Source organism: Pseudomonas sp. B21-041, from assembly GCF_024748675.1.
GTDB classification, from domain to species: Bacteria; Pseudomonadota; Gammaproteobacteria; order Pseudomonadales; family Pseudomonadaceae; genus Aquipseudomonas; species Aquipseudomonas neuropathica.
Map to the genome: position 1 here is coordinate 1,967,032 of NZ_CP087175.1, position 461,373 is coordinate 2,428,404.

The 461,373-nt window shown below is 59.7% G+C and carries 376 protein-coding genes, 11 tRNA genes, 1 other RNA gene and 1 pseudogene (2 of these 389 cut by a window edge); 219 read left to right on the forward strand and 170 right to left on the reverse strand.

The features are described 5' to 3' along the window. From LOY43_RS08790 to LOY43_RS08825, 8 genes are all read right to left on the reverse strand, one after another. Positions 1-1,386 carry the 5' portion of a hypothetical protein gene (locus LOY43_RS08790; RefSeq protein WP_258709474.1) on the reverse strand. The gene continues 501 nt to the left of window position 1, outside the view, so the window shows 1,386 of its 1,887 coding nt (coding positions 1-1,386); the start codon lies at positions 1,384-1,386; its stop codon lies beyond the left edge, outside the window. A 49-nt stretch (positions 1,387-1,435) separates the two neighbouring features. Next, on the reverse strand, positions 1,436-3,214 hold the full coding sequence (locus LOY43_RS08795) for a hypothetical protein (protein WP_095050916.1): 1,779 nt from the start codon (positions 3,212-3,214) through the stop codon (positions 1,436-1,438). Positions 3,215-3,294: 80 nt separating this feature from the next. Further along, complete coding sequence (locus LOY43_RS08800; RefSeq protein WP_258709475.1) at positions 3,295-4,968, reverse strand: hypothetical protein; 1,674 nt, start codon at positions 4,966-4,968, stop codon at positions 3,295-3,297. A gap of 247 nt (positions 4,969-5,215) precedes the next feature. After that, the gene (locus LOY43_RS08805; RefSeq protein ID WP_258709476.1) at positions 5,216-7,060 is read right to left on the reverse strand and encodes a hypothetical protein; all 1,845 of its coding nucleotides are present in this window, start codon (positions 7,058-7,060) and stop codon (positions 5,216-5,218) included. A 145-nt stretch (positions 7,061-7,205) separates the two neighbouring features. Continuing rightward, a complete protein-coding gene (locus LOY43_RS08810) occupies positions 7,206-10,751 on the reverse strand; it encodes a calcium-binding protein (RefSeq protein ID WP_258709477.1) in 3,546 nt (1,181 codons plus the stop codon). 234 nt (positions 10,752-10,985) lie between these two features. Then, positions 10,986-11,615, reverse strand: coding sequence for a LysE family translocator (locus tag LOY43_RS08815; protein ID WP_258709478.1), 630 nt, complete (start codon positions 11,613-11,615; stop codon positions 10,986-10,988). A 90-nt stretch (positions 11,616-11,705) separates the two neighbouring features. After that, positions 11,706-13,055, reverse strand: a complete 1,350-nt coding sequence (locus tag LOY43_RS08820; protein WP_007914003.1) for an NCS2 family permease — start codon at positions 13,053-13,055, stop codon at positions 11,706-11,708. Positions 13,056-13,344: 289 nt separating this feature from the next. Then, positions 13,345-13,791, reverse strand: a complete 447-nt coding sequence (locus LOY43_RS08825; RefSeq protein WP_093441687.1) for a MarR family winged helix-turn-helix transcriptional regulator — start codon at positions 13,789-13,791, stop codon at positions 13,345-13,347. Between the two features lie 82 nt (positions 13,792-13,873). On the opposite strand from LOY43_RS08825, the gene LOY43_RS08830 reads away from it, so the two are divergent. Continuing rightward, entirely contained in the window at positions 13,874-15,040 is a 1,167-nt protein-coding gene (locus tag LOY43_RS08830) for a PLP-dependent aminotransferase family protein (protein WP_095050920.1), read from the forward strand. Positions 15,041-15,153: 113 nt separating this feature from the next. On the opposite strand, the gene LOY43_RS08835 is transcribed toward LOY43_RS08830, so the two are convergent. The 5 genes from LOY43_RS08835 to LOY43_RS08855 all read right to left on the reverse strand — a co-directional run bounded on the left by LOY43_RS08835 (position 15,154) and on the right by LOY43_RS08855 (position 17,926). Continuing rightward, complete coding sequence (locus tag LOY43_RS08835) at positions 15,154-15,525, reverse strand: glutathione S-transferase N-terminal domain-containing protein (RefSeq protein WP_093441696.1); 372 nt, start codon at positions 15,523-15,525, stop codon at positions 15,154-15,156. Positions 15,526-15,629: 104 nt separating this feature from the next. Then, the gene (gene folE, locus LOY43_RS08840; protein ID WP_003442011.1) at positions 15,630-16,175 is read right to left on the reverse strand and encodes a GTP cyclohydrolase I FolE; all 546 of its coding nucleotides are present in this window, start codon (positions 16,173-16,175) and stop codon (positions 15,630-15,632) included. A 77-nt stretch (positions 16,176-16,252) separates the two neighbouring features. Further along, positions 16,253-16,810 carry a Smr/MutS family protein gene (locus LOY43_RS08845; protein ID WP_038366959.1) on the reverse strand — a complete coding sequence of 186 codons (558 nt, stop codon included), beginning with the start codon at positions 16,808-16,810 and terminating at the stop codon, positions 16,253-16,255. A 74-nt stretch (positions 16,811-16,884) separates the two neighbouring features. Next, positions 16,885-17,205, reverse strand: coding sequence for a hypothetical protein (locus tag LOY43_RS08850; protein WP_007914024.1), 321 nt, complete (start codon positions 17,203-17,205; stop codon positions 16,885-16,887). A 130-nt stretch (positions 17,206-17,335) separates the two neighbouring features. Further along, positions 17,336-17,926 carry a cysteine hydrolase family protein gene (locus LOY43_RS08855; protein ID WP_007914026.1) on the reverse strand — a complete coding sequence of 197 codons (591 nt, stop codon included), beginning with the start codon at positions 17,924-17,926 and terminating at the stop codon, positions 17,336-17,338. 239 nt (positions 17,927-18,165) lie between these two features. Here LOY43_RS08855 and prmB point away from each other — a divergent pair, with 239 nt between their 5' ends. Continuing rightward, a complete protein-coding gene (gene prmB / locus LOY43_RS08860) occupies positions 18,166-19,074 on the forward strand; it encodes a 50S ribosomal protein L3 N(5)-glutamine methyltransferase (protein WP_258709479.1) in 909 nt (302 codons plus the stop codon). 93 nt (positions 19,075-19,167) lie between these two features. On the opposite strand, the gene LOY43_RS08865 is transcribed toward prmB, so the two are convergent. Both LOY43_RS08865 and LOY43_RS08870 read right to left on the reverse strand, forming a co-directional pair. After that, complete coding sequence (locus LOY43_RS08865; protein WP_258709480.1) at positions 19,168-19,959, reverse strand: hypothetical protein; 792 nt, start codon at positions 19,957-19,959, stop codon at positions 19,168-19,170. Between the two features lie 99 nt (positions 19,960-20,058). After that, positions 20,059-21,012 carry an alpha/beta hydrolase gene (locus LOY43_RS08870; protein ID WP_220558366.1) on the reverse strand — a complete coding sequence of 318 codons (954 nt, stop codon included), beginning with the start codon at positions 21,010-21,012 and terminating at the stop codon, positions 20,059-20,061. Between the two features lie 130 nt (positions 21,013-21,142). On the opposite strand from LOY43_RS08870, the gene aroC reads away from it, so the two are divergent. From aroC to mtnC, 5 genes are all read left to right on the forward strand, one after another. Next, complete coding sequence (gene aroC / locus LOY43_RS08875; protein ID WP_095050923.1) at positions 21,143-22,234, forward strand: chorismate synthase; 1,092 nt, start codon at positions 21,143-21,145, stop codon at positions 22,232-22,234. Positions 22,235-22,265: 31 nt separating this feature from the next. Beyond that, the gene (locus LOY43_RS08880; RefSeq protein ID WP_258709481.1) at positions 22,266-23,411 is read left to right on the forward strand and encodes an MFS transporter; all 1,146 of its coding nucleotides are present in this window, start codon (positions 22,266-22,268) and stop codon (positions 23,409-23,411) included. Next, complete coding sequence (locus LOY43_RS08885) at positions 23,408-24,034, forward strand: methylthioribulose 1-phosphate dehydratase (RefSeq protein ID WP_258709482.1); 627 nt, start codon at positions 23,408-23,410, stop codon at positions 24,032-24,034. The genes LOY43_RS08880 and LOY43_RS08885 overlap by 4 nt, the downstream gene beginning before the upstream one ends. A 94-nt stretch (positions 24,035-24,128) precedes the next feature. Beyond that, positions 24,129-24,674, forward strand: a complete 546-nt coding sequence (locus tag LOY43_RS08890) for an acireductone dioxygenase (RefSeq protein ID WP_122594921.1) — start codon at positions 24,129-24,131, stop codon at positions 24,672-24,674. Between the two features lie 4 nt (positions 24,675-24,678). Continuing rightward, positions 24,679-25,362, forward strand: coding sequence for an acireductone synthase (gene mtnC / locus LOY43_RS08895; RefSeq protein ID WP_095124928.1), 684 nt, complete (start codon positions 24,679-24,681; stop codon positions 25,360-25,362). Between the two features lie 180 nt (positions 25,363-25,542). Here the strand turns inward: mtnC and LOY43_RS08900 are convergent, their stop codons facing one another. Next, a complete protein-coding gene (locus LOY43_RS08900; protein WP_008080936.1) occupies positions 25,543-25,821 on the reverse strand; it encodes a DUF3509 domain-containing protein in 279 nt (92 codons plus the stop codon). A 390-nt stretch (positions 25,822-26,211) separates the two neighbouring features. Here LOY43_RS08900 and LOY43_RS08905 point away from each other — a divergent pair, with 390 nt between their 5' ends. The 10 genes from LOY43_RS08905 (at position 26,212) to LOY43_RS08950 (ending at position 35,401) form a co-directional block, all read left to right on the forward strand. Beyond that, positions 26,212-28,050, forward strand: a complete 1,839-nt coding sequence (locus LOY43_RS08905; RefSeq protein WP_095050928.1) for a long-chain-acyl-CoA synthetase — start codon at positions 26,212-26,214, stop codon at positions 28,048-28,050. A gap of 97 nt (positions 28,051-28,147) precedes the next feature. After that, positions 28,148-28,666 (forward strand): ankyrin repeat domain-containing protein, encoded by a 519-nt coding sequence (locus LOY43_RS08910; RefSeq protein ID WP_095050929.1) that lies wholly within the window; start codon positions 28,148-28,150, stop codon positions 28,664-28,666. A 166-nt stretch (positions 28,667-28,832) separates the two neighbouring features. Beyond that, positions 28,833-29,363 carry a hypothetical protein gene (locus tag LOY43_RS08915; RefSeq protein ID WP_258709483.1) on the forward strand — a complete coding sequence of 177 codons (531 nt, stop codon included), beginning with the start codon at positions 28,833-28,835 and terminating at the stop codon, positions 29,361-29,363. 77 nt (positions 29,364-29,440) lie between these two features. Further along, positions 29,441-29,632: a PLDc N-terminal domain-containing protein gene (locus tag LOY43_RS08920; RefSeq protein WP_007914053.1), complete on the forward strand. Its 192-nt coding sequence runs from the start codon at positions 29,441-29,443 to the stop codon at positions 29,630-29,632. A 222-nt stretch (positions 29,633-29,854) separates the two neighbouring features. Next, on the forward strand, positions 29,855-30,730 hold the full coding sequence (speE, locus tag LOY43_RS08925) for a polyamine aminopropyltransferase (RefSeq protein WP_258709484.1): 876 nt from the start codon (positions 29,855-29,857) through the stop codon (positions 30,728-30,730). Between the two features lie 220 nt (positions 30,731-30,950). Then, positions 30,951-31,184 carry a hypothetical protein gene (locus tag LOY43_RS08930; RefSeq protein WP_007914057.1) on the forward strand — a complete coding sequence of 78 codons (234 nt, stop codon included), beginning with the start codon at positions 30,951-30,953 and terminating at the stop codon, positions 31,182-31,184. Positions 31,185-31,393: 209 nt separating this feature from the next. After that, the gene (locus tag LOY43_RS08935) at positions 31,394-31,741 is read left to right on the forward strand and encodes a ribonuclease E inhibitor RraB (protein WP_093441760.1); all 348 of its coding nucleotides are present in this window, start codon (positions 31,394-31,396) and stop codon (positions 31,739-31,741) included. A gap of 487 nt (positions 31,742-32,228) precedes the next feature. Then, positions 32,229-33,638 carry a circularly permuted type 2 ATP-grasp protein gene (locus LOY43_RS08940; RefSeq protein WP_220558368.1) on the forward strand — a complete coding sequence of 470 codons (1,410 nt, stop codon included), beginning with the start codon at positions 32,229-32,231 and terminating at the stop codon, positions 33,636-33,638. Positions 33,639-33,650: 12 nt separating this feature from the next. Further along, entirely contained in the window at positions 33,651-34,601 is a 951-nt protein-coding gene (locus tag LOY43_RS08945; protein ID WP_016982907.1) for an alpha-E domain-containing protein, read from the forward strand. Beyond that, positions 34,598-35,401, forward strand: a complete 804-nt coding sequence (locus LOY43_RS08950) for a transglutaminase family protein (RefSeq protein ID WP_007914065.1) — start codon at positions 34,598-34,600, stop codon at positions 35,399-35,401. The genes LOY43_RS08945 and LOY43_RS08950 overlap by 4 nt, the downstream gene beginning before the upstream one ends. Before the next feature lie 112 nt (positions 35,402-35,513). Here the strand turns inward: LOY43_RS08950 and LOY43_RS08955 are convergent, their stop codons facing one another. Then, the gene (locus LOY43_RS08955) at positions 35,514-36,335 is read right to left on the reverse strand and encodes a cytochrome c (protein WP_093441765.1); all 822 of its coding nucleotides are present in this window, start codon (positions 36,333-36,335) and stop codon (positions 35,514-35,516) included. A gap of 585 nt (positions 36,336-36,920) precedes the next feature. Between LOY43_RS08955 and LOY43_RS08960 the strand changes: the two genes are divergently transcribed. The 3 genes from LOY43_RS08960 to LOY43_RS08970 all read left to right on the forward strand — a co-directional run bounded on the left by LOY43_RS08960 (position 36,921) and on the right by LOY43_RS08970 (position 41,110). Then, entirely contained in the window at positions 36,921-38,126 is a 1,206-nt protein-coding gene (locus LOY43_RS08960) for an acetyl-CoA C-acetyltransferase (protein WP_095124925.1), read from the forward strand. A 24-nt stretch (positions 38,127-38,150) separates the two neighbouring features. Next, entirely contained in the window at positions 38,151-40,295 is a 2,145-nt protein-coding gene (locus tag LOY43_RS08965) for a 3-hydroxyacyl-CoA dehydrogenase NAD-binding domain-containing protein (RefSeq protein WP_258709485.1), read from the forward strand. 92 nt (positions 40,296-40,387) lie between these two features. Next, entirely contained in the window at positions 40,388-41,110 is a 723-nt protein-coding gene (locus LOY43_RS08970; protein WP_095050934.1) for an amidotransferase, read from the forward strand. Positions 41,111-41,218: 108 nt separating this feature from the next. Here LOY43_RS08970 and LOY43_RS08975 read toward each other — a convergent pair whose 3' ends face one another. Then, positions 41,219-42,190: a magnesium and cobalt transport protein CorA gene (locus LOY43_RS08975; RefSeq protein WP_095050935.1), complete on the reverse strand. Its 972-nt coding sequence runs from the start codon at positions 42,188-42,190 to the stop codon at positions 41,219-41,221. Between the two features lie 134 nt (positions 42,191-42,324). Next, positions 42,325-43,047: a 1-acyl-sn-glycerol-3-phosphate acyltransferase gene (locus LOY43_RS08980; protein WP_220558372.1), complete on the reverse strand. Its 723-nt coding sequence runs from the start codon at positions 43,045-43,047 to the stop codon at positions 42,325-42,327. Positions 43,048-43,314: 267 nt separating this feature from the next. Here LOY43_RS08980 and LOY43_RS08985 point away from each other — a divergent pair, with 267 nt between their 5' ends. Then, positions 43,315-44,520, forward strand: coding sequence for an ISL3 family transposase (locus tag LOY43_RS08985; protein WP_095125809.1), 1,206 nt, complete (start codon positions 43,315-43,317; stop codon positions 44,518-44,520). A gap of 56 nt (positions 44,521-44,576) precedes the next feature. On the opposite strand, the gene LOY43_RS08990 is transcribed toward LOY43_RS08985, so the two are convergent. Beyond that, on the reverse strand, positions 44,577-45,266 hold the full coding sequence (locus LOY43_RS08990; RefSeq protein ID WP_093441795.1) for a crotonase/enoyl-CoA hydratase family protein: 690 nt from the start codon (positions 45,264-45,266) through the stop codon (positions 44,577-44,579). Between the two features lie 295 nt (positions 45,267-45,561). Between LOY43_RS08990 and LOY43_RS08995 the strand changes: the two genes are divergently transcribed. Further along, positions 45,562-45,651: transfer RNA gene (locus LOY43_RS08995), tRNA-Ser, on the forward strand. Between the two features lie 143 nt (positions 45,652-45,794). Further along, positions 45,795-46,115, forward strand: a complete 321-nt coding sequence (locus LOY43_RS09000) for a YbjQ family protein (RefSeq protein ID WP_016985528.1) — start codon at positions 45,795-45,797, stop codon at positions 46,113-46,115. 61 nt (positions 46,116-46,176) lie between these two features. Here LOY43_RS09000 and LOY43_RS09005 read toward each other — a convergent pair whose 3' ends face one another. Further along, positions 46,177-46,461 carry a hypothetical protein gene (locus tag LOY43_RS09005; protein WP_258709486.1) on the reverse strand — a complete coding sequence of 95 codons (285 nt, stop codon included), beginning with the start codon at positions 46,459-46,461 and terminating at the stop codon, positions 46,177-46,179. 240 nt (positions 46,462-46,701) lie between these two features. On the opposite strand from LOY43_RS09005, the gene LOY43_RS09010 reads away from it, so the two are divergent. The 4 genes from LOY43_RS09010 (at position 46,702) to LOY43_RS09025 (ending at position 48,441) form a co-directional block, all read left to right on the forward strand. Continuing rightward, positions 46,702-46,890, forward strand: coding sequence for a hypothetical protein (locus LOY43_RS09010; protein WP_095050941.1), 189 nt, complete (start codon positions 46,702-46,704; stop codon positions 46,888-46,890). A 333-nt stretch (positions 46,891-47,223) separates the two neighbouring features. Continuing rightward, on the forward strand, positions 47,224-47,595 hold the full coding sequence (locus LOY43_RS09015) for a glycine zipper domain-containing protein (protein WP_007914079.1): 372 nt from the start codon (positions 47,224-47,226) through the stop codon (positions 47,593-47,595). A gap of 137 nt (positions 47,596-47,732) precedes the next feature. Continuing rightward, positions 47,733-48,152: a YMGG-like glycine zipper-containing protein gene (locus tag LOY43_RS09020; protein ID WP_007914081.1), complete on the forward strand. Its 420-nt coding sequence runs from the start codon at positions 47,733-47,735 to the stop codon at positions 48,150-48,152. 121 nt (positions 48,153-48,273) lie between these two features. Continuing rightward, on the forward strand, positions 48,274-48,441 hold the full coding sequence (locus LOY43_RS09025) for a hypothetical protein (RefSeq protein WP_007914082.1): 168 nt from the start codon (positions 48,274-48,276) through the stop codon (positions 48,439-48,441). 290 nt (positions 48,442-48,731) lie between these two features. Here LOY43_RS09025 and LOY43_RS09030 read toward each other — a convergent pair whose 3' ends face one another. Continuing rightward, the gene (locus LOY43_RS09030; RefSeq protein ID WP_258709487.1) at positions 48,732-49,127 is read right to left on the reverse strand and encodes an immunity 50 family protein; all 396 of its coding nucleotides are present in this window, start codon (positions 49,125-49,127) and stop codon (positions 48,732-48,734) included. Then, positions 49,127-53,914, reverse strand: a complete 4,788-nt coding sequence (locus LOY43_RS28825) for an RHS repeat-associated core domain-containing protein (protein ID WP_408980834.1) — start codon at positions 53,912-53,914, stop codon at positions 49,127-49,129. The genes LOY43_RS09030 and LOY43_RS28825 overlap by 1 nt, the downstream gene beginning before the upstream one ends. Before the next feature lie 243 nt (positions 53,915-54,157). On the opposite strand from LOY43_RS28825, the gene LOY43_RS09050 reads away from it, so the two are divergent. After that, on the forward strand, positions 54,158-54,853 hold the full coding sequence (locus tag LOY43_RS09050) for an HAD-IA family hydrolase (protein ID WP_258709488.1): 696 nt from the start codon (positions 54,158-54,160) through the stop codon (positions 54,851-54,853). A 73-nt stretch (positions 54,854-54,926) separates the two neighbouring features. Here LOY43_RS09050 and LOY43_RS09055 read toward each other — a convergent pair whose 3' ends face one another. Next, positions 54,927-55,673 (reverse strand): 3-oxoacyl-ACP reductase family protein, encoded by a 747-nt coding sequence (locus LOY43_RS09055; protein WP_095047765.1) that lies wholly within the window; start codon positions 55,671-55,673, stop codon positions 54,927-54,929. A gap of 126 nt (positions 55,674-55,799) precedes the next feature. Between LOY43_RS09055 and LOY43_RS09060 the strand changes: the two genes are divergently transcribed. Continuing rightward, entirely contained in the window at positions 55,800-56,723 is a 924-nt protein-coding gene (locus LOY43_RS09060) for a LysR family transcriptional regulator (RefSeq protein WP_095047764.1), read from the forward strand. A gap of 119 nt (positions 56,724-56,842) precedes the next feature. Here LOY43_RS09060 and LOY43_RS09065 read toward each other — a convergent pair whose 3' ends face one another. The 3 genes from LOY43_RS09065 to LOY43_RS09075 all read right to left on the reverse strand — a co-directional run bounded on the left by LOY43_RS09065 (position 56,843) and on the right by LOY43_RS09075 (position 60,478). After that, the gene (locus LOY43_RS09065; protein WP_095047763.1) at positions 56,843-57,571 is read right to left on the reverse strand and encodes an aspartate/glutamate racemase family protein; all 729 of its coding nucleotides are present in this window, start codon (positions 57,569-57,571) and stop codon (positions 56,843-56,845) included. 55 nt (positions 57,572-57,626) lie between these two features. After that, positions 57,627-59,165 (reverse strand): NCS1 family nucleobase:cation symporter-1, encoded by a 1,539-nt coding sequence (locus LOY43_RS09070; RefSeq protein ID WP_258709489.1) that lies wholly within the window; start codon positions 59,163-59,165, stop codon positions 57,627-57,629. Positions 59,166-59,743: 578 nt separating this feature from the next. Further along, on the reverse strand, positions 59,744-60,478 hold the full coding sequence (locus tag LOY43_RS09075) for a phosphoadenylyl-sulfate reductase (RefSeq protein ID WP_093431738.1): 735 nt from the start codon (positions 60,476-60,478) through the stop codon (positions 59,744-59,746). A gap of 166 nt (positions 60,479-60,644) precedes the next feature. Between LOY43_RS09075 and thrH the strand changes: the two genes are divergently transcribed. Beyond that, positions 60,645-61,262 carry a bifunctional phosphoserine phosphatase/homoserine phosphotransferase ThrH gene (thrH, locus tag LOY43_RS09080; RefSeq protein ID WP_258709490.1) on the forward strand — a complete coding sequence of 206 codons (618 nt, stop codon included), beginning with the start codon at positions 60,645-60,647 and terminating at the stop codon, positions 61,260-61,262. A 108-nt stretch (positions 61,263-61,370) separates the two neighbouring features. On the opposite strand, the gene pabB is transcribed toward thrH, so the two are convergent. The 4 genes from pabB to LOY43_RS09100 all read right to left on the reverse strand — a co-directional run bounded on the left by pabB (position 61,371) and on the right by LOY43_RS09100 (position 66,097). After that, positions 61,371-62,714: an aminodeoxychorismate synthase component I gene (gene pabB / locus LOY43_RS09085; protein WP_258709491.1), complete on the reverse strand. Its 1,344-nt coding sequence runs from the start codon at positions 62,712-62,714 to the stop codon at positions 61,371-61,373. Between the two features lie 319 nt (positions 62,715-63,033). After that, on the reverse strand, positions 63,034-64,020 hold the full coding sequence (locus tag LOY43_RS09090) for an alpha-L-glutamate ligase-like protein (RefSeq protein WP_095047758.1): 987 nt from the start codon (positions 64,018-64,020) through the stop codon (positions 63,034-63,036). Beyond that, positions 64,020-65,555 (reverse strand): inactive transglutaminase family protein, encoded by a 1,536-nt coding sequence (locus LOY43_RS09095; RefSeq protein WP_093431750.1) that lies wholly within the window; start codon positions 65,553-65,555, stop codon positions 64,020-64,022. Before LOY43_RS09095 ends, LOY43_RS09090 begins: the two co-directional genes overlap by 1 nt. A gap of 5 nt (positions 65,556-65,560) precedes the next feature. Continuing rightward, positions 65,561-66,097, reverse strand: a complete 537-nt coding sequence (locus tag LOY43_RS09100; protein ID WP_053116866.1) for an ATP-dependent zinc protease — start codon at positions 66,095-66,097, stop codon at positions 65,561-65,563. A gap of 406 nt (positions 66,098-66,503) precedes the next feature. On the opposite strand from LOY43_RS09100, the gene LOY43_RS09105 reads away from it, so the two are divergent. From LOY43_RS09105 to prpD, 6 genes are all read left to right on the forward strand, one after another. Beyond that, positions 66,504-67,226 carry a GntR family transcriptional regulator gene (locus LOY43_RS09105; RefSeq protein WP_258709918.1) on the forward strand — a complete coding sequence of 241 codons (723 nt, stop codon included), beginning with the start codon at positions 66,504-66,506 and terminating at the stop codon, positions 67,224-67,226. Further along, positions 67,223-68,113, forward strand: a complete 891-nt coding sequence (prpB, locus tag LOY43_RS09110) for a methylisocitrate lyase (protein ID WP_095047757.1) — start codon at positions 67,223-67,225, stop codon at positions 68,111-68,113. The genes LOY43_RS09105 and prpB overlap by 4 nt, the downstream gene beginning before the upstream one ends. A gap of 119 nt (positions 68,114-68,232) precedes the next feature. After that, entirely contained in the window at positions 68,233-69,360 is a 1,128-nt protein-coding gene (prpC, locus tag LOY43_RS09115; protein ID WP_220558379.1) for a 2-methylcitrate synthase, read from the forward strand. A 201-nt stretch (positions 69,361-69,561) separates the two neighbouring features. After that, entirely contained in the window at positions 69,562-72,156 is a 2,595-nt protein-coding gene (gene acnD, locus LOY43_RS09120) for a Fe/S-dependent 2-methylisocitrate dehydratase AcnD (RefSeq protein WP_258709492.1), read from the forward strand. Positions 72,157-72,210: 54 nt separating this feature from the next. Beyond that, positions 72,211-73,401 (forward strand): 2-methylaconitate cis-trans isomerase PrpF, encoded by a 1,191-nt coding sequence (gene prpF / locus LOY43_RS09125; protein ID WP_220558381.1) that lies wholly within the window; start codon positions 72,211-72,213, stop codon positions 73,399-73,401. Positions 73,402-73,709: 308 nt separating this feature from the next. Next, positions 73,710-75,194, forward strand: coding sequence for a 2-methylcitrate dehydratase (gene prpD / locus LOY43_RS09130; RefSeq protein ID WP_258709493.1), 1,485 nt, complete (start codon positions 73,710-73,712; stop codon positions 75,192-75,194). A 111-nt stretch (positions 75,195-75,305) separates the two neighbouring features. On the opposite strand, the gene LOY43_RS09135 is transcribed toward prpD, so the two are convergent. After that, positions 75,306-76,220, reverse strand: a complete 915-nt coding sequence (locus LOY43_RS09135) for a DMT family transporter (protein ID WP_258709919.1) — start codon at positions 76,218-76,220, stop codon at positions 75,306-75,308. A gap of 114 nt (positions 76,221-76,334) precedes the next feature. Between LOY43_RS09135 and LOY43_RS09140 the strand changes: the two genes are divergently transcribed. Further along, positions 76,335-77,744, forward strand: coding sequence for a PLP-dependent aminotransferase family protein (locus tag LOY43_RS09140; RefSeq protein WP_220558383.1), 1,410 nt, complete (start codon positions 76,335-76,337; stop codon positions 77,742-77,744). 114 nt (positions 77,745-77,858) lie between these two features. On the opposite strand, the gene LOY43_RS09145 is transcribed toward LOY43_RS09140, so the two are convergent. After that, positions 77,859-78,677, reverse strand: coding sequence for a pyruvate, water dikinase regulatory protein (locus LOY43_RS09145; protein WP_016773826.1), 819 nt, complete (start codon positions 78,675-78,677; stop codon positions 77,859-77,861). 174 nt (positions 78,678-78,851) lie between these two features. On the opposite strand from LOY43_RS09145, the gene ppsA reads away from it, so the two are divergent. From ppsA to LOY43_RS09185, 8 genes are all read left to right on the forward strand, one after another. Then, positions 78,852-81,227, forward strand: coding sequence for a phosphoenolpyruvate synthase (gene ppsA, locus LOY43_RS09150; protein WP_095124901.1), 2,376 nt, complete (start codon positions 78,852-78,854; stop codon positions 81,225-81,227). A gap of 185 nt (positions 81,228-81,412) precedes the next feature. Then, positions 81,413-82,402, forward strand: coding sequence for a lysophospholipase (locus tag LOY43_RS09155; RefSeq protein WP_258709494.1), 990 nt, complete (start codon positions 81,413-81,415; stop codon positions 82,400-82,402). Positions 82,403-82,626: 224 nt separating this feature from the next. Next, positions 82,627-83,118: a ribonuclease E activity regulator RraA gene (rraA, locus tag LOY43_RS09160; RefSeq protein ID WP_095047748.1), complete on the forward strand. Its 492-nt coding sequence runs from the start codon at positions 82,627-82,629 to the stop codon at positions 83,116-83,118. Positions 83,119-83,140: 22 nt separating this feature from the next. Next, positions 83,141-84,136 (forward strand): zinc transporter ZntB, encoded by a 996-nt coding sequence (locus LOY43_RS09165; protein ID WP_095047747.1) that lies wholly within the window; start codon positions 83,141-83,143, stop codon positions 84,134-84,136. 63 nt (positions 84,137-84,199) lie between these two features. After that, entirely contained in the window at positions 84,200-84,448 is a 249-nt protein-coding gene (locus LOY43_RS09170) for a hypothetical protein (RefSeq protein WP_008076827.1), read from the forward strand. Between the two features lie 2 nt (positions 84,449-84,450). After that, positions 84,451-85,275: a mechanosensitive ion channel family protein gene (locus tag LOY43_RS09175; protein WP_007916401.1), complete on the forward strand. Its 825-nt coding sequence runs from the start codon at positions 84,451-84,453 to the stop codon at positions 85,273-85,275. 90 nt (positions 85,276-85,365) lie between these two features. Continuing rightward, the gene (gene sigX / locus LOY43_RS09180; RefSeq protein ID WP_011333251.1) at positions 85,366-85,956 is read left to right on the forward strand and encodes an RNA polymerase sigma factor SigX; all 591 of its coding nucleotides are present in this window, start codon (positions 85,366-85,368) and stop codon (positions 85,954-85,956) included. Positions 85,957-86,063: 107 nt separating this feature from the next. Beyond that, the gene (locus LOY43_RS09185) at positions 86,064-87,098 is read left to right on the forward strand and encodes an OmpA family protein (RefSeq protein ID WP_095047746.1); all 1,035 of its coding nucleotides are present in this window, start codon (positions 86,064-86,066) and stop codon (positions 87,096-87,098) included. Positions 87,099-87,195: 97 nt separating this feature from the next. Here LOY43_RS09185 and cobA read toward each other — a convergent pair whose 3' ends face one another. The 8 genes from cobA to LOY43_RS09225 all read right to left on the reverse strand — a co-directional run bounded on the left by cobA (position 87,196) and on the right by LOY43_RS09225 (position 98,999). Continuing rightward, on the reverse strand, positions 87,196-87,963 hold the full coding sequence (cobA, locus tag LOY43_RS09190; RefSeq protein WP_258709495.1) for a uroporphyrinogen-III C-methyltransferase: 768 nt from the start codon (positions 87,961-87,963) through the stop codon (positions 87,196-87,198). A 13-nt stretch (positions 87,964-87,976) separates the two neighbouring features. Then, entirely contained in the window at positions 87,977-90,691 is a 2,715-nt protein-coding gene (locus LOY43_RS09195) for a nitrate reductase (RefSeq protein ID WP_258709496.1), read from the reverse strand. Next, a complete protein-coding gene (gene nirD, locus LOY43_RS09200; protein WP_016985592.1) occupies positions 90,691-91,008 on the reverse strand; it encodes a nitrite reductase small subunit NirD in 318 nt (105 codons plus the stop codon). The genes LOY43_RS09195 and nirD overlap by 1 nt, the downstream gene beginning before the upstream one ends. After that, entirely contained in the window at positions 91,005-93,458 is a 2,454-nt protein-coding gene (gene nirB / locus LOY43_RS09205) for a nitrite reductase large subunit NirB (protein WP_095124897.1), read from the reverse strand. Before nirB ends, nirD begins: the two co-directional genes overlap by 4 nt. A gap of 400 nt (positions 93,459-93,858) precedes the next feature. Then, complete coding sequence (locus tag LOY43_RS09210) at positions 93,859-95,529, reverse strand: bifunctional protein-serine/threonine kinase/phosphatase (protein WP_258709497.1); 1,671 nt, start codon at positions 95,527-95,529, stop codon at positions 93,859-93,861. A gap of 7 nt (positions 95,530-95,536) precedes the next feature. Beyond that, positions 95,537-96,748: a NarK/NasA family nitrate transporter gene (locus tag LOY43_RS09215; RefSeq protein WP_095047741.1), complete on the reverse strand. Its 1,212-nt coding sequence runs from the start codon at positions 96,746-96,748 to the stop codon at positions 95,537-95,539. Between the two features lie 448 nt (positions 96,749-97,196). Next, complete coding sequence (locus LOY43_RS09220) at positions 97,197-97,772, reverse strand: ANTAR domain-containing response regulator (RefSeq protein WP_095124894.1); 576 nt, start codon at positions 97,770-97,772, stop codon at positions 97,197-97,199. Between the two features lie 15 nt (positions 97,773-97,787). After that, positions 97,788-98,999 (reverse strand): CmpA/NrtA family ABC transporter substrate-binding protein, encoded by a 1,212-nt coding sequence (locus LOY43_RS09225; RefSeq protein WP_095047740.1) that lies wholly within the window; start codon positions 98,997-98,999, stop codon positions 97,788-97,790. 223 nt (positions 99,000-99,222) lie between these two features. On the opposite strand from LOY43_RS09225, the gene LOY43_RS09230 reads away from it, so the two are divergent. Beyond that, positions 99,223-100,245 carry a quinone-dependent dihydroorotate dehydrogenase gene (locus LOY43_RS09230; protein WP_095047739.1) on the forward strand — a complete coding sequence of 341 codons (1,023 nt, stop codon included), beginning with the start codon at positions 99,223-99,225 and terminating at the stop codon, positions 100,243-100,245. A 254-nt stretch (positions 100,246-100,499) separates the two neighbouring features. Here the strand turns inward: LOY43_RS09230 and rmf are convergent, their stop codons facing one another. Continuing rightward, on the reverse strand, positions 100,500-100,715 hold the full coding sequence (rmf, locus tag LOY43_RS09235) for a ribosome modulation factor (RefSeq protein ID WP_003223300.1): 216 nt from the start codon (positions 100,713-100,715) through the stop codon (positions 100,500-100,502). Between the two features lie 532 nt (positions 100,716-101,247). On the opposite strand from rmf, the gene rlmKL reads away from it, so the two are divergent. Together rlmKL and LOY43_RS09245 are read left to right on the forward strand one after the other, a co-directional pair. Continuing rightward, positions 101,248-103,518, forward strand: a complete 2,271-nt coding sequence (gene rlmKL, locus LOY43_RS09240; protein WP_095047738.1) for a bifunctional 23S rRNA (guanine(2069)-N(7))-methyltransferase RlmK/23S rRNA (guanine(2445)-N(2))-methyltransferase RlmL — start codon at positions 101,248-101,250, stop codon at positions 103,516-103,518. Positions 103,519-103,665: 147 nt separating this feature from the next. Further along, complete coding sequence (locus LOY43_RS09245) at positions 103,666-106,047, forward strand: diguanylate cyclase (protein ID WP_095047737.1); 2,382 nt, start codon at positions 103,666-103,668, stop codon at positions 106,045-106,047. A gap of 137 nt (positions 106,048-106,184) precedes the next feature. Here the strand turns inward: LOY43_RS09245 and dacB are convergent, their stop codons facing one another. After that, entirely contained in the window at positions 106,185-107,645 is a 1,461-nt protein-coding gene (gene dacB / locus LOY43_RS09250) for a D-alanyl-D-alanine carboxypeptidase/D-alanyl-D-alanine-endopeptidase (protein ID WP_116255233.1), read from the reverse strand. A gap of 233 nt (positions 107,646-107,878) precedes the next feature. Between dacB and LOY43_RS09255 the strand changes: the two genes are divergently transcribed. Further along, positions 107,879-108,223, forward strand: coding sequence for a YggL family protein (locus tag LOY43_RS09255; protein WP_095047735.1), 345 nt, complete (start codon positions 107,879-107,881; stop codon positions 108,221-108,223). 242 nt (positions 108,224-108,465) lie between these two features. Here the strand turns inward: LOY43_RS09255 and LOY43_RS09260 are convergent, their stop codons facing one another. Further along, positions 108,466-109,656: a benzoate/H(+) symporter BenE family transporter gene (locus LOY43_RS09260; RefSeq protein ID WP_095047734.1), complete on the reverse strand. Its 1,191-nt coding sequence runs from the start codon at positions 109,654-109,656 to the stop codon at positions 108,466-108,468. Between the two features lie 354 nt (positions 109,657-110,010). Here LOY43_RS09260 and LOY43_RS09265 point away from each other — a divergent pair, with 354 nt between their 5' ends. Continuing rightward, positions 110,011-110,775: a GntR family transcriptional regulator gene (locus LOY43_RS09265; RefSeq protein ID WP_007918375.1), complete on the forward strand. Its 765-nt coding sequence runs from the start codon at positions 110,011-110,013 to the stop codon at positions 110,773-110,775. 177 nt (positions 110,776-110,952) lie between these two features. Here LOY43_RS09265 and guaD read toward each other — a convergent pair whose 3' ends face one another. From guaD to xdhA, 4 genes are all read right to left on the reverse strand, one after another. Continuing rightward, complete coding sequence (gene guaD, locus LOY43_RS09270; protein WP_258709498.1) at positions 110,953-112,257, reverse strand: guanine deaminase; 1,305 nt, start codon at positions 112,255-112,257, stop codon at positions 110,953-110,955. A 13-nt stretch (positions 112,258-112,270) separates the two neighbouring features. Then, positions 112,271-113,128, reverse strand: a complete 858-nt coding sequence (xdhC, locus tag LOY43_RS09275; RefSeq protein WP_095047732.1) for a xanthine dehydrogenase accessory protein XdhC — start codon at positions 113,126-113,128, stop codon at positions 112,271-112,273. 126 nt (positions 113,129-113,254) lie between these two features. Continuing rightward, positions 113,255-115,648: a xanthine dehydrogenase molybdopterin binding subunit gene (xdhB, locus tag LOY43_RS09280; protein WP_258709499.1), complete on the reverse strand. Its 2,394-nt coding sequence runs from the start codon at positions 115,646-115,648 to the stop codon at positions 113,255-113,257. Further along, entirely contained in the window at positions 115,641-117,095 is a 1,455-nt protein-coding gene (gene xdhA / locus LOY43_RS09285; protein ID WP_258709500.1) for a xanthine dehydrogenase small subunit, read from the reverse strand. Before xdhA ends, xdhB begins: the two co-directional genes overlap by 8 nt. Positions 117,096-117,363: 268 nt before the next feature. Between xdhA and LOY43_RS09290 the strand changes: the two genes are divergently transcribed. The 6 genes from LOY43_RS09290 to ffs all read left to right on the forward strand — a co-directional run bounded on the left by LOY43_RS09290 (position 117,364) and on the right by ffs (position 126,723). After that, positions 117,364-118,023, forward strand: a complete 660-nt coding sequence (locus LOY43_RS09290) for a GntR family transcriptional regulator (protein ID WP_034152853.1) — start codon at positions 117,364-117,366, stop codon at positions 118,021-118,023. Positions 118,024-118,025: 2 nt separating this feature from the next. Beyond that, a complete protein-coding gene (smc, locus tag LOY43_RS09295; RefSeq protein WP_108226629.1) occupies positions 118,026-121,514 on the forward strand; it encodes a chromosome segregation protein SMC in 3,489 nt (1,162 codons plus the stop codon). A gap of 261 nt (positions 121,515-121,775) precedes the next feature. Continuing rightward, a complete protein-coding gene (zipA, locus tag LOY43_RS09300) occupies positions 121,776-122,639 on the forward strand; it encodes a cell division protein ZipA (RefSeq protein WP_034152851.1) in 864 nt (287 codons plus the stop codon). Between the two features lie 160 nt (positions 122,640-122,799). Further along, on the forward strand, positions 122,800-125,157 hold the full coding sequence (ligA, locus tag LOY43_RS09305) for an NAD-dependent DNA ligase LigA (RefSeq protein ID WP_258709501.1): 2,358 nt from the start codon (positions 122,800-122,802) through the stop codon (positions 125,155-125,157). Positions 125,158-125,328: 171 nt separating this feature from the next. Beyond that, complete coding sequence (locus LOY43_RS09310) at positions 125,329-126,492, forward strand: putative zinc-binding metallopeptidase (protein ID WP_095047727.1); 1,164 nt, start codon at positions 125,329-125,331, stop codon at positions 126,490-126,492. 134 nt (positions 126,493-126,626) lie between these two features. Then, positions 126,627-126,723, forward strand: an RNA gene (ffs, locus tag LOY43_RS09315) — signal recognition particle sRNA small type. Between the two features lie 211 nt (positions 126,724-126,934). On the opposite strand, the gene LOY43_RS09320 is transcribed toward ffs, so the two are convergent. Beyond that, entirely contained in the window at positions 126,935-127,684 is a 750-nt protein-coding gene (locus LOY43_RS09320) for an ABC transporter substrate-binding protein (RefSeq protein ID WP_258709502.1), read from the reverse strand. 145 nt (positions 127,685-127,829) lie between these two features. On the opposite strand from LOY43_RS09320, the gene dnaX reads away from it, so the two are divergent. From dnaX to LOY43_RS09345, 5 genes are all read left to right on the forward strand, one after another. Then, complete coding sequence (gene dnaX / locus LOY43_RS09325) at positions 127,830-130,010, forward strand: DNA polymerase III subunit gamma/tau (RefSeq protein WP_258709503.1); 2,181 nt, start codon at positions 127,830-127,832, stop codon at positions 130,008-130,010. A gap of 67 nt (positions 130,011-130,077) precedes the next feature. Continuing rightward, a complete protein-coding gene (locus LOY43_RS09330; protein ID WP_258709504.1) occupies positions 130,078-130,416 on the forward strand; it encodes a YbaB/EbfC family nucleoid-associated protein in 339 nt (112 codons plus the stop codon). A gap of 276 nt (positions 130,417-130,692) precedes the next feature. Then, the gene (locus LOY43_RS09335; protein ID WP_095047723.1) at positions 130,693-131,727 is read left to right on the forward strand and encodes an NADP-dependent oxidoreductase; all 1,035 of its coding nucleotides are present in this window, start codon (positions 130,693-130,695) and stop codon (positions 131,725-131,727) included. A 66-nt stretch (positions 131,728-131,793) separates the two neighbouring features. Next, positions 131,794-132,396, forward strand: a complete 603-nt coding sequence (recR, locus tag LOY43_RS09340; RefSeq protein WP_007918335.1) for a recombination mediator RecR — start codon at positions 131,794-131,796, stop codon at positions 132,394-132,396. A gap of 157 nt (positions 132,397-132,553) precedes the next feature. Further along, positions 132,554-133,702, forward strand: coding sequence for an acyl-CoA dehydrogenase family protein (locus LOY43_RS09345; RefSeq protein ID WP_258709505.1), 1,149 nt, complete (start codon positions 132,554-132,556; stop codon positions 133,700-133,702). A 90-nt stretch (positions 133,703-133,792) separates the two neighbouring features. On the opposite strand, the gene LOY43_RS09350 is transcribed toward LOY43_RS09345, so the two are convergent. Continuing rightward, positions 133,793-134,341 carry an adenine phosphoribosyltransferase gene (locus LOY43_RS09350; RefSeq protein ID WP_007918333.1) on the reverse strand — a complete coding sequence of 183 codons (549 nt, stop codon included), beginning with the start codon at positions 134,339-134,341 and terminating at the stop codon, positions 133,793-133,795. A gap of 78 nt (positions 134,342-134,419) precedes the next feature. Continuing rightward, positions 134,420-135,154, reverse strand: a complete 735-nt coding sequence (fnr, locus tag LOY43_RS09355; RefSeq protein ID WP_007918332.1) for a fumarate/nitrate reduction transcriptional regulator Fnr — start codon at positions 135,152-135,154, stop codon at positions 134,420-134,422. Between the two features lie 154 nt (positions 135,155-135,308). Between fnr and LOY43_RS09360 the strand changes: the two genes are divergently transcribed. Then, positions 135,309-135,791: a hypothetical protein gene (locus LOY43_RS09360; RefSeq protein ID WP_095047721.1), complete on the forward strand. Its 483-nt coding sequence runs from the start codon at positions 135,309-135,311 to the stop codon at positions 135,789-135,791. On the opposite strand, the gene hemN is transcribed toward LOY43_RS09360, so the two are convergent. The 7 genes from hemN to LOY43_RS09395 all read right to left on the reverse strand — a co-directional run bounded on the left by hemN (position 135,788) and on the right by LOY43_RS09395 (position 143,229). Next, positions 135,788-137,170 (reverse strand): oxygen-independent coproporphyrinogen III oxidase, encoded by a 1,383-nt coding sequence (gene hemN / locus LOY43_RS09365; protein WP_220558394.1) that lies wholly within the window; start codon positions 137,168-137,170, stop codon positions 135,788-135,790. The genes LOY43_RS09360 and hemN overlap by 4 nt on opposite strands. A gap of 200 nt (positions 137,171-137,370) precedes the next feature. After that, complete coding sequence (locus tag LOY43_RS09370) at positions 137,371-138,054, reverse strand: sulfite exporter TauE/SafE family protein (RefSeq protein ID WP_016984739.1); 684 nt, start codon at positions 138,052-138,054, stop codon at positions 137,371-137,373. Then, positions 138,047-138,259, reverse strand: coding sequence for a cbb3-type cytochrome oxidase assembly protein CcoS (gene ccoS / locus LOY43_RS09375; protein ID WP_093431851.1), 213 nt, complete (start codon positions 138,257-138,259; stop codon positions 138,047-138,049). Before ccoS ends, LOY43_RS09370 begins: the two co-directional genes overlap by 8 nt. Positions 138,260-138,283: 24 nt before the next feature. Continuing rightward, a complete protein-coding gene (locus LOY43_RS09380) occupies positions 138,284-140,734 on the reverse strand; it encodes a heavy metal translocating P-type ATPase (RefSeq protein ID WP_095047719.1) in 2,451 nt (816 codons plus the stop codon). Positions 140,735-140,945: 211 nt separating this feature from the next. Further along, positions 140,946-141,485, reverse strand: a complete 540-nt coding sequence (locus tag LOY43_RS09385; RefSeq protein ID WP_095124872.1) for a FixH family protein — start codon at positions 141,483-141,485, stop codon at positions 140,946-140,948. Between the two features lie 11 nt (positions 141,486-141,496). Then, positions 141,497-142,912, reverse strand: a complete 1,416-nt coding sequence (ccoG, locus tag LOY43_RS09390) for a cytochrome c oxidase accessory protein CcoG (protein ID WP_095047717.1) — start codon at positions 142,910-142,912, stop codon at positions 141,497-141,499. Next, positions 142,912-143,229 carry a hypothetical protein gene (locus tag LOY43_RS09395; RefSeq protein ID WP_141231782.1) on the reverse strand — a complete coding sequence of 106 codons (318 nt, stop codon included), beginning with the start codon at positions 143,227-143,229 and terminating at the stop codon, positions 142,912-142,914. The genes ccoG and LOY43_RS09395 overlap by 1 nt, the downstream gene beginning before the upstream one ends. A gap of 270 nt (positions 143,230-143,499) precedes the next feature. Between LOY43_RS09395 and LOY43_RS09400 the strand changes: the two genes are divergently transcribed. Then, positions 143,500-144,504, forward strand: a complete 1,005-nt coding sequence (locus LOY43_RS09400) for a metallophosphoesterase (RefSeq protein WP_095047716.1) — start codon at positions 143,500-143,502, stop codon at positions 144,502-144,504. A gap of 38 nt (positions 144,505-144,542) precedes the next feature. Here LOY43_RS09400 and LOY43_RS09405 read toward each other — a convergent pair whose 3' ends face one another. The 10 genes from LOY43_RS09405 to ccoN (LOY43_RS09450) form a co-directional block, all read right to left on the reverse strand. Further along, positions 144,543-144,962 carry a type II toxin-antitoxin system VapC family toxin gene (locus LOY43_RS09405; RefSeq protein ID WP_095124870.1) on the reverse strand — a complete coding sequence of 140 codons (420 nt, stop codon included), beginning with the start codon at positions 144,960-144,962 and terminating at the stop codon, positions 144,543-144,545. Further along, positions 144,962-145,216, reverse strand: coding sequence for a type II toxin-antitoxin system Phd/YefM family antitoxin (locus LOY43_RS09410; protein WP_095124867.1), 255 nt, complete (start codon positions 145,214-145,216; stop codon positions 144,962-144,964). Before LOY43_RS09410 ends, LOY43_RS09405 begins: the two co-directional genes overlap by 1 nt. A 528-nt stretch (positions 145,217-145,744) precedes the next feature. After that, positions 145,745-146,728 (reverse strand): cytochrome-c oxidase, cbb3-type subunit III, encoded by a 984-nt coding sequence (gene ccoP, locus LOY43_RS09415; protein WP_093431872.1) that lies wholly within the window; start codon positions 146,726-146,728, stop codon positions 145,745-145,747. After that, positions 146,725-146,910: a CcoQ/FixQ family Cbb3-type cytochrome c oxidase assembly chaperone gene (locus LOY43_RS09420; RefSeq protein WP_003175465.1), complete on the reverse strand. Its 186-nt coding sequence runs from the start codon at positions 146,908-146,910 to the stop codon at positions 146,725-146,727. The genes ccoP (LOY43_RS09415) and LOY43_RS09420 overlap by 4 nt, the downstream gene beginning before the upstream one ends. A 5-nt stretch (positions 146,911-146,915) precedes the next feature. Further along, positions 146,916-147,524: a cytochrome-c oxidase, cbb3-type subunit II gene (gene ccoO, locus LOY43_RS09425; protein WP_095047713.1), complete on the reverse strand. Its 609-nt coding sequence runs from the start codon at positions 147,522-147,524 to the stop codon at positions 146,916-146,918. Then, a complete protein-coding gene (ccoN, locus tag LOY43_RS09430) occupies positions 147,524-148,966 on the reverse strand; it encodes a cytochrome-c oxidase, cbb3-type subunit I (protein ID WP_093431876.1) in 1,443 nt (480 codons plus the stop codon). Before ccoN (LOY43_RS09430) ends, ccoO (LOY43_RS09425) begins: the two co-directional genes overlap by 1 nt. 482 nt (positions 148,967-149,448) lie before the next feature. Further along, on the reverse strand, positions 149,449-150,402 hold the full coding sequence (ccoP, locus tag LOY43_RS09435; RefSeq protein WP_095047712.1) for a cytochrome-c oxidase, cbb3-type subunit III: 954 nt from the start codon (positions 150,400-150,402) through the stop codon (positions 149,449-149,451). Then, positions 150,399-150,596, reverse strand: a complete 198-nt coding sequence (locus tag LOY43_RS09440; RefSeq protein WP_095047711.1) for a cbb3-type cytochrome c oxidase subunit 3 — start codon at positions 150,594-150,596, stop codon at positions 150,399-150,401. Before LOY43_RS09440 ends, ccoP (LOY43_RS09435) begins: the two co-directional genes overlap by 4 nt. A gap of 3 nt (positions 150,597-150,599) precedes the next feature. Continuing rightward, the gene (gene ccoO / locus LOY43_RS09445; RefSeq protein ID WP_003223389.1) at positions 150,600-151,208 is read right to left on the reverse strand and encodes a cytochrome-c oxidase, cbb3-type subunit II; all 609 of its coding nucleotides are present in this window, start codon (positions 151,206-151,208) and stop codon (positions 150,600-150,602) included. Positions 151,209-151,218: 10 nt separating this feature from the next. Next, on the reverse strand, positions 151,219-152,643 hold the full coding sequence (gene ccoN / locus LOY43_RS09450; RefSeq protein ID WP_008082029.1) for a cytochrome-c oxidase, cbb3-type subunit I: 1,425 nt from the start codon (positions 152,641-152,643) through the stop codon (positions 151,219-151,221). A 95-nt stretch (positions 152,644-152,738) separates the two neighbouring features. On the opposite strand from ccoN (LOY43_RS09450), the gene LOY43_RS09455 reads away from it, so the two are divergent. Next, positions 152,739-153,419, forward strand: coding sequence for an alpha/beta family hydrolase (locus LOY43_RS09455; RefSeq protein ID WP_258709506.1), 681 nt, complete (start codon positions 152,739-152,741; stop codon positions 153,417-153,419). 957 nt (positions 153,420-154,376) lie between these two features. Then, positions 154,377-154,742, forward strand: coding sequence for a DUF6124 family protein (locus tag LOY43_RS09460; protein WP_099758482.1), 366 nt, complete (start codon positions 154,377-154,379; stop codon positions 154,740-154,742). Between the two features lie 659 nt (positions 154,743-155,401). Here the strand turns inward: LOY43_RS09460 and LOY43_RS09465 are convergent. The 3 genes from LOY43_RS09465 to inhA all read right to left on the reverse strand — a co-directional run bounded on the left by LOY43_RS09465 (position 155,402) and on the right by inhA (position 158,777). Beyond that, positions 155,402-156,967, reverse strand: coding sequence for a PAS domain-containing methyl-accepting chemotaxis protein (locus tag LOY43_RS09465; RefSeq protein ID WP_095047707.1), 1,566 nt, complete (start codon positions 156,965-156,967; stop codon positions 155,402-155,404). A gap of 102 nt (positions 156,968-157,069) precedes the next feature. Then, positions 157,070-157,861 carry a CPBP family intramembrane glutamic endopeptidase gene (locus LOY43_RS09470; protein WP_258709507.1) on the reverse strand — a complete coding sequence of 264 codons (792 nt, stop codon included), beginning with the start codon at positions 157,859-157,861 and terminating at the stop codon, positions 157,070-157,072. 229 nt (positions 157,862-158,090) lie between these two features. Further along, positions 158,091-158,777, reverse strand: a complete 687-nt coding sequence (gene inhA / locus LOY43_RS09475; RefSeq protein ID WP_258709508.1) for an isonitrile hydratase — start codon at positions 158,775-158,777, stop codon at positions 158,091-158,093. An 89-nt stretch (positions 158,778-158,866) separates the two neighbouring features. Between inhA and LOY43_RS09480 the strand changes: the two genes are divergently transcribed. Beyond that, positions 158,867-159,850, forward strand: a complete 984-nt coding sequence (locus LOY43_RS09480; protein WP_095047704.1) for a GlxA family transcriptional regulator — start codon at positions 158,867-158,869, stop codon at positions 159,848-159,850. Position 159,851: 1 nt separating this feature from the next. On the opposite strand, the gene LOY43_RS09485 is transcribed toward LOY43_RS09480, so the two are convergent. The 3 genes from LOY43_RS09485 to LOY43_RS09495 all read right to left on the reverse strand — a co-directional run bounded on the left by LOY43_RS09485 (position 159,852) and on the right by LOY43_RS09495 (position 163,255). Further along, positions 159,852-160,241 (reverse strand): hypothetical protein, encoded by a 390-nt coding sequence (locus LOY43_RS09485; RefSeq protein WP_095124858.1) that lies wholly within the window; start codon positions 160,239-160,241, stop codon positions 159,852-159,854. A 394-nt stretch (positions 160,242-160,635) separates the two neighbouring features. Beyond that, positions 160,636-162,462, reverse strand: coding sequence for a glycoside hydrolase family 15 protein (locus LOY43_RS09490; protein WP_099758489.1), 1,827 nt, complete (start codon positions 162,460-162,462; stop codon positions 160,636-160,638). Continuing rightward, positions 162,455-163,255, reverse strand: a complete 801-nt coding sequence (locus LOY43_RS09495; RefSeq protein ID WP_258709509.1) for a glucose 1-dehydrogenase — start codon at positions 163,253-163,255, stop codon at positions 162,455-162,457. The genes LOY43_RS09490 and LOY43_RS09495 overlap by 8 nt, the downstream gene beginning before the upstream one ends. A gap of 260 nt (positions 163,256-163,515) precedes the next feature. Between LOY43_RS09495 and LOY43_RS09500 the strand changes: the two genes are divergently transcribed. The 7 genes from LOY43_RS09500 to LOY43_RS09530 all read left to right on the forward strand — a co-directional run bounded on the left by LOY43_RS09500 (position 163,516) and on the right by LOY43_RS09530 (position 191,292). Then, positions 163,516-164,688: an MFS transporter gene (locus LOY43_RS09500; RefSeq protein WP_095047701.1), complete on the forward strand. Its 1,173-nt coding sequence runs from the start codon at positions 163,516-163,518 to the stop codon at positions 164,686-164,688. Between the two features lie 72 nt (positions 164,689-164,760). Next, the gene (locus tag LOY43_RS09505) at positions 164,761-165,501 is read left to right on the forward strand and encodes a thioesterase II family protein (RefSeq protein WP_095047700.1); all 741 of its coding nucleotides are present in this window, start codon (positions 164,761-164,763) and stop codon (positions 165,499-165,501) included. A 39-nt stretch (positions 165,502-165,540) separates the two neighbouring features. Beyond that, positions 165,541-166,524: a TauD/TfdA family dioxygenase gene (locus tag LOY43_RS09510; protein ID WP_095047699.1), complete on the forward strand. Its 984-nt coding sequence runs from the start codon at positions 165,541-165,543 to the stop codon at positions 166,522-166,524. A 178-nt stretch (positions 166,525-166,702) separates the two neighbouring features. Then, positions 166,703-170,104, forward strand: coding sequence for an amino acid adenylation domain-containing protein (locus LOY43_RS09515; RefSeq protein ID WP_258709510.1), 3,402 nt, complete (start codon positions 166,703-166,705; stop codon positions 170,102-170,104). After that, the gene (locus tag LOY43_RS09520; RefSeq protein ID WP_258709511.1) at positions 170,101-177,927 is read left to right on the forward strand and encodes a non-ribosomal peptide synthetase; all 7,827 of its coding nucleotides are present in this window, start codon (positions 170,101-170,103) and stop codon (positions 177,925-177,927) included. The genes LOY43_RS09515 and LOY43_RS09520 overlap by 4 nt, the downstream gene beginning before the upstream one ends. A 13-nt stretch (positions 177,928-177,940) precedes the next feature. Beyond that, positions 177,941-190,261, forward strand: coding sequence for a non-ribosomal peptide synthase/polyketide synthase (locus LOY43_RS09525; RefSeq protein WP_258709512.1), 12,321 nt, complete (start codon positions 177,941-177,943; stop codon positions 190,259-190,261). Between the two features lie 74 nt (positions 190,262-190,335). Further along, positions 190,336-191,292: an alpha/beta hydrolase gene (locus LOY43_RS09530; RefSeq protein ID WP_258709513.1), complete on the forward strand. Its 957-nt coding sequence runs from the start codon at positions 190,336-190,338 to the stop codon at positions 191,290-191,292. Positions 191,293-192,434: 1,142 nt separating this feature from the next. Here LOY43_RS09530 and LOY43_RS09535 read toward each other — a convergent pair. From LOY43_RS09535 to pvdM, 5 genes are all read right to left on the reverse strand, one after another. Next, positions 192,435-194,915: a TonB-dependent receptor gene (locus LOY43_RS09535; RefSeq protein WP_258709514.1), complete on the reverse strand. Its 2,481-nt coding sequence runs from the start codon at positions 194,913-194,915 to the stop codon at positions 192,435-192,437. Between the two features lie 114 nt (positions 194,916-195,029). Beyond that, positions 195,030-196,679 (reverse strand): cyclic peptide export ABC transporter, encoded by a 1,650-nt coding sequence (locus LOY43_RS09540; protein ID WP_095047693.1) that lies wholly within the window; start codon positions 196,677-196,679, stop codon positions 195,030-195,032. A gap of 109 nt (positions 196,680-196,788) precedes the next feature. Continuing rightward, entirely contained in the window at positions 196,789-197,676 is an 888-nt protein-coding gene (locus LOY43_RS09545; protein WP_095047692.1) for a formylglycine-generating enzyme family protein, read from the reverse strand. Between the two features lie 37 nt (positions 197,677-197,713). Next, positions 197,714-199,000 carry an aminotransferase class V-fold PLP-dependent enzyme gene (locus LOY43_RS09550; RefSeq protein ID WP_258709515.1) on the reverse strand — a complete coding sequence of 429 codons (1,287 nt, stop codon included), beginning with the start codon at positions 198,998-199,000 and terminating at the stop codon, positions 197,714-197,716. Beyond that, positions 198,997-200,367, reverse strand: a complete 1,371-nt coding sequence (gene pvdM, locus LOY43_RS09555) for a pyoverdine-tailoring dipeptidase-like protein PvdM (RefSeq protein WP_093431958.1) — start codon at positions 200,365-200,367, stop codon at positions 198,997-198,999. Before pvdM ends, LOY43_RS09550 begins: the two co-directional genes overlap by 4 nt. Positions 200,368-200,574: 207 nt before the next feature. Here pvdM and LOY43_RS09560 point away from each other — a divergent pair, with 207 nt between their 5' ends. Then, positions 200,575-202,200, forward strand: coding sequence for a PvdJ/PvdD/PvdP-like protein (locus LOY43_RS09560; RefSeq protein WP_258709516.1), 1,626 nt, complete (start codon positions 200,575-200,577; stop codon positions 202,198-202,200). 159 nt (positions 202,201-202,359) lie between these two features. On the opposite strand, the gene LOY43_RS09565 is transcribed toward LOY43_RS09560, so the two are convergent. From LOY43_RS09565 to LOY43_RS09575, 3 genes are read right to left on the reverse strand one after another with little or no spacing between them, the layout of a single operon-like run. Next, a complete protein-coding gene (locus tag LOY43_RS09565; protein WP_099758504.1) occupies positions 202,360-203,754 on the reverse strand; it encodes an efflux transporter outer membrane subunit in 1,395 nt (464 codons plus the stop codon). Positions 203,755-203,761: 7 nt separating this feature from the next. Further along, positions 203,762-205,735 carry a MacB family efflux pump subunit gene (locus LOY43_RS09570; RefSeq protein WP_258709517.1) on the reverse strand — a complete coding sequence of 658 codons (1,974 nt, stop codon included), beginning with the start codon at positions 205,733-205,735 and terminating at the stop codon, positions 203,762-203,764. Further along, complete coding sequence (locus LOY43_RS09575; protein ID WP_095047687.1) at positions 205,736-206,899, reverse strand: efflux RND transporter periplasmic adaptor subunit; 1,164 nt, start codon at positions 206,897-206,899, stop codon at positions 205,736-205,738. A 322-nt stretch (positions 206,900-207,221) separates the two neighbouring features. On the opposite strand from LOY43_RS09575, the gene LOY43_RS09580 reads away from it, so the two are divergent. The 19 genes from LOY43_RS09580 (at position 207,222) to LOY43_RS09670 (ending at position 234,277) form a co-directional block, all read left to right on the forward strand. Continuing rightward, the gene (locus LOY43_RS09580) at positions 207,222-207,704 is read left to right on the forward strand and encodes a sigma-70 family RNA polymerase sigma factor (protein WP_042704912.1); all 483 of its coding nucleotides are present in this window, start codon (positions 207,222-207,224) and stop codon (positions 207,702-207,704) included. A 131-nt stretch (positions 207,705-207,835) separates the two neighbouring features. Continuing rightward, positions 207,836-209,170 carry a lysine N(6)-hydroxylase/L-ornithine N(5)-oxygenase family protein gene (locus LOY43_RS09585; RefSeq protein WP_220558412.1) on the forward strand — a complete coding sequence of 445 codons (1,335 nt, stop codon included), beginning with the start codon at positions 207,836-207,838 and terminating at the stop codon, positions 209,168-209,170. Between the two features lie 577 nt (positions 209,171-209,747). Then, positions 209,748-212,447, forward strand: a complete 2,700-nt coding sequence (gene mgtA, locus LOY43_RS09590) for a magnesium-translocating P-type ATPase (RefSeq protein ID WP_095047685.1) — start codon at positions 209,748-209,750, stop codon at positions 212,445-212,447. Positions 212,448-212,573: 126 nt separating this feature from the next. Beyond that, positions 212,574-213,290, forward strand: coding sequence for an MgtC/SapB family protein (locus LOY43_RS09595; RefSeq protein ID WP_007913384.1), 717 nt, complete (start codon positions 212,574-212,576; stop codon positions 213,288-213,290). A gap of 312 nt (positions 213,291-213,602) precedes the next feature. Beyond that, on the forward strand, positions 213,603-214,136 hold the full coding sequence (locus LOY43_RS09600; RefSeq protein ID WP_095047684.1) for a fimbrial protein: 534 nt from the start codon (positions 213,603-213,605) through the stop codon (positions 214,134-214,136). Between the two features lie 147 nt (positions 214,137-214,283). After that, positions 214,284-216,665, forward strand: a complete 2,382-nt coding sequence (locus LOY43_RS09605) for a fimbria/pilus outer membrane usher protein (protein ID WP_245398032.1) — start codon at positions 214,284-214,286, stop codon at positions 216,663-216,665. A gap of 29 nt (positions 216,666-216,694) precedes the next feature. Beyond that, on the forward strand, positions 216,695-217,429 hold the full coding sequence (locus tag LOY43_RS09610; RefSeq protein WP_095047683.1) for a molecular chaperone: 735 nt from the start codon (positions 216,695-216,697) through the stop codon (positions 217,427-217,429). After that, positions 217,426-218,448 carry a fimbrial protein gene (locus LOY43_RS09615; RefSeq protein ID WP_245398033.1) on the forward strand — a complete coding sequence of 341 codons (1,023 nt, stop codon included), beginning with the start codon at positions 217,426-217,428 and terminating at the stop codon, positions 218,446-218,448. The genes LOY43_RS09610 and LOY43_RS09615 overlap by 4 nt, the downstream gene beginning before the upstream one ends. Positions 218,449-218,563: 115 nt before the next feature. Further along, positions 218,564-219,751, forward strand: coding sequence for an EAL domain-containing protein (locus tag LOY43_RS09620; protein ID WP_258709518.1), 1,188 nt, complete (start codon positions 218,564-218,566; stop codon positions 219,749-219,751). 140 nt (positions 219,752-219,891) lie between these two features. Further along, positions 219,892-220,518 carry a response regulator transcription factor gene (locus LOY43_RS09625; protein ID WP_093431991.1) on the forward strand — a complete coding sequence of 209 codons (627 nt, stop codon included), beginning with the start codon at positions 219,892-219,894 and terminating at the stop codon, positions 220,516-220,518. Next, the gene (locus LOY43_RS09630; RefSeq protein WP_256579868.1) at positions 220,519-224,154 is read left to right on the forward strand and encodes a transporter substrate-binding domain-containing protein; all 3,636 of its coding nucleotides are present in this window, start codon (positions 220,519-220,521) and stop codon (positions 224,152-224,154) included. It abuts the gene before it with no gap. A 130-nt stretch (positions 224,155-224,284) separates the two neighbouring features. After that, the gene (locus tag LOY43_RS09635; RefSeq protein ID WP_256579867.1) at positions 224,285-224,698 is read left to right on the forward strand and encodes a DUF4398 domain-containing protein; all 414 of its coding nucleotides are present in this window, start codon (positions 224,285-224,287) and stop codon (positions 224,696-224,698) included. Between the two features lie 10 nt (positions 224,699-224,708). Further along, a complete protein-coding gene (locus tag LOY43_RS09640; protein ID WP_258709519.1) occupies positions 224,709-225,482 on the forward strand; it encodes an OmpA family protein in 774 nt (257 codons plus the stop codon). A 230-nt stretch (positions 225,483-225,712) separates the two neighbouring features. After that, the gene (locus LOY43_RS09645; RefSeq protein ID WP_095124836.1) at positions 225,713-227,887 is read left to right on the forward strand and encodes an autotransporter outer membrane beta-barrel domain-containing protein; all 2,175 of its coding nucleotides are present in this window, start codon (positions 225,713-225,715) and stop codon (positions 227,885-227,887) included. A 167-nt stretch (positions 227,888-228,054) separates the two neighbouring features. After that, on the forward strand, positions 228,055-228,465 hold the full coding sequence (locus LOY43_RS09650; protein ID WP_095047679.1) for a hypothetical protein: 411 nt from the start codon (positions 228,055-228,057) through the stop codon (positions 228,463-228,465). A 73-nt stretch (positions 228,466-228,538) separates the two neighbouring features. After that, positions 228,539-229,747: an EAL domain-containing protein gene (locus tag LOY43_RS09655; protein ID WP_176471256.1), complete on the forward strand. Its 1,209-nt coding sequence runs from the start codon at positions 228,539-228,541 to the stop codon at positions 229,745-229,747. Between the two features lie 89 nt (positions 229,748-229,836). After that, positions 229,837-230,280: a chemotaxis protein CheY gene (locus LOY43_RS09660; RefSeq protein ID WP_095047678.1), complete on the forward strand. Its 444-nt coding sequence runs from the start codon at positions 229,837-229,839 to the stop codon at positions 230,278-230,280. A gap of 135 nt (positions 230,281-230,415) precedes the next feature. Continuing rightward, positions 230,416-231,042 carry a response regulator transcription factor gene (locus LOY43_RS09665; protein ID WP_095047677.1) on the forward strand — a complete coding sequence of 209 codons (627 nt, stop codon included), beginning with the start codon at positions 230,416-230,418 and terminating at the stop codon, positions 231,040-231,042. Positions 231,043-231,052: 10 nt separating this feature from the next. After that, complete coding sequence (locus LOY43_RS09670) at positions 231,053-234,277, forward strand: transporter substrate-binding domain-containing protein (RefSeq protein WP_258709520.1); 3,225 nt, start codon at positions 231,053-231,055, stop codon at positions 234,275-234,277. 11 nt (positions 234,278-234,288) lie between these two features. On the opposite strand, the gene dkgB is transcribed toward LOY43_RS09670, so the two are convergent. Both dkgB and LOY43_RS09680 read right to left on the reverse strand, forming a co-directional pair. Further along, entirely contained in the window at positions 234,289-235,092 is an 804-nt protein-coding gene (gene dkgB / locus LOY43_RS09675; protein ID WP_095047675.1) for a 2,5-didehydrogluconate reductase DkgB, read from the reverse strand. A gap of 228 nt (positions 235,093-235,320) precedes the next feature. Beyond that, positions 235,321-236,229 (reverse strand): LysR substrate-binding domain-containing protein, encoded by a 909-nt coding sequence (locus LOY43_RS09680; RefSeq protein WP_258709521.1) that lies wholly within the window; start codon positions 236,227-236,229, stop codon positions 235,321-235,323. Between the two features lie 105 nt (positions 236,230-236,334). Between LOY43_RS09680 and LOY43_RS09685 the strand changes: the two genes are divergently transcribed. The 3 genes and pseudogenes from LOY43_RS09685 (at position 236,335) to LOY43_RS09695 (ending at position 239,337) form a co-directional block, all read left to right on the forward strand. Further along, complete coding sequence (locus LOY43_RS09685) at positions 236,335-237,201, forward strand: pirin family protein (protein ID WP_095047673.1); 867 nt, start codon at positions 236,335-236,337, stop codon at positions 237,199-237,201. 94 nt (positions 237,202-237,295) lie between these two features. Then, positions 237,296-237,676, forward strand: a pseudogene (locus LOY43_RS09690) (isochorismatase family protein); the annotation flags it as partial. 218 nt (positions 237,677-237,894) lie between these two features. Then, positions 237,895-239,337 (forward strand): mechanosensitive ion channel family protein, encoded by a 1,443-nt coding sequence (locus LOY43_RS09695; RefSeq protein ID WP_095047672.1) that lies wholly within the window; start codon positions 237,895-237,897, stop codon positions 239,335-239,337. Positions 239,338-239,341: 4 nt separating this feature from the next. Here the strand turns inward: LOY43_RS09695 and LOY43_RS09700 are convergent, their stop codons facing one another. Then, a complete protein-coding gene (locus LOY43_RS09700; RefSeq protein ID WP_095047671.1) occupies positions 239,342-239,917 on the reverse strand; it encodes a GNAT family N-acetyltransferase in 576 nt (191 codons plus the stop codon). A gap of 129 nt (positions 239,918-240,046) precedes the next feature. Between LOY43_RS09700 and xth the strand changes: the two genes are divergently transcribed. Together xth and LOY43_RS09710 are read left to right on the forward strand one after the other, a co-directional pair. Beyond that, the gene (gene xth / locus LOY43_RS09705; RefSeq protein WP_095047670.1) at positions 240,047-240,841 is read left to right on the forward strand and encodes an exodeoxyribonuclease III; all 795 of its coding nucleotides are present in this window, start codon (positions 240,047-240,049) and stop codon (positions 240,839-240,841) included. 101 nt (positions 240,842-240,942) lie between these two features. After that, positions 240,943-241,785 carry an arylamine N-acetyltransferase gene (locus tag LOY43_RS09710; protein ID WP_095047669.1) on the forward strand — a complete coding sequence of 281 codons (843 nt, stop codon included), beginning with the start codon at positions 240,943-240,945 and terminating at the stop codon, positions 241,783-241,785. Here the strand turns inward: LOY43_RS09710 and LOY43_RS09715 are convergent. From LOY43_RS09715 to LOY43_RS09725, 3 genes are read right to left on the reverse strand one after another with little or no spacing between them, the layout of a single operon-like run. Beyond that, the gene (locus LOY43_RS09715) at positions 241,767-242,192 is read right to left on the reverse strand and encodes a DUF4952 domain-containing protein (RefSeq protein ID WP_095047668.1); all 426 of its coding nucleotides are present in this window, start codon (positions 242,190-242,192) and stop codon (positions 241,767-241,769) included. The genes LOY43_RS09710 and LOY43_RS09715 overlap by 19 nt on opposite strands. Next, complete coding sequence (locus LOY43_RS09720) at positions 242,193-242,942, reverse strand: hypothetical protein (RefSeq protein ID WP_095047667.1); 750 nt, start codon at positions 242,940-242,942, stop codon at positions 242,193-242,195. A 48-nt stretch (positions 242,943-242,990) separates the two neighbouring features. Continuing rightward, complete coding sequence (locus tag LOY43_RS09725) at positions 242,991-243,485, reverse strand: PAAR domain-containing protein (protein WP_095047666.1); 495 nt, start codon at positions 243,483-243,485, stop codon at positions 242,991-242,993. Positions 243,486-243,695: 210 nt separating this feature from the next. Here LOY43_RS09725 and LOY43_RS09730 point away from each other — a divergent pair, with 210 nt between their 5' ends. After that, entirely contained in the window at positions 243,696-245,219 is a 1,524-nt protein-coding gene (locus LOY43_RS09730; RefSeq protein ID WP_095047665.1) for a nucleobase:cation symporter-2 family protein, read from the forward strand. 228 nt (positions 245,220-245,447) lie between these two features. Here the strand turns inward: LOY43_RS09730 and LOY43_RS09735 are convergent. After that, positions 245,448-245,523, reverse strand: a tRNA-Asn gene (locus LOY43_RS09735). Between the two features lie 220 nt (positions 245,524-245,743). On the opposite strand from LOY43_RS09735, the gene LOY43_RS09740 reads away from it, so the two are divergent. Next, on the forward strand, positions 245,744-245,974 hold the full coding sequence (locus LOY43_RS09740; RefSeq protein ID WP_093432041.1) for a hypothetical protein: 231 nt from the start codon (positions 245,744-245,746) through the stop codon (positions 245,972-245,974). Here the strand turns inward: LOY43_RS09740 and LOY43_RS09745 are convergent. Beyond that, the gene (locus LOY43_RS09745; protein ID WP_095047664.1) at positions 245,971-246,171 is read right to left on the reverse strand and encodes a hypothetical protein; all 201 of its coding nucleotides are present in this window, start codon (positions 246,169-246,171) and stop codon (positions 245,971-245,973) included. The two genes, LOY43_RS09740 and LOY43_RS09745, sit on opposite strands and share 4 nt — an antisense overlap. A 226-nt stretch (positions 246,172-246,397) precedes the next feature. Then, positions 246,398-247,594, reverse strand: a complete 1,197-nt coding sequence (locus LOY43_RS09750) for an amino acid aminotransferase (RefSeq protein WP_095124833.1) — start codon at positions 247,592-247,594, stop codon at positions 246,398-246,400. A 337-nt stretch (positions 247,595-247,931) separates the two neighbouring features. On the opposite strand from LOY43_RS09750, the gene uvrB reads away from it, so the two are divergent. Continuing rightward, positions 247,932-249,947: an excinuclease ABC subunit UvrB gene (uvrB, locus tag LOY43_RS09755; RefSeq protein ID WP_007913411.1), complete on the forward strand. Its 2,016-nt coding sequence runs from the start codon at positions 247,932-247,934 to the stop codon at positions 249,945-249,947. Positions 249,948-250,063: 116 nt separating this feature from the next. On the opposite strand, the gene LOY43_RS09760 is transcribed toward uvrB, so the two are convergent. Both LOY43_RS09760 and LOY43_RS09765 read right to left on the reverse strand, forming a co-directional pair. Beyond that, positions 250,064-251,554 carry an MDR family MFS transporter gene (locus tag LOY43_RS09760; RefSeq protein WP_258709920.1) on the reverse strand — a complete coding sequence of 497 codons (1,491 nt, stop codon included), beginning with the start codon at positions 251,552-251,554 and terminating at the stop codon, positions 250,064-250,066. Between the two features lie 49 nt (positions 251,555-251,603). Beyond that, on the reverse strand, positions 251,604-252,653 hold the full coding sequence (locus tag LOY43_RS09765) for an HlyD family secretion protein (protein WP_258709522.1): 1,050 nt from the start codon (positions 252,651-252,653) through the stop codon (positions 251,604-251,606). Between the two features lie 228 nt (positions 252,654-252,881). On the opposite strand from LOY43_RS09765, the gene gltX reads away from it, so the two are divergent. From gltX to LOY43_RS09825, 12 genes are all read left to right on the forward strand, one after another. Then, positions 252,882-254,363, forward strand: a complete 1,482-nt coding sequence (gltX, locus tag LOY43_RS09770; protein ID WP_258709523.1) for a glutamate--tRNA ligase — start codon at positions 252,882-252,884, stop codon at positions 254,361-254,363. A 203-nt stretch (positions 254,364-254,566) separates the two neighbouring features. Continuing rightward, positions 254,567-254,642, forward strand: a tRNA-Ala gene (locus LOY43_RS09775). A gap of 79 nt (positions 254,643-254,721) precedes the next feature. Further along, positions 254,722-254,797 (forward strand) — tRNA-Glu (locus LOY43_RS09780). Positions 254,798-254,850: 53 nt separating this feature from the next. After that, positions 254,851-254,926, forward strand: a tRNA-Ala gene (locus LOY43_RS09785). A 78-nt stretch (positions 254,927-255,004) separates the two neighbouring features. After that, positions 255,005-255,080, forward strand: a tRNA-Glu gene (locus LOY43_RS09790). A 182-nt stretch (positions 255,081-255,262) separates the two neighbouring features. Next, entirely contained in the window at positions 255,263-255,802 is a 540-nt protein-coding gene (locus tag LOY43_RS09795; protein ID WP_007913421.1) for a TetR/AcrR family transcriptional regulator, read from the forward strand. Positions 255,803-255,832: 30 nt separating this feature from the next. After that, complete coding sequence (locus tag LOY43_RS09800) at positions 255,833-256,666, forward strand: alpha/beta fold hydrolase (RefSeq protein ID WP_095047660.1); 834 nt, start codon at positions 255,833-255,835, stop codon at positions 256,664-256,666. 46 nt (positions 256,667-256,712) lie between these two features. Continuing rightward, positions 256,713-257,150 carry a thioesterase family protein gene (locus LOY43_RS09805; protein ID WP_095047659.1) on the forward strand — a complete coding sequence of 146 codons (438 nt, stop codon included), beginning with the start codon at positions 256,713-256,715 and terminating at the stop codon, positions 257,148-257,150. 162 nt (positions 257,151-257,312) lie between these two features. After that, positions 257,313-258,272 (forward strand): tRNA-dihydrouridine synthase, encoded by a 960-nt coding sequence (locus tag LOY43_RS09810; protein WP_038363617.1) that lies wholly within the window; start codon positions 257,313-257,315, stop codon positions 258,270-258,272. A 121-nt stretch (positions 258,273-258,393) separates the two neighbouring features. Continuing rightward, the gene (locus tag LOY43_RS09815; RefSeq protein WP_093432063.1) at positions 258,394-258,840 is read left to right on the forward strand and encodes an Hsp20 family protein; all 447 of its coding nucleotides are present in this window, start codon (positions 258,394-258,396) and stop codon (positions 258,838-258,840) included. A gap of 189 nt (positions 258,841-259,029) precedes the next feature. Next, complete coding sequence (locus LOY43_RS09820; protein ID WP_095047658.1) at positions 259,030-259,725, forward strand: DUF1266 domain-containing protein; 696 nt, start codon at positions 259,030-259,032, stop codon at positions 259,723-259,725. Beyond that, positions 259,722-262,388: a DUF805 domain-containing protein gene (locus LOY43_RS09825; protein ID WP_258709524.1), complete on the forward strand. Its 2,667-nt coding sequence runs from the start codon at positions 259,722-259,724 to the stop codon at positions 262,386-262,388. Before LOY43_RS09820 ends, LOY43_RS09825 begins: the two co-directional genes overlap by 4 nt. Here the strand turns inward: LOY43_RS09825 and LOY43_RS09830 are convergent. The 3 genes from LOY43_RS09830 to LOY43_RS09840 form a co-directional block, all read right to left on the reverse strand. Continuing rightward, on the reverse strand, positions 262,385-264,076 hold the full coding sequence (locus LOY43_RS09830) for a molecular chaperone HscC (RefSeq protein WP_258709525.1): 1,692 nt from the start codon (positions 264,074-264,076) through the stop codon (positions 262,385-262,387). The genes LOY43_RS09825 and LOY43_RS09830 overlap by 4 nt on opposite strands. An 86-nt stretch (positions 264,077-264,162) precedes the next feature. After that, entirely contained in the window at positions 264,163-267,441 is a 3,279-nt protein-coding gene (locus LOY43_RS09835; RefSeq protein WP_258709526.1) for a PAS domain S-box protein, read from the reverse strand. A 74-nt stretch (positions 267,442-267,515) separates the two neighbouring features. Further along, entirely contained in the window at positions 267,516-268,400 is an 885-nt protein-coding gene (locus LOY43_RS09840; RefSeq protein ID WP_095124821.1) for a LysR family transcriptional regulator, read from the reverse strand. Positions 268,401-268,540: 140 nt separating this feature from the next. On the opposite strand from LOY43_RS09840, the gene leuC reads away from it, so the two are divergent. The 23 genes from leuC to LOY43_RS09955 all read left to right on the forward strand — a co-directional run bounded on the left by leuC (position 268,541) and on the right by LOY43_RS09955 (position 293,734). Further along, a complete protein-coding gene (gene leuC, locus LOY43_RS09845) occupies positions 268,541-269,959 on the forward strand; it encodes a 3-isopropylmalate dehydratase large subunit (protein ID WP_095047654.1) in 1,419 nt (472 codons plus the stop codon). Positions 269,960-269,970: 11 nt separating this feature from the next. Beyond that, complete coding sequence (gene leuD, locus LOY43_RS09850) at positions 269,971-270,615, forward strand: 3-isopropylmalate dehydratase small subunit (RefSeq protein WP_007913445.1); 645 nt, start codon at positions 269,971-269,973, stop codon at positions 270,613-270,615. A gap of 136 nt (positions 270,616-270,751) precedes the next feature. Next, positions 270,752-271,525, forward strand: a complete 774-nt coding sequence (locus LOY43_RS09855) for a class I SAM-dependent methyltransferase (RefSeq protein WP_258709527.1) — start codon at positions 270,752-270,754, stop codon at positions 271,523-271,525. A 54-nt stretch (positions 271,526-271,579) separates the two neighbouring features. Then, positions 271,580-272,662, forward strand: coding sequence for a 3-isopropylmalate dehydrogenase (gene leuB / locus LOY43_RS09860; RefSeq protein WP_258709528.1), 1,083 nt, complete (start codon positions 271,580-271,582; stop codon positions 272,660-272,662). A 66-nt stretch (positions 272,663-272,728) separates the two neighbouring features. Continuing rightward, the gene (asd, locus tag LOY43_RS09865; RefSeq protein WP_007913448.1) at positions 272,729-273,841 is read left to right on the forward strand and encodes an aspartate-semialdehyde dehydrogenase; all 1,113 of its coding nucleotides are present in this window, start codon (positions 272,729-272,731) and stop codon (positions 273,839-273,841) included. A 244-nt stretch (positions 273,842-274,085) separates the two neighbouring features. After that, complete coding sequence (locus LOY43_RS09870; protein WP_093432083.1) at positions 274,086-275,096, forward strand: aspartate-semialdehyde dehydrogenase; 1,011 nt, start codon at positions 274,086-274,088, stop codon at positions 275,094-275,096. A gap of 208 nt (positions 275,097-275,304) precedes the next feature. Further along, positions 275,305-277,953 (forward strand): FimV/HubP family polar landmark protein, encoded by a 2,649-nt coding sequence (locus LOY43_RS09875; protein ID WP_258709529.1) that lies wholly within the window; start codon positions 275,305-275,307, stop codon positions 277,951-277,953. A 269-nt stretch (positions 277,954-278,222) separates the two neighbouring features. Next, a complete protein-coding gene (gene truA / locus LOY43_RS09880) occupies positions 278,223-279,047 on the forward strand; it encodes a tRNA pseudouridine(38-40) synthase TruA (RefSeq protein WP_034152768.1) in 825 nt (274 codons plus the stop codon). A 65-nt stretch (positions 279,048-279,112) separates the two neighbouring features. Next, positions 279,113-279,739 carry a phosphoribosylanthranilate isomerase gene (locus tag LOY43_RS09885; RefSeq protein ID WP_095047650.1) on the forward strand — a complete coding sequence of 209 codons (627 nt, stop codon included), beginning with the start codon at positions 279,113-279,115 and terminating at the stop codon, positions 279,737-279,739. A gap of 204 nt (positions 279,740-279,943) precedes the next feature. After that, positions 279,944-280,864: an acetyl-CoA carboxylase, carboxyltransferase subunit beta gene (gene accD, locus LOY43_RS09890; protein WP_007913458.1), complete on the forward strand. Its 921-nt coding sequence runs from the start codon at positions 279,944-279,946 to the stop codon at positions 280,862-280,864. After that, positions 280,861-282,168 carry a bifunctional tetrahydrofolate synthase/dihydrofolate synthase gene (folC, locus tag LOY43_RS09895; protein WP_258709530.1) on the forward strand — a complete coding sequence of 436 codons (1,308 nt, stop codon included), beginning with the start codon at positions 280,861-280,863 and terminating at the stop codon, positions 282,166-282,168. Before accD ends, folC begins: the two co-directional genes overlap by 4 nt. Then, entirely contained in the window at positions 282,152-282,802 is a 651-nt protein-coding gene (locus LOY43_RS09900; RefSeq protein WP_095124815.1) for an SPOR domain-containing protein, read from the forward strand. Before folC ends, LOY43_RS09900 begins: the two co-directional genes overlap by 17 nt. 98 nt (positions 282,803-282,900) lie before the next feature. Next, entirely contained in the window at positions 282,901-283,461 is a 561-nt protein-coding gene (locus LOY43_RS09905; RefSeq protein WP_007913461.1) for a CvpA family protein, read from the forward strand. A gap of 41 nt (positions 283,462-283,502) precedes the next feature. Next, positions 283,503-285,008 carry an amidophosphoribosyltransferase gene (purF, locus tag LOY43_RS09910; protein WP_016984539.1) on the forward strand — a complete coding sequence of 502 codons (1,506 nt, stop codon included), beginning with the start codon at positions 283,503-283,505 and terminating at the stop codon, positions 285,006-285,008. 73 nt (positions 285,009-285,081) lie between these two features. Continuing rightward, positions 285,082-286,293 carry an O-succinylhomoserine sulfhydrylase gene (locus LOY43_RS09915; protein ID WP_093432099.1) on the forward strand — a complete coding sequence of 404 codons (1,212 nt, stop codon included), beginning with the start codon at positions 285,082-285,084 and terminating at the stop codon, positions 286,291-286,293. Further along, a complete protein-coding gene (locus LOY43_RS09920; RefSeq protein ID WP_095047646.1) occupies positions 286,290-287,066 on the forward strand; it encodes an SDR family oxidoreductase in 777 nt (258 codons plus the stop codon). Before LOY43_RS09915 ends, LOY43_RS09920 begins: the two co-directional genes overlap by 4 nt. 216 nt (positions 287,067-287,282) lie before the next feature. Continuing rightward, a tRNA-Val gene (locus LOY43_RS09925) sits at positions 287,283-287,358 on the forward strand. A gap of 56 nt (positions 287,359-287,414) precedes the next feature. Then, positions 287,415-287,491: transfer RNA gene (locus tag LOY43_RS09930), tRNA-Asp, on the forward strand. 93 nt (positions 287,492-287,584) lie between these two features. Then, positions 287,585-287,661, forward strand: a tRNA-Asp gene (locus LOY43_RS09935). A 498-nt stretch (positions 287,662-288,159) separates the two neighbouring features. Further along, positions 288,160-290,991, forward strand: coding sequence for a xanthine dehydrogenase family protein molybdopterin-binding subunit (locus LOY43_RS09940; protein ID WP_220558424.1), 2,832 nt, complete (start codon positions 288,160-288,162; stop codon positions 290,989-290,991). After that, positions 290,984-291,523: a (2Fe-2S)-binding protein gene (locus LOY43_RS09945; RefSeq protein WP_038369461.1), complete on the forward strand. Its 540-nt coding sequence runs from the start codon at positions 290,984-290,986 to the stop codon at positions 291,521-291,523. The genes LOY43_RS09940 and LOY43_RS09945 overlap by 8 nt, the downstream gene beginning before the upstream one ends. Positions 291,524-291,525: 2 nt before the next feature. Then, complete coding sequence (locus LOY43_RS09950; protein WP_095124813.1) at positions 291,526-292,761, forward strand: cytochrome c; 1,236 nt, start codon at positions 291,526-291,528, stop codon at positions 292,759-292,761. Position 292,762: 1 nt separating this feature from the next. Further along, positions 292,763-293,734: an XdhC family protein gene (locus LOY43_RS09955; RefSeq protein ID WP_220558426.1), complete on the forward strand. Its 972-nt coding sequence runs from the start codon at positions 292,763-292,765 to the stop codon at positions 293,732-293,734. 42 nt (positions 293,735-293,776) lie between these two features. Here the strand turns inward: LOY43_RS09955 and LOY43_RS09960 are convergent, their stop codons facing one another. Next, entirely contained in the window at positions 293,777-295,060 is a 1,284-nt protein-coding gene (locus LOY43_RS09960; protein ID WP_258709531.1) for an FAD-binding oxidoreductase, read from the reverse strand. Positions 295,061-295,243: 183 nt separating this feature from the next. On the opposite strand from LOY43_RS09960, the gene LOY43_RS09965 reads away from it, so the two are divergent. Then, positions 295,244-295,320, forward strand: a tRNA-Val gene (locus tag LOY43_RS09965). Positions 295,321-295,724: 404 nt separating this feature from the next. On the opposite strand, the gene LOY43_RS09970 is transcribed toward LOY43_RS09965, so the two are convergent. Next, positions 295,725-295,937, reverse strand: a complete 213-nt coding sequence (locus tag LOY43_RS09970) for a hypothetical protein (protein ID WP_141231846.1) — start codon at positions 295,935-295,937, stop codon at positions 295,725-295,727. Here LOY43_RS09970 and LOY43_RS09975 point away from each other — a divergent pair. After that, the gene (locus LOY43_RS09975) at positions 295,926-296,381 is read left to right on the forward strand and encodes a DUF2214 family protein (protein ID WP_095047642.1); all 456 of its coding nucleotides are present in this window, start codon (positions 295,926-295,928) and stop codon (positions 296,379-296,381) included. The two genes, LOY43_RS09970 and LOY43_RS09975, sit on opposite strands and share 12 nt — an antisense overlap. A gap of 225 nt (positions 296,382-296,606) precedes the next feature. Here LOY43_RS09975 and csrA read toward each other — a convergent pair whose 3' ends face one another. Next, positions 296,607-296,801, reverse strand: coding sequence for a carbon storage regulator CsrA (csrA, locus tag LOY43_RS09980; protein ID WP_003179932.1), 195 nt, complete (start codon positions 296,799-296,801; stop codon positions 296,607-296,609). 249 nt (positions 296,802-297,050) lie between these two features. Here csrA and LOY43_RS09985 point away from each other — a divergent pair, with 249 nt between their 5' ends. Together LOY43_RS09985 and LOY43_RS09990 are read left to right on the forward strand one after the other, a co-directional pair. Further along, the gene (locus LOY43_RS09985; protein WP_095047641.1) at positions 297,051-297,419 is read left to right on the forward strand and encodes an SPOR domain-containing protein; all 369 of its coding nucleotides are present in this window, start codon (positions 297,051-297,053) and stop codon (positions 297,417-297,419) included. A gap of 11 nt (positions 297,420-297,430) precedes the next feature. Next, positions 297,431-297,622, forward strand: a complete 192-nt coding sequence (locus LOY43_RS09990; RefSeq protein ID WP_408980835.1) for a hypothetical protein — start codon at positions 297,431-297,433, stop codon at positions 297,620-297,622. A gap of 106 nt (positions 297,623-297,728) precedes the next feature. Here the strand turns inward: LOY43_RS09990 and LOY43_RS09995 are convergent, their stop codons facing one another. The 3 genes from LOY43_RS09995 to LOY43_RS10005 form a co-directional block, all read right to left on the reverse strand. Further along, positions 297,729-298,418, reverse strand: coding sequence for an endonuclease (locus tag LOY43_RS09995; RefSeq protein WP_034152754.1), 690 nt, complete (start codon positions 298,416-298,418; stop codon positions 297,729-297,731). 4 nt (positions 298,419-298,422) lie between these two features. Then, the gene (locus LOY43_RS10000) at positions 298,423-298,692 is read right to left on the reverse strand and encodes a DUF1654 domain-containing protein (RefSeq protein WP_371748305.1); all 270 of its coding nucleotides are present in this window, start codon (positions 298,690-298,692) and stop codon (positions 298,423-298,425) included. A gap of 196 nt (positions 298,693-298,888) precedes the next feature. Beyond that, a complete protein-coding gene (locus LOY43_RS10005) occupies positions 298,889-299,977 on the reverse strand; it encodes an asparaginase (protein ID WP_095047640.1) in 1,089 nt (362 codons plus the stop codon). 349 nt (positions 299,978-300,326) lie between these two features. Between LOY43_RS10005 and LOY43_RS10010 the strand changes: the two genes are divergently transcribed. The 8 genes from LOY43_RS10010 (at position 300,327) to LOY43_RS10045 (ending at position 307,949) form a co-directional block, all read left to right on the forward strand. Continuing rightward, positions 300,327-300,782: a hypothetical protein gene (locus LOY43_RS10010; protein WP_095047639.1), complete on the forward strand. Its 456-nt coding sequence runs from the start codon at positions 300,327-300,329 to the stop codon at positions 300,780-300,782. A gap of 200 nt (positions 300,783-300,982) precedes the next feature. Beyond that, the gene (locus tag LOY43_RS10015) at positions 300,983-301,939 is read left to right on the forward strand and encodes a sugar ABC transporter substrate-binding protein (protein WP_016984936.1); all 957 of its coding nucleotides are present in this window, start codon (positions 300,983-300,985) and stop codon (positions 301,937-301,939) included. A 56-nt stretch (positions 301,940-301,995) separates the two neighbouring features. Next, positions 301,996-303,549 carry a sugar ABC transporter ATP-binding protein gene (locus LOY43_RS10020; protein WP_186624929.1) on the forward strand — a complete coding sequence of 518 codons (1,554 nt, stop codon included), beginning with the start codon at positions 301,996-301,998 and terminating at the stop codon, positions 303,547-303,549. Beyond that, entirely contained in the window at positions 303,546-304,523 is a 978-nt protein-coding gene (locus tag LOY43_RS10025) for an ABC transporter permease (protein ID WP_007913478.1), read from the forward strand. Before LOY43_RS10020 ends, LOY43_RS10025 begins: the two co-directional genes overlap by 4 nt. 3 nt (positions 304,524-304,526) lie before the next feature. After that, positions 304,527-305,546 (forward strand): LacI family DNA-binding transcriptional regulator, encoded by a 1,020-nt coding sequence (locus LOY43_RS10030; protein ID WP_095047638.1) that lies wholly within the window; start codon positions 304,527-304,529, stop codon positions 305,544-305,546. 24 nt (positions 305,547-305,570) lie between these two features. Beyond that, entirely contained in the window at positions 305,571-306,488 is a 918-nt protein-coding gene (rbsK, locus tag LOY43_RS10035; RefSeq protein WP_095047637.1) for a ribokinase, read from the forward strand. Continuing rightward, entirely contained in the window at positions 306,485-306,889 is a 405-nt protein-coding gene (rbsD, locus tag LOY43_RS10040) for a D-ribose pyranase (RefSeq protein ID WP_095047636.1), read from the forward strand. The genes rbsK and rbsD overlap by 4 nt, the downstream gene beginning before the upstream one ends. 31 nt (positions 306,890-306,920) lie before the next feature. Next, complete coding sequence (locus LOY43_RS10045) at positions 306,921-307,949, forward strand: nucleoside hydrolase (RefSeq protein ID WP_258709532.1); 1,029 nt, start codon at positions 306,921-306,923, stop codon at positions 307,947-307,949. Between the two features lie 33 nt (positions 307,950-307,982). On the opposite strand, the gene LOY43_RS10050 is transcribed toward LOY43_RS10045, so the two are convergent. After that, positions 307,983-308,189: a hypothetical protein gene (locus tag LOY43_RS10050; RefSeq protein WP_258709533.1), complete on the reverse strand. Its 207-nt coding sequence runs from the start codon at positions 308,187-308,189 to the stop codon at positions 307,983-307,985. A 131-nt stretch (positions 308,190-308,320) separates the two neighbouring features. Between LOY43_RS10050 and LOY43_RS10055 the strand changes: the two genes are divergently transcribed. Continuing rightward, on the forward strand, positions 308,321-308,626 hold the full coding sequence (locus tag LOY43_RS10055) for a hypothetical protein (protein ID WP_102901218.1): 306 nt from the start codon (positions 308,321-308,323) through the stop codon (positions 308,624-308,626). A 169-nt stretch (positions 308,627-308,795) separates the two neighbouring features. Next, entirely contained in the window at positions 308,796-309,113 is a 318-nt protein-coding gene (locus tag LOY43_RS10060) for an I78 family peptidase inhibitor (RefSeq protein ID WP_034152742.1), read from the forward strand. A 72-nt stretch (positions 309,114-309,185) separates the two neighbouring features. Here the strand turns inward: LOY43_RS10060 and LOY43_RS10065 are convergent, their stop codons facing one another. Then, positions 309,186-309,398: a cold-shock protein gene (locus LOY43_RS10065; protein ID WP_003179963.1), complete on the reverse strand. Its 213-nt coding sequence runs from the start codon at positions 309,396-309,398 to the stop codon at positions 309,186-309,188. 288 nt (positions 309,399-309,686) lie between these two features. After that, a complete protein-coding gene (locus tag LOY43_RS10070) occupies positions 309,687-309,989 on the reverse strand; it encodes a hypothetical protein (protein WP_095047633.1) in 303 nt (100 codons plus the stop codon). A 372-nt stretch (positions 309,990-310,361) separates the two neighbouring features. On the opposite strand from LOY43_RS10070, the gene thrS reads away from it, so the two are divergent. The 9 genes from thrS to LOY43_RS10115 all read left to right on the forward strand — a co-directional run bounded on the left by thrS (position 310,362) and on the right by LOY43_RS10115 (position 317,814). Continuing rightward, on the forward strand, positions 310,362-312,284 hold the full coding sequence (thrS, locus tag LOY43_RS10075) for a threonine--tRNA ligase (RefSeq protein WP_007913488.1): 1,923 nt from the start codon (positions 310,362-310,364) through the stop codon (positions 312,282-312,284). Continuing rightward, on the forward strand, positions 312,284-312,835 hold the full coding sequence (gene infC, locus LOY43_RS10080; RefSeq protein ID WP_170947229.1) for a translation initiation factor IF-3: 552 nt from the start codon (positions 312,284-312,286) through the stop codon (positions 312,833-312,835). Before thrS ends, infC begins: the two co-directional genes overlap by 1 nt. Positions 312,836-312,895: 60 nt before the next feature. Continuing rightward, positions 312,896-313,090: a 50S ribosomal protein L35 gene (rpmI, locus tag LOY43_RS10085; protein WP_002553160.1), complete on the forward strand. Its 195-nt coding sequence runs from the start codon at positions 312,896-312,898 to the stop codon at positions 313,088-313,090. Between the two features lie 28 nt (positions 313,091-313,118). Continuing rightward, the gene (gene rplT / locus LOY43_RS10090) at positions 313,119-313,475 is read left to right on the forward strand and encodes a 50S ribosomal protein L20 (protein ID WP_007913489.1); all 357 of its coding nucleotides are present in this window, start codon (positions 313,119-313,121) and stop codon (positions 313,473-313,475) included. Positions 313,476-313,584: 109 nt separating this feature from the next. Continuing rightward, the gene (gene pheS / locus LOY43_RS10095) at positions 313,585-314,601 is read left to right on the forward strand and encodes a phenylalanine--tRNA ligase subunit alpha (RefSeq protein ID WP_003226365.1); all 1,017 of its coding nucleotides are present in this window, start codon (positions 313,585-313,587) and stop codon (positions 314,599-314,601) included. Between the two features lie 26 nt (positions 314,602-314,627). Beyond that, a complete protein-coding gene (pheT, locus tag LOY43_RS10100) occupies positions 314,628-317,006 on the forward strand; it encodes a phenylalanine--tRNA ligase subunit beta (RefSeq protein ID WP_258709534.1) in 2,379 nt (792 codons plus the stop codon). Positions 317,007-317,009: 3 nt separating this feature from the next. Further along, complete coding sequence (gene ihfA / locus LOY43_RS10105; RefSeq protein WP_002553164.1) at positions 317,010-317,312, forward strand: integration host factor subunit alpha; 303 nt, start codon at positions 317,010-317,012, stop codon at positions 317,310-317,312. Next, entirely contained in the window at positions 317,293-317,649 is a 357-nt protein-coding gene (locus tag LOY43_RS10110) for a MerR family transcriptional regulator (RefSeq protein ID WP_003179985.1), read from the forward strand. Before ihfA ends, LOY43_RS10110 begins: the two co-directional genes overlap by 20 nt. A gap of 88 nt (positions 317,650-317,737) precedes the next feature. Then, positions 317,738-317,814 (forward strand) — tRNA-Pro (locus tag LOY43_RS10115). Between the two features lie 86 nt (positions 317,815-317,900). Here the strand turns inward: LOY43_RS10115 and LOY43_RS10120 are convergent. The 3 genes from LOY43_RS10120 to rtcR form a co-directional block, all read right to left on the reverse strand. Beyond that, a complete protein-coding gene (locus LOY43_RS10120; RefSeq protein ID WP_258709535.1) occupies positions 317,901-318,260 on the reverse strand; it encodes a hypothetical protein in 360 nt (119 codons plus the stop codon). Between the two features lie 84 nt (positions 318,261-318,344). Continuing rightward, entirely contained in the window at positions 318,345-318,614 is a 270-nt protein-coding gene (locus tag LOY43_RS10125) for a hypothetical protein (protein ID WP_258709921.1), read from the reverse strand. 121 nt (positions 318,615-318,735) lie between these two features. Further along, complete coding sequence (gene rtcR / locus LOY43_RS10130) at positions 318,736-320,334, reverse strand: RNA repair transcriptional activator RtcR (RefSeq protein ID WP_258709536.1); 1,599 nt, start codon at positions 320,332-320,334, stop codon at positions 318,736-318,738. Positions 320,335-320,580: 246 nt separating this feature from the next. Here rtcR and LOY43_RS10135 point away from each other — a divergent pair, with 246 nt between their 5' ends. From LOY43_RS10135 to LOY43_RS10150, 4 genes are all read left to right on the forward strand, one after another. Beyond that, entirely contained in the window at positions 320,581-321,807 is a 1,227-nt protein-coding gene (locus LOY43_RS10135; RefSeq protein WP_095047605.1) for an RtcB family protein, read from the forward strand. Positions 321,808-321,821: 14 nt separating this feature from the next. Continuing rightward, a complete protein-coding gene (locus LOY43_RS10140; RefSeq protein ID WP_258709537.1) occupies positions 321,822-322,610 on the forward strand; it encodes a nucleotidyltransferase domain-containing protein in 789 nt (262 codons plus the stop codon). A gap of 8 nt (positions 322,611-322,618) precedes the next feature. Continuing rightward, positions 322,619-323,644, forward strand: coding sequence for an RNA 3'-terminal phosphate cyclase (gene rtcA, locus LOY43_RS10145; RefSeq protein WP_095047603.1), 1,026 nt, complete (start codon positions 322,619-322,621; stop codon positions 323,642-323,644). Between the two features lie 152 nt (positions 323,645-323,796). Beyond that, positions 323,797-324,126 carry a hypothetical protein gene (locus tag LOY43_RS10150; protein WP_093439361.1) on the forward strand — a complete coding sequence of 110 codons (330 nt, stop codon included), beginning with the start codon at positions 323,797-323,799 and terminating at the stop codon, positions 324,124-324,126. 57 nt (positions 324,127-324,183) lie between these two features. On the opposite strand, the gene LOY43_RS10155 is transcribed toward LOY43_RS10150, so the two are convergent. Then, on the reverse strand, positions 324,184-324,597 hold the full coding sequence (locus LOY43_RS10155; RefSeq protein WP_220558509.1) for a VOC family protein: 414 nt from the start codon (positions 324,595-324,597) through the stop codon (positions 324,184-324,186). A gap of 221 nt (positions 324,598-324,818) precedes the next feature. Between LOY43_RS10155 and LOY43_RS10160 the strand changes: the two genes are divergently transcribed. Further along, complete coding sequence (locus LOY43_RS10160) at positions 324,819-326,630, forward strand: ABC transporter ATP-binding protein (protein ID WP_258709538.1); 1,812 nt, start codon at positions 324,819-324,821, stop codon at positions 326,628-326,630. On the opposite strand, the gene LOY43_RS10165 is transcribed toward LOY43_RS10160, so the two are convergent. The 3 genes from LOY43_RS10165 to LOY43_RS10175 all read right to left on the reverse strand — a co-directional run bounded on the left by LOY43_RS10165 (position 326,627) and on the right by LOY43_RS10175 (position 329,943). Further along, complete coding sequence (locus LOY43_RS10165; RefSeq protein ID WP_093439350.1) at positions 326,627-327,571, reverse strand: alpha/beta hydrolase; 945 nt, start codon at positions 327,569-327,571, stop codon at positions 326,627-326,629. The genes LOY43_RS10160 and LOY43_RS10165 overlap by 4 nt on opposite strands. Positions 327,572-327,683: 112 nt before the next feature. Then, a complete protein-coding gene (locus tag LOY43_RS10170) occupies positions 327,684-328,682 on the reverse strand; it encodes an NAD(P)H-quinone oxidoreductase (protein WP_095124801.1) in 999 nt (332 codons plus the stop codon). 61 nt (positions 328,683-328,743) lie between these two features. Next, positions 328,744-329,943 carry an MFS transporter gene (locus tag LOY43_RS10175; protein ID WP_258709539.1) on the reverse strand — a complete coding sequence of 400 codons (1,200 nt, stop codon included), beginning with the start codon at positions 329,941-329,943 and terminating at the stop codon, positions 328,744-328,746. A 111-nt stretch (positions 329,944-330,054) separates the two neighbouring features. Between LOY43_RS10175 and LOY43_RS10180 the strand changes: the two genes are divergently transcribed. Beyond that, the gene (locus LOY43_RS10180; protein ID WP_258709540.1) at positions 330,055-330,930 is read left to right on the forward strand and encodes a LysR family transcriptional regulator; all 876 of its coding nucleotides are present in this window, start codon (positions 330,055-330,057) and stop codon (positions 330,928-330,930) included. Between the two features lie 249 nt (positions 330,931-331,179). Beyond that, positions 331,180-331,575, forward strand: coding sequence for a hypothetical protein (locus LOY43_RS10185; RefSeq protein ID WP_095047770.1), 396 nt, complete (start codon positions 331,180-331,182; stop codon positions 331,573-331,575). Between the two features lie 49 nt (positions 331,576-331,624). Here LOY43_RS10185 and LOY43_RS10190 read toward each other — a convergent pair whose 3' ends face one another. Further along, positions 331,625-332,347 (reverse strand): pirin family protein, encoded by a 723-nt coding sequence (locus LOY43_RS10190; protein ID WP_095047598.1) that lies wholly within the window; start codon positions 332,345-332,347, stop codon positions 331,625-331,627. Positions 332,348-332,562: 215 nt separating this feature from the next. On the opposite strand from LOY43_RS10190, the gene LOY43_RS10195 reads away from it, so the two are divergent. Together LOY43_RS10195 and LOY43_RS10200 are read left to right on the forward strand one after the other, a co-directional pair. Next, entirely contained in the window at positions 332,563-333,513 is a 951-nt protein-coding gene (locus tag LOY43_RS10195) for a GlxA family transcriptional regulator (protein WP_258709541.1), read from the forward strand. Between the two features lie 90 nt (positions 333,514-333,603). Then, on the forward strand, positions 333,604-335,061 hold the full coding sequence (locus LOY43_RS10200) for a helix-turn-helix transcriptional regulator (RefSeq protein WP_258709542.1): 1,458 nt from the start codon (positions 333,604-333,606) through the stop codon (positions 335,059-335,061). On the opposite strand, the gene LOY43_RS10205 is transcribed toward LOY43_RS10200, so the two are convergent. Beyond that, the gene (locus LOY43_RS10205; RefSeq protein ID WP_258709543.1) at positions 335,038-337,926 is read right to left on the reverse strand and encodes a helix-turn-helix transcriptional regulator; all 2,889 of its coding nucleotides are present in this window, start codon (positions 337,924-337,926) and stop codon (positions 335,038-335,040) included. The genes LOY43_RS10200 and LOY43_RS10205 overlap by 24 nt on opposite strands. Positions 337,927-338,051: 125 nt before the next feature. Beyond that, entirely contained in the window at positions 338,052-338,483 is a 432-nt protein-coding gene (locus LOY43_RS10210; RefSeq protein WP_095124796.1) for a helix-turn-helix domain-containing protein, read from the reverse strand. 210 nt (positions 338,484-338,693) lie between these two features. Here LOY43_RS10210 and LOY43_RS10215 point away from each other — a divergent pair, with 210 nt between their 5' ends. The 6 genes from LOY43_RS10215 to ycaC all read left to right on the forward strand — a co-directional run bounded on the left by LOY43_RS10215 (position 338,694) and on the right by ycaC (position 345,204). Then, entirely contained in the window at positions 338,694-339,617 is a 924-nt protein-coding gene (locus LOY43_RS10215; protein WP_095047593.1) for a LysR family transcriptional regulator, read from the forward strand. A gap of 111 nt (positions 339,618-339,728) precedes the next feature. Beyond that, positions 339,729-341,474, forward strand: coding sequence for a hypothetical protein (locus LOY43_RS10220; RefSeq protein WP_258709544.1), 1,746 nt, complete (start codon positions 339,729-339,731; stop codon positions 341,472-341,474). A 118-nt stretch (positions 341,475-341,592) separates the two neighbouring features. Then, a complete protein-coding gene (locus LOY43_RS10225; RefSeq protein ID WP_220558517.1) occupies positions 341,593-342,009 on the forward strand; it encodes a DoxX family protein in 417 nt (138 codons plus the stop codon). Beyond that, positions 342,002-342,628, forward strand: coding sequence for an antibiotic biosynthesis monooxygenase (locus LOY43_RS10230; protein WP_258709545.1), 627 nt, complete (start codon positions 342,002-342,004; stop codon positions 342,626-342,628). Before LOY43_RS10225 ends, LOY43_RS10230 begins: the two co-directional genes overlap by 8 nt. Before the next feature lie 43 nt (positions 342,629-342,671). Further along, positions 342,672-344,510, forward strand: a complete 1,839-nt coding sequence (locus LOY43_RS10235) for an amidohydrolase (protein WP_258709546.1) — start codon at positions 342,672-342,674, stop codon at positions 344,508-344,510. Positions 344,511-344,580: 70 nt separating this feature from the next. Then, complete coding sequence (ycaC, locus tag LOY43_RS10240) at positions 344,581-345,204, forward strand: isochorismate family cysteine hydrolase YcaC (protein ID WP_007913541.1); 624 nt, start codon at positions 344,581-344,583, stop codon at positions 345,202-345,204. A 318-nt stretch (positions 345,205-345,522) separates the two neighbouring features. Here the strand turns inward: ycaC and LOY43_RS10245 are convergent, their stop codons facing one another. Next, a complete protein-coding gene (locus tag LOY43_RS10245; RefSeq protein WP_258709547.1) occupies positions 345,523-346,950 on the reverse strand; it encodes a mechanosensitive ion channel family protein in 1,428 nt (475 codons plus the stop codon). Positions 346,951-347,058: 108 nt separating this feature from the next. Then, on the reverse strand, positions 347,059-348,081 hold the full coding sequence (locus tag LOY43_RS10250; protein ID WP_258709548.1) for an alpha/beta hydrolase: 1,023 nt from the start codon (positions 348,079-348,081) through the stop codon (positions 347,059-347,061). A gap of 161 nt (positions 348,082-348,242) precedes the next feature. Here LOY43_RS10250 and LOY43_RS10255 point away from each other — a divergent pair, with 161 nt between their 5' ends. Further along, a complete protein-coding gene (locus LOY43_RS10255; RefSeq protein WP_064392600.1) occupies positions 348,243-349,142 on the forward strand; it encodes a LysR family transcriptional regulator in 900 nt (299 codons plus the stop codon). A gap of 281 nt (positions 349,143-349,423) precedes the next feature. Here the strand turns inward: LOY43_RS10255 and LOY43_RS10260 are convergent, their stop codons facing one another. The 3 genes from LOY43_RS10260 to gspG all read right to left on the reverse strand — a co-directional run bounded on the left by LOY43_RS10260 (position 349,424) and on the right by gspG (position 351,696). Continuing rightward, positions 349,424-349,990 carry a hypothetical protein gene (locus tag LOY43_RS10260; RefSeq protein ID WP_258709549.1) on the reverse strand — a complete coding sequence of 189 codons (567 nt, stop codon included), beginning with the start codon at positions 349,988-349,990 and terminating at the stop codon, positions 349,424-349,426. Between the two features lie 75 nt (positions 349,991-350,065). Then, positions 350,066-351,253 carry a type II secretion system F family protein gene (locus tag LOY43_RS10265; RefSeq protein ID WP_258709550.1) on the reverse strand — a complete coding sequence of 396 codons (1,188 nt, stop codon included), beginning with the start codon at positions 351,251-351,253 and terminating at the stop codon, positions 350,066-350,068. 14 nt (positions 351,254-351,267) lie between these two features. Next, positions 351,268-351,696 (reverse strand): type II secretion system major pseudopilin GspG, encoded by a 429-nt coding sequence (gene gspG / locus LOY43_RS10270; RefSeq protein ID WP_007913548.1) that lies wholly within the window; start codon positions 351,694-351,696, stop codon positions 351,268-351,270. Positions 351,697-351,902: 206 nt separating this feature from the next. Here gspG and LOY43_RS10275 point away from each other — a divergent pair, with 206 nt between their 5' ends. From LOY43_RS10275 to LOY43_RS10375, 21 genes are all read left to right on the forward strand, one after another. Then, complete coding sequence (locus LOY43_RS10275) at positions 351,903-352,511, forward strand: lytic transglycosylase domain-containing protein (protein WP_095047584.1); 609 nt, start codon at positions 351,903-351,905, stop codon at positions 352,509-352,511. A gap of 200 nt (positions 352,512-352,711) precedes the next feature. Next, on the forward strand, positions 352,712-358,546 hold the full coding sequence (gene mnxG, locus LOY43_RS10280; protein WP_258709551.1) for a manganese-oxidizing multicopper oxidase MnxG: 5,835 nt from the start codon (positions 352,712-352,714) through the stop codon (positions 358,544-358,546). A 606-nt stretch (positions 358,547-359,152) separates the two neighbouring features. Further along, a complete protein-coding gene (locus LOY43_RS10285) occupies positions 359,153-361,075 on the forward strand; it encodes a YncE family protein (protein WP_258709552.1) in 1,923 nt (640 codons plus the stop codon). 14 nt (positions 361,076-361,089) lie between these two features. After that, positions 361,090-361,740: an SCO family protein gene (locus tag LOY43_RS10290; RefSeq protein WP_258709553.1), complete on the forward strand. Its 651-nt coding sequence runs from the start codon at positions 361,090-361,092 to the stop codon at positions 361,738-361,740. Beyond that, entirely contained in the window at positions 361,737-362,357 is a 621-nt protein-coding gene (locus LOY43_RS10295; protein ID WP_095047580.1) for an SCO family protein, read from the forward strand. Before LOY43_RS10290 ends, LOY43_RS10295 begins: the two co-directional genes overlap by 4 nt. Before the next feature lie 9 nt (positions 362,358-362,366). Continuing rightward, the gene (locus LOY43_RS10300; RefSeq protein WP_258709554.1) at positions 362,367-363,917 is read left to right on the forward strand and encodes an ABC transporter substrate-binding protein; all 1,551 of its coding nucleotides are present in this window, start codon (positions 362,367-362,369) and stop codon (positions 363,915-363,917) included. Positions 363,918-363,932: 15 nt separating this feature from the next. Continuing rightward, the gene (locus tag LOY43_RS10305; protein ID WP_258709555.1) at positions 363,933-364,694 is read left to right on the forward strand and encodes a SurA N-terminal domain-containing protein; all 762 of its coding nucleotides are present in this window, start codon (positions 363,933-363,935) and stop codon (positions 364,692-364,694) included. 219 nt (positions 364,695-364,913) lie between these two features. Beyond that, a complete protein-coding gene (locus LOY43_RS10310; RefSeq protein ID WP_064392623.1) occupies positions 364,914-365,444 on the forward strand; it encodes a response regulator in 531 nt (176 codons plus the stop codon). Between the two features lie 81 nt (positions 365,445-365,525). After that, positions 365,526-367,232, forward strand: a complete 1,707-nt coding sequence (locus tag LOY43_RS10315; protein WP_258709556.1) for a GspE/PulE family protein — start codon at positions 365,526-365,528, stop codon at positions 367,230-367,232. After that, complete coding sequence (locus LOY43_RS10320) at positions 367,213-368,016, forward strand: hypothetical protein (protein WP_258709557.1); 804 nt, start codon at positions 367,213-367,215, stop codon at positions 368,014-368,016. Before LOY43_RS10315 ends, LOY43_RS10320 begins: the two co-directional genes overlap by 20 nt. 1 nt (position 368,017) lies before the next feature. Then, positions 368,018-368,563 carry a PilN domain-containing protein gene (locus tag LOY43_RS10325; RefSeq protein WP_258709558.1) on the forward strand — a complete coding sequence of 182 codons (546 nt, stop codon included), beginning with the start codon at positions 368,018-368,020 and terminating at the stop codon, positions 368,561-368,563. Continuing rightward, positions 368,550-369,101 carry a type II secretion system protein M gene (locus LOY43_RS10330; protein ID WP_258709559.1) on the forward strand — a complete coding sequence of 184 codons (552 nt, stop codon included), beginning with the start codon at positions 368,550-368,552 and terminating at the stop codon, positions 369,099-369,101. Before LOY43_RS10325 ends, LOY43_RS10330 begins: the two co-directional genes overlap by 14 nt. Further along, positions 369,098-369,610, forward strand: coding sequence for a hypothetical protein (locus LOY43_RS10335; protein WP_258709560.1), 513 nt, complete (start codon positions 369,098-369,100; stop codon positions 369,608-369,610). The genes LOY43_RS10330 and LOY43_RS10335 overlap by 4 nt, the downstream gene beginning before the upstream one ends. Next, positions 369,607-371,454, forward strand: coding sequence for a secretin N-terminal domain-containing protein (locus tag LOY43_RS10340; RefSeq protein WP_134174149.1), 1,848 nt, complete (start codon positions 369,607-369,609; stop codon positions 371,452-371,454). Before LOY43_RS10335 ends, LOY43_RS10340 begins: the two co-directional genes overlap by 4 nt. Positions 371,455-371,456: 2 nt before the next feature. Further along, positions 371,457-371,930, forward strand: a complete 474-nt coding sequence (locus tag LOY43_RS10345) for a type II secretion system protein (protein WP_102902833.1) — start codon at positions 371,457-371,459, stop codon at positions 371,928-371,930. A 5-nt stretch (positions 371,931-371,935) separates the two neighbouring features. Continuing rightward, entirely contained in the window at positions 371,936-372,310 is a 375-nt protein-coding gene (locus tag LOY43_RS10350) for a type II secretion system protein (protein ID WP_007919395.1), read from the forward strand. Beyond that, entirely contained in the window at positions 372,285-372,824 is a 540-nt protein-coding gene (locus tag LOY43_RS10355; protein WP_123374842.1) for a type II secretion system protein, read from the forward strand. The genes LOY43_RS10350 and LOY43_RS10355 overlap by 26 nt, the downstream gene beginning before the upstream one ends. Next, complete coding sequence (gene csgE / locus LOY43_RS10360; RefSeq protein ID WP_258709561.1) at positions 372,821-373,213, forward strand: curli production assembly/transport protein CsgE; 393 nt, start codon at positions 372,821-372,823, stop codon at positions 373,211-373,213. Before LOY43_RS10355 ends, csgE begins: the two co-directional genes overlap by 4 nt. Beyond that, positions 373,210-373,641, forward strand: a complete 432-nt coding sequence (locus tag LOY43_RS10365; RefSeq protein ID WP_016987875.1) for a curli assembly protein CsgF — start codon at positions 373,210-373,212, stop codon at positions 373,639-373,641. Before csgE ends, LOY43_RS10365 begins: the two co-directional genes overlap by 4 nt. Before the next feature lie 29 nt (positions 373,642-373,670). Beyond that, positions 373,671-374,531, forward strand: coding sequence for a CsgG/HfaB family protein (locus LOY43_RS10370; protein WP_258709562.1), 861 nt, complete (start codon positions 373,671-373,673; stop codon positions 374,529-374,531). A gap of 961 nt (positions 374,532-375,492) precedes the next feature. Further along, a complete protein-coding gene (locus LOY43_RS10375) occupies positions 375,493-375,864 on the forward strand; it encodes a DUF6124 family protein (RefSeq protein WP_095047565.1) in 372 nt (123 codons plus the stop codon). Between the two features lie 181 nt (positions 375,865-376,045). Here LOY43_RS10375 and LOY43_RS10380 read toward each other — a convergent pair whose 3' ends face one another. The 6 genes from LOY43_RS10380 to LOY43_RS10405 all read right to left on the reverse strand — a co-directional run bounded on the left by LOY43_RS10380 (position 376,046) and on the right by LOY43_RS10405 (position 382,448). Then, the gene (locus LOY43_RS10380; RefSeq protein ID WP_016983362.1) at positions 376,046-376,330 is read right to left on the reverse strand and encodes a type II toxin-antitoxin system RelE/ParE family toxin; all 285 of its coding nucleotides are present in this window, start codon (positions 376,328-376,330) and stop codon (positions 376,046-376,048) included. Further along, positions 376,320-376,526 (reverse strand): hypothetical protein, encoded by a 207-nt coding sequence (locus tag LOY43_RS10385; protein ID WP_034152589.1) that lies wholly within the window; start codon positions 376,524-376,526, stop codon positions 376,320-376,322. Before LOY43_RS10385 ends, LOY43_RS10380 begins: the two co-directional genes overlap by 11 nt. Before the next feature lie 276 nt (positions 376,527-376,802). Then, on the reverse strand, positions 376,803-378,254 hold the full coding sequence (locus LOY43_RS10390) for a curlin (protein WP_258709563.1): 1,452 nt from the start codon (positions 378,252-378,254) through the stop codon (positions 376,803-376,805). 27 nt (positions 378,255-378,281) lie between these two features. Further along, complete coding sequence (locus LOY43_RS10395) at positions 378,282-378,746, reverse strand: curlin (RefSeq protein WP_110721043.1); 465 nt, start codon at positions 378,744-378,746, stop codon at positions 378,282-378,284. A gap of 73 nt (positions 378,747-378,819) precedes the next feature. After that, positions 378,820-381,048 (reverse strand): Ig-like domain-containing protein, encoded by a 2,229-nt coding sequence (locus LOY43_RS10400; RefSeq protein ID WP_258709564.1) that lies wholly within the window; start codon positions 381,046-381,048, stop codon positions 378,820-378,822. A 35-nt stretch (positions 381,049-381,083) separates the two neighbouring features. Next, complete coding sequence (locus LOY43_RS10405) at positions 381,084-382,448, reverse strand: hypothetical protein (RefSeq protein ID WP_258709565.1); 1,365 nt, start codon at positions 382,446-382,448, stop codon at positions 381,084-381,086. Between the two features lie 555 nt (positions 382,449-383,003). Between LOY43_RS10405 and LOY43_RS10410 the strand changes: the two genes are divergently transcribed. The 5 genes from LOY43_RS10410 (at position 383,004) to LOY43_RS10430 (ending at position 391,642) form a co-directional block, all read left to right on the forward strand. Continuing rightward, the gene (locus LOY43_RS10410; RefSeq protein WP_258709566.1) at positions 383,004-384,452 is read left to right on the forward strand and encodes a sensor histidine kinase; all 1,449 of its coding nucleotides are present in this window, start codon (positions 383,004-383,006) and stop codon (positions 384,450-384,452) included. A gap of 292 nt (positions 384,453-384,744) precedes the next feature. After that, positions 384,745-387,552 (forward strand): multicopper oxidase domain-containing protein, encoded by a 2,808-nt coding sequence (locus LOY43_RS10415; protein WP_258709567.1) that lies wholly within the window; start codon positions 384,745-384,747, stop codon positions 387,550-387,552. Continuing rightward, entirely contained in the window at positions 387,549-388,652 is a 1,104-nt protein-coding gene (locus LOY43_RS10420; protein ID WP_095047557.1) for an SCO family protein, read from the forward strand. The genes LOY43_RS10415 and LOY43_RS10420 overlap by 4 nt, the downstream gene beginning before the upstream one ends. 94 nt (positions 388,653-388,746) lie before the next feature. Beyond that, positions 388,747-390,237, forward strand: a complete 1,491-nt coding sequence (locus tag LOY43_RS10425) for a HAMP domain-containing sensor histidine kinase (RefSeq protein WP_258709568.1) — start codon at positions 388,747-388,749, stop codon at positions 390,235-390,237. Continuing rightward, the gene (locus LOY43_RS10430) at positions 390,206-391,642 is read left to right on the forward strand and encodes a sigma-54 dependent transcriptional regulator (RefSeq protein WP_095047555.1); all 1,437 of its coding nucleotides are present in this window, start codon (positions 390,206-390,208) and stop codon (positions 391,640-391,642) included. Before LOY43_RS10425 ends, LOY43_RS10430 begins: the two co-directional genes overlap by 32 nt. A gap of 145 nt (positions 391,643-391,787) precedes the next feature. On the opposite strand, the gene LOY43_RS10435 is transcribed toward LOY43_RS10430, so the two are convergent. Beyond that, complete coding sequence (locus LOY43_RS10435) at positions 391,788-392,135, reverse strand: hypothetical protein (RefSeq protein ID WP_220558542.1); 348 nt, start codon at positions 392,133-392,135, stop codon at positions 391,788-391,790. Between the two features lie 175 nt (positions 392,136-392,310). Here LOY43_RS10435 and LOY43_RS10440 point away from each other — a divergent pair, with 175 nt between their 5' ends. After that, positions 392,311-393,108, forward strand: a complete 798-nt coding sequence (locus LOY43_RS10440; RefSeq protein ID WP_258709569.1) for a class I SAM-dependent methyltransferase — start codon at positions 392,311-392,313, stop codon at positions 393,106-393,108. A 126-nt stretch (positions 393,109-393,234) separates the two neighbouring features. Here the strand turns inward: LOY43_RS10440 and LOY43_RS10445 are convergent, their stop codons facing one another. From LOY43_RS10445 to LOY43_RS10520, 16 genes are all read right to left on the reverse strand, one after another. Then, positions 393,235-393,927 carry an N-acetyltransferase gene (locus tag LOY43_RS10445; RefSeq protein WP_095124757.1) on the reverse strand — a complete coding sequence of 231 codons (693 nt, stop codon included), beginning with the start codon at positions 393,925-393,927 and terminating at the stop codon, positions 393,235-393,237. Beyond that, positions 393,924-395,114: a GNAT family N-acetyltransferase gene (locus LOY43_RS10450; protein WP_258709570.1), complete on the reverse strand. Its 1,191-nt coding sequence runs from the start codon at positions 395,112-395,114 to the stop codon at positions 393,924-393,926. Before LOY43_RS10450 ends, LOY43_RS10445 begins: the two co-directional genes overlap by 4 nt. 4 nt (positions 395,115-395,118) lie before the next feature. Continuing rightward, the gene (locus LOY43_RS10455) at positions 395,119-395,808 is read right to left on the reverse strand and encodes a GNAT family N-acetyltransferase (RefSeq protein WP_258709571.1); all 690 of its coding nucleotides are present in this window, start codon (positions 395,806-395,808) and stop codon (positions 395,119-395,121) included. A 68-nt stretch (positions 395,809-395,876) separates the two neighbouring features. Continuing rightward, entirely contained in the window at positions 395,877-397,796 is a 1,920-nt protein-coding gene (locus tag LOY43_RS10460; RefSeq protein WP_258709572.1) for a hypothetical protein, read from the reverse strand. Beyond that, on the reverse strand, positions 397,793-399,100 hold the full coding sequence (locus tag LOY43_RS10465; protein WP_258709573.1) for an oligosaccharide flippase family protein: 1,308 nt from the start codon (positions 399,098-399,100) through the stop codon (positions 397,793-397,795). Before LOY43_RS10465 ends, LOY43_RS10460 begins: the two co-directional genes overlap by 4 nt. Then, positions 399,097-400,098 carry a polysaccharide deacetylase family protein gene (locus tag LOY43_RS10470; RefSeq protein WP_258709574.1) on the reverse strand — a complete coding sequence of 334 codons (1,002 nt, stop codon included), beginning with the start codon at positions 400,096-400,098 and terminating at the stop codon, positions 399,097-399,099. The genes LOY43_RS10465 and LOY43_RS10470 overlap by 4 nt, the downstream gene beginning before the upstream one ends. Positions 400,099-400,111: 13 nt before the next feature. Continuing rightward, on the reverse strand, positions 400,112-401,248 hold the full coding sequence (locus LOY43_RS10475; RefSeq protein ID WP_095047547.1) for a glycosyltransferase: 1,137 nt from the start codon (positions 401,246-401,248) through the stop codon (positions 400,112-400,114). Further along, on the reverse strand, positions 401,241-402,209 hold the full coding sequence (locus tag LOY43_RS10480; protein WP_258709575.1) for a glycosyltransferase: 969 nt from the start codon (positions 402,207-402,209) through the stop codon (positions 401,241-401,243). The genes LOY43_RS10475 and LOY43_RS10480 overlap by 8 nt, the downstream gene beginning before the upstream one ends. Beyond that, the gene (locus LOY43_RS10485; protein WP_095047545.1) at positions 402,206-403,573 is read right to left on the reverse strand and encodes an O-antigen ligase; all 1,368 of its coding nucleotides are present in this window, start codon (positions 403,571-403,573) and stop codon (positions 402,206-402,208) included. Before LOY43_RS10485 ends, LOY43_RS10480 begins: the two co-directional genes overlap by 4 nt. Next, complete coding sequence (locus tag LOY43_RS10490; protein WP_220558546.1) at positions 403,570-404,661, reverse strand: glycosyltransferase family 4 protein; 1,092 nt, start codon at positions 404,659-404,661, stop codon at positions 403,570-403,572. The genes LOY43_RS10485 and LOY43_RS10490 overlap by 4 nt, the downstream gene beginning before the upstream one ends. Continuing rightward, on the reverse strand, positions 404,658-406,247 hold the full coding sequence (locus tag LOY43_RS10495) for a Wzz/FepE/Etk N-terminal domain-containing protein (RefSeq protein ID WP_095047543.1): 1,590 nt from the start codon (positions 406,245-406,247) through the stop codon (positions 404,658-404,660). The genes LOY43_RS10490 and LOY43_RS10495 overlap by 4 nt, the downstream gene beginning before the upstream one ends. A 16-nt stretch (positions 406,248-406,263) precedes the next feature. After that, a complete protein-coding gene (locus LOY43_RS10500) occupies positions 406,264-407,286 on the reverse strand; it encodes a polysaccharide biosynthesis/export family protein (RefSeq protein ID WP_220558547.1) in 1,023 nt (340 codons plus the stop codon). 21 nt (positions 407,287-407,307) lie between these two features. Then, a complete protein-coding gene (locus LOY43_RS10505) occupies positions 407,308-407,955 on the reverse strand; it encodes a CpsD/CapB family tyrosine-protein kinase (protein WP_258709576.1) in 648 nt (215 codons plus the stop codon). Continuing rightward, complete coding sequence (locus tag LOY43_RS10510; RefSeq protein WP_095124748.1) at positions 407,955-408,701, reverse strand: sugar transferase; 747 nt, start codon at positions 408,699-408,701, stop codon at positions 407,955-407,957. The genes LOY43_RS10505 and LOY43_RS10510 overlap by 1 nt, the downstream gene beginning before the upstream one ends. An 18-nt stretch (positions 408,702-408,719) precedes the next feature. Continuing rightward, entirely contained in the window at positions 408,720-409,757 is a 1,038-nt protein-coding gene (locus LOY43_RS10515; protein WP_095047541.1) for an NAD-dependent epimerase, read from the reverse strand. Continuing rightward, positions 409,754-411,106: a UDP-glucose/GDP-mannose dehydrogenase family protein gene (locus tag LOY43_RS10520; RefSeq protein ID WP_095124747.1), complete on the reverse strand. Its 1,353-nt coding sequence runs from the start codon at positions 411,104-411,106 to the stop codon at positions 409,754-409,756. Before LOY43_RS10520 ends, LOY43_RS10515 begins: the two co-directional genes overlap by 4 nt. A gap of 388 nt (positions 411,107-411,494) precedes the next feature. Here LOY43_RS10520 and LOY43_RS10525 point away from each other — a divergent pair, with 388 nt between their 5' ends. The 7 genes from LOY43_RS10525 to LOY43_RS10555 all read left to right on the forward strand — a co-directional run bounded on the left by LOY43_RS10525 (position 411,495) and on the right by LOY43_RS10555 (position 418,870). Next, positions 411,495-413,192 carry a sulfatase-like hydrolase/transferase gene (locus LOY43_RS10525; RefSeq protein WP_258709577.1) on the forward strand — a complete coding sequence of 566 codons (1,698 nt, stop codon included), beginning with the start codon at positions 411,495-411,497 and terminating at the stop codon, positions 413,190-413,192. A gap of 199 nt (positions 413,193-413,391) precedes the next feature. Further along, on the forward strand, positions 413,392-414,045 hold the full coding sequence (locus tag LOY43_RS10530; RefSeq protein WP_095047538.1) for an ABC transporter ATP-binding protein: 654 nt from the start codon (positions 413,392-413,394) through the stop codon (positions 414,043-414,045). Further along, positions 414,042-416,513, forward strand: a complete 2,472-nt coding sequence (locus LOY43_RS10535; RefSeq protein ID WP_258709578.1) for an FtsX-like permease family protein — start codon at positions 414,042-414,044, stop codon at positions 416,511-416,513. Before LOY43_RS10530 ends, LOY43_RS10535 begins: the two co-directional genes overlap by 4 nt. Beyond that, positions 416,503-417,570: a lipocalin-like domain-containing protein gene (locus LOY43_RS10540; protein ID WP_258709579.1), complete on the forward strand. Its 1,068-nt coding sequence runs from the start codon at positions 416,503-416,505 to the stop codon at positions 417,568-417,570. Before LOY43_RS10535 ends, LOY43_RS10540 begins: the two co-directional genes overlap by 11 nt. Before the next feature lie 194 nt (positions 417,571-417,764). Next, the gene (locus LOY43_RS10545) at positions 417,765-418,007 is read left to right on the forward strand and encodes a hypothetical protein (RefSeq protein ID WP_258709580.1); all 243 of its coding nucleotides are present in this window, start codon (positions 417,765-417,767) and stop codon (positions 418,005-418,007) included. Between the two features lie 10 nt (positions 418,008-418,017). Beyond that, positions 418,018-418,200 carry a hypothetical protein gene (locus LOY43_RS10550; protein WP_258709581.1) on the forward strand — a complete coding sequence of 61 codons (183 nt, stop codon included), beginning with the start codon at positions 418,018-418,020 and terminating at the stop codon, positions 418,198-418,200. Between the two features lie 85 nt (positions 418,201-418,285). Then, a complete protein-coding gene (locus LOY43_RS10555) occupies positions 418,286-418,870 on the forward strand; it encodes a hypothetical protein (protein WP_258709582.1) in 585 nt (194 codons plus the stop codon). Positions 418,871-419,210: 340 nt separating this feature from the next. Here LOY43_RS10555 and LOY43_RS10560 read toward each other — a convergent pair whose 3' ends face one another. Beyond that, positions 419,211-420,014 (reverse strand): glycosyltransferase family 2 protein, encoded by an 804-nt coding sequence (locus LOY43_RS10560; RefSeq protein WP_258709583.1) that lies wholly within the window; start codon positions 420,012-420,014, stop codon positions 419,211-419,213. A gap of 224 nt (positions 420,015-420,238) precedes the next feature. On the opposite strand from LOY43_RS10560, the gene LOY43_RS10565 reads away from it, so the two are divergent. Beyond that, the gene (locus LOY43_RS10565; protein ID WP_258709584.1) at positions 420,239-421,051 is read left to right on the forward strand and encodes a VanW family protein; all 813 of its coding nucleotides are present in this window, start codon (positions 420,239-420,241) and stop codon (positions 421,049-421,051) included. Between the two features lie 11 nt (positions 421,052-421,062). Then, positions 421,063-422,157 (forward strand): formylglycine-generating enzyme family protein, encoded by a 1,095-nt coding sequence (locus LOY43_RS10570; RefSeq protein ID WP_258709585.1) that lies wholly within the window; start codon positions 421,063-421,065, stop codon positions 422,155-422,157. A 217-nt stretch (positions 422,158-422,374) separates the two neighbouring features. Here LOY43_RS10570 and LOY43_RS10575 read toward each other — a convergent pair whose 3' ends face one another. The 13 genes from LOY43_RS10575 to LOY43_RS10635 form a co-directional block, all read right to left on the reverse strand. After that, entirely contained in the window at positions 422,375-423,343 is a 969-nt protein-coding gene (locus LOY43_RS10575; protein WP_258709586.1) for a tetratricopeptide repeat protein, read from the reverse strand. 111 nt (positions 423,344-423,454) lie between these two features. Continuing rightward, positions 423,455-424,432: a tetratricopeptide repeat protein gene (locus LOY43_RS10580; protein ID WP_258709587.1), complete on the reverse strand. Its 978-nt coding sequence runs from the start codon at positions 424,430-424,432 to the stop codon at positions 423,455-423,457. A 17-nt stretch (positions 424,433-424,449) separates the two neighbouring features. Then, positions 424,450-425,421 (reverse strand): tetratricopeptide repeat protein, encoded by a 972-nt coding sequence (locus LOY43_RS10585; RefSeq protein ID WP_258709588.1) that lies wholly within the window; start codon positions 425,419-425,421, stop codon positions 424,450-424,452. Continuing rightward, complete coding sequence (locus LOY43_RS10590) at positions 425,414-428,422, reverse strand: hypothetical protein (protein ID WP_258709589.1); 3,009 nt, start codon at positions 428,420-428,422, stop codon at positions 425,414-425,416. The genes LOY43_RS10585 and LOY43_RS10590 overlap by 8 nt, the downstream gene beginning before the upstream one ends. 1 nt (position 428,423) lies before the next feature. Then, positions 428,424-429,257, reverse strand: a complete 834-nt coding sequence (locus LOY43_RS10595; RefSeq protein WP_220558555.1) for a DUF4123 domain-containing protein — start codon at positions 429,255-429,257, stop codon at positions 428,424-428,426. Beyond that, positions 429,242-431,320, reverse strand: coding sequence for a type VI secretion system tip protein TssI/VgrG (gene tssI, locus LOY43_RS10600; protein WP_309475321.1), 2,079 nt, complete (start codon positions 431,318-431,320; stop codon positions 429,242-429,244). The genes LOY43_RS10595 and tssI overlap by 16 nt, the downstream gene beginning before the upstream one ends. A gap of 129 nt (positions 431,321-431,449) precedes the next feature. Then, the gene (locus LOY43_RS10605) at positions 431,450-431,965 is read right to left on the reverse strand and encodes an Hcp family type VI secretion system effector (RefSeq protein ID WP_007919523.1); all 516 of its coding nucleotides are present in this window, start codon (positions 431,963-431,965) and stop codon (positions 431,450-431,452) included. Between the two features lie 431 nt (positions 431,966-432,396). Continuing rightward, the gene (locus LOY43_RS10610; RefSeq protein ID WP_258709590.1) at positions 432,397-433,776 is read right to left on the reverse strand and encodes a VOC family protein; all 1,380 of its coding nucleotides are present in this window, start codon (positions 433,774-433,776) and stop codon (positions 432,397-432,399) included. A gap of 88 nt (positions 433,777-433,864) precedes the next feature. Further along, on the reverse strand, positions 433,865-435,085 hold the full coding sequence (glcF, locus tag LOY43_RS10615) for a glycolate oxidase subunit GlcF (RefSeq protein WP_258709591.1): 1,221 nt from the start codon (positions 435,083-435,085) through the stop codon (positions 433,865-433,867). A 2-nt stretch (positions 435,086-435,087) separates the two neighbouring features. Continuing rightward, the gene (gene glcE, locus LOY43_RS10620; protein WP_258709592.1) at positions 435,088-436,137 is read right to left on the reverse strand and encodes a glycolate oxidase subunit GlcE; all 1,050 of its coding nucleotides are present in this window, start codon (positions 436,135-436,137) and stop codon (positions 435,088-435,090) included. Continuing rightward, entirely contained in the window at positions 436,137-437,636 is a 1,500-nt protein-coding gene (gene glcD, locus LOY43_RS10625) for a glycolate oxidase subunit GlcD (protein WP_258709593.1), read from the reverse strand. The genes glcE and glcD overlap by 1 nt, the downstream gene beginning before the upstream one ends. 136 nt (positions 437,637-437,772) lie before the next feature. Further along, positions 437,773-438,699 carry an alpha/beta fold hydrolase gene (locus LOY43_RS10630; RefSeq protein WP_095047522.1) on the reverse strand — a complete coding sequence of 309 codons (927 nt, stop codon included), beginning with the start codon at positions 438,697-438,699 and terminating at the stop codon, positions 437,773-437,775. Positions 438,700-438,720: 21 nt separating this feature from the next. After that, positions 438,721-440,175 carry an NAD(P)/FAD-dependent oxidoreductase gene (locus LOY43_RS10635; RefSeq protein ID WP_258709594.1) on the reverse strand — a complete coding sequence of 485 codons (1,455 nt, stop codon included), beginning with the start codon at positions 440,173-440,175 and terminating at the stop codon, positions 438,721-438,723. A 177-nt stretch (positions 440,176-440,352) separates the two neighbouring features. On the opposite strand from LOY43_RS10635, the gene LOY43_RS10640 reads away from it, so the two are divergent. The 3 genes from LOY43_RS10640 to LOY43_RS10650 all read left to right on the forward strand — a co-directional run bounded on the left by LOY43_RS10640 (position 440,353) and on the right by LOY43_RS10650 (position 443,411). Beyond that, positions 440,353-441,426, forward strand: a complete 1,074-nt coding sequence (locus tag LOY43_RS10640; RefSeq protein ID WP_095047520.1) for a diguanylate cyclase — start codon at positions 440,353-440,355, stop codon at positions 441,424-441,426. A gap of 212 nt (positions 441,427-441,638) precedes the next feature. Then, entirely contained in the window at positions 441,639-442,877 is a 1,239-nt protein-coding gene (locus LOY43_RS10645) for a M20/M25/M40 family metallo-hydrolase (RefSeq protein WP_095124732.1), read from the forward strand. A gap of 345 nt (positions 442,878-443,222) precedes the next feature. Continuing rightward, positions 443,223-443,411, forward strand: coding sequence for a hypothetical protein (locus tag LOY43_RS10650; RefSeq protein ID WP_256587185.1), 189 nt, complete (start codon positions 443,223-443,225; stop codon positions 443,409-443,411). A gap of 132 nt (positions 443,412-443,543) precedes the next feature. On the opposite strand, the gene LOY43_RS10655 is transcribed toward LOY43_RS10650, so the two are convergent. The 8 genes from LOY43_RS10655 to LOY43_RS10690 all read right to left on the reverse strand — a co-directional run bounded on the left by LOY43_RS10655 (position 443,544) and on the right by LOY43_RS10690 (position 451,808). Next, entirely contained in the window at positions 443,544-444,413 is an 870-nt protein-coding gene (locus tag LOY43_RS10655) for an oxaloacetate decarboxylase (RefSeq protein WP_007919546.1), read from the reverse strand. A gap of 167 nt (positions 444,414-444,580) precedes the next feature. Continuing rightward, positions 444,581-445,615: an arginine N-succinyltransferase gene (gene astA, locus LOY43_RS10660; RefSeq protein ID WP_095047516.1), complete on the reverse strand. Its 1,035-nt coding sequence runs from the start codon at positions 445,613-445,615 to the stop codon at positions 444,581-444,583. Positions 445,616-445,676: 61 nt separating this feature from the next. Then, a complete protein-coding gene (locus LOY43_RS10665) occupies positions 445,677-446,693 on the reverse strand; it encodes an arginine N-succinyltransferase (RefSeq protein WP_095047515.1) in 1,017 nt (338 codons plus the stop codon). Positions 446,694-446,811: 118 nt separating this feature from the next. Next, the gene (locus LOY43_RS10670) at positions 446,812-448,161 is read right to left on the reverse strand and encodes an APC family permease (RefSeq protein WP_258709595.1); all 1,350 of its coding nucleotides are present in this window, start codon (positions 448,159-448,161) and stop codon (positions 446,812-446,814) included. An 81-nt stretch (positions 448,162-448,242) separates the two neighbouring features. Further along, positions 448,243-448,995: an N-formylglutamate amidohydrolase gene (locus LOY43_RS10675; RefSeq protein WP_258709596.1), complete on the reverse strand. Its 753-nt coding sequence runs from the start codon at positions 448,993-448,995 to the stop codon at positions 448,243-448,245. After that, positions 448,979-450,310 carry a glutamine synthetase gene (locus LOY43_RS10680; protein ID WP_093439031.1) on the reverse strand — a complete coding sequence of 444 codons (1,332 nt, stop codon included), beginning with the start codon at positions 450,308-450,310 and terminating at the stop codon, positions 448,979-448,981. Before LOY43_RS10680 ends, LOY43_RS10675 begins: the two co-directional genes overlap by 17 nt. Then, on the reverse strand, positions 450,307-450,951 hold the full coding sequence (locus LOY43_RS10685) for an isochorismatase family cysteine hydrolase (RefSeq protein ID WP_258709597.1): 645 nt from the start codon (positions 450,949-450,951) through the stop codon (positions 450,307-450,309). The genes LOY43_RS10680 and LOY43_RS10685 overlap by 4 nt, the downstream gene beginning before the upstream one ends. Positions 450,952-450,953: 2 nt before the next feature. Then, positions 450,954-451,808, reverse strand: coding sequence for a MurR/RpiR family transcriptional regulator (locus tag LOY43_RS10690; RefSeq protein ID WP_093439023.1), 855 nt, complete (start codon positions 451,806-451,808; stop codon positions 450,954-450,956). A 329-nt stretch (positions 451,809-452,137) separates the two neighbouring features. Between LOY43_RS10690 and LOY43_RS10695 the strand changes: the two genes are divergently transcribed. After that, positions 452,138-452,692, forward strand: coding sequence for a histidine phosphatase family protein (locus LOY43_RS10695; protein ID WP_258709598.1), 555 nt, complete (start codon positions 452,138-452,140; stop codon positions 452,690-452,692). Next, positions 452,692-453,447 carry a precorrin-6A synthase (deacetylating) gene (cobF, locus tag LOY43_RS10700; RefSeq protein WP_095124727.1) on the forward strand — a complete coding sequence of 252 codons (756 nt, stop codon included), beginning with the start codon at positions 452,692-452,694 and terminating at the stop codon, positions 453,445-453,447. Before LOY43_RS10695 ends, cobF begins: the two co-directional genes overlap by 1 nt. A gap of 232 nt (positions 453,448-453,679) precedes the next feature. Here the strand turns inward: cobF and LOY43_RS10705 are convergent, their stop codons facing one another. From LOY43_RS10705 to LOY43_RS10715, 3 genes are read right to left on the reverse strand one after another with little or no spacing between them, the layout of a single operon-like run. After that, positions 453,680-454,861, reverse strand: a complete 1,182-nt coding sequence (locus LOY43_RS10705) for an acetyl-CoA C-acetyltransferase (RefSeq protein WP_095047509.1) — start codon at positions 454,859-454,861, stop codon at positions 453,680-453,682. Between the two features lie 11 nt (positions 454,862-454,872). After that, positions 454,873-455,538 carry a CoA transferase subunit B gene (locus LOY43_RS10710; protein WP_093439005.1) on the reverse strand — a complete coding sequence of 222 codons (666 nt, stop codon included), beginning with the start codon at positions 455,536-455,538 and terminating at the stop codon, positions 454,873-454,875. A gap of 24 nt (positions 455,539-455,562) precedes the next feature. Next, complete coding sequence (locus tag LOY43_RS10715; protein ID WP_258709599.1) at positions 455,563-456,261, reverse strand: CoA transferase subunit A; 699 nt, start codon at positions 456,259-456,261, stop codon at positions 455,563-455,565. Positions 456,262-456,553: 292 nt separating this feature from the next. On the opposite strand from LOY43_RS10715, the gene LOY43_RS10720 reads away from it, so the two are divergent. Further along, positions 456,554-457,441 carry a LysR family transcriptional regulator gene (locus LOY43_RS10720; protein WP_095047508.1) on the forward strand — a complete coding sequence of 296 codons (888 nt, stop codon included), beginning with the start codon at positions 456,554-456,556 and terminating at the stop codon, positions 457,439-457,441. Between the two features lie 460 nt (positions 457,442-457,901). Here the strand turns inward: LOY43_RS10720 and LOY43_RS10725 are convergent, their stop codons facing one another. Continuing rightward, positions 457,902-458,744, reverse strand: coding sequence for an NAD-dependent protein deacetylase (locus LOY43_RS10725; protein WP_258709600.1), 843 nt, complete (start codon positions 458,742-458,744; stop codon positions 457,902-457,904). Positions 458,745-458,835: 91 nt separating this feature from the next. Then, complete coding sequence (locus tag LOY43_RS10730; protein WP_095047768.1) at positions 458,836-459,882, reverse strand: class I SAM-dependent methyltransferase; 1,047 nt, start codon at positions 459,880-459,882, stop codon at positions 458,836-458,838. Positions 459,883-460,295: 413 nt separating this feature from the next. On the opposite strand from LOY43_RS10730, the gene LOY43_RS10735 reads away from it, so the two are divergent. Together LOY43_RS10735 and LOY43_RS10740 are read left to right on the forward strand one after the other, a co-directional pair. Then, positions 460,296-461,135, forward strand: a complete 840-nt coding sequence (locus tag LOY43_RS10735; RefSeq protein ID WP_095047506.1) for a DUF692 domain-containing protein — start codon at positions 460,296-460,298, stop codon at positions 461,133-461,135. After that, positions 461,128-461,373, forward strand: the 5' end (the start) of a protein-coding gene (locus LOY43_RS10740; protein WP_258709601.1) for a DUF2063 domain-containing protein. Its footprint extends 507 nt past the window's final position; 246 of the gene's 753 nt are visible here — the first part of the coding sequence; its start codon is at positions 461,128-461,130; its stop codon lies beyond the right edge, outside the window. The genes LOY43_RS10735 and LOY43_RS10740 overlap by 8 nt, the downstream gene beginning before the upstream one ends.

A 461,373-nucleotide genomic window follows, 5' to 3' on the forward strand; every position in this document is an offset into this window, starting at 1 on the left:
ATCGCCCGTGAAAATAGAGCGATTTTCCCAGTACTTGAAAGTCTCGAACAATGCACTGATCCCGGACCCTGTTATTTTCTCGGAGTGACTGGCTCGATTGAACATCTCCCGTGCGGCTTTACTTGCAGAGTGATCGGAAAGGTAGGGGAACTGATCGCTGACATATTGCGTCAGGGTTTTTTCAAATGGCCGACTCTCCACGATTCTCCATGCCGGATTGCCATGCCCCGTATTGCCCTCCCACTTCACCGCCGCCCTGGGTTGCAACTCAGGATTGGTCAGCAGCAACTGTTCGAAAGCATCGAAACGAGTAGCAGAAAACTGTGGCGGCTTGATGAAGGCAAAGGCGTCAATGGCGTGGCTCGGCTGGTCAAGTATCGCAAAGTGCTTGCCGCCGATTTCGATGGAGTCGCCGGCTGACGGTTTCGTCGTGGTTCCCCAGCCTTTCCATAATTCACTGATGCCCATGAGTACGAAGGGATTGAGAGGATCACTGTCTTCTGGCAGTCGAGGGCGTTTACTTGGGCTCGGGCCGGGCCTTTCCGACCGGGGGAGGGCACGGGAACTGCCTGCTTTTGGAGCTTGTTGTGTATCTGTAGTCGTCTGCAATTTACGGCGCCAGACGAATTGCCCGGGAATCTGCTCGAACGCTATATCCGGCACATTGATCGTTGTTGCTGAAGCCAGTTTGTATTCGCCTTGTTCGTTCCTGCGAACCAGAACGGTTCCTTCGGCGATATCGACATAGGTTTTCCCACGCGGCCCTTTGCGAATACCGTCCAGGGACTCCCGCGCGGCAGGCAGAAGGGTCGCCAGGTGCGGGTCGACGAGGATGATCGCTTGTAGTGGTTCGGCAGTCCGTTGCTGCGCAGACAGACTCCTCTGTCTGGAGTGAGCCGCGTACCACTGTGCCTCGATGCGCCAACGTGACTGGCCGTGGATTTTTTTCAGAATGGGTGGTGTCACGCCCGGGGCCGCGGGCCAGGGAATCTGGTAGTGACCGGCGGTGTTGAGTTCAACCCGGTAATGCCGGCCGTCTTCCAGGTGCGCGTAAATCTGGCCGCCCGGGGTCACGAATAACCCGTCGACGGACATGTGCGGCTGTAGAAGAGCGGTTTGTAATACCGGCAGGGATATCTCGGCCAGTCTGGCATTGGTTTCGGTGAGCAGCGGATCCGTTATGTAACTCACCACCACGCGTGGGGCGCCTGCCATTTCACTGCCAGACGTATTGGGAGTGGAAGTGTCGGGCGGTTGCTTCGTACCTGGCGCAAAAATGTCAGAACCCTGGGTGTTTTTGAGGCTGCCATTGCCAGCGGTAGATCTGTTGATCGCGGAGGTGTCGGGCGAAGCAGGGCGGACTGTAGTCTTTGTGGATTTGGTCATTGAAGTGTCTCTTAGCTGTTCATGTTTTTTGGTTGACTGTCCTGTGCGGTCATTGGTCTTTGAAAATGAACAGCGTTGTCTGCCCCAGAACATCTGTTTGGGTGCCGCCGAGCAGGTAGCTGATCTTTTTTTCTGTGCGGTAAGTCGACAAAGGCTTTGATTCGCTGCTGGATGTTTGCAGCACGACTTCATTGTTCTCAAAAGGCTCAGGCCGAAATCGCTGCAGGCGCCCGTCGTTAAGAGGTGGCAGTTTCAGTACGAACACGTGATCGATTTTCTCGCGGTGAAACAACAATTCGTTTTCCGCAAGCGTGTTTGTCGGGTTGCTCACCACGTAACCGTCATCCTCCAGAATCTGCCTGAACAGCCTTCGCAGATTGGCCGCAGTGGGCGTCGTGGCGTACTCGTTCCAGTGGCGAGAGAAGCGCCCGGGATCAAAATCCAGGCGCATCAGGCCTTCACCCAGCGAGGCAGGAATCGCCAGGGTTGGTTCCGGTCCGGACAGAGGGCGCAACATGAGGAGCGGGTCGGCCAGCTCTCGATTCGGTGCTCTGCGCCGATCCCTGTTGGCCCAGTAACGAAACACTTGGTTCATCAGCGCCAGACCGGGGGCAATGATGATTTCCGATCGGTTCGCCTGATTGAACATGGCCCGGGCGAGTGAATTGACGGATTGATCCGACAAGTATTTGAAGGTTCTGGCGATGTACCGGGTGATCGGCATCTCGAAGGGCACGACACTGTCGAGGACCGTCCATTGGTGGTTTTGTTTAACCGCCCACTTAGGCTGCAGCGACGGGTTGTCCCGCAGCATGTATTCGAAAGCGTCATACAGGGCGGGTGAGAACAACGGATGCTGCAGGTAAACCAGTCGCGGGTTGGTATTCAGGTCTTGTTGCATCACCCGGTAATACTGCCCGTCGATCTCGATATGCTGGCCCAATGCTGGTCGGACACTGTGTCCCCAGTTTCGCCATAAACCGAAACTCAAGTTGATCGCGTCGGGGTTGTCCGAGAGCAGGCTTTCGGTCAGCGCCCGGGTGGCGTCTGTCCCCTCTTCCTGATGCGGGCGTTGTGTAGCCAAATCGGTTAGCCCGGTCTTGCGGCGCCACAGTCGCGTCCCGGGAATCTGTTCGAACAATAGAGCGGATACTTTGCGCGCCGTCGCGGAGGTCTGCTGATAGTGACCGTTGGCGTTTTTACGCACCATGACGGTTCCTTCTGCGGTATCGATATAGGTTTTTCGGTGCTTGTCGTAGCGAACGCCGTCCGGTGTTTGCAGGCGGGGGGAGAGCAGGGCGGCGGCATCGGGGGCGAGGTAGATCGGCTGTTCCCCGGGGATACGCTCAGCGGCTGCAACTGGCCCGTCATTGTCTGGGTTGTGCGCCAGCCAACTGGGTCGTTCGAAGGTCCAGACTGGCTGGCGCTCGGTTTTGATCAGGAAAGGACCCGCCAGATGCGGAGTGAAGTTGAAGGGAATCTGGTAGCGGCCATCGTGATGTATTTCGACCAGCAGATGCCCTGCATTTTCAACATGGGCGTACAGCTTTCCCTCCGGACTGGTGAACAATCCGCTGTCGGGATCCAGCCTTTGTAGCAGGTGCACTTGATCGGCAGGCCAGCTGATGGAGCGCAGAGCGGCCGCTACCGACACGGGGTAGACGGCGGATGCCTCGTGGACCCGCACCGGCGGTTGACGCACGGAATTGCTCGGCAGGTCTGCAGAGGGTTGCGTGTTTTCGCCGGGGATTCTGGGGACAATGCCAGCGGCATTTGGACGTGTGTCAGGCGCAATAACACCGGCCACACGCTTTGGTGGTTTGACCATTAACTGAATCTCTTGATTTGGATTGTGGGTGTGCAGGTGTCCGGACTTGCGGACGCACCGTTCAGGCGTTCAGCAGCGGCTCAGGCCTCTCTCACAATGAACAGCGTCGGGTAATCAGCGGATATGGGTTGTATACCCCCCACCAGATGGATGACTTCGGTGTGAGCCAACTGCACCTCAAGCGCCTGTTTTTGCGACACGCTGAGCCTCGTCAGATAGGCGGGGTCGATGAGTTCGGTACCTGCGGGTGTGGTGCGAGTAACCTGATTGCCAGCGATGGGTGGCAGCTTCAACACGAATAGAGCGGCAACGCCCGGGCGGTAAAAAATCAATGCACCTTCACTGAGTCGGCGCGTGGTCGGATTAATGCTGTAGCCGTTGTGTTGCAGGATGGTCGCCATCAATCCGCGCAGGTTTCCTGGCGTCGGCGCTGCTGCATAGGGGGCCCACTCTTGAGGAAACCGTTGTGGGTCGAAATCCAGGCGCTGTAATACGGCTGAGTTGTGCGCAGGCAGTGTGAGCAAGCGGCCGCCTGCCAGATGGCCGGGCGATGTCGGCAGTTTTGGCAGCATTATCAAAGGGTCCGCCAGTCCGTGTAGCGGGGGTTCGTGATTCACCCTGTCCAGCCAGTGGCGGAAGGTCAGCGCCATCACCGAAAGTCCATGGGCGTTGATGCCCTGAGGCAGTGAAAGCCGATCGAATACCGCCCGCGCGAGGTTGCTGGTCGCCTGCTCGGACAGATAGTTGTAGGCGGCGGAAACATATTGGGTGGCGGACATTTCGAACGGTGGAGCGTTGTCCAGAACCTTCCATTGGCCTTCGCGTTTCAGTGCCCATTTCGGTTGGCGCGAAGGCTCATGACGCAGCATGTTTTCGAACGCGTCATAGCGGTCCGGTGCAAATCCCGGGTGTTGCAAATAGACCAGTTCGGTATCGGCACTGACACCTTGCATGACGATCCGAAAGTGTTGCCCGTCGATCTCTATCGACTCGCCTGAATCGGGTTTTGTGGACTTCCCCCAGTTTCTCCACTGACCGGCGGAAAGATCCAGGGCGACGCCCGGCTGGGCTAACAGATGTTCGACCAGCGTGCTGGTACCGGTTGCAACATGGCTCTGTTCGTCCAGGCGTTGGCGCTTGCTCTGGTCGGGTATGGCATCGGTCGCTTCGGTGGACAGTGGATTGATTACGGCTGGGTCGCCTTGCTGCGGCGTGTCGATTTCACGCCAGAGTGTTGTCCCCGCAATCTGTTCCACTCTTTGTCCCGTCGGGGTTGATTCCCCGGCATGTGTCTGTCGCCAGCCTTCCGCAGTTTTGCTCACCATGACCATGCCGCCGACCATTTCGACGTAGGATTTCTTGCGTTTGTCGTAGCGAAACCCTTCTTCAGTGCCTGGTTGCAGCTTCAGTTGGGTTGCCGATTCGGGGTCGATATAGACCGGATGCGCTGGTCTTTCGCTGCTGGAAGCACCGGCCAGCGCAGACGGTCCGGTTTCGATGGATTGCTGCCTCACCCAATCAGAGGTTCGCGCTTCGCTCAATTGGCGATGCCGGGTGAACGGACGACCGACGATGACGCTGGGGCGGTCGGCGGGTGCTTCTGGCAACGCGTGTGATGAAGTGGCTTCGGTGTGCGGAGTGGAATGACCCGGTTCACCGGGAAGTGCTGCAACTGGAACAGGTAAAGGATTGGTTGCTCGGCTAGACGCCTCCGGTGACGCCGTGCGAGGAATTTTCCTGGGTGGTTTTGCCATGGACTTGCTCCGATGAATCGCTGATCAGTGATGCGGCCGGATATTCGGGAAGCGGATTCGATGTGCAATTGCGCGGCATCGTGTTTGCCCGACCCATTGGCTTCAAAGGCGTGATGTTCGGCAAAAACTCGCCACGGCGTGCGGTATATATGTATGGCGATGAGGGCAAGTGCTGCAGGGTGTTTCGAGGCGTTCGAAAGTCATGCCGACTCGCGCCGGCAGGGCCGGTGCGAGTCGTAGCGGGATCTCAGCGCTCCCTGAGCACGAACACCGAATCCGGAATCGACTCAACCTTCAATACGCCCCCGATGAGCCAGACCACTTTGTTTTCCATGGTCGCGGTGGCCAGGGCGTGAAACGCCTCGTTGCCTATCCTGGCCGGCAGGCTGGGTTCTGCCAGTTCATTGCCCGGGGTGTGGGACAGGCCGACATGATCCACCACACCCAGTTTCATAAAATAAATCCGCTCACTGGTTCCGCGCCTGAATACCAGCGTTGGCATGCGGTGTTCGTATGTCAGGGGAAATATGTCATAGCCGCTGCGAACCAACAGGGCGCCAAGCAGGCGTCTGAGGTTCAGGTCGGTCGGGTAGGTTTTGTAGTGGTTCCATTCGACGGGAAAATGCTTGGGATCGAAGCTGAGTCGTTGCAGTTCGCCGTCGACCTGGGAGGGCATACGGATGAGTTTTTTACCGCGGAAATCGGTGGAAGGTGCCACTGCTAGCATGTTCAGCGGGTCGGCATACGCAGGTGCGGTGGGAAATGGCCGTTGTTTCCACTGATGCAGGACTGCCTGAATGTTGACCAGCCCGGTGCCGGTAATCATCGGTGTGTTGTCCGCGAGTTCGAACAGCCTTCTGGCGACGGCCCGTGCCGTGTCATCAGAGAAATCAGGGAATGTCTTGGCTACCGACTGCGAGATCGGTTCATCGAAGAAACGTTTTCCAGGGTGTATTTCTCCCGGATCGTTACCGATGCGAAATGTTGCAACAGGCTGCATCGAGGGCGCCGTACGGAGCATTTGTTCAAACGCATCGAAGTGTGTTGGCACAAAGTCAGGATGTTGCACAAAGTAGACTTTGGGGTGAGGGGTGGAACCCTTCGGCACCACCGGATAATGAAACCAGCCGAGCTGCACCGACTCCACCTGCGCTGGTTTGTTCAGATGGCCCCAGGGTAGCCAGAAAAACGGTGTTTGCTCGGCTGGAGCGCTGGCATCGAAGGTTATTGGTGCTAGTGGTTGTTCGGGGACGTTGACCCGCGCGCGTTTGCTTGGGCCGGGTTGCGGTTCGTCTGCTTCGGCCATTGGCCGCGACCTGCCTGCAGCGGGATGGTCGGGGGTTGGCAAGTGCGGATGCTTGCGGCGCCAGAGCACCGTTCCGGGAATCTGTTGAAAAAATACATCGGGCAAGTCTCTGCTTGTTGCCGAGGTCAGTTGATATTCACCTTGCAGGTTTTTCCGAACCATGACTGTGCCGTCTGCGGTATCGACGAAGGTATGTTTGAGTTTGTTGTATCGAAGTCCCCCCGTTGAGAGTTCTGCTCTGGTCAGCGTTTTTGCGTCATCGGGCGCAAGGTAGGTGAGGGACGGTGGCGTGGCAGGGGTGTCGGGTCGAGACTGTGTTGATTGCCAGCCAGGGCGCTGGATGTGCCAGCTGGCCTGGCCTTCAATCCTGGTCAGTACCGGGCCGGGAACACCGGGTGCAAAGGTCAGCGGAACGTAATAGTTGCCTTGCAGATCCCGTTCGACGACAAACCGGCCTTCGTTGCCGATTTGCGCGTAGGTTCGTTGATCCGGGCCGGTGAACAGACCCGTGTTTTCTCCGCTGGGTATCAGCTCGTGCAATCGATCCTGTGGCCAGGCGATTGCACTGCGGGCGGCACGGTAGGTATCGGGCATATCACTGACGATGACGACGGGCGGGCGAGTGGTGGCGATACCGGGAGGTCCCGTGGTCGAGTCGACGCCAGGCAGTGCTGATTCAGGCAGGTTTGCAGTGACGCGAGTACCCGAGCCTGACTGTGCAGGTCTGGTTGTAACAGTGGTATCTGCTGCCACTGTCACAGGAACTTTTTTGGGTGGTTTGGCCATGTGAAGTTACTCGTTGAGTGATGATGCGCGGGCACGTGCCTCAGCGCATTTTTCAGGCGCACTCGTCCGCATCCCTGTGGACACGTTCGGTTACTGCACTTCGGAGTGCGCACGTGGTTATCGGTTTTTGACGGGGGTGTGCGCGTCAAGCAGAGGGAGCAGTCATCAACGGCGGCTGTGCAAAGAGGGGGAGTTCTTGATGGCTGCACCGATTGACCACTTGCAGTGCTGAGTATTCAACGCGAGATTTGTCTCTGCGCAGGATCCAGCCGTGTGCGGGAAAGTTGTAACTCAGCGCCTCGGGACGGTTGTCGGCGAGCACGATGTTTCTCACTTTGATCTCTTGATTGGCCATTGCTGCAAAAGCCTCGGGCAAGTCTTTTGCCGAGCCGGGGTCTTCAAAGAAGCGGGCATCCAGACCATCCAGGTAAACCCTGTCGAAAGAGAGATCGACGGTATGGACAACCCCTTTCTCGGTAATGACTCGGACCTGATCGATCAGGTCTTCGCTTTCGTACTCCGGCAAATGAATAATGCAGGTGCCGATGTGCAGCTGGTTATTTTCCAGCCTGATCTCGACCTTGCCGAGTTTCGTCGCGTCGAGGTCCCAGGTGGAAGAGTAAGGCAGTCTGGCAGGGGCGTTTGCGAGTGCTCCCGGGGTAGACAATCTGATCGCTATATCGGCAACCAGGTGAATCAGGTAGGTGGAACCAGTACCTTCAAGATTCTGGATCGAGGTTTGCTCGGGATAGGAAAAAAGCGAACCGCATCCCGCCCTGTCGAATTTGAAGGGTTTGGTTTCAGGTAACTCAAAAGGAGTCTGATCTGTGCGCCGTGGCAGTGGTAGTGAGAGCTGCGTCGTCCAAGTATCAAAATCATTCGGATTATGGCTTTCAAGGGGGCAAACATCGGTTTCCGGTGTCAGTTGCAAATTGACCGTGACGCCACCTTTAAAAATGAGCACGACCCGGTAGTTGGGACGTGCGGCCATGGTTCGCAAGATCCTGATCATGTTTCTGGGGGCAAGTCCACCTTCCGCATAGGCGAACAAGCCAAATTTCAGTGTGTTGTGGCCGAAGTGATAAATCAGGTCGCATCCCGCAAAAAGTTCTCCATTTGACTTCTTCTCTCCCGAGGTGAAGTGCGCTTCAACCTGTGTCAGTTCGCTGATGTCGTAATCAAGATGCAGACGAACCACCGCTTCGGCACGTTTCACCAACCGGATTGTTGTGTTTTTCCTGGACCTTGGCAGGTAGTAACTCGCATCACGCTGATGATCGATCAGGCACTCGGGAGCGTGGAGGATAAGGGGGCTTTCGGGTGTTCCTTTTTTTACAACGACTACTTCGATTTCGAGGTTGTGGCCATTTTCGATGCTGTCGGGCAGGTCGGGGGCGTCAGGCAGTTTTAACGAGTAGCCGTCGCCGGTCATGAACGTGAATTTATTATTCTGCAATACGAAGTTGTTCGCGTCTTTCTTATACAGGCCTTGAATGATCACGACACTTTTCGGGTCGTCCGCAAATGCGAACCGGGAACTGATGATCAGCGCGCCATTCTCGATTGCCCAGCTTTCGATCAGTTCGTATTTCCAGTTGAGCAAAACAATACTTTCTTCTGTGCCGTCTTCGATGATGGCAATACGGCCTGGTTTGTGGTCAATGATGTATTCGTCAATGCCAGCCTCACCCGAGGCTGTTGCTCCGGGATACGTCAGATGGATTTGATCATTTCCGGGCCCCGCATTGATGGTGTCCTGGCCGCGCGAATTAATGATGTTGCGTTTATCCGAACCGGTCACAACACTGATGGCCCCGCTGACCGTTTCAACATTCTCGATACTTTCCAGAAGGCTGTGGAGAGTATATTTTTCACCCTCTTCTACAGACGGATCGGTTGCGATTACCTGCAGGGTTTGGGCCAGCAGATCGACGTCATAGCCTTTTCTATCGGTGCGGCGTGTGTAATTGCTTCCAGCCAGAACAAGCGTGTCGTTGCCTGCGCCGCCTTTCAGTGTTGAATACTCAGAAATCTGGGCATCCTGTACAAGCAGATCCCCTGCACCCTCGAACACGAAGCGGTCGTCTTTCTCACCCCCGGTCAGCTGTTTTTTTCCCGATCGGTAGTGAAAGCTGTTGGGTTTGTTTTCAACGCCCTTGATTGAGTCCTGGCCCTCGCTGATGAACCAGAGAATGCCCTTGTTTTCGCCAACCGTACCCAACTCTGCACCAGGCGTATCCTTGGAAACCCCGTTGCGGGCGTCAATGATGTCATCGCCTCCCTTGATCTCGGGAACCTGGATCGTTTCCCAACTGTCTCGTTTGGTCCACCAGTTACGCTTGCGCACTCGGGAGGGTTTGAGGTGGACTTCAAACTTGCCATTAACGATGGCTTCGGTTGTGTCCTTTAGTTGCCCATCCAACAGTTTTCTGGCTGTTTCTTTCAATTGTTTCGCGTGTTGGAGCCTGGTTTTTGCCAGCAGATAGCGGTTTTGCACGGCCTGGTCAGGGTCCATCATGCAGAACGAAAACCAGCCTGTGCGCCAGCGCTCGTCCAGCGTCAGTTCGATGTAGTCATCAATGTCGTCGACCACGCGTACCGCGCCATAAATTTGCGATCCGATGGCCAGGATTGCTCCAGCTGCAAGCCCGACCGGGCCTGCAAATGAAAAGCCTGCCAACGCTGCCGCACCGAGGATGATCGTCATGGCGGCGCTGGTAATACTCAATCCTGCGCTCACGTAATGGTCCATGGCTTCTTTTCCGACGGCATTTTCAGCGGCATTGATCGATCTGACAGCGGTGAAGATATCGAACGGCAATGTCAGTGCGCCGCCGATCAAACCGCCGGAGCGACCCAGCCTCAGGGCAAACCGGGTTTTGGCAAAATCCATAAGGGCGCCTTGCCCGGCCGAGAGCATATTCGACGCAATTTTGCTGACGGCGATGTCAACAACAATGGAACCCACTTCCGTACCAATACCCAAGCTGTTGATGGCGACTTCGGTGGTGTTGTTTGCTTTGATAGCATCCACCACACCGCGTAAACCCATGAATATGCCGAAAGCTTGGATGCCGACACTCGAACCGAGCGCGGCGTAACTTTTCGCCAGGGACACCCAGCGAGGATTATGTTTGGGCAGGTTTGCGTGATACAGATCCAGTTTCTGTGCGGAATCCAGTAGTTTTACCAATTTGCTACGGTAGTTACCTTCGTCTGTAGAAACTTGCGAACTTTCTCTTATCAGGTGAGGGGCCGTCAGTGGGCGTTCGCTGGCCATTTCGAAAAGCAGTGTCGTCAACAAATAACTGTCCTTGCCTGTTGACGATTTCATATGGTGTTCAATGTCGACAGCACTGAACTGCAACGCGTTGATGAAAGATCGCTTGGGTACCCGGAAAAAGGTGCTTTTGCCACTCAGTGGTTGGCCGTCAAACGTGGCGCCCAAGGCATAAAGTGACACTCGTGTTATTGAAATATTGCCGATTTGCAGCGGGCCGAATACGGAGTCGACTATTTTCAATTGATCGACTTTGCTTTTTACTTTGATGCTGGTTGTTTCATCAGTTTCGGGTTTGAAATCAATGGTCGAAACATGATGTTCATTGCGCTCGAAACGCATGTCGGCGATGACGACGGCGTCGGTGATCTCTGCAGTTTCCAATGACGCTTTACGTATCAGGGTGGCCATGTGAACTTCCTTGTTCTGGCGGGTTTTTATTTATTTGAGTCGTGATAGTACGGTCGCCTTTTGAACGATGTACATCAACGGGTTGTTGCTGTGTATTGCGCTTGAGGGATGCAGTTGTTGCGGCGGGGAGATGTCGCGAGCAACACGAGCGGTCGCTGCGAATGCCATCCCTGACTTGAGTTTTTCAAGTCAGGGATGGCTACAGATAAATAAAAAGTTTGTGATCCAAATGTCTCAGTGACTGCTGAGCAACGATGCCGCGCCGGCGCCTCCGAACAAGCCGGCACTGATCCGGTTGAACCAGCTCTGTCCTTTGCCACTGCGCAAGTAACGCGCTGCGCCGTGGGCTCCGAGTCCGTAGGCCAGTTTGCACAGCAGATCCAGCAGGGTCCAGGTGGCGATCATCACCAGCAACTGCGGCAGGAAGGGCTGTTCGGCGCTGAGGAATTGCGGCAGGAAAGCGGCGAAGAACAGGATGTCTTTCGGGTTGCTGGCGCCCAGTACAAAGGCGCGCCCGAACAACGCGCGAAACCGTGGAACGGCGGCAGCTTGTGGCACGACGGCGCCGACCGATGGCTGGCGCGATTGCTGCCAGCTCTGCCAGGCCAGATAGAACAGATAGAGTCCGCCGACGATTTTCAGGGCACTGAACAGTTGCTCCGATGCCAGCAACAAGGCACCCAGCCCCAACGCCGAAGCACTGAGCAGGCAGATAGAGGCGAATACGCCACCGAGAAATGCCGGATAAGAACGGCGCAACCCATAATTCAGACTGTTGCTGATCATCAACAACGACAGTGGCCCTGGAATCAGAATCACCACCAATGCAGCGCCGCTTAACAGCAGCCAGGTTTCCAGACTCATCACTTTCCTCCTTTTTTTGTTGTACTCAAGAATGTGCAAAAGCCCCACCCGATTGGGTGAGGCTGTGTTGAGGCTTGAACCGCGTGACGCTTACAAGAAGATGAACTTGGCGATGAAAATCGCGCAGAGCACCCACAGGCTCACGGAAATTTCCTTGTACTTGCCGGTACCAGCCTTCAACGCCACGTAGGTGATGAAGCCCAGCGCGATGCCGTCGGCGACCGAAAAGGTCAGTGGCATCATGATCGCGGTGACGATGGCCGGGATCGCGTCAGTGGCTTCGTCCCATTCGATGTGGGCCATGCCGCCCATCATCAGCATCGCCACATAGATCAGTGCACCGGCGGTGGCGTAAGCGGGAATCATGCCGGCCAGCGGTGCGAAGAACATCGCCGCTATAAATAGCACACCTACGGTGACTGCGGTAAGACCAGTCCGACCACCAGCGGCTACGCCAGCGGCACTTTCTACGTAACTGGTGACTGGCGGAACACCGACCACGGCACCGAACACGCTGGATGCACTGTCGGCTTTCATCGCGCGGGAGAGGTTTTCGATACGGCCGTCAGCATTCACCAGATTGGCGCGCTGGGCGACGCCCATCAGCGTGCCGGCGGTGTCGAACATGTGCACAAAGAGGAAGGCGAGCACCACGCTGATCATGCTGACGTTAAACACGCCGGCGACGTTCATGGCCATGAAGGTCGGAGCCAGGCTTGGCGGGGTCGACATGATCCCTTCGTAGTGCACGATGCCCAGGCCCCAACCGGCCAGGGTCACGGTGATGATGCTGATGAGGATTGCGCCGAAGACTCGGTGGTAGCTGAGGATCGCGATCATCAGAAAGCAGATGGCCGCGAGCAGTGGGCCAGGTTCGCGCAGGGAGCCGAGTTTGATCAGTGTGGCCGGGCTATCGACGACGATACCCGCGGTTTTCAAGCCGATCAGACCAAGGAACAGGCCGACACCGGCACCCATCGCAAAGCGCAGGCTGACTGGAATGCTGTTCAGCAGCCACTCGCGAATTCGCGAGAAAGTCAGGATCATGAACAGCACACCGGAGACGAACACCGCACCCAGTGCAGTTTCCCAGTTATAGCCCATGGTGCCGACCACGGTGTAAGTGAAGAATGCGTTGAGGCCCATGCCCGGCGCCAGACCCACTGGCCAGTTGGCGTACAGGCCCATCAACAGGCAGCCCAGCGCGGCGGCGATACAGGTGGCGACGAAGGCTGCACCGTGATCGATCCCGGCATCGGCCATGATGTTCGGGTTGACGAAGATGATGTAAGCCATGGTGATGAAGGTTGTCAGACCGGCAATCAGCTCGGTCTTCACCGTGGTGCCGTGCAAGCTGAGTTTAAACAGACGTTCCAGCAAGCCACTGCGTAATGGCGGCGAGAGGTCCAGCGTCGATGCTTCGGATTTGCGGCTTTCCACAGCGAGTACTCCTCAAGAGTTTTATTGTTATTTCCAGGGCCGGACCCATGAGGGGTGGCAGCGGCCCTTTGAGGCATACGCGAATTTGTTGACCATGCGGTCAGGAACTCGCACGCTGTGGATTATGCTTTTGTGTACAAATAAAGCAAATATTGTTTTTGGTTTTGTTTACGAAAGTTCCGTCGATAGCGATATATCGCCTGCACTGGCCCCTTCGCGAGCAGGCTCGCTCCCACGTTTGAAATGCGTGCCCCTGTGTGCGAGCTTGCCCGCGAAGAGGCAGTCCCATTCAGTCGAGAGCCGTCTGACTTTTCCCCAGCGCCATATTCACCGCCAGCCAGCCATTCACCGCCGCCTCGCCAGCCTCGGCAAACACTCGCTCCAGCAATTTCACCTGCTCACGCCGCAGCGCCTGTTCAAACTTCGCGCCTTCGGCCGTCAACTCCAGCAGACGCTTTCGCTTGTCGGCCTCGGACGCCACGCTGTCGACCAGATGCATTTCCTGTAACTGTCGCAACGGCATGTTCAAGGCCTGCTTGCTCACGCCAAGCAATCCCAGCAATTCCTTCACGCTCAAATTCGGGTATCGAGCGATGAAAAACACAATTCGCTGATGTACCCGCGACAGCCCACGGCGCTCGAGCATTTCATCAGCCTTGGCAGTGAAGGCCTGATAGCCGAAGAAAAACGCTTCCATCGCCTGTTGTTGGCTCGCGGGGTTTTTAAGGTCAAGCATATTGACGTACTCGCTCAAGCTGTCGTAATTTCAGTCAACCAGTTTGACTCATTATTCCCATGCCTCGCTACCGGTGACTTCCATGGCCTTTTCCGAACGTGTCGCGCGCCTTAAAAGCTCTTTGATCCGTGAAATCCTTGCCGCCGCCCAGCGCCCGGAGGTCATGTCGTTCGCTGGCGGCTTGCCGGCCGAAGCGATGCTGCCGAAGGTCGAGTGGGCTGACATGCCGCTGTCACTCGGCCAATACGGCATGAGCGAAGGCGAACCGGCATTGCGCGAAGCCTTGGCAGCGGAGGCGAGGGCGCTGGGCCTGGAGTGCACCGCAAGTCAGGTACTGGTGGTCAGCGGCTCGCAGCAAACCCTCGATCTGGCGGCCAAGCTGTACATCGACAAGGGCACGGAAATTCTGCTTGAAGCGCCGACCTATCTCGCCGCATTGCAGATTTTCCAGCTATTCGGCGCCGATTGCCTGACCGTGCCGCAAGAAGCCGACGGCCCGAATCTGGCGCAATTGCGCAGTCGTCTCGAACAGCACCGGCCAGCGTTCATTTACCTGATCCCGACGTTCCAGAATCCGTCCGCCGTGCGTTACAGCGAAGCCAAGCGTGCAGCCGTAGCGGCATTGCTCGACGAATTCGGCGTCACCCTGATCGAGGACGAACCCTACCGCGAGCTGACTTTCGATGGCGGCAGCGCCAAGCCGATTGCCGGGCGTCTGCAGAAGGCGAGCTGGATCTACACCGGCACCGTGTCGAAAACCTTGTTGCCCGGTTTACGCGTCGGTTACTTGATCGCCAGCCCGGACCTGTTCCCGCATCTGCTCAAACTCAAGCAATCGGCAGATCTGCATACCAACCGCATCGGTCAGTGGCAGGCCCTGCAATGGATTGGCAGCGACAAGTATCTGCAGCATCTGAGTGAGTTGCGCGGCTTCTATCGGCAACGGCGCGATGCCTTCCAAACGGCGCTGGAAACGCACTTTTCTGATCTCGCCGACTGGAACATGCCGCAGGGCGGGCTGTTTTTCTGGCTGACGTTGAAGCAGCCGCTGGATACGCGAACGTTGCTCAATGAGGCGTTGGCCAATGACGTGGCGTTTATGCCGGGGGAGCCGTTCTTTCCGGATCCGGATAACCATCATGGGCATTTGCGCTTGAATTTCAGCCACATTGATCCGGCGCGACTGGATGAAGGGCTCAAGCGATTGGCGGCGGTGGTGCGCCAGGCGCTGCTAGAGAAAGCGGCCTGAAAACAATAAACCGGCTCGAGGGCCGGTTTATTTTTGTCTGGGATTTGCGGTGGCTGAGAGGGTCCCTTCGCGAGCCTGCTCGCGAAGGCGTCAATCAACCCACAACATAATCATCAGACAGCGGCAAACCGCTTATCCAGATAATCAATAATCACCTTGGACTCATACATCCAGGTTGTCTGGCCATTCTCTTCAATGCGCAGGCAAGGCACCTTGATCCGGCCACCCTGATCCAGCAGCGTCTGACGATCCTGCTCGTTGTTCTTCGCATCCTTCAGCGCCACCGGTACATTCAGGCGACGCAGTGTGCGGCGGGTTTTCACGCAGAACGGGCAGGCATGGAACTGATACAGGGTCAGGCCTTGCGCGGCGGCGTTGACCTGGGCCTGAGTTTCGGCAGGACGCTGTTTCTTGCCCGGGCGGGTGATGAAGTCGATGAAGATAACCAGTTGGCCGAGGCCGACACGAAGCGCTTTGACGAACACGTTTAAAGCCTCACGGTGCAAATTGAGAAAGGCGCGCAGCTTACCCGATTTTTCACGGACGAAAAAAAACCGGCGATGAATGCCGGTTTTCTTCGCGCAACGAATTACTTGATGAGGCTGAGGAATTCGCTGCGGGTCGCTGCGTTTTCGCGGAACTCACCGAGCATCACCGAAGTGATCATCGACGAATTCTGCTTCTCGACACCGCGCATCATCATGCACATGTGCTTGGCCTCAATCACCACGGCTACGCCCAGCGCGCCGGTGACTTGCATCACTGCATCGGCGATCTGACGGCTGAGGTTTTCCTGGATCTGCAGGCGACGGGCGTACATGTCGACGATCCGCGCGACCTTAGACAGGCCCAGCACTTTGCCGCTCGGGATGTACGCAACATGCGCCTTGCCGATGAACGGCAGCAGGTGGTGTTCGCACAACGAGTACAACTCGATGTCCTTGACCAGCACCATTTCGCTGTTGTCGGAGCTGAACAGGGCACCGTTGGTGACCTCTTCGAGCGTCTGTTCATAACCGCGGCAGAGGTACTGCATGGCTTTGGCGGCACGTTTTGGCGTGTCGAGCAGGCCCTCGCGGGACACGTCCTCGCCCAATTGGCCGAGAATCGCGGTGTAATTCTGTTCCAGGGACATGAAACTACCTGTGGGGATTTTCGCAAAGGGCAAGGGTACGGTGGCGGACACAACCCTGCAAGTTCGGTGTAACGCGATTATTCGTCGCGGCCTTCCATCATGGTGCGTTTGAGCATCACGTAAACCGCGCCGGCACCGCCGTGTTTCGCCTGACACGAGCAGAAACCCAGCACTTGGGCATGCTGGCGCAACCAGGTGTTGACGTGGCTTTTGATCATCGGCCGCTTGCCGTCCAGGCGCACAGCCTTGCCGTGGGTGACGCGTACGCAGCGGATTTCGAATTTAGTCGCTTCGGCAAGAAAGGCCCAGAGGGTTTCGCGGGCCTTTTCCACGCTCATGCCGTGCAGGTCGAGGCTGCCTTCGAACGGGATCTGGCCGACCTTGAGCTTGCGCATCTGACTTTCCTGCACGCCGTCACGGGACCACATCAACTCGTCTTCCGGGCCGACGTCGATCACGAACTGGTCGGACAGACCATCCACGGTAGCGGTGTCGGTGCGCACGGTGGCGGACTGGCGCAGCTTGGCGATCTGTGCGCGGTCAGCCTTGGGTTTGCCGGTGTCGGCGCGGTCGTGCTTGATCGGCTTGACGCCTTGGATCGCACTTTTGAACAGGGAAAAATCGTCGTCTTGCATGTCAGCCTCCGCGAAGGGCGGCCAGTTTACCCAAGTCGAAACAAAACGGCCCGGCAAAAAGCCAGGCCGGTGATTCAGTCGTGTTTTTTCATCAGGTGCGGGGACATGTTCAGTTCCCGAGATTGCCGGGCGCGACGCCGGCAACGACGCCACAGGGCGACACCGAAATACAGAAACAGCAACCCGACTGCCAGAATGATCGCCGAACCCATCGGCGTGGCATTCAAATCACCGAGCGCTGGCGGGCGCCCGAGCAGGCTGGCGGCCCCGGCCATCGCCAGCAGCACACCGAACGTCGCCAGAATGGCGGCAATCGCCGCGCCGAATCGAAAACGCCAGTTGCTTTGGCCTTTGGGCCGCAAGCGGCGTGCGTCAAATCCATCGGATAACTTCATTCCGACCTTCCTCAATGGGTATCGGCCCTTCGACCGTGAGTTGACCGGGTTGTTCCTGAGGCTATGGCATTTGCGGCAAATGAGAGGATTTTGCAGATGAGCGGCGCCGCGAGCCGCCCATCAGAGCCGATCAGATCAGGTCTTGAGTCAACGCGAGCGTGGCGAAATTGTCCGCCATGATCGCCATTTCGGCTTCCTGCACCACGGCGGCGCTGAGCACTCGGCCCTTGAATGGCAGGTCGCGGGTGGCGCAGGCGTCTTCGACCAGAGTGCAGCGGAAACCCAGATTCTTCGCCGCACGTACGGTGGTGCTGACACTGGAGTGGCTCATGAAACCGCAGACGATCAGGTCCAGTGAGCCAAGGTTTTGCAAACGGTCCAGCAACTCGGTGCCGTGGAACGCGCTCGGCAGCAGTTTGCCGATAATGGTTTCATCGCCCTGTGGCTCGAGGCCGGGGATGAATTCGCCGCGTTCGCCCTGCGGGTCGAACAGGCCGCCGACGGTGCCGAGGTGACGCACGTGCACGATCGGCCGACCGGCTGCACGGGCTGCGGCAACCACTTGCTTGATGTTTGCGACGGCCGCGTCCATGCCGCTCAGGGCCAGCGGGCCACTGAGATATTCTTTCTGGGCATCGATGATGACCACGGTGGCATGGCTCAGTGTGGCCGCTGCGTAACCGCGACCGCTGAGTTGAAACATCGTTTTTGGAACGGACATTCTGGGGCTCCTTGGGGTGGGGCTTTTGCGACATTGTCCTCTGGCTGAGCGGTTCTGTGAATCGCTACCATCGTAGGCACCGTCGTTATTGGCCTGCAGCCTTGTCAAGTTACACGTTCTGTTCAATAGCCGATGCAAAAAACAGAAAACTCCTACCGTCGGTGCGATGTTTTTCCTGCGTCGTCGTCGCGCGTTTTGGCTGCTAGAATCGCCAGTCGTTTTTTCTGGAGTTCTGCCCCGTGATCACTTCCCGACTTCGTACCCTGCGCGACCATATTCGTTGGGCCGTCAGCCGCTTCCATGGGGAGGATCTGTTTTTCGGCCATGGCACCGACAATGCCTGGGACGAAGCGCGGCAGCTTGTGCTGGGAGCTTTGCACCTGCCTTGGGAAATCGCCGACAGCTACCTCGATTGCGCGCTGGAAGACGACGAGCTGGTCAATTTGCAGCGTTTGCTCAAGCGCCGTATCGAAGAGCGCATTCCGACCGCTTACCTGTTGGGTGAGGCATGGTTCTGCGGCATGTCGTTCATCGTCGATGAGCGTGTGTTGATCCCGCGCTCGCCGATTGGCGAACTGATCGAAAACCGTTTCGCCCCGTGGATCGGCAGCGAGCCTGCGCGGATTCTCGACCTGTGCACCGGTTCCGGTTGCATCGGTATCGCCTGTGCCTACGAGTTTCAGAACGCCGAAGTGGTGCTGGCCGATCTGTCGTTCGAAGCGCTGGAAGTGGCCAACCAGAACATCGAGCGCCATGGCGTCGATGAGCGCGTCTATACCGTGCAGGGCGATGGGTTTGATGGCTTGCCGGGCCAGCGTTTCGACCTGATCGTGTCGAACCCGCCTTACGTGGATGCGGAAGATTTCGCCGACATGCCGGACGAATATCAGCATGAACCGGAGCTGGGCCTGGCGTGTGGCGACGATGGCTTGAACCTGGTGCGACGCATGCTCGCTGAAGCGGCCGATCATCTGACCGAGAAGGGGTTGTTGATTGTCGAGGTGGGCAACAGCCAGGTACACGTTGACGCGTTGTACCCGGAAGTCGATTTCGCCTGGCTCGAATTCGAGCGTGGCGGGCATGGCGTGTTCATGTTGACGGCGGAACAGTGCCGCGATCATCAGGCCTTGTTCGCTTCCCGCGTCTGACCCGTTAAAAGCAAAAGATCGCAGCCTTCGGCAGCTCCTACAGGGATTACCGCATTCCAATGAAGGAGCTGCCGAAGGCTGCGATCTTTTGATCTACCGGTGCGTAGCAATCCAGATCAGCAGCCCCGCCTGAAACACCGCAAACGCCACCAGACAGGTAATGGTGAAACGCAGCCCGGCGTCTTCACGCTTGAACTTGCTGACCTTCTCTTCCTGTTTCTTCAGCTTCACTTCCTGCTCAGCCAGATTCTGTTCGGCCTGCTGCAGCATCTGTGCCGCTTCAAGAATCTCGACGATCTGCAGCTTTTCGCTGTTCCAGTCGCCGAGCAAATCGCCGACCAATACATCCTTGACGCTGCCCTTCAAGTGCTGGGCATCGGCGTACACCACATCAAAACCATGCACCCGCAGGAAATGATCGCGACGCAGACGGGTGTCTTCGTTCAGCGCGTCCTTGTTGTTCAAGTCCATGCCGTCAACGGTGTAGGTCGGCCAGCGCTTTTTCGCCCAATTGATGCCTTGCGCGGCCATGTAACGGCCGATGCCACGGTTCATTGGTTCGATCTGCAAGCCACTGTCGGGGCCGAAGTGCACACGTTTGGTCATGTGATCGACCCACACGTCCAGCTGATTCTGCTCTTTGCGCACACGCTGGCCGGGCAGCTTGATCGTCATGCGCATCAGGCTTTTTTCTTTGCTGTTGCGCTCGGCATAGCCGAATTCGACGAAGCGCAAGGGGCGGCCGCCAGTGTTGCGGTCGGTCTGCAATGGGGCCAGGCGGAGCATCTTGTGGTGCTCGACGTGGACATCCGCCCACGGCAGCTCGACCGCTGGCGGTGCGTCTTTTTCAGCGGTGGTGTCGGGTGAAGTCGGGGTATCAGTCATAACGGCGAGATCCTGTCCAAGCCCTGCTTGTCGCCAGCCGTTGCGCTGGCGACAAAGGCTTATCGGCCGTTTTTTGCAGGACTAGAGGGTAAACCGCGCTTAACGGGTGCGAAGTCCGTCAATAAACTCGATGATCTTCGCGCCAAGTTCCGCCGCCAGTGGCAAATTCGGATCCTTGTACGAAGCCAATTGCCGCTTCATATCGTTGTGGACGATGCGCATGACGTGGTTCATGCCGTCGATCACCGCCAGTTCGGCGTCGGGTTTGGCGGCTTTCAGCGCCCGCGCATCGCCAACGCCGACCTGCATGTCGTTGCTGCCCTGGACGATCAGCGCCGGCATCTTCAATTGCGCGAAGGCTTTCGCGGGATCCTGACGGAACAGCGAAATCAGATACGGCTGCACGCTCGGGCGGAAAATCACCTGCAGCGGTTGCGGCACATTGTCGTCAGTCTGGCCGGCCTTGAGGCTGTCGAGCAATTCATTGCTGCGTAGCATCAACGGAGGTGGGAGGCTGCGAGCCAATTGCTCGCGGATCACCTGATCGACCGGGCGCGCGCTGCCGGACAGGGAAATCACCGCAGCGGCGTCCACTTTCGGCGCGGCGAGGCTGGCAATCAGCGCGCCTTCACTGTGGCCGAGCAGGATCAGCTTGCCGAAACGCGGGTCAGTCTTGAGCTTCTGCCCCCATGCCACCGCGTCCGCCGCGTAGGCCTCCACCGACAAATTGCGCTCATCCGGCGTTGCCGCCAGGCTCGCCGCAACACCGCGCTTGTCGTAACGCACACTGGCGATATTGTGTTTGGCCAGCACCCACGCCAGGCGCTTGAGGCTGTCGTTGCGCCCGCCGTCGGGGTTGTTTCCGTCGCGATCCGTAGGACCGGAGCCAGAAATAATCAGGACAACCGGCACAGGGTTGTCAGATTTTGGCAGCAGCAGCGAACCGAAAAGTTCGCCGGTGCCGGTATCCAAAGTGACCGGGCGTTGTAGGACCGTCGCTTGGGCAAAGCCCGTAAAGAGGGTAAGACTCAAGATCAAAACTCGCAGCATCATCACGCCATCATTCGCCAAGGTGCCGGTTGGACTCGCCAGCACCACTAAGGTTCGAGGATGAACTACTCGGTTAGCCTGCGTATACTGGCGCGCATCACGAATTTGGGTTTGATTTCACGGAGCGTCCTGCATGTCCGGCAATACCTACGGCAAGTTGTTCACTGTCACCACCGCTGGCGAGAGCCATGGTCCGGCGTTGGTCGCCATTGTCGACGGCTGCCCGCCGGGCCTGGAGATCTCCCTCGAAGACCTGCAGCGCGACCTCGATCGCCGCAAGCCAGGCACCAGCCGCCACACCACCCAGCGTCAGGAAGCCGACGAAGTCGAAATCCTCTCTGGCGTATTCGAAGGCCGCACCACCGGTTGCTCGATCGGCCTGCTGATCCGCAACACCGACCAGAAGTCCAAGGACTACTCGGCGATCAAGGATCTGTTCCGCCCAGCCCACGCCGACTACACCTACCACCACAAATACGGCGAGCGCGACTACCGTGGCGGTGGTCGCAGCTCGGCGCGCGAAACCGCGATGCGCGTGGCGGCCGGTGCGATTGCGAAGAAATACCTGGCCACCCAAGGCATCGTCATTCGTGGCTACATGAGCCAGCTCGGCCCGATCGAAATCCCGTTCAAGACCTGGGATTCGGTGGAAGAGAACGCTTTCTTCTGCCCGGACCCGGACAAAGTGCCGGAGCTTGAGGCCTACATGGATCAATTGCGTCGCGATCAAGACTCGGTTGGGGCGAAGATCACTGTCGTTGCCGAAGGCGTGATGCCGGGTCTGGGCGAGCCGATCTTCGATCGCCTCGATGCTGAACTGGCCCACGCACTGATGAGCATCAACGCGGTGAAAGGCGTGGAAATCGGCGCCGGTTTTGCCTCGGTTGCCCAGCGCGGCACCGAGCACCGCGATGAAATGACCCCGGAAGGTTTCCTCAGCAACAACGCGGGCGGCATCCTCGGTGGTATCTCGTCCGGTCAGCCGATCGTTGCGCATCTGGCCTTGAAGCCGACGTCGAGCATCACCACCCCGGGCCGTTCGATCGATATCCACGGCAACCCTGTGGACGTGATCACCAAGGGCCGTCACGACCCGTGCGTCGGCATCCGCGCCACGCCGATTGCCGAAGCGATGATGGCCATCGTGCTGATGGATCACTTGCTGCGTCACCGTGGCCAGAACGCCGATGTGCGCGTGAGCACCCCGGTGCTGAGCCAGCTTTGATGGCGGGCTCTGAAGCCGTCGCGGCATAACCGTGACGGCGCTCCCTTACTGGCGGCTGTCCAGTTTCTATCTGTTCTATTTCGCCTTGCTCGGGTCGACAGCGCCGTTTCTGGCGCTGTACTTCGACCACCTCGGCTTCAGTCCCGCGCGGATCGGTGAGCTGGTCGCGATCCCGATGCTGATGCGCTGTGTGGCGCCGAACATCTGGGGCTGGCTCGGCGATTACACCGGCAAACGCCTGGCCATCGTGCGCTTCGGCGCGGTGTGTACGCTGCTGACTTTTTCGTTGATTTTCGTCAGCAAAACCTACGCCTGGCTGGCGGTGGTCATGGCGCTGCACGCGTTCTTCTGGCACGCGGTGCTGCCGCAGTTCGAAGTCATCACCCTGGCGCATTTGCAGGGGCAGACCTCGCGCTACAGCCAAATCCGCTTATGGGGCTCGATCGGTTTCATCATCACCGTGGTCGCGCTTGGCCGACTGTTCGAATGGCTCAGCCTCGATATCTACCCGGCGGCGCTGGTGCTGATCATGGCTGGCATCGTCCTCAGCAGCTTGTGGGTGCCGAACGCGCAACCGCCGCAAGGCAATCGGCCGAGCGGGGAGGGCTTTCTCAAGCAACTGCGCAACCCCGGCGTGCTGGCGTTCTATGGCTGCGTGGCGCTGATGCAATTGAGCCACGGCCCGTATTACACCTTTCTGACCTTGCACCTTGAACGCCTCGGCTACACCCGCGGCACCATCGGCATGCTCTGGGCCGTGGGTGTCGTTGCCGAAGTGCTGATGTTCATGGCGATGAGCCGGATTCTTGCGCGGTTTTCCCTGCGCCGGGTGCTGATGGCAAGTTTTCTGCTGGCGGCGCTGCGCTGGTTGCTGCTAGGTTCGTTCGCCGAGTTCTTGTGGGTGCTGTTGTTTGCGCAGGTGCTTCACGCGGCGACCTTCGGCAGTTTTCACGCCGCTGCCATCGCTTTCGTGCAACGTAGCTTCGGCGCGCGCCAGCAAGGGCAGGGCCAGGCGCTGTACGCCGCACTGGCCGGCACCGGCGGCGCCATGGGCGCGTTGTATTCCGGCTACAGCTGGAATGCCCTCGGCGCGACATTGACCTTTAGTATTGCCAGTCTCGCGGCGCTCGCTGCTGCCGTTATCATTGCCACACGTATGCAAGAGGACAGGCCATGAGCCTTACGCGTGAACAACTCGCCCAGCAAATCGTCGATGCCGGGCGCTTTCTTTATGGTCGCGGCTGGTCGCCGGCCACCAGCAGCAACTATTCGACGCGCCTCTCGCCAAGCGAAGCGCTGCTGACCGTGTCGGGCAAGCACAAGGGCCAGTTGAGTGTGGACGATGTGCTCGCCACCGACCTTTCCGGCAATAGCCTGGAACCGGGCAAAAAGCCGTCCGCCGAAACCCTGCTGCACACCCAGCTGTATAGCTGGCGGCCGGAGATCGGCGCAGTGCTGCACACCCATTCGGTCAATGCCACGGTGCTGTCGCGCCTGACTCCGCAAGACTTTATCGAGTTCGAAGACTACGAGCTGCAAAAAGCCTTCAGTGGCATCTCGACCCACGAATCGTGGGTGCGCGTGCCGATTTTCGACAACGATCAGGACATTGCGCGCCTCGCCGCCAAGGTGCAGCCTTGGCTCGACGCCCATCCTGATTGTGTCGGTTACCTGATTCGCGGCCACGGCCTCTACACCTGGGGCGCGCAGATGAACGACGCGCTGCGGCAGATCGAGGCCTTTGAATTTCTGTTTGAATGCGAGTTGAAAACCCGCAGCGTCATGAACCGCCAAGGCTGACTTCACCAGAAGTAGCCCATTTGCCTGATGAAATGCTGTGCCCGACCGGTCTGCAAGAACCGGACGGCAAGGCCGATACCGAGGAATTGCCCCAATGAGCAGCCTGTCCGTCTATCACGTCTCAAGCCCTGAGATTCCGAACAAGGTGCTGACCCACTTTGAAGACATCGCCTCGACCCTGGCCGAGCAGGGCGTGCGCTTCGACCGCTGGCAAGCCGCCGCGAAAATCCAGCCCGGCGCCACCCAGGAAGAGGTGATCAGCGCCTATAAAGAGCAGATCGACCAACTGATGACCGAGCGCGGTTACATCACCGTCGACGTCATCAGCCTGAACAGCGATCACCCGCAAAAAGCCGAGCTGCGCGCCAAGTTTCTCGAAGAGCATCGCCATGGCGAAGACGAAGTCAGATTTTTCGTCGCCGGCCGTGGGTTGTTTACCTTGCACATCGATGATTACGTCTACGCCGTACTCTGCGAAAAGAACGATTTGATCTCGGTGCCGGCCGGCACCAAGCACTGGTTCGACATGGGCGAGCATCCGCACTTTGTCGCGATCCGTCTGTTCAACAACCCTGAAGGCTGGGTTGCCAATTTCACCGGCGAAGACATCGCCGGCCGCTTCCCGCGTCTGGAGGACTGATTCGATGTCGATCAAAGCCATTGTTACGGACATCGAAGGCACTACCAGCGCGGTGAGTTTCGTCTTCGACGTGCTGTTTCCGTATGCCGCTAAACACCTGCCGGAATTTGTCCGCCAGAACGCCGAGCGCCCCGATGTGGCCGAGCAACTGGAGGCCGTGCGCCGTGACAGCAATGCGCCGCAGGCCGATGTTGAACGGGTTGTTGAAATTCTCTTGAGCTGGATCGAGGAAGATCGCAAAGCCACGCCGCTCAAGGCCTTGCAAGGCATGGTCTGGGCGCAGGGTTATCACGCCGGGCAATTGAAGGGGCATGTTTACCCGGATGCCGTTGAAGCGCTGCAGCGCTGGCATGCTGCCGGTTATCAACTATTTGTGTACTCGTCGGGTTCGATTCAGGCGCAGAAACTGATTTTCGGCTGCTCGGAGGCGGGGGATCTGACGCCGTTGTTCAGTGGTTATTTCGACACGACTTCAGGGCCCAAGCGTGAGGCGCAGTCCTACACCAATATTCAGAAAGCCATCGGCGTTGAACCGGGAGAGATCCTGTTTCTCTCGGACATTGTTGAAGAACTCGACGCCGCTCAGTCGGCAGGCATGCAAACCTGCGGCCTAGCCCGCGAAGGCGGGGAGCTGGGCAGCCATATCACTGTCGACACGTTCACCGGAATAGAACCCGAAGCCTTCTGACCTCACCGATCTAGTGTGGGAGCGAGCCTGCTCGCGAAAGCGTGCGTTCAGCCAGCATTTTCAGTGGCTGACACACCCTATTCGCGAGCAGGCTCGCTCCCACAGGTTTTGCATAAGCCACAAAAAACAGGCCGTGAAGCGAAAGCTCCACGGCCTGTTTTGTTTAATGCGCTTTAAAAATTACAGCGAGTGATATGTCGGCAGAGCAAAACGCTGCTGGCTCTGCAGCATGGCAATTTGCGGCAACTCACTGGCTTGTTCTGCCAGGTCACGACGAATTGCACTGATCGCCCACGACAGTTGGTCGCCGGCATGCAGTTGTTGATAAGTCAGTGCGCGTTTGAACACTTTGCCGTCGCTGCTGCGCAGGGTCAGCAGGATCCCGCCATCGGGACGTGGCGCAGTGGTGACGTCGAAGTTGGAGAACAGGGAGGTAAATTTTTCTTGGATCAGGCTCATGTCTTTCAGCTCCGTATGCACTTGAATGGCAAGCATGCAGAGGAGGTTGCAGCGATTGTGCCAGCATTTGAAAATAAAATAATCGTTATAAATCAAAGAGTTAAAAATAATGAAAATTCAGGTTGTCGTGCAAAGTGCATGAATGGCCATCGTGCATCCTGCATTTTGCGGGATCGATATCGATTCGATTGAACCAATCGCAGATCCGCAGATCCGCTGCGCTCGCTAAAGAGCAGCGGATACAAAACATTGCAAAAACCGCGTGTACAGCCCGAGAAGCGCTGACGTATTTTCGACCTCGACCTGTGCTCGAATGCGCCGGTTGCTTCAAGTCAAAGCCCGAAAAATAAAAACATCGACCTGCACGTCAAGGTCGAACGGGGAGTTGTCATGAGTCACGCGCCAAGCGACACGATTACCTGGGGCATGATGCTCCGCAAACTGCCGATGATTGCCAAAGCCATCCCGCGGGTGGTCAAGGGCATGAAGGTGGCCAACGTCACGGATCCGACCCAAAGCTGTGGCCTTGGCTGGACATTCGAGCAAGCGACACTGCGCAATCCCGAGGGGCCGGCGTTATTGCACGGCGATGTGCGGCTGACCTATGCGCAGGTCAACCAGTGGGCCAACCGCATCGCTCACTATCTGAACGGGCAGGGCATCGGCAAGGGCGACGTGGTCGCGGTGTTTATCGAAAACCGCCCGGAACTGCTGGTGACCATTCTGGCGCTGGCCAAGGTCGGCGCGGTCAGCGCGCTGCTCAACACCTCGCAGACGCGTGACACACTTGTCCACAGTGTGAATCTGGTGGCGCCGGTGGCGATTATTGTGGGCGAAGAACTGCTTGCGGCGTATGCGGCGATTCGCGATCAAGTAGCGATCACTGCACCGCGCACCTGGTTTGTCGCCGATCAGGACACCTACAGCCATCCGGGCATTGCGCCCGACGGGTACGTCAACCTGATCAGCGCCAGTGCCGACGCCTCCAGCGAGAATCCGCCGAGCAGCCAGCAGATCTTCTTCGACGACCCGTGTTTCTACATTTATACCTCCGGCACCACCGGCCTGCCCAAGGCCGGGGTGTTCAAGCATGGGCGCTGGATGCGCAGCTCCGCCAGTTTCGGCATGATCGCCCTTAACATGAGTCCAGACGATGTCGTCTATTGCACTTTGCCGCTGTACCACGCCACCGGTCTTTGCGTGTGCTGGGGTTCGGCGGTAAACGGTGCCTCGGGCTTCGCGATCCGTCGCAAGTTCAGCGCCAGTCAGTTCTGGAGCGACGTGCGCCGCTACCGTGCAACCACCATTGGTTACGTCGGCGAGCTGTGCCGTTACCTGGTCGATCAACCGGCCAGCGCCGATGACAGCCGTCACGATGTGCGCAAGATGATCGGCAACGGCTTGCGCCCCGGCGCTTGGGCCGAGTTCAAGACACGTTTTGCCGTCGAGCACATCTGTGAGCTGTACGCGGCGAGCGACGGCAACATCGGATTCACCAACATTCTCAACTTCGACAACACCATCGGTTTCTCCCTGATGGCTTGGGAATTGGTCGCCTACGATCATGACAGCGGCGAGCCGATCCGCAGTCCTGACGGATTCATGCGCAAGGTCGGCAAAGGCGAGCAGGGGCTTTTGCTGGCACGGATCGATGAAAAAGCTCCATTGGACGGCTACACCGATCCACAGAAAACCGCCAAGGTCGTGTTGCACGACGTGTTTAGCAAAGGCGATCGTTTTTTCAACACCGGCGACCTGCTACGCAACATCGGCTTCGGCCACGCTCAATTTGTCGATCGCCTCGGCGACACCTATCGCTGGAAGGGCGAAAACGTCTCGACCACCGAAGTCGAAAATCTTCTGCTGCAACACCCGCATATTTCCGAGGCGGTGGCTTATGGCGTGGAGATCTGCAATACCAACGGCCGCGCCGGTATGGCGGCGATCACCCCGGCGGAATCCCTTGCGACGCTGGATTTCGCCGAGTTGCTGACTTTTGCCCGGGAGCGCATGCCAGCTTATGCCGTGCCGTTGTTCCTGCGAGTGAAGGTCAAGATGGAAACCACTGGCACCTTCAAATACCAGAAAACCCGACTCAAGAACGAGGGCTTCGATCCCGGCCAGACGGGGGATGACCCGATCTTCGCATGGCTGCCCGGCACGCAGACTTACGTTCGGGTCACCGATGAAGTGTTGGCGGAAATTCATCAGGGCAAGCATCGTTATTGAATCTGGCTATGGCTCGACTTGAGAAAAAGGGGGTGACAGCCACCGTCTCGCTCGGGAAACTGTCGGCTTTCCGATTGACCGAAAGTGGAGTTGCCCCATGTCCGACCAAAGCCGCCAGATGACCCCTGAAGAAGCTGCCGAATTCACCGAGCAGGTTTTCAACAAGGCGCGCGACGGTGATGCCGAGATGCTTGATCGCCTGGTCACGGCCGGTTTGCCAGTCAACCTGAAGAACAGCAAGGGTGACACGTTGTTGATGTTGGCCAGCTATTACGGCCATCTGGATGCGGTGCAGGTGTTGCTTAAACACAAGGCCGACCCGGAAATGCGCAATGGCAACGGCCAGAGCCCGATTGCCGGCGCCGCATTCAAAGGCGATCTGCCGGTGGTCAAGGCGCTGGTCGAAGCGGGCGCAGAGATCGAAGGCTCGTCGTTTGATGGGCGTACGGCGCTGATGATGGCGGCGATGTTCAACCGCGTTGAAATCGTTGATTACCTGATCAGCAAGGGTGCCAATGCGCAAGCCAAGGACGCCAATGGCGTGACAGCGCTGGATGCGGCGCGCACGATGGGGGCGGTTGATACCACCGCGCAGCTGGAAAAACTGCTGGCCTGACGGGCCTCAAAAGATCGCAGCTTGCGGCAGCTCCTACATTGAACGCGTTGGCCTGCCATTCCGTGGATGAGCGCTGAACGTAGGAGCTGCCGAAGGCTGCGATCTTTTGCTTTGTGCGCTATCCTCCGCGCCCTCGAAATTCACCTTCGCCACAGGATCAGCCCTCATGAAAGCCGCACTCGTCGAACTCATCAGCAAAATCAGCTCTGGCTGCATGGGCGAGGACGAGATCGTGAAAGTGGCTGACGAAGCCGCGCAAGCCTACGCCGATGCCGATGCCTTTCTGGCAGCCAACCCGGACATCAACTACGACGACACATTCCCGATTGCGTTGGGCGAGTGGGTCGTGGTCGGCAGCCTGCCGGAAACCGTGCTGTTCCAGGCCGACACCTACGTTGACCTGTTTGCGCAGATCGTCGCCTCGTTTGGCCCGGGCGTGGATTTCAACCTCAAGCCCAAGCAACTGGCCAAGACCGAAGCGCTGACCGCGCTCAATCGCATCCAGGTGCAGATGAGCAGCATGAATAAGGAAAACGGCGGTTACACGCTGATGAACTTCAGCCAGTTGCTCGACGACGAACTGCAGTTGGTGCTGGTCTACGGTAACGACGTGTCACGGGTGCTGGAGCTGTGCGCCGAAGTTGGTATCGCCGCTGCGCCATCGCTCGAAGCGCTGAAGATAGCCGTGCACGTCTGAGCGAGATAGCAATAAAAGGGAACCCTGCGCGCGACCGTCTATCCTAAAAGTGCATGCCACTATTCTGGAGCGACACCATGGGTTCCACGTTCAACGGTCTGATCGGTCTGATCATCCTCGCCCTCGACATCTGGGCCATCATCAATGTGCTGAAAAGCGGCGCCACCACCGGGATGAAAATCGTCTGGGTGCTGCTGATCATCCTCCTGCCAGTGCTGGGCCTGATCATCTGGGCGATTGCCGGACCGCGGGGCAACGTGCGGATCTGAATCGGCTAACACCGCAATACCCCTGTAGGAGCTGCCGAAGGCTGCGATCTTTTGATCTTGATCCTGAAAAACCAGATCAAAAGATCGCAGCCTTCGGCAGCTCCTACAGGGGGATTGTGGTTGTGAGGTTCGACCTGTCATCTTCGGCAACGTAGAATGCGCGCCTTTCCCGGGCAATCGTCCCCACGATTGGCGCCCGCGCATTCATCGGAGCACTTGACCATGACCGTCACCAAAACCAGCGAGTACCTGGAAACCCTCTACGAAGGCTACGGCCAGCGTTTTCGCATGGAAGAACTGCTGCACGAAGTGCGCACCGAACACCAGCACCTGGTGATTTTCCAGAACCCGCGCATGGGCCGGGTGATGGCGCTGGACGGCGTGATCCAGACCACCGAAGCCGACGAATTCATCTATCACGAAATGCTCACCCACGTGCCAATCCTCGCCCACGGCAGCGCCAAGCGCGTGCTGATCATTGGTGGCGGTGACGGCGGCATGCTCCGTGAAGTGACCAAGCATGCCGGTGTCGAGCACATCACCATGGTCGAGATCGACGGCACCGTGGTCGATATGTGCAAAGAGTTCCTGCCGAACCACTCCAGCGGCGCCTACGACGATCCGCGCCTGAACCTGGTGATTGACGACGGCATGCGTTTCGTCGCCACCACCACGGAAAAATTCGACGTGATCATCTCCGACTCCACCGACCCGATCGGCCCGGGCGAAGTGTTGTTCTCGGAGAACTTCTATCAGGCGTGCCATCGCTGCCTGAACGAGGGCGGTATCCTCGTGACCCAGAACGGTACGCCGTTCATGCAGATTGACGAAGTGAAAACCACTGCCGGTCGCCTGAACAGCCTGTTCCCGGACTGGCACTTCTACCAGGCAGCCGTGCCGACCTACATCGGCGGCTCGATGACTTTCGCCTGGGGCTCGACCAATCCGGCGTACCGCAAACTGAGCCGTGAAACCCTGCAACAGCGCTTCATCGGCAGCGGCATCGTCACCCGCTACTACAACCCGGAAATCCACATTGGTGCGTTCGCCTTGCCGCAGTACGTGCTGCAGGCGATCAACAAGCCAAGCAACGACTGAATAATCGCTGCAAGTCTTTGTAGGAGTGAGCCTGCTCGCGATTACGGTTTGTCTACCAACATCAGCGTTGGATGAGAAATCGCTATCGCGAGCAGGCTCACTCCTACAGTCGATGTCGTTTTTTTCATCTTCGCCCGTTGTAATCCTTTTGAACCAACTTTCGGCGTACACAGTCGAGATAGGTGTAAGCCCATTTGCGGGTTTGATCGAGGAGGCACCGATGCAAAAGTGGAAAGTCACTTTCGTGGACGATCATGGTGAAATTGTCGATGAGGTGTTCGAGCGCGCGGAATGCCCCAGCGACGATGAGGCCGCTCGATTGATCAAGGCACGGCTCCTGCCCGTCGCCGCCGAACTGGATCTGAACGATCTGGAAGGGCGCACCGCCGATGCTGGCGTCAAAAGCCTGAAAACCCAGAACAGCATCGAAATCCGCAGCATCACCCCAATCTGAAATACTTCTTGTCACCTTCAACACCAGGCCTTGGCAGCAGCTCTATCTTGGGGCTACTCTGCAAGCGAGATCAGCGAACGGATCGCTAAGGTCTGGTCTTGTCAGCTACATGCTTGTTCCCGCGTGCAACCACGTTGCCGTCGTACTTTGGCCAGAGGCCCGGGGCGGGAATACGGAAAGTCTATCCATCTATGCGAGGGGGACGATTCATGAGCACAGCCTATCAAGAAGACATCAGCAGCAATGTTCTGCGCCGCATGAAAGAAGGCGGTTTCGATTTTTCCCGATTCCATCCCATCGAGTTCTACGCAATTTTCCCGGACGAGGAGCGGGCGCGCAGGGCGGCAGGCAAATTTCGCGGTGAATCCATCAATGCCCAGGTCAGCCTGCGTGATGACGGTGCGTGGGCGCTGGAATTGAGCAAAGTGATGTACGCGACATATGACGATATCGGCGACTTCGAGCAGGGATTCTCTGCCGTGGTTGAACCTCTGGGTGGCATTATCGAAGGCTGGGGTGTGAAGCAGGAGGTGCGCAACCGCCACCGTTTGAACTGATCTCTGGTTTCATTTGTTGAGCAACGGCTGACCTTCGGGTTGGCCGTTGTCATTTCCGGCATAAGCAAAACGCTGTGGCAAAACCCTGAAACAAGAAACCGAGGCAAAAAAAAGCCACCGGAGAGGGTGGCTAAAAGGGAAGACCGATAAGGAGAGGAAACCGGTCAGGGTTACAGCGGGGCGGGCCGCCGAGGCGATCCCAATCAGTTGAGCTGGCCGCTTCATGGCGCCGGGGCCGGTGAAGATTTGCAGCGAATGTGCGGATTATCCGCAGGCAGCGCCGGGCAGTGAAATCAACTCTGACTATGCTGGTGATAGGCGATGCAGTGCGTCGCAATGAAGCGGGGGCAATCCGGTTGGGGCATTTGCCGCACAGGAATGGTGCGGTGCCTGCGGCGTGTATTTCCAACCGATTGAAATCAAAGCGTTTATGCCGATGGCACGGGCCTTGCGAAGGCCTGTATGTCCGGGTGACAAGGAGTACGGCATGATCCGCACCTATTTTGATGAGATGTACGATGCCGGCGGCCAGGTTCGCCCGCATTATCGGGAGTTCGCCCGATGGCTGGCTGATACGCCGGATGAGCTGTTGGCCCAGCGGCGACGCGAGGCCGATCTGCTGTTCCATCGCGCCGGCATCACGTTCACGCTCTATGGCGACGAGCAGGGCACCGAGCGCCTGATTCCTTTCGACACCATCCCGCGCAGCATCCCTGCCAGTGAATGGCGAATCGTCGAGCGCGGGTGTATCCAGCGGGTCAAGGCGTTGAACATGTTCCTCGCCGACCTCTATCACGAGCAGCGCATTATCAAGGCCGGGATCATTCCCGCCGAACAGGTGCTGGCCAACGAGCAATATCAGTTGGCGATGCAAGGCCTGGATCTGCACCGCGATATCTATTCGCACATCTCCGGCGTCGATCTGGTGCGCGACGGCGACGGCACTTATTACGTGCTCGAAGACAACCTGCGTACACCGAGCGGCGTCAGCTACATGCTCGAAGACCGCAAGATGATGATGCGCCTGTTCCCGGAGCTGTTCGCCGCGCAGCGTATTGCCCCGATCGATCACTACCCGAACCTGTTGCTCGACACCCTGAAAAGCTCAAGTCCGATCGATGACCCGAGCGTGGTGGTGCTGACGCCGGGGCGCTTCAACAGTGCGTTCTTCGAGCACGCATTCCTGGCGCGGGAAATGGGCGTGGAGTTGGTGGAAGGCGCGGATCTGTTCGTTCGCGACGACAAAGTTTTCATGCGCACTACGGACGGCCCGAAAGCGGTGGACGTTATCTACCGTCGGCTCGACGACGCGTTTCTCGATCCACTGGCGTTCAATCCCGATTCGATGCTCGGTGTGCCGGGGCTGCTGTCCTCTTATCGCTCGGGCAACGTGGTGCTGGCCAACGCCATCGGCACCGGCGTAGCGGACGACAAATCGGTGTATCCGTTCGTTACTGACATGATCCGGTTCTACCTCGACGAAGAGCCGATTTTGAAGAACGTACCGACCTGGCAATGCCGCAACCCGTCTGAACTTTCTCATGTGCTGGCCAATCTTCCAGATCTGGTGGTCAAGGAAACCCAAGGCTCAGGCGGTTACGGAATGTTGGTCGGGCCGGCATCGACGAAAGCGGAAATCGATACTTTCCGCGAACGGATCAAAGCCAAACCCCACGCGTACATCGCGCAACCGACGCTGTCGCTGTCGACCTGTCCGACCTTTGTCGAAAACGGCATCGCGCCGCGCCATATCGACTTGCGTCCGTTTGTCTTGTCCGGGCGCGAAACCCGGGTGGTTCCCGGCGGTTTGACCCGTGTGGCGCTGCGCGAAGGCTCCTTGGTGGTGAATTCCTCCCAGGGTGGCGGAACCAAGGACACCTGGGTGGTCGAGGATTGAAGGAAGCTTGCCATGTTAAGTAGAACTGCCTCGGATCTGTATTGGATGTCGCGTTACCTGGAGCGGGCGGAAAACCTCGCCCGGATGCTCGACATCAGTTATTCGCTGTCGCTGATGCCGCAGGACGGTCGTGGCGATGGTTTGCACGAATTGGCCATGCCGTTGCTGATCACCGGTACCCTCGACGATTACCTCGAGCGCCATGGCGCGCTACATGCTGAGCGTCTGCTGCACTTTTTTGCCCTCGATGCGGCTAACCCGGCGAGCATTTACAGCTGCCTCGGCGCGGCGCGGGCCAGTGCCCATGCGGTGCGTGGGCGCATCACGGCGGACATGTGGGAGAACATCAATTCGACGTGGCTGGAAATTCGCGGCATCGCCGAACAGGGCCTCAGTCGCTATGGCATGAGCCGTTTCTGCGAATGGATCAAGGAACGTTCGCACCTGTTCCGTGGTGCGTCGTACGGCACGATCATGCGTAATGATGCGTTTCGTTTCATTCGCCTCGGTACGTTCATCGAACGCGCGGACAACACCCTGCGATTGCTCGATGCGCGCTATGAAATGGCTGGCGATCAGGCTGAAGCAGTCAGCGACGGTACGGCCCACGCCTACTACCAGTGGAGCGCCTTGCTGCGCGCCTTGTCGTCATTCGAGGCCTACACCGAAATCTACCGCGATGCGCCCGGCGCCCGGCATGTTGCCGAGTTGTTGCTGTTGCGTGCCGATGTACCGCGTTCACTGCGTGCCTGCACCGAAGAGATCGATCAGATTCTCGCGCAACTGCCCGGTGCCAATGGCCGTCCGGCACAGCGTCTGGCGGCAGAGATGGACGCGCGCCTGCGCTACACCGGCATCAACGAAATTCTCGAGGAAGGCCTGCACGCGTGGCTGACCGAATTCATCCCGCTGGTGCGCCAGTTGGGCAACGCCATTCACAGTTCCTACCTGGAGGCTGCATGAGACTTTCCATAAGCCACGAGACCACCTATCACTACGAGGATCAGGTGCGGGCGAGCATCCAGTACCTGCGACTGACCCCACACGATAGCGAACGTCAACACGTGTTGAGCTGGCAGCTCGATCTGCCGCGCCCGGTGCGTGCGCAACTCGATCCGTTCGGCAATATCCTGCATGTGCTGACCATGGACGAGCCGCACGAAGCGATCATCATTGGTGCGCGCGGGCAGGTCGATATCGACGAACTGCGCGAGGCCGAGCATGAGAGCCAGTCGGCGCTGCCGTTCCTGCGCTTTACCCGTTTGACCGAGGCGGATGAGGCGTTACGCGCGTTCGCCGAGAAATCCTGCAAGCAGCGGCGTGATCGCACAGCGCTGATCGATCTGATGCACGGCTTGAATCAGCACATGACCTACACGCCGGGGTCCACCGAGGTCGACACCAGCGCCGCCGAGGCCTTCGCCGGGCGTGCGGGTGTTTGCCAGGATCATGCTCACGCGTTTCTGGCTTGCGCACGCAGTCTCGGGATTCCGTCGCGTTATGTGTCGGGGTATCTGTACAGCGAGGATTGCGAGCATCTGGCCAGCCACGCCTGGGCTGAAGCGTGGCTGGATGACGCCTGGTACAGCTTTGATGTGACCAATGAACTGGCGCGGCCCGAGCGCCATCTGAAACTGGCGGTAGGTCTGGATTATCTGGATGCCTGCCCGGTGCGCGGTATGCGCCGGGGCGGTGGGTGTGAGCAGATGCATGCGAAAGTGTTCGTCTCGCCAACTCCGATCATCTCGGTGCAACAACAGTAAACGCCGTACCCCTGTGGGAGCGAGCCTGCTCGCGATAGCGGTCTGTCAGTTACAAATGTGCTGACTGATACACCGCTATCGCGAGCAGGCTCACTCCTTTAAGGAAATGTGCTCAGGGCTTAACCTTGCGCCCGGCCATGTGCTTGAGATATCCCACCAGCATTTCCAGATCCCCCTCCGGTAACACCTCCACCGAAAACCCTGGCATCTTCGCCTGCGGCCACTGACGCAAACTCTGCGGATCACGAATGTAGCGCTTGAGGAAATCCGCGCCGAAATACTCGGTCGGGCTGTAAGGAATATTCAGATCCGGCCCGAATTGCGCATCACCCGCACCGTTCAACCGGTGACACGCCAGACAGTTTTTCTGAAACAGCGCAAACCCTTGATTCACCGGGTCATCTGCCTTCAACGCAGGATCCGGCAGCAGGGCAGGGAAGCGTTCGGCCACCGGCGCCATGCGCTTGATGCTCGCGACTTCGAACGGCCACTGCTCCGGGCTGATATTGCCGGCCTGCGGATCGGTCCAGACCAGGTAGAACGGCCCGGCGCTGTGCTTGCCTTCCGACAGCGGTGGCCACGGCTGCGCCGGATCTTCGATGGCCAGCCATGCTCGCGCACCTGTTGTATTAAGCAACGGCGCAGCTGACAACTCGGCGGCAAAGCCGTCCAGTGCCACCGCTTGCAGGTGATCCTGCGGTTTGATCCCTGTCAGTAATGCGGCCACAGGCACGGCGCGATAAGTCATGTCCTTCTTGTAGGACACATCGTTTTTGATCGTCAGGGTTTGCACTTGAGGATGCTTGAGCAATTCCTCGGTCTGCCAGGTGCGGCTGCTTGCGCCCAGTTGCAGATCCAACTGGGCGGCAGACAAGGGCATGCTCAGCAGCATGGCCCCGAACACAATGAGCGCTTTCAAATGATCGCCGTCCATGTCGTGAGAGTGCGCCAAGGTTGGCACAGCCACGCTGGCCCGGGTAGCGGGCCAGTCACATTTTCAGTGGCGATGAACAGCGCCTGCCGCTCGACTCAGCCGATGACCTTGGTCAGATTCGGCAAAATCAACAACAGCGTCGTGGCGAAAAGAATGAGCCCTGCTTGACGAACTTTCGGTTGTTTGAACATGGCTTGACCGCCTTTATTGTTATTTCCTGATGCCTGCCTGCATATCCATGACGGCAAGCGCTGCACTTCCTGTTGAAGAACGTCTGCCTCGGCAAAACCCGACGACCCTGACGTACATGTTCTACATTAGGGGCCGCGTCACGCTTGGCTTAGATCCATTTCATATGGAATGCTTGCCAGATGCGATAAAAAAGGCATGAGGCTTATTGCCAGCTTCTTTGCCGGCCGCTGGCTAGACAACTCGCCGACCTGAACCGGTTCACCCAGCTGCCGATGACCGTCCGTCTGAGCGTGTGCGTCAACCGCATTGAGCGCTGTGGTCATTGAATCCATGGCCGCACGGGTCAAGAGTGGAGTCACAAGCAATCACTCCCCGCACAGGTTCGAGGACGTCATGACCCAAGCTTTGATATTCGATGCGTTACGCACGCCCCGTGGCAGAGGCAAGGCCGATGGCGCCCTGCACAGCGTCAAACCGGTGAATCTGCTGGCCGGTCTGCTGGCCGCGCTGCAAGCGCGCACCGCGCTGGACACCAGTCAGGTCGATGACGTGGTCATTGGCTGCGTGACGCCGATTGGCGATCAGGGCTCGGACATCGCCAAAACCGCAGTGCAAGTGGCCGATTGGGACGTCAGTGTCGCGGGTGTGCAGATCAACCGTTTCTGCGCATCGGGACTCGAAGCGGTCAACCTTGGCGCAATGAAAGTGCGTTCGGGCTTCGAAGACCTGGTGGTGGTCGGTGGCGTCGAGTCGATGTCGCGGGTGCCGATGGGCAGCGACGGTGGCGCCTGGGCGCTGGACCCGCAAACCAACCTGCACAGCCATTTCACTCCGCAAGGTGTTGGCGCGGACCTTATCGCCACGCTGGAAGGCTTCAGCCGTCAGGACGTCGATGCCTATGCGCTGCACTCGCAACAGAAGGCCGCGCGGGCCCGGGCTGACGGCTCGTTCAACAAGTCGCTGGTGCCGGTGCAGGATCAGAACGGCATCATTCTGCTCGATCACGATGAGTTCATTCGTGCCGAGTCGACTCTGGAAGGCTTGGGCAAGCTCAAGCCGAGTTTCGAAATGATCGGCCAGATGGGTTTTGACGCCACGGCGCTGCGGGTCTACAGCCATGTCGAACGCATCAATCACGTGCACACCCCGGGCAACAGCTCAGGGATCGTCGACGGTGCAGCACTGATGCTGATCGGCTCCGAATCCAAGGGGCGTGCGCTGGGCCTGCAACCTCGGGCGCGCATTGTCGCCACGGCGGTCACCAGCACCGATCCGACCATCATGCTCACCGGCCCGGCGCCGGCAACGCGCAAGGCACTGGCGAAGGCCGGGCTGCGCGTTGAAGACATCGACCTGTTCGAGGTCAACGAAGCGTTTGCCTCGGTGGTGCTGAAGTTCATCAAGGACATGGCGGTCGACCCGGACAAGGTCAACGTCAACGGCGGTTCCATCGCTATGGGCCACCCGCTGGGCGCGACCGGTTGCGCGATCCTCGGCACCTTGCTCGATGAGCTGGAAGCGCGGCGTCTGCGCTATGGCCTGGCGACGCTGTGCGTCGGCGGCGGCATGGGCATTGCCACCATCATCGAACGCCTCTGAGCCCCGAATTCAAGGAACCTTGTTATGAGCGAAGCCATTCGTTACGAAAAAGGCCAGGACGCGATCGTCGTGCTGACCATCGACATGCCGGGCCAGAGCGCCAACACCATGAACGCCGTTTACCGCGAGGCCATGGCCGCTTGCGTTGCCCGTCTGGTGACTGAAAAAGACCAGATTGCCGGGGTCATCATCACCTCGGCGAAGAAAACCTTCTTTGCCGGCGGCGACCTTAAGGAGCTGATCAAGATCGGCAAGCCCGAAGCCAAAGCCTTCTACGACATGGTGCTGACCCTCAAAGCGCAGTTACGCACCCTAGAGACCCTCGGCAAACCGGTGGTCGCGGCGATCAACGGCGCGGCGCTGGGTGGCGGTTGGGAAATCTGCCTCGCCTGTCACCACCGCGTGGCGCTGGACGATGCATCAGTGCAACTCGGTCTGCCGGAAGTAACTCTCGGCCTGTTGCCGGGCGGCGGCGGGGTGGTGCGCATGGTGCGTATGCTTGGCATCGAAAAAGCGCTGCCGTATTTACTCGAAGGCAAGAAAGTGCGTTCGCAACAGGCGTTGCAGGCGGGTTTGATTGATGAGCTGGCGGCGGATCGCGATGAATTGCTGGCCAAGGCGCGCGCCTGGATCGTTGCCAATCCGACGGCAGTGCAGCGCTGGGATGTGAAGGGTTATCAGATTCCGGGCGGTACGCCGTCGAATCCGAAAGTCGCGCAGATGCTGGCGATTGCGCCGTCGATTCTGCGTAGCAAGACCCAAGGGACAATGCCGGCGCCGGAGAAAATCCTCTGCGCGGTAGTCGAGGGCGCTCAGGTCGATTTCGACACCGCGCACTTGATCGAAACCCGTTACTTCACCGAACTGACCACCGGGCAGATCTCGAAAAACCTGATTGGCACGTTCTGGTTTCAACTCAACGAGATCAATGCTGGTGGTTCGCGGCCGCAGGGTTTTGCGCCGTATGTCACGCGTAAGGTCGGCGTGCTTGGCGCAGGGATGATGGGCGCGGGTATTGCCTTTGTCAGTGCTTCGGCGGGCATTGAAGTGGTGCTTAAGGATGTCAATCTGGTTGCCGCCGAGAAAGGCAAAGCACATTCTGCGGCGTTGCTGGACAAGAAAGTCGCCCGTGGGCAGATGGATGCTTTGAAGCGTGATGAGGTGTTGGCGCGGATCACCCCATCCGAAAGTGATGCGGACCTCGCGGGTTGCGATCTGATCATCGAAGCGGTGTTTGAGGATCGCGATCTCAAGGCCAGGGTTTCCTCTGCCGCCCAGCAAGTTGTCGGCGCCGAAGCGGTCATCGCTTCGAATACATCGACGTTGCCTATTACCGGGCTGGCAAAGGCTGTGCCTGATCCTGGCAAATTCATCGGCCTGCATTTCTTCAGTCCGGTGGAAAAAATGCCGCTGGTGGAAATCATCAAAGGTGCACAGACCACCGATGAAACGCTTGCCCGAGGTTTTGATTTCGTCCTGCAAATCAAGAAAACCCCGATCGTCGTCAACGATAGTCGCGGCTTCTTTACTTCACGCGTCTTCGGCACCTTCACCAACGAAGGTATCGCCATGCTCGGCGAAGGCGTGAGCGCGCCGATGATCGAGACCGAAGCGCGCAAGGCCGGGATGCCGGTCGGGCCTCTGGCGATCTCTGACGAAGTTTCCCTCAGCCTGATGAGCCATATCCGTCAGCAAACCGCCAAGGACCTACAGGCAGAAGGGAAACCGCTGATTGAACACCCGGCCTTCGCCATGATTGACTTGCTGCTTCACGAGTACAAGCGTTCGGGCAAAGCGGCGGGTGGCGGCTTCTATGATTATCCGGTCGGCGCGCAGAAACATTTGTGGCCCGAGCTGAAGCCGCGCTTCGAGAAGCCCGACGGGCAGATTTCGCCTAAAGACGTGCGTGATCGGCTGTTGTTCGTGCAGGCCATTGAAACGGTGCGTTGTGTGGAAGAGGGCGTGCTGACCTCGACGGCGGATGCCAACGTCGGCTCGATCTTCGGTATCGGTTTTGCGCCGTGGACCGGCGGTGCGTTGCAGTTCATCAACCAATACGGAGTGAAAGATTTCGTCGCCCGCGCGCAGTATCTGGCTGAGCAGTATGGCGAGCGTTTCGCACCGCCCGCGCTGCTGCTGGACAAAGCGGCAAAAGGTGAAATGTTCTAAGGACAACGCGCATTCCGGGGCTTGCCACGCCAGGGGGTTTCAAGGCAGGCTCTGGGGTGTTCATTATTCCCATCACGTGTCAGGTATTTTTTATGTCGCTACGCATCTGCATTCTGGAAACCGACATCCTGCGTCCAGAACTGGTCGATCAATATCAGGGTTACGGGCAGATGTTCCAGCGCCTGTTCTCACAGCAACCGATTGCCGCCGAGTTCACCGTCTACAACGTGATGCAGGGCGAATACCCAAGCGACGACCAGACCTTCGACGCGTACCTGGTCACCGGCAGCAAGGCCGATTCGTTCGGCACTGACCCGTGGATTCAAACCCTCAAGGAATACCTGCTGAGCCGCTACGAGCGCGGCGACAAACTGCTCGGCGTGTGCTTCGGCCATCAACTGCTGGCGCTGCTGCTCGGCGGCAAGAGCGAGCGCGCGACCCAGGGTTGGGGTGTCGGTACCCACAACTACAAACTCGCGGCCAAGGCGCCGTGGATGAACCCGGTACGCGAAGAGCTGACGCTACTGATCAGTCACCAGGATCAGGTCACTGCGCTACCGGAAAACGCCACCGTCATTGCTTCGAGTGATTTCTGCCCGTTTGCGGCGTATCACATCAACGATCAGGTGCTGTGCTTCCAGGGGCACCCGGAGTTCATCCATGATTATTCGCGGGCGCTGCTGGATCTGCGTCAGGAAGCGCTGGGTTCGCAAATCTACAGCAAAGGTGTGGCGAGCCTGGAGCAGGAACACCATGGCGCTACGGTTGCGGAGTGGATGATGCGTTTTGTGGCGCACAAACCAGAAACTGTCTAAGGCCAAAAGCTTCGCGAGCAGGCTCGCGCCCACATTGGATTTCCGGTGCGCTACCGATCAATGTGGGAGCGAGCTTGCTCGCGCATGTTCCAGACAACTCGGTTTGCTCTACAACCAACCAGACTTCTTGAAACTTGCCCACAAACTCACACACCCCACCGTAATAAACCCCAGCACACCGAAATAGCCGTAGTGCCAGCTCAATTCCGGCATGTTCTGGAAATTCATCCCGTAAATCCCCGCAACCGCCGTCGGAAACGCCAGAATCGCCGCCCAGGCAGCAAACTTGCGTTGCACCACGCTTTGCCGTGATGCCTCGAGCAACACACCAATCTCGATGGTCTGGCTGGCAATGTCGGCCAAGGTGGTCAGGTCTTCCATTTGCCGCGTGACGTGAATCTGCACATCACGGAAGTACGGGCGCATGTTCTTGTCGATAAACGGGAAACTCAGCTTCTGCAGTTCCTCGCCAATCTCCACCATCGGCGCCGCGTACCGACGCAGGCGTACGACATCGCGACGCAAGCCATGCAGCCTCTGAATGTCATGCTCATTCAACGCGCTGCACAACACGTTGCGCTCCAGCTCATCGATCTCGGCATGGATCGCTTCGCCGACTGGCTGATAGTTCTCGATGACAAAATCGAGCAACGCATAAAGTACGAAATCTTCCCCGTGCTCCAGCAGCAGTGGACGTGCCTCACAACGTTGGCGTACATGGGCGTAGGACGCCGAGTGGCCATTACGCGCGGTGATGATGTAGCCCTTGCCCGCAAAGATGTGCGTCTCGATAAATTGCAGAACGCCGTTCTCGCGGATGGGGGAGTAGGTGACGATAAACAAAGCGTCGCCAAAGGTTTCGAGCTTCGGTCGACTGTGTTTTTCCAGGGCGTCTTCAATGGCCAGTTCGTGCAGGTTGAACTGACGTTGCAGGTTGGACAGCTCTTGAGCGTCCGGCTCTTCCAGACCGATCCACACAAAGTGACCGGTTTTCGCAGCCCAGGCAGCGCCTTCGTCGAGGGTAATATTGGTGACTTTCTTGCCTGCGCTGTACACCGCAGCAGCAACAACTCGACCCATGGTGGTGATTCACTTCTTCTTGGCAGGTGGCAGGGAATTCAAGGCTTCAGCTTAGCCGTGTCGCTGCTTGAGAGTCAGTGAAATCTGTACAGTTCACCGGGTAAAAGAAAACCCGCACAGGGCGGGTTGTCTTTTCAGGCAGCTTGCAGTTGCCGATCCATCGATTCAATGCACTCGCGCATCTGCTCGCGACACTGATTGATGAGCATGGGCATGTCGTCCATGGTCAATCCGGCTGTAGGAATCGCCGGCAACGAGCGTATGAGGATTTTCCCGCTGCGCCAGCGATTCAGACGCATGTGCTTGATGTAACTGCTGACGCAAACCGGAACGATCGGTACACCAGCGGCAATTGCCATCTGGAACGCACCTTTCTTGAAGGGCAGCAATTCTTCGCCGAGGTTGCGTGTGCCTTCCGGGAACACCCAGATCGAGGTGTCTTTGTTCTGCAGGGTGTTGGTGGTGGTGAGCATCGATTGACGCGCCTTGTGCGCATTGCCACGGTCGATCAACACATTGCCGGCCAGCCAGAACAGTTGCCCGAACAGTGGCACCCACTTGAGGCTCTTCTTGCCGATGCACACGGTACGGCGCGGCACGACGTTTCCGAACACGAACAGGTCATAGTTGGACTGGTGGTTGGCGATGATCACGCAGCTATCGGGTTTGTTCAGCAAACCGCTGACATCGGATTTCACCCGTAAACGCAAAATACACATCGCTGGTAGCGCATAGAGGCGGGCGCACAGACGGCTGTTGTCCGGATTGAACGGGCGGCAGATCCCGAGAATCACCCCGAGCACGCCGGCCAGAATAAAGTGCAGGCCCATCAACAACATACGAAACACGAACAGCATTTTCAGGCCCCACCGGGACAAAAGGTGGCGCAGTGTACGGATGTGCACTGTTTTCGGCAATTGCCGCTATAGAGTGCGGAGATAGCCGATGTTTAAGCGCATGTTTCAGAATGGAGGGTCAGACCTGTCCTAGAGCGGTCGCAGACTTTTAAACCATGCGTCCAAGAAAAAGGTTCTTCACGGAATCCCGGGAAACACAGAAACAAGAACGCCGATTTGATTGATGATGTTCGTGCGAGCAAACACATCTAACAAACCGGCGTTCTTATGCGCGATATTAATACTTTCCTTCCTTTTTGGGAGGGCTTTTCTGTCGTCACGATCAAGCCTGATGGTGACGCGCTTCAGATCGACCTGATTCCCCACGCCACCCGATTCCCTTCCTGTAGCGGCTGCCAAAAGACCTGTTCAACCACGCATGAGTATTGCGAGCGAACCGTCCGCGATTTACCGATTCTCGGCCGTGCGGTGCGCCTCAGCGTGTTGCTCAGGCGTGTTGGCTGTCGTGATTGCGGTAAACGTATGGAGGCCGTCAGTTGGCTGGACCGCTATGCCCGCATGACGCGGCGTCTGGCCGAGGCGGTTATTCAAGCCTGCGAGCGCCTTCCCACACTGCACGTGGCTCAACTGTTTGGCCTGCACTGGGACACCGTTCGGTTGCTGGAGCGTCGAGCCTTGCAAGCGGCGTTAAGCGTTTTGCCAAAGGCGCAACCGCGACGTCTGGTGATGGACGAGTTCGCCCTGTTCAAAGGTCATCGTTACGCCAGCGTTGTCCTAGATGCGGATACACGGCGAGTGCTGTGGATCGGTGAAGGTCGCAGCCGAGCAGCGGTCAGGCCTTTCTTCAAAGAACTGGGGCCAGAGGGTTGTGCTCGAATCGAAGCGGTGGCGATGGACATGAACACCGCTTTTGACCTGGAGGTTCGTCAGCACTGTCCCAACGCGCGAGTGGTCTACGACCTCTTCCATGTGGTGGCCAAATATGGCCGAGAGGTGATTGATCGGGTCCGCGTCGACGAGGCTAACCGGTTGCGTCACGACAAGCCTGCCCGCAAGGTTATCAAGCAGGCGCGATGGCTGTTGCTGCGCAATCCGCAGAACTTGAAAACGCCGGAACAACAGGTCCGCCTGGAGGATCTGCTGGCGGCCAACCAAGCGTTGATGACGGTCTACTTGATGAAGGCTGAACTCAAAACACTCTGGACCCCCAGTACTGCCTGGGGTTGGCGATCGGCCTGGAAGCAATGGCTGCGCCATGCGCATGAAAGCGAAATACCAGCTCTGATCCAGTTCGCCAAACGGCTAAAGGGTTACTGGCGGGGCATCGTGAGCCGGGTTCGCTGGCCGATGCACACCGGTCAGTTGGAAGGAATAAACAATCGAATAAAGGTCATCAAGCGGATGGCGTACGGTTACCGAGATAGCGAATTCTTTTTCATGAAGATCAAGAGCGTCTTTCCCGGTAATCCGTGAAGAACCAAGAAAAAGCCCGACACGACGGTCGGGCTTCTTTTGCGCGTCAGCCGGGCTTAGCCCAGATGCTCCTGATCCTGGATGATCGCGTTATCCAGAGCTTCCAGCAGCGCTTTACGCACCTTCAACTTGGTGTTCTTGTGCGCGAGCATGTTGATCTTCTTCAACTGACGCGCAGCGGCGAGGGCGGCACCTTGCAGCTCTTCGGCCGCAACCACCTTGTCGAGGAAGCCGGCATCCACGGCGCTTTTCGGATCGAACATCTCGCCGTTGATCACCGAGCGGTGGAACGCCGAGCGACGCAGACGATCACGCGCCAACTCGATACCTGCGTTATGCATTGTCATGCCGATCTGCACTTCGTTCAAACCGATGCTGAACGGGCCATCGACACCGATGCGGTAATCAGCAGACAACAGAATGAAAGCGCCTTTCGCCACCGCGTGACCTGGGCATGCGACGATGACCGGGAACGGGTGAGAGAGCAGGCGACGCGCCAAGGTCGAACCCGCGGTTACCAGCGATACGGCTTCCTTAGGGCCGGCGGTCATGACTTTCAGGTCATAGCCGCCGGACAGAATCCCTGGCTGACCGGTGATGATCACGATGGCACGATCAGTCACCGCCTGATCCAGCGCCGCGTTGAATGCCGCAATCACGTCCGGAGAAATGGCATTGACCTTGCCGTTGCTCAAGGTCAGGGTCGCGATACCGTCTTCGAGGTGGTAGGAAATCAACTCACTCATGACGCTATTCCTTGTAAGAAAGATGGGCAGACGTTACCCACCGCCGCAGGCCAGGTAAAGCGCCGTGACTGACTCGCCAGTCACCGTTTCACGGCGTAGCCAGCGCGGCGAGGCATTCTGCTTCTATATAGAAGGGTCACCTCCACCGAAGATTGGCCGGTTTGCCATGGCCTACCAGCGAGCAAAACGACTTTTTCTCTTAACCGCATGAAAATTCTGAAAAAAAGTTTGCCATCGGAAAAGCTTTCGACTACATTAGCGCGCCTCGACAGACAGAACATGTTTGAAGAGATACGGTGAAGTGTCCGAGTGGCTTAAGGAGCACGCCTGGAAAGTGTGTATACAGGAAACTGTATCGAGAGTTCGAATCTCTCCTTCACCGCCATATTCAGTAAACAAAACCCCTGATTTCGAAAGAAGTCAGGGGTTTTGTGGTTTCTGGCGTCTGGATTTTATTGGCAGCGGCGTGAAGTCTGCTTTGAGCCATTACAATCGCGAATTTATTCATCCTTGTAGGGACGACACTCCATGATCATTTCCACCACTCACGCCATTGAAGGCCGGCAGATCACTGCATATCTGGACATCGTCAGTGCCGAGTCGGTGCAGGGGGTCAATGTGATCCGTGACATGTTTGCCGGTATGCGTGATTTTTTCGGTGGGCGTTCGCAGACGCTGGAGCGGGCTTTGAAGGAGGCGCGTATTCAGGCGACCGAAGAAATACGGGAGCGTGCGCGCGCTCTGCAGGCTGATGCGGTAGTCGGGGTGGACTTTGAGATCAGTATGCCCGGCGGGAAGGGCGGGATGGTTGTGGTGTTTGCGACGGGTACGGCGGTGAAGTTGCGCTGAGTTTGTTTGACGGGTGTGTAAGCCCATTCAGAGGCTGAATGGGCTCAATCTTGCGGTGCAATCAGCCTTGTGGCTTGAGGATCACGGTGCCTCTTTCGTCATAGGTCAGTGGTGTATCAATGGCGACCAGAGGGGGTGTATCAGAAGGTGGGTTGGGTTCGACTGGCTTGCTGGGATGGTAAATGACCCCTGGTTGCAGAACCGGTGTATCCGGACCCGGAGACTTGATGGTGATTTCACCGGAAGCGATCTTTTCCTTGAATTTTTCAGCGCCAGCCTTGCCGGCTGCGATCTGTTCGTCCGTGAGTTTTACGACAGGCATATTCGGGAATCCGTTGATTTGCATGTTCTCTCCTTGAGATTCATTTGTATGAAAAAGGTCAACGGCCTGTCTCTGCAATTCTTTAGCGGTGCAGGACCAATGGCACTTCATCGCGTTGAGTTTTTGTAGGCCATTCGTCGGGCATCAGGAGATCTGAATAACAAGTCCAGGAATGACCAGCTAGTCTCAAAAGCGTTGGAGGTCGATATTTTTTCAGGCGAATGGGTTTTTGCCGGTGTCGACCGGTGGCGAAGGGGCGATGGTATGACTGATCCGTATATCGAAGACGATGGCGCTGAATTTTCCTTCAATAACTGTGTACGGTGCGGTCAGACCGAGTACCAGTCAGGCTTTGGCGAGGACCGGGTGCAGACCGGCAAGATCAAATCCACAGCACCGAAAGGACCGAAGGCAAAATTTCTACCCAAGGTCAGCGCGCGATCCAGAAAATAATCTGTCACTGCATAACCCCGTCATTGAACGGGGTTTTTTATGGCTGATTGAGTGAGAGAAATGTCCTACGCACTTCGGTGGCAAATGCGGGGGGGGGGGGGGGCTTTCACAAACTTTTCACGTCTACCGCGGTAGGGTGAAGCCATCCGTTAGAAAGCAAGTCTCCAGCCCGTCTCCCCAGCGGGCTTTTTTTTGCCTGTCATAAAACCTTTTGCAGAATCGCTGTCCAATCGGCGCCGAGTACGCGAAGCCTCTGATTTCGTCTGGACTTTTGCGCGGCGACGGCATTAAATCCCGGCCCTTTTTGTCATCCCAATTTTTGAGGTTTTCGTCATGCGTTTAACACTGCCTGCTCTGGTTCTGGGGCTTCTGGTTGCTCAAGGTGCAATGGCTGCCGGTGATGGCACCGCGGCGCTGGGCGGTGGTCTGGGTGGCGCACTGGGTAATGTCGTCGGCCAGAAAATGGGCGGCAGCACTGGCGCGGCAATCGGTGCTGGCGTAGCAGGCGCGGCGGGCAGCGCAGTGGCGGCGCGCAAGGGGAGCCGGACCAAAGCGGCGATTGGCGGCGGTGTTGGCGCAGCGGGTGGTTCGGTGATCGGCAACAGCCTGGGCGGCAAGACCGGTGCGACCATTGGTGCAGGCCTGGGCGGTGCGGCGGGCGGCGCAGTGGGCAGTAACTTGTCCAAAGGTCACAAGCGTCACTGAGACTAATCCCTTGTCAGAAAAAGCCCGGCTCGATGTCGGGCTTTTTCATGGCTGAACGTTTTTCCCGTTTGCGTCTCCAATCTCACATAGGCCCATGTCTGGGCGGACTGTCCCACTTCGGGAACTGTGAGGTTCATATGCGCTTGTCATTATCTGCACTGTTTTTCGGTTTGCTGGTAGCACAAGGGGCGATGGCCGCTGGTGATGGCACCGCCGCTGTGGGTGGCGGCTTGGGCGGCGCGCTCGGCAATGTGGTCGGTGGACAACTCGGTGGCAGTACTGGCGCGGCGGTAGGTGCGGGTGTTGGCGGCGCGGCCGGGAGTGCCGTCGGGGCGAATAAACGCAACCGAACCGAAGCCGCCATTGGCGGTGGTCTCGGCGCGGCGGGTGGCTCGGTCGTTGGCAACAGCCTCGGCGGCTCTACGGGTTCGACCATTGGCGCGGGGTTGGGCGGTGCGGCGGGTGGTGCGGTCGGTAATAACTTGGGTGACGATGGTGGCTCTCATTCGGGCGGCGGTCATAAACACAAAAACAAACATAAAAACCGCCATCATTGATGGTGGGTTAAACGGAAACCCGGCATTTTGCCGGGTTTTTTGCATTTGCTCGTCAGACTCTGGAACGATTGGCTGTAGGGCTTTTCGAACGTCATACACTCCCTGAAATGACGAGGTTGCCATGACTCCTGAAACCGAAGGCAAGGAAGAGAAAGGTTCGAGTGGACTGCCATTTATCAATGACCCGGGGAATGAGGACCCGGGATCGTTGATGGATGATGCGACGGTGCCGTTGAATGATTCGGATGAGGCGGATATGGAGTATGAAGAGGATGAGGATGAGCAGTGATCGGATGTTTGAGAAGATCTGAGCGTCTGAATCCGGATTTTAAGGGCCTGAGTTCTAGAGGTCCTACAAATTTGTTAGTGACTAAAAATGGCTGCCCACCAGTCATTGATCTGGTGAGCGAGTCTAGGTATAGGCGTTTTTTGTAGTGCTAACAATGTGAGATCCCGGATTTAGAGAATTCCAAATTGTCTAGAATCATGCTGAGCAACTGGATGTCGAACTGTTCTCTGTATCTATATAAATTTTTTATGATGCGTCACGGTAACAGATCACCCGTTGCTCAATAAATTTTAGAAAGGTAACTCTGTTAAATATACGCTAGGTTCTCGCAGTCTTAATGATGATGTGGTAAATGTTACTTTCGAAGTGCTTGATACAGCTGAAATCAGATATCTGTCTCCAATTGGTTGTATGGATAGACTTAAGTTTTTTTGAGTTGGAATGTTGTATGTCGTCAACTCTCTAATTTCACCGCATGTTATTCCGATTCGGCAAGCATTGTATCCTATGGATTCCCATTTTTTCGGAGGAGTGTCCGGCATTTCTCTAATATCAAATGCCAAGGTCAATGTTGAAAGGTTGTTGTCCATGTTTAAAGCGAATAGCTTGATCTCCCCAACGGGTATATTTCTGCTGAATACCATGTTGAAGAATTTGCTGCCTTCTATCTCATTCCAGTACTTCATTATCGTCCCTTGAATGGATAATGATCGTTGGTGTTTTTTACTTTGCCATTGCGTGTGTCATCAGCGGGTCGTATATTTATGTGAGGTCCTTGATCTCCTCGGTTATTTATATCTCCATACTTGTGTCCCGCTGAGTGGTCTTGGAGTATCAATATAAAACCATCCTCTCGGGTGAATCTATATTCTCTGGTTATGATCGGCTTTCCACTGCTGTCTAGAATGTTATTTCCTTTTCTATCCGTCATGTTGACATAGGTGAACTGCTTCTGCCTGCCACTTACCTCATCAATTTGAATGTCTGGCTGTTGCCCTTTCGGTATTCCTGCATCAACTTTTGCCTGCCTGAATGCACCGCGCCTGGAAACCTGTGGTAGCTCAACATCATCAGGTTTTGAACAATTGATCGATTTTCTGCCTTTGGGCGGACAATTGGAACTCAACCCCAACGGATCCACCCACCCTGTCGGATTCGGCACGTACTGGTACTGATTCAGCCCACCCGCCAACTTGATTGGGTCCGGCGTCAGATACCGCCCCAGCCGCGGGTCGTAATACCGATGGCGGTTGTAATGCAGGCCACTTTCCGCATCGAAGTACTGCCCCTGAAAACGCAGCGGCTGGTTCAGGTAGTCGTCGCCAGCCAGGGTCAGCGCGGCGACTTTGCCGTAGGCGTCGTATTGCGCGGACCAGACGATGTCGCCGCTGTAGTCGGTGAGTTCCTGCGGGGTGCCGAGGTGGTCGAGTTGGTAGTAGAAGGGACAGGCTTTTTTCGGGCCTTTGCCGTCGAGCAACGCCAGCGGGCGGAAGGTGCCGGGTTCGTAGACGTAGCTGCGGTATTCGCTTTCGCTGCTTTCGGCGACGAGGTGATCGCCCTGCCAGAAGAACTCGGTGGTCTCGCCGCCAACGGTTTTGCTGATGCGCCGGCCAAAGGCGTCGTATTGGTAACTGGCGGTCTGGCCGTCGGGGCGGGTCAGGCCGATCAGGCGGTGCTGGCAGTCGTAGCGGTATTCAGTGACGAGTGTCTGCGCGCGGCCGCGACGTTCGCGGATCAGGTTGCCGAAGGCGTCGTAGTCGTAATGACGATCGCCTTGCATCAGCAGGCGATTGCCCTTTATCTGGCTCGGGCCAGGGCGGTCCTGAATCAGCAGGTTGCCGGCCGGGTCGTGGGCGAAGCTTTCCGGCAGTTCGTCGCGCGAGTGACGTACGCGGATCAAGCGGTCGAGGGCGTCGTAGCCGTAGGTGCGCTGGCCGTGACGGGTGTCGGCAATGTGCGCGAGATTGCCGTTGGCGCTGTAGGCATAATCGCGGCGGTACAGGGCATCGCGCTGATGGCCTACGGCGTGGGCGAGTAATCGTCCTTGATCGTCGTAGGAGTATTCGCTGAGCAGCAGACCTTGTTGGCGTTGCAGTTCGCGACCGGACTGATAGACATGGCGGGTCAACGGCGTGCCGTTGAGGTCAATCCCGTTCAGCGCGCCGCCCTTGGCGTGGCGGTAGTCGAGCACGCTGTTGTCCGGCAGACGCATGCGTTTGAGCTGGCCGCAGGCGTCGTAACGGTAACGCAGGGTGCCCCAGCCCTGATGCTCGGTGATCAGCCGGTCCTGACGGTCGTACTCGAAGGCCAAAGGGTGTTGCTGGCCGTCGTCGACACTGATCAAACGACCGAGACGGTCGTATTGGTAACTGACCTTGATGCCGTCGGGCAGGGTTTTGACGAGTAACCGGCCTGCGCCATCGCGCTCATAAGCGGTGAGCAAACAAGAGCCGTCATCACCGAACTCGGTCTTTTCCAGCAGATGCCCATTGAGGTCATAGGCGTACGTGGTACGCCGACCATCAAAACCGCTTTCCTGACGAATCAGCCCGGTCGGCGTGTAATCCAGCCGATACTTTTCCCCGGATTCGTTTTCGATCTCGGTGAGCAGCAGTTGCGCATGGTCGTAACGGTACTGCACCCGCGTGCCGTCGGGGTTGATCCGCCGCGAGACCAGGTGCAGGTCATCGTCGTATTCGTAGCGGGTGATGCGCCCGAGCTCATCGCGCTCGGCAGTGACCTGGCCGTAGGCGCCGTAGCTGTAGGCGCGGGTGCTGCCGGTAGGAAATGTCGTCTGAATCAGTCGGCCGACGGCATCCCAGTGTTGCCGGGTGACCGCACCGTGTTCGTCTGCGGTCGTGGTCCGCCGCCCCAGTGCGTCGTAGGAAAAACGCCGCACGCCACCGTCGGGCAGGGTTTCCTCGGTCAACTGGCCGAGGCTATTCCAGACCAGCCGATGCCGGCTGCTGTCCGGGTAGCGGATCGACAGCAATTGCCCCCGGGTGTCGTAGTAGTAATGAGTAACCTGGCCGTCGGGGTCGACCGCTTCGGTGACATCGCCCTCGGCATTGCGCCGGTAGATCCACACCGCCTCGCCGCGCGAACGTCGATGCAGGAAACCGTTGCGATACTCGTAGGACGTTGGCGCCTCATCCGGTGGAATCAGCGCGATCAGCCGTCCGACTTCGTCGTAGCGGTATTCGGTGACGGCGCCCAAGGCATCCTGCTCGGCAATCAAGCGCCCGGCATCGTCATAGGCCTTGAGCTGTTCACCGCCATCGGCCTCGACCTTGCGCACCAGCCGCGCACGCTCGTCGTGGACGTAGGTCTCTTCGGTGCCGTCGACGTAATGCACCGCGACACTGCCGTCATCGTTCCAGACGTAACGTGTGTCCATCTGCGAAAACGACGCCCAGTGACGCACGCAACGAGCAGCCTTGCCGGAGCGCTCCCACTCCCAGAAGAAACTCGCGCCCCCAGCAAGTTGCCGCTGCAGAATCACGTGAGCGTCGTCGTAGTCGTAACGCTCGCTGTCACCGACGGCGTTGGTCGCTTCGATCAGGTGCCGGTAGGCGTCGTAGCTGTAACTGACCAGCGCTTGTTCGGTGCTCCATGCACCGTCGCGAAACACCTGGTAATCCACACCAACCAACTGCGCCCGGTCATACCGCAACAACAGCGAACGCCCGGCGCCGTTATCCAGGCGCTGCACCCGGTCAGACCGATCGCGCTGCACCGTCAGACGATTGCCATAGGCATCGCTGATCGCCGTCAGCCGTCCTGCGCGAAAGTGATAAAAGCGCGCGGTGTCCCCGGCCAGTGCGAGGATCAGCTCTTCCGGCTCATCGCCCAGAAAAATCGCCGCCCGCGACAAACTGTTGTGAATCGCCGGCCGCTCAACGCTCGGCAACGGAAAACGGGTACGCCGGTTTTCGTGATCGACCCAAACAACCTCATCAGCGAAAAATTCCAGCCGATGCGCCAGCGAATGACTCCAGCCAAACCCCAACCCAACATCGATTTCGGCGGCACTGCTGCGATACAACCGGGTGAACTCAAACGGCAACACGCCATCGAGCAGCGCATCGCTCAGGGTCAGCAGTTCTTCGCCGGTGACCATCGACACCGGGCAGCCGTTGGTGCAGGTGCGCGGCACGCAATCGGCGCTGTCGCCGTTGGGGTTTTTCGCCTGATCCGGCGAATCGTCATGCGGCTCATGCCGCTCGATCCGGCTCGAACCGCCAGACTTGTCCCGCACAACAGGCGCCGGGTTTGGCACGGTCAACACCAGCGAATCGGCCTGACGAATGTTCAGCGGTATCGCCGGTGTCGGTTTCAACTCAACGTCACGCACATTGAGCATCAGTGGCTTCAAAACGCTGGCATGCCGCGTCAAATCCGCCGAGGACGTCAGTTCGGCCAAGCGCAATGCCGAGGCCGCCAGCCATTCCCGCGCGCGCGGCGACTTGATCTTCGCCAGCACCTTGCTGCTCAAACGCAGCGGCACGCCGATGCCACCCGACACGCCCATCAACAGGAAGCTGATCAGCAATTCGACCCGCACCTCGGCCACCACTTCAGCCAGATACTGCGGCGGCAGCATCTTCAGCCAACTGGTAAACGCGGCCAGATGAATGAACAGCAGCGGCTCGTCACTGAGGATCAGCAAGCCATTGGCGATGGCGTCGCTGGAGGCATTCAATAACGCCTCAAGCTCGGCCTCGCTGAGGTATTCCAGCAATTTTTCACTGTTGGCCTGCAAGTCTGCGAGCAGGGCAAATACCTGTTTAATGTCATCCCAGACGCCATTCAGGGCTTTCTCGAATCCACGCCAATCGGCCTGTTGCAACTGACCGTAACGCTCAAGAAACCCGGCGCTGGAAAATTCCTTCCACTGCGGCTGACATTCACTCCATTCCCCGCGCAACCAGCCCTCCAGCCCATCGATGATGCCCTGATAGGAGGCGTACAGCTTCTTCACATGGTCCGTGGACACATCGGGAAAGAAGGTGATGCGATAACGCTGGCCCCGATCGCAGTCGGTCACTTGCAGAATGCCGCTGGGGCCGATGGTGTAATACAGCGGTTCGCCGAAAGTCAGCACGCCGCCGACATCGGCAAGCACCGGTTCGAGGGTTACCGGGGTGTTGCCAATCGGCACAAACCTCGCGGCCTCGAACATATGCACCAGCGTCAGCGACCCGCTGGCCGAGCACATGACCACCGATGAACTGAGCGGCTGGCGCGACGTGATCGGCGCGCTGAGGCGTACGTCGTTACCGACGGTGAAGACCTGTTCGACATCCAGCGCGGTGCCTGTCCAGAACTGCTCGGCCCAGGCGTCGTAGTGGTTCAGGCACAGGCGGAACTCGCGGATCAGGTGTTCGAAGTCCGGCTCATCGGGATTCAAAGCAGCAACAACGAGCAGGCCGATGCTGTTGTTCAGGGCCAGAAGCCGATCGGTTGGAAGCATTCGCAGTCTCTCGCGCACGTCAAAAAGGTGCGGGGACTTTGCGGGGGATCAAACAGGAAAGAAGTCGGGCGAGTAGGCGATGCCTGTAGGACATTTCGCTAAATGTCTGCGAGTAGTTCATCGCTCAATAAACATTGGCCGTTGCTCAATGTCTGTCGCGCTCGTTATGCTGCTGAACCCTTTAATCAGATCCGAGCAGCGGTCCACCTGCCGCTTGGGATGTCTTTGTTAACGGATCCGATGATGAATGCACCGCTGAAGGCGTTCGGCCCGATCAAGGCCGTGATTTTTGATATGGACGGTTTGTTGCTGGACACCGAGGGCATTTACACCGAAGTCACTTCGCTGATTGCCCAGCGCTACGGGCGCACCTTCGACTGGAGCGTCAAGCAGAACATCATTGGTCGCGGGGCCAACGATCTGGCGAACTACGTGGTGCAAGCGCTGGATCTGCCGATCACCGCTGAAGAGTTTCTGGTGATCCGCGAACCATTGATGCGCGAGCGTTTTCCCACGGCGCAAGCGATGCCGGGTGCCGAGGAGCTGATTCGCCACCTCAAGGCGCACAACATCCCCATCGCCGTCGGCACCAGTTCATCGCGGCAATCGTTCGGGCAAAAAATCACGCTGCACCGCGACTGGTTCGCGCTGTTCGACTTCATTGTCACGGCGGACGATCCGGAAGTCGGCGCGGCGAAACCGGCGCCGGATATCTTCCTGACCGCTGCCCGCCGTCTGGGTGTGGCACCTGAGGATTGCCTGGTGTTCGAGGATTCGCCGTTTGGCGTGACCGCAGCGAAAGCCGCAGGCATGACGGCCATCGCCATCCCCGATGCCGCCATGGCCGATGAAAAGTACGCACACGCTGACGGGATTCTTCGGAGTTTGAAAGCGTTCACGCCAAGTGCCTGTGGTTTGCCGGCGCTGGAATGGGTGTAAACGTCTGAGACAAAAAAACGCCGCCCCTCTGTGAAAAGAGGGGCGGCGTTTTTCGTTCAGGCAACTCGGGAAATCAGGCGCCGAAACCACCGTCGATGGTCAGGCTGGCACCAGTGATGTAACCGGCTTCCGGGCCCGCCAGATAGGCGACGAAACTGGCGATTTCTTCGGCTTTACCGTAACGACCGACGGCCATCAACGGAATGAGGCTTTCGGCGAAGTCACCGTGCGCCGGGTTCATGTCGGTGTCGACAGGGCCGGGCTGCACGTTGTTGATGGTGATGCCGCGTGGGCCCAGATCGCGGGCCAGGCCTTTGGTCAAACCGACTAGCGCCGATTTGCTCATCGCATATACACCGCCACCGGCGAAGGGCATGCGGTCGGCGTTGGTGCTGCCGATGTTGATGATGCGCGAACCTTCGCCCATGTGCTTGGCGGCTTCTTGCGAGGCGATGAATACGCTGCGCACGTTGATTGCGAGGGTCTGGTCGAAGTCTTCGAGTTTGAAGTCTTCCAGTGGAGCAACGGCGAGGACACCGGCGTTGTTGACCAAAATGTCGAGTCGGCCAAAAGCTTCGACCGTGGCGCTGACCGCGTGGCGGATCGCTGCGGCGTCGGCACTGTCGGCCTTGATCGCCAGGGCTTTGCCGCCGTTGGCGGTGATGCTGTTCTGTAACTCTTCGGCTTTGGCGGTGGAGCTGACGTAAGTGAAGGCTACTGCAGCGCCTTCAGCGGCCAGGCGTTTGACGATGGCAGCGCCGATACCACGGGAACCGCCTTGAATCAGAGCGACTTTGCCGCCGAGGTGTTGAGTGGTCATGTTCGATCTCCAGACTATTCAAGGCGGGATGCCTTGTTGTTGGAGCCGAGTATCGACCTCTGATCCGCAACCGTGTAGACCCTGATTGCTATAGTCTATGTAAACCAGAAGTTTATAGTGGCGGCCATGGAAACCTTCAGCAGTATCGAATGCTTTGTCCGTAGTGCTGAGGTCGGCAGCTTTGCCGAGGCGGCGCGGCGCTTGAGCCTGACCCCGGCAGCGGTTGGCAAAAGTGTCGCAAAGCTTGAGGCGCGGCTGGGTGTGCGGCTGTTTCAGCGCAGCACCCGCAGTCTGACGCTGACCGAGGCGGGGCAGCTGTTTTTGAGTGAAGTCAGTGCCAGCCTGACCACGATCCAGAATGCCGTGGCCAATCTGGCCAGTGCCGAAGGGCAGCCGATCGGCACCTTGAAAGTCAGCATGGGCACGGTGTTCGGGCGCCTTTATATAGTGCCGTTGCTCGGCGAGTTTCTGCGGCGCTTCCCGGCGATCAATCCGGACTGGCATTTCGATAATCGTCAGGTCGATCTGATCGGGCAGGGCTTCGATGCGGCGATTGGCGGCGGCTTTGAGCTGCCACAAGGTGTGGTAGCGCGCAGATTGACGCCAGCGCATCGGGTATTGGTCGCTTCGCAGGATTATCTGAACGGCAATCCTGCGATCACTCATCCGGACGATCTCAAGCAGCATGACGGAATTCTGATTCGCTCACCGCAAACCGGGCGTGTGCGTTCATGGCAATTGACGCACCGCGATCAGCAGCACAGTCCGTTGATGCTCAAGGCCCGGATGACCATGAGCGATTCCGAAGCCGCGTGTGCGACAGCAGCGCAGGGCCTGGGGATTGCACTGGTGAGCATGCCTTTTGCGGTGGGGTATCTGGAGGCGGGTACGTTGCAGCGAGTGTTGCCGGACTGGTTTGTCGATGATGGCAACATCTCGATTTATTACGCCGAACATAAGTTGTTGCCGGGCAAGACGCGGGCGTTTGTCGATTATGTGATTGAACAGTTTGCGGAGAGAGGGTTGGCGCGGCGGTTTAGTGCTATTTGAGCAACCTTGATACCGAGTTGCGGCCTTCGCGAGCAGGCTCGCTCCCACATTTGGAATGCATTTCCCCTGTGGGAGCGAGCTTGCTCGCGAATGGGGCGACTCGGTTTCCGATGATGAGCTTAGCGGGCAAACCGCCCCGGCCAGCCAATGATGTTCTTCGGCCGAGGTGTCGCATACGTTCGCACTTTCGACGTCGACAAGCGCAAGCGCACCAGCGATTCCGCAATCGTTACCGCCGCCGTGACGCCATCCACCACCGGCACGCCAGTGCGCCGACGAATCTGCTCATCCAGGCCGGCCATGCCGCCGCAACCCAGGCAGATCACCTCGGCTTTGTCCTGCGTCACCGCCAGTTCTGCCTGATGCACGATGGCTTCCAAGGCACGCTGTGGCTCGTGTTCCAGTTCCAGAACGGCCAGACCACTGGCCCGTACCGATGCACAACGATCCCACAGGCCGGACAATTTCAGCCGATCTTCGATCAGCGGTACGGTGCGATCCAGCGTGGTCACCACCGAATAGGCGTGGCCGAGAAACATCGCCGTGCTCGCGGCCGCATCGGTGATATCCACCACTGGCACGTTGAGCAATTCCTGCAGGCCTTCGCGACCGTGCTCGCCGTAGCCGGCCTGAATCACGGCATCGAACGGCTGGTCGTAGGCCATCACCCGATCCATCACCGCGATGGCCGCCAGATAGCTTTCGAAGTTGCCTTCAATCGAGTCGGCACCGAAGTACGGCGTCAAACCGACGATTTCGGTACCGGGCGAGGCGACAGCCTGCGCCGAGCGGGCAATGGCCTCGGTGATGGATTCGGTCGTGTTGACGTTGACCACGAGAATACGCATGGGGAAATCCTTATAGCGGGCAGTTCTGCGGCCCGAAGTCCGGGCCACGAGGGAATTAATGGCAGACGTTGTCGACAGCGATCGATTCGCCGCTGATGTCGGCGTAGTGCGCATGGCGTTTGGCAATGATCAGGTAGAGCATTCCGGCGATCCCGGCGCCGATCAGCCAGGAGAACGGCGAGACGCTGTGGAAACCCGGCACGAGCGCCAGGACGATGGCGATCAGCGCCGCAGGAATAAATGCCGCCACCGCACGGAAATTCACCCCACGGCTGTAGTAATAAGCGCCGTCGGGATCTTCGCTGTAGAGCTGCGGGACGTTGATCCGGCCTTTGCGGATCAGCCAGTAGTCGACCATGATCACGCCGTACAACGGGCCTAGCAGGGCGCCGAGGCCAGACAGGAAGTACACGATCACCAGCGGGCTGTTGTAGAGATTCCACGGCAGGATCAGCACAGCGATGGTTGCGCTGATCAGCCCGGCGCGACGGAACGTCAGGTACTTCGGCGCCAGGTTGCTCAGCACGAATGCCGGGGCGACGAAGTTGGCCATGATGTTCACCGCCACAGTGACGATCAGGAATGCCAGGCAACCGAGCACGAGGAAGAAGGTGTTGGGAATCGAGGCGATGATCTCGGTCGGGCTCTCGATGATCCGGCCGTTGATCTGAAATTGCGCACCGCAGAGCAGCACGGTAATCGCGGCGAACACCAGAATATTCACCGGCAAACCCCAGAAGTTTCCTACCTTGATGGTCTTGCGGCACGGCGATGAGCGGGCGAAGTCGCAGAAATTCAGAATCAGCGTGCCGTAGATCGCCAGCCACAACGCGCCGCCGGCAAAAATGTTGCGCCACATCTCGCCACCGGTCAGTGGCTCGCGGGTCGACCAAGCGATGGTCGCGTTGGCTTGGAAGTACATCCACCCAGCGAGTGCCGCAACTGTCAGCAAAATCACCGGCCCGGCAAACGCTTCGTAACGGCGGACCATTTCCATGCCGTAGGCGAGGATCGCCAGTTGCACGAACCAGATCGCCACGAAACACACCCAACCCAAAGTCGACAGCCCGAGGATCGAGTTGTGGTCGTATGCGGCGAATCCGGGATGGACTGCCGTGAGCAATACGCGAAACACCACTGACGCCAGGTACGTCTGAATGCCGAACCAGGCGATGGCGATAACCGCGCGGATCAGTGCAGGAATTTGCGCGCCGTGGATGCCGAAACTGATCCGGCTGATCACTGGAAACGGCACCCCGGTTTTCTGTCCCATGTACCCGGACAGGTTCATGAAGAAATACACCAGCGCCGCGCCGATCCCCAGCGACAGCAGGATCTGCCAGCCACCCAGGCCAAGGGCGTAAAGGCCGATGGCGAACGAGTAGTTAGCAATGTTGTGCACGTCGTTCGTCCACAGGGCGAAGATGCTGTATTTGCCCCAGCGCCGACCTTCGGCCTTGGTTGGCGCCAGGTCGCTGTTGTGCAGGCGGGGGCTCAGTTGTAACGGCTCGGTCAACCCGTCATCGGGTAACGGCTGGTCGAGAGCAGCGGCGGGCAGATTCAGCGCGATGTTGTTGGAGAGACTTGTACGCATTCCGGCAGGCTCCTGATGTTCAGGGCCGCGATGACTGTGCATGAGCCGGCAGGCTCGACAAATCTTCGTCGCGGCAGTGAAAGCATCACTGGTTACGGGGCATCTGCAGCCTGTACGGGATAGGGCGCTTCAGGCTTGCGGATCGAAGTGGTTTTATGTTTTGCAGTTTTGTATACAAAACATGTATGCACCTAAGCCAGATCTGTGCCAGTCGTTGATCTATGCGCAGCCGTGCTCATTTCGAAAAGTTATCGATGTGCGCTAAGTGTCTGAAAATAATTGGCTAAAAATTGACCGGTTGAACAGGTATTTATTTTTGGCGAGGGATTTTGATGGCGGGCGGAGGCCAGGGATTTTTGGCAGGGATGTAACTTTTCAGGGCGCTGAAACAAAAAAGTGCACACATAAATGGCACCGATGGTGACATTCATGTGTACACATTTTTGGAGTCGCTACAAACCCCTGTAGGAGTGAGCCTGCTCGCGATAGCGGTGTATCAGCCAAAAAAATTATCGACTGAGACACCGCTATCGCGAGCAGGCTCACTCCTACAAGGGGGAAATCAGCGCGGCAGGGAGTTAGGCCTTGCTGATGATATTCCCGGCATGCAGCCCGCATTCTTTCTGCGTCGCTTCTTCCCACCACCAGCGGCCTTCGCGCTCGTGCTGATTCGGCAGGACAGGGCGGGTGCACGGTTCGCAGCCGATACTGATAAAGCCGCGCTCATGCAGGCTGTTGTACGGCAACTCGAGCATGCGGATGTAACCCCAGATCTCTTCGCTGGTCATCTGCGCCAACGGGTTGAACTTGTACAGGGTGCGCTCGGGGGTGGAGAACGCGGTATCGATTTCCATCACGGCTACAGCACTGCGGGTGCCCGGGCTCTGGTCGCGGCGCTGGCCGGTGGCCCAGGCTTTGACGGTGGACAATTTTCGGCGCAGCGGCTCGATCTTGCGGATACCGCAGCATTCGCCGTGACCGTCCTTGTAGAAGCTGAACAGGCCTTTTTCCTTCACGAACGGTTCGAGTTTCGTGTAGTCCGGCGACACCAGTTCGATGTCGATCTTGTAGTGCTCGCGCACCTGATCGATGAAGCGGTAGGTCTCCGGGTGCAGACGGCCGGTGTCGAGGCTGAACACCTTGACGTTCTTGTTGAGCTTCCAGGCCATGTCCACCAGCACCACATCCTCGGCGCCGCTGAAAGATATCCACAAGTCATCGCCGAACTCGGCGAACGCGAGTTTGAGGATGTCTTGCGCGGATTTGTTGGCATAGGTCGTGGCGAGTTCCACGACGTCGAACGTTGCACTCATCAGGGCGGCTTCCTACAGGTCGGTGGCGCTGGGCGCTCTATATGGCGCTGATGGTAACAAAAAGCTGCACGGCTCGGGGGACGTGCTGTGCGTTGCGCGTCTGCATGTGAGTCGCTAGAGTTCGGCCTCGCTCGACTCAAATAATCAATACAAACGGGAGTGTCTTGTGGAAATTGCTTGCCTGGATCTTGAAGGGGTGTTGGTGCCGGAAATCTGGATCGCCTTCGCCGAAAAAACCGGAATCGAATCCCTCAAGGCCACCACCCGGGACATTCCCGATTACGACGTGCTGATGAAGCAGCGTCTGCGCATCCTCGATGAGCACGGCTTGAAGCTATCGGACATTCAGGAAGTGATCGCCACCCTGAAGCCGCTGGACGGCGCGGTGGAGTTCGTCAACTGGCTGCGCGAGCGCTTTCAGGTGGTGATTCTGTCGGATACGTTTTACGAGTTCTCACAGCCGCTGATGCGTCAGTTGGGCTTCCCGACGTTGCTTTGCCATCGCCTGATTACTGACGAAACCGGGCGGGTGACCAGCTATCAGTTGCGCCAGAAAGATCCCAAGCGTCAGTCGGTGCTGGCGTTCAAGAGCCTGTATTACCGGGTGATTGCGGCGGGGGATTCGTATAACGATACGAGCATGCTGGGCGAGGCTGATGCGGGGATTCTGTTCCATGCGCCGGAGAATGTGATTCGCGAGTTTCCGCAGTTTCCCGCGGTGCACACCTTTGCTGAGTTGAAGCAGGAATTCCTCAAAGCTTCGAACAGAGAATTGAGTTTGTAATGAATACCCCTGTAGGAGCTGCCGAAGGCTGCGATCTTTTGATCTGGTTTTTCAGGATCAAGATCAAAAGATCGCAGCCTTCGGCAGCTCCTACACGGGTTGTGTCATTCAGAGGTTCTGCAGGGTGTCGAGGAGGATTCTGACTTTGGTAATCGACTCCTGATACTCAGCCTGCCAATCCGAATCGGCAACAATTCCGCCACCGCCCCAGCAGCACACCTGCCCATCCTTGACCAACAAACTGCGAATCGCGATGGAACTGTCCATCTCGCCGCGCACGTCCAGATACAGCAACGACCCGCAATACAACCCACGTCGCGTCGGTTCCAGCTCATCGATGATCTGCATTGCGCGAATCTTCGGTGCGCCGGTAATCGAGCCACCGGGGAAACTGCCGGCAATCAAATCCAGTGCGTCACGATCATCCGCCAACTCACCGGTGACGCTACTGACCAAGTGATGCACGTTCGGATAGCTTTCCAGACTGAACAGCTCCGGCACCCGCACCGAACCGATGCGGCAGGTGCGCCCGAGATCGTTGCGCAGCAGGTCGACGATCATCAGGTTTTCTGCGCGATCCTTGGGGCTGGCCAGCAGTTCGGCGGCGTTCGCGGCATCTTCGGCCGGGGTCATGCCACGCGGACGGGTGCCTTTGATCGGCCGGGTTTCCACCTCACGGTCGCTGACTTTGACGAAGCGCTCTGGCGACAGGCTCAAAACGGCACCGCCATCAGGCAAGCTCTGGAAACCGGAAAACGGCGTCGGGCAGGCCTCGCGCAACGCGCAATAAGCCAGCCACGGATCGCCCTGACACGCAGCGCGGAAGCGCTGGGCGAAGTTGACCTGATAGCAGTCGCCGGCCTGGATATAATGCTGAATGCGTTCGAAGGCCTGACGATAATTGTCGGCGCAGAGGTCGGCGGTCATTGGCTGGTTCAGTTTGAACGGCGCCATCGATTCGACAAGCGGCTGGCTGAACAGCGCGATCAGCCGCTGTTTCTCGCTATCCATCACGGACGGGTGAAACACCAGTTGGCTGCTGGCCCTCTGGTGATCGCTGATCAGTGCCCAGTCGTACAGGCCAAAGCGGGCATCCGGCAATTGCAGATCATCCAGCGCCTGGCTCGGCAGGTTTTCCAGATGCCGACCGAAATCGTAGCTCAGGTAGCCGATCAAACCGCCGGCGAATGGCAGGTCGAAACCTGTTGGCAAATCAGCCTCGCCCAGACGGGTCAGATTATCCCGCAGGCGTTGCAGGAAAACTCCGCCGCTTTCGTCGGGCAACACCGCCAGTTGTTCCAGCGGCCAGGCGCTGAGCAGGTCATAACGGCCACGGTCGGCACTTGGCCGGCCGCTGTCGAGCAGCACGGCGCCGGGCGCGTTGCGGATGGCCGCGAAGTAGTCGGCGGGATTGGCGCGGTAGGGCAGTGGGTGTACAGAACAGGTCAACATGGGCGGGGCAGATCGGCCGTGGAGGCGGGGTGGGGATTGTAGTCCTCTCCGATGCCAGATCAAAGTCAAAAGCCTCCCCCTCACCCCAACCCTCTCCCCCAGGGGGGCGAGGGGGAAAGGGAGCAGATCTTCATGCTTTTCAAGATCCGAGTTCGGCTCGATATCTCAAGCTGGCGAGGGAAAGGGAGCCGATCATCATGCTTTGATCGTTCCCACGCTCTGCGTGGTAACGCCGCCATGGACGCTCTGCGTCCACTGTGACGCGGAGCGTCACGGGATGCATTCCCAAGCAGAGCGTGGGAACGATCATCGGGGGAGATCAGCCCTCGATGGCTGGAATATGCCCAAACATCTCCTGAGTAAACGCCACCCGCTCTTCAACCGATTCAGTCACCCCACGCGCCTTCAACTCTTCCAGTCGCGCTTCCACCGCATGGGTACGCAACGTCAGCCCACAGTCGTTAGCAATCTGAATATTCAGCCCCGGCCGCGCATTCAGCTCCAGAATCAGCGGGCCTTTTTCCTGATCGAGCACCATATCAACACCGATATAGCCCAACCCGCACAGCTCATAGCAGCCGGCGGCGAGTTTCATGAAACCGTCCCAGTAGGGCAGTTGCACGCCGTCCACCGCGTTGGTGGTGTCGGGGTGTTTGGTGATGATGTTGTTCAGCCAGGTGCCGCGCAACGTCAGACCCGTGGCCAGGTCAACACCGACACCGATGGCGCCCTGATGCAGGTTGGCCTTGCCGCCGGACTGCCGGGTTGGCAGACGCAGCATCGCCATCACTGGATAACCCATCAAGACGATGATGCGGATGTCCGGCACGCCTTCGTAGCTGATGCTTTTGAAGATCTGATCCGGGGTCACGCGGTATTCGATCAGCGCGCGATCACGGTGGCCGCCCAGCGAATACAGGCCAGTGAGGATGCTCGAGATGTGATGCTCAAGCTCTTCATGGGCAAGGATCTTGCCCGACACCGTGCGATAGCGGCCCTCGAAACGGTCGGCAATCACGATGATGCCGTCACCGCCAGCGCCTTGGGCCGGTTTGATCACAAAGTCGTTGCGCCCGCCGATGATCTGGTCGAGTTTGTCGATTTCCTTCTCGGTGGAGATCACGCCGTACAGCTCCGGCACGTGAATGCCGGCCGCGATTGCGCGTTCCTTGGTGATGATCTTGTCATCGACAATCGGGTACAGGCTGCGCTTGTTGTACTTGAGCACGTAGTCGGCGTTACGCCGATTGATGCCCATGATGCCCCGCGCTTCCAGGGCCTTCCAGGTCTTCCAGAAACCGAACATCAGGCGTCAGCCTTCTTCAGGAAAGCCTTGAAGCGCACCAGCTCGGTCAGGCGGTAGCCGCGATAACGACCCATCGCCAACATGAAGCCGACCAGAATCAGCAGGATCGCCGGGAAGGTGAACACGAAGTAGACCAGCTCTGGAACGGTCATGATCAGGTGCGCGAGTGACGCCGCGAACAGTGTGCCGATCGCGACTTTCATCGCATGGCTGGCACCGCGTTCTTCCCAGGTGATCGACAGGCGTTCGATGGTCATGGTCAGAATCACCATCGGGAACAGCGCCACCGACAGCCCGCGTTCCAGGCCGAGCTTATGGCTGAACAGGCTGATCGCTGCGATCAGCACCACAACAAAGGTCAGCACCACCGAGAGTCGCGGCAGCATTTGCAGCTTCAGGTGTTCCAGATACGAACGTAATGACAAGCCCAGCGCGGTGATCACGGTAAACAAAAGAATGCCGAAGCCCAGTTGCGTTTCACGGAAGGCGAGGGCGATCAGCACCGGGGTGAACGTGCCGAGTGTCTGCAGGCCGATCAGGTTGCGCAGAATCAGGATCACCAGCACGCCGATCGGGATCATCACCATGATCATGAACGTCTGCTGAGTCTGCAGCGGCAAGCCGTACAGCGAGTATTCGAGGAAGTTGGCGTCGGTGTTTTCGTCGGTCAGCTTTGCCAGACGAATCGCGTTCATCTCGCTGTTGTTCAGGCTGAAGGTCACGTTGGCTTTTTTGCCGCCATCGACGGTGATCAGGTTTTCATCGCCGGTCCACCACAGCAGGCGGTCGGTCGGCAGGCCTTGCTCACCGGTTTCCGGGTTGAAGTACAGCCAGTCGTTGCCGTTGAAGCTGCGCAGCCACAGTTCCGGGGTTTGCGGCTGGTCGGCGACGAGGCGGATGGTGTGGACTTTTTCCACCGGGACGTGGGCGATGGACAGCAGCAGTTCGACGATTTTGGCTTTGTGCGGCGTCGACGGATCGCCGGCCAGCAGCAATTTCACGTTGTCATCGTTGACGTTGTTGACGCGTTTGATCGCCTCGCCAATAAAGGTTTCGACGTCGGCCGAGTGCTGACGGATCGGCGCGAGCAGGGCTTCGGCGGCGATTTTCTCAGGGCCTTCGATGGCGATGCTGTCGCGGAAGGTCGGGCCTTTGATCTTGGATTTTTCGGCGGTGTAACGCTTGGTCAGCACCAGACGGTAATAAAGGGTCTGGTTGCCCTTGGCCCGGCGCGCCGACCAGGTAACCTTGCGGTTGCCGTCGACGCGGTTGACGGCGACACCGTAGTTATTGGAGATAAAACTCTCGTTGAGGCTGACGTAATCGCGGCTCAACGGCGGCACGAACATCTGGATCTTCACCGGATCCTTGGTGCTGGCGACGAACTCGACCTTGGCGTCGATGTTCCACAAGTCGTCGGTGGCGTCTTCGGTCACCGGGATGCCGAGCACGAAAATCTGATAGGCCGTAACCGAAACGCCCAGGAGCACCAGAATGGTGATCAGGATTTTCAGGTGGAAGGTTAGAGAACGCATGGAAATTACTCGGCGGTATGAGCGGCGATGGTGCAGGCGGGTTTGCCGGCAGCGTATTTAAGGCTTGGATCGACCAGCGCATCAAAGCGTTTCAGCGCTTCGGAGCCAATCAAAAGCGGGTATTGGAACGCACTTCGGTCGGTCAGGTTCACTTCGATGCTGCGCATCGCCGTGCCCATGCAGATATCCAGCTCGATCACCGGACGGGCGGTGTACTTCTTGCCTTCCTCCGGGTCGTAATCGCCGGCGCGGCGCTTGATCTTGCTGACCCGCGCCAGCGGCCGCTCGATCGGGTGTGAATGCGCAGCGTCGATGGCCAGGTAGAAACGTACCCAGGACTCACCGTTGCGTTTAAAGCGTTTGATGTCGCGGGCACTCAGCGATGCGGTTTTCGCACCGGTGTCGAGTTTGGCCGCAACTTCCAGATTGATGCCGTCAAGCGAAGCGTATTCGTTGAGGCCGTACACGGTTTTTTCCCCCGCGGCGGCGAGGCCGGGCAGGCAAAACAGGGCAAAGAATGTGGGAAAAGGCTTGAGTCTCATAAATCCTGGTGCGCAGCGTTCCGTTTTCGGTTCAGGTCCTTGGCAAAACTTGCGCAAGGCCCTTCGTGTGCCTATCAGCTTTTTATGACAAGCCGTACAAATGGCCAGCAAATGCGGGCGGCATTCTAGCACGGTGGGTTTATGGCGCCAGCGCCGGCACCGGTCTATAACCCTTGGGATTCCCTGTGGGAGCGAGCCTGCTCGCGAAGGCGGTGCGTCATCCCAAGCAGATGCTGACTGACACTACGCTTTCGCGAGCAGGCTCGCTCCCACAGGGGTTAATCGACCAATGGAAGATTGCCTACGGTTATTAGACGATTGTCGACAATACCTATTTATCCTTTGACTGATGCGGGCGAATTGGCTAGTTTTTGCCGCATTGGATTTAAAGGTGTCGACAATCATGCTGGATCAACTCGATCCCCCGGTCATCAGCGGCGACGATTCCGAGACGCTCTCGGAAAACGTCTTCCGGCGCATTCAGGCGGCTATCGTCAAAGGCGAGATCGCCCCGGGCAGCAAAATCTCCGAGCCGGAACTGGCGCGCACCTACGGCATCAGCCGTGGGCCGTTGCGTGAGGCGATTCATCGCCTGGAAGGCCAGCGCCTGCTGGTGCGCGTACCGCACGTCGGTGCGCGGGTGGTGTCGCTCAGTCATGCCGAATTGCTTGAACTCTACGAAATTCGCGAATCCCTCGAAGGCATGGCCTGTCGTCTCGCAGCCGAGCGCATGAGCGTCGAAGAAATCGACGAGCTGCGCCGGGTTCTGGAAACCCACGAGCGCGACGCGGCGTATCAGGCTGGCGTTGGCTATTACCAGCAGGAAGGCGATTTCGACTTTCACTACCGGATCATCCAAGGCAGCGGCAACCGCACGCTGACGCAGATGCTCTGCGGCGAGCTGTATCAATTGGTGCGCATGTACCGCATCCAGTTTTCCACCACGCCGAACCGCCCGCGTCAGGCCTTCGCCGAACACCACCGGATTCTCGATGCCATCGCCGACCGTGACGGCGAACTCGCGGAATTGTTGATGCGCCGTCACATCGGGGCCTCGAAACGCAACATCGCCCGTCATTACCAGGACGGCGCCCACAATAAGACAGCCACTGAACGAGGTGAGTCATGAGTTCCAACCTGAACACTCCAGGCCAGCGTTTCCGCGATGCGGTCGCCAGCGAGCATCCATTGCAAGTGGTCGGCGCGATCAACGCCAACCACGCGCTGCTGGCCAAACGTGCCGGTTTCAAGGCGATCTACCTGTCCGGTGGCGGCGTGGCCGCAGGTTCCCTCGGCGTGCCGGATCTGGGCATCACCGGTCTGGACGACGTGCTGACAGACGTTCGGCGCATCACCGACGTCTGCGATCTGCCGCTGCTGGTCGATGTGGACACTGGTTTCGGCTCCTCGGCGTTCAATGTGGCGCGCACGGTCAAGTCGATGATCAAGTTCGGCGCGGCGGCGATTCACATCGAGGACCAGGTTGGCGCTAAGCGTTGTGGCCACCGTCCTAATAAAGAGATCGTCAGCCAGCAGGAAATGGTTGATCGCATCAAGGCTGCAGTGGATGCGCGCACCGATGACAGCTTTGTGATCATGGCGCGTACCGATGCACTGGCGGTGGAAGGTCTGGAGTCGGCACTCGATCGCGCAGCGGCATGCATCGAGGCCGGCGCCGACATGATCTTCCCGGAAGCCATCACTGAACTGGAAATGTACAAGCTGTTCGCCAACCGCGTAAAAGCGCCGATCCTGGCCAATATCACCGAGTTCGGCGCGACGCCGCTGTACACCACCGAGCAACTGGCTGGCGCCGATGTGTCGCTGGTGCTGTATCCGCTGTCGGCGTTCCGCGCGATGAACAAGGCAGCGGAAAACGTCTACACCGCCATTCGCCGCGACGGCACGCAGCAGAATGTCATCGACACCATGCAGACTCGCATGGAGCTTTACGATCGCATCGACTACCACACCTTCGAGCAGAAGCTCGATGCGTTGTTTGCCGCCAAGAAATAAAGATCAAAAGATCGCAGCCTGCGGCAACTCCTACACAGATCCCTGTAGGAGCTGTCGAGTGCAACGAGGCTGCGATCTTTTCGCCACACTCCCTAACAAATTCAAGATTGGAGAACACAATGGCCGAAGCAAAAGTACTCAGTGGTGCCGGGCTCCGTGGCCAGGTTGCCGGGCAAACCGCACTGTCCACCGTGGGCCAGGCCGGTGCCGGGCTGACCTATCGCGGCTACGACGTGCGCGAACTCGCTGCCGATGCGCAATTTGAAGAAGTCGCGTACCTGCTGCTCTACGGCGAGCTGCCGACGAAGGCGCAACTCGACGAATACCAAGGCAAACTGAGCAAGCTGCGCGACCTGCCGCAAGCGCTGAAAGAAGTGCTTGAACGCATCCCCGCCGACGCCCACCCGATGGACGTGATGCGCACCGGTTGCTCGTTCCTTGGCAACCTCGAGCCGGAGCAAGACTTCTCCGAGCAGCGCGACAAGACTGACCGCTTGCTGGCCGCGTTCCCGGCGATCATGTGCTACTGGTATCGCTTCAGCCACGACGGCAAACGCATCAACTGCGTCAGTGACGAGCCGACTATCGGCGGTCACTTCCTGCACCTGCTGCACGACAAGAAGCCAAGCGAACTGCACGTCAAAGTGATGAACGTTTCGCTGATCCTCTACGCCGAACACGAATTCAACGCCTCGACCTTCACCGCGCGCGTTTGCGCCTCGACCCTGTCCGATCTGTATTCCTGCGTAACCGCGGCCATCGGTTCGCTGCGTGGCCCGTTGCACGGTGGCGCCAACGAAGCGGCGATGGAAATGATCGAGCGCTTCTCGTCGCCGGAAGAGGCGATCAAGGGCACTCTCGGCATGCTCGAGCGCAAGGACAAGATCATGGGCTTCGGCCACGCGATCTATAAGGACAGCGATCCGCGCAACGAGGTGATCAAGGGCTGGTCGAAAAAACTCGCAGACGAGGTCGGCGACAAGGTGTTGTTCGCGGTTTCCGAAGCCATCGACAAGACCATGTGGGAGCAGAAAAAACTGTTCCCCAACGCCGATTTCTACCATGCCTCGGCGTACCACTTCATGGGCATTCCGACCAAGCTGTTCACGCCGATCTTCGTCTGCTCGCGCCTGACCGGCTGGGCCGCGCACGTGTTCGAACAGCGTGCCAACAACCGCATCATCCGTCCAAGCGCCGAGTATGTCGGCGTTGAACAGCGCAAGTTCGTGCCAATCGAACGTCGCTGAAATGGTGAGCTGACCCGATCCCGAAAGCCACCGCAAACCCTGTAGGAGTGAGCCTGCTCGCGATGACGGACTGACATTCAACATTGATGTCGACTGATCTACCGCTATCGCGAGCAGGCTCACTCCTACAAGGGACGGTGTGAATCTTGAGTCTGGCGTCTGCCCACCCTTTGAAACTACCGTGACCCGAGTCCTGACCCGATGAACACAGAATTCCGTAAAACCCTGCCCGGCAGCCCTCTGGATTATTTCGACGCTCGTGCGGCGGTCGAAGCGATTCAGCCCGGCAGTTACGACACCCTGCCGTACACCTCCCGCGTGCTGGCGGAAAACCTCGTGCGTCGCTGCGACCCGGCCACGCTCACCGACTCCCTCAAGCAACTGATCGAACGCAAACGCGACCTCGACTTCCCGTGGTTTCCGGCCCGTGTGGTCTGCCACGACATTCTCGGCCAGACCGCGCTGGTCGACCTCGCCGGCCTGCGCGACGCGATCGCCTTGCAGGGCGGCGACCCGGCGCAGGTCAACCCGGTGGTGCCGACGCAATTGATCGTCGACCACTCGCTGGCGGTGGAGGCGGGCGGTTTCGACAAGCAGGCGTTCGAGAAGAACCGCGCTATAGAAGACCGTCGCAACGAAGACCGTTTCCACTTCATCAACTGGACCAAAAAAGCCTTCAAGAACGTTGATGTGATCCCGCCGGGCAACGGCATCATGCACCAGATCAACCTGGAGAAAATGTCTCCAGTGATCCAGGTGCGTGAAGGCGTGGCGTTCCCTGATACCTGTGTCGGTACCGACAGCCACACCCCGCATGTCGATGCCTTGGGCGTGATCGCCATCGGCGTCGGCGGCCTCGAAGCCGAGAGCGTGATGCTCGGTCGCGCGTCGTGGATGCGTCTGCCGGAAAGCGTCGGCGTCGAACTGACCGGCAAGCTGCAACCGGGCATCACCGCCACCGACATGGTGCTGGCGCTGACCGAATACCTGCGCAAACAGAAAGTCGTCGGCGCCTGGCTGGAGTTCTTCGGCGAAGGTGCGGCGGCGCTGACCCTCGGCGATCGCGCAACCATCTCCAACATGGCCCCGGAATATGGCGCCACGGCGGCGATGTTCTACATAGACCAGCAAACCATCGATTACCTGAAACTCACTGGCCGCGAAGATCAGCAAGTGCAGTTGGTCGAGCAATACGCCAGGCTTACCGGACTGTGGGCCGACAGCCTGAAAGGCGCGCAATACGAGCGCGGCCTGACTTTCGATTTGTCGTCGGTGGTGCGCAACATGGCCGGTCCGAGCAATCCGCACGCGCGCGTTGCGGTGGCGGATCTGGCGGCCAAAGGCATCTCCGGGCAGTGGGAGGACGTGCCCGGGCAAATGCCCGACGGCGCGGTGATCATCGCCGCCATCACCAGTTGCACCAACACCAGCAACCCGCGCAACGTGATTGCCGCCGGACTGCTGGCGCGCAACGCCAACAAGCTTGGCCTGACCCGCAAGCCGTGGGTGAAATCCTCGCTGGCGCCGGGTTCGAAAACCGTGGCGCTGTACCTCGACGAAGCAGGGCTGACCACTGAACTGGAGCAGCTCGGTTTCGGCGTCGTCGCCTTCGCTTGCACCACCTGCAATGGCATGTCCGGCGCGCTCGATCCAGTGATCCAGCAAGAGATCATCGACCGTGATCTGTATGCCACCGCCGTGCTCTCGGGCAACCGCAATTTTGACGGCCGCATCCACCCGTACGCCAAGCAAGCGTTCCTCGCTTCGCCGCCGCTGGTGGTGGCTTACGCCATTGCCGGGACCATCCGTTTCGATATCGAGAAGGATGTCTTGGGCGTGATCGACGGCAAGGAAATCCGCCTGAAGGACATCTGGCCGAGCGACGAAGAAATCGACGCCGTGGTGAAATCTTCGGTCAAGCCTGAGCAGTTCCGTCAGGTCTACATCCCGATGTTTGCCGTCCACGAAGACACCGGCCCGAAAGTCACGCCGCTGTACGACTGGCGCGAAATGAGCACCTACATTCGCCGTCCACCGTACTGGGAAGGTGCGCTGGCCGGCGCACGTCCGCTTAAGGGCATGCGCCCGCTGGCGGTGCTGCCGGACAACATCACCACCGATCACCTGTCGCCATCCAACGCGATCATGCTCGACAGCGCCGCCGGCGAATACCTGGCGAAAATGGGCCTGCCGGAAGAGGACTTCAACTCGTACGCAACCCACCGTGGCGACCACTTGACCGCACAGCGCGCGACGTTCGCCAACCCGAAACTGTTCAATGAAATGGTCGTGGAAAACGGCAAGGTCAAACAGGGTTCGCTGGCGCGCGTCGAGCCGGAAGGCAAGGTCATGCGCATGTGGGAAGCCATCGAAACCTACATGGAGCGCAAGCAGCCGCTGATCATCATTGCCGGCGCCGATTACGGACAGGGTTCGTCCCGCGACTGGGCGGCGAAAGGCGTGCGTCTGGCCGGTGTCGAGGCGATTGCCGCAGAAGGTTTCGAGCGCATTCACCGCACCAACCTGGTGGGCATGGGCGTGTTGCCGCTGGAGTTCAAGCCGGGTACTGACCGTCACACCCTGGCCATCGACGGCAGCGAAACCTACGACGTGGTCGGCGAGCGCAAACCGCGTGCGGACCTGACGCTGGTGATCCATCGCAAGAACGGCGAGCGCGTTGACGTGCCGGTGACCTGCCGTCTGGATACCGCTGAAGAAGTGTCGATCTATGAGGCTGGCGGCGTGTTGCAGCGCTTCGCTCAGGACTTCCTCGAAGAGTCGGCGGTTGCCGTTTAAATCTACTGATGCAGGCGTGAGGCTTGGGTCTCACGCCTGTGGTTAAGGAGCACCATGGCTCACGCACCACAAATCAAAATCCCTGCGACCTACATGCGCGGCGGCACCAGCAAAGGCGTGTTTTTCAGTCTCAAGGATTTGCCCGAAGCGGCACAGATTCCCGGCCCGACCCGCGACGCTTTGCTGCTGCGCGTGATCGGCAGCCCCGACCCGTACGACAAGCAAATCGACGGCATGGGCGGCGCGACTTCGAGCACCAGCAAAACCGTGATCCTGTCGAAAAGCATCAAGGCTGATCACGACGTCGATTACCTGTTCGGTCAGGTCTCCATCGACAAGCCGTTCGTGGACTGGAGCGGCAATTGCGGCAACCTCTCGGCAGCGGTCGGTTCGTTCGCCATCAGCAACGGTCTGGTCGACGCCAGCCGCATTCCGCACAACGGTGTTGCGGTGGTGCGCGTGTGGCAGGCCAACATCGGCAAGACCATCATTGCCCATGTGCCGATCACCAACGGTGAAGTGCAGGAAACCGGTGATTTCGAACTCGACGGCGTGACCTTTCCGGCGGCCGAAGTGCAGGTTGAATTCATGGATCCGGCGGCGGAAGAAGAGGGTGGCGGTGGCTCGATGTTTCCTACCGGCAACCTGGTCGATGAGCTGGAAGTGCCGGGTGTTGGCACGTTCAAGGCGACCATGATCAATGCTGGCATCCCGACGATTTTCGTCAATGCTGAAGACATTGGTTACACCGGGACCGAGTTGCAAGGTGCGATCAACAGCGATCCGCAAGCACTGCAGATGTTCGAGACGATTCGGGCTTATGGCGCGTTGCGCATGGGTCTGATATCGAATCTCGATGAAGCGGCCAAACGTCAGCACACGCCGAAAGTCGCGTTTGTCGCCAAGCCTGCTGATTACGTGGCGTCGAGTGGTAAAGCGGTTGGCGCCGGTGATGTGGATTTGCTGGTGCGCGCCTTGTCGATGGGCAAGTTGCATCACGCGATGATGGGTACTGCGGCGGTGGCCATCGGCACCGCTGCTGCAATCTCCGGCACCCTGGTAAACCTCGCGGCCGGTGGCGTTGAACGTAATGCCGTGCGCTTCGGGCATCCGTCCGGGACGTTGCGCGTTGGCGCCGAAGCCAGTCTGGAAAACGGCGAGTGGATCGTCAAAAAAGCCATCATGAGCCGTAGCGCGCGTGTCCTGATGGAGGGTTACGTGCGCATTCCCGGAGATTCGTTCTGATCCAAGAGCTTTACCCTCACCCCAGCCCTCTCCCGGAGGGAGAGGGGGCCGACCGAGGTGTCTGGGGTTGTACATCGACCTGAAAGATCGAGTCGATTATGGATTCAGCGCAGATCGCTCACGTCGGTGAACCTCTACAGCATCCCCCAATCGGTTCCCTCTCCCTCGGGAGAGGGCTAGGGTGAGGGGCCACTCACTGAAGAAACCCAAAACAAGCAGGCACCCCAGACCTGCAATCAACCAGACCAAACCCGCCAAGCCCCGAGGAAGACCGCACCCACTCATCATTCCCGCACAGGAGTACCGCAATGAGCGCCAACGTCGACCTGAACAACCGCCCCGACTACGATCATGTCCTGCAGGACATCGCCGATTACGTCCTCACCTTCAAAGTCACCTCCGCCGAAGCCCTCGACACCGCCCGCAACTGCCTTATGGACACGCTGGGCTGCGGCCTGCTGGCGTTGCGCTTTCCCGAATGCACCAAGCATCTGGGCCCGATCGTCGAAGGCACCGTCGTCCCGTTCGGCGCACGCGTTCCCGGCACCTCCTATCGCCTCGACCCGGTCAAGGCCGCCTGGGACATCGGCTGCATCGTCCGCTGGCTCGACTACAACGACACCTGGCTCGCCGCCGAGTGGGGGCATCCGTCTGACAATCTCGGCGGAATTCTTGCGGTGGCTGATCACCTCTCGCAAAAACGTCTGGCCAACGGTGAGTCACCGCTGACGATTCGCGATGTGCTGGAAGCAATGATCATGGCCCACGAGATACAAGGCGTGATTGCCCTGGAAAACTCCTTCAACCGGGTAGGACTCGATCACGTCATCTTGGTGAAAGTCGCCTCCACAGCCGTTACCGCCAAACTCATGGGTGCCAATCGCGAGCAATTGCTGTCGGCGTTGTCCCATGCATTCGCCGATGGTCAGGCGCTGCGCACTTATCGCCATGCACCGAATGCCGGTTCACGAAAATCCTGGGCAGCGGGGGATGCGTCGAGTCGTGGTGTGCGCCTGGCCGACATCGCCATGCGCGGCGAAATGGGCATTCCCGGGGTTCTGACGGCAAAGCAGTGGGGCTTTTATGACGTGCTGTTCAGCCACACCAACAGCGATCTGGCGCTGAAACTGGAGAATAAACGCGCCTTCAGTTTCTCGCGCTCGTTCGGCAGTTACGTGATGGAAAACGTGCTGTTCAAGATCAGCTTCCCCGCCGAATTCCACGCGCAAACCGCCTGTGAAGCGGCGGTGACGTTGCATCCGCAAGTGCGCAATCGTCTGCATGAAATCGACCGGATCGTCATCACCACCCACGAATCGGCGATTCGCATCATTTCCAAGGTCGGGCCGCTGGCCAACGCTGCCGACCGCGACCACTGCATCCAGTACATGACCGCCGTGCCGCTGGCGTTTGGCAATCTGGTCGCCGAGCAGTACGAAGATGATTTCCACAAGGCGCACCCGATCATCGATGTGCTGCGCGAAAAAATGGTCATCGTTGAAGAGCCACGTTTCACCCGCGAGTATCTCGAGGCCGACAAACGTTCGATCGCCAACGCCGTACAAGTGTTTTTCAAGGATGGCAGCAGCACCGAAAACGTCGTGGTGGAATACCCGATTGGTCATCGTCGCCGCCGTGTCGAGGGCATTCCATTGCTGGAAGACAAGTTCAAGGCCAACCTGGCCACACGTTTCACCGGCCAGCGTAGCGGTGAGATCTTGGCGTTGTGCAAAGACCAGACGCAGCTGGAGTCCACTCCGGTAAACCGTTTCGTCGACCTGTTCGTGATCTGACGATCGAACTCACTGAATGAAACCAACCCATGTAGGAGCTGCCGCAGGCTGCGATCTTTTGACTTTGATTGTAAAAAAACAAGATCAAAAAATCGCAGCCTGCGGCAGCTCCTACATGGACGATTTGCGCCACTTTTCGATAGGCAATTTGGTGAGCGCAAAACCGCTCAGCAAAACCGCCGAATAGATCATCAGCTCCCCGGACAGGGTTTGTCCCTCGTACCAGGCGCCGATGATCACGGCGAACACCGGGAAAATGATAAACACGAACGACAGAATGATCGGGCTCAAGCGTTTAAGCAGTAAAAAGTAAACGATGAATCCGCCCACCGAGGCCACCAGCCCGAGATACAGCAGGGCGCCCCAGGAACGTGCTGTCACCTGCGCAAACACCGGTGTTTCGATGTTCAATCCGACAATAAATAACATCCCCCCGGCAATGCCGATCGGCAGCGTGTTGTAGGTGATCACGCTGATCGCGCTGCCATGTTTTTTCGTCACCACGTAGCACAGCGCATGCATCACCGCTGCGCACAGAATCGCCAACACGCCAAGCCACTCCGCCTGATCCAGATGCAGACCCTGACTGCGAATAATCATCAACAGACTGCCAAAGCCGATGGCGATGCCGAGCATCTGCGAGGGGTAGATTTTCTCGCGCAGAAACAACCCGGAAAACAACAGGATAAACACCGGCATGCAACTGAACAGCAGCGCTGTCAGGCCTGACGACACGTGCATCTCGCCATAGTTGAGCAAGTAGTAAGGCAGGCTGAAATACGACAGCGTGACGAACACAAAGAACCAGCGGCTTTGTCGGGGAAACAACAGCGGTTCCTTGCGCAACAGCGCGAAGCTCAGGAACAGCGGAAAAGCAATCAGAAAACGCAGCCCGGCGGCCGTCAGCGGCGGCACGCTTTCCACCGCAATCTTGATCCCCAGCCACGTCGTGCCCCAACTCAGACAGACGATGAGAAACAGCGTGCTGGTGATCAATCCGGCGAGCCAGGGTTTGCTGATGTGCATCGGTGTGCTGACGGCTGTCGACATGTGGCGTACTCCGAACGGTGGAATTGACCTGATCGCGAAAACGGTCTATTTCTGATTGAACCTGTTTTCAGCACGCTATTCGGGGCAAGAATGACTGTCAAAGTAAGTATTGCCATGGTGTCAATCCTCCGTGATGGTCTCGCCAATGGCGTGGGCGTGAAGTACAAACGCCTGGCGAATGCCGTCGCGCAAGCCATCGATGAAGGCATTATCGATGCCGGTAGCAAACTGCCGCCGCACCGGTTGTTGGCCGACAGTCTCGGAGTGACCATCGGTACGATCAGCCGTGCCTACGGCGAATTGGAGCGCGTGGGGTTGGTCGTCGCCCGCGTCGGAGATGGCACTTATGTGTGTCAGCGCGGGATAGAACGGCCGCAGGACAAAGGCTTTCGTAATGTCAGCGATGAGCCGTCAGCCTGTTTCGATATGAGCCGCAATCAGCCGATTCCCGCACAGGAAGCGGCGTTCATGAGCCAGAGTCTGCAGGAACTGGCCAGCGATCCTCGGGTGCTGCAACAGTTGACCGGGTACACCGCTGAAGCCGGGTTGGCGCGGCATCGTGTGGCGGGGGCGGTGTGGTTGCAGCATGCGGCTTATGTCCCGCATGCCGATCAGGTGTTGTGCGTCAACGGTGGCCAGCATGGTCTGCTGTGTACGTTGATGGGCTTGCTCAAGGTCGGCGACACCGTTGTGACCGAGCATTTGTCCTACCCGGGATTGATCGGCGTCGCACGCCAGCTCGGGATAAAACTCATTGGCGCAGCAATGGATGACGAAGGGCTTTTACCGTCGGCGCTGGAGGACATTTGTCGTCAGCATCGTGTTTCAGCGCTGTATTGCACGCCGACGATCCAGAATCCTACGGCCGCTGTAATGTCGATCCCACGGCGCGAGGCGATAGCCGACCTCTGTCGTCAACACAATCTGCTGATTATCGAAGACGAGGCCCATGCCGTTCTGGATCGCCAACGCCCGTTACCGCTGAGCTATTTTGCGCCGGAGCGATCGGTGTTGATCGGCAGCCTGAGCAAGGCTGTTTCGGCGGGGCTGCGCGTCGGTTATCTGCATGCGCCGCAAGCCTTGATCGGGCGTTTGAGTGCCGCCATCCGCGCAACATGCTGGATGGCCAATCCGTTATCGATGGAAGTCGCGAGTCTGTGGATTGAGAGCGGCATGGCCGAGCGTTTACTGGACGAGCAGATCAGCGAGATCACTCGGCGCAAGACCTTGGTGGCGCCTGTTCTGCAGGGTTTGAACTACAAGACTCACCCTTACAGTCCGCACTTCTGGGTGGAGGTGCCTGAGCTGTGGCGGGCGTCACAGATTGCGGCGGAGTTGAAGGAGAACAACTATCTGGTGGCCACCGCTGAGGCGTTTGCGGTGGGGCATGCAGCGGTGCCGCAATTTATTCGGGTGAGTGTGTGTAATGCGGTGGGGGATGATCGCTTGTTGCTGGCAGGTTTTGAAGCTCTGGCCAAGGCATTAACAGACACCGTGTAATCGTTCTTCGCGAGCAGGCTCGCTCCCACATTCGACCGCATTTCAACGGGATAAACGCGATCAAACTGTGGGAGCGAGCCTGCTCGCGAAAGCGTCAGCCCAGACACCACAAATCTACTTGAACCGCCGCTCCACACCTTTCTCGACCAGAATCTTCGCCGAAATCTCTTCCACCGAAAAATGCGTGGAGTTGATGTGCGGGATGTTCTCGCGGCGGAACAGATTCTCTACTTCACGCACTTCGAATTCGCACTGGGCGTAGCTCGAATAACGGCTGTTGGGCTTGCGCTCGTTGCGAATCGCGGTGAGGCGGTCGGGGTCGATGGTCAGGCCGAACAGCTTGTGCTGATGAGCGCGCAGGGCCGTCGGCAGGGTCAGGCGTTCCATGTCGTCTTCGGTCAGCGGATAGTTGGCCGCGCGAATGCCGAACTGCATGGCCATGTACAGACACGTCGGCGTTTTGCCGCATCGCGACACGCCCACTAGTATCAAATCGGCTTTGTCGTAATAGTGCGTGCGCGCGCCGTCGTCGTTGTCGAGGGCAAAGTTAACCGCCTCGATACGCTCCATGTAATTGGAGTTGTGCCCGATCGAGTGCGACTTGCCCACGGTATAGGAGGAATGCTCGGTCAGTTCCTGCTCCAGCGGGGCAAGGAAGGTCGAGAAAATGTCGATCATGAAACCATTGGACGTTGCGAGAATCTCACGGATGTCCTGATTGACGATGGTGTCGAAGATGATCGGGCGAAAGCCGTCGGTTTCAGCGGCTTTGTTGATTTGTTGTACCATGGCCCGCGCTTTCTCAACGCTGTCGATGTACGGTCGCGTGAATTTGCTGAAGGTAATGTTTTCGAACTGCGCCAGAAGGCTTTGACCCAGGGTTTCGGCAGTGATGCCGGTGCCATCGGAGATGAAGAAAGCAGATCGTTTCATTTGCACCTTGGGCCTTAAGCTAGTCATCAATCTTGGATATGATAGGCGCGATTTGCCGGCCGCCATTGGCCCGCATTCTCACTTATTTTCCAGGTCCAGGCCATACAACCGGCCAAGGCTCCCCCGGGCCGCCGGTTTCTGAGCTTTTCCAACACAGTTAGTGGAGAGATCACCTTGGTAGAGTACGTAGTTTCCCTCGATAAGCTCGGCAAACACGATGTTGAGCATGTGGGGGGCAAGAACGCATCCCTGGGCGAGATGATCAGTAACCTGGCAGGCGCCGGTGTTTCGGTCCCCGGCGGCTTCGCCACGACGGCTCAGGCTTATCGTGATTTCCTCGAACTGAGCGGCCTCAACGACCAGATCCACGCGGCCCTCGATGCGCTCGACGTCGACGACGTCAACGCCCTGGCCAAAACCGGCGCACAGATCCGTCAATGGATCATGGAAGCCGAATTCCCCGAAAAACTGAATGCCGAAATCCGCACCGCGTTTGCCGCGCTGTCGGCCGGCAACCCTGACGTGGCCGTGGCCGTGCGTTCTTCCGCCACCGCCGAAGACCTGCCGGACGCCTCGTTCGCCGGTCAGCAGGAAACCTTCCTGAACATCCGTGGCGTTGAAAACGTTATCCGCGCCGCCAAAGAGGTGTTCGCTTCGCTGTTCAACGACCGTGCAATTTCCTACCGCGTGCACCAGGGCTTCGACCACAAACTGGTCGCCCTGTCGGCTGGCGTGCAGCGCATGGTGCGTTCGGAAACCGGCACTGCCGGCGTGATGTTCACCCTCGACACCGAATCCGGTTTCCGTGACGTGGTGTTCATCACCGGCGCTTACGGCTTGGGCGAAACCGTCGTACAAGGCGCGGTCAACCCGGACGAATTCTACGTACACAAGGGCACGCTGGAGGCCGGTCGTCCGGCGATCCTGCGTCGCAACCTCGGCAGCAAAGCCATCAAGATGATCTACGGCGACGAGGCCAAGGCCGGTCGTTCGGTCAAGACCATCGACGTCGACAAGGCTGATCGTGCGCGGTTCTGCCTGTCCGACGCTGAAGTCAGCGAGCTGGCCAAGCAAGCGATGATCATCGAGAAGCACTACGGCTGCCCGATGGACATCGAGTGGGCCAAGGACGGTGACGACGGCAAGCTGTACATCGTGCAGGCGCGTCCGGAAACCGTGAAAAGCCGCACCCAGGCCAACGTCATGGAACGTTACCTGCTGAAAGAAACCGGCACCGTGCTGGTGGAAGGTCGTGCGATTGGCCAGCGCATCGGCGCCGGTAAGGTTCGCATCATCAAAGACGTCTCCGAGATGGACAAAGTCCAGCCGGGCGACGTGCTCGTTTCCGACATGACCGACCCGGACTGGGAACCGGTGATGAAGCGCGCCAGCGCCATCGTCACCAACCGTGGCGGCCGTACCTGCCACGCGGCGATCATCGCCCGTGAGTTGGGGATTCCGGCAGTGGTTGGTTGCGGCAACGCTACCCAACTGCTCAAGGACGGCCAAGGCGTGACCGTGTCCTGCGCCGAAGGCGACACTGGTTACATCTTCGAAGGCGAACTGGGCTTCGACATCAAGAAGAACTCCGTCGACGCCATGCCAGAGCTGCCGTTCAAGATTATGATGAACGTCGGCAACCCGGACCGCGCCTTCGACTTCGCGCAACTGCCGAACGCTGGTGTGGGTTTGGCCCGTCTGGAATTCATCATCAACCGCATGATCGGCGTCCACCCGAAAGCGCTGTTGAACTACGACGGTCTGCCGCAGGAAATCAAGGACAGCGTCGACAAGCGTATCGCCGGTTACGACGATCCGGTCGGCTTCTACGTCGAGAAACTGGTTGAAGGCATCAGCACCCTCGCGGCTGCGTTTGCACCGAAGAAAGTCATCGTGCGTCTGTCGGACTTCAAGTCCAACGAATACGCCAACCTGATCGGCGGCAAGCTCTACGAGCCGGAAGAAGAAAACCCGATGCTGGGCTTCCGTGGCGCTTCGCGTTACATCAGCGAATCGTTCCGTGACTGCTTCGAACTCGAATGCCGCGCGCTGAAACGTGTGCGCAACGAGATGGGCCTGACCAACGTCGAAATCATGGTGCCGTTCGTCCGTACCCTCGGCGAAGCCAGCCAGGTCGTCGATCTGCTCGCCGAAAATGGCTTGAAGCGCGGCGAGAACGGTCTGCGCGTGATCATGATGTGCGAACTGCCATCCAACGCGATTCTGGCCGAAGAATTCCTCGAATTCTTCGACGGTTTCTCGATCGGTTCCAACGACCTGACTCAGCTGACCCTGGGTCTGGACCGCGATTCCGGTATCATCGCGCACCTGTTCGACGAGCGTAATCCGGCAGTCAAGAAGCTGTTGGCCAACGCGATTGCCGCGTGCAACAAGGCCGGCAAGTACATCGGTATCTGCGGTCAGGGTCCTTCGGACCACCCGGATCTGGCCAAGTGGCTGATGGAGCAGGGCATCGAAAGCGTGTCGCTGAACCCGGACTCCGTGCTGGAAACCTGGTTCTTCCTCGCCGAAGGCCAAGCCCCGGCTTGATCAACATGTGAACGGGCCGCGTCTCCCTGTAGGAGTGAGCCTGCTCGCGATAGCGTCATGACAGTCAGCATCGATTCGAATGACACACCGCCATCGCGAGCAGGCTCACTCCTACACGGTTCGGTTCCTTATGATTCAAACAGGGCGGGGTCTCCGGATGCCGCCCTTTTTTGTGCAAGAGCATTATGCAAAGCAGCAGCAACTTATTTCCTGTCGCCCTGATCAGCGCCGAACGGCGTGGTGATCTGAGCGAAGACGTGTATCGCTTGAAACCCGGTAACAGTCCCGACTGGTCCGTGGAAATCGCTGTGACCCGTTTGGGTATGGCCGATGACTCGACGCCTCGTGGTGTGCCGGTGATTTTGCTGCACGGCAGTTTTTCCAATCGGCGCTTCTGGTTCTCACCCAAAGGCCTGGGCTTGGGCGCATATCTGACGCGCCTGGGGTTCGACGTGTGGATTCCGGAGATGCGCGGCCACGGCCTGTCGCAGCGCAACGAAGAATACCGGCGCAATCGCGTGGCCGACTATGCCCGCTACGACCTGCCGGCGATTGCCGCGTTCGTGCGTGAGCAGAGCGGACAAGTGCCGCACTGGATTGGCCATTCGCTGGGCGGCATCACCCTGGCGGCGGCGCTCGGTGGCGAATACCTGGGCGAGCCGGCGGTAGCGTCGGCAGCGTTTTTTGGCACCCAAGTCAGCCGCACCTACTGGCCGCTGAAAATCCCGCCAGTAGAGTGGAGCGGGCGCTTTATCCTCAAGCGTTTTGCGCAATTGTCGGGTTCGCGTCTCAAACGTGGCCCGGAAGATGAGCCGATCGGTCTGGCGCTGGAAAGCATGCGCTGGTACGGCTTGTTCGGTCGTTTTGGCGACAAGGACAAGGATTGGTGGGCGGGGCTGGCCGATGTTCAAGTGCCAGTGCTGGCGGTGACCGCAGCAGGGGATCATCAGGATCCGGCCTGGGCCTGTCGCAAATTGTTCGAGCAGATCGGCTCCGAGCACAAGCAGTTCATCAATCTGGGTCGCGAGCAGGGCTTCAACGATAATTTCGGCCATGTCGAGATGTTGGTGAGCAAAGCGGCGCAGACCGAGGTGTGGCCACTGGTGGCGCGTTGGTTGAGCGATCAGCACACGCCATTGCTGGGCGAGAAGCCGGATCTGGCCGCTGCTGTGTGAGTGCGAAGGCCTTGAAGGGATTTCGTTCGGGTTGGCTTGCGGCTAAGATATGACGCAATGTGCGGATCTGGTCATTTTTGGTGGCGGTTTAGCTATTACGTTTCAGGGTTTGTTCAGGTTCGTTCAGCGACCATGGGATGGACTAAGGTAAACAGCGACCTCCGAAACTCGTCTCTTCAGAACGCAGCATCCTCGATCGTTTTCCTTTTTACAGGAGTTTTTCGATGAACCATTACCTTACGCCTGATCTGTGCGACGCCTATCCGGAGCTGGTACAGGTGCTGGAACCGATGTTCAGCAATTTCGGCGGCCGTGATTCGTTCGGCGGCGAAATCGTGACCATCAAATGCTTCGAAGACAACTCGCTGGTCAAGGAACAGGCTGAACTCAAGGGTAACGGCAAGGTGCTGGTCGTCGATGGCGGCGGTTCGCTGCGCCGTGCATTGCTGGGGGACCTGATCGCCGAAAAGGCCGCTAAAAACGGTTGGGAAGGGCTGGTGATCTACGGCTGCATCCGTGACGTTGACGTCATCGCGCAGACCGATCTGGGCGTGCAGGCGCTGGCCAGCCATCCGATGAAAACTGAAAAACGTGGTATCGGCGACCTCAACGTCCCGGTGACTTTCGCCGGTGTGACGTTCCACCCGGGCCACTACATTTATGCGGACAACAACGGCGTGATCGTCTCGCCGAGTCCGCTGAAGATGCCTGAATAAGCTTTTCGACAAAGGGATGCGGATGTTCGAGGAAGAAAACGCGCAGTGGGGGCTGGTGCATGCCCTGGTGCTGGACGGAAAAGGCGGTGCGCGTTCGATAGCCCGGACTGAGCTCGACGATTTGCAGCTGCAGGCCCATGAAAGCCTGTGGCTGCATTGGGATCGCAGCCATCCGCAGACCCAGACCTGGCTGCGCAAATCCAGCGGGCTCAATGAATTCACCTGCGATCTGCTGCTGGAAGAGAACACCCGGCCGCGCCTGTTGCCGCTGCCGGATGCCGAACTGTTGCTGTTTCTGCGCGGAGTCAATCTGAATCCGGGCGCCGAGCCGGAAGACATGGTCTCGGTGCGGATTTTCGCTTCTGCCCAACGGGTGATTTCACTGCGTTTGCGCCCGTTGCGCGCCACCGATGAGCTGCTGGCGCAATTGGCCGACGGCAACGGCCCGAAAACCTCCTCCGAACTGATCCTTTATCTGGCGCAGTTCCTCACCAACAAGGTGCAGGATCTGGTCACTTGCCTCTCGGAAATCGCCGATGAGGAAGAAGAAAAGATGGATGCCGACGAACGGTATACTCCCGAGCATGGCGCCATTTTGCACATCCGTCGCCGGGCGGCCGGACTAAAGCGATTTCTCGCGCCGCAGCGGGATATTTTCGGACAACTGACGCGGATAAAACTGCCTTGGTTTGTCGATGACGATGCCGATTACTGGAACGAACTGAACAACAGTCTGACCCGCTATCTCGAAGAGCTCGAATTGACCCGAGAGCGCGTGGGGCTTGTGCTTGAGGCTGAAGACCGACGCTTGAGCGAGCGTATGAATCGCACGATGTACCGCTTCGGGATCATCACCTGCATCTTTTTGCCGATGAGTTTTATCACCGGTCTGCTGGGTATAAACGTCGGCGGAATTCCGTTCTCCAGCAGCCCTTATGGTTTCCTGATTGCCTGTTTGACGGTGCTCACCCTGGCCTTCGGTCAGTGGTGGTTATTCCGTCGTTTGCGCTGGGTATGAAGATGGCGCATGTGACCCGACCAAATCTGCCCGCGTCTTTCACAGACATCACGAGAGGTGCGTATGCACGATCCGTTTGAACAGTCTTTGCGCGACATGCTCAACGCTTCGCCGTCCAGCCGCGACGACGATGCGTGCCTGGGCCGCGTACTCAAAACCGCCAACCGCCAGGTTGGCGCCGGTGATCTGTTCAGCCTGCTGGGCCGCTGGCTGCCCGCGCTGATGATCGCCCTGAATAATGGATCGGCGCATGTCTCGCCGGTTTCCCGTCTTCGTAAACCTACCGCTCGCACTGCTGATAAGGCTGATTGAATATGGAACTTGATCTCTGGACTCAGAGCCTCGTCACTGCAATGACTGCGTTGTGGACCAAAGTCGCCAACTTCATCCCGAACCTGTTCGGCGCATTGGTCGTGCTGCTGTTGGGTTTCGTCGTGGCCAAGCTGCTCGATACCCTGCTGTCCAAACTGCTCGCCAAGCTCGGTCTTGATCGCCTGATGGGCGGCACCGGGCTGACCAAGTTGATGTCGCGCGCCGGGTTGCAAGTTCCGATCTCGACCCTGATCGGTAAAATCGTTTACTGGTTCGTTCTGCTGATTTTCCTGGTTTCTGCAGCAGAATCCCTTGGCCTTGAGCGAGTTTCGGCTACGCTGGATATGTTGGCGCTCTATTTGCCGAAAGTATTCGGCGCGGCGCTGGTGTTGCTGGTAGGTGTTTTGCTCGCGCAACTGGCCAATGGGCTGGTGCGCGGGGCGGCAGAAGGCGTCGGCCTGGACTACGCTTCGGGGCTTGGGCGAATTGCTCAGGGGCTGGTGATCATCATCAGCATCTCGGTCGCGATCAGTCAGCTTGAGGTCAAGACTGACCTGCTGAACCATGTGATCGTCATCGTTTTGATTACCGTTGGTCTGGCCGTTGCGCTGGCCATGGGTTTGGGAAGCCGGGAAATTGCCGGTCAGATTCTTGCGGGAATCTATGTGCGTGAGTTGTATCAGGTTGGGCAACAAGTGCGTGTTGGCGAGGTCGAAGGCCAGATCGAGGAGATCGGCACGGTTAAAACCACATTGCTGACCGATGAGGGTGAGCTAGTCTCTCTTTCCAATCGGATCCTGCTGGAACAGCATGTGAGTAGCCGCTAATCCGGCAAACCCTGCTAATGTATGCCGCCGCAAAATGCCAGCTGATGCTGGTTGCGGCGGACATTGACCTGACTGTCGGCACGACTTGTTTTGAATAAAGCCCAAACGCTATCCACGCGCTACGACCCCCGCGAGCTCTCTGATGAGGAGTTGGTCGCGCGCTCGCATACCGAGCTTTTTCACGTAACGCGCGCCTATGAAGAACTGATGCGGCGTTACCAGCGAACATTATTTAACGTTTGTGCGAGATATCTTGGGAACGATCGCGACGCAGACGATGTCTGTCAGGAAGTCATGTTGAAGGTGCTGTATGGCCTGAAGAACTTCGAGGGGAAATCGAAGTTCAAAACGTGGCTCTACAGCATCACGTACAACGAATGTATTACGCAGTATCGGAAGGAACGGCGAAAGCGTCGCTTGATGGACGCATTGAGTCTTGACCCCCTCGAGGAAGCGTCCGAAGAAAAGGCGCCGAAACCCGAGGAGAAGGGCGGGCTTGATCGCTGGCTGGTGTATGTGAACCCGATTGACCGCGAAATTCTGGTGCTTCGATTTGTCGCAGAGCTGGAATTTCAGGAGATCGCAGACATCATGCACATGGGTTTGAGTGCGACAAAAATGCGTTACAAACGTGCTCTAGATAAATTGCGTGAGAAATTTGCAGGCATTGCTGAAACTTAGTTCAGCGCAAATATCTCTTACGTGTAGGCAAGTTCTGATAGACTTGCCGCCGAGTTGTCCCCCGGTTTGCGGGACTGCTTCACAATCACCAGATGGGGATTTAACGGATGAAACTGAAAAACACCTTGGGCTTGGCCATTGGTTCTCTGATTGCCGCCACTTCGTTCGGCGCTCTGGCACAAGGCCAAGGCGCAGTTGAAATCGAAGGCTTCGCAAAGAAAGAACAATTCGACAGCGCTCGTAACTTCAAGAACAACGGCAACCTGTTCGGCGGCTCGATCGGTTACTTCCTGACCGACGACGTTGAACTGCGTCTGGGCTACGACGAAGTGCACAACGTACGTGCCGATGATGGCAAGAACGTAAAAGGCGCTAACACCGCTCTGGACGCTCTGTACCACTTCAACAACCCAGGCGACATGCTGCGTCCATACGTCTCGGCCGGTTTCTCCGACCAGAGCATCGACCAGAACGGTTCGAACGGTCGTAACCGTTCTACCTTCGCTAACGTTGGTGGCGGTGCCAAGCTGTACTTCACCGAGAACTTCTACGCCCGTGCTGGCGTTGAAGCTCAGTACAACATCGACCAGGGCGACACCGAGTGGGCTCCTAGCGTCGGTATCGGTGTGAACTTCGGTGGCGGCTCCAAGCCTGCTGCTGCTCCAGTTCCAGCACCAGCTGAAGTCTGCTCCGACAGCGACAACGATGGCGTTTGCGACAACGTTGACAAGTGCCCGGACACCCCAGCCAACGTAACTGTTGACGCTGACGGCTGCCCAGCAGTTGCTGAAGTTGTTCGTGTTGAGCTGGACGTTAAGTTCGACTTCGACAAGTCGGTTGTGAAGCCAAACAGCTACGGCGACATCAAAAACCTGGCTGACTTCATGAAGCAGTACCCATCCACCACCACTACTGTTGAAGGTCACACTGACTCCGTCGGTCCTGACGCTTACAACCAGAAACTGTCCGAGCGTCGTGCAAACGCCGTTAAGCAAGTTCTGACCAACCAGTACGGTGTTGAATCGTCCCGCGTTCAGTCTGTTGGCTACGGCGAATCCCGCCCAGTTGCTGACAACAAAACTGAAGCTGGCCGCGCTGTAAACCGTCGCGTAGAAGCGCAGGTTGAAGCTCAAGCTAAGTAATTAGCTGCCGCTCTGAGAAAAGCCCGGCTTAGGCCGGGCTTTTCTTTGCCTGCGATTTGGCTTTGCAGCTTTAAAAGATCGCAGCCTTCGGCAGCTCCTACAGGACCAATGCAGATCCAAAGTAGGAGCTGCCGCAGGCTGCGATCTTTTGATCTTCAACAACAGCCGCCACCGCCCCGATCACCAGAATCGCCGGGCTTTTCAATCCAAACGCACACGCATCATCACTCATACTCGCCAGATCACTCCGGCATTCGCGCTGCTCTGGCAACGATGCATTCTCGATCATCGCCACCGGCGTATCCGCCGCCATCCCGCCTGCCAGCAGTTGATCGCGAATCTCCCCCAGCTTGGCCACGCCCATATAAACCACCAGCGTCGTCCCCCCCTGTGCCAGCGCCTGCCAGTTCAACTGGCTGTCGTCCTGCGTGTGTGCAGTCACCAGCGTCACCCCGCGCGCCACACCGCGTAACGTCAGCGGAATATCGCACTGCGTCGCCCCGGCCAGCCCGGCGGTAATGCCATTGACCAGTTCCACCTCAACGCCTCTTTCACGCAGCCACTGCGCCTCTTCGCCACCTCGGCCGAAAATGCACGGATCGCCGCCCTTGAGCCGCACCACACACTTGCCATGGCGGGCATAGCGCAGCATCAGCCGATGGATAAACGCTTGCGGTGTCGAACGGCAGCCGCCGCGTTTACCCACTGCAATGATGTGGGCGTCAGGGCAGTGTTCCAGCACCGCGTCGTTGACCAGATCATCGATCAGCACCACATCGGCCTCGCGCAGGGCGCGTACCGCTTTGAGGGTCAGCAGTTCCGGATCACCAGGACCTGCACCCACCAGCCAGACTTTTGCGTTCATGGTGTTTTCCTCATCAGATGACGGCGGCTGGCTGCACGTCGGCAGCCAGTAAGCGTTTTATTTCCGGGACGCACGATCCGCATTGCGTGCCGCAGCCCAGTTGGTTTTTCAAGCCCTGCAGATCCAGGCCTTGGCGAATGCCGGCGCAGACCGCGTTGAGGCTGACGTTCTTGCAGTTGCACAGGGTTTTATCCACAGCCATTTGCGCCCCGACACTGCCCGGCGGCGCACTCATTGGCGCCAATAGCCAGCGCCGCAGTTGCTCATCCGCACGGCCTTCCAGCCACAACCCTTGCAGCCAATGCTGAGCGAGGGTTTCACCGGCTAACCGGATAGCAGTGATCCGGCCGTTTTCAATGCGCACGCGTTTGCCAATGGCGCGGCGAGGATCGTCATAGGCCAATACCGGGCCGTCGATCAGTGACAGGCATTGGTCGATTTCACCGAGCAATTGCGCATTCGGAGCTTCGCTGCTGGCCGCGCGTATCAGCAATGCCGATCGTTCACGTCCGACAAGGCTGAGACTCACGTAGGAAAATGCCTCACAGAGCGGTCGTAGCGTCTCGAAATGCCGTTGAACATCACCCTCGATCAGTGCGAAAAGTTGCCACGGCAGATTGACCGGCTCGAGGCGCACACCGCTGTGTTTGAGTTCCGGTTGCTTCGACAGCGGATCAAAGTCCGGCAGGGTCAGGCTGTTCACACCGCCCTTGAGAAAACGGTCGCCCCAGTGCATCGGCAGAAACGCTTGCCCCGGACGTACGCTGTCATCGCTGCCAACCGCGACGATTACCGCGCCGCGACGACTTTTAAGGTTGACCAGATCGCCCGGCTGCAAACGATGCCGGCGCATTTCGTCCGGGTGCAGGCTCAACACCGCTTCGCTGACATGCCCGAACAATTGCGCTGCCGTGCCAGTGCGGCTCATACCGTGCCATTGATCGCGCAAGCGGCCAGTGATCAACGTCAGTGGAAAGCGAGCATCGCGCTGCTCTTTGGCGGCGCGATACGGATCGGCAATAAACTGAGCCCGACCGTTGGCCGTAGGAAAAATACCGTCCTCGTACAGTCGTGGCGTTCCTTGCCGCGCTCCGACAGGGAAGGGCCATTGCTGCGGTCCGATCTCGTCGATCAGCGTGTGGCTGATCCCGGACATATCCAGATCCCGTCCACGCGTCAGCCCTTTGAATTCATCGAACAACTGCGCAGGTTGGTTAAACGTAAACAGGCTCGACTCAGCGGGACGCAGACGTTTCTCCAGACGTTGTGCGAAATCTACCGTGATCTCCCAGTCCGGCCGCGCCTCACCCGGTGGGAGGATGGCTTTACGCACGTGGGAAATGCGTCGCTCGGAATTGGTCACCGAGCCTTCTTTCTCGCCCCAACTGGCGGCGGGTAGCAGGAGATCGGCGAATGCAGCGGTTTCGGTGGTGCGAAAGGCTTCTTGCAGAACCACAAACGGGCAGGTCTCAAGCGCTGTTCGCACAGCATGTTGGTCCGGCATCGATTGTGCAGGGTTGGTGCAGGCAATCCACAACGCCTTGATCTTGCCGTTGCGCACTTGCTCGAACAGTTCGATGGCACTGAGACCGGTACTTTCCGGCAACCGATCAACGCCCCAATATGCCGCTACTTCGGCGCGATGTTCAGGGTTGGCCGCGTCTCGATGGCCCGGCAACAGATTCGACAAACTGCCCGTTTCGCGCCCGCCCATGGCATTCGGCTGACCGGTGAGGGAGAAAGGTCCTGCACCCGGACGGCCGATTTGCCCGGTGGCTAAATGCAGATTGATCAGCGCGCTGTTCTTCGCGCTGCCAGCGGTGGACTGGTTCAGGCCCATGCACCACAGCGACAGAAAACTCGGCGAGGTGCCCACCCATTCCGCGCATTGCTGCAATTGCTCGACACTGATCCCGCACAGTTGCGAAACCATCTGCGGGGTGTAATCACGGACTAGATTTTTCAAGTCGGCGAGGCCATCGGTGTGCGCCTTGATGAAGTCACGGTCGATCCAGTCTTCCCACAACAACAGATGCAAAATCCCATGAAATAAAGCGACATCTGTGCCCGGCAGAATCGCCAAGTGCAAATCGGCAAGATCGCAGGTATCGGTGCGCCGTGGATCAATGACGATGACTTTCATCTGCGGGCGGCGGGATTTTGCCTCTTCCAGCCGACGGAAAAGTACCGGATGGGCGTAGGCCATGTTACTGCCGACGATCATCACGCAATCGCTGAGTTCCAGATCCTCATAGCTGCACGGCGGGGCGTCGGCGCCGAGGCTGCGCTTGTAGCCGACCACCGCTGAAGACATGCACAGGCGCGAATTGCTGTCGATGTTGTTGGTCCCGACCAACGCCCGCGCCAGTTTGTTGAAGGCGTAATAGTCCTCGGTCAGCAACTGCCCGGAGATATAGAACGCCACGCTGTCCGGGCCGTGCTCGGCAATGGTCTCGGCGAACACGTTGGCAGCGTGTTCCAGTGCCGTATCCCAATCCGTTCGGCTGCGCGCCAGGCCTTTGCCCAGACGCAGTTCCGGGTACAGCGCGCGGGCTGCCAGGTCGCCGGTCAGGTGCAGGGTCGAGCCTTTGCTGCACAGTTTGCCGAAGTTGGCCGGGTGCGCCGGATCGCCGCTGACGCCGAGGATGCGCTCGCCGTCATGCTCGATCAGCACGCCGCAGCCGACCCCGCAATAACAGCAGGTCGAGGCGGTCGTCTGGCGGCTCATCAGATGGCGTCCCGCAGGGCCAGTTGCACACGACCGTTTTCGACCCGTGCCGGGTGATGGTGCGCGCAACCGATATCCGGCGCCTGAGCTTCGCCAGATTCGAGGTCGATTTGCCAGTTGTGCAGCGGGCAGGCCACACGTTTGCCGTAGATCAAACCTTGCGACAATGGCCCGCCCTTGTGCGGGCAGCGGTCGTCGAGGGCGAAAACCTCATCGTCGCTTGTACGAAAAATCGCGATGTCACCTTTCGGCCCGGCAATGATTCGCGAACCGAGGGCATTGATCTCGTCGAGAGCGCAGATATCTAGCCAGTTCATGCCGGCACCTCCAGATTCTTCACAGGGATCACATCGAATTCTTTCTTCAGTTGCGGCTGCGCCAGACGCTCTTTCCAAGGGTCTTGCTCGAACGACAGAGAGAATTGCAGGCGCTCGTTCAGGGCCTTGCGACGCTCGGGGTCTTCGAGCACGGCTTTCTTGATGTGCTCCATGCCGACCCGTTGCAGGTAGTGCACGGTGCGTTCGAGGTAGAAGGCTTCTTCGCGGTAGAGCTGCAGGAACGCGCCGTTGTATTCGCGGACTTCCTCGGCGGTTTTCAGCTTGACGAAAAACTCAGCGACCTCGGTTTTGATTCCGCCGTTACCGCCGATGTACATCTCCCAACCGGAGTCGACACCGATAATTCCTACGTCTTTGATCCCCGCTTCCGAGCAGTTGCGTGGGCAACCGGAGACGGCGAGTTTCACTTTGTGCGGCGACCACATGTTGAACAGATCGTGCTCGAGCTCGATGCCCAGTTGTGTCGAGTTTTGCGTGCCGAAGCGGCAGAACTCGCTGCCGACGCAGGTCTTCACGGTACGGATGGATTTGCCGTAGGCATGCCCGGACGGCATGTCGAGGTCTTTCCAGACGCCGGGCAAGTCCTGCTTCTTGATGCCGAGCAAGTCGATGCGCTGACCGCCGGTGACCTTGACCATCGGCACGTTGTACTTGTCGGCCACGTCGGCAATCCGCCGCAGTTCCGAAGGATTGGTCACGCCGCCCCACATCCGTGGTACCACCGAATACGTGCCGTCCTTCTGGATGTTGGCGTGTGCACGCTCGTTGATCAGGCGCGATTGCGGATCGTCCTTGGCTTCGCCGGGCCAGGTGGAAATCAGGTAATAGTTGAGGGCCGGGCGGCAGGTGGCGCAGCCGTTCGGCGTGCGCCAATTGAGGTAGCTCATGGTCCCGGCGATGGTCAGCAGATGCTGTTCGCGAATAGCCTGGCGGATCTGGCCGTGGTTGAGATCGCTGCAACCGCAGATGGCTTTTTCGCTTTTCGGTTTGACGTCCGCCGCGCCGCCGACGGTGTTGATCAGGATCTGTTCGACTAGCCCGGCGCACGAGCCGCAGGAGCTGGCCGCTTTGGTATGTTTCTTCACCTCGTCGACGCTGAACAGGCCGTGTTCCTGAATGGCTTTGACGATGGTGCCTTTGCACACGCCGTTGCAACCGCAGACTTCGGCGCTGTCGGCCATGACCATGGCTTTGTCCTGGCCCTGATGTCCTACGTCTCCGAGTGCGTTTTCTCCGAACATCAGGTGATCACGGATCTCGCCGATGGCGTGATTCTCACGAATCTGCCGGAAATACCAACCGCCATCTGCCGTATCGCCGTACAGACAGGCGCCGACTAGCACGTCATCCTTGATCACCAGTTTTTTGTACACGCCGCCAATCGGGTCGGAGAGGGTGATGGTTTCCGTGCCTTCGCCGCCCATGAAATCGCCGGCAGAAAACAGATCGATGCCGGTGACTTTCAATTTGGTCGAGGTCACCGAACCCTGATAACGGGCGAAACCCAGTTGTGCGAGGTGGTTGGCGCAGACCTTGGCCTGTTCGAACAACGGCGCGACCAGACCGTAGGCAATGCCGCGGTGGCTGGCGCACTCGCCGATGGCATAAATGCGCGGGTCGTAGGTTTGCAGCGTGTCGTTGACCAGAATCCCGCGATTGCACGGGATGCCGGCCTTTTCCGCCAATTCTGTGTTGGGACGAATACCGGCAGCCATTACCACCAGATCGGCGGGGATGATGTCGCCGTTCTTGAACTGCACCGAGCCGACCCGGCCATTGCCTGCGTCGTGCAGCGCCTGAGTCTGTTCGCACAGACGGAAGTGCAGGCCACGGGATTCAAGGGCGTTTTGCAGCAGTTGGCCGCTGGTTTTGTCGAGTTGACGTTCCAGTAACCACTCACCGATGTGCACCACGGTGACGTGCATGCCGCGCAGCATCAGGCCATTGGCGGCTTCGAGACCGAGCAGACCACCACCGATGACCACCGCGTGTTTGTGGGTTTTGGCGGTGTCGATCATGGCTTGGGTGTCGGCGATGTCGCGGTAACCGATCACCCCGTGCAAGGTGTTGCCGGGGATCGGCAGGATGAACGGCGTCGAGCCGGTGGCGATCAGCAGGCGATCGTATTCGGCTTCGGTGCCGTCCTCGGCGATCACCCGGCGTTTGACCCGGTCGATCTCCACCACTTTGCGGTTGAGCAGCAACTTGATGTTGTTTTCCAGGTACCAGTCGAGGTCGTTGAGGACGATCTCTTCGAAGGTCTGCTCACCGGCCAGCACCGGCGACAACAGGATGCGGTTGTAGTTGGTGTGCGGTTCGGCGCCGAAGACCGTGATGTCGTACAGCTCGTTGCTCAGCTTGAGCAGTTCTTCCAGGGTGCGGACCCCGGCCATGCCATTGCCGATCATCACCAGTTTGAGTTTTTTCATCAGGTTCTCCGGGAGCTGCGGCTGGCCTCTTGTGGGCAGTCAGGCCTTGCTCGACAAATTTTGCGCAAACAAAAAAAGGCGTCCCGCTAGTTGCCTAGCGAGGACGCCTTTGTCCTGGTCCCGTTCTCTCGGGAAGCGCAGCCTTCGTCGTTGAAGGTTGGGCTTTATGTGTGTGTTGGTTGGGTTAATGCAGTGGTTGTGCCAAGTGGGGGAATGGCGTGTTTATTGGGCGGGAGCGGTAATTGACGGGGATTTTTTGCACCGAATCGACGCGGGTTGCTCGTTCGTGGGGCATTCAGGCAGACAGAATTGTTGTGATTGGGCTGACGTCATCGCGAGCAGGCTCACTCCTACAGGGGAACGCATTTCAAATTGTAGGAGTGAGCCTGGCGATGCGGTGTCAGCCGTGAAACAACAAAACCAGCAGCACCAGATTCCCCAGCAGAGCCACGATCGCCATCGTCCGCCACACCTTCAACGGCTCACGCTCCAATAATGGTCTGGGCCGCACACTCAAACTGCGCCGCTCGCCCTGCTCCAGCACCAGCAACCACTCTTCAGCCGTTTCAAACCGTTGCTGCGGATCAGCCGCCACCCCGCGCTCCAGACTCTGCGCCAGCCATTCCGGCAGATCCGGCCGAAATCGACTGGCACTCACTGCCACAGCAAATCGCGGCCGCTGAAACGCTTCGATCTCGCCATAGGGAAAATGCCCGGTGAGCAAGAAATACAGGGTCACACCGACCGCATACAAATCCTGCTGCACATTCGGCGGATCCCCACGAAACGCTTCCGGGGCAATATAGCTGGGCGTTCCCGGCAACGTTGACGGCGCGTCTTCGGACAAGCCTGGGCAGTACGCCAGGCCAAAATCCAGCAGACGCAATTCGCCGTCGTCGCCCACGTGCAGATTTTCCGGTTTGATGTCCCGGTGCAGGATCTGCCGCCGATGCAGCAGCCCGACCGCACGCAACAGGCGCTCGGCGATGTCCTGCCACTGTGCCAACGACAACGGGCCTGACTGTTGAAACAGCTGCGCCAGCGTCGCCCCGGAATATTCCCGCATCACGTAGTACAAATGCTGACGCTGCTGGCAGGCATGGACTTCAGGAAAGTGGCGACCGGCTACGCGTTTCAGAAACCATTCCTCGGACAACAGTGCTTGCCCGGCGTAGGAATCATCGGCGGAACGCGTGGGTAGGGTTTTCAGAAGCCACGTCTGACCTTGTCCATCAATCACCCGATACAGCAGCGATTGCTGGCTCTGAGCGACAACGTCCAGCACTTGCCAGCCTTCGAACGACTGACCGGGTTTCAACGGTGGCGGCAGGGGCCATTGCTGCAGATGAATCAGCGCATCGCCGATACTGGCCTCACCCAAAGCATCCACCCGCACCAGCAAAGCACTGGCATTGTCCTGGCTCCCCGCCAGATGCGCGGCGTTGACCAGCGTCTGCGCGGCACTGTGCAGATCTGGTTGATCACGCAGAATCGCCGCAATAGCGGTATCGCCGAGTGTCGACCAGACACCGTCACTGAGCAAAACAAAGCACTCGCCGTCGCGCAGTTCGCCATCAAGGAAGTCCAGCACCAGATGCTGATCCAGCCCTAGCGCACGCTTGAGCACATGCTGCATGCCCGGCTGATCCCAGACGTGGTCTTCGCTGATTCGCTGCAAGCTGTCGGCGTGCCAGCGATACACCCGGCAATCGCCGACGTGGGCGAGGGTGAAACGCCGACCACGCATGACCAAGGCGCTGACTGTGGTGAGCAACGGTTGCCCACCACCGTTGGCCTGCAACCAGCGGTTTTGCGCGAGCAGCAGGCGATCCAGTGCCTGGGCCACGCTCCAGGTTTCCGGTGTGGCGTAGTAGTCCAGCGCCAAGGCTTGCAAGGTTGAACGCGCGGCCAGTCCGCCATCGGCACACTGGCTGACGCCATCGGCGATAGCGAACAGATAACCCTTGCTCGCCGCCAGCGCCGGCGCGGGCGTGACCAGACGCATAGCGTCCTGATTCTCCGCGCGCGGGCCGGTGGCGCTGGCTTCGGCAAAGCTCAGTTGCAGGGCCATCGAAGGTTCAGACCCGCGCCGCCGTCACTGCCGCCGAACCCCAGGTGGTTCTCCAGCGACGCTTGACGCCGTGCAGGCCAAACCACGCCAGCACGCCAAGGCTGGCGAACAACCACAACGCCAACTGATAGCTGCCGGTGCTCTGCTTGATCGCGCCCATACCGGCGGCCAAGGCAAAACCGCCGATGCCGCCGGCCATGCCGATCAGCCCGGTCATCACGCCGATCTCCAGACGAAAACGCTGCGGTACCAGTTGGAAAACGGCGCCGTTGCCGGCGCCCAGACCGAGCATGGTGCAGACGAAAAGTGCCAGCGCGGCGTAGGAACTTGGCAGGTTGAAACCGACGGCCGCGATGCAGACGGCAGCGACGGTGTACATCGCCAGCAAGGTGCGGATGCCACCGAAACGGTCAGCCAGGGCGCCACCCAATGGCCGCATCAAACTGCCGCCGAACACGCAGGCTGCGGTGTAGTAGCCTGCGGTCACCGGGCTCAAACCGTACTGATCGTTGAAGTAGCCGGGCAGGGCGCTGGCCAGGCCGATAAAGCCGCCGAAGGTCACGCTGTAAAAAAACATGAACCACCAACTGTCACGGTCGCCCAGGGCTTTGAAGTAGTCAGCCATGGCTTTGGCTTTCGGCCGCTCAGGGGCGTTTTTTGCCAGCCAGGCGAACAGCACCAGGGTCAGAATCAGCGGGATCAGGGCGAAACCGAAGACATTGCTCCAGCCGAACGCGGCGGCGAGCACCGGCGCGAGCAGCGCGGCGAACACCGTGCCGGAGTTGCCCGCACCGGCAATGCCCATGGCTTTGCCCTGATGCTGCGGCGGGTACCACTGCGACGCCAGCGGCAGTGCAACAGCAAACGACGCGCCGGCCATGCCGAGAAACAGGCCGAGTATCAGCGCCTGTTCATAACTGTGGATGCCGAGTTTCCAGGCGCCGAACAGCGCACAGATGACGATGACCTGGCCAATCAGGCCGGCGGTTTTCGGCGACAGCCGATCGGCGAGCATGCCCATCACAAAACGCAGCACCGCGCCGGCGAGGATCGGCGTGGCGACGACGAGACCGCGTTGTTGCGTGGTTAGCTGCAGGTCGGCGGCAATCTGCACCGCCAGCGGGCCGAGCAGGTACCAGACCATGAAGCTCAGGTCGAAATACAGGAAGGCTGCGAACAATGTCGGGGTGTGGCCGGATTTCCAGAAGCTTGAATTCATCGCGCACCTCAGCTGAAAAGAGTCTCGAAAGGAGTCATGCAACAGCAGGTGGGGCGCCGCCACGGCCGCACCACCGGCCCCGGGCTGTGGGGCCAAAACGCAAAAACGCCGCTACCTGATGCGCCGGTTGGGCGAACGGGTGAGCGACGTCTTTGTCGTAGGTGGGGCAACCGCCGTTGGTTACCTGTGCGTTTTACTTAGCGAGATTTGTGCCAACAGCCGGAAAATCAAAAGCCCCTCACCCTAACCCTCCCGAAACGTCGGACCGCCCAGAGGGAGAGGGGACTGACCATGTTGTTCCAACGAATTCAGCGACCTGAAAGACCGAGTCGATTATGGATTCACAGCAGAAATCACAGGTCGGTGTACTTCGTGAGCATCCCCCAATCGGTCCCCTCTCCCTCTGGGAGAGGGCTAGGGTGAGGGGCTCTTAAGCTGTCAGAACACCTCAGCCCAATAACTCACTCATCGCAATAATCTGCTCCGCCACCTGAATCAGCTTCTGCTGGCGGCTCATGGCCTGGCGCCGCATCAGGGTGTACGCCTCTTCCTCATTGCACTCCTTCATCCTCATCAACAACCCCTTGGCCAGCTCAATACGCTTACGTTCAGCCAGTTGCTGATCACGCGCCTGCAGCTGCGCACGCAACGCCTGATCACTCTCGAAACGCGCCATCGCCACATCGAGAATCGGCTGTAAACGTTGTGCGTGAATGCCTTCGACGATGTACGCACTGACCCCTGACTTGATCGCCTGGCGCATCACCCCCGGATCATGCTCGTCGGTAAACATCACGATCGGCCGTGGTTGGTCGCGGCTGACCAGCACCACTTGCTCCATGACATCGCGGCTCGGTGACTCGGTATCGATCAGGATCACGTCAGGGCGCACCGTTTCGACGCGCGCGGGCAGGTCGATGGTCAGGCCGGACTCGTCGATCACCTCGAAACCGGCCTCGGTCAACGCAGCTTTCAGGCGACCGACTTTTTTCGCTGTGTCGTTGATCAACAGAATGCGCAACATGTTCGCGGTCTCCTGTCAGCGGCGGGCGAGAAGGGGGGCGTCGTCGTTCAACGCGTGCAACTTGAAACTGCGCGCGTAAGCGGCCGGGTCACTGCCGTCCCAGACCTTGCCGTCGAGCAACTGACTGCTGCGCATGTCGGTGCCCCATGCGGCGACGCTGACAGCGGTGGCGGCGTCGCGGTAGACGTCCAGCCGCTGAACCTGGCGGGCGACGGCGAGGTAATCCGGATCCTCACGCAGCAAGCCCCAGCGGCGGAACTGGGTCATGAACCACATGCCGTCCGACAGATACGGCAGATTCACTTCGCCGTTACCGTGAAAGCGCAGCGCGTGCGGATCCTGCCAGCGATTGCCGAGGCCATCGGCATAGTCACCGAGAAAACGCGGTTCGATGCACGCCACTGGCGCATCGAGATATTCCGGCGCGCTAAGCAACTGCGCGGTGCTGCGGCGGTTTTCCGGGCTTTCTTCGATGAAGCGGCTGGCTTCAAGGATCGCCATCACCAGCGCTCGTGCGGTGTTCGGGTATTGCTCGACAAATTCGCGAGTGCAGCCAAGGACTTTTTCCGGGTGATCGGGCCAGATGGTCTGGCTGGTGGCCAGGGTGAAACCAAGATCCTGCTGCACCGCGCTGGCCGCCCAAGGCTCGCCGACACAAAAACCGTCGATACGCCCGGCTTGCAGGTGCGCGACCATTTGTGGCGGCGGCACCACCACGCTGTCGACATCCTGAAGTGGATGAATGCCCTGACTCGCCAGCCAGTAATACAGCCACATCGCGTGCGTGCCCGTGGGGAAGGTCTGCGCGAAAGTCAGTTTTGCGCGGCTTTGGTGCACGTGGCGGTCCAGCGCTTCAGGACTGCTCACGCCAAGGTTTTGCAGACCGTGGGAGAGGTTGAGGCTCTGGCCGTTCTGATTCAGGCCCATCAACACGGCCATATCGGTCGGGGCGATACCGCCGATGCCCAGGTGCACTGCGTAGATCAGCCCATACAGACTGTGCGCGGCGTCCAGTTCACCGCTGACCAGTTTGTCGCGCAAATTGGCCCAGGATGTCTGGCGCTTGAGGTTCAGCGTCAATCCGTAAGGCTGGGCGAAGCCCTGTGTGGCTGCGACCACCACCGACGCGCAATCGCTCAGGGCCATGAAGCCGAGGTTGATCGCGCTTTTTTCCGGGGCATCGCTGCCATTGACCCAGGCCAGTGGCCCTACCGAAGGTTCATTCATCCAACGTACCTCGAAAAAAAAAGCGCCGCCGCGGACTTTGCGCAGGCAAAACCCGGGACGACGCCATTGTCCTTGCCCGCCTGCCGTCATTGGCCTGCGCACTGATAGCCTGGAGGGTGCAAGGCATATGCCAGTGCCAGTGATTTGCGCGTGCGCCTCGCGCCGCAGGTCGATGCCCGGCTATAATCGCCGCCTCTTTTCGCCGCCCGAGTCATCGCCGCCCATGTATTCCCTGGCCCGTCAGCTGTTGTTCAAACTTTCCCCGGAAACCTCCCACGATCTGTCGCTGGATCTGATCGGCGCGGGTGGGCGTTTGGGCTTAAACGGCTTGCTGTGCAAGGCGCCGGCGAAGAAACCGGTGACGGTCATGGGCCTGGAGTTTCCGAACCCGGTGGGTCTGGCGGCCGGTCTGGACAAGAACGGCGCGGCCATCGATGGCTTCGCGCAACTGGGTTTCGGTTTTGTTGAAATCGGCACCGTGACCCCACGCCCGCAGCCGGGCAACCCGAAACCACGGATCTTCCGATTGCCGGAAGCCGAGGCGATCATCAACCGCATGGGTTTCAACAACCTCGGTGTCGATAACCTGTTGGCGCGTGTGGCGGCGGCTAAGTACAAAGGCGTGCTGGGCATCAATATCGGCAAGAACTTCGATACCCCGGTCGAGCGTGCGGTCGATGATTACCTGATCTGCCTGGACAAGGTTTACGCTCACGCCAGCTACGTGACAGTCAACGTCAGCTCGCCGAACACCCCTGGCCTGCGCAGCTTGCAGTTCGGCGATTCGCTCAAGCAATTGCTCGCCGATCTGGCCACGCGTCGCGCTGAACTGGCCCTGCGTCATGGCAAGCATGTGCCGCTGGCGATCAAGATCGCGCCGGACATGACCGATGAAGAAACCGCGCAGGTTGCTCAAGCGCTGATCGAAACCGGCATGGACGCAGTGATCGCGACCAACACCACCCTGAGCCGTGTTGGCGTTGAAGGCATGGAGCATGGCGACGAGGCGGGCGGTCTGTCGGGCGCGCCGGTGCGGGAGAAGAGCACGAATACTGTGAAGGTGCTGGCCGGTGAACTGGCTGGGCGTTTGCCGATCATTGCGGCGGGCGGGATTACTGAAGGCAAGCATGCGGCGGAGAAGATTCTGGCCGGTGCGAGCCTGGTGCAGATCTACTCCGGCTTCATCTATAAAGGCCCGGCGCTGATTCGCGAATCGGTAGACGCGATCGCCGCCCTGCGCACATAACCCAGGCTGACCCGGTCAATGTAGGAGCTGCCGCAGGCTGCGATCTCTTGATCCTGTTTTTAAGATCAAGATCAAAAGATCGTCCGAACGCGGCCCGAGCCTTCGGCAGCTCCTACACGAGATGTGTGTCAGCCAGACAGGCATAAAAAAGGGCTCCTCGAAGGAGCCCCTGGGCCGCAGCCCGCCGTCCGGGAAGGACGTGCATGGTAAGTCGTTACAAATTCAGATTGTCGTGTCGGAATTAATGCCCTGTGTCAGCCGACGGCGTGAAGTTCGTTGAGTCTGTGGATTCCCGCAGTGCCGGTCATACCGTCCCAGTTGTCGCCGCGTCCTTCTCGCCAGCCGTTAATCCAGGCTTGGCGTACCGACGGTAGAGTAAATGGGCAAAGCTCACGGGATTTGCCACCAACGCCATATTGATATCCGCGCAAAAATGCTCTTTCCAACGGATCACGCTTAAGTCTTCTCATAGGGTGTTTCCCTCACTTGTTGACTGTTTTGTATCGCGTTGACCTCAACCGAGGTCTGGCAGAAAAAACCTGCCATGGTGCGGCTCGCTGCCGGCGTGGCGAGCCAAGGTGTTGACGCCGTTGCGACGTCAACCTGTGTTCAGTTCTAACCAATGAGTCACACCGAGGGAATGATCGTTTTGTCATAAGGACGTAACGAAATTGGTGCTACAGCCATAAGTAACGACGGGTTTCATGCACGGTTTTTCAGCAAACCCCGGTATGATCGGCCCCGCGCTGGATGATGGGGTTAATTCTTTAGTGAGAATGACCCACGTTTGCGCTGGGGTATAAAGCGACGAAGGGTCGCTTTAAGACTTTTTGTTTCATCAACTTTTTTATCTGTCCCGGCATCTAAGCTCTTTTAACCCGAGCAGCGGGGATGGAATGGCACACCTTCGTGCCACGCGGGCGTTCTTTTAGAAAAGCGCCTGATTGAAAACCGGATCGGCAATGCGTTGCCGATTCACTAGCCAAAGGCTCTGGAAATACCATGTCCGACCGTTTCGAACTCTTCCTCACTTGCCCTAAAGGTCTTGAAGGCCTGCTCATCGAGGAAGCCGTCGGGCTTGGCCTTGAAGAAGCGCGCGAGCACACTTCCGCCGTGCGTGGCATGGCGACCATGGAAACCGCTTATCGCCTGTGCCTCTGGTCGCGTCTGGCCAACCGCGTGTTGCTGGTACTCAAGCGTTTCCCGATGAAAGACGCTGAAGACCTCTACCACGGTGTGCTCGACATCGAGTGGCAGGATCACATGCTCAGCGACGGCACCCTGGCCGTTGAATTCAGCGGCCACGGCTCAGGCATCGACAACACCCACTTCGGTGCCCTGAAAGTCAAAGACGCCATCGTCGACAAACTGCGCACGCCGCAGGGCGACCGTCCGTCGATCGATAAGCTCAACCCGGACCTGCGCATTCACCTGCGTCTGGATCGCGGCGAAGCGATTCTCTCCCTCGACCTGTCCGGCCACAGCCTGCACCAGCGCGGCTATCGCTTGCAGCAGGGCGCTGCACCGCTGAAGGAAAACCTCGCGGCGGCGATCCTGATCCGTTCCGGCTGGCCGCGCATTGCCGCTGAAGGCGGCGCGCTGGCTGACCCGATGTGCGGTGTCGGTACGTTCCTCGTCGAAGCCGGCATGATCGCCGCTGATATGGCGCCGAACCTGCGCCGTGAGCAGTGGGGCTTCACCGCATGGCTCGGTCATGTGCCGGCGCTGTGGAAAAAACTCCATGAAGAAGCCGTTGAGCGTGCCGCTGCCGGTCTGGCCAAGCCACCGCTGTGGATTCGTGGTTATGAAGCTGACCCACGTCTGATTCAGCCAGGCCGCAACAACGTTGAGCGTGCTGGCCTGAGCGAGTGGATCAAGATCTACCAGGGCGAAGTCGCGACCTTCGAGCCGCGTCCGGATCAGAACCAGAAAGGTCTGGTCATCTGCAACCCACCGTACGGCGAGCGTCTCGGCGACGAAGCCAGCCTGCTGTATCTCTACCAGAACCTCGGCGAGCGCCTGCGTCAGGCCTGCCTGAACTGGGAAGCGGCGGTGTTCACCGGCGCGCCGGATCTGGGCAAGCGCATGGGCATCCGCAGCCACAAACAGTATTCGTTCTGGAACGGCGCGCTGCCGTGCAAACTGCTGTTGATCAAAGTGCTGCCGGATCAGTTCGTCACCGGCGAGCGTCGTACCCCGGAACAGCGTCAGGCCGAGCGTGAGCAAGCGGCTTACGATCAGACCCCGGACGAGCCGCAAGAACGCAAGTTCAACAAGAACGGCAACCCGATCAAGCCAACGCCAGCTCCGGCACCGGTGATCGAGCAACCGCGCTTGAGCGAAGGCGGGCAGATGTTTGCGAACCGCCTGCAAAAGAACCTCAAGGCCATGGGCAAGTGGGTCAAGCGCGAAGGCATCGATTGCTACCGCGTCTACGATGCCGACATGCCTGAGTACGCGATGGCCATCGACCTGTACCACGATTGGGTGCACGTCCAGGAATACGCCGCACCGAAGTCCATCGATCCGGAAAAAGCCTCGGCGCGCATGTTCGACGCCTTGGCCGCCATTCCGCAGGCGCTGAACGTCGACAAGAGCCGCGTGGTGGTCAAACGCCGCGAACGCCAGAGCGGCACCAAGCAGTACGAGCGTCAGGCTGCACAGGGCAAGTTCAATGAAGTCAGCGAGGGCGGCGTGAAGTTGCTGGTCAACCTCACCGACTACCTCGACACGGGTCTGTTCCTCGACCACCGCCCGATGCGCATGCGCATTCAGAAAGAGGCCGCCGGCAAGCGCTTCCTCAATCTGTTCTGCTACACCGCGACCGCCAGCGTGCACGCGGCCAAGGGCGGCGCGCGCAGCACCACCAGCGTCGACCTGTCGAAAACCTACCTCGACTGGGCACGCCGTAACCTGTCGCTGAACGGTTACTCCGACAAGAACCGTCTGGAGCAGGGCGATGTGATGGCGTGGCTGGAAAGCAGCCGTGACGAGTACGACCTGATCTTCATCGATCCGCCGACCTTCTCCAACTCCAAGCGCATGGAAGGCATCTTCGATGTGCAGCGTGACCAGGTACAGTTGATCGACCTGGCCATGGCCCGTCTGGCAACCGGTGGCGTGCTGTATTTCTCCAACAACTTCCGCAAGTTCCAGTTGGAAGAAAACCTCGCCGAGCGTTACGCGGTCGAGGAAATCAGCGCGCAGACCATTGATCCGGATTTCGCCCGTAACACCAAGATCCACCGCGCCTGGAAAATCACGGCTCGTTGACGCTTTGCGCAATTGGATCCACAGAGCCTTGATTTTTAAAGGCTCCGTGGATCTGCCCGCGCTAGCTAAATTAGTGGCTAATAGCTATAACTCACACACGGTCAATGGGGTTTTCCCGTAAATGCTGGCGTAGTGTGAGTTGTCTTTATGTCGTTGCACCCCGTGCGCCCAAAGATTCTGGGTTTCATCAGTGAAGACGTCTCGGCCTGGCTGGTCGCGCTGCTGGTATTGCTCGCCGGCGGGATTCTCACGGGGCTGCTCGCCTGGGCCACTCTCAATCAGTTCCAGCAACAAACCCGTCAGCGTTTCCAATTGCTGGCCAACGAACGTTACACCCGCATCGAAGAACGCTTTCAGGATCAGGAACAACGCCTAGACGGCCTGCGCCGCTTCTTCGCCAACTCTGAATCGGTGTCTCGCGCCGAATTCGACGGTTACACCCAACCCTTATTGATGCGTACCCAGGCCTATTCGTTTGCCCTCAAGGTCAATGGAGCCGAGCGCGCCGCATTCGAGCAGCGGGTGCGTGATGAAGGTCTGACCAACTTTTCCCTCCGAGAATTGAGTGCTCAGGGCGAGCTGCAACTGGCTGGCGTGCGCGATGAATACGTGCCGGTGCTCTATAGCCAGACGCAAAGTCGGCTCGGCTCACCGTTAGGCTATGACCTGCTGGCGCAACCCTTGCGCCGGGACACCCTGCAACGTGCCGACAAACGCGGCGGGCTGGCGGTGTCGCAACCGATGCACCTAGTCAGTATCGAGCCGTCCTATGCGCGCGGTGTGCTGCTGGTGGCGCCAGTGAGCCACAGTGGCGAGCGCCAATCCTTTGGCTACGTGATGGCGGTAATCAGCATGCGCCAGTTGCTGGCCGACGGTCTGCCTGATGCCTTCCATGACTATCTGTCGGTGCGCATTCTCGACATGTCGACCCATGATCAGCACGAAGTGTTGTTCGAGTCGACCAACGAGCCGGCGCCGAGCGACCTGTCGGCCACGCGGTTACTGCGCATGGCCGATCACGACTATCAGGTCGATATTCTGCCGAGCGACGCCTTCGCGCAGGCCAATCATTCGTCGGTCGGTAGCGTGATCATTCTGGGCAGCTTGCTCAGTTTGCTGCTCAGCGCCTTGCTCTACGTGTTGGTCAGTCAGCGTCAGCGCGCCTTGCGCATGGTCGAACTGCGCACGCAGGAGCTGCACGCCAGCGAACAGGAATTGCGCGGCACCCACGGTCAGTTGCGCGGCGTGCTCAATGCGGCGACGCAGGTGGCAATCATCGCCACCGACTTGCGCGGCGTGATCAACACCTTCAACCCCGGTGCCGAACAAATGCTCGGCTACAGCAGCGCCGATGTCGTCGGTCACATGACCCTGGAAAACCTGCACCTGCCCCGTGAGCTGATGGCCCGCGCTGCCGAGTTGAGTGCGCGCTACGGGAAAAGCATCCCGACCTGCCACGCGATGCTGGTCGAGGGCGGTGAGGTCGGCGGACACGAGGCCCGCGAGTGGACGCTGGTGCGCAGCGATGGCAGCCATATTCCGGTGAACATGCTCGCCACGCCGGTGCTGGATGAGCAGGGGTTGTGGGTCGGACACCTAGCGATCTGCATCGACATCACCGAGCGCAAGCGCGTGCACGAGGTGCTGGCGGCGCGGGATGTGTTGCTGAAGAAACTCAGCGCGCACGTGCCCGGAGGCATTTATCAATTCAAGATGGAATTCGATGGGCGCTTCAGCGTGATCTATGCCAGCGACGGCATCCGCGAGATCTACGAACTGGAGCCGGACGTGCTGCTGTTCAACGCCGAGGCGATCTTCACGCGCATTCATCCACAGGACGTTACTCGTGTGCGCTCTTCCATTCGCGCCTCGGCCGACAGCCTCAGCCCGTGGCGCGAGGAATATCGCGTGCAACTGCCCGAGCGCGGCCTGCGCTGGGTGCGCGGTGAGGCGACGCCGGAAGAACTGCCGGGCGGCGGCGTACTCTGGCACGGCTATATCTCGGATATTTCCGACCTGAAACGCGTGGAAGAAGAATTGCGCGCATTGTCGGTGACCGACTCGTTGACCGGCATCCATAACCGCCGCTACTTCCAGGAACGCCTGACCACGGAAATGGCCCGGGTCGAGCGCGGCGGCGGCGAGTTGTCGGTGATCATGCTCGACATCGACCATTTCAAACGTATCAACGATCAGTACGGCCACGCTGTGGGCGACCGGGTGCTGCAAGCGGTGTGCGAGCGCATCGGCCATCGTCTGCGGCGTACCGATGTGTTTTGTCGGTTGGGCGGCGAAGAGTTCATGGTGCTGTGCCCGGACATCGACGGCGAGCATGCGCACACGCTGGCGATCGAGTTATGGCAGGGTTTGCGCAGTGCGCCGGTGGATGTGGTTGGCGTGGTGACCGCGAGTTTTGGTATCGCCAGTTGGCGACCGGGGGAGGGCGCGGATGCGCTGTTGCTGAGGGCGGATTCGGGCGTGTATATGGCAAAGCAGCGCGGGCGTGATCGCGTCGAGCAGATGAGCTGACTTCAATACGCCGCAACCCCTGTGGGAGCTGGCTTGCCAGCGATAGCGTCATTTCAGTCAGCATATTCAGTGGCTGACATTCCGCAATCGCTGGCAAGCCAGCTCCCACAGGGTTTTGTGGTGTTGCTTGAACGGCGTTACAGGACCGAAGCGGTCTGCGCCAGTTTCGGCTGTTTGTACAGATCCAGCAGTACCTGATCGAGCACCGACGATGCCCCAAACGGTGCCTTGTCATTGAGGATCGCCACCACTGCCCAGGTGTTGCCATTCACATCACGGCTGAAGCCGGCGATCGCGCGCACGGTGTTCAGAGTGCCGGTCTTGACGTGAGCCTCACCGCGCATCGCAGTGGTTTTCAGGCGTTTACGCATGGTGCCGTCGGTACCGGCGATCGGCAGCGAGCTGATGTATTCCGCGGCATACGGGCTGTGCCACGCCGCTTGCAGCATGCTCGCCATCTCACGGGCGCTGACACGTTCGGCGCGAGACAAACCGGAGCCGTTCTCCATCACCAGATGTGGCGCAGTGATGCCTTTCTTCGCCATCCACTGACGCACTACGCGCTGCGCTGCCTTGGCGTCGTCACCGTCGGCATCGTTGCGGAAGCGTTGCCCAAGGCTGAGGAACAGTTGCTGGGCCATGGTGTTGTTACTGTATTTGTTGATGTCGCGGATGATTTCCGCCAGATCCGGGGAGTAGGCACGAGCCAGCAGTTTCGCGTTGCTCGGGGTCGAGGCCAGACGATCCTTACCCTGAATGCTGCCACCCAGTTCTTTCCAGATCGCGCGCACGGCGCCGGCGGTGTAGGTCGCGTGGTCGAGCAGCGACAGATAAGTCTGCGAACTGCAACCTTCGCCCAACTGACCGGCCACGGTCACGGTCACGCTGCCATCGGCCTGCGGCACCGGGTTGTAGCGCACGCCGCCGGTGCATTGTTTGGAAGGCAGCGCTTTGACAGTGTTTTCGATACGCACGCTGGCAATCGGCGGCTCAACCGAGATCAGCACCCGGCCGTTATCGTTACGGGCAACAAAGCGCAGGGCCTTGAGGTTGACCAGCAAGGAGTCGGGTTTGACCAGGAACGGCTTGTTCTCGTCATTACCGTCATCGTTGAATTCCGGCAGCACTGGCTGCACGAAGAAGTTACGGTCGAGGATCAGATCACCGGTGATTTGCGTCACACCGTTGGCGCGCAGGTCGCGCATCAGCAGCCAGAGCTTTTCCATGTTCAGCTTTGGATCGCCGCCGCCCTTGAGGTAAAGGTTGCCGTTGAGGATGCCTCCGTTCAGGTCGCCATCGGTGTAGAACTCGGTCTTCCACTGATGGTTGGGGCCGAGCATTTCCAGCGCCGCGTAAGTGGTCACCAGTTTCATGGTCGAGGCCGGGTTGACCGACACGTCGGCGTTGAACACGGTCGGCGTGCCCGGGCCGTCGAGCGGCACCATCACCAGCGACAGGGCGCTGGGCTGCAATTTGCTCGCCTTGAGGGCTTTTTCAACGTTGGGAGTCAGGGAAGTATTGATGGTGGCAGCAGAAACAGGCAGCGCCAGGGGCAGAAGAAGGCCGGCGAGAAACAGTGGACGCAACGATTTGATCATATGAAATAAAACCCTACAGCCGAGGGGAAAAAGACGAGGACATGGATGAAAAGGTCCTCAGTGGTCACGAAAGTGTCGGCATTATGCCCCAACCTGTAACAGGTTGTGCCTTGTCCGGGCAGGCCAATACGTTATTTTTTTACAGGCGGTCGGTCGCTGTGTCCAGAGAGTCGGGCAATCGATTGCTTAAACTGGTAAAGTGCCCGCCGTATTTACTTAAGAGGATTGTTCCAATGGCGACTAACCGTTCCCAGCGTCTGCGCAAAAAACTGTGCGTTGATGAATTTCAAGAGCTGGGTTTCGAGCTGAACCTGGACTTCAAAGAAGACTTGTCCGAAGAAGCCATTGACGCTTTCCTCGAAGCCTTCATCAAAGAAGCCATGGAAGCCAATGGTCTGGGTTATGTTGGCGGCGACGACTTCGGTCTGGTTTGCCTGCAGAAGCGTGGCTCGGTCAACGAAGAGCAGCGCGCTGCCGTTGAAGCCTGGCTGAAAACCCGCTCCGAGCTGACCAAGTATGAAGTCAGCCCGCTGCTGGACGTTTGGTATCCGGAAAAGCCGATCAATCCGGTAGCTTGATGTCATGGGAAACGGCGACCTAAGGGTCGCCGTTTTTTTTCGTCTGGTGTTTGGGTGTTCGGCTTTGGTTTGGCGGTGAATCTACCCCTCACCCCAGCCCTCTCCCCCAGGAGAGGGGGCCGATTTATGGGCTTTTCAAAATTTGAGTTCGACTCGGTATCCCACGTCGGCGTATGTCTTCCAAACACCTCGGTCAGTCCCCTCTCCCCAGGGGAGAGGGCTAGGGTGAGGGGCTTTTGACCTTAAGCTTTACGCCAATTCAGAATCACCAGCGTCAAAACCCCCGCGACAATCCCCCAAAACGCCGAACCAATGGAAAACAACGTCAACCCCGACGCCGTGACCATAAAGGTAATCAACGCCGCCTCCCGTTCCTTCACCTCGGTCATGGCAATGCTCAAACCATTGATGATCGAACCAAACAGCGCCAGCGCCGCAATCGACAGCACCAGTTCCTTCGGCAACGCGGCAAACAACGCCGCCAACGTGGCGCCGAACACCCCGGCAATCCCGTAGAAAATCCCGCACCAGACCGCAGCGGTGTAGCGCTTGTTGCGATCTTCATGGGCGTGCGGCCCGGTGCAGATCGCCGCGCTGATCGCTGCGAGGTTGATGCCGTGGGAGCCGAATGGCGCCAGCAGCAGCGAGGCAATACCGGTGGTGGTGATCAGCGGTGAGGCCGGCACGTTGTAACCATCGGCGCGCAGCACGGCGATCCCGGGCATGTTCTGCGAGGTCATCGCGACCACGAACAGCGGAATGCCGATGCTGATGGTCGCCGCCAGCGAGAAGTGCGGGGTGGTCCACACTGGTGTCGCCACTTCCAGATGAAAACCGCTGAAGTCGAGCAGACCCATAAAGCCTGACAGCGCGGTGCCGATCAGCAGCGCGGCGAGCACGGCATAACGCGGCGACAGGCGTTTGATCAGCAGATAGGTGAAGAACATCCCCAGCACCAGCCCGGTGCGGTGCTGCGCGGCGACGAAGATTTCACTGCCGATCTTGAACAGAATCCCTGCCAACAATGCCGCCGCCAGTGAAGCGGGGATCTTTTTCACCAGGCGTTCGAAGCTGCCGGTCAGGCCGCAGATCGTCACCAGCACGGCGCAGGTGATGTAGGCGCCGATGGCCTCGCCATAGCTCACGCCGCCGAGGCTGGTGATCAGCAACGCTGCGCCGGGGGTCGACCAGGCGATGGTGATGGGCGTGCGATAACGCAGCGACAAACCAATCGAGCACACCGCCATGCCGATCGAGATCGCCCAGATCCACGAGGAAATCTGCCCGCTGCTCAGCCCGGCCGCTTGCCCGGCCTGGAACATCAGCACCAGCGAGCTGGTGTAGCCGGTCATCATCGCGATGAATCCCGCGACGATCGCCGACGGTGATGTGTCGGCCAGTGGGCGCAGTTGAGTGTGCGTGGCGTCGTTCATGACGGCGGTGTTCCTTATACCAATGAAGATGTCCGCCATGACGCAAACCCTTGTAGGAGCTGCCGAAGGCTGCGATCTGTTGATCTTGCTTCTTAAAATCAAAGTCAAAAGATCGCAGCCTTCGGCAGCTCCTACAGGGGAGGCGGTGTTCTGGCGGCGGATTCTGTGATCAAGCCTAAACTCAAACGTAACGGATCGTTGCAATACAGCGGAAGTCACAAACAGCCGTACAGTCGTGTTGCCACCTTCCATTGTGTACAATCGCGCTGTTTTTTACGCGATACTTGCCAGCGACCTACTGTGCCGTATTACAGTCACGGTCTATTCGCCGCAGTTCTCCCGACTCGAGTGCCCATGAACGAACAGTTGCAACCCCTCAAGAAACAACCGCGAGCAGGCAAAGCCGGCCGCAGCGGAACCCAGGACGATATTGTCTACGCGCATATCTTCGAGGCCATCCTCGAACAGCGTCTGGCGCCCGGCACCAAATTGAGCGAAGAAGCGCTGGGGGAAATCTTCGGGGTCAGCCGCACCATCATTCGCCGCGCGCTCTCGCGTCTGGCCCATGAAGGCGTGGTGCTGTTGCGGCCGAACCGTGGCGCCGTAGTTGCCAGCCCGAGTGTTGAAGAAGCCCGTCAGGTGTTTCTTGCCCGTCGCCTGGTCGAACGCGCGATCACTGAGCTGGCGGTGCAACACGCCACCGCCGAGCAGATCGCCGAGCTGCGGCAGATGGTCAACGATGAGCGCGACAGCTTCTCCCGTGGCGATCGCGGCGCCGGTATTCGTCTGTCGGGCGAATTCCACCTGAAGCTGGCGGAAGCGGCGATGAACGCCCCGTTGATCAGCTTCCAGCGCAGCCTTGTTTCGCAGACGTCGCTGATCATTGCCCAGTACGAAAGCGGCAACCGCTCGCATTGCTCGTACGACGAACACACCCAGTTGATCGACGCGATCGAGAAGCGCGACGGTGAGTTGGCGGTGAATCTGATGATGCATCACATGGATCACATCGACAGCAAGCTCAACCTCGACGAGGAAGGCGCGTCGGATGATCTGCATGCGGTGTTCTCGCATTTGTTGCAGACCAAGAAGCCGGGGCGCCCTGCGGCCAAGCTCTGACTGACCAATAGAAAAATCCCCCGCAGCTGAAAAGTTGCGGGGGATTTTTTGTGCCTGTCTGATCGTTCCCACGCTCTGCGTGGGAATGCCTCTGGGGACGCTCCGCGTCCAGTGACGCGGAGCGTCACGGGCTGCATTCCCACGCAGAGCGTGGGAATGATCATGGGGCGGGGGAAATTAGCGCTGATGCACCAGCGCACCCGCTGCATACGTCTGCTGCACCGTGCGGTCATCACCCAGCGTCATCAACACGAACAACGTCTCGGCAATGTTGTTGGCCTGCTTCAAGCGGTAGCTCAGCAGCGGCGTGGCGTTGTAATCGAGCACCAGGAAGTCAGCGTCGGAACCCGGTTGCAGGTTGCCGATCTTGTCTTCCAGACGCAGCGCCCGCGCGCCACCCAAGGTCGCCAGGTACAGCGACTTGAACGGGCTCAGGCGCGCACCTTGCAGTTGCATCACTTTGTACGCTTCGTTCAGCGTCTGCAGCAGCGAGAAACTGGTGCCGCCGCCAACGTCAGTGCCCAGACCGACATTGAGCCTGTGCTTCTCGGCCATCGGCAGGTTGAACAGGCCACTACCCAAGAAGAAGTTCGAGGTCGGGCAGAACGAGATCGCCGAGCCGGTTTCCGCCAGTCGCGCGCATTCGTCGTCGCACAGGTGCACGCCGTGGGCGAACACCGAGCGCTCGCCGAGCAGTTTGTAGTGATCGTAAACGTCGAGGTAGCCCTTGCGCTCCGGGAACAGCTCCTTGACCCACTCGATTTCCTTGAGGTTTTCGCTGATGTGGGTCTGCATGTACAGATCCGGATACTCGGTCAGCAGTTGGCCGGCGAGTGTCAGCTGTTCCGGGGTGCTGGTCGGTGCGAAGCGCGGGGTGACCGCATAGTGCAGACGACCCTTGCCATGCCAGCGCTCGATCAGCGCTTTGCTGTCGACATAGCTCGATTCGGCGGTGTCGGTCAGGTAGTCCGGGGCGTTGCGGTCCATCATCACCTTACCGGCGATCATCCGCAGGTCGAGCTTCTCGGCCGCTTCGAATAACGAGTTCACCGATTGCGGGTGCACGCTGCCAAACACCAGTGCGGTGGTGGTGCCGTTGCGCAGCAGCTCCTTGACGAAAATGTCAGCGACTTCGTCGGCGTGGACCTTGTCGCCGAACTGGCTTTCGCACGGGAAGGTGTAGGTGTTCAGCCAGTCGAGCAGTTGCTCGCCGTAGGCACCGACCATGCCGGTTTGCGGAAAGTGAATGTGGGTGTCGATGAAGCCCGGGGTGATCAACGCGTCTTGGTAATGCTCAATTTCGATGTCCGCCGGCAGGGTCGGCAGCAAATCACTGGCATGGCCAAGGGCGCTGATCTTGCCGCCATCGACCACCAGCAGGCCGTCCTCGAAATATTCGTAGGAGGCTTCGATCCCGACTTCGGCGGGGTCGGCGATGCTGTGCAGGATGGCGGCGCGGTAGGCTTTGCGAGTCAGAGGCATGAGGGTTCTCTAATCAGTTTGAGGCTTTGAGTTTGGTGGCTTGACTGCGCCGCGACACCGGCAGCAGTTTGGCAATCGGTTCGGCGCTGGCAGTCTGCTGGCCGAAGTTGGCGTTGTAGGTGGCGATGATTTCGCCGGCGATGGAGATGGCGATTTCCACAGGCAGTTTGCCTTTGACTTCGCCGATGCCCATCGGGCAGCGCATGCGTTGCACGACGCCGCTGTCGAAACCACGATCGCGCAAACGATGTTCGAACTTCGCCCGTTTGGTTTTCGAGCCGATCAGGCCGAAGTAAGCGAAGTCGTTGCGCTTGAGAATCGCGGCGGTGAGTTCCAGGTCGAGTTGATGGTTGTGGGTCATGACGATGCAATAACTGCCGGCGGGCAGCTCATCGATTTCATCCACAGGCTCTTCGGCGACGATTTTACGCACGCCGTGGGGGATCTGTTCGGGGAATTCGGCCTCGCGCGAATCGATCCAGCGCACCCGGCAGGGCAGGCTGGCGAGCAGCGGCACGAGGGCGCGGCCAACGTGGCCGGCACCGAACACAGCGATCTGCGCCTGCACCTGGCCCATCGGTTCGAACAGCAACACGGTGGCGCCGCCGCAGCACTGGCCCAGGCTGGCGCCGAGACTGAAGCGCTCCAGATGGGTGTCCTGCTTGCCGCTGGCGAGCATCTCGCGGGCGATCTGCATGGCTTTGTATTCCAGATGCCCGCCACCGATGGTGTCGAAACTCTGATTGGCACTGATGACCATTTTCGAGCCGGCGTTGCGTGGCGTCGAGCCGAGTTCTTCGATGATCGTCACCAGAACGCAGGGTTCGCCCTGGTTCTGCAGGTCGGCGAGGGCGTCGATCCAGTTGTACATACACACCTCTCAGATCGTTCCCACGCTCTGCGTGGGAATGCATCACTGGACGCTCCGCGTCCGCTGTTCAGGATGCGACGCAGAGCGTCGCGGGCTGCATTCCCACGCAGAGCGTGGGAACGATCATCAAACAACCGCGGTTTCAGCTTCGACGGCTTTCACCGCTTTCAACTGACGCATCTGCTCACACCCCCACAACACCCGCTCCGGGGTCGCCGGCGCATCGATCTGCGGCTGATGTTTGTAATCACCGAGGCTCGCCACTGCATCCTTGATCGCACACCACGACGCAATCCCGAGCATGAACGGCGGCTCACCGACAGCTTTGGAATGGAACACCGTGTCTTCCGGGTTCTTGCGGTTTTCCACCAGCTTCACCCGCAGGTCGAGCGGCATGTCCGCCACGGCCGGGATCTTGTAGCTGGCCGGGCCGTTGGTCATCAGCTTGCCTTTGTTGTTCCAGACCAGCTCTTCCATGGTCAGCCAGCCCATGCCTTGAATGAAACCACCCTCGACCTGACCGATGTCGATGGACGGGTTCAGCGAGGCGCCGACGTCGTGAAGAATGTCGGTGCGCAGCATCTTGTACTCGCCGGTCAGGGTGTCGACGATGACTTCGCAGCACGCCGCGCCGAAGGCGAAGTAGTAGAACGGACGGCCACGCGCCTGGCTGCGGTCGTAATAGATTTTCGGGGTCTTGTAGAAGCCAGTGCTCGACAGCGAGACCTGATTGAAATACGCCTGCTGGATCAGCGCTTCAAAGGTCAGGATATGGTCGCGAACACGCACGTGACCGTTGTGGAATTCAACGTCTTCTTCAGTGACTTTGTAGTGACGCGCAGCGAATTCGATCAGGCGTTTTTTGATGATTTCCGCCGCGTTCTGCGCCGCTTTACCGTTCAAGTCGGCGCCGCTGGACGCTGCCGTCGGCGAGGTGTTTGGCACCTTGTCGGTGTTGGTCGCAGTGATCTGCACACGATCGATTTCGACCTGGAACACTTCGGCCACGACCTGCGCGACTTTGGTGTTCAGGCCCTGACCCATTTCGGTGCCGCCATGGTTCAGGTGGATGCTGCCATCGGTGTAGATGTGGATCAGCGCACCGGCCTGGTTCAAGAAACTGGCGGTGAAGGAAATGCCGAATTTCACCGGGGTCAGCGCCAGGCCTTTTTTCAGGATCGGGCTGTTGGCGTTGTAGCGACGAATGGCTTCGCGGCGCTCGTGGTACTGGCTGCTTTCTTCCAGTTCGGCGGTCATCTCTTCGAGCATGTTGTGCTCGACGGTCTGGTAGTAGTGGGTGACGTTGCGCTCGGTCTTGCCGTAGTAGTTGGCCTTGCGCACCGCAAGTGGGTCGAGGTGCAGGTGACGGGCAATCGCGTCCATCACTTCTTCAATCGCAACCATGCCTTGCGGGCCACCGAAACCACGGTAAGCAGTGTTCGACGCGGTGTTGGTCTTGCAGCGGTGACCATTGATGGTCGCATCGCCGAGGTAGTACGAGTTGTCCGAGTGGAACATCGCCCGGTCAACGATCGACGCGGACAGGTCCGGCGAGCAGCCGCAGTTGCCGGCTAGGTCCATGTTGATCCCGTGCAGGCGCCCGGTGCTGTCGAAGCCGACGTCGTACTCGACGTAGAACGGGTGACGCTTGCCGGTCATCAGCATGTCTTCGACGCGCGGCAGGCGCATCTTCGTCGGCTGGCCGGTGAGGTGCGCAACCACCGCGCACAGGCACGCCGGGCTTGCGGCTTGAGTTTCCTTGCCACCGAAACCACCGCCCATGCGGCGCATGTCGACGACGATTTTGTTCATCGATACGTCGAGCACTTCGGCAACCAGTTTCTGTACTTCGGTCGGGTTCTGCGTCGAACAGTAAACGATCATGCCGCCATCTTCAGTCGGCATCACCGTGGAGATTTGCGTCTCCAGATAGAAGTGTTCCTGGCCACCGATGTGCAGCGTGCCCTGAATGCGGTGTTCAGCGGTCGCCAGCGCGGAAACCGAATCGCCGCGCTGGTGGGTGTGACTGTCGAGGACGAAGTGGCGTTTGCGCAGGGCTTCGACCACGTCGAGCACGGGTTCGAGATCTTCGTATTCGATGATCGCGGCCATCGCGGCTTTGCGCGCGGTTTCCAGATCCTTCGCGGCGACGGCAAGCACCGGTTGACCGACGAACTGCACGTCATCGATGGCCAGCAACGGGTCGCCCGGCATCAGCGGGCCGATGTCTTTCAGGCCCGGCACGTCTTCGTGGGTGATGGCGATGCGCACGCCTTCGAAGGCGTAGCACGGCGAGGTGTCGATGCTGATGATCTTCGCGTGGGCGCGGTCCGACATGCGTGCATACAGGTGCAACTGGTTGGGAAATTCCAGGCGATCATCGATGTACTGCGCTTCACCGGACACGTGCTTGGCGGCGCTGTCGTGCTTGACGCTGCGGCCGACACCGGAGGTCAGGTCCTTGGCGAACAATTCAGCCAGTTCAGCCTGGGTTTTTTCTACGCCGTGATGGTTAGACATAAGCGGTCACCCGAGTCTCGATGTGCGGTGTTTGCAGTTCGATGAAGTATTTGCGCAGCAGGTTCTGCGCGCTGAGCAGGCGATATTCCTTGCTGGCGCGGAAGTCCGAGAGCGGCGTGAAATCTTCCGCCAGTGCGGCGCAGGCGCGTTCGACCACCGTGTTGGTGAACGGCGCACCGATCAGCGCGGCTTCACAGTGGGCAGCGCGTTTCGGGATCGCGGCCATACCGCCGAAAGCCATGCGTGCATCGGTGATCACGCCGTTTTCGACGCGCAGGTTGAACGCGGCGCAGACGGCGGAGATGTCATCGTCCAGACGCTTGGAGACTTTGTAGGCACGGAACAATTGCTCGGCGCTGGCGCGCGGGACGATGATCTTCTCGATGAATTCACTTTCCTGACGGGCCGTGACTTTGTAATCGATGAAGTAATCTTCCAGGTTCAGGGTGCGGCGGGTTTCGCCTTTACACAGCACGACCTGCGCGCCGAGGGCGATCAGCAGCGGTGGCGAGTCACCGATCGGCGAGGCGTTGCCGATGTTGCCGCCGAGGGTGCCCTGGTTGCGGATTTGCAGCGAGGCGAAGCGGTGCAGCAGTTCGCCGAAGTCCGGGTACTCGGCGTTCAACGCTTCGTAGCAGTCGGAGAGGGCGGTGGCCGCGCCGATTTCGATGCGGTCTTCGAAGGTGTCGATGCGCTTCATTTCCGCGACGTTGCCGACGTAGATCATCACCGGCAGGGTGCGGTGGAATTGGGTGACTTCCAGCGCCAGATCGGTACCGCCAGCGAGCAGACGCGCTTGTGGGTACGCGTCGTAGAGATCGGCAAGGTCGGCGACAGTCAGCGGCACCAGGCAGCGCTTGTCGCCGCTGTTGAGTTCGCCGATATCGGTCGGGGCGATGGCTTTGAGGCGCACGATGGTCTCCGCTTCGCGGGCATCGAACTGATCTGGTTGCTTGCCGCAGCAGGATTGCTCGGCAGCGGCCAGAATAGGGCGGTAGCCGGTGCAGCGGCAGAGGTTGCCGGCCAGCGCTTCGTGGGCCTTGGCGTGATCCGGTGCATCGCTGTTCTTTTGCAGGGCGAACAGCGACATGACAAAGCCGGGGGTGCAGAAACCGCACTGCGAGCCGTGGCACTCGACCATGGCTTTCTGCACGCTGTGCAGTTCGCCTTTGTGCTTGAGGTCTTCGACGCTGATCAGTTGTTTGCCGTGCAGCGACGACACGAACGTCAGGCACGAGTTGAGGCTGCGATAGCGAATGTGTTCGCGGCCAGCGTCATCCGTTTGCAATTCGCCGACCACCACGGTGCAAGCGCCGCAGTCACCGCTGGCGCAACCTTCTTTGGTGCCGGATTTGCCGACGTGTTCACGCAGGTAATTGAGCACAGTCAGATTCGGGTCCAGGGCGTGCTCGCTACGGAGTTCCTGGTTAAGTAAAAACTGGATCACGGAAGGCCTCGCAGACTCATTATTGTTGTTAACCGACGTGAACCGAATTTAGCAGGTCTGACTTTTCGGTCAATGGTTTTCTGACTTAAAGGTCAGGAAAATGCATTTCGTCGATCAACAACGTGTCTATTCAGTATTGACCCTCATCGGATCCCCTGCTTTTTTGCGGGAATCGTGCCAAAAACCGCTGAGTGGGCACTCCGCCATGACCGTGCATTTGCGCTACACTGCGCCGCTTGTGCAGATCGATAGAGTTTGAAGGACAACCATGACGTTCAAGGCGCCGGACAGCCTCGCCGAGCAAATCGCTCACCACCTCGCCGAACGCATCATTCGTGGCGAAATGAAGCCGGGAGAGCGCATCCAGGAACAGAAGGTCACGCTGGCACTGAATGTCAGCCGCGGTTCGGTCCGTGAAGCCTTGCTGATCCTTGAGCGCCGTCACCTGATTGCGATCCTGCCGCGCCGTGGTGCGCACGTCACCGAGCTGACGCCGCACAAGGTGCAGAGCCTATGCACGTTGATGAGCGAGCTGTACATCCTGCTCGGCAACGCGGTGGCCAATGGCTGGCAAGTGCAATCGGACATGGCGCCGTTCGTGCAGATCCAGCAGCGCCTGACCGCCAGCTACGAGCGTCAGGATATCCGCAGCTTCGTCGACGACAGCTTCGCCGTAATGCGCGCTGCCTATCCGTTCGCCAACAACCCGTACCTGCAAGAGACCGTCGAGAACCTGCAACCGGCGATGAGCCGTGCGTACTTCCTCGCCCTCGAACAGCGCAAGGCTTCAATGAGCGAGTTCCTCGAACTGTTCGAACGCCTGCTCGCCGCCGTGCTCGCCCGTGATTTGCCGCAGATCCGCATCGTGCTGACGGCTTACGCCCAGCGCAGCTGCGATCTGGTGGTTTCCGCCCTGACGGTTGCCTAAGCGTGCGGCTCAAGTGCATCAAACTGGCGGGATTCAAATCCTTCGTCGACCCGACCACGGTGAACTTCCCCAGTAACATGGCGGCGGTCGTCGGGCCGAACGGTTGCGGCAAGTCGAACATCATCGACGCCGTGCGCTGGGTGATGGGCGAAAGTTCGGCGAAGAACCTCCGTGGCGAGTCGATGACCGACGTCATCTTCAACGGCTCGACCAGCCGCAAACCGGTGAGTCAGGCCAGTATCGAACTGGTTTTCGACAACTCCGACGGCACGCTCCTGGGCGAGTACGCCGCCTACGCCGAGATTTCGATTCGCCGAAAAGTCACCCGCGACAGCCAGACCACCTATTACCTCAACGGCACCAAATGCCGTCGTCGCGACATCACCGATATTTTCCTCGGCACCGGCCTCGGCCCGCGCAGCTATTCGATCATCGAGCAGGGGATGATCTCCAAGCTGATCGAATCCAAGCCGGAAGACTTGCGCAACTTCATCGAAGAAGCGGCCGGCATCTCGAAATATAAAGAGCGCCGCCGCGAGACCGAAAACCGCATCCGCCGCACCCACGAAAACCTCGCGCGTCTGACTGACCTGCGCGATGAGCTGGAGCGTCAGCTCGAGCGCCTGCACCGCCAGGCCGAAGCGGCGAAGAAGTATCAGGAATTCAAAGCCGAAGAGCGCCAGCTCAAGGCGCAACTGTCGGCGTTGCGCTGGCAGGATCTGAATGATCAGGTTGGCCAGCGCGAGTCGATCATCGGCACCCAGGAAATCAGTTTCGAAGCGCTGGTCGCTGAGCAGCGCAATGCCGATGCGGCCATCGAACGTCTGCGCGACGGTCACCATGACCTGTCCGAACGCTTCAATCTGGTGCAGGGGCGCTTCTATTCGGTCGGCGGCGACATCGCCCGCGTCGAGCAGAGCATCCAGCACGGCCAGCAACGCTTGCGGCAGTTGCAGGACGACTTGAAAGAAGCCGAGCGCGCACGCCTCGAAACCGAATCACACCTGGGCCACGACCGCACGTTGCTGCTGACCCTCGGCGAAGAGCTGGACATGCTCACCCCTGAGCAGGAAGTCACCAGCGCTGCCGCCGAGGAAGCCGCCGCTGCGCTGGAAGATTCCGAATCGGTCATGCACGGCTGGCAGGAGCAGTGGGACGCCTTCAACCTGACCGCCGCCGAACCGCGCCGTCAGGCTGAAGTGCAGCAGTCGCGCATCCAGCAGCTGGAAACCAGCATGGAGCGTCTCGCTGATCGGCAAAAGCGTCTCGGTGAAGAGCGCGCGCTGCTTTCGGCTGACCCGGAAGACGCGGCGATCATGGAACTCAACGAGCAGCTCGCCGAGTCCGAAGCGACCCTCGAAGATTTGCAGACCAGCGAAGAAGCGCAGGTCGAAAAGCTTGAACAACTGCGTCAGGAGTTGCAGCAAGCGCTGACCGCGCAGCAACAGGCGCAGGGTGATTTGCAGCGCCTCAACGGTCGTCTGGCTTCCCTTGAAGCCTTGCAGCAAGCTGCGCTCGATCCGGGCACCGGCACTGCCGAATGGCTGAAAGAACACAACCTCGCCGAGCGTCCGCGTCTGGCCGAAGGCCTGAAGGTTGAGGCCGGTTGGGAGCTGGCGGTGGAAACCGTGCTCGGCGCCGACCTGCAAGCGGTGCTGGTCGACGACTTCAGCGGCTTCGATTTATCCGGTTTCACTCAGGGCGATCTGCGCCTGCTCAGCCCGGCCAGCGATGGCGTGCGCGTCGCCGGCAGCTTGCTCGATAAGGTCGACGCGCAGATCGATCTGTCGCCGTGGCTCGGTCAGGTCAAACCGGTCGACAGCCTCGAGCAGGCCTTGGCCTTGCGCGGGCAATTGAGCGCCGGCGAGAGCTTGATCAGCCGCGACGGTTACTGGGTCGGTCGGCATTTTTTACGCGTGCGTCGGGCCAGCGAAGCGGAAAGCGGCATGCTCGCCCGGGGCCAGGAAATCGAAGCGCTGCATCTCGAACGCGAAGAGAAAGAAGCCACGGTCGAGGCTATGGAAACCCGTCTGCAAACCCTGCGCGCGCAACAGCGTCAGCAGGAAAACGGCCGCGAACATTTGCGCCGTTTGCTGCAAGACGAAGCGCGCCAGCAAGGTGAATTGAAAGCGCAGCTGTCCGCTGGCAAAGCCAAGGCTGAACAGCTGACGCTGCGCCGCACGCGTCTCGATGAAGAGCTGGTCGAGCTCGGCGAACAACGCGAACTCGAGCACGAACAGATCGGCGAAGCGCGGATGCAATTGCAGGAAGCGCTGGATGCCATGGCGCTGGACACCGAGCAGCGCGAGTTGCTGCTGGCCCAGCGCGACAGCCTGCGCGAACGCCTTGACCGGGTGCGTCAGGAAGCGCGCCAGCACAAGGATCACGCGCATCAATTGGCCGTGCGTCTTGGCTCGTTGCGCGCGCAGCATGACTCCACGCGTCAGGCGCTGGAGCGTCTGGAAATGCAGGCCGAGCGCCTGACTGAAAAGCGCGAACAGTTGAGTCTGAATCTGGAGGAGGGCGAGGCACCGCTGGAAGAGCTGCGCCTGAAGCTCGAAGAACTGCTCGACAAGCGCATGACCGTCGACGAAGAACTCAAAACCGCGCAGATCGCCCTCGAAGACGCCGACCGCGAATTGCGCGACGCGGAAAAGCGCCGGACTCAGGCCGAGCAGCAATCGCAGTTGATTCGCGGCCAGCTCGAACAGCAACGCATGGAATGGCAAGCCCTGACCGTGCGCCGCAAGGCTTTGCAGGATCAGTTGCTCGAGGACGGCTACGATCTTAACGGCGTGCTCGCGACATTAACCGCACAAGCCAGTGAACGCGAAGCCGAAGAAGAACTCGAACGCATCAACGCGCGGATTCAGCGCCTGGGTGCGATCAACCTCGCGGCCATCGATGAATACACGCAACAGTCCGAGCGTAAACGTTATCTGGATGCCCAGGACGCCGATCTGGTCGAAGCGCTGGAGACCCTGGAAAACGTCATTCGCAAGATCGACAAGGAAACCCGTAACCGCTTCAAAGATACCTTTGATCAGATCAATGGTGGTTTACAGGCGCTTTTCCCGAAAGTTTTCGGTGGCGGGCGCGCGTATTTGGAACTGACGGGCGAAGATCTACTCGATACAGGGGTAACGATCATGGCGCAGCCGCCAGGGAAGAAGAACAGCACCATCCATTTGCTCTCCGGCGGGGAGAAAGCCCTGACCGCACTGGCACTGGTTTTTGCCATCTTCAAATTGAACCCGGCGCCGTTCTGCATGCTTGATGAGGTTGACGCGCCACTGGATGACGCTAACGTTGGACGCTACGCACGCTTGGTCAAAGAGATGTCGCAGACCGTGCAGTTCATCTATATCACCCACAACAAGATCGCCATGGAAATGGCCGAGCAGTTGATGGGCGTAACGATGCATGAACCGGGTTGTTCGCGACTGGTAGCCGTGGATGTCGAGGAGGCGATGGCGATGGTGGACGCCTGAGTCAGCGTGGTGTCGGAAAAGGTAATTCAGGTCTGTAGGACTTTTTTACCAACTGCGACTTGCTGGCCAATCGACATATTCGCGCAAGCCAAATGAGACAGACGGTGTAAAGTTGTCTTTGGTCGTGCTAGTTTAATGTCAATTTTTCGTATACGTGGGCAAAACGCCTGTCAGAACATAGAGTTGGCGCCACGTTTTAAAGCGGTTTGCACAATGTAAACCCCTTATTTTTCAGCATTTTTTATAGAGGCACGGGATTACATGGAAATCGGTCTGCGCGAGTGGCTGATCGTCATCGGCATCATTGTGATAGCCGGTATTCTTTTCGATGGCTGGCGCCGTATGCGCGGCGGCAAGGGAAAACTGAAATTCCGTCTTGACCGAAGTCTGTCCAACCTGCCGGACGAGGACACCAGCGCTGAGCTGTTGGGCCCGGCTCGCGTGCTGGACACTCACAAAGAGCCGCAACTGGACGAACACGACCTGCCGTCGGTGAGCATGCCGGCCCGCGAAGCACGCGAGCCTCGCGAATCCGGTTCGAAACGTGGCAAGCGTGGCAGCAACGGTCCGGCGCAGGGTGACCTGAACCTCGATCTGGATCTGGACGGCGGCCCGAGCTTCAGCAGCCGTGACAACGATTTCGTTGAAGACAGCAAGCCTGCGCCGGCGATGGCCGACAAGGATCAGCCGCAAGCTGAAGAAGTATTGGTCATCAGCGTGATCTGCCGTGATGCCGCTGGCTTCAAAGGCCCGGCGCTGTTGCAGAACATTCTCGAAAGCGGTCTGCGTTTCGGCGAGATGGATATTTTCCACCGTCACGAAAGCATGGCTGGCAACGGTGAAGTGCTGTTCTCCATGGCTAACGCGGTCAAGCCGGGCATCTTTGATCTGGACGACATCGACCATTTCAGCACCCCGGCGGTAAGCTTCTTCCTCGGCCTGCCAGGCCCGCGTCATCCGAAGCAAGCCTTCGACGTGATGGTGGCTGCAGCCCGCAAGCTGTCGCAGGAATTGAACGGCGAACTGAAAGATGACCAGCGCAGCGTCCTGACCGCGCAGACCATCGAGCACTACCGTCAGCGCATCGTCGAATTCGAACGTCGCGCCTTGACCCAGAAGCGCTAAGGCCAAGATCAAAAGATCGCAGCCTCGTTTCACTCGACAGCTCCTACAGGATTGCGATGTCTGTAGGCGCTGCCGAAGGCTGCGATCTTTTGCTTCTGCTGCCAGAGATAGATGAATTAGAGCAGCTTCGGCTGCTCTTTTGCTTTTTGAGAGAACACCCATGACCGCCGCCAAAAACCGCATTCTTGAACTGCGCGCTGAACTCGATCAGCACAACTACCGTTACCACGTCCTCGACGAGCCGAGCATTCCGGACGCCGAGTACGACCGGTTGTTCCACGAGCTCAAAGCGCTGGAAGCGGCCAACCCGGAATTGATCACCAGCGACTCGCCGACCCAGCGCGTCGGCAGCGTGGCGCTGACCGCGTTCACCCAGGTGCGTCACGAAGTGCCGATGCTCAGCCTCGGCAACGCCTTCGAAGAAACCGATATGCGCGAATTTGATCGCCGGGTGACCGAAGGTCTGGACCTGCCGGCCGGCGATCTGTTCGGTGGCGGGGCGGCGGTGGAGTACAGCTGCGAGCCGAAACTTGATGGCCTGGCGGTCAGTCTGCTTTATCAGGACGGCGTGCTGGTACGCGGCGCCACGCGCGGCGACGGCACTACTGGCGAAGACATCAGCGTCAACGTGCGCACCGTGCGCAACATTCCGCTGAAGCTGCATGGCGAAGGCTGGCCGGCGACCCTGGAAGTGCGCGGTGAAGTGTTCATGTCCAAGGCCGGTTTCGAGCGTCTCAATGCCTCGCAACTGGAAGTCGGCGGCAAGACCTTCGCCAACCCGCGAAACGCCGCCGCCGGCAGCTTGCGTCAGCTCGATTCGAAGATCACCGCCAACCGTCCGCTGGAATTCTGCTGCTACGGCATCGGTCAGGTTTCCCACGATATTTCCGACACGCACATCGGCAACCTCAAGCAGTTGCAGAAGTGGGGCATGCCGATCAGTCACGAGCTGAAACTGGCCAAGGGCATCGGCGAATGCCTGGATTACTATCGCGACATCGGCGAGCGTCGTAACGCGCTGGCCTACGAAATCGACGGCGTGGTGTTCAAGGTCAACAGCATTGCCGATCAGCGCGAACTGGGCTTCCGCGCCCGCGAGCCGCGCTGGGCGATCGCGCACAAATTCCCGGCGATGGAAGAGCTAACCGAGTTGCTCGATGTGGAATTCCAGGTTGGCCGCACCGGCGCCGTGACGCCCGTGGCGCGCCTGAAACCGGTCAAGGTTGCCGGCGTCACCGTGGCCAACGCCACGCTGCACAACATGGACGAAGTCGCCCGTCTGGGTCTGATGATCGGCGACACCGTCATCATCCGTCGCGCCGGTGATGTGATTCCGCAAGTGGTGCAAGTGGTCATGGATCGCCGTCCCGAAAATGCGCGCGCGGTGCAGATTCCAGAGAACTGCCCGGTGTGCGGCTCGCACGTCGAGCGCACGCAACTGATCAAGCGCAGCAAGGGCAAGGAAACCGTCAGCGAAGGCGCGGTGTATCGCTGTGTCGGCCGTCTGGCCTGTGGCGCGCAACTGAAGCAGGCGATCATTCATTTCGTCTCGCGTCGCGCGATGGATATCGAAGGGCTGGGCGACAAGAGTGTCGAGCAACTGGTTGATGAAGGTCTGGTCAGTTCGCCGGCGGATCTGTATGCCCTGAAGTTTGACGACATCGTTGATCTGGAAGGCTTTGCCGAGGTGTCGAGCAACAAGCTGCTCGCGGCCATCGAAGACAGCAAGAAACCGGGGCTGGCGCGTTTCATCTATGCGCTGGGCATTCCCGATGTCGGCGAGGAGACGGCCAAGGTGCTGGCGCGCTCGCTGGGTTCGCTGGAGCGTGTGCAGCAGGCGCTGCCGCAAGTGCTGACCTATCTGCCGGATGTGGGGCTGGAAGTGGCGCACGAGATTCACAGCTTCTTTGAAGATGCGCATAACCAGCAGGTCATCGCTGAGTTGCTGGGCCATGGTCTGCAGATTCAGGATCAGGGTGAGCTGGGTGCCGAGTTTGCCGCCAGCGCCACGCTGGGTGGCTTCCTCGACAAGCTGCACATTCCTTCGGTCGGCCCGGGCGGCGCGCAGAAGTTGGCGGACAAGTTCGGTTCGCTGGAAGCGGTGCTGAATGCTGACTGGCTGGACATGCGTCAGGCCTTGCCGGAGAAGCAGGCCAATTCGGTTCGCGAGTTTTTTGCACTGCCTGAGAACCGGCAACTGGCTGAGAAATCCGAAAAGCAACTGCGCGATTTCGGCATGCACTGGCAGAGCGAGAAGAAAGTCGTCGAAGGTTTGCCGCTGTCCGGGGAGACTTGGGTGCTGACTGGCAAAGTTGAGTTGATGAGCCGTGATGTCGCCAAGGAGCATCTGGAAAGCCTGGGCGCCAAAGTCGCGGGTTCGGTGTCTGCGAAGACTCATTGCGTCGTGGCAGGCCCCGGTGCCGGTTCCAAATTGACCAAGGCCAATGAGCTGGGCGTAAAAGTGATGGACGAAGAAACCTTCATCGCCTTCCTCAAAACCCATGGCCTGAACGTTTGATCGTTCCCACGCTCCCGCGTGGGAATGCCACCCCGGACGCTCCGCGTCCGCTGTGACGCAGAGCGTCACTGGATGCATTCCCACGCAGAGCGTTGGAACGATCAGCAAAGTGCGGGAACGATGTTGTCACGGGAATGATCTAGTCTTGGCAAGTCCCAGGGAGAGATCGCCATGCACCGTTTTTTCGAGCAGCTCAGTTCCCGCATCATCGCGCCGTTCATGGGCGAATCCTCACGCAACAGCAAACTCTGGCCGTGCCGCTGCGGCCAGTCGCTGTTCTTTCGTAACAGCCAGTGTCTGGCCTGCAACGCATTGCTTGGTTATCAAGCCGAAGAAAGTCGCCTGACTTCGCTGCAACCGGGGCCGTATGAGGGCACCTGGACGCTCGATGCCGACCCCGAGGCCGGACTGTTTCGCCGCTGCGCCAACCTCGACACAGCCGCCGCGTGCAACTGGCTGCTGCCGGCCAACGAACACGACAGCCTATGCATCGCCTGCAGCCTCAATCGCACCATCCCCGACCTGTCCGCCCCGGACAACCCTGAGCGTTGGCGCAAAGTCGAAATCGCCAAGCGTCGCCTCGTTGCTCAACTGATCACCCTCGGCCTGCAAGTCATCCCGAAAACCGTTGATGAAGACACTGGGCTGGCCTTCGACTTCATCGGCGTCGACCTCGAAGGCAACGCGCCGATGACCGGCCACGCCAATGGCCTGATCACCCTCGACATCAAAGAAGCCGACGACGCCCACCGCGAGCAGGTGAGGGCGGCGATGCATGAACCCTACCGCACACTGCTCGGGCATTTTCGTCATGAGGTTGGCCATTACTACTGGGATCGGCTGATCGCCAACGGCCCCTGGCTCGATTCATTCCGCAGCCTGTTCGGTGACGAACGCGCCAGTTACGCCGAGGCGCTGGACCGTCACTACCAACAAGGCGCACCGCAGGACTGGCCGCAGTACTACGTCAGCGCCTACGCGACCATGCACCCGTGGGAAGACTGGGCGGAAACCTGGGCGCATTACCTGCACATGATGGATGCGGTGGACACGGCGTTGGGCTTTGGCATGAGCGCGCGGGAAATGGATTTCGACTACCAGCCGTTTCCGCCCAGCACGCTGTACGACCCGGAGCATCCCGGCGGCGAGGCGTTCCTCTCATTCGTCAATGCGTGGATCGAATTGGCCGGCATGCTCAATGAACTGTCACGGAGCATGGGCCAGCCGGATTTCTACCCGTTCGTGCTGCCGGCACCGGCGATTGCCAAGCTGCACTTCATTCATCTGGTGATCCAGCAGGCGGGCGGCAGGGCGGATGAGGTTCTGACCCTGTAGGCGCTGCCGCTGGCTGCGATCTTTATGTCCTTGAGCCCGTTCATATTTTTTATCTGCAACCAACGGTTGTAACTTCGCTTCAGATAGGTACAATGGCGCGGCTCGCCGACAGGCAAGCGTCGTTATGGTGACCCCATCGGTCCCCCCGCAACGATTACCCGTGAACCTGGTCAGAGCCGGAAGGCAGCAGCCACAGCGGGAACATTGTGTGCCGGGGTGTGGCTGGTGGGGTTACCACCTTAACGAACAATCGAACGCTTCAAACAGAACTGCATGGGTTTCGCCCACTGCGGTTTTTTTGTGCCTGCGATTTGCCAAATCGACACATATTCCCCCTGTTGAAGATGACCCTGTGGGAGCTGGCTTGCCAGCGATAGCGGTGTGTCAGGTTCATCTATTTGACTGAAAATCCGCAATCGCTGGCAAGCCAGCTCCCACAAGGTTATGGGGTGTTGTCGGAGTGGCCGGTGTAGAGCCGGATAATCTCATCAATCTCCCCCGATATCTTCATCCGCAACAACGTGCGCAAGACCAGTTGCACCGGCACCTTCGGATCATTGCGCACATAGCAACCCACCTTCTGCTCCTGCAGCACGGCGACACCTTGCAGTTGCTGCTCAGGCATCAACCGCTGATTAAACCAGTCCAGCGTCCACTGGTTACTCACCGCATAGCGATAACGCCCGGCCAGTAGTTTCTCCAGCACCTGCTCCTGATTACGCGCATCTTCCCGTTGCAGCCGATCAGCGTCGAACAACGGTTGCAGAGTCGGGTAGGTGTAGCCAAGCACGGTGCCGATGGACTGGCGGGGCAGGTGCGCAGGGTCAGTGCTGGCAGGTTGATCCTTGCGGCTGATCAACAGATCGCGCTGGAAGAACAACGGCAGACTCCAGATGTAGTCCCCCGACTGATTCGGCAGCCACGACTGTGCGGCATAGCAGCGCACGTCGATCTCGCCGTGTTCCATCGCGCTCTGCACGCGGGCGCGGGGCAGGACGTGAAACTCGGCCGGTACGCCGACTTGCGTGGCCAGGCTGAGCATCAGATCGTAAAGAATGCCTTGCGTGGGTCGCCCGCGTTCGTATTGCACCATCGGCATCGCCCAGCTGTCGGGCATGGCGAAGCGCAACGGGGTTTCCGCTGCCGTCACATTCAGGCTGATTCCCAGCAACGCCCCCACGGCCCACCGCATAAACGCTCCGGTAATTCCCGATCCCGAGCCGATAAAAGCCTCTGCTCATGCAGCTTAGCCATATTAGACGAGGACACCGGATGCAATTTTGCCCTTGCTCCGCTAGCATTAGCCGCTTCAGCTTCCTTCGTTGCGACGGTTTTCGATGAGTTATCAGGTTCTTGCACGTAAATGGCGTCCGCGCTCGTTCCGCGAAATGGTCGGCCAGACCCATGTGCTCAAGGCTCTGATCAATGCCTTGGACAGCCAGCGGCTGCACCACGCGTACCTGTTTACCGGTACGCGTGGGGTGGGTAAAACCACGATTGCGCGGATCATTGCCAAATGCCTGAACTGTGAGACAGGTATCACTTCCAGCCCGTGCGGCGAGTGTTCGGTGTGCCGGGAAATCGATGAGGGGCGCTTCGTCGACCTGATCGAGATCGATGCCGCGAGCCGCACCAAGGTCGAAGACACCCGCGAACTGCTCGACAACGTGCAGTACGCGCCAAGCCGTGGGCGCTTCAAGGTCTACCTGATCGACGAAGTGCACATGCTCTCCAGCCATTCCTTCAATGCGCTGCTGAAAACCCTCGAAGAGCCGCCGCCGTACGTCAAGTTCATCCTGGCGACCACTGACCCGCAGAAACTTCCGGCAACGATTTTGTCGCGCTGCCTGCAGTTCTCGCTGAAGAACATGACGCCGGAGCGTGTGGTCGAGCATTTGACCCACGTTCTCACTGCCGAGAACGTACCGTTCGAAGACGATGCACTGTGGCTGCTCGGTCGCGCCGCTGACGGTTCGATGCGTGACGCCATGAGCCTCACCGACCAGGCGATTGCCTTCGGTGAGGGCAAGGTTCTCGCTACCGACGTGCGGGCGATGCTCGGCACCCTGGATCACGGTCAGGTCTATGACGTCCTGCATTCATTGATCGAAGGCGACGCCAAGGCGTTGCTCGAAGCCGTGCGTCACCTGGCCGAACAAGGCCCGGACTGGAACGGCGTGCTCTCGGAAATTCTCAACGTGCTGCACCGCGTAGCCATCGCTCAGGCGTTGCCGGAAGGCGTCGACAATGGCCATGGCGACCGCGATCGCGTGTTGGCATTGGCGCAGGCCTTGCCGGCCGAAGACGTGCAGTTCTATTACCAGATGGGCCTGATCGGCCGCCGCGATTTACCGCTGGCGCCGGATCCGCGTGGTGGCTTCGAAATGGTGTTGCTGCGGATGCTCGCCTTCCGGCCGGCAGATACCGCGGACGCGCCGAGGCAACCGCTAAAGCCAGTGGGGATCAGCCAGGCCACAGTTGATTCCGCAAACTCCGTGGCTGCCGCGCCTAAACCTGCGCCGGTAGTCGCTGCGGCGGTTGGGCCGACGCCTGCTCCTGCGCCGGTGGCTGCAACTGCACCGGCTCCCGAGCCTGCGCCGGTTGCTCAAGTTGCTCAAGTTGCTCAAGTTGCTCAAGTTGCTCAAGTTGCTCAAGTTGCTCCCGTTGCCGAGCCAGAACCTGCGCCAGCGGCTGTCGTCGCCGAAGCAGTCGTCGATTTACCGTGGAATGATCCGGTAGAGCCAGAGCCAGAGCCAGAGCCCGAGCCCGAGCCCGAGCCCGAGCCCGAGCCCGAGCCTGCGCAGCAGCCAGCCGTAGAGCCCGTACTGGAAACCACCGCCGAGCAACCCGAGTTGCCGCCGATGCCGCTGCCGACCCCGGACAGCGTCGTTCCGGAGGCGCCTGAGTGGGCCGCCGCGCCGATTCCCGAGCCGTCGGTCGCCGACGTCGATGCCGCCACCCCGGGCATGGACCTGGACGACGAGCCGCCGCTGGATGAGGATTACATCGAGCCGGACATCGATTCGGCCTACAGCTACCTCGACGAACTGGCCAGCGAACACGCTGCCGAGCCTGCCCCGGAACCAGAGCCAGAGCCGGCAGCGGCGCCAGCCACAGGTTTAGCGTTGCAGTGGCTGGAGCTGTTCCCGAAACTGCCGATCTCCGGCATGACGGGCAGCATCGCCGCCAATTGCACATTGATCGCCGTCGATGGCGACCATTGGCTGATGCACCTCGACCCGGCGCACAGCGCACTGTTCAACGCCACGCAGCAGCGACGCCTCAACGACGCGTTGAACCAGTTCCATGGCCGCACGCTGAGCCTCACCATCGAGCTGATCAAGCCCGAGCAGGAAACCCCGGCGCAAGCGGCGTCCCGTCGGCGCGCCAACCGTCAGCGCGAGGCGGAGGAGTCGATCCACGGCGATCCGTTCATCCAGCAGATGGTTCAGCAGTTCGGCGCAGTGGTGCGACACGATACTATTGAACCTGTCGATGCCTTGGTCGCCCAAGGCTAATAACTGAAGGTGCCCGGCCGCGCTGGCCGGGCGCTGTTTTGATCCAAGTACTTTTGAGGTGATTCCCATGATGAAAGGTGGCATGGCCGGCCTGATGAAGCAGGCACAGCAGATGCAGGAAAAAATGGCCAAGATGCAGGAAGAACTGGCCAACGCCGAAGTCACCGGTAAGGCCGGCGGCGATATGGTCACCGTGGTGATGACCGGTCGTCACGACGTCAAAAGCGTGAGCATCGACCCAAGCCTGGTTGAAGGCATGAGGGAAGATGACAAAGAAATGCTGGAAGCGGTCATCGCCTCCGCCGTCAACGACGCAGTGCGCAAGATCGAAAAGAACAGTCAGGACAAAATGGGCAACATGACTGCTGGCATGAACCTGCCGGCCGGTATGAAACTGCCATTCTGATTCGCCAACCGGCGGCAGATGAGCTACACAAAATGCCAGGCATCGCGCCTGGCATTTTTATTTCTGACTGATCGTTCCCACGCTCTGCGTGGGAATGCAGCCCGGGACGCTCCGCGTTCCAAGTCCAGAGCCGAACGCGGAGCGTCCGTTGCGGCATTCCCACGCGGAGCATGGGAACGATCAATCCCGGCCAACTGAATAAACATCGAACGCGCAAAAGCCTCAACGGTCTGCTCCCTATACCCGCTGAATTAACCCTTCACAGGAGACGCTGACATGTCCGACCCTCTCACCCTCAACCAGCGCTTTGTCCTCGCCTCACGTCCGGTCGGTGCGCCGACCCCGGAAAACTTCCGCCTCGAACGCGAAGCCTTGCCGGATCTGCAGGACGGCCAGGTATTGTTGAAAACCCTGTACCTGTCCCTCGATCCCTACATGCGCGGGCGAATGAGCGACGCACCGTCCTACGCCGCGCCGGTACAAATCGGTGAAGTGATGACCGGCGGCGCGGTCAGCCGTGTCGAGGATTCACGTCATCCGAAATTCCATAAAGGCGATCTGGTGGTCGGCGCGACCGGTTGGCAGAGCCACAGCATCAGCGATGGCCGTGACATCATGCCGATCCCGGCCGGGTTGCCGAGCCCGTCGATGGCGCTGGGTGTGTTGGGCATGCCCGGCATGACCGCGTACATGGGGCTGATGGACATCGGCCAGCCAAAAGAGGGCGAAACATTGGTCGTGGCTGCTGCGTCCGGCGCGGTCGGTTCGGTGGTCGGGCAAGTGGCCAAGATCAAAGGGCTGCGCGCAGTCGGCGTGGCCGGCGGTGCCGATAAGTGCAAGTACGTGGTCGAAGAGTTGGGTTTTGATGCCTGCATCGATCACAAGGCGCCCGATTTTGCCGAGCAATTGGCCAAGGCCTGCCCCGATGGCATCGACATCTATTACGAGAACGTCGGTGGTCATGTGTTCGATGCCGTGGTGCCGTTGCTCAACCCCAAGGCGCGCATTCCGCTGTGCGGTCTGATCGCCGGTTACAACGCCTCCGAAACGCCAAAAGGCCCGGATCGCCTGCCGATGCTGCAACGCACGCTGCTGACCAAGCGCGTGCGCATTCAGGGCTTCATCGTGTTCGACGACTACGGTGATCGTCAGCCGGAGTTCATCAGCCACATGGTGCCGTGGGTACGCGATGGCAAGGTGAAATTCCGCGAGGACGTGGTCGAAGGCCTGGAGCAGGCGCCCGAGGCGTTTATCGGTCTGCTGGAAGGGCGCAACTTCGGCAAACTGGTGGTGAAGGTCGCCCAGGACTGAGTATTTGACGCTGGCCAGAGGCGCGGGTATAAACCGCGTCTCGTTGTTTTGTCGGACTTTTTACCCATGAGCTTCAGCCCTTTGATTCGCCAACTGATCGACGCCTTGCGCACTTTGCCAGGCGTGGGTCAGAAGACCGCCCAGCGCATGGCGTTGCAGATGCTCGAGCGTGACCGCAGCGGCGGCTTGCGCCTGGCCCAGGCCCTCAGCCAGGCCATGGAAGGGGTCGGTCACTGCCGTCAGTGCCGCACGCTGACCGAAGACGATCTGTGCCCGCAATGCGCCGATACCCGCCGTGACGACACGTTGCTGTGCGTGGTGGAAGGGCCGATGGATGTGTATGCGGTCGAGCAGACCGGTTTCCGTGGCCGCTACTTTGTGCTCAAGGGGCATTTGTCGCCGCTCGATGGCCTGGGGCCTGAGGCGATCGGCATTCCGCAGTTGATGACGCGGATCGAAGAGGCGGGCACGTTTACCGAAGTCATTCTCGCGACCAACCCGACCGTGGAAGGTGAAGCGACGGCGCATTACATCGCGCAGTTGCTGAGCAACAAAGGCCTGATCGCTTCGCGGATCGCTCACGGCGTGCCGTTGGGGGGTGAGCTGGAACTGGTCGATGGCGGCACGCTGGCGCATTCGTTTGCCGGGCGTAAACCCATCTCTCTCTGATAAAAATCAAAAGATCGCAGCCTTCGGCAGCTCCTACATGGAAACGCGTATTTCCAATGTAGGAGCTGCCGAAGGCTGCGATCTTTTGATCTTCTGCATCTTGTAAACCAAGCAAGCGCTCGGTTAAGTTCGGCGAACCCTTCCGTGGAGCTCGCCCATGCCTGCCTTTCAGGAATACTTCGACCCCAGCCACCAATTGGTCCGCGACAGCGTCAGACGTTTCGTCGAACGCGAGATCCTGCCGGACATCGATCAGTGGGAAGAAGCCGAAAGTTTCCCCCGCGAGCTGTACCGGAAGGCTGGCGCGGCAGGCATCCTCGGCATCGGTTATCCGGAAACGCTTGGAGGCAGCCATGAAGGCGATCTGTTCGCCAAGGTCGCCGCCAGTGAGGAGTTGATGCGCTGCGGCTCTGGCGGCCTGGTAGCGGGGCTGGGATCGCTGGATATCGGCCTGCCACCGATCGTCAAATGGGCGCGCCCGGAGGTACGTGACCGGGTCGTGCCACAGGTGCTCAGCGGTGAAAAGATCAGCGCGCTGGCGGTTACCGAACCGGGCGGTGGCTCCGACGTCGCCAACCTGCAAACCCGCGCCGTGCGTGACGGCGATGTCTATCGCGTCAGCGGCAGCAAAACCTTTATCACCAGTGGCGTGCGCGCCGATTTCTACACCGTCGCGGTGCGCACTGGTGCGCCGGGGTTTGGCGGCATCAGTCTGCTGCTGATCGAGAAGGGTACGCCGGGCTTCACCGTTGGCCGTCAGTTGAAAAAAATGGGCTGGTGGGCGTCGGACACGGCTGAGTTGTTCTTCGACGATTGCCGCGTGCCTGCAGGAAACCTGATCGGCGCCGAGAACATGGGCTTCGCCTGCATCATGGGCAACTTCCAGAGCGAACGGCTGGCGTTGGCGCTGATGGCCAACATGACCTCACAGCTTGCACTGGAGCAAAGCCTGAAGTGGGCGCGTGAGCGCGAGGCGTTTGGCAAGCCGATCGGCAAGTTTCAGGTGATCAAGCATCGCCTCGCCGAGATGGCGACTGCGCTGGAAGTCTCACGCGAATTTACTTACCGGCAAGCGGCGAAGATGGCGGCGGGGCAGAGCGTGATCAAAGAGATTTCGATGGCGAAGAATTTTGCCACGGACACGTCAGACCGGATCACCACCGAGGCAGTGCAGATTCTTGGTGGGCTGGGTTATATGCGCGAAAGTCTGGTGGAACGGCTGTATCGGGATAACCGCATTCTTTCGATTGGCGGCGGGACGCGGGAGGTGATGAACGAGATCATCAGCAAGCAGATGGGGCTTTAAAGGCAAAAGATCGCAGCCTTCGGCAGCTCCTACAGGGAAACGCACATTCCAATGTAGGAGCTGCCGAAGGCTGCGATCTTTTGATCTTGATTATTTATCGGTCAACGCAAACTGCGTCAGGCAGAAGGTCGGGATGCCCATGTCCTCAAGACGCTGCGAACCTTGCAGTTCCGGCAAATCAATAATCGCCGCCGCTTCATGCACCCGCGCGCCCATGCGGCGAATCAGGTTGGCTGCTGCGATCAATGTCCCGCCCGTGGCAATCAAATCATCGAACATCACCACCGAATCGCCTTCACACAGGCTGTCGGCGTGCACTTCCAGGAACGCTTCGCCGTACTCGGTTGCGTAACCTTCGGCCAGCACGTCCGCCGGCAGTTTGCCTTGCTTGCGGAACAGCACCAGCGGCTTGTTCAACTGATAGGCCAACACCGAGCCGATCAGGAAGCCACGGGCATCCATCGCGCCAATGTGGGTGAAATCAGCTTCCACGTAGCGGTGGGCGAAACTGTCCATCACCAGGCGCAGAGCCGTTGGCGACTGAAACAGCGGGGTGATGTCGCGAAAGATCACGCCCGGTTTCGGGAAGTCGATCACAGGGCGGATAAGCGATTTGATGTCGAAGGAGTCGAAGACCATCGTCGAGGTGTCCTGGCAGGGCTGCAAACGGCGCAGTATACCCGCGGCTGAAACGCTTCGCTCAACCGCGGATCGAGATCAGCCTTCGATCGAGCCACCGGCCAGCGCGCAGAGCTGGATCGGGTCGAGGATGTGAATCTCTTTGCCCTCGGCGGCAATCAGTTCGTTCTGCTGGAAACGGGTGAAGACCCGGGACACGGTTTCCACCGCCAGACCGAGGTAGTTACCGATTTCATTGCGCGACATGCTCAGGCGGAACTGGTTGGCGGAGAAGCCGCGAGCGCGGAAGCGGGCCGAGAGGTTGACCAGGAAGGTAGCGATGCGCTCGTCGGCGGTTTTTTTCGACAGCAGCAACATCATTTGCTGGTCGTCACGGATTTCCCGGCTCATGACGCGCATCAACTGCCGGCGCAGCTGCGGCAGTTGCAGGGCCAGCTCATCGAGACGTTCAAAAGGGATTTCGCAGACCGATGTGGTTTCCAATGCTTGGGCGGAGACCGGGTGTTTCTCGGTGTCCATGCCTGACAGGCCGACCAGTTCGCTTGGCAGGTGGAAGCCCGTCAGTTGCTCTTCGCCGCTGTCGCTGAGGCTGAAGGTCTTCAGGGCGCCGGAGCGTACTGCATAAACGGAATCGAACGTGTCGCCCTGGCGGAACAGGAACTCGCCCTTTTTCAGCGGGCGGCCGCGTTTAACGATTTCGTCCAGCGCATCCATGTCTTCCAGATTCAAAGAAAGTGGCAGGCAGAGAGGGGCCAGGCTGCAATCCTTGCAATGGGCCTGGTTGTGAGCGCGCAGTTTAACTGGCTCGGACATTTCTTAGATCCTTGTGGGAAAACACACATAAGCCGTAAGGGTAACTCACGGGAGGACATTCAGGCCAGTCTGGGGCGACTTTGCCCTACAGCCATAAAGCCACAGGGCCAGCAGCCGATAAACAGGTATCAAAGTGCATACAAGGAACGATTCGATGGCCGCCATTGGTACGCTGGGCCCCGCTAGCAGCGACGTTGCGGCAACGCCGGAAGCGTTTAAAGTTGCGTCCGGCAATGCACACAACCCAGGTTCGTCCGATGAGGCAACCCCGACCTTGGTCGAGGGCGTCAAAGTGTCGCTCTCCGGTGCATCGATTGCAAAATCCGCCAGTGCCGGTGGCGAAAACAGCGACATCGAGACCAGTGGCCTGCCCGAGAACATCCAGCAATTGCTGAAGATGATCCGCAAACTGCAAAAACAGATTGCCGAGAAAAAGGCACTCATCGAAGCGGTCATGGCCGACAAGCGCCTTTCCAACGAAGAAAAGATCATCAAGGCTGCCGCGCTGCGAGGCGCAATCGCCGCGTTGAATACCGGTCTGATCACGGCCAATCTGGCTTTGTCCAAAGTGGTCGGGCAGTCCGGGTTGACCGCGGATCAGAACCTGAGCGTCGGTTCGTTGTTGACGAAAAACTAAATCACCCGCGAAAAACGCTGGCGGTTCTGCTGTTCCAGGTAGGCATCGAACACCATGCACACCGAGCGCACCAGCAGACGACCCGCCGGCAACACGGCGATCCGCTCGCGATCCAGCGCGATCAGGCCATCACTGGCCATGCCTTGCAACTGCGGCCACAGCGCGCCGAAATAGCCCTGAAAATCGATGTTGAACTGCTGCTCGATCGCGGCGAACTCCAGGCTGAAATTGCAGATCAGCTGCTGGATCACCGCTCGGCGCAAGCGATCATCGGCGTTGCACACCAAGCCCCGGCTGGTCGCCAGTTGTGCGGCGGCGAGGGTGTTCTGGTACTCGTTGAGGTCGCTGCTGTTCTGGCAATACAGGTCGCCGATCTGGCTGATGGCCGAAACGCCCAACCCGATCAGGTCGCAATGGCCGTGAGTGGTGTAACCCTGGAAGTTACGTTGCAGGGTTTCTTCTTCCTGAGCAATCGCCAGCTCGTCATCGGGCAGGGCGAAGTGATCCATGCCGATGTAGCGATAGCCGGCGGCGGTGAGCTGCTCAATGGTGCGCTCAAGCATTTCCAGCTTCTGCGCGGGCGCCGGCAACTCATTGTCATTGATCCGTCGCTGCGGCATGAAACGCTCGGGCAGGTGCGCATAGTTGAACACCGAGAGCCGGTCCGGTTGCAGGCTGATGACTTCTTCAACGGTGCGGGCGAAATTTTCCGGGGTCTGCTTGGGCAACCCGTAGATCAAGTCGATATTGATCGAGCGGAACTGCAGGGTGCGCGCCGCATCGATCACCGCGCGGGTTTCCTCCAGACTTTGCAGGCGATTGACCGCGCGCTGCACCGCCGGATCAAGGTCTTGCAGGCCGATGCTGACCCGGTTGAAACCCAGTTCGCGCAGCAGGCCCATGGTCGACCAGTCGGCTTCGCGCGGGTCGATCTCGATGCCGTAATCGCCGGAGTCGTCCTCCAGCAAATTGAAATGCTTGCGCAGGTGCGCCATCAACTGGCGCAGCTCGTCGTGGCTGAGAAAGGTCGGCGTGCCGCCGCCAAAGTGCAGTTGCTCGACTTTCTGGGCCGGGTCGAGGTGGCAGGCGATCAACTGGATTTCCTGCTCCAGCCGCTGCAGGTAGGGCAGGGCGCGACCACGATCTTTGGTGATGACCTTGTTGCAGGCGCAGTAGTAGCAAATGTTCGCGCAGAACGGCACATGCACGTAGAGAGACAACGGGCGCAGGGCCTTGCGGCTGTCGCGCAGGGCATGAAACAGGTCGAAGGTGCCGACCTGACTGTGAAATTGCACGGCCGTCGGATACGAGGTGTAGCGCGGCCCCGCCAGGTCGTAGCGGCGGATCAGATCAGAGTCCCAACGAATGGCGTCGAGCATGCGGGCATTCCCCCGGATAGGCTGGCAGTGTGAGCGAGTCTATCGGGGGGCGGTGGTGGCGCTGTTGATTTGCATCAACGGGGAGAGGTGTGGTGTTAGTGCGGGCCTCTTCGCGAGCAGGCTCGCTCCCACATTGGATCGGTGGTGCAACACAAATCCCCTGTGGGAGCGAGCCTGCTCGCGAAGGCCGCGCCGCCGATCTAATGGCCCATGAGCCAATGCTGATGTGGGCCGGGTAATGTCCAGATCCCGAACAGGATCACCAGCAATCCGCCCGCCATGCGCACGCTGCGTTTGCGCAAAATGGCAGTCACGCGTTCCGCCGCAAGCCCCGTCGCCAGCAATACCGGCCAGGTGCCGAGGCCAAACGCGAGCATCAACAACGCACTGTCCAGCGCATTGCCCTGACTCGCCGACCACAGCAACGTGCTGTAAACCAGTCCGCAGGGCAGCCAGCCCCACAACGCGCCAAGCAATAGAGCCCTAGGCAGACTCGACACCGGCAGCAAGCGGTTGGCCACCGGCTGAATGTAGCGCCACAAACCGCGTCCAAGACTTTCAATGCGCGTCAGCCCGCTCCACCATCCGGCCAGATACAAACCCATGGCGATCAGTAGCAATCCAGCCAGCACGCGCATGAACAGCGCGGCCGGACTGTTGGCGACAGCCCATCCGGCCAGACCGATCAACAAACCAGCCGTGGCATAACTGAGAATCCGCCCAAGGTTATACGCCAGCAACAAGCGGAAACGCCGGCTGCGCTGTTCCTTGGGAATCGCCAGGGTCAGCGCGCCCATCAAACCGCCGCACATGCCCAGGCAATGACCGCCACCGAGCAGGCCGAGGATCAATGCCGATACCAGCAAGGGCGCCAGTTCAAGCATGAGGTGGGGCCTTGTCGTCCGGTTTGTCGGGGTTGGCTTCGTCCACGGCGGCGGTGTGGTTCGGGTCCTGATCATCGAACAGGATGCTGTGCGCCGGGCCGTCGAGGTCGTCGTACTGACCGCTGTCCACCGCCCAGAAAAAGATGTAAACGGCGATGGCCACGATCAGCAGGGCGGCCGGGATCATCACGTAGAGAGCTGGCATCTGTACTCCAGGTGCCCGCGCGGCTCAGGCCGGCAGCGGGCGGGTTTGCGATCGGGTGCTGGCGGGCGGCGGACTCGGCAGGCGAGTCAGACGCAAGGCATTGAGCACCACGGTCAACGAACTGATCGACATGCCGACGGCGGCCCACACCGGCGTGATCCAGCCGAGGGCGGCGAACGGCAACATGAGGCCATTGTACAGCGCCGCCCACAGCAGGTTCTCGATGATGACCCGACGGGTGCGGCGCGCCAGCGTGAAAGCCTGGACCAGCGCGTCGAGTCGGTTGGACAGCAGCACCGCATCAGCACTGGTTTTCGCCAGATCGGTGGCCGAACCCATGGCGACACTGATGTCGGCCGCGGCGAGTACCGGCACGTCATTGACGCCATCGCCGAGCATCAGCACTTTGCGACCTTCCTTGTGCAACTGTTGCAGGACTTGCAGCTTGTCGTCCGGGCGCAGACCACCGCGAGCCTCGTCGATGCCGAGTTCTGCCGCCACACTGGCGACCATCGGCGAGCTGTCGCCCGACAACAGCAATGTGCGCCAGCCGCGCGCCTTGCACGCGGCGAGCAGGGCGGGGGCGTCGTCACGCAAGCGATCGTCGAGGACGAACCACGCCAGCGGCCCCTGAGCGTCGCCGAGCAGCAGCCATTGGCCGGCCTCGTTCGGCATGCCGGGCACGTTCGCACCGCTGAGGGCGCAGACAAATTCTGCCTGGCCGATGCGCAAACGCTGTCCGCCCACCAAGCCTTCGAGGCCAAGCCCCGGCGTGCTGTGGACTTCTTCAGCGGCCAGCGGCGCACGGCCGAAGGCGCGGGCAATCGGATGTTCCGAACGGTTTTCCAGTGCGGCGGCAAGGCTCAGGCATTCATCGCTGTCGCGCGCGCCGAGCGGGCGAATCGAGCGCAGCACCAGTCGGCCTTCGGTGAGGGTGCCGGTCTTGTCGAAGATCACCGTGTCGATTTGATTCAAGCCTTCCAGCACGTGACCACGGGTCAGCAGCAAACCGAGTTTGTGCAATGTCCCGGTGGCTGCGGTGAGCGCGGTCGGTGTTGCCAGCGACAGCGCGCACGGGCAGGTCGCAACGAGCATGGCGAGGACGATCCAGAATGCGCGCGATGAATCCAGCTCCCACCAGAGCAGGCCGATGGCCGCGGCGGCAATCAGTGATAACAGCAAAAACCATTGCGCGGCGCGGTCGGCGATTTCCGCCAGTCGCGGTTTTTCCGCTTGGGCGCGGTCGAGCAGGCGGACGATGGCCGACAGGCGCGTGTCTTGGCCCAGCGCCTGAACTTCCACGGTCAACGCGCCTTCGACATTGAGCGTGCCGGCAGTGACCGTGTCGCCGAGGGTACGCGGTTGCGGCAGGTATTCGCCGGTGAGCAGCGATTCGTCGATGCTCGATTGGCCGTCGATGATCTTGCCGTCCGCCGGCAGAATCGAGCCGGCCTGCACCAGAATCCGCTCGCCGAGGCGCAGTTCGCTGAGCAGGATGCGTTCGCTCTGGCCGGCTGCATCAAGGCGCAGGCAAGAGGCAGGCAATAGATTGACCAATTGCGCGGTGGCGGCAGCGGTGCGTTCGCGGGCACGGCGTTCGAGATAGCGGCCGGCAAGCAGGAACAACGCAAACATCCCCACCGCGTCGAAATACAACTCGCCGACCCCGGTGATCGAGGTCCAGATCCCGGCAATGTAAGCACTGCCGATCGCCAGCGACACCGAGACATCCATGGTCAGGTGGCGTGTGCGCAGATCGCGCATCGCGCCTTTGAAGAACGGCGCGCAGCTGTAGAACACGATCGGTGTGGTCAGGAACAGCGCGACCCAGCGCAGGATCGTGTGCAGTTCGGGGCTGAGGTCGATGTTGAATTCCGGCCAGGTGGCCATGGTCGCCATCATCGCCTGGAACCACAGCAGACCGGCGACACCGAGTTGGCGCAGGGCCAGACGGTTTTCGCTGGCCAGTTGTTCGCTGGCGCGATCGGCCTGATACGGGTGGGCGGCGTAGCCGATGTGGCGCAGTTCGGCGAGCACTTGGCTCAGCGGCAATTGCGCGTCGGCCCAGCGCACATGCAGGCGATGGTTGGACAGGTTCAGCCGCGCCTCGGCCACGGCGGGCAGCGTGCGCAGGTGTTTTTCGATCAGCCAGCCGCAGGCGGCACAACTGATGCCTTCCATCAACAGGGTGGTTTCGGCCAGATCGCCTTCGTGGCGGACGAAGGGTTGCTGCACATCGGCGCGGTCGTACAGGGCCAGTTCATCGACCAATTGCACCGGCAATGCTTCGGGGTTGGCCGAGGCTTCGCTGCGGTGTTGGTAATAGCTTTCCAGACCGCCGGCGACGATGGCTTCGGCCACCGCCTGACAGCCCGGGCAGCAGAATTCGCGGGATTGCCCGAGTACGACGGCAGTGAAGCGGCTGCCGGACGGGACCGGCAGGGCGCAGTGATAGCAGGGGAGTGGGGTGGTCATGGCATCGTTGAGGGGGTAAGCCCTTGCATTGGGGTTGTCCGCTTGCCCTCACCCCAGCCCTCTCCCGGAGGGAGAGGGAGCCGATCGGTGTGAGCCTGAAAACAGGCTCAGTCGCCTGGATTTTCACTGTCATACACAAAACGTGCAAACGCTCGAGATCAGTTCCCTCTCCAGGGGGAGAGGGCTAGGGTGAGGGGGCTTTTGAAGTTGTTTACTTCTTCAAGTCTTCGGCACCTTGCAGCGGTTCATCACCCAGCAGCAGATCCTTGTCATGGTTAACCAATTCTTCCTCGAACATCCGCCAGATGTGATCATCCTGAGTGCCCAGCAACTCGACAAACCGGCGACCTTCAACTTTGTCACCCAATTGGCCGATGTAACGCCCGGTTTCGGTCTCGCTGCGGGTCAGGACAATCTTGCGATCCTTCTCCGGCTGCGTCGGTGAAATCAGGTTCAGCTCCAGAGTCTTTGGCTGACTGTCACCGCTCAAACGCAGATCAACTTCACCGGTCACGTCATCCAGATGCACAGCGGCGCGCATCTTCAGAGTCTGTGCCAACAGCTCACGGTCCAGCGAACGGTTGATGCCTTTGCCGGCCTCGTAGTAGTTGTCGTTGACGAGGTTGTCCGGGTTGTTCACCGCAATGGTCACCATGGACAGAGTCAGGGTCACCGAACAGGCCAGAATTCCGATGATGATCCATGGCCAAAGGTGCTTGTACCAGGGACTTGCGGCGTTTGCTGCGGGCATGTTCAGTTCTCTCAACGGATTTGTGGGCCGATGAATCGGCTCTTGGCTTCAACGTGGACGCTGTCGTCATCGGCATCCTTGAGGAGGAATTTCACCTCATTGGTGCTCGATGGCAGTTGCTCCGGTGCGCTCGACAACTCGACCGGCATGCTGACGATGTCGCCGGCCGCGACTTTGATCTCGCGTTTGCCTTGCAGGCGCAGGTCGGGCAGGCCGGCGGCTTCCAGCACGTAAGTGTGGTCGCGCTGATCCTTGTTCATGATCTTCAGGCTGTAGACGTTTTCGATCCGGCCTTCGGCGTTTTCGCGGTATAGCACGCGGTCCTTGCTGACGTCGAAGCCAACCAGCGAGCGCATCACGAATGCAGTGACCAACAGGCTGATCATCGCCAGCAACACTACGGCATAGCCGATCAGGCGTGGCCGCAGTTTATGGGTTTTCTGCCCGGACAGGTTGTGTTCGGTGGTGTAGCTGATCAGCCCGCGCGGGTAATCCATCTTGTCCATGATGCTGTCGCAGGCGTCGATGCAGGCCGCGCAGCCAATGCACTCGATCTGCAGACCGTCGCGGATGTCGATGCCGGTCGGGCACACCTGAACGCACATGGTGCAATCGATGCAATCGCCCAGGCCCTGGGCCTTGTAATCGACGCCTTTCTTGCGCGGGCCACGGCTTTCGCCGCGACGCGGGTCGTAGGAGACGATCAGCGTGTCCTTGTCGAACATCACGCTCTGGAAGCGTGCGTACGGGCACATGTAAATGCACACCTGCTCACGCAGCCAACCGGCGTTGCCGTAAGTGGCGAGGGTGAAGAAGCCGACCCAGAAATACGACCAGCCATCGGCCTGGCCGGTGAAGAATTCGAAGACCAGTTCACGGATCGGCGAGAAGTAGCCAACGAAGGTCATGCCGGTGACAAAACCGATCAACAGCCACAGCGCGTGTTTGGCGAGTTTGCGCGCGAATTTGTTGGCGCTCATCGGCGCCTTGTCGAGCTTGATGCGCTGATTACGGTCGCCTTCGGTGACCTTCTCGCACCACATGAAAATCCACGTCCACACACTTTGCGGACAGGTGTAGCCGCACCAGACCCGGCCGGCGTACACGGTAATGAAGAACAGGCCGAACGCGGCAATGATCAACAGGCCCGAGAGCAGAATGAAATCCTGTGGCCAGAAAGTGGCGCCGAAGATGAAGAACTTGCGCTCCGGCAGGTTCCACCACACGGCCTGATGACCGCCCCAGTTCAGCCACACCGTACCGAAATACAGCAGAAACAATGCCGCACCGCCCATCATCCGCAGATTGCGGAACAGGCCAGTGAAAGCACGGGTGTAGATTTTTTCTCGAGAGGCGTAAAGGTCAACGCTGTTGTTCGCGTTTTTGCTCGGTGGTGTGACGTCGTGTACCGGAATCTGGTTGCTCATCATTGCATCCCACGGCAGTGGAAAAATGCCTCGGTCGATACGTGCCAACCCAGGTCAGAAAGGGGTGTTGCAGTGGCGCAATGATACGCCGGTCGCTCTGGCTCAAGGGTGCGACCTTTGGTCGCGTTGGGTAAAAAACCTGAATGGTGTAGCGAATGCAGCAAAGCATGATGCAGGTCAATTGACTTGTTGAGTATGGACGGTTTTGGCTTGAGGGCTAATTCATTGTTTCCACGGGAGAACAGTCCGCCGCTGCGGTCATTGCGAGTTTCATAAAAAAGCCTGGTCAGATTGGACGCACGCACGAATGGCGTCACGTTCAGGGTTTCCTTTGCACAACTCGACGCGTGTCTGTCCTGAAAGAAAACTTTGAATGTGGTTTTGCGTGGGCCACGTCAGGTTGAATGGAACTTGTCATGTTTGTTTTCAGTGCTCTGCAGGTTATTCAAGTTGTGCGGTTAGTGCCTCTGAAATAAATCCAATTGATTGTTCTTTATGAGTGCTTTGAAGTTTTCTGTTTTTTCGAATAAGTTCTGTTTGCGCGAAAAGTTTGCGTCTGATTGATTAATTTAAACGGAATTTAATGTATGGCTTTTAACAAGTTTGCAAGCGTTGTGCTGGGTGTTTGTTTGTGGGCGACGGTTGTATCGGCGCAGGCTATAAGCGGAACACCGAAACACATGGTTTTTGCCTCGGATACTCAATATCCCTGGACCGACAAGACTGATGACCGGGAGCCGGAATCCGACGCCGAATTCGATGTTCGTTCGAAATGGCTGGTTGATACTCAGCTTGGGAGTATTGCCGAGTTCAGAAATCAGCACGGCTCTCAAGCCCAGGTGCCTTTGATGATCAATGGCGATATAACCGCTTTTGGTCATGGCTGGCAGCGTTCGTTCATGAAGGATTTACTGACCAAGCACTTCAAAGGTGAGTATTTGTATGGCTTGGGTAATCACGATTATGAAAACAATGTTGATGATTGTTTTAGTAATAGCTGTGCAGCGGGAAGTATCGTCGAATTCAAAGAACACCATGAGGGTAAAGTCGACAGCTTTGATCTGAAAATCACCAGTGGGTTTCTCAGTAAAAAGTACTCTGGCAGTCTCGCCTATTCAAAAAACATCGGCGAAGTTCATATGGTTCAACTCAATAACGAACCGACGTATACCACCCGGATTGCTCATCCATTGAACCCGACGACATTTGAAATCAACGATGCGCTCGACTGGCTCGAGACGGACCTCAGACTGGCGCGAGCCTCGGGGTACGCCATCATCATCAATATGCATAAACCGTTGCGCCACCAGGGGACCCAGGCGCAACAGAAACGCTTCACCGATATGGTCAACAAATATCAAGTGACGGCGATCTTTGCCGGCCATTTGCATAAGGATGGAGGTGATGCTTATTGGGAGGGTAGCGTACCCATCTACCTGAGCGGCAGTACGTCTCAGCAAACCTATCTGATTGCCAGTTTCACCGAGGACCGCAAGCAGTTGCAGGTCTATCTGGTGAAGAACAATCAGTGGCGCAATCGAACGCTGATCGATACGACGCCGGTGCATTCAATCTTTGCCAAGCGCCCATAAAAAAAGCCCCGCCAGTGATTAGGCGGGGCTTTGTACGATCAGTGATTGGCAGCGTTCCATGGATTGATCAGATGAACGCCGCTGAGTTGGAAGTCGGCAACATTACGGGTGACCAGCGTCAGCCCATGAACAAGCGCGGTGGCGGCGATCAAAGCGTCGCATTCATTGCTGCGATCAGGCACGTGCAGCTGTGCGCATCGGCTAGCGACGGCGCTATCGACCGAGAGGATTCTTCCCGAGAATGCGGGTTTGACATGACGCTCGAGCCAGTTGCGCAGCATCCCTCCTTGTGGCGGGTCGCGGCGTTCGATACGCAGAATGCCGGTTTCCAGCTCCAGCACAGTGATGGCCGATAAATACAGGCTGGCCGGGGCGACGCTGTTTGCCCATGTCACCACTTGCCGGTCGGCTTGGGGTTTTCGCAGCTCGGAAACGACATTGGTATCCAGTAGAAACATCAGGACAGGTCCACGCTGCGAGGGGTGATGACGGAGCGCTCGGATTCGAATTCGATGTCAGGCGCATTCGGCATGACCAGCAGGTCGACGATGCTGGTCTGGCTACCGGTCAGTTTCTGGTACTCCTCGATGCTCAGCAGTACATGGGCAGGCTTGCCACGATCGGTAATGATGACCGGACCCCGATGCGCGGCTTTTTTGGCTGCACTGGTGTCCTGGTTGAATTCGCGGCTGGAAATAGTCGTGATGGCCATCAAGTTCGGCCTCCGGTGATTCTGGTGTAGAAACGTTACTACGTTGAGGTTTTTCCGGCAATCGGAAAGGTGGGTTGCGGACGATCGGTTTATCACTGTCATAACGGCACCAGCCAGAGCGCCCCTGCCAACGGGCAGGGGCGCAGGATATCGGGCGAATTTTCGCTGTGTTCTGCTGCTTTTTCAGAGCAATCGGCCGCCGCCGAGACCGTCCAGACCGCCACCGTTACCTGGAGGGTCCATGGTGTCTGGCGATGTTGAGCGTGCCGGCGCAGCAGGCGTTTTTAGCGGCGTTGCGTGATGAACAGGGCGGGGCTGCAAACGTTTTGGCAATGTGTTTTGGTCATTTTTTGACATGTAGGCTTCATCCTTGAAGGTTGACCCGATGCTGCTCATCGGGGTGAGAAAAACCTACAGGGCAGCTTTCCTCAGGTCTATTGAGCAAACGTTTCAAGGCATGAATTCCAGCATGAAAAAAGGCCCCGCCAATCAACATTGGCGGGGCCTTTTGTACTTCAAGCGCTGGCCTTACTCGGCGTTCGCTTCCGGTGCTTTTTCACCGTGGGACAGGCTGTAAACATATGCCGCCAGCAGGTGCACCTTGTCGTTGCCTTGCAGTTGTTCCTGCGCAGGCATCTGGCCCTGACGGCCGTAACGGATGGTCTGCTGCAGTTGCGCGAAGCTCGAACCGTAGATGAACGCACCCGGGTGGGTCAGGTCAGGCGCGCCCATGGCGGGGGTGCCTTTGCCGGCCGGACCGTGGCAGGCCACGCAGTTGGCGGCAAACAGTTTGCCGCCGTTGGCCGGGTCAGCCTTGGTGCCTTCCGGCAGCTTGCGGCCATCCAGGTTGGTCACGACAAACGCTGCCACGTCGGCAACGCCTTGCTCACCAATCACTTCAGCCCAGGCCGGCATCACCGCGTGACGACCGCCCATGATGGTGGTCTTGATGGTTTCCGGCTCGCCGCCCCAGCGCCAGTCGGCGTCGGTCAGGTTAGGGAAACCGTAGGCACCCTTGGCGTCGGAACCGTGGCACACCGAGCAGTTGGAGGCGAACAAACGGCCACCCATCTTCAGTGCTTGCGGATCCTTGGCCACTTCTTCGATTGGCATGGCAGCGAACTTGGCGAAGATCGGACCGAACTTGGCGTCCGAGCGGGCCATTTCCTTTTCCCACTCGTGCACGCCGGTCCAGCCGGTCTGGCCATTGGCGAACGCGGTCTGCTTGTCGTTATCGAGGTAGTTGTAGCCCGGCAGCAGGCCTTTCCAGTTGCCCAGGCCCGGGTACAGCACCAGGTAACCCAAGGCAAAAATGATGGTGCCGACAAACAGCATGAACCACCATTTCGGCAGTGGGTTGTCGTACTCCTCGATCCCGTCGAAGGAGTGCCCGACCGTCTCGTCCGTCTGTTCGCTGCGCTGGCCCTTGCGGGTCGACAGCAGCAGCCAGGTCAGGGAAAAGATCGTACCGAGACTGAGGACTGTGACGTACAGACTCCAGAATGTAGTCATTCTTTGTTACTCCTAGAAGCTTGCTCGACGTGCTTGATGGCTTCGGGATCATCCGCAAAAGGCAACAAGGTCGCGTCTTCAAACTCCGACTTGCGCTTGGGGCTGAACACCCACAACGCCAGACCGATGAAGGCCACCATCACGACAACGGTGCCCAGGCCACGAATCATCCCGATATCCATCTAGATCACCGTTTGCTTTTGATGATGGTGCCCAGGCCTTGCAGATAGGCCACCAGCGCGTCCATTTCGGTTTTGCCCTTCACGGCATCCTTGGCCCCGGCGATGTCTTCGTCGGTGTAAGGAACGCCGAGCGTGCGCAACACTTCCATTTTCTTGGCAGTGTCTTTGCCGTCGAGCTTGTTTTCTACGAGGAACGGGTAAGCCGGCATTTTCGACTCAGGCACGACGTTGCGCGGGTTGTACAAGTGCGCACGCTGCCAGTCATCGGAGTAACGACCGCCAACACGGGCCAGATCTGGCCCGGTACGTTTGGAACCCCACAGGAACGGGTGATCCCAGACGCTTTCACCGGCGACCGAGTAGTGCCCATAGCGTTCGGTTTCGGCACGGAACGGACGGATCATCTGCGAGTGGCAGCCGACACAGCCGTTGGCGATGTAAACGTCGCGGCCTTCCAGTTCCAGCGCCGAACGCGGCTTCATGCCTTCGACCGGCTTGTTGGTGACGTCCTGGAAAAACAGCGGAACGATTTGGGTCAGGCCGCCAACGCTGACGGCGATGACCATGAAGAAGGCCAGCAGGCCAATATTCTTCTCGACAGCTTCATGCTTCATCAGTGAGCTCCAACGACAGCGATCTGGGCAGCGGCTTCGGCTTCAGCCGGGTTCGAGGCGCGCACGGTGCGCCAGACGTTGTAAGCCATCAGGAACATGCCGCTGGCGAAGAAAGCACCGCCCAAGGCACGAACGATATAACCCGGGTGGCTGGCTTGCAGCGCTTCAACGAACGAGTAGGTGAGGGTGCCGTCGTCGTTAATTGCACGCCACATCAGGCCCTGCGTGATGCCGTTGACCCACATCGAAGCGATGTAGAGCACGGTGCCGATGGTCGCGAGCCAGAAGTGCGCGTTGATCAGGCCGACACTGTGCATCTGCGCACGGCCGAACAGGCGCGGGATCATGTGGTAGATCGCGCCGATCGAGATCATCGCTACCCAGCCGAGAGCGCCAGCGTGTACGTGGCCAATGGTCCAGTCGGTGTAGTGCGAGAGCGAGTTGACGGTCTTGATCGCCATCATCGGCCCTTCGAAGGTCGACATGCCGTAGAACGCCAACGAGACCACGAGGAAGCGCAGGATCGGGTCGGTGCGCAGCTTATGCCAGGCGCCCGACAGGGTCATCATGCCGTTGATCATGCCGCCCCAGCTTGGCGCCAGAAGGATGATCGACATCGCCATGCCCAGCGATTGTGCCCAATCCGGCAGTGCGGTGTAGTGCAGGTGGTGCGGACCGGCCCAGATGTACAGGGTGATCAGCGCCCAGAAGTGCACGATCGACAGGCGATAGGAGTAGATCGGACGCTCGGCCTGTTTCGGCACGAAGTAGTACATCATCCCGAGGAAACCGGTGGTCAGGAAGAAGCCCACCGCGTTGTGGCCGTACCACCACTGGATCATCGCATCGGTCGCGCCGGAGTAGGCGGAGTAGGACTTGAAGAAGCTCACCGGCAGGGAGGCGTGGTTGACGATGTGCAGCATCGCCGTGACGACGATGAACGCGCCGTAGAACCAGTTACCCACATAAATGTGCTTGGTTTTGCGCTTGGTGATGGTGCCGAAGAACACCAGACCGTAGGTGACCCAGACAATCGCCAGCAGAATAGCCAGTGGCCATTCCAGTTCCGCGTATTCCTTGGTGGTGGTGTAACCCAGCGGCAAGGTAATGATCGCGCCGACGATCACCGCTTGCCAGCCCCAGAAGGTGAAGGCCGCGAGGCTATCGGAAATCAGTCGCGTCTGGCAGGTTCGCTGCACGACATAGTAGGAAGTGGCAAACAGTGCACAACCACCGAAGGCGAAAATCACCAGGTTTGTGTGCAACGGGCGCAGGCGTCCAAAGCTCGTCCACGGCAGACCGAAGTTCAACTCCGGCCAAACCAGTTGCGAGGCGATGAAGACACCGAGCCCCATGCCAAGGATCCCCCAGACCACCGTCATGATGGCGAACTGGCGGACTACCTTATAGTTATAAGCAGTCGGACTGATTGCTGTGCTCATTCTAAGGTTCCACGGTTTGGGTGTTTTATTAGGATTAAAATCGGCCGCAAGTATGCAGAGAGCAGGGGGTCATTGCAACGCGCCATGACCTGGGTCAATGCTTTCCAACGCTGATTCTGCGGCCTTTCCATGCGCCGCGTAAGGACAAAATTGGCCTCGGACAAAATGTCGCAGCGGACGAAAAAAGCGAGGGGTTCAGGTCGCTTGTAACGGGGTGTGTTCAAACGCTCAGTTCGGGTGACGGACGGTAAATGGCACGACAGCCGGTATCTACCGGCGTTTGCGGCCACATCAGTCAGCCGGTTCGCGGAACACAGCAGTCAGCATTGACCTGGAACCGGCACAAGCCAGTCCGCATCGAGCAAGCGTAGACCCGAATCAGAGGAACCGAAAGGAGAGGGTGTGAAGGGGTGCGACAATGCGTCGCAAAGGGGCTGGATGCTGCCGCACCGAGAATGGTGCGGCAGAGGTGTACGCAATGATTACTTCTTGTTGTCTTCAGTAATCAGTTTTTCTGTATTCAATCCATGTGACAGGCTGTACACATAAGCGGCAAGTAATTGCACTTTATCGTTGCCCAACAGTTCGTTCTGCGCTGGCATGTGACCCTGGCGACCATGGCGAATGGTCTGCTCGAGTTGGGTCAGGCTGGTGCCATAGATAAACCCGGCCGGGTGCGTCAGATTCGGCGCCCCCATGGCTTCAGTACCTTGGCCGGTTGCCCCATGACAGGCCACGCAAGTAGTGCTGAACGCCTGCTGTCCGGCCTGCAGGTCAGCCTTGTTATCGGCTGGCAATGGCAGACCGGCCAGTTCGTGACGGACGTACGCCGCGACGTTTTTCACCCCGGCTTCGCCCAACACTTCGCCCCAGGCCGGCATTGCCGCCATCCGGCCACCCATGATGGTGGTCTTGATGGTGTCGGCGTCGCCACCCCAGCGCCAGTCGCTGTCGGCGAGGTTAGGGAAACCGAACGCGCCTTTGGCGTCTGAGCCGTGGCACACCGAGCAGTTGGAGGCGAACAGGCGGCCACCCATCTTCAGCGCCTGCGGATCCTTCGCCACTTCTTCCAGCGGCATGGCGGCGAACTTGGCGAAGATCGGCCCGAATTTGGCGTCGGCCTTGTTCATTTCCTTTTCCCACTCGTGCACGCCGGTCCAGCCATCCTCGTAACCCGGCAGGATGCCTTTCCAGTTGCCCAGGCCCGGATAGAGGATCAGATAGCCCACGGAAAACACCAGCGTGCCGGCGAACAGCATGAACCACCACTGCGGCAGCGGGTTGTCGTACTCCTCGATGCCGTCGAAGCTATGGCCCATGGTCTGGTCTACGCTGCCCTTGGTCTCGCCCCGGCGCGTGCCGATCAGCAGCCACGTCAGGCCGATCAGGCTGCCGATGGTCAGTACGCAGATCCACGTACTCCAGAAGGTGGTCATGGCCGAGTACTCCTTGTCTCATTTACTGGGGTTGTGTCGGGTTGCGGCTCGTCGGCGAACGGCAGCAGACGTGCTTCGGCAAACTCCGGGGTGCGCTTGCGGTTGAATACCCACAAAGTCAAACCGACGAAAGCTATAAACACGACAACGGTGCCTAAACCACGGATCAGCCCTGTGCTCATTTCAATGACCATGGCTCACCTCTTGCTCTTGATCGCAGTGCCGAGCACTTGCAGGTAGGAGACGAGGGCGTCCATTTCGGTCTTGCCCTTGAGGCTGGCCACCGCACCGCTGATGTCGTCGTCGGTGTACGGCACGCCGAGGGTGCGCATGGTCTTGAGCTTGGTTTCGGTGTGGCTGCTGTCGACCGCTTGCGTGACCAGCCACGGATAGGCCGGCATTTTCGATTCCGGTACGACGTTGCGCGGGTTGTACAAGTGCGCGCGGTGCCAGTCATCCGAGTAACGCGCGCCGACCCGGGCGAGGTCCGGACCGGTACGTTTCGAACCCCACAGGAACGGGTGATCCCACACGCTTTCGCCCGCAACCGAGTAGTGCCCGTAGCGCTCGGTTTCGGCGCGGAACGGGCGGATCATCTGCGAGTGGCAACCGACGCAGCCTTCGCGGATGTAGATGTCGCGGCCTTCCAGTTGCAGCGCGGTGTAGGGCTTCATGCCTTCCACCGGTTTGTTGGTGACGTCCTGGAAGAACAGCGGGACGATCTGGGTCAGGCCGCCGATGCTCACGGCAAAGACCATGAGCAACATCAACAGGCCGACGTTCTTTTCAATCGTTTCGTGTTTCATGGCGGACTCCTCAGGCCATCTGCGCGGCAGCAACGACGTCAGCAGGCTGCGAGGCCCGCACGGTGCGCCAGGTGTTGTAAGCCATCAGGAACATGCCGCTGAGGAAGATCGCGCCACCAATCAGCCGCACGACGAAGCCTGGGTGGCTGGCCACCAGGGTTTCGACGAAGGAGTAGGTCAGCGTGCCGTCCTCGTTTACCGCGCGCCACATCAGGCCTTGGGCGATGCCGTTGACCCACATCGACGCGATGTAGAGCACGGTGCCGATGGTCGCGAGCCAGAAGTGCGCGTTGATCAAACCGACGCTGTGCATCTGCGCCTTGCCGAAGATTTTCGGGATCATGTGGTACAGCGCGCCGATCGAGATCATCGCCACCCAGCCGAGGGCGCCGGCATGTACGTGGCCGATGGTCCAGTCGGTGTAGTGGGAGAGGGCGTTGACGGTCTTGATCGCCATCATCGGACCTTCGAAGGTCGACATGCCGTAGAACGCCAGCGAGACCACAAGGAAACGCAGGATCGGGTCGCTGCGCAATTTATGCCAGGCGCCTGAGAGGGTCATCATGCCGTTGATCATGCCGCCCCAGCTCGGTGCCAGCAGAATCAGCGACATCACCATGCCCAGCGACTGTGCCCAGTCTGGCAGCGCGGTGTAGTGCAAGTGGTGCGGGCCGGCCCAGATGTACAGGGTGATCAATGCCCAGAAGTGCACGATCGACAGGCGATACGAATACACCGGACGCTCGGCCTGTTTCGGCACGAAGTAGTACATCATCCCGAGGAAACCGGCGGTGAGGAAAAAGCCTACGGCGTTGTGGCCGTACCACCATTGCACCATCGCGTCGGTTGCACCGGCGTACACCGAGTACGACTTGGTGAAACTCACCGGCAATTCAAGGTTGTTGACGATGTGCAGAATCGCCACGGTGATTATGAACGCGCCGAAGAACCAGTTGCCCACGTAGATGTGCTTGGTCTTGCGCTGCATGATCGTGCCGAAGAACACGATGGCGTAGGCGACCCAGACGATGGTGATCAGGATGTCGATCGGCCATTCCAGTTCGGCATATTCCTTGGAGCTGGTGTAACCCAGTGGCAGGCTGATCGCCGCCAGCAGGATCACCAACTGCCAGCCCCAGAAGCAGAACGCGGCGATTTTTGGTGCAAACAACTGGGTTTGGCAGGTGCGTTGCACCGAGTAAAACGAACTGGCGAACAGCGCACAGCCGCCGAACGCGAAGATCACCGCGTTGGTGTGCAGCGGGCGCAGACGGCCGAAACTGGTCCAGGGTAAATTGAAGTTGAGTTCGGGCCAGACCAATTGAGCCGCGAGAAAAACCCCGAGGCCCATGCCGACGATGCCCCACACCACCGTCATAATGGCGAATTGGCGGACCACCTTGTAGTTGTAGGCGGTACTGATAGAAGTGTTCATGGTTCCCCATCCACGGTTCAGCCGAAGTGAGCGCGCGCAAGACACGCGGCGAATCCTTCGTCTGGAGTTATAGGCAGACTAAAAGCGAGGCAAGCATGGACAAACAGCACAAGGCCAGTATTGACGGGGATCAATGGGCGCAGTGTGTGCGTGATCATGGATGGCTTTGGGATGCCGCTGAGGGTAAGGCGTTTGTGACGTTGATCCTCGCGCATGGGGCGGGGGCGCCGATGGATAGCGATTGGATGAACAATATGGCTGGGCGCCTTGCCGGGCTTGGGGTGAATGTGTTGCGGTTTGAGTTTCCTTATATGGCGCAGCGGCGTATCGACGGTGGCAAGCGTCCGCCGAACCCGGCGCCGAAACTGCTGGAATGCTGGCGCGAAGTGTTTGCCGAAATGCGACGTCATGTCGCTGGGCCGCTGGGGATCGGCGGTAAGTCCATGGGCGGGCGGATGGCTAGTCTTTTGGCTGACGAATTGGGCGCTGATGCGTTGGTGTGTCTGGGTTATCCGTTTTATGCGGTGGGTAAACCGGAGAAGCCTCGGGTTGAGCATTTGGCTGGTTTGCAGACTCGGACGTTGATTGTGCAGGGCGAGCGGGATGCGTTGGGCAATCGTGAGGCGGTTGAGGCTTACACCTTGTCACCGAGTATTGAGGTGGCGTGGTTAGCTGCCGGCGATCATGACCTCAAGCCATTAAAGGTTTCCGGGTTTACCCATGAACAGCATTTGGCCAGCGCTGCGCAGAAAATAGCCGAGTTTCTCAGCCACTGACCGAGCTGGGCTGAGATTTTGAACTGCATGAAGATCTGCTCCCTTTCCCCCTCGCCCCCATGGGGGAGAGGGCTGGGGTGAGGGGGATCGATTTCAGTTGCGACATATTTTTTGGGTACATATCCGTTGCTGCGGTAACGGCCACTTAGGGTTCCGCCCTTACGGCGGGTCACTTTTTACAAACGCCTAAAAAGTAACCAAAAACGCTTGCTCCTACGTCCGGCCCGCTCGCTGGGGCTCGGGGTCCCTTCGCTCCGGGATCGATCCGGGCGCAGCGTCTCCGGTTTGCTTCGCTGCACCTACTCCCGCTGTGTTTGGCTGCGCCAAACGGTCGCTGCGCTCCCACCCCCGGATCAATCCCTCCGCTCAGCCTTCCGACGTCGCTCGTGGATCAAGATCAAGAGCTGCAGCCGAGCTAACGCTCATCCTGTTGAGTGGTGAGGAGCGCGGGTGTTCGGCTTTGGTTTTGTGGTGGATTTGCCCCTCAGGTCAGTTCCCTCTCCCTCTGGGAGAGGGTTAGGGTGAGGGGCGATTCTGCTGACACGATAAAAAACTGGAAGCGCGCACTGCCCAGCATTTCCTGTGCGTAAACATGATTTTGTGAGCGCGTTTAAAGTACATGAACCGTTACGCCATCAGGCCTACAACACCTTGCGCCGTTACCTACGCGTACGCCAGAATCCGCCGGCTTACACGACTACAGGCCGGGCTATATCGTTTCCTTGTCACTGAAAAACAGTGATCGGGTTTGGTAGCCCGCCTTAAATTGTCGTTGTTGCGACACTGTCGATGCTGTCTCCTTTTTGAGATATGGCTTTGTATGGTGGGCATGCGTGGGGCTCCTCTGTGAGCGCCGGGTTACCCAATTTGACCGGTCTACCAACCCGCGCATGGCCGCCACCCGCCGTTTGGTAGCGAGGGTGATGGCTCCCGTTTTTTCAAATTGGAGCTTTATCTATGTTCAAAATCACACCAAACCCACCACCCACTGATCCAATCCCCCACGACCCAGCGCTCAGCCCACAAAAGATCAAAGAAGCAACCGACCGCGCCCTCGACTACTACCTCCGCCCCGAAGCCCTGGGGGCTCCACCAAGCTCGCCAAAATTTCGCCCCGTCTATCTCGTCGACCCCACGCTGGACGACGAAACCCTGCTGGTCGAGGCTAGCGAGTCGCTTTCATACGCCCATGCCATGGCCGGTAATATCGCCAACTCAATCGGCGGCCCGGAGCGCAAACCGTTGCTGGCGCTGCAACAGGTGATCATGCTCAACGAGCTGTTGGTCAATCGACTGCTGGATAAGCTGAAGTTGCCTCAGTAATTTCGCTGGCTGTTATGGCCTCATCGCGAGCAGGCTCGCTCCCACAGGGGATTGTTGTCGGGCACATAATCTATGACCACCGCAGATCCAATGTAGGAGTGAGCCTGCTCGCGATGACGGTATGACAAGCGACATCAATTTCAGACAGGTAATAAAAAAGCCCGAATGCTTTCGCTTTCCGGGCTTCCACGATCAAAAGATCGCAGCCTTCGGCAGCTCCTACCGTGATCGGTGTAATAGCTGCCGAAGGCTGCGATCTTTTAATTTACTTTGCAGTGTGTAGCCTGCCAGTGATCAAAAATTTATCGAACAATTTCTGGCCATCACGCGCGGCTTGCCGAACATCAAGGAGTGTCAGTTCATCACAAGTTTTCTGTTTTGCGGGTTTTCGGACGGAGATTTTATTCATGCTTGCCGGTCTGCGTGATTGAGTAGCAACCGGCAAACGATAGAACCTGGCATCAACGAGCACCAGTCGGTGCACTCTGGCGAAGCTGTAGGCAGTTTCTGCATTGCTTGAGTGAGATCGTCGTTGGCAGAGAAGGCCGCTTTCGCGAGCCTGCTCGCGAAAGCGGCCTGCCAAACAACGTCTATTTCAGACAGGCAACAAAAAACCCGGAAGCTCTCGCTATCCGGGTTTTTTGTTATCGCCAGTTCAATCAGCGGTTAAACCGCTCCACCAACGAATACTGCGTATTCGCCGTCTTCGTCAGCTCTTCACTCAGCAACGCCGAGTTATGCGCTTGCTCGGAGGTCTGATCCGCCAGCTCCGAAATATTGCTGATGTTGCGGCTGATCTCTTCAGCCACCGCACTTTGCTCTTCGGTCGCGGCCGCAATCTGCGTGGTCATGTCGGTGATGTTGGCCACCGCTTCGCTGATGCCGACCAACGCCTGATCCGCTTCCAGCACCCGCGCCACACCTTCTTCAGCCTGGCGATGCCCGGCTTCCATGGTTTGCACGGCACTCGAAGCCGTCTGCTGCAACTTGGCGATCAGGGCATGAATCTGCCCGGTCGATTCGCTGGTGCGTTGCGCCAGTTGACGCACTTCGTCAGCCACCACGGCAAAGCCACGGCCCATCTCACCGGCACGCGCTGCTTCAATCGCAGCGTTCAGAGCGAGCAGGTTGGTCTGGTCAGCGATGCCTTTGATCACATCCACCACGCCGCCGATTTCGTCGCTGTCCTTGGCCAGTTGGGTCACGGTCAAACCGGTTTCACCGACAACTACCGACAGACGCTGGATGGCTTCGCGGGTTTCGCCGGCGATGTCACGGCCGCGACCGGTCAGGCGATTGGCTTCCTGAGTGGCGTCAGCGGTGCGCTGGACATGGCTCGCCACTTCCTGGGTGGTCGCGGCCATCTGGTTGACGGCGGTGGCGACTTGTTCGGTTTCCACACGCTGGCGTTCCAGGCCGGTGGAGCTGTTGTGCGCCAGGACGTCGGATTGCTTGGCCTGATCGGTCAAGTGTTCGGCGGTGTCCTGCAGACGGGTCAGGCAGGTTTTCAGGCGTGCTTCCTGGCTGAGGATCGACATTTCCAGACGCGCCTGGGCGCCACGGCTGTCGGTGTACATCTGCGCGATCAGCGGGTCGGAGGTGGTCTGCTCGGCCAGGCGCAGCAGGCGTTTGAGCCCGCGTTGCTGCCATTGCAGGCCCATCAGGCCCAGCGGCACCGACAGACCGGCGGCGAGGGCGAAGCCCCACTGCGAGTTCAGGGTCGCGCCGATCATGAAACTCAACTGGCTGACGAGAATGAACGGCAGCCAGTCTTGCAACACCGGCAGCCATTTATCAGTGGAAGGGATCGCCGACTTGCCTTGGTTGATGCGTTGGTAGAGCGCTTCGGCACGGCGGATCTGTTCGGCAGTGGGTTTGACACGCACTGACTCGTAGCCGATCACCTGACTGCCATCGAACACCGGAGTCACGTAGGCGTTCACCCAGTAGTGGTCGCCGGATTTGCAGCGATTCTTGACAATGCCCATCCATGGCAAGCCTTGTTTCAATGTGCCCCACATGTGCGAAAACACCGCCGCCGGTACGTCGGGGTGACGGACCAGGTTGTGCGGCGCACGGATCAGTTCTTCACGCGAAAACCCGCTGATCTCGACGAAAGCGTCGTTGCAGTAGGTGATCACGCCCTTGGCGTCGGTTGTGGAAATCAACCGCTGCTGAGCCGGGAAAGTCCGTTCGCGTTGTGTAATGGGCTGGTTGTTACGCATGGTTTTTCAATCCGCAAGGCTTTGAAAGGTTGTCGGCGGTGACAGCTTTTTATTGAAATTTTTTTTCAATAATCAGCACGGCGTCGCAAAATGGCGCTTGCTTCAGCCGGCGAGCATCGGATAGGTGAACAGGCCGAAATGCAGCAGGTTCAGGCCGAAATGCGTGGCGATCGCCGCGCCGAGCCCGCCAAAACGGTAGGCCAGACCATAGCCGACACCCGCCAGACCCGCCAGCAACACCCAGGTCCAGCCTGCGCCGACATGCACCAGACCAAACAGCAGCGAGGCCAGCAGCAGGGCGAGATTTTCTCCGTAAGGAAGATTTTTGAAACGCTGACTGAGGCCGCCCTGTATATAGCCGCGAAACAGCGCTTCCTCGACCAAGGTCACCAGCAGCAGATTGTTCAGCACCCACAGCCACGCTTGATCAGGCCACTTCGGTGCCCAGGCGATCACGCCCAGCAACAGCGCGCCGCCAAGGGCAAGAACCGCGCTCAGCGTCAGGGCGAGGGCGGTGGCGTAGACGCTCAGGCGCAACGAACGTCGCCCGACAATCCACGGGCACACCAGCAGCAACCAGAAGCCAACCAGCGGTTTGTCGAGGTTCAGGTACATCGCGAACGGCACGGCGTTGTCGGTGAAGCGTTGCGGATCAATGGCGCGACCGTTGGCGAAGCCCGGTAGCCAGTGTAGAGCCAGCGCCAAAGCCAGCACGATAAACAGACCATGGCCGAGAAAACGTGCGACCGGCACCTGTTGTTGGCGAACGGCAAAACCGGCGAACACCAGCAGCCCGATGGAAATCAGCGCCAGCCAGCCGAGGTGGCCGTAACTCAGCGCCCATCCGTAACCGAGGCTGAGAAGCGCCAGATAGAGCCATGGCAAAGCCTTCATCGAAAGTCCCTGTGCAAATTTGTGGAAGGGCTTTCTACACGGGTGGGGGTGTGGGGACAAGTGAAGGTGAAGGGGGAAACCGGGGCAGCACACAAACCTATGGTCAACCCCTTTACCTGTGGGAGCTGGCTTGCCAGCGATGAGGCCTGTTCAGCCGACATCTTCATCGACTGGTCCACCGCTATCGCTGGCAAGCCAGCTCCCACAGGGTTTTGTGTTTGCCTGGGAATCAACGCAAGTTAAGTTTCGCCGCCGCACGCTCGGTGATTTCCGTTCGCAGCTTCAGCGATGGCGCTGCACGCAAACGTGCCTCATCGACAATCTCACTCGGCGCAGTCTCCGGGCTGCCCGCGTTGAACGGCGGTGCCGGGGCATATTCCAATTGCAACTGGATCAGTTGCGCCGCATCGGCACCCACCAACTCTTCAGCCAGCACCAAGGCGAAATCAATCCCCGCCGTGATCCCGCCGCCGGTAAACAGATTGCCGTCACGCACCACCCGATCCTTCACCGCGATCGCCCCCAGCGTCGGCAGCAGATCGTGATACGCCCAATGCGTGGTCGCCCGTTTGCCTTGCAGCAGACCCGCCGCGCCGAGCACCAGCGAACCGGTGCACACCGATGTCACGTACTTTGCCAGCGCAGCCTGACGCTTGATGAAAGCCAGTGTCAGCTCATCTTCCATCAGCGCGCCGACGCCACCACCACCCGGTACACAGATCACATCCAGATCCGGGCAATCCTCAAACGTGGTGGTCGGTTTCAGCAGCAGTCCGGTGCTGGCGGTGACCGGCATCAGATCCTTCCAGATCAAGTGCACCTGCACGCCCGGCAGCGAGGCGAGCACGTCATACGGCCCGGTCAGGTCGAGTTGCTGAACCTGCGGAAACAACAGAAAACCGATCTGCAACGTCATCGTTCTTACTCCATGAAAAGGGCTGGACGGCTTCACTGTAGGCGCGTAGGTTCTGGCGCATACGCCAATCACCCCACGAATTACGCCAAATGCCCAAAGCCATCCACGTACTCGCGTTTGCCAACATGCAGATCCTCGACGTCACCGGCCCCTTGCAGGTGTTCGCCTCGGCCAACGACATCGCCCGTCAGCGCGGCTTGCCGATCCCGTATGCGCCGAGCGTGATTGCCAGCGGCGGCGGGGCGGTGATGTCGTCGGCGGGGTTGGCGGTGTTGGCCGAGCCGTTGCCGCAACTGCCCAGCGACACGTTGATCATCGCCGGTGGCTGGGGCATTTATCCGGCAGCCGAAGATGTGCTGTTGGTGGATTGGGTGCGCGAACACGCCGGCAAATGTCGACGCGTGGCCTCCGTGTGTACGGGGGCATTTCTGTTGGCGGCGAGCGGCTGGCTCGATGGCCGCCGCGTGGTTACCCACTGGACTCGCTGCGAACAACTGGCACAGCAACATCCGAATTTGCACGTCGAGGCCAATCCGATTTTCATCAATGACGGCCCGGTCTGGACCTCGGCGGGGGTCACGGCCGGCATCGATCTGGCCTTGGCCATGGTTGAAGAGGATCTGGGCAGCGACATCGCCCTGGACGTCGCCCGGCACCTCGTGGTGTTTCTGAAACGTCCGGGCGGGCAATCGCAGTTCAGCGTGACCTTATCCTTGCAGAATCAGGGCAATCGCTTTGATGAACTGCACGCGTGGATCGCCGAAAACCTCACCTGCGACCTTGGCATCCCGACCCTCGCAGAACAAGCCGGGATGAGCGAACGCAGTTTCGTCCGCCACTACCGCGCCGACACCGGCCAGACCCCGGCGCGGGCGATCGAATTGATTCGCGTCGAAACCGCCCGGCGCTTGCTCAGTGACACCGGTTTGCCGGTCAAACGCATCGCCGCCAATTGCGGTTTTGGCAGTGAAGAGACGTTGCGGCGCAGCTTCCTGCGGGCCATGGGGGTAACTCCGCAGGCTTATCGGGAGCGGTTTTCGGTCAAGGCTGGAGCAGATCCAGTGATGCCTTGAATCAAGCCTCAGCTTCCGCCACCTGATTGAAATACTTCGTCCGATCCGGGGTAAACGTCACCCGCATCTTCGTCCGCGAACACGTCAGCGCACGTTCTGCACTCAAATCAATATCCAGATCCTCACCGCGCAAGCCTTGCCACTGCGCCAGATACTTCAGCGAGCCAAATTTCTCGTTTTTCTTCAGGCTGCGGCTCACGCCACCTTTCCAGCCGAGCACGGGCAGTTCGCCGGCGAGACATTTTTGCGCGAGGTCGGGGAAGCGGGTGGCGCGCTGGCGGCCGATTTCCCAGCACTTGATCAGGCCTTTGTCCGCGGCTTCCCAGAGTTGGGTGCGGGTCAGGCCGCTGCGAAGCGGCGTGTCGATGGTGCGCTGGACGTGCTGGGACATTCTGGTTCCTTGAATTCGGGTTTTATTGGACAGCTCCGCTGTGCCCGTTGCGGTGGATGGTAGGGGTGGATGTAACAGCTGGCAACAGGGTATTTCCGGGTGTGACTGCGAGTTGCAGGGCAGACACAGTTCAGGGGATGTTGACCATTTGTAGTCTTACGGCAGTTGAAAACTGTGCTGAGGGAGCTTGCTCCCGCTCGGCTGTGCAGCAGGCGCAAAGTCAGGCAACCCGGTGCTTCAGTGGGATTGGGGAGGCAGGTTTCAGGGCCGCTTCGCGACCCGGCGGGAGCAAGCTCCCTCGCCATAGGGGGTGGGAGTGAGCCTGCTTTTGCGTAGGTGTCAGTCCTACAATTGGCTGTTGATGCGGACTATTTCCTACAGCCTTTGGTGACAATTACGGCTGCCAGTAACTCTTTTCCCCACTCAACTTGCGATCGAGAAAACTCGCCGCACTGATCAACGCCAGATGCGTCAAGGCTTGCGGGGTATTACCCAAGTGCCGGCCATGAGCGTCGAACTCTTCGGCGTAGAGACCCAGCGGATTGGCATAGCGCAGCAATTGCTCAAACTCCAGATGGGCTTTTTCAACCTGCCCCGCACGAGCCAGGCATTCGACATACCAGAACGAACACGCGGCAAAGGCGCCTTCAGTGCCGGCCAGGCCATCGATATTGCTGTCGTCATTGCGATAGCGATACACCATGCCGTCGCGCACCAAGGTCTTTTCGATGGCCGCAAGGGTCGACAGCCAGCGCGGATCCTTGGCGCTGACGAAACGCACCAACGGCATCAACAACATCGAGCCATCCAGCGCGGTGCCGCCCTTGTACTGGACGAAATGCCCGCGCTCCTCATTCCAGAAGTTGTCCCAGATGTCGGCGTAGATCGCCTGCCGGGTCGAGTCCCATTGCGCAAACGGTGCCGGTAGCGAGCGTTTCGAGGCCAGGCGAATCGCCCGGTCCAGCGCTACCCAGCACATCAGCCGCGAGTGCAGGAAGTGATGCTGCTCACCGCGCATTTCCCAAATGCCGACATCGGCGGTCTGCCACGTTTCACAGACTTGATCGACCACTTCGCGCACATGTTTCCAGCCCTCGTGGGAAATTGCGTCGCCGTATTTGTTGACCAGATACACCGCATCCATCAGCTCGCCGAAGATATCCAGTTGAATCTGATCGTAAGCGCCGTTGCCGATGCGCACCGGTTGCGCACCGCCGTGACCGGACAGGTGCGACAGCTCGGTTTCCGGCAATTCCTGACGACCATCGATGGCGTACAGAATGTTCAACTTCATCGGCTTGCCGCAGCAGTCGCTGACCCGTCCGCGCAGCCAGCCCATATAGGCGTTGGCCTCGCCGACAAAGCCCAGGCGCATGAACGCGTACACCGTGAACGAGGCATCGCGGATCCATGTGTAGCGGTAGTCCCAGTTACGTTCGCCGCCCGGCGTTTCCGGTAGACCGAAAGTGGCGGCGGCGAGAATGGCGCCGTGTTTGCGTGAGGTCAGCAGCTTCAACGCGAGGGCCGAGCGGTTGACCATTTCCCGCCAGCGCCCGCGGTAAATCGACTGACCGATCCAGTCGCGCCAGAACTTCAATGTGCGTTCCATGCACAAGTGTCCGGCGCCTTCGGCGAATCGTGGATCATCGGTCGCCCCGAGCATGAACGCCGCCGTTTCATTTTGCTTGAGCGTGAATTGTGCCACCGCCGCTTGCGCGTCGATCTGCATCGGCTGGTCCGAAGCCAGGCGCAGTGACGGTTGGCCGGAAGCGCTAAATGTCACGTCTTGTTGATCCATCTGAGCTCGGGTGTCGGCTCGGGCGTAATCGTGGCGCACGGCGCAGCGCATGGTGAAAGTCGCTTCGCCGCTGACCACGCGCACCCGACGCATCAACAGCGGCAGGTCATCGGCGTTGTCCGCCACTGGCAGCAGATCGGTGACTTCGACCACGGCGCGTTCACTCAGCCAGCGGGTTTGCAGAACGTTAGTGTCGGGCAGGTAAATCTGTTCGCGGCGGGCGTCGGGCAAGTCCGGTGCCAACTGGAAAATCCCCGCGTCCGGGGTGTCCAGCAACGAACAGAAAATCGACGGACTGTCGAACTCCGGCCAGCAGAAAAAATCCACACTGCCACGGTCGTTGATCAGTGCCGCGCTGCGCATGTCGCCGATGATGCCGTGGGCGTCGATTGGGCTTTGTCGTTCCAGGTGATGCTCAGCCATTGCCGCGAAACTCCGGATAGAGGCTCATGCCGCCGTCGATGAACAGGGTGGTGCCAACGATGTAATCGGCGGCATCCGAGGCGAGAAAGACCACGGCGTTAGCGACGTCTTCCGCGTCGCCGATGCGCCCGTAGGGAATCAGATCAAGCAGCTTTTCGCCGGCAGCGCCTTCGGTGGCATCTTTATTGATCGCCGTGCGAATCGCCCCCGGCGCGATGCCGTTGATGCGAATGCGTTGGTGGCTGACTTCCTGTGCAAGGGTCTGCATCAGCTGATCGACACCACCCTTGGACGCGGCGTAATTGACGTGCCCGGCCCAGGGAATGCGCTGGTGCACCGAACTCATGTGGATGATCTTGCCGGCCGCGCGGGACACGCCTTCACGAACGCCCTGGCGATTGAAAATCCGCAGGGCAGCGCGGGCGCAGAGGAACTGCCCGGTGAGGTTGACGCCGATCACCGCGTTCCAGTCGTCGAGGGTCATGTCCACAGCGGCGGCATCTTTTTGCATACCCGAGTTGGCCAGCAGAATATCCAGCGAACCGAAGGCATCGATGGCCGCCGAGAACAGACGCTCAACCTCGTCTTCCTTGGAGACATCAGCGCGAATGGCGATGGCCTGCCCACCGTCAGCAATGATTTGCCGGGCTAGTGCTTCGGCAGGTTCTGCCTGACGGTTGTAGTTGATGACCACTGCCGCGCCGGCAGCGGCCAGGGCTTTGGCGCACGCGTGGCCGATGCCGGAGCTGGCGCCGGTGATCAGGGCTGTTTGTCGGGCGAGGGAAATATGCATGCAAAATCGCGCCTTGAGTGAGGGCCTACATAGCTGACCGGTTGCCAATAGTGAGAGTTCATTCGGCAGAAAGGGCTGTGGTGATTTCGCCGACGCTTTCGCGAGTAGGCTCGCTCCCACACTGGATCGGCGTCGTACACAAATCCTCCTCTGGGAGTGAGCCTGCTCGCGATGGAGGCTTCACATTCCACCAACAATTCCGCGCTTCCACGCCACCCGACCCTATGGCAACTTGGCGGCCCTTGATGAGGCTGCAGTCCATGGCAAACCCCTACCGCGAATTGTTCAACGCCCCCGGCGCACGGAATTTTGTCCTGGCCGGAATGATCGCGCGCATGCCGATCTCCATGACCGGTATCGGCGTGATCACCATGCTGTCGCAGTTGAAGGGCGGGTATGCGCTGGCCGGCGCGGTGGCGGCAACCTTTGCCCTGGCCACAGCGTTTTGCGCGCCGCAGGTATCGCGTCTGGTTGACCGTTATGGGCAGCGACGCATTCTGCCGGTATCGGCATTGATCGGCGGCGGGGCACTGCTGATGTTGCTGCTGTGCACGCGGTTGCAGGCGCCGAACTGGACGCTGTTTATCTTTGCCGCGCTGGCCGGGTGCATGCCGAGCATGTCGGCGATGGTGCGGGCGCGCTGGACGGAGATCTATCGCGGCCAACCGCAGTTACAGACGGCTTATGCGCTGGAGTCAGTACTCGATGAAGTCTGCTTTATCGTCGGTGCGCCGCTGTCGGTGGGGCTGTGCGTGACGCTGTTTCCCGAGGCCGGACCACTGGCGGGACTGTTGATGCTGGCGGTCGGCGTCACCGCGTTTGTCGCCCAGCGCAGCACGGAGCCCTCGGTGCATCCGCATGAGCCACACCATCAAGGCTCGATCATTCGCTCCACGGACATGCAATGGCTGCTGTTGTTGATGACCGCCATGGGCGTCATCGTCGGCGTGATCGATGTGGTCAGCGTCGCGTTCGCCCAGCAACAGGGGCAGCCGGCGGCAGCGAGCATCGTGTTGTCGGTGTACGGAATCGGTTCTTTCCTGTCCGGTATTGCGTTCGGTGCGATGCGCTCGAAGCTGCCGTTGCCGCAGCTGTTTTTGTACGGTGGAGTGGCGACGGCGGTGACCACATTGCCGCTGTTGCTGGCGAGCAATATTGTTGGATTGTCGGTGGCGGTATTCGTCGCCGGGCTGTTCTTCTCACCGACGCTGATTGTGGCGATGGCGTTGATCGAGCGCATTGTGCCGCCGGCCAAGCTCACTGAAGGCCTGACCTGGCTGGTGACCGGTTTGAGTATCGGCGTGGCGGTGGGCGCCGCCGGCGCAGGTGCGCTGGTCGATGCCTTCGGCGCGCGCAGCGGCTTCTGGCTGGCGATTGCTGCCGGGGCGGTAGTCCTCGCATCGGCGGTGCAGAGTTTCCGTCATTTGAAGTGATCGGCTAACCGACTAATTCCCGCGCTATCTCATCCGTTCTCTTTTACAGATAACCCTATTGAGGTAAACGCGGTGACAAAGCTGACACTGCTGTGCCTGCCCTATTCGGGCGCCAGCGCCATGGTCTACAGCCGCTGGCGGCGCCAACTGCCGTCGTGGCTGCACTTGCAACCGGTGGAATTGCCCGGGCGCGGTGCCCGTTTCGACGAACCCCTGCAGATCGACATGCGTGCGTTGGCCCGGCAACTGGCCCGCGAGCACAAGGCTGGCTTGCAGGCGCCTTACGCACTGTTCGGGCATAGCCTCGGCGCGCTGCTGGCGTGCGAGATGGCGCATGCCTTTCGCGAACTCGGAGTACCGGAACCGGTGGCGTTGTTCGCTTCCGGTACTGCTGCGCCGACGATGCGCAGTGACTACGATCGCGGCTTTGCCGAAGCGCGCAGCGATGAGGAATTGATCGATCAACTGCGCACTTTTCAGGGCACCAGCGAAGAAGTGCTGGCCAACAAAGAACTGATGAGCCTGACCCTGCCGGTGCTGCGCGCCGACTTCATGATGTGCGGGCGTTTCACGCCGGCGCAGCGGCCGTTGCTCAATTGCCCGGTGCACGTGCTGGGCGGCAAGGAAGACCGCGCGACCACCGAGCAACTGATCGGCTGGAGCAAGGAAACCCTGGGCAGTTTTTCCGTGGACATGATGACCGGTGGGCATTTCTTCATTCATGAACACGAAGCCCGGGTCATCCGCACGATCAAGACCCATCTGGAAGTCCATCACCGCCGTCATGCGCAGGCTACGGCACCGGCGTTTTAGCGCGCGGTTCACCTATCGAGTGATTACAGGAGGCCAGTCATGGCTGTTGCTGTGGGATTTTCCGTTCGGCCACTGCTGCCGCAACGGGGGCGCTTGCCGTTGTTGGTGGAAGCGACCGATGCGGACACTGACTTGTTGGCGGTGTTCGATGAATTGAAAGAACTGGTGGACGAGCATCTGCTGCGCGACGGCGGGCTGCTGTTTCGCGGCTTCCGTCTGAACGGTGCCGAACAGTTCCGGCAGTTCGCCGCCAGTTTTGGCCATCCGCTGTTGAACTATGAATTCGGCTCGACACCGCGCACCAACGTGACGCAGGGCGTGTACACCTCGACCGAATACCCGGCGCACCAGAGCATTCCGCTGCACAACGAGCAGGCTTATTCCCGCGACTGGCCGATGAAGATCTGGTTCTACAGCATGATCGCCGCCAAGTCCGGCGGCGAGACGCCGATTGCCGACAGCCGTGAAGTTTATCGGCGCATTCCGTTGGCAATTCGCGAGCGCTTCGTCAGCAAAGGGCTGATGTATGTGCGCAACTTCGGCAACGGCTTGGATGTGGCTTGGGAAGACGTGTTCAACACCGACGATCGCGAGGTCGTCGAGGCCTACTGCAAGGCTCACGGCATTGTCTGCGAATGGAAGGACGACGGTGAATTGCGCACCCGCCAGACTTGTCAGGCGGTGGCGGTGCATCCGGTGACCGGCGACAACGTCTGGTTCAATCAGGCGCACCTGTTCCACATTTCCAACCTGCAAGCGGAAGTGCGCGAAAGCCTGCTCGATATCGTCGACGAAGAGGACTTGCCGCGTAACGTCTATTACGGCGATGGTTCGGCGATTGAAGACGAGGTGCTGGCGCAGATTCGTGCGGTGCTCGATGAGTGCGCGATCAGCTTCCCCTGGCAGGAGGGCGATGTGCTGATGCTCGACAACATGCTCTCGGCACACGCGCGTTCGCCATTCGAGGGGCCGCGCAAAGTGATTGTCGCCATGGCGGAAGGGCATTCACAGGGGCCGCTCTGAGCCATCCCCACACCTGGTGGTAAAGCAGCCGAAGCCGGTTTCGTACCGGCTTCGGTGTTTGTGTGCCTAGCGTCGGGCCGCTGTTGCGCCAGCGCGCTAAATCATCGCGTTTGTCATTCGTTCTTGTTGATACGACCGGGTCTCCTGGTCACGCCGCCGATCAGCAAGGACCCCATGCATGAATGCCGCAGACGCCCAGAAACTAGCCCGTCGTTTTATCGAACTGCCACAGGACAAACGCCGTTTGTTCCTCGCCGGCATGGCCCGTGAGGGCATCGATTTTGCGCAGCTTCCCATGACTGCCTGTGACGGAATCGCCGAGCGCGACGGGCTTTCGTACGCCCAGCAGCGGATGTGGTTTCTTTGGCAACTGGACCCGCACAGTGCCGCTTACAACTTGCCGATGGCGGTGCGCCTGACGGGCGACCTGCAAGCGCAGGCGCTGGAGCAGGCGTTCAGTCTACTGGCGGCGCGGCACGAGTGCTTGCGCACCACCTTTGGTCAGGAGGGTGAGCGCGCGTTTCAGCGTGTCGTCGAACCGCAGCCGTTGAAACTGCCGATCACTGATCTGAGTGCGCTGCCCGAGACCCAGCGCTGGCCGCTGGCGCAACAGCACATGATGGCTGAGGCCGCTCAGGCCTTCGATCTGGAGAACGGTCCGCTGCTCAGCCTGCGCCTGTTGCGTCTGGCCGAGCAGGAGCATGTGTTGCTGCTGACCTTGCACCACATCATCGCCGATGGCTGGTCGATGAATATCCTCATCGATGAATTCATGCGCACTTACGATGCTCTGGTGGCGGGGCGCGAGCCGTCATTGCCGGCACTTACCGTGCACTACCGCGATTTCGCCCTGTGGCAACGCAGTTGGCTGGAGGCCGGTGAGCGCGAACGTCAGCTGGATTACTGGCGCACGCAATTGGGCGACGAGCATCCGCTGCTTGAGCTGCCGACCGATCGTGCCTATCCGGCGCAATCCAGTCATCAGGGCGCGCGTCTGGAAGCGGTGATCGACGCAGCGCTGCGCCAAGAGCTGAAAAGCCTCGCGCAACGTCAGGGCGTGACGCTGTTCGTGGTGCTGTTGGCGGCGTTCAAAACGTTGTTGCATCGCTACAGCGGCCAGACCGACATCCGCGTCGGCGGGTTGATTGCCAACCGTACGCGCAGCGAAACCGAAGGGCTGATCGGCTTCTTCGTCAACACGCAGATCCTGCGCAGTGAAGTCACCGCACAAACCCGTTTTGCCGATCTGTTGCAAAGCCTGCGTCAGGCTGCGCTCGGCGCCCAGATTCATCAGGATCTGCCGTTCGATGCCTTGATCGAAGCCTTACAACCGGCGCGCAGCCAAAGCCACAACCCGTTGTTCCAGGTGATGTTCAACCACCAGCCGCTGGTGACCGACTTGCACGATGTGCAACTTGAGTCCGGTTTGCAGGTGGGCTATTTGACTGAGGAGCAATTGGCCGGCAGCGGTCGCCAACATGCCGCCACCAGCGACCTGATGCTCGACACCCGCGAGGAGGGCGAGCAGTTGTTCGCGGCGTTCACCTACGCCACCGATATTTTTGATGCCACCACCATTGCTGCTATGGCCGGGCATTGGCGCAACATCCTCGCGTCCGTGTGCCGCGATCCGCAGCAAATCGTCGGCGAAGTCGAACTGCTGGCGGAGGCGGAACGTGCACAACTCATTCAGGCCACCGAAGCAGAACCTGTGTTCGCCAGCGTGCAGACCCTGTTCGAAGCGCAAGTAGCGCGCACGCCACAGGCATTGGCAGTGATTCTGGCGACCGAGCCGTCGCCGGCACTCAGCTATGCCGAGTTGAACACCCGCAGTAATCGTCTGGCCCATCAGTTGCGCGCTCGCGGTGTCGGCCCTGATGTGCTGGTCGGTGTCGCGTTGGGGCGCTCGCTGGAACTGGCGGTGGCGTTGCTGGCGGTGCTCAAGGCCGGCGGCGCCTACGTGCCGCTGGATCCGCAAACCCCGGCCGAACGCTTGCGCCATGTGCTAGATGACAGCGGTTTGAAATTGCTGCTGACCGATCACGCCAGCCTCGCCAGCCTGCCGGATCTGGATGGCGTCGATTGCCTGTGCCTGGAGCAACTGGCCGAGAGTGATCGGGCCGACAATCTGCCGGTGACGGTCGCCGCGCAAAACCTCGCCTATGTGATCTACACCTCCGGTTCCACCGGGCGCCCGAAAGGCGTCGCGGTCAGTCATGGTGCGCTGAGCGAGTTCATCGCCCGCGCCATTGATTACAGCGACCTGCGTGAAGGCGATCGCGTTCTGCAGTTCGCCACCAGCAGCTTCGACGGCTTTGTCGAGCAGTTTTTCCCGCCGCTGTGCCACGGCGCCGCAGTCGTCCTGCGCGATGCGCGGTTGTGGGACAGCGCGGCGTTGCATCAAGTGATTGTCGATCACGGCATCACCTTGGCCGACTTGCCGGCGGCTTATTGGTATTGGCTGGTGCAGGAATTTGCCGCTAATCCACCGAGCGGCTTCGGTGCGCTGCGGCAGATTCACGTCGGCGGCGAAGCGATGGCGGTGGACGGTTTGCGCTTGTGGCAACAGGCCGGTTTGGGCCATGTGCGCTTGCTCAATACCTACGGGCCGACCGAGGCCACGGTGGTGTCGAGCATTCACGATTGCACGGCATTGACGGCAGACGCCGTGTCGTGGCGCGGCATCCCGATCGGCCACGGTCTCGACGCGCGCCGTTTATACGTGCTGGACGATGATTTGAACCTTCTGCCGCAAGGCGCGGTGGGCGAGTTGTACATCGGTGGTCCGGGCCTGGCGCGGGGTTATCACCGCCAGCCGATGCTCAGCGCCGAGCGTTTTATCGCCGACCCGTTTGCCGATGGCCAGCGCCTGTACCGCACCGGTGACCGCGCGCGCTTGCGACCTGACGGAGCCGTGGAGTACATCGGTCGGGCCGATCATCAAGTGAAGATTCGCGGTTTCCGCATCGAGTTGGGCGAAATCGAATCGCGCCTGCAGCAATGCTCTGGCGTTCGCGAAGCCGTGGTGCTGGCGGTGCCGCTCAGCGGCGGCCAGCAACTGGTGGCCTACGTAGTCGCCGATCACGCCTCGCTCGAAAACGCCGCGACGCAAGCGGCGTTCCGTCAGCAAATTCGCGCTGCCCTGCAAGCCCATTTGCCGGACTACATGGTGCCGGGCCACTTGCTGTTGCTGGCGAACCTGCCGCTGACACCCAGCGGCAAGCTCGATCGCAAGGCGTTGCCGGCGCCGGATCCGGCGCAGTTGCAGGGCGATTATCGCGCCCCGCAATCGGACGCCGAGTTGTGTCTGGCGCAGATCTGGGCGGATGTTTTGCAAGTTTCGCGGGTGGGTCTTGACGATCACTTTTTTGAACTGGGCGGCCACTCGCTGTTGGCCGCGCAAGTGATTGCCCGGGTGAAAAGTCAGCAGGGCGTGGTGCTGCCGCTACGCAGCCTGTTCGAGAAACCGCTGCTGATCGATCTGGCCGCCGTGTTGGCGCAACTGGCAGATGGCGCAACGAACGACGACTGGTCCGACATGGATCAGTTCATGAGTGCTTTGGAAGGAGAAGAAGTATGAGCGGCACAATGGCGGAACGTATCGCGAAGAGGTTCGTCGGCTTGCCGCTGGAACAGCGTCGGCTGTTTCTGGCCAAGTTGCGCGAAGATGGCAAGGACTTCAGCCTGTTGCCGCTGCCGGTCAGTCGTCACGATATCGCGCCGATTCCGTTGTCGTTCGCTCAGCAGCGCCTGCTGTTTCTCTGGCAACTCGAACCGCAAAGCGCTGCTTACAACATGGCCGCCGGCCTGCGCCTGAACGGGCGTCTGGACGAAGCGGCGCTGCAGCGCTCCTTCGATCATCTGGTGGCGCGCCATGAGGTCCTGCGCACGGTGTTCCAGACTGACGGTGATCAGCCGCATCAGGTGATCCTTGAACAGCAACCGCTGGCCGTGGAGCGTATCGACCTGACCCGCCTGCCGGCAGCAGAACGCGAGCAAGCGTTGGCGCAACAGGTGCAGACCGTCACTGCAAGGCCTTTCGATTTGCGCCACGGGCCGCTGCTGCGCGCCAGTCTGTTTGCCCTGGCCGACGAGGAATTCGTGCTGGTGGTGAGCATGCACCACATCGTCTCTGACGGCTGGTCGATGGACGTGATGGTCAAGGAATTCGTCCAGTGCTATCAGGCGTTCAGCCTCGAACGCGAACCGCAATTGCCGGCGCTGGCGCTGCAATATGCCGACTATGCGATCTGGCAGCGCCGCTGGCTGGAAGCCGGCGAGGGCGAGCGTCAACTCGATTACTGGCGCCAGCAACTGGGTGAAGAACATCCGCTGCTGGAAGTGGCGCCGGACTTTGCCCGGCCACTGACGCAAAGCTTCGAAGGCCAGACCCTGAGTTTTGATTTCGGTGCGCCGCTATCCCTGCAACTCAACGCCTTCGCCCGTAGCCAAGGCATCAGTCTGTTCATGCTGGTGCTGGCCGGGTTCTCGCTGTTTCTGTCGCGGCAGGCCGGGCAGCGCGACATTCGTGTCGGCGTGCCGAATGCCAACCGTGGCCGTGCTGAAGTCGAAGGGCTGATCGGCTTTTTCGTCAACACCCAAGTGCTGCGTTGCGAGGTGGATGAGCGCGGCAGTTTCGAGGATTTGCTGGCGCGGGTGCGTGAAGCTTCGTTCGGCGCGCAGGCGCATCAGGAGTTGCCGTTCGAGCAACTGGTGGACGAATTGGTGGCTGAACGCACCCTCGGCCACAACCCGCTGTTCCAGGCCAAGTTCAACCAGAACGTCGGCATGCAGAAACAGCGCGCGATGGCTCTGCCAGGGCTGACTGTCGCCGAGTATCCGCTGGACAAGGACGGCACCCACTTCGATCTGGCGCTGGACATCACCGATGACGGCACGCTGATTCACGGTCAGATGACCTATGCCAGCGACCTCTATCGCCCGCAGACCGTCGAAGCTTTCGTGCTGGCCTTGCTCGGTCTGTTCAGCGAATTGCTGAAAGCGCCGCAGGCACCGTTGCACAGTGTTGCGTTGATCTTGCCAGCACCGCTCCCGGCACCCGCCGAACCGGCGTTGATGGTGTTGCAGCACTGGGATCGTGAAGTCGCGCGCCAGCCCGAAGCATTGGCCGCGCGCGACTTGAATCAGGCCTTGAGTTTTCAGGGGCTGGATCAGGCGGCCAATCGACTGGCCCATCATTTGCGCGCCCAAGGCGTGCGCGACGGCCAGCCGGTGGCAGTGCTGATGGAGCGTTCGCTGGACTGGCTGACTTCTGTGCTGGCGATCTTCAAGGCGGGCGCGGTGTACATGCCGCTGGACGTCAAGGCGCCGGACGCACGCCTGCAGCAGATGCTTGGCGCTGCGAAAGCACGGCTGCTGTTGTGCGCCGAAGGCGATGCGCGTGTCTCCGCGCTGGCGGTCGATGGCTGTCAGGGCATCGCCTTTGCAGCGCAGCAGTGGCAGTCAATGCCGGACACTTGCCCAGCCGTGACGCTGTGCGCGCAATCACCGGCGTACGTGATTCACACCTCCGGTTCCACCGGGCAACCGAAAGGCGTACTGGTCAGCCACGGTGCGCTGGGCAGTTATGTGCGCGGTGTGCTGGAACGGATGGCGCCGACGGCGGACAGCAGCATGGCGCTGGTCTCGACCATTGCTGCGGATCTGGGCTTTACCGTGCTCTTCGGTGCGCTGTGTTCCGGGCGCCTGTTGCATGTCTTGCCGGAAGAATTGGGCTTCGATCCGGACCGCTTTGCCGAGTACATGGCCACGCATCAAGTGGGCATGCTGAAAATCGTCCCGGGCCATCTGGCCGCGTTGTTGCAGGCCGCGCGGGCTGCCGACGTGCTGCCGGAACACGCGTTGATTGTCGGCGGTGAAGCGTGCTCGCCGGCGCTGGTCGAGCGCGTGCGCCAGCTCAAACCGGGCTGCCGCCTCATCAACCACTACGGGCCGAGCGAAACCACGGTGGGCGTGCTGGCCCATGAAGTCGGTGATCTGAGCCTGACGCGCAGCGTACCGGTCGGTAGCACACTGGCCGGCGCTCACGTTTACGTGCTCGACGATGTGCTGAACAACGTCGCCGATCAGGTGGCTGGCGAGTTGTATATCGGTGGTGACAGCGTGGCGCTGGGCTACCTGAATCAGCCGGGGCTGACGGCCGAGCGCTTCCTGCCCGATCCGTTTGGCGCGCCGGGTGCGCGGGTGTATCGCAGCGGCGACCGAGTACGCCGCAATCGTCAGCAAACGGTGGAATTCATCGGCCGCGCCGACGATCAGGTCAAGGTGCGCGGTTATCGCGTGGAGCCGGCGGAAGTCGCGCGGGTGTTGCTGGGCCTGGACGGTGTCAGTGAAGCGGCGGTGCTGGCGCTGTCACTGGATGACGACCCGACGCGTCTGCAACTGGTCGCGTGGTGTGTGCCGGCGGCGGGGCTGACCTTGCAGGCGCAGGCGCTGCGCGAGCAATTGCAGGCGTGCCTGCCGGATTACATGGTGCCGGCGCAGATTGTGCTGCTGGAAACATTGCCGCTGACGGCCAACGGCAAGCTCGACAAGCGTGCTTTGCCGGTGCCGGGCGTGGTCACTCAGCACTTCGTCGCGCCGCAAGGTGAAGTTGAAGAGAAACTCGCGGCGATCTGGGCCGATGTGCTCAAGCTTGAACGCGTGGGCAGCAGCGACAACTTCTTCGAACTGGGTGGTGATTCGATCCTCAGCTTGCAGATCATTGCCCGGGCCAAACGCCAGGGCATCAAGCTGAGCCCCAAGCAATTGTTCGAAAAACAGACCATCGGCCAACTGGCCGCCGTGGCTAAACTGATCGAAGCCAAGCCCGTCACGGCTGCGGCACCTGCTGCTCGCGGGCCGTTGCCATTGTTGCCGATTCAGGCGCGGTTCTTCGCAACCCCGATTGCCCAGCGTCAGCACTGGAACCAGTCGGTGATGTTGCAGCCGACCACGCCGCTCGACGCCGCGCATCTGCGCACGGCGCTGGCCGCGCTGATCGAACAGCACGACGCATTGGCGCTGAGCTTCCAGGCGTCCGCCGACGTGTGGCAGGCAATGCCGCAGACCCAGCGTGATCCGCAGCTGTTGTGGGTGCGTGAGCTGGACAGCCTGGACGCTTTGCCGGCATTGGCCGATGTGGCCCAGCGCAGCCTGAATCTGCAACAAGGGCACTTGGTGCGGGCGGTGTTGGTGAATCTGCCGAATGCTGAGCAACGCCTGTTGCTGGTTATCCATCACCTGGTGGTCGACGGCGTGTCGTGGCGCATTCTGCTGGAAGATCTGCAGCACGCTTACACTGCGCTGGCGGCGGGCACGCCGCTGGTCTTGCCGGGCAAAAGCAGCTCGCTGCACAGCTGGGCCGAACATCTGCAGCGTTACGCGCAGAGTGAGGCGCTGGCCGCTGAGAGCGCCTACTGGCGGCAAACCCTGGCGGCGGGCGACGCGCAACTGCCACGGGATTTCCCGCAGGACACCCAGACCCGCGCACAAGCGGCCCGGGCCAGCACGCGCTTGAGTCAGACGCTGACGCACAAACTGCTAAAAGTGGCGCCAGCGGCGTATCGCACGCAGATCAATGATCTGTTGCTGACGGCCCTGGCGCGGGTGTTGTGTGACTGGAGCGAACAGCCTTCGGTACTGATTCAGCTCGAAGGTCATGGTCGTGAAGACTTGTTCGACGACATCGACCTGAGCCGCACCGTGGGCTGGTTCAGCAGCTTGTTTCCGGTGCGCCTGACCCCTGAATCGACACCGGGTGCGTCGCTGTGCGCGATCAAGGAACAGTTGCGGGCGGTGCCGGGCAAAGGCATCGGGTTTGGCGTGCTGCGTTACTTGAGCCAATCCGCCGAGTTGCAGGCATTGCCGCAGCCGCGCGTGACCTTCAACTACCTCGGCCAGTTCGACGGCGCGTTCAACGCCGACGCGGGTGCGCTGTTCGTGCCAAGCGGCGAAAGCACCGGCGCTAATCAGGACGCGGCAGCGCCGCTGGGTAACTGGCTGAGCGTTGACGGTCAGGTCTACGGCGGTGAGCTGGAATTGACCTGGACCTTCGGCAGCGGCATGTATCGCGCAGAAACCGTCGCGGCGCTGGCCGAAGCCTACCGGCGCGAGCTGGAGCGTTTGATCGAACATTGCTGCGACAGTGGCGAGGCGGCTGTGACGCCGTCGGACTTTAGTCTGGCAACGCTGACCCAGGCACAACTGTCGGCGCTGCCGATCCCGGCCCGCGACATCGTCGACCTCTATCCGCTGTCGCCGATGCAGCAGGGCATTCTGTTCCACAGCGTCAACGATCCGGACAGCCCGGCGTACACCAATCAATTGCGTGTGGATGTGCAACAACTCGACGCCGAGCGCTTCCGTCTAGCCTGGCAGCAAACCGTTGATGCCCACGAGATCCTGCGCACCGCATTTGTCTGGCCACAAGACGCTGGCGCCGCAGTACAAGTGGTGCGTCAAAGTGCGCAGATGCCATGGCGCGTGCAGGACTGGCGCGGTCGTGCTGACCTCGGCACGGCGCTGGAGCAACTGGCCAGCGAGGATTTGGCCAACGGTTTCGACCTGACTGGCGCGCCGCTGTTGCGGGTGACGCTGGTGCGCACGGACGAGGCCACGCATCACCTGATTTACACCTGCCATCACATCCTCATGGACGGCTGGAGCACCTCGCAGTTGTTCGGCGAAGTGCTGCAGCGTTATGCCGGCCTGACCCCGGCGGTCGGGCAGGGGCGCTATCGCGATTACATCGAATGGCTGGATCAGCGCGATCAGCAGGCCAGCCGCGATTTCTGGACGACAGCCCTCGCTGATCTTGATGAGCCGACGCGTCTGGCCAGTGCCGTGTCGGGCGGGCAGCACGCGGCCAGCGGTTACGCCGATCACGCGCATGTATTCAGCGAAACCTTGACGGCGAACTTGAACCGCTTCGCCCGCGAGCAGAAAGTCACCCTCAACACCTTGGTGCAAGCGGCGTGGCTGGTGCTGTTGCAGCGTTATACCGGGCAGGACCATGTGGCCTTCGGCGCCACGGTTGCCGGGCGTCCGACGGATTTGCCGGGCGTCGAGCAGCAGATCGGTCTGTTCATCAACACCTTGCCGGTGGTCGCGGCGCCGTCCGCCGAGATCGTCGTCAGCCAGTGGCTGCAACAGGTGCAGGACGTCAATCTGGCACTGCGTGAACACGAGCACACGCCGCTCTACGACATTCAGCGTTGGGCCGGTGCCGGTAACGGCGCGTTGTTCGACAGCATTCTGGTGTTCGAAAACTACCCGATGGCCGAAGCGCTGCAACAAGGCCCGGCCACCGGTCTGAAGTTCTCGGCGATTCGTCGTCAGGAACAGACCAACTACCCGTTGACGCTGGTGGCGGTCACCGGGCGTGAGCTGAGCCTGGGGATCAGTTACGACCGGGCCAGTTTCGATGCGGCCGCAATCAGCGGTTTGAGCGCGCAACTGGAGAGCCTGCTGACGCAGTTCCTCGCCGATGCTTCTCTGCCGCTGGGCGATTTGCAATTGCTTGCAGAACCGCAGCGTCAACAAGCCATCGCTTGGGGCAAGGCTGACCTCACGGCAACGGACGCGCGCACGGTGCTGGAACACCTCGCCGCGCAAGTGCAGCGCCAACCGCAAGCGCATGCGGTGCTGTTCGCCGAACAACAGATCGATTACCAAAGCCTCGATACTCGGGCCAACCGTCTGGCGCACAAGCTGCAGGCACTGGGTGTCGGACCGGAGGTGCGCGTCGGCGTGTGCATGCGACGCACGCCAGATATGCTCGTGGCGTTGTTGGCCATTCTCAAGGCCGGTGGCGCGTATGTGCCGCTGGATCCGGACTACCCGCAGGAACGCTTGCTGCACATGCTCGATGACAGCCGCGCCGCCGTGCTGATCACCGAACCGGCCGCACTGGCGCTGCTGCCTGAAAACTTGAGTGCGCAGGTGTTGTTGGTGGAAGAGGGCGCGTTGAGCGCGTTCCCGACAACGGCACCGCTGGCGAATGTCACTGCGCAGAATTTGGCGTACGTCATCTACACCTCCGGTTCCACCGGCAAACCGAAAGGCGTAGCCATCACCCACGGCAACCTGTCGGCGCTGATTCAGTGGTCGGCCGGGGTCTATCGCGAAGAACAGTTGCGTGGCGTGCTGGCGTCGACGTCGATCTGCTTCGACCTGTCGGTCTGGGAGATTTTCGTCACTCTGGCTTGCGGGGGTTGCCTGGTGTTGGCGGACAATGCGCTGGCGCTGGCCGATTTGCCGGCCCGCGAACAGGTCACCCTGATCAACACGGTGCCGTCGGCGATTGCCGCGCTGCAACGGGCCGGGCAGATTCCGCATTCGGTGGCGACCATCAATCTGGCCGGTGAACCGCTCAAACAGAGCCTGGTCGACACGTTGTACGCGAGCACGTCGGTGCAACAGGTCTACGACCTCTACGGGCCGTCGGAAGACACCACCTATTCGACCTTCACCCTGCGCACCCCGCAGGGGCAGGCGAACATCGGCCGGCCGTTGCCGAACACCGTGGCCTATCTGCTCGACAGCCAGTTGCAAGTACTGCCGAGTGGCGTGCCCGCCGAGTTGTACCTGGGCGGTGCCGGTGTCACCCGGGGTTATCTGCTGCGCGCAGCGCTGACCGCCGAACGCTTTGTGCCGAACCCTTACGCCAGCAACGGCGAGCGCCTTTACCGCACCGGCGATCTGGTGCGTCAGGGCGGCGACGACAACATCGAGTACATCGGCCGGGCCGACCATCAGGTGAAGATTCGCGGCTTCCGTATCGAACTCAGCGAAATCGAAGCGCGACTGCTGGAGCAGGACGACATCCGTGAAGCGGTGGTGCTCGCTCAGGACGGAGCCGCCGGCAAACACCTGCACGCCTATGTGGTGGTGGCGCAGGCTGTGGTCGATCAACCGGTGTTGGCGGAACACTTGCGCAATGCACTGGCCAGTCGCTTGCCGGCGCACATGGTGCCAGGCCACTTGCACCTGATCGACGCCATTCCGCTGACTCCCAACGGCAAGCTCGATCGCAAGGCGCTGATGGCCTTGGGCGACGGCCCGACGCAGCAGCACTATCAGGCGCCGCAAAGCGATTTGCAGTGGGAGGTGGCGACGATCTGGCAGGAGGTGCTGGAGGTCGAGCAGGTGGGCCTCGCGGACAACTTCTTCCAGCTCGGCGGGCATTCGTTGCTGGCCACGCTGGTGGTGACCCGGATCAAGGAGCGTCTGGGCGACAAGGTGCCGCTTAAAGAGTTGTTCGAAACCGATACCCTCAAGGCGTTCTGCGCGCGAATCGAGGCTCTGCGCGTCGAAATGTCGCCCGTTCAGGATGAATTGGCTAAATCCCTGGAGGCCCTCAAACGTCTATCCCTCGATGATCTGGAAAAACTGATTTCTTGAGAGGGAAAAACGCGTGCAAGAGTTAATCGAGTCGGTAGGACAACTTTCGGCTAAGCAAAGAAAGGCTCTGGCGGTTCTGCTCAAGCAGAAAGGCGTCAACCTCTTTGACATTGCCCCGGTTTTCAAGCGCACGGCTGAAGAGCCGTTGCTGCTCTCCTACGCTCAGCAGCGCCAGTGGTTTCTCTGGCAGTGGGCGCCGCACAGTGCGGCCTACAACATTCCGACGGCCCTGCGTTTGCAGGGTCCGCTGGATGTCAGCGCGCTGGAGCGCAGCGTTCAGGCGCTGATCGAACGACACGAAACCTTGCGCACGGTGTTCTCCCAGGAAACCGCGCAACCCTTGCAAGTGGTCCTGCCCGCAGGGCCCTTTGCACTGGAGATCCATCAACTGAGCGCTGAGCTGGCCAACGACGCGGATGCCTCGATCCAGACGTTCGTGCAGACCCAGAGCCAGAAAACTTTCGACCTGCAGCACGGCCCGCTTTTGCGCGCAGCGCTGCTGCAAGTCGGCCCCAATGACCATGTGCTGGTGCTGACCCTGCACCACATCGTCTCCGATGGCTGGTCGCTGCAAGTGATGATCGAGGAACTGGTGCAGCTCTACGCCGGTTTCAACCTCGATCACGACGCCGGTCTGCCGGCGCTGCCGATTCAATACGCCGACTACGCCTTGTGGCAGCGGCAGTGGATGGAGGCCGGTGAACAGGAGCGGCAACTGGCCTACTGGCAAGAGAAACTCGGTGGCGAACAACCGGTGCTGGAACTGCCGATGGATCGCCCGCGCACCATCGAGCAAAGCTTCGCTGGCGCCAGCCATAACCTGATTCTCGACCCGGCGCTGAGCAACGCGCTCAAAGCCTTCGCCCGGCAAGAAAACGTCACCCTGTTCGTGGTCTTGCTGGCCTCGTTCCAAGCCTTGTTGCATCGCTACAGCGGTCAGGCCGACATCCGCGTCGGCGTGCCAAATGCCAACCGTGGCCGGGTAGAGATCGAGCGGCTGATCGGCTTCTTCGTCAACACTCAGGTGCTCAAGGCCGACATCGATGGGCAGATGTCCTTTGTCGATCTGCTGCGTCAGGTCAAACAGACCGCGCAAGAAGCGCAGGCCCATCAGGACTTGCCGTTCGAGCAACTGGTCGAAGCACTGGAACCGGGCCGCAGCCTTAGTCACAGCCCGCTGTTCCAGGTGATGTTCAACCATCAGGCCGAGCGCCGCGTGAGTGTCGAAACCCGTTTGAATGGCCTGAGCATCGAGCCACTGGAATGGCAGAGCCAGACCGCGCAGTTCGACCTGACCCTCAACACCACCGAACAAGCCCATGGCATCGAAGCCGTACTGAAATACGCCACCGATCTGTTCGACGCCGCGACCATTGAGCGTCTGGCACAACACTGGAACGCGCTGTTGCAGGCCATCGTCGCTGCGCCGACCCAGCGCATTGGCCAGTTGCTGATGCTCGATGCCGGCCAGCAGCAACAATTGCTCGCGCAGTGGAATCCTGAGCGGGTCGAGCAACCGCTTGAGCAGTGCATTCACCAAGCCATTGAAGCGCAGGCCGAGCGTTATCCCGATGCGATCGCCGTGACGTACGACGGGCAACGCCTGACGTACGCCGAACTCAATCGCCGCGCCAACCAGTGGGCGCATGCGCTGATCGCGCGTGGCGTTGGCCCGGACGTGCGTGTTGGTGTCGCGGTCGAGCGTTCGCTGGACATGATTGTCGCCATCCTCGCTGTGCTTAAGGCCGGTGGCGCTTATGTGCCGCTGGATCCGGGCTACCCGGATGATCGCTTGAGCTACATGATCGCGGACAGCGGCATCGAGCTGCTGCTGACCCAAGGCCATCTGCTTGCGCAACTGCCGGTACCGTCAGGGCTGGCGTGCCTCGATCTGAATCAGACCCCAGAGCCCGACAACGAAACCAACCCGCTGTGCCTGACCACGTCGGACAGCCTGGCGTACGTCATTTACACCTCCGGTTCCACCGGTAAACCGAAAGGCGCATTGCTGCCGCACGGCAACGTCATGCGGCTGTTCAGCGCCACCGAACACTGGTTCGATTTCGGCCCGCAGGACAGCTGGACGCTGTTCCATTCCTACGCCTTTGACTTCTCGGTTTGGGAGATTTTCGGCGCGCTGTTGTATGGCGGCAAACTGGTGGTGGTGCCCCACGACGTCAGCCGTTCACCGGAGGATTTCTACACGCTGCTGTGCGATGAAAACGTCACCGTGTTGAACCAGACGCCGTCGGCGTTCAAGCCCTTGATGCAGGTCGCCAGCGAGTCATCGCGCAACAACGCTCTGCGCTACGTGGTGTTCGGCGGCGAGGCGCTGGAAGTGCAGAGCCTGCGCCCGTGGTTCGAACGTTTCGGCGACCGTGCGCCCACGCTGATCAACATGTATGGCATCACTGAAACCACCGTGCACGTGACCTACCGGCCGTTGTCGATGGCCGATCTTGAACAAAGCCACAGCAGCCCGATTGGCGAGCCGATTGTCGACCTGTCGTGGTACTTGCTCGATGGCTCGCTGAACCTGGTGCCACAAGGTTGCATCGGTGAGCTGTACATCGCCGGTGCCGGTCTGGCCCGGGGTTATCTGAATCAGGCCGGCATGACCGCCACACGTTTTGTGCCAGACCCCTTCAATCCGCAGGCCGGCGAGCGTCTGTATCGCACCGGCGACCTAGCGCGGCTGCGCGGCGACGGGGTGATCGAGTACATCGGGCGGATCGACCATCAGGTGAAGATTCGCGGTTTCCGTATCGAGCTTGGCGAAATCGAAGCGCAACTGCTCAAGCACGCCGACGTGCGCGAAGCGGTGGTGCTGGCGGTCGACGGTATCAGCGGCCAGCAACTGGCAACCTGGATTGTCGCCAACGAGGCGCTGGATACCGAAGGGCAGGGCACACTGCGCGATTCGATCAAGGCGCATCTGCGCGAAACCCTGCCGGATTACATGGTTCCGGTCAGTTGGGCGTTCCTTGAACGCCTGCCGCTGACGGCCAACGGCAAACTCGATCGCAAGCAACTGCCGCACCCGGAAGTTGCGCAGGCGCAGGAAGTCTATGCCGCACCGCGCAACGAACTGGAACAGCGTCTGGCCGAGATCTGGCAGGACGTGTTGAAGGTCGAGCGTGTCGGCCTCAACGACAACTTCTTCGAGCTGGGCGGCGACTCGATCATTTCGATTCAGGTGGTCAGCCGCGCGCGTCAGGCGGGCATTCGCTTCACCCCCAAAGACATCTTCCAGCATCAGACCGTGCAACGTCTGGCGACCGTCGCGCAACAGAGCGACGCGGTGCAAATGCAGCAGGGCGAAGTGCTCGGCGACGCAGTGCTGACACCGATCCAGCATTACTTTTTCAACAGCGACATTCCGGCGCGGCATCACTGGAACCAGTCGATCCTGCTGACCCCGGCCAGCGCACTGCACGCGGCGCCGCTGGAGCAGGCGCTGGTGCAGTTGCAGCGCCACCACGACGCCTTGCGCCTGCGTTACCGGCAAACCAACGATGGCTGGCAGCAGAGCCACGCGCCGGCGGATCAGGCGCAAACCTTGTTGCGCACGGTCACCCTGGACGACAGCGCAGCATTGCCAGCGCTGTGCCTGGACTTGCAACGCAGCCTCGATTTGCTCGATGGTCCGCTGATTCGTGCAGTGTTGGTTGACTTGCCGGACGCCACTCAGCGTCTGCTGCTGGTGATCCATCACCTGGTGGTCGATGGCGTGTCGTGGCGGATTCTGCTGGAAGATCTGCAAAGCGCTTATCAACAACTGAGCAGCGGTCAGGCTGTGCGTCTGCCGGCCAAGACCAGCGCGTTCAAGGATTGGGGCGAGCGTCTGCAGAAGCATGCCCGTAGCGCTGAACTGGAAAGCGAACTGGATTACTGGCGCGGGCAACTGCGCGATGAGTCGGTCGAACTGCCGCTGGACAACCCGCATGGCCAGTTGAGCAACCGTTTCGAGCGCAGCGTCGATACGCGTCTCGACGCCGAACGCACTCGCCAGTTGCTGCAACAGGCACCTGCGGTTTATCGCACCCAGGTCAACGACCTGCTGCTGACCGCGCTGGCCCGCGTGCTGTGCCAATGGACGAACACCGATAGCGCCCTGGTGCAGCTTGAAGGCCATGGTCGCGAAGACCTGTTCGATGACGTCGACCTCAGCCGCACGGTGGGTTGGTTCACCAGCATGTTCCCGGTGCGCCTGACCCCGGACGCCAGTCTGGAAACCTCGATCAAAGGCATCAAGGAGCAACTGCGCGCGATCCCGAACAAAGGCATCGGTTATGGCTTGCTGCGTCATCTGGGCAGCGCCGAGTCGCAAGGGGTCTTGAACGAACTGGCGCAACCGAAGGTGACGTTCAACTACCTCGGCCAGTTCGACAACAACTTCGATGAACACGCCCTGTGGGTGCCGGCCACTGAAGACAAGGGCGCCGGTCAGGACGCAAACGCGCCGATGGCCAACTGGCTGACCATCGATGGCCGGGTTTATCAGGGCCAGTTGAGCCTGACCTGGACTTACAGCGGCGATGTCTTTGAAGAGGCGACCATCAACGCGTTGGCCCGCGCTTATGAAGTAGCGCTGAGCGAGTTGATCGACCATTGCCTGAACCATCCGAGCGGCGGTTTGACGCCATCGGACGTGCCGTTGGCCGGGTTGTCCCAGGCGCATCTGGATAGCTTGCCGATCGCTGCCCAGCGCATCGAGGACATCTATCCGCTGGCGCCGATGCAGCAAGGCATCCTGTTTCACAGCCTGTACGACGCCGATGCCAGCGCCTATGTCTATCAGATGCTGCTGGATATCGACGGCCTCGACGTGGCGCGTTTCCAGCAGGCCTGGCAGCGCGTGGTGGATCGCCATGAAGTGCTGCGCGCCGGTTTTATCTGGGGCCGCGATGGCCTCGATGCGCCGCTGCAAGTGATCAATCGCCAGTTGACCCTGGAAATGCCCGAAGTCGATGTGCGCGGTGTGGCGGACTTGCCGGCCGTGCTCGAAGCGCGGGCGCAGGCTGATCGCGCACGCGGTTTCGATCTGCAGAACCCGCCGCTGCTGCGTCTGTGCCTGCTGCGCACCGGCGATGACCGCCATCGTTTGATTTTCACCTGCCACCACATCCTCATGGATGGTTGGAGCAACTCGCGGATGTTCGGCGAGGTGTTGCAGGATTACGCCGGTCAGCCGGTACCAAGCGCGCAGGGCCGTTATCGCGACTTCCTCGTCTGGCTGCAAGGTCAGGACAAGGCGGGCGCAGAGGCATTCTGGCGCGGACAACTGGCCGCACTGGACGAACCGACCCGACTGGCTTCGGCCTGTCACGGGCGTACCGTGCCGGGGCCTGGCAAACAGATGCATCGCCTGCATTTCGACCAAGCCTTCACTCAGCGCCTGAACGGTTTCTCCCGTCAGCAGCAAGTGACCCTCAACAGTCTGGTGCAAGCCGCGTGGTTGCTGGTGTTGCAGCGCTACACCGGCCAGGCCACGGTAGCCTTTGGTGCGACTGTGTCCGGACGTCCGGTGGATCTGCCGGGCATCGAGCAGCAATTGGGCCTGTTCATCAACACCTTGCCGGTGATCGCCAGCCCGCAAGCCACGCTCAGCGTCGGCGACTGGGTGCGCAGCGTGCAGGACAAAAACCTGTTGCTGCGCGACTACGAGCAGACGCCGTTGCAGGACATCCAGCGTCTGGCCCAACTGAGCGGCGAAGCGTTGTTCGACACCTTGCTGGTGTTTGAAAACTATCCGGTGTCCGAAGCGCTGGAGGCCAACCCGGGCGGTCTGCGTTTTGGCGGCCTGGAGCACCGCGAGCAAACCAACTACGGCCTGACCCTGATCGCCGGGGCCAGCGATGTCTTGAACCTGGACTTCAACTACCTCACCGAACACTTTGCCGAACGCAGCGTGCTAGGTCTGGCGGGGCATCTGGAAGAAGTGCTGCGTCAATTCATCGAGGCGCCGCAGCGTCTGCTCGGTGAGATCGGCCTGTTGCCACTCGCCGAACGCCAGACCCTGGCGCAATGGAACGACCATCAGGCCGCGTATCCGGCTGAGCGGTTGATCCCGCAAAGTTTTGAACGTCGCGTCGCGGCACATCCGCAGGCACTGGCGCTGAGTCATGCCGGCTTCGCCCTGAGCTATGCCGAGCTCAATCAACGCGCCAACCAGTTGGCTCATCATCTTGTCGCACTGGGTGTCGGTGCGGAAATCCGTGTAGGCGTGGCGATGCCGCGTTCGGCGGAGCTGGTCATTGCCCTGATGGCGGTGCTCAAGGCCGGTGGCACCTATGTGCCGCTGGACCCGGATTACCCGGCGGATCGCGTGGCCTACATGCTCGACGACAGTCAGGCGAAAGTCTTGCTCACGCAGCAGTCGCTGCTGGCGCAACTGCCGCAGACCGATGCGCAGGTGGTGCTGGTCGAGGCGGGTGGTGCAGCATTTGCCGAGCAGCCTGCGGACAATCTTGCTGCGCGCGGGGATTCGGCCAATCTGGCCTACGTGATCTACACCTCCGGCTCTACCGGCAAGCCGAAAGGCGTGGCCATTGCCCATCGCAACGTGCAGGCGCTGATTCACTGGTCCGCCGAGGTCTACAGCGAAGACGATCTGCAAGGTGTACTGGCGTCGACGTCGGTGTGCTTCGACCTGTCGGTGTGGGAGATCTTCGTCACCCTCGCACGCGGCGGCTCGATCGTCATGGCGCGCAATGCCCTGGAACTGCCGGACTTGCCGGAGCGCGATCAGGTGCGCCTGATCAACACCGTGCCGTCGGCGATTGCCGCGCTGCAACGCACCGGGCAAATTCCGCCGGGCGTGCGCATTATCAACCTCGCCGGCGAGCCACTGAAGCAGAGCCTGGTCGACACGCTCTACCGCGAGACGGCGGTGGAGCACGTCTACGACCTGTACGGGCCGTCGGAAGACACCACCTATTCGACCTACACCCGCCGCGAACTGGGTGGTCTGGCGAACATCGGCCGGCCGCTGGTCAACACCACGGCGTACCTGCTCGATGGTCAATTGCAGCAAGCGCCGCTGGGCGTGGCGGCCGAACTGTACCTGGCCGGCGACGGCATCACCCGTGGCTATTTGTTCCGCCCCGGCCTGACCGCCGAACGTTTCGTGCCCAATCCATTCTCGAGCAGCGGCGAACGCATGTACCGCACCGGCGACCTGACTCGCTTCAGCGATGACGGCCGGATCGAATACGTCGGCCGCATCGATCATCAGGTCAAGGTGCGCGGTCTCCGCATCGAACTGGGTGAAATCGAAGCGCGTCTGCTCGCTCAGGACAGTGTGCGCGAGGGCGTGGTGCTGGCGGTGGATGGCCACAGCGGTCAGCAACTGGTGGCGTATGTGGTGCCGAGTGACAGCAGCCTCAGCCTCGAACAATTGGACGATTTGAGTGAAACGCTGCAGGCCGCGCTGAAGGCGCATCTGCCGGAATACATGGTGCCGGCGCAGTGGCTGTTCCTCGAACAGTTGCCGCTGACCCCCAACGGAAAACTCGACCGCAAAGCCTTGCCTGCAGCGGACGTCAGCCAGTCGCAGCGCGAATACGTGGCGCCATCGACGCCGCTGGAGCAGCAACTGGCCGAGGTCTGGCAGGACATTCTGAAGATAGAACGGGTCGGCGTGACCGACAACTACTTTGCGCTGGGCGGCGATTCGATCATCTCGATTCAACTGGTCAGCCGTGCGCGCCAGCAGGGGATTCGCTTTACCCCCAAAGACCTGTTCCAGCAGCAGACCGTGCAGAAGCTCGCCGCTGTGGTTGCGCTCGAGTCGTCGACCGACGAGGCGCCGGCGGATTATCCGCTGGCGCAACTCGATCAGGCGCAGCTCGATGCGTTGCCGGTGCCGGCCGACCAGATCGAGGATGTCTACCCGCTGTCGCCGATGCAGGAAGGCATGCTCTTTCACACTCTGTCGGATAACGGCAGCAGCCTTTACGTGCAACAGGTCAGCCTGCCGATCAAGGGCCTGGACGTGGAGCGCTTCCGTCAGGCGTGGGAATTTGTCATCGCCCGTCAGGCGATTCTGCGCACCAGTTTCCATTGGCAGGACGGCCTGGCCAAACCGTTGCAGGTGGTGCATCGCCATGCGCCGTTGCAAATGCAGGTGCTCGATTGGCGTGAGCGCGGAACCAGTGAAGAACTGATTGCCGAGTTCGCCAGCGATGACCGTGCGCTCGGTTTCAATCTGGCCGAAGCGCGTTTGTTGCGGGTGACCCTGCTGCGCCTGAGCGAAGATCAGTACCAGATGATCTGGACCAGCCACCACATTCTCATGGACGGCTGGAGCAGTTCGCGGCTGTTCGGTGAGGTGCTGCAGTATTACGCCAAGGGCGAAATCATCGGCGAGAACGGTCGTTACCGCGACTTTATCGCCTGGTTGCAGGCGCAGGATCAGGACGCTCAGGAGCTGTTCTGGAAGGCGCGGCTGGCGGCGGTCAACGAGCCGACGGCACTGAGCCAGGCGATGCACCCGCGCCACAGCGCCGATGTCGCCGGTCACGATGCAATCTATTCGAACTGGGATAAAGCGCAGACCGCGCGGCTGTTGCAGTTCTGTCGCGACCTGCGCATCACCCCCAACACGCTGATTCAGGGTGCATGGTTGCTGCTGTTGCAACGCTACACCGGGCAGCAGACGGTGACCTTTGGCGCCACGGTGTCGGGGCGTCCGGAAAGTCTGGCGAATGTCGGCAACATGCTCGGTCTGTTTATCAACACCTTGCCGATCATTCAGACCCCGCAAGCCGATCAGCGTCTGGCTGACTGGCTGGGCGAAGTGCAGGCCTACAACCTCGACATCCGTGATTATTCCCAGGCGCCGCTGGCGGATGTACAGCGCTGGTCCAGCCTCGGTGGGCAGGCGTTGTTCGACAGCATCGTGGTGTTCGAAAACTTCCCGATCGACGATCGCTTGCAGGAAGACAACGACACCGATCTGACCTTCGGCAAATCCATCGGCCATGGCGTGACCAACGTGCCGATGGACCTCGCGGTGATGCTCGGCGACGAGTTGTCGATCGAATACCTGTACCTGCGCAGCCACTTCAGCGCCGAGGCGGTTGTCGGTATTCGCCAGACCATGGAAAACACCCTCGCCGCGATGCTGGCGGCGCCGTACGAACGCCTCGGTAATTTGCAGCGCCTGAGCGGCGAGCAATGGCAAGCGGCGCAAGCCTGGAGCGCTGAACCGGCACACACCCATCAAGCCGCGCTGTTGCCGGAACTGATCAGCCGTCACGCGCAACAGCAGCCGCAGGCCATCGCCCTGCAATGCGCCGGAATGAACCTGACCTACGCCGAACTCGAGCAACGCGCCAACCGACTGGCGCACTGCCTGATCGAACAAGGTGCCGGGCCGGAAGTGGTGATCGGCGTGGCCTTGCCGCGTTCGCTGGAAATGGTCGTGAGCTTCCTCGCCGTGCTCAAGAGCGGGGCGGCGTACGTGCCGCTGGACATCGACTATCCGCCGGAGCGTCTGGCCTACATGATCGAAGATTCCGGCATGGCGCTGTTGCTGACCCAGAGCAGTCTGCGCAGCACGTTGCCGGCGCCGCAAGGCCTGCTGCGCCTGGAAATCGATCACCTCGATGAAAGCCGCTACGCCGACCACGCCCCCGAACGTCGCGTGCAGGAGCAGGGCCTGGCCTATTTGGTCTACACCTCGGGTTCCACCGGCCGGCCGAAAGGCGTCGCGGTGACCCAAGGCCCGCTGAGCATGCACTGTCAGGCCATCGCCGAGCTGTACGAAATGGACGCCAGCAGTTGCGAGCTGCACTTTATGTCGTTCGCCTTCGACGGGGCCCATGAGCGCTGGTTGAGCACCTTGTACAGCGGCGGTCGTCTGCTGATTCGCGACGGTTGCCTGTGGACGCCGGAGCAGACCTATCAGGCGCTGCACGACTACGGCATCACCATTGCCTGCTTCCCGCCGGCCTATCTCAAGCAACTGGCCGAGTACGCGGCGGCCAGCGGTATTGCGCCGCCACCCGTGCGCATCTATTGCTTCGGCGGTGACGCGGTGCCGGATCAGACCTTCGAGCAGGTCAAAGCTGCGCTGCGTCCGCAGTACTTCACCAACGGCTACGGCCCGACCGAAACCGTGGTCACGCCGATGCTCTGGAAAGTCCCGGTCAGCCAGCATTGCGAAGCGGCGTACGCGCCGATCGGCCGCGCCGTGGGGGCACGCTCGCTGTACGTGCTGGACGAAGACCTGAACCCGCTGCCGCCAGGCTTTGCCGGTGAGTTGTACATCGGTGGCTATGGCGTCGCCCGGGGTTATCACGGCCGTCCGGACCTGACCTGCGAGCGCTTCGTACCCAATCCGTTCGCGGCGGGCGAGCGCCTGTATCGCAGCGGCGATCTGGTGCGTTTACGCGCCGACGGTGTGGTCGATTACGTCGGCCGTATCGACCATCAGGTCAAGGTGCGCGGCTTCCGCATCGAACTGGGTGAAGTCGAGGCCAGTCTGCGCCAGTTGCCGTCGGTGACTGATGCACTGGTGATCGCCCGGGACAATGCCTCCGGCAAGCAACTGATCGGTTATGTGGTCATCGCGACCGGTGCAGACATCGGCGATGAACTCAAGGCGGGCCTGCGCGCCTCGTTGCCGGAATACATGGTGCCGGCGCAGATCGTCTGCCTGAACGCTTTCCCGGTAACGCCTAACGGCAAGCTGGATCGCAAGGCGCTGCCGGAACCGGAATTCAAAACCGAAGAATACGTCGCCCCGCGCAATGAGCAGGAAAGCCTGCTCGCGGACATCTGGGCGCAGGTGCTGCAGGTCGAACAAGTGGGCATCAGCGACAACTTCTTCGAACTGGGCGGCGATTCGATTTTGAGTTTGCAGGTGATCTCCCGCGTCAGAAACCACCCGACGTTGCAGATGGATCTCAAGCTGCGCGACCTGATGCGTTATCAGACCATCGCCGGCATCGTCGAGCAGGAAGCGGCGAAGGAGGGCACGGCACAACCGCAGACGGACGTCACGCACGTGGCCGCCGAGGGCTTGTTCAATCTCTTGCCGATTCAGGAGTGGTTCTTTGCTGAAGGCATGGCCGAGGCGCATCACTACAACCAGTCATTGCTGTTGAGCGCGCGCCAGCCGCTGGACCTCGATGCGCTCGAGCAGGCACTGGGCTGGATCGAGCAACATCACGACTCGTTGCGCCTGCGTTTCTCCCACGAAGGCGGGCGCTGGATGCAGCGTTACTGCGACCTCAGTGAACAGGGCGAGACGTTGCTCTGGCGCCGCGAGGCGGACAACAGCGAGCAGGTCGAAGCCTTGGCCAACCTTGCCCAGCGCAGCTTGAAACTCGATGACGGGCCGGTCTGGCGGGTGATGCACGTCGCCTTGCCGGATGGCCAGGCGCGCCTGCTCGTGGTGATTCATCACTTGGTGGTCGACACCGTGTCGTGGCGAATTCTGCTCGACGATTTGAAAGTGGCGTACGAGGCGTGCGTGCAGGGGCTGCAACCGAAACTGCCGATTCGCACCAGCAGTTACCGATCGTTCGCCGAAGCCTTGCAGGCGCAGGCGCCGGTGATTGCCGAGCAGGAGCTGGGGTATTGGCTGGAGCAACTGGATCAGCCGGGCGTCGACTTGCCGTGCGACAACCTGCGCGGCAAAAACCTCGTGCGTCAGCAGGCGCAGGCGCGGCTCAAATTGTCTCGCGAGCACACTGAACAACTGCTCAAACAGGCCCCGGCGGTGTATGGCACGCAGATCAACGACCTGCTGTTGTCGGCGCTCAGCCGTGCCCTGTGCCGCTGGAGTCAACAACCGTCGGCACTGATCCTGCTCGAAGGCCATGGTCGTGAAGATCTGTTCGAGGCCATCGACCTGAGCCGCAGCCTGGGCTGGTTCACCAGCATGTTCCCGGTGCGTTTGCGCCCCGACAGCGACGACATCGGCCAGTCGATCGTCAATGTGCAGGCACAGTTGGCAGCGGTGCCGCAGAAAGGCATCGGCTATGGCGTGCTGCGGCATCTGGCAGGCGCTGAGGTGTCGAGGCAACTGGCCGAGCTGCCGCAAGCGCGGGTCACGTTCAACTACCTGGGGCAATTCGACCAGAGCTTCGACGAGCAGGCCCTGCTGGTGCCGGCGCTGGAAGAAACCGGTGACAACTACAGCCTCAAAGCCAATTTGGGCAACTGGCTGGAAATTGTCGGCCAGGTCTATGACGGTCAGTTGGCCTTGCGTTGCATCTACAGCAGCCAGCGTTATCGCGCCGGCACCATGGATGCCTTGATGAGCGATTACCAGCGTGAGCTGGAAGCGTTGGTCGAGCATTGCATGGCACGCGCGGGCTGATCGCCACACGTTCAGTCATCTTCGGGGGCGCTGCCGCGGCGCGCCCCTTTTTTGCCGATACAAGGATTTAAGCGATGTCGTTACACCCTGATCTGGAAGCCTTCCTCGATCTGGCCCAAGACAGCCAGGACGCCGGCCTGCCGGCCATGCACCAAATGACCCCGAACGAAGCCCGCGCGACTTTCGAACAGACCACTGCGCAACTGCGCTGGGCGGCACCGCAAGACCTGTTGGTCAGCGAAATAGACACGTTGGCACGCGATGGTGCGTCGCTGGCACTGCGGCTGTATCGCCCCAATGCTGCGGTCTCGCCGATGCCGGTGCTGGTGTATTTCCATGGTGGTGGTTTTGTTGTCGGCAGCCTCGACTCTCACGACGGTGTGTGCCGCGAGTTTTGTCAGCGCACGCCGTGTGCGGTGTTGTCGGTGGGCTATCGACTGGCCCCGGAGCATCGTTTTCCAACGGCATTGGAGGATGGCGAAGACGCTTTGTCGTGGTTAGCGGAAAACGCCGTAAGTCTTGGGCTTGATACCTCGCGCGTGGCGTTTGGTGGCGATAGTGCCGGCGCGACGTTGGCTACGGTGCTGGCGATTCAGGCCGTGGTGCAACCGCATACTGTGGCCATCGCGCCGAAGGCGCAGTTTTTGTGCTATCCGGTGACCGATGCTTCGCGTGTGCACGATTCGCGGTTGTTGTTTAGCGAGGGGTATTTGTTGGAGAGCGATACGCTTGACTGGTTTTATCAGCATTACGCCCGCAGTCCGCAAGATTATCTGGACTGGCGTTTTTCGCCGTTGTTGGCGGAGGATCTGCAGGGGGTGGCGCCGGCGATTGTGTTGTTGGCGGGTTTTGATCCGTTGTTTGATGAGGGGCAGGCTTACGCTGATAAGTTGCGGGGGCAGGGGGTGAGTGTTGAGGTTGAGCATTGTCCTGGGCTGACGCATGATTTGCTGCGGATGGCTTCGGTGATGCCTGATGTTTTGCGGGTGCATGAACGCCTGAGCCGGGCGTTGGCGGGGGTGTTGGTTTGATTTTTGGGGGGTGGTTTTTGGGTGAATATCCGTTGCTGCGGTAATGGCGGCTTAGGGTTCCGCCCTTACGGCGGGTCACTTTTTACAAACGCCTAAAAAGTAACCAAAAACGCTTGCTCCTACGTGCGGCCCGCTCGCTGGGGCTCGGGGTTCCTTCGCTGCGGGATCGATCCGGGCGCAGCGCCTACGGTTTGCTTCGCTGCACCTCCTCTCGCTGTGTTTGGCTGCGCCAAACGGTCGCTGCGCTCCCACGCCCGGATCAATCCCTCCACTCAGCCTTCCGACGTCGCCCATGGATCAAGATCAAAAGCAGGCGAGCTGACACTCGGCCTATTGAGTGGTGAAGAGCGGGTGTTCGGCTTTGGATTTGAGGTGGATTTTCCCCTCACCCCAGCCCTCTCCCGAGGGAGAGGGAGCCAATTTGTGGGCTTTTCAAAATCTGAGTTCGACTCGGTATCGCATGTCGGCGAAGCTCTCCCAAACATCTCAGTCAGCCCCTCTTTCTTGGGGGGTGAGGGGCTGATTTGTTTGCTTTTTAGAGCCTGAGTTCAGCGCGGTATCGCACGTCGGCGTAGCTCGCCCAATCACCTCGATCAGTCCCCTTTTCCTCATGGCGAGGGGCTGATTTGTTTGCTTTTCAGAGCCTGAGCTCAGCGCGGTATCGCACGTCGGCGTAGCTCTCCCAAACACCTCAATCAGTCCCCTCTCCCTCCGGGAGAGGGCTAGGGTGAGGGGCTTTTGATCTGGCTTTTGATCTGGCTTTGGCTTTTGATCTTTTGCCCCATCGGCAGGCCGAGCGGAGGTGTTCATCCGGGGGTTAGGCGCGCAGCGCCGTGCGGCGTAGCCGCATACATCGAGAGGAGGTGCAGCGCAGCAAACCGTAGGCGATGCCCCCGGATGGACACCGTAGCGAGGGAACACTGAGCCTCAGCGAAGTGCCGTACGCCGGGGCAAAGCCTTTTGGGTTACCTTTTCGGCGTTTGGAAAAGGTGACTCGCTGTAAGAGCGAAACCGCCAGCGGCAACACCCGCAGCAACGGATATGCCCCCAAAACCCAAAGAGCATGGTCGGCCCGAAGGCCGCCAAGACCAACAGGCGAAAAAAAGCCCCGCCAAAGCGGGGCTCTCTCACATCACACCCAATCAGAAATCAGCCTTGACCGACATCACGAAGTTACGCGGATCACCATAGAAGTTACCGAACCCTTCGGTACCAATGGTCGAGTAGTAACGCTTGTCAAACAGGTTGTTCCCGTTAAGCGCCACCGACCAGGTGTCATCGATACGGTAGCCAATGCGACCGTTCCAGACCGCATAACCGGCGCCATCAATGTTGTCACCGCCCAAAGGCGAAGTCCGGTAGTTGCCCGTCTGCGCGTTGACACCCGCACCGATCGTCACGCGATCCAGCGGCCCGCTCAGGCTGTAGTCACCCCAGACACGCAGCAAATGGCGCGGCACGTAGGAGTTGTAGACCACGCCATCCTGCGTGGCGTCGGCATCTTCCAGCACTTTGGTCTGGGTGTAGGTGTAACCGGCGAGCAATTGCAGGCGATCAATCACCTCACCGCTGACTTCCGCTTCGAAGCCCTGCGCGCGAACCTTGCCGGAGTTGATCGAGCAAGAACTGTCTTCGCAACGCGGGTCATCCTGGGCGGCATCTTTCTGAATGGTGCGGAACAGGTTGAAGGAGCTGTTCAGACGACCGTCGAACCACTCACCCTTGATCCCCAGCTCGTAGCTCTGGCCAACCAATGGCTTGAGGGTGCTGCCATCGATGGTCTTGTAAGCGCCTTGCGGGGTGAAGATGTCGGTGTAGCTGGCGTAGGCGGTCAGGTTGTCGTTGAGGTCGAACAGCACACCGGCGAGCGGCGTGACCTGGCCGGTTTCGGTGGACTTGGTGTCGACCTGGGTGCCTTCGCCACGGAAGTACTGCACCGAATCGGTGTCGGACTTGTACCAGCTGACACGGCTGCCCAGTACCAGGGTCAGCGGATCAGCCAGTTTCAGGCGGGCGATCGAGTAGGCGCCGTATTGCTTGATGTGCATGTCCACCGGGCCGCCACGGGAAGCGTTGGCCAGGTAGTAGCTTTCGTCCGGTTGCGGGATGTGGTGGTTCGGGTCGAGCACGTTCTGCCGTTGTGGCAGCGCGGCGACGGCGTAGAAGTCATCCTTGTGCGAACGGCTGGCGTTGGCGCCGATGGTCAGTTCATGTTGCTGGCCGAAGGCGTCGAATTTGCCGTCGACATAGGCATCGAAGCCGTAGTCGCGCTGGTCGTAGTCGTAAATGCTACCCAGCATCAGCGTATTCGAAGCCGTGGCACCGACCGGCACTGCACCGCTCGGGAAGGCGTATTCCATGTCCTGGGTGTTGCGCGAATACACCCCGGCGACTTTCAGCGACCAGTCGTCGTTGAACTGGTGTTTCAGGTCGGCGAAGTAGGTGGCGCGTTTGCTGCGCTGGTTGTTCCACGCGGTGTTCAGGCAGGTGGAGCGCTTGAGGTGCAGGTCGGATCCGTCGGCGTAACGCGGCAGGCCGCCCCAGCATGGCGTAGCGTCGACGTCTTCCCAGGCGAAACCCAGACCCAGGGTGGTGTCGGGGCTGAGGTCGAAGTCCAGGGCGCCGTAGTAGATCTGGTCTTTGCGGCTGGCCACGTCATAGAAATATTGACGGGTCTGTTCGGTGACCACGGCGCGACCACGGATGGTGCCGGAATCGTTCAGCGGGCCGCCGGTATCGACCTGGCCACGATAGTTGTCCCAGGTGCCTGCCGACAGCGAGAGCTGCGTGTGCGCAGTGTCCTGGCCGCGTTTGCGTACGAAGTTGACGCCACCGGCGGTGCCGCCTGCGCCTTTCATCATGCCGGCTGCGCCACGCAGAACTTCCACGCGGTCATAAATGGCCATGTCGCTGTTGAAGCTGTCGGCCTGCACGTAGCTGCTGCCGATATCCAGCGGCACGCCGTCGTACTGGTACTGGCCAGTCATACGGAAGCCGCGGGAGTAGAAATACTTGCCGCCCATGGGCGAGTCATACACGGTAATGCCCGGGGTCTTCTCCATCACCTGTTCGATGGTGTTGAGGTTCTGGTCATCGAGCATCTTGCGGGTCATCACCGTGACCGACTGCGGGGTTTCCTTCAGCGAGTGCACGCCCTTGCCAATGGTCACGCCGCCGGTGGTGTAGGAGTTGCTGCCCTCGGTGGTGGCACCGAGGCGGCTGGCGTTGACGTTGGTCGGGGCCAGTTCCATCGCGCTGCCGGTGGCCGGGCCGAGCACGGTCACGGTGTTGCCGTCACGCTGGTAGCGGATGCCGGTGCCGTTAAGCATCGCCTTGAGTGACTCGTCGTCCTGGTAGCGGCCGTTGAGCGCGGTCGAACGCAAACCTTGCAGGCTTTCCGGGCTGTAGATGATTTGCAGGCTGGTCTGCTGGCCAAGGGTTTGCAGTGCCTGGGCCAGTGGCTGCGACGGGATGTTCAGGGTCCATTCCTGGGCCTGAACATACGGCGCTGCCGTGAATGTCAGTGCCAGACCAAGGCCAGTGCCGGCCAGTCGAGTGCGTGTCGCGCCGTGCATCAGCAGGGCTCGAGTCAGAGGGCGAAGCATGAAACGGGATGCGGACATGAGGTTAAGACCTTGGCAGGTATAGTTGTTAATGGTTCTTATTCATCTCATTAAGACGAGGAAGCCGCGGCAAACCGGAAAATTATTTTTCCGGCCTGGCCGCGACCTCGTCGATCAAGCGGTTTGCAGTTCGCTCTTGACCTTGCCGGCCTCCATGCGCACCAGTTGATCGGCGACGTCGAAGTAACGGTCATCGTGGGAAATGACGATGATGGTCTTGCCCAGACGTTTGAGGTCAGGCAGCAACTCGGTGTAGAAAATTCGCCGGAAGGTCGGGTCCTGATCGGCCGCCCATTCATCGAACACCAGCACCGGCCGCTCTTCGAGCCAGGCATTGACCAGGGCCAGGCGCTTGCGCTGGCCGGTGGACAAATCGGTGGTGCTGAACGCGCCGTCGCGCACGCTGACCTTGTGCGCGATCTCCAGACGTTCGAGGTAGCGGGTCGCGTCCTGCGGGACTTCGCGGTCGCCCTGAATCAGATCGTCGAACAGGTAGTAGTCGGCAAAAATCGTCGTGAAATTCTGCCGGTAGTCATCGCGATTAAGCGCGGTGATCGGCTGATCGTTGACGCGGATTTCGCCTTCGGTTGGCGCGTACAAGCCCAGCAGCAGTTTGATCAGCGTGGTTTTGCCGCAGCCGTTTTCACCGACGATAAACACGATGTCGCCCTGTTCGATGCGCAGGTTGACCGGCCCCAGACGGAACGGTTCGCTGCCTTCCACGGGTGGGAAGGCGTAACGCACGTTGTGCAGTTCCAGGCTGTTGACCGCACCGGGTTTCTTGCCCTGATCCTCCAGCAGCAGATGCGGTTCGGGCGAGGAAAACTGCTCGCTTAGTTCTGCGATACGGCGGAAGGCAATCTGCGCACGGCTGATGATCGGCAAGGTGCTGACCAGGTGCTCCAGCGGCCCCTTCATGTACAGCAGCACCAGGACGAAGCCGCTCATCACTGCTTTGTCGCCGCTGGGCCAGAAGGATTGCAGGGCCAGGGCCATGCCGATGACCACGAAGAACAGCATCGAACCGAAGGACTTGGCGATGACGAAGGTGTTGATGGATTTGATCTGGGTGTCGCAGATCTTCTCGGCGGTTTTTTGAATCCCGGCGACAAACATGCGCTGGCGACGCGGGCGATGAATGCGCAGTTCCTTAGCACCCTCGGCAATCGCGTTGTAATGCTTTTGCAGTTCATCCTCGGAATCGCGTGCAGCGTAGAAACCGCGCATGCCCTTGGCCCGGGCAATCGCCTGAATGGTCGTACCGATCGCAATCGCCACCAGCATCATCAGGAACATCGGCCAGGACAGCAGCGCCAGATAGCCGAGGCAGCCGAGGGTAACGGTCATGGAAATCGCCAGCGGGGCGAAGGCGAAGGCGAAGTCGCTGATGGTGTCGACGTCGTGGGTCAGCACCGGGATCAAGCGATGGCTGCGGTAACGTTCGATCTGGTCGATCGGCGCCGACAGGACTTTCTCCCCCAGCTCTTTGCGCAATTTGGCGATGATGTGCTGGCCGACGTAGTTGGTGCCGATGTCGGACAAAATCGTCGTCAATAAGGCCAACGCACAGAGGCCAGCGAAGATCATTACCACGGTGCGGGTCAGGCCGTCGTCGGAGTGCAGGGCATTGTTGATGGTCGCCAGCAGCACGGTGACGCTCAGGCCGCCGATCATGCCGAGCACGATGGACACAGAGACGATCAGGCGGAAGGGCTTGAGCAAGGCGAACAATTCGTTGATCGCCCCACGCGTAGGCTTGGTCATGGAGGATTCCTGCTTCGGTGCGGAGGGAGTGCCGGTACTTAAGGAAAACGAATGGTCACGGACTTTCTTTAAACGACCGCAGGCGGGGCTGCGGTCGGGATGGGCAGGATCAGAGGTCGCGCACTACGCGAAACCCGAGCCAGTCGCCTTTGCTGGTCGGCCAGCTGCTGTTGCGGTTGCCGGAGCGCGAGAACACCGGCGCCTCGCCCCAATCGTTGCCGCGCATGACCTGACGCTCGCAGTTTTCCTGGGTCCATGGGCGACCGTCGTTGGGTACGCCGGAGTAATCCTTGTGATAGCAGTCGGCGGTCCATTCGTAGACGTTGCCGTGAGCGTCGTAAACGCCGAAGGCATTGGCCGGGAACGTCCCGGCAGGGGAGGTGAAGTTGTAACCGTCGGCGGCGCCATAGGTGTTGGCGTGTTTGGAGATCTGGTAGTTGTTGCCTTCATCGAACGGGAAAGGGAAGGGCCCGGTGCTGCCGCCGCGTGCGGCGTACTCGCGGATCGATTCGCTTTGCAAGCGATAGGCATGACCGGTTTTTTTCGACAACCAATCGATGTAGCCCTGGGCTTCGGCGACGTTCATGCACACGGCCGGGTCGCGGGCGGTCTGTTTGAATTCCGGTTTGCCGGCGGTGCAGCGGCGGCCCGGGCGATCATCGAAGTCGTAAGGCTTGTTGCCGGTTTCGCGCACGTACGCGTCCCACTCGCCGACCAGCACCTGGAAGCGGCTGATGGCGAAGGGTTTGCTGAAGGTCACTGCGTGGCGCGGGCCTTCGTCCGGTTCGCGGCCGACTTCGTCGTCCGGGGTGCCCATGGTGAAGGTGCCGGTCGGCAGCACGACCATTTCCGGGCAGTCCTTGCAGTCCTTGAACACTTTGCCTGGCGCCGGCACTGTCGCCGCTTGAGCTGCGCCGGGCAACAGGCCGGCGCACAGCGCGGTCAGGGCCAGCGCGGGCAAGGCCTTGAAGGTGAAACAGGCATGGGGCTTTTTCATGAGTCGTCTCTGTGAAAAGGAAACTGGAGTCGAGGGATCAGGCGCGGCGTTTTTTACCGAGCAGGGCCATGAAGCGGTCCACTTCGGCTTCGTTGTTGAGCAGGCCGGGCGCGGTGCGAATCACCTGACCGACATCGCGGCTGACCGCATCGCAGATCACCCGGTTTTGCATCAGGTAGGCGGCTACTTCATCGCTGTCCTGACCCTTGGCCCGGAAGAAAGTGAAACCGGCAGAAAACTGCGGATCGAGCGGAGTCACCAGCTCGATGTTCGACTGTTCTTGCAGACGCTGCTTCAGGTAGCTGTTGAGCTGATGAATGCGCGCCTGAACGTCAGCCTTGCCCAGTTGCAGGTGCAACTTGAACGCTTCGTCCACCGCCCAGCGATGCTCGAAAGCGTGGTAACCGCCCGGGGTCATGATCGTGGCGAAAGAAGTGGCTTCGGAGAATGTCGGCACACTCGGGCTGACGTATTTCAGCTCTTCGCTGCGGCTGCACACGATGCCGGTGCCGCGCGGACCGAACATCCACTTGTGGGTGCCGGCGATAAAGAAGTCGCAGTTCATCTGCGGGAAACTCAGGTCGTCGACACCGAAACCGTGCACGCCGTCGACCACGTAAATCAGCCGATCCTTGTCGTCGCGTTGACGGTTGTGTTCATCGACCAGCCGCGAGATAGCGCTGATCGGCAATTTCACACCGCTGCCCGAATGCACCCAGGTCATGCCGAGTACGCGGGTCTCAGGGCGAATGTTGCGGTTGATCGTGTCGAGCACCTGATCCAGGGAAATGCTTTGCGGGTTGTCGAACAGCCTGAGTTTGCGCACCCGGGTGCCATCGCGGCGGCTGCGGAAATCGAGAATGTTGCGGGTGGAATAGTGCTCGTGCTCGGTGGTGAGGATTTCCTGATCCGCGCGCACTTGCACGCCGCCATAAATCATCGCCAGACCTTCGGTGGTGCTACCGGTGAGGGCGATCTGGCCGGGCTTGGCTTGCAGGTATTGGCCGGCCCAGACCCGCACGTTGTGCTGCAATTGTTCGTTGCTGCCCTGATCCCAATCCATCGCCAGTCCCGGATTGCGGTCGAGCGTGGCGCGATGGCGTTCGATGGCTTCGCGCACGGGTTTGGGGTGCGAGGTGATCAGGAAGTTAGCGAAGTGAATCGCCTGCGGGTCCTGATCGAACAGCTGGCGCAATTGCGTCCATTTGTTCACGGAGGCCACGGGCGCGGTCGCGGCCATTGCCGGCGCTGTGAGGCTGGCGCCGAACGGCAGAGCGGCCGCCATCACACCGACCTGTTTCAGAAAGGTCCGGCGGTCAGTCATGGCTTGGCAGTGTCCTGACGGGAAATCAGTGCCGGTTTCGCGGATTTCTGTACCTGATCCCAGACGCGCATAAAGTTGCCGCCCCACAGCTTGGCGATGTCCGCTTCGGAGTAGCCGCGCTGTATCAATTCGGCGGTGACGTTGCGGATTTCGCCAACGTTTTCCCAACCCTTGATGCCGCCGCCGTCGTTGAAGTCGGACGAGATGCCGACATGGTCGATACCGATTTTGCGCACGGTGTAATCGATGGCGTCACCGAGATCCTTAAGGGTGGCTTTCGGCTCTTCTTCAAGGATGCCGTAGAGGCCGCTGGCGTACTGGCCGAGTTTTTGTTCCGACCAGGCCGTGATGATCGGGTCGCCCGGCATCAGCGCCATGGCCAGGTTTGGCAGTGGCGGCAGATCGAAGCGTGCGCGCAGGGCATTGAGTTTGTCCTGCGTGCCCTGAGTCAGCGGTTTGAGGTACTGCGAGAAGCCGACCACCTGAACCACGCCGCCGCTGTTCTTGATCAGCTGCAATTCCTTGTCGCTGAGGTTGCGCGGAATATCCACCGCCGCACGCGGCGCCGAGTGTGAGGCCACCAACGGTGTGCGGCTCAGTTGTGCAACCTGTTCCAGGCCTTTGGTCGACATCTGCGAAACGTCGATGATCACGCCCAGATCGTTCAAACGCTGCACTGCTTGCTTGCCGATATCGGAGAGACCGTCGAGGGCGTCCGGCGAGTCATTGAAGAACGGCAGCGGCCGCGAGGAGTCCGCCCAGCTGTTGTTGCCGATGTAGCTGAAGCCGAACATGCGCATGCCGCGTCCGGCCCACAGGTCCAGTTTGCTCAGGTCGTTGCCCAGCGGGTAGGCGTTGAGCATGCTGATGAAAATCGCAAACTTGCCTTCGCCATGCAGGCGGCGGAAATCATCCGGGGTGTAGGCGATGCCGACCTGATTGGGGAAGTCGCGGACCATGCCGGTGATGATCTTGTAACGGACTTCCTGTTGGTTGCGGGCCTCTTCGACAAAACCTTCGGTGGGGCGATGCGGGGCGTTCGGGCCGTTCCACATTTCCGGCCAGCCGAACACCGTCAGCGCAGCGCCCGACAAGCGCCCGCGGTTGGCCTTGATCAGGTCGAACTGGCCGGAACCGTCCTTGTCGGCTTCGTTGCCGTGGGCGCCGAAACTCAGCGGTACGGTGATGTGGCTGTCGAAGGAGAGAATGCGATCCTGCAACTCGGTCGCCTGTTTCATCACCTTTACCGGGTAGCCAGGGTTGTCCCGAAACCAGTAATCCCAGGCCAGAAACCCTGCGCCGGCGCTGATCGCCAAGGCCAGCGGCAGGCCGATAAATAGAGCCTTTTTCGAACGCGGTTTTGTCATTGCCATCTCATTCAGGTTCGCCGTCGAGGTGCAGGCGCAGGGGCCTTTGCTATCTGGGAGGAACGAGTGGCCGGGCGGGTAATTTAGTCGCGCGCAGGAAAAGCGCTGACGGCGCGCAGCGATCTTTTGCCGGGGCCATAAATTTCCCCGGCGAGCAAACGTTCTAGCTTGGATAAAGCCTGCTTCATGGCTGACACAGGTAGGGCAATGACGATCTCTCGACGCTGGTTCATGGCGGGCATGGCACTCACGGGCGCCGCGCTGCCTGCCGCTTTTTATGCACATCGTGAGCTGACCCGCGAGGAGTTTCCGATCACCCCGGGCGAGGCTACGGTCGATCTGGCCGATACCGCCGGACAGCAGTTGGCGGACAACCTGCGCGGCGTCTGGGATATCCGTTTCAGCGGATCTGCGGCCGGGCTTGATGGCTTGCCACGCTACGGCCTCGAGTTGTTTCTCGACATTGCCCACCGGGGGCGCGGTTTGCGCGGGTTTCTCGATACCGGTGCCAACCTGCGCTCAGAAGCGCCTGCGCGTTACCAAGTGATCGGCGATCTGGCGCCGGGCAACGGCGCCGAAATGTACTGGCGGCTGATGCGCACCGATGCGCCGCAAGCGCCGCCGGTCTACGAATTCAAAGTCAAACTCGACGAAGTCTGGGCGGCGTTCGGTAATGCCGGCAGCGGCACGTTCACCGGGCAAGTGTTGCGCCTCGATCGGCCGTTGGCGCTGCCTGAACTGGACAATCATTTCATCGCCATCAAGCGACGTTTTCCCGAGGCCCGCGAACGCACCGGTTTGAACCCGACGCTGTTGGCGTGGCTGGTGGCGCCGGAACATCGCCTGTTCCACCAGCTCTGGCACGCCAGCCGCGACAAGTGGCACAAGCTCTCGGAGAAAAAACGCGACGCCCTGCGCGGTATTGGCTGGCAACCCGGCCCCCGTGACAAGGAGCGCGATGCCCGTGGGCCCAGCAAGGATCGTAACGGCTCTGGTATCGATTTTTTCTTCATGCACCGACACATGCTCGGCAAGGCCCGTTCGATGCAGGATTTGCCGTCATGGCAGGCCTTCCCGATGCCGCAGCCGGAGCTGGAGCGTGACCGCCAGGGCTTCGCCCGTTACTTCGACAATCACGACGGCGATGCACTACCACCGACGTGGCTGACTGAAGGTGACGACGAGTACACCAAGTGGGTCAGCGATATTAAAGCGGCCGAGACCTATCACAGTAATTTCCAGGTGTGGGAATCGCAGTACCGCGACCCGCGCTACCTGGCGAAACTCAGCCTCGGCCAGTTCGGTTCGGAAGTCGAATTGGGTCTGCACGACTGGCTGCACATGCGCTGGGCGTCGGTGGCGCGGGATCCGTCCAACGACATTCCGGTGCCGATGGCGCGCGATCAGGCAGATTTTGCCGCGCGCTGGTATGCGCCGGAAAACGACTTTCTCGGCGACCCGTTTTCCTCGCACGTGAACCCGGTGTTCTGGCGTTTCCACGGCTGGATCGATGATCGCATCGAAGACTGGTTCCGCGCCCACGAGCGTTTTCATCCGGGCGAAGTCAGCCGGCTGGAAGTCAACGGTGTGCCGTGGTTTGCGCCGGGTCGCTGGGTTGAGGTCGATGACCCGTGGCTGGGGCCGGACACCCATGGCTGCAGCACCGTGCCGGGGTTGCAGATCGGGCGCTCGGTGGAGATGGATCCTGAGACGATGAAGCTGGCGTTGCGCATCACCTTTGGCGATGAAGACAACATGGCCGACCTGTTCCGCAAAGTGCCGCAGCGACCGTGGTACGCGCGGCATCTGAAAGTGAAAGGGCGGCAACTCTGAGCGCAAAAAAATCGCAGCCCGGTGCTGCGATTTTTTTTGCCTAGGGATCTTGGTTGCCTGACCTGGCGCCTTCGCGAGCAGGGGGCTTTGTAAACGACGCAGATCCAATGTGGGAGCGAGCCTGCTCGCGAAGGCGTCAGTCCAGTCGATAATTTTCGCTCAGATAACCTGCCAGCCCCCGCCCAGCGCCTTGTACAGGGCAATGCTCGCCTGCAGTCGCGACAAGCGCAATTGCACATTCATATCCTGCGCCGCATACAAGGTGCGCTGGGTTTGCAGCACCGTCAGCAAGTCTTCGGCACCGGCCTGGTAGCGGCTCTGGGCAATGTCGAACGCGGTCTGCGCCTGGCTCAGTTCTTCGCTTTGCCACTGGCGCTGTTCGTCGAGGCCGCGAATGCTGCTCAGGGCTTTTTCCACGTCAGCGAAGCCATTGATGATCGCCCCTCGATAGGTTTCCAGCAGTTCGTCCTGACGCGCCTTGGCCTTGTCGCGCTCGGCGCTCAGGCGGCCGTTGTTGAAGATCGGCGCGGTCAATCCGGAAGACAGGTTGTAGAACGTGGTGCGCAGCAGATCCGCCGCCAAATCGGCGCCAGTGCCGAGGCTGGCGGTCAGGGTGATTTTCGGCAGCATGGCGGCGCGGGCCACGCTGACGTCAGCCTGGGCCGCCGCCAGTTTGGCTTCGGCGCTGGCGATGTCCGGACGCCGGCTCAGCAGATCGCTGGGCACACCACTGGCGATGTTCGGCCATTGCAACTGTTCGAATGACTGTTGCGGTGCCGACAATGCCTGCACCGGTTGGCCGAGCAGGGCGGCGAGGGTGATCAAGGCTTCGCGGGCCTGTTGCTGCACCAGTGGCAATTTGCGCTGCTGTTCCGCTACCAGGCTTTTTTGCTGGGCCAGTTCCAGTGCGGTGGCGCTGCCGGCGTCGAAGCGGGTTTGCACCAAGTGCAGGACGTTCTGCGCGTTGGCCAGATTGAGCTCGGCAATGCGTGCCTGTTCGCGCAATGCCAAGGCCTGCGTGTAACTGTTGGCGACGCCGCTTTGCAGGGTCAGTTCGACGGTGGCACGGTCGAACTCGCTGGCCTGTACACCGAACACGGCGCTGTCGCGCGCCGCGCGTTTGCCGCCCCAGAAGTCTATTTCGTAACTGGCGCTCAGCTCGGCGTCGTAGTAATCCAGCGAGCGATTATCCGGGCTGACGTCGAGTTGGCTGTAGCCTTTGCCGTGCAACAGTTTCTGCCGGTTGGCATTGAGACCGGCCTTGATTTCCGGGAGCAGCGGGGCGCCGGCAATCGTCGCGCTGGCCTGGGCTTGCCTGACCCGCGCAACAGCGGCGCCGAGGTCATGGCTGCCCAGTCGCGCCTGTTCGACCAGTCGATCCAGCTCGGGGCTGCCGAACTGGGTCCACCATTGGCGGTTGCTCTGCACGGCACCGGGCTGCTCAGGTGATTGCCACGCGGCCGGTGGCAGCACGCCGCTGTCGGGGCGTGGCGCAGGGCTGTTGCAGGCCGCCAGCAACAGGCTGGCGGCAAGAATTGTCAGTGGCGCTTTCATAGGTCGATCATTCACTGGTAAGGGCCGTGACCGGGTCGAGCCGGGCAGCCTTGCGGGCAGGCATGAAGCCGAAGAGGACGCCGGTGGCCAGCGCGCAGGCGAACGCACCGATGACGGCCAGCCATTGAAACGCGATCGCCACGCCGCTGAACAACAGCACGCCGCCGACCAGCATCGCCAGGCTGATACCGGCCACGCCGCCGACCACCGAAAGCATCACCGCTTCGGTGAGAAACTGGCGCAGGATGTCGCGCTGACGCGCGCCCGTGGCCATGCGGATACCGATTTCCCGGGTGCGTTCGCGCACGGTCATGAGCATGATGTTCATCACCCCGATACCGCCGACCAGCAACGAGATCGCGGCGATGGCGCCGAGCATCAGCGACAGCGTGCCCTGCGTGCGTGCTTCGGCTTGAATCATTGCGGCGTTGTTGGTCAGTTCGAAATCCTTCTTGCCATTGTGTCGCCGCAGCATCGCCTGTTCGATCGCCTGCTCGGCGTCTTTGACTTTGCGTGCGTCCTTGGCGGCGATCACCACGTATTCCGGATTACGGCTGCCGAACAGGCGCGTGCTGGCCGCCGAGTAGGGCACGGCGATGCGGTTGTCGCTGTCGGAATCGCCGGAGCTCGAGCCCTTTTCCGCCAGAACACCGAGCACCTGAAACGGCACGTTTTCGATCAGGATGTATTGGCCGATCGGATCGGCGACATCCTTGAGCAGCTTGTCGCGCACCTTGGTGCCGATCACCGCCACGGCGGCGGCGCTGTCTTCATCGGCCTGGCTGAAGTAACTGCCCTGAACCACCGGCCAGTTGAAGATGCTCGGGAAATTGGTGTCGTTGCCACCGACGTAACTGCTGTGGTCGGCATTGCCGAAACGCACGCCAGCGGTCGAGCCGTTGACCGGCATGATCCGCTCGACCTGGGGCAGGGCGGCCAGTTCGGCGACGTCGTCGAGGGTGATGATGCCCGGTGGTGTGCGCGGATTGGGTGCGGCGCCGCTGAGGTAGATGATGTTGGAGCCGAAGGCGCCCATTTGCGCCATCACCTGGCGTTTGCTGCCTTCGCCCACCGCGAGCATCACCACCACCGAGGCCACGCCGATGACGATCCCGAGCAGGGTCAGCGCGGTGCGAAAACGATTGATCCACATGACCCGCCACGCCGCTTGCACGGCGTCGACCAGTTCAGCTTTCCAGGCGCCGGTCTGGGTGCTGCCGCTGCTCAGGCGCTGGCGCAGATCCACCGCTTGCAGGGCGCCGGGGTTGGCGCTGCGCGGTGGGGCTGACGGGTGTTCGGCGGTGTCGCTGATGATCAGCCCGTCACGAATTTCAATGATGCGCTTGGCTCGTTGTGCGACTTCGCGGTCGTGGGTGATGAGAATCACCACATGGCCCTGACTGGCGAGCTCATCGAGCAGGGTCATGACCTCGGCGCCGCTGTGGCTGTCGAGGGCGCCGGTGGGTTCGTCGGCGAGGATAATGTGGCCGCCGTTCATCAACGCCCGGGCAATCGACACCCGCTGTTGCTGACCGCCGGAAAGCTGATGCGGACGGTTGCCGGTGCGGCTGCCCAGGCCGAGCCGCTCCAGCAAGGCGCTGGCGCGCGCGTGGCGTTCGGCGGCCGGGGTACCAGCGTAGATGGCCGGCATCTCGACGTTTTCCTGGGCAGAACCGGACGGAATCAGGTGATAACCCTGGAATACAAAACCAAACGCTTCGCGGCGCAGCCAGGCCAGTTCGTCAGTGTCGAGTCGGGCGACGTCTTCCCCGGCGAAGCGATATTCGCCGCTGGTAGGGCGGTCGAGGCAGCCGAGGATATTCATTAATGTCGACTTGCCGGAGCCGGACGCCCCGACGATGGCGACGAACTCACCGGCATGAATCGACAGATCAATGCCGCGTAATACTTCCACCAGCGGGCTGTCATTGCCGCCATAGGATTTGCGGATCTGCCGCAGGTCAATCAGTGGCGTTTGCATTCAGCCTCCGCTGCCGGTGGCCGGCGCGCTGAGAATGTGATCGCCTTCGGCCAGGCCTTCAAGCACTTGGGTGCGCAAGCGGTCGCTGATGCCGGTGCGCACTTCGCGGGGCTGGATTTCGCCATTGGCGGCGACGATCTGCGCCCGTTGCCATTGTGGGCGTGAGCCGGGTTGCAGGGCGGCGCTGGGCACGGTGAGGGTGTCTTGCGCCTGTTGCGCCACAAAGAACACCTGCGCAGTCATGTCGGTCATCAGGCTGTTGTCGGCGTTGTCGACGTCGAGCAATACGGTGTAGAGCACCACGCGTTCGCTGCCGCTGCGACCGCTGGTGGGGCTGCCACCCTGATTCTGTTCGAGCGGGCGCGGCGGCACCGGCAGAATTTGCCGGACGGTGCTGCTCCAGCGCCTACTGCCGCCGCTGAGCGTGGTGAAGTAGGCGGTCATGCCGGGTTTGACGTGGCCGATGTCCGCTTCGGAAACCTCGGCCCACACGGTCATCGGCGAAAGCCGGGCGATGCGCAGGATCAGCGGGGTTTGCTGTTGCGCGTTGAGCGTCTGGCCTTCGCGGGCGCCGACGGCGACGACGGTGCCGCTCATCGGCGCATAAATACGCGTGTAGCCGAGCTCCGCTTCGTCACTGCGCAGGCTGGCTTGAGCCTGGCGGATCTGCGCCTGGAACATGTCGATGCGTGCCTGCGTGGCGCGGACTTCGGCGCGGGCGGTCTGCACGTCTTCCTCACGGGTGGCGCCACCGGCGGCGAGTTTCTGCTGGCGCTGGTATTTCTGTTGCGCGAGGTCGTGCTGGGCGCGTTGCTCCTGCAACTGTGCCTTGAGGTTTTCGATGGAAAACCGCCCGGCATCCAGTTTGGCCTTTTGCGTGGAGGGGTCGATCTCTACCAGTAACTGGCCTTCCTTGACCGTGTCGCCAGCCTCGACATGAATCTTCTGGATCTGCCCGGATGCCTGCGCACCGACGTCCACATAACGACGTGGCTGCAACGTACCCAGTGCGGTCACGCTGTTTTCGATACTGCTACGCGTCACCTGCACCGTGGCGAGGGCGTCGCGCCCGGGCGGCAGGACTTGCCACGCGGCAACGGCGATCACGGGAATCAGGCAAAGGGCGGCGAACAGGGCGCGTCGGGCGGGGCGGGGACGTTTCATGCAGGGTTCCGGCCAGTGGAATCGGCCCGTCATTCGGCCAGTACACAGGCGTGCAGGGGCGCTGAACGCTGTCGCATGGCACGACAGATACGGGGAGCTGTCCTGTAAACGATGAATGCACAAGGGAATTTAAGCGCCGTACACATCAAGTAACAGGTAGCCAGGCGCGACTATTTGGGGCGGATGTGGAAACAACTCTTTAAATCTATATGAGAATTACTATAAATTACGCACCTCACGTTGCCACTATCTTGCTACTGCGTTTGCGGCGGCTGGATCAGTGTGCTCAAGGACAGGAACTGCATCGATGCGGTCGGGAGTCATGTTGGAAAACTACTATCGCGAGCTGGTGTGTTTCCTTAACGCCAAGCTGGGCAACCGTCAGGTGGCCGAAGATGTGGTGCATGACGCTTATGTACGGGTACTGGAGCGTTCCAGCGACACACCGATCGAACAACCGCGGGCCTTCCTTTATCGCACGGCATTGAACCTGGTTATCGATGATCATCGGCGCAACGCCTTGCGCCAGGTCGAATCGCTCGATGTGCTGGACAGCGAAGAGCGCTATTTCACCCCGTCGCCCCACGGCACCCTCGACCACGGTCAACGTCTGGAGATGCTCCAGCGCGCGTTGGCCGAGTTGCCGCCGCGCTGCCGGGAAAGTTTTCTGCTGCGCAAGATCGAAGGTCTGTCCCATCCGGAAATTGCCGAGCATCTAGGGATTTCCAAGGCGTTGGTGGAAAAGCACATCGTCAACGCCATGAAACATTGCCGCTTGCGCATCAAACAATGGGACGCCCATTGATCCTTGCTGGTTAAATTTCCGTTCATCGTCCTCGTTCCTACTCAACAGACGACCTGCTGACCTGATTCAGGCCGGTCAGGCCACCCAGGCTTTATCCCCGCGTTGAGGGGTTCATCCAGAGGACACTGGAAATGACACAGGCAATTGCATCGCCCATCGTTCACGACCTGATCGGCGTCGGTTTCGGCCCTTCGAACCTGGCACTGGCCATCGCTCTGCAAGAGCGCGGCCCGACCCAGGGCGAGCTGGATGTGCTGTTCCTCGACAAACAGGCCAACTACAGCTGGCACGGCAACACCTTGTCGACGCAGAGCGAGTTGCAGATTTCCTTCCTCAAGGATCTGGTGACCCTGCGCAATCCGACCAGCCCGTACTCGTTCGTCAATTACCTCAAGTATCACGGTCGTCTGGTCGACTTTATCAACCTCGGCACCTTCTATCCGTGCCGCATGGAGTACAACGACTACCTGCGCTGGGTCGCCGGGCAGTTCACCGAGCAGAGCCGTTACGGCGAAGAAGTGCTGACCATCGAGCCAGTGCTGCACAACCACCAGGTTGAAGCGCTGCGGGTAATTTCCCGCGATAGCCAGGGCCTGCAACATGTACGCACCACCCGTTCGGTGGTGGTCAGCGCCGGTGGCACACCGCGTATTCCGGAGGCGTTCAAAGCGCTGAAGGGCGATAGCCGCGTGTTCCACCACTCGCAATACCTCTCGCAAATGGCCAGGCAGCCGTGCGTGAACAATCAGCCAATGAGCATCGCGATCATCGGCGGCGGGCAGAGCGCGGCGGAGGCCTTTATCGATCTGAACGATTCGTTCCCGTCGGTGCAGGTCGACATGATCCTGCGCGGCTCAGCCTTGAAGCCTGCTGACGACAGCCCGTTCGTCAACGAAGTGTTCTCGCCGGAGTTCACTGATCTGGTGTTCCAGCAGAACAGCGTCGAGCGTGAGCGTCTGGTCAACGAGTACCACAACACCAACTATTCGGTGGTCGACATCGACCTGATCGAGCGCATCTACGGCATCTTCTATCGGCAGAAAGTCTCGGGTGTTGCCCGCCACGCGTTCCGTACCCTGACCACCGTCGAGAAAGCCACCGCCACCGAAAACGGTATCGAACTGGCCGTGCGCAACAACGCCACCGGCGAAGTCACTGTACGCAATTACGACGCGGTTGTTCTGGCCACCGGTTACGAGCGGCAGATGCACCGCAAACTGCTGGCGCCGCTGGAAGAATACCTGGGCGACTTCGAGGTCGATCGCAATTACAAACTGATCACCGACGAACGCTGCCAGGCCGGCATCTACATGCAGGGCTTCTGCCAGGCCAGCCATGGTCTGAGCGACACGTTGCTGTCGGTGTTGCCGATTCGTGCGGACGAGATTGCAGGTTCGTTGTATGAACACGGCAAGAACCGTGGGCATCGGTCGATGGCGGATCTGTTGTTGGCGACTGCCAGCTAACGCCGATTTCCAGGCCAGATCATTCCCACGCTCTGCGTGGGAATGCCTCAACGGACGCTCCGCGTTCGGCCTTCGATAGGGACGCGGAGCGTCCCGGGCTGCATTCCCACGCAGAGCGTGGGAACGATCATCCTGAACCCTTCCTGAACATCCCCCACATTCCCCGACACACTGCCTTTTGCGGGTTTACTCTCCAGACATCGGGGCGTAAGCTTCGCGCGTTTTCATCAATAGCGGAGACCCACAGTGGGTACTTGTTCGAGTGACAGTTGTCGGCCGGTCTCGGTAACCGGCAGATTCTCGGCAAGATAACGCGCAGCCTTTCTCTGCCGTTGTCTCGCCGTAACAGCGAGCAGCGGCATCCCGTGCATGACCCGTCCTGGGCCATGTCTGGACGTTCCTTCTCATCGACGCTGAACAGAGCGTGATTTCGACTACACAGTCGTGATCGCAGCCCTATCGACACGCCTGTCGTTTCTGACCGGCGCGCCAGGCCTTGCCGTGCCGGTTTTTCCGGTGGACGAGGCGCGGCCGTACCTGCTTGACGGTTTCCCGGCTGACCATAGGGGCAACAGCCATGAAACTTACGCTCAAGGAATTCTTCGCAGGTTTTCTGCGGACCCGCCACATCGCCCGGCACTTCCGTCGTCTGGCGCTGCTGGAATCGATCAACGACACCACGGTCAGCCGTGAAGTCCCGCCGACTTTGGCCAACACCCTGGTCGATGCCGCGCATTGCGACAGCGGTGTGTTGCTCTCGTCATTGGGCACGCACTCCGATGGCCTCACCGATTTCGAAGTCGATGCGCTGCGTGCGCAATACGGCCTCAACGAAGTCGAACACGAACAACCGCTGCCATGGTGGATTCACCTGTGGCACTGCTACAAAAACCCGTTCAACTTGCTGCTGACGTTGTTGGCGGTGATCTCGTGGCTGACCGAAGACCTCAAGGCCGCCGTGGTGATTTTCTCCATGGTGGTGCTGTCGACGTTGCTGCGCTTCTGGCAGGAAAGCAAATCCAACCAGGCTGCCGACGCGCTGAAAGCCATGGTCAGCAACACCGCCACGGTGATGCGCCGTGACGCCCCACGCAGCGAATTGCCGATCAAGCAATTGGTGCCGGGCGATCTGATCGTCCTCTCGGCCGGTGACATGATTCCTGCCGATTGCCGCGTGCTTAGCGCCAAGGATCTGTTCGTCAGCCAAGCGGCGATGACCGGCGAATCGATGCCGGTGGAGAAGTTTCCGCGTCAGGCTGATCGCGACACGCGCAATCCTCTGGAGCTGGACAACATCCTGTTCATGGGCACCAACGTTGTCTCCGGCACGGCGGTGGCGGTGATTCTCACCACGGGCAACAGCACCTATTTCGGTGCGCTGGCCCAGCGTGTCGGCGCAACCGATCGCGCGGTGACTTCGTTCCAGCAAGGCGTGAATAAAGTCAGCTGGCTGTTGATCCGTTTCATGTTCGTGATGGCGCCGCTGGTGCTGTTCATCAACGGTTTCACCAAGGGTGACTGGACCGAAGCATTGCTGTTCGCGCTGTCGATTGCCGTCGGCCTGACCCCGGAAATGCTGCCGATGATCGTCACCTCGACGCTGGCCAAAGGCGCGGTGTTCCTGTCGCGTAAAAAAGTCATCGTCAAACGTCTCGATGCGATCCAGAACTTCGGCGCCATGGACGTGCTGTGCACCGACAAGACCGGCACGCTGACCCAGGACAAGATCTTCCTCGCGCGCAATGTCGATGTCTGGGGCGAAGACTCCGATGACGTGCTGGAAATGGCTTACCTGAACAGCTACTACCAGACCGGCCTGAAAAACCTGCTCGATGTCGCGGTGCTGGAACACGTGGAAATCCACCGTGAACTGAAAGTCGGCACGGCGTTTCGCAAGGTCGACGAGATCCCGTTCGACTTCAATCGTCGGCGTATGTCGGTGGTGGTCGAAGGACGTGGCCAGCCACATCAGTTGATTTGCAAAGGTGCCGTGGAAGAAGTCTTGGCGGTGTGCAGCCGCGTGCGTCACGGTGAGGTCGATGAAGCCTTGAGCGATGAATTGCTGACCCGGATTCGTCAGGTCACCGCAGCATTCAACGCTGAAGGCTTGCGCGTGGTGGCGGTGGCCGCACGCTCGATGCCTGAAGGTCGCGAGATTTACAGCCTGGCCGATGAACAAGAACTGACGCTGATCGGCTATGTGGCGTTCCTCGATCCCCCGAAGGAAAGCACCGCGCCGGCGCTCAAGGCCTTGGCCGAACATGGCGTGGCGGTAAAAGTGCTGACCGGCGACAACGAACTGGTGACCGCGAAAATCTGCCGCGAAGTCGGTCTGGCTCAGCAGGGTTTGCTACTGGGTAACGACGTTGAACGCATGAGCGATGCCGAACTGGCGGTTGCCGTAGAGACCACCAACGTCTTCGCCAAACTGACGCCGTCGCACAAGGAGCGCATCGTGCGCATCCTCAAAGGCAACGGCCATGTGGTCGGCTTCATGGGTGACGGCATCAACGACGCTCCAGCCCTGCGCACCGCCGACATCGGTATATCCGTGGACAGTGCGGTGGACATCGCCAAGGAAGCCGCCGACATCATCCTCCTGGAAAAGAGCCTGATGGTGCTGGAGGAGGGCGTACTCGAAGGGCGGCGCACCTTCGCCAACATGCTCAAGTACATCAAGATGACCGCCAGCTCCAACTTCGGCAACGTGTTCTCGGTGCTGGTCGCCAGTGCGTTCATTCCGTTCCTGCCGATGCTGCCGATGCACCTGCTGGTGCAGAACCTGCTCTACGACATTTCGCAGATCGCCATTCCGTTCGATAACGTCGATGAGGACATGCTGAAGAAACCACAACGCTGGCAGCCGGGTGACGTTGGGCGCTTCATGCTGTTCTTCGGCCCGATCAGTTCGATCTTTGACATCACCACGTTCGCCTTGATGTGGTACGTATTCGATGCCAACACCCCGGATCACCAGACGCTGTTTCAGTCCGGCTGGTTCGTGGTCGGGTTGCTGACCCAGACGCTGATCGTGCACATGATCCGCACGCCGAAGATTCCGTTCCTGCAAAGCCGCGCGGCCATGCCGCTGCTGGTCATGACCGGGATCATCATGGCGGTCGGCATCTTCCTGCCGATGGGGCCGCTGGCGCATTACTTCAAACTGCAGGCGTTGCCATCGCTGTACTTCGTGTTCCTGCCGGTGATTCTGCTGGCGTACATGGCGCTGACCCAGGCCGTGAAAGGTTTTTACATCCGCCGGTTCGGCTGGCAGTAATGCTGCCCCCTGTAGGAGTGAGCCTGCTCGCGATAGCAATCGGTCAGTCAACATTGCAATGACTGACACACCGCTATCGCGAGCAGGCTCACTCCTACAAAGGTTATGTGTTTCAAGGACAAGACTATGCAAGCCATCAACAACCTCAACCTCGATTCGCTGCTCGACACCCTCGTCAGCCTCAGTGCCGCCTTCATCCTCGGTGGCCTGATCGGTTTCGAACGTCAGTACCGGCAACGCACCGCCGGCCTGCGCACCAACGTGCTGGTCGCCGTCGGCGCAGCTATTTTCGTCGACATGGCCAACCGTCTCGCTGGTGCCGAAGGTGCGGTGCGCGTGGTTGCTTACGTGGTCTCCGGCATCGGCTTTCTCGGCGCCGGGGTGATCATGCGCGAAGAGGGCAACGTGCGCGGTCTCAATACCGCCGCGACCCTGTGGACCTCCGCAGCGGTCGGTGCCTGTGCCGGGGCCGATCTGCTCGCCGAAGCCGTACTCGGCACGCTATTCATTCTGGCCGCCAACACCTTGCTGCGGCCGATCGTCAACAACATCAACCGCCAGCCACTGGACGTGGTCTCGGCGGAAGTCACCAACATCGTCTACGTCATCGCCCGACGCTCCCAGCAAACCGCCGTGTTCGCCTTGCTTGAGGCCGAGCTTGAACGCAGCAACTACCCGGCCAGCGATGTTGATGTGCATGCCTTCGGCGCCGATGAAATCGAAATCGAAGCGACGCTGGCGACAACGTCGGTCGATGGCGATGAACTGGATGCGCTGGTGGCGCGGATTTCCACATCGGCGCTGGTGGTGCAGGCATTCTGGAGTCCGAGTACCACGGAATGATCGTTTTCGGTTGCTGAGAATTGTCCTACAAGGCGGCAAGAAAGAACCTACATTTTCACCCTTGGGTCTCGATCACTATTTGTTCCGGAGCAGAGATGCCCGGCGTCCTGATGACTCGATGCGTTATTACGGAAGTGCAATGAATACCTGGAAAGTTCGGCAGGGAATGGCCGGAAAGAGGGGGGAACCATTCGTTGCAGATTCCGTGATGAAGGTTGTTCGCTACAGCGAGCAAGCCTGTTGTCGCTGATGAGTAATTGGGAGAGCCAGGCCGCTGGGCCGAATAAACAACTATCCCAAGAGATGTAAAAAATGAAAAAGATCGTCGCTGTTACCGCCGCTACCGTTGTCATGGGTCTCGCTTCTTTCGCCAATGCTGCGACGCCGGCTTCCGGCAACCCTGGCACCGTACGTTTCATTGGTGAAATCGTATCCGGCGCCTGCGGTATCGACGCCAGCTCTCTGGACCAGACCGTTTCCCTGGGTCAGGTGCCATCGAACCAGTTCAAGGCGATCGGTGATCGTTCGACGCCGACCAAGTTCGACATCATCCTGACCGACTGCGACACCACCACCCAGAAGAACGCCCGCTTCACCTTCAGCGGTGTGCAGGATCCAGCGGTTCCGGGCCTGTTCGCCACTACCGGTCTGGCGCAGAACGTCGGCATCCGTCTGCAGGCCAGCGCTGGCGAAATGCTCGATAACGGCACCGAGCAGGTCGCTCCGGTTGTGCTGCAAAACGGCAACAACACCGTGACCTTCGCCGCCATGTATGAAGCCACCGCTGCGACCGTCACCACCGGTGAAGCAGACAGCGTTGCGAACTTCACCGTGGCCTACAACTGATACCTCGGTATCGCACGTTGTAAGAGAAAGGGGTGAAAACCCCTTTTTTCTTTTCCGTCAAAGTTCTGATAAAGGCTATTTCCCGTGTACGGCCGAAAACTTTTCGTGTCTTGCGTGTTGATCTCCTGTGCGCGTTATTCAAACGCTGTGGAGTTTAATTCGGAGTTCCTGAATATCGATAAAAACGACGATATCAGTCTCGGACAGTTTGCCCACGCCCAATACACTGTGCCCGGTCGTTACTTGCTGGATATCACCGTCAATCAGCGTTATTTCGGTTCACGTTCGATCGAGTTCAAGAGCGGCGCCAACCCGCAAGAAAGTTACGCCTGTCTGCCCGAAGACCTGGTGGCGACCTTTGGTCTCAAGCCTGCGTTGCTCAAAAGCCTGCCGCGTCTGGCTGAGGGGCAATGTGTGGATTTGCGTGGCATTGAAAATGCCTCGATCAAGTACATGAAAAACCTTGGACGTCTGTCGATCAGCCTGCCGCAGGCCTCGTTCGAGTATGACGATCCCAACTACATTCCGCCTGCCGCCTGGAGCGACGGGCTCAACGGCGCGTTGCTTGATTACCGAGTGATCGCCAACAGCCGCGAAACCAATACGCCGTCCGGCGATTCGCGTTCATTGCAAAGCTATGGCACGGCCGGGGTCAACCTCGATGCCTGGCGCATCCGCGCCGATTATCAGGCGCGGCAAGAGTCAGGTAGCCAGAATAATGATCCCCACGGCGAAGCGTTCCAGTTGAACCGCTTGTACGCCTATCGCGCGTTGCCATCGATACGTTCGAAGCTGTCGGTCGGTGAGGACTATCTGAACTCCGATGTGTTCGACACCTTTGCCCTGCGCGGAGCGACCCTGAGCAGCGATGACCGCATGTTGCCGCCGAACCTGCGCGGTTATGCGCCGCTGATCAGTGGCGTGGCGCGTACCAACGCGACCGTCACCGTATCCCAGCAGGGTCGTGTGTTGTACTCGACCACGGTGACACCGGGTGCGTTCAGCCTTCAGGATCTCAACAGCAGCGTGCAAGGCACACTGGATGTGACCGTGCGCGAAGAGGATGGCAGCGAACAAACGTTTACCGTAGCCACCGCCGCAGTTCCGTTTCTGTCCCGTGAAGGCGAGTTGCGTTACAAGGTTTCCGCCGGCCAGCCGCGCCTGACCGGTAACGGCGGCACAGAGCCTGAGTTTGTCGCCTCGGAAGCGGCCTATGGTCTGCCAAGGGACTGGACGATCTACGGTGGCGTGCTGGCTGCCTCGGGTTATCAGTCGAATGCCATCGGTATCGGCAAGGACCTTGGCGTATTCGGCGCAGTGTCTGGTGATGTCACCACGTCTCGGGCGAAGCTGCGCTGGAACGGCGAAACCGTGGCCGGCAACTCTTACAGAATCAACTATTCCAAGCGTTTTGACGCCATTGGCACCGACCTGCGGTTTCTGGGTTATCGCTTTTCCGACAAGACCTTCACCAACTTTTCGCAGTTTGTCGGCGATGCTGATTCCTATGCGATGAACTCGGGCAAGCAACGTTATTCGGTGACCCTGGCCAAGCATTTTTCCTGGTTATCGACGAGTTTTTCCTACGACCATTCGACTTATTGGGACGCGCCGGCAGCCGATCGTTTCGGCATGACCGTGGCGCGCAGTTTTTCCCTTGGCAACGTCAAGAACATCACCGCAAACCTGTCGGCTTACCAGACGCAAAACAGTCGGCAGAATGACTCGCAGATCTACCTCGGTGTGACGGTGCCACTGGGGGGCAATTCGATGGCCTCCAGTAACCTGCAGCGCTCGGGCTCCGGCGATTCGTCCGCCAGTGTCGGCTACAGCCATGACGACGGCGAAGGCGTGAACTATCAGGTGTATGGCGGCGTTGGCGACAACCGCTACGTCAACGCCTATGTCGGTAAACGCGCTTCGAGTTACCGCGCCAACGCGTCGGCCTCCACCGATGGCAGCACCTATCGCTCGCTGACCGGCGAACTCGACAGCTCACTGGTCGCCACCCGTTATGGGGTCTCGGCCCATGGCAATGGCACCAATGGCGATACGCGCCTGCTGGTGTCCACCGATGGCGTACCGGACGTGGCCTTCACCGGGCAGACCCGCACCAACCGGGACGGCTATGCGGTGATGGATGGCTTGCCCTCGTTTCAGGCTTACGAAGCGCGGGTCAACGTCGAAAAACTGCCGCTCAACACCGAAGTGTCCAACCCGATCCAGCGTCTGGCGCTGACCGAGGGGGCCATCGGCTACGTCAATTTCGCCACGGGGCAGGGCCGCAACGCATTTGTCGTATTGACCCGCAACGACGGTAAACCGGTGCCTTTCGGCGCATCGGTGCAGGACAAGAACACCAACCGGGAGGTGGGCATCGTCGGCGAGGCGGGCGTCACTTATCTGTTGGGCATCAAGGTTGGGGCTGAACTGGTAGCGCGTTGGGATGACGCCGGCCAATGCAGTCTGGCCAAACTCCCTGAGGAGGACGTGGTGAGCAATATCGCCAAGCCTGCCCAGTGTCTGTAACCGCGTCTTCCAATGAACCCGGAGTCATCATGTCTCGTTTTGCCTTGTTTACTGCTCACCGTCTGTTTCTGGCCGCGGGCCTTAGTCTGCCGCTGTTGGCCAGCGCCGCTGTGGTGCCGGATCGCACCCGGCTGGTGTTCGAGGAAAGTGCACCATCGGTCAGCGTCACAGTCAGCAACAAAAACCCGCAGCTGCCATTCATTGTGCAGTCGTGGATCGAAAACGAGAGTGGCCAGAAAGTCACCTCACCGTTCATGGTCCTGCCACCGCTGCAGCGCATCGAGCCGAACGAAAGCAGTGTGCTGCGTATCGTGAAATTGCCCGAACTGGCCCTGCCGGCTGACCGCGAGTCAGTGTTCTATTTGAACATTCGCGAGATTCCGCCGAAGAGCCAGGCCGTCAACTCGATGCAGATCGCCTTGCAGTCGAAGATCAAATTGTTCTATCGCCCGGCAGCGGTGAAGCGTGAGCGTGGTGAAGACCTCGCGCTGGGCCTGAACCTGAAAATCGACCCGGCAGCGAAACAGCTGATTGTCGATAACCCGACACCGTTTCACATCACTGTGGTCGGGCTGCTGGCCGGCCCGGAAAAAACCAGAATGCCGATCGATACGGTGATGATCGCGCCACGCGGCAATGCGCGCTTTGCCCTGAGCAACACCGCGTTCAGCACCTTGCGGGTGTCGAACATGAATGACTTCGGTGGCCAGTCCGACACGCTGTTCAACTGCGTGGCGAACGTCTGCAAAGGCGTGAGACCGTGAGCCTGTTCTCTACGCTGACCCGGCTGGCCGCGGCCGCAGTGCTGCTGGGCGCGTCGCAGTTGGCTTCGGCGATGGTCTGCAAGTCGCTGGACGGCGGCAGCTACCTGAGCGAATACATTGGCCCGGTGTCGGTGCCGGACACCGTGCCGGACGGCACGATCATCTGGCGCTCGAAAACCCATGTGGTGCCGGCCGACTGCTGGAAACTCTTCGATCTGCACTTCAGGGAAGACGATCCGATCTACTTCTATGGCAACCCGGCAGGACTCAATGCCACCCCGTGGGGCATCGAATTCGGTCTGGTGTATCGCGGCGTGACAGCCTGGGACGGCGACTGGAGCTCCAACCCGACCCAGGGCGTGAACAGCGGATTCGTATCCCGTGGTTGCCCGGACGCGACCAGCGGCGCTGACATGCTCGCGTGTTCACGGGTGACGCCCAGCATTGCGTTTCAGGTGGTGATCCGCAAACGCGGATTGTTGCCCTTGCAGCGTCCCTCGCAAGACACCTACGACGTGTTCCAGTTCGACGGTCTCTATGGCTTGAATGGCGGGCCGAGCAACCCGGCGGGCAACTTCCGTTTTCAACTCTCCGGGTTGCAGAACATTGTCGGCACTGCGTGCACAGTCGACGTCACGGTGACGCCGGAGCCGGGCATTGTCGACTTTGGCGTGATCCAGAAAACCACCACCGGTTTTTCCCCACCCAATCCGACCGGCCCCTTCAACCTGGCCCTGGAGAAAAAGTGCAGCAGCGCGATCAACATCGGTGCGACGTTTGTGACCACCCACCAACAGGGCCTCTACAACATCTTGCCATCCGCCGATAGTCAGTTCGGCATTCAGGTGCGCGATGCCCACAACAATCTGGTGCAGATCAACGAGCCTTTCCCTCTGGCGAATTTTCCGGCGGACGTCAGCCATATCGATGTGCCGTTCAGCGCGTCGGTGGTGTCGCTGGGCAATCCCGAGGTCGGACCGTTCGAAGCGATCATGGTTGTGCAGATCGTTTACTACTGATGACGCATTAGCTTCTGGGAAATTTCCTACATTGACGCAGGATAAGTCCTGCGTTCAACCCTGCTGGCGCAGGCCACTATCCGGTCTCCCGGGTCAATTGAGTGATTAAAGGAAGATGACCTCCCCACGTATTCTGGTGCTGGAAAATCATGAGTTTGCCCGCAACGTGCTGGTCAGGATGTTGCAACGCCTGAGCGTGCGTGACGTGTTGCAAGCACCGGATGCCGAGCAGGCCATGGTGCAGATGCACCTGCAGGGCGGGGTCGATATCGTGATCTGCGACCTCACTGACCGGGGCCTCGATTGCCTGGAATTCCTCCGTGTTGCCAGCCACAGCGGTATGGTGCGCGCGGTGTTGCTGTGCAGTGAACTCCCCCCGGAGCTGGCGCGTACCTTGGGGCAAATGGCCTCGCTGGGCGGTCTGCAATTGCTCGGAGTGCTGAGCCGGCCGGTGCAGCTGCGTGCGTTGAACCGCCTGTTGTATCGCTATAAACACGGGCGGATCCCGCCAGTGCTGGCGCCACCGAGCAAAGAGTTGCCCCACGAAGATGAAGTGCGCCGCGGGCTGGCGCTGGGTGAGTTTCGGGCGTGGTTTCAGCCGCAGTTTCAATTACACAGCGGTGCGGTGATCGGCGTGGAAGCGCTGGTGCGTTGGCAGCATCCCGCGCGCGGGACGCTGTTGCCTTGCGACTTTCTCTCCGCCGTGCTGGCGTATGACTTGACCGACCAGATGTTCAAACAGTTGCTTGAGCAGGGCCTGAACCTGCTGGGCATTTTGCGTCATCGTGGTGTGGCCTTGCAGTTGGCGTTCAATCTGCATGCCTCGCAACTGACCCATAGTGCTCTGGTGGAACACATCAAACGGGCGCTGGAGCGGCACGGGTTCAACGGATCGGTTCTGATGCTCGAACTGGCGGAGAACGGTTTGCTCGATTGCCCGCCCGGCACGCAGGAGAACTTGTTGCGTTTGCGCCTGCTCGGCTGCGGATTAGCGGTCGACGACTTCGGTGTCGGGTTTTCCTCGTTGAAGCTGATGTGCCAGTTACCGTTCACCCAGATAAAACTCGATGGCCGTTTTGTCCAGCACCTCGACCGTCAACGCAACCGGGCGATGGTCGCCAGTACGAGGGTGCTGGCTCGTTCGTTAGGAATGGATCTGGTGATCGAAGGCATCAGCAGCCCAAAGGTGCTTGAACATGTGCGCGAGCTGGAGTGCGAAATGGGTCAGGGTTATTACCTGGCCCGTCCCATGAGCGGACATGACTTGCTGCAATGGCTGGAGAAGCCAGAGGGCGAGCGCTGATCGTTGTGCGGTGTTTTCCAAGAATTTTCCTACAATTCTGTGGTGCTCGTGTATGTTCTGCACGTGGAGCATCTGGACTGCTGTCCCATTGTTATTTGTGGCGTTGCCAAGTAGTTGATCAACGTCTTACAGGGGTTTTTATGTTGAAAGCGATCATCGTGGACGATCACCCGTTCATTCGCTCTGCGGTCAAGATGCTGTTGAAACAGGAACATTTCGAAGTCGTCGCGGAAGCGGACAATGGCGCCGATGCTGTGCAGCTGGCCCGCGAACATACCCCCGACCTGATCATTCTGGACATCGCCATGCCCAAGCTCGACGGCCTGGAGGTGATCTCGCGTATCCGCGCGCTGAACCTGTCTTGCAAGGTCCTGGTGCTGACGTCGCAGTCGGCACAGTTCTATTCCATGCGCTGCATGAAGGCTGGCGCAGCCGGATACATGTCGAAAACCAACGACCTCGACGAGTTGGTCAAAGCCATCAAGGTGGTGATGGACGGCTATACCTTCTTCCCCAATCTGGCCAGTAGCTCGGTGCGCCGCAGCGATGCGCAGGCCACCGATCTGGAACTGATTCAAAGTCTGTCTGATCGCGAGTTGACGATCCTGCAGCAACTGGCCAAGGGTTTGAGCAACAAGGAAATCGGCGAAGCCATGCTGTTAAGCAACAAAACCGTCAGCACTTACAAGACGCGGCTGATTGAGAAACTCAACGTCAAGTCGGTGGTGTACCTCGCCGATTTTGCCAAGCGTAACAACCTGCTCTAGATGATTATTTTCGTCAGAAATTGCCTGGCCGGTCTGGCACTGTTCGGCTCAATGTCGTTGCTGCAGGCCATGGCCGCGACGCAGCCCGATACATTGCAATTGCTCGGTCGCTCGGATGTCGACGAGTATGCCGTGCCACTCGATGAGCCGGACTGGAGCTGGTTGCGCCGCAAGGGGCGTCTGTTGCTCGGCGACAGCAGCCCTGATTACGCGCCTTTTGCGATCACCGGCAACGGCAATGATTACGAAGGCCTGACGGCCGATTACGCACAACTGATCGAACAATTGCTGCACGTCACGGTCGAGGTCCGGCGCTACGCCTCGCGCGGCGATCTGCTGACGGCGCTGAAGCACGGCCAGATCGATATGATCGGCACCGCCAACGGTTTTGAGGCGGCGGACCCCGAACTGGCAATCTCTTCGCCTTACGCTGACGATAACCCGACCCTGGTGACGCGCATCGATGAGAGTCACAACCTGCCGGAAGACCTGGCGGGCAAACGGGTGGCGATGCTCTATCACTACCTGCCACCGGAAACGGTCAAGGCGTTTTACCCAAAAGCCGACGTGCAACTGTATCCCTCGACACTGACGGCGATCGGTGCCGTGGCGTTCGGTCAGGCTGACGTCTATCTGGGCGACCTGCTCAGCTCCAATTACCTGGTCAAGAAGAACTACCTCAACAACGTTCAGCTCAGCGATTTTTCGCGCATGGAAACCCAGCCCTTCAGTTTTGCCGTGACCCGGGAAAACACCCGGTTGTTGCACATTCTCGATGCGGCGTTGAAGGTCATTCCTGCGGAAGAGCGTATGAGCATCCGGCGCCGCTGGAGTGTCGGCGGGGTGGCCATTCCCGGCCAGCATCGGCTGCATTTCAGCGTGAACGAACAGCGTTGGCTGGATCACCATCCGCGTATCAAAGTCGCGATCAACGAAAACTTTCTGCCGTTGACCTTTGTCGATCAGGCCGGAAACTTTCGCGGCATCAGCGCTGACGTGCTGGCCAAGATCAGCCTGCGCACGGGTCTGCAATTCGATATGCAGCGCGTAGATTCGGTGGGCGACCTGATCGGCGAGGTGACCAGCGGCAAGGCCGACATGCTCGCCGCCTTCACCCCGAGTACTGAGCGCGAAGGCGAACTGCGCTTTACCCGGCCGTACCTGATCAATCCGTTCGTGTTGGTCATGCGCCGTGGCGACGAGCCGCAGACGCTCGATCAACTGGCCGGCAAACGTCTGGCGCTGATTCGCGGCAATGTCTTGCGTGAATACCTCGTCGAGCAATACCCCAATGTGCAGTTGGTGCCGGCGGACAATGCTGCCGAAGCCATGGAGATGGTCGCGCTGGGAGAGGTCGACGGCGCGATCAACTCACTGGTCAGTGCCCGCTACACGATCTCGCGTCAGTACCGCGACAAATTGCAGGTCACCAGTACTGTCGGCACCCAGCCTGCACGCATCGCACTGGCCACCAGTCGCGGTGCGCTGGAGCTGTACTCGATTCTCGACAAGGCCCTGTTGAGCATCAGCCCGGAGGAAATGGATGAGCTGACCAACCGCTGGCGCAGCGAAGTGGTGGTGAATGACAGTTATTGGCTGCGCAATCGCGGCATGATCATCCAGGGCTTCGTGATCGCCGGCGTGTTGCTGTTGGTGGCGCTGGGCTGGATCGCTTATCTGCGTCTGTTGATGCGCAAGCGCCGTCAGGCGGAAATCGCGCTGAACGATCAGATGGAGTTCATGCGCGTGCTGATCGACGGCACGCCGCATCCGATCTACGTGCGCGATCGCGAAGGTCGCCTGGTGATCTGCAACAGTGGTTATCTGCAAGTGTTTGGCACCGAGCGCGAAGCGGTCATCGGCAAGTTGGTCACGGACGGCGTGCTCAGCGATATGCAGCAAGCACAGACGTTTCAGGATGATTATCTACGGGTGATGGAGGACGGCTTGCCGAGCATCCAGGACCGCAGCCTGAATCTGGCGGACGGCCGCGCGCTGACCATCTATCATTGGATGCTGCCATACCGTGGCAGCGATGGTGCCGTCACCGGCATGATCGCTGGCTGGATCGATGTCAGCGAGCGTCAGCATCTGTTGCAGGAACTGCAAATCGCCAAAGATGTTGCCGATGACGCCAACCGCGCCAAAACCACGTTCCTGGCAACCATGAGCCATGAAATTCGGACGCCGATGAACGCCATCATCGGCATGCTCGAACTGGCGCTGAAAAAGGCCGATCAAGGTGTACTGGATCGCTTTGCCGTTGAAGTGGCCTCGGGCGCAGCGCGGGGCTTGCTGGACCTGATTGGCGATATTCTCGATATTGCACGGATCGAGTCCGGGCGCCTGTCGCTGGCGCCGGAACGCGCCAATCTGCGTGAACTGATTGAATCGGTTGCGCGCATTTTTGAAGGCCTGGCGCGCCAGAAACAGTTGCGTCTGCAACTGGATCTGGACGCCCTGAGCAACGTCGACGTGTTGATCGATCCGCTGCGTTTCAAGCAAGTGTTGTCGAACCTGTTGAGCAATGCGATCAAGTTCACCGATGTGGGCAAGGTGGTATTGAGCGTGCAGGTCGAGACTGGCAGTGATGATCGACTGCGCCTTTGCTTGCGCGTGACCGACAGTGGGCGCGGCATCTCGCTTGTGGATCAGGCGCAATTGTTCACGCCGTTTTCCCAGGCTGCCAACCATGGTCAGTCGGCCCAGGGCGGCTCCGGGCTGGGGCTGATGATCAGTCGCACCTTGTGCGAAATGATGGGCGGCAGCCTCGCGCTGACCAGCGAGTTGGGGCAGGGCACGCAGATCGAGGTGCGGTTGAATCTACCGACACTCGATCCTCTGGACGCCGCGCCGGTCGAGGAAAACGTGGCACTGCAGGCCAGTCACTGTCTGAATATTCTGGTGATTGACGATTACCCGGCCAACCGTCTGCTGCTGTCGCAGCAGTTGAGTTATCTGGGCCACCGGGTGACGGATGCCGAGGACGGCGCCCATGGCCTGCGTGCCTGGCGCAACCAGACGTTCGACGTGGTCATCACCGACTGCAACATGCCGATCATGAATGGTTACGAACTGGCCCGGGCGATCCGCGATGAAGAGGCGACGCGAGGATTGGCGCGCAGCCTGGTGTTGGGGTTTACCGCCAATGCGCTGGCCGAGGAGAAGGATCGTTGCGCCGAGGCCGGCATGGACGATTGCCTGTTCAAACCGATCAGCCTCAGGGATCTGAATCTGCGTCTGGCCGCAGTCGTTCCACGGCCTCGTTCACCGACTGAAGACGAGCCCGGCGATGTCGGCATCGGTGACATCGATCTGGGCAGCCTCGAACAATTGACCCGTGGCGACCGCGCGTCGATCAACAGTCTGTTGAGCGATCTGGCCACGAGCAATGCGCAGGACATGGCCAAACTGATGCGCCTGTTTACCCAGCACGACATGCCCGGGCTCGCTAATCTGGCCCACCGGGTCAAGGGCGGCGCACGCATTATCAAGGCGCACTCACTGATCCAGGCTTGTGAAGCGCTGGAAGTTGCCAGCGAAGGTCTCGACACGCAGGTTCTGACCGAAGCGGTGGATGCCTTGCAGCAATCGATGGAGCGTTTGGCGGCACAACTGGATGAGCGTCTGGCGTAGCAATCTATTTCCATTTTCCCTGTCGTTCTTGCGAATTTTCCTACATTCGTCACTGGCTCTCTGTCGCTAACGTGCGGTGGTCTCGGCATACAGCCGAGCTCACTTCACTGGTTAACATTTGGAGCTGTTGATGACCCTTCCACGTATGTCTTCCCGTGCACGATTGGCCGTCTCTGGACTGGCCGTCGCTGCGGCGTTGAGTGCCTGCGCCAGCGCGCCGCTTCCAGAGCAACAGATCAGCTTGTCCAAGGACGCGGTCAACCGTGCGGTGTCGGCCGAAGCAACCCAATACGCACCGTTGGAAATGAAGGCAGCGCAAGACAAGATGTTCCAGATGGAACGCGCCCTCGGTGAGAAAAACTACCCGCAAGCCAAGTTGTTGGCCGAACAGATCGAAGCCGATGCCAACCTCGCCGAACGTAAATCGCGCGCTGTGAAATGGCAGAAACAATTGGCTGACGCGCGCAATGGCATTGAGGTGCTCAAGCAGGAAATGCTGCAAGACCCGGTCACCGGTTTCAATCCGCCAGCCAGCGCTCAATAAGGACTTGTTCATGTCGAATTTCAAACTGTTGCCCATCGCTTCGCTGATCGCTCTGACACTGGCCGGTTGCGCCACGCCGCCTGAAAACCCGCAACTGCTGCAAGCCCGCGAACAGTTCGCGGCGCTGCAAAACAAGCCGGAAGCCAACACCCTCGCAGCTATTGAAACCAAGTCTGCCTTTACGGCGTTGAACGCGGCCGACCAGGCGTCGCAGAAGGACCGCCAGGCATCGCAAGTCGATCAATTGGCCTATCTGGCCAGCCAGAAAATCGCCCTGGCCGAGCAGACCATTGCCGGCCGCCAAGCCGAGGCGGGTCTGAAGAAAATCGACGCCGAGCGTACCCAGGTGCAACTCGACGTGCGCACTCAGCAGCTCAAGGCGCTGCAAGCGATGAAAGCGCAGAAAACCCAGCGCGGGGAAGTCGTGACCTTCGGCGATGTGCTGTTCGACACCGGCAAGGCCGATCTCAAATACGGCAGCCAGCGCAACTTCGAACAACTGGCGCAGTACCTGGCGGCCAACCCTGAACGCAAGGTGCGCATCGAAGGGTTTACCGACGATGTCGGCGGTGACGATTTCAATCAGCGTCTGTCGGAGCGGCGCGCAGACGCCGTGGCTTTCGCGCTCAAGCAAATGGGCATCGGCGCTGATCGACTGATCACCAAAGGCTACGGCAAGCAATTTCCGATTGCCGATAACGGCAATGCTCGCTCCCGTCAGCTCAACCGTCGGGTGGAGGTCATCATCTCTTACGGTTCAAGCGTGGTCGGTGCACGCGGCTGATGAGCGATCAAGCGAGCCTGCAACGGGCTCGCTTTCTTGCATCTGAGCATGGGTCAAGACCGATCAATGCTCTTGGGAAATTTCCTACAAAGACAAGGAAAAATCCTACTCAGAAAGTCCCTTCGATTCTCTAAATTGCCGGTTCCCCGAGTGCGAACCGGTTCCCTCAAAGGTTCTGACTCAACTCGATTTACGCCGTTGCCCAAGAGGGCGCACGTGAGGTTCTGTTGATGAAAACCCGTTCCCCGTTGTTCCAGCGCAACCCAGTCGCCGTGGCCGTCGCCATTGCGTTTTTGCTGCCACTGCACGCCAGTGCCTATACCTCTTCAGTCAATGGCGGGGCAGTGATTTATGACGAAAGCGTTACCACCGGCGTGCAATCGATCGGAACCAACGGCACGGCCCATCGCACCACGGTCAGCGGTAGTGGGACGCAGAGCGTATTTCAGAACGGTGTGACCTACGACACCGTAGTAGACAGTGCGACACAAAACGTTCTCAGTGGCGTCAGCCATGGCACGGTGGTCAATAACGGCGGCTCACAGATGGTGGGCACCAGCGGTATTGCCAATGACACCGTGCTCAATGCCAGTCAGCAGACCGTCACTCGTTCCACGGCCAACCGCACGCTGATCAATGCGGGCAGCGTACAGACGCTGGATATCATGGCGATTGCCAACGATAGCCAGGTCGGTGCTGGCGGTACGCAAAACCTGATCAACATGGCGGTGGCTAACGGCAGCGTGATTAACGCAGGCGGTGAGCAAACCCTGCGCCGTGGCCTGGTCGGCGGGGCGGTGGCCAATGACACGCGCGTGCAGGGTGGTACCCAAAGCGTGTACGCCACTGGCACGGCCAATAACAGTACGGTCAGCAACGGTGGTCAGGTCAATCTCTACACGGGTGCCCAAGCCAATGGCCTTGTGGCAGACGCAGGTGGCACGGTGAATGTCATGGAGAACGGCGTGAACACGGTGGACTCGCTGACCCTCAATGGCGGGCGTCTGGCATTCGCGCCGGGCAGCGACGGTACGTTCAAGACGCTTACGGTCAATGCTCTTTCCGGTAGCGGCAGCATTTTGATGAATACCGATATCGCCAATCAGCGTGATGATTTGCTGATCGTGCAAGGCGCCGGCATGGCCAGTGGTGATCACACGTTGATCGTCGGCGATAGCGGTAATGAACCGACGACCTCCGATGGCCGCTTGCTGTTGGTCGATACGAACGGCGGCAGCGCGAAATTCGCCCTGTATGGCGGCCACGTCGATGCGGGTGCATTCCGCTATACCTTGCGCCAACAGGGTGATGACTGGGTACTGGCGAGCGGGGGAGCGATTCCGGTTGATCCGGTAACGCCGGTGGATCCAGAGACGCCAGTAGACCCCGGCAATCCGGTGGAGCCAGTGACGCCAGTTGATCCGGTCAATCCAGTGGATCCGGTGGGCCCTGTGACGCCACCGCCGCGCCCGATCGACCCGGCGCCGGAAAACCTGTCCAAAGGGGCCAACGCCGCCATCGCCGCGCACACCGCCGGCGCCAGCCTGTGGAACGCGCAGATGAACGCTCTGGTCAAGCGCCTCGGCGAGTTGCGCATGGGCGAGGATGACGGGGGGCTCTGGACCCGCGCCATCGGCAAGCGTTTCGATGTGAGCGAGCATTCCAGCCGCGCCTATTCCCAGGACGTCAGCGGTCTGGAAATCGGTGCCGACAAGGCTTTCGCAGTGGACAGCGGCAAGATTTATGTCGGTGGCATGGTCGGTACTGCGCGTTCCGATCTGGATTTCGGTGAAGGGGCGTCGGGCGATATCGACAGCCGCATGTTCGGCATTTACGCCACTTACCTCAATGACAATGGCGTCTACGTTGACAGCGTCCTGAAGTACAGCCGTTTCGATACGGACATCAAAACGCCGAACAATCTGGGGCAAGCGGTAAAAGGTTCCTACAGCACTAATGGTGTCGGTGCTGATATCGAGGTTGGCAAGCGCATCAATCTGAAGGATGGCTGGTTCGTCGAGCCGCAACTGGAAATCACTGCGACCCGCACCCAAGGGGCCAGTTACACCGCCAGCAACGGCCTGCGCGTCAAGTCCGATGATCTGGATTCACTGCAAAGCCGTGTCGGTTCGCTGTTCGGTCGCAGCCTGGAGCTGAGCAATGGCATGAAGGCCCAACCGTATGTCAAAGCGTCGTACATCACCGAGCATGCCGGCAGCAGCAAGGTCAGCGTCAATGGCAACAAACTCGATGCCGAGCTGCCGGGCAACCGCGTCGAACTCGGCTTCGGCGGCGTATTGCAGGTCAGTGAGAAAAGCAAGATCTCGCTGGATGCCGAGTACGCCAAGGGCAATGGCATCGAACAGCCATTCGGAGTGAGCCTGGGGTATCGCTACCTTTGGTGAGGCGGGTTGCCACGTCGGATCCTTCCGACGTGGCGTTGTTCTTCAAAGGGTGTCGGAGATTTCTTGGTGTTTTTTCAGACTCGTCCTACATGCTTTGACGACTGTTTTGCCTAGTGTGTCGCCTCTTACGCCGCGAGCGGCGACCTTTTCTACCTCTGTCGAAACCAATGTCCTACAAAAGCTGGCGAATTCTGATTGCCGACGAGGAGCCTGCGTTGCACGCCCGAATCGGCAAGACCTTTAAAGAACTGGGCTGTCGCGAACTGACGCGGGTGCACTCGTTTCGTGAGTTGTTGGGCGTGACCCATTACTCCAGCGAGCCCTTCCAGCACTTTGACCTGATGATCATCAACGCGGGGTTGATCGCCGCCACTGGCGTGGATTGGGTGCGGTTCTTTGCAAGCAATGCACAGATTCGCCACGGCGTGATTCATGACACCGTTCGCGGCCAGCCGCAGGCTCAGACGATTTATGCCAACCACCGACGACAGTTGATGCTGATCCGTACCCCGGACCGGCAAACCCTTGGCCCTTTGCTGGAGCACCTCGATGTTCATGAACAATCCCACAACCGTTGAGACCTCTGCTGGCGAGTCGAATACGCCATTGGCCACGACACACCATGCTCCCGGCATCGACGACTCAATCGCCGTGCCTGCTCTGCCGCTGCGTGTGTTGGTGTTGGAAGACCATGCGTTCCAGCGCTCGGTGGCGGTCAACATGCTGCGTACGCTGGGTTGTCGCGAAATCTTCGAGGCCAGTGACGGAGCTCAGGCGCTGGCGCTCTTGCAGGAAGTCGGTACCGTCGATGTCGCCCTGTGCGATTTGCAGATGGAGGGGATGGACGGGCTGGAGTTTCTGCAGCGGGTGGGGGCCTCGGGGCAGGTCAAGTCGGTGATCATCAGTAGTTCGCTGTCGGCAGACCTACGTCGTGCGGTGCATCAGATGGTGGCGTTGCTTGGCCTGGAACTGCTGGGCGATGTAGGCAAGCCTTTGCATGTGCAAGTGCTGGCGAATCTGCTGAGCAAATCCCTCGACAGGCCTGCTCTGGCGCAACCCACGGCCGCTGCCGTGACGCTGGCCAGTGAGGCATCGGTTCGTCAGGCGTTGGCGCAGCAGCAATTGCAGGCCTGGTATCAGCCCAAATTCAACCTGCAGACCGGTGAGGTCTGTGGTGTAGAGGTGCTATGCCGCTGGCTCCATCCGACCCACGGCATCCTTTCGCCCGCTTTGTTCATGCCTGTACTGGAGCGTTGCGGGTTGCTCGACGAGCTACTGTTTGCGCAGATCGAGCAGGCACTGGGCGTGCAACGAAGTGCCCGTGCACAGGGAGTTTTCCTGAATGTTGCGTTCAATCTGCACGCTGTGCAGTTGGCCAATGCGCAGCTCACGACCACGTTGAAGAACCTTCTGGCGCACCACGGCGCTTGCGGTGCAGGCCTGACTTTCGAACTGACCGAAAGCGGTCTGCTAGAAGCGCCGGCCACCAGCCTGGAAAGCCTCGTCCGCCTGCGAATGATGGGCTGTCGTCTATCGATCGATGACTTCGGCGCCGGCTTCTCATCTTTGCAGCGCTTGTGTCAGTTGCCGTTCAACGAGATCAAGCTCGACGCCGAATTCATCCGCAATCTTGAGCACGAACCGCGATGCCGGGCGGCGATCAGCAGCACACTGGCGTTGGGTGAAACCCTCGGCATGAGCGTGGTGATCGAAGGGATCGAGACCGATGCACAGCGCCGTGAACTGTTGGCATTGGGGTGTTCCCAAGGGCAGGGCTATTGGTATGCGCGGCCGATGTCCGGGGCTGATCTGTTGCTTTGGTTGCAGCAGCACAGTGATCGGCGTGACTTGGATGAGTGAACCTTCTTTTAGGAAAAGTCCTACAGATCCTGTCGTGTGGCTTGCGTAGTCTTGCCGCACCCAGAAACCGTGACACCGGGAGATTGAGCATGATCAATAAAGCCCTGCGCATCCTGATAGCAGATTCGCAGCATTTCCACCGGATGAAAATCGAGCGTCTGTTCAACAGCCTCGATTACTACCGCGTGGCCCCGGTGCAAAGCCTCACTGAGCTGTTGACGCTGGTGGACTACGGTTGTGAGCCGTTCGATGTGGTGGTCATCAATGCCGAACTGGCGGCGCGTTCGCTGGATCTGCTGGGGTTTTTCCTTGATAACCCGCAGATTCGTCAGGCGTTGATCTATAACGAAGGCACGGCGCCGTTGCAACAGACCTCGGGGTTCGCTCAGGAGAATGTGCAGATCAGTCATTTGACGTTGCCTTCAAAACAGTCGATCAGTCAGTTGATGGCGCTGGTCGATGTGCCCGCAAAGCCAGGTAAACCGGCCGCTCACAAGCCACACCCGCTGATGCAGTACGTTGCGCATGCATAAAAAGTCCCCGGCCGCAACTGTCAGACCTGACAGGTGCTTTGCTCCCCGTTCCATGCAACAGTCCCTGTGCAGCCACTGAGTCTGGATCAGCCCCCATCGGTGGCCTGACCGTCAGTCTTTGCACCGGGAGTGGCCATGAAGTTAGCGCTGATCGTCGACGATCATCCGGTGGTGCGTGCCGCCATCCGGATCGTGTTGCAAGCCGAAGGATTCAAGCAGATATACGAGGCGTCCCAAGGCAACGAGGTGATCTCGCTTATTCGTGAACACAAGCCTCAATTGGTGATCCTCGACCTGAATCTGCCAGTGCTCGGCGGGCTGGAGGTGCTGGCCCGGATCAAGGCCAATGATCTTCATTGTCGAGTGCTGGTGTTCAGTACACACGAGCCGATGTTCTATCAGGAACGCTGTGTGCGCGCCGGGGCCATGGCCTACGTGACCAAAACCAATCAGTTGGAGCAGTTGCGCAATGCCATCCGGGCGGTGGTGTCGGGGCATACCTTTTTCTCTGCGCTCCCGGACCATTTCAGTACGCTGAATGCCGTGCAGATCACGGAAAAACAGATGATCGAGCAGCTCTCCGACCGTGAGTTGAGCATTTTCGCGCAACTGGGGCGGGGCAAGTCCAACAAGGCGATTGCTGAGGACATGCACCTGAGTCACAAAACCGTCAGCACCTATAAGACCCGTCTGATGAAAAAACTCGGGGTGAACTCAGCGGTACACTTGCGCGATTTCGCCAAGCGCAATCATGTGATCTGAGCGGACAGACATGAGGCAGGGGCGCCGGATTGTCTGGCTGTGGCTGTGGCTGACGCTGATGGCCACCTGTTGGGCAAGCGACACGCCGCAGGTGCTGCAAGTGCTGACCCGTACCGGACTGGAAAATGTCCAGCTGCGCCTGGATGAACAGGACCGGCAATGGCTGCGTCAGCATCCGGTGTTGCGCATGGGCATTTCCGGGCCGGATTACCCGCCGTTCGAGATCACCCGTAATCAACAGGAACTCGAAGGGCTGACCGCCGATTACGCCGACCTGCTGGGGCAGTTGCTCGGCGTGCGCATCGAAGTCCGCCGTTTCGCCAACCGCGATGCCGTGATGGCGGCACTCAAACGCGGCGATCTCGATCTGCTGGGGACCTCCAACAGTTTTGAAGCCGCCGACCCGGCCTTCATCCTGTCCCGTGCCTACGCCGAAGATCAGCCGATGCTGGTGACTCGACTCGATGAACAATTGCCCACCGATCTGGCCGGCAAGCGCCTGGCCATGGTCGAGGACTATCTGCCTCTGGCCAGCGTGCAGGCGTTTTATCCCCGGGCAAGTGTGCAGCGTTACCCGTCGGCGATGGATGCGCTCGGTGCGGTGGCCTTCGGCGCGGACGATGTTTATCTGGGCGACTTCATCAGTGCCAACTACCTGATCAACACCAATTATCGTAACGACCTGCAATTGGCCGGTCCGGCCGGGCTGGACGCCAATTCGTTCGGCTTCGCGCTGTTGCGCAGCGATGGGCGCCTCAAACGCATCGTCGACAAGGCATTGACGGCCATCCCCATGGAGCGGCGCCAGCGCATCGAGCTACGCTGGAGCGTCGGCCTCGCCGATATGGCTGAACAGTCGCGGGTGCAGCTCAGTGCGAATGAGCAGGAATGGCTGGACCAGCATCCAGTTGTCCGGGTTGGAGCCATCGAAGATTTCGCGCCGCTGACATTTTTTGATGCCGATGGCCGTTTCAGCGGACTGTCGGCGCAACTGCTGAGTCTGATCAGCCAGCGCAGCGGGTTGAACTTCGAGATCGTGCGCGGGACGTCGCTGGATCGGCAGATCGAACAGCTCAAGGCCGGTGAACTGGATGTATTGCCGGTGGTGACACCGAGCAGCGAGCGCGAGGCCGAACTGCAATTTACCCGTGCCTACCTGAATAATCCGTTTGTGCTGGTCAGCGCAATCACCGCGCAGGGACCGCTCAACCTCGATGATCTGGCCGATAAACGGCTGGCGATTTATCGCGGCCATCCGTTACGTGCTTACCTGTTAAGCCGCGTGCCGCGCATCCGTCTGGTCGAAGTCAAAAGCCCCGCTGAAGGCGTGGCGTTGATTGCCAAGGGTCAGGTCGATGCCACGGTGAGTTCATTGCTGGTGGCGCGCTTTCTGATCGCACGTCACTACCGTGAGCGTCTGCGCATTACCGGCACCATCGGCGATCAACCGGCGCGCATTGCGTTGGCGACGGCACCGCAGATGACGGCATTGCATTCGATCCTGAACAAGGCGTTGTTGAGCATCGCCCCGCCACAGATGGACGAACTGGTAGAGCGCTGGAGCCACGATGTGGTGGTGGAAGACAGTTATTGGTTACGCCATCGTCGCGAGATTCTCCTCGGTTTTGCCGGTGCGGCGGTGTTGCTGGCGCTTGCGCTGGCCTGGATCGTTTTTCAACGCCAACAGATTCGCCGCCGCCAGCAATGGTTGCAGCAATTGCAGGAAGCCAAGGACGTGGCAGATGATGCCAATCGCGCCAAGACCACGTTTCTGGCGACCATGAGCCATGAAATTCGCACGCCGATGAACGCCTTGATCGGCATGCTCGAACTGGCCTTGAAGCGCGCCGAGGAAGGCGTGACCGATCGCTTGGCGATTCAGGTGGCATCCAACGCCGGGCAACAGTTGCTGGCGTTGATCGGCGACATCCTCGACATCGCGCGGATCGAGACCGGGCATTTGTCCCTCGTGCCTGAGCGTGCCAACCTGCGTGAGCAGGTGGTGTCGGTGTGTCGAGTGTTTGAAGGGCTGGCGCGGCAGAAGCGCTTGTTGTGGCACATCGAACTTGATGCCCGCAGCAACATTGACGTGCTGATTGATCCGACGCGCTTCAAACAAGTGCTGTCGAATCTGTTGAGCAACGCGATCAAGTTCACCGAGGAGGGCGAGGTCAGTCTACGGCTGACGGTGACCACCGCGACGGCGGAACGCCTGAGTGTGAAAGTGCTTATTGAAGACAGCGGGGTGGGGATTAACGCCGACGACCGACGACGGCTGTTCAACCCTTTCGTGCAGGCGAGCCATGACTCGCAATCAGCCCGCAGTGGTTCCGGGCTGGGGCTGGTCATCAGTCGCAACCTCTGTGAAATGATGGGCGGTACGCTGCGGCTTGACAGTGCACCGGGTGAAGGCACACGCGTCGAAGTCAGTCTTGAACTGCCGTTGTTGGCTGCTCTGGCTCGCGCGCCAAGTGCTCCGCAAGCAGCGCTTGCGGTAACGGCTTCACTGAGTGTTCTGGTGGTGGACGATCATCCGGTGAACCGATTGCTGTTGTGCTGGCAGTTGAGTGAACTCGGCCATCGCACCGTCGACACCGAGAACGGTGATGAAGGCCTGAAGCAGTGGCGGGCGCAGGCGTTCGATGTGGTGATCACCGATTGCAACATGCCGCGGCGCAACGGTTACCAACTGGCGCGGGCCATCCGCGATGCCGAGTCGCATGCCGGCCGCAAGCCTTGTCTGATCCTCGGCTTTACCGCCAATGCGCAAGCTGAGGAAAGGACGCGCTGCCTGAATGCCGGCATGGACGAATGCCTGTTCAAACCGATCCGCTTGCACGACCTGGCGCAGGCGTTGACGGCTGCCAGTCATTGCGAGAAGACGGTGGACCCCGGCGAGGTGGCCGCGCTGACGGAAATCGACCTGAGCACGCTGGAGCAAATGGCTGGGGATGATCGTGCCTTGATCGAACAGTTGCGCAAGGAAGTGTTGAACAGCGTGCGCCTCGATCTGCAACGTCTGGAGCTTTTGCAGCAGGAGCAGGATCGCGCAGGGTTGCGCGAGCTGGCGCATCACATCAAGGGTGGGGCGCAGATGGTCGGCGCGGCGCGGGTGGTGGCGGCATGTGTAGCGCTCGAGCAGGCGTGTCGCGAGACGCACGCGGCGCCGCTGGACGTGGCGAGCGAGACGTTGCGCAAGGCCATGGCCGGACTCGCGCAACGCTTGCAAATCTGACGGGCGCCGGCTCAGTCCCAGTGCGGCGCGATGCCTTTCGGGCTGGTCAGGCGATGGTCGCGATCAAGCGTGGCAATCAGCGCCATATCGGCGTCGCTCAGTGTCAGCGCTGTAGCGGTAAGGTTGCTTTGCAGGTTGGCGCGCTTGGTCGACGACGGAATCACCGCGTAGCCAGACTGCATGGCCCAGGCCAGGGTGATTTGCGCCGGGGTGGCTTGCAGGCGCTGGGCGATCTGCTGGATCAGCGGATCTTGCAGCACTTCGCCGTAGGCGAGGGTCATGTACGAGGTGATGTGGATGCCTTGGCTCTGGGCGAACTCGACCACTTTGCGGTTTTGCAGGTACGGGTGCAGTTCAATCTGATTAGTAGCGATGTTGTCGGCACCGACCGCCGCGATCGCCTGTTGCATCAGCTCGATGGTGAAGTTGGAAACACCGATCTGTCGGGTCAGGCCCAGACGCTTGGCTTCGAGCAGGGCGCCCATAAACTCTTCGACCGGCACTTGGTTTTCCGGCGACGGCCAGTGAATCAGCGTCAGGTCGAGGTAGTCGGTCTGCAGTTTTTGCAGGCTTTCCTTGAGGCTGTCGATCAAGCGATCCTGGGCGAAGTTGGCGACCCAGATCTTGCTGGTGATGAACAGCTCTTCGCGCGGTATGCCGCTGGCTGCGATGGCCTCGCCGACGTCGGCTTCGTTTTCGTAGATTTGCGCGGTGTCGATGGCCCGGTAGCCGAGTTCGAGAGCGGTGCTCACCGAATCAATGACGACCTGGCCTTGCAGGCGAAATGTACCCAGACCAAAAGCGGGAACAGACATGAAAAACTCCAGGGTTGCAGTGGGAATGGGCAGGAGTATCGGCGTCTGCATCGTTGAGAAAAACCGCTGGCGGGGCAAAGCACTGTTGATCAGAAGTCATGAATCATTTTCAGGATTTGTGTTGTCCGGGCTGGCCTCTTCGCGAGCAGGCTCGCTTCCACAGGAGATCTGTGGTGTTCACAAAATCCTTGTGGGAGCGAGCCTGCTCGCGAAGGGCGCACCACCGATTCAGGCAATGTCACTGTGGGCAAATTCCTCGCCGAGAAAATCAATCAACGTGCGCACTGACGGCAATAACCCGCGCCGCGAAGGGAAAATCGCATGCACTACGCCGCACTTCGGCGCCCAACCGGGAATCAACTCCACCACACGACCGGCCGCAATGTCCTCACGCACCACCACACTCGGCAAATGCGCCACGCCAACGCCGGCAATCACCGCCTGACGCAGGGCAATCAAATCATCGGTGACCATGCGTGGCGTATGGCGAATCAGTGCCGTGTTGTCATTCGGCCCGAGCAGCTCCCATTGATATTCGCGCTGCGCCGCGCCCCAGTGCAGGCTCGGCAAGCCGTTGAGGTCGGCAGGTGAGGGCGGTGACGACAGGCGTTCGACAAACTGCGGGCTGCCGACCACCGATTGCGTGCTGTTGCCCAGCACCTTCATGACCATGTCGGTGTTCTCCAGCGGCGGAAAACGCACGCGCAAGGCAATGTCGAAGCTTTCGTGCAGCAGATCGACGCGGCGGTTGGTGCTCTCGATAAACAATTCCACTAGCGGGTATTTGAGCATGTAACGGGTGAGCATCGGCCCGACCCACGAGTTGAGCAGCGCTGTCGGGCAACTCAGGCGCACCAGTCCCTGCGGTTCGGAGCGGTTGCGTTCGATCAGCTCGGCGGCGCTTTCGGCTTCGACGCGCATGGCCAGGCAGCGCTGGTAATAGGCCTGACCGATTTCGGTCAACGAACAATGGCGGCTGGTGCGGTGAAGCAAGCGCACGCCAAGGCGTTCTTCCAGTTCGGAAATCCGTCGGCTGAGCTTCGATTTGGGCATGTCCAGTGCGCGCCCGGCGGCGGCGAAACCATGATGTTCGACCACTTGGGTAAAGTAGTAAAGGGTGTTGAGGTCTTCCACCATCGTTCTCCATATAGAACGCTAAGGCTGATTTTTGCAGTCTAGTGCATTAATGGTCATGGATTTAAGCTTGATCCATCGCGTCACTCACCCAAATTGGAGACAACCATGAAAAACATCATCGGTATCTACACCAGCCCGCGCGGCCATTGGGTCGGCGATGGTTTCCCGGTTCGCACGCTGTTTTCCTACGACAACCTGGGCAAACACATCAGCCCGTTCCTGCTGCTCGATCACGCCGGTCCAGCCGATTTCACCCCGACCATCGAACGGCGTGGCGTTGGTCAGCATCCGCACCGTGGTTTCGAAACCGTGACTATTGTTTATGAAGGCGAGGTTCAGCACCGCGATTCGACCGGTAGTGGCGGTGTGATCGGCCCGGGCGATGTGCAATGGATGACTGCGGCTTCCGGGATCCTCCACGAGGAATTCCATTCGGAAAACTTCGCCAAAACCGGCGGCAAACTGGAAATGGTCCAGTTGTGGGTCAACCTGCCGGCCAAAGACAAAATGGCCGCGCCGGGCTACCAGACCATTCTCGACAGCGACATCCCGAGCATTGCGCTCAAGGACAACGCCGGTCGCCTGCGCCTGATCGCCGGTGAGTTCGATGGCCACACCGGCCCGTCGCGGACTTTCACACCGATTGATGTGTGGGATCTGCGCCTGAACGCCGGCAAGTTGCTGACGCTGGATCTGCACGAAGGCCGCAACACCGCGCTGGTGGTGCTCAAAGGTTCGGTGCAGGTCAACGGTGTGGAATCGGTGCGTGAAGGGCAGTTGGCGCTGTTCGAGCGTGACGGCCATCAACTGACACTCGAAGCCAGCCAGGACGCGGTGGTGTTGCTGCTCAGCGGCGAGCCGATCGACGAACCGATCGTCGGCCACGGCCCGTTCGTGATGAACACCGAGCAGGAAATCCACCAGGCCTTCGCCGACTTCCAGTCCGGCCGCTTCGGTCAGATGCACGCTTAACGCACCACCACTGCGCTCTACACAGGACGCGTAGTCCGGTTCGCAGGCCAGGGATGGCTGTTGCCTATAGAAAAGAGGAAACGCACATGAACACGCCCGTCCGGGCCAGATCAACGCCTGGGACAACGAAGATTTCGTCAAGGCGATCAAGGCCACTGGCAAGAAGCAATTGATCATTGCCGGTGTGGTGACTGAGGTTTGCGTGGCGTTCCCGGCGCTGTCGGCGCTGGAAGAGGGCTTCGATGTGTTCGTGGTGACGGACGCCTCCGGCACATTCAACGAACTGACCCGTGAATCGGCGTGGAACCGCATGTCCAGCGCTGGCGCGCAATTGATGACCTGGTTCGGTCTGGCCTGCGAGCTGCACCGCGACTGGCGCAACGACATCGAAGGGCTGGGCACGTTGTTCTCCAATCACATCCCGGATTACCGCAACCTGATGACCAGCTACAGCACCCTGACTAACGGTACATAACTCAAGTCCTATGCAATAAATGTAGGAGTGAGCCTGCTCGCGATGGCGGAGTGTCAGTCGAAGTCTCTTTGACTGATACCCTGCCATCGCGAGCAGGCTCACTCCTACATGGGTTTTGTGGTGTTTTTGCGGGCGTGTTCATCCTCTGAAATCAATTGCTCCTACACTTGCTCAATCTGTGCGATCTTCTCGCGATTGGCCCCCGTCGGAGTTGTTTGATGCTGTCTCTGCTCACCGAACATCCGTTGTTCTGCGCGTTGATCCTGATCCTCCTCGATCTGGGTTTATGGCGTCTGATCAGTTCCCATGGCAGCGAGTGGAAACTGCTGGTGCGGGTGCTGATTTTCAGCCTGTTCAGCGTGCTGCTGTTCAACGAAGGCCTCAATCCCATGGAGCCGGCGCCGTGGGCCGACAACGTGCCGCTGCACCTAGCGGCGACTGGCCTGCAGATTGGCTGGTGGCTGTTCGGTGCGCGCACCCTGACGGTGTTGATCGGCGCGGTGATGATGCAGCGGGTCGGCCACACCGGGCGGTTGTTGCAGGACTTGCTCGGCGCGGTGATTTTCCTCATCGCGATCATCGCGGCGCTGGCCTATGTGCTGGATCTGCCGGTCAAAGGCGTACTGGCGACCTCCGGGGCGTTGGCGATCATTGTCGGTCTGGCCTTGCAGAGCACGCTCAGCGATGTGTTTTCCGGGATCGTCCTCAACACCACCAAGCCTTATCAACTCGATGACTGGATTTCCATCGACGGCACCGAAGGCCGGGTTACCGATATCGACTGGCGCGCCACGCGCCTGCAAACCAGTCAGGGCAGCATGGCGGTGATCCCCAACTCGCTGGCGGCCAAGGCCAAGATCATCAATTTCAGCCGGCCGAGCAATATGTTTGGTGTCGCGGTCAGCGTGCAGGTAAGCCCGCATGCGCGGCCCAATTCGGTGATCGATGCGCTGGAGCGGGCGATGCAGGGCTGTCGCCAGTTGCTCGACATACCTGCGCCGAGCGTCGCACTGAAAAGCTCCGGCAGCAGTGGCGCGGAATACGAGATCAGCGGTTTCGTCGCCTCAATGGGCGAGAAACGGGTGGTGCGCAATCAGTTGTTCGATCTGGCCTATCGGCACTTGCAGGCCTCCGGGGTCAATCTGCTGTCGAGCGATGAAAGTGCTGCGCCGACCAACCTGTCGCGGCCCCGGGCGTTGCTCGACAGCTCGCCGATTTTCTCAACCCTGCGCCAGGAAGAGAAGGACACCTTCAGCCAGAACATGAGCCTGCAAACCTTCCGCGCCGGCGAAGTCATTCTGGCGGGCGGGGAGGTCAGCGATCACTTGTTCATTATCGAGTCCGGTGTGGTGTCGGTGACGTTGAAGCGCCACGGTACACCGTTCGAGTCCGGGCGCATGGGGCCGGGCGAGGTGATTGGCGAGGCAGGAATCTTGTCCGATACCGCGTTGCCGGCGGACTTTTCGGCGAAGACCTTTTGCGCGTTGTATCGCATCGAGAAGTCGTACCTTAAACCGTGCCTCGATGCGCGTCATGACATCCACGACGCGATGCAGACGCTGCTCGATTTCCGCCTGCACAAGGCGCAATCCCTGACCGAGGAAGCGCCGGCGGTTGTACCCAAAAGAGGCTTTTTGCAGTGGCTGCGTAATCGCGCCTGAAGGGTCAGGTAGCGAGTTTCTGTTCCAGGTGCAGACGCACCTGTGGCCATTCGTCATCGATGATGCTGAAGCGCACCGAGTTGCGCTTGCGCCCGTCCGGCATGATCCGCTCGTGGCGGACAATACCTTCCTGCTGCGCGCCAAGCCGCAGGATCGCGTTGCGCGACTTCTGGTTGTTCTCGTCAGTGGTGAACTGCACGCGCACGCAGTCGAGCACTTCGAAGGCGTGACGCAGCATCAGGTATTTGGCTTCGGTGTTGACGAAGGATTTCTGCCAGCTTGCGGAGATCCAGCTGCTGCCGATTTCCAGTTTGCGATTGAGCGGGTCGATCTTCCAGAAGCGCGTCGAGCCGATGACTTGGCCGCTATCTTTCAACACGATCACGAACGGCATCACCGTGCCGGCGTCACGGCCATCGAGGGCTTTTTTCAGATAACTGTCGACAGTGCTGGGCGAAGGCACCACGGTGACGGTGAGGTTCCACAACTCGCCGTCAGCGGCAGCGTGGAGCAGGGCGTCGGCATCTGAATACTGGAGCGGGCGCAAGAGGATGCGCTGACCTTGCAGCGTGGTTTGCATGGGATTCCGGTCTCGGCAGTGCGGGTAAAAGGCGAGTGCCCATTACGCCGCACGAGACTGATCCGATGCAACCGGCGCGATGATCACGGGGTCACAATTTTTACAGCCCTTGGGCAGGAGCCTCAGCCGATGAAAAACCTGCGAATCGCCACTTACAACGTCAACGGTTTACGCGCGCGTTTGCCGAACCTGCTGGATTGGCTCAAGCGCGAGCAGCCGGATATCGCCTGCCTGCAAGAACTCAAATCCGTCGACACGGCGTTTCCCGCAGCAGAACTGGAAGCCGCCGGTTACGGCGCGATCTGGCAGGGCCAGGCCTCCTGGAACGGTGTAGCGATTCTCGCCCGCGATGCGCAGCCGCTGGAGAGCCGGCGCGGTCTGCCGGGTGATCCCGATGACAAGCACAGTCGTTATCTGGAAGCGGCGGTGCATGGCGTGTTGGTCGGTTGCCTGTACCTGCCCAACGGCAACCCGCAACCGGGGCCGAAATTCGATTACAAACTAGCGTGGTTCGAACGGCTGATCAGCTACGCCAAAGACCTGCAAAGCAGCGATCACCCGGTGGTGCTGGCCGGCGACTACAACGTCGTGCCCACCGACATGGACATCTACAACACCCGTTCCTGGCTCAAGGATGCGCTACTGCAACCCGAGAGCCGCGAGTGTTATCAGCGCTTGCTCGATCAGGGCTGGACCGATTCGCTGCGGCATCTGTATCCCGAGGATCGGCTCTATACGTTTTGGGATTACTTTCGGCAGCATTGGCAAACCAACTCCGGTCTGCGCATCGATCATCTGCTGCTCAACCCGGCGCTGAGTCCTTATCTGCATGAAGCCGGTGTAGATGCCTGGGTGCGCAATGAACCGCACGCCAGCGACCATGCGCCGACGTGGATTCGCATCGGTTCCCGCAAGAAGCGCTAGCGGGCGATTGGCGAAATCAATTGTCGAAAACAGTGCCTGATCCCGTATACATGGCGACCATCAACGCAGTGACCTGCGGCCCCATGCATAAGGATCGAGCAATGAGTGAGCCCCGCCTGACGAATCTGAAGCTGTACCTGCAACGTCTGGGTTTTGAAACGCCACCGGAACCGACACTGGTGACCCTGCGCTTGCTGCAACTGCGCCATACCGGCGTGTTCCCTTTCGAGAATCTTGCGACGATTACCGGCGCGCCGGTGTTGATCGATCTGCCGTCCATTGAAGAGAAAGTCCTGCTCGGTGGGCGCGGCGGTTACTGCTATGAACTGAATAACTTGTTCTTTGCCCTGTTGCTGGAACTGGGCTTCGACGCTCGGGCCATCAGCGGGCGCGTGGTAATGAATCAGCCCGAAGGCAGCTGGACAGCGCGCACACACCGTTTGAGTCTGGTGACTATCGACGACGTGCGCTACATCACAGATGTCGGCTTCGGTGGCATGGTGCCGACTGCACCGCTGCTCCTTGACACCGAGACTGAGCAACCAACGCCTCACGAACCTTATCGCATTGAGAAACAGGCCGACGGCTACATGCTGCGTGCCAACGTGGCGGGTGAATGGCGGCCGATGTACCTGTTCGACCTGCAACGCCAGGAAGACATCGATTACACCATTGGCAACTGGTACGTCTCGACCCATCCTGAGTCACCGTTCAGTCAGCGCCTGATGGTTGCGCGCACCGGTGAGGGCTGGCGCAAGACGCTGAACAACGGCAGCTTCGCTGTTCACCGCATGGGCGCCGAGAGCGAGCGGCGTGATATCGCGGACGCCGGGGATCTACTCGGTCTGCTTGAGGTTGAGTTCGGGATTCGGGTCGCGAGCCCGGAGTTGTTGAGGCCGGTGCTAGGACGCCTTATCGAGTCTGGTCAGGGATCTTCAGCGTAAGCATCGACCTGGATCGTGAACAGATTGATCTTGGCCCACGACTCCCGTTGCCTGACCTCTGTCTCCTCTGAGCCAATGCTGATGAGGTAGTTGATGCCTGTTGCCGGGTCTCTGAAACCATTTTGGGTCGAGTCCCAGACACAACAGGCGCGCGTGATCGGCGAAATCCCGAAGTGCTGTTCAAGGTACTGTTCGGCTTTCGAAGCATTGGCCCCGGACACTTCATAGCTGGCGGAAAATGGCTGGCCCATGCGGTCAAGCGCCTGTGTGCAGCCTTTGAATTCAACAAACGATGGCTTGTCTGCGAGCTTCGACAGAAAGTCATCACAGCCAAAGTCGGCACTGGCGCTGTTGGCAACGACCAGCAACAGCGCGGGTATTAATCGGATAAGTAGCAACCGTTTCAATTATTTCTCCACCAGCAATTCACCGACATATTTCCCGCCTTCACCTTTAACTCGCCGGCAGATCAGGTAGTCGTAGATGTCGTTCCATTTGATCAGCTCATAAAAGGTGACACAGCCGTCGGACAAATGACCGACGTGGATGTAACGACTGCTGTTGCCTTTTGTGCCTTGCAGTTCGATTGGAAACCAGACGTCGGTGCAATGCAGATTACCTTGTGCCTTGTAGCCATCCGTGGAGATATTTCCGTGGGAGCGGTCCGGGGCCATGATCCGGTGGCGTCCGGGAGGGATCGGGGTAAATTCGCCGCCCCACTGGCTGTTCAGCGTCACCTTCGCCGTTTTGCCATTGAAACTGACCTGTGCCCATTGCTGCAGGAGTTTGCCTTTGAACTCCGAGACCGCATGAACCGGTGCACCGGTGTACTTGACCTTGACGGTGGCCGGCGCCGTTGGCGGGGTATCCATCAGGTACTTCAAGGCATTTTCGGTTTTCAGGCTGGCCGTCTGCCCTACGAACTCCGAATTGCCGTCGGCGATCCGGAAGTAGGTTCGACCACCGGACTCTTTGGTGAAGGTCACTTTGGTGTATTCGCAGAGGGCGATGAGCGTGCCTTTTGGTTCGAGTTTTACACTCAGCCAGCCGTTTTCGTCGGCTCGTTTGGTGTATTTGGTGACAACGGCTGCGGGATGCGTACTGCCACCCTGTCGATTCGAGGGAGCCCGGTTATTGCTGAGGATTGCCTGCGCCATGCTGGTTACAACTCCTTTCAGGTGAATTCAGCCACTGGTTCTTCCTGTTCAGGCCAGGTCGTCAGGCTCCAGATGCAGCAGTTCGCTCGCTCGGGTCGATACTCTCTGGGTCAGTCCGCGCTCATTGGTGACGCCACGGATTACCTTGCCAGACGCGGTGGTGATTTTGTAAGCGAAGTCGGGGACAGGCTCGCCGTCGGCGTCCAGTAACGTGAACTGTTCATCGAAACCCAAGTTGATCGGCGGAACGGGACTGATCGGCGCGCCACCACCACTCTGGCCAATGATGACGGTGCCGGAACCGCCGACGATAACGTCGCCGTGGCTGCCCTGACTGCCTTGGGTGGCGGCGTTTTTACCGTTGATGAAGACGGTTGCGGAAATGTTGCCGCTGATGGCGCTGCCGCAAGAGGCTGGATCGCCAAGGCGCGCGGCAGGCAGACCATCGAAGAATACGTCGGGAGAACCGGCAACTATTTTCTGCGCCGCATGGGCAGGGCATGTTGTGGCGTCTGTGGCGCGTGCAGCGGGTTTTCCACTCATGGTGACTTCCTTTTCTTGCCCGGCTGGGGGCATCCGTTGGTCCGTACAGCATGGCTTCTGATCGTGCCACGTGATGAGGGGGTACTCAAGACATCAGGCCGTTTGAGTGACGAGTAACCCGTGCCTGATATTTTGTATACAAAACCATGGACACTTGTCGCGAGTTTTGAATACAGTGTGCGCATAACAAAAACCAGGGAACCCCCCACCATGAAAACGCCCCATGTTTCACACCAACGGCCCGAGGACGAAAATCTCGGGGTCGGCGCGAATATGGCTTACGGCCTGCAACATGTTCTGACCATGTACGGCGGTATCGTTGCGGTGCCACTGATCATCGGCCAGGCGGCCGGCCTGTCGCCGGCGGACATTGGTTTGCTGATTGCTGCTTCATTGTTTGCGGGGGGGCTGGCGACGCTGCTGCAAACCCTGGGTCTACCGTTTTTTGGTTGTCAGTTGCCGCTGGTGCAGGGCGTGTCGTTCTCCGGTGTGGCGACCATGGTCGCGATCGTCAGCAGTGGCGGGGAGGGCGGCTTCCAGTCGGTGCTTGGCGCAGTGATTGCCGCGTCCTTGATCGGCTTATTGATTACGCCGGTGTTCTCGCGAATCACCAAGTTCTTCCCGCCGCTGGTCACCGGCATCGTGATCACCACCATCGGCTTGACGCTGATGCCGGTGGCCGCACGCTGGGCCATGGGCGGCAACAGCCATGCGCCGGACTTCGGCAGCATGCAGAACATCGGTCTGGCGGCGGTCACGCTGGTGCTGGTGTTGCTGCTGAGCAAGGTCGGCAGCTCGACCATCTCGCGTCTGTCGATCCTGTTGGCCATGGTGATCGGCACGGTGCTGGCGGTGTTCCTTGGCATGGCGGATTTCTCCAGCGTCACCACGGGGCCGATGTTTGGCTTCCCGACGCCGTTCCATTTCGGCATGCCGACCTTCCACTTCGCCGCAATTCTGTCGATGTGCATCGTGGTCATGGTGACCCTGGTGGAAACTTCGGCGGACATTCTTGCGGTCGGTGAAATCATCGGCACCAAGGTCGATTCCAAACGCCTGGGCAATGGCCTGCGGGCAGACATGCTGTCGAGCATGTTTGCGCCGATTTTCGGTTCGTTCACCCAGAGCGCCTTCGCCCAGAACGTTGGGCTGGTGGCGGTTACCGGGATCAAGAGCCGTTACGTGGTCGCTACTGGCGGTATCTTCCTGGTGATTCTTGGTCTGCTGCCGTTCATGGGCCGGGTTATCGCAGCAGTGCCGACGTCGGTACTCGGCGGCGCCGGTATCGTGCTGTTCGGCACGGTGGCAGCGAGCGGTATCCGTACGCTGTCGAAGGTTGATTACCGCAACAACGTCAACCTGATCATCGTCGCTACTTCGATCGGTTTCGGCATGATCCCGATTGCCGCACCGAACTTCTACGATCACTTCCCAAGCTGGTTCGCGACCATTTTCCACTCGGGCATCAGCTCGTCGGCGATCATGGCGATCCTGCTCAACCTGGCTTTCAACCACTTCACCGCCGGTAACTCGGATCAGCAGTCGGTGTTTGCGGCGGCGGAAGAGCGGACCCTGCGCTATCGCGACCTGGCGGCGCTGCGTGAAGGCGATTACTTCAGCGACGGCAAGCTGCATGACTGCGATGGCAAGGAAGTGCCGGTCATCGAGCCGGATGATCACGATCATGGGCAGGGTGCGTCGAAGGTGCAGGTAAAGAGTAGCGAGCACGTCTGACGGCTGTCTCTAAACAAAAAGGGCCGATCTATTACACACAGATCGGCCCTTTTTCATTTCAAGATCAAAAGATCGCAGCCTTCGGCAGTTCCTACACAGATCTCATGCTCCGCCGATTCTGCGGATGAACGCTGAATTTGTAGGAGCTGCCGAAGGCTGCGATCTTCAGATCTTTTCGAGCGCCCACAAAAAAGCCCCTGAATCTTTCGATTCAGGGGCTTTGCTATTTGGCTCCACAACCTGGACTCGAACCAGGGACCCAATGATTAACAGTCATTTGCTCTACCAACTGAGCTATTGCGGAATTGGTGCGTATGTTACTGATTCAAAAAGAGAAGTCAAGCGCAGGTTGTAAAATTAGCTGAATCCTCGGGACGAACGGTGACTTGTCAGCGATTGGCGGTTACCAGAACTGCAGTAGAGGTCTACCATGGGCGCCCGGAAGTGGTCACACGCGCTGCCGGCCATTCGCCGAAAAAGGTCTGCGTCATGAACCATTTATCCCGCAACAGCGAGGTGTTCGCATGAGCATCGCGCAAATCAGCCTACCCAAGGGCGTTGGCCCTCACGCCGAAAAACTCTTCGATGCAATCACCCAGGCCAGCACCGCTGAGGAATTGAACCGCGCCGGTGGCAAGGCCGAAGGCTTCGTCCTGGGTCTTGAAAGCACCAAGGCGATCAAGAGTCAGATCGCCGAATCGCTGTACGTCGTTTATGACGACGCCGCGAGTCAGCGTGCGATCGAACTGGCTTAACTGCCGAAGGTGATGGTGCCCATCATCAGTTTGGCGTAAGCCGCGGTGGCGGCCAGTTGCACCAGCCACAGGACCAGGCCACCCAGGAACACCCCGGCGGCGACTTGCAGTACCAGGCTCTTTTCGCGCTTGGCCGATGCGCGGGGGATGAAATCATCCAGATCGTCACGGTCGGCGCGCAGGTTGTCGTTTTTCATATTGGGTCTCTTCAGAAATCTCGGGTGTACACAAAACCTGTAGGCCTTCGCCTGCTCGCGATAGCGTCGTGTCAGTCGAAGCTTCATTACCTGACACGCCGCTATCGCGAGCAGGCTAACTCCTACATTTTGGATTTGTGTGCAGTCTAGAGGGTATGGGGCGTTATCCGGGACAAATAAAAAACGGGAAGCCCCAAGGCTTCCCGTTTTTCATCACAGTGCGAAATCAGATGACCTGAACAATCGCATCCGTTACCGCCTTGATGTTGCTCTGGTTCAGCGCAGCCACGCAGATGCGGCCGGTGTCCAGGGCGTAGATGCCGAACTCGTTACGCAGGCGATGCACTTGTTCAGTGGTCAGGCCTGAGTAGGAGAACATGCCGCGCTGACGACCGACGAAGCTGAAGTCGCGGCCCGGGGCTTTCTCTGCCAGCAGGGCAACCATCTGCTCGCGCATGCCGCGAATGCGCAGACGCATTTCCGCCAGCTCGGCTTCCCATTGTGCACGCAGTTCCGGGCTGTTCAATACAGCTGCAACGATGCTTGCGCCGTGGGTCGGCGGGTTGGAGTAGTTGGTGCGGATCACACGCTTGACCTGCGACAGCACGCGCGCGCTTTCTTCTTTCGATTCGCTGATGATCGACAGCGCACCAACGCGCTCGCCGTACAGCGAGAACGATTTGGAGAACGAGCTCGAAACGAAGAAAGTCAGACCGGACTCAGCGAACAGGCGCACGGCCGCGGCGTCTTCATCGATGCCGTCGCCAAAGCCTTGATAGGCCATGTCGAGGAACGGCACGTGACCTTTGGCTTTAACCACTTCCAGCACGTTGTTCCAGTCCGCCGGGGTCAGGTCGACGCCGGTCGGGTTGTGGCAGCAGGCGTGCAGGACAACGATCGAGCCGTTCGGCAGGGCGTTGAGGTCGTCGAGCATGCCGGCACGATTCACATCGTGGCTGGCTGCGTCGTAGTAACGGTAGTTCTGCACCGGGAAACCGGCGGTTTCGAACAGGGCGCGGTGGTTTTCCCAGCTTGGGTCACTGATCGCCACAACGGCGTTCGGCAGCAGTTGCTTGAGGAAGTCGGCACCGATCTTCAGTGCGCCGGTCCCGCCGACGGCCTGAGTGGTGATGACGCGACCGGCGCTGATCAGCGGCGAGTCGTTGCCGAACAGCAGCTTTTGCACGGCCTGGTCGTAGGCGGCGATACCATCGATCGGCAGGTAGCCGCGCGAAGCGTGTTGAGCGGCGCGAACGGTTTCGGCTTCGATCACGGCGCGCAGAAGTGGAATTCGCCCCTCTTCGTTGCAGTAAACACCCACGCCCAGGTTGACCTTGGTGGTCCGGGTATCGGCGTTGAATGCTTCGTTGAGGCCCAGGATTGGATCGCGGGGTGCCATTTCGACAGCGGAGAACAGGCTCATTATTGCGGCGGCTCTGAATGGAGAATGGAGGGACGTGTCGCGCTCCAGCCGGATGCACTAGAGCGGTGCACAAACGGGGAGCTAGTATAGAGGCCATTACTGAATAATGGCGACAGGCGATTCGGCTTTTAGGGTAAGTTTTTCCGATTATTTCTTGACCGTTAGTCGACTGCTCGTGTCAGAGTCTTTACCGGATGTAGGACGTTTGCCTTGAAAGGTGAGGCAATCGCCACCACATTGAGCACAATCCAGGTTTTTTCTTGCGCGACACCGGTCGTTTGCGGTCGTCCCCGTGGTGTTCCGCTTTGCTCGGAATGCCGCGATCCCAGAGGTGTATATGTCCGAATTCCAGCTCGTCACCCGCTTCGAGCCCGCCGGCGACCAGCCAGAAGCCATCCGCCAATTGGTGGAGGGCATCGAGGCCGGGCTGGCGCACCAGACGCTGCTCGGTGTGACCGGCTCGGGCAAGACCTTCAGCATCGCCAATGTCATTTCGCAGATTCAGCGCCCGACCCTGGTGCTGGCGCCGAACAAGACCCTTGCTGCGCAGCTGTACGGTGAGTTCAAGGCGTTCTTCCCGAATAATGCCGTCGAGTATTTCGTTTCCTACTACGACTACTACCAGCCTGAAGCCTATGTGCCGTCGTCCGACACCTTCATCGAGAAGGATGCGTCGATCAACGACCACATCGAGCAGATGCGCCTGTCCGCAACCAAAGCGTTGCTGGAACGTAAAGACGCGATCATCGTCACCACGGTGTCGTGCATCTACGGTCTGGGTAGCCCGGAAACCTATTTGAAGATGGTGCTGCACGTCGATCGCGGCGACAAACTCGATCAGCGTGCGCTGCTGCGGCGGCTGGCCGACTTGCAATACACGCGCAATGACATGGACTTTGCCCGCGCGACTTTCCGTGTGCGCGGCGACGTGATCGACATCTATCCGGCGGAATCCGATCTGGAAGCGATCCGCATCGAGCTGTTCGATGACGAGGTCGAAAGCATTTCCGCGTTCGACCCGCTGACCGGCGAAGTCATCCGCAAGATGCCGCGCTTCACCTTTTACCCGAAGAGCCACTATGTAACGCCACGCGAAACCCTGCTCGACGCCATCGAACACATCAAGGTCGAATTGCAGGAACGCCTCGAATACCTGCGCAGCAACAACAAACTGGTCGAAGCCCAGCGTCTTGAACAGCGCACCCGTTTCGACCTGGAGATGATCCTCGAGTTGGGTTATTGCAACGGCATCGAGAACTACTCGCGCTACCTGTCCGGTCGCCCGGCCGGCGCGGCGCCGCCAACGCTCTACGATTATCTGCCGGCCGATGCTTTGCTGGTGATCGACGAATCCCACGTCAGCGTGCCGCAGGTCGGCGCGATGTATAAGGGCGACCGTTCGCGTAAGGAAACCCTCGTCGAATACGGCTTCCGTTTGCCGTCGGCGCTGGACAACCGGCCGATGCGGTTTGACGAGTGGGAAGGGGTCAGCCCGCAGACCATTTTCGTCTCGGCGACGCCGGGCAACTACGAAGCCGAGCACGCCGGGCGGGTGGTTGAGCAAGTGGTGCGGCCGACTGGCCTGGTCGACCCGCAGGTTGAAGTGCGTCCGGCGCTGACTCAGGTCGACGATCTGCTCTCGGAAATCAGCAAACGCGTGGCGGTCGAGGAGCGGGTGCTGGTCACCACGCTGACCAAACGCATGGCCGAAGACCTTACCGATTACCTCGCCGATCACGGCGTGCGCGTGCGTTATCTGCACTCGGATATCGACACCGTTGAGCGCGTGGAAATCATCCGTGATCTGCGCCTCGGTACCTTTGATGTGCTGGTCGGGATCAACTTGCTGCGTGAAGGCCTGGACATGCCGGAAGTGTCGCTGGTGGCGATCCTCGACGCCGACAAAGAAGGCTTTCTGCGTTCCGAGCGTTCGCTGATTCAGACCATCGGCCGGGCGGCGCGTAACCTCAATGGCCGGGCGATTCTTTACGCCGATCGGATGACTGGTTCGATGGAGCGGGCGATTGGCGAAACCGAGCGGCGTCGCGACAAGCAGATCGCCTTCAACCTGGAAAACGGCATCACTCCGCGCGGGGTGATCAAGGACGTCGCCGACATCATGGAAGGCGCCACCGTGCCGGGTTCGCGCAGCAAGAAGCGCAAAGGCATGGCCAAAGCCGCCGAAGAGAACGCCAAGTACGAAGCAGAACTGCGTTCGCCGAGCGAGATCACCAAGCGTATTCGTGCGCTGGAAGAGAAGATGTATCAGCTGGCGCGGGATCTGGAGTTTGAAGCGGCGGCGCAGATGCGCGACGAGATTGCCAAACTGCGCGAACGGCTTTTGGCTGTGTAAGTAGGATCGTTCCCACGCTCTGCGTGGGAATGCAGCCCCGGACGCTCCGCGTCCGCTGTGACGCAGAGCGTCACCGGAGTCATTCCCACGCGGAGCATGGGAACGATCAGTTGCAGTTAGTGGGACTCCCCAGCCTTCAGCCCTTGCGGCAATTTCTTGGTCAACAAAATCGCCAACATGCTGATCCCCAGCGCAATCCCGACAAAGTGAAACGCATCGTTGTAAGCCATGATCGCCGCCTGCTGATGGACGATCTCGCTCAGCTTGCCCAACGCCGCCGTATCACTGCCAAACCGATCAGTCATCGACGCCAACCGCTCGGCCACCTGCGGATTGGTCGGCACCACCGCCTCGCGCAAATAATCGAAGTAAGTCTTGGTGCGCGCATCCAGAAGCGTCGCCAACAAAGCAATCCCGATCGCACCGCCGAGGTTACGCAGAATATTGAACAGACTCGACGCCGACCCCGCGTCTTGCGGCAGGATGTACGCCGTGGCGATCAGCGAAATGGTCACCATGATCAACGGCTGACCCAGCGCGCGAATGATCTGGATCTGATTGAACTGCGGCCCGGCGAAATCCGGGTTGAGCACCCCTGATGAAAAACTCGCCAAACCAAACAAGCCAAAACCAATCGTGCACAGCCATTTCGGCGAGACAAACTTCATCAACTTCGGCACCAGCGGAATCAGGAACAGCTGCGGCACGCCCATCCACATGATCACTTCGCCGATCTGCAGGGCGTTGTAGTTCTGGATCTGCGCCAGATACAGCGGCAACAGATAGATTGAACCGTACAACCCGACACCCATGCCCAGACTGGAAATACTCGACAGACCGAAATTGCGATTACGCAGGATGCCCAGATTGATCAGCGGATTCGGTTTGGAAATCTGCACGATCACAAAGGTAATCAGGCTGAGCAGGGCAATGCTGCCCAGGGTCACGATCAGGCTCGACTCCAGCCAATCCTTGCGATGGCCTTCTTCAAGGAATACCTGCAGACAACCGAGGCCAATCCCCAGCGTGAGAATGCCGGTGTAGTCGGTGCTTTTCAGCAGTTCCCAGTGCGCTTCTTTCTTCTCCAGCCCGTACATCAGGCCGGCAATCATGATCAGGCCCGGCGGAATGTTGATGTAGAAGATGTATTCCCAACCCCAGTTTTCCGTGAGCCAGCCGCCCAGCGTCGGGCCGATGGAGGGCGCAAAGGTCGCGGTCATGGCGAACATCGCCATGCCTTTGGCACGATGGTGTTCCGGGAGTTTGATCAGGGTCAGGGTGAACGCCAGCGGAATCAGCGCGCCGCCAGTGAAGCCTTGCATGGCGCGAAAGACGATCATGCTCTCCAGGCTCCAGGCCATCGAGCACAGCAGTGAAGAAGCCAGAAACCCCAGCGACACCCACACCGCCAGACGTCGCGCCGACAGCAACTGCACCAGCCACGCGGTCAGCGGAATCATGATGATTTCCGCGACCAGATACGAGGTGGAAATCCACGAACCTTCTTCCAGCGTCGCCGACAGCGCACCCTGAATATCTTTCAGTGACGAGTTGGTGATCTGGATGTCGAGCACGGCCATAAAGGCTCCGAGCATCACGCTCATCACCGCAATCCAATCGCGCCGGGTCGGTTCGCCGACCGGGCGGATCAGCGAATCACCGGCCATTGTCCGGGGCGTCTTTGATGTTCACGGTGGCGGTGACGGACATGCCCGGGCGGATCTTGCCGTGCAGCGGGTTGTCGGCCTTGAAGGTCAGTTTCACCGGAATCCGTTGCACGACTTTGGTGAAGTTGCCGGTGGCGTTGTCCGGCGGCAGCAGGCTGAATTGCGCGCCGGACGCGGCGAACAGGCTGTCGACCCGCGCTTCGATCGGCGTGTCGCCATAGGCATCGAAGGTCAGCTCGGCTTTCTGCCCGGGTTGCATGCGGCCGATCTGGGTTTCCTTGAAGTTGGCCTGCACCCAGATATCTTCGTCCGGGACGATCGACAGCAGGTAAGCGCCAGCCTGCACCACTTGGCCGTTACGGGCGGCGCGCTGGCCGACCAGACCACTGATTGGCGCGTGGATTTCGCTGCGGGTCAGGTTGAGTTCGGCTTGCGCCAGATCGGCGCGGGCGTTGGCGATCTGTGCGTCGAGGCGTTTGATTTCTGCGTTCAGGGCGTTGACCTGCTGACGCTGACCTTGCGCATCGGCCTGCGCCTTGGCCACTTGCGAACGGGCGATATGAGCGTCAGCGGAGAGGGTGGTCACGCGTTCTTCGGAAACGTAACCGGGCTTGCGCAGGGTTTCGGCACGCGACAAATCCATCTGCGAGCGCCCGAGCGTTGCTTGGGTGGTTGCCACTTGTGCGTCGCTGGAAGCAATCAGACTGGCTTGCTGAGTCAATTTGCTTTGCGCTTGCAGGCGCTCGGCTTCGCGGGTGGCGAGGGCGGCATTGGCGCGATCGATGGCCAGACGGAAGTCATTCGGTTCGAGGCGCACCAGCAACTGGCCTTTTTCCACGTGTTGATTGTCCTGCACCAGCACTTCATCGATGCGCGCGCTCAACTGGCTCGAGACACGGGTGATTTCGCCCTGGACATAAGCGTTGTCGGTGCTTTCATAAAAGCGTCCCTTGAAGAACCAATGGGCGAAAAAGCCCCCGGCGACCAGCAGGACGAGCAGTAGGAAAATCAACAGGCGACGCTTGAGTTGGGCAGGCATGGGCAAACTGTAGTCGATGAATTGTAAGGAAAGTTATCAGCAGGCGAATCTGGCATACAGCCGATAAACGGTAAATGCCATCCGCTGATATTTGCCCATTCACCACGGCTTACGGGCGTTCCAGACGCAAACTTGGCTTAAATGCCCTGCCCGCTGGAGCGGGGCGGGTGTCGCCTGTTACCATTCGCCGCTTGATTGTTTTGCTTTTCATTCTTTTCGAGACATGCCATGACCACCGTCCGCACTCGCATCGCGCCATCGCCTACCGGGGACCCCCACGTAGGTACCGCTTACATCGCATTGTTCAACTACTGCTTTGCCAAGCAGCATGGCGGTGAGTTCATCCTGCGCATCGAAGACACCGACCAGTTGCGTTCGACCCGCGAGTCCGAACAGCAGATCTTCGACGCCCTGCGCTGGTTGGGTATCGACTGGAGCGAAGGCCCGGACGTTGGTGGCCCGCACGGTCCATACCGTCAGAGCGAGCGCGGCGACATCTATCAGAAGTACTGCCAGCAACTGGTCGACATGGGTCACGCGTTCCCGTGCTTCTGCACCGCTGAAGAGCTGGATCAGATGCGCGCCGAGCAAATGGCTCGCGGCGAGACCCCGCGCTACGACGGCCGCGCACTGTTGCTGTCGAAAGAAGAAGTCGCCGCCCGTCTGGCCGCTGGCGAGCCGCACGTTATCCGCATGAAAGTGCCGAGTGAAGGCGTTTGCGTGGTGCCGGACATGCTCCGTGGCGACGTCGAGATCCCGTGGGATCGCATGGACATGCAAGTGCTGATGAAGACCGACGGCCTGCCGACATACTTCCTCGCCAATGTGGTTGACGACCACCTGATGGGCATCACCCACGTGCTGCGGGGCGAAGAGTGGCTGCCATCGGCACCGAAACTGATTCTGCTTTACGAGTACTTCGGCTGGGAGCAACCAGAGCTGTGCTACATGCCGCTGCTGCGTAACCCGGACAAGAGCAAGCTGTCCAAGCGCAAGAACCCTACCTCGGTGACATTCTACGAGCGCATGGGCTTCATGCCGGAAGCGATGCTCAACTACCTCGGCCGCATGGGCTGGTCGATGCCGGACGAGCGCGAGAAGTTCTCGCTGCAGGAAATGGTCGACAACTTCGATCTCAAGCGTGTCTCGCTGGGCGGGCCGATCTTCGACATCGAGAAGCTGTCGTGGCTCAACGGCCAGTGGCTGCGTGATCTGCCGGTGGAAGAGTTCGCTGCACGCGTGCAGAAGTGGGCGTTCAATTCCGAATACATGATGAAGATCGCGCCGCACGTTCAGGGCCGCGTTGAAACCTTCAGCCAGGTTGCCCCGTTGGGCGGGTTCTTCTTCGCCGGCGGCGTCAATCCGGATGCCAAGCTATTTGAATCGAAAAAGCTTTCGGGCGATCAGGTTCGCCAGTTGATGCAGTTGATCCTGTGGAAGCTGGAAAGCCTGCGTCAGTGGGAGAAGGACAACATCACCGCGACGATTCAGGCCGTGGTCGAATCGCTGGAGTTGAAACTGCGCGATGCGATGCCGCTGATGTTTGCTGCGATCACCGGTCTGGCGAGTTCCGTCTCGGTGCTCGATGCCATGGAAATCCTTGGCCCGGATCTGACCCGTTATCGTCTGCGGCAGGCGATTGACCTGCTGGGTGGCGTGTCGAAGAAAGAAAACAAAGAGTGGGAAAAGCTGCTGGGCGCTATCGCCTAAGCGCTTGCGGCTTTGTGCAGGAGCTGCCGAAGGCTGCGATCTTTTGATCGTGCCTTCGGCGCTTCTCCCGAATTTACGGGGGGGAGAGCGGTAAGTGATTGTTATGCCGACGAAAAATTTTGAAATTTTTCAAAAATAAGTTTGACAGGCTTTCGATACGCCCTTAAGATTCGCCCCGTCCTCAGCGATGACATCAACGATGAGGGGCTATAGCTCAGCTGGGAGAGCGCTTGCATGGCATGCAAGAGGTCGACGGTTCGATCCCGTCTAGCTCCACCAATTTACACTTCGAAGCCTGGCCACACCGGCTCCGAAGCGATCAACACTCAGCGTTGATCAGTTGTATAGAAGGGTTTGCGTCCCCTTCGTCTAGTGGCCTAGGACACCGCCCTTTCACGGCGGTAACAGGGGTTCGAGTCCCCTAGGGGACGCCAGTTTTACAGAAGTGATGTTGCAAAATGTCACTCCGCCGCGAGGCGAAAAATCCGGGGCTATAGCTCAGCTGGGAGAGCGCCTGCATGGCATGCAGGAGGTCAGCGGTTCGATCCCGCTTAGCTCCACCAATTTACAGTTCAAGGTCTGGCCACACCGGCCTTGAATCGATCAGTTCTCAGCGCTGATCAGTTGTATAGAAGGTTTGTGTCCCCTTCGTCTAGTGGCCTAGGACACCGCCCTTTCACGGCGGTAACAGGGGTTCGAGTCCCCTAGGGGACGCCACGATTACCCGCTCTGCGGGATTTTATAAGGGTCATTCAATTATTGAATGGCCCTTTTGTTTGTCTGGCGTTTGGCCAATTCTCCTTTTTCCTTACACTGTGCTTCAGACCAGCGGTCATATCCTTGACTTGCAGAATATTATTATGAGAATAATATTCTAGTCGTAATATTCGGAGGCAACGATGAACGATAAAAAAGCTCAAACCCGCGAACGCATCCTCAAGGCTGCCAGCGCCGCACTGATCCAGCGCGGCCCGGCTGACCCTAGCGTGGGCGAAGTGATGGGCGCGGCCGGCCTGACCGTTGGCGGTTTCTATGCGCACTTCGAAAGCAAGGACGCGATGATGCTGGAAGCGTTCAAGCAGCTTCTCGGCCGCCGCCGCGACCTGATTGCCGACATGGATGCCGAACTGACCGGGGAAGAGCGCCGCGCCTTGGTCGCCGCGTTTTACCTGTCGCGCAAGCATCGTGATTCCAGCGACGCGGCATGCCCGATTCCAGCGTCGATCGGCGAGCTGGGGCGTTTGCCGGAATCGTTCCGCATCGCGCTGAACGAGCACCTGGAATTGATGATTGCGCAGTTGGCGTCCAGCCCCGAGGACACCGACAAAGCCCTGGCCGACGTGGCCTTGATGGTGGGTGGTCTGGCACTCGCAAGAGCGCTCGGCCCGGGAGATTTATCCGATCGATTGCTGCGCGCTGCTAAGTCGGCGGTGCGTTGACCTGAAGGCAACACGCCTGAGGAGAGAGCGATGAGCACGTTGAAGTGGGTTCGTGGCGTTAATGGCACCTTGGGCTGGATTGCACCGAAACGCGTGGCGAGCAAAATGCGTCTGGCATTCATGACGCCACGTTCGCTGCCTCTTCGTGATTGGGAGTTGCCGCTGCTGGCCAGTTCCGAACGCATCACTTTGCGCTTTGGCCTCTCGGCGCTGCGCTGGGGCCAAGGCCCGACAGTGCTGCTGATGCACGGCTGGGAAGGGCGGCCAACCCAGTTCGCCGCGCTGATCACTGCGCTGGTCGATGCCGGGTATACCGTCGTCGCGTTGGATGGTCCGGCTCACGGTCGTTCGCCGGGGCGTGAAGCCAATGTCGTGTTGTTCGCTCGGGCAATGCTCGAAGCCGCTGCCGAGTTGCCGCCATTGCAAGCGGTGATCGGTCACTCCATGGGCGGCGCCAGCGCCATGCTCGCCGTGCAGTTGGGCTTGCGCACCGAAACCCTCGTCAGCATCGCCGCACCTGCGCGAATTCTGGGTGTACTGCGCGGTTTCGCCCGCTACGTCGGTATGCCGCCGCGAGCGCGCTCCGCCTTCATCCGTCAGGTCGAGCAAGATGTCGGTATGCGCGCCGCGACGCTCGACGTTGCCCACTATCAACTGGATATGCCCGGCCTGATCGTGCATGCCGAGGACGACAATTTCGTCTCGGTCAAGGAATCGCAACTGATCCACGAATCCTGGTTCGACAGTCGCCTGTTGCGCCTTGAGGGCGGCGGGCACCAGCGCGTGCTGGCCGACCCTCGGGTAATTGATGGTGTGTTATCACTGCTGGCCGGCCGCAGCCTTCAGGCGCGCCAATCGGCCTGAGCTCCGTTACACTGCTCCGGTTGAATACTTTGACCAGGAGTGGGGCATGGGTTGGGATCGGGCAACGCCGTTTACCATTGATCTGCAAGTAGGCGCTGAGGATATCGACGGGTTGGGCCACGCGAATAACGCCGTATACGTGACCTGGCTCGAGCGCTGCGCCTGGCGCCACTCGCAGCGTCTGGGCCTGGATCTGGTCGAGTATCGGCGACTGGATCGGGCGATGGCCGTGGTCCGTCACGAGATCGATTATCTCGCCGCCGCCTATGAAGGCGACGAACTGCAATTGGCAACCTGGATTGTCGATTGGGATCAACGCTTGAAGATGACCCGGCATTTCCAGCTCAAGCGCCCGAGCGACAACACCACGTTGTTGCGCGCGCAGACCACGTTTGTCTGCATTGAGCTGTCCACGGGCAAGCCGAAGCGCATGCCGGCCGAGTTCGTCGAGGGCTACGGACCGGCGATCCTGGCACTAGCCTGACCCGATCTCTGTAGGAGCTGCCGAAGGCTGCGATCTTTTGATCTTGATCTGCAAACAGCAAAATCAAAAGATCGCAGCCTTCGGCAGCTCCTACAAGGGATCTGCGGATTTGCGCGATATCCAGTAAACTGCCGCACGTTTTTCTTCAAGTAGTGTGTTCCCATGCAAATTGCTCTGGCGCCCATGGAGGGGTTGGTCGACGACATTCTCCGCGACGTGCTGACCCGCGTTGGCGGCATCGACTGGTGTGTGACCGAGTTCATTCGGGTCAACGACCAGTTGCTCACGCCGGCCTATTTCCACAAGTTCGGCCCGGAGTTGCTCAACGGTGCCCGCACCGCCTCCGGTGTGCCATTGCGCGTGCAATTGCTCGGTTCCGACCCGGTTTGCCTGGCGGAAAACGCTGCACTGGCCTGCGAACTCGGCTCCGAAGTCATCGACCTCAACTTCGGCTGCCCGGCCAAGACCGTGAACAAGTCCCGTGGCGGCGCGGTACTGCTCAAAGAGCCGGAGCTGCTTAACCAGATCGTCGAGCACGTGCGTCGCGCTGTACCCGCGCACATTCCCGTCACCGCAAAAATGCGCCTGGGCTTCGACAGCCCCGACGGTTCGCTGGTCTGCGCCACTGCGCTGGCTGAAGGCGGCGCCGAGCACATTGTGGTTCATGCCCGAACCAAAATGGACGGCTACAAGCCGCCGGCGCATTGGGAGTGGATTCCGCGCGTGCAGGAGGTGGTCAAAGTCCCGGTGTTCGCCAACGGTGATATCTGGAGCGTCGAAGACTGGCGGCGTTGCCGCGAAATCAGTGGCGTGGAAGACATCATGCTCGGTCGCGGTCTGGTCTCGCGCCCGGATCTGGCCAAACAGATCGCTGCCGCTCGCGCTGGTGAAGAAGTGGTTGAGATGACCTGGGCCGAGCTGATGCCGCTGATCCAGGACTTCTGGCTGCAAGCCAAAGCGCAGATGACTGCACGCCAATCGCCAGGCCGCTTGAAGCAATGGCTGGCCATGCTGACGCGCAATTATCCCGAGGCTGCCGAGCTGTTCACCGTTCTGCGTCGTGAAACTGAGCCGGATCATGTCTCGCGTCTGCTCGGTCTGCCAGTGGCTGAAGCGGCCTGAAAAAAATCTGCAAATAATCTCTTGAAATCATTTCAGCGGTCCCTATCTAAGGGGTACGCGATGCCGAATTCGGGTCGCGGAGTCAAAAAACCTTGCTGATTGTTTTCAGGAGATTTGAACCATGAGTACTGCATTTTCCCTCGCGCCACTGTTCCGTTCCTCGGTAGGTTTCGACCGTTTCAACGACCTGTTCGAAACCGCCCTGCGCAACGAGCCAGGCAGCAGCTACCCACCTTACAACGTCGAAAAGCACGGTGATGACCAATACCGCATTGTCGTAGCGGCAGCCGGTTTCCAGGAAGAAGACCTGGAACTGCAAGTCGAGAAAGGTGTGCTGACCATCAGTGGCGGCAAGCGTGATGCCAACGAAGGCGTGACCTTCCTGCACCAGGGCATCGCCCAACGTGCTTTCAAGCTGTCCTTCCGCCTGGCCGATCACATCGAGATCAAGGCTGCGGATCTGAAAAACGGTCTGCTGAGCATCGACCTGTTGCGAGTGATCCCGGAAGAAGCGAAAGCCAAACGCATCCCGATCAACGGGGTGGAGAAGCCGGCGTTGCAGCACTGAGTCATGTGCCGCAACACAATCGTCTGAACCGGCGATGAGCCGCTGAATGAAGGCCCCGATACGTCGGGGCCTTTTTTGTGCGCGCAAAGAAAGCGGACGCAACGTTTGCCGCTGCCTTTGTGGCTCTTTACAATCCGCGCCAACAAGGCCGGCACTCCCTAATTCCCGCTGGCCCCGGAGCCTTTGTTCATGGACGAAATGGAACAGCGCTGGCTATACGCGCTTTCTGCGCCTTTGGTCGCCCTCAATCCCGACGCCGATTACACCGCACCCACCTATTGCTTTGACCTCAAACATGTCGATGTCGAAGGTGGTTGGGGCATCACTACGCGCGAACAACTGTTGGACATGCTGCGTACTGCCGATGACGGCCACGCTACGCAGTTGAACGAAGCCTATCGGCAATGGGAGCGGTGTCTGCCGTCCGAATGGCAGGCCTTGCTCGCAACACTCGACACTCGCCAGCGAGCTTTCTACGAATTCGCCAGTCGCACATTTGGCGAGTGCGGTTCAGGTGGCATCCGTGCCTGGGACCTTGGCCGCATGGGTTTTCTGCTGCGTTCTGCGGTGCTGCACGGCTGGATCGATCTCACCGAAAGCCTTTGGCTGCATGGTCGCATGGCGGCACGCGCGCGCTACTACTACGACAGTTGGACGAGCTACCTTAACGGCTTTGTCTTCGGCAAAGCCTTCTGGCATTGCCTGGGCAACAAGGATGAAGAGCTGGAACACGAATATGACCGGCAAGGCGATTACATAGGCACCACCGTGGTCATCAGCAAGCTTGATCGTGATGCGCGCGCGCTGTTCGCACAATTGCCGTGGGACATGCCCCTGCATCCACCCGAGCGGCCTGATTCGCTAGGGGAGTTCGACTGGTCATGAGCTGCTGGATTCGCTTGGGTATCGAGCCCACCAAAGACAACGACGTCATTCGCGGCGCCTATCGCGCGCGCTTGCCGCAGCACCACCCGGAAACCGATCCGGAAGGTTTTCAGGCGTTGCGTGAGGCCTATGAACTGGCACTACGCTTTGCCCGCGAGGAAGCCGAGGAACCGGATCAACCGGTTGCAGGTGAGGTCAGTCCTGCCGATCAGACGATGGCCGACTTTGAAGCATTGCTGCTTGATCCAGCGCGTCGCTTTCACCCGGTGGCCTGGCAGGCATTCAACCTTGAGCTGGACCGTCTGCCGCTGGAGGTACTGGACGAAGTTTGCTGGCCATTGCTACGTGAGTTGCTCGACGCCGGCCCGATTTCCCATGTCTGCGCCCGTTTGTTGGCCCAGCGCCTGGGATGGGCAAGCCGCATGCTGGATCTGGATTTCGACAACGCACGGCATGTCGACGAGTTTTTGCAGCGGATCAGCGCGGCGGATCCGTTCGACACCTCGTTGATGAGCCATTGGCCCGCTGTCGCGCAACTGGAAACTCTCTGGTATGTGCGCACCCTGAATCACCTGCACCGAGAGGCGTCGCTCGACGACTACCGTCATTTCGCCGGCCTGCACACTTGCATCCCGCTGCCTGCTGATGACGGGTTATTGCAACGCCTGGCCATACAGTTCAGTCAGGCTGATATCGCCAACAAAGACTTTCTCGACATTATCAGCGAGCAGCACCGGCTTGCACCTGAAGATGTCGACTGGCTGTATCTGTTGGCCTGTCAGCGCAGTGCGCTGGGAATGGAAGAGTTGGCACTGCAGGCGTGGGTGCGGCTCTGGCGCGAACATCAGCATCCGAAAGCGGCGACGTGGTTACTGGCATTGTGCGCGCGACATCAGCCTCAGCGCCTGCCGCTGCTGATTCAGGCCTTTGATCGTCTGGAAAACTTCCGCGACTGGTCCGAGGATCTGAGCGATGTCAGCCAAGAGTACGGCAGTCCATCGCAGCGCCCGGAGACACTCGGGCGTTGGTTTAGGGCCAGGCAACTCGAGTTGCAGGACATTGCCGGTGCATTTGTCGAATGGCGTATCAGTGGTGACGAGTTGCCGTTGTTGGCGGCGCTGATCATTGACAGTGATGACCGGCCGCTGCAAACGCTTTACCAGCATGCCTGGGCTTTGCACCGTGGTGATGTGCCATTGCTGCGACGCATCATGGAGGCATCCGAGCCGGAGGATGTGCTCGATCAACTGGTGCTGGAAGGCTTGCAGTATCAGGCCGGGCAGCAGATCTGCTGGTTGACCCGGGCGCCGATTCCTCAGGCCCTGGAAGCGTTTCTGGCCAGTGACTCGACACTGCCGCCGGCGCTGGAAAAGGGCGAACCGCTTGAACTCAGCCTGCTGTGGATGCGCCGTTTGCGCACTTACGACGCCCGATCGCTGGCGCGGCTTGCCCAAGCGTTCAGTCTCGACAAACGTGACGAACGGCTTGCGGGGCTCAAGTTGCAAGCGCAACTGGCCGCGCAAGGCATGCTGCTTCCGGCCGTCGATAGCTATTCTGATGTCTGGGAATGGCATCGTCAGGCGATTTACCTGCTGGCCACCCTCGACGATCCGACGCGTTGGCTGGACGCGCAATCGGCACACTGCGTCGACACCATGAATATTGCGCGTGAACACCCCTTGGCCCGTTTGCAGCCGCTGCTCTGTCGCCTGAATCGCGAGCAGGGCTGTGCCAGTGGCCTGCTCGGCTGGCTGCAAGCGGCGGATCCGGTGCACTCGCTGCTCGCGCGCAAGTTGTTCAGTGTGCATGAGGCGCTCGACAGCACTCGGCTGTTGGGTAATGACCGTTTGTTCGAGTGCATGCGCAGCGACATCGCCAGCTTCAACGAAGATTTGCTCGGGCGCATGCTCTTGGGTGGAGTCCTTTACCACGACCCGTTGCTCACTGCGCAACAGCGCAAATACCTGCTGGAAAGTATCACCGAGGTGGTCAATCCACAGGACTGGTTCGACGGCTTCCGTCACAGTCTGATCAAGGGTGAGCCTGTTCACCCGCCCCGTGAGGCTCTCACGGAGGAGGGTGTCAGCGACGCCTTTTACCTGGCGCTGGATGTGCTGAAGGATCTGGTGCGTTTTGGCAATCTGGGCGTGCCAAGGCAGAAAGTTCTGTTGCGCATGCAGCGGGCCAAGGATGACCCGGAAAATGGACTCGGTCTGCGCTTCGCATTCAGCGCATTGCTGTCGTGGTCTGAGCGTTTGCTGCTGGCCAAGGCAGAGACCCGTCCAACCCCCGCCGGAGCGTTCTGGCGCCTGGGTACCCGGCTGGGGCGCGGGGCGTTTATCTGGCAGGTGATTGGCGCGTTGCTGGTGACGCCCGTGGCGGCGTTGCTCAGCGGTACGCCCGTGTCCGGCATCGTCGTGTTGCTACTGGGTCTGGCGTTTCTGCTCGGTGCGGTCCTGCGCCGTTTGCATGACATGGGGCGGGGCATTCCGATGTTACTGATTTTGGTAATGCTGTCGCCGGTGTTGCCGTTCCTGCCGCTGATACTGTTCGGTTTTCCCGGAGAGAAGCTGCCCAATCGTTATGGCGTGCCACCGGACAGTGGCGGTGAAGGCACCTTGTCCGGTGGTTTGCAGGCGACCTTGCGGCGACTTATCGGCTAGAGGCGCAACTCATCCAGTACCTTGTTGAGTTGTGAGCGGTGGCTGGCGATTTCTTCCGATCGCTGGCCGCCCAGCACCGTGGTGAAACTGTCCAGCCAGTCGGCAATCCGCTGGCGTTCTTCGCCCAGACTTTGCGTCCACGCCCGTTCCAGTCGAGCCAGCAGGGTTCGGTTGGGCAGCGTGTCGCGGGGGTGAATTTTCAGTGTACTCAAGCGTTCATGACTGGTTTGCCGCGATTGCGCATCGAGTCCGGTCGGGCTGCGGTCAATGCTGTGGCTGTGGCGTTCGCCCGTCCCTGGCAGGGTGACGTCAACTTCGAGCAAACCGTTGATGTCATAACTGAAGCGCACATCCAGCGCCTGGATATCATCGCTGGGCGTCAGCGTGACATCGAAAGCATCGATAAAAATGTTGTCGCGTACCCACGGACGTTCGCCCTGATAGACCGCAATACGGATGACTTCCTGCCGTGGAGATGTCGTGTGGTAACGCTCCACCCTTGAGGTCGGAATGATGGTATTGCGCTCGATGATCGGCGAAAACGCGCCTTTGATGTCTTCGCCGCGTATGGTCGAAATCCCCAGCGTATACGGGCAGACATCCGTCAGAATCAACTCTTCAACCGCCCCGTCACGCGCCTTGCACGCCGCTTGCGTCGCCGCCCCGAGCGCAACAATGGTATCCGGATCAAGATGCCGGTAAGGTAGGCGCCCGAACAGCGTGGCAACCATTTGCTGCACCGCCGGCATGCGCGTGGCGCCGCCGACCAGCACCAGGCTGTCGAGGTCGCGGGGCTTGAGTCGGGCATCGCGCAGGGCCTGTTCGATCGGCGCGCGCAAACGGGCCAGTAGCGGCTCCCAGATTTTTACCGCCGCCGCTTCGTCCAGTGACCATTCGAAGGTCTTGTCGGCGTGGCGCCAACTCAGTTGTTGAATGCCTTCGCCGAGTTTGCATTTCAGTTGCTCCAGGGCATCACCGAGGCTGGCCATGCTTTGCGCATCGACCATTGCCGGAGTCAGTTGCCAGTGCTTCAGGCAGGCCTGCAACAGCGCGGCAGTGAAGTCTTCGCCGCCGAGAAAGTTGTCGCCGGTGGAGGCGTGCACTTCGATCAGTGGCAACGCGTATTCCAGTACCGTGACGTCGAAGGTGCCGCCGCCCAGATCGAAGATCAGCGTGCGTTCGAATTTCTGTTCATGAAGCCCGTAAGCCATCGCGGCGGCGGTCGGCTCGTTGATCAGGCGTGTCACCGAGAGCCCAGCCAGTTCGGCGGCAAACAGCGTGCGTTTGCGTTGTTCGTCGCTGAAATACGCCGGCACGGAAATCACCGCTTCCGACACCGGGTGGCCGAGAAAGGCTTCGGCGTCCTGCTTGAGTGAGCCGAGCACCAGCGCCGACAACTCTTCCGGACTGAACTGACGTGCACCGAGCTGGACTTGTTTATCGCTGCCCATGAAGCGCTTGAACGCTGCAGCGGTGCGATCAGGGTGCGTGGTCAGGCGCGCGCGCGCGGCTTTACCGACCAGAATCGTGTCGTCTTCATCAAGACTGACTACTGATGGCGTCAGCACATCACCCAGGGCGTTGGGAATCAGTCGGGCCTGACCGTCCTGCCAGACGGCGATCAGACTGTTGGTGGTGCCAAGGTCGATGCCCAGCAGAGCCGGGCGGGGGAGGGTTGCATCCTGCATGACAGATCTCGAAACGGCGCAAAAAACGCGACCCTACAGGTTGCTGCAAATCGTGGCAATTGCGCGTCTGTTGCAACGTGCACCGGTTACGGCAGGAGCTTTTTCAGATCCTCGAGCGCAACCGGTCGGCTATGCAGATAGCCTTGATACAAATGGCAGCCCAAACCCTGCAGGAACGCCAGTTGTTCGGGAGTTTCCACGCCCTCGGCAATCACCTCCAGCTCCAGGCTGCGCGCCATGGCGACAATCGCGCGGATGATCTCGGCATCGTTCGGGTCGGTCGTGGCATCGCGGATAAACGACTGATCGATTTTCAGCGTGTCCACCGGCAGGCGCTTGAGGTAGGTCAGCGACGAATAGCCGGTGCCGAAGTCGTCCATTGCGAAACTGACGCCGAGCTTTTTCAGCCGGCGCATTTTGCTGATGGTGTCTTCCAGATTCTGGATGACGATGCCTTCGGTGATCTCCAGTTTCAGCAGTGAGCAGGGCAGGCCATGGCTGCTCATGCTGTGTTCGATGCGTTCGACAAAATCGTTCTGGCGGAACTGCCGTGGACTGATGTTCACGCACAGGCTGAAATTCAGCGGGTCGACCAGTTTCAGCGCAATCAGTTGTTTGAAGGCATTGCAGGCTTCGTCGAGGATCCAGGTACCGACTTCGAGAATCAGGCCGCTGTCCTCCAGTACCTTGATGAACTCGGTGGGTGACTGCGCGCCCAGTTCCGGGTGATTCCAGCGCACCAGGGCTTCGGCACCGATGATGCGGTTGTCGCGGGCGTCGACCTGCGGCTGAAAGTGCATGGTGAATTCACCGCGCGACAGCGCCAGGCGCAAGTCGGTCTCCATGCGCAGCCGTTCGCTGGCGGCCTTCTGCATGGTGTTGTGATACATCTGCGTGGTGTTGCGCCCGGAATCCTTGGCCCGGTACAGCGCGATGTCGGCGCGTTTGAGCAGGTCGGTTGGCGTCGAGCCATGATCGGGAATCAGCGCCACGCCGATACTCGGCGTCACTTGCAGGCGCTGGCCGTCGAGGAACATCGGTTCCGAGAGCAATTCGCGCAGGGTGTCGGCCAGACTGCGCACTTGTGCGCTGACTTCATTGCGCGAGCCTTCGAGACCGCTGAGCAGCACGACAAATTCGTCGCCGCCGAGGCGTGCGACCGTGTCTTCCATGCGCACACTGGCTTCGAGCCGCGCGGTGATGATCTTCAGCACCGTGTCGCCGACCGGATGGCCGAGGGAGTCGTTGATGTGCTTGAAGTGATCGAGATCGAGAAACAGCAAGGCACCGCGCAGGTTGTGGCGTTTGAGCAGGGCGATCTGCTGGCTCAGACGATCCATCAGCAAGGCGCGGTTGGGCAGGTTGGTCAATGGGTCGTGGTAGGCCAGATGGCGAATCTGCGCTTCGGCGTTTTTCAGCAGGCTGACGTCCCGCGCGGTCAGCAGCAGGCACGCCGTTTCATTGAGGGTGATCGGCTCGACCGAGACTTCCACCGTCAGCATCTCCCCGCGCTTGTTGCGCCCGAGCATTTCCTGATGGTGCACGCGGCCCTTGATCTGCAATTCGGCGAGTAATGCTGAACGCTGTTTCTCTTCAGCCCAAATACCCACCTGATAAACCGTTTTGCCCACGACTTCTTCAGCGCGATAGCCAGTGAGACGGCAGAAGCCGTCGTTGACCTCCAGATAACGCCCGGTGTCGCGCTCGGTGATGGTGATTGCGTCGGGGCTGGAGTGGAACGCCTTGGCGAATTTCTCCTCACTGGCTTTCAGCGCTGCTTCCGAGCGCTGCTGCTGGGTGATGTCGCGCAGAGTGGTGACGATACAAGCCTGGTCGCCGACGCTGATCTGCCGGCTGGAAATCACACAGGTCAGCGACTGGCCGTCCTTGTGTTGCACGATGATCGCGACATTGCTCAAGCCCTGTTCGCGGATGACCCGTTCAATCCGTTGCAGGCTTTTTGCCGAGGCGTCCCACAGGCCGATTTCTTCGGCGGTGTGGCCGATAACGTCGGCGGCGCTCCAGCCGAAAGTCTGGGTAAAACTGTTATTGATCTCGATGAACTCGCCGCTGTCTTGGCGGGTGACGCAGATCGGGTCCGGGCTGACCTGGAACAGCGTGGCAAATTTCTCTTCCGAGGCCACCAGCCGCTGTTCACGCTCGACCTGATCGGTGATGTCGAGCAGGGTGCCGGCCATGCGCAGCGGTGCGCCGTTGTCGTCGCGGTAGAGGCGGGCGCGGCTTTCCAGATAGCGCGAACTGCCGTCCGGCAATTGCACGCGATAAGTCAGTTGATAATTGCCCGCCGGGCCTTCGCGCAGGCTGCGGTAGGCGTCGCGCATGCTGTCGCGCTCCTCACCGGGGACGCCTTCGAAAAACTCTTCGAACGACTCATGAAACGGTTTCGGCTCTAGACCGTGCAATTGCGCGGCCCGCGCCGAGCCGTAAAGCATGCCGCTGGGAATGTGCCAGTCCCAGGTGCCGAGCTGCGCCGAGTCCAGCGCCAGATCGAGGCGTTCCTGGCTGTCCTTCAAGGCGTGTTCGGCGGCTTTTCGTTCGGTGGTGTCGAGGAAGGTGCTGAGCAGATATGGCTGGCCTTCGAGCTCGACTTTCTGCGCACTGAGAATGCCATCGTGAATCTGCCCGTTGCTGGCGCGAAACTGCACTTCCATGCTGATCAATTCGCCCTTGGTGTTGGTCTTCTTGACCAGTTCGCCGCGCTGTTCGGGGTGCACCCACAGGCCCAGTTCCAGCGTGGTGCGGCCAATAGCGCTTTGCACCGGCCAGCCGAACAGGCTTTCGAAATACTGATTGGCTTCGCTGATCAGGCCGTCTTCCTGACGGGTCAGCAGGACCATGTTCGGGCACAGGTGAAAAAGTGTCGCGAAACGTTTCTCCGAACTGCTCAGCGCCTGTTCGCGCTGGCGCTGGTGGGTGATTTCACGAATCACCCCGATCATTCGGGGGCGGCCGTTTTTATCCGGCAGCAGACTGCCGCTGATCTCCAGCCAGTGCAGGCTGCCGTCAGGCCAGCGGATGCGGTGGTGCATCGCTTGTTCCAGCGGCGCCCCGGCAATCACCGCGTGGAAGGCGCGAACGGTTTTCGCGCGGTCTTCCGGGGGCAGCAGATCAAGGTATTCAAGGTCTGCGGGCAACGGCTGGCGCGGGTCGAAGCCGAACAAGGCCTGGGTGCCACGCGACCAACTGATCTGCCCGCGCTCGATGTCCCAATACCAGGCGCCGAGCCGCGCGCCGTTGAGCGCCGCCAGCAATTGCGGCGCGCTCTCCCAGCTCTGCTCGGAATGTCGCGGGTCAATCGCCTGAATACGCGGCATCGGCGGAATTCGGTCAACAGATTTCGGCATTGTGGACAGGCCTTGAGCTGATGGTGGCGTTAGGCACAGGGGCAGCGGCTCTATAGGAGTAGCACAAGTTGGCCTCAAGTCCCTGGCAGATCGATTTGTGCGTCCAGCAGTGCCATAAAGGCTTTTGCCGCATTCGATAGCGTCCGTTCCGTGTGCAGGATATAGCCTAGCTGGCGAGTGAGCTGTATGCCCGGTAAAGCGATGCTCGCCACCTGCTCATCGAGCATGGTGCGCGGCAAAACGCTCCAGGCCAGGCCAATCGAGACCATCATCTTGATGGTTTCCAGGTAGTTGGTGCTCATGGCGATGTTCGGCGTCAGGCCCTGAGCCTCGAATAACCGTTGGACAATATGGTGGGTAAAGGTGTTGCCACCGGGGAAAACCGCCGGATGACCGGCAATGTCCGCCAGGCTGACGGCTCCGTTATTGATCAGCGAATGCTCCGGGGCGACCACAAAGTCCAGCGGGTCGTCCCACACCGGCGTGGCTTTGACCAGTGCGTGAGGCTCCGGCGCCAGGGTAATGACCGCCAGTTCTGCGCGGCCATGAAGAATTTCTTCGTAGGCCACTTCCGAATCGAGGAACTGAATATCCAGCGCCACTTGTGGGTAACGGCGGGTGAATTCCCTTAACAGCGGCGGCAAGCGGTGCAGGCCGATGTGGTGACTGGTGGCCAGGGTCAGGCGCCCGCTGACTTCACCCGTCAGGTTGGTCAGGGCGCGCCGGGTGTCGTCCAGCACATTGAGAATCTGATAAGCCCGCGGCAACAGGGCGCGGCCGGCCTCGGTCAGGCCGACTTCGCGGCCCAGCCGATCGAACAGGCGTACTTTCAATTGCTGCTCCAGCCCGGCGATGCGTTTGCTGATCGCCGGCTGCGTCAGGTGTAGCCGTTCGCCGGCGCCGGAGAAGCTGCCGGTCTCGGCAATCGCGATAAAAGCGTTGAGGTTGGCCAGATCCATGTTCGTATTCCAGTTGGTTATCCAAAGCATAAAAAATATGAATTTGAGTTATTTAATCTAACCCCATAGGATCGGCCTCACAAGCCAAAGGGTTATTGATAAGCCCAGGGCATAGAAACAAGCTGATGAGGAACCGTCTGATGGCCGGCAAAACGCTCTACGACAAGCTCTGGGATTCGCATTTGGTCAAACAGCGCGACGATGGCTCGGCGCTGATCTACATCGATCGTCACATCATTCACGAAGTGACCTCGCCGCAAGCCTTTGAAGGCCTGCGTCTGGCCGGGCGCAAGCCTTGGCGCATCGATGCCAACATCGCGACCCCGGACCACAACGTACCGACGACTCCAGAGCGCAAGGGCGGCATCGAAGCCATTGCCGATCAGGTCTCGCGTTTGCAGGTTCAGACCCTCGATGACAACTGTGATGAGTACGGCATCGTCGAGTTCAAGATGAACGACGTGCGCCAAGGCATCGTTCACGTCATCAGCCCGGAGCAGGGCGCGACCTTGCCGGGCATGACCGTGGTCTGCGGCGACTCGCACACCTCGACCCACGGCGCCTTCGGCGCTCTGGCTCACGGTATCGGCACTTCCGAGGTCGAGCACGTGCTCGCCACCCAGTGCCTGGTCGCCAAGAAAATGAAGAACATGCTGGTGCGCGTTGAAGGGCAATTGCCGTTCGGCGTGACCGCCAAGGACATCGTCCTCGCGGTGATCGGCAAGATCGGCACCGCCGGCGGTAACGGCCACGCCATCGAATTCGCTGGCAGCGCGATCCGCGATTTGTCCGTTGAAGGCCGCATGACCATCTGCAACATGTCCATCGAAGCCGGCGCCCGCGTCGGTCTGGTGGCGGCGGATCAGAAGACCGTCGATTACGTGAAGGGCCGTCCTTTTGCACCGAAAGGCGCCGAATGGGACATGGCCGTCGAGGCCTGGAAAGACTTGGTCTCCGACTCTGACGCCAAGTTTGACACCGTGGTTGAACTCGACGCCGCGCAGATCAAACCGCAAGTCAGTTGGGGCACTTCGCCGGAAATGGTTTTGGCCGTTGATCAGAACGTGCCGGATCCAGCCAAAGAGATGGATCTGGTCAAGCGCGACTCGATCGTCCGTGCCTTGAAATACATGGGTTTGACCGCCAATCAGGCGATCACCGACATTCAACTGGATCGCGTGTTTATCGGTTCCTGCACCAACTCGCGGATCGAAGATTTGCGCGCTGCAGCCGTCATCGCTAAGGGCCGCAAAGTCGCTTCGACCATCAAGCAAGCGATCGTGGTGCCGGGCTCGGGTCTGGTCAAGGCTCAGGCTGAGGCCGAAGGTCTGGACAAGATTTTCCTCGAAGCCGGTTTCGAATGGCGTGAGCCGGGCTGCTCGATGTGCCTGGCGATGAACCCGGATCGTTTGGAGTCCGGCGAGCATTGCGCCTCGACCTCCAACCGTAACTTCGAAGGCCGTCAGGGTGCCGGTGGCCGCACCCACCTCGTCAGCCCGGCCATGGCTGCTGCGGCAGCGGTGAACGGTCGTTTCATCGACGTCCGTGAATTGATCTAAAGGAGCGCAGCATGAAAGCTTTTACCCAGCACACTGGTCTTGTCGCGCCTCTGGATCGTGCCAACGTCGACACCGATCAGATCATTCCGAAACAGTTTTTGAAGTCGATCAAGCGCACTGGTTTTGGTCCGAACCTGTTCGATGAGTGGCGTTACCTCGACGTTGGCCAGCCGTATCAGGACAACTCCAAGCGCCCGCTGAACAAGGACTTCGTCCTCAACGCCGAGCGTTATCAAGGCGCCAGCGTGTTGCTGGCCCGTGAGAATTTCGGTTGCGGTTCCAGTCGTGAGCACGCGCCGTGGGCGCTGGAAGAATACGGTTTCCGCAGCATCATCGCGCCGAGCTACGCCGACATCTTCTTCAACAACAGCTTCAAGAACGGTTTGTTGCCGATCATCTTGAGCGATGCGGAAGTCGACGAGTTGTTCAAGCAGGTCGAGGCTGAGCCGGGCTATCAATTGCAGGTCGATCTGCAGGCGCAGACTGTGACTCGCCCGGATGGCAAGGTGTACAGCTTTGAGATTGATGCGTTCCGCAAGCACTGCCTGTTGAATGGTCTGGACGATATCGGTTTGACCTTGCAGGACGGTGATGCGATTGCGACGTTTGAGGCCAAGCATCGGGTTAGCCAGCCGTGGTTGTTTCGCGACGCGTGATTAGTCAGGGCCGGCCCCTTCGCGAGCAGGCTCGCTCCCACCTTGGAATGCATTTCAAATGTGGGAGCGACGGTGCGACGATTCGACCTGCTCGCGAAGGCGGCAGCCCAAACAACAAAAATATCAGGATGTGACCATGACCACGACCAGCACCGCCCAGCACACTCAGGTCGTACAAAAGCAATTCGGTGAACAGGCCGCCGCCTACCTGAGCAGCGCCGTTCACGCTCAAGGCACCGAGTTCGCACTGCTACAGGCTGAGCTGATAGGGCAGGGCAGCGCCCGGGTGCTGGATCTGGGTTGCGGTGCCGGTCACGTTAGTTTTCACGTCGCACCGCTGGTCAGGGAAGTGGTCGCCTACGACCTGTCGCAGCAAATGCTCGACGTGGTCGCCGCCGCTGCCGTTGAACGCGGCATGAGCAACATCGCCACGGTCAACGGCGCCGCCGAGCGTCTGCCGTTTGCCGATGGCGAGTTCGACTTCGTGTTCAGCCGTTATTCGGCGCATCACTGGAGCGATCTCGGCGTGGCCCTGCGCGAGGTGCGTCGGGTGTTGAAGCCGGGCGGTGTGGCGGCGTTCGTTGATGTGTTGTCACCGGGCAGTCCGTTGTTCGACACTTACCTGCAAAGCGTCGAGGTGCTGCGTGACACCAGCCATGTGCGCGATTATTCCGCCGCCGAATGGCTGCGTCAGGTCAGCGAGGCCGGTTTGCATGTACGCAGTACCACCCGTCAGCGCCTGCGTCTGGAGTACACCAGTTGGGTTGAACGCATGCGCACGCCTGAAGTGATGCGCGCAGCGATCCGCCAGTTGCAGCAGTCGATGGGCAATGAAGTGCGCGAATATTTTGAGATTGATGCCGACGGCTCGTTCAGTACAGATGTAATCGTGCTGATGGCTGAGCGATAAGAATTTTTCCGGGCGCGTTTAAGATGGCGCACCGACTGAAGACACGAGGAAAGCATGAGCAAGCAGATTCTGATTCTCCCAGGTGACGGTATTGGTCCGGAAATCATGGCCGAAGCGGTCAAGGTGCTGGAGCTGGCCAGCGACAAATACAGCCTGGGCTTCGAGCTGAGCCATGACGTGATCGGTGGCGCCGCCATCGACAAGCACGGCGTGCCGCTGGCCGATGAAACCCTCGACCGTGCCCTTGCTGCGGACGCCGTGTTGCTGGGCGCCGTCGGTGGCCCGAAATGGGACACCATCGAGCGTGACATCCGCCCTGAGCGTGGCCTGCTGAAAATCCGTGCGCAACTGGGCCTGTTCGGCAACCTGCGTCCGGCGATTCTGTACCCGCAACTGGCCGATGCTTCGAGCCTGAAGCCGGAAATCGTTGCTGGCCTGGACATCCTCATCGTCCGAGAACTGACCGGTGGCATCTACTTCGGTGCGCCACGCGGCACCCGTACCCTGGAAAACGGCGAGCGTCAGTCCTACGACACGCTGCCGTACAGCGAAAGCGAAATCCGCCGCATCGCCCGCGTCGGTTTCGACATGGCCATGGTCCGTGGCAAGAAGCTCTGCTCGGTGGACAAGGCCAACGTGCTGGCGTCCAGCCAACTGTGGCGTGAAGTGGTCGAGCAAGTGGCCAAGGATTACCCGGAAGTCGAACTGAGCCACATGTACGTCGACAACGCCGCCATGCAACTGGTGCGCGCGCCGAAGCAGTTCGACGTGATCGTCACCGACAACATGTTCGGCGACATCCTCTCCGACGAAGCGTCGATGCTCACCGGTTCCATCGGCATGCTGCCGTCGGCCTCGCTGGATTCCAACAACAAGGGCATGTACGAGCCTTGCCACGGTTCAGCCCCGGACATCGCTGGCAAAGGCATCGCCAACCCGTTGGCGACTATTTTGTCGGTGTCGATGATGCTGCGTTACAGCTTCAATCTGCACGACGCGGCCGATGCTATCGAAAAAGCTGTCAGCGTTGTCCTTGATCAAGGGCTGCGTACTGGCGACATCTATTCGGCCGGTTGCACCAAAGTCGGTACGCAGGAAATGGGCGACGCAGTAGTCGCCGCGCTGCGGAATCTGTAATCTCTCGGGCCCGCTGCGAAATTCAATACAAAGCAGCGGCCCACTTTTCAAGAAGGTGTAGTTGCGATGAAACGTGTAGGTCTGATCGGTTGGCGCGGGATGGTCGGTTCCGTGCTCATGCAGCGGATGCTGGAAGAGCAGGATTTCGATCTAATCGAGCCGGTGTTTTTCACCACGTCCAACGTCGGTGGCCAAGGCCCGTCCGTGGGCAAGGACATTGCTCCGCTCAAGGATGCTTACAGCATTGATGAGCTGAAGACCCTCGACGTGATTCTGACCTGCCAGGGCGGCGACTACACCAGCGAAGTGTTCCCCAAGCTGCGCGAAGCCGGCTGGCAGGGTTACTGGATCGACGCGGCCTCGAGCCTGCGCATGAACGATGACGCGGTGATCATTCTCGACCCGGTCAACCGCAAGGTCATCGACCAGCAGCTCGACGCGGGCACCAAGAACTACATCGGCGGCAACTGCACCGTCAGCCTGATGCTGATGGGCCTGGGCGGTCTGTTCGAGGCCGGTCTGGTCGAGTGGATGAGCGCCATGACCTATCAGGCGGCCTCCGGTGCCGGCGCGCAGAACATGCGTGAACTGATCAAGCAAATGGGCGCCACCCACGCCGCTGTCGCCGATCAACTGGCCGATCCGGCCAGTGCGATCCTCGACATCGATCGTCGCGTTGCAGATGCCATGCGCAGCGAAGCGTACCCGACCGAAAACTTCGGCGTACCGCTGGCCGGCAGCCTGATCCCGTGGATCGACAAGGAACTGCCGAACGGCCAGAGCCGCGAAGAGTGGAAAGCTCAGGCCGAGACCAACAAAATTCTTGGTCGCTTCAAGAGCCCGATCCCGGTTGACGGCATCTGTGTGCGCATCGGTGCCATGCGTTGCCACAGCCAGGCGCTGACCATCAAGCTGAACAAAGACGTGCCGATCGCCGATATCGAAGGGCTGATCAGCCAGCACAACCCTTGGGTCAAACTGGTGCCAAACCAGCGCGAGATCAGCATGCAGGAGCTGAGCCCGACCAAGGTTACCGGCACCCTGAATGTGCCGGTGGGTCGTCTGCGCAAGCTGAACATGGGTTCGCAGTTCGTCGGTGCCTTCACCGTCGGCGACCAACTGCTGTGGGGCGCGGCCGAACCGCTGCGTCGCATGCTGCGGATTTTGCTTGAGCGTTGATTGCTTGAAGTAATGAAAGAACCCGTGCCTTGAAAGAGGTGCGGGTTTTTTTATACCGATCGTTCCCACGCTCTGCGTGGGAATGCATCCCGGGACGCTCCGCGTCCCTTTACAAGCCGAACACAGAGCGTCCGATGTGGCATTCCCACGCAGAGCGTGGGAACGATCTGGGTGGGCAGAAATTGCCTGTGCGCCAGTCACCCGGTAAAGTGCCGCTCCCCCCGTTTCGCCAGAGGCTCGCACCATGACCCAGACCCTAGATATTGCCGTGATCGGCGCCACCGGTACTGTCGGCGAAACCCTCGTGCAGATTCTCGAAGAACGCGACTTCCCGGTCGGCACCCTGCACCTGCTGGCGAGCAGCGAATCCGCCGGCAGCTCGGTGCTGTACCGCAACAAGAACGTGCGCGTTCGCGAAGTCGACGAATTCGATTTCAGCAAGGTCAAACTGGTGTTTTTCGCCGCAGGCCCGGCGATTACCCTGAGCTACGCCGCCCGTGCCCACGCCGCCGGTTGCTCGCTGATCGACTTGTCCGGCGCGCTGCCGGCCGATCAGGCGCCGCAAGTAGTACCCGAAGCCAACGCCGAAGTGCTCGCTGGTTTGAAAGCGCCGTTTCAGATCAGCAGCCCAAGCCCGTCGGCCACTTCGCTCGCCGTGGTATTGGCGCCACTGCTTGATCTGCTTGACCTGCAATATGTCAACGTCACCGCCAATCTGGCCGTTTCCGCCCAGGGACGCGAAGCCGTGACCGAGCTGGCGCGGCAGACCGCCGAGCTGCTGAACATGCGTCCATTGGAGCCGACGTTCTTTGATCGGCAGATGGCGTTCAACTTGCTGGCTCAGGTCGGCACGCCCGACGCGCAGGGCCATACGCTGCTGGAAAAACGTCTGGTGCGCGAGTTGCGTCAGGTGCTGGCCAAGCCTTTATTAAAGATTTCCGCAACTTGCGTTCAAGCCCCGGTGTTTTTTGGCGATAGCCTTAGCGTGACCTTGCAGTCAACGTCGGCTGTCGACCTGGCAAAAGTCAACGCTGCACTCGAAGATGCGCCGGGTATCGAGCTGGTCGAGGCCGGTGATTACCCGACTGCGGTCGGTGACGCGGTAGGGCAGGATGTTGTCTATGTCGGTCGCGTGCGCAGCGGTGTCGACGATCCGGCGGAACTAAATCTGTGGCTGACGTCAGATAACGTACGCAAAGGCGCGGCCCTTAACGCTGTGCAGGTGGCTGAATTGTTGATAAAAGACCTGCTGTAAAAGATACTTGGCAACAATTTGTCGACTGATTCTAGGTGAGCGCTATGCTTGCCCAGATCGCTTGATAACGTGTCACCCTCCGGGACATTCCGGGGCATCAAAGAAATGATCGCGCGCGACATCTGTCGTCGTCGCGCGCAATGCCTTACGGCAGCGGTATTCAACATCTTCTCGCTGGCCGAGGAACGTTCAAACAAAGGATGAGGCTATGGTTCAAGTTCGCAAACTGGTGTTAGCAATAGCGGCCGCCTCGGCGCTGTCCTCCGGTATGGCGCATGCCCTCGGGCTCGGGGAGCTGACCCTGAAGTCGACCCTGAACCAGCCGCTGGTGGCTGAAATCGAGCTGCTCGACGTCAAGGATCTCACTGCTGCCGAAGTGGTGCCGAGCCTGGCGTCACCCGAAGATTTTGCCAAGGCCGGCGTCGACCGCCAGGCCTTCCTCAACGATCTGACCTTTACCCCGGTGCTCAACGCCAGCGGCAAAAGCGTGCTGCGCGTAACGTCGAGCAAGCCGTTGTCCGAGCCGATGGTCAAATTCCTCGTGCAGGTGATGTGGCCGAACGGCCGTCTGCTGCGCGACTACAGCGTGCTGCTGGATCCGTCGAAGTTCTCGCCACAGACCGCTGACGCCGCCGCACAGCCAGCGCCGTCGCAGACCATCGCCGCGCCGACCACTGGCGCCACGCACCCGACGCAATACACCACCACGCCGCGCGATACCCTGTGGGAAATCGCCGCGAAGGCGCGTACCGGCGGCTCGGTGCAGCAGACCATGCTGGCCATTCAAGCGCTGAACCCGGATGCATTCATCGGTGGCAACATCAACCGCCTGAAAACCGGCCAGGTGTTGCGTCTGCCGGATGCGGTGCAAAGCACGGCATTGCCGCAGTCGAAAGCGATTGCCGAAGTCGCTGCGCAGAACGAAGCCTGGCGTCAGGGCCGTCGTTATGTGGCCAAACCGGGCACTGGTCAGCAGCAGCTCGATGCGACCAACCGTGGTCGCGGTAACACCGGTGCAGCACAGAACGCCCAGGACAATCTGAGCCTGGTCTCCGCTGAGAGCGCCAAGGCGCGCGGCAAAGGCCCGGCAGGTGATGCCAAGGCACTGAGCAACAAGCTCGCGGTGACTCAGGAAAGCCTCGACACGACCCGTCGTGACAACGAGGAACTGAAAAGCCGCATGTCTGATCTGCAGAGTCAGCTGGACAAGCTGCAAAAGCTGATCGAGCTGAAGAACAATCAGTTGGCAAAACTGCAAGCTGAAGGCGCGGGCGCTGCGCCGGCCACCAATCCTGCCACACCGGCGGTGCCTGCAATCACGGCTGAGCTGGCCGCCACCCCGCCAGCTACTCCGGCAGACGCAGCGCCGACGCCAGAGTCCGCCATTGCACCACCGGCTGAAACGCCAGTCGTCGAGCCAGTGGTCGCGCCGAAACCGGTTGCCGAAGACGAGAAAACCTTCAACGAACTGCTGACCAATCCGATCCTGCTGGGTCTGGTGGGTGGCGGTGCTGTGGTTCTGCTGCTCCTGTTGTTGCTGCTGGCGCGTCGCCGCAAAGCACAGCAAGAGGCCGAGAAACACATGCGCATGGCCCGCGCGCTGTCGGAAGAGCAAGATTTCTCCGCCGAGCAGGATCTGCCGGAAAGCAGCTTCGAAGGTCTGGAAACTCCTGCGGCGAGCGTCAAGCTCAACACCCCGGCGCCTGCTCCTGCTCCAGTCGTGGCTCCGGTAGTTGCCCCGATCGTGATGGCTGAGCCGATTGCCGCGCCGCTGGTAGCTCCCGCCGCCGAGCGATCCGATGACGTGCTCGACAAGGCGCAGTCGCATATCAACGCCGGTCGCCTGAATCAGGCTGCCGCGCTGCTCGAAGAGGGCGTCAGTCTGGAGCCGCAGCGCAGTGATCTGCGTCTGAAGCTGATGGAAGTCTACGGTCAGCAGGGCGACCGCGACGCGTTCGTCGGTCAGGAGCGTCAGCTGGTGGCCAACGGCGACAACTTCGCCAAGGTCGAAGAACTGAAAAGCCGCTTCCCGGCCATGGCCGTCGTCGCTGCCAGTGGTCTGGCCGCTGCCGCCGTGGCTGCCGAGTTGGACGCGCAATACGTCAAGGATCTGCTGCTCGATGAGCCTGAAGCACCGGCGCCAGCGCCAGTGGAAGACGACCTCGACAGCGCGTTTGATCTGAGCCTGGACGATCTCGACAACATCACGCCGGTAGAGCCTGCGCCGGTGGTTGAGCCTGAAGCGCCGGTCGAGCTGGACGAATTCCCGGCGGACGACGACCTGAGCTTCGAATCGGTGCTGCAACAGCAGACCGACATCAAAGAGAATCTGGATGATCTGTCGGACTTCGACCTCGATCTGGACCTCGGTGCCGAGCCGGCAGCTCCAGCGGTTGATCTGGCGGACGATGACTTCCTGCTGGACCTGGACGAAGGCGTGAAGGATCTGCCGCCGGTCGAGGCGCCAGTGGTGGCTGACGTGCCACAAGATGATCTGGAGCTGCCGGCCGATTTCGATCTGTCGCTGGCCGACGAAATGGACAGCAATCCAGCGGCCGAACCGGATGCGTTCGCTGCTGAGCTGGATGACGTCAACGCTGAACTGGATCGCCTGTCGCAAAGCATCGCTGAACCGACCTTCACCGAAGCCGATGCAATGAAGGGTGATGATCTGGGTGAAGATGATTTCGACTTCCTCGCCGGCACCGACGAAGCGGCGACCAAGCTCGATCTGGCTCAGGCCTACATCGACATGGGCGACAGCGATGGTGCGCGCGACATCCTCAACGAAGTGTTGACCGAGGGTGACGAGAAGCAACGTGGCGAGGCCAAGGAAATGCTCTCGAACCTGGCTTAAGTTCACAGCGGTAAATCAAAAACGGCAGCCCGGTGAGGCTGCCGTTTTTGTTTCGGTTGGATTATGGGTTGTCTGATTTGCCGTCTTCGCGAGCAGGCTCGCTCCCACCTTTGAAATGCATTCCCCTGTGGGAGCGAGCCTGCTCGCGAAGAGGCCGGCACTGCTGATAGAGAACTCTGGCATCCCTGAACCACAGCCTTATAATGCCCGCCTTTGCACAAACAGCAGGCTGTCCCACCTTGGCAAACATAGATAACCCGGTCGCCGAAATGGCCCCCGACGGCTTTTACCGCGTCGCACTGGGCGTTGAGTACAAAGGCTCGCGCTACAGCGGCTGGCAGCGTCAGTTGACGGGTGTGGCGACGGTGCAGGAAGAACTCGAAAAAGCGCTGTCGAAAGTCGCCAATTCACCGGTTTCGCTACAGTGTGCCGGGCGCACCGATGCCGGCGTGCATGCCTGCGGGCAAGTGGTGCACTTTGATACGACCGTCGATCGTTCGCTGAAAGCCTGGGTCATGGGCGCCAATATCAATCTGCCTCATGACATCAGCGTCAGTTGGGCGCGGGTGATGCCGGCGCATTTTCACGCGCGGTTCAAGGCCATCGCCCGGCGCTATCGCTATGTGATCTATAACGACCAGATCCGCCCGGCGCATCTCAACGAAGAAATCACCTGGAACCATCGCCCGCTCGACGTCGAGCGCATGGCCGAAGCCGCGCAGTACCTGATTGGCACCCACGATTTCAGTGCTTTCCGTGCCGGCCAGTGCCAGGCCAAGTCGCCGATCAAAAAAATGCATCACCTGCGCGTGACCCGTCACGGCAAGATGATCGTGCTCGATATTCGCGCCAACGCGTTCCTGCATCACATGGTGCGCAACATCGCCGGTGTGCTGATGACCATTGGAGCCGGAGAGCGGCCGGTGGAGTGGATGAAGGAAGTGCTGGAAAGCCGCGAGCGCCGTTCCGGTGGCGTTACGGCGCATCCGTACGGTCTGTATCTGGTGCAGGTCGAGTACCACGACGAATTCCCGTTGCCCGAGCGTTTTATCGGGCCACATTTCCTTACGGGTTTCTCCGAACTTGACGGCTGACGGCCTCGAACGCTTTTGTTACCATCCGGGACTTTCCCGGATTTTACCTCGGAGTTTTTCTCGTTATGCCAGCCGTTCGCAGCAAGATCTGCGGGATTACCCGCATAGAAGATGCGCTGGCCGCCGTTGAGGCCGGGGCGGATGCGATCGGGTTCGTGTTCTACGCCAAGAGTCCACGTGCGGTAACCGTGCAGCAGGCGCGGGCGATTATTCAGGCATTGCCGCCGTTCGTGACCACCGTGGGCCTGTTCGTCAACGCCAGCCGCTGCGAGTTGGGGGAAATCCTCGATGCCGTACCGCTGGATCTGTTGCAGTTCCATGGTGACGAGGTCGCTGAAGACTGCGAAGGCTGGCATCGTCCGTACATCAAGGCGTTGCGGGTCAAGGCCGGCGACGATATTGCGGCAGCGGTTGATGCCTATCCAAGTGCCAGTGGCGTGCTGCTCGACACCTACGTCGAGGGCGTGCCCGGCGGAACCGGTGAGGCCTTTGACTGGTCATTGATTCCGCAAGGTTTGAGCAAGCCGTTGATTCTCGCGGGTGGTTTGACCCCGGAGAACGTTGCAGACGCCGTGGCTCGGGTGAAACCGTACGCGGTAGACGTCAGCGGTGGGGTAGAGGCGAGCAAGGGCATCAAGGATCACGCAAAGATTCACGCGTTCATCAACGCGGTACGCAAAGCGCCATATTGATGTGACGGCTGGCAGTCTGCCGCCGTCCATCAATGCACTTGCACAAAGCAGGCGCGGCTGAGGGTTTCTGGATGGCACGCAGGTCATGTTTCGCGCTGATCGTGGCAGTCCGGCAACCATCGCCACACACATGAATTTAGCTGAAGGGCATACGCGGGGCTGCGAACCAGAGCGTTCGGGCCGCCGGTACTGGAGAAAGAAAGCATGAGCAACTGGTTAGTAGACAAACTGATCCCTTCGATCATGCGTTCCGAGGTCAAGAAGAGCTCGGTCCCTGAAGGTCTGTGGCACAAATGCCCGTCTTGCGAGGCGGTGTTGTATCGTCCAGAGCTGGAAAAGACCCTGGACGTTTGCCCTAAATGCAACCATCACATGCGCATCGGCGCACGTGCGCGCATCGACATTTTCCTCGATGCCGAAGGTCGCAACGAACTGGGCGCCGATCTGGAGCCGGTTGACCGTCTGAAATTCCGCGACGGCAAGAAGTACAAGGATCGCCTGACCGCTGCACAGAAGCAGACCGGCGAAAAAGATGCGCTGATCTCGGTCAGCGGTACTTTGCTGGGCATGCCGGTGGTGGTTTCGGCCTTTGAATTCGCCTTCATGGGCGGTTCCATGGGCGCCATCGTCGGTGAGCGCTTCGTTCGCGCCGCCAACTACGCGCTGGAAAACCGCTGCCCGATGATCTGCTTCGCTGCCTCCGGTGGTGCGCGCATGCAGGAAGCGCTGATCTCGCTGATGCAGATGGCCAAGACTTCGGCTGTGCTGGCGCGTCTGCGTGAAGAAGGCATTCCGTTCATCTCCGTACTGACCGACCCGGTCTACGGCGGTGTTTCCGCGAGTCTGGCGATGCTTGGCGACGTGATCGTTGGTGAGCCGAAAGCTCTGATCGGCTTCGCTGGTCCGCGCGTTATCGAACAAACCGTGCGTGAGAAGCTGCCGGAAGGCTTCCAGCGCAGCGAGTTCCTGCTGGAACACGGCGCGATCGACATGATCATCCACCGTCAGGAACTGCGCCCACGTCTGGGTAACCTGCTGGCACAAATGACTGGCAAGCCGACGCCGAAATTCGTCGCCGCGCCAATCGAGCCGATTGTGGTTCCACCGGTACCTGCTGGCCTATGACCGAGCGCACCCTTGGCGAATGGCTCGCCTACCTTGAGCAGTTGCATCCGTCGGCCATCGACATGGGCCTGGAGCGTTCGCAACAGGTAGCGTCCCGCATGGGGCTGGGCCAGCCGGCGCCTCGGGTGATCACGGTCACCGGCACCAACGGCAAGGGTTCGACCTGCGCTTTCGTGGCTTCATTGCTGCGGGCGCAGGGCCTGAGCGTTGGTGTCTACAATTCTCCGCACCTGCTGCGTTACAACGAGCGGGTGCAGCTCAATGGCGTCGAGGCCACTGACGCGCAGCTGTGCGAAGCCTTTGCAGCAGTCGAGGCCGGCCGCGGCGACACGTCCCTGACTTACTTCGAAATGGGCACCCTCGCGGCGTTCTGGCTGTTTCAGCAAGCCGGGCTTGATGCGGTGGTGCTGGAAGTCGGGCTGGGCGGGCGTCTGGACACGGTCAACGTGGTCGATGCCGATATCGCACTGGTCACCAGCATTGGCGTCGATCACGCCGATTATCTGGGCGACACCCGCGAATCCGTGGCTTTCGAGAAAGCCGGAATTTTCCGTCAGGGCAAACCTGCCTTGTGCGGCGATCTGAATCCTCCGCAACCGTTGCTCGACAAGGCGCGTGAACTGGCTTGTCCGTTCTTCCTGCGCGGGCGCGACTTCGATCTCGGCATCACTGATCAGCACTGGCAATGGCGCGGCACCGATGCGCGCGGTCAGGCTGTTGAGCTGCGTGACTTGCCGCTGCTCGATCTGCCGATGGAAAACGCCGCACTGGCGTTGCAGGCGTATCTGCTGCTCGGTTTGCCGTGGGATGCGTCGCAGATTGTCGCGGCCTTGCAGGACACTCGCGTGGTCGGGCGACTGGATCGCCGCTCATTCGAGTGGAACGGCAAACGCCTGAATCTGTTGCTGGATGTGGGGCATAACCCGCATGCCGCCGAGTATCTGGCCCGTCGTCTGGCCTCGCGACTACCGGTCGGCAAGCGCCTGGCGGTGTTTGGTCTGTTGGCCGACAAGGATCTGGATGGTGTTGTCAGCGAATTGAATGCTAGTGTCGAGCATTGGGCGGTGGCGCCGCTGGATTCTCCGCGTGCCCGTCCGGTGGCTGAATTAAACGCTGCATTGCAGAACCTTGGTGCGTCGGTCACGTCTTACGACAGTGTCGCCGCTGCGCTGGAAGGGCAGTGCGCAGTAGCCACCAGTGACGACGAGATTCTGTTGTTCGGATCATTTTATTGTGTCGCCGAGGCCCTTGAATGGCTGGCCCGGCGCTCCACGGAGGAAGCGGCAAATGGCTTTGCTGGATAAAGCGTACAAGCAGCGCATGGTTGGCGCTTTGGTGCTGGTCGCGCTGGCAGTGATTTTCCTGCCGATGCTGTTTTCCCGTCAGGACGAGCAACGTCAGGTGACCGTCGAAGCACCCGCCGCGCCGCAAGCGCCTGTCGTGCCGCAAGTGCAGATGGAAACGGTGGCTGTTCCCGAGCCGCAAGCCTTGCCGCAGGAGCCAGTGCCAACGGATGAAGAGGTCGCCGAAGACACGGCGTCTGCTGCGCCCGTCGCAGCGACGCCGACGGCTCCCATCATGATCACCAAGCCTGTTGCGCCGCCGGCGGTGGCCAAGCCGATTCCGGCTCCTGCTCAGCCGATCACTGCGGCCTCGACCAAGCCGGACACCACGCAAAGCCGCGTCGATGCCAATGGCCTGTCGGTGAGCTGGTCGGTGCAGTTGGCCAGTCTGTCGAGCCGCGCCAGCGCCGAGAGCTTGCAGAAAACCCTGCGCAGCCAAGGCTACAACGCCTATATTCGTTCGGCCGATGGCAAGAATCGGGTGTTTGTCGGCCCGCTGATCGAGCGTGCCGAGGCTGATCGTCTGCGTGATCTATTGGGGCGTCAGCAGAACCTCAAGGGTTTTGTCGTGCGCTTCCAGCCTGAGCGCGGCTAAAAACTATCGCCTCGATTGAAATGCACTGACAATCGCAGCTTACCGAGAGGCATGCGCTCTGCTAAAATGCGCCGCCTTATCCGTCTGTAGGCTGCACTGTGCCATTTACCTGGGTTGACTGGGCGATCGTTGCAATCATCGCCATCTCCGCTTTGATCAGTTTGAGCCGCGGCTTCGTCAAGGAAGCATTATCGCTGGTGACCTGGATCATCGCAGGAGTCGTCGCCTGGATGTTCGGTGGCTCATTGTCCGAGTACCTCGCCGGATACATCGAAACCCCATCGGCTCGCGTGATCGCGGGCTGTGCCATCATGTTTGTCGCCACACTGATCGTGGGCGCAATGATCAATTATCTTATCGGCGAGTTGGTTCGCGTCACCGGGTTGTCCGGGACCGATCGATTCCTCGGCATGGCCTTCGGCGCTGCGCGTGGCGTGTTGCTGGTGGTCGTGGCGGTCGGGCTGTTGAGCCTGGGGCCGGTACAGCAGGACGGGTGGTGGAAAGAATCACAGCTCGTACCAAAATTTCTATTGGTCGCTGATTGGTCCAAAAACCTGATTCTCGGGTGGAGCAGTCAGTGGCTTGCCAGCGGAATCAGCGTACCCGCTGATATTCCGTTCAAGGAGCAACTCTTGCCGTCGGCGAAAACGCCTCAGTGAGTGTTGTTCAGTTCAGATCCATTAAGTAGGGGTTGCGTCGCATGTGTGGCATCGTCGGTATCGTCGGTAAGTCGAACGTCAATCAGGCGCTGTATGACGCGCTAACCGTGCTCCAGCACCGCGGCCAGGACGCTGCCGGTATCGTGACCAGCCATGATGGCCGGTTGTTCCTGCGCAAGGACAATGGCCTGGTGCGTGACGTGTTTCAACAGCGTCACATGCAGCGTCTGGTCGGTCACATGGGGATCGGCCACGTCCGTTACCCGACTGCGGGTAGCTCGACTTCGGCCGAAGCCCAACCGTTTTACGTCAACTCGCCTTACGGCATCACTTTGGCGCACAACGGTAACCTGACCAACGTTGAGCAGTTGGCCAAAGAGATTTACGAATCCGATCTGCGTCACGTCAACACCAGTTCCGACTCGGAAGTGCTGCTCAACGTGTTCGCCCATGAGCTGGCCCAGCGCGGCAAGCTGCAACCGACCGAAGAAGACGTGTTTGCCGCCGTGACCGACGTGCACAACCGTTGCGTCGGCGGTTACGCGGTAGTCGCCATGGTGACCGGTTACGGCATCGTCGGTTTCCGTGACCCGCACGGCATTCGCCCGATCGTGTTCGGTCAGCGTCACACTGACGAAGGCGTTGAATACATGATCGCCTCCGAAAGCGTTTCGCTGGACGTGCTCGGTTTCACCCTGATTCGCGACCTGGCGCCGGGCGAAGCGGTCTACATCACTGAGGACGGCAAGCTGCACACCCGTCAGTGCGCGACCAATCCGTCCCTGACCCCGTGCATTTTCGAACACGTCTACCTGGCGCGTCCGGACTCGATCATCGACGGCGTGTCGGTCTACAAGGCTCGCCTGCGCATGGGTGAGAAACTCGCCGAGAAGATCCTGCGCGAGCGTCCAGAGCACGACATCGACGTGGTTATCCCAATTCCGGACACCAGCCGTACCGCGGCACTGGAACTGGCCAACCACTTGGGCGTGAAATTCCGCGAAGGTTTCGTCAAGAACCGTTACATCGGTCGTACCTTCATCATGCCGGGCCAGGCGGCGCGCAAGAAGTCGGTTCGCCAGAAGCTTAACGCCATCGAGCTGGAATTCCGCGGCAAGAACGTGATGCTGGTCGACGACTCGATCGTGCGCGGCACCACTTGCAAGCAGATCATCCAGATGGCCCGCGAAGCCGGCGCGAAAAACGTCTACTTCTGCTCGGCAGCGCCAGCGGTACGCTTCCCGAACGTTTATGGTATCGACATGCCAAGCGCGCACGAACTGATCGCACACAACCGTTCGACTCAGGACGTGGCGGATTTGATCGGCGCTGACTGGCTGATCTATCAGGACCTGCCTGACTTGATCGAAGCGGTTGGCGGCGGCAAGATCAAGATCGAGAATTTCGATTGCGCGGTGTTCGACGGCAAGTATGTTACCGGTGACGTCGACGAGGCTTACCTGGATAAGATCGAGCAGGCACGCAACGATGCCTCGAAGGTCAAGACCCAGGCGGTCAGTGCGATCATCGATCTGTACAACAACTGAGTTATCACCGGCCCTGAGGGGCCGGTTTTGTATCTGACTTTCAATTTTCGAGAACAGGGCAAGGAGTGACAGCATGAGTCAGGAATGGGATGCCGGTCGGCTGGACAGCGACCTCGAAGGCGTAGCGTTCGATACCCTGGCCGTACGTGCCGGTCAGCACCGTACGCCGGAAGGCGAGCACGGTGATCCGATGTTCTTCACCTCCAGCTATGTGTTCCGCACCGCTGCCGACGCGGCCGCACGGTTCGCCGGGGAAGTGCCGGGTAACGTTTACTCGCGTTATACCAACCCGACCGTGCGCGCGTTCGAGGAGCGCATTGCTGCGCTGGAAGGCGCCGAGCAAGCCGTTGCGACCGCAACCGGCATGGCCGCCATCATGGCGGTGGTGATGAGCTTGTGCAGCGCCGGCGATCACGTGCTGGTTTCGCGCAGCGTGTTCGGTTCGACCATCAGCCTGTTCGAGAAGTACTTCAAGCGTTTCGGTGTGGAAGTCGATTACGTGCCTTTGGCCGACCTGTCGGGTTGGGATGCGGCAATCAAATCCAACACCAAACTGCTCTTTGTCGAGTCGCCCTCCAACCCGTTGGCCGAGCTGGTCGATATCACCGCACTGGCTGAAATCGCTCACGCCAAAGGCGCGATGCTGGTCGTCGATAACTGCTTCTGCACGCCAGCGTTGCAGCAGCCGCTGAAAATGGGCGCAGACATTGTCGTGCACTCGGCGACCAAGTTCATCGATGGCCAGGGCCGTTGCATGGGCGGTGTGGTGGCCGGTCGCAGTGAGCAGATGAAAGAAGTCGTCGGCTTCCTGCGCACTGCCGGGCCGACCTTGAGTCCGTTCAACGCGTGGATCTTCCTCAAAGGTCTGGAAACCCTGAACCTGCGGATGAAGGCGCACTGCGCGAATGCTCAGGCGCTTGCCGAGTGGCTGGAGCAGCAGGACGGCATTGAGAAGGTGCATTACGCCGGTCTCAAGAGCCATCCGCAGCACGAATTGGCCCAGCGTCAGCAGAAGGGCTTCGGTGCGGTAGTGAGCTTTGAAGTCAAAGGTGGCAAAGAGGGCGCTTGGCGCTTCATCGATGCGACCCGGCTGATTTCGATTACCGCCAACCTCGGCGACAGCAAGACCACGATCACGCACCCAAGCACCACCTCTCACGGCCGTCTGGCGCCGCAAGAGCGTGAAGCGGCGGGCATCCGTGACAGCCTGATTCGCATCGCGGTCGGTCTGGAAGACGTCGCTGACCTGCAAGCCGACCTGGCGCGCGGTCTGGCCGCGTTGTGATCGAGTTGTCTACGCCGACAGCAGGTACCCATGGCCGCGTTGCGCTGGTCACGGGTGCTGCGCGCGGTATCGGTCTGGGCATCGCTGCCTGGCTGATCAGCGAGGGCTGGCAAGTCGTGTTGACCGACCTGGATCGGGCGCGCGGTTCAAAAGTGGCGAAAGTGCTGGGTGAAAACGCCTGGTTTATTGCCATGGACGTTGCCGAGGAAAGTCAGGTGGCGCTCGGCGTGGCTGAAGTGCTGGGTCAGTTTGGTCGTCTCGATGCACTGGTGTGCAACGCGGCGGTCGCTGATCCGCACAACATCACACTGGAAAGCCTAGATCTGGCTTACTGGAATCGGGTGCTGGCGGTGAATCTCAGTGGGCCGATGCTGTTGGCCAAGCACTGTGCGCCGTATCTGCGTGCGCACAACGGTTCGATCGTCAACCTGGCGTCGACCCGTGCCGGGCAATCAGAGCCTGATACCGAGGCTTATGCGGCGAGCAAGGGCGGTTTGCTGGCGCTCACGCATGCGTTGGCGATCAGTCTGGGGCCGGAGATTCGTGTTAACGCCGTCAGTCCGGGCTGGATCGATGCACGCGATCCTTCTGCACGCCGAGCAGAGCCGCTGGCCGATGCCGATCATGCTCAGCATCCGGCGGGCAGGGTAGGGACGGTCGAGGATGTCGCGGCCATGGTCGCGTGGTTGCTGTCGAGGAATGCCGGGTTTGTCACCGGGCAGGAATTCGTGGTCGATGGTGGTATGACGAAAAAGATGATCTACAGCGAGTAGGTCGTCTTGTTCTCCTGAATTTGTGTTGAATCAACTGACGCCTTCGCGAGCAGGCTCGCTCCCACATTTGGAATGCATACCCCTGTGGGAGCGGGTTTGCCCGCGAAAGCGGTTTTGCAGGATTGAAGCAATTTCGTCTTTTTTAGAAAAACTTCAATCCTGCTATTGACTTAGGTTCGCTACCTGCGTAAATTTCGCGGCCTCGGAGATGCAAACGGGTGATTAGCTCAGCTGGGAGAGCGTCTGCCTTACAAGCAGAATGTCGGCGGTTCGATCCCGTCATCACCCACCACTCCCCGAGAAACTTGCGTAAGCAAGAGCGTAGGCTGAAAGTGCCTGCACCGACGCGCAGCGGTAGTTCAGTCGGTTAGAATACCGGCCTGTCACGCCGGGGGTCGCGGGTTCGAGTCCCGTCCGCTGCGCCATATTTTACGAATCAGACTTGTCTGGTTCGCGATTGCAAAGCACCGAAGCTTGCAGTCAACACGAGTTACTTGAGCGCAAGCTCAAAGCGATACGCAGCGGTAGTTCAGTCGGTTAGAATACCGGCCTGTCACGCCGGGGGTCGCGGGTTCGAGTCCCGTCCGCTGCGCCATATCTGCTCCAAGGACCACTGAACGCCTTGAAGCACCGAAAACAGCCGTTGGCTGATTCGGAATCGATAGCAAAGACCCTGGTCGAAAGACCGGGGTTTTTTGTGTCTGAAATTTGGCTTTTCCCTCTGCTCCTTCCCCCTGATTCTGAATTCGACACAAATCCCCATGTGGGAGCGAGCCTGCTCGCGAATGCGGTGTATCAGCAAAAAAATGCGCTGACTGACACTACGCCTTCGCGAGCAGGCTCGCTCCCACATGGGTCGATGGTATGTTCAACGAGCTCCTGCGGTGCCACGTCGCATTGATTTTCTGATCCTTTAGTCAAATTTTTGTAACTGGTTGTTTGCTGCGAGCGCAGAAACCTTTAAAGTTAACCTTTCGGTCAGCTTTGCACTGTCATCACGCCTTTCGTTTAGCCAAGAAAGGCTTCTGCAAGACTCGAGATTCCCCAGTAGATAACCAGAAGGGCGGACACATAACCGCCCAGAGGATGATCCATGTCCAACCGTGAAATATCCCGGCGCTCGTTTCTCCAGGGCGGGCTGGTGGCGGGTGTGAGCGTCACGCTCACGCCGCTCAGCAGTCAGGCGCTGGCTGCCTTGATGGAAAACACTGTCACCGTGCCGTCCGAGAAGTGGCTCGGCAGCAACGGCAAGGCGCGTCAGCGTAACGACGCACTGTCCAAGGTCTGCGGCAGCAAAGTCTTTGCCCGCGACATCCGTTCCAAGGACATGCCGGGCTGGCCCGAGCAGCAAGGCCACGCCATGCTGCTGAAAACCATCAAGGCTGACCGCATCTACGACGGCTACGACCTGTCGTGGCTTGGCGCTGACTTGCAGCCTGACCGCATTGTCACCGCCGCTGATCTGGACAAGGACGGTATCGTCTTCCCCGAAGAGCACGCGCCGGATCCACTGCTGCCAGAAGGCAAAGTGCCGATGTTCATCGGTCACCCGGTGGCAATCCTGATCTGGAACGACTTCGAGCGTTTCCGTCAGGCGAAGAACAAACTCAAATTCAATGACAAAGCGATTCGTTACGGTGCCAAAGTGCCGTTCTACGAAGGCGACCCCTACGGCAGCTTCCGCTACGTGCGCGTCGGCGGCGCGACCTCGGCCGACGAAGACGAATTCGCCAGCCTCAAAGACTCGATCCTGTTCCCGATGCTGAAGAACCGTCGTCCGGTGTGGAATTCCCAGCCGAACCTGCACGGCAATCTGACCGAGCGCGGCTTGTTCTACGCCGACCGCATGAAGCAAGAGATCGACACGCCGTCGGACAACTGGCTGGTGTTCGACGAGCGCTACAAGACCCCGTCGATTGAGCCGGCCGCCATGGAGCCGGACAACGGCAACGGCTGGTACGACCCGAAAACCAAAACCCTGCATTTCGTCGTGGCCACCCAGTGCCCGCTGGAGGCAGCGACCGAAACCGCGAAAATGATCGCGCCGTCGCGCTTTGGCCTCGACAACCTGAACATGCACCCGGGTTACACCGTCGGTTACGGATCCAAAGACCACAACATCTTCGTCTACTACGCAGCCCTTGCTGCGCTGTACGGCGCCGGCGTGCCAGTGCGTCTGGCCAACGACCGCTACGAACAATTCCAGAGTGGCATCAAGCGCCACCCGTTCGACATCCGCTATCAATTGGCCGTGGACAAGAACGACTACAGCTTCAAGATTTTCCGCGCGGAAATGAGCGTCGACGGTGGCGGCCGGATCAACTACAGCCCATCGGTAGCCGCGGTTGGCGCCACGGCCGCGCAGTCGATCTACTACATGCCGCAGAACGATCTGCAAGTCACCGCCTACCACTCGCGTGGCGTTGAGGCCGGTTCGATGCGCGGTTACGGCACCCTGCAAAGCATGGCGGCAACCGAGATGATGGTCGATGAAATCGCCAACCGTCTCGGTGTCGATGCGATCGACCTGCGTCGCAAGAACGCCCTGCGTTCCGGTATGAAAAACACGCAAGGCGCGATCCCGGCCGGTGCCTTGCGCCTGCATGAAATTCTCGACAAGGCCGCGGTGCACGAAGTCTGGAAAAACCGCGACGCGATCAAGAAACAGCGCGAAGCGGCCGACCCGGACAACTGGTACGGCGTTGGTTTTGCCATTTGCCAGAAAGACTTCGGCACCGGTTCCGAAGCGCCGATGGCCAGCATCGAATTCACTGCTGACGGTCGCATCACTCTGCGTCATATCGGCATTGAGATCGGCACTGGCATGTCTACCTCGCAGGCGCTGGTGGTGGCCGATTTCCTCGGTAGCCCGGCGCACGAAGTGAAGACCGGCGAAACCGAATGGAAGGAAATGCAGCTGATCACCAGCGGCAACCCTTACATCATGAGTCAGGCCGAGCAGGACAGCCTGCTGCGCAACCCGCGCTGGGTCGGCAAACTGGCTTCGGCCTCGTCGGCGACCAACTCGGCGTACTACTTCAGTCACGCCACCCGTGAAGCGGCACGCGTGCTGTTCAATAACGGTCTGTGGCCGGCGGCCATGGAAATCTGGCGTCAGGGCCCCTATGGCGGCCAAGCCAACCCTTACGTCGTGCGTCGCGAAGATGCGCATTGGGTCGACGGCAAACTCACAGCCAACGGCATGCAACCGTTGAGCTTCGAAGAACTGGCCAAACACGCTCATGAGCGTGGTCTGGTGACCGGCGCCACCGTTCACGCATTCAACCGCTGGAGCTGGGCCGAGGCCGAATACAGCATCGACGGCGTGCGCGAGCGTCTGCCGCTCGACGGTCTGGCGGTGAAATATGGCGATGGCGCGCCGAAGGCGAAGAAGGCGCTGATGAACACCGCTGGTTTCCACCTGTTGGATCGCCAGAACATCAATTACCCGGTTGTCCAGTTGAACAACGCTGCCGTGACTTACTACAGCCCGGTCGCGACACTGGTCGAACTGAAGGTCAACAAAGGCTCGGCGGAAGTCGAAGTGCTCAACCACCATTCGTGGGTCGAGTGCGGTCGGGTGCTGGTCGAGGAACTGGTCAAGGGCCAGCTCGAAGGTGGTATCGCCATGGGCATCGGCCACGCCTTGATGGAAGAAATGCCGCTGTATGAAGGTGGGCCGGGGGAGGGTGACTGGAACTTCAACCGTTACCGTTTGCCGATGGCGCGTCACGTTGCCGTATGGAAACAGACGTCGGAGATTCTGCCGGCGCTGTCGCCAAGTGATCCGTCCAAAGGCATCGCCGAAGTGGTGATGATCCCGATCGTCGGTGCCATCGGTAACGCCGTGGCGCACGCCATCGGTAAACGTGTTCGCGATCTGCCAATCACTGCTGCGCGCATCAAGGAGGCCCTCAATGGCTAACCGTCCGCTTCAACTGACCCTCAATGGTCAATCCGTCGGCCCGGTGGACATCCCTGATGACCTGCCGATGATCGACTACCTGCACGAATACAAGAACCTCACCGGTTCGCGCCTGGGCTGCGGCCAGGGCATCTGCCACGCCTGCGTGGTGATCGTCGATAACCCGGACGGGACCAGTGAAGAAGTACGCACCTGCATCACTGGTGCGCACTACTTCGAAGGCAAGAAAGTCCGCACCATCGAATCTCACGCCAAGCGTGACGAGAGCGGTCAGGTCACCGAGCTGAATCCAATCCAGCAACGCTTCGTCGACGAGTTCGCCTTCCAGTGCAGCTACTGCGCACCAGGCTTCGTCAACGCCGCGACCGTGCTGGTCGAGAAGCTGCAGCGCCAGCCGACCGTGCAAAGCAAGCTCGAACAAGTCATCGAGGACAGCCTCGGCCATCACGTCTGCCGTTGCACCGGGTACGTGCGTTACTACAACGCCACCCGCAACGTGCTGACCGATCTCGGCCTGGTCAAGGAGGGTTAAGCATGAAGCTTTTACTGACCCGCCTGACCTTGGCGGTCGGCCTTGCTGCGCCGCTGTTGTTTGCCCACGCCGATGACCAGGTCAAGCGCGGCGAATACCTCGCCCGCGCCGCTGACTGCATGGCTTGCCACACTGCACCGGGCGGCGCGCCGTTTGCCGGCGGCCTGCCGATCGTCTCGCCGTTCGGCACGATCTACGGCACCAACATTACCCCGAGCAAAGAGCACGGCATCGGTTTGTACAACGATGATGAGTTCTTCGCGGCGCTGACTGAAGGCAAGCGTCGCGATGGCGCGAATTTGTATCCGGCGATGCCGTATACCTCGTATCACCTGATGCCGCGTGAAGACTCGGATGCGATTCATACGTATCTGAAAACCATCGAGCCGATCGAGCGTGCAGCCCCGGTCACCAGCCTGAGCTTCCCGTTTAACGTGCGTCCGGGCCTGATCGGCTGGAACATGATGTACGGCAAAGCCCTGAAACTGGAGCCGGCCGAAGGCAAAAGCGAAGCCTGGAAGCGCGGCCAGTACATGGTCGAAGTGCTCGGTCATTGCGGCGAATGCCACACGCCGCGTGGCCTCCCGGGCGCAATGCAGCTGGACAAGCGTCTGACTGGCGGCATCCTCAATGGTTATCTGGCGCCGAGCCTGCTGGCCACCGATCTGGCCGCTCGCGGCTGGAACGAGCAGGACCTCGGCACGTTCCTCAAGCACGGCATGAGTGCGCAAGGGACGATGTTCAACGAGATGTTCCCGGTGTTCCACAACAGCACTCAAGGCCTGAGCGATGCCGATCTGGCGGCCATGGCGACGTTCCTGCTCGGCGACAAACCGCCGGCAGCCAAAGCCCTCGTTGAAGTGCCAGTCGAGAAACTCAGCGCCAGCGCCCAGCGCGGCCAGCAGGAATACCTGAACGTCTGCGCCGGTTGCCATGCGGTCGGTGGCGAAGGCAAGCCGCATATCGCGGTGGCCATGCGCGGTAATACCACGTTGCGTCTGGAAGACCCACGCAACCTGTTGCGCGTGATCGAGGATGGTATCGGCGAGCAGAAGTTTTCCGGGTTCGAGCACATGCAACCGATGCCGGGCTTCGCTGGCAAGCTCAGTCCTGAGCAACTGACTGATCTGCTCAACTACCTGCGTCAAGGTTGGGGTGGTCAATCCGCTGAGTTGGCGGTGAGTGAAGTGCAGAAGCTGCAAGCCGACGCACCGTCCATCGAGCACAAGGCGCACTGACATGCAGCATCTCGATCTACAAGTGGTGCGGCGAGCGCTGGAGTGGTCGGTGGCGGGGCAGCGCATCTGGCTCTGCACTGTGCTGACCACTTACGGCTCGGCACCGCGTGCGCCGGGTTCGCTGCTGGCAGTGAATGACAGCGGACAGTGGATCGGTTCGCTGTCCGGCGGCTGCGTGGAGGAGGATTTTCTCGAGCGCGTCGCCGAAGGTGCGTTTCTCGATGCGGTCAATGTCGTGCGTTACGGCGAAGGCGACGATCCGCGCTCGCGGGTCAGTCTGCCCTGCGGTGGCATCCTTGATGTATTGGTAGAGAAATTTGACGCCGACTGCGAGGTGCAGGCGCATCTGCGTGAATTGGAGTCGGCGCTGCTCGGTCAGCGCCGTTTGATTCGCGAGGTCGATCTGGCCAGCGGTGCGCGCAGTCTGTTCGCTGATCGCGAGCAGGGTGCGCGGATTGAGCGTGAGATTGATCGGGTGCGCATTCGCGTTGGCGCGGCGCAGCGCTTGTTGCTCGCCGGGTATTCCAGTGTGGCGCAAGCGTGTGCCGAGTTTGCCGTTGGATTGGGTTTTGAGGTGATTCTCTGCGATCCGCGCGACGAGGTGCTTGAAGGCGTGGTGCTGGATGGTGTGGAGATTCGTCGGCAGTTGCCGTCGGTGTTTATTGCTGACGGTGGCTGTCATCGTGACACGGCGGTCGTAGCGCTCACTCACGATCCGCGTATCGATGACCTGGCGATGATGGAGGCGGTGCGCACCGAAGCGTTCTACATTGGCGTGATGGGCTCGCTGCAGACGTCACAGAAGCGCTTCGAGCGTTTGCGTCGGATTGGCGGCTTGGGCGAGGCGGAGTTGGCGCGGATTCATGCGCCGATTGGCCTTAACCTCGGCAGCAAGACGCCAGCGGAAATTGCCTTGGCGGTGCTGGCGGATATCCTGCGGATCCGTAGCGGGATTGCTCGGGATCAGCTCTGAGTGCTGAGTTCAATAAATAGGGCCGCGATCAGCGGCCCTTTTTTACATCCCGAATTTATCGCGTAGCCCGTAATACCACGCACCCAGTGCGGCAAACGGCGTGCGCAACAGTTGTCCGCCGGGGAACGGATAGTGCGGCAAATCGGCAAACGCATCAAAACGCTCGGCCTGGCCGCGCAACGCTTCGGCGAGGACCTTGCCTGCCAAATGCGTGTATGTCACGCCATGGCCGCTGCAGCCTTGCGAGTAATAGATGTTGTCGCCCAGGCGTCCAACCTGAGGCAAGCGCGACAGGGTCAGCAGGAAGTTTCCGGTCCAGGCGTAGTCAATCTTCACATCCTTGAGCTGCGGGAAGGCCTTGAGCATTTTCGGGCGGATGATTGCTTCGATGTTCGCCGGATCGCGCGCGCCATACACCACGCCGCCGCCGAAGATCAGGCGTTTGTCGCCCGTGAGGCGGTAGTAGTCGAGCAGGTAATTGCAGTCTTCGACGCAGTAGTCCTGCGGCAGCAGCGCTTTCGCCAGCTCATCACCTAGTGGCTCGGTGGTGATGACTTGCGTGCCGCACGGCATCGACTTGGCCGCAAGCTCCGGCACCAGATTACCGAGGTAGGCATTGCCCGCGACGATGATGAATTTGGCCCTGACCTTGCCCTGGGGCGTGTGTACAACTGGGTTCGCGCCGCGCTCGATGCGCACGGCGGGTGATTGTTCGTGGATCGTGCCGCCGAGAGACTCGACTGCCGCCGCTTCGCCCAGCGCAAGGTTCAGCGGGTGGATGTGCCCACCGCTCATGTCGAGCATGCCACCGACGTACTGATCGCACGCAACCACTTCGCGAATGCGGCGTTGATCGAGCAGTTCCAGTTGCGTATGACCGAAGCGCTCCCAGAGGCGCTTCTGCGATTCCAGGTGGCCCATCTGTTTGGCCGTCAGCGCGGCGAACACGCCGCCGTCCTTCAGGTCGCATTGAATGTTGTACTTGGCCACGCGCTCGCGAATGATCCGGCCACCTTCGAATGCCATCTGCCCGAGCAGTTGCGCCTGCTTCGGCCCGACGCTGCGTTCGATCACATCAATGTCACGGCTATAACTGTTAACGATCTGCCCGCCATTACGCCCGGAGGCGCCGAACCCGACCTTGGCCGCCTCCAGCACGGTGACGCGAAAACCGTTCTCCAACAGGAACAGCGCTGAGGACAATCCGGTATACCCGGCGCCGATCACACAGACGTCCGTCTCCACATCATCCTGCAAGGCAGGGCGGGGCGGTACGGCATTGGCCGACGTAGCGTAATAAGACTCTGGGTAAGGGGTGTTCGCCATCCTGTAGCCTCTGTTTAATATATTTTACGAGTGCGTCGATCCTACCCGAGTTGAAAAACCTCCGCCAGCCACCGGAAAATCTGCGTCGGCGAGCCGAAATTAAATATTTTGCATATTCATAGGGTTAGGTGAAAAAAAGGTGTTGACACCCCTCCGGAATTCCGTAGAATGCCGCCTCACAGCAGGCACGTAGCTCAGTTGGTTAGAGCACCACCTTGACATGGTGGGGGTCGTTGGTTCGAGTCCAATCGCGCCTACCAAACAAAATCCGCTCTGCTGGGCGGTCTAGAAGGGCTCACCGAAAGGTGGGCCCTTTTTTGTTGTCTGCGATTTTCAAAACCCTCCTCAGGGCGCTAGCTGGACTCCGCGTTTAGTCGATCTCAGGGCATTCGAAATTCCATGCGAGGCCTGTTGATCCACTGCGAGTCGTGCTTCACCGTTTAGCGGGCCTTGCTGAATGGCGTGCGCAAGTCTTCGTCGTGCCTCCCACCTATGATCGAATTTCTGCGTCGTCGGGTCAGGCAGTTGGTTGACGATTCACCGTTCGTCGCCAGCGCCCTTTGAAAAAGTGTGGATATTGAACAGGTTACGAGTGTTACTAACCAGCCAGTTATCAAAAAAATGTTGTTACTGTTCGTGGGATTAAGTAACATTCGTCCCGCGTTCACCACCACGGTTTATGCATTTTTAAATCCCAAGCTTCCATCAGCTGCTTGGGATTTTTTTTGCCTGCGATTTGCCTCAACTGGCTGAAATTTCTCCTTTCGATCTTTCCTGAAAGCCTGGTGACACCCCGCAGGCAGATCCTTGTTTTTTCAACTACTACTGACTGGCCGATTTTCAACTCTGCAATGAGGGGGTATCGATGCTGGTTCATTGGTTTCTTGCAGCTGTTCATCTGCTGGCATTTGCCTTGGGTTTTTGGGCGGTGCTGACGCGTGGCACGGCGTTTAATCGCCTTGCTGCCGGTTCAGGCGAGGCCCGGCGCGTTTTGCAGGCCGATAACCTATGGGGCATCTCTGCATTGGTTCTGCTGGTGACAGGCGGGATGCGGGCTTTTGGAGGCTTTGAAAAGGGCACTGACTATTATCTTGATCAGCCACTGTTTCATCTGAAGATGACGCTGTTCGTGCTGATCCTGATTGTAGAACTCGCCCCGATGATCGCGTTGGTCAAGTGGCGGATCGCTTCCGCACGCGGCGCAGCAATCGATACCGGGCGCGCGAAGCTGTACGCACGAATCAGTCATGTCGAGGCGTTGTTGCTGGTGCTGATGGTGATTGCGGCCACAGGCATGGCACGTGGTGTGACATTCGGTTAGAGGGCGAATTCTCTGCGCTCTATCGGAAATGTCCGACAGCCAGCCTCGGGGATGGCAGGTAGTATCGGGCAGCAAGAGCATGCGGGGAGAGGTAGGAAGGGGAGTCGGGTTTTGCGTGTCAGGCGCCGTGCCCAACAGAGTGGGGAGCGGATGGCAATACGGCGCGTGAATCTCTAGCCAGTCATTCCACAAGGTAAACGGACTGGCTACTGACTGCGATCTGGCTCAGGGAGTTTGTGGCTTGTCCGGGGCGGTCAGGCCAGCCTGAATGCGCTGGTAAATCTCCTCACGGTGCACGGCAACGTTTTTCGGAGCGTTGATACCAATGCGGACCTGTTGGCCGCTTACGCCCAGAATGGTGATCGTAATGTCATCACCAATGTTTATGCTTTCACCGACTTTGCGGGTGAGTATCAGCATGGTCTTCTCCTTGATTGCTTTGTAGGGCACCTGATTCAGACAGTGCAGAGGTCGGTGTACGTATAGATTAGTGCGAAGTCTCACGGTTTGGGTGCCTCTTTCTGACGCGCAGAAGCGGCATTAATTCCCAGGGCGTAACTATACAGAGGCTGCAAGCATCAATCTCGTTGTTTTGTGCCCATTTTGCGGGGCTCGCGAAGTATTTATGAATGATAAGATCGCGGCTTTGAGAATTTCGAGGAAAGCGTTGTGCGCAAATTGGTTTGGGTAGTCGCGGCACTGGTATTGGCAGGGTGTGGTGAAGGCAAGAATGTAGAGGCGCCAAAACCACAATCGGCTGCAGTAACCGCGCCGGCGGCGGCTGCAGCACCACAATGGGATCTAGAAGTGCGCGGCGAAACGCCACAGGCTGTCAGCGACCTGAGTGGCTGGCTGATCGAGCACGCCTTCGTGCCTACGGTGATCAAGGACGGCAGCGGAAAAACGCGAATTCTGATTGGTCCGTTCAACTCTCAGGCTGAAGCTGAAGCACGTAAGGTGCAAGTGGATGCGGCGTTGGTGAAGGCCAAGAAGCAGAACGTTGAGTCGGTGCTGGTCGAGCATCCGCTCACGCCGTAAACGAATGGGCGGTGACTTTGCCAGTTGATATGGCAGCGGTGGGGCAAGCGATTGAATTGGCTGACGTCGATATGGGAAAGGACACTTTCTGGGAAATCGCCGACACCGCCACTGAGGGTTTTTACGGCTGGATTGCCGGGGAGTCGGCAGCCGTCATGAAGATTGCGCAGATACCTGATCAAAGAGCGTGGCATACCTCGTGAGTCACTCAATTTGATGGGCTGCTGGCGATACAATAAAGCGGCTAATCAAGCGTAAATGAAAAGGCCTCGAACATCGCGTTCGAGGCCTTTTTTGTCTGCACTGCAATCAGCCGCAGGCTTTCATGTTCACCGGGCCGACAAACTCGTTGCCTCGCCCCATCACGCACGCCACGCTCTGATTACGCTGACGCTCCCAGTCCTGCACCGGGTAAGTCTTGTCCCATGCCTCATACAATTGTCGATCCTGTTTTGACAGGCGCAAGCCGTACTGCTTGCTCATGTAGAAGTACGTGCGGGCAATCATGCCGCGAATCGACGGGCGGGGCATGACCTTCTTCGCCTTGAAGTCGACCTGGGTCAGGCACGAACCGTATTGCCCGGATTGCACTGGCAGCCAGCCGTAGCTGAAATTGCTGCGATCGCCATTGACCTCGCCGATGCTCGGCACCAGGTTATGCAGATCGGCTTCGGCCTTCTGATAGCTTGGGTCGTATCGGGTGCAGTTCTTGCGGCCGCCTTCCTGCCAGCACTGACGCTGATGGCCGAACTGCCAGGCCGGCACAATGTGTTCCCATTCAATACGTGACGCACGCTTGGCATTCTTGCGCGGTACGTAACCGCACGCCTTCAGATCAACTTTGTTGCCAGTGTACTTGCACCCGCAATAGAACTCTGTGGACTGCGGTGCATACAGCTTCCAGGCGACCTTCTTGGCTTCGGTAAATGTGCGGGGTGCGCCAGCCTGGGCACCCATGGCGATGAACAGCAACAGCAGAGCAAAACAGCGGACACTCATTGAATCAATCTTCCTTCGGCACAACCCAAAAAATCTGCACGCCACCGTCGTCGCGATAAGCGAGGGTGACGTTGTCGTTCTCGTCGATTTCCTCAAGCAGGCGCTCCCACTCGTCCATCGGCTCGTCCGGAAGACGAAAGATCAGTGCGGCTTTGGCTTTCTGTGCGGTGGGGGAATTGATGATTTTCTGAACGCGCATGCCTATGCGTTCGTAAGCGTCAGGAGCATCAGGGGAGGTGGCCACGAGGTTATCCTTATTAAGCTGTACGTGCATACAGTATTTAACTGTAAGCATTTTCGCAACTGCTTAAAATTCAAGAAAATCCTCTGACAGCGGTTTTCCGGATTTGGTGTAGGTCGTGTCGAGTTTTTTGTAGGAAAAGTGCGAGAGCTTTGTGAGCGTTGCACCACCCACCCGTCAGGCGAGTGGTGCAGGGTGCCCAATCAAGAATTGACCGGGCGAAAGTCCATCAGTATTCCCAGAACATCCGTTGCAGCTCTTTGCTGTCATTGGTTTTGGTCAGGGCGACCATTGCCAGGATGCGGGCTTTCTGCGGGTTCAGGTCGTGAGCGACAACCCAGTCGTATTTGTCGTCTGGCTGTTCAGCGTTACGCAGAACGAAGCCGCCAGCGTTGACGTGGGACGAACGAATGATTTGCACGCCATCCTTGCGCAGCGCTTGCAGGGCTGGAACAACGCGGGAGGAGACCGAGCCGTTACCGGTACCGGCATGGATGATCGCCTTGGCACCGGATTGTGCGAGAGCCTTGTAGGCAGTATCGCTGACGTTGCCGTAGGAATAAGCGATTTCTACGTCAGGCAGGCTCTTGATATTTTTGATATCGAATTCCGAATCCATGGTGTGACGCTTGGCTGGCAAGCGGAACCAGTAGGATTTGCCTTCAACCACCATGCCCAGTGGGCCCCAGGCGCTTTTGAACGCTTCGGTCTTGATGTTGATCATCTTGCTGACGTCACGACCGGACTGGATTTCATCGTTCATGGTCACCAGTACGCCTTTGCCTTGCGCTTCTTTGCTGCTGGCCACGGCCACGGCGTTGTACAGGTTGAGCATGCCATCGGCGGACATCGCGGTGCCCGGACGCATTGAGCCGACGACGATGATTGGCTTGTCGGTTTTTTCTACCAGGTTGAGGAAGTAAGCGGTTTCTTCCAGGGTGTCGGTGCCGTGGGTGATGACGATGCCATCGACGTCTTTGCTATCGGCCAGTTCGGCCACGCGACGACCCAGTTGCAGCAGGTTTTCGTTGGTGATGCTTTCCGAAGCAATCTGCATGACTTGTTCGCCACGCACGTTTGCCAGTTTGCTCAGCTCGGGAATGCCGGCGATCAATTGTTCGACGCCAACCTTCGCCGCTTGATAGGTGGCGCTGTTGGCGGCGCTCGCGCCGGCGCCGGCGATGGTGCCGCCGGTGGCAAGGACTACGACGTTAGCGAGCTTGGTCTGGGTTTCGACCTCTTTCGCCTGAAGGGCGGTGGGCAGGAGTAGGAGAAGGGCCAAAGCGCCCGGAACCAAAGTGTTGAAAGCAGATTTCATTATTTTTCTCTCTAGTAGTGAGACGGTGCTGATGCAGGTTCATCTAGATGCGCCCCAAGCCGATCTGAATGCTCGGGGTGCAGGCTAGGGAGCAGGATCTGTACCAGCCCTACTTTGCTTTAGAGAAATGTTTAACTTGATGATTTACATCAATATTTTATGGATTTGCAAATGGTGGGGCGAAGCGTTTATCCGGGTTTCCGAACAATGGAGGCTTTCGCGTTCGGTTCACCGAAAGGGACTACGGCTTCTTTCGAATGAAACCGGTTGCCGGCTCGGGATTCTCTACTAAAGAAATCGGCCTTGAGGCCGATGGTTGTTCTGGGAAACGCTTTTTTAGGGAGTTCACATGTCACTGACGATCGGTTTTTCAAACCCGGGTACAGTCACCATCGGCGGTAAAACCGCAGCGACGATCAATGCGATGAACCAGGCAGAGGCGGACGCTTCCGACGAGGCGCTGGGCGTTGAAAAAGAACCGAGCAAACAAGTCAGGACTGGCGGCCCTGCGCAAGAAGCCAGCCAGGCCGATAGCGCGGACAGCGGCGACAGTCTCAATGTCACCGTGAAAATGCTGCTCAAGCGGATGAAAGAGTTGCAGAAGCAACTGCAGGAGCAGCAACAGCAACTGGCGGCGGCTCAGGCTGCGAGCTATCCGACGCCTGAGGCCAAGTCGCAGGCGGTGATGTCCATTCAGGGTCAGATCGCGCAGACCAGCGGCGCACTCATGGAGGTCGCGGCGGCGTTGCTCAAGGAAATGTCCCAGGGCTCCACCAGCGGCAACGTGGTCAACACCACGGCCTGAGCATTGAAGGGCGAAGCAGCGGATTCGTCCTTTAATCAATACCGATTTCTGATTGTTGACAAATGACGGCGGGATTCGCATAGTTCGGTCTACGCAAACGTTTGCGCGGCTTTCCCGGCGCCTTATGGCCATGGGGAAAGCGAAGTAGCTTACGCCAGCGCAAGCGTTGCTCACAATAATCATAAGATCGGAGTGAACCCATGAAGCTGCCATTCGCTGGACGTCTTCTTGCTGTCGCTATGCTGGCTGCCACAGCCGCCGCACTACCTGTCTCCTCGGCATTCGCCGAATCCGCCGAAAAACCTAAAGTCGCGCTGGTCATGAAGTCTCTGGCCAACGAATTCTTCCTGACCATGGAAGATGGCGCCAAGGCGTACCAGAAAGAACACTCCGCCGATTTCGACCTGATCTCCAATGGCATCAAGGATGAAACCGACACTGCTGGCCAGACCCGCATCGTCGAGCAAATGATCCTGGCCAAGGTCAATGCACTGGTGATCGCGCCTTCTGATTCCAAGGCCATGGTGCCGGTGATCAAGAAAGCCGTCGATGCTGGTATCACCGTGATCAACATCGACAACCAACTTGATCCGGCCATCGTCAAAAGCAAAAACATCAGCGTGCCCTTCGTAGGTCCGGACAATCGCAAAGGCGCCCGTCTGGTCGGCGAATACCTGGCCAAGCAGCTTAAGGCTGGTGACGAAGTCGGCATCATTGAAGGTGTGTCCACCACGACCAACGCTCAGCAACGTACCGCTGGCTTCAAGGATGCGATGGACGCCGCACAGATCAAGATCGTTTCCCTGCAATCAGGTGACTGGGAAATCGACAAGGGCAACAAGGTTGCCGCTTCGATCCTCAGCGAATACCCGGACGTCAAAGCACTGCTGGCCGGTAACGACAGCATGGCCGTCGGCGCCGTTTCCGCAGTACGTGCCGCTGGCAAGGCCGGTCAGGTTCAGGTGGTCGGTTACGACAACATCAACGCTATCAAGCCAATGTTGAAGGATGGCCGCGTGTTGGCCACGGCTGACCAGTTCGCTGCCAAGCAGGCAGTGTTCGGCATCGAAACCGCGCTGAAAATCATCAAGGGCGAGAAAGTCGACAGCGGCGCCAACGGCGTGATCGAAACACCGGTCGAGCTGGTCACCAAGTAAGTCTTCTGGCGACACAACGGCGCTCGTCCGTCCGGGCGAGCGCATGGAGAGTTTTTATGTCAGTTTCCGCCCCGAACGCTGTCCTCTCGGTCAGCGGTATCGGTAAGACCTATGCGCAACCGGTGCTCACCGGCATCGATCTGACGCTGATGCGCGGTGAAGTGCTGGCGCTGACCGGCGAGAATGGTGCCGGCAAAAGTACCCTGTCGAAAATCATTGGCGGACTGGTCACGCCGACCACCGGCCAGATGCAATTCCACGGCAAGGACTACCGTCCGGGCAGCCGCACCCAGGCTGAAGAACTCGGCGTGCGTATGGTCATGCAAGAACTCAATCTGTTGCCGACATTGTCGGTCGCGGAAAACCTGTTTCTCGACAACCTGCCAAGCAACGGCGGCTGGATCAGCCGCAAACAACTGCGCAAAGCGGCGATCGAAGCCATGGCGCAAGTCGGTCTCGACGCGATTGATCCGGATACGCTGGTCGGCGAGCTGGGGATCGGGCATCAGCAGATGGTTGAAATCGCCCGTAACCTGATTGGCGATTGCCATGTGCTGATTCTCGATGAGCCGACCGCGATGCTGACCGCACGTGAAGTCGAAATGCTGTTCGAGCAGATCACCCGGTTGCAGGCGCGCGGCGTTTCAATCATTTACATTTCCCACCGTCTCGAAGAGCTGGCCCGTGTCGCACAGCGCATTGCCGTGCTGCGTGACGGCAATCTGGTCTGTGTCGAGCCGATGGCCAATTACAACAGCGAGCAACTGGTTACGCTGATGGTCGGTCGTGAACTGGGCGAGCACATCGACATGGGCCCGCGCAATATCGGCGCCCCGGCGCTGACTGTCACGGGTTTGAATCGCTCTGACAAAGTGCGCGATGTTTCATTCGAAGTCCGTGCCGGCGAGATCTTCGGGATTTCCGGATTGATCGGGGCAGGGCGCACAGAACTGCTGCGACTGATTTTTGGTGCGGACGTTGCCGACAGCGGCACCATCGCGCTCGGCTCCCCGGCCAAAGTGGTCAGTGTGCGCTCGCCGGTCGATGCGGTGCGCAACGGTATCGCGTTGATTACCGAAGACCGCAAGGGTGAAGGCCTGCTGCTGAGTCAATCGATCAGCGCCAACATCGCACTGGGCAACATGCCGGAAATCTCCAGTGGCGGTGTCGTCAACAATGGCGACGAGATCGCTTTGGCGCAGCGTCAGATCGACGCCATGCGCATTCGTAGTTCGAGTCCGACACAACTGGTTTCAGAGTTGTCCGGTGGCAACCAGCAGAAGGTTGTGATCGGCCGCTGGCTGGAGCGCGACTGTTCGGTGCTGCTGTTCGATGAGCCGACCCGTGGCATCGACGTCGGCGCCAAGTTCGACATTTATGCCTTGCTCGGCGAACTGACGCGCCAGGGCAAAGCGCTGGTGGTGGTCTCCAGTGACCTGCGTGAGTTGATGCTCATCTGTGACCGCATCGGCGTGTTGTCGGCCGGCCGGTTGATCGACACCTTCGAGCGCGACAGCTGGACCCAGGATGACTTGCTTGCCGCCGCGTTCGCCGGCTACCAAAAACGTGATGCGTTGCTCAATGAAGCGGCGCCTAGGGATCTCCCATGAAAACTGCATCTCCTGCCGGCAAACGTAGTGGCAACTTCTACGGTCTGGGCACTTATCTGGGCCTGGCCGGCGCCTTGCTGGCGATGATTGCGCTGTTCTCGGTCTTGAGCAGCCACTTTCTGTCCTATAACACCTTCAGTACGCTGGCCAACCAGATCCCTGATCTGATGGTGCTGGCGGTCGGCATGACCTTCGTGTTGATCATCGGCGGCATCGACCTTTCGGTGGGTTCGGTATTGGCGCTTGCCGCTTCGACGGTCAGCGTCGCCATTCTCGGTTGGGGCTGGGGTGTGTTGCCGTCAGCGTTGCTCGGCATGGCAGTGGCCGCACTGGCTGGCACCGTCACCGGTTCGATCACGGTGGCGTGGCGGATTCCATCGTTCATCGTTTCTCTCGGTGTGCTGGAAATGGCTCGGGGTCTGGCTTATCAGATGACGGGATCGCGCACCGCGTACATCGGTGATTCGTTTGCCTGGCTGTCGAACCCGATCGCGTTCGGCATCTCGCCATCGTTTATCATTGCCTTGCTGGTGATTATCATCGCTCAGGCCGTGTTGACCCGTACCGTGTTCGGTCGCTACCTGATCGGCATTGGCACCAACGAAGAGGCGGTGCGCCTCGCGGGGATCAATCCGAAACCCTACAAGATTCTGGTGTTCAGCCTGATGGGGCTGCTGGCCGGTATCGCTGCGCTGTTTCAGATTTCCCGTCTGGAAGCTGCTGACCCGAATGCCGGTTCCGGTCTGGAGTTGCAGGTAATCGCAGCTGTGGTTATCGGCGGTACCAGCCTGATGGGCGGGCGTGGTTCGGTGATCAGCACGTTCTTTGGGGTCTTGATCATTTCGGTCCTGGCGGCAGGTCTGGCGCAGATCGGTGCGACTGAGCCGACCAAACGAATCATCACCGGCGCCGTCATCGTGATCGCGGTGGTGCTCGACACTTATCGCAGTCAGCGCGCCAGTCGCCGGGGCTAAGAGATGGCAACGATCAAGGATGTGGCAGCCCTCGCGGGGATTTCCTACACGACGGTGTCGCATGTGGTGAACAACACCCGTCCGGTGAGTCAGGAAGTGCGGTTGAAAGTCGAGGCGGCGATCAAGAGCCTCGACTATGTGCCGAGTGCGGTGGCGCGCTCGCTCAAAGCCAAGACCACTGCAACCATCGGCCTGCTGGTGCCCAACAGTCTCAACCCGTACTTCGCCGAGTTGGCGCGGGGCATCGAGGATTATTGCGAGCGTAACGGCTATTGCGTGATCCTCTGCAACTCCGACGACAATCCCGACAAGCAGCGCAGCTATTTGCGCGTGTTGCTGGAGAAGCGCATCGACGGTTTGATCGTTGCTTCCGCTGGCGGTGACAGCGGCCTGGCGCAGGGGTTGGCCGGGGTGAAAACGCCGATGGTCATCGTCGACCGAAGTCTGGATGGCGTCGATGCCGATCTGGTGCGTATCGACCACGAATACGGCGCTTACCTCGCGACCCGGCACTTGCTTGAACTGGGGCACCGCGACATCGCCACCATCGGCGGCCCGGCCAGCACCAGTGTTGCGCAGATGCGTTTGGCCGGCTATTGCCGAGCGCTGAAAGAGGCGGGCGTTGACGTCCGTCAGGAGCGCATGCTGGAAAGTGATTTCACCAGTACTGGCGGGTACAACGCAGCGGCGATTCTGCTTGAGCGCAATCCGCCGAGCGCAATCTTTGCGGGTAACGACATGATCGGCATTGGTGTGCTGCGAGCGGCGGCGGAGCGCAATGTGCGCGTGCCGAGCGAGCTGTCGGTGATTGGTTTCGACGATATCCAGATGAGTCGTTACGTCTACCCGGCACTCACCACGGTGGGGCAATCAATCCTGCAACTGGGCGAGATGGCGGCCGAAGTGCTGCTGCGCAGGATTGCCACGCCGAACCTGGGCACTGATCAACGGATCGTGACCCCGAGTATTGTCTTGCGCGAATCCACTGCACCGTTGTCCGGCGTGTTCACCGAATACCGCTGAAACCGAATTGACGAGTAATGATGTATGCCAGCAAATGTAGTGGTAATAGGCAGCCTGAACATGGATCTGGTGACCCGGGCGCCACGGCTGCCGGTCGGTGGCGAAACGTTGATCGGTCATTCGTTTGCCACGGTTTCCGGCGGCAAGGGCGCCAATCAGGCGGTGGCCGCAGCGCGTTTGGGCGCGCAGGTGGCGATGGTTGGCTGTGTTGGCAGCGACGATTATGGCGTGCAACTACGCAACGCCTTGTTGGCCGAACAGATCGATTGCCAGGCAGTGAGCGCTGTCGATGACTCCAGTGGTGTGGCGTTGATCGTGGTCGATGACAACAGTCAGAACGCCATTGTCATCGTCGCCGGCGCCAATGGCGCCATGACGCCCGCAGTGATCGACCGGTTTGATGCGGTGCTGCAAGCCGCAGACGTGATCATCTGCCAGCTCGAAATTCCGGATGCCACGGTGGGGCATGCGCTCAAGCGCGCGCGCGCGTTGGGTAAAATCGTGATCCTCAATCCGGCGCCGGCCAGTCGTCCACTGCCGGCAGACTGGTTTGCGGCGATCGACTACCTGATCCCCAATGAGAGCGAAGCGACCGTGTTGAGCGGGTTGCCGGTGGACTCGCAGGAAACGGCAGAAAGTGCAGCCAGTCAGTTGATCGCCATGGGTGCGGGCAAAGTCATTATTACCCTTGGTGCGCAAGGCTCGCTGTTCGCCAATGGCCAAAGCTTTGAGCATTTCCCGGCGCCCAAAGTGAAGGCCGTCGACACCACGGCCGCAGGCGACACGTTCGTGGGTGGTTTCGCCGCTGCGCTGGCCAATGGCAGATCCGAGGCCGAGGCGATTCGTTTCGGGCAGATCGCCGCCGCGTTATCGGTAACCCGCGCCGGCGCGCAGCCGTCCATTCCAACCCTATCCGACGTACAGGCCTTTAAACCCGCATGAAAAAGACTCCTCTGCTCAACGTCGCATTGTCGCGACTAATCGCGTCCCTGGGCCATGGCGACATGGTGGTCATTGGTGATGCCGGGCTGCCGGTGCCGCCGGGTGTCGAGCTAATTGATCTGGCGCTGACCCACGGTGTCCCGGATTTCGTCAGTACCCTGAAAGTCGTGCTCAGCGAGATGCAGGTGGAAAGCCATGCACTGGCCAAAGAAATCTTCGACAAGCAACCGACCGCACTGAATGCGCTGGACGCGTTGAATGAAGAGGGTGCTCTGGGCCGTCGTGATCTGCTCAGTCACGAGCAATTCAAGGTTCTCAGCCGACAGGCACGGGCGATTGTTCGTACAGGCGAATGTCAGCCGTACTGCAACATCGTGCTGGTCGCTGGAGTCACCTTTTAACTTTTGATTTCACAAGCACAAGGAATGCGCCATGCAACGCTATGCTCAGAAACTGCATCAATTCATCCGGAGCCTGCTGCTTTTGTCCGTTATCTCTGCCACCGGCGCCCAGGCGGCGGAAAAAATCGACCTGATCATTGACACAGACCCGGGTGCCGACGATGTGGTCGCCTTGCTGTTCGCCCTGGCCTCGCCGGACGAACTGAACATTCGCGCGCTGACCACCGTCGCCGGCAATGTGCGCCTCGACAAGACATCGCGTAACGCGCGCCTGGCTCGCGAGTGGGCAGGGCGCGAAGACGTACCGGTTTATGCGGGTGCGCCAAAGCCGCTGATGCGCACGCCTATCTATGCCGAGAACATCCATGGCAAGGAAGGCCTGTCGGGTGTCACCGTGCACGAACCGAAAAAGGGGCTGGCTGAGGGCAATGCTGTCAACTACCTGATCGATACCCTGAAAAAAGCCAAGCCGCACAGCATCACGATCGCCATGCTTGGTCCGCAGACCAACCTGGCATTGGCGCTGATCCAGGAGCCTGAAATTGTTCAGGGCATCAAGGAAGTGGTGATCATGGGTGGTGCGCACTTCAACGGCGGCAACATCACCCCGGTGGCTGAATTCAACCTGTTTGCTGACCCGCAAGCGGCCGAAGTGGTCCTGAAAAGCGGCGTGAAACTGACCTACCTGCCACTGGACGTGACCCACAAGATTCTCACCAGTGACGCGCGACTGAAGCAGATCGCTGCGCTGAACAACAACGCGAGCAAGATTGTCGGCGACATCCTCAATGAGTACATCAAAGGCGACATGGAGCACTACGGTATTCCGGGTGGCCCGGTGCATGACGCTACGGTTGTGGCCTACCTGCTCAAGCCGGAACTGTTCACCGGTCGCTCGGTGAATGTCGTGGTGGATAGTCGTGAAGGGCCGACTTTCGGTCAGACCATCGTCGATTGGTACGACGGCCTGAAGGCGCCGAAAAACGCCTTCTGGGTGGAAAATGGCGACGCGCAAGGCTTCTTTGACTTGCTGACCGAGCGTCTGAAACGTCTGAAGTAAGCCGCTCCCCCGCAGGTGCCAGCCTGCGGGTTTTTACACCCTCTCAGTGTGTTCAGCCTGCTCGCTGGGGTAGCGCTCGAAAATCTGCTTGATGAATTGCTGAGCCGCCTCCGTGCCCAGCTCCTTGACCAATAGATCGATACCAATCAGCGCAAGCTCCTCGGTGGTTCCCGGGCTGTAAGAGCTGTGTCCGTCTGCCCATTTGGCATTAATGGCGGCGTCGATGCTGATGGTGGTCATGAGAGCGCTCGAATAGTCGGAAGATCTTGGGTTTGAGTTAACCATTTTGTCGGGCGTTTGGCACTGCGACTTAGGCATGAACGGAGCGCTATGCGACACTTGGTCTTTTAAGGCTTTCCAAGGATTCTGTTGTGCAGATCGATTTGAACACTCCTGACGGCCTCACGCTCGACGCAGTGCGCCAGTTGCTCGCTTCGGCTAGCGATGACGAACACACGCAGCTGCGCGTGACCAAGGGCGGTATCGCTTATATTTCTTCCGGTGTTACCGGTGGGCAGGATATCGACGGTTTGCTGTTTCGCCTGGAAACCTGGGCTAAGGGCTCGGGCTACGTGGGCAACGTCGCGGCCAGTGATGAGGTGTGGGTGATGCAGATTTTCAACGCGTTGAAGGAGAACTGGCCGAATCCGCCGTATGACTACATCGATGTCTATTGAGCACCGTTAATATTCAGTCACGATTGATTGATGAAGTGGTACGTGCCGCTCAGGCACACTCGGCGCTTTTCCGGTCGTGGGGCAGGGTGATGGCCTTGGCTGTGAAACCAATCGCTTGAATGGCGGTCGCACGATCTCAGCTTAACCATTTTGAAAACAAGGAGGCTTCATGCCTTTGAAGTTCGCGACACTGGGTGCACTTATGGCCGCTGTGATGTTGGCCGGTTGCAGCACGACCTCCAGCGAGTCGGCAAAGGAATCTGTGGCGACCGAAGCCGGTCATAGCCGCTGTGAAGCATCGGCGGCGGAGTTCGCCATTGGCAAGAAAGCTTCGCCAGAGTTGCTGGAGCAGGCGCGCAACAAAGCCGGGGCGCAAAATGCTCGCTTCCTCAAGCCGAACGACATGATCACGCTCGAGTACCGCTCCGATCGCTTGAATCTGAACACCGACAACAACCTGGTGATCACTCGTGTCAACTGCGGCTGATTAGCGAAGGCTTTTATTGCAGGCATAAAAAACCCCGTCACATGGACGGGGTTTTTTTAGTGCGCGCAGAAATTACTCTGGGCGAACCTGTGCAGCTTGCATACCCTTTTGGCCTTTCTCAGCCACGAAAGAGACGGTCTGGCCTTCTTTCAGGCTTTTGAAACCGTCGGATTCGATAGCTTTGAAGTGTACGAACAGGTCGTCACCGCCACCTTGAGGAGTGATGAAGCCGAAGCCTTTTTCATCGTTGAACCACTTAACGGTGCCGGTTTGGCGATTAGACATGGTGTATCTCCAAGAAACATATATTTTTCAGTACTGTGCTGCTCAGGCCAACTGGGCACACCCGGGTATCATAGTCGAAATGTTCGCTTTGGTAGCCCCCCGGACGTGCTGTTTGCCAATCAGTCGTGTTTTCTTTACTGCCTTTATCGGCTGAAAGCCCCGGTTTACAAGGCTTTTGGCGGAACGTAAAGACGATAAAAAAACCTGTAAAACCTGCATAAATCATCTGAAAAGGCTCAAATTCAGCCCTTTTTAGCGGCGCTGAGCCAACTCAGAAGACTTCTTTGATCACTTTTTCGCCGGAGTATTTGCCTTGCATTTGGCGATTTGGCCCAGTGCTTTCTGCTGCAATTCAGGAGTGGCTTTGTTGTCCATCAGCGCCTGAATGTCGCTCGCTGGATAAGACTTGATGGCGTCAGCGCCGCAAGCACAATGGGATTTGGCAGCCGCAGCACCGATTTGTTGGGTCGCCGCCTGGGTGCATTGCGCCATGTACTTCTCGCGCTCGCCCTTCGGCCAGTCGGCGTGGGCGCTCAGCGGCAGCAACATAACGATAGGGGCGACTACGGCGAACAGGGTATTCAGACGCATGCGAGGATGCTCCTTGTGGGTCAATGTCTTGTTATCTGAGGGCTGAAAGGCCTATCAAGTTCAGCACTCTGGCATAAAAACAGACGATTTGCCTTCTGATCAAACAGAGGCATAAGTGACCGCTCATCTGTGCTAGCATGCCGAGCTCAAGCGTTCTCAGGCGCCGGATGACCTTCAGTCCCGGCAGCGGTCAACGTGCGAATATTTTCGATTTGAATCCCAGTCACTCTGGTTCGGTTTTCCGGTTGGCCGCAAGGCTCCTGCCGCTGTAAGGCAGGCGTTCGTCATTGAATGGCCTGGATCGGATCTTGTACTGGCTCATCCCAACCCACGTGACCTTTGGTAGGGGTCACCACTAGGAGAGGAGGCGCCATGCCAACTATTACTCTTCCCGACGGCAGTCAACGTTCATTCGATCACCCGGTTTCCGTAGCCGAGGTCGCCGCATCCATTGGTGCCGGTCTGGCCAAAGCCACCCTGGCCGGCAAGGTCAATGGCCAACTGGTCGACGCCAGCGACATCATCAGCAGCGACGCGACCCTGCAAATCATCACGCCAAAGGATGAAGAGGGGCTGGAGATCATTCGCCACTCTTGCGCTCACCTGGTGGGTCATGCGGTCAAACAGTTGTACCCGACTGCGAAAATGGTCATCGGGCCGGTCATCGACGAAGGCTTCTATTACGACATCGCCTTCGAACGTCCTTTTACTCCGGACGACATGGCCGCTATCGAACAGCGCATGCAACAGCTGATCGAAAAAGATTACGACGTCATCAAGAAAGTCACTCCGCGCGCCGAAGTGATCGAAGTGTTCAAGGCTCGTGGCGAAGACTACAAACTGCGCCTGGTCGAGGACATGCCGAACGAGCAGGCCATGGGTCTGTACTATCACGAAGAATACGTCGACATGTGCCGCGGTCCGCACGTGCCGAACACGCGTTTCCTGAAATCCTTCAAGCTGACCAAGCTGTCCGGTGCCTACTGGCGCGGCGACGCCAAGAACGAGCAGTTGCAGCGCGTTTACGGCACCGCTTGGGCAGACAAGAAGCAACTGGCGGCTTACATTCAGCGCATCGAAGAAGCTGAAAAGCGCGATCACCGCAAGATCGGCAAGCGTCTGGGCCTGTTCCACACCCAGGAAGAATCCCCGGGTATGGTGTTCTGGCACCCGAACGGCTGGACTCTGTACCAGGTGCTCGAGCAGTACATGCGCAAGATCCAGCGCGACAACGGCTACCTCGAAATCAAGACGCCGCAAGTCGTTGACCGCAGCCTGTGGGAGAAATCCGGGCACTGGGCCAACTACGCCGACAACATGTTCACCACGCAGTCGGAAAACCGCGACTACGCCATCAAGCCGATGAACTGCCCGTGCCACGTGCAGGTGTTCAATCAGGGCCTGAAGAGCTACCGCGAGCTGCCGATGCGTCTGGCCGAGTTCGGTGCCTGCCACCGTAACGAGCCATCGGGTGCGCTGCACGGCATCATGCGCGTACGTGCGTTCACTCAGGACGACGCCCACATCTTCTGCACCGAAGAGCAGATGCAGGCTGAGTCCGCCGCGTTTATCAAGCTGACCATGGACGTTTATCGTGACTTCGGCTTTACCGATGTCGAGATGAAGCTGTCCACTCGTCCGGAAAAACGCGTCGGTTCCGACGAGTTGTGGGATCGCGCTGAAGCTGCATTGGCTGCAGCCCTTGATTCTGCGGGCCTGCCGTACGATCTGCAGCCGGGTGAGGGCGCGTTCTACGGTCCGAAGATCGAGTTCTCGCTGAAAGACTGCCTTGGTCGAGTCTGGCAATGTGGTACTCTGCAGCTCGATTTTAACCTGCCTGTCCGTTTGGGCGCTGAATACGTCTCCGAAGACAACAGCCGCAAACACCCAGTGATGTTGCACCGTGCGATCCTCGGTTCCTTCGAGCGTTTCGTCGGGATTCTGATCGAGCACTACGAAGGTGCGTTCCCTGCCTGGCTCGCGCCAACGCAGGCGGTGATCATGAATATCACTGATAAACAGGCAGATTTTGTTGCAGAAGTTGAAAAAACTCTCAACGAAAGCGGATTTCGTGCCAAGTCCGACTTGAGAAATGAAAAGATCGGCTTTAAAATCCGCGAGCATACTTTGCTCAAGGTTCCCTATCTCTTGGTAATCGGAGATAAGGAAGTCGAGATGCAGACTGTCGCTGTGCGTACTCGTGAAGGTGCTGACCTGGGCTCGATGCCCGTCGCCCAGTTCGCTGAGTTTCTCGCGCAAGCGGTTTCCCGGCGTGGTCGCCCAGATTCGGAGTAATTATTATTAAGCGTGAAATGAGACAAGATAAACGAGCTGCACCGAAAGCCCCGATCAACGAGAATATCTCGGCACGCGAGGTTCGGTTAATTGGGGCTGAAGGTGAACAGCTTGGGATTGTGTCAATTGAAGACGCGCTTCTTAAGGCTGAAGAGGCCAAACTGGATTTGGTGGAAATTTCCGCCGATGCAGTACCCCCTGTTTGCAAACTGATGGACTACGGCAAATCGATCTTCGAGAAGAAGAAACAGGTTGCCGCAGCCAAGAAAAACCAGAAGCAGATTCAGGTTAAAGAAATCAAGTTTCGTCCAGGGACGGAGGAAGGGGATTACCAGGTAAAACTGCGCAACCTGGTACGTTTCCTGAGTGATGGGGACAGGGCCAAGGTATCCTTGCGATTCCGCGGCCGTGAGATGGCCCACCAGGAGCTGGGGATGGAACTCCTCAAGCGGGTTGAAGCTGACCTGCTCGAGTACGGTTCGGTCGAACAGCATCCTAAGATGGAAGGACGCCAGCTGATCATGGTCATCGCCCCGAAAAAGAAGAAGTAATCAACAGGGCACGGCAGGCCTTCTGATTATGTTTATCAACTGAATGCGGAGTATCCGAACATGCCAAAAATGAAAACCAAAAGTGGTGCTGCTAAGCGGTTTCTGAAAACTGCTAACGGTATCAAGCACAAGCACGCTTTCAAGAGCCACATCCTGACTAAAATGTCGACCAAGCGTAAGCGTCAACTGCGCGGTAGCAGCTTGCTGCATCCGTCTGACGTGGCAAAAGTCGAGCGCATGCTGCGCCTTCGTTAATTTTAGTCAAGAATAGAGGAAGTAACTCATGGCTCGTGTAAAGCGTGGCGTCATTGCCCGTAAGCGTCACAAAAAAATTCTGAAACTTGCTAAAGGCTACTACGGCGCACGCTCCCGCGTATTCCGTGTTGCCAAGCAAGCGGTAATCAAGGCAGGCCAATACGCCTACCGTGACCGTCGTCAGAAAAAACGTCAGTTCCGCGCTCTGTGGATCGCTCGTATCAACGCTGGTGCTCGTGTTAACGGTCTGTCCTACAGCCGTTTCATCGCTGGCCTGAAAAAAGCGTCCATCGAGATCGACCGTAAGGTTCTGGCTGATCTGGCAGTGAACGAAAAAGCGGTGTTTGCTGCGATTGTCGAGAAAGCTAAAGCCACCTTGGCTTAAGTACCCCCGACAATCACCCGGCCTCACTTCCGTGGGGTCAGGTGGTAAACGTCTTAAATAGGGGAAGAGCCTTCAAGCTCTTCCCCTATTTTGTATCTGGAGTCTGTACATGGAAAACCTGGATGCGCTGGTCTCTCAAGCACTAGAGGCTGTGCAAAGCGCTGAAGATATCAATGCCCTGGAGCAAATCCGGGTTCAATACCTTGGCAAAAAGGGCGAATTGACTCAGGTGATGAAGACCCTGGGGAATTTGCCGGCAGAAGAGCGTCCGCAAGTCGGCGCCCTGATCAACGTTGCCAAGGAACGTGTTACAGGCGTTCTCAATGCGCGCATGGCTCTGTTTGAAGAAGCCGAACTGGCTGCCAAACTGTCTGCCGAATCCATTGACGTGACATTGCCGGGCCGTGGCCAGACCTCCGGTGGTCTGCATCCGGTGACCCGGACTCTGGAACGTGTCGAGCAGTTCTTCACCCGCATCGGCTACGGCATTGCCGAAGGCCCTGAGGTCGAAGACGACTATCACAACTTTGAAGCGCTCAACATCCCAGGCCATCACCCGGCCCGGTCGATGCATGACACCTTCTATTTCAACGCCAACATGCTGCTGCGCACCCATACCTCGCCGGTACAGGTCCGCACCATGGAATCGAAGCAGCCGCCGATCCGCATCGTCTGCCCAGGCCGCGTGTATCGCAGCGACTCCGATATCACCCACTCGCCGATGTTCCACCAGGTCGAAGGCCTGCTGGTTGATCGCGACATCAATTTTGCCGATCTCAAAGGCACCATCGAAGAATTCCTGCGGGTGTTCTTCGAAAAAGAGCTGGCCGTACGTTTCCGTCCTTCGTACTTCCCGTTCACCGAGCCATCCGCTGAAGTCGACATGGAATGCGTGATGTGCAGCGGTAAAGGCTGCCGTGTCTGCAAGCAGACCGGCTGGCTGGAAGTGATGGGCTGCGGCATGGTTCACCCGAACGTGTTGCGCATGTCCGGCATCGATCCGGAAGAGTTCTCCGGTTTTGCTTTCGGCATGGGTGTCGAGCGTCTGGCCATGCTCCGTTACGGCGTGAACGACTTGCGTCTGTTCTTCGACAACGACTTGCGGTTCCTCGCGCAATTTCGCTAGTCGTAACGAATTCTTAGGAGAGCAGGATGAAATTCAGTGAACAATGGCTGCGTGGCTGGGTTAGCCCGCAGGTAGATCGCGATGAGCTGGTTGCTCGTCTGTCGATGGCGGGCCTTGAGGTCGATAGCGTGACCCCGGCCGCCGGTGTTTTCAGTGGTGTGGTGGTGGGCGAGGTGCTGAGCACCGAGCAACACCCTGATGCCGACAAGCTGCGTGTGTGCCAGGTCAGCAATGGCGCGGAAACCTTTCAGGTCGTGTGCGGAGCGCCAAACGTGCGTCCGGGCCTGAAGATTCCGTTCGCCATGATCGGCGCTGAGCTGCCGGGCGACTTCAAGATCAAGAAGGCCAAGCTGCGCGGCGTCGAGTCGAACGGCATGCTGTGCTCGCAAGCCGAGCTGCAGATCGGTGAAGGCAACGACGGTCTGATGGAGCTGCCGGTCGATGCACCGGTGGGCGAAGACTTCCGTGTGTACCTGGATCTGGAAGACGCCAGCATCGAGGTCGACCTGACCCCGAACCGCGGCGACTGCCTGTCCCTAGCCGGTCTGGCCCGTGAAGTTGGCGCGCTGTACGACGCACCAGTGACCCGTCCAGTGGTCATGACCATTCCTGCCGTGCACGATGAAGTGCGTTCGGTAGAAGTGCTGGCGCCTGCCGCGTGCCCACGTTACCTGGGCCGCGTTATCCGTAACGTTGACCTGTCCAAGCCGACGCCGCTGTGGATGGTGGAGCGTCTGCGTCGCGCTGACGTGCGCAGCATCGACGCTGCCGTCGACATCACCAACTACGTGATGCTCGAACTGGGTCAGCCATTGCACGCTTTCGATCTCGCCGAAATCAATGGCGGCATCCGTGTGCGCATGGCGGAGGAGGGCGAGAAGCTGGTACTGCTCGACGGTCAGGAAGTCAGCCTGCGTAGCGATACGCTGGTGATTGCCGACCACACCCGCGCGCTGGCGATTGCCGGTGTGATGGGTGGTGAGCACAGTGGTGTCTCCGCGACCACTCGCGATGTATTCCTGGAAAGTGCGTTCTTCGACCAGATCGCTGTGGCGGGCAAGGCTCGTTCCTACGGCCTGCACACCGATGCGTCGCACCGCTACGAGCGTGGCGTTGACTGGCAACTGGCCCGTGAAGCCATGGAGCGCGCCACTGGCCTGCTGCTGGACATTACTGGCGGCGAAGCCGGCCCGATCATCGAGACCGTCAGCGAGCAGCATCTGCCGTCGATCGCGCCGATCACTCTGCGTTCCCAGCGCATCACCCAGATGCTCGGTATGGAAATGGATTCCGCGCAGGTCGAGCGTTTGCTCGGCGGTCTGGGTCTTGGCATTACTGCCGACGGTGAAGGTCAGTGGCGCGTAGAAGTGCCAAGCCATCGCTTCGACATCAGCCTGGAAGTCGATCTGATCGAAGAGCTGGCCCGCCTGTACGGCTACAACCGTCTGCCGGTTCGTTACCCGCAAGCACGCCTGGCACCGCAAGCCAAGGCTGAAGCGCGCAGCGATCTGCCGGAGCTGCGCCGTCTGCTGGTGGCGCGTGGTTATCAGGAAGCGATCACTTACAGCTTCATCGATCCGCGTCAGTTCGAACTGTTCAACCCGGGCGTCGAGCCGTTGTTGCTGGCCAATCCGATCTCCAATGACATGGCGGCAATGCGCTCTTCGTTGTGGCCAGGTCTGGTCAAAGCGCTGCAGCACAACCTCAACCGTCAGCAAGATCGCGTGCGTCTGTTCGAAAGCGGTCTGCGCTTCGTCGGTCAGCTCGAAGGCCTGAAGCAAGAGCCGATGCTGTCCGGCGTGGTTTGCGGTAGCCGGCTGCCGGAAGGTTGGGCGCAAGGTCGCGACACGGTTGATTTCTTCGACGTCAAGGCTGACGTGGAAGCGGTGCTGGGCTTTGCCGGTGCACTGGATTCGTTCACCTTCGCTCCGGGCAAACACCCTGCGTTGCACCCTGGTCAAACCGCGCGCATTGAGCGCGAAGGGCGTGAAGTCGGTTTCATCGGCGCCATTCACCCGGAATTGTCGAAAGCCTTGGGTCTGGACCGTCCGGTCTTCGTTTTCGAGCTGGTTCTGGCTGAAGTGGCACTCGGTAAAATGCCGAAATTCCACGAGTTGTCGCGCTTTCCTGAAGTGCGTCGTGACCTTGCACTGATTGCGCACAAAGACGTCGCGTCCGCGGCCGTACTGGACGTAATCCGTGAAAATGCAGGCGAATGGCTCACGGATCTCAGGCTGTTTGACGTGTATCAGGGTAAAGGCATTGATCCTGATAGAAAAAGCCTTGCAGTTGGCTTGACCTGGCAGCATCCATCGCGCACTCTTAATGACGATGAGGTGAATTCGACGACGCAAAATATCCTCACCTCGCTCGAACAAAGGTTGAACGCCACGTTAAGGAAGTGACGTATGGGGGCTTTGACGAAAGCTGAGATGGCGGAACGTCTGTATGAAGAGCTGGGCCTGAATAAGCGGGAAGCCAAGGAATTGGTCGAACTGTTTTTCGAGGAGATCAGGCACGCTCTTGAAGACAACGAGCAGGTCAAATTGTCCGGTTTCGGCAATTTCGACCTTCGGGACAAACGCCAGCGGCCTGGCCGCAACCCGAAAACGGGGGAAGAAATCCCGATCACGGCTCGCCGTGTGGTCACCTTTCGTCCAGGGCAGAAGTTGAAGGCCCGAGTTGAGGCTTATGCTGGAACCAAGTCATAACGACGAACTACCCGTCATCCCGGGCAAACGCTACTTCACCATTGGTGAAGTCAGCGAGCTGTGTGCCGTAAAGCCACACGTGCTGCGCTACTGGGAGCAGGAGTTTCCTCAACTCAACCCCGTCAAACGCCGCGGAAACCGCCGGTATTATCAGCGCCAGGACGTGCTGATGATCCGGCAGATCCGCGCGCTCCTTTACGATCAGGGTTTCACCATCGGCGGCGCACGCTTGCGCTTGTCCGGCGATGAAGCCAAAGACGACACGACCCAATACAAGCAGATGATTCGGCAGATGATTGCCGAATTGGAAGATGTGCTGGTGGTTCTCAAGAAATAAAAAGCAGCGTTTGAATACTTCCAGTTTTCAAACGCTTGCGCTATATTCTTGAGCGTTCTTCGAGGTGAAGAACAGTTGCAAAACCAGTCGGGGCGTAGCGCAGTCCGGTAGCGCACTAGCATGGGGTGCTAGGGGTCGAGTGTTCGAATCACTCCGTCCCGACCATATAATTCAATGACTTAGCCCAATCTGAAAAGATTGGGCTTTTTCATGCGTGGGGACTTTTGCTCTCTATAGAAGAGCATTCCCCGTCAGCTTCTTCCACTTGCCGTTTTCTGAGCCGAATCGATGCAAAGCGAATAAAAAGTTTTCTGAAAGTCAGCCACTACCTGCTCCTGCTTCCTCGCGTCCGACTCTCTCGGCATGTCGTAGGCCTGCCCGATCAGCGCTTTGTACAAACTGCCCACATACTCGCTCTCCTTTCCTGCGTTGTCGGCCAGTTCCAGAACGGAAGAGAGGGGCACGCCTCCTTGCCTGGCTTTCATGATGGCTTTGGCCGAATTTTCGACTCGCTGGCACTCTTCCAGATATTCGCTGGGCAAGGGTGCGCTGTGTGCTGCAAAGCTGAAAGTGAGCAGTATTGCCGTTGTCGCCAGAAACCGATTGAACATGGCACGCCATCCCTGAATGTTGGCCGGGAACGTTAGCATTCATGGCTCGGCGCTACCATCTGTTCATCGGCCAAGAGCAGCGGTTCACTGGCTGGGTTTTTTGATATCTGAGGAATCGCTCGAGGTGTTGGCATCCTTCTGTGTTTCGTGTGCCTCGGCACCGGAATTTGATCCTGATGCTTCCTCACCTTTCTTGTCAGCTTTGTCTTCTTTTGACTCGGATCCGCCTTGGTTTACGCCGGGAATCGCAGTGGCTGGAACTGAGGAGCCGCCTGTTTTTTCAGCCGCAAGGGAAAACAGTGGGCACAGTGAAAGCAGGCTTGCCAATCCGATAGCAATCATTCGCTTGTTCATGAGGTTGTCTTCCAGGTCGGGGATGTACTGCATTGGAAGAGCTAACAGGGCGAAGGTGCGGTACATCAGACCAGCGGCATCCGGTCAAGTAAGGTGGCCAGGCGTTATACGTCTCAGAGATCTACGGCGACAACTGGCTCCATTCAATCCCGAACCGGCCCAGGTACTTGCGCAAGCGGTCCGCATCATTTGGCTGCGCCTTGGCCAGGCGCGAGATGCCAAACAAGCGGCGACCGGCATCTGACAGGCTGTCTGCTTGCCGGCAGACCTCAAGCACTGCCCGCAACTGCAAGCGGTCAAACAGATCCATGCTCTCTTCATTCCCTGGCAAATCTTCTGAGTTGCTTCCCGCTTGGGTCAGGCCCCAGGCATAACGCAACCGCTCAATCTCTTCCTGCACCTGCGCCTCATCAATTCTCCCGCTATCCGCCAATGTCGCCATGCGCGTGATCGACGCAGACAGTTCGCGGAAATTGCCCAGCCACGCCGCTTCGCTAGAGCTGGCGAAGGCCAGATAGCGGCGGCGTGCTTCAAGGTTGAAGCGCACCAATTGCCCATGCTCACGGGCATGGCGCTGCAACTCGAAATCAATATTCGGCTCGATATCCTCGCGGCGGCCGGCGAGGCCGGGAAGGTCGAACGTCCAGAGGTTGATGCGTGCGTACAAGTCTTCGCGAAACAGGCCTTCAGCGACCCGGCTGCGCAGGTCGCGATGGGTGCCGGCGATGATCAGGAAGTCGCTCTCCACCTCCTTGTCAGAACCCAGTGGAAAGAAGCGTTTTTCTTCAATCGCTTTGAGTAGCATCGCCTGCTCGTCGGCGCCCAGTTCGCCGATTTCATCGAGGAACAGCATGCCGCCATCGGCCGCACGCAGCAGGCCGTCGCGGGCGTTCTGTGCGCCGGTGAAGGCACCTTTGCTGTGGCCGAACAAGGTCGACATCGCACCGTCGCCACGCAGGGTGGCGCAGTTGACTTCAACAAAGCGCCCCTGCATCTGATGGCGGTTGCGTTTGAGTTCGTAGATGCGTCGAGCCAGAAAGGATTTGCCGGCACCGGTCGGGCCGATCAGCAACATGGGGGCTTTCGAGCGCACCGCAACGCGTTCGATCTGCTCGATGGAACGGTTGAACGCGGCATTGCGTGTGGCGATGCCGGACTTCAGAAATGCCAGTCCTTCCAGGCGTTTATTGGCAAAGCGTGAGGCGATGCGATCGTATCGCGACAAGTCGAGGTCGATCAGGGCATGGGTGCCGCAGGCGTGCTCGTCTTCGCTCTTGCGCTTGGCGGGGGAGGTCTGGATCAGGCGAGCGGGCAGGTAGCGCGCCTCGGTCAACAGAAACCAGCAGATCTGCGCGACGTGGGTGCCGGTGGTGATGTGGACGAGGTAGTCCTCGCGTTCGGTGTCGAACGCGTAGGCAGTGGTGAAATCGTGCAGCGCGCCGTAGACCTCTTCAAAATCCCACGGATTGCGCAACGCCATCGAGTGCAGGCGCACTTCGGTTTCCGGTGAAACCTGCTGGATGTCGGCGCGCACCCGCTCGGCGAGACTGACGTCGCGGGCGTCGATGCCGTGAATCAGCTCAAGCCGATTGATTAGCACATCCGGCTGCTGGCAGAGGCCCACGCTCGGCCGCCAATGGCTCCAGCGATTGGCGCCTTTACCGACGCGATCAAGGGTGGCTCCGATAAAACCGATGGCGACGGTACGTCTATTTTGCATGCTTATCTCAAAAGATAAAAAACGATATCTAATGATAATTTTTCTACGCAGGGTTTGTCGTCAATTCAAACACTCAAAAAGTCGATAGATAATAAAGATCATTTAAAACAGAGAGTTATGAAGTTTTTTCAGGGAAATTGAAAACCTGGCACGGCCGCTGCTATGTCTATCGCAACGAACAGCAAAACCCAGCGAGACGCCATGATGGCCAACTCAAATTTCTTTAATACGCAGTCGAATAAAGACATGAAAGATCACACTTACCAATTGCTCGAAGTCGCCAACGGCAAACCGATCAAACTCTGGACCGAAGGCGTTCCGGTGGAAAACGAGGCCCGCGAGCAGTTGATGAACACCGCAAAAATGCCGTTCATCTTCAAACATCTGGCGGTCATGCCGGATGTGCACTTGGGCAAGGGCTCGACCATCGGCAGCGTGATCCCGACAGTCGGCGCGATCATTCCGGCAGCGGTCGGCGTCGACATCGGCTGCGGCATGATTGCCGCGCGTACCTCGCTGACCGCCGCTGATTTGCCGGACAACCTGCTCGGTCTGCGCAGCGCTATCGAGCAAGCGGTGCCGCATGGCCGCAGTTCGACCCGTTCGCGACGCGACAAGGGCGCCTGGGATGAGATCCCGCAGCAAGCAGATCAGGCCTGGGCGGGGCTGCAGCCACGGTTCAAATTGATCACTGACAAGTACCCGAAACTGGCCAACACCAACAACCGCGGGCACCTCGGTACGCTCGGCAGCGGCAACCACTTCATCGAAGTGTGCCTGGATGAAGCCAACCGGGTCTGGTTCATGTTGCACAGCGGCTCGCGTGGCGTCGGCAATGCCATCGGCAACCTGTTCATTCAGATGGCTCAGGCGGATATGCGTCAGCACATCGCCAACCTGCCGGATCGTGATCTGGCCTACTTCGAAGAGGGCAGTCAGCACTTTGATGATTACGTGGAAGCGGTGGGTTGGGCGCAGGACTTCGCCAAACAGAACCGCGAGCTGATGATGCGCGCGGTGATTCAAGCGACACGGCAGATTATCCGCAAGCCGTTCGAAGTGGCGCTGGAAGCGGTCAACTGCCACCACAACTACGTGCAGAAAGAGCTGCATTTCGGTGAAGAGGTACTGGTCACGCGCAAAGGTGCGGTGTCGGCGAAGAAGGGCGAGCTGGGGATTATTCCAGGCTCGATGGGCGCCAAGAGTTTCATTGTCCGCGGCCTGGGTAACGAAGAATCCTTCAGTTCCTGCAGCCACGGCGCCGGCCGCACCATGAGTCGGACCAAGGCCAAGAATATGTTCACTGTCGAGGATCAGATTCGCGCCACGGCCCATGTGGAGTGCCGCAAGGACGAGGCGGTGATCGACGAGATTCCGATGGCCTACAAGGACATCGACAAAGTCATGCACGCCCAGCGTGAGCTGGTGGAAGTGCTGCACACCTTGCGTCAGGTGGTGTGCGTCAAAGGATAAAAGGAAAGCAAGTCATGGAACTGGAAGAGCGTCACCCGCTGTGCGCCACGATGCGCGCGCGGGTTCTGGCAGAGCTTGCGCGGATAGAACGCGAGCGCAATGTCACGGTGTTATACGCCTGTGAGTCCGGCAGTCGGGCCTGGGGTTTTGCCTCGACCGACAGCGATTACGACGTGCGGTTTGTCTACGTGGAGAAGCCCGAGTGGTTCGTTCAGGTCGATGCGCCGCGCGATGTGATCGAACGTCCGCTGGACGATGAACTTGATGTCAGTGGTTGGGAGCTGCGCAAGACCCTCGGGTTATTGCGCAAATCCAATCCGACCTTGCTGGAGTGGCTCGACTCGCCGCTGGTTTATCGCAGTGAAACCGCGCAGGTGGCACAGCTGCGCGAACTCGCCGAAGCGTTCTACAGCCCGCCAGCAGCGCGCAATCACTATCTGTCGATGGCAAAGAAGAACTTTCGCGGTTACCTGCAAGGTGAAACCGTGCGTTTCAAAAAGTACTTCTACGTGCTGCGACCATTATTGGCCGTGCGCTGGATCGATCAGGGACGAGGCCGGCCACCGATGACGTTTGCCGACCTCCTGACCACCGTCGACGACCGCGCGTTGCTCGATGAAGTCGACGAATTGCTCGCCCTTAAACGCAATGCCGATGAGAGCGCCTATGGGCCGCGTCGATCGGCGTTGCACGGGTTCATCGCGGCCGAACTCGAGCGCGAAGTGCCCACATTACTCAGAACTCAGGAAGACTCGCGACGGCTGGATCAGTACCTGCGGGATACCGTCGGGCTGTACGCGTAAGGAATGCCATGAAACAGGAAGTGATAGAACTGGACGGTGCCATCGGTGGCGGCCAGGTGTTGCGCAGCGCCTTGAGCCTATCGATGGTGACGGGCAGGGCGTTTCGCATTAAACAGATTCGTGCCAGGCGCAGCCGTCCGGGACTGCTGCGCCAACACTTAACGGCGGTGATGGCGGCGGCCGAGGTGTGTGGTGCAACGGTTGGCGGTGCACATTTGGGTTCGCAAGCCTTGAGCTTCGAACCCGGCGCGATTCGCGCTGGCGACTTTCAATTCGCCATCGGCACGGCCGGCAGTTGCACACTGGTGTTACAGACTTTGTTGCCAGCACTGTTACGGGCACCGCAGGCGAGTCGGCTGCGGATTTCCGGTGGCACGCATAACCCGCTCGCGCCGCCGGCCGATTTTCTCACGCGCAGTTGGCTGCCGCTGCTGCGCCGCATGGGGGCCAACGTTGAGTTGGACTTGTTGCGCCATGGTTTTGCCCCGGCCGGCGGGGGCGAGATTGAGGTGAATGTGCAACCGGCGAACCTGACGCGACTCGATCTGTGTGACCGTGGCGAAGCGATTTCACCAAGCGCGTGGGCTCTGACCGCTGGGCTTGGACCTACGGTCGCCCAACGTGAGCTGAGCCGAGTGGCCAAGCGATTGAAGCTTCCGGCTACGGCGCTGCACTCTGTGACGCTCGATCCGGCTCGCGGGCCAGGCAACGTGTTGCTGCTGGAGTACGCTTTCGAACACGTCACCGAGGTGTTCAGCGCGTTTGGCCAAGTGTCATTGCGCGCAGAGAAGGTTGCCGATGCTGCGATTAGTCAGGCTGCCGACTGGTTGCGCAGTGGCGCTGCGGTCGCTGAGCACCTCGCCGATCAGTTGCTGTTGCCAATGGCGCTGGCCGGTGGTGGCTCGTTCACCACGCCGCGAATGACCGAGCATTTGCACAGCAATATCGCGGTGATCGAGCTGTTCTTGCCGGTTCGTATTGATTGTCGCGAGGAGGGTGCCGATCGACTGCGCGTTGAGGTCATTGTCAATTGATCGGTCATGAACGGGGCGACGGGATTTTATCGGGAAATCCTGTCGCCCTTTTTTTGGCCCGCAAAAAACTCTGAAAAGGCGGCAAATTGCTGGCCCCCGGACGTTCGCTTCCCCGGCAAAATCTCCTTTTTTCAAAAGGTTAGGTGGGCTCTATGCGGACGATTGTTATCACCGTTGCAACGCTTTCCCTGGCTGTCTTCGCCACAGGCGTGCAGGCGAAAGAGTTAAGCAAAAGCCATCGCTTTGCCTGCACCTGGGGTTCGGATATCGCTGCCGGTGCTCAGCAATCGAAGCTGTCAGGCGTCTCGCTGTATGGCGCGCGCAAACAATTGCAAGTGCGACGATTCCAGCAACCGTGGATGCGTATGACCGCGATGGGAATCACCGAGCAAACCTACAACAGCACGTCGAAGCTCAAGCCTGCAGCTGTCAAGCAGACCTATTACGAACAATGTGTACGCCACGAATTGGCCCAGCGCTGAAGCAAAAAGCCCAACCTGAACCGGTTGGGCTTTTTCATGGCTGACGAAATTTCAGCGTCACTTTTCGCTTTCGCAGTTGACCATCCACGACACGCCAAAACGATCGACCAGCATGCCGAAGCGCGCCGCCCAGAACGTCGCTTCCAGCGGCATGTCGATGCGGCCGTCGCTGGCCAGTGCGTTGAACACGCGCTCGGCTTCGGCGATGCTGTCGACGTTCAGCGAAATCGAGCAGCCACTCATGCCCTGAGTCGGGCGATCGGGTGTGGTGTCCGAGGCCATGATCATCTGCTCACCCACCTTTAGACAGGTGTGAATGATCAGGTCGTGGTGTTCTTCGGGCACGTGTTCGGCGGCGGGCGTTTCGCCGAACGTCATCATCGCCTCAAGCTTTCCTTGCAAGGCTTGCTCGTAAAAGGTGAAGGCCGCGCGGCAATCTCCGTTGAAGATCAGGTAGGGATTGATTCTCATGTCTCTGCTCCCGGCAGTCAGGCGCGGAGCGGGCGGGTGTCGCCGGGTTCCGCGTAGGGCGGTTAAACCATAGCAGAGCGTTGGACGCCGGAAAGGGCAGGGTCTTCCAGATGTTTTTGTTCTGAAAAGCACGTCGACGATAACGCGGTCGTCGTTTGAAATTCAGTCGTAGCGCTGGAGTACCATGACGCACAATCATCACCTGCAGAGTCCAATGCCCCATGCCTGATCTATCGCGCTTCACGTCGTTGTTCGATCAGGCGCAGCGAGCCTTGCGTCTGGTCTGGGGGACATCGCGTGGCTTGTTTCTGGGGCTGGTGCTGGCAACGTTGGTTGCCGGTTTGCTGCCGGCACTGGCGGCATGGTTGGGCCAGCGGATTGTCGATGCGGTGGTGGCAGCGATGCAGCTGCACGCGCAGCACGGCAGTGCGCCGCTGTGGCCCGTGTTGCGTTACGTGTTGTTGGAGGCTGGTGTATTGGCGCTGTTGTCCGGCACGCAACGGGCACTGTCGGTGCAGCAATCGCTGTTGCGGGTGCAGCTGGGGCAGAAGGTCAATACGCTGATTTTGCAGAAAGCGCAGACCCTGTCACTGGTGCAGTTCGAAAACTCCGAGTTCTACGACAAACTGGTGCGTGTCCGTCGCGAGGCTTCGACCCGGCCACTGGCGCTGGTCATGAAGTCGTTGGGCTTGATTCAGAACCTGATCATGCTGATTAGCTTCGGGGTGCTGCTGGTACATTTTTCCCCTTGGGCGCTGGCGTTGCTGGTGGTCGGTGCGTTACCGGTGTTTTTTGCCGAAGCGCATTTTTCCGGTGACGCCTTTCGTTTGTTTACTCGCCGTGCGCCGGAGAGTCGGCAGCAGAATTACATCGAAACCCTGCTGTCCCACGAAACCTATATTAAAGAGGTCAAGCTGTTCGGCTTCGCGCCGCTGTTACTGCAACGCTACCGCGACACGTTCGCCAGGCTGTATGCCGAAGACCGCCGTTTGACGTTGCGGCGCGATGGCTGGGGTTTCGGCCTTGGCCTGCTCGGTACTGCGGCTTTTTATGTGGCCTATGCCTGGGTGGTCATCGATGCCGTACATGGCCAGATCAGCCTTGGTCAGATGACCATGTATCTGGTGCTGTTCAAGCAAGGCCAAAGCGCTGTGAGCAGCAGTCTGAGTGCGATCAGTGGCCTGTACGAAGACGGCCTCTACCTGACCAGTCTGTATGAATACCTGGCCGAACCGGTTCAGGTCGATAGCGGCCACCTGACGGTCGGCGTCTGCCCGGGTGATGGCTTGCGTTTCGAGAACGTCGGTTTCCGTTATCCGGGTGCCAGTCGGCCAGCGCTGGAAAACATTGATCTGCAACTGGTGCCAGGCAAGAGCGTGGCGCTGGTCGGCGAGAACGGCTCGGGCAAGACCACGCTGATCAAGTTACTGACCCGGCTCTATCGTCCTGATCAAGGGCGCATCCTGCTCGACGGCAGCGATTTGCAGGATTGGCAGGAGACCGCGTTACGTCGACGCATTGGGGTGATTTTTCAGGACTACATCCGCTACCAGTTCAGCGTCGGAGAAAACATTGGCGTTGGCGATACCCTGGCGTTCAACGACGCGCAGCGCTGGAAGGAGGCCGCCGCCCAAGGCATGGCGGCTCCCTTCATCGAAGGGCTCGACAAGGGTTATGCCACGCAGTTGGGACGCTGGTTTGCCGGTGGCCAGGAATTGTCTGGCGGGCAGTGGCAGAAGATTGCCTTGTCCCGCGCGTACATGCGTCGTGATGCCGACATTCTGATCCTCGATGAGCCAACGTCCGCCCTTGACCCGGCGGCCGAGGCGGCGGTGTTCGAGCATTTCAGCCAACACAGCGAAGGTCGCATGACGTTGCTGATTTCCCATCGTTTTTCCAGCGTGCGCAATGCCGACCACATCATCGTGCTGCAACAAGGCCGGATTCTGGAGCAGGGTGGCCACGATCAATTGATCGCCGCCGCTGGGCATTACGCGCAACTGTTCGATTTGCAGGCTCGCGGCTACCGTTAAGTGTCCCGCCCGTTGCGCACGGTGGCAGGTCCGGCCACCCGGGGGGCCGGTTTGCTCTGCATCAGGCTGTCGAGCGCCTTGCGGTAATTCTGCCCGCCAAGCGCCATGCTGTTGTTGTGCGTCGCGCCCGGCACCAACAGCAGGCGCTTGGGTTGTTGCGCGGCGTTGAACAGTTGCTCGCTGAAGCGCGGCGGCACGAAAGCGTCAGCTAAACCGTGGACCACCAGCAGCGGCATGTGGATATCAGCGATCTTGTCGATCGAGTCGAATTTCTGCGACAGCAGCCAGCGCACCGGCAGCGAAGTGTTGGCCACCGACGCGGCAACATCCGCCAGCGTGGTGAATGTGGACTCGATCACCAGTCCGCGAACCGGCAATGCAGAATGATCGCGAGCAGCGGCCTGGCCGAGTTCCGCGGCCAGATCGATGGCCACGGCGCCACCGAGGGAGTGCCCGTAGATCAGGCGTTTGGCTGGGTCCGGTTGCAGCAGTTTGAAGCGTTCCCACGCCACCCGCGCATCTTCGTAAACGCTGCTTTCCGACGGCAGATCACCATGGCTCTTGCCGAATCCTCGGTAGTCGATGGCCAGCACTGAATAGCCCGCAGCGCGCAGTTGCTCGATACGGAACAACTGCCCGGTGAGGTTCCAGCGCACGCCATGCAGATAGAGAATGGCCGGCGCATTGGCTTTTTCCGCCGGCCACCACCAGGCATGAATGTTTTCCCCGGCCTTGAAGCTCTTCGGTTGCAGGTCGAGTTCCTGCACGCTCCCGGGCAAGCCGCGATACCAACCGGCGGTGCCCGGTTCGATGCGAAACAGCAGTTTGCGTTCGGTGTGTTCGAGCACGGCACAACTGGTCGGCACGCCGATTATCAGCGCGGCCATGCAGGCAAACGCCAAACGGCGGCGTCGCAGACGCGTCATGAAGGACAGGAACATTAAACGTTTCACCCAGGCGCAGATAAAGAAGGCTTTTTACCAGATGCCTCGGTCTGCGCGTGAGTTTTTCGACCACCGCCCCGGCGCAACGATTACCAAATGCTGCAAAGACTCACACGACCTGCAGAACGATCTTGCCGATATGGTCGCCAGCCTCCATGTGCGCGTGAGCCTGAGCGGCGTCGGCGAGCGGGTAGACCTTGTCGATCATCGGCAGGCAGCGCCCGGCAGCCAGCGCCGGCCATACGTGCTCGCGCAGTTGATCGGCAATCGCAGCTTTTTCAGCAGCGGTACGGGCGCGCAAGAGGGAGCCGGTGATCACCGCACGTTTGGCCATCATTGCCAGCAAGTCAAAGTCATTGGCTCGCGCGCCGCCGAGGAAACCGAGCATGACCAGACGGCCATCCATCGCCAGGGCGCTGACGTTATCGTTGAGGTACGAGCCGCCCATTATGTCGAGGATCACATTGACGCCTTGGCCTGCGGTTTTCTCGGCGATGACTGCCGCGAAATCCTCATCGCGATAATTGATCGCTTCGCCACCGAGATCGCGAATCGCTGCGCATTTGTCCGGGCTGCCGGCGGTGGCAAACGCTTCAATACCGAATTCGCGGCACAGCATCAGTGCGGTTGTGCCGATGCCGCTGGTGCCACCGTGAATCAGTGCGCGCTGACCACGACTGGCGCCGCCGAGGCCGAACAGGTTGGCCCACACGGTAAAGAAGGTTTCCGGGATTGCGGCGGCGTGCACCCAGTCCAGACCGTGTGGAATCGGCAGGGTCTGGCCGGCGGGGACGGTGCAGTATTCGGCATAACCACCGCCGTTGGTCAGCGCGCAGACTTTGTCGCCCACGGCGAACTGATTGACACCCGCCCCGAGCGCCACGACTTCACCTGCGACCTCCAGCCCGGGAATCGGGTTCATGCCGGGTTTCATCGGGTATTTGCCGGCACGCTGCAAGGCGTCCGGCCGGTTGATTCCGGCGGCGTGTACGCGGATCAGCACCTCGCCTTCTGCGACAGCTGGAAGCGCCACGCGTTTGGGTTGCAAGACGTCGGGGCCACCGGGTTCGCTGATTTCGATTCGGGTCATTTCGTTGGGCAGGGACATATCGATTCCTGTTGGCATAAGTTCTGTAGATGGGAGCGTGCTGTGCAAGCAATGATTCCCTTCAATTTGCACAGCAGCGCGACTCAGTAGGAGCGGGCAACCATTTCATGGCTTGCTCCAGCAGCAGCGCCACGACGATTGCGCCAGCGGCAATGACGAACAACAGCGCGTGATGACCGCCGCTGGCATTGAACAGCGCTGAATAGGCAAATCCGGCCAGCGCCTGAAAGGTGGCGAATGACACCGTGGCACGGCTCCAGGCGATCTGCTGACGATGGTGTTCCGGCACCAGCTCATGCACTCGCGCCAGAGCCAGCGGCACAATGCCGGGCGGAAATGAACCAAGAATCACCGCCAGCAACGCCAGCGCCAGAAACGAGTGAGTCATTGCCAGCAACCCAAGGACAATCGCCTGCACCACCAGCACCAGGCGAATGCCGGAGCGTGCGCCAAGCTTATCGGCAAGAAAGCCATAACTCACCGGGCCGACAATTGCGCCCAAACCGTACATCACCCAGATCAGCGCGCCGAGATGTGCCCCAGCACCGAGTCCACGTGCCACGTAATCCACCAGAAACACCATGGCCGGCACCAGTCCGGCGGCCATGAAGGCGTATTGGGCGAACAGCACATACACACCGCGCGGCGTCGGTTCTGCGGACACCGTTTCTTGCGCAACGACCGGGTGCGGGAAATCGGACGGCCAGCCGAACCAGCTCAGCGCCGTCAGCAACAAAGCCAACGCCCCCAGGCCCAGCCATGTCGCTTGCAAGCCGAGGCTCAACAGCGGCGGCACCAGCGTCCCGGAGCCGGCAATGCCAAGACCGATGCCGAGAAAGATCGCGCCACTGGCCAGCCCTTTACGCGCCGGCGGAACATGCGGCAGTACGGTCGCGGCCACCAGCACCATGATCGCACCGCCGGCAATCCCCGACAGCAGTCGCCAGCCGAAGAACCAGCTCACCGACAACGGAAACGCGCAGGCAAAAAATGCCGCCGTGACCACCAGCATCATCAATCGCAAGGCATTTTTATTGCCGAGCTGGCGCGCTGTCGGCCGGCCGAGCAGGGCGCCGATCAGGTAGCCCACCAGATTGGCCGCACCGAGGTAGACCACATCGTTGGCGCTGAACCACTGCGCCTCAATCAGCGAAGGGATCAATGGGGTATAAGCGAAACGCGCCAGCCCGATGCTGACCAGGCTGGCGCAGAGCCCGGCGAAGATCGGCAGCCAGATAGCGGTGGAGGTTGAAGTGCGCATGATAGCGATCTCGCGGAAGGTTTATGGCGTTCAGCATATCGGCTATTGTTGCTGCGTTAATGCGGCGATTTAGCGTCGCTGCGATGCGAATTTGCATCACTGGGAGGCAGCATGAATTGGGATGACGCACGGGTATTTCTGGCCGTTTGCCGCGAGTCGACGCTACGTGGCGCTGCGCGGGTTCTGGGGGTGGATCAGGCCACTGTCGGGCGACGGATCACAGCACTGGAAAAGTCCCTGAGCGCGACGTTGTTCCTGCGCACCTCCGACGGCTACGCGTTGACCGCTGTCGGTGAGGCGGCGCTCAGGAGTGTGGAGAAAATGGAGCATTCGGCACTGGAGTTGCAGCGGCAGATTCAAGGTCTGGACGATCGCCTGACCGGCACGGTGCGCGTCAGTACCACGGATTCGCTGGCGATCGACTTTCTGATCCCGGCCATCGCCCGTTTGCACGAGCAGCACCCGGACGTACGAGTGCAACTGGATGCGTCCACGCAGATCCTCAGCCTGGCCAAGCGCGAGGCGGATATCGCGGTGCGCAACACCCGGCCGGACAATCCTGATCTGATCGCTCGGCGAATCGCCCGATGGCCGGTGGGCTTGTTCGCCTCTCAGGCCTATATAGACGCCAATGGCGTGCCGCAACCGGACACTGCGTTTGAGGGGCATGATCTGGTGGTCTATCAACCGTATCTGCAAAGCAAAAAGGACCTGACCCTGGTGTCGGAACCGCTAAGTCGCGGCCGCATCGTCGCCAGCCTCAGTTCTAGTTTGCTCGTCCGCCGGTCAATTGCCGCAGGGTTGGGTGTAGGAGAAATCCCGGTGTACATGGGTGAGCGCGATGGTCTGATCAGGCTCTGGCCGGAGCGCACTCGACCATTGCCGTATGAAGTGTGGTTAGTGACCCACGCGGATTTGCGGCATACCGCGCGGGTGAGGGCGGTGATTGAGCAGATTGTCGACGTGTTCGCGTCGGAGAATGACTAGGCAGATGTTCTTTTGGCAGGGCTACAAGCTCTGACGAAACGGCCTACATCAGAGGCAGAATCTCCCGGCTTGTGAGGAGGTTGGATGGGGCCTATTGTTTCGTCATGTCGGTGAGGGGCGCAGGGCTCGCACTGATGTTGATACCAGGGACGGTATCGGTAAACCCAGGAAGGTGTCGAATTGAGAACCACGGAATTCAGTCAAAACCCAATCAGTGACCTTGCGAGCAAAGGTCGGAATACTCAAGCCATGAACGCTATCAGTCGTGAAGAATTCAATGCCAGGATCGAGACCATTGAGAGCAGGATGGACGCTCGGGTCGAAGGTGTGTCGGCGAGAATCGATGCTTATCTTTTGACTCAGGCGGAGAGGGACAAACGATACGATTTGATGTGGGACGGCGTACAACAAATCGCCGAAGACTCAAAAGAAGCCATCAAACATGTCTCGACAGTGAAGGCACATTACTGGGCGACGACCGCCGTCCATTTTCTCGGAATGATCACCGTCGTCGTAGGGGCGCACTTTGCCAATCAAGCAGCGGTATTAACCACCTTGCAGACGACACTCGCGGCGATCCAGATCGGCAAGGATATAAGTGCACCAAGACCTGCTTCGCAACAAGTACCCGAATCACCACAATAGAAAACGGCCTTCAAAGAAGGCCGTTTTTCGTGAGCATTGAAACACCGCATCATGGCATTTCTGGCAACTCCTGCGGCCGCAAGTCGAACACCAGCACTTCGGCATCGACACCATTGCTCAAGGTCAGCAATTGTTCTTCGCGAACCCGTACGCCGTCACCTTCCTGCAACGACTGGCCATTGAGTTCAACACTGCCGCGCGCCACATGCACGTAGGCATAACGGTTGGCTGGCAGCTCCAGCGTGGCAGTTTCTTTACCGTCGAACAGCCCGGCAAAGACCCGTGCGTCCTGACGCACTTTCAGCGAACCGTCGTTGCCGTCCGGCGAGATGATCAATTGCAGGCGACCGCGTTTTTTCTGTGCGCTGAAATGCTCCTGTTGATAGCGCGGTTTGGCACCGCTGACATCTGGCACGATCCAGATTTGCAGGAAATGCACCGGTTTGGTCGCCGAGTGGTTGAACTCGCTGTGCGCTACGCCGCTGCCGGCGCTCATCAACTGCACGTCGCCCGGGCGAATGACCGAGCCGGTGCCCAGTGTGTCCTTATGTTCCAGTGCGCCTTCCAGCACGTAGGAAAAGATCTCCATGTCGCGATGCGGGTGCTGTCCGAAGCCTTTACCAGCGGCAACGCGGTCGTCGTTAATCACCAGCAGATCGGAAAAACCTTGCTCACGCGGGTCACGGTAGCTGGCAAAGGAAAAGGTGTGAAAGGACTTCAACCAGCCATGATTGGCGAGGCCACGATCGGAGGCTTTGCGAAGGGTCAGCATGATGAAATCTCCTTGTGGGACGTGAATTCGTCCGAGTGAGGAGAAGGTTACTGTTTACTGTATTGCGCAATAAGTAGATGAAAATTGAAAGACTGTCCCTTTCAAGTTGACAGTTTTGCGATAGCCTTCACACAAAACTTTTGCGCTCAAACGGCTACAGTTGGCCATAATGTCTGGTCCGTATCATGTCTCTCTGATTGAAGTGATGTCTTCCCATGAAAACCGTGGCAATGGTGCTGTTTCCCGACTTTCTTCTGCTCGACATGGCCGGGCCATTGGAGGTTTTTTCGGTTGCCAATCGCTACCTGAAACCCGATGCGCATTATCAGTTGATCACCCTTGGCACCGAAGAGGGCCCGCTGCGGGCGTCAAATGGTGTGATGGTGCAGGCCGACCGGATCATTGGCGACGACACCGAGCGTTATGATTTGCTGCTGGTGCCGGGAGGCCCCGGTGCCTACAACCAGCAGTTCCCGTCGTTGTTTGCCTGGCTCAAAGATGCAGTCCGGCGGGTCGAGTACTACGGATCAATCTGCACTGGCGCTTTTGTCCTGGGGCACGCCGGTTTGCTTGACGGTTACCGTGTAACCACGCACTGGAACTACACCGAACGCCTGATCAAGGGGTTCCCGAAGGCCCATGTCACGACCGATCAGATCTATGTCGAGGATCGCAACCTGATCACCTCGGGAGGTGTTACGGCGGGGATCGATATGGCGCTGGCCGTGATCGCCCGCGATCACGGCAAGAAGCTCGCGCAGGATGTGGCCAAAGTCCTGCTGGTGGTGATGAAGCGCCAGGGCGGGCAGGCGCAGTTCAGCCCGTTGATGGCTGCCGTGGCACCGCAGGAAACGCCGATTACCCGCGCGCAGAGTTACGTGCTGGAACACCTCGACGAAGCCTTCACGGTCGAGCGCATGGCGGCGATTGCCAATATGAGCGCGCGGCACTTCGCGCGGGTGTTCACCCGCGACATCAACATGACGCCGATGGAGTTTCTGCAAAGTGCGCGCATCGACTGCGCACGAAACTTGCTGGAAACCAGCGATCTGCCGCTTAAAACCGTGGCTTACAAAAGTGGTTTCGGCAGTGTGCGGCACATGCGTTCGTTGTTCGCTGAAAAGCTCGGCCTGACGCCCGCGCAATACCGCGAACAGTTCAGCTAGAGCGCTGTTGTCCGTCTGGCGCACCCGTATGTCCGAATTGAGTCTCGTGTAGCGGTTGTCGCGTCATCTGAGGCTGCCAATATAGTTGGCATGGATAGCCTCATCGATTTGAACACGGCGTCGGTGCTGCATTTCGGCCCCTACGCCTTCCACCTGCGCCAACGGCTGATACTCGACGGAGATCGGCCTTTGCGCATGGGTGGTCGTGCGCTGGATATTTTGCAAGTGCTGGTCGAGCGTGCCGGGCGAGTGGTCAGGAAGGAGCAATTGATTGCCCTGGTTTGGCCAACGTCGGTGGTCGAGGAGATCAACCTGCGCGTGCACATCGCCGCGCTCAGGCGTGCCTTGGGTGACGGCGAAAACGGTCAGCGCTACATCGTTAATGTGCCGCAATGCGGATACAGTTTTATCGCCCCGGTGCGCTGCGACAGCGTCGCGCAAGTGGTCTTCGAGGGTCTGCAAACGCCCGAACATAATCTGCCGGCGCGATTGACACCGGTCGCCGGGCGCGACTCGCTGGTCGGCGGGCTGGTGCGGCAAATGCCGCTGTGTCGGCTGATGACCGTCACGGGCGCGGCTGGTGTGGGTAAATCCACTGTCGCGTTGCGGGTCGCGGGACTGCTGTTGCAGTACTACAGAGACGGCGTGTGGCAGATTGATCTGAGCTTGACCGACGATGACACACCGCTGCTCGATCAGGTGCTGGGCACCCTCGAAAGCGATTTGCCCGGACTGTCCACTCGCCATGCGTTGCTGCTGCTGGATAACTGTGACCACCGTCTCGCCGCTTGCCGGGCAGCGGTTGAAACGTTGCTTGAGGCCGCTCCCCGGCTGTCGATTCTCGCCACCAGCCGCGAGGCCTTGCAGGTCGGTCTGGAAACCCTTCAGGGCGTGCCACCGCTGACCCTGCCGAAACGTTCCGCAGGCGATTGCATCACTGAAGCCATGGGCCATTCTGCGGTGCAATTGTTTGTCAGCCGCGCTCGGGCGCGACAGCATGATTTCTGCTTGCGTGAACAGGATGTCAAAGCCGTCCTTCAGATATGTCGCCAACTCGACGGTTTACCGCTGGCGATCGAACTGGCGGCGGCGCAGATCGATGCCTTGGCATTGGTCGGCTTACAGGCGCAAATGAGCAATGGCCTGCATGTGCTCAGCCATGGCCGGCGCACGGCGGTGCCGCGGCACCAGTCGATGCAGGCGGCACTCGACTGGAGCTATCAACGCTTGAGCGAGCAGGAGCAACGCGCGCTGCAGCGTTTATCGGTGTTCAAAATGGCGTTTACCCTGGAGGCGGCACTGGCGGTGATCAGTTGCCCGCAACTCGCGTCGTCGCGGCTTGCCGCGATCATTGAAGGCCTGACGTGCAAGTCATTGCTGGTGGTGGAACGAGGCGGCAGTGCAGGCCGATACCGAATGCTCCACACCACTCGCTGCTATGCGCGCAAGCAACTGGAGCGTTGCGGTGAAGGGATTGATCTTGAGCGCCGGCATACGCTCTATATCAACCGGATACGCCGGGCCTCAGGCGTGCCTGTGCTCGCGTAGTTCGTCAATGAGCAAGCGTACCTTGCGCAAGTCCGGAGTCGCGTAGCCTTCGGTGAAGCGCTGATAGATCGGCGTGAGCAAATCCAGCGCCTCTTGGCAGCGCGATTGGCGCCGCCAGAGTTGCGCCAGTGAGGTGGCACTGCGCAGTTCCCAGGCGAGCGCGCCTTGGCTGCGGGCGATGGTCAGCGATTGTTGCAGGAGTGCTTCGGCTTCCTTGAGGGCCTCTTCGCGAGCAGGCTCGCTCCCACATGGGTTCTGAGTACACCCAAAATTCCTGAGGGAGCGAGCTTGCTCGCGAAGGGCCCCGTCCAGGCAATCCGGATCGTCTTTCAATAACGCAGCAGCCCGAGCCCGCAAAATCTCCGCCGTGCTCCATCCCGCATCACCACTCAGCGCTCGCTCAAACAGTGCGTCATCCACAAAGCGGTCATCCAGCGTCACCATGATTTCACGAATCAGCCCACTGCTGTCCTTCGGCACGGGCGTGCTGGGTTGCGTGTCGATCACCTGCGCGTAATGTCGCGCCCACGTGTTGAACAGCAGCACCGAATGCTTCTGCGATTGTTCCAGCAGCAGTTGCAACAGCGCCCGGGCGTTCTGCTGATCGCCGTTGTAATGAGCGATCAGGCAACTGGCCAGTGCCAGGGTGTAACAAATCGAGGTGCCATGGTCGATCTGCACGGCAATATCCAGGGCCAGTCGCGCCGAATGCCACGCTTGCTCCGGCAATCCCTGCATCCATAGCACCCGCGCCAGCACCGTCAGCGACGCGACACTCTGGTCGTACTGCACACCAAAACCGTGGGTGAAGCGGTTGACGTGGCCGCTGTGCGCCATGCGCTGCAGCACCTGCTCGGCATGAATGCGCGCCTGCGGCTGGTCGCCGGCATAGTGCAGGGCCAGGACCCGTAAACGGTGGGTGCTCAATGACAGCAGTGGGTCGCCGTGCACGCCGAGGCGATCGAAGTGCTCACTCTGCGCCAGCGCCATGCGGTAGTGTCCGCAACTGAGGTTGACCGCCATGTGTCCGGACACCGCGCGCAATTGCCCGGCGACGTCGTCGTGCTCAATGGCCAACTGGCGAGCCTCAACGAACGCCTGGATGGTTTCCGGGGTGCCTCCCCACGTGTGATAACAGGCACTGCCGAGGGCCAGTTTCAGGGAGATTTTCAGACGCGGGCAGGGTTCGCCGAGTTCATCGAGCAGGCTCAGCGCCCGCCGCACATAGCCGCCATACTCCTTGAGCAGCGACAACTCTTGCCACAGGGGCGCCGACGCTGCTGTCAGGCGAATTCCCAGACTACCCGGGCCGACACCGTTCAGGCTCCAGTCCAGCGCCGCGCGCAGGTCTTCCAGCCCTCGGGCGTAACGCTCGATCCACAAAGCCGTCGGTGTCATTTCCCAATCGCTTTGCGCCTGTTGCATCAATGCCAGGCAGCGTTCGGCATGGCGTTCGCGGGTTTCTTCGCATTCGGCGGCGTGCTCGAGTTTTTCCAGTGCATAGCGGCGGGTCGTGTCGAGCAGACGATAGAACACCTCTTCGTCACCGACTTCGACGCTCAGCAGGGATTTCGCCACCAGTTGGGTGATCGACACAAACACCACGCCGGGGTCGATTTGTTGGCCGACGATTACCGCCGCTGCGGACTCCAACGTAAAACCACCGCAAAACACGCCCAGACGGCGCAGGCAGGTTTGCTCGCAAGGGTCGAGCAGGTTGAAACTCCAATCCAGCGTGGCGCGCAGAGTAAGGTGTCGCTCAAGACTGCTTTGATTACCCGCTGCCAGCGGTGGCAAACGGCCCTGCAGTTGGCTCAGCAACCCTTCCAGGCCCAGTTCGGCGACCTGCGCTGCCGCCAGCTCCAGCGCCAGTGGAATACCGTCGAGTCGGTGGCAGATTTCGATCGCTTGCGGCAACTGCGCATCGCTCAGTTCAAAGCTTTCCTGCGCGGCCGTGGCCCGTTCGATGAACAGTTGCAGCGCCGAATATTCCAGCGCTTGCTGACGATTCAATGTCGCGTTCATCAATGGGTATTCGAGCGAATCGAGACGCTGCACGAATTCGCCTTCCGCCCGCAGGCTCTCGCGGCTGGTGGCGAGGATATGCACCTTCGGCGCGCCGCGCAGAATGCTTTCGCTGAGCATCGCGACGGCATCGATCAGGTGTTCGCAGTTGTCGAGCAGTAACAGCATCTGTCGCTGTTGCAGGCCATTGACCAGCGCCGCCAGCGGATCGCCTTCGGGGAGTGCCAGATCGAGCAGGGCGGCCAGGTGTGAGCAAATCAGCCGTGGATCGTTGAGCGGTGCCAGGTCCACCAGCCGAATACCGTCGCGGTAATGCCCGATCAACTGCTCGGCCACGCGCAAGGCCACCGTGGTCTTGCCGATCCCGCCGGGGCCGACCAGGGTGATGCAGCGTTGGCGCGGTAACTGCGTCATCAAGCTATCGACCAGCGCTTGGCGGCCGATCATGCGCGTGCGCCGCAAGGGCAAATTGTGCCGACCGCCAGCATCGCCCACAGGACGCTCCTCCATGGATTGCGGTAGAACCGGGGCGACGAAACTGTAACCGCGTTGCGCCACGGTGATGATGTAACGCTGGCCGGCCTGACCGTCGCCGAGGGCTTTGCGCAGTGCCGCCATGTGCACACGCAGGTTGATGTCCTCGACCACGCTGTCCGGCCAGACCCCAGCCATCAGTTGTTGCTTGCTCACCACTTCGCCGGCATGGGCCAGCAGAATCAGGAGGATGTCCATCGCCCGTCGGCCCAGGCGCAATGGCTGCTCGCCTTCGAGCACCAAGCGTTGGCCGGGATGAATCCGATAGGGGCCAAAACCGAGGGCCTGATTCGGGGAAAGACTCAACAGCTCACTCCTGCGGTGCTGCGGCGGACAGAGCGGAGTAGGGCCGGGCGCGTGCGCAGGCCTTCTATTCCGGGGTGTCCCGGCATAATCCTCAGGTTTGAGCGTCAGTGCAACGGGGGCCGCGATCAAAACATGGCGGGTTGTGAACGCTGGGCTTTGGGTTCACGCATGATCTGGCAGCGCCAGGCAAACGGATTAATGCCCTCGCTGCGGGTAAACATATGGCAGAAATGCGCCTGATCGCAGAACCCGCATTCCAGGCTGATTTGCGTCAGGCTCAGGTCGGTGTGCTGGATCAGCAGCTTGGCTCGCGCGAGGCGCTGGGTGCGAATCCAGTCCTGCGGCGATAACCCGGTACTGCATTTGAAGGCGCGGGAAAAATGGCTGCGTGACAGTGAACAGGCGCGGGCCAGTTCGGTCACTTCCAGGCTTTCGCCCAGACGTTCTAGGATCAGTTGTTTGACCTGTCGTTCGCGCTGCGGACTGAGTCCGCCGATCCCGGTCTTGCGTGGTTCGTTGGCAGGGGCGAGGGCGACGCTGTGCTGTAAGTGAGCCATGGCCAAAGTCCGTGTCGATGGGGAATGCACGTCGGCGCATCCCCTCAGGTCAAAAAAACAACGCTGCGCAGAGGGTTTCATTGTTGGCCGAGGGCGGGCGGCTGACGAGTTAATCGTTGTTAATTCCATGCTGGAGTTGCGCCCACAGTCCGGTTCATCGCGTAAAGTGCGTAGCACTTGCGTCTGGCTGGCTATAAGGAATCCGTGCCCATGAACCGTAACGATCTGCGTCGCGTCGACATGAACCTGCTGGTGATTTTCGAAGCGCTGATGTTCGAAAAGAACCTGACCCGCGTCGCCGAAAAGCTGTTCATGGGGCAACCGGCCGTCAGCGCCGCGTTGGGGCGTTTGCGCGATCTGTTCGATGATCCGTTACTGCTGCGCAATGGTCGCGGCATGGAGCCGACCGCGCGGGCGCTGGCGATTCTCAAAGAGCTGCAACCGGCGATGGACGTCATCTCTGGTGCGGTCAGCCGGGCCAAGGAGTTCGAACCGGCGAGCAGTTGCGACGTGTTCCGCATCGGTTTGTCGGACGACGCCGAGTTTGGTCTGTTTCCGCCGCTTTTACGTCAGCTTCAGCAAGAGGCGCCGGGGATTGTCGTGGTCGTGCGCCGCGCAAATTACTTGTTGATGCCGGCACTGTTGGCCTCTGGAGAAATCTCCGTCGGTGTCAGTTACACCACGGAGTTGCCGGCCAACGCCAAGCGCAAAAAACTGCGCGACATTCCCTGCAAAGTCCTGCGCGGCGACGACCGTCCGGGGCCGCTGTCCCTCGACGAATACTGCGAGCGCCCGCATGCAATGGTGTCGTTCTCCGGCGACCTGAGCGGCAACATCGACATGGACCTGGCCAAGGTCGGCCGTACCCGCCGCGTGGTCTTGGGCGTGCCGCAATTCAGCGGCCTGCGCGCCTTGCTTGCCGGCACCGAGATGATCGCCACCGTGCCGGATTACGCTGCCTGCGCGTTGGTTGAGGGCTGTGCGTTGCGCGCCGAAGATCCGCCGTTCCCGATTGATGCTGCGCAATTGTCGATGGCATGGAGTGGGGTGCATGACAACGATCCGGCGGAAAAATGGTTGAGATCACGGATCAGCCAGTTCATGGCGGCGCCGCTGGATATTCCCGTGATGTGAGCGTCCGTTCGTCTGAAAAAGAGCCAGACCTGTTAGTTCTGACAGTGGCGCATCTCCGTGTTCCGATGTCTGATTGGCCCATGCCGAAGGGTAGCCAAAAAGGACGTGAACATGGACGCGCTAATACCTGCGCTGAACAACAGCAGTCTGCCTCCGCTCTCCATCAAAGAAAGTCGCCCTGACGGCTTGTTGGATCCAGAGGCCGCTCGGTACAACCTGACGGTAGAAATCGACTTCGACTGGCAGGCAGAAGACAGTCTCACGATCACGTGGGCGGGTACGCCAGGTTCTGGATCCTACACATCACCGCGTATACCGATCGGCCGATTTGCGCGACCTTTCCAGACCCACATTGACAACCTCTTGGTGGCTTTCAACTTCGAGCAAACCGTCATCGTCACCTACACGGTTTACCGTGGCACTGAACCGCCTGTAGCTTCACAACCATTGCCGCTTTACATCACACGCATCAATCAATTGAATCTGCCTCGTCCATTTATCCGACAGGCCGACAACGACGGTCAGGGAAGTGAGCTGAATGTCAGTAACCTTTCCGAGTTCACCTTGCGAATCAATGCGTGGTTACTGGGCAGGCGCGGCAATCCCTTCTGGCTGAAGCTCAAAGGCATCCATGCCGATGGCAGTGATTTCGAGGCGTCGTACTGGCAAGCGCCGGACAATGTGGTCGATGACGAATTCAACCGCTTCGGTTTCTTCGAACAGAACTTCTCTGCTGCACCACTGCAACGTCTGCATGATCGCAGCGTGCTGTCGCTGAGCTTCATGGCCGGGCTGCAAGGCAGTCAGGATGCATCCCTTGCGCAGCCATTTGCACATCGGAACTACATCGTACTGACAAGCGCCCCCAGTGGGCCGAGGATATCGTCAGTCACCGATCTTGATGGAGACATACTCGATGGCGCGGACACCCGATACACCACTGTCACGCTGAGCGGCAGTGCTAGCGACACAGTGGCTGTGTTCGATGGCCCGACCAGGCTCGACACGGCCGATGTTGTTGACGGTATCTGGCAGTACGTCGCGGCTGACCTGACCGGTGGATCGCATGAGTTTACGGTGAGGTTGGCGGATGGCAGCGGAAGCGCCTCAAATGCAAGGCGAATCAACGTCGTGACGCAAAACCTGCCGGTGAGGATTGCCGAGGCTCCCGATAACCTCAACCTCGATCCGCTTAGCGCTGTCACAACCCTGACTGCTTTGGTGGATCTCGACGTGCAGCCCAGCGATATGGTTTCAGTGGCGGTGAAAGCTGCTGATGGCACTCCTCCCGCAGGTTCGCACACCACCACGCCGGTTGCGGCCGGCACCACAAGGCCGATCAGAATCAGTTTGCCCGTATCGTTGGTGCCATTCAGCATTGGAAAAATAATGGAGGTGACGGTTACCTGGACCCGAGGCACTTCCGCGCTGGAGACCTCGCAACCTCTGCGTCTCAACGTGTTGCCGATTACGCTGAGTCGACTCGCGGCTCCGGTGATCACTCAGGCCAACGGCACTGACATTCTCGATCTGAAAGATGTCCAGTCCGGCGCGAGTCTGATGTTTGGAATATGGCCGCATATTTCTATGGGACAACGAATCTGGCTTTTTTTGGAGGGGGAGAGAAACACCGGCGCACACAATCTGCAGATGTGGGTGGGCACCACTAACATGGTGCATCGGGCCTGGGTGACGAACAGTGGTTACACCGCGCTTGTTTCGGCCAATTATCTACGGCTGCTGAAGGATGGCAGTAAGCTGATCATTCGGTTCCGCGTCAATCTGGATCAGGTTGCAAATTTTGATACGGCAACGGTATTTCAGACACAGGAGTACACAATCCGAGCAGTGCCTTGAAATCAAAACCTCAGCCAGTGTCATCGTGTAACAGTCGTCGCAACTGAGCACATCCGTGCAATTTCCCCCCACCCGTCATTGGCATGATTCAGGCCAATGACATTTCAAGGGTGGGGTCATGAACGCTTCGCAACGAGAAGAACGGTCGCGGGACCTCGGTTTGCTGTTCCTGCGGGTTAGCGGCGGGTTGTTTCTGCTGTGGGTGCACGGCTTGCCCAAGCTGCTGGACTTCACCGCGCAACTGCAACTGATCGAAGACCCGTTCCACCTTGGATCGCACCTCACCTTGATCCTGGCGATCTTCGCCGAAGTCCTCTGTCCACTACTGATCGTCGCCGGGTTACTGGCGCGATTGGCCTGCGTGCCTATTCTCTTTGTGCTGCTGGTGGCGCTGTTGGTCGTGCATCCGCAATGGAGTGTGGCTGAAGGGCAGTTCGGCTGGTTGCTGTTGATCCTGTTTACCACTGTGTTGATCGTCGGGCCGGGTCGGCTGGTGATTCCTGTTCGTTTGCCCGGAGTGCTGCGTTATGCCTGAAGTCCTCAATCCACAAACGCCGGGGGCCGATGAGACGGTCACGCTGATCATCAAGCATCGGGTCAAGGCCGGTTTCGAGTCAGCGTATGAGGCCTGGCTGCGCAATATCGTCCGCGTCGCGAGCCAGCGTGAAGGCCATTTGGGTGTGGACGTGGTGCGCGGCAAGCGCGGGCGTCTCGATTTTTACACTTGCGTGCTGCGTTTCAGCTCTACCGAAGCGATGCAAGGCTGGCTGGAGTCGCCGCAGCGTCAGGCACTGGTCGCCGAAGCGGCGCCGATGCTGGCTGACGGCGATCAGACTGAAGTCGCGCCGATCAAGGAATTCTGGTTTACACCACTGGCCGATGCCGCTTCGCCGCCGCCGCGCTGGAAGCAAGCGGTCGTCACGCTGCTGGTGATTCTGCCGCACACCTTGCTCGTGCCGCTGATCTGGGGACCGCTGCTGGCGCTGCATCCGATTCTTTCCAACTACGTGATCGCCACGTTCCTGATCACCCTGACCATCGTTCTGTCGGTGGTGTACGTGGTGATGCCGCCGGTCACCCGCTTGTTTACGCCGTGGCTCGAAGCCAGCCAGGCGCATGAACACCTCGATTCCCAAGAGACCTCGCCACGCTGAGCGCGCGGGGTTTGCTCCTTTTCACTTTGCTTGAGGAACTGCGATGAGCGCCGATCTGATTCTCTTCAATGGCCAATTTCATACCGTCGACCGCACCAAACCGCTGGCCAGTGCCGTGGCGATCACCGACGGCCGCTTCGTGGTCGTTGGCAACGACAACCAAGCCATGGCCCTGCGTGGGCCGAACACGCAAGTGGTCGACATGCACGGTCGCTGCGTCATTCCGGGTCTCAACGACTCGCACTTGCACCTGATCCGTGGCGGTTTGAACTACAACCTCGAACTGCGCTGGGAAGGCGTGCCGTCGTTGGCCGACGCCCTGCGCATGCTCAAGGATCAGGCCGACCGCACGCCGACCCCGCAATGGGTGCGCGTAGTCGGTGGCTGGAACGAATTCCAGTTCGCCGAAAAACGCATGCCGACCCTCGAAGAAATCAATCAGGCTGCGCCGGACACCCCGGTGTTCATCCTGCACCTGTACGACCGCGCGCTGCTCAACCGCGCCGCGCTGCGTGTGGCCGGTTACACCCGCGACACGCCGAACCCGCCGGGTGGCGAGATCGTTCGCGATGCCAACGGCAATCCGACCGGCATGCTGGTCGCGCGGCCTAACGCGATGATCCTCTACTCGACGCTGGCCAAGGGGCCGAAGCTGCCACTGGAGTATCAGGTCAACTCGACCCGCCAGTTCATGCGCGAACTCAATCGCCTCGGCCTGACCAGCGCGATCGATGCCGGCGGTGGTTTCCAGAACTACCCGGACGATTATCAGGTGATCGAGCAACTGGCCAAAGACGACCAGTTGACCGTGCGCATCGCCTACAACCTGTTCACCCAGAAGCCGAAAGAAGAGCTGAGCGATTTCCAGAACTGGACCGGCAGCGTCAAGTTACATCAGGGCGACGACTTCCTGCGCCACAACGGCGCCGGGGAAATGCTGGTGTTCTCGGCAGCCGATTTCGAAGACTTCCTCGAACCGCGCCCCGATCTGCCGCAAACCATGGAAGAAGAGCTGGAGCCAGTGGTGCGCCACTTGGTCGAGCAGCGCTGGCCGTTCCGTTTGCACGCGACTTACAACGAATCGATCAGTCGCATGCTCGACGTGTTCGAGAAGGTCAATCGTGACATCCCGTTCAACGGTTTGCCGTGGTTCTTCGACCACGCCGAAACCATTACCCCGCAGAACATTGAACGGGTGAAAGCGCTGGGCGGCGGCATCGCGATTCAGGATCGCATGGCGTTCCAGGGCGAATACTTTGTCGACCGTTACGGCAAACAAGCCGCCGAAGCGACGCCACCGATCAAACGCATGCTCGCCGAAGGCGTACCGGTCGGCGCCGGCACCGACGCCACGCGGGTGTCCAGCTACAACCCGTGGACTTCGCTGTACTGGATGGTCAGCGGTCGCACCGTCGGCGGTCTGGCCTTGTACGAAGAAGGTTTGCCACGCACCACCGCACTGGAACTGTTCACCCATGGCAGTGCCTGGTTCTCCTCGGAGCAGGGCAAGAAGGGCCAGATCAAGGTCGGGCAACTGGCGGATCTGGCGGCGCTGAGCGCGGACTTCTTCCATGTCGAAGAAGAAGCGATCAAGTGGATCGAGTCGGTACTGACCGTGGTCGGCGGCAAGATCGTTTACGCCGCCGGCGACTTCGAAGACCTCGGCCCGCGCTCGATTCCGGTGCTGCCGGACTGGTCGCCGGTGGTGAAAGTCCCGGGCCACTGGCGGCAAAATTCGCCGTTGCAGGCGCAGGTTCATCAGTGCAGCGGGCCGTGTGCGGTGCACACCCACAGCCATGAAAAGGCGCGGATGTCGAACGCACCGGTCAGCGACTTCGCCGGTTTCTGGGGCGCGTTCGGCTGTTCCTGCTTCGCTTTCTGATTTCCCCTGAAGCGCCGGCCATCCGGTCGGCGCTCAACGCTTCATCCATCCGTCCATCAGGAGTTTTCCCATGAGCGTTCCTTACACACGTCTGAACAAAGATGATGCGGTTGTATTGCTGGTCGATCACCAGACCGGTCTGATCTCGCTGGTCCAGGATTTCACTCCGAACGAATTCAAGAACAACGTGCTGGCGCTGGGCGACATCGCCAAGTTCTTCAAGCTGCCGACCATCCTCACCACCAGTTTTGACGCAGGTCCCAATGGTCCGATCGTGCCTGAATTGCGCGAGCAGTTTCCGGATGCGCCGTTCATTCAGCGCCCGGGGCAGATCAATGCGTGGGACAACGAAGATTTCGTCAAAGCGATCAAGGCAACCGGTCGCAAGCAACTGATCATCGCCGGTGTGGTGACTGACGTTTGCGTGGCGTTCCCGACCTTGTCGGCGATTGCTGAAGGCTACGAAGTGTTTGTGGTGACCGACTCGTCCGGCACTTTCAACACCACCGTGCAACAAGCGGCGTGGGCGCGGATGTCGGCAGCGGGTGCCCACTTGCTGAACTGGTTCTCGGTGGCGTGCGAGCTGCAGGGTGACTGGCGCAACGATATGGAAGGTCTGGCGCATCTGCTGTCGGAGCGTCTGCCTAACTATCGCAACCTGATCAATAGCTATACCAAGTTCACTGCCAAGTAATCGGCTGATCCTGAAAAGCCCCTCACCCTAGCCCTCTCCCGGAGGGAGAGGGGACTGACCGAGGGGTTCTTTCGAGGTACGCCGACGTGCGATACCGAGCCGAACTTCAGTTTTGAACAGCTTGAAGATCGGCTCCCTTTCCCTTCGAGGTCTTGGGGAGAGGGGCTGACCGAGGGATATTTTTCGGGATATGCACCGACGGGAATCGAGTCGAACTCCGTACTTGAAGCAAACGGAGATCGGCTCCCTTTCCCCCTCGCCCCCCTGGGGGAGAGGGCTGGGGTGAGGGGGGAGGCTTTTGATCTTGATCCTGTCGCTTCAACGCTTCTGCAACCAAGCGAGAAACCCACCTTTCCTCACCGCCACCGGTTTGCCCATCAACGCGAGGCGACTGTTCTGCTGCCGCACCGCCTGCAATTTATTCAACGCCCGACCCACTTCCGTGCGCTGCTCCATGCACTCACGAGTCAGGCTCTTGTCGAGCCGATAAATGATGCTCGACGTCAACGCCGTGAACGTCGCCTGCGACGGTGTATCCGCCAGAATGCTCTGTTCACCCATGACCTCGCTCGGCCCCATCCGCCCGGCCTCAACCTTGCTGTCGCCGTCCGCCACGGTCGCACTGACCACCCCGGTGGCAATCACAAACAGACTGTCCGGCACCTCATCCAGATCCAGCACCACTTGGCCCGCCGTGTACTGCTGCGCGACCATCGATTCCGCCAGCCGATCACGCTCTTCACTGCTCAGCGAGCGGAAGATTTTCACCTCATCGAGCAGCGCTCGGGCACGGGTCGACGGCTCAATCACACCGTCCGGATGCCGCGAAATACCTGCTGCTTCGAGATGCCGATGGGCGAGGTCGAACAATTGATTGCGCACTTCGCTTTTCTTGCCAAGCTCGGCGATGAAACCGCTGGCGACGTATTCCGACATGGTTTCACCGGCCTCTTTCAGCACGGCTTTCGGCGCTGGCGTCAGCAACAGAGAACTGCTGCCCTGCAAGGTGCGATCAAGCGCATCCAATACCCGGCGCGGGCGAATGTGATTCGGCACCTGAATGCTGATCGACACGCCATGCATGTTGTTCGGGCGGCTGAGGTTGACGATTTTCGCCTTGGCCGCCACCGAGTTCGGCACCACGGCCATGGTCCCGGCGCTGGTCAGCAGGTGCGTGGCGCGCCAGTCGATGTCGAAGACTTTGCCTTCGACGCCGTCGATCACCACGAAATCATCCACCTGATACGGCTTGGTGGTGTTGAGCACGATCCCGGAAAACACATCGGCCAAGGTGCTTTGCAGCGCCAGACCGACAACGATGGCGACCACGCCGGAGGTTGCCAGCAAGCCTTTTACCGGCAGCTCCAGCACATAACCGGCCGCGGCAACGGTGGCGACCAGAAAGACCAATGCGCCAATCACGTCTTGCAGCAAACGGCCGCTGTGGCCGATGCGGCGCATCAGCGCCAGGCCGATGACTTCGGTCAGCACCCGCGCAGCGTACAGCCACCAGAGAATCCCCAACGCCGTCGCACCCAGTTGCGCCACGCGGTCATCGGTGAATTGTGGTGCTTGCAACGGACTGACGCCGGCGTTGATCACCAGCGCCGTGAACGCCAGGAACAGCACCAGGCGCACACCGACTCTCGGGGCGCGATGGGTGAAGGGCGAGAAGTGCCAGAGCACCGCGTCGAGCAGCAGCAAAGCGGCGCTGAAGGACAGCAGGTGGGTGTAGAAAAAGGTCATGGCCGGTGCTCCGCAGTGTCTGCCAATAAAAAGATCGCAGCCTGCGGCAGCTCCTACAGAAAATTGCATTCCAAAGTAGGAGCTGCCGCAGGCTGCGATCTTTTGCTGTTAAGGATTCAGATGAGTCTTCAGCTCAGCCGCCGCCTGACGCACTGCCGCTTTCACTTCCGGAATCTGACTCAGCGGATTAAGCAAACCGAAGTCATGAATCATCCCGTTGTAGCGCACCGAGGTCACCGCTACACCGGCCGCATCCAGGTGCCGCGCATAGCCTTCACCTTCGTCACGCAGTACGTCGAACTCGGCGGTCTGCACCAATGCGGCTGGCAAGCCCTTGAGCTGTTCGGCGCTGGCATTCAGCGGCGAGGCATGGATCTGCGCACGCTCGGCCGGGTTGGTGGTGTAGTTGTCCCAGAACCACTGCATCATGCCTTTGGTGAGGAAGTGACCCTCGGCGAATTGCTGGTACGAACCGTCGTCGAACTGTGCGTTGGTCACCGGCCACATCAGCAGCTGGAAGCGCAGCGCCGGGGCTTTTTGTTCCTTGGCCATCAACGCCACAACCGCCGCCATGTTGCCGCCGACGCTGTTGCCCGCTACTGCCAGGCGCTTGCCGTCGACACCGATCTCCTTGCCGTGCTCAGCCACCCATTTCGTCGCGGCGTAGGCCTGGTTGATCGCGGTCGGGTACTGCGCTTCCGGCGACGGCGTGTAGTCGACGTACACCGCGACGGCGTCCGAGCCCACCACCAAGTCGCGAATCAGGCGCTGGTGCGTCGGGTAATCGCCAAGCACCCAGCCGCCACCGTGGAAGAACATGAACACCGGCAACTCGCCTTTGACCTTGGCTGGCCGCACCACTTTCAGGTTGATGGTCTGGCCATCGGCCTTGATCGCCTTGTCGCTGACTTCAATACCCGACAGATCCACTTTTACCGAAGCCTGCGCACCGGTCAGCACCGCACGGGCGTCTTTCGGGCTCAGTTGCTCCAGCGGTTTGCCACCACCAGCGGCGAGGGCGTTGAGGAAGGCCTGGGTGTTGTGTTCGACACCGCTGCTTTCGGCGGCGAAGGCGTTGCCGATGGACAGGGCGAGGAGGGACGCGGTGAGGGTTTTCTTGACGAGGTTCATGGTGGAAATCCTTTTGAATGTTCTTGAATTTTTATGCCTGGGTTGCGGGCTGCTGTGGCGCTGGGCTTCAGGCCTCAGCAACACCGTGAGCACAGATTAATGAGCTGCTTGAAAGTGAAAAAGCGGCTATAAAGCGTTTAACTGTCTACCAGAGAGTGACAATGAACCCGTTCGAAGACATGCGTATTTTTTGCCAAGTCATGGACTCCGGCAGCTTCACGTCGGCGGCTGATCAATTGGGCCTGTCCAAGCAGTTCGTCAGCCGGCGCTTGATGCAGTTGGAGGAGCGTCTCGGCGTACGCTTGTTGAACCGCTCGACGCGGCGTCTGGATGTCACGCCGCTGGGGCAGAGTTATTACGAATCGGCGTTGCGCCTGCTCGGTGAAGTCGAACAGGTGGAGCAGGGCATCGCCGGGCAGACTGCCGAGCCGCGCGGGACGATTCGCTTGAGTGCGCCGCTGTCGTTTGCCGTGGCGCATCTGGGTTGCCTGCTGCCGATGTTTTTGCAGCGCTATCGCGAGGTCACGGTGGAGGTCGATCTGAGTGATCGGCCGGTGGATTTGCTCGGCGAGGGTTACGACTTGGCGTTGCGCATTGGCGTGCTCGAAGACTCGACGCTGATTGCCCGGCGCATCGCCTCCATCGAACGGGTGTACTGCGCCAGCCCGGCGTATCTGGCTGAACGTGGCACGCCCCTCGAGCCGGAAGACCTGCATAGCCATGACTGTTTGCCGTACGGGCATAGTCGTTCGGTGCAGTGGCGCTTCAACGCGGGGCAGGGCAAGCCGTTGTTGGTCAATGTCACCGGGCGCATGCGCGTTAACAACGGCGAGTTGCTCAGGGATGCGGCGGTGCAGGGGATGGGCATTACTTATCTGCCGACGTTCATTGTCGGCGCGGCGTTGAAAGACGGCCGGTTGGTGCCGGTGCTGGATGATTTGCGCCCGGAACCGCTGACACTTTCAGCCGTTTACCCACAGCATCGCCAGGCCTCAAGGCCGGTTCAGGCGCTGGTCGAGTTCTTGCGCGAACGCCTGAACGAGAGCCACGTCGCCCTCTGAGCCTTACAGTAGATTTTCAATCCCTGCAAAACCCTTGTGGTAGCGAGCCTGCTCGCGAAAGCGGTGTGTCAGTCAAAACAATATTGGCTGACCCCCAGCCTTCGCGAGCAGGCTCGCTCCCACAGTTGATGGTGGTTGTCTGCTGATTGTTTGCACACCAAAAAACCCTGTGGGAGCTGGCTTGCCAGCGATGGCGGTGTGTCAGGCAATACAGCGTTGCCTGATCGGGCCTCATCGCTGGCAAGCCAGCTCCCACAAGGGTTGCGGTGTTTCAGGATGGATCAGTTGGCGCGCTTGTCATCGCCCGGCTCGCCGCCGACATGTACGCCACGATCATCCCCCGGTTCGCCAGCTGCATGCAGGCCCCGGTCGTCACCGACTTCACCCGCGCGATGGACGCCATGGTCGTCGCCGACTTCGCCTGCCCGGTGCACGCCGCGGTCATCGCCTGGTTCGGCGTGGGTGCCGTTGCGTCCTGAGGAGGCGGAGTTGCCGGCGTGTCCGGAGCCCTGGCCGCCGCCGCTGTGACCACTGCCGCCGTCACCGTGGCCACTTCCGCCATTGCCACTGCCGCCGTGTCCACCACCATTGCCGCCACCGCCACCGCCACCGCCACCGCCACCGCCACTTCCGCCGCCTCCACCACTACCACCATGCCCGCCGCCATTTCCTCCACCGTTACCGCCGCCCCCTCCGCCATGTCCACCGCCGCCACTCCCTCCACCACCACTGCCACCTTCCTTGGCCTGAACACTGGAAATGCCGGAAAGGCTATCTGGAATCAGCACGATGGACGCCGACAGAACTGCGCCGATGGCCATTGCGAGCACGAGCTTTTTAATGTGCATATCGTTCTCCGTCTTTGTGGTTTTGTTTGGGAACGTAAAAGTGCGTTGTTGCAGGGGGCGGACCCGTTCCCGGAGTCAGTGAATACTCGAAGCCAGTTCGAAAATCGGGATGTACATCAGGATCACGATGACCCCGATCAGCAGGCCGATAAACGTCATCAGCAGCGGCTCGAACAACTTCACGAACCACTCCAGCCAGCGGCTGATTTCCTCGTCGTAGAAATCGGCGCTGCGTTCCATCATCTGCCCGAGGTTGCCGGACTGTTCGCCAGCGCGCAGCAGTCGTAGCGAGACCGGCGTCACCAAGTGATTGAGTTCCAGCGCGGTAGACAGCGATTGCCCCTCGCGCACGCGCTCGCAGGCCTGATCGAGCCGCACCCGCGAAGCCACGGTGAGCAAGCCGCGCACCATGCTCATGGCGGTCACCAGCGGAATCCCGCCTTGCAACAGAATCCCCAGCGACCGATAAAAGCGCGCCAGCTCATACATGAAAATCCGCTGATGCACGGCCGGCAGTTTCTCCACCAGCCGATCCAGCCCACGGCGAAACGCCGGTTGCTTTTGCAGCACGGCGAGGGCGATGACAATTGCTGCCAATGCACCGAAGAATTCCGCCTGATGCGCATGCAAAAACATGCCGCTACTCATCAACACCTGCGACAGCCACGGCAGGTTATTGCCCAAGCCTTCAAACACCAGACTGAAGCGCGGCACCACATAGCCCATCAAAAACAGCACCACGCCACCGCCGACTATCAGCAACAGCATCGGGTAGATCGAGGCGCTGATGATCTTCTGGCGCACCTCGTCCATGCGCTGGCGATAACTGACGTAGCGCCCCAGCGCATCGCCGACCGCGCCGGTCTTTTCGCTGGATTGCACCAGCGCCACGTACAGCGGCGGGAACACCGCCGACAACTGGCCCAACGCCTGCGAGAAGGATTTGCCCTCATAAAGCAGGCGCACCAGTTCACTCAAGGTTTTCCGGGCGGCGGGGGCGGTTTCTTTTTCGGCGAGGCTTTCCAGCGCATCGATCAACGGCAGGCCGGCATTGAGCAGCGTGGTCAGCTCTTGGCTGAACAACACCAGATTGAAGGTCTCGCGCTGGCGCAGTTTCAGCGAACGCCAATGCTTGTCGGCGTGCGAACTGAGCACACGCAGACCCTGATCCTCGGCAATGCGCCGCGCCTCGCTGTCACCCGGCGCCTCCACACTCAAGGACACCACGCCCGCCTTGCCGACCGCTTTCACATGAAATCGCATGGGCCGCGCTCCGCTCACTGCCAATTGGTTACTTCAGCGTTTTCGCCTTCGCCACCGGGCTGGCCGTCCTTGCCCATCGACAGCAAGTCGTACTCGCTGTTTTCGCCGGGATAGCGGTAGGCGTAGTTACGCCCCCACGGATCCTGCGGCAGCTTTTTCTGCAAGTACGGGCCGGTCCATTTCGCCTCGTCACTCGGTGCGGTGACCAAGGCCTGCAAGCCCTGTTCGGTGGACGGGTAGTGACCGACCTCCAGTCGATAGATATCCAGCGCCTTGCTCAACCCTTCGATCTGCGCCTTGGCCACTTTCACTTCGGAGCGACCGAGTTGGGCGAAGTATTTCGGCGCGACGATCCCGGCCAACAGGCCGAGCACCACCAGCACCACGAGCAATTCGAGCAGGGTAAAACCGCGTTGGCCACGCGGACGAAATTGCAGCTTCATGATGACCTCCCGTGAGTGGCAGCCGTGTCGCCAGAAGGGCTTATGCAATTGCCATGCTCAGCCCCCACTGAAAATCACCTGATTGGCTGTAACCCTTGAAAACCGGGCATTTCAAGAGTCGGCACAGTGCTTGCGTATGGCTCAAACGTGATCGGCCATTGGGGCATTTCCCCCAATTTATCGGGGTCGATCCGGGGAGGCCCGACATGAAATTTCTCGCCAGCGGATTGCTCGGTTGTGTGCTGCTCAGCGGCGCCGCGCAGGCCGATGTGTTCATCTCGGTGGACGCCAAGGGCAGCTATGTACTGTCCAACGTTCACCGGCCCGGACGTACCTACGAACGGGTAATCCACGAGGCTGAATTGCCTGTGGCCAGCCTCGATCAACAGCCGCAAATGATCGCTAACCAGCCCTACGCGGAACTGGTCTCAGCGGCAGCCAAGGTCAATCAATTACCCGAGGCGTTGCTGCACGCGGTGATCAACGCCGAATCCCGCTACAACCCCGGCGCCACCTCGCCCAAAGGTGCGGGCGGGCTGATGCAGTTGATGCCCGACACCGCACGGGAGCTGGGGGTGACCGACGTCTACGACCCCAAGGCCAACATCCAGGGCGGGGCCAAATACCTCAAGCGCCTGATGACTCTGTTCGACAACGACATCGCCCTTGCCGTGGCGGCCTACAACGCCGGCCCCGACGCGGTGCTCAGCCGTGGCCGGGTGATTCCGCCGTTCGCCGAAACCCAGCGCTATGTGCCGAATGTGTTGCGTCAGTACCGGCGTCTGCAGGGCCTGGCGATGGATGCGCCGTTGTAATCCCCAATCGGTTTTCCCCACTTTCGGGGCAAACCATGGAGGCCCGAAAAGTGGGGAAAACGGGTGGGGAATATTCCCCGGATGCTCAAGTGGTCGCGGTAACTGATTGAACATTAATGCAATTTTTTGTGGCACGCGGATTGCTCCGAGGCATTTGTCGAGAAGTGTTCCCACGAGCACCCACTACGAGGTTCCTGATCATGGCTGGCTTTCCTCACGCTCCGTCCCTGATTAACTGGCTGCTGATTCTGGCCTCGATGCTCAGCGTCGAACTGGCCGGCGCGGCCGTGCGTTGCGAGCGCAACCTGGTGGCCAACGTCGTCGCCTTCGATCAACCGCTGATGTTCAACCGCCTCGGTGCACAGAACATCAACGGCATGATGTTCGCCCTGCGCCGCGATGTGGTCGATGAACATGAGCAGTCGCTGGCTTACGGCGGCGCCGCAGTGCCGGGCAAAGTCTCGCTGCGCCCGGACAAGCGCCCACGGCCATTGGTGTTACGCGTGGCGGCCGGCGATTGCCTGACGATCAATCTGCAGAACCTGCTCGACTATCAGGCCAACCCGAACAAGCACTTTGAAAACGAGGGCGAAGAGGAGGGGGCCGAGAACACCAACGGCGCCGAAGACTTCAAAGTCGATGAGCAGGTGGCGGATCGTCACGTCGGCTTCCAGGTCAACGGCCTGCAAGCGGTGAACAGCATCGATGACATTTCTTCGTTCACCGGGCGTAACGCCAACACCCTGGTGCCACCCGGCGCGAGCCGTTCCTATACCTTGTTCGCCGAACGTGAAGGCGCGTTTGCCGTGAGCAGCCGTGGCGCAACGTTTGGCGGCGAGGGCGCGGCCGGCAACGTCGCCAATGGCTTGTTCGGCCAGGTCGTCGTCCTACCCAAGGGTGGTCGCACTTATCGCAATACCCTCACCGAAGAAGAAATGCGCCTGGCCACCACGGGCCGCGCACCCACCGGTCAACCGATCGTTGATTACCAGGCGCGCTACCCACAGCGCGAACCGTGGTTGCGCGAAGGCAAGGCCGGAACGCCGATCATCAACATGGTCGACGGCAGTGAAATCATCTCCAGCGAAAGCGATGCGATTGTCATGGGCAGCAACGCCGACGGCAGCTTCCCATCCAGCACCTATCCGCTGGAATCGGTCGGCAAACGCAACCCGGCAATCCCCAACCGCCTCGAAGCGTTCCGTGATTTTGCCTCGCAATTCCAGGATGAAACCGCCGCCACTCAAGCATTCCCGGCGTACTGGGCTGATCCGGTGATGGCCCATGTGCTGGAGCCGACCCGCGACTCGTTCATGATCAACTATGGCTCCGGCGGCATGGGCGCCGAAGTGGTCGCCAACCGCTTGGGTGTGGGGCCGATGCACGATTGCCTGTCGTGCGCCTATGAAGAATTCTTCCTCAGCTCGCACACCGTCGGCGATGTGGCGATGCTGGTGGATGTGCCGGCCAACACCGGGCTTGAGAACATCGCCCCCGGCCAGATACCGCGCGCCGATCAGATCGGCGTGAAAGCCACCATGGCCCTGTATCCGTCGGAGCCGTCGAACGTCAACCACAGCTACATCGGCGACTTCGTCAAATTCCGCAATACCCACAATGGCCACGAGCAGCACATCTTCCACCTGCACGGCCATCAGTGGCTGTTCAACCCCAACGACGACAACTCCGATTACGTCGACGCCCAGGGCATTGGCCCGGGCGCCGGTTATACCTATGAAATCGCCAACGGTGGTTCGGGCAACCGCAACCGCGTGGCTGGCGATGCGATCTATCACTGCCATTTCTATCCGCACTTCGCCCAAGGCATGTGGGCCATGTGGCGTGTGCACGACGTGTTCGAAGAAGGCACCCGACTCGATGTTTCCCAGCAAGGCGCCGACGGTTACCACAGCGAACCGTTTGCCTTGCGCAGCGGCAAACCGGCGGCCGGCGCGCGCGCCTTGCCTGACGGCGAAATCGTTGCCGGTACACCGATTCCGGCGATTGTGCCGCTGCCGGGCAAAGCCATGGCGCCAATGCCGGGCAAAGTCGTGGTGGTGCCAAAAATCGGCGAAACCCTGGTCGCCGGCAATGATGACGACGATGACGAAGAAGAGGGCGATGACGACGGCGAGCACCATGGTGGCAACGCCGGCGGTCAAGCCATCGGCTCGCTGGCGCTGGTCGATCGCAGCGAAGCCAACCGCAACGCCGACGGCAGCCTGAAAAACCCTGGCTATCCGTTCTGGATCGGCGGCATGGAAAGTTCGGTCGGCCAACGTCCGCCAACCCCGCCGCTGGACATGCTCGACGCCGCCACCGCGCAATCGCTCAAGGCCAGCGGCAAAGCGCTGTGGGCCAACCTTGATCCCGCGCAGTCCGGCGGTTGGGATGGCGGCTTGCAACGGCACGCACTCGACGGCGTCGCGGCCGGTGGCGAGGCGCATACCGTGACCACCTCGCTGGATTTCTCCAAGGAAGTCACCCGTGCCAAGCCGATTTACCTGCCGGAAGAAGGCACCGAAGTCGAACAGGCCGCGATGGCCTTCCACGCGAAAAAAGATCACCCAAGCTACGCCTTGCTGCCCGGCAATCAAGTGGTGGCCAAGGCGTTCCGCACCAACGGTGCCTTGCCGATGGCGGGTGCGCCGTACTACGAACCGTGCATGGATGACCGGCAAAAACGCCTGACCGCTAGCGCCGGTAGCGGTGAATTCGCCAGCGGTGAACGCATCGACGGCATGTCCTTCGTCGGCGCCTCGAGCTTCACCGCCGACCGCCCACGGATCTATAAAGCCGCCAACATCCAGTTCGACGCGGTGTACAACAAGGTCGGTTATCACTTCCCGCAGGCGCGCATTCTCGCGCTGTGGGAAGACGCCTGGCCGGTAATCACCAAGCAGCGTCCGCCAGAGCCGCTGGTGATGCGCATGAACACCTTCGATTGCGTGCAATACCAGCAAACCAACCTGGTGCCGGCCACCTACGAGATGGACGACTATCAGGTGCGCACGCCGACCGATGTGATCGGCCAGCACATTCACTTGCCGAAGTGGGACCTGACCTCGGCGGACGGCTCGTCCAACGGCTGGAACTACGAGGATGGCGTGCTCTCGCCCGGCGCCGTGCAGGAACGCATTCACGCGATTCGCGAATTCAATCAGTGCGCCGGCACCGATCCACGTGACGGCACCCAGGCCTGCCCGAAAGCCAAGAACCATCCGTTCTTCGGCCAATACGGGCGCGCCGATTGGGTCGGTGCGCGCACGGCGATGCAGCGCTGGTTCGTCGATCCGGTGGTCAACGCCAAAGGCGTCGATCGCGGCCTCGGCACCATCTTCACCCACGACCACTTAGGCCCATCGACGCACCAACAGATCGGTTTGTACGCGACTGTGCTCGCCGAGCCGGCCGGTTCCACCTGGTTCCACGCCGAAACCGGCGAGCCTCTCTATAGCGGCGCGCGTCAGGACGGTGGGCCGACGTCGTGGCAAGCGGTGATCAACACCGGTGACCTCGATGGCGACGGCAAGAACGACAGCTTCCGCGAGTTCTTCCTCGAGTACAGCGACTTCCAGCACGCCTATGAAGCTGGCGTTTACGTCGGTGCTGGCCCTAACGGTGTGCCCAACGCGCAGGCGTTCCCGGCCACTGCCGACAGCTTCCGTTACGCGATCAACCCGCCAGTGCGTAACAACGCCAGCAACCTGCTTGAGGGTGTGCTGGAAGTGCAGGGCGGTCAGGTTCCGGGCTGCCCGAGCCGGCCATGTCCGCAGGCGATTTCGGTGGATGACCCGGGCATGTTCGTCGTCAACTATCGCAACGAACCGCTGGCCCTGCGCGTGTACGACCCGAACAAGGTCGGTCCGGACGGCAAGCGCGGCATGCAGGCCGACGGCCTCGGTGGCGATCTGTCGTTCGCCATGCAAAGCCGTACCGACCGGGCGATCCCGGCGATGAACCTGGCGCCGAATCTGCTCACCTCGGCGACCGGCCCAACCGGCGGCACCACGCTGTTCCCGCCACACATCAACAAGGGCGGCGCCGAACCGGGCGATCCGTTCACGCCGATGCTGCGTACTTACACCGGCGACAACGTGCGGCTGCGGGTGCATGCCGGTGGCCATGAAGAAGAGCACAACGTCACCCTGCACGGTGTGAAATGGCTGCAGAGCGGTTCCGGTTTCGGCAACAGCTCCAACTCCGGCTGGCGCGCGTCGCAAATGATCGGTATCTCCGAGCAGATGGGCTTCATTGCGCCGGTGTCGATGCTGTCCAGTTCGGCGGCGACCACGGGTGATTATCTGTACTCGATGGACGCTTCGATCGAAGGCTACTGGAGCGGTATCTGGGGCGTGATGCGCAACTACACCGCCAAACGCGCCGACCTGTTCGCCATCCCCAACAACCCAAGCCCGGCGGGCATGCGCAACACCGTAGCGTTCGAGGGCAGTTGCCCGCGCTATGGCGCCAACCCTAACGGCATTGGCACCCGGCCAACCGTGCAGCGCAACTATGAAGTGGTCGCGGCGCTGGCCAACGACATCCTCGGCAATACGCTGGGCCTGACCATCGGCGATCCCGAAGGGCTTGGCCAGCATGTCGGCGGGTCGCTCAATCCAGCGGGCGGTACCCTGGTGCTGAACTCGCGCACGGTGAGCATTCCGCAGGTCACGGTGACCGATCCCGAGGATGGCGAAACCATCACCATCGGCGGGCAGAGTGGTCCGTTGCATGATCCGACCGCGATTCTGTATGTGCGCAAATCCGATCTCGATCCGGTGAGTGGCAAGCTCAAACCCGGCATTCCGGTCGAGCCGTTGGTGCTGCGTGCAGCCGCGGGGGATTGCATCAACATCACTCTGGAAAACCGTCTGCCGAGCGTGATGCCTGACCTGACCCAGACTGCCGTGATGCAGGGCATGGTCAAGCGTGATCGCAACAGCGGTCTGGGTTCGACCACCTTCAGCAACAACCTGATGCGGCCGTCCAGCCACGTCGGTCTGCACGCGCAATTGTTGGCGTACGACATCACCAAATCCGACGGCGCCAACGTCGGCGCCAACCCGATCCAGACCGTGCCGCCGCGCATTGGCAGCAGCGGCGCGTACCCGACCCGTACCTATCAGTACTACGCCGGGCACCTGGAGCGTGAAGGCAAACCGGTGACGCAACTGGGCCGCAGCGTCGACAACATCAACGCCACGGCGGTCGAGTTCGGCGGCTTGAACATCACCCCGGCGGACGTGATCAAGCAACCGCAAAAAGGCCTCGGTGGGGCGATGAGTATCCTGCCGATCGGCGCGACCTGGGTCGACGATGCGCGCAAGGTCAACGCCACGGTTACGGCGCCAGGGCAAACCAGCTACCGCGACTTCGCGATGGTCTGGCACAAGGCGTTGAACACCCGTTGGGCCAATGGCCGGCCGGTGGAAGGGATTGCCGCTGAGGGCTTCGGCGTGCCGACCGATCCGCAGGACAACTCGAGCATGGCGATCAACTACAAGACCGAACCGCTGTGGTATCGCTTCGGCCTCGCCCCGGACGCACCGTTCGGGCATGCCGATGGCGCGGGTTACGGCGACATGGTCAATGCGCACATGGCCTACAGCAATGCGCTGGTCGGCGGTGATCCGCAGACGCCTGTGCTGTATGCCAAACCGGGGCAGCCGTTGCGTACGCACATCCTGATGCCGAGCGGTGGCAGTCGCGGCACCACGTTCCAGCTCGACGGGCACGTCTGGTCGGTGAACCCGTTCCAGGCCGAGAAGAGCGACACCGGAGGTTATCCGATGGGCACGCCGGGCGTCGGCTCGGTGCGCTTCGGCTACAACCCGATGTCGATGTACATCGGCGCCCACGAAAGCATCCTGCCGGCTGCGCACTTCAGCTTCATGATCCCGAGCGCCGGCGGCAGTAATGCGATCCCGGGGGATTACCTGTTCCGCGACTACGGCGCCTACGGCAACACCTCCGGGTTATGGGGCTTGCTGCGCGTGACCAACGAACCGGAACCGGCACCGCAGGGGCAGTAGAAATGGGTGCAACGACAATATCCCTGTGGATGCAAATCCTTGTGGGAGCTGGGGTGCCAGTGAGTTTGACGGGCTGGATAAAAAACCTGTGGGAGCTGGCTTGCCAGCGATGACGGCGGCGCAGGCGCAATTGATGTGACAGGAAGGACGCCATCGCTGGCAAGCCAGCTCCCACAAAGGGCCAGGTGTGGCAATGAGATTGCGGCATGAATGCAAAACCTGTGGGAGCTGGCTCTCCAGCGATGACGGCGGCGCAGGCGCAATTGATGTGACAGGAAGGACGCCATCGCTGGCAAGCCAGCTCCCACAAGGGGCCAGGGGTGCCAGTGAGATTGACGGGATGGATACAAAACCTGTGGGAGCTGGCTTGCCAGCGATGACGGCGGCACAGGCGCCATTGATGTGACAGGACGGACGCCATCGCTGGCAAGCCAGCTCCCACAGGGTCTGCGGTGGGCAGTGAGGTTGCGGGATGAATGCAAATCCCATGTAGGAGTGAGTCTGCTCGCGATTGGGGCAACTCGGTTTCGGATGGTGAGGCAGATGACGTCATCGCGAGCAGGCTCACTCCTACAGGGATGGGTTTGCAAATGAGGGGAGGGTGGTATGAACAGGATCATCAACATCATCGGTATTTGCACCCTGGCCATGGCCGGGGCGTTGTTGACGCTGAGTGAGATTGCGCTGGCGCAAACCGCTGGCGAGCAGACGCTGAACCGCGACGGTGTGGCGGTGGATTTCAATCTCAAGCCGCTGGCCGCCGACGGTAAACTGCGCGAAGGCGAATTTGCCGATGTGCAGTTCCACGTCACTGACAGCGCTTCCGGCCAGCCGTTGTCCGGGGTAGCGCCGGGCGCCTGGGTCGATCCGCAAACCCTCGCCGCCGATAAAGCCCAGGGCCGCGACCAGAGCTGCAAAGCCCGGGTCGGCGTGTTTCTCAAGTCCAACATCGGCGCGCGGCCGTTGCTCGACCTCAACAGCTATTTCCTGCTGGTGATGAACCGCGACGCCAGCATCGCCGTGGTCGATCCGTCGGTGTCAGTGGGCGGCATCACCAGCACCCTGGCGCGGATCGAACTCAAGCAACCACCGATGGATTGGGTCACCCCAAAAGACAACAAACGCGTGTTCGTCTCGATGCCGACAGCGGGCGAAGTGGCCGTTATCGACAGCGAACAATTCAAGGTTCTCGATTCGGTCAAAGCCGGCAGCCAACCGGTGCGCGTGGCGCTGCAACCGGACGAACGCCTGCTGTGGGTCGGCAACAACGCCAGCAAAGCCGAAGACTCCGGCGTAACGGTGATCGACAGCCAAAGCCTCAAACCCCTCAAGCATTTGCAGACCGGTCGCGGCCACCACGAAATCAGCTTCAGCAAGGACAGCCGTTTTGCCTTCGTCAGTAACCGCGACGACGGCACCGTCAGCGTGATCGACATCGCCAGCCTGAGCATCGTCCAGCAGATCAAAACCGGCTCTCATCCCTTGTCAGTCGCCTACTCAGCGCTGTCCGGCGCGGTCTACGTCGCCGATGGCAAGGACGGCACCGTCACCGTGATCGACGCCAGCACCCACGCCATCCGCCGGGTGATCAAACTGCAGCAAGGCCTCGGCCCGATGGGCTTCAGCGCCGACGGCCGCTTCGGTGTAGTGCTCAACACCGTGGAAAACCGCGCCAGCGTCATCGATGCCGCGACCAACAGCGCGATCCACGACCTCGACGTCAGCGCCGAACCCTACCAAGTGGTGTTTACCCAGGCCTACGCCTATATCCGCGGACTCGCTTCACCAAAAGTCACCATGATCAACCTGTCCTCCCTCGGAGAGGGCCGCCAACCGATCAGTCAAGGCTTCGAGGCCGGCCCGCAAGCGCCGCGTCTGGCGGGGGATTTGCCGCTGGCCTCAAGCCTCGCGGTGTCGCGGGATGACAACGCGGTGTTCGTGGTCAACCCGGTCGACAACACCACCTACTTCTACGCCGAAGGCATGAACGCGCCGATGTCCGGTTACCCCAACCGTGGCCAGATTGCCCGCGCCGCCATGGTCATCGATCGCAGCCTGCGCGAGGTCTCGCCGGGCTTGTACAGCGCGCGGGTAAAACTGCCGGCAGCGGGGCGTTTCGACGTGGCGTTCCTGCTCAACCAACCGAACATCATTCACTGCTTCACCGCGCAGATTGATCCTGACGGCAAACCGCAAAAACGCCTCGGCCAGCCGAAAGTCGAGTTCCTTCTCGATAAGACGGCCGTGGCGCTCAACGACCCTTACGTCGTGCGTTTCCGCATCGTTCAAGGCAAAGACAAAACCCAGCGCAGCGGCGTCAAAGACGTGCAACTGCGCTACTACCTCGCGCCCACCTCGCATCCCCGCGAAGTGGCGGCGCTGGAAGTCGCCGACGGCGTGTACGAAGCGCCGATCACCCTCGACCGCAGCGGCGCCTGGTATCTGCATGTACGTGCGGCCTCGTTGGGCGCCGGTTTCGATGACAAGACCTTTGCCAGTGTTCGGGTAGCCCCCGGCCAGGCCCGTTGAAGAGGAGTTTCGACATGAACCGATTTGCATCCACTGGCCTGCTGACCCTGTGTCTGTTGAGCGTTGGCATTCAACAAGTCCACGCTCATTCGGCCGATGAACACGCCGGACACAAAGCCCCGGCCAGCAGCACTCAGGAACACGCCCAAGTGAAATTCGCCAACGTGCCGCTGCTCGATCAGAACGGTAAAACAGTGCGCCTCGAACAAGACTTGGTGCAGGGCAAAATCGTCGTCATGAGCTTTATCTACACCAGTTGCACCACGGTGTGCCCGGTGGTCTCGTCGATCATGGGCAAGGTGCAGAAACAACTCGGTGCGCGGGTCGGCGAGGAAGTGCAACTGGTTTCGATCAGCATCGACCCACAGCGCGACGACCCGAAACGCCTGCAGGATTACGCCCGTACCTTCCAGCGCGGGCCGGGCTGGAGCTGGCTGACCGGCTCGCCGCAGTCGATCAATGAAACCCTCAAGGGCCTCGGCAGTTTCAGCGGCGACCTGAAGAGTCATCAGCCGCTGATCCTTGTCGGCGACGGCGATAGCCGCCACTGGATGCGCTACTACGGCTTCACTGATCCGGCGCTGCTGGCCAAGGAGGTGGAAAAACTCAGCGGTCTGCGCACACACGCCAAACACACCGCCATCGCCATGGAGCAACAGCCATGAGAGCGCTCGACTGGATCTCCCTGACCGTGTGTTTCTGGATTCTTGGTAACGTCGCGTTCGCCCACGAAGGCCACGTCTCCGAGCCGCCAGCCGCTGTGGCTGCCGCGCCGGCCAAAGGCACCCACGACGCAAAAACCTGGTTCACCGACACGCCGTTGCAGGATCAGAACGGCGAAACCCTGCGCTTCTACAGCGATGCGCTGCAAAACCGCATAGTGCTGCTCAACGTGATTTTCACCAGTTGCAACGATGCCTGTCCGCTGATCACCCAAAAGCTCAAAGAAGTCCGCGAGCTGCTCGGTGACAAGGCGCAGGACATCACCTTCATTTCCCTTACCAGTGACCCGCTGCGCGACACGCCGGCGGTGCTCAAGGCTTACACCTTGAAGCAGGGTTCCGATGACCCTCATTGGCTTTTTCTTACTGGCGACAAAGCGCAGATGGACCTGGTATTGAGCCGCATCGGCCAGATCGTGCCGACGCCCGAGCAGCATTCCACGCAGTTGATCGTCGGCGATGTCGCCAATAAACGCTGGAGCAAGATCCGTCCCGACGCCCCGGCCGCCGCCATTGCCCAGCGCTTGCAGTTGCTGACAATGCCCGTGGCTGGCCGCTGAGTTCGCGCCATGAACCTGAGCGGTGTACTCGCCCTGATCCTGCTCGCTGGCGTCAGCCTTGGCGCGAGCGCTGCGCCGCTGACTGCGGAGGAAGCGGCAGGCAAGCGCCTGTACCGCCAAGGCCTGTCAGCTAGCGGCGAAGCGATCATGGCGCGGGTTGGCGCAGCGGATATGTTGCTGCCGGCAACGAGTCTGCCGTGCGCCAATTGCCACGGCGCCGATGGCCTCGGGCGACCCGAAGGCGGGGTGCGTCCGCCGCCGCTGAACTGGGCGCGGCTGACCAGCACGTATGGCCAGCAACAAGTCAATGGGCGCAGCTATCCGGCGTACACCGAAAGCACTCTGGCCACGGCCATTGAGCAGGGCCGCGACCCCGGCCACAATCGCCTCGACCCGAGCATGCCGCGCTTTCTGCTGTCGATGAAAGATCGGCGCAATCTCACCGCGTACCTCAAGCGTCTGGCCGATGAGCGCGACCCCGGCCTCGACGCCGAGACCCTGCACCTGGGCACCTTGCTGCCCAGCCAAGGCCCATTAGCCGAGGAGGGCGCGACAGTGGCAGCGGTGCTCAATGGCAGCGTCGCGCGGATCAATCAGGCTGGCGGCATTCACGGTCGGCAGTTGCGGTTGACGGTGATCGATCCCGGCCCGGATCGCGCCAGTGCCGAACAGGCCTTGCAGCGATTGATCGAGCAGGAGCAGGTGTTCGCCCTGATCGCGCCGCTGGCGCCGGCCCTCGACAGTGAACTGGCGAGTCGACTGGAGCAGTCTGGCGTACCGCTGATTGGCGCTTTGTCGTTGCTCGGATCGATGCAGGCCAGTCCGCAGATTTTCGAGCCGCTGCCGGGCTTGCGCGAACAACTGATCGCCTTGGCCGACTACGCCACGGCCAGCCTGCGCGTGCTGCAAGGACCGACCCTGATTGCCTATCCCGATGACCCTTTACAAGCGCAAGCGGCAACCACCCTCGCTCAATACTTACAGGATCACGGCTGGCAGAAAGTCCTTCTGCAAGCCTACGATCCGACAGCAGAGGCTTTGCCGCTGGGTTCGCGATCAGTGTTCTATCTGGGCAATGGCGGCGGTTTCAGTCGTTTGGCGACGAGACTGCAAAGCGCCGGGCAGGTGCCGTATCTGTTCGCCGCTTCAAGCCAGGTGGCCGGCGATCTGCTGCAAGTGCCGGACGGCTTTACTCGGCGGGTGTTTCTCGCCTATCCGTTCGTGCCCAGCGACTGGACCCAGACCGGGCGCATGGCCCTGACGCTGCTGCGCGAAGGCCAGGGCCTCGGTGCGCAACACGCGGTGCTGCAAGTCGGCGCCTTCGCCTCGATGCTGTTGCTCAGCGAAGGCATGAAGCAGGCCGGCCGCGACGCCAGCCGCGAAAAACTGGTGATGGCGCTGGAAGGCCTGCACGACTTCGACACCGGCCTGACCCCGCGCCTGAGTTTCGGCCCCGGACGACGCCTGGGTCTGAGCGGCGCCCATGTGGTCACCGTGGAATTGCCCGATCAGCGCTTCTATCTGGTCGCCCCTTATAAACCGATTGTTGCCAGCCCCTGAATGGAGGGCCCGATCATGAAACTGACAACGCTGATATGGCTGCTGACCTGCTGGTTGCCACTGGCGTGGGCCAATAACGAACCGGCCGTGGCGCGGGTCAATGGCGAGGAAATCTCCGGGTTTCGCTTCGAGCGTTTCTTCGCCGAATACCTCGAAGATCAGGGCCGCGCCGTGGCGAGCATTCGTAGCCCCAGGGCCTATAAAGAGCTGCGTCAGGCAGCGCTGCAAACGCTGATCGACAAAGAACTGCTGTGGCAGGAGTCGCAAAAGCGCGGTGTGCAGATCGACGATCAAGTGGTGCGTCAGCAAGTCGAGCAGACCCGCAGTGCCATCGGCGGCACGGATAAATTCGTCCGGCGCTTGCAGGACGCCGGTTTCGATGAGGCGTCCTTCACCGAGTACACCCGCCGGGAAATGGCGGCGCAGCAGATGTTTGCCGAGCTGATCCGCGCCAATACCTTGCAACCCCGGCACCTGTTGATTCGCGTGCCTGCGCAAGCCGATGCAGCCACAGTCGCCGCAGCGCGTCTACGCTTGATGCAAATGCGAGCCTCGATTGTCAGCGGCGCGAGTTTTGCCAGCGATCCGCTGCGTTCACCGTTCGGCTGGCATGTGATTTATTTGCCGAACCACTTGGAGACCGCCGATGTCCCAGATTTGCAGGGGCTGGATACAGTCAGGGCACAGCTCGCCCGACAGCAACAGACCCAGGCTCGTCGCCAAGTGCTCGCGCAATTACGGGTGCAGAACAGGATCGAACGAATTGACGACGACTGAAGGTTCCCCCCCAATAGTGGGGAATGGCTTCGATGCCCATTCAGGTGCTTCCCCGTTTCTGGGGAACGGGGTACCGGGACGAGCGGGCATTGTCATTAAATTCAAGGACATGAAGACGTAAAATTACCGGCACTCAGCCTGGCATGAAGTGTGCGTTACCCCTGGTAAGGCGCACTCTCAGGGCGGGGTCATCGGACCTGCTGTTTCAAGGAGTCGACCTTGGTTAACAAAGTACTGGTTGTCGAAGACGAACAGCTGCTTGCACAGAACCTTCAGGATTATCTGTCGGCGCAGGGGCTGGACGTCCGGATTGCACATGACGGAGCGACGGCGATCGGCCTGGCCGAAACCTTTGCCCCCGACGTGCTGGTGTTCGATTACCGCTTGCCCGATATGGAAGGCTTTGAGGTGCTCGACGCGGTCCGCCAGAACAGGACGTGCCATTTTGTGCTGATAACGGGTCACCCGACCGCTGAAGTCTGTGAGCGGGCGCGGCAACTGGGGGTCAGCCACATCCTGTTCAAACCGTTTCCTTTGGCGGAACTGGCCCGAGCTGTCTGCGACCTTCTGGGCTTCAAGCGCGAAGCGAAACCCGGTGCAAACCCTTCCGAGGGTTTCGTCGAACGACGCCAGAGCAGGACCGAGAGCTTCCCGTTGCAGTTGTACGATGGCAGTTGGGTGTTGGCGGATCGGCGACGGCAGTCGCGACCCATGGCGCCGGACGACGATCAAATGCTCACCGGGGAGTAATGGCGCGAACAGACGTTCCGGCACTTGCCGCCAAGGTTTGCCGCGCCGACAGGGCTCTAAGCCCAGGTTGGAGAGCAAGCCATGGAACGTCTGTCCGTTGTCGTCGAACCGCTGCTGGCCGAATGCGCCCCCGAGCGCTTTTCCAGTGAACAGCTTGCCCAGGCCCGGGCGCGGGCCGCCACCTCTGGCGAACGCGTGCTTGAAGCCCTTTGCGTACTCTGTGAACTGGCGCCGATGCCGTTCATTCATACCCTCGGCGCCACCCTGCATTACCCGGTGCTCGACACCGACAGCCTGTTTCAAGCGACGCCGGTGTTCGACCGCGTCACCCTCGCACAATGCCTGAAACGCGAATTCATCCTGCTGCGCCACAACGACGAAGTCATCGGCGTGTTTGCCGACCCCTTCGACCCGGCGCGGCTGGCCTGGATCGACGATTGCCTGCACGGCGCGCCGCTGCATCTGGTGCACGCCGATGATCTCAAGGCCTATCTGGCCCGCCACGAAGAAAGCTTCCACGCCGTCGAATCGCTGAACGCTCAGGGCGACACTCACCACGAAATCGACACCCTGCAAAGCCTGTCGCTGACCAGCATCAGCGAAGACGCCAGCAGCGTGGTGAAACTGGTCAACTCGACCCTCTACGACGCGCTGAAAATGCACGCCAGTGACATCCATCTCGGCACCACCGGCCACGGTCTGGTGATCAAGTACCGCATCGACGGCGTGCTCAACAACATCAGCAAAGTCCAGGGCAACGAGTTTTCCGAGCAGGTGATCTCGCGGGTCAAGGTCATGGCTGAACTGGACATCGGCGAGAAACGCGTGCCGCAGGACGGTCGCTTCAAGATCGGTATCAGTGGCCGTCAGATCGACTTCCGCGTGTCGATCATGCCGAGCATTTTCGGCGAAGACGCGGTGCTGCGTGTCCTCGACAAGCAGGATCTGGCCGACAAGGTCTGCGGCGTGCAGTTGCAGGCGCTGGGCTTTGAAGACGAAACCCTGCGCCAGTTGCGCCGCCTCGCCGCTGAACCCTACGGCATGGTCCTGGTGACTGGCCCGACCGGCAGCGGCAAGACCACCACGCTGTACGCGATGATCACCGAGATCAACCACGGCGTGGACAAGATCATCACCATCGAAGACCCGGTCGAATATCAATTGCCGGGGGTGCTGCAAATCCCGGTCAACGAGAAAAAAGGCCTGACCTTCGCCCGGGGTTTGCGCTCGATCCTGCGCCACGACCCGGACAAGATCATGGTCGGCGAAATCCGTGATCCGGACACCGCGCAGATCGCCGTGCAATCGGCGCTCACCGGCCACCTGGTGTTCACCACCATCCACGCCAACAACGTCTTCGACGTGATTGGCCGCTTCACCCAAATGGAAATCGACCCGTACAGCCTGGTCTCGGCGCTCAACGCGATTCTCGCCCAGCGCCTGATTCGGCTGGTGTGCGCCAGTTGCAGCGCGCCGGTCAATCCAAGCGATGAAGAGCTGTGCGCCTCGGGCCTCGATCCGCAGAAAGTCGATCACTACCACTTCGTCCACGGCAAAGGCTGCGGCCACTGCCGGGGCAGCGGTTATCGCGGGCGCACGGCGATTGCCGAGTTGCTGCACCTCGACGACGAGCTGCGCCAGATGATCGTCGAGCGCCAACCGATCAAAAAAATCAAAGCCCTGGCCTGTGCCCGTGGTTTGCGCCTGCTGCGCGAATCGGCGCTGGAACTGGTGGAACAAGGTCGCACCACGCTGGAGGAGATCAATCGTGTCACATTTATCTCGTGAGCGTTTTGTCGCCGTGCTCGGCGCCAGCGGTGTTGGCCTCGGTCAGCGGCGCGGTAGCGACACCCTGTGGCTGGGCAGCGTCGGCTACATCGACGAAGGCTTCCAGAGCTACGCGGTGGCGCTGGATACCCTCGATCGCCTGCTCGGTGAACACGCCCGCGCCGGTGCCGAATTGAGCGTGGTCATCTCCGGGCACTTCAGCCGCTTCTGCCTGGTGCCATGGAGCGCGCAGATCAGCAGCCCGGAAGAACTGCGTGGTTTCGCCCAACTGTGTTTCGAAGACCTGTTCGGTGCGCCGACCCAGCCGTGGAGTCTGGTGCTGTCTGCGGAACCGGCCGGTTACGACCGCATCGCCAGTGCCTTGCCTCAAGACTTGCTTGAACGCTTGCGGGTGCTGGTCAGCGGTCGCGGTTTGCGCCTGCGCTCGGTGCAGCCGTACCTGATGGCGGCGTTCAACCGCTTCGACAAAAGCCTCGATGCCGGCGACTTCCTCTTTGTCGTCGCCGAGCCGCAACGCAGCGTGTTGTTGCTCGCAAGGGAAGGGCGCTGGGCCGGTGTGCGCTCAGTGGGCGGTAGCGACAGCGATGCCGCGTTGAATGCCCTGATCGGTCGCGAACGGCAGCTGCAAGCCTCGACCAGCGAACGCGCGTTCAACGTTTATCTGCATGCCCCGGCGCGCCTCGATGCGCATCCGGACGTGGCGGGTGTGCAACTGCGCACCCTTGAAGACGACGCGATGAACGTGCGTGACGGCTTGTACGTCATGTCCCGGGCGGTGGCCTGACATGCGCGCGCTCAATCTCGACTTTCAGCCGCGTCCGCGTTCCGGCCCGTTGGGTTGGAGCTTGCTCGGCGGCGGTGTACTGCTGGCGCTGCTGTGCTTCGGCGTGCAACAGCACCTCGACGCGCACACCGAACAGCAACAAGGCCACCTGCAAACCACCCAGCGTCAGCTCACCGGCGACAGCGCTGCCAAATCCACCCTGAGCCCGGCGGAAACCCGCGAGCAAGCGGCAAACCTCGCCGAGATGCGCAAGGTCTCGCAGCAATTGCGCCGGCCATGGGAACGCCTGTTCGCCATGCTCGAAGCGATGCCGCGCGATGACGTCGCGCTGCTGACCCTGACCCCGGATGCGCGCAAAGGCCAGGTACGCATCAGCGCCGAAGCGCGGGATCTGCAAGCGATGCTCGACTTCCACAAACGTCTGGAAGGCAGCGACGAGCTGTCCGACGTGTCGCTGCTCAGCCACGAAATCGTCGTCAAATCGCCGGAACAACCGGTGCAATTCAACCTGTCGGCGACTTGGGAGATTGGCGATGCGAATCCCTAGACTGATCGTCCACGAATACCTGCAAGGCCTCGGCGTTCCTGGCCTGGCCGGGCTGGCGCTGCTGCTGGTCACCGTGGCTTGGGTACTCGGTGGTTTGCTGCCGGGCTGGCAATCGTTGCAGCACTTGAGCCTGCAGACTCAGGAAGCCACCGCGTACCTGGCCAAGGTTGAAGACGGCAGCATCGCGCCGCCGGTGGTGCCGCAGCGTCAGCTTGACGACTTCCGCAACAAACTGCCGGCGCAGCCGCAAGCCACCGTCGCCATCGACCGCATCTACGCCCTCGCAGCGCAAGAACACATCACCCTGGCGCGCGGCGAATACGCCCTCGGCGTCGACCCGAAAACCCATCTCGCGCGTTATCAGATCCTCTTGCCAGTGCGCGGCAGCTACCCGCAACTGCGCCGCTTTCTGCATGCCTTGCTTGGTCAGTTGCCGGCGGTGGTGGTGGAAGACCTCGAGTTGCAGCGCAAGAAGATTGGCGACACCGACCTCAATGGCCGGATCCGTATGACCCTTTACCTGTCGAGGTCGTTATGAATACCAAACGCGTGACAGGTTGGCTGGCGTTCTTCGGCGTAGCGGCCGCGCTGGCGTGGTTGCCGGAATATTTCTCGCCGAGCGAAGACGCCGATTCCAACGAAGTGGCTGTCGCTACGCCGGGGAAAACCCGGGGCGCGCTGCCGGCCAGCACCGCCAAGGCCAAGGATGCGCCGATCAAGGACCTGAGCCCGGCCGGCGACCTGTTCGCGGCCAAATCCTGGAAGGCCGCGCCTACTCTGGCCACGGTCACCGAAATGGCCATCAATCCAGCAACTGTGGTGCAAGCCCCGAGCCTGCCACCGGTGCCGTTTCAGTTCGTCGGAAGGCTGCATGACCGCAGCGACCTGCAAGTGTTTTTGCAGAACGGCGAAAAGATCTACGTCGTGCGCAACGGGGATGTGATCGACGACACCTGGAAGATCACCGGCATTTCCGATGTGGAATTGAGTCTGGTCTACCTGCCTTTGCATTTGTCGCAGACCCTGTCTGTGGGGAGTACGCAATGAAACGTTCCCGTTTGCTGATGAGCCTGGGCCTGTGTGCCGGGCTGGCCGCGTGCAGTTCTGCACAAGTGGCCAACAAGGAAGCCGCCGACCTGATTGAACAGGGTCAGTACGAGGCGGGGCTGGCCCGAATCGAAGAAGGCCTGCGCGAAAACCCACGGGACACCGAGCTGCACTTGCTGCTCAACAGCGGTCGGGCCAAGGCGATCACGGCGTTGCTGACGACCGGCGACACTGACCGCTCGCGCCGCGACTTCGCTTCGGCGCGGGTGGCCTACAACCGCGCGCTGACCATCGAGCCGAACAACCGCCGGGCTCAGGATGCCCTGAAGCAGATGGATTACCTGCGCAGCATGGACGAAAAACTGGAACTGGCGCGTGGCGACCTGCGTCGTGGCGACATCTACGGCGCTGATCGCCAGGTCAAACAGATCCTCGAACTCGACCCGAATAACGAAGGAGCGCTGGAGCTGCAAGGCAACATTCGTCTGGTGCAGAGCCGCAACGTGATTGCCTATCCGCAACTGCGCACCAAGCTTGATCGGCCAGTGACCCTGGAATTTCGCGACGCCAACCTGAAGACCATTTTTGAAGTGCTGTCGCAGGTCGCCGGGCTCAATTTCATTTTCGACAAAGACCTGCGCCCGGACATGAAAGCGACGATCTTCGTGCGTGACGTGCGTATCGAAGACGCCGTGACCCTGCTGCTGCAACAGAACCAGTTGCACCAGAAAGTGGTGAACGAAAACACCTTGCTGATCTACCCGGATTCGCCGCAGAAAGTGAAGGATTACCAGGAACTGGTGATGCGCACGTTCTACCTGACCAGCATTGACGCCAACACCGCGCTGAACATGGTCAAAACCATGCTCAAGACCCGTGACGTGTTCGTCGACGAACGCCTCAACACCTTGACCATGCGCGACACCGAAGACGCCGTGCGCATGGCCGAGAAACTCCTGCAGTCGCAAGACCAGTCGAACCCGGAAGTGGTGCTCGAAGTGGAGGTGATGGAAGTCGCCACCCAGCGCATTCTCGACCTCGGCCTGCAATGGCCGAACACCTTCGGCGTGGTCAACAGCGACGGTTCGGCGGTGACCCTGCTTGATCAACTGAAAGGCATCAACTCCAGCCGGATTTCGATCTCGCCGTCGCCGCAAGCCAAGATCAACGCCCAGGACAATGACATCAACACTCTCGCCAGCCCGGTGATTCGTGTGAGCAACCGTGAGCAGGCGCGGATCCACATCGGTCAGCGCGTGCCGATCATCAGCGCGACTTCGGTGCCGTCGACTCAAGGCCCGGTGATCACTGAGAGCGTCACTTATCTGGACGTCGGTCTGAAGCTCGAAGTGCAACCGACCGTGCACCTGAACAACGAAGTGGCGATCAAGATTGCTCTCGAAGTGAGTAACGCCACGCCGCTGGAACCGACCCGGCAGGGCACGATCCCGGTGCAGGTCGACACCCGCAACGCACAAACCTCACTGCGCCTGCATGACGGCGAAACGCAGATCCTCGCCGGCCTGATGCGCAACGACCACGGCGCGACCGGCAACAAGATCCCGGGCCTCGGTGACATCCCTGGCATTGGCCGGCTGTTCGGCAGCAACAAGGACACCGTCGGCAAATCGGAACTGGTGCTGTCGATCACCCCACGGATCGTGCGCAACCTGCCGTACCAGAGCCCGTCGGACATGGAATTCTCCACCGGCACCGAAACCAGCATGCACATTCAGGCCCCGGATCGTTCGCAGAGTTACGTGATGCCGTCGCCGGCCGCGCAGCCGCGTGCCGTCGGTGAGTCGGCCGTGGCCACCACCCGTGTCACCGTCGAGAAGCCTTGATCATGAACGCCTCCCAACGCGGTTTCACCCTGATCGAAGTCGTGGTGACGCTGGCCCTGATCGGCCTGTTGGCGAGCATGGCGGCGCCGCTGACCGAGACTTTGGTGCGGCGTGGCAAGGAGCAGGAATTGCGCAACGCGCTGTACCAGATTCGCGATGGCATCGACGCCTATAAACGCGCGTTCGATGCTGGCTATATCGAGAAATCGCTGAACAGCAGCGGCTATCCGCCGAATCTGCAAGTACTGGTCGAAGGCGTGCGCGATGTGCGCAGTGCCAAAGGCGCCAAGTTCTACTTTTTACGCCGCATCCCGCGCGATCCGCTGGTGCCGGCCAAACGTGACGACGAAGGGGGTTGGGGCGTGCGCGCCTACAACAGTTCGGCTCAGAACCCGCGCGATGGCGAGGACGTGTTCGACGTCTACTCCCACGCCCGGGGCAAGGGCCTCAACGGCATCGCCTACCGCGAGTGGTGAACCTCATGCGCCGGGAAAAAGGTTTTACCTTGCTGGAGTTGATGGTGGTGATGGCGATCATCGCCACGCTGATGACCATCGCACTGCCGCGCTACTTCAACAGCCTCGAAGCGTCGAAGGAAACCACCCTGCGCCAGAGCCTGTCGGCGATGCGCGAGGCGCTGGATCACTTTTACGGTGACACCGGGCGCTACCCGGATTCCATCGAGCAACTGATCGAACAACGTTACCTGCGCAACGCGCCACTCGATCCGATCACCGAACGCAAAGACCAGTGGGTGCTGATTGCGCCACCGGACGGCGTTGCCGGTGGTGTGGCCGATATCAAAAGCGGTGCTACCGGGAGGGCGCGTGATGGCAGCCAGTATTCCGAGTGGTAACCGTGCGCAGCAGGGTGGTTTCACCTATCTGGGCGTGCTGTTCCTGATTGTGGTGATGGGCATGGGCCTGGCCAGTGCCGGCGAGTTGTGGTCGACCGCTTCACGCCGTGACCGTGAACGCCAGTTGCTCTGGGTCGGCACCCAATACGCACAAGCGCTGCGCAGCTACTACCGCAGTTCGCCGGGGCTGGCGCAGTACCCGAAAGAGTTGGTCGATCTGCTCGACGATCAGCGTTTTCCAGAAGCGAAACATCATTTGCGTCAGCTCTATCCGGACCCGATCGGCCAAGGTGAATGGGCGCTGCAACGCGGTTTCGATGGACGCATCACCGGTCTCAACAGCCCTTCGACCGAGCTGCCTTTGAAGCAATCGGGCTTCCCGACGCAATGGTCGGATTTCGAAGGCATGCAGCGTTATTCGGACTGGCAGTTCGTCGCCGAAAAAGCCTTCCTCGACGGCACCAATGGCCCGGCGAAAGGCCAGTCGAATTTGCCACAGGCTCTGCAGCCATGACTCGCCAATGGTGGTGCGCGTTGGTCCTCACCGTGGTGGCGGGCTGCGTCCATGCCGGTGAAGAAGACGAAATGATGGGTTTCATCGTCGATGACACGATCTCGCACATCGGCCACGACTTTTACTACTCGTTCAGTGAACGCCTGCGCGACACCAGCCGGATGGATTTCAACCTGGTGGTGCGCGAGCGGCCCGACGCGCGCTGGGGCAGCCTGGTGACCGTGGAATATCAGCAACGCCTGGTTTATCGGCGCTTCCTGCCGCCGAACACCGTGGAACTGAAGGACGAGGCCTACGCGGCCGCCGACTGGGTTCGACGCCAGGTTGTCCAGCGCAAGCTGGAGGCTCTGTTGCAGGACACCACCGACCTTGAGAAGGACGAACTATGAACAGCACAACGTTCTCACGGCGCAGCGGATTCTGGATCTCGGGGTTGTTGATCGGGCTCGCCAGCGCTGCCGCTGTCCAGGCCACTGAACTGGTCTACACGCCGGTCAACCCGTCGTTCGGCGGCAACCCGCTCAACGGCACCTGGTTGCTCAACAACGCGCAGGCGCAAAACGATCACGACGATCCGGACCTGAAAAGCCGTTCGAGCGTGGCCGGCACCTCGGCGCTGGAGCGTTTCACCAGTCAATTGCAATCGCGGCTGCTAGGGCAGTTGCTGGACAACATCTCCACCGGCAACACGGGGAGCCTGTCCACCGACTCTTTTATCGTTAACGTCATCGACGACTCCGGGGCACTGAGCATTGAAGTGACCGATCGAGCGACCGGTGAGGTTTCGGAAATTCAGGTGAACGGCCTCAACCCATGACGGGCTGACGGTTCCGGGGAGTGACGGACATGAAAAAATTAATCGCGCTAGGGCTGCTGTTGGCGACATTACAAGGGTGCAGTCTGCGTGAGCCGATGTCGGCCGAGCAGGACACCGAAACCCCGACCCTGACTCCCAGGGCTTCGACTTATTACGACTTGCTGAAGATGCCGCGACCCAAGGGCCGGTTGATGGCGGTGGTGTACGGCTTCCGTGATCAGACCGGGCAGTACAAGCCGACGCCGGCGAGTTCGTTTTCCACCAGCGTGACCCAGGGCGCGGCGTCGATGTTGATGGATGCGATGCAGGCCAGTGGCTGGTTTGTGGTGCTTGAGCGGGAAGGGCTGCAGAACCTGTTGACCGAGCGCAAGATTATTCGCGCGTCGCAGAAGAAGCCGAATACGCCGGTGAATATTCAGGGTGAGCTGCCACCGTTGCAGGCGGCGAACATGATGCTCGAGGGCGGGATCATCGCGTATGACACCAATGTGCGTAGCGGTGGGGAAGGGGCGCGGTATCTGGGGATTGATGTGCAGCGTGAGTATCGTGTGGATCAGGTGACTGTGAACTTGCGTGCGGTGGATGTGCGCAGTGGGCAGGTGTTGGCGAATGTGATGACCAGCAAGACGATTTATTCGGTGGCGCGCAGTGCGGGGATTTTCAAGTTTATCGAGTTCAAGAAGTTGCTTGAGGCTGAGGTTGGGTATACGACGAATGAGCCGGCGCAGCTTTGTGTGTTGTCGGCGATTGAGGCGGCGGTGGGGCATATGGTGGCGCAGGGGATTGAGCGGCGGTTGTGGCAGGTGGCGGGGGATGCTTCTGTGCCTGGGCAGGATGATGTGTTGAATCGGTATTTGAGCCAGAACAAGGTGGATCCGGAGGCGGAGTGAACGTGGCGGCCTTCGGGCCGACCAGGTTCTTGCAGATGTACCCAGTTCCCACTGTGGGAGCGAGCCTGCTCGCGAAGGCTTTTTGTCAGGCGGCGGGGTTCTTTTTGACTGAGTACATATCCGTTTCTGCGGTAACGGCTGCTTAGGGTTCCGCCCTTACGGCGGGTCACCTTTTCCAAACGCCGAAAAGGTAACCCAAAAGGCTTGCTCCTGCGTGCGGCCCGCTCGCTAAAGCTCGGGGTTCCTTCGCTCCGGGATCGATCCGGGCGCAGCGCCTACGGTTTGCTTCGCTGCACCTCCTCTCGCTGTGTTTGGCTGCGCCAAACGGTCGCTGCGCTCCCACGCCCGGATCAATCCCTCCACTCAGCCTTCCGACGTCGCCCGTGGATCAAGATCAAGAGCAGGCGAGCTGACACTCGGCCTATTGAGTGGTGAGGAGCGGGCCGTGGTCGGCTTTGGATTTTTGGTGGATTTGCCCCTCACCCCAGCCCTCTCCCGAGGGAGAGGGAGCCGATTTTTGGGCCTTTCAAAACCTGAGTTCGACTCGGTATTTCACGTCGGCGTACCTCTCCCAAGCCACTCGGTCAGTCCCCTCTCCCTCCGGGAGAGGGCTAGGGTGAGGGCTGCGATCAGAAGTGTGTTTAAAGAAGTGTCTGAATCAGCGGAACCTTCCCACAAGGTTTTCAGGTTGTCCGTCGGACGTCCGGTCTCTAGCCTGTGTTCGTCGCTGCCAATTCAGCGACCGGGCATGGAAACCCGAAGACACGAGAGAGCAGATACGCCTTTCATAACGTATGCTTGCGCACTTTCATTGTGTGCACTCTGTTATGGCGGTTGTGCGCGGGAGACATTCGTGTCTGCCGGGTTGCTCTCTCCCGGATTTCCAGCCTGCGTACAGCTGCCACCCATTTTTCCTGGAAGTCGAATGGGCCACTGCAACTATCAATGAGAGAGAATCACCATGAAAAAACCAACACCCAACCCCCCAGAACCAGACACCAACACCACATCCCCCTACGCCTCAGTCGACAGCAAAAAACTCCACGAAGCCGCCGACCGTGCCCTCGATTTCTACCTCAACCCCACACCCCACATCATGTCCAGCGCCAACGAGCCGGAACCCATGTACCTCGCCAACCCCAGGTACAACACCGAATCCCTGCTAGCCAACGCCAGCGAAACCCTCGGCTCGGCCAGCGAAATGCTCATCAACTTCGCCGCTTCGCTGGAAACCTCACAGCGCAAAACCGCACTGGGCATCGCACAGGTCGTCATGCTGGGCGAATTGGCTGTCAATCAAGCCTTGGATCACGTCGAGTTGAAGGATGACTAATTAGATCGTTCCCACGCGCAGCAAAGGAATGCAGCCCCTGGCGCTCTGCGTCAAATTCGCAATTTGGAACGCGGAGCGTCCCGAGAGGCATTCCCACGCAGAGCGTGGGAGCGATCAAGATACAAAAAAACCGTACCTCCACGGGAAGCACGGTTTCTTGTGTTGAGACGAGGAAGCGATCTTAACCGGGGTCGCGTCGAGGGTACTCCTGACGCGCATGCAAGATGCTCACAATCTCAATTTGATCCGCCACTTGATAAACGACGAGATAGTTCGGGCTTACCACAATCTCTCGAGTGCCGGGAGAGCGGCCTTTGCGATACAGGTGTGGATGCCAACAAAGCGCAGATGTAGTTTTTACGACGGACTTGTGAAGTGCAGTCGCCGCTACAAAATTTCGCTCGCCAATGTACTTCAGGATTTTCGAGAGTTCGACCCGAGCCTTGGGTCGCCACTTAATCTGCATCAGCGCTTTTGCGCATTGATTCCATCAAGGCGTTGATTTCCTCCATCACTTGCTCATGGGGAATACTCGGGCGCGGATCATCGAGAGAGGCCTGTACTTCGGCCCGAAACCAACGGTCATAACTTGCAGCCTGTTCCTCGGGATCAAGATCCGAAACAACCGGGCACAGTGGGTCGATCAAGGACGGGTCGATCATAGAACCTCCGGGTTTGGTGCCTCGAAGTCTATTCGTTAACGGTATCGCTGTCGTCGCTGTCTGGATGAATTGCATGTAGGCCAAGCTCCATGAGGATCAAGTTGTCCCGGCAAATCCTAGAGCCTGCACTTCCGACGGCCAACCGCCAGAACTTGTCAGAAAACTCCCCGAATTTCTAAAAACGTTCCGTTTTCCGTAGGACGCAACTCAAACGTCAGCGCAAAAAAAACCGCGACCCCCCTCACCAGAGAATCGCGGCCCATCAACACCCAACCCCTACTGCTGCAACACCGTCGCCTGGTTAGCCGAGCCGAACTGCTGAATATTCGCCGTCTGCGTAACCCCGCTCTGATCGACATTGGCAATGTTCCCCGTCCCGCCCTGGGTCACATACGCCACGTTCATCGTATCCGCTTGTTTCACGGTGATCATGTTGTCACTGCCATACAGCTGCGCGGTATACGCCTGGTTCCCTGACCCCGACTGATCGAAATCAGCGCTGTTGCCCGTGCCATTCGAAGAACCCTGCACCAGGTTGCCCGTGCCGCGTTGATCCGAGATCAAAATGTTGTCGCTACCATTCTGATCAAAATACAGCTCGTTGTAGGAATCAGCCTGACTGACCGTGGTCTTGTTGCCAGTCCCGGTCTGATGCGTGGTCATGACTTGCCCGACGCCATCCTGAGTGAAGCTGGCGATGTTGCCATTGCCCGCCTGAGTAACTGTCGCGCGTTGGCCGCTGCCGAACTGGCCGCCGGATTGCGGACCTTTCCAGTTGCTGGCATAGACCTTGTTGTCGTTGCCCACCGAGGTGGCGTTGAGCACGTGGCTGTCGCCGTTCTGGTAGGTGAAGTGCACGTTGCCGTTACCGACCTGATACAGCGCCAGTGTCGAGTTGACCGATTCGAACTGGTCGGCGTAGATCGCGTTGCTGTTGCCGACCTGGGTGACGGCGGCGGTGTTGTTTTCGCCGAAGCTTTGGTCGACCACGGTTTCGTTGCTGTCACCGTATTGGTTGACGGTCGCCTGACTGGCCAGTTGCGCGTCCTGCCAGATTTCGGTGCCGTTGAGGTTGCCGAACTGGTTGATGCTGATGTTGCCGCCAGTGCCATTGCGCTGGTCGCCGTAGGCGTAGTTGCCTTCGCCGGCTTGGTTGATGCCGATCTGGCCGCCGTTGTGCAGCACTTGTTCGGCGGTGCCGTAGTTGGCTGTGCCGTATTGGGTAATCACTGAACTGTTGCCGCTGCCTTCATAAAGTTGCTCGATGTTGGCTTCGTTGCTGTCGCCGAACTGGAAGGTTTTGCCTTCGCTGCCGTTTTGCGAGTCCTGATAGATAAACGAGAAGTTGCCGGTGCCTTGCTGCTGTTGCAGCGCGCTGTTCGGTGAGCCGAAGCCCAGCGACTGGCTGGCGTGGGCGGTGTTGAAGGCGCCGACTTGTTGCTGGGTGATGGTGGCGTTGTCTTCGTAAAGCTGTTCGGCGTAAGCGGCGTTGTAGTCGCCGACCGCGTCCTGGGTGATCACGCTGGTGGCGTGGTCTTGCACGGCGGCGGCGTCGTTGCCCTGGCCCAATTGGGTCTGGGTGGCGGTGCTGAACGGGGCTTGGGTCTGTTTCACGTCGGCGATGTTGGCGGTACCGACCTGGCTTTGGTTGGACAGGCTGTCGTCGGCCATCGCCTGGGCACTGATTATGACCAGGATGGCGGCGGTGAGGGGCGTCAGTTTGAACATGATGAACTCTCCGATGATTGGCAGTGCTTAGCGATATTGCTTGACCGAAACGCTCATGCCGTTGCCCGACTGGGTCACGGCGCTTTGCAGCCCCGCGCCGGCCTGCTCGATGCTGGCGTCGTTGTTGTTGCCGTTTTGCGAAATCTGCGCGCGGTTGTGGCTGCCGTTTTGCGTGATTGAGGCGGCATTGCCGGAACCGTTCTGGTTGATCAGCGCCATCAGGTCGCTGCCCTGTTGCAGGATGTACGCCTCCTGATTACTGCCCGATTGCACGATTTGCCCGAGCAGCGACTGACCGTTCTGTTGCAGCAGGGCGACGTTGGCCTGGCCGAGCTGGTCGATCAGGGCTTGCTGACCCACCGGTGGGGGCAGTTCGCCGAGGTCGCTGCTGGTCGGGGCCAGGTCGTCGTTTTCCATCAGGTCGTCGGCACGCACGCCTGCACTGCTGCACAGCAGGAGCAGGCAAAGCAGGGCGGCGGTCGGCGTGTTCATGGCGAAAATCCTGTGTGGCGTTATCCGGTTGCGGAGCACGCCCCAGCCACCCGCAGGTGGCTGGGGCGCAGGCCTACAGCGTGGTCACCGAGACCGTGCGCACGGTGCCCTGGGACGAGCGGATCGTCGCGGTCGGGTTGGCCGATGGCACCACCAGCGTGTTGTTCAGCGTCAGCCGCCAGCGTCCGGTCAACGGCACCGTGGTGGTGCCAAGGGTGACCAGCCCGGAAGGGGTGGTCACCTGCACGGTGATGGTGTTGCCGGTGGTCACTGACGAGGTGCCGGTGAAGTCCCAGTTGAAGCGTCCGCCGGAACGTGCCTGCACCGTTGACGCGGTGACGGCGAACGTTTCCGCTGCTGGCCGTGGCGACACTTGCACCGTGACCGTGGCCGGCGTCGACAGGGCACCGAAGGCGTCCCGGGCGATGTAGGTGAAGGTCGTGGTGAACGCCGTGGTCACGGTGGCCGGTGGGGTGTAGGTGATCACCGTGCCGTTGCTGCTGACCGTGCCGCGCCCGGCGGCCGGTTGGGTCAGGCTGTTGATGGCCAGCGGCACGTTGCCTTCCGGATCGGTGTCGTTGGCCAGCACGTTGATCGGGATCGCTACGCCCAGAGTGGCGACGCTGTCGGCGACGGCGGTCGGTGCCTGGTTGGGCGCGACGGTGATGGTTACGGTCGCCGGGTTGGCCGAGGCCAGGCCTTTGGCGTCCTGCGCTTTGTAGGTGAAGGTCGTGGTCAGTGGCGCGTTGACTACCGCTGGCGGGGTGTAGACCACCGATGTGGTGCCGTTGAGGGCGACGGTGCCTTGGCCGGCGGCCGGTTGAGTCAACGCGGTGATGCCCAGCGGATTGTCACCATCAGGATCGCTGTCGTTGGTCAACAGACTGAGGGTGATCGGCACGCCGAAGCTGGTGCTGCCGCTGTCGGCGTTGGTGATTGGCGCCTGGTTTTCACCTGTGTCTGGCGCGCTGCCGACCACGACGACCGCTTCGGTGTCACCACCGCCAGCGGCAGATTTCACCGTCACGGTAGCGGGTGGCTGAGTCAGGTCGGCGACGGTGATGCGCTGCAGGGTGCCGGTTTTCGACAGACGTCCGTAGCCCTGGGCAACCATGTCGGGGATCGCCACTTCATCGCTCGAGGTGGCCTCGATCAGCAAGCTATGGTTGGCCCAGTTGTAGCGCGCGGTCTGCACTTTCACCACGTCGGTGAGCTTGGCCGACACGGCCGTCGGACGCGTGGTGCCGGCGGGGTTGGTGGCGGTCACGACGACTACCGGAGGTACCGCGCCAGTGCCCAAGCGGTGGCCGAAGAACAGACCATTGTTGTCACCCAACAGACTGGTCTGGCACGGCGTTGGCGGTGGGCCAGGCAGCAGCGCAACGGTTTCACGGAAGCACAGGGTCGAGCTGTTACTGGCCTTGGCAAACACTTCGGCACGCACGCCAGCGGCTGTGCGGCGATAAGTGGCGCGATCGATTTCCACTTGGGTCTGCTGACGGTTGTCGAGCACTTTGCCGGACAGGCTGAACACGTTCGACTGGATCGTCCCGGCCGGCCCGGTGATGCGCAGGAAGTTGGTGTTGAACGGACTGCCGGTCACCGCTTCGTTGAGGTTCGGGTCACCGACGAAAGTTTCCGTGGCGCCGGTGTCCGGGTTCACTTCGGTGTACGGGCCGTTGACGCTGCGCAGGAACGGTCCGATGGCGCCATTGACGGCACCGGTGAAATTGCCTGGTGCACCGATGCCGATGTCGCGGGTGATGTTGATCGCGCGGCGCCCGGGTGCGGTGACATTGACCGTCTCGACGCCATACGGGTGCGTGATGGTGTAGGTGCCGGCAACGGGTACGTTTACCCGGATGCGAATCCGCGCAAAGCTTTGCTGATCACCGTCCGCCGGATTTTCCGAGGCGAATGCCGCTTCGATCCCGGCGACATAGGCGTCCACACCATAACCGGCAGCGTTGTCGGCAATCGTGGTTTCGGCCAGGAACCAGAAGGCTTCCGGCGGCCAGTTGTCCGGGAAAATCATCGGCTGGGCATCGTCGTAGATGCCTGGCTCGGCCAAGAGAATGCACATGTAAGCCGGCGGCGTGGTCGCGGCAACGCGCGAACTGGCAGCACGCGACTGGCACAGTTCCATCGACAGCAGATTGTTGTCCTGATACCACATCGGGAATTTCCCGGTGGCGAAGGTGTAGGGGCCGGGGTCGACGGCGGCGAGTTGCGCATAGGCACTGCCGGTCAGCGAGAGAGCGAGCCCGAGCGCGTTGAGCGCAAAGCGTGGCCACTTGTTCATGATGCCTCCTGATGCGGATCTGGGCATGTGAGCGTTCATTGCACGATGACCACTTCTTCGGTATCGCTGCCGCCGTTGGACGACGTCACCCGAACCTTGGCCGGTGGGATCGGCGAGATTCCGGTGGCCAGGGTTTTCACCGCGCCGTCGCCGCCCAGCGCGCCGTCGCCGCCCAGCGCGCCGATGGCGGCGCCGCTGCCGGAGGTGGCGGTGAGTACCGGCGGCGAGGTTTCGTCACTGGTCGAGGCGACCACGGTCAGTTGTCCGGAGCTGAGGCTGTATTGCGCGCTCTGGATCACCACCAGGTCGGTCAGGGTCATGGGCAGGGTGGTCGGCGTGCTGCTGGCGATGGCCAGGTGGTTGTCGGCGGTCACTTGCAAAGTAGTTGGCAAGGTCGGGTTGACCGAGGACTGCGCGTACCAGCTGCCGGTGCTGTTGGCTTCGGTCATGTTCAGCACCGGGGTGCTGCTGGTGACGGCCGCCGTACCCGGAGCTGGCGGAGCAAGGACGAACACGTCTTGCTGCGCCACCGGTGCGCTGTCGCCGGCCTTGCGCGAGTAGGTGCTGCGCTGGGTGATCATTGGCGTAGGCCGGACCACCGTCGACAACTTGCCGGAGACGGCGAACACGTTCGTTCGCAGATCGAGGCCGTTAGGGCCTTCGATGCGTACGTAGTTAGTGTTGAACGGGCTGCCGGTGACTGCCTCGTTGAGGTTCGGGTCGCCGACGAATTGTTCGGCGGCACCGGTCAGCGGATTGGTCTCGGTGTAGGGACCGTTGACGCTGCGCAGGAACGGTCCGATGTCACCCTTGAGCGCGCCGTCATAGGTTTTCGGCGTGCCGATACCAATGTCGCGAGTCATGTTGATCGCGCGCCGCCCGGGGGTGTCGATGTTGAACACGTCGACGCCATACGGGTGGGTGATGACATAGGTGCCGGCGGTCGGTACATCGACGCGAATGCGGATTCGGGCGAAGCTGACTTGATCGCCCTCGACCGGCTCTTCAGCGGCGAATGCGGCTTCGATGGCGCTGACGTAGCCCAGATCAATCCCCCGTGCGGCGTCGACGAGGGCCGTTTCGCCGGTGAACCAGAACGCTTCGTCGGGAAAGTTTGTCGGGAAGACAATCGGTTGCGCGTCATCGAACACGCCGGGGGTCGGTAGCAGCGAGCACATGTACGACGGCGCGCCGGGGGCGCTGGGTACTCGGGAGCTGAGCGCTTTGGACAGGCACAGATCCAGGGTGCGACCGTGGGAGTCCTGATACCAACTGGCGAAACCGCCGTTGGCCGGCGTGTACGGGCCCGGATCAACAGCAAACAAAGCGGCCTGGGCAATGCCCTGGGCCAATGCGCTCACGACCAGGACAGTCGCGGTTTTGGACAGTAAAGGGTGCATGAGTTAATCCCTCTATCAAAGTACCTGCCCCTTGGGGATGGGTCAGTTGCACAGGGCCTGTACACCTTCCATGCCAAGGTGCGGTGAATGGGCTGGAGAGGGCCGGGATAGAGGGCTTGACGCGCAGAAGGGTCAGGTTTTTGGCCCGTGGGGAAAGGGCGTCATTCCCCAGAATCGGGGACGGTGGGGATGAACACTCATGACCTGCCGAACATAAACCCCCTGTAAGAGTGAGCCTGCTCGCGATAGCGGTCTCCCTGTACCAAAAATCTCAGCTGACCCACCGCTATCGCGAGCAGGCTCACTCCTACAGGGGTCTTCGGTGAACACAAAACAGGTGAGCGAAACAGGCCACTGTGGGAGCGAGCCTGCTCGCGAAGGCGTACTTCCTGTGACGAGTGTGTCGACTGACCCACCGCCATCGCGAGCAGGCTCACTCCTACAAGGGATTAGCGGTGTCTGTGGGATCAACTCAACCGGGGCGATATCCCCGCAACCGGGCAAACCCCACCCGTGGGCTATAACCCTATAGGGACGTATAGAGAAGTCGCCGCCATGAACATGCAGTCGAAATCGCTTCCGGTCGAGGAGGGCAATCTGCGCTTGGGCTCGCGCAAGCAGTCGTTCAACCTGCTGCGCTGGTTTTCGCTGATCAGCATGGCGGTGATTGGTACCGTGGCCATCGCGCTTGGCGCGGTGTCGACGCGTTTTGTCATTGATGAAAGCGTGCAGCGCGATGCCTTGCTCACCGCCCAGTTCATACAGGCCATCGCTTCGGCCGAGGTACGTCACGTTTCCATTCCCAATATCCGCACGATGGGTGAATTGCTCGACCCGCGTCAGGACACGAACTTTCCCGACGTCAGTCCGCAAGCCCGGGCCGATGCTCGGGGCGAGTTTCTCGATCACATCGAACACTTGCCGGATGTGATTCTGGCCAATATTTATGCGCCCGACCGCCAGGTGATCTGGTCAACCAACCCGGTGCTGATCGGTACCAGCATTCATGCCGACGAGGACCTCGATCGTGCCTTCAACGAAAAGATTCCGGTATCCGCCAGCTACCACGACGTCGACAAGGCCCGCGAAGAACAGAAATTCATCACGCCACCGGACTACATCTTCATCGAGAACTACATTCCGCTGTTTGACGCCGAGGGCAAGAACGTCACAGCAATGGTCGAAATCTACAAGGAGCCCAAGGATCTGATCGCACGCATGGAGCGCGGATTGGTTCTGATCTGGCTGGCCACCGCACTGGGTGGCGGGCTGATTTATCTGGGCCTGTACTGGATCGTGCGGCGCGCGGCGATTCTGCTCGCGGCCCAGCAAAAACAACTGATCGCCAACGAAACCTTTGTCGCCCTGGGCGAGATGTCTTCCGCCGTGGCGCACAGTCTGCGCAATCCGCTGGCGACCATCCGTTCCAGCGCTGAACTGGCGCTGGAGTTCGACGCCGGCCCGGCGCAGAAGAACATCAACGACATCATCGGTCAGGTCGACCGCATGTCGAAGTGGGTGCGCGAGCTGCTGCAATCGCTGCGACCACTCAACGATGACCCGGAACCGGTGAACCTGGTGGCGGCGTTGCACGAAAGCCTTGTCGCGTTTGAACAGCAGATCGCCAGAGCTGGCGTGCAGGTGGTGTTTCATCCGCAGCACACACCGATGGTGCTCAGCCAGCCGGTGCAACTGACACAGATCCTCAACAGCCTGCTGGCCAATGCGCTGGAGGCGATGGACAAGGGCGGCACGCTGACCGTCAGCCTGGAACCGAGCGACGACCGTGGCGTGTGCGTGGTGCTCAGCGACACGGGTAAAGGCATGAACGAAGAGCAACGGACCATGGCGTTCCGGCCGTTTTTCACCACCAAGTCTGGCGGTCTCGGGGTCGGTCTGGTGCTGGTCAAGCGCATCATGGAACGCTTCGGTGGCGGCGTGACCCTCGACAGCCGTGAAGGCGAGGGCACCACCGTGCGGTTGGCCTTCCAACTCGTCCCCTGATTCACACATTCCCCCTGTAGGAGCTGCCGAAGGCTGCGATCTGTTGATCTTGATCTTAGAAACCAAGATCAAAAGATCGTCCGATCGCGGCCCGAGCCTTCGGCAGCTCCTACATGAGGTTTGCATTACCTCAAAATATTTATGAACCTCCCCCATCAGTGGGTGTCAAGCCCCGGTCACCGGGGAGTGGGGAAACTCACAGCATCCTCAACTCCCTGTAACAACTGGAAATAATTTCTTGGCGCACTAGTTGCAAAACACCATCACCCCTTCCTTGATGAGGCGGCTGGTGATGGACAGAACAACGCGTGACCCAAGCAACACCTTTTTGCTGACGCCCTTGAGCGTCTTTCTGATGTTGACCCTCGGCAGCATGGCCGGCGTCCGCGCCAGCCCCATCGATGACGAGCGACAGCCAGAAGTCTCCGATCCCTCGGCGTACTACGACGAACCGGCCGACCGCGCCGGCGCGCTCAATAACATCCTGACCCTGCCCGAGGCCAACGAAGATTCCTTCGACTTGCCCGACGGCGTCAAAGGCAGCCGCGACTCGACCCGCACGGAAAACATTCTGCCGCCGACGGTGCAAACCAGTTTCAACTACCCCACCAACGGCAAGCCGAGCCCGCTCTATGGCGCGCAACCGTTCACTCAGCAGTTGACCCTGTTCGAAGAGTTCGGCCCGGAAAAGCTCGACCCGACCACCCCGGCCGCGCCGTTGCCGTTTCCGCCCGCCGCGATTGGCCCGGCACCGGCTCAGGACCCGAACAACATCGCCCGCAGCGCGCCACCCGGCACCGCCCTCGATGCGTTCCTGCGCCAACCGGGGCTGACGCCATTCCCCAGCCAGTTCGCCAATGTCGTCGACCGCAACCCGTGGCAGGCGCAGATCGAGGTGTACCTCAACCGGCACATCGGCTCGTCCGCCGAAGGTCGGCCACCCGGAAAAGGCTGGGCGCACCAGCGCTGGAACGAGTTCTACCCGCAAGTCGCTTACAAAACCGTACAGACCGGCGCGCGTCTCAATGGTGGCCTGCGTGACAGTGTGCAAATGCACCATTACGCAGTGGGCGAATTCGGCCCCGGCGGCTTGTATCACAACGTCGCTGGCGTGCCGCTGACCGATGGCACCGCCAAGGGGGTTGATCCGCGTTTCCACCCGGCAATGCCGGCGCAAAACCACAACTCGGTGTGGACCTTCGACGGTACGTTGCCGCCGAAACTGTTGATGGTGCGCTACGGCCAACCGGTGATGATGCGCCACTACAACGGCTTGCCGATCGACCCGTCGGCCAATCGAGGCTTCGGTCTCCACACCATCAGTACCCACGAGCACAACGGTCACGCGCCGGCGGAAAGCGATGGCTATGCCAACGCGTTCTTCTTTCCGGGGCAGTTCTACGACTATCGCTGGCCGATCCAGCTCGCCGGTTACGACAGCATCAACACCAAGGCTGAAGACCCGCGTGCGGCGTTCCCTTGCGCAGCGGGTGAAACCTTGTGGGTCAACGACCTGGCCCCCGCGAAGAAAACCTGCGACCACGGCACCATCAAAATCCGTGGCGACTGGCGCGAGACCATGAGCACCCACTGGTTCCACGATCACATGCTCGATTTCACCGCGCAGAACGTCTACAAGGGCAACGCGGCGATGATGAACTACTACAGCGCGCTGGATCGCGGCAACGAGTCGGTGGACGACGGCGTTAACCTGCGTCTGCCCAGCGGCAGTGCCTTGCCATGGGGCAACCGTGACTACGACGTCAACCTGGTGTTTGCCGACAAGGCGTGGGATCAGGAAGGGCAGTTGTGGTTCAACCCGTTCAACACCGACGGCTTCCTCGGTGACCAATTACTGGTCAACTGGCAGTGGAAACCGACCCTCGACGTGCGCGCACGCAGCTATCGCTTCCGCATTCTCAACGGCTCGGTGTCGCGCTACTTCAAACTGGCGCTGGTGCGGGAAATCAAAGGCACCAGCGGCGAGTTCCAGGGGCCGAAAAACTCCGGCGTGTCGTACAGTCGCGTGCCGTTTCACATGATTGCCAACGACGGCAACATCATGGAACACAGCGTACCGTTTGACGGCAGCATGGATCTCGATGCCGATGGCGACAAACAGAACCACAACGCGATCCTGCCGACTCAGGGCATCGCCGAGCGCTTCGACATCATCGTCAACTTTTCGAAAAACGGCATCAAGCCAGGCGATAAGCTGTTCTTCGTCAACCTGCAGGCTCACGACGACGGCAAGGGACCCAAAGACGTCATCCCGTTGGGCGACATCCTGTCGGAGAGATACCTGGCGGTGATCAAGCAGACCAGCAAGGGCCCGCAATGGGACAGAGGTGACCCGGCGGTAGGCAAGGTCTTGCAGCTTAACGTCAAGGCTTACACCGGCCAGGATCTGGCGATGAACCCGGCAGCCTACGAACCGGCGAAACCGGGCAAGGCTGAAGGGCTGGTGATGATCCCGCTGAAGATCCACCGCGACAACGCGGCCGATAAAGCCGTGCTGGCCAAGGCCCGCCACCGCACTTTCACCTTCGGCCGCTCCGACGGCACCGATGAGGCGCCGTGGACGGTCAAGACTGACGGCGGGTTCGGCTTCCACATGGACCCGCGTCGGCTGAACGCCTCTACCCAGTTGTCCAGCGGCCCGACCGACGCCGGTGTTACTGGCTTCGGCACCCTGGAAGTGTGGAACATCAAGGCCGGCGGCACGGGCTGGAGCCATCCGGTGCATGTGCACTTCGAGGAGGGGATCATCCTCAGTCGCGGCGGCAAGGCCCCGCCAGAGTGGGAAAAATGGGCGCGCAAGGACGTCTATCGCATCGGTTCGGAAAACGATGGGCTGGACAGCGTCGAGATGGCGATCAACTTCCGCGAGTTTGCCGGGACCTACATGGAGCACTGTCACAACACCCAGCATGAGGACAACTCGATGCTGCTGCGTTGGGATCTGGAGAAGCCCGGGCAGCTGCAACTGATGCCAACCCCTCTGCCGAGCTGGGACGGTGTGCGCTACGTCAACTCCGCCGCGCTGCCTACCTTCCGCAACGGTGACGGTGTTGGCCCACAAGTGGTGGTCAAGCCATGAACCGTCGCCACGGTGACAGCCAACCGCTGCATACCCCGCGCTCCCGGGCGCTGGGCATGCATCTGGTGCTGCTGCTGGTGGCCTGCGTGCTCGGCAGCCGTGTGCTGCTGGCACACCAGGCTAGCGTCGGCGAACCGCCAGCGGCCAGTGAATCCGCCACCCCGTGGGGTGGCGACTATTTCCCCAACACCCTGCTGACCGATCAGGACGGTCGGCAGATGCATTTCTTCGATGACCTGATCAAAGACAAAGTGGTGGTGATCAACTTCATCTTCACCTCGTGCAGCGACTCTTGCCCACTGGAAACTGCACGCCTGCGTCAGGTGCAGAAACTGCTCGGTGATCGGGTCGGCCAGGACATTTTCTTTTACTCGATCAGCATCGACCCGCTCAGCGACACGCCCGAAGTGCTCAAGGCTTATTCGCAACGCTTCAAGGTCGGCCCCGGCTGGAGGTTTCTCACCGGCGAATTCGAAGACGTCACCGACCTGCGCAAGAAGCTCGGGCTGTTCATCGAAGGCGTCGACAACGGTCGCAGCAAGGATCACAACCTCAGCCTGATCGTCGGTAACCAGAGCACCGGGCGTTGGATGAAGGCCTCGCCGTTCGAAAACCCGTGGATCCTCGCCGATCAACTGGCCAACACCCTGCAGAACTGGAAACAGCCGAGCATCGAAGAAAGCTACGCCAATGCCCCGGACATTCGCCCGCCCAGCAATGGCGAAGAACTGTTCCGCACCCGCTGCGCCTCGTGCCACAGCCTCGGCCCTATGGATGGGCAGGGCATCGGCATGCGCAGCATCGGCCCGGACTTGATTGGCGTAACCCGCCGCCGCGATCCCGAGTGGTTGAATCGCTGGATCCGCGAACCGGATCGCTTGCTCGCGGAAAAAGATCCGATCGCGTTGCAACTGTATGAACAATTCGAGCGAATTCCGATGCCCAACCTGCGCCTCGACGAGCCGTCCGCGCAGTCGATCATCGACTTTCTCAGCGATGAAACAGAGCGTCAGCAACCGTCCACTGCGGCCATGACCGACGGTGCTTTGACGCCAGTAAAACCGGGCGATCCAGCCGCGACGGTGAGTCAGATGCGGTAGCGGCGAAATAGCATCATTGAACCGTGTGTCGCGGTCAGAGCCACCTACACTGATGGCTGTAAGCAGCGCGATATAAAACTCCAGGGCCACTCCCATGCAGCGACTGGAAGCACAAAAAACCTCTGCACCGAACGCATCGGTCGCATGCAAGGGCTGGCGCGAGCAGTTCAATTTGCTGCGCTGGTTCTCGCTCGCGAGTTTTTTCATCATCGCCGCCGTGGCGTTGGGGCTGGGTTATATCTCCACACGCTTCGTGGTCACCGAAAGTGTCGAGCGCGATGCGCTGCTGACCGCGCAATTCGTTGAGGCCATTGGCGCGGCGGAAATGCGCCACGCCAAAATCAATCCGAACCGGACGATGGGCGAAATGCTCGACCCGCGCCAGGACGGCAACTTCCCAGATGTCGACCCTGTGTTACAGGCTTCTGCGCGTATCGAATTTCTTGACCATGTCGAACACCTGCCGGACATTCTCCTGGCCACGGTGTACGCCTTGGATCGCACGGTGATCTGGTCGACCAACGCTGAGCTTATCGGTGTGCACATCAAGGATGACGATGAACTCGACGAATCATTCGAGATGAAAGTGCCGGTGTCCTCCAGCTACCACAAGATCGACGATGAGAAACCCGAGCAACAAATGCTGCGCGAACCGAAATACCTGTTCATCGAGAACTACATCCCGATGTTCAATGCTGACAAAAGCAAAGTCGTCGCCATGGTTGAGGTCTACAAGGAGCCGGCGGATCTGGTCGACCGCATCGATCGTGGATTCGCCTCGATCTGGGCGGCGACTTGCTTCGGCGGTGCGGCGATTTTTCTAGCCTTGTTCTGGATCGTCCGCCGCGCGGCGAAATTGCTGCAGAGCCAGCAGCAACAACTGATCAGCAACGAAACCTTCGTCGCCCTCGGCGAGATGTCCTCGGCGGTGGCGCACAGCCTGCGCAATCCACTGGCGACCATTCGTTCCAGCGCTGAACTGGCCCAGGAAATTGCCAGCCCCGGCGCGCAACGCAATATTGGCGACATCATCAGTCAGGTTGATCGGATGTCACGCTGGGTGCGCGAACTGCTGGTGTCGCTGCGACCGATGAATGACGACGGCGAGGCGGTGGACCTGGTGATGGCGGTCGAAGACACCGTTGGCGCCTTCGAAGCATTGATCAAACGCTGCAACGTCGAAGTGCGCTTCACTGCGCAGAATTGCGCGCCGGTCGTCAGTCAAAAGGTGCTGCTGACGCAAATACTCAATAGCCTGTTTGCCAACGCCCTCGAAGCCATGCCCAAGGGCGGTGTGCTCACCGTCGAGTTCGAATCGCCGCAGCCGGACAGCGTGCGCATGACCCTGAGCGACACCGGTAAGGGCATGAGCGCGCAGCAGCAACTGTTGGTGTTCAAACCGTTTTTTACCACCAAGCAGGGCGGCCTCGGGGTTGGCCTGGCGTTGGTCAAAAGAATCATGGAGCGTTTTCAAGGCTCGGTCGTTTTGACCAGCAAAGAGCAGGAAGGAACCCGCGTCAGTCTCAACTTCAAAGTGGCATCGGGAGGGGAATATGGAACACAGCATTCTGCTGGTCGAGGATGACGAACTGCTGGCCGAGAATATTCAGACCTACCTGGAGCGCAAGGACTTCGAGGTGACGGTCTGCCATTCGGCCGAAGACGCGTTAGGGCAACTGGAAACCTTCATGCCCGACATCGTGCTGACCGACAACTCGCTGCCGGGCATGAGCGGTCACGACCTGATCCAGAAGCTGCGCATCAGCGCGCCGGATCTGAAAGTGATCATGATGACCGGTTACGGCAACGTTGAAGATGCCGTGGTGGCGATGAAGGAGGGCGCCTTTCATTACGTCACCAAACCGGTCGCGCTGACGGAGCTCAAACTGCTGCTCGACAAGGCCCTGGCCACCGAACGGATGGAGCGCACGTTGTCGTTCTATCAGGAACGCGAGGCGCAGAAGTCAGGTGTGCAGGCGTTGATCGGCGATTCGGCGCCGATGCAGTATCTGAAAAACACCATTGGCCAGTTGCTCGATGCCGAGCGGCGCATGGCCAACACCGATCTGCCACCGGTGCTTGTGGAAGGCGAGACCGGCACTGGTAAGGAACTGGTGGCCCGCGCGTTGCACTTCGACGGCCCGCGCAGCAAAGGCCCGTTTATTGAATTCAACTGCGCGTCGATCCCGTCGAATCTGGTCGAGTCGGAGCTGTTCGGGCATGAGAAGGGTGCGTTCACCGATGCCAAGGACCGTCGCGTCGGCCTGGTGGAAGCGGCGGACGGTGGCACGCTGTTTCTTGATGAGATTGGCGAGATGGATCTGCTGTTGCAGGCGAAGATTTTGAAGTTGCTTGAGGATCGCACCATTCGCCGGGTTGGCTCGGTGAAGGAGCGCAAGGTCAATCTGCGGGTGATCAGCGCGACCAACTGCAACCTGGAGCAAATGGTTCAGCAGGGGAAATTCCGTCGCGATCTGTTTTTTCGTTTGCGGATCATTTCGATCAAGGTGCCGCGCCTGTATGCGCGGGGTGAAGATATCTTGCTGCTGGCGCGGCACTTCCTCGCCAGTCACGGCAAACGCTATGGCAAGCCGAATCTGCATTTCAGCCAGCAGGCCGAAGAATTGCTGCTCAGTTACACCTGGCCGGGCAATGTGCGCGAGTTGCGCAACATGCTTGAGCAAACGGTGTTGCTGGCGCCGAGCGACACGATTGCCGCGCATCAATTGAACGTGTGCATGAGCCTGTGTGACGAGTTGCCGCCGCAGCATCAACACCACGAACCTGTGTCGCCCTACGAACCGCGTCCGGCGAGCAATATGGAGTCGATGAACCTGCCGGAAGTCGAACGCGACATGGTGCGCAAAATGCTCGACAAGACCGACTGGAACGTCACCAAATCCGCGCGCCTGCTGGGCCTGAGCCGCGACATGTTGCGCTACCGCATCGAAAAACTCGGCCTCGCCCGGCCGGATAAACGGCAGTGGTAGCCCCACCGCAAATCCCCTGTAGGAGTGAGCCTGCTCGCGATAGCGGTGTGTCAGTCGACCTTTTTATTACTGACACACCGCTATCGCGAGCAGGCTCACTCCTACACGGGATCGGTGGTGCCGCAGATGTTGTGAGCAACCCGGATCAATGCTGCTGCCGACTCAAACACTCCAGCACACAACCCGGATCCAGCACCTCGTCATTCACATAAATCCCGCGCTCGGCATCGTACGTGCGGATAAACACCCGCACCGTCGCATCCGCCACCGTCGGCAGTTGTGAATCGTAGAACACGTGGTCATCCGGAATGACCACGAAATCCTGCGGCGCCGTATCGTCGTAAGGCTTGGGCGGTGTGGAACTCAGTGAATACGGAGCAGGGTGAGCGAAGGGCTGGTTGGGCCCGTAATAATTGAAATTGCTGTCCAGCGCTTGCGCCTGTGTGGCGGCGAGCAGACAGCCGGTCAATAGCAGCCGATCGAGCATTTGCATGGCGGCACCTGCGAGTGCGGTTTTCCCCAAGGCTATTAACTATAGCTGCCCACGCCCCCAACGCTCGATCCACATCGGATCCCAAGGAATTGGCTTACAAGTTTGCAACAACCGCAATTGCCGGGCTGATCTAGACTCGGATCCGCTCAATCACGAGTATCGTCCGGAGTGCGCCATGGAAGTGCCCAACAATAAAACCGCCATCGACAGCAATCGACAGGCGTGGAACGATTCCGCCCGCCATCATCAGGATTCGCCTGATTGGCAGGCCTTGCTCGGCGAGGTTGCGCAGGCGGATTTCTCTTGTCTTGATGAGACCTTGAGCGGGTTGCTGGAAGTCGACGGTAAAGATGTCATTCAACTGGGCTGCAACAATGGCCGTGAGAGTCTCTCCCTGTTTGCGCTCGGTGCCAGAAGCGTGGTCGGTGTCGATCAGTCGGCGGCGTTTCTCGATCAGGCGCGTGAGCTGAACAAGCGTTCACCGCACAACGCCGAGTTCATCGAAAGCGATATCCATCATTTGCCAGCGTCATTGCTGAATCGCTTCGACGTCGCGCTGATCACCATCGGTGTTCTCAACTGGATGCCGGACATCGGCGAGTTCTTCCGTCATGTCGCCTCAACGCTGAAACCGGGTGGGAAACTGGTGATCTACGAAACCCATCCGTTTCTGGAAATGGTCGATCCGAATGCGGAAGATCCGTACCGCCTCGCCAGTTCCTACTTCCGCGCCGAGCCGTTTGTGCAGGAAGAGCCGATTGTCTATGTCGGCAAAGTCGAGCAGCAGTCGGCAAAGTCGTATTGGTTTGTGCATACGCTGGGGGCGATTTTCAGCGGTGCCATCGGAGCAGGGCTGAATATTGCGCACTTCAAGGAGTATGCGCATTCGAATCGGGAAGAGGTGTATGACCAGTATCTGAATCGAGAGGCGCAGATGCCGATGTGTTTTACCCTGATCGCCACCAAGTCCTGAATTCTTGATCGCGACAACCGGCCTCTTCGCGAGCAGGCTCACTCCTACATTTGAAATGCATACCCCTGTAGGAGTGAGCCTGCTCGCGATGGCGGCATCAAAGCCGCCACAAATATCCAGACTGAATCAAGCCTGCGCCGCCGCCGTCACTACCGGTCTTTCCGGCTTGCGCAGCGCCTCCAGTCTTGAATCGCTGTAGTTTGATTCGCGGAAGAAACGCCAGTGCCCGAACAGGTCGTAAACATGCGTGATATGCCCTTGCTCCTGATAGCCCAGGCGAATATGCATCTTCAGCGCCTGTACATTGGCGTTGTCGCAGATATCCACCACTTTTTTAAAGCCTCGGGCAGACATGACTTGCCAGAGTGCGGTCTGTGCATCGACGGTCAAGCTACTGCCGAAATACTGCCGGGTAATTTCGGCACCGAACTGAAAGTATTCACCGGGCTTGACCGGGAACGTGCAGCGGTAGAAGTGGCGGTCGTAATAGTCGCGAGTGCTGGCCCAGACAAACCCGACGGTGTGACCGTCCTGGTCCAGGTGCATATGCCCCGTATGCCCTTCAGCGGCCAACTCGGCCATGGTCTCCACGCGGTCACCAAAGTACTTGCTGAATGCCTTGGCGTTGTCCTCGGTGATGTCGACTCTGCGCAAACCTTCACAGGGGCGCAGTTTGTTCGGGGCAATCGGCGTGACCAGGTCGCGCTCCATCCACAGCAATTCACGGTGAGCGAACACGTAACGTTTCCACAGCGCGCCAAGGGTGCGGCGCAGGCCTTTTTGTTTGATGCGCAGAAGCAGATTTTCGATGACGCTCATGATGCCCTCCGAGGCGCTAGCCCAGGTGTGTTGGATGGTGTTGCCGGTTGAGTTTCGGATGTGTTCGCCGCCGTTGAGTTGCCGGCACGCGGTGCGCGCCATTTTTGCAGGGTCGGTTTGACGCGGTGCCAAAGGCGTAGCCCCAGGCCCAGCAGCAAACCGCTCGGGCGCCACGAGTAGAAACTCCAGCGCCAGTGTTCCAGTTGCCCGGTCATGCGTTCGTGCAGTTGATGGCTGGAGTTTTCCAGGCTGACCCGCGACGCATCGATCCAGCGCCATTGCTCATCCAGCCCCCAGCGAATCCATTCCTCCAGCAACACCCGGCCGCTACCGAGGTCGGCGTATTGCGGCAAAAACGCCAGGTTGTAATCGTAGAGGCGGCCCTGTTCGAGCAGGCCGAGGCGATAGCTGATGCAGCGGCCGTTCAGCTCCAGCGTCACGACCCGCACCAGGCCTTGAGCGGCGAGGGCGGTGAAAGCGCTTTGCATCCACTGACGACTGCGTTCGGTGGCGAAAATCCCGACACCCTCGTCACCTTTCCAACTGACCGACTCGACATCCTGCAGCGCTTCCAAAATCGTAGGCATCGACAGCGCATCGGGGTTGATTCGCCGCACTTGCGCACCGCATGCGGCAATCCGTTTGCGCGCCCGACGCAGCTTGTAGCGCGGGTCACCGGAGATCTCCTGATGATCGGCGTCGCTGATCAGATGCACCGGCACCCGGCAACTCAGGCGTCGTTCAGCCGTGGAACTGCGCGCCATCCATTCGGTGAGCGCACTTTCTTCACCGGCAGGTTCCGACAGTTCATTGAGTTGCAGCAGCGCGTGGGGCAGATGCTTACGGATCAGCACCAGCGCCTTGTGCATGTCTTCGCGGCCGAGCAACGACAGCAAGGCCAGGCGATCGGCCATTGGATAACCCAAGTGATGCAAAACGCGAAACGGTACGCCAGCGAAGCGTTCGCGGCTGGCCACCAGTGGCAGGCACAGCAGCAATTGCTCGGCTTCCCAGCCGAGCAGAATATGCAGGCGCTGATCCTCGTCCAGGGCCTGCTCTGCCGCGCACAACCAGCCAAGATTGTTGAACGGCGTGTGGTCGGCCACGCGCAGGCGCAGTGCCTCGAAGGCTGTTGCCGGGAAGTCGGCAGCGCATAGAGAGGTGCGCCATTCGAATCGCATCACCATGGGTTCAGGCCGCCGTTGCTTTGACAGGTGGACGGGAAGTTTTACCCAGCGCCGCCAGACGCGAGCCGCTGTAGCGGGTTTCGCGATAGAAGCGCCAGCGGCCGAACAGCGTGTAGATATTCATGATCCGCTGTTGTTCGGTATAGCCCATGCGCAGGTGCAGCTTGAGCGCCGGGACGTTGCTCGAGTCACAGACATCGACCACTGTGTGGCAGCCTTGGGCGGCCATGGCTTTCCACAGGCGCAGTTGCAGATCTACCGACAATTCGGTGCCCCAGTAGGCACGGGTCAGTTCGCCGCCGAACTCGAAAAATTCGCCGGGTTTAACCGGGAACCGGCAACGGTAGTAATGCCGATCGAAATAGTCGCGCGGTGTGCCCCAGATAAACGCCACGGCATCGCCTTTGTCGTCGACATGCATATGCCCGGTGTGACCGTCACTGGCCAGCTCGGCCATGACGCCGACGCGGTTGCCGAAGTAGCGGGCAAAGGCGCTGGCGTTGTTTGCGGTGATCTTCAGCATGCGCAGTGGCGGGTAGGGTTTGAGGCTGTGCGGCGGCACGGGGCTGACCAGATCGCGCTCCATCCACAGCAGTTCCTGATGGTCAAAAATGTACATTCTGCGGATCTTCGCCAAGGTCGCTCGCAGGCCTTTACGACGGATATGTCCGCTGAGTCTTCGCAAAACATCCATGGTCTCTTCTCCTGTTGAGGATCCCACGCACAGCAAGAGGCTCGCGGGACAGAACATCGAAGGGCAGTTCATGAAGCGCTCCAGTTCAGGGTAAACAGGGTTTGACCCGGCAATTCAAAACGCACGCGCCCGTTTTCACAGACAAACGGTGCGTCGTGGCTGCGATTGTCAGCGCCGAAGAAACGCAGGGCGCTTTGGTTCAGCGGGCACCGGGCGCCGCTCAGATCAACCTGTTGCAGGCGCGTGCCTTTGTTCACCCCGAGCAGTGCGCGCTGCTTGTCGCCGGCCATCCCCAGAACATCCACCTCAAAAGCGTCGTTATCCAGTTGCAGGACTTGCGGCAGCCAATGCCGGGCGATGAATTGCTGGGCAAGGCCCACCGGTTTCAACTCGAAGCGACCATCGTCATGGATGCGCACCATGCCTTTGCCGTAGGGTGGTTCGTCGGCGGCCTGAAACCAGTTGAGCATGCTCAGCAGGCCGTCCTGAGAGGCGTTGATGACCACCGACGCCCACCACAGCGCGGTGTAATGGGTTTCCTGATCGTAGGGGCTCAGGGCTGAGCCACTGGACAGATTGGTCTGATCCAGCAGCAACGCTTTGCGTGGCTGACCTTTAGCGTCCAGCCCCACCACCTCTGCTGCGCGACGCACGCTGTCGCGGTAGACCCGGGTCGCCAGCAAGTCGCGAACCATCCATTCATGCCAGGCCAATGCATCGACTTGATCGGCGGATTCACTGAGTAGACGCCGCGCCCAATCGATGCCGCGCTTGTCCGCTGCGTTGCGGGTGAACGGCCCGTTGATAAAACGTGAGCTGGCGGGCATGGCGATGCGCACGCCGGCCTTGGCATTCGCCGGATCGCTGCGCACCTGGCGGGCCATGCTGACAAAAATCGCTCGATAATCTTCGTAGCTCGAATAGTTCAGGTTCGGTTCGTCGGCGAAGCCGATGTAATGTGTGCCTTGACCACCCAGCGCACGAGTGCCGGCGAGCCAGGCCTCAAGGCCGTTGTTGCTCTGCACGTCGGCACGCAGATCGGCCCGACGCCCGGTGCCAGCGAGCAGGGTGATGTCCTGGCGGATGCCGAAGCGAGTCTGATAGAGCTGACGAACCGGGTCTTCGAAACGGGCATTTTTCGCAGTAACGTCAACATAGCTGTAATAACTCGCTGCACTCGGTTTCAAGGCATCCAGTGCGGCATAACTGGCTGCGGGCGGCATGAGATTGGGCAGGGCAATGCCTAGATCCGGGGTGCGACCGAGGACCTTATCGTGCAGGGTCAGGCGTACCTGGCCCGGCTCTTCACGCAAGGGTTGAAGCTGCTGCGGATTTTGCGCAAACAGATTGGCCGTGCCATCGAGCCAGAATGCCGCTTTGCCGCTGCCCTGCAGGCGCAAGCGCCAGACCTGGGGCTGGTCGCTGACCGGCAAGGCCACTTGATCGAATTGCCAATAGGCGCGGTAAGGTTTGAGGGCCAACGACAGTTGTTGGCCATCGTCCATACGCTGGGCTTGCAGCGCGTTGACCCCGCCATGATATTTGCCGTTCAGCACCGCGTGTTCCCCCGGTGCTACTTTGAAAAACAGCTCATCGCCATTGCCGGTCTCGACACTGAAATGCACCTTGGCCGGACTGAACAGCGCCACTGTTTTATCGTCATGCTCGACGCGATAACTGCGGAAGCTGTAGCCGGGAATTTCCAGGCGATAACTGGCAGCCCCGGGCAGCAACGGCCAGCTCTGCGAACCGCGAGTTTCGCTGGCTTTGATCAGTCGTTCGCCCTGCAGCTTGCCCTGACCGTCGAGCAGATAAATATGCTCTTCATTGGCCTCGGCCTGCCACGCCGGAACCCAGCGCACGGTGACCGAGTCCGGTCGATCGGTTTGCAGGTACAAACTGCCGTCTCGCAGGTCACCCCACTGCATCGGCGCCGCGAAACCGTTCAGCGTCAGGCCGAGTCCGAACAGCAGGGCCAGGCGTTTCATGCGGTCTTCCGACGTTGCAGCATCAACCACATCGGGGTGATGTCGCTGGGCAGGATGATCAAGGTTTGCCAGAACGGCACGTTGCTCAAGCGGCAATAAAGCACCAGCATCGCCACCGTCACCGCCAGATAAGCGATTGATGAAGCCGCCGCTGCACCGACAATGCCGAAGGCAGTAATCAACAGCAGATTCAGCGCAAGGTTGAGCAGCGCGCCGATGCCCATCAGCAACGACACCGTGCCGGGGCGATCCTTGCCAATCAGATCCAGGCGCAGAATGCTTGCATAGCACAGGCCCAGCAGACCGGGCAGCAACGCGAGCAGCGCCGGATACGCCGGTTGATACGCCGCGCCGAACAGCGTGACGATCAACCATTCGCCGATCACTGCCATGGTCAGGCAGGCGCCGAGCATCACCGTGGCGGTCAGGCGCAGCGCCAGCGGCGTGACCTTGTCCATGCCTTTGTCCTGTTGCAGCAGTCGCTTCATCAGCGGTGTGGTGACCGCTTCCGGAACGATCAGCAGCAATTCGGCGGCGGCGCTGGCCATGGCGTAGTGGCCGAGCGCGGTGCTGCCCAGCAGGGCGCCGATAAACAAGTAATCGGAGCGCAGAATGATCTGTTGAAACAGCAGGTCCGGATGGCTGCGCGCACTGAATCGCAGCAGCTCGTTCTGGCTCGCACGGTCCCATTGCAGTTGCAGCGGTTGTGCGCGTTTGAGCCACATCCAGCCGACCAGCACCACCAGGCTGATGCCGGCCAGCCAACTGATCAGCGCGGCTTCGAGTGCTGCCTCCTTCCACATCCAGAACAGCGCAACAAACAACAGCAGCGGTGCCAGGGATTCGATCAGCCGCAGAACATTGAATGCAACCACGCCGCCCGATGCGTTGTGCAAGGTCAGCAAACCGCTTTTAAGTACGGTCAACGGCACCGCCAGCAGCAACAGCCACGCCAGCAGACCGAGCTGCATCGTCACATCGAGTTCGCTGCCGAACTCACGGGCCAGCGCGACCACCAGCAAGGTCAGCAGCCCGGCCAGAAGACAGCCGAACACCAACACCTGAGCGAGCAACAAGCCCATCGGCCGCTGATTGGCCGCTTGATAACCGACTGCCGAATTCAAGCCGCCGCTGGTCGCCGCGCTGATCAGATCCGGCAGGGTGCTGAGCAGGGCGAACAAACCGCGTTCACTCGGGCCGAGAATCCGCGCCAGCAACACATTGCGCAGCAGGCGCAAGGCAATCATTGCCAGTTTGGTGCCCATGCTCAGCGCCAGATGCTTGAGGTAGCTGCCGCGACTCATGGCCGTGCTCCGCGATAAATGCGCCACGACAACAACGCCGGATTGCACGCGATGCGCTGACTGACGCCGAAGCGCGGCAGGTTCAGCGGGTCGCCTTCGCCGCGATAAATGCCGGTGCCGGTGCCGAGGGCGAACGGATAATCGTGATTGGCGATCTGCTCGCGCACGCGTTCATCGTTGTCGCCGTTGGGGTAGCAATACACCGGTAGTGGGCGGTTGCAGCCGTTGTACAAGGCATCACGGCTGCGGCTGATTTCTTCGTTCAGGCGCTGATCATCAAGGCCGGTGAGGATGGCGTGGCTGGCACCGTGCGGGCCAAAGCGCACCAGACCGGAAGCCTCCAGCGCGCGCACTTGATGCCAGTCCAGCGCTTGCGGCTGTGATTCGGCTGGGCACTCATCGGTGAGTTTTTCCAGTTCCTGCGGGTCAAGCGTCTTCAACCCTTGGAGGAAATGCAGCAGCGCCAGGCTGCGGCGGTCGACATCGATGTCATCGAGCATTACCGGCAATGGGTGATGCATGAACTGCAGGCACTCGATCAAGTGCATCCGCGCTTTTTCACCGTGGCTGCCCCACAGGGTTTCGCCAAGGCTTTCCCACCAGAAACGCTGACGGCTGCCGATGAAATCGGTGGAGAGGAAAATGCTCGCCGGTACCTGATGTTTCTGCAGCAGCGGGAAGGCGTTGACGGCGTTGTCGCGCCAGCCGTCATCAAAGGTCAGCGCCACCCGTGGGCGCTCGCTGCGCAGCGAATTGGGCTGGAGGATTTCCATCAGCGGCACGCAATCGAAATGCCGACGCAGCCACAGCAGTAAATACTCGAAGGCCTTGGGCCCGACGCACAGTTCATTGCGGTGCGGCAGGTTGGCGGCCCGGTCGTTGGCCAGTACCCGGTGCAGCATCAGAATGACCCCGGCACCGTGCAACTGGTTGCGGCCCACTGACGAGTTGAGATAAAGCCAGCCGCTGGTGCGTTTTAGCAGTTGTTTGATCGCCATGGCATGAGTCCTCTCAACGATTCTGGTCAGGATTCCACTGTGCGTAACGTTGCCCGCGCAGGAACTGCCACAGACCGACGCTCATGCCGGCCAGCGTCACCAGCAGGAACGCCGCGAGGCGGAACGGCTTCGGCAAACGGTGTTGCGAATCCAGCAGGCCGGCGATGGCCACCGCGTAACCGAGCAATTGCGCAACCAGGCTCAGGCGATAGAAACCGTGCTCGTTCCACAGCCAGAAATTGCTCAGCAGCAGCGGCAGCAAGAGAATCGGCGCGAGACGGCGGATCAGTTTGTGGCTGATCAAGGCAATGGAATAAAGACCGTACTTGAACGGGTTCAGCAGGGCGCTGCGTTGCGCCAGGCTTTGCAGGCCACCGACGGTAACGCGCTGGCGGCGGCGCCATTGCTTGCCCGCTTCGTCGACGCCCTGGTCGATCACTTGCGCCTGGGGTACGTAAACGATGCGTTTGTGCGCGACCGGCGCGCAGGTACTGATGAAGAAGTCGTCGTTGACCTCGGCCGGTACGTTCTGGAACAGCTCGCGGCGCAAGGCGAGCAGGGCGCCGTCGGCGGAGACCATGCAGCCGGTGCGATTCTCGACCCGGCGCAACCAGCCTTCGTAGTGCCGATAGAGGCTGTCGCCAATACTCAGGCCGCCACCGGTGACCGGGATCACCATGTGCCCGGCGCAGGCACCGACCTGCGGATCGCTCAACGGCGCGAGCAAATGGCCGAGGGTGTCGCGCGACCATTGGTTGTCGGCGTCGGTGAACACCAGAATGTCGCCACTGCTCACGGCGACGCCGGCATTCAGTGTGGCGGCTTTGCCCTGGCGCGGCAGGTCGAGGACGGTGATGCGCGGATCGATCACTTTGTGCGCGCAGGCCACGGTGTCATCGCTGGAACCGTCGCTGGCGAGAATGATCTGCAGCGTGGCGGGCTGATAATCCTGGGCCAGCAGCGTGCGCAACTTGTGCTCGATGTGCCGCGCCTCGTTGTGCGCGGCGATGACGATGCTGACGTTCAGCGGCGGTGCCGGCGCGTGCCGCCAGGCCGGGAACAGCGGCGCCAGCAAGGTCAGCAGCAACGGATAGCCGATGTAGGCGTACGCCGGGAGCACAAGGCACAGGCAAAAAATGAATTCAGCCACGGGCGGGCCTCCTGGCGTTCCAATGACACAGACCGAGAATCAATGCCGCGCTGGCCAGGTGCAGGCGCACCCAGTGCAGACCCCAGAGTTGCAAGGTCAGGTTGACGTTATGGTGGCGAATGCTTTGCCGCACGCTGAGCAACAGACTCGGCAGCAGGCCCAGCAACAACAGCATCAGTGCTGGCTGCGTGTAGCCAGTCAACAACGCCAGAATCGCCAGCGCATCGAGCAACCACACCAGCAATGACAGCAACGGAAAACGCAGCAGACGCAGGCTCATGCCGTGGGCGCGCAGTAATTGCAGGTGGCTGCCCTGACGCCACAGCTCCTTGCCGATCCATTCGCGCCAGGTCATTTCATAGCCCCAATGCAGGGCGACGCTGGTATTGACCGACAGCAAACGAGCACCGTGCCTACCCAGACGCAGGGTGTATTCCTTGTCCTCACCGGTGCGCAGGGCTTCGTTGAAACCGCCGACGTTTTCGAACCACTGCCTGCGCATCAGCAGGTTCGCACTGGGCAGCCATTGCACGGTGCGAGCAGCGCGGCTCGACGGACGCAAAGAGCGACGCTGCCACGCGGCGGCATACCATGGCGCGGCGGCAGGGGTGTGCAGGTCCAGGCCGAAGACGTCGCCCTGGGCATCCGCAGCCAGGGCGAACATCTGCTTCAGCCAGTCTTCGGGCATTTCGATATCGGCATCAATGAACGCCAGCCATTCACCGTTGGCAACCGTTGCGCCACGATTGCGCAAGGCGCCGATCAGCAGGCCGGGCAGCACCAGCACCTGTGCGCCGAATGCGCGGGCGATCTGTGGCCCGTCATCAGTGGAACCGTTGTCGACGACGATCAGTTCACAGTCGATGTCAGCGGCGTTCGCGGCTTTGCGTGCGGCCAGGAGGGTGCGGCCGATGTGCCGTGCCTCGTTGTACATCGGCAGTACGATGCTGATTCGGCTCATGCTCTGGCCTCCGTCAGCGGCGCTTGCTCGGCTTTCAGGCGCAGCACCCAGGTCAGCGCAAGCATGATCCACAGGTATTTGAGGTTCGGCGCGCTGAGAAACATCAGAAACAATGTCAACGACAGAAAACTCATTCCCAGATGGGTCATCAGGTCGGCGTGCTGCCATTCGCGCCGTTGCAGCCATTCGCGTCGTGCGCGGATCAGGTTGTAGAAACCCTGCACGAGCATGCCGACAAACAGCAGGCCGGCGGGAATCCCCAATTCGCTGAAAATCTCCAGGTAAGTGTTATGCGCCCTGCGATACAGGTCGCCGATCTTGCGGTTGGCCGAGAATGCCTTGGCATAACCGGTGGTCGCATAGTGCAACGGGAAGGTCCCGGGGCCCGAGCCGAGCAGCGGATGCTCGCGGATGATCTGGCTGCCGACGACAATGTACGAGGCGCGACGGCCGAGGGATTCATCCTGAGCCTTGGCCCCGGCGCTCAAGATACTCAGCGACTGGATGCGCGCCAGGTAACCGGCAGGCATCGCATATATCGCCAATGGCAGCACGATGGCGGCGCCGAGCATGGCGAATCCGAAATGCCGCGGACGGATACGGTTGAGGTGCTGGCGGTAATGCCAGACCCCGATCGCCAGACTCAAGGCCAGTACCACCAGGCCTGAGCGCGACTCCGTTTTGGTCATGCCGCCGAGCAGCAAAAGGCAGCAGCCCGCCCAGAACAAGCGGTGTAGCAGGTTCGGGCCGCGAATCACCAGCAGTAGGCCCAGCGGCACGGCGAAGGCGATGAGCAGAGCAAAGGCATTCGGGTCATCGAGCAGGCCGGCGGCGCGGCCCTTGTCCTGGAATCTGCTGGAAAACATCGCCATCGCGCAGGTGGCGCTGACGCTGAGCGTGACCAGCCGGGCGAACAGATCGAGGTTCAGCTCGCGGCCGATCAACAAGGTGATCACGAACAGAATCAGGCCCACGCTCAGTTCACGCAGATGACTCTGTGACATGCCCATGTTGTCGGTGGCGAGCAGGCTCAGCAGGTACAGCGCCATGAAACCGATCAGGTAGCGCCACAGATTGCTGCGCAGGCGCTGCGATGGAATCTGGTGCAATACCAGTTGCAACGCCAGGATCAGCGCCAGCGAAGCACCGAGGAATTTGCTCCCGGAAAACGCGCTGTCCTTGAAGAATCCTTCAAACGGCACCAGCGCGGCAATGCCCAGCAGGCCCCACGACGGTTTGCGGTACAGCACCGTGAAACCCAGCAGCCCCAGCACTGCCCCCGGCGCCAGATACGGATAAGGACTGACCAGCAAAGCCATGCAGACCAGTGCCAGCAGGCTGACGATCGAGAGCGGGAAAATCATGCGCGTGCCTCCCGTGCCGTGTGGATGTACAGCTGCGACCAGCGTTCAGCCAAAGCCTTGAGGTCGTAGCGCTCCTGTTGTGTGCGTCTGGCGTTGTCGCGTAGTTGTGCGGCCAGCTTCGGTTCGGCCAGCAACGTGTCGAGCTGACGGGTGAGGGCGGCGGTATCGGTCGGTGCGGCGAGCAGGCCGTTGTGGCGGTCCTGCAAGACATCGGGAATGCCACCGACCGCGAACGCCACCACCGGCACACCGGCCTGCATCGCTTCGAGCAGAATCATCGGCGTACCCTCGGTGCGCGAGCTGATCACCAGCGCATCGAGTTGCTGCCACCAGCCTTGCATTGCCGTCTGATAGCCCGGCAAGCGAATCCGCTGTTGCAAACCGGCAGCGTCGATACGCGCCTGCAAGGCCTCATGTTCCGGACCGTCACCGAGCATCACGGCGTCCAGTTGCGGATGCTGGTGACACAAAGCAATCAGCGCATCGAGAAACAGATCGGGGCCTTTCTCGCTGCTCAACCGACCGACGTAACCGACCAGCCAGCGTTGTCGTTCCAGCGCCGGCGGCATCGCTGGCGCCGCTGGCAAACCGTTGGGAATCACCTGCAACTTCTCGGCACGAACGCCAGCCCGACGGTGCAGCACAGCGATGCTTTGCGCGACGCAGACCACCCGCCTCACCGAGGCAGTGCGGCACAGATGCAGGCTTAGCCAGGTGTAGAGCTTCTGCTTGCGACTGCGCGGGGTGAAACCGTGCTGAGTGATCACCAGCGGCAGGCGCAACACAGTGGCGCCGACCCAGCCGAACAGCAGCCCTTTGAAGTTGTGCGTGTTGAGCAATGGCTTGTCACCCCGGCGCTGATGCAAGAGCCGCAGCAGTCCGCCGAGCCCGGCACAGCCGCGAGCGTCCACCCCGGCCTGGCGAAAACGCTCGATCAGCTCTGGTGGCGCGTCGAGGAACAGCACTTGATGCTGTCCCGGCGTCGCCAGGCAATGATCCAGCAACATCCGCTCGGCTCCGTAGAAGCCGCCGCTGCTGAGCAAATGAATGATCGGCAGGGCGACGCACGGGGTGGACGCCGCGTTCAATTGCGCACCCAGTGAACCAGGCTCGGCACGGTCCAGTTCTTGTGCGGATTGCCCGGCTGCGACGTTTCTTCGTTGAGCACCAACAGCACCGGCAGGCCCAGTTCATGACTGATTTGCGCCGGATGCTTGAAGCGGTGATCGAAGAACTCACGTACATAGACGAAGGCAATGGCCAGCAGCAGACCGGTGAGCAGACCAAACGGAATGATCAACATCGGTTTGGGAAACGCCGCCTCGGTCGGTTCATACGGCGGGCTCAAGACACGGGCGTTGGACAAGTCGTTGTCCAGCGCGCGCGTCGTGCTGCTTTCGGCAAAGCGTTGCGCATAAGTTGAAAACGCTGCGTGCAATGCGCCGATCTCGGTGTCCATCTGGCGCAGCTTGCTTTGGGTTTGCTGCAATTGATGGATGCGATTCTTGAACTCGGCAATGCGCGCGGTTTTCTGCTCAATGACCTGGCTGACCACCGACAGGTCGATCGTGCGCTCCTGGATGCGGTTGTTGACCACTTTGAGGAACTGCTGGCGTGTGCGGGCAATCTGCTCGCGGGCCAGCAACATCGGTTCGCTGCTGGGCTGAAATATCGCCAGGTCGTTCATATAGCGGCTGACCTGAGTGGTCAGCGCCTCGCCCATCTGCCGGATCTCGCGATCTTCGAACGCGATGTTGTCCACCGTCGTCGTGAAGGTGAACGGAAAGGTGTAGTCATTGAGTTTGTTGGTGTTGGCGGTGGCCAGGCTGGTTTTCAGGTAATCGAGCCAGCGCTGGCTTTGCAGCAAGCGATCGCGATACAGGTTAAGTGCCTGCTCTTCGGTGTTGATCGCGTTGAGGCGAAAGGTGATTTCCTCTTTCGGATCGGACGAACCGACGCTTTCCAGCAGGCTCAGCCGCTCGCCTTCCAGACCATCGAGGCGGACCTGATACTGATGCTTCTTGGTCTCGTAGAACGAGTGCGGCAGCTCGATCGATTGCAACGCCTGACGATCGACCAGATAGTTTCGCAACAGCGTGGCAACGAACGTCGTGCCTTGGGCGGGGTCAGGAAAGCTGTAGACGATCGAGATGACATTGGAACCCGGCAGGGTTTCGATCTTCAGATTGTCAATGGCTTCCTGGGTCAAGCCATCCAGTGCCGTGTCGCGCACCGGATCGGTTTCCATACCCAATGCATCACGCAGCGGATTGATCACGTATTCGCGCAGCGGCGTGCTGACGTAACGCTTGAACGGTTCGGCCAGTTTGCTGAGCATCCCCGGCGGCGGGTTGTACTGACCCTGATCGCGCAGTTCGCTGATGGTCTGACGAATCAGCGCCGGCGAACGGAGGATATTGCTTTCGGTCTCCATGTCCGCCAGCGATGGCGGAATGAAGGTGGCGCTGTCCTGGGTCAGCGAGGTGGTCGCATCGCCCTGAGACAGCTTTTTCGACTGCACGATCACCTGCGCGGTGATATCGAAGCTCTGTTTGAGCAACAGCGGCAGCAACAGCGCGATCACTGCAAAGATCAGGAAGATGCGCTTCACCAGTTGCTTGTTGGCGAAGAAAATCCTGAAGAACTCGTGCAGGTAATTTTCTTTTGGGTTCATGTCGTTCACCTGAGAGTCAGTTGTCACTGCCTTTGTTGTCGACGCGGTAGCCGAAGCTGAACCCCACGCCCTGGAACAGCACCACATCGGCCAGTTGGCGGGCGAGTTCGCCGGCGCTGGCCAGTTTGGTTTTCGGTACGTAGAGCATGTCGTCCGGTTGCAGGTAGGCGATCTGTGGCGCATCGCCCGACAGTGCTTTCTCGACGTCGTAATTCATGGCCTGCACCTGATTGCCGTTGCGCCGCATGATCACCACCGAATCGAGACGCGCCTTGACGTTGGTACCGCGTGCCAGGGTCAGCGCCTCAAGTACCGACACCGGCCGGCGGATCGGGTACGAGCCCGGTTGAGCGACTTCGCCGAGCACGTAGATCTCGTTGCCGGCGGTGGATTTGAGCAGCACATCCACAGTCATCCGTCCTGGCAGTTGCGCGTACTTGCTGTTGAGGAAGGTTTCCAGTTGATTGACGGTCATGCCTTGCAGCGGCACAGCGCCGATTTCCGGAAAACTCGCATAGCCATCGGTACCCACGGTGATTTCACGGCTCATGCCGGTGGCCGGGTGGTTCAGCGCGCTTTTAAGGTTTTGCTCATTGCTCAGCGGGCTCAGAATCTGCACCGAGAGCTGATTGCGGTTGGGCTGGAACAACTGTTTGCGCTGATAGGCGCGCTGGATTTCCTGCCGCGCCTCGTCGCTGGTCAACCCGGCGATTTTCACCGAGGTGTTGGCGCCCGGCAGTTCGATGGTGCCGTCAGGCAGCACCAGTTGCGTGCCGTTGAGCTGACTGGCAGCGGTGAAGTTCAGGCCGATCTGGTCACCCGACTGCACGCGGTAAGCGTCCGAGCCGCTGGTGCTGATGTGGAAGATCACGTCCAGCACATCTTTGGGGCGCAAGGTCTGCTCGACTCTGGGCATGTCGGTGGCCTGCGCATTGCCCGGTGTGGCGGTGAGGATATTCACCGGCATGTTGCGGGTGTCGGAATTGCTGGAGCAGCCTGCAAGTGGCAGCAACAGCAGGACAAGCATTTTGGCGTTCATGGCGTCATCCTTTGCGTTCGCTTACAGGTTTTTGTAAAGCCATTTGGGCATGTAGTACTTGCGCCGGTTGAACACGCTACCGACCACTTTTGCCCCGGCCTGAGTCAGGCGTTGCACGGCGGCTTGCGCGACTTCCCAGCGGGTGTCTTCGGCGCGTACGACAAGCACCACGCCATCGACTTGCGTGCTGATGACCAGCGTGTCGGCGTCGGAGTACACCGCGTCGCCATCGATCACCACAAAGCGGTACTGGCTGCCCAATTGATCAAGCAACGGGCTCAGACGCTCGGCGGTCAGGTGCTCCAGGGTGCGGATCGGCCGGCCGTTGGGTAGCACGTGGAACGGCAGGCTCGAGACCTGCACCACGCAGTCCTGCAACAGCGGTGGGTTGTCGGGGTTGAACAGCAAGTCACGCAGGCCGCGCTCCTTGCTCAGGTTCAACTGCTGGGTGAGATTGCTCGCCGACTGACTGGCATCGACCAGCAGCACTTGGCCGCTGCTCATTTGCGCCAGTTGGCTGGCCAGCGCCATCGCGCTTGTGGTGGTGCCAGCGCCCGGGTTGGCAGCGGTCAGGAACAGGATCCGCAGATCGAGATCCAGCACGGTCGAGGTCAGGTTCGATTCGCTGGGGTTGGCGATGTTCAGGCTTTTGTTGGTTGAACCGTCCATTAGCTTGCTCCGTGGCCGCTGAATACTTTGAAGGGGGTTTTCAACAGAATCTTCAGATCAAGCAGAAGGCTCTGCTCGGCGATGTAGCTGAGGTCCAACTCAACGCGCTGGTCGAAGTCGATATTGCTGCGTCCGGAGATCTGCCACAGGCCGGTCATGCCGGGGTAGATCGCCAGACGCGCGAGGTGATTGTCCTTGTAGCGGTAAGCGTTGAACGAGGTCGGGCGAGGGCCGACCAGGCGCATGTCACCGGTCACCACGTTGATCAGGTTCGGCAGTTCATCGAGGCTGGTGCGCCGCAGGAAACCGCCGATGCGGGTGATGCGCGGATCGTGGTCGATTTTGAAATCGATGGCGTCGGCACCGTGCTTGTTGAGGTGACGCAACGACTCTTTCAATTCTTCGGCGTTGGCGACCATGGTGCGGAATTTGTACATGCCGAATTTGCGACCGCGGTAGCCGGTGCGCTTTTGTACGAACATCACCGGGCCTTTGCTGGAGTATTTGATGGCCAGTGCCAGGCCCAGCAACAGTGGTGAAATCAGTACCAGAATGACTAGCGCACCGAGGCAGGCGACCACGCGATTGGTGCGTGACAGTTGCCATGGCCGACCGCCGTCGCGGCCCGTGAACCAGCCGCGACCCTGGCGATGAATCGCCGCGTCGAGACGCATTCGGTGCTCGGGATCCACGCGCTTGTCGCGGCGCATTTCTAGGATCGGTACACCTTTCTCATGTCCAGTCATGGAGTCCTCCACATGAATTCAGCCGCGAACGGCGCGTGGGCGATAGGCAGTGGGGTAGTAGTCGCGGAACCAGGCGATAAAGCGTCCGAGTCCCTCATCCAGCTCTATCCGGGGCTGAAATCCGGTGGCCTGGGCCAGATCGCTGGCCTCGGCGCAGGTGTTGAGTACGTCACCCGGTTGCAGTGGCAGCAGCTCGACAATGGCTTTCTGGCCAAGGTGTTTTTCCAGCAGCGCCAGGTAGGTTTTCAGCTCGACCGGGTGCTGTCCGCCGATGTTGAACAGGCGCCATGGCGCCATGCTGCTGGCCGGGTCGGGCTGCTCGCGATCCCACTGCGGGTTGACCTGCGGTGGCTGATCGATAAGGCGGGTGATGCTCTCGATGATGTCGTCGATGTAGGTGAAGTCGCGCTGGTGCTCGCCGTAGTTGAACAGCTTCAGCGGTGTGCCTTCGCTGATCGCCCGGGCGAACTGGATCGGCGACATGTCCGGCCGACCCCATGGCCCGTACACGGTGAAAAAGCGCAGGCCGGTGCAGGGAATGCCGAACAGGTGGCTGTAACTGTGCGCCATCAGCTCGTTGGCTTTTTTCGTCGCGGCGTACAGCGACAGCGGGTGATTGACGCCGTCTTTCACGGAGTAGGGCGTGTGCTGATTGGCGCCGTACACCGAGCTCGATGACGCGTAGATCAGGTGTTCGACCGGGTGATGCCGGCAGCTCTCGAGAATATTGAGGAAACCGTTGAGGTTGCTGTCCAGATACGCCTTGGGATTGTCCAGCGAGTAACGCACCCCGGCTTGCGCGGCGAGGTGAATCACCACTTGCGGACGTTCGCGGACAAACAGCGCTGCGATGGCCGAGGCATCGGCCAGGTCAACCGTAGCGAGCTGGAAATCGCCGGCCTGCTCGCGCACCCACTGCACGCGGTCGTGCTTGAATTGCGGGTTGTAGTAGGCGTTGAAGTTGTCCAGACCGACCACTGAATGCCCGTCGCGCAGCAGCCGCAGCACGCAATGGGCACCAATGAAACCGGCCGCACCGGTGACCAGCACCTTCATGGCCGTAGTCCTTCAGGCGCAATGTGGCGCAGGCCGATGCCGCTGTAATGCAAACCAGCGGCGGCGACTTGTTCCGGGTTGTACAGGTTGCGGCCGTCGATGATCACCCTCGAACGGAGCTTTTCGGCGAGCAACTCGAAATCGACCACGCGGAAGTTTTTCCACTCGGTGCAGATCACCAGTGCGTCGGCGTCTTCCAGGGTGTCGTCGCGGGTGGCGCACAGGTGCAGATCGTTGCGGTAGCCGTAGAGGCGCCGGCATTCGGACATCGCTTCCGGGTCGTAGGCCTGCACGCTGGCTCCCTCGGCCCACAGCGCATCCATCAGATAGCGGCTCGGGGCTTCGCGCATGTCATCGGTGTTGGGTTTGAACGCCAAGCCCCAGATCGCGATGGACTTACCGGCCAGGCCTTGCGGGAATTGCGCTTTCAGTTTGCTGAAGAGGATGTGCCGCTGCAGGTCGTTGACGTCGGTGACGCTGCGCAGCAGTTTCAGCGGCATGCCGTTGTGTTCGGCGGTGTGCAGCAGCGCGCGCAGGTCTTTGGGAAAGCACGAGCCACCGAAGCCGCAGCCCGGATAGATGAAGTGGTAACCGATGCGCGGGTCAGAGCCGATGCCTTTGCGCACCGCTTCGATGTCGGCACCGAGCAGTTCGGTGAGATTGGCCAGCTCGTTCATGAAACTGATGCGCGTGGCGAGCATGGCGTTGGCGGCGTACTTGGTCAGCTCGGCGCTGCGGTTGTCCATGAACATCAGTTTTTCGTGGTTGCGGCAGAACGGCGCGTACAGCTCGCTCATTTGCTCGCGGGCCGCGTCATCGCGGGTGCCGACGATGATCCGGTCCGGGCGCATGCAGTCGGCGAGGGCGCTGCCTTCCTTGAGGAATTCCGGGTTGGACACCACCCGCACTTGCAGATCAGTCTTGCCGCGACGCAGCAATTCGCTGTTGGCGGTGGCCAGCACCTGATCGGCGGTGCCGACCGGCACCGTGGATTTGATGATCAGCGTGCGATCGGCCTCCATGTGCGAGGCGATTTGGCGGGCGACGTTGAGCACGTGGCTGAGATCGGCAGAGCCGTCCTCATCGGCGGGGGTGCCGACGGCGATGAAAATCAGCTCGGCATGCTCGACCGCGTCACTGGCCTGGGTACTGAACAACAGGCGGCCGGCCTTGATGTTTTCCTCAAGCGTGCTGGACAAACCTGGCTCACTAATGGGCGGCACTGCTTGTTGCAGTTGTTTAATTTTGTTTGGGTCAATGTCCACGCATAAAACGCGATGACCGACATCTGCAAGTGCGGCGGCTTGTATAAGTCCGACATAGCCAGTGCCAAATACGCTCACGTCCATCTGCGCACCTCAATAACACCAAAAGTTAACTACGGAATGAGATTGTTAAAGGGGTATAGCGCAGCGTTTGAAAAGCGTGTCAGCAAAATGACATGTTGCATCTGTATAACACTTGAGCATTTTTTGGCGATTGGCCATCAAGTCATTGCTGCGATTGAATTTGTTGCTTTTGTGCAGATTTGTTCAGATTTCAAATATGCGATAAACGGTCGAAAGCCGCTAATTTAAAGGCTTGCGGCGTCATCGATGTGTCAGATTTGAGTCACCGGTTTTTTGACGCTATCCCTGATAAAACAGTCAATTCTTGCGCTTTGATGGCCGGGTGCTAGTGTCAGGTTCTGACTGACAAACCTTTGACTCCCTGCCGTTTTGCCCGATCGGTATCGCCATGTTCAGATATGCCAAAGAAATGTTCTTAATTGTTTATTTACTGATTTATTCCGAATATTACATTGATCGGTTAAATGCTATCGGCCTCAGTTTTTCTGTACTTCTTTTTGGCGCGATGTTTTTGGCGCTGACTTTAGCGTTATATCTAACGGCGTATATAAAACAGGCTCTCATTCGCCACGTTTTCGCATTGGCAATGTTTGTCTCGGCAGTGTTTTTCGATGTCTATACCCGGGTCACGGCGGATTACCTGACCTACAGCGGTTTCGTTTCATTGGTTTACTCCGGCGGTTTCATCCAGGAAGCGGCGTACCAGTACCGGGACGCGATCCTGCGTGGCGTGCTTAGCGGTTTGCTGTTGCTGTTCGCCATCGGTCTGAAACCCCGCCATAGCCTGGCGATTCCCAACGCCTTGCGTGTGGCGGCGCCGCTGTGTGGTGTGCTGCTGCTCAGTGCTGTGCTGTTTTTGCGTGCGGGTGAGGGCGCCCGGGGTTTGCCGATCATGTACACGCCGCTGGCCTACCTCAACCTGTTTGCCTACGAAGCGCTGCACAACACCGTCGGCCCGCGTGAACCGGTGACGCTGGCGCGCAACTCGCAAGCGGTCGGCCACGATATCGTGCTGATCATCGACGAAAGCATCTCCGGCAATTACCTGGACATCAACGCGCCGTTCGGCGTGCACAGTAACCTCAAGCAGGCGCACGCCGGCGTCGACATCTTCAATTACGGCTTCGCCGCGTCCATCGCCAATTGCAGCGCCGACACTAACGTGACCCTGCGTTACGGCGGCACCCGCGCCGACTACATGCGCATCAACACCACGTTGCCGTCGATCTGGCAGTACGCCAAGAAGGCTGGGCTGCGCACCGTGTACATCGACGCCCAGCGCACCGCCGGCAATCTGCAGAACCTGATGACCGATACCGAGAAGAAGGACATCGATCAGTTCGTGCAATTCGACCAGACCAGCGTGCGCGACCGCGACATGGCAGCAGCGGCGAAGCTGATCGAACTGCTCAACGACGACAAGCCGGAGCTGGTGATGATCAACAAGGTCGGCGCGCATTTTCCGGTGCACGACAAATACCCGGATGCGTTCATGGCTTACCGCCCGACCTTGCCGCGCGGGCAGTTCACCGAAGTGGCCGATACCGGCGAGCGCAACGGCTTCAATGGCCAGCCGGATGACTGGGTGCTGTATCGCAATGCCTACAAGAACACCCTGTTGTGGAACGTCGGCGAGTTTTTCGCGCGGGTGTTCGCCCAAGGCAATCTGAACAATGCGCTGCTGATCTACACCTCTGATCATGGCCAGGATCTGCACGAGCGCGGTAATCCGGGGTTGAACACCCATTGCGGTGGTGATCCGGTGGAGGAGGAAGGGTTGGTGCCGCTGGTGGTGATTCAAGGCAGTGCTCTAAAGACGCTGGACTGGTCGGCACAACTGGCGGCGAACAAGGATCGTTCCAGCCACTACAACATTTTCCCGACGCTGTTGCAGTTGATGGGCTATGACCTGGCGGGGATCGAGGCTGTTTATGGCAAGCCACTGAGTGTCGCGACGGCGGATGAGTTCACCTTCAACTACCGCTTCAATGCGCGGTTGGGGGCCAAGCCTGAGTGGAAGCACATTGATCTGGGCAGCATTGTCACGCCGTCGCAGGCGCCGACGAGTGTGGCGGCTGGTCAGTAGACTTTGTGCTGGCAGGACTGGCCCCATCGCTGGCAAGCCAGCTCCCACAGTGTTTTAGGGTGAATTCAATACTTGTGAGCAACGTCATTCCCTGTGGGAGCTGGCTTGCCAGCGATGAGGCCATTGAGTTCACTGCAAGATTCAAGTCTGTCATCGCCATCCGCTATCCTTGCCCCACACTGACCGATCAGGTGGCGGCATGCTTCGTGTTGAAAACGTCTTCAAAAGCTATCTCACCCCGCAAGGCCCATTGCCGGTGCTGCAAGGCGTCGACCTGACGCTGGAATCCGGCAGCAGCCTGGCACTGATGGGCGAATCCGGCAGTGGCAAAAGCACCTTGCTGCACCTGGTGGCCGGCCTCGACAAAGTCGACAGCGGCAGCATTCGCAGCGGCGAGCATCGTCTTGAGGCGATGAACGAAGCGCAACTGGCGAACTGGCGGCGTAGCGAAATCGGCTTGGTGTTCCAGCAGTTCAACTTGATCGGCAGTTTGCGCGTCGAGGACAACCTGGCGTTTCAGGCACGCCTGGCCGGGCGCCACGAGCCGCGTTGGCAGGCGCATCTGGTGCAGCGTCTGGGCTTGGGCGATTTGCTTAAGCGTTATCCCGAGCAACTTTCCGGTGGTCAGCAGCAGCGGGTCGCGTTGGGCCGGGCGCTGGCCTCGCAGCCGAAATTGCTGTTGGCCGATGAGCCCACCGGCAGCCTCGACGAAGCCACCAGCGACGAAGTATTGCGGTTGTTGCTGGAATTGCTCGATGACACGCCAACCACTTTGTTGATGGTCACCCACAGCCCGCGAGTCGCGGCCCGATTGGCGCAGCGAGTGGTGTTGTCCAGCGGGCGGCTGACGTGATCGTTTTCCGACAAACCCTGCGTGCGCTGCTCAGCCATTGGCGGCGTCATCCAGTGCAGTTTTTCAGCGTGCTGACCGGCTTGTGGCTGGCGACCAGTCTGCTCACCGGCGTGGAGGCGCTGAACAGTCAGGCGCGCGACAGTTACGCGCGGGCCAGCCAATTGATCGGTGGCGAACCGCAGGCCAGTCTCAGTACGCCGAACGGGGCGACTTTTGCGCAGCAATGGTTCGTTGATCTGCGCCGAGCGGGCTGGCCGGTATCGCCGCTGTTGCAGGGGCGGTTGCTGCTCAAGGGCATTGAGAATCAGCGGCTGCAATTGATGGGTATCGAACCGGTGTCGTTGCCGGCCGATTCGGCGGTGGCCGGGCAGGCGTTGCCGATTGAGCGTGTTGTCGAGTTTTTCACGCCACCGGGCAGTACGTGGATTTCACCGGAAACCTTGCAGGCGCTGGATCTGCGTGAAGGCGACACGCCGCAAACGGCTAATGGTCTGCGATTGCCGCCGCTGCTCGCGCAAAAGGACATGGCGCCCGGCGTATTGCTGGTGGACATCGGCGTCGCGCAAACCCTGCTTGAACAACCCGGACAATTGTCGCGCCTGTTGCTGCCCAAGGATTTTCACGCCGAGTTGCCGGCCTCCTTCAAAGGTCTGTTGCAAATCAAAAGCAGCGGCGAGGAAAACAATCTGGCGCGGTTGACCGAGAGTTTTCACCTGAATCTCGATGCGTTAGGGTTTTTGTCATTCGTGGTGGGCTTGTTCATCGTCCACGCTGCGATTGGCCTGGCTCTTGAGCAACGACGCGGTCTGCTGCGTACGTTGCGCGCCTGCGGGGTCAGCGCGCGGATGTTGATCGTGTGCCTGATCGTCGAACTGGGTGTGCTGGCGCTGATCGGCGGATTGTTCGGTGTGATCAGCGGCTATTGGCTGGCGAGTGTCTTGCTGCCGGATGTCGCCGCCAGCCTGCGCGGTTTGTACGGCGCGGAAGTGGCGGGGCAGTTGCGCCTCAGTCCGTGGTGGTGGTTCAGCGGCATCGGTTTGAGCCTGCTCGGCGCCTTGCTCGCCGGGTCCAACAGTCTGCTGCGCGCCGCCCGTTTGCCGTTGTTGGCCGTAGCGGATCCGCAAGCCTGGCATCAGCAATATGCACGTTGGCTGCGTCGACAAGGCTGGCTGGCGGCAGTGCTCGGTTTGCTGGCCTTGGTGGCATTGATCTGGGGCGACAGTCTGGCCAGCGGTTTTGTCCTGATGGCCGGGTTGCTGATCGGCGCAGCGTTGGCTTTGCCAGTGTTGCTCAGCGCGCTGTTGAATCAGTTGCTCGGGCGCAGTCGCTCGGTGCTGGGGCAGTGGTTTCTTGCCGATTGCCGTCAGCAACTGCCGGCACTGAGCCTGGCGCTGATGGCGCTGCTTTTGGCACTCGCCGCCAACATCGGTGCCGGCAGCATGACCGCCGGTTTTCGCCAGACCTTCGATGACTGGCTCGAACAACGCCTGAGCGCCGAGCTGTATATCAACCCGAGCAATCCGGCACAGTCGCGGGAAATGTACAGCTGGCTAAAACAGCAGCCGAACATTGCGGCGATTCTGCCCAACTGGCAGGTCGCGGTGACGTTGCAGGGCTGGCCGGCGGAAGTGTTCGGCATCATCGATCACGCGTATTACCGCCAGCACTGGCCGTTGCTCGATGTCAGTGGCAGCGACCCGTGGGCGCATCTGGCCACGGATGATGCGGTGATGCTCAGTGAGCAAATCGCCCGGCGCCTGAAACTACACGTGGGTGAACACGTGGCGATTCCGACACCCAACGGCACTTGGTCGCCTCGCATCGTTGGCATCTACGCCGACTACGGCAATCCCAAGGGGCATTTGCTGGTCAGCATCCACCACCTGCTGCGCGGCTGGCCGCAACTGACGCCGAACCGCTTCAATTTGCGTATTGACCCGCAGAATATCCCGGGGCTTTTAGCAGCATTGCAGACGCGTTTTCAACTCGATGACAGTCGCATCGTTGATCAGGCGCGGCTCAAGGGCTGGTCGGTGCAGGTCTTCGAACGGACCTTTGCGGCGACGGCGGCGTTGAACAGTTTGACCCTGGCGGTGGCGGGTGTGGCGCTGTTCATCAGCCTGCTGACGCAAAGCCAGAGTCGCCTAGGTCAACTCGCACCGCTGTGGGCGTTGGGCGTAACGCGGCGGCAATTGATGCTGCTCAATCTTGGTCAGACCTGGCTGTTGGCGGTGCTGACGCTGGTGTTAGCGTTGCCGTTGGGGATCGCGCTGGCTTGGTGCCTGGACGCTGTGATCAATGTGCAAGCGTTTGGCTGGCGACTGCCGTTGCGGGTGTTTCCGTGGCAATTGCTGCAACTGATGGGGCTGGCGTTGTTGGCGACGTTGCTGGCTTCGGCATGGCCGCTGTACTCGCTGTACCGCACGCAACCGGCGGATCTGCTGAGGACCTTTGCCCATGAGGATTAACTTCGTTGTGCTGATGGTTTTGTTGCTGCTCGGTGGTTGCGATCAATCGGCGCCGGAGCAGAAGGGCTTTGCCGGGATGGGCAATCAGGCGTTGGCGTTTACGCCGGTGGTGTCGGGTCGGGTATTCAGTTTTCCGGCGGATCACGGTGCGCATGACGGTTTTCGCATTGAGTGGTGGTACGTCACCGCCAATCTCAAGGATCAGCAGGGCAATGAGTTTGGCGTGCAATGGACGCTGTTTCGCAGTGCGCTGAAACCGCTGGCGGAGCAGGCCGGGTGGGCTGATCAGACGATCTGGCTGGGGCATGCGGCGGTAACTTCGAGCACGGTGCATCACGCCGCCGAACGTTACGCCCGAGGCGGAGTGGGGCAGGCGGGTGTGCGGCTGGCGCCGTTCGAGGCGTGGATTGATGATTGGCGGTTTGCCAGTCAGGCGCAGGATCCGTTGAGCGACCTGCAACTCAGCGCACGCGACAAGGATTTCGCCTATCAACTGCACCTGACTTCCAGCCGCCCGCTGGTGTTGCAGGGCGACAAGGGCTTCAGTCAGAAATCCGAAGAAGGTCAGGCGTCGTATTACTACAGTCAGCCGTTTTTCCAGGCCAGTGGTACGTTGCAGATCGACGGCCAGACGTACACCGTCAGTGGCCCGGCATGGCTTGATCGCGAATGGAGCAGCCAGCCGCTGACCGCCAATCAAACCGGTTGGGACTGGTTTTCCCTGCACCTGGACAGCGGCGAACACGTGATGCTTTACCGCATGCGTCAGAAGGACGGTGCGCCGTATCTCACCGGCACGTGGATCGCCGCCGATGGCCAGACGCAAACCCTGCGCAGTTCGCAGATTCAGCTCACTCCGCAAGAAACCTCTAAAGTTGCCGGCCGGGCGATGCCGGTGAAATGGTCGATCAGCATCCCCGACAAGCACCTCGACATCAGCCTCGACGCGCTCAACCCCAACGCCTGGATGAACCTGCGCATCCCTTACTGGGAAGGCCCGGTGCACATCAGCGGCAGTCATCCCGGCCGGGGCTATCTGGAAATGACCGGGTACTGACAGCGCCTCGTAAAAACTGCGAGTTGTAACGGGCGCAGAATCCGGATCTGACCGAGATCAAAATGTGGGAGCGAGCCTGCTCGCGAAAGCGCCCGCCCAGACTCCACAGAGAAATTGGCCGGAACTCTGCTACTTCTCAACCCCTCTACCAAATATCCCTCACACCTTTGCGAAACGCCGTCGAGGACTCCCCCATGAGCGACGACCTGCAACCCCCAGACATGACCACCTGGCAACGTCTGTTCGACGACGAAACCTACTGGCAACAATCCCCCGACGCGCATTATTTCGACGTGCAACGCATCGCCGACGACCTGCTCGGCCAAGGCGCCATCGACCTTGAGCAATGGCAGATCCTGCGCGCGAAAGCCGACGACCTGCACAAGGATTCACCCGCGATCAACGTCACCCGAGAACTCGACGATCCCGAAGCCTGAGGACAACCCAATGAAACCCATCACTCAAGACCAACACCCCGACGAACCCCGGCCACCGGGCGAAACCGAACGCGACAACGACGCCCTACGCCCCACCGACCCCAAACAACGTCAAAATAGCGGGAAGGGCACGCCCAGTGGCGAATCAACCGCGCAGGACACCGCAAAACAACAAACACCAGCCAAGCGCTGAACAGCGTCTATGCTCAGTGGCACGCCCGGCGTCGAAGCCACTTCGGCGCCGGGCGCTGCCATTCATCACAGGGAAAGTATTGCTTATGAAGCTCGACGCATTGGCCAAGGCCATCACCCTCGCAACCGTACTGTCCGCCACCAGCTTCGGCGCTCTGGCTGCCGATATCCCGCTGTCTGCCACTGTTGAAGCCGATCAGGTCACCACCAAAGTGATCTCCGTCGATGCCGCCAACCACCAGGTTGTGCTCGAAGGTGCCGAAGGCAAGCCGGTTCACGTTCAGCTCAGTGATAAGGCGAAAAACCTCGACAACCTCAAGGCCGGCGATCAGGTCACCATCCAGGTACAGCGTTCCGTCGCCGCTTACCTCGACACCGATGTGGATAAAGGTCTGCCTGGCACCACCGAACGTACCGGTGAGTTGCGTAAGGCTCCGGGCAGCGATAACCCCGGTGGCGAAGCGTACCGTCAGGTTAAGGTGCAACTGAAAATCACCAAAATTGATTTGAAGACAAATCAGGTGACCCTGCAAAACCCGCAAGGCAAATCGAAAGTTCTCGACGTGAAAAAGCCTGAAATTCAGGCCAAACTGAAAGATCTGAAAGAAGGGCAGAGCGTTATTGTCACTTACACCGATATCCTGAAAGTGACTAGTCAACACGAAAGTTGAGCATTAGCTCTACAGAATGATTGTTCTTGTACAGCTTTAAGTATGAGAACAATCATATAAAAGAACCTGTAGGAAGTTTCCCGGTAAATATCGGTGGGAAACACTTTTTAACTTTCCAGTACAAAAATTTCATGTTTAAGCATGAGGACATATCTGCCAACTTCAATTAAAATCCTCCCCGTTCGCCCAGTGTCAGGGCTCTTTACCGGTGCATGGATTGCCAGGCCATTACACTGGGCGAACACCTCTTCGGAGAAGTTGTATACAATTTTCATAAACAAAAAGGGCGACTTTGAAGTCGCCCTTTTTGTTTGCCGTGAATTAAGTCGAGGTCTGCCCCTCAGGCTTGTTGCCCTTGGAGGCGCTTCAACGTCGCTTGATACATTTTCGTCCTGCGATGATTTTTCCCGTAGGTGCCTGCAGCGGCGACGGTTCCTGACTGGATGTGGTCCAGATAACTGAAAATCTTGCGCGGCGACAAAAACTTGATGCCATAGCCCAGGCTGCTCATGCGATCTTGCAGCGTATAACCCGGCACCTCTTCATCCATGCAGAAGTGCAGACCCTGGGACTTCATCAAACGCGCATTCCACAATGTGCAGAAACTTTTCAGATGAGTTTCTTTGTAGGGTCTTGGCATTTTCGAGCGCAGGCCCAGACGCACTTTTGCTTTGCGAACATAGTGCTTGCAAAAGCGCGAAGTTAGTCGCCACGTATCACGCAAAACTCCCCGATTGAGTTGTTCGACACAACCGACTGCGGCCATGTCCGGGGTTTTCGTGCACTCGCGCATCATCATGGCAAACACCTCTTTGTCGTAGACAAAGGTATCGGTGTGCAGCAGAAACAGATAATCGGTGTCGACTTTTTCCAGCGCCAGATCCAGTGCTTTACCGTGCGCAATATGGCCGACTTCCTTGCCCGGCGAAGGCCGTTCAATCAAGTTGATCCAGTCGAGCGAACGCAAGTAATCGAGACTGGCATCCGCCGAATCGTTGTCCACCACCCACACCGGAATGCGTTGTTCCTGGACATGCTCACGCAAAAGCTCGAGGCACATTCGGGTGATGTCCGGGGTTTTGTAATTTACCAAGACAAGGCTGAAATTCGACGCTGGCTGGGCTGGTAAATCAAACGCTTTCATGTCGGAAGGACTCATCTGCGATTCAAGGACAACAGGGTTTCGTTGCCGCGATCGTAGCGAGGCAACCTTAGTCGAACCTTAATTTGCGGATGTGACGGTAGATGTATGCCGAAGAGAGGCTGCTGGTCTAATGAAATGCATGGGGTGCTGCCGGTCATTACCGGATAAAATGCGCGCCCCCCTCACGGCTCAAGGAAGAAACGGCGCGCGCCGTTGTGTCACGGATGAAACCACTCTCCCTCTACCACCCAGCCCTCTACTGGCTGCGCGTGTGGCAAAAAAGACTGTTCCGCCAGATCGCCTGGCACTGTTCCAGCAAACGCTACGCACGCCCCGTCGCCACGGCCGAGCGTCTGCCATATCGCTACCTCAAACACACCTCGAAACTCATCCGCAAACTCGGCGACTCCGACCTCGCCCTGCAACACAACAAAGTCATCAACCTCAAACTCGCCGTCGCCGCCATCGACAGCGTCATCATCGCCCCCGGCGAACACTTCTCCTTCTGCCGCCTCGTCGGCCGCCCGACGTTGAAGCGTGGCTACGTTGAAGGCATGGAACTGTCCTTCGGCGAGGCACGACGGGGGGTAGGCGGTGGCATCTGCCAACTGAGCAACCTGATTCACTGGATGGCGATTCATTCACCGCTGGTGGTGGTCGAACGCTCCAACCACAGCTTCGACCCGTTTCCGGATGAGGGGCGGGTGCTGCCGTTTGGATCCGGGGCGGCGATCTTCTACAACTACGTTGATCTGGTGCTGCACAACCCGACGGATCGGCACTTCCAGCTGAAATTGAACGTCGGCGAGACACAACTCGAAGGGGAGTTGCTGTGTGATCGGGTGAGGGAATATCGCTATCACGTGTTTCAAGAGGCGCATCGGTTTGTGCGGGAAGGCAGCAGGGTGTTTCGCGAGAACGAGATTTGGCGAGAGGTCAGGGAAAAAGGGCAGGTGGGGGCGTTGATGGAAAGGGAGAGGCTTTATCGGAATCGGGTCGTGGTGAAGTATGCAGTGGCGGGCGAACTGGTTGAGTAGATGCATTGTGAATGCGGGGCTTCAGCTTTGATGACGTACTGTTGCTCTTCAGCTTTTCGCGGTTTTTATGCGGGTTAGCCGTTGCCTTTCGGGCACTTTATAAGGAATTTTTAGTGATACGTCCGTATGCGTTAGCCCTGGCAAGCACGATGCTTTTCACCGGATGCGGTGCAGAATCGGGTTCTTTACCCAGCAGTCAAAGTATGTCCCCTGAAAAGGTGGCCTCGATCGCGACGACAATCAAAACGAAATACCCTGACCTTTCCAGCGAACTTCGTGACAAAGTGCTGAATACGGTAGTGCAGTCAATCGACAATATGGTTTTTGTTGAAGGTGGCCAGTTTGATATGGGGGATTTTGGTTGGGCTTGTGAGTACGACGAAGAAAATGTTTGTACCTGGCCATGTGGGCAAAAAACGGACCAGCTTTGTAATATTAGCCGCAATGCAGATGACGATTTTGTACATACGGTTAAGTTGAGCTCTTATTATCTTTCAAAATTTCAGACGACCGAGCGTGATTTTGATGTTTTCTTTATGTCGCAAGGTATAGAAGTGTTTGATGCTAAACTTCGTGATAGAGAAAATTTAAAGAGTATGTATTCTCCTAGGCTTCCTGCGCCTACAAAAACATGGCAGGAAGCTAAGGATTATTGTCAGTGGATAGCAGGCATCAGCGGCTATGGTGTAGATCTTCCATCGGAGGCACAGTGGGAATTCGCGGCGAGAAATCGCGGGCAGCATATATTGTTTCCAACTAGCAGTGGGAGCTTGGATTTCGGTAAAAATTTTCCAATGGAAGGGGAGGGGGAAACATTCTTTGTTGATAGATTTTTTCCTAATCCGTTGGGCATATATAACCTTTCAGGCAATGCAACCGATTGGGTAAATGATTGGTACGACGATGAGTACTATCAGAATTCGCCGGTAGAAAATCCTGAAGGTCCAAAAAATGGTAAGCAGAAAGTAAAACGTGGTTCAAATTACCCCGAAGCCCCATTGTCAGCAGCGCCGGTTGTACGGCGCTGGCCGGAAAATCCAAACGAGGATGCTTACTATCCAGGTACAAGTTTCCGATGTGCGATTCAGTCGGACAAGCTGCTCTGAGGTTTTCAATGTGAAAAGGCACTACTCTAGGTGCCTTTTTAAGCTAGACCCTCAAAGTTGATGCTGGGATTTCTCAGGGGGATCTCAGGGACAGACCATGTTTAGAGTGCGTAAAGGTGAAAGGCATTCCGGGGCAAATTTCATCTAGAAAAAAGAAACCGTGTTCTACCCTGATTGCAGTTGATCGACGGTTGATATATTAAGGATGTTTGATTGTCTAGTACCCGTATATTGGATCGAAATAAGATAAAGGAGGGTGAGTTTTTTTCCATTCTTTCGAAAGCTCAATCCCTTCTGTTATTTCTACAGGATTCATTTTTTTAGCCAGATCCGGGAGCAGTCGCTTTGCATCTTCTGGTGCTGTTCCTGCCTCCAGTTTTGAAAGTAAAAGCGTCAAGCCGTATGCTTCAATCAGATTTTCTGGGTAGCCAAGTTCATTGGACGGATCTGAAATTTTGTATGCGTAGGTGCCAACTGCATCTATATTGCTGTGCTCCGCTGAGTTTTTCACCCAGTATGCGATCTCTTCTTTACTACCATTATGGTCGTATAAGTAATTCGCATAGAGGAACATACCTCTCGGGTTACCGCCTTCCGATGACGCTTTAAACCATTTGATAATCGCTTTTTCTCGACTACCTGGAATCAAAAACCACCCGGCACCGCTTTTGTAAGCGCTAGCCAGCATTTGTTGTGCGTAACTGTCACCTGCTTCGGCCGCTTTCTCAAGCCATGGCAGGCCCTGACCAGCCGTATACAGGACGGTCATTGCTTCTGTGTCGCCTTTTTTTGCTCGTTCTTGAGCCGTTGTTAGTGAACGCTCTCGCCAGTCGCCTCCATTTTTATCTGTGCAAGTTCCCATACTTCCGCACAAATCATTTTTGTTGCTTAAGCGGAGCATTGCATATAAAAAACCTTGCTCAGCTGAGGCCTCATACCATTTTTTTGCGTCTGGAGTGATATAGCGCTGACTGAGTCTAATAGCTTCGCCCAAATAATATTGTGCGTCACGATCCCCTGCCTCTGCGGCAATGTTCAGAAAGGGCTGGGAGTCGTACCAGTCACTCTGTTTGAAAAGAATAATTCCCGTTTCTCCGGCCTCTTTTTGCGCTGCTGTCATTCCGGCGTAAGCTGGGTTAGACAGTGCTAACGAGAACAATAAAAATAAAATAATATTTTTGATCATTGGTGGGATCTATAAAATTTTAATTTCTTGTTATGCAATTGTTGGTTCTACAAATGCCCAAGGGCTAGTTGCACTTATAGCGTTTGGCGGTGGCCCTGGGAATGAATTGGCTTAATATCCGTAAATTGGATCAAAGTAGGAAAGTGGGGGGTGTGTTTTTTCCCATTCCTTTGCGAATGAAATCCCCATTTCGATTTCTTCAGGTTTCATTTTTTCTGCAATCTCAGGGAGGCTGATCTTCGCTTCCCTTGGTGCTGCTCCCCCTCCTTGAAGCTGTGTTATCAAATAGGTAAAGCCATAGGCTTTGACTAAATCGAGCGGAAAGTCGTAACTGTTCGGAAGGTGGGCAATATTGAGGGCATAGCTTCCAAGTGCATCGATATGTCCTGCTTCAGCTGTTTTTTTAAGCCAATGTCCTATCTCTTCCTTTTTTCCATTGTGCTCATATAGGTAGTTAGCATAAAGGTACATTCCGGGAGGATAGCCCCCTTCCGCAGACGCCTTAAACCAATTCTTGACTGCTTTCTCTCGACTGCCTGGGATCAGGAACGAACCCTGTCCACTTTGGTAGGCACTTGCTAGAAGTTGCTGGGCAAAGTTATCACCAAAGTCTGCAGCCTTTTCTAACCACTCCAAACCTTGTTTGGCTGTAAAGAGCGCAACCATTGCTTCGGTGTCGCCTCTCTCCGCGCGTTCGTGTGCAGTTTTTAAGGCCAAAGTTCTCCAGTCCTTAACATTTTTCTGCGTGCAGGTTTCGACTAAAGTGCATAGATCTTCTTGGTTGCTAAGACGCAGCATGGCATAGATGTGTCCTTTTTCGGCTGCGGCCTCGTACCATTTTACGGCGTCCTCTGTCATGTAACGGTTACTTAGGCGGATGGCCTCGCCTAAGTAATACTGAGCGTCTCGATCGCCTGCTTCGGCAGCGGTTTGTAAAAAAGTCCGCGAGGAAGTCCATGCACTTTGCTGGTAAAGCATAATGCCAGTTTCTTTCGCTGTCGCTTGATTTTCAATGACTTGGGCGTTGGAAATTGATGTGGTGGAAACCCACAAGGCGATGCTCAAGAAAATAGGGCGGAAAGCGGACACAGATAAACTTCCTTAGATCAATAGCCGTAAGCCGGAACAAAGTAGGAAAGTGGTGGGTGAGTCTTTTCCCAATCTTTGGCAAAACGGATCCCATCCCTGATTTCTTGAGGACTCATCTTTTCGGCAATTTCAGAAAGGCTTCTTCTAGCATCCTCAGGGGCTACGCCACCGCCCTGCAAATGGGAGATAAGGTAGGTGATTCCATAGGCTTCTACTAAGTCCAACGGAAATCCGTAACTGTCAGGGAGATGCGCTACAGTGAGGGCATATCCACCAGCGGCATCAATGTGACCTGACTCAGCGGCCTTTTTTAGCCAATATCCTACGTCTTCTTTGCTTGCTTTATTTTCATATAAAAAATTTGCGTAAAGGTACATACCCGGTGGGTAGCCGCTCTCCGCTGAAGCTTTGAACCATTTCTCAACGGCTTTTTCGCGGCTGCCAGGAATAAGGAACCAGCCTTCACCATCTTTGTACTTACCGGCAAGGACTTTTTGAGCAAATCCACTGCCTGCCGTCGCTGCTTTTTCCAACCATTGCAAACCTTGCTTGGCAGTAAATAAAACAATCATTGCCTCAGTATCGCCTTTCTTGGCGCGCTCATTTGCAACCTGTAGTGCATAATTCCGCCATTCTTCATTACTTTTACCTGAGCAACTCCCCATCTCTTTGCACAAATCATGCGAATTACTCAACCGAAGCATTGCATACAAATTTCCTTGCTTAGCTGCTGATTCGTACCATTTTTTTGCGTCTTCGGTGGTGTAGCGGTTGCTGAGGCGGATAGCCTCTCCCAAGTAATATTGCGCTGTACTGTCTCCCGCATCTGCCGCAATTTTCAGTAGCGGCTGAGAATCGTACCAATCACTTTGCTGATACAGGATAAGGCCTTTATTTTTTGCTACTTGTTGATCGGTCGTAAGTTCTGCAAAAGCTGAAGTGGATAGAAATATTGAATATAAAATAATGGCGTATAGTGTTTTAATCAATGTTTGGTCCTTTGTAGAAAGCCTTGACTTCTTGAATGGGTGCAAATGCAGGGCCGGTATATGTGCTCGAGTAAGTGCAGTGGCTATTCATTCTCGCCCCTAGAAGTTTAGCGTTTTCTGAGTATCGCTCCCGCATTCTGTTGTTGCCCGGGATGTGGCCTAAAACCCTTTCATTCATGAATAGATCGAGTTTTAACTTGTTTTTGCAGAACATAAGTCCTGCCTGCGGGGGACGAATCCCGTCACGATTCATGCAAATAATTGCTTCTTCAAATTGCAAATTCGCATTAGGTTTTTTTGAAATCCAACTGAGGCATCTTTCAATTGCTTGTTGTTGAATGAGGTATGCCTCGTCGTTGTTGTAGCTTTTACTGTCCTCATCATCTTCAGCAGAAAATGACTTAGGTGAAGTACTTAAAGCCATTAGTAATGGGCCTAGGGCCTGTGGGGTTAGGTTGTAAACCCAATCCTGCATTACTTTTTGGTTTTTATCCAAGATAAGTGTGTGAGCAATTTGTCCCCCACGTCCCCCCTCGGTCAGTGCATCAAATAACCCTTTAACAATCGCATACCCACGCACATAGGCAAACGCCACATCGATACCAGTGGCGCCGAGGAAGCTCAGTTTTTGCAGGTAGTCCAAGGCTTCGCCATCGACCCACTCAAGATCCTTGTATTGGTTCGCGGCCATTTCCTGTCGCACCAGTTCCGTCAAGGCTACGATGCTGTCGTAGCCGACTTCAAAGGTCAAATACCCTTTGACGCCTGCGCCCCAAACCAGCGCGCCCTTGATCGATAACAGCAGTAGGCCGTTTTGCATCCGCAGTTGCATGTCGCCGGTGTAGCCGGCGCCGATGGCCACGGCCACTTCAACTTCCAGTTTGGCCATAGGGCGCCACTGGTTGGCTGAAATGCGATTGGGCACGGGAGCAGGTGGGAGGACGCTTGGGGGAGGGCACCAGAACAGTTTGCCGGTGACTTTGCACCCCGCTTGAGCGCCGGCAAACACTTCGAACTTCGCCAGGTCGCCGGATTTCTCGGCAATGTCCACACCGACCAGGCTGGTGTAGCCGGTTTTCTGGTCCAGGGTCAGGTCGCGTGACAGCATGAGGCTTGCGCCAGCGAATCCCCAAGCCTTGGCTTCCAGATCCAGAGACAATTTGCCGAAGTTGACGCTGCGCACGCTTCCGTCATGGGCCTTGTATTTCGCGACCCAAGCATCGGCCTTTGCCCGTTTCGGGAATTCGACTTTCAGTAAGCTGACTTCCCCGCGCCACGCAGTTACATCCAGTGCTACTTCTACGTTGGCAATCTGAGGGGAGCCACTTTTCAGCGTGGGGCCTTCCATTTTCACTTCGGACAGCAGGTTGGCACTTTCCGGGAGCAAGCATCGAACCAGTTGGGCCTGCGGGCTGTTGTCGAACAGCATGAGGTTGCGCAACTGTTTATCTTCGAAAACCATGGCTTTGAGGTTTTCGCCCCAACTTTTGCGTTTGGCTTCGGCTTTGATGCTTTCGACTCTGTAGCCTTTGGCTTCCAGTGCGGTGAAGAATTTTTCAGGCACGAAAAGTCCATGTTCATCGAACCATGGTCCCTTTTCATCGAACTGCAGCGCGCCTTCCTGTTCCAACCAATCACTGAATATCCGGTCGTCGTCGGATTCTTTGGCAATCGACTTTGGCAAACTGGTCGCGAGTTCTTTGAGTTGACCCTCGAATGCGTTGCCGCTGACCTGTGCCAGATGTTTCAGGCTGATGTGGTTCAGAATCGTCGTCGACGATGCGCTGCTGAGCTCACGCAGTGGAATGTTTGTTTTGGCCAGTCGTTCGAGGGGTTTTGGCTTGTAGCTTTCCGCGTCCCAGAGAAACAGACGGGGCGGCTTCAGTGTTCGAACGCGTGCTTCGGCGGTGTTCTGAATTCGCTCTGCCTCGTCATTCAGGTCGTACCACTGTTTCTGCAAGCTGACGAAGAGCACGCCGGGTGGAGCAGATTTGCCGCCAGTGGCCGAGACCCATTGGGAGTAACGTTCTTCGATCTTTTTCTCAAGCTCATCGCGTTTGGTGGTCAGCTCGATGAATGCCTGAAAATCCTCGGTACCGGCGTATTGGTCATCGGGACTCAGCGCAAACTCGGGAACTGCAATCCCGCACTCGGCAAGCTCGACGATGGCATTGATGTACTTGGACATCAGGTCTTTCAACGCCAGGATGTTGATTTGCACACCCTTGAGTTTCTTTTCGTCGATCTCGCCGGTTTCAATCAGCTTTTTGTGAAGGGCCTTATATTCTTTCAGATGTTCCCAAGCCGAGGCGATCTTCTTGGTGCCTGGATCGAACATTTTGTAGCCGTGGGCTTTCGCCTTGTCGCGCTCTTTAATGTACGTATCGATGGCTTCACAGGCCTTTAACGCGCGAGGGGTATAGAAGACGCCGTTTTCTCGTTTGTACCCCAACGTTTTTGCTTTTTCGTCGGAAACTTTTTCGAGGGTTTCCATGTTTTTCTGGTTTTTCTCGATGCGTTGTCCAGCGTGGAACATCTCGCGCTCGGCGTGCATCGTGGCGTCGCTATCACCCTTTGCTTTTGCCGTTTCCCAATCCTTGCGGCACTGCGCCTTTTTGGCAGTGTCTTCGGGGATTGCCGACTTCGACGCCAGGTAACTGCTATGTTGCTCGCCTTCGAGAAAGGCTTCCGGGCCAGGGGTGAGGAAATAGTCCATCAAACCCGCGTCGGCGATGTTGCTCATGCGCGTGGCTTTATCAGCGTCGACGGTTTTCTGTTTGAGCAGGCTGACGCTTTCCTTGAGTTTCTCGGACGTGCGCTTGGGCAACAGCCAGAAACGGCGCTGACCGGTGACGTAGATGATGTCGTCATAGCTGCTGCTGCAGCCCGGCTTCTTGTCTTTGCAGAACGTTTCCGCGTCGGCAGTCTTTTTTGGTGGATCGGCCGGAATGACAACAGGTGGTTGTTCTGGCGCGGGTGTTTGTTCGGACGTACCTGTCATCTCAGACTTCCAGTCGTTGTACTTTCTCGAATGCCGGCATGTCGCTGCTCAGCACGTTCATGACGTCGGTGCGGGCCTGCAACGGACCTTGGTTCAGATTCGGCAGCAGGTGCTCAAGATGACGTCCTTCTTCAATGCCGTGATCCACCAGCAGTTGCAAATTATCGGCCACGTCAGACAATTGCGAATCCGATAAGCCCGCTGCGGACTCGGCGTTCCGCAGCCGAATCCAGTACCACCAGCGGATCTCATCGAACGCTATCAGCGTGTTGCTCTTTAGGTGCAGCGGATATTTTTGTTCGCCATTAGAGGCATCAACTTTTTCTGTTTGTTCCCAAACACGCCATTGTTGATCGTCGCTGTGGGCGGGCGGGGTGTAGACGCTGGCCCAAGGGCCGAACAGAGCTCGGGCGGGTACCGTCAGCGCCAACGCGCTCCAGAATGCCGGGTCGTAGTAGCGCGCCAGCGAGTCACCATGAGACGGGTCGTTCATGCGCAGGAGGCGACGAGCATGCAAGAGTGCGGTCTCCGGTTTCTCACGTGAGGTGAGCAGAATACCGGCGCGGTTGTCGCGGCATAGCTCAATGGCTTGGGCGGCGGCAGGACTTCCCGGTGTCAGTTGCAGCCAGATCGGACTGACATCATTCATTTCGGCGAACGGCGTGTCCTGAAACAGCTTTTCAACACCATTCAACCCGGACTGTTGGTAAAGCTTTTCCAGAGCCCGAGGCTGGCGAACGCTGTCGATGATGCCATACAGGGTGCGGTTTCCACTGCTGCCCGATGGCGTCGTGGCCACGGGTTGTTCAAGGAAATGACTCAGCCATTCAGACATGGGCAAACCTCTCGCGAGCAAGCGCCATTGGCTTGCTTTCCACAGATCGGAACAAGGGGTAGGCCTTGAACGCTTTTTCTTACAAACGGATTGGTCATTGGCGGGACTAACACCTTGCCAGCCTTGTCAGCGTCAGCCTGTTTCACGACGCCCGGCAACAAAGGAGCCGCGCCGGTGCCGCTCCCCGGACTACCCCCCGAGTTCATATTGATCACCGGCCCACTCATCGTCACGCCACCAGCATCAATCTTGATGAAGCTGCCGCCGCCGATCAGGGTCAGCTCACTACCGGCTTCCATCACCACTTTCATGCCGCTGCTGAGGTGGATTTCCTGGCCTGCGTCGATGAACTGGCCGGTGCCGATCTTGATGTGCTGGTTCACGCCGACAGTCAGGTGGTCGTTGGCTCGGGTTTCGACTTTGCGGTCGGCGTAGACGGTGTGGTGTTCTTCGGCCTTGAATTCCGTGTAGCTGTTCTGCTCGACGGTGTCGTGGCGTTCGTTGCCGACGCGGATTTTCTGGTCGTGCTCGATGTTTTCGTCCCAGTCGCGCTGGGCGTGCAGGTAGATCTGTTCCTGACCTTTTTTGTCTTCGATGCGCAGTTCGTTGTAGCCGCCACCGCCCATGGAGCTGAGGGTCTTGAAAGTGCTGCGAGTCTTGTTCGCCGGCAGTTCATACGGGACGGTGTTTTCCTTGTGGTACAGGCAGCCGTTGATCAGCGGTTGATCGGGGTCGCCTTCAAGGAAGGTGACCAGCACTTCCATGCCGATGCGTGGGATGGCGATGCCGCCGTATTGCGCGCCGGCCCAGGCGCTGGAGACGCGCAGCCAGCAGCTGGTTTTGTCGTCGGCTTCGCCTTCGCGGTCCCAGTGGAACTGGACTTTGACGCGGCCGTATTCGTCGCAATGGATCTCTTCGCCTTTCGGGCCGGTGACCACGGCGCTCTGGCTGCCGAGGATGCGTGGTTTCGGGTGGCGCAGGGGCGGGCGGTTGGGCACGTCCCATGGGGTGGCCTGAAAGCGGTTGCGATAGCCCTGGTGGAAATCGTCTTTCAGCGCGGTGGTGTCGCTGGTTACCGACTCTTCGAGGACTTGCGGTTGCTTGCCTTCGTGGTGGACTTCGGTGAGCAGCCAGAGGTCGTTCCATTTGGCTTTCGGATGCGCGGTCAGGGCGAGGAAGTGGCCGCTGACCAGCAATGGCTGATCGCTCTTGCCTTCAGCCAGTTTGAAATCGCTGCGATGGCGTTCGAGGGCGCGTTTGGCCAGGTGTTTGCCGCGCTCGCGGTCGATGAAACGACCTGGGTAATCGTAGTCTTCGAGGTCGGGCAGGGCGTCGCCACGGTTTTCGCTTTCGAGGGTAATACGCGGTTTTTCGAAATCGTAATCGCGGCGGGTGGTGCGGCTGGTGCGGGTTTCCAGGCGCAGGTCGAAGCGCTTGATCACCGGGTCGCTGGCGACCATGCCGGAGTCTTGCTGATAGGCCACAGGCTTGAGTTTCGGGAACACCGTCTGGTCATCGCCGAATACCAGTTTGTGCGCCGTCGCCGTGTGCTCGAAGTGGTAATGAATACCTTCTTCCTCGCACAGGCGCTGGATGAAATGCAGGTCCGATTCATCGTATTGCACGCAGTAGATGCGCTCGGGATAGATCGAACCGGTCTTGAATTCGTAGGCGTTGCTTTGAATGCCGTGCTCTTCGAGGACCATGCCGATGATTTTCGGCACCGTGAGGTTCTGGAAGATGCGCTGATTGACGCGGTGCGCCAGGTAGGACAATTGCGGGCGCAGGGTCACTGAGTAACGGGTCAGGCGTTTGCCGGAATCACCTTGCGCGGCGCGGTAGATCTGGCCGTGGATGCCGCTGCCGTCGGGCGACAGTTGCAGGAAGGCCGGTTTGTGCAGCAGGGTTTCGAGGTCCAGCGACGGCTGCTCACTGACCAGCTCCACCTCGAACACAAAAGGCTGGCTGATGGCTTCGCGGCCTTGCAGGGTGAATACCTGAAAGTCAGCAGAAAGACCTTCGATGGTCAGGGCAAAGTGGGTTTCATTGGCCGGCGCGAACATCCCTTGTTCCTCGTGCTGTACAGCGGCGTGAGTTGACGACCGCAAACGGCTCAACTTACGCGAAATTCTGGAGGGCGAAAACAACATCGACCAGCAGAGCTGGCCGATGCTTGTAACGATCAGCCGTAATTAAACGACTGGAGCACGCCAGTCATCGGAACCCGAAGTACCGGATACTTCGTGGGTCCAGGTGATTTTACGGTAGGTGAACTGCACTTCTTCCAGGTGGGTGAAGTGCGAATTGCCTGGATCCTGGCAGTTGTGCATTTTGTTGTTGATGGCGACGATGATCGCGTCTTCCAGTTTGGTGGTGTAGTAGTGCTCTTGGGTGCCTTGAGCAGAAGTACGGAACCACTGGATAACGATTTCGCTCATGCGCTCGCCGGAGGTCAGAGCGGCTTGCAACAGAGGCGAAGCCTTGTCGTAGACCTTGGTGATCACAACTGGCTTGTGAACGCGCTGACCGGTTGGCTGACCGGATTGTGGGTCACGCGGGATGATCACGTCGTGGCTGAAAGCCTGAACCATAACCTGGTCTTCGTGGCCTTCCTGGTAGGTGTTGCCTACGGAGTCAGCGGTGAAAGCGCCTGCAGTGATCAGGCCTTGTTTTTCGCCGGTAACCGACATGTACGCTGGTGTTGCCATGGGGTGCTCTCCTTGCGGAATAATTTAAGGTGCCCGGGAGGCGAAATCGCCCGGTGGGTGCCTGACTGTTATCAAGGAGCGTGCCAACAATTGTGGCGACCATGCGGGCCGGGGTGTTTGTCTGATTTTTCAGGCGCTTGTGCGAAATAAAGCGCTCGCTCAAGGCAAAAGTGCGCAAGAAGTTGCGCAGTACTGCGCAACTTCTTGCGCACTTGGCTGCAGGCCTTGTGCGACGTGGCTCTCAGCGGTTTTATCAGGCTTTTTTGCAAAACAAGTGCGCAACTTCTTGCGCACAATGGCCAGGTGCCTTCATTTGGCTGGAGTGGCTGCTTCAAGACTTTCAGATCAAAAGATCGCAGCCTGCGGCAGCTCCTACCTTTGGCATGCATTTCCCCTGTAGGAGCTGCCGAAGGCTGCGATCTTTTGATTTTTCAACGCGCAAATCGGGACAGACACTCATCAATCGAACGCTGCTGCGTCGCCGCATACAACCCCAACTCATCAATGGTCGCGCGCTCCAGCGCCAGCTCAAAAGCCTGCCGATTGGAATGCTCGCCATAATGCGCCTGTGCCGCGTCGCCAAGGTTCGACTGAAAAATCCCCGCCGCACTCACCGGCAGGAAGTCTTCGTACACCAACGGTTCCGCTTTCACATAACCACCGCGCAACAAGTCCTCCAGAGACGACTGCCCAAGCCCTCCAGCAGCCTGCCCTTTTTCCGTGGCGAAATAACGAAAGTACGCCAACCCTTGTTCTCGCATACCCTCGACACTGTCAGGAAATTCGCCAAAGTGCTGAGCCATCAGCGCGTTGTAGCGTGCGGCATTGCCTTCGTTGGGGAAGTCACCGAGTTCATCGCGCGCGGCATTCAGCAAGCGGTCATACAGCTCCCGACCTTTGGGCGTGAGCGCCGCGCCGCGCTGTTCGATTTCGCCGAAACGCGCGCTGTGACTGCCACGGGTTTGGTTCTGATCGGTGAAGGCGATCGGCTCGTCCAGTGCCTTGAAACTGGTTTGGCGCAGCAGGATCGGGCACTGCCGGCGCGGTGGGCCTTCGATCACGGCTTTCGGGGTGATGCCATGGGCTGGCATCTGTTCTTGGACGCGGTCGATGTCCAGCGTGCGCGGCGTCAGGTGATTGATGTGCGGGCCTTTGAATGCGACCACATCGGCGATCAAGCGATGTTGGGCTCTCAAAGATTGATATTGCGCAGCGGTAACCGTGGCGCTGTGATGCCAGCGAAAGGTTTCCAATGCCTGTAGGACGAATGCCTCGGCCTCGCTTTCATTCAGTCCGCCCGCGTTTTCAGCTTGCGCGATCAGGCGCAACGCCTCCGAGGTAAAGATCGAACGCTTGGCCAGCACTGATTCGGCAAAGGCACGCAGTTGCGCATCCTCAATCAACTCGAGGCGCAACAGCGACGTAAACACGCGAAACGGGCTGACTTGCAGCGCCTCTTCATGCACCGCGCGAAACGCCGTGGAATGCACCGGCACGCCCGCTGGGGTCAGGTCGTAATAACCCACCGGCTGCATGCCCATCACCGCAAACAGGCGGGCGAGGGTGGCCAGTTCCGTCGCGGTGCCGACGCGAATGGCGCCATGGCGCTCCATGTCCAGCCGTTGGATTTCGCCGGTGCTGTCGAGCTGGCAGGCGATGTCCGGCTGACGTGCAAGCACCTCGCGGTTGGTTTGCTCGACCAATTGCATCAGCGCGCCGTACAGCGGCACTTCTTCGCGGTACATGTCGGACATCGCTTTGGAGAAGCGTTGACGGATCAGGTCGGGGCTGACGAACGGCTGCACGGTCATGAAAAAAATTCCTGCCACGGTCACGAAATGGATGAGGGAAAAGATCGCAGCCTTCTCGCACGCGGGCAAACGAAGAATCCTACGAACTTCATTCTGCCAACGACTGATCCACCAGTTCGATCCAGTGCATCACCCGCGTGCGTCCGGCGCTGGCCAGATGGCTCTGACAGCCGACGTTGGAGGTGACGATCAGCTCGGGGCGACCGCTTTCCAGCGCGTTAAGGCGGTTATCGCGCAGTTGCCGGGCCAGCACCGGTTGCGTTAACGAATACGTACCCGCCGAGCCGCAGCACAAATGGCCGTCAGGCACGGCGGTGAGATTGAAACCGAGGCGGGTCAGCACAGCTTCAACCGCGCCGCCCAGTTTCAACGCGTGCTGCAAGGTGCACGGGCAATGCACGGCAATCCGCCGTTCAGTGGCGGCGCAGATCTGCTCCAGCGGTTCTTGCGCGAGTATCTGCACCAGATCCAGCGTGTGCTCGCTGATTTCCCTGGCCTTGGCCGCATACACCGGATCGTCTTCCAGCAAATGCCCGTAATCCTTGATGAATGCGCCGCAACCGCTGGCGGTCTGCACAAGTGCTTCGGCACCGTTTTGCAGGTGTGGCCACCAGGCATCGATATTCTGCCGGGCGCGATCGAGGCCTTTGGCTTGCGCGTCGAGGTGATAGTCCAGCGCGCCGCAACACCCGGCCTCGGCCACCGGGGTGACACTGATGCCCAAACGATCCAGCACCCGCGCCGTGGCGTCATTGGTATTTGGCGACAACCCCGGTTGTACGCAGCCTTCAAGCAACAACACCCGCCGGGCATGCCGAGGGGCAGGGCGCGAGCCGTTAACCGGCAAGTGCTGCGGCAATTTGCTTTCAAGCAAGCGCGGCAACAGCGGCCGAAACGTCGTGCCCACCCGCAACAAGCCTTTGAACAATCCCGGATTAGGCGCCAATGCGCGCAAGCCCTCACGTAACAGGCGCTGCGCCGCCGGACGCGGCACCGCGTGATCGACCACCGCGCGGCCAATGTCGAGCAGGTTGTGATAGTCGACGCCGGACGGGCAGGTGGTTTCGCAGTTGCGGCACGACAGGCAGCGGTCCAGGTGCAGTTGCGTCTGCGCCGTCGCAGGTGCGCCTTCGAGCACTTGTTTGATCAGGTAGATGCGCCCGCGCGGGCCATCGAGTTCATCACCGAGCAACTGATAGGTCGGACAGGTCGCGTTGCAAAAGCCACAATGCACGCAGGTGCGGAGGATTTTTTCCGCTTCGGCGGCACGGGGCAGTTGCAGTGACTGTTCGCTGAGGGTGGTTTGCATGGCTAGAACTCCGCGTACATGCGCCCGGGGTTGAACAGCCCTTGCGGGTCGAGTTGCGCCTTCAGTTGTCGGTGATAGCGCAGCAGTGTCCAGGCCAGCGGCTGGAACGGCGAAGAGTTGGCACCGTGGGTAAAGCAGGTGGCATGGCCGCCGAGTTCCTGAGCAAGAATATGCATGTGCTCGACGTCGGATTTCAGCCAGCGTTGTGCACCGGCCCAGTCGATCAGTTGCTCGCCGGGCAGATCCAGTGGCCCGAGATTGTTCGGCAACGACAAGCGCCACAGCGGCAAACCTTCGTTGAAAAACGCAAGACGCTGCTCATTCAGATCCCGCCAGAACCCTGAATCCAACGGCTCACCACCGAGGCGTTGATGCGCCGCCGTCACCGAGCCTTCGCCGCCCTCAAGACGCAGATACAGGCTCTGGCCATCGTGGCACGCGGCACTGATCGGCAACGGTTGTTGACCCCATTCGGCGAGTTTCGTCAGCGCCAGCGCGCATTCCATATCGAGACGAATGCTCAGGCACTGGCGCGGTTTCGGCAGGACTTTCAGCGACACTTCGGTGAGCACGCCGAGGCAGCCGTAACTGCCGGCCATCAGCCGCGACAGGTCGTAACCGGCGACGTTTTTCATCACTTCGCCGCCAAAACGCAGGTGCTGCCCAAGGCCAGTGATCACCCGCGTGCCAAGGACGAAGTCGCGCACGGAGCCAGACCACGGTCGTCGTGGCCCGGACAACCCGGTGGCGATCATGCCGCCGACAGTCGCGCCTTCACTGAATGCCGGCGGTTCGCACGGCAGCATTTGTCCAGCAGCGTCCAGCGCCGCGAGGAGCTCGGACAACGGTGTGCCGGCGCGCGCCGTGACCACCAGTTCGGTCGGCTCGTAACGGACGATGCCGCAATGGGCGCGGGTGTCGAGCACTTCACCGGCGACCTCGCGGCCGAGGAACGCTTTGCTGTTGCCACCCTGAATTTTCAGCGGCGTGGCATTGGCCCGGGCCTCGTTGACCTGATCGAGCAGGGCGCTGGCGGCATCGACGTCGGCCATCAGAAACGCTCCAGTTCGGGGAACGGCAATTGCCCGGCGTGAATATGCATGGCGCCGAATTCGGCGCAGCGGTGCAGGGTCGGAATGTTCTTGCCGGGATTCAGCAGGCCTTGTGGGTCGAACGCGGCTTTTACTGCATGAAACAGGCTCAGTTCGTCACTGTTGAACTGCGCGCACATCTGGTTGATTTTCTCGCGGCCGACGCCGTGTTCGCCGGTGATGCTGCCGCCGACCTGCACGCACAGTTCAAGGATCTTGCCGCCCAAGGCTTCGGCGCGGTGCAGCTCGCCCGGTTGATTGGCGTCGAACAGAATCAGCGGGTGCATATTGCCGTCGCCGGCATGGAACACGTTGGCCACGCGCAAACCGTATTCTTCACCGAGGCGGGCGATGCCTTGCAGGACGCCGGGTAATTCGCGGCGCGGGATGGTGCCGTCCATGCAGTAATAGTCCGGCGACAAACGGCCGATGGCCGGGAAAGCATTTTTGCGCCCGGCCCAGAAGCGCACGCGCTCGGCTTCGTCGCGGGCCTGACGCACTTCGGTGGCGCCGGCCTCGGTCATGACCTCGCGCACCCGTTGGCAGTCGTCGTGGACATCGGCCTCGACGCCATCGAGTTCGCACAACAGAATCGCCTCGGCATCGACCGGGTAACCGGCGTGGATGAAATCTTCAGCGGCGCGAATGGCGAGGTTGTCCATCATCTCCAGGCCGCCGGGAATGATCCCCGCCGCGATGATTTCGGCGACCGCGCGGCCGGCCTTTTCCACGGAATCGAAACTGGCCAGCAGGACTTTCGCGACTTGCGGTTTGGGCAGCAGTTTGACCGTGACTTCGGTGATGATCCCCAGCAGGCCTTCGGAACCGGTGAACAACGCGAGCAGATCGAAACCCGCTGAATCGAGCGCGTCCGAACCGAGGGTCAGGCGTTCGCCTTCGATGGTCAGCACTTCGATTTTCAGCAGGTTGTGCACGGTCAAACCGTACTTGAGACAATGCACGCCGCCGGCATTTTCGGCGACGTTGCCGCCGATCGAACAGGCGATCTGCGAGGATGGATCTGGCGCGTAATACAGGCCGAAAGGCGCCGCTGCCTGGGAGATCGCCAGATTGCGCACCCCCGGTTGAACCCGCGCGGTGCGCGCGGCCGGGTCGATGTGCAGGATATTATTGAAGCGCGCCATCACCAGCAGCAGGCCCTGTTCCAGCGGCAAGGCGCCGCCGGACAACCCGGTGCCGGCACCACGGGCAACCACCGGGACGTTTTTCTCATGGCAGAGTTTGAGCAGGGTTTGCACTTGCTCAATTCGTCGGGGCAGGGCGACCAGCATCGGCGTGGTGCGGTAGGCGGAGAGACCGTCGCATTCGTAGGGTTTGAGTTCTTCCTCGCGCCACAAAATGTCGAGATCTGGCAGCGTTTGCTGCAATGACTTGAGGAATTCGGCCTTGTTCACCTGCGGCAACGGGCCGTCGAGGCGTTCGTCATAAAGAATGTTCATCTCAAGCCCTTACACTTGATCGTTCCCACGCTCTGCGTGGGAATGCAGCCCGTGACGCTCCGCGTCACTGGACGCGGAGCGTCCCTTGATGCATTACCACGCAGAGCGTGGGAACGATCAGGGGAAGAGTGCATTGTCATCTTTGGCTTCCCAGAAACTCGCGATACAGGCGCGCAGTATTCCCCGGCTGTTCAACCATCGGCATGTGCCCGACGTGATCCCAGACATCCACACGCAAATTGGCGATGCCCTTGCTCCACACCGGCACGCTGCTGACGTCGATCAGCCGATCCTTGCGCCCCCAGAGCAACAGCGCCGGGCACTTGATGTCGGCCAGTTTCGGCTCCATCGGCGGGCTGGCGCGAAAATCGCGGAAGATCTCTTCCAGTTCATCGCGTTGTTGTTCGTAGCGCTGGGCGATGGCGTCCAGCACCAATTTGGGTACCCATGGCGGCGTGGCCATGGTCATCGCGTAGAACTGCTGGAACTCTTCCCGCGAATTGATCAGAAACGGGTTATGCCCGCGCGCCAGATGCCGCTCCATGTCGCTGGCCTCAGGCGCGGTGACGCCCGCCGGGTCGATCAATGCCACCGAGGCGATCCGGTCGGGATACGTCGCCGCCAGCCACGCGGCGATGTAGCCGCCCATCGAGTTGCCGATTACGTGGACTTTCTCCACGCCGCAAACGTCGAGCAACTGGATCATGCGCTTGGCCTGCAACGGAATGTCGTAGCCGCCGCCCGCCTTGAAGCCGGTTTCACCATGGCCGGCGAGGTCCGGGATGATCACCCGATACTGGCGCACGAAGTGCCGGGAAAAGCGCAGCCACAGGTTCTTGTCGGCGCTGTAGCCATGCAGCATCAGAATCGCGCTGGCCGCTTCATACGGCCCGCCCTGCCAAGTCGAGACGGTCATCTCGGCAATCGGCACTTCGATCTTGTGCAATTTGTACAACTTGGCCTCGATGGCCATGTTCAGGTCGTACAGCCAATGACCAACCGCCGGATAACTCAACCAGCTCCAGGCCACGAAAACCGCGAGGGCGACAAACAGCAAAAGCATCGACGTCTTCCTTTTACGTGTTCAGGACAGAATGTGGTCGGCCGGTTTCAGCGCTCGGGTCAAGCGGTGGTAGCTGAAACTGAAGCCGGGAAACATCGCGATCACATGACCGCTCTTGCTTTGATACCAACTGTGGCAGCCGCCGGACTTCCAGACCGTGCGCTCCATTTCCCGATGAATCATCTCAGTGTAGGTACGTTCCGCTTCGGGGCGCACTTCGATGCTGCGCAGACCCTTCGCCTGCACGGTGCGGATGCAGTCGAGGATGTAGTTCATCTGCGACTCGATGATGAACAGCGCCGAGGTGTGGCCGATGCCGGTGTTGGGGCCGGTGACGATAAACAGGTTGGGAAAGTCCGGCAGACTGGTGCCCAGATAGGCGCGCGGGTATTGCGCCCAGACATCTCTGAGTTGCACGGCGTTTTTTCCGCTGACCGGGTAGGAAATCACCCCGTCGGTGGCGTCGTACCCGGTCGACCAGATAATCAGATCAACATCGATGTGCTGGCCGTCCTCGGTGTTGATCCCGGTTTCGTCGATGGACGCAATGCCTTGCTCGCGCGTATGCAAGGCGACGTTGGAACGGTTCAGCGCCGGGTAATAGGTGCTGGACACCAGCACCCGTTTGCAGCCAATGGTGAAGTCCGGGGTGAGTTTTTCTCGCAGCACTGGGTCTGGCACTTGGCGTTTGAGAAAGCGCAGGGCGTGCTGCTGGACCATGTGAATCGCCGCTTTCGAGTATTTGAACGCGATGACGCGGGTTTCGAATTGCCAGTAAATCAGCCAGCGCAACAGTTTGTAGGCGGGTTTGCGGCCAAGCAGCCAGCGTTGCAGCGGTCCGAACTGACGATCGGCGCGGGGCAGCACCCAGTGTGGCGTGCGCTGAAACACGTGCAATTGCTCGACCTGCGGCGCAATGGTCGGAATCACTTGCACCGCACTCGCGCCGCTGCCGACGATGGCCACGCGTTTAGCGCGGTAGTCGTAGCTGTGATCCCAGTTGTTCGTATGAAACGTCTTGCCTTGAAAGCGATCCTGGCCGGGAAAGTGTGGGATGACCGGTTGGCTCAATGGTCCGGTGGCATTGATCAGGAACTGCGCATAAAAGGTGCCTTTGCTGGCGGTGTGCACAGCCCAGCGTTTTTCCGTGTCGTCCCATTCGACGCGCTCGACATTGGCCTCCAGCTCAACGCGGTCACGCAAACCGAACTGCTCGATGACATGCTCGGTGTAACGCTGCAACTCGGCTTGTCCGGCGAACATCTGCGACCAGCGGTACGGCGCGAACGACAGCGAATACAGCGGCGACGGCACGTCCACCGCCGCGCCGGGGTAGGTGTTCTGGCACCAGGTGCCGCCAAAGAAGTCCCGTCGCTCCAGCAGGCGAAAATCGTCGATCCCGGCCTTGAGCAGGTTGACCGCAGCACATTGACCGCCAAAACCGCTGCCGATGATCAACACGTGATAGGTGTGCATGGGTCTCCTTCTTATAGTTTTTTTTCCATTTTGCTCCTTTCATGTATAGCCAAATATTTGCACTGTGCGCGGCCCTGATGTCGCGCTATTCAGCCCGCTGGCCGGTGATGGCTATTTAACGTCGCCCTGTTAGACTTCCAGCACATCCGTCCTGCGGTGTGCGTGATCGAGGTCCTTATGGGAAATACCGGAGGAAAGGGACTTTCATTGGCCAGGAGGCTTTATACATCGCGCATCCTCGGGTTGATTCTGGGGCTTGTGTGCGTGAGCGTGGCGATGTATTCGCTCGATCCGCCGCTCTGGGTCTGGGCGTTGATGTTCTTCAATGGCTTGGTCTGGCCGCATCTGGCGTTTCAATGGGCGCGCCGCGCCCGGGTTCCTTACCACGCTGAACACCGCAATCTGTTGATCGACGCCTTTTTCGGCGGCTTTTGGCTTGCCGCCATGCATTTCAATCCGCTGCCCACTGCCACGACCATTTCGATGATGGCGATGAACAACGTCGCTATTGGTGGTTCACGCTTTCTATTGGCAGGCTCTGCGGCGCAGTTGCTCGGGGTCGGCGTCGGGCTGGTGGTGTTTGCTCCGGCATTCATTCCGCAAACCACACCTGCACAAATGTATGCCTGTTTCCCGCTTCTGCTGCTATACCCCTTGGCGCTGGGCTGGATCTGCTTTCGTCAGGCCTACACGCTTGGCTTGCATAAACGCGAATTGCTCGCCTTGAGCCGCACCGACAGCCTGACCGGGTTGCTCAATCATGGCGCCTGGAAGGATCAACTGGAGATCGCTTTTCAGCGCTGCAAGCGGCAGAAGCAGGGTGCGGCGATTGCGCTGATCGACATCGATCACTTCAAGGCGATCAACGACACCTACGGCCATGTCGCGGGCGACATCGTGTTGCGCCAGTTGAGCAAGTTACTTAAACAAAACCTGCGGGCGACTGACGTTGCCGGGCGTTACGGCGGTGATGAGTTCTGCGTGATTTTGCCGGATCTGCCGCTGTTCAACGCCGCGCAGGCGATGGAAGCGTTGCGTGAGCGCTTCGCGATTCTGGGTTATGAGCAGAATCCGGCGTTGAAGGTCAGCTTGAGCATCGGCCTGGCGGCGTACGATCCGGCGCATGCCGACGCAACACGCTGGCTCAATGATGCCGATCAGGCGTTGTACGAGGCCAAGGCCAGCGGGCGTAACCGGGTGATCTGCAATTGCGATGACAAGTCCCGGCAGACGTTACTGGATTCGGTTTGACCGCTATACCCCACATCCCCTGTAGGAGCTGCCGAAGGCTGCGATCTTTTGACTTTGGTCTTTCTAAATCAAAAGCAAGATCAAAAGATCGCAGCCTTCGGCAGCTCCTACACGTGTTCGGTGGTGGTCAGGGAGAGGTCGCATTCGGTGTAGAGCCTCGCGCCGATGTCGGGTACGGTTAAATCCCCCCGACGCGAAACAAGGATCGCTTCATGACGTGCTCATTTTCTCGCTCCCTGCTGGCCGCTAGCCTCGGCCTGTCTCTCACTTTCTCCGCTGCCCACGCCTTTGCCGAACCGCACAAACAAGTGCTCGCTGATGCCGAGCAATATCAACCCGAAGCGCTGAAATTGCTGGAACGGCTGGTCAATATCGACTCCGGTTCCGGCTATGAACCGGGCCTCAAGCAAGTCAGCGACATCGCCATCGATGAGTTGAAAAAACTCGGCGCCACCATCGAACTGGTGCCCAATACGCCGGAAAAATCCAACCATGTACTCGCAACGCTCAAGGGCACCGGCAAGGCGAAAATCCTCCTGATGGCGCATATGGACACGGTGTTCAAGGAAGGTTCGGCAGCCGAGCGGCCGTTCCACATCAAGGACGGCCGCGCTTACGGGCCGGGGGTGATGGATGACAAGGGCGGCATCGTCGCCGGGATCTATGCGCTGAAAGTCCTGAAAAACCTCGACTTCAAGGACTACGCGCAAATCACTTTCCTGCTCGACGCCAGCGAAGAAACCGGTTCGGACGTCGCCACCGATCTGATCAAGAAAACCGCCAAACAGCACGACGTGACCCTCAACCTTGAGCCGGGACGCCCGGCTGATGGCCTGGTGGTGTGGCGCAAGGGCAGCGCGACGGCGCTGGTCGAGGTCAAGGGTAAAGCCGCACACGCCGGCGTCGCCCCGGAACTGGGGCGCAACGCCGCGATGGAAGCGGCGCACCAGATTCTGCAACTGGGCAAACTCGGCGATGAAGCGAAGAAGACCACCATCAACTTCACCGTGCTCAAGGCCGGCGACCGCACCAACGTGATTCCCGATCAAGCCACGGCCAAGGCCGACGTGCGCGCGGCGGTGCCGGAGGAGTTTGACCGGATCGAGAAGGATCTGGCACGGGTGTCGCAGGACAAATTGATTGCTGAGACGGAAGTGAAGACTTCATTACAACGCGGCTTGCCACCGATGCCGCAAACGCCTGAGTCGGATCGCCTGATGGCCATGGCCCAGGGGATTTATGGCGAGATTGGCCGCAAGCTGACCGAGGAGGGCAGTGGTGGCGCGGCGGATGCGAGTTTGTCGGCCGGGGTCGGCACGCCGACGCTGGATGGTTTCGGGATTGTCGGCGGCAATATTCACACGCCGGAGGAGTACGCCGAAGTGGCGAGCGTGGCGCCGCGGATTTATTTGTTGTCGCGGATGATTATGGAGTTGGCCAAGCCGCGGTGAGGTAGTGATCGTTCCCACGCGGAGCGTGGGAACGATCATTAAGCCGCGGTGAGGTGGTTTGCGGTGTGATGAGGTCGGCGGGGTGCCAGATAAATCGGCCCCTCACCCTAACCCTCTCCCAGAGGGAGAGGGGACTGACCGTGTTGTTTGTGGTCCATGTGACAACCAGCAGATCAAGTTGAATGCAAATTCGCATTCAACGGGTCTCTCACGTCGGCGTAGATCCAGAGCATCCCCCAATCAGTCCCCTCTCCCTCTGGGAGAGGGCTAGGGTGAGGGGCTTTTGTGGGAAAAGTGGAAGTCGCGAACGGCGTACAAAAACTACCGAAAAGTCCGACAGAAGCTCTGGTTGCGGTGGATGTGCGCGATCTGGCCGACACCTTTGCCAGCCTCAACCTCAAAGGCATTTCCGATTGTGATCTGACGCGGGTGACCAGCGCGGTGCATCTGTTGATGCGCGAGGGCTGTGCGATTCTGAATGTGATTCAGGCGCGGGCGGTGCAGCGGGAAGAGGCTTACAAGACGCCGGTTTAGCGGTGTAGCGGCAGGCCTCATCGCTGGCAAGCCAGCTCCCACAGGGTTTGGTGCTGAACCATCAATTGATGTCGAACCGCATAACCTGTGGGAGCCTGGCTTGCCAGCGATGGCGTCAGCCCGGTCAACCCATCACTCCTTGACGCTCATGTATTCCTTGGCCCAAAGAATGTATTCCTCTGGCTGGGTATAGGTGTGCGTCAACTCGGTCGCGCTCAGGTCGGAGGCCTGGGTAAAGATCTGCCGCTGTTCACGCAAGCTGTCATACGTCGCTTTGATCGCCGCAAAGTAAGCACCATGGCCATCAATGGTCACGCGTACACCGAGTTCGGCCAGACGTTTGTCGTCGCGCAGCGCCGGGTTGCCGTAGGTCACCAGCATCAGCGGTACGGTCAGGTGTTCGGCGATTTGCTCAAGCTGATCGAAATCCTGAATGCCGACCATGCAGATGCCGTCAGCCCCGGCAGCCTGGTACTGGCGAGTGCGGCTGATGATTTCCTGGTTCGGCAAAATACCGGCGTTGGTACGGGCGATGATCGCCATTTCCGTATCAACCCGGGCTTCCAGCGCCGCGCGGATCTTGCCGACGCCTTCGGCAACGGTGATCAGGTCGGTGGATTTTCGGCCGAATTGTGCCGGCAGCAAGGTGTCTTCGATGGTCAGGGCGGCGACGCCGGCGCGTTCCAGTTCGACGATGGTGCGCATCACGTTGAGGGCGTTGCCGTAGCCGTGGTCGGCGTCGGCGATCACCGGTAATTGGGCGACGCGGCCGATGCGGGTGGCCTGTTCGGCGAACTCGCTGAGGGTGATCAGGGCAAAGTCCGGGGCACCGAGCACCTGCAACGAGGCCACGGAACCACCGAGGATGCCCACTTCAAAACCCAGGTCAGCAGCGATGCGCGCGGACATCGGATCGAACACCGACGCGGTGTGGTAGCAGGTGTCGGAGGCCAGCAGTTGACGGAAGTTACGGCGCAAATCTTGATGGGAAAGCCGGGTCATACGAGTTCCACCAATACAAAGGAATGGAAAGGCTTGAACAAAGGTGTCAACGCCGAAGAATGAAAAGGCTATCACGCGAATGGGTCAAGGATCATGACGAATTTGCAAGGGACAGGTTGTCGCTGACCCTTTTGCTGAAAGGATTTACCTTTTTGCGGTGGTGACCGTCAGGCCGCCACCGCCTGTTGCTGTTGATTGGGCAGCATCACCGCGCGTACCGAGTTGCCCGGTTGCAGTTGCAGGCGCTTGGCGGTGAGGCGGTCGATCACCAGGCTGCTGCCGACCCTGCGGGCGCGAGCGACGGTGATGCGGCAGTTCTCCAGACGCCGGTTGTGAATCAGCCACAGTGGCGCCTGTTCGTCCGGGCTGCCGAGGCTCAGGGCCAGCTCGACGCTCTCGCGCACGGTGCGGATATTGCGCACCGGCGCTTCGATCACCGGGCCGCCGTCGAAGATGTCGATGTAGCCTTTGTGGGTAAACCCTTCGGCCTGGAGGATCTTCAGCGCCGGTTCGGTATTCGGGTGTGCCTGGCCGATCGCTGCCTGGGCCTGTTCGGTGAGCAGGCAGGTGTACAGCGGCTGGCGCGGCATCAGTTCGGCGATGAACGATTTGTTGCCCAGCCCGGACAAGTGGTCGGCATGGCTGAAGTCCATTTGAAAGAAATGCCGACCCAGGCTGTCCCAGAACGGCGAACAACCGTGTTCATCGGCACTGCCGCGCAGTTCGGCAATCATCTTCTCGCCGAACAAGTGCGGGAACTCGGCAACGAACAGCAATCGCCCCAGTGACAACAAGCGGCCATTGCTGCCGTGGCGCTGGTCATGGCCGAGAAACAGCGAGCACAGCTCAGATTGGCCGGTGAGTTCGTTGTTGAGAAACAGTGTCGGGATCTGCCGTTGAATGCCCAGATCCGGCGCCGAACTCACCGTCAATCCGACCCGATAGTTGTACCACGGCTCACGCAGGCCGACCGCCCCGGCCAGAGCGCTGACGCCGACCACGCGCATGTCGTCGTCTTCGAGCACAAACAGATAGTCTGCGTCGGCTCGTTCCACTTGTTCGGCGAACGCCCGTTGCGCCCAACGGACCCGGTGGGACAGGCGATCTTCGTTGGCCGGCAGGGTGGTGAACCCCGGGCCGGCCTGTTGCACCAGCGCCATCAAGGCTGGCAGGTCGCTGACTTTGACCGGGCGGACAATCATGCTGTAACTCCTTCTGCGCGCCTGTTCGGGCACTGTCGTTGTCTGCGCAACCGCACGGGTTTCACAGGGCAATCAGCCGGATCGGGCTGCCATCGGTCACGTTCAGCGCCGCACACATTGCAGGGGTGAGGGACAGCGGTTGATCGGTCTGGTAATCGAGTTCGGCCATGATCGACCGGAAGCCGTGCAGCGCGTCGTTGCTCAGCAGATAACGACCGCGGGCATCGATTTGGGGTTTTTGCTGAACTGTTGCCGTCTGGCTGCGGGCGATCGAACGAATGTTGCTGGTGCGCGCATACAGGGTCGGGCCGGCGTCGAACAAGTCGATGTAGCTGTTGGTTTCGAAACCCTCACGCTCAAGGATGTCGAACGCTTCCTGACCGTCCGGGTGAATACGACCGATACAGTCCTGCGCCGCTTGCGGCAGCATCGGCACGTAAATCGGGTATTGCGGCATCAGTTCGGCGAGAAACGTGCGGCTCTGCAGCCCGCACAGGCGTTCAGCTTCCGCGTAGGGCAGGTCGAAGAAGTGTTTGCCCAGCGCATCCCAGAACGGCGAATGACCTTGCTCGTCGCTGTAGCCGACCAGTTCAGTAATCACCGCTTCGGCAAAGCGCCGCGTGTGAGCGGCGATGAACAACAGGCGCGCACGGGACAACAATTCGGAGAACGGCGTACGCACCAGTTCGGCATTGATGTGAAAACCACGCAGCAATGTGTGGCCGCTGAGGTCATGGCACAGCGACAGCGCCGGCACGCCATGTTCAATGTTCAGTTCGCGGGATGCACTGGTGAAATGGCGGTTGCGCAGGCTGTAGAACGGCTCGTCGAAGCCCGCCGTCGCGAGAATCTCCGAGCAGCCGACCAGCCGTTGGCGGTCCAGGTCTTCCAGCACGAAGAAGTAGTTCTCCGGGCCTTGGGATGCCGCTTCGCTGTCAAACGAGGCGCAGGAGCCGGCGATTTTCTCGCGCAGGCGTTCGCTGTCGTCCGGCAGGGAAGTTACGCCCACCAGACTGTCGCGGGCCAATTGTTGTAGCTGGGGCAGGTCAGTCTGTTCGACTGGGCGTAAGACCAGCATGGATGTACTCCTGTATCAAAAGGTTCGGCGATGTCGCCAAACCTGACTATCACTGTCGGTGTCCACGCGATAAATCGGCGGTCGCCTGATTTGTTGTCAGACGCCGCTCTTTTTCTTGTCAGCCGTTGCTCGGGTCAGGCAGCGCGGTACTGGCGCCGAGTTTATTCAGGAAGAACAGATACACCAGGCCCAGGGCAATCCAGATCAGGCCGAGCTTCTGCGCATCGACGCCCATGTTGTACATGATGGCCGCGACGATGATGAAGCCGATGACCGGGCAGATCAGGTGACGCACCACTTGGCGGGACTTCTGCCGACGCCAGTAGTAGTTGATCACTGTCAGGTGCAGCAGCATGAAGCCGCTGAGCGCGCCGAAGTTGACCAGCGAGGTCAGGGTGTCGACCGAGTTGATGAACAGGTAGCAGATCACCAGCGACAGCACCGCCACCAGATAAATGCTCAGGTACGGCGTGTTGTGTTTCGGATGCACCTTGGCCAGCACTTTCGGCAGCTTGCCGTCGCGGGCCATGCCGAACAGCAGACGCGAGACTGCGGCTTGCGAAGTGATCGCCACGGCCACGCCCCAAGCCAATGCCGTCGCGACAGCGGTCAGGGTCGCCAGCCAACTGCCGGCGGCGATTTCGGCGATTTCATAGAACGCGGTGTCGGCGGATTTGAAACCCATGCCGGCCGCCAGATCGGTGGCAATCCAGGTTTGCGCAACGAAAATCACGCCCATGACCACCAGGGTGATCAGCGCGGCTTTGCCGACGCTCTTGCCCGGATCGCCTTTGATTTCTTCAGCGAGTGTCGAGATCGCATCGAAGCCAAGGAACGACAGCACCGCAATCGACACCGCTTGCATCAGCAGGGCGAAGTTGAAGGTTTGCGGGTGATACAGCGGCGCCAGAGTTAGTTCGCCGTTACCGCCACCGTTGTGCAGGGCATTCCAGGCGTAGAACAGGAAAATCCCCAGCACCACCAGTTGCGCGAGCAGGAAGATGATGTTCATCCGTGCCGTGAAGGTGATGCCGCGCAGGTTGACGAAGGTCGCGCTGACCAGGAACGCCAGAATAAAGCCGACTTTCGGGATGTCCGGGTACAAGTGGTTGAGGGCCATCGCCGCGTAAACGTAAAGCAGCGGCGGGATCAGCAGATAATCGAGCAGCATCAGCCAACCGGCGATGAAGCCGACGTGCTGATTGAGGCCGCGTTGCGCGTAGGAATAGACCGAACCGGCAATCGGAAAAGCCTTGGCCATGCTGCCGTAACTCAGCGCGGTGAACAGCATCGCCACCATGCCAATAATGTACGCCAACGGCACCATCCCCGGTGCCTCGGCGTTGACGTAGCCATACACACCGAACGGGGCGATGGGGATCATGAAGATCATCCCGTATACCACCAGATCGGTCAGCGTCAGGCTACGTTTCAACTCTTGCTTGTAGCCGAATTCTTCAATTTCCATGAAGCGCAACTCCTTGTCAGCCAGTCGGTCGTTTTAGTTGTTATCGATCCATCGTTTACAGCGTCAGCAGTCTTTCATTCATTACAGCAAAGGCGCGAGGTATCCGGCCCAGCGCGATACGGCTTCGGGGCTGCGCAGCAAATCGTTGCGCACCTCGATCAGCACCGAGTCGAGGCCACGGGCATCGCCGTGCACCGGCACGGTCATGTCGCCCAGCGGATCGATCTTGTAGGGCTGATTACCGGCCACTTTCAGCGGATGCTCGCCGAGGCCGTCGAGCAGGCGTTGCGCGTAGGCCTTGGCCTGACCGAACAGCACGCCGGCCTCCAGGGGTCGTGGCTGGCCGTAATACACCGGGGTGAAGCTGTGAATACCCACTACACGCACCGCTTGACCTTGGGCAACACGTTCGTCGATCAACGTTTGCAAGCGCGTATGAAACGGTTTGAATAAGGTCTGGCGGCGGTACTCGCGGGTGGCTTCGTCCAGCTCGCGGTTACCCGGCACCTGATAGATTTCGCTCTGCGCCGGAATACTGTCCGGGGCGTGGCGTGGCCGGTTCAGATCGATCAGCAGGCGCGAATAATTGGCGCTCAGCAGGGTTGCACCGAGCCTTTCCGATAACTGCTCGGCGAGTTGCAGCGCACCAATGTCCCAGGCGATGTGTTCAGCGGCGGCGGCCTCGTCCAGGCCCAGATTGTTCAGGGCCTCGGGGATGTAGCGGTTGGCGTGTTCGCACACCAGAATCACAGGGTGCGTCGAGTCGGCGCGGCTCAGGTTGTAGGCCGGTCGGGTGTACAACCCCAGCTCGGCGGATTCAGTACAGGCGTGCATAGTGCTCACACAAGTCAGCGGGCGAGAGCTGTTCCGTCAGCGCCAGTTCCTCGGTTTTCAGGGCGTAGTAAGTGTCGAGCAGCGGCTTGGGCAGCCATGCAGTGAAGGTGCCACTGTTGCGCAGGCAATCCAGCGCCTGGGCCAGCGAGGCGGGCAGGGCGATGATGCCCCGGGCCTTGCGTTGCTCGTCATTGAGTGAATCGGGAATTTCGTTAGTGATGGCGTTCAGCGCCAGACGCTGTTCGATGCCCAGACGTCCGGCGATCAGCAGCGCGGCCATGGCCAGATGCGGCGAGGCGGTGGCGTCCATGGCGCGGAACTCAAGGTTGAACTGCTGGGCCACGGATTTGCCGCCGAGGCTCACGGTCGGGCAGATGCGCAGCGCCGCCTCGCGGTTCTGTTGACCCAGACAAGCGTAAGAGGCGCTCCAGTGATGCGGCTGCAAGCGCTCGTACGACACCGGCGTCGGCGCGGTGAAGGCACAGAGGGCCGGCAAGTAATGCAGGATCCCCGCCGCCCAATGCTGGCCAAGACTCGACAGACCGTTGCTGGTACCGGGGTCATAGAGCATTGGCTGGCCGGCCAGATCGAGCAGGCTGACGTGTAGATGCACGCCGTTGCACACCGCATCCGCCGCAGTTTTCGGCGCGAAGCTCAGGTCGAGGCCCATTTGCCGGGCGATCTCGCGGGTGATCTCGCGCACGTTGACGGCACGATCAGCCGCCGCTACGCCGAGCGTCGGGCGGCAGGTGATTTCGTATTGATGCTTGCCGTATTCCGGCAGAAACATTTCCGGCTCGACACCGCCGGCGCGCAGGGCGCTGAGCAGCCAGCCACCGAACTCGGCACCTTGGCGCTGGGCTTCGAGGGAGAACGCCAGATGCTCGGCAAAACCGGCGTGCAGGTTGAATTCATGTTCGAACGCGGCGTTGACCTGCAAGCCCAGTTCATCGCGATAACGCTCGATTTCATCACGCAACAACGTGCGCGGGCAGGCGCCCCACGGGCGGCCATCGGTTTCGCGGATATCGCCGTGGATGAAATCCAGCGCCGGTGCGTCGACGTCCGGGCCGTTGCCGACAGTGACGCGGCTGCTCAGGTCGGGAATCAGCCGCAAATCGCCATAGGCGCCCCACGGATTGGTCGAAGCAATGATGTCCTGCGGCGTCAATGCGCTGTTGGCCGGCACCCAGCCGCAGCCGGCGGCTTGATAATGCTCCAGCTCATCAGTGGGAAACGAGCGGCCGCGGGTGATGCCGATCAGGTCTGTGGTGACCAGCGTGGTCATCGGCAGCGGCGTCAGGCGCGTGCTCATGGCTGCATCTCCTGCAGGCGGGCGAGCACGGTGTCGGTGTCGGTGATCCAGCAGTAACCCTTGATCGCATTCAGGCAGGCGTGATGGCGTTCGGCGCTGTAGGTGGCGCAGGCATCTTCCACCAGGGTGACCAGATAGCCACGATCGGCGGCGTCGCGCACGGCCATGTCGACGCACTGATCGGTGACGATGCCAGCGATGATCAAGTGACGGGTTTGCAGGTTGCGCAGCACGTAATCGATGTTGGTCGAGTTGAACGCCCCGGACGAGGTCTTCGGCAGGACGATTTCGTTTTCCACCGGGCTCAGGTCTTCAATGATCCGCGCCTGCACGCTGCCTTTGGGCAGGTGCATGTCCGAGAGTTTGTGGTCGAGCGAGCGGTCACGGCCATCAGCCGTAAGGCTTTCGATAATGGTGTGCAGCACGTTCTGCCGCGCCTCGCGAAAGGCACTGAGCAAACGACGTTGGTTGGGCACCACCTGCATGTGTGCACGGGTCAGGAAATACTCGGCGTCAGGCCCGTTGAGGTGCGCGTCGAACTGCGGTTCGAGCCAGGCACGCTGCATGTCCACCAGCAACAGTGCGGTGTGATCGGTGACAAACGGCAAGTCTCGCGGCGAGCGGTGGGGAAGGCTGAACATCCTTATTTATCCTCCAGCAGGTGGGTGTTGAAGTCATTGCGCAGGGCATCGATGCCTTCCAGGCGATCGGCGAGGTTTTCGGTGCGCAAGGTCAGGCAGGCGATCAGTGCTTCGACCTGAGCCAGCGCTGGCACCATGGTGTCGAACGGCGAAGCCGATTCCACCGGCGCGCTGATGATCAGGTCGGCCAGTTCGCGCAGCGGCGAGGCATAGATGTCGGTGAACAACACCACGCGCGCGTTGTTGTTTTTTGCCGCGCTGGCGACTCGCAAGGCCTGGGTCTGGTAGCGGCGATAGTCGAACAGCAACACCACATCCTGGCGTTGCAGATCAAACAAGCGATCAGGCAGTTGCGCGTTGTCTTCCAGGGCAAAGCAACCGGGGCGCAGCAAGCGCAGGTGATTGAGCAGGTAGGTGGCCATCAGGCTGCTGAAGCGCCCGCCGAAGCAATACACCTGATGCCGGGCATCGAGCAGCCAGTCGGTGAGAATGCGCACGTCTTCGGGTTGGGTCAGCGATTGGGTTTCGACCAGCAGGCGATGGCTGTCGCCCAGATAGTGGCTCCAGGCGTCGTCCCGATGTTGATGGGCGCGCGGTTGCAATAGCGTGCGCGGCGAGCGCAGGCGGTGATCCATGTCACTGAGCAGGGCATCCTGGAATTCGGCGTAACCACCGAAACCGAGTTTTTTCACCAGCCGCACGATGGTCGGATCGCTGACGCCGGCATGTTCGGCCAGACGCGCCATCGGCCCCAGACCGTTGCGTGGGTACTGATCAAGCAAGGCGCGAACGACTTTGCGCTCCGACGGCGTAAGATCCAGGCCGGGATCGGTGATCAGGTCTCTGAGAGGGGGCATCCGGGCTCCTGCTGGATGAGGGTGTTGAATTCGCTTCATAATCCGTTAAAACAGTATTTATGTAACTGACGTTACATGTCTAGTGAATTTTTCCGCGTGTTGAAAAGGCCCCAAAATGGGGCGAGACGCCTGTGTAACAAGGGCCACACGGACTTCGACAGGGCTTGTAGTCCATCGCCCACGTTAGTGTCAGAGATTGCCGTATTTTTGCTTTTGTCCGCACATGCCGGGGCGATCCAACAACCCTGCAACCCTCGGTTTACGGCACAATTGCCGACACAACGGCTTTGCGCCGCTGATTTTCATGAAGGCCCATCGGAGCGATCCCTGTGCAGACCACTCGTTTGACATTGATTTGCCATGCGCGAACCGTCGCACAGAAATTGGCGTGTTTTCCTACGAATGAACCTGTTGAAAATAGCCGGCTGACACCGGGCGAATTGGCCCAGCGTTTCGACGCCGCGCGACGCTTGATTTGCGCGCCGGAGTTGCGCACGCGCCAGACAGCGGCATGGTTTGGCTCGGATGCGCAGATTGATGAGGCGCTGCGCGATTGTGACTGGGGACGCTGGCATGGCCAGTCGATCAAAGCCCTGCAAGCCTCGGAAGACGCCGCGCTGCACGCCTGGCTGGAAGATCCCCACGCCACTCCGCATGACGGTGAGTCAGTGGCGCAGTTGTGCCAGCGCGTGGCGACTTGGCTAGCTAACCTGCAAGGCACGTCGGGACATGTCGTGGCCGTGACGCATCCGTTTGTCATCCGCGCTGCACTGATCCACGTGCTGCGCGGTTCGGCGTTGCATGACATCGATGTCGAACCGTTGTCGCTGCTCGAACTGCGCTTCACCGGGCGCTGGCGCCTGTGTCTTAAAGGAGCTTTGTGATGAAACAACTGCTGGTGATCGGCATCGGTGCCGGCAATCCCGACTACATCACGATGCAGGCGGTGAAGGCGTTGAATCGGGTCGACGTGTTCTTTCTGATGGACAAAGGCCAGAGCAAGGACAAGCTGATCGACCTGCGTCGCGAGATTTGTGAGCGCTATATCGACAATCCTGACTACCGCTTCGTCGAGGCCCACAGTCCGGAGCGCGAACGCGGCGGTGTCGACTACGCCGCCAGTGTCGATGAGCTGAACCGCGCCAAGCAGCAGACCTTCGAACGCCTGATCAATGACCAATTGTCTGACGGTCAGTGTGGCGGGTTCCTGGTGTGGGGTGACCCGGCGCTGTACGACAGCACCGTGCGTATCCTCCAGACGATTCTGGCCTCGGGCGCGTGTGCCTTCGAGTTTGAGGTGATCCCCGGGATCACCAGCGTTCAGGCGTTGGCGGCGCAGCACAAGGTGCCGTTGAACACCATCGGTCGTTCCATCGAAATCACCACCGGGCGGCGTTTGGCGGCAGGGCAGGTGAGTGATGCGGACAGTCTGGTGGTGATGCTCGATGCTGAAGATTCGTATCACCGGGTGGCCGATCAGGATACCGAGATTTACTGGGGCGCCTACTTGGGCACACCGGACGAGATTTTGATCAGCGGCAGGCTGGCGGATGTTGCGGATGAGATCGAGCGGGTGCGCAAGGCGGCGCGGGCCGAGCATGGGTGGATCATGGATACGTATTTGTTGCGCAAGCCTTAGATTTTCGCTGGCCGGGCGGGCCTCTTCGCGAGCAGGTCGAATCGTCGCACCGTCGCTCCCACATTTTGAAATGCATTCCCTGTGGGAGCGAGCCTGCTCGCGAAGGCGCCGGAACACTCAACGCACATTTCCAACAGGCAAAAAAACACCCGGTGCAACGCAAGTCGCACCGGGTTTTTGTTGCCAGCAAGCGGCGGATGTCGTGGATCCGCCATTCACTGTTGAACTCTGGTTATGCGCGTTCCAGCGCCAGCGCCACACCCTGACCGCCACCGATGCACAGGGTCGCCAGACCCTTTTTCGCATCACGCTTGATCATTTCATGCAGCAGGGTCACCAGCACGCGGCAACCCGATGCACCGATCGGATGGCCCAACGCGATGGCGCCGCCGTTGACGTTGACCTTGTCCAGATCCCATTGCAGATCCTTGGCCACCGCCAGCGATTGCGCAGCGAAGGCTTCGTTGGCCTCAATAAGATCGAGCTGGCCGATGTTCCAGCCGGCCTTGTCGAGGCAGCGGCGGGTGGCCGAAACCGGGCCGATGCCCATGATTGCAGGATCAACACCTGCGTTGGCGTAGGCAGCGATTTTCGCCAGAACCGGCAGACCGAGGGCTTTGGCTTTCTCGGCGCTCATCAGGATGACCGCAGCGGCGCCGTCATTCAGCGACGAAGCGTTGCCGGCCGTGACGCTGCCGTCCTTTTTAAATGCCGGGCGCAGTTTCGCCAGGGATTCGGCAGTGGTGTCGCCACGCGGCTGTTCATCAACCTTGAAGGCAACCGGATCGCCTTTGCGCTGCGGGATCAGGATCGGCGTGATCTCATCGACAAAACGACCGGCCTCAATCGCGGCGGCGGCTTTCTGCTGCGAGGCTGCGGCGAAGGCGTCCTGCTGTTCGCGGCTGATCTCGTATTTGTCGACGAGGTTCTCGGCAGTGATGCCCATGTGGTAATCGTTGAACGCATCCCACAGGCCATCGCTGATCATGGTGTCGACGATTTGCGCATGGCCCATACGCAGACCGGTGCGTGCGCCCGGCATGACGTAGTTGGACAGGCTCATGTTTTCCTGGCCGCCGGCGATGATCACGTCAGCGTCGCCGCAACGGATCGCTTGCGCACCCAGATGCAGGGCTTTGAGGCCCGAACCGCAAACCTTGTTCAGGGTCATTGCTGGCACGGCATGGGGCAAGCCGGCCTTGATCGCGGCCTGACGCGCCGGGTTCTGGCCGGCGCCGGCGGTCAGCACCTGGCCCATGATCACTTCATCGACCTGCGCACCGTCCAGACCGGTTTGTTCGAGCAACTGGCGGATCACCGCCGCGCCCAGATCAACCGCGGACACGCTGGCCAGGGAGCCCTGGAAACTGCCGATCGCGGTGCGCGTGGCGGCAACAATTACGACGTCTTGCATTTTCGAATTCCTCACTGGGCAGCGAACTGCATTTCCGGTACGTGATCCGGGACGATCAGTTTACCAGCGGTTTTGGCGACGATTTCCTCGACGCTGACGCCAGGTGCGCGTTCCTTGAGGACAAAAGCGCCATTTTCGATTTCCAGATAGGCGAGGTCGGTCAACACGCGCTTGATGCAACCGGCGCCGGTCAGCGGCAGGCTGCACTTGGATAGCAGTTTCGACTCACCATCCTTGGAGGCGTGGGTCATGATCACGATGATATTGTCGGCGCCGGCCACCAGATCCATCGCACCGCCCATGCCCTTGACCAGTTTGCCGGGGATCATCCACGAGGCGATGTTGCCTTCGACGTCCACTTCGAACGCGCCGAGCACGGTCAGGTCGACATGACCGCCACGGATCATCGCGAACGATTCGGCGGAGTTGAAGATCGACGCGCCGATACGCGCAGTCACCGTTTGTTTGCCGGCGTTGATCATGTCGGCATCGATAGTGTCTTCGGTCGGGAACGGACCCATGCCGAGCAGGCCGTTTTCCGATTGCAGCATGACTTCCATGCCTTCGGGAATGTAGTTGGCGACCAGGGTCGGAATGCCGATGCCGAGGTTCACATAAAAGCCGTCCTGCATTTCGCGGGCGACGCGCTGAGCCATTTGTTCGCGGGTAAGTGCCATGGTTTTATTCTCCGTCAGCCTGAATTATTTGCGGATGGTGCGCTGTTCGATGCGTTTTTCGAACGTGCCGCAAATGACCCGATCGACGTAGATGCCCGGGGTGTGGATCTGCGAGGGGGCGAGTTCGCCGGGTTCGACGATTTCTTCGACTTCAACCACGGTGATCTTGCCGGCGGTAGCCGCCAGCGGGTTGAAGTTCTGCGCGGTGTGACGGTAGATGACGTTACCGAAATGGTCGGCTTTCCAGCCTTTGACAATGGCGAAGTCGCCGGTGATGGATTCTTCCATCAGGTACTTACGACCTTTGAATTCGCGTACTTCCTTGCCTTCGGCGACCGGGGTGCCGACGCCGGTGGCGGTGAAGAAGGCCGGAATGCCGGCGCCGCCTGCGCGCATCTTCTCGGCGAGGGTGCCTTGCGGGGTCAGGATGACTTCGATGTCGCCTTTGAGCAGTTGTTCTTCGAACAGCTTGTTTTCGCCGACGTAGGAGGCGATGACTTTGCTGATCTGACGATCGGTGAGCAGCACACCGAGGCCAAAACCGTCGACGCCGCAGTTGTTGGAAACGACGGTGAGGTCGCGGGTGCCTTTGCGTTTGATCTCGGCGATCAGGTTTTCCGGAATGCCGCACAGACCGAAGCCGCCGGCGATAACGGTCATGCCGTCCTCAAGCCCGGCCAGGGCTTCCTCGTAGGAACTCACGCGCTTGTCGAAACCTGCCATATGCACCTCTTTTATTATTTGCGGGCGGCTGGCTAGCCGAATGGTTGGAGTGTCTCGCTGGAGGATATATTTGTTAAGTTGATTTTTAAGGTTGATTAATAGATAAAACTCAATAATCGCGTTATGGCGTGCTGCTTTGATCGTTCCCACGCTCCGCGTGGTAATGCCTCTAGGGACGCTCCGCGTCCAGTGACGCGGAGCGTCACGGGCTGCGTTCCCACGCAGGAGCGTGGGAACGATCATCATGGCTCGCCGCTTAACGCTTGTAGCTTACAACTGGAGCGAAGCGAGTATGACCATCAAACAGATCCGCGCCTTCCTCGCTGTGGCACAGAGCCTGAGCTTCGCCGTGGCCTGCGAGCGTCTGCACCTGTCGCAATCAGCCTTGAGCCTGACCATCAAAGCGCTGGAAGAGGGCCTGGGCGGTCGCCTGTTCAGCCGTAACACACGCAATGTCGCGCTGACTGCGGAAGGTGAATCCTTGCTGCCGCTGGCGCGGCGGCTGATCGCCGACTGGGATAACGCCGAAGACGAAATGCGCCAACGCTTCAGCTTGCAGCGCGGGCGGGTGACGCTGGCGGCGATGCCGTCGTTTGCCGGCAACCTGCTGCCGCCGATCCTCAAGACGTTTCGTGCGCGCTACCCGAACGTCAACGTCACGGTCAATGACGTGATCAATGAGCAAGTGCTGGAAATGGTCCGTGACCGTCAGGTGGAACTGGGCGTGGCGTTCGAGCCGATGCAAAACACTTCGATGACGTTTACGCCGTTGTACGTGGATCGCTTCGTCGCGGTGGTGTCGAAGGATTCGCCACTGGCGCAGCGCGGCGAGATCGATTGGCAGACGTTATTGCAGGAGCCGTTCATCACCTTGCAGCGGCCTTCGACGGTGCGAGTGATGCTCGAAGAGCACCTGCAGGCGCGAGGCATGAAGTTGCCGGTGGAATTTGAAAGCCATCAACTGGCCACGGTCGGGCGGATGGTCGCCAGTGGTCTGGGCGTCAGTGCCGTGCCGGCGTTGTGCGCCGAGCAGATGCAGGAACTCGGCGCCCACTGCCTGACCCTGGATGACTCGGTGCAGCGGGCTATCGGCGTGCTGACTGAGCCGGGCAATGAACTGTCGGCGGCGGCGCAGGCGTTGTTCGATATTCTCAAGGCTGAAGATCTGGGGCGACTGTGAGATCTACCCCCTCACCCCAACCCTCTCCCCCAGAGGGGGCGAGGGGGAAGGGAGCTGATCGGGGGCATTTCAAAAGATGGGTTCGGCTCGAAATTTTCAGGTCGCAGTATTAAGTCCTGACAACTCGGTCAGTTCCCTCTCCCTTGGGCTAGGGCTAGGGCTAGGGCGAGGGGGAAGGGAGCTGATCGGGGGCATTTCAAAAATGGGTTCGGCTCGAAATTTTCAGGTCGCAGTATTAAGTCCTGACAACTCGGTCAGTTCCCTCTCGCTTGGGAGAGGGCTAGGGCTAGGGCGAGGGCGAGGGGGAAGGGAGCTGATCGGGGGCATTTCAAAAAATGGGTTCGGCTCGAAATTTTCAGGTCGCAGTATTAAGTCCTGACAACTCGGTCAGTTCCCTCTCCCTTGGGAGAGGGCTAGGGTGAGGGGCTTGGGTCCGGAGTCGAGCACAAAGTGCAGCAACTCACCGATCCAGCACTTCAACCAACAACGGCAAAAGCTGTTCACACGACGCTTCAATCTTCAAATCCAGCAAGTCATCCGCGCGGGTCTTGCCCAGATTGATCGCAATCAACGGCTTGCCACGATCGGCAATCACCCGGCACAGGCGAAACGCCGAGTACGCCATCAACGAAGACCCCACCACCAACATCCCCGCTGCATTCTCTGCCGCCGCCATCGCCCTTGCCGCCGTGGGCTGCGCTACGTTCTCGCCGAAAAACACCACGTCCGGTTTCATCCGCTCGCCAGCGCAATGCGGGCAGCGCGGCACCTGAAAGCGCGCTTCGAAGGCCGGGTCGAGCAGGGTGTCGCCATCCGGCGCCTGGACTGCATCGACCCCGGCCAGATACGGGTTGTGCATTTCCATTAATTGTTGAATCGAATCGCGCTCACTGCGCTGGCCGCAGTCCAGGCAGAGGACGCGATGCAGGCTGCCGTGCAGTTCGATCACATCGTGACTGCCGGCTTGATCGTGCAGGGTATCGACGTTCTGGGTGATCAAGGCGTGGATCAGCCCATGGCGCTGCAATCCGGCCAGCGCTTCGTGCGCTGCATTCGGCTGCGCCTGACGCACCCTCGGCCAACCCAGCATGGCCCGCGCCCAGTAGCGGCGGCGCGACTCGGGGGCGGCGAGGAACTCCTGGTACATCATCGGCTGCCGGCCACGGCGCACACCGTCGCTGTTGCGGTAATCCGGAATACCCGACGGCGTGCTGATGCCGGCTCCGGTCAGCACGATGAAATCGCCATCAGCCATCACCTCTTGCAGCGTATCGAGGTGTTCGCGGGTCGGGTTGTCGAGCATGGTCAGCGCTCCGAAGTGGGCAGTGCGCGCAGGTTAGCACCAACCTTGGTGGCGAGGGCGCAAGCTCCCACGCCACAGTTTTAAAAGCGGATTATTTACGTGCCTCCAGAATCAGGTTGAACGGCGTTTGCGTGGCCCGGCGGAACTGCTTGAAACCGGCCTCGGCGAATACTTTGCGCAGACGCACTTCCCCGGCCTGCGCCCCCAGGCCCAGGCCGACTTCCTGCGACAGCGAGTTGGGGGTGCAGATAAACGTCGAGGCTGCGTAGAACAGCCGTCCAACCGGGGTGATGTTGTCGTCCAGTGTGTCGTTGGCGAACGGCTCGACCAGCAACACCGTGCCATCGTCTTTCAGCGAGTTATAGGCGTGACGGGCGGCACCGACCGGATCGCCCATGTCGTGCAGGCAGTCGAAATAGCAGATCAGGTCGTAGTCGTCGCCGGGGTAGCTTTTCGCCGAACCCTGAAAGAACTTCGCCCGGCTGCTGACGCCACCTTCCTCGGCGCGCTGGGTGGCGACGGTGATCGAGGGCGCGTGATAGTCATAGCCGACGAAACGCGAGTTGGGAAACGCCTGGGCCATGATCACGGTCGAGGCGCCGTGACCGCAGCCGATATCGGCGACGTTCGCGCCTTGCTCAAGCTTGGCCACCACGCCGTCCAGTGCCGGCAGCCATTCGGCAATCAGGTGACCTTTGTAGCCGGGCCGGAAGAACCGCTCGGTACCGGTGAACATACACGGGTGGTGATCGCCCCAGGACAAAGCGCCGTTGCCGCGCATGGCTTTGACCAGCTTGTCCTTGTCGTGAAAAAACGACGCCACCACCCCGAGGCCGCCAGCGACGTAGACCGGCGAGTCTTCGACGGCCAGGGCCAGCGCTTGCTCTTCGGGTAAACGGAACTGGCCGTCGTGGTGTTCCATGTAGCCGGACGCCACGTGGGCGCTGAGCCATTCACGAACCAGACGCGGGTTGCAGGTAGTTTTGGCGGCGAGGGCATCGGCACTGATCGCCTGACTGTCGGCCATTGCCCGGTACAGCCCGAGCTCTTCGCCGACGATGACATTGGCCAGCATCGCCGCGCCGCCCATGTCGTTGACCAGTTTGCCCATGAATTCGTTGAGCTTCGCCTCATCCATCATGTGTGCTCCTGAAACAGGATCACGGTCCGGCGGCGTCGAGGGTCGAGGCGTGCGCCACCGGGCGGTGGTCACGGAGTTGGGCAGGGCACGGCTGACGTCCTGCGTCCCCCTCGACTGGGTAATAAAGGAGTCTAGCCCCGGTCCGGGAGCGGCGCTGTATTTGTGAGCAACGAAAACCTGTGGGAGCGAGCCTGCTCGCGAAGGCGGCATTTCAGGCAATTCTGGTATTGGCAGTGCTGACGCTTTCGCGAGCAGGCTCGCTCCCACAATATTGATCGGCAGAGAATCTGTATCACTGTGTATCGCCGTGATGGTGGGACACACAGGGCTGCAAATGCCCGGTCATCTGCACACAACCGCAATACATCCGGCGGCTCAAATGTGGCAAACCCACTGCTGAGGTACATCCCATGCATACGCCGCCCTCATCAATGCCACCCAGTGTTGGCCTCGGCCTGCGCCGTGGTCTGCTGAAAGACCTGCAGGCTGCCCGTGGCGGCGCCTTCGACTTTCTCGAAGTCGCCCCGGAAAACTGGATCGGAGTAGGCGGCGCGCACGGTGCGGCGTTACGTGAACTGGCCGAGCGCTATCCGTTGTCCTGTCACGGCTTGTCTCTGTCGCTGGGCGGGTCGGCGCCGCTGGATGTCGGATTCTTGCAGGAGGTCCGGGTGTTTCTCGACCATTACAACGTGCCGCTGTACAGCGAGCACCTGAGTTACTGCAGCGATGACGGGCATCTGTATGACTTGCTGCCGTTGCCGTTCACCGAAGAAGCGGTGCAGCACGTTGCCGCGCGGATCAGTCAGGCTCAGGACATTCTCGGCCGGCGCCTGGCCGTGGAAAACGTCTCCTACTATGCCGCCCCGCGCCAGGACATGGACGAGGTGAGCTTCACCAATGCCGTACTGCGCGAGGCCGATTGCGACCTGCTGCTGGACGTCAACAATGTCTATGTCAACGCGATCAACCACGGCTTCGATCCGCAAACCTTCCTCGCCGGTATCGAGCCGGACCGGGTGGTCGGGATGCATGTGGCGGGTCATTTCGATGAGTCCGATACGCTGAAAATCGACACCCATGGTGCCTCAGTCAAACCGGTCGTGTGGTCTCTGCTGGCGGAGGCTTATAGGCGGTTTGGCGCGCAGCCAACGCTGCTTGAGCGGGATTTCAATTTCCCGGCATTTTCCGAACTGGTCGCTGAGTTGCATACCATTCGCCAACTGCAAGCCGGAGGTCGCCCTCATGGATAACCTGATACTGCAACAACAGGTGCTGACCCGGTATTTGCGCGATCCTGAACATCAATCGCCACCGGCCGACATGAACGTGGCGCGGGTCAACGTTTATCGCGATCTGGTGTTCAACAACGTTTCGCAATTGTTGAGCGGCACGTTTCCGGTGTTGATCCGGATCATCGGGGAACAACGCTGGGGCCTGCTGGTACGAGGCTTTTTGCGCGAGTGGCGGGCGCAGACCCCAAAGTTTGGA

What these genes read in the sequence shown, in the direction of transcription:
- LOY43_RS08795 (WP_095050916.1), bottom strand. Translation starts at nt 3,214, where the DNA reads ATGGTCAAACCACCAAAGCGTGTGGCCGGTGTTATTGCGCCTGACACA.
- LOY43_RS08800 (WP_258709475.1), bottom strand. Translation starts at nt 4,968, where the DNA reads ATGGCAAAACCACCCAGGAAAATTCCTCGCACGGCGTCACCGGAGGCG.
- LOY43_RS08805 (WP_258709476.1), bottom strand. Translation starts at nt 7,060, where the DNA reads ATGGCCAAACCACCCAAAAAAGTTCCTGTGACAGTGGCAGCAGATACC.
- LOY43_RS08810 (WP_258709477.1), bottom strand. Translation starts at nt 10,751, where the DNA reads ATGGCCACCCTGATACGTAAAGCGTCATTGGAAACTGCAGAGATCACC.
- LOY43_RS08815 (WP_258709478.1), bottom strand. Translation starts at nt 11,615, where the DNA reads ATGAGTCTGGAAACCTGGCTGCTGTTAAGCGGCGCTGCATTGGTGGTG.
- LOY43_RS08825 (WP_093441687.1), bottom strand. Translation starts at nt 13,791, where the DNA reads ATGCTTGACCTTAAAAACCCCGCGAGCCAACAACAGGCGATGGAAGCG.
- LOY43_RS08830 (WP_095050920.1), top strand. Translation starts at nt 13,874, where the DNA reads ATGGCCTTTTCCGAACGTGTCGCGCGCCTTAAAAGCTCTTTGATCCGT.
- folE (WP_003442011.1), bottom strand. Translation starts at nt 16,175, where the DNA reads ATGTCCCTGGAACAGAATTACACCGCGATTCTCGGCCAATTGGGCGAG.
- LOY43_RS08845 (WP_038366959.1), bottom strand. Translation starts at nt 16,810, where the DNA reads ATGCAAGACGACGATTTTTCCCTGTTCAAAAGTGCGATCCAAGGCGTC.
- LOY43_RS08850 (WP_007914024.1), bottom strand. Translation starts at nt 17,205, where the DNA reads ATGAAGTTATCCGATGGATTTGACGCACGCCGCTTGCGGCCCAAAGGC.
- LOY43_RS08855 (WP_007914026.1), bottom strand. Translation starts at nt 17,926, where the DNA reads ATGTCCGTTCCAAAAACGATGTTTCAACTCAGCGGTCGCGGTTACGCA.
- LOY43_RS08865 (WP_258709480.1), bottom strand. Translation starts at nt 19,959, where the DNA reads ATGACTGATACCCCGACTTCACCCGACACCACCGCTGAAAAAGACGCA.
- LOY43_RS08870 (WP_220558366.1), bottom strand. Translation starts at nt 21,012, where the DNA reads ATGATGCTGCGAGTTTTGATCTTGAGTCTTACCCTCTTTACGGGCTTT.
- aroC (WP_095050923.1), top strand. Translation starts at nt 21,143, where the DNA reads ATGTCCGGCAATACCTACGGCAAGTTGTTCACTGTCACCACCGCTGGC.
- LOY43_RS08885 (WP_258709482.1), top strand. Translation starts at nt 23,408, where the DNA reads ATGAGCCTTACGCGTGAACAACTCGCCCAGCAAATCGTCGATGCCGGG.
- LOY43_RS08890 (WP_122594921.1), top strand. Translation starts at nt 24,129, where the DNA reads ATGAGCAGCCTGTCCGTCTATCACGTCTCAAGCCCTGAGATTCCGAAC.
- mtnC (WP_095124928.1), top strand. Translation starts at nt 24,679, where the DNA reads ATGTCGATCAAAGCCATTGTTACGGACATCGAAGGCACTACCAGCGCG.
- LOY43_RS08900 (WP_008080936.1), bottom strand. Translation starts at nt 25,821, where the DNA reads ATGAGCCTGATCCAAGAAAAATTTACCTCCCTGTTCTCCAACTTCGAC.
- LOY43_RS08905 (WP_095050928.1), top strand. Translation starts at nt 26,212, where the DNA reads ATGAGTCACGCGCCAAGCGACACGATTACCTGGGGCATGATGCTCCGC.
- LOY43_RS08910 (WP_095050929.1), top strand. Translation starts at nt 28,148, where the DNA reads ATGTCCGACCAAAGCCGCCAGATGACCCCTGAAGAAGCTGCCGAATTC.
- LOY43_RS08915 (WP_258709483.1), top strand. Translation starts at nt 28,833, where the DNA reads ATGAAAGCCGCACTCGTCGAACTCATCAGCAAAATCAGCTCTGGCTGC.
- LOY43_RS08920 (WP_007914053.1), top strand. Translation starts at nt 29,441, where the DNA reads ATGGGTTCCACGTTCAACGGTCTGATCGGTCTGATCATCCTCGCCCTC.
- speE (WP_258709484.1), top strand. Translation starts at nt 29,855, where the DNA reads ATGACCGTCACCAAAACCAGCGAGTACCTGGAAACCCTCTACGAAGGC.
- LOY43_RS08930 (WP_007914057.1), top strand. Translation starts at nt 30,951, where the DNA reads ATGCAAAAGTGGAAAGTCACTTTCGTGGACGATCATGGTGAAATTGTC.
- LOY43_RS08935 (WP_093441760.1), top strand. Translation starts at nt 31,394, where the DNA reads ATGAGCACAGCCTATCAAGAAGACATCAGCAGCAATGTTCTGCGCCGC.
- LOY43_RS08940 (WP_220558368.1), top strand. Translation starts at nt 32,229, where the DNA reads ATGATCCGCACCTATTTTGATGAGATGTACGATGCCGGCGGCCAGGTT.
- LOY43_RS08945 (WP_016982907.1), top strand. Translation starts at nt 33,651, where the DNA reads ATGTTAAGTAGAACTGCCTCGGATCTGTATTGGATGTCGCGTTACCTG.
- LOY43_RS08950 (WP_007914065.1), top strand. Translation starts at nt 34,598, where the DNA reads ATGAGACTTTCCATAAGCCACGAGACCACCTATCACTACGAGGATCAG.
- LOY43_RS08955 (WP_093441765.1), bottom strand. Translation starts at nt 36,335, where the DNA reads ATGGACGGCGATCATTTGAAAGCGCTCATTGTGTTCGGGGCCATGCTG.
- LOY43_RS08960 (WP_095124925.1), top strand. Translation starts at nt 36,921, where the DNA reads ATGACCCAAGCTTTGATATTCGATGCGTTACGCACGCCCCGTGGCAGA.
- LOY43_RS08965 (WP_258709485.1), top strand. Translation starts at nt 38,151, where the DNA reads ATGAGCGAAGCCATTCGTTACGAAAAAGGCCAGGACGCGATCGTCGTG.
- LOY43_RS08970 (WP_095050934.1), top strand. Translation starts at nt 40,388, where the DNA reads ATGTCGCTACGCATCTGCATTCTGGAAACCGACATCCTGCGTCCAGAA.
- LOY43_RS08975 (WP_095050935.1), bottom strand. Translation starts at nt 42,190, where the DNA reads ATGGGTCGAGTTGTTGCTGCTGCGGTGTACAGCGCAGGCAAGAAAGTC.
- LOY43_RS08980 (WP_220558372.1), bottom strand. Translation starts at nt 43,047, where the DNA reads ATGCTGTTCGTGTTTCGTATGTTGTTGATGGGCCTGCACTTTATTCTG.
- LOY43_RS08985 (WP_095125809.1), top strand. Translation starts at nt 43,315, where the DNA reads ATGCGCGATATTAATACTTTCCTTCCTTTTTGGGAGGGCTTTTCTGTC.
- LOY43_RS08990 (WP_093441795.1), bottom strand. Translation starts at nt 45,266, where the DNA reads ATGAGTGAGTTGATTTCCTACCACCTCGAAGACGGTATCGCGACCCTG.
- LOY43_RS09000 (WP_016985528.1), top strand. Translation starts at nt 45,795, where the DNA reads ATGATCATTTCCACCACTCACGCCATTGAAGGCCGGCAGATCACTGCA.
- LOY43_RS09005 (WP_258709486.1), bottom strand. Translation starts at nt 46,461, where the DNA reads ATGCAAATCAACGGATTCCCGAATATGCCTGTCGTAAAACTCACGGAC.
- LOY43_RS09010 (WP_095050941.1), top strand. Translation starts at nt 46,702, where the DNA reads ATGACTGATCCGTATATCGAAGACGATGGCGCTGAATTTTCCTTCAAT.
- LOY43_RS09015 (WP_007914079.1), top strand. Translation starts at nt 47,224, where the DNA reads ATGCGTTTAACACTGCCTGCTCTGGTTCTGGGGCTTCTGGTTGCTCAA.
- LOY43_RS09020 (WP_007914081.1), top strand. Translation starts at nt 47,733, where the DNA reads ATGCGCTTGTCATTATCTGCACTGTTTTTCGGTTTGCTGGTAGCACAA.
- LOY43_RS09025 (WP_007914082.1), top strand. Translation starts at nt 48,274, where the DNA reads ATGACTCCTGAAACCGAAGGCAAGGAAGAGAAAGGTTCGAGTGGACTG.
- LOY43_RS09030 (WP_258709487.1), bottom strand. Translation starts at nt 49,127, where the DNA reads ATGAAGTACTGGAATGAGATAGAAGGCAGCAAATTCTTCAACATGGTA.
- LOY43_RS28825 (WP_408980834.1), bottom strand. Translation starts at nt 53,914, where the DNA reads ATGCTTCCAACCGATCGGCTTCTGGCCCTGAACAACAGCATCGGCCTG.
- LOY43_RS09050 (WP_258709488.1), top strand. Translation starts at nt 54,158, where the DNA reads ATGAATGCACCGCTGAAGGCGTTCGGCCCGATCAAGGCCGTGATTTTT.
- LOY43_RS09055 (WP_095047765.1), bottom strand. Translation starts at nt 55,673, where the DNA reads ATGACCACTCAACACCTCGGCGGCAAAGTCGCTCTGATTCAAGGCGGT.
- LOY43_RS09060 (WP_095047764.1), top strand. Translation starts at nt 55,800, where the DNA reads ATGGAAACCTTCAGCAGTATCGAATGCTTTGTCCGTAGTGCTGAGGTC.
- LOY43_RS09065 (WP_095047763.1), bottom strand. Translation starts at nt 57,571, where the DNA reads ATGCGTATTCTCGTGGTCAACGTCAACACGACCGAATCCATCACCGAG.
- LOY43_RS09070 (WP_258709489.1), bottom strand. Translation starts at nt 59,165, where the DNA reads ATGCGTACAAGTCTCTCCAACAACATCGCGCTGAATCTGCCCGCCGCT.
- LOY43_RS09075 (WP_093431738.1), bottom strand. Translation starts at nt 60,478, where the DNA reads ATGAGTGCAACGTTCGACGTCGTGGAACTCGCCACGACCTATGCCAAC.
- pabB (WP_258709491.1), bottom strand. Translation starts at nt 62,714, where the DNA reads ATGTTGACCTGTTCTGTACACCCACTGCCCTACCGCGCCAATCCCGCC.
- LOY43_RS09090 (WP_095047758.1), bottom strand. Translation starts at nt 64,020, where the DNA reads ATGTTCGGTTTCTGGAAGACCTGGAAGGCCCTGGAAGCGCGGGGCATC.
- LOY43_RS09095 (WP_093431750.1), bottom strand. Translation starts at nt 65,555, where the DNA reads ATGCGTTCTCTAACCTTCCACCTGAAAATCCTGATCACCATTCTGGTG.
- LOY43_RS09100 (WP_053116866.1), bottom strand. Translation starts at nt 66,097, where the DNA reads ATGAGACTCAAGCCTTTTCCCACATTCTTTGCCCTGTTTTGCCTGCCC.
- prpB (WP_095047757.1), top strand. Translation starts at nt 67,223, where the DNA reads ATGAGTTCCAACCTGAACACTCCAGGCCAGCGTTTCCGCGATGCGGTC.
- prpC (WP_220558379.1), top strand. Translation starts at nt 68,233, where the DNA reads ATGGCCGAAGCAAAAGTACTCAGTGGTGCCGGGCTCCGTGGCCAGGTT.
- acnD (WP_258709492.1), top strand. Translation starts at nt 69,562, where the DNA reads ATGAACACAGAATTCCGTAAAACCCTGCCCGGCAGCCCTCTGGATTAT.
- prpF (WP_220558381.1), top strand. Translation starts at nt 72,211, where the DNA reads ATGGCTCACGCACCACAAATCAAAATCCCTGCGACCTACATGCGCGGC.
- prpD (WP_258709493.1), top strand. Translation starts at nt 73,710, where the DNA reads ATGAGCGCCAACGTCGACCTGAACAACCGCCCCGACTACGATCATGTC.
- LOY43_RS09135 (WP_258709919.1), bottom strand. Translation starts at nt 76,220, where the DNA reads ATGCACATCAGCAAACCCTGGCTCGCCGGATTGATCACCAGCACGCTG.
- LOY43_RS09140 (WP_220558383.1), top strand. Translation starts at nt 76,335, where the DNA reads ATGACTGTCAAAGTAAGTATTGCCATGGTGTCAATCCTCCGTGATGGT.
- LOY43_RS09145 (WP_016773826.1), bottom strand. Translation starts at nt 78,677, where the DNA reads ATGAAACGATCTGCTTTCTTCATCTCCGATGGCACCGGCATCACTGCC.
- LOY43_RS09155 (WP_258709494.1), top strand. Translation starts at nt 81,413, where the DNA reads ATGCAAAGCAGCAGCAACTTATTTCCTGTCGCCCTGATCAGCGCCGAA.
- rraA (WP_095047748.1), top strand. Translation starts at nt 82,627, where the DNA reads ATGAACCATTACCTTACGCCTGATCTGTGCGACGCCTATCCGGAGCTG.
- LOY43_RS09165 (WP_095047747.1), top strand. Translation starts at nt 83,141, where the DNA reads ATGTTCGAGGAAGAAAACGCGCAGTGGGGGCTGGTGCATGCCCTGGTG.
- LOY43_RS09170 (WP_008076827.1), top strand. Translation starts at nt 84,200, where the DNA reads ATGCACGATCCGTTTGAACAGTCTTTGCGCGACATGCTCAACGCTTCG.
- LOY43_RS09175 (WP_007916401.1), top strand. Translation starts at nt 84,451, where the DNA reads ATGGAACTTGATCTCTGGACTCAGAGCCTCGTCACTGCAATGACTGCG.
- LOY43_RS09185 (WP_095047746.1), top strand. Translation starts at nt 86,064, where the DNA reads ATGAAACTGAAAAACACCTTGGGCTTGGCCATTGGTTCTCTGATTGCC.
- cobA (WP_258709495.1), bottom strand. Translation starts at nt 87,963, where the DNA reads ATGAACGCAAAAGTCTGGCTGGTGGGTGCAGGTCCTGGTGATCCGGAA.
- LOY43_RS09195 (WP_258709496.1), bottom strand. Translation starts at nt 90,691, where the DNA reads ATGAGCCGCCAGACGACCGCCTCGACCTGCTGTTATTGCGGGGTCGGC.
- nirD (WP_016985592.1), bottom strand. Translation starts at nt 91,008, where the DNA reads ATGAACTGGCTAGATATCTGCGCTCTCGACGAGATCAATGCCCTCGGT.
- nirB (WP_095124897.1), bottom strand. Translation starts at nt 93,458, where the DNA reads ATGAAAAAACTCAAACTGGTGATGATCGGCAATGGCATGGCCGGGGTC.
- LOY43_RS09210 (WP_258709497.1), bottom strand. Translation starts at nt 95,529, where the DNA reads ATGGCCCTGCAACTGAGCTTTGCCGAAGCCAGCGCCACCGGCCCGCGC.
- LOY43_RS09215 (WP_095047741.1), bottom strand. Translation starts at nt 96,748, where the DNA reads ATGAATTCAAGCTTCTGGAAATCCGGCCACACCCCGACATTGTTCGCA.
- LOY43_RS09220 (WP_095124894.1), bottom strand. Translation starts at nt 97,772, where the DNA reads ATGTTGCGCATTCTGTTGATCAACGACACAGCGAAAAAAGTCGGTCGC.
- LOY43_RS09225 (WP_095047740.1), bottom strand. Translation starts at nt 98,999, where the DNA reads ATGAATGAACCTTCGGTAGGGCCACTGGCCTGGGTCAATGGCAGCGAT.
- LOY43_RS09230 (WP_095047739.1), top strand. Translation starts at nt 99,223, where the DNA reads ATGTATTCCCTGGCCCGTCAGCTGTTGTTCAAACTTTCCCCGGAAACC.
- rmf (WP_003223300.1), bottom strand. Translation starts at nt 100,715, where the DNA reads ATGAGAAGACTTAAGCGTGATCCGTTGGAAAGAGCATTTTTGCGCGGA.
- rlmKL (WP_095047738.1), top strand. Translation starts at nt 101,248, where the DNA reads ATGTCCGACCGTTTCGAACTCTTCCTCACTTGCCCTAAAGGTCTTGAA.
- LOY43_RS09245 (WP_095047737.1), top strand. Translation starts at nt 103,666, where the DNA reads ATGTCGTTGCACCCCGTGCGCCCAAAGATTCTGGGTTTCATCAGTGAA.
- dacB (WP_116255233.1), bottom strand. Translation starts at nt 107,645, where the DNA reads ATGATCAAATCGTTGCGTCCACTGTTTCTCGCCGGCCTTCTTCTGCCC.
- LOY43_RS09255 (WP_095047735.1), top strand. Translation starts at nt 107,879, where the DNA reads ATGGCGACTAACCGTTCCCAGCGTCTGCGCAAAAAACTGTGCGTTGAT.
- LOY43_RS09260 (WP_095047734.1), bottom strand. Translation starts at nt 109,656, where the DNA reads ATGAACGACGCCACGCACACTCAACTGCGCCCACTGGCCGACACATCA.
- LOY43_RS09265 (WP_007918375.1), top strand. Translation starts at nt 110,011, where the DNA reads ATGAACGAACAGTTGCAACCCCTCAAGAAACAACCGCGAGCAGGCAAA.
- guaD (WP_258709498.1), bottom strand. Translation starts at nt 112,257, where the DNA reads ATGCCTCTGACTCGCAAAGCCTACCGCGCCGCCATCCTGCACAGCATC.
- xdhC (WP_095047732.1), bottom strand. Translation starts at nt 113,128, where the DNA reads ATGTACAACTGGATCGACGCCCTCGCCGACCTGCAGAACCAGGGCGAA.
- xdhB (WP_258709499.1), bottom strand. Translation starts at nt 115,648, where the DNA reads ATGTCTAACCATCACGGCGTAGAAAAAACCCAGGCTGAACTGGCTGAA.
- LOY43_RS09290 (WP_034152853.1), top strand. Translation starts at nt 117,364, where the DNA reads ATGACGTTCAAGGCGCCGGACAGCCTCGCCGAGCAAATCGCTCACCAC.
- zipA (WP_034152851.1), top strand. Translation starts at nt 121,776, where the DNA reads ATGGAAATCGGTCTGCGCGAGTGGCTGATCGTCATCGGCATCATTGTG.
- ligA (WP_258709501.1), top strand. Translation starts at nt 122,800, where the DNA reads ATGACCGCCGCCAAAAACCGCATTCTTGAACTGCGCGCTGAACTCGAT.
- LOY43_RS09310 (WP_095047727.1), top strand. Translation starts at nt 125,329, where the DNA reads ATGCACCGTTTTTTCGAGCAGCTCAGTTCCCGCATCATCGCGCCGTTC.
- LOY43_RS09320 (WP_258709502.1), bottom strand. Translation starts at nt 127,684, where the DNA reads ATGCGGTGGGCCGTGGGGGCGTTGCTGGGAATCAGCCTGAATGTGACG.
- dnaX (WP_258709503.1), top strand. Translation starts at nt 127,830, where the DNA reads ATGAGTTATCAGGTTCTTGCACGTAAATGGCGTCCGCGCTCGTTCCGC.
- LOY43_RS09330 (WP_258709504.1), top strand. Translation starts at nt 130,078, where the DNA reads ATGATGAAAGGTGGCATGGCCGGCCTGATGAAGCAGGCACAGCAGATG.
- LOY43_RS09335 (WP_095047723.1), top strand. Translation starts at nt 130,693, where the DNA reads ATGTCCGACCCTCTCACCCTCAACCAGCGCTTTGTCCTCGCCTCACGT.
- recR (WP_007918335.1), top strand. Translation starts at nt 131,794, where the DNA reads ATGAGCTTCAGCCCTTTGATTCGCCAACTGATCGACGCCTTGCGCACT.
- LOY43_RS09345 (WP_258709505.1), top strand. Translation starts at nt 132,554, where the DNA reads ATGCCTGCCTTTCAGGAATACTTCGACCCCAGCCACCAATTGGTCCGC.
- LOY43_RS09350 (WP_007918333.1), bottom strand. Translation starts at nt 134,341, where the DNA reads ATGGTCTTCGACTCCTTCGACATCAAATCGCTTATCCGCCCTGTGATC.
- fnr (WP_007918332.1), bottom strand. Translation starts at nt 135,154, where the DNA reads ATGTCCGAGCCAGTTAAACTGCGCGCTCACAACCAGGCCCATTGCAAG.
- LOY43_RS09360 (WP_095047721.1), top strand. Translation starts at nt 135,309, where the DNA reads ATGGCCGCCATTGGTACGCTGGGCCCCGCTAGCAGCGACGTTGCGGCA.
- hemN (WP_220558394.1), bottom strand. Translation starts at nt 137,170, where the DNA reads ATGCTCGACGCCATTCGTTGGGACTCTGATCTGATCCGCCGCTACGAC.
- LOY43_RS09370 (WP_016984739.1), bottom strand. Translation starts at nt 138,054, where the DNA reads ATGCTTGAACTGGCGCCCTTGCTGGTATCGGCATTGATCCTCGGCCTG.
- ccoS (WP_093431851.1), bottom strand. Translation starts at nt 138,259, where the DNA reads ATGCCAGCTCTCTACGTGATGATCCCGGCCGCCCTGCTGATCGTGGCC.
- LOY43_RS09380 (WP_095047719.1), bottom strand. Translation starts at nt 140,734, where the DNA reads ATGACCACCCCACTCCCCTGCTATCACTGCGCCCTGCCGGTCCCGTCC.
- LOY43_RS09385 (WP_095124872.1), bottom strand. Translation starts at nt 141,485, where the DNA reads ATGCCCGCAGCAAACGCCGCAAGTCCCTGGTACAAGCACCTTTGGCCA.
- ccoG (WP_095047717.1), bottom strand. Translation starts at nt 142,912, where the DNA reads ATGAGCAACCAGATTCCGGTACACGACGTCACACCACCGAGCAAAAAC.
- LOY43_RS09400 (WP_095047716.1), top strand. Translation starts at nt 143,500, where the DNA reads ATGGCTTTTAACAAGTTTGCAAGCGTTGTGCTGGGTGTTTGTTTGTGG.
- LOY43_RS09405 (WP_095124870.1), bottom strand. Translation starts at nt 144,962, where the DNA reads ATGTTTCTACTGGATACCAATGTCGTTTCCGAGCTGCGAAAACCCCAA.
- LOY43_RS09410 (WP_095124867.1), bottom strand. Translation starts at nt 145,216, where the DNA reads ATGGCCATCACGACTATTTCCAGCCGCGAATTCAACCAGGACACCAGT.
- ccoP (WP_093431872.1), bottom strand. Translation starts at nt 146,728, where the DNA reads ATGACTACATTCTGGAGTCTGTACGTCACAGTCCTCAGTCTCGGTACG.
- LOY43_RS09420 (WP_003175465.1), bottom strand. Translation starts at nt 146,910, where the DNA reads ATGGATATCGGGATGATTCGTGGCCTGGGCACCGTTGTCGTGATGGTG.
- ccoO (WP_095047713.1), bottom strand. Translation starts at nt 147,524, where the DNA reads ATGAAGCATGAAGCTGTCGAGAAGAATATTGGCCTGCTGGCCTTCTTC.
- ccoN (WP_093431876.1), bottom strand. Translation starts at nt 148,966, where the DNA reads ATGAGCACAGCAATCAGTCCGACTGCTTATAACTATAAGGTAGTCCGC.
- ccoP (WP_095047712.1), bottom strand. Translation starts at nt 150,402, where the DNA reads ATGACCACCTTCTGGAGTACGTGGATCTGCGTACTGACCATCGGCAGC.
- LOY43_RS09440 (WP_095047711.1), bottom strand. Translation starts at nt 150,596, where the DNA reads ATGGTCATTGAAATGAGCACAGGGCTGATCCGTGGTTTAGGCACCGTT.
- ccoO (WP_003223389.1), bottom strand. Translation starts at nt 151,208, where the DNA reads ATGAAACACGAAACGATTGAAAAGAACGTCGGCCTGTTGATGTTGCTC.
- ccoN (WP_008082029.1), bottom strand. Translation starts at nt 152,643, where the DNA reads ATGAACACTTCTATCAGTACCGCCTACAACTACAAGGTGGTCCGCCAA.
- LOY43_RS09455 (WP_258709506.1), top strand. Translation starts at nt 152,739, where the DNA reads ATGGACAAACAGCACAAGGCCAGTATTGACGGGGATCAATGGGCGCAG.
- LOY43_RS09460 (WP_099758482.1), top strand. Translation starts at nt 154,377, where the DNA reads ATGTTCAAAATCACACCAAACCCACCACCCACTGATCCAATCCCCCAC.
- LOY43_RS09465 (WP_095047707.1), bottom strand. Translation starts at nt 156,967, where the DNA reads ATGCGTAACAACCAGCCCATTACACAACGCGAACGGACTTTCCCGGCT.
- LOY43_RS09470 (WP_258709507.1), bottom strand. Translation starts at nt 157,861, where the DNA reads ATGAAGGCTTTGCCATGGCTCTATCTGGCGCTTCTCAGCCTCGGTTAC.
- inhA (WP_258709508.1), bottom strand. Translation starts at nt 158,777, where the DNA reads ATGACGTTGCAGATCGGTTTTCTGTTGTTTCCGCAGGTTCAGCAACTC.
- LOY43_RS09480 (WP_095047704.1), top strand. Translation starts at nt 158,867, where the DNA reads ATGCCCAAAGCCATCCACGTACTCGCGTTTGCCAACATGCAGATCCTC.
- LOY43_RS09485 (WP_095124858.1), bottom strand. Translation starts at nt 160,241, where the DNA reads ATGTCCCAGCACGTCCAGCGCACCATCGACACGCCGCTTCGCAGCGGC.
- LOY43_RS09490 (WP_099758489.1), bottom strand. Translation starts at nt 162,462, where the DNA reads ATGGCTGAGCATCACCTGGAACGACAAAGCCCAATCGACGCCCACGGC.
- LOY43_RS09495 (WP_258709509.1), bottom strand. Translation starts at nt 163,255, where the DNA reads ATGCATATTTCCCTCGCCCGACAAACAGCCCTGATCACCGGCGCCAGC.
- LOY43_RS09500 (WP_095047701.1), top strand. Translation starts at nt 163,516, where the DNA reads ATGGCAAACCCCTACCGCGAATTGTTCAACGCCCCCGGCGCACGGAAT.
- LOY43_RS09510 (WP_095047699.1), top strand. Translation starts at nt 165,541, where the DNA reads ATGGCTGTTGCTGTGGGATTTTCCGTTCGGCCACTGCTGCCGCAACGG.
- LOY43_RS09515 (WP_258709510.1), top strand. Translation starts at nt 166,703, where the DNA reads ATGAATGCCGCAGACGCCCAGAAACTAGCCCGTCGTTTTATCGAACTG.
- LOY43_RS09520 (WP_258709511.1), top strand. Translation starts at nt 170,101, where the DNA reads ATGAGCGGCACAATGGCGGAACGTATCGCGAAGAGGTTCGTCGGCTTG.
- LOY43_RS09530 (WP_258709513.1), top strand. Translation starts at nt 190,336, where the DNA reads ATGTCGTTACACCCTGATCTGGAAGCCTTCCTCGATCTGGCCCAAGAC.
- LOY43_RS09535 (WP_258709514.1), bottom strand. Translation starts at nt 194,915, where the DNA reads ATGTCCGCATCCCGTTTCATGCTTCGCCCTCTGACTCGAGCCCTGCTG.
- LOY43_RS09540 (WP_095047693.1), bottom strand. Translation starts at nt 196,679, where the DNA reads ATGACCAAGCCTACGCGTGGGGCGATCAACGAATTGTTCGCCTTGCTC.
- LOY43_RS09545 (WP_095047692.1), bottom strand. Translation starts at nt 197,676, where the DNA reads ATGAAAAAGCCCCATGCCTGTTTCACCTTCAAGGCCTTGCCCGCGCTG.
- LOY43_RS09550 (WP_258709515.1), bottom strand. Translation starts at nt 199,000, where the DNA reads ATGACTGACCGCCGGACCTTTCTGAAACAGGTCGGTGTGATGGCGGCC.
- pvdM (WP_093431958.1), bottom strand. Translation starts at nt 200,367, where the DNA reads ATGACAAAACCGCGTTCGAAAAAGGCTCTATTTATCGGCCTGCCGCTG.
- LOY43_RS09560 (WP_258709516.1), top strand. Translation starts at nt 200,575, where the DNA reads ATGACGATCTCTCGACGCTGGTTCATGGCGGGCATGGCACTCACGGGC.
- LOY43_RS09565 (WP_099758504.1), bottom strand. Translation starts at nt 203,754, where the DNA reads ATGAAAGCGCCACTGACAATTCTTGCCGCCAGCCTGTTGCTGGCGGCC.
- LOY43_RS09570 (WP_258709517.1), bottom strand. Translation starts at nt 205,735, where the DNA reads ATGCAAACGCCACTGATTGACCTGCGGCAGATCCGCAAATCCTATGGC.
- LOY43_RS09575 (WP_095047687.1), bottom strand. Translation starts at nt 206,899, where the DNA reads ATGAAACGTCCCCGCCCCGCCCGACGCGCCCTGTTCGCCGCCCTTTGC.
- LOY43_RS09580 (WP_042704912.1), top strand. Translation starts at nt 207,222, where the DNA reads ATGTTGGAAAACTACTATCGCGAGCTGGTGTGTTTCCTTAACGCCAAG.
- LOY43_RS09585 (WP_220558412.1), top strand. Translation starts at nt 207,836, where the DNA reads ATGACACAGGCAATTGCATCGCCCATCGTTCACGACCTGATCGGCGTC.
- mgtA (WP_095047685.1), top strand. Translation starts at nt 209,748, where the DNA reads ATGAAACTTACGCTCAAGGAATTCTTCGCAGGTTTTCTGCGGACCCGC.
- LOY43_RS09595 (WP_007913384.1), top strand. Translation starts at nt 212,574, where the DNA reads ATGCAAGCCATCAACAACCTCAACCTCGATTCGCTGCTCGACACCCTC.
- LOY43_RS09600 (WP_095047684.1), top strand. Translation starts at nt 213,603, where the DNA reads ATGAAAAAGATCGTCGCTGTTACCGCCGCTACCGTTGTCATGGGTCTC.
- LOY43_RS09610 (WP_095047683.1), top strand. Translation starts at nt 216,695, where the DNA reads ATGTCTCGTTTTGCCTTGTTTACTGCTCACCGTCTGTTTCTGGCCGCG.
- LOY43_RS09620 (WP_258709518.1), top strand. Translation starts at nt 218,564, where the DNA reads ATGACCTCCCCACGTATTCTGGTGCTGGAAAATCATGAGTTTGCCCGC.
- LOY43_RS09625 (WP_093431991.1), top strand. Translation starts at nt 219,892, where the DNA reads ATGTTGAAAGCGATCATCGTGGACGATCACCCGTTCATTCGCTCTGCG.
- LOY43_RS09630 (WP_256579868.1), top strand. Translation starts at nt 220,519, where the DNA reads ATGATTATTTTCGTCAGAAATTGCCTGGCCGGTCTGGCACTGTTCGGC.
- LOY43_RS09635 (WP_256579867.1), top strand. Translation starts at nt 224,285, where the DNA reads ATGACCCTTCCACGTATGTCTTCCCGTGCACGATTGGCCGTCTCTGGA.
- LOY43_RS09640 (WP_258709519.1), top strand. Translation starts at nt 224,709, where the DNA reads ATGTCGAATTTCAAACTGTTGCCCATCGCTTCGCTGATCGCTCTGACA.
- LOY43_RS09645 (WP_095124836.1), top strand. Translation starts at nt 225,713, where the DNA reads ATGAAAACCCGTTCCCCGTTGTTCCAGCGCAACCCAGTCGCCGTGGCC.
- LOY43_RS09650 (WP_095047679.1), top strand. Translation starts at nt 228,055, where the DNA reads ATGTCCTACAAAAGCTGGCGAATTCTGATTGCCGACGAGGAGCCTGCG.
- LOY43_RS09660 (WP_095047678.1), top strand. Translation starts at nt 229,837, where the DNA reads ATGATCAATAAAGCCCTGCGCATCCTGATAGCAGATTCGCAGCATTTC.
- LOY43_RS09665 (WP_095047677.1), top strand. Translation starts at nt 230,416, where the DNA reads ATGAAGTTAGCGCTGATCGTCGACGATCATCCGGTGGTGCGTGCCGCC.
- LOY43_RS09670 (WP_258709520.1), top strand. Translation starts at nt 231,053, where the DNA reads ATGAGGCAGGGGCGCCGGATTGTCTGGCTGTGGCTGTGGCTGACGCTG.
- dkgB (WP_095047675.1), bottom strand. Translation starts at nt 235,092, where the DNA reads ATGTCTGTTCCCGCTTTTGGTCTGGGTACATTTCGCCTGCAAGGCCAG.
- LOY43_RS09680 (WP_258709521.1), bottom strand. Translation starts at nt 236,229, where the DNA reads ATGGTGGAAGACCTCAACACCCTTTACTACTTTACCCAAGTGGTCGAA.
- LOY43_RS09685 (WP_095047673.1), top strand. Translation starts at nt 236,335, where the DNA reads ATGAAAAACATCATCGGTATCTACACCAGCCCGCGCGGCCATTGGGTC.
- LOY43_RS09695 (WP_095047672.1), top strand. Translation starts at nt 237,895, where the DNA reads ATGCTGTCTCTGCTCACCGAACATCCGTTGTTCTGCGCGTTGATCCTG.
- LOY43_RS09700 (WP_095047671.1), bottom strand. Translation starts at nt 239,917, where the DNA reads ATGCAAACCACGCTGCAAGGTCAGCGCATCCTCTTGCGCCCGCTCCAG.
- xth (WP_095047670.1), top strand. Translation starts at nt 240,047, where the DNA reads ATGAAAAACCTGCGAATCGCCACTTACAACGTCAACGGTTTACGCGCG.
- LOY43_RS09710 (WP_095047669.1), top strand. Translation starts at nt 240,943, where the DNA reads ATGAGTGAGCCCCGCCTGACGAATCTGAAGCTGTACCTGCAACGTCTG.
- LOY43_RS09720 (WP_095047667.1), bottom strand. Translation starts at nt 242,942, where the DNA reads ATGGCGCAGGCAATCCTCAGCAATAACCGGGCTCCCTCGAATCGACAG.
- LOY43_RS09725 (WP_095047666.1), bottom strand. Translation starts at nt 243,485, where the DNA reads ATGAGTGGAAAACCCGCTGCACGCGCCACAGACGCCACAACATGCCCT.
- LOY43_RS09730 (WP_095047665.1), top strand. Translation starts at nt 243,696, where the DNA reads ATGAAAACGCCCCATGTTTCACACCAACGGCCCGAGGACGAAAATCTC.
- LOY43_RS09740 (WP_093432041.1), top strand. Translation starts at nt 245,744, where the DNA reads ATGAGCATCGCGCAAATCAGCCTACCCAAGGGCGTTGGCCCTCACGCC.
- LOY43_RS09745 (WP_095047664.1), bottom strand. Translation starts at nt 246,171, where the DNA reads ATGAAAAACGACAACCTGCGCGCCGACCGTGACGATCTGGATGATTTC.
- LOY43_RS09750 (WP_095124833.1), bottom strand. Translation starts at nt 247,594, where the DNA reads ATGAGCCTGTTCTCCGCTGTCGAAATGGCACCCCGCGATCCAATCCTG.
- uvrB (WP_007913411.1), top strand. Translation starts at nt 247,932, where the DNA reads ATGTCCGAATTCCAGCTCGTCACCCGCTTCGAGCCCGCCGGCGACCAG.
- LOY43_RS09765 (WP_258709522.1), bottom strand. Translation starts at nt 252,653, where the DNA reads ATGCCTGCCCAACTCAAGCGTCGCCTGTTGATTTTCCTACTGCTCGTC.
- gltX (WP_258709523.1), top strand. Translation starts at nt 252,882, where the DNA reads ATGACCACCGTCCGCACTCGCATCGCGCCATCGCCTACCGGGGACCCC.
- LOY43_RS09795 (WP_007913421.1), top strand. Translation starts at nt 255,263, where the DNA reads ATGAACGATAAAAAAGCTCAAACCCGCGAACGCATCCTCAAGGCTGCC.
- LOY43_RS09800 (WP_095047660.1), top strand. Translation starts at nt 255,833, where the DNA reads ATGAGCACGTTGAAGTGGGTTCGTGGCGTTAATGGCACCTTGGGCTGG.
- LOY43_RS09805 (WP_095047659.1), top strand. Translation starts at nt 256,713, where the DNA reads ATGGGTTGGGATCGGGCAACGCCGTTTACCATTGATCTGCAAGTAGGC.
- LOY43_RS09810 (WP_038363617.1), top strand. Translation starts at nt 257,313, where the DNA reads ATGCAAATTGCTCTGGCGCCCATGGAGGGGTTGGTCGACGACATTCTC.
- LOY43_RS09815 (WP_093432063.1), top strand. Translation starts at nt 258,394, where the DNA reads ATGAGTACTGCATTTTCCCTCGCGCCACTGTTCCGTTCCTCGGTAGGT.
- LOY43_RS09820 (WP_095047658.1), top strand. Translation starts at nt 259,030, where the DNA reads ATGGACGAAATGGAACAGCGCTGGCTATACGCGCTTTCTGCGCCTTTG.
- LOY43_RS09825 (WP_258709524.1), top strand. Translation starts at nt 259,722, where the DNA reads ATGAGCTGCTGGATTCGCTTGGGTATCGAGCCCACCAAAGACAACGAC.
- LOY43_RS09830 (WP_258709525.1), bottom strand. Translation starts at nt 264,076, where the DNA reads ATGCAGGATGCAACCCTCCCCCGCCCGGCTCTGCTGGGCATCGACCTT.
- LOY43_RS09835 (WP_258709526.1), bottom strand. Translation starts at nt 267,441, where the DNA reads ATGCCGAAATCTGTTGACCGAATTCCGCCGATGCCGCGTATTCAGGCG.
- LOY43_RS09840 (WP_095124821.1), bottom strand. Translation starts at nt 268,400, where the DNA reads ATGGATCTGGCCAACCTCAACGCTTTTATCGCGATTGCCGAGACCGGC.
- leuC (WP_095047654.1), top strand. Translation starts at nt 268,541, where the DNA reads ATGGCCGGCAAAACGCTCTACGACAAGCTCTGGGATTCGCATTTGGTC.
- leuD (WP_007913445.1), top strand. Translation starts at nt 269,971, where the DNA reads ATGAAAGCTTTTACCCAGCACACTGGTCTTGTCGCGCCTCTGGATCGT.
- LOY43_RS09855 (WP_258709527.1), top strand. Translation starts at nt 270,752, where the DNA reads ATGACCACGACCAGCACCGCCCAGCACACTCAGGTCGTACAAAAGCAA.
- leuB (WP_258709528.1), top strand. Translation starts at nt 271,580, where the DNA reads ATGAGCAAGCAGATTCTGATTCTCCCAGGTGACGGTATTGGTCCGGAA.
- asd (WP_007913448.1), top strand. Translation starts at nt 272,729, where the DNA reads ATGAAACGTGTAGGTCTGATCGGTTGGCGCGGGATGGTCGGTTCCGTG.
- LOY43_RS09870 (WP_093432083.1), top strand. Translation starts at nt 274,086, where the DNA reads ATGACCCAGACCCTAGATATTGCCGTGATCGGCGCCACCGGTACTGTC.
- LOY43_RS09875 (WP_258709529.1), top strand. Translation starts at nt 275,305, where the DNA reads ATGGTTCAAGTTCGCAAACTGGTGTTAGCAATAGCGGCCGCCTCGGCG.
- truA (WP_034152768.1), top strand. Translation starts at nt 278,223, where the DNA reads ATGGCCCCCGACGGCTTTTACCGCGTCGCACTGGGCGTTGAGTACAAA.
- LOY43_RS09885 (WP_095047650.1), top strand. Translation starts at nt 279,113, where the DNA reads ATGCCAGCCGTTCGCAGCAAGATCTGCGGGATTACCCGCATAGAAGAT.
- accD (WP_007913458.1), top strand. Translation starts at nt 279,944, where the DNA reads ATGAGCAACTGGTTAGTAGACAAACTGATCCCTTCGATCATGCGTTCC.
- folC (WP_258709530.1), top strand. Translation starts at nt 280,861, where the DNA reads ATGACCGAGCGCACCCTTGGCGAATGGCTCGCCTACCTTGAGCAGTTG.
- LOY43_RS09900 (WP_095124815.1), top strand. Translation starts at nt 282,152, where the DNA reads ATGGCTTTGCTGGATAAAGCGTACAAGCAGCGCATGGTTGGCGCTTTG.
- purF (WP_016984539.1), top strand. Translation starts at nt 283,503, where the DNA reads ATGTGTGGCATCGTCGGTATCGTCGGTAAGTCGAACGTCAATCAGGCG.
- LOY43_RS09915 (WP_093432099.1), top strand. Translation starts at nt 285,082, where the DNA reads ATGAGTCAGGAATGGGATGCCGGTCGGCTGGACAGCGACCTCGAAGGC.
- LOY43_RS09940 (WP_220558424.1), top strand. Translation starts at nt 288,160, where the DNA reads ATGTCCAACCGTGAAATATCCCGGCGCTCGTTTCTCCAGGGCGGGCTG.
- LOY43_RS09945 (WP_038369461.1), top strand. Translation starts at nt 290,984, where the DNA reads ATGGCTAACCGTCCGCTTCAACTGACCCTCAATGGTCAATCCGTCGGC.
- LOY43_RS09950 (WP_095124813.1), top strand. Translation starts at nt 291,526, where the DNA reads ATGAAGCTTTTACTGACCCGCCTGACCTTGGCGGTCGGCCTTGCTGCG.
- LOY43_RS09955 (WP_220558426.1), top strand. Translation starts at nt 292,763, where the DNA reads ATGCAGCATCTCGATCTACAAGTGGTGCGGCGAGCGCTGGAGTGGTCG.
- LOY43_RS09960 (WP_258709531.1), bottom strand. Translation starts at nt 295,060, where the DNA reads ATGGCGAACACCCCTTACCCAGAGTCTTATTACGCTACGTCGGCCAAT.
- LOY43_RS09975 (WP_095047642.1), top strand. Translation starts at nt 295,926, where the DNA reads ATGCTGGTTCATTGGTTTCTTGCAGCTGTTCATCTGCTGGCATTTGCC.
- LOY43_RS09970 (WP_141231846.1), bottom strand. Translation starts at nt 295,937, where the DNA reads ATGAACCAGCATCGATACCCCCTCATTGCAGAGTTGAAAATCGGCCAG.
- csrA (WP_003179932.1), bottom strand. Translation starts at nt 296,801, where the DNA reads ATGCTGATACTCACCCGCAAAGTCGGTGAAAGCATAAACATTGGTGAT.
- LOY43_RS09995 (WP_034152754.1), bottom strand. Translation starts at nt 298,418, where the DNA reads ATGAGTGTCCGCTGTTTTGCTCTGCTGTTGCTGTTCATCGCCATGGGT.
- LOY43_RS10000 (WP_371748305.1), bottom strand. Translation starts at nt 298,692, where the DNA reads ATGCACGTACAGCTTAATAAGGATAACCTCGTGGCCACCTCCCCTGAT.
- LOY43_RS10005 (WP_095047640.1), bottom strand. Translation starts at nt 299,977, where the DNA reads ATGAAATCTGCTTTCAACACTTTGGTTCCGGGCGCTTTGGCCCTTCTC.
- LOY43_RS10010 (WP_095047639.1), top strand. Translation starts at nt 300,327, where the DNA reads ATGTCACTGACGATCGGTTTTTCAAACCCGGGTACAGTCACCATCGGC.
- LOY43_RS10015 (WP_016984936.1), top strand. Translation starts at nt 300,983, where the DNA reads ATGAAGCTGCCATTCGCTGGACGTCTTCTTGCTGTCGCTATGCTGGCT.
- LOY43_RS10020 (WP_186624929.1), top strand. Translation starts at nt 301,996, where the DNA reads ATGTCAGTTTCCGCCCCGAACGCTGTCCTCTCGGTCAGCGGTATCGGT.
- LOY43_RS10025 (WP_007913478.1), top strand. Translation starts at nt 303,546, where the DNA reads ATGAAAACTGCATCTCCTGCCGGCAAACGTAGTGGCAACTTCTACGGT.
- LOY43_RS10030 (WP_095047638.1), top strand. Translation starts at nt 304,527, where the DNA reads ATGGCAACGATCAAGGATGTGGCAGCCCTCGCGGGGATTTCCTACACG.
- rbsK (WP_095047637.1), top strand. Translation starts at nt 305,571, where the DNA reads ATGCCAGCAAATGTAGTGGTAATAGGCAGCCTGAACATGGATCTGGTG.
- rbsD (WP_095047636.1), top strand. Translation starts at nt 306,485, where the DNA reads ATGAAAAAGACTCCTCTGCTCAACGTCGCATTGTCGCGACTAATCGCG.
- LOY43_RS10045 (WP_258709532.1), top strand. Translation starts at nt 306,921, where the DNA reads ATGCAACGCTATGCTCAGAAACTGCATCAATTCATCCGGAGCCTGCTG.
- LOY43_RS10050 (WP_258709533.1), bottom strand. Translation starts at nt 308,189, where the DNA reads ATGACCACCATCAGCATCGACGCCGCCATTAATGCCAAATGGGCAGAC.
- LOY43_RS10060 (WP_034152742.1), top strand. Translation starts at nt 308,796, where the DNA reads ATGCCTTTGAAGTTCGCGACACTGGGTGCACTTATGGCCGCTGTGATG.
- LOY43_RS10065 (WP_003179963.1), bottom strand. Translation starts at nt 309,398, where the DNA reads ATGTCTAATCGCCAAACCGGCACCGTTAAGTGGTTCAACGATGAAAAA.
- LOY43_RS10070 (WP_095047633.1), bottom strand. Translation starts at nt 309,989, where the DNA reads ATGCGTCTGAATACCCTGTTCGCCGTAGTCGCCCCTATCGTTATGTTG.
- thrS (WP_007913488.1), top strand. Translation starts at nt 310,362, where the DNA reads ATGCCAACTATTACTCTTCCCGACGGCAGTCAACGTTCATTCGATCAC.
- rpmI (WP_002553160.1), top strand. Translation starts at nt 312,896, where the DNA reads ATGCCAAAAATGAAAACCAAAAGTGGTGCTGCTAAGCGGTTTCTGAAA.
- rplT (WP_007913489.1), top strand. Translation starts at nt 313,119, where the DNA reads ATGGCTCGTGTAAAGCGTGGCGTCATTGCCCGTAAGCGTCACAAAAAA.
- pheS (WP_003226365.1), top strand. Translation starts at nt 313,585, where the DNA reads ATGGAAAACCTGGATGCGCTGGTCTCTCAAGCACTAGAGGCTGTGCAA.
- pheT (WP_258709534.1), top strand. Translation starts at nt 314,628, where the DNA reads ATGAAATTCAGTGAACAATGGCTGCGTGGCTGGGTTAGCCCGCAGGTA.
- ihfA (WP_002553164.1), top strand. Translation starts at nt 317,010, where the DNA reads ATGGGGGCTTTGACGAAAGCTGAGATGGCGGAACGTCTGTATGAAGAG.
- LOY43_RS10110 (WP_003179985.1), top strand. Translation starts at nt 317,293, where the DNA reads ATGCTGGAACCAAGTCATAACGACGAACTACCCGTCATCCCGGGCAAA.
- LOY43_RS10120 (WP_258709535.1), bottom strand. Translation starts at nt 318,260, where the DNA reads ATGTTCAATCGGTTTCTGGCGACAACGGCAATACTGCTCACTTTCAGC.
- LOY43_RS10125 (WP_258709921.1), bottom strand. Translation starts at nt 318,614, where the DNA reads ATGAACAAGCGAATGATTGCTATCGGATTGGCAAGCCTGCTTTCACTG.
- rtcR (WP_258709536.1), bottom strand. Translation starts at nt 320,334, where the DNA reads ATGCAAAATAGACGTACCGTCGCCATCGGTTTTATCGGAGCCACCCTT.
- LOY43_RS10135 (WP_095047605.1), top strand. Translation starts at nt 320,581, where the DNA reads ATGAAAGATCACACTTACCAATTGCTCGAAGTCGCCAACGGCAAACCG.
- LOY43_RS10140 (WP_258709537.1), top strand. Translation starts at nt 321,822, where the DNA reads ATGGAACTGGAAGAGCGTCACCCGCTGTGCGCCACGATGCGCGCGCGG.
- rtcA (WP_095047603.1), top strand. Translation starts at nt 322,619, where the DNA reads ATGAAACAGGAAGTGATAGAACTGGACGGTGCCATCGGTGGCGGCCAG.
- LOY43_RS10150 (WP_093439361.1), top strand. Translation starts at nt 323,797, where the DNA reads ATGCGGACGATTGTTATCACCGTTGCAACGCTTTCCCTGGCTGTCTTC.
- LOY43_RS10155 (WP_220558509.1), bottom strand. Translation starts at nt 324,597, where the DNA reads ATGAGAATCAATCCCTACCTGATCTTCAACGGAGATTGCCGCGCGGCC.
- LOY43_RS10160 (WP_258709538.1), top strand. Translation starts at nt 324,819, where the DNA reads ATGCCTGATCTATCGCGCTTCACGTCGTTGTTCGATCAGGCGCAGCGA.
- LOY43_RS10165 (WP_093439350.1), bottom strand. Translation starts at nt 327,571, where the DNA reads ATGTTCCTGTCCTTCATGACGCGTCTGCGACGCCGCCGTTTGGCGTTT.
- LOY43_RS10170 (WP_095124801.1), bottom strand. Translation starts at nt 328,682, where the DNA reads ATGTCCCTGCCCAACGAAATGACCCGAATCGAAATCAGCGAACCCGGT.
- LOY43_RS10175 (WP_258709539.1), bottom strand. Translation starts at nt 329,943, where the DNA reads ATGCGCACTTCAACCTCCACCGCTATCTGGCTGCCGATCTTCGCCGGG.
- LOY43_RS10180 (WP_258709540.1), top strand. Translation starts at nt 330,055, where the DNA reads ATGAATTGGGATGACGCACGGGTATTTCTGGCCGTTTGCCGCGAGTCG.
- LOY43_RS10185 (WP_095047770.1), top strand. Translation starts at nt 331,180, where the DNA reads ATGAACGCTATCAGTCGTGAAGAATTCAATGCCAGGATCGAGACCATT.
- LOY43_RS10190 (WP_095047598.1), bottom strand. Translation starts at nt 332,347, where the DNA reads ATGCTGACCCTTCGCAAAGCCTCCGATCGTGGCCTCGCCAATCATGGC.
- LOY43_RS10195 (WP_258709541.1), top strand. Translation starts at nt 332,563, where the DNA reads ATGAAAACCGTGGCAATGGTGCTGTTTCCCGACTTTCTTCTGCTCGAC.
- LOY43_RS10200 (WP_258709542.1), top strand. Translation starts at nt 333,604, where the DNA reads ATGGATAGCCTCATCGATTTGAACACGGCGTCGGTGCTGCATTTCGGC.
- LOY43_RS10210 (WP_095124796.1), bottom strand. Translation starts at nt 338,483, where the DNA reads ATGGCTCACTTACAGCACAGCGTCGCCCTCGCCCCTGCCAACGAACCA.
- LOY43_RS10215 (WP_095047593.1), top strand. Translation starts at nt 338,694, where the DNA reads ATGAACCGTAACGATCTGCGTCGCGTCGACATGAACCTGCTGGTGATT.
- LOY43_RS10220 (WP_258709544.1), top strand. Translation starts at nt 339,729, where the DNA reads ATGGACGCGCTAATACCTGCGCTGAACAACAGCAGTCTGCCTCCGCTC.
- LOY43_RS10225 (WP_220558517.1), top strand. Translation starts at nt 341,593, where the DNA reads ATGAACGCTTCGCAACGAGAAGAACGGTCGCGGGACCTCGGTTTGCTG.
- LOY43_RS10230 (WP_258709545.1), top strand. Translation starts at nt 342,002, where the DNA reads ATGCCTGAAGTCCTCAATCCACAAACGCCGGGGGCCGATGAGACGGTC.
- LOY43_RS10235 (WP_258709546.1), top strand. Translation starts at nt 342,672, where the DNA reads ATGAGCGCCGATCTGATTCTCTTCAATGGCCAATTTCATACCGTCGAC.
- ycaC (WP_007913541.1), top strand. Translation starts at nt 344,581, where the DNA reads ATGAGCGTTCCTTACACACGTCTGAACAAAGATGATGCGGTTGTATTG.
- LOY43_RS10245 (WP_258709547.1), bottom strand. Translation starts at nt 346,950, where the DNA reads ATGACCTTTTTCTACACCCACCTGCTGTCCTTCAGCGCCGCTTTGCTG.
- LOY43_RS10250 (WP_258709548.1), bottom strand. Translation starts at nt 348,081, where the DNA reads ATGAACCTCGTCAAGAAAACCCTCACCGCGTCCCTCCTCGCCCTGTCC.
- LOY43_RS10255 (WP_064392600.1), top strand. Translation starts at nt 348,243, where the DNA reads ATGAACCCGTTCGAAGACATGCGTATTTTTTGCCAAGTCATGGACTCC.
- LOY43_RS10260 (WP_258709549.1), bottom strand. Translation starts at nt 349,990, where the DNA reads ATGCACATTAAAAAGCTCGTGCTCGCAATGGCCATCGGCGCAGTTCTG.
- LOY43_RS10265 (WP_258709550.1), bottom strand. Translation starts at nt 351,253, where the DNA reads ATGCGATTTCATGTGAAAGCGGTCGGCAAGGCGGGCGTGGTGTCCTTG.
- gspG (WP_007913548.1), bottom strand. Translation starts at nt 351,696, where the DNA reads ATGAAGCTGCAATTTCGTCCGCGTGGCCAACGCGGTTTTACCCTGCTC.
- LOY43_RS10275 (WP_095047584.1), top strand. Translation starts at nt 351,903, where the DNA reads ATGAAATTTCTCGCCAGCGGATTGCTCGGTTGTGTGCTGCTCAGCGGC.
- mnxG (WP_258709551.1), top strand. Translation starts at nt 352,712, where the DNA reads ATGGCTGGCTTTCCTCACGCTCCGTCCCTGATTAACTGGCTGCTGATT.
- LOY43_RS10285 (WP_258709552.1), top strand. Translation starts at nt 359,153, where the DNA reads ATGAACAGGATCATCAACATCATCGGTATTTGCACCCTGGCCATGGCC.
- LOY43_RS10290 (WP_258709553.1), top strand. Translation starts at nt 361,090, where the DNA reads ATGAACCGATTTGCATCCACTGGCCTGCTGACCCTGTGTCTGTTGAGC.
- LOY43_RS10295 (WP_095047580.1), top strand. Translation starts at nt 361,737, where the DNA reads ATGAGAGCGCTCGACTGGATCTCCCTGACCGTGTGTTTCTGGATTCTT.
- LOY43_RS10300 (WP_258709554.1), top strand. Translation starts at nt 362,367, where the DNA reads ATGAACCTGAGCGGTGTACTCGCCCTGATCCTGCTCGCTGGCGTCAGC.
- LOY43_RS10305 (WP_258709555.1), top strand. Translation starts at nt 363,933, where the DNA reads ATGAAACTGACAACGCTGATATGGCTGCTGACCTGCTGGTTGCCACTG.
- LOY43_RS10315 (WP_258709556.1), top strand. Translation starts at nt 365,526, where the DNA reads ATGGAACGTCTGTCCGTTGTCGTCGAACCGCTGCTGGCCGAATGCGCC.
- LOY43_RS10325 (WP_258709558.1), top strand. Translation starts at nt 368,018, where the DNA reads ATGCGCGCGCTCAATCTCGACTTTCAGCCGCGTCCGCGTTCCGGCCCG.
- LOY43_RS10330 (WP_258709559.1), top strand. Translation starts at nt 368,550, where the DNA reads ATGCGAATCCCTAGACTGATCGTCCACGAATACCTGCAAGGCCTCGGC.
- LOY43_RS10335 (WP_258709560.1), top strand. Translation starts at nt 369,098, where the DNA reads ATGAATACCAAACGCGTGACAGGTTGGCTGGCGTTCTTCGGCGTAGCG.
- LOY43_RS10340 (WP_134174149.1), top strand. Translation starts at nt 369,607, where the DNA reads ATGAAACGTTCCCGTTTGCTGATGAGCCTGGGCCTGTGTGCCGGGCTG.
- LOY43_RS10345 (WP_102902833.1), top strand. Translation starts at nt 371,457, where the DNA reads ATGAACGCCTCCCAACGCGGTTTCACCCTGATCGAAGTCGTGGTGACG.
- LOY43_RS10350 (WP_007919395.1), top strand. Translation starts at nt 371,936, where the DNA reads ATGCGCCGGGAAAAAGGTTTTACCTTGCTGGAGTTGATGGTGGTGATG.
- LOY43_RS10355 (WP_123374842.1), top strand. Translation starts at nt 372,285, where the DNA reads ATGGCAGCCAGTATTCCGAGTGGTAACCGTGCGCAGCAGGGTGGTTTC.
- csgE (WP_258709561.1), top strand. Translation starts at nt 372,821, where the DNA reads ATGACTCGCCAATGGTGGTGCGCGTTGGTCCTCACCGTGGTGGCGGGC.
- LOY43_RS10365 (WP_016987875.1), top strand. Translation starts at nt 373,210, where the DNA reads ATGAACAGCACAACGTTCTCACGGCGCAGCGGATTCTGGATCTCGGGG.
- LOY43_RS10370 (WP_258709562.1), top strand. Translation starts at nt 373,671, where the DNA reads ATGAAAAAATTAATCGCGCTAGGGCTGCTGTTGGCGACATTACAAGGG.
- LOY43_RS10375 (WP_095047565.1), top strand. Translation starts at nt 375,493, where the DNA reads ATGAAAAAACCAACACCCAACCCCCCAGAACCAGACACCAACACCACA.
- LOY43_RS10380 (WP_016983362.1), bottom strand. Translation starts at nt 376,330, where the DNA reads ATGCAGATTAAGTGGCGACCCAAGGCTCGGGTCGAACTCTCGAAAATC.
- LOY43_RS10385 (WP_034152589.1), bottom strand. Translation starts at nt 376,526, where the DNA reads ATGATCGACCCGTCCTTGATCGACCCACTGTGCCCGGTTGTTTCGGAT.
- LOY43_RS10390 (WP_258709563.1), bottom strand. Translation starts at nt 378,254, where the DNA reads ATGTTCAAACTGACGCCCCTCACCGCCGCCATCCTGGTCATAATCAGT.
- LOY43_RS10395 (WP_110721043.1), bottom strand. Translation starts at nt 378,746, where the DNA reads ATGAACACGCCGACCGCCGCCCTGCTTTGCCTGCTCCTGCTGTGCAGC.
- LOY43_RS10400 (WP_258709564.1), bottom strand. Translation starts at nt 381,048, where the DNA reads ATGAACAAGTGGCCACGCTTTGCGCTCAACGCGCTCGGGCTCGCTCTC.
- LOY43_RS10405 (WP_258709565.1), bottom strand. Translation starts at nt 382,448, where the DNA reads ATGCACCCTTTACTGTCCAAAACCGCGACTGTCCTGGTCGTGAGCGCA.
- LOY43_RS10410 (WP_258709566.1), top strand. Translation starts at nt 383,004, where the DNA reads ATGAACATGCAGTCGAAATCGCTTCCGGTCGAGGAGGGCAATCTGCGC.
- LOY43_RS10415 (WP_258709567.1), top strand. Translation starts at nt 384,745, where the DNA reads ATGGACAGAACAACGCGTGACCCAAGCAACACCTTTTTGCTGACGCCC.
- LOY43_RS10420 (WP_095047557.1), top strand. Translation starts at nt 387,549, where the DNA reads ATGAACCGTCGCCACGGTGACAGCCAACCGCTGCATACCCCGCGCTCC.
- LOY43_RS10425 (WP_258709568.1), top strand. Translation starts at nt 388,747, where the DNA reads ATGCAGCGACTGGAAGCACAAAAAACCTCTGCACCGAACGCATCGGTC.
- LOY43_RS10430 (WP_095047555.1), top strand. Translation starts at nt 390,206, where the DNA reads ATGGAACACAGCATTCTGCTGGTCGAGGATGACGAACTGCTGGCCGAG.
- LOY43_RS10435 (WP_220558542.1), bottom strand. Translation starts at nt 392,135, where the DNA reads ATGCAAATGCTCGATCGGCTGCTATTGACCGGCTGTCTGCTCGCCGCC.
- LOY43_RS10440 (WP_258709569.1), top strand. Translation starts at nt 392,311, where the DNA reads ATGGAAGTGCCCAACAATAAAACCGCCATCGACAGCAATCGACAGGCG.
- LOY43_RS10445 (WP_095124757.1), bottom strand. Translation starts at nt 393,927, where the DNA reads ATGAGCGTCATCGAAAATCTGCTTCTGCGCATCAAACAAAAAGGCCTG.
- LOY43_RS10450 (WP_258709570.1), bottom strand. Translation starts at nt 395,114, where the DNA reads ATGGTGATGCGATTCGAATGGCGCACCTCTCTATGCGCTGCCGACTTC.
- LOY43_RS10455 (WP_258709571.1), bottom strand. Translation starts at nt 395,808, where the DNA reads ATGGATGTTTTGCGAAGACTCAGCGGACATATCCGTCGTAAAGGCCTG.
- LOY43_RS10460 (WP_258709572.1), bottom strand. Translation starts at nt 397,796, where the DNA reads ATGAAACGCCTGGCCCTGCTGTTCGGACTCGGCCTGACGCTGAACGGT.
- LOY43_RS10465 (WP_258709573.1), bottom strand. Translation starts at nt 399,100, where the DNA reads ATGAGTCGCGGCAGCTACCTCAAGCATCTGGCGCTGAGCATGGGCACC.
- LOY43_RS10470 (WP_258709574.1), bottom strand. Translation starts at nt 400,098, where the DNA reads ATGGCGATCAAACAACTGCTAAAACGCACCAGCGGCTGGCTTTATCTC.
- LOY43_RS10480 (WP_258709575.1), bottom strand. Translation starts at nt 402,209, where the DNA reads ATGAGCCGAATCAGCATCGTACTGCCGATGTACAACGAGGCACGGCAC.
- LOY43_RS10485 (WP_095047545.1), bottom strand. Translation starts at nt 403,573, where the DNA reads ATGATTTTCCCGCTCTCGATCGTCAGCCTGCTGGCACTGGTCTGCATG.
- LOY43_RS10495 (WP_095047543.1), bottom strand. Translation starts at nt 406,247, where the DNA reads ATGAACCCAAAAGAAAATTACCTGCACGAGTTCTTCAGGATTTTCTTC.
- LOY43_RS10500 (WP_220558547.1), bottom strand. Translation starts at nt 407,286, where the DNA reads ATGAACGCCAAAATGCTTGTCCTGCTGTTGCTGCCACTTGCAGGCTGC.
- LOY43_RS10505 (WP_258709576.1), bottom strand. Translation starts at nt 407,955, where the DNA reads ATGGACGGTTCAACCAACAAAAGCCTGAACATCGCCAACCCCAGCGAA.
- LOY43_RS10510 (WP_095124748.1), bottom strand. Translation starts at nt 408,701, where the DNA reads ATGACTGGACATGAGAAAGGTGTACCGATCCTAGAAATGCGCCGCGAC.
- LOY43_RS10515 (WP_095047541.1), bottom strand. Translation starts at nt 409,757, where the DNA reads ATGAAGGTGCTGGTCACCGGTGCGGCCGGTTTCATTGGTGCCCATTGC.
- LOY43_RS10520 (WP_095124747.1), bottom strand. Translation starts at nt 411,106, where the DNA reads ATGGACGTGAGCGTATTTGGCACTGGCTATGTCGGACTTATACAAGCC.
- LOY43_RS10525 (WP_258709577.1), top strand. Translation starts at nt 411,495, where the DNA reads ATGTTCAGATATGCCAAAGAAATGTTCTTAATTGTTTATTTACTGATT.
- LOY43_RS10530 (WP_095047538.1), top strand. Translation starts at nt 413,392, where the DNA reads ATGCTTCGTGTTGAAAACGTCTTCAAAAGCTATCTCACCCCGCAAGGC.
- LOY43_RS10540 (WP_258709579.1), top strand. Translation starts at nt 416,503, where the DNA reads ATGAGGATTAACTTCGTTGTGCTGATGGTTTTGTTGCTGCTCGGTGGT.
- LOY43_RS10545 (WP_258709580.1), top strand. Translation starts at nt 417,765, where the DNA reads ATGAGCGACGACCTGCAACCCCCAGACATGACCACCTGGCAACGTCTG.
- LOY43_RS10550 (WP_258709581.1), top strand. Translation starts at nt 418,018, where the DNA reads ATGAAACCCATCACTCAAGACCAACACCCCGACGAACCCCGGCCACCG.
- LOY43_RS10555 (WP_258709582.1), top strand. Translation starts at nt 418,286, where the DNA reads ATGAAGCTCGACGCATTGGCCAAGGCCATCACCCTCGCAACCGTACTG.
- LOY43_RS10560 (WP_258709583.1), bottom strand. Translation starts at nt 420,014, where the DNA reads ATGAAAGCGTTTGATTTACCAGCCCAGCCAGCGTCGAATTTCAGCCTT.
- LOY43_RS10565 (WP_258709584.1), top strand. Translation starts at nt 420,239, where the DNA reads ATGAAACCACTCTCCCTCTACCACCCAGCCCTCTACTGGCTGCGCGTG.
- LOY43_RS10570 (WP_258709585.1), top strand. Translation starts at nt 421,063, where the DNA reads ATGCGGGGCTTCAGCTTTGATGACGTACTGTTGCTCTTCAGCTTTTCG.
- LOY43_RS10575 (WP_258709586.1), bottom strand. Translation starts at nt 423,343, where the DNA reads ATGATCAAAAATATTATTTTATTTTTATTGTTCTCGTTAGCACTGTCT.
- LOY43_RS10590 (WP_258709589.1), bottom strand. Translation starts at nt 428,422, where the DNA reads ATGACAGGTACGTCCGAACAAACACCCGCGCCAGAACAACCACCTGTT.
- LOY43_RS10595 (WP_220558555.1), bottom strand. Translation starts at nt 429,257, where the DNA reads ATGTCTGAATGGCTGAGTCATTTCCTTGAACAACCCGTGGCCACGACG.
- tssI (WP_309475321.1), bottom strand. Translation starts at nt 431,320, where the DNA reads ATGTTCGCGCCGGCCAATGAAACCCACTTTGCCCTGACCATCGAAGGT.
- LOY43_RS10605 (WP_007919523.1), bottom strand. Translation starts at nt 431,965, where the DNA reads ATGGCAACACCAGCGTACATGTCGGTTACCGGCGAAAAACAAGGCCTG.
- LOY43_RS10610 (WP_258709590.1), bottom strand. Translation starts at nt 433,776, where the DNA reads ATGACCGTGCAGCCGTTCGTCAGCCCCGACCTGATCCGTCAACGCTTC.
- glcF (WP_258709591.1), bottom strand. Translation starts at nt 435,085, where the DNA reads ATGCAAACCACCCTCAGCGAACAGTCACTGCAACTGCCCCGTGCCGCC.
- glcE (WP_258709592.1), bottom strand. Translation starts at nt 436,137, where the DNA reads ATGGCCGACGTCGATGCCGCCAGCGCCCTGCTCGATCAGGTCAACGAG.
- glcD (WP_258709593.1), bottom strand. Translation starts at nt 437,636, where the DNA reads ATGAACATTCTTTATGACGAACGCCTCGACGGCCCGTTGCCGCAGGTG.
- LOY43_RS10630 (WP_095047522.1), bottom strand. Translation starts at nt 438,699, where the DNA reads ATGCTTTTGCTGTTTGTCGCCCTCGCGGTTTTCGTGGCCTGGAGCTGG.
- LOY43_RS10635 (WP_258709594.1), bottom strand. Translation starts at nt 440,175, where the DNA reads ATGCACACCTATCACGTGTTGATCATCGGCAGCGGTTTTGGCGGTCAA.
- LOY43_RS10640 (WP_095047520.1), top strand. Translation starts at nt 440,353, where the DNA reads ATGGGAAATACCGGAGGAAAGGGACTTTCATTGGCCAGGAGGCTTTAT.
- LOY43_RS10645 (WP_095124732.1), top strand. Translation starts at nt 441,639, where the DNA reads ATGACGTGCTCATTTTCTCGCTCCCTGCTGGCCGCTAGCCTCGGCCTG.
- LOY43_RS10655 (WP_007919546.1), bottom strand. Translation starts at nt 444,413, where the DNA reads ATGACCCGGCTTTCCCATCAAGATTTGCGCCGTAACTTCCGTCAACTG.
- astA (WP_095047516.1), bottom strand. Translation starts at nt 445,615, where the DNA reads ATGATTGTCCGCCCGGTCAAAGTCAGCGACCTGCCAGCCTTGATGGCG.
- LOY43_RS10665 (WP_095047515.1), bottom strand. Translation starts at nt 446,693, where the DNA reads ATGCTGGTCTTACGCCCAGTCGAACAGACTGACCTGCCCCAGCTACAA.
- LOY43_RS10670 (WP_258709595.1), bottom strand. Translation starts at nt 448,161, where the DNA reads ATGGAAATTGAAGAATTCGGCTACAAGCAAGAGTTGAAACGTAGCCTG.
- LOY43_RS10675 (WP_258709596.1), bottom strand. Translation starts at nt 448,995, where the DNA reads ATGCACGCCTGTACTGAATCCGCCGAGCTGGGGTTGTACACCCGACCG.
- LOY43_RS10680 (WP_093439031.1), bottom strand. Translation starts at nt 450,310, where the DNA reads ATGAGCACGCGCCTGACGCCGCTGCCGATGACCACGCTGGTCACCACA.
- LOY43_RS10685 (WP_258709597.1), bottom strand. Translation starts at nt 450,951, where the DNA reads ATGTTCAGCCTTCCCCACCGCTCGCCGCGAGACTTGCCGTTTGTCACC.
- LOY43_RS10690 (WP_093439023.1), bottom strand. Translation starts at nt 451,808, where the DNA reads ATGCCCCCTCTCAGAGACCTGATCACCGATCCCGGCCTGGATCTTACG.
- cobF (WP_095124727.1), top strand. Translation starts at nt 452,692, where the DNA reads ATGAAACAACTGCTGGTGATCGGCATCGGTGCCGGCAATCCCGACTAC.
- LOY43_RS10705 (WP_095047509.1), bottom strand. Translation starts at nt 454,861, where the DNA reads ATGCAAGACGTCGTAATTGTTGCCGCCACGCGCACCGCGATCGGCAGT.
- LOY43_RS10710 (WP_093439005.1), bottom strand. Translation starts at nt 455,538, where the DNA reads ATGGCACTTACCCGCGAACAAATGGCTCAGCGCGTCGCCCGCGAAATG.
- LOY43_RS10715 (WP_258709599.1), bottom strand. Translation starts at nt 456,261, where the DNA reads ATGGCAGGTTTCGACAAGCGCGTGAGTTCCTACGAGGAAGCCCTGGCC.
- LOY43_RS10720 (WP_095047508.1), top strand. Translation starts at nt 456,554, where the DNA reads ATGACCATCAAACAGATCCGCGCCTTCCTCGCTGTGGCACAGAGCCTG.
- LOY43_RS10725 (WP_258709600.1), bottom strand. Translation starts at nt 458,744, where the DNA reads ATGCTCGACAACCCGACCCGCGAACACCTCGATACGCTGCAAGAGGTG.
- LOY43_RS10730 (WP_095047768.1), bottom strand. Translation starts at nt 459,882, where the DNA reads ATGGATGAGGCGAAGCTCAACGAATTCATGGGCAAACTGGTCAACGAC.
- LOY43_RS10735 (WP_095047506.1), top strand. Translation starts at nt 460,296, where the DNA reads ATGCATACGCCGCCCTCATCAATGCCACCCAGTGTTGGCCTCGGCCTG.